This is a genomic window from Lysinibacillus sp. BS3 (assembly GCF_039614735.1).
Taxonomy (GTDB): domain Bacteria; phylum Bacillota; class Bacilli; order Bacillales_A; family Planococcaceae; genus Lysinibacillus; species Lysinibacillus capsici.
The window spans coordinates 2,750,172-3,211,544 of record NZ_CP154860.1 but is presented as its reverse complement, the minus strand read 5'-3'; the positions used below and the strand labels follow the sequence as shown (position 1 = coordinate 3,211,544).

General features: G+C 36.9%; 452 protein-coding genes, 6 tRNA genes, 3 rRNA genes, 6 pseudogenes, 3 riboswitches and 4 other annotated features (2 of these 474 running past the window's edge). Of the genes and pseudogenes, 105 read left to right on the top strand and 362 right to left on the bottom strand.

The genetic code is table 11. From position 1 onward, the window contains the following. Positions 1 to 459, top strand: partial view of an MFS transporter gene (locus tag AAJG31_RS15835; RefSeq protein ID WP_054549597.1) — the final stretch only. Its footprint begins 684 nt before the window's first position; the window shows 459 of its 1,143 coding nt (coding positions 685–1,143); its start codon lies off the left edge, out of view; the stop codon is at positions 457 to 459. A 17-nt stretch (positions 460 to 476) separates the two neighbouring features. On the opposite strand, the gene AAJG31_RS15830 is transcribed toward AAJG31_RS15835, so the two are convergent. From AAJG31_RS15830 to AAJG31_RS15775, 12 genes and pseudogenes are all read right to left on the bottom strand, one after another. Then, on the bottom strand, positions 477 to 785 hold the full coding sequence (locus tag AAJG31_RS15830; protein WP_004232000.1) for a hypothetical protein: 309 nt from the start codon (positions 783 to 785) through the stop codon (positions 477 to 479). Between the two features lie 499 nt (positions 786 to 1,284). After that, on the bottom strand, positions 1,285 to 1,566 hold the full coding sequence (locus AAJG31_RS15825; protein ID WP_009370656.1) for a GNAT family N-acetyltransferase: 282 nt from the start codon (positions 1,564 to 1,566) through the stop codon (positions 1,285 to 1,287). 228 nt (positions 1,567 to 1,794) lie between these two features. Further along, on the bottom strand, positions 1,795 to 2,709 hold the full coding sequence (locus AAJG31_RS15820; RefSeq protein ID WP_048394252.1) for a DUF1002 domain-containing protein: 915 nt from the start codon (positions 2,707 to 2,709) through the stop codon (positions 1,795 to 1,797). A gap of 158 nt (positions 2,710 to 2,867) precedes the next feature. After that, positions 2,868 to 3,725 (bottom strand): S1-like domain-containing RNA-binding protein, encoded by an 858-nt coding sequence (locus tag AAJG31_RS15815; RefSeq protein WP_048394250.1) that lies wholly within the window; start codon positions 3,723 to 3,725, stop codon positions 2,868 to 2,870. A 29-nt stretch (positions 3,726 to 3,754) separates the two neighbouring features. Further along, a complete protein-coding gene (mntR, locus tag AAJG31_RS15810) occupies positions 3,755 to 4,174 on the bottom strand; it encodes a transcriptional regulator MntR (protein WP_004231993.1) in 420 nt (139 codons plus the stop codon). Between the two features lie 122 nt (positions 4,175 to 4,296). Continuing rightward, positions 4,297 to 4,599, bottom strand: coding sequence for a late competence development ComFB family protein (locus tag AAJG31_RS15805; RefSeq protein ID WP_048394247.1), 303 nt, complete (start codon positions 4,597 to 4,599; stop codon positions 4,297 to 4,299). Positions 4,600 to 4,763: 164 nt separating this feature from the next. After that, positions 4,764 to 6,887: a heavy metal translocating P-type ATPase gene (locus AAJG31_RS15800; RefSeq protein WP_066038024.1), complete on the bottom strand. Its 2,124-nt coding sequence runs from the start codon at positions 6,885 to 6,887 to the stop codon at positions 4,764 to 4,766. After that, positions 6,868 to 7,239 carry a metalloregulator ArsR/SmtB family transcription factor gene (locus AAJG31_RS15795; RefSeq protein WP_054549600.1) on the bottom strand — a complete coding sequence of 124 codons (372 nt, stop codon included), beginning with the start codon at positions 7,237 to 7,239 and terminating at the stop codon, positions 6,868 to 6,870. Before AAJG31_RS15795 ends, AAJG31_RS15800 begins: the two co-directional genes overlap by 20 nt. Positions 7,240 to 7,381: 142 nt before the next feature. Continuing rightward, positions 7,382 to 9,751 (bottom strand): annotated as a pseudogene (locus AAJG31_RS15790) (penicillin acylase family protein). 416 nt (positions 9,752 to 10,167) lie between these two features. Further along, entirely contained in the window at positions 10,168 to 10,923 is a 756-nt protein-coding gene (locus AAJG31_RS15785) for an exodeoxyribonuclease III (RefSeq protein WP_048394240.1), read from the bottom strand. Between the two features lie 52 nt (positions 10,924 to 10,975). Continuing rightward, entirely contained in the window at positions 10,976 to 11,890 is a 915-nt protein-coding gene (murB, locus tag AAJG31_RS15780) for a UDP-N-acetylmuramate dehydrogenase (RefSeq protein ID WP_066038022.1), read from the bottom strand. A gap of 219 nt (positions 11,891 to 12,109) precedes the next feature. Next, positions 12,110 to 12,415, bottom strand: coding sequence for a helix-turn-helix domain-containing protein (locus tag AAJG31_RS15775; protein ID WP_004231981.1), 306 nt, complete (start codon positions 12,413 to 12,415; stop codon positions 12,110 to 12,112). A gap of 359 nt (positions 12,416 to 12,774) precedes the next feature. Here AAJG31_RS15775 and AAJG31_RS15770 point away from each other — a divergent pair, with 359 nt between their 5' ends. After that, positions 12,775 to 13,302: a YceI family protein gene (locus AAJG31_RS15770; protein ID WP_048394236.1), complete on the top strand. Its 528-nt coding sequence runs from the start codon at positions 12,775 to 12,777 to the stop codon at positions 13,300 to 13,302. A gap of 34 nt (positions 13,303 to 13,336) precedes the next feature. After that, positions 13,337 to 13,702 (top strand): DUF2500 domain-containing protein, encoded by a 366-nt coding sequence (locus tag AAJG31_RS15765; RefSeq protein ID WP_279493277.1) that lies wholly within the window; start codon positions 13,337 to 13,339, stop codon positions 13,700 to 13,702. Between the two features lie 31 nt (positions 13,703 to 13,733). Here AAJG31_RS15765 and AAJG31_RS15760 read toward each other — a convergent pair whose 3' ends face one another. The 3 genes from AAJG31_RS15760 to AAJG31_RS15750 all read right to left on the bottom strand — a co-directional run bounded on the left by AAJG31_RS15760 (position 13,734) and on the right by AAJG31_RS15750 (position 17,910). Further along, positions 13,734 to 16,094, bottom strand: coding sequence for a bifunctional 2',3'-cyclic-nucleotide 2'-phosphodiesterase/3'-nucleotidase (locus AAJG31_RS15760; protein ID WP_279493280.1), 2,361 nt, complete (start codon positions 16,092 to 16,094; stop codon positions 13,734 to 13,736). A 303-nt stretch (positions 16,095 to 16,397) separates the two neighbouring features. Then, positions 16,398 to 17,024 (bottom strand): FMN-dependent NADH-azoreductase, encoded by a 627-nt coding sequence (locus AAJG31_RS15755; protein WP_048394231.1) that lies wholly within the window; start codon positions 17,022 to 17,024, stop codon positions 16,398 to 16,400. Positions 17,025 to 17,202: 178 nt separating this feature from the next. Next, positions 17,203 to 17,910, bottom strand: a complete 708-nt coding sequence (locus AAJG31_RS15750) for a DsbA family oxidoreductase (protein ID WP_269897931.1) — start codon at positions 17,908 to 17,910, stop codon at positions 17,203 to 17,205. 125 nt (positions 17,911 to 18,035) lie between these two features. Between AAJG31_RS15750 and AAJG31_RS15745 the strand changes: the two genes are divergently transcribed. Further along, positions 18,036 to 19,415, top strand: a complete 1,380-nt coding sequence (locus AAJG31_RS15745; RefSeq protein WP_279493281.1) for an FAD-dependent oxidoreductase — start codon at positions 18,036 to 18,038, stop codon at positions 19,413 to 19,415. A 41-nt stretch (positions 19,416 to 19,456) separates the two neighbouring features. On the opposite strand, the gene AAJG31_RS15740 is transcribed toward AAJG31_RS15745, so the two are convergent. Beyond that, entirely contained in the window at positions 19,457 to 20,383 is a 927-nt protein-coding gene (locus AAJG31_RS15740) for a manganese-dependent inorganic pyrophosphatase (protein ID WP_054549605.1), read from the bottom strand. Between the two features lie 425 nt (positions 20,384 to 20,808). Here AAJG31_RS15740 and AAJG31_RS15735 point away from each other — a divergent pair, with 425 nt between their 5' ends. Further along, positions 20,809 to 21,639, top strand: coding sequence for a GNAT family N-acetyltransferase (locus tag AAJG31_RS15735; protein WP_259956452.1), 831 nt, complete (start codon positions 20,809 to 20,811; stop codon positions 21,637 to 21,639). A gap of 109 nt (positions 21,640 to 21,748) precedes the next feature. Here the strand turns inward: AAJG31_RS15735 and AAJG31_RS15730 are convergent, their stop codons facing one another. Continuing rightward, entirely contained in the window at positions 21,749 to 22,615 is an 867-nt protein-coding gene (locus AAJG31_RS15730) for a MurR/RpiR family transcriptional regulator (protein ID WP_103118902.1), read from the bottom strand. Between the two features lie 316 nt (positions 22,616 to 22,931). Continuing rightward, positions 22,932 to 24,161, bottom strand: coding sequence for an MFS transporter (locus AAJG31_RS15725; protein ID WP_115673157.1), 1,230 nt, complete (start codon positions 24,159 to 24,161; stop codon positions 22,932 to 22,934). Positions 24,162 to 24,365: 204 nt separating this feature from the next. On the opposite strand from AAJG31_RS15725, the gene thrC reads away from it, so the two are divergent. From thrC to AAJG31_RS15710, 3 genes are all read left to right on the top strand, one after another. Beyond that, positions 24,366 to 25,418, top strand: a complete 1,053-nt coding sequence (gene thrC / locus AAJG31_RS15720; protein ID WP_004231969.1) for a threonine synthase — start codon at positions 24,366 to 24,368, stop codon at positions 25,416 to 25,418. Continuing rightward, positions 25,415 to 26,329, top strand: a complete 915-nt coding sequence (gene thrB, locus AAJG31_RS15715; RefSeq protein WP_279493287.1) for a homoserine kinase — start codon at positions 25,415 to 25,417, stop codon at positions 26,327 to 26,329. Before thrC ends, thrB begins: the two co-directional genes overlap by 4 nt. Positions 26,330 to 26,428: 99 nt before the next feature. Beyond that, positions 26,429 to 27,115: an MtnX-like HAD-IB family phosphatase gene (locus AAJG31_RS15710; RefSeq protein WP_279493288.1), complete on the top strand. Its 687-nt coding sequence runs from the start codon at positions 26,429 to 26,431 to the stop codon at positions 27,113 to 27,115. 55 nt (positions 27,116 to 27,170) lie between these two features. On the opposite strand, the gene zupT is transcribed toward AAJG31_RS15710, so the two are convergent. From zupT to AAJG31_RS15670, 8 genes are all read right to left on the bottom strand, one after another. Beyond that, positions 27,171 to 27,980: a zinc transporter ZupT gene (zupT, locus tag AAJG31_RS15705; RefSeq protein WP_016992734.1), complete on the bottom strand. Its 810-nt coding sequence runs from the start codon at positions 27,978 to 27,980 to the stop codon at positions 27,171 to 27,173. A 157-nt stretch (positions 27,981 to 28,137) separates the two neighbouring features. Beyond that, entirely contained in the window at positions 28,138 to 28,746 is a 609-nt protein-coding gene (locus tag AAJG31_RS15700) for a phosphatase PAP2 family protein (RefSeq protein ID WP_279493290.1), read from the bottom strand. 85 nt (positions 28,747 to 28,831) lie between these two features. Further along, on the bottom strand, positions 28,832 to 28,963 hold the full coding sequence (locus AAJG31_RS15695) for a hypothetical protein (RefSeq protein WP_255349868.1): 132 nt from the start codon (positions 28,961 to 28,963) through the stop codon (positions 28,832 to 28,834). A 39-nt stretch (positions 28,964 to 29,002) separates the two neighbouring features. Then, on the bottom strand, positions 29,003 to 29,902 hold the full coding sequence (locus AAJG31_RS15690) for a hypothetical protein (protein WP_279493291.1): 900 nt from the start codon (positions 29,900 to 29,902) through the stop codon (positions 29,003 to 29,005). A 422-nt stretch (positions 29,903 to 30,324) separates the two neighbouring features. Further along, positions 30,325 to 30,936 carry a response regulator transcription factor gene (locus tag AAJG31_RS15685; protein WP_225341057.1) on the bottom strand — a complete coding sequence of 204 codons (612 nt, stop codon included), beginning with the start codon at positions 30,934 to 30,936 and terminating at the stop codon, positions 30,325 to 30,327. Further along, positions 30,920 to 33,208: an ATP-binding protein gene (locus tag AAJG31_RS15680; protein ID WP_279493292.1), complete on the bottom strand. Its 2,289-nt coding sequence runs from the start codon at positions 33,206 to 33,208 to the stop codon at positions 30,920 to 30,922. The genes AAJG31_RS15685 and AAJG31_RS15680 overlap by 17 nt, the downstream gene beginning before the upstream one ends. Positions 33,209 to 33,213: 5 nt before the next feature. Continuing rightward, positions 33,214 to 33,372, bottom strand: coding sequence for a competence pheromone ComX (comX, locus tag AAJG31_RS15675; RefSeq protein ID WP_054549612.1), 159 nt, complete (start codon positions 33,370 to 33,372; stop codon positions 33,214 to 33,216). Positions 33,373 to 33,384: 12 nt separating this feature from the next. Then, positions 33,385 to 34,287 carry a polyprenyl synthetase family protein gene (locus AAJG31_RS15670; RefSeq protein ID WP_066038010.1) on the bottom strand — a complete coding sequence of 301 codons (903 nt, stop codon included), beginning with the start codon at positions 34,285 to 34,287 and terminating at the stop codon, positions 33,385 to 33,387. Positions 34,288 to 34,627: 340 nt separating this feature from the next. Between AAJG31_RS15670 and AAJG31_RS15665 the strand changes: the two genes are divergently transcribed. Beyond that, positions 34,628 to 35,173 carry a hypothetical protein gene (locus AAJG31_RS15665; protein ID WP_103118905.1) on the top strand — a complete coding sequence of 182 codons (546 nt, stop codon included), beginning with the start codon at positions 34,628 to 34,630 and terminating at the stop codon, positions 35,171 to 35,173. A gap of 652 nt (positions 35,174 to 35,825) precedes the next feature. Here AAJG31_RS15665 and AAJG31_RS15660 read toward each other — a convergent pair. The 12 genes from AAJG31_RS15660 to putP form a co-directional block, all read right to left on the bottom strand. Beyond that, positions 35,826 to 36,140, bottom strand: coding sequence for an antibiotic biosynthesis monooxygenase (locus tag AAJG31_RS15660; RefSeq protein ID WP_048394205.1), 315 nt, complete (start codon positions 36,138 to 36,140; stop codon positions 35,826 to 35,828). 1 nt (position 36,141) lies between these two features. Further along, the gene (locus AAJG31_RS15655; RefSeq protein ID WP_054549615.1) at positions 36,142 to 37,167 is read right to left on the bottom strand and encodes a siderophore ABC transporter substrate-binding protein; all 1,026 of its coding nucleotides are present in this window, start codon (positions 37,165 to 37,167) and stop codon (positions 36,142 to 36,144) included. 61 nt (positions 37,168 to 37,228) lie between these two features. Next, entirely contained in the window at positions 37,229 to 37,990 is a 762-nt protein-coding gene (locus AAJG31_RS15650) for an ABC transporter ATP-binding protein (protein WP_048394201.1), read from the bottom strand. Further along, positions 37,987 to 38,940: an iron chelate uptake ABC transporter family permease subunit gene (locus tag AAJG31_RS15645; RefSeq protein WP_004231949.1), complete on the bottom strand. Its 954-nt coding sequence runs from the start codon at positions 38,938 to 38,940 to the stop codon at positions 37,987 to 37,989. Before AAJG31_RS15645 ends, AAJG31_RS15650 begins: the two co-directional genes overlap by 4 nt. Next, positions 38,933 to 39,883: an ABC transporter permease gene (locus AAJG31_RS15640; protein WP_048394199.1), complete on the bottom strand. Its 951-nt coding sequence runs from the start codon at positions 39,881 to 39,883 to the stop codon at positions 38,933 to 38,935. Before AAJG31_RS15640 ends, AAJG31_RS15645 begins: the two co-directional genes overlap by 8 nt. A 284-nt stretch (positions 39,884 to 40,167) precedes the next feature. Next, positions 40,168 to 41,220, bottom strand: a complete 1,053-nt coding sequence (locus AAJG31_RS15635) for a hypothetical protein (RefSeq protein WP_054549616.1) — start codon at positions 41,218 to 41,220, stop codon at positions 40,168 to 40,170. 50 nt (positions 41,221 to 41,270) lie between these two features. Then, complete coding sequence (gene menC / locus AAJG31_RS15630) at positions 41,271 to 42,377, bottom strand: o-succinylbenzoate synthase (protein WP_279493296.1); 1,107 nt, start codon at positions 42,375 to 42,377, stop codon at positions 41,271 to 41,273. Positions 42,378 to 42,398: 21 nt separating this feature from the next. After that, complete coding sequence (locus AAJG31_RS15625; protein ID WP_279493298.1) at positions 42,399 to 43,223, bottom strand: GNAT family N-acetyltransferase; 825 nt, start codon at positions 43,221 to 43,223, stop codon at positions 42,399 to 42,401. Continuing rightward, positions 43,223 to 44,368 carry a M20 peptidase aminoacylase family protein gene (locus AAJG31_RS15620; RefSeq protein WP_048394190.1) on the bottom strand — a complete coding sequence of 382 codons (1,146 nt, stop codon included), beginning with the start codon at positions 44,366 to 44,368 and terminating at the stop codon, positions 43,223 to 43,225. Before AAJG31_RS15620 ends, AAJG31_RS15625 begins: the two co-directional genes overlap by 1 nt. 204 nt (positions 44,369 to 44,572) lie before the next feature. Then, the gene (locus tag AAJG31_RS15615) at positions 44,573 to 46,060 is read right to left on the bottom strand and encodes a peptide MFS transporter (RefSeq protein ID WP_048394189.1); all 1,488 of its coding nucleotides are present in this window, start codon (positions 46,058 to 46,060) and stop codon (positions 44,573 to 44,575) included. Between the two features lie 400 nt (positions 46,061 to 46,460). After that, positions 46,461 to 47,747 carry a GTPase HflX gene (gene hflX / locus AAJG31_RS15610; protein WP_279493299.1) on the bottom strand — a complete coding sequence of 429 codons (1,287 nt, stop codon included), beginning with the start codon at positions 47,745 to 47,747 and terminating at the stop codon, positions 46,461 to 46,463. 133 nt (positions 47,748 to 47,880) lie between these two features. After that, complete coding sequence (gene putP / locus AAJG31_RS15605; protein WP_269897941.1) at positions 47,881 to 49,368, bottom strand: sodium/proline symporter PutP; 1,488 nt, start codon at positions 49,366 to 49,368, stop codon at positions 47,881 to 47,883. Between the two features lie 198 nt (positions 49,369 to 49,566). Here putP and AAJG31_RS15600 point away from each other — a divergent pair, with 198 nt between their 5' ends. Further along, the gene (locus tag AAJG31_RS15600; protein ID WP_054549619.1) at positions 49,567 to 50,727 is read left to right on the top strand and encodes an SAM-dependent methyltransferase; all 1,161 of its coding nucleotides are present in this window, start codon (positions 49,567 to 49,569) and stop codon (positions 50,725 to 50,727) included. A gap of 62 nt (positions 50,728 to 50,789) precedes the next feature. Here the strand turns inward: AAJG31_RS15600 and AAJG31_RS15595 are convergent, their stop codons facing one another. Continuing rightward, the gene (locus AAJG31_RS15595; RefSeq protein ID WP_279493302.1) at positions 50,790 to 52,109 is read right to left on the bottom strand and encodes an FtsX-like permease family protein; all 1,320 of its coding nucleotides are present in this window, start codon (positions 52,107 to 52,109) and stop codon (positions 50,790 to 50,792) included. A 1-nt stretch (position 52,110) separates the two neighbouring features. Continuing rightward, positions 52,111 to 52,797, bottom strand: a complete 687-nt coding sequence (locus AAJG31_RS15590) for an ABC transporter ATP-binding protein (protein ID WP_048394180.1) — start codon at positions 52,795 to 52,797, stop codon at positions 52,111 to 52,113. 425 nt (positions 52,798 to 53,222) lie between these two features. Between AAJG31_RS15590 and AAJG31_RS15585 the strand changes: the two genes are divergently transcribed. The 3 genes from AAJG31_RS15585 (at position 53,223) to AAJG31_RS15575 (ending at position 57,098) form a co-directional block, all read left to right on the top strand. After that, entirely contained in the window at positions 53,223 to 53,843 is a 621-nt protein-coding gene (locus AAJG31_RS15585; protein ID WP_004231927.1) for a DUF47 domain-containing protein, read from the top strand. A gap of 21 nt (positions 53,844 to 53,864) precedes the next feature. Then, on the top strand, positions 53,865 to 54,881 hold the full coding sequence (locus tag AAJG31_RS15580; RefSeq protein WP_004231925.1) for an inorganic phosphate transporter: 1,017 nt from the start codon (positions 53,865 to 53,867) through the stop codon (positions 54,879 to 54,881). Positions 54,882 to 54,986: 105 nt separating this feature from the next. Then, positions 54,987 to 57,098: an MMPL family transporter gene (locus AAJG31_RS15575; RefSeq protein WP_054549620.1), complete on the top strand. Its 2,112-nt coding sequence runs from the start codon at positions 54,987 to 54,989 to the stop codon at positions 57,096 to 57,098. A 46-nt stretch (positions 57,099 to 57,144) separates the two neighbouring features. On the opposite strand, the gene AAJG31_RS15570 is transcribed toward AAJG31_RS15575, so the two are convergent. From AAJG31_RS15570 to AAJG31_RS15475, 20 genes are all read right to left on the bottom strand, one after another. Next, positions 57,145 to 57,753: an alpha/beta hydrolase gene (locus AAJG31_RS15570; protein ID WP_279493305.1), complete on the bottom strand. Its 609-nt coding sequence runs from the start codon at positions 57,751 to 57,753 to the stop codon at positions 57,145 to 57,147. Positions 57,754 to 57,770: 17 nt separating this feature from the next. Beyond that, on the bottom strand, positions 57,771 to 57,962 hold the full coding sequence (locus AAJG31_RS15565) for a hypothetical protein (RefSeq protein WP_004231917.1): 192 nt from the start codon (positions 57,960 to 57,962) through the stop codon (positions 57,771 to 57,773). A 22-nt stretch (positions 57,963 to 57,984) separates the two neighbouring features. Further along, positions 57,985 to 58,449 carry a hypothetical protein gene (locus AAJG31_RS15560; RefSeq protein ID WP_004231915.1) on the bottom strand — a complete coding sequence of 155 codons (465 nt, stop codon included), beginning with the start codon at positions 58,447 to 58,449 and terminating at the stop codon, positions 57,985 to 57,987. A 134-nt stretch (positions 58,450 to 58,583) separates the two neighbouring features. Next, entirely contained in the window at positions 58,584 to 59,207 is a 624-nt protein-coding gene (locus AAJG31_RS15555; RefSeq protein ID WP_036079462.1) for an NUDIX domain-containing protein, read from the bottom strand. Between the two features lie 11 nt (positions 59,208 to 59,218). Continuing rightward, positions 59,219 to 60,310 (bottom strand): AI-2E family transporter, encoded by a 1,092-nt coding sequence (locus AAJG31_RS15550; RefSeq protein ID WP_048394176.1) that lies wholly within the window; start codon positions 60,308 to 60,310, stop codon positions 59,219 to 59,221. Between the two features lie 165 nt (positions 60,311 to 60,475). Beyond that, the gene (locus AAJG31_RS15545) at positions 60,476 to 62,173 is read right to left on the bottom strand and encodes a M3 family oligoendopeptidase (protein WP_048394174.1); all 1,698 of its coding nucleotides are present in this window, start codon (positions 62,171 to 62,173) and stop codon (positions 60,476 to 60,478) included. A 140-nt stretch (positions 62,174 to 62,313) separates the two neighbouring features. Next, a complete protein-coding gene (locus AAJG31_RS15540) occupies positions 62,314 to 62,874 on the bottom strand; it encodes a YdcF family protein (protein WP_311198644.1) in 561 nt (186 codons plus the stop codon). 92 nt (positions 62,875 to 62,966) lie between these two features. Next, the gene (locus AAJG31_RS15535; protein ID WP_259950543.1) at positions 62,967 to 64,709 is read right to left on the bottom strand and encodes a methyl-accepting chemotaxis protein; all 1,743 of its coding nucleotides are present in this window, start codon (positions 64,707 to 64,709) and stop codon (positions 62,967 to 62,969) included. Between the two features lie 215 nt (positions 64,710 to 64,924). Then, positions 64,925 to 66,673 (bottom strand): methyl-accepting chemotaxis protein, encoded by a 1,749-nt coding sequence (locus tag AAJG31_RS15530; protein ID WP_054549626.1) that lies wholly within the window; start codon positions 66,671 to 66,673, stop codon positions 64,925 to 64,927. 82 nt (positions 66,674 to 66,755) lie between these two features. After that, positions 66,756 to 68,051, bottom strand: coding sequence for an arsenic transporter (locus tag AAJG31_RS15525; protein WP_259950541.1), 1,296 nt, complete (start codon positions 68,049 to 68,051; stop codon positions 66,756 to 66,758). Between the two features lie 64 nt (positions 68,052 to 68,115). Further along, entirely contained in the window at positions 68,116 to 68,835 is a 720-nt protein-coding gene (locus tag AAJG31_RS15520; RefSeq protein ID WP_004231899.1) for a YebC/PmpR family DNA-binding transcriptional regulator, read from the bottom strand. Between the two features lie 201 nt (positions 68,836 to 69,036). Next, positions 69,037 to 69,498 (bottom strand): low molecular weight protein-tyrosine-phosphatase, encoded by a 462-nt coding sequence (locus AAJG31_RS15515; RefSeq protein WP_066037998.1) that lies wholly within the window; start codon positions 69,496 to 69,498, stop codon positions 69,037 to 69,039. A 60-nt stretch (positions 69,499 to 69,558) separates the two neighbouring features. Next, the gene (locus tag AAJG31_RS15510) at positions 69,559 to 70,161 is read right to left on the bottom strand and encodes a lysophospholipid acyltransferase family protein (protein ID WP_048394163.1); all 603 of its coding nucleotides are present in this window, start codon (positions 70,159 to 70,161) and stop codon (positions 69,559 to 69,561) included. 79 nt (positions 70,162 to 70,240) lie between these two features. Continuing rightward, the gene (locus AAJG31_RS15505) at positions 70,241 to 71,074 is read right to left on the bottom strand and encodes a putative RNA methyltransferase (protein WP_259950540.1); all 834 of its coding nucleotides are present in this window, start codon (positions 71,072 to 71,074) and stop codon (positions 70,241 to 70,243) included. Positions 71,075 to 71,076: 2 nt separating this feature from the next. Continuing rightward, positions 71,077 to 72,444, bottom strand: a complete 1,368-nt coding sequence (locus AAJG31_RS15500) for an MATE family efflux transporter (protein ID WP_048394160.1) — start codon at positions 72,442 to 72,444, stop codon at positions 71,077 to 71,079. 134 nt (positions 72,445 to 72,578) lie between these two features. Continuing rightward, the gene (locus AAJG31_RS15495; protein WP_257961895.1) at positions 72,579 to 73,346 is read right to left on the bottom strand and encodes a tyrosine-protein phosphatase; all 768 of its coding nucleotides are present in this window, start codon (positions 73,344 to 73,346) and stop codon (positions 72,579 to 72,581) included. A 145-nt stretch (positions 73,347 to 73,491) separates the two neighbouring features. Continuing rightward, positions 73,492 to 74,442 (bottom strand): cobalamin-binding protein, encoded by a 951-nt coding sequence (locus tag AAJG31_RS15490; protein ID WP_259950539.1) that lies wholly within the window; start codon positions 74,440 to 74,442, stop codon positions 73,492 to 73,494. Then, entirely contained in the window at positions 74,426 to 74,983 is a 558-nt protein-coding gene (locus tag AAJG31_RS15485; protein ID WP_004231886.1) for a hypothetical protein, read from the bottom strand. The genes AAJG31_RS15490 and AAJG31_RS15485 overlap by 17 nt, the downstream gene beginning before the upstream one ends. Before the next feature lie 157 nt (positions 74,984 to 75,140). Then, positions 75,141 to 75,339, bottom strand: a riboswitch (cobalamin riboswitch). A 124-nt stretch (positions 75,340 to 75,463) separates the two neighbouring features. Continuing rightward, complete coding sequence (locus AAJG31_RS15480) at positions 75,464 to 76,009, bottom strand: glutathione peroxidase (RefSeq protein WP_103118917.1); 546 nt, start codon at positions 76,007 to 76,009, stop codon at positions 75,464 to 75,466. Positions 76,010 to 76,089: 80 nt separating this feature from the next. Continuing rightward, positions 76,090 to 76,644 carry a hypothetical protein gene (locus AAJG31_RS15475; RefSeq protein WP_054549633.1) on the bottom strand — a complete coding sequence of 185 codons (555 nt, stop codon included), beginning with the start codon at positions 76,642 to 76,644 and terminating at the stop codon, positions 76,090 to 76,092. A gap of 90 nt (positions 76,645 to 76,734) precedes the next feature. Here AAJG31_RS15475 and ytvI point away from each other — a divergent pair, with 90 nt between their 5' ends. Continuing rightward, the gene (gene ytvI / locus AAJG31_RS15470; RefSeq protein ID WP_048394150.1) at positions 76,735 to 77,793 is read left to right on the top strand and encodes a sporulation integral membrane protein YtvI; all 1,059 of its coding nucleotides are present in this window, start codon (positions 76,735 to 76,737) and stop codon (positions 77,791 to 77,793) included. Between the two features lie 161 nt (positions 77,794 to 77,954). Here ytvI and AAJG31_RS15465 read toward each other — a convergent pair whose 3' ends face one another. Next, positions 77,955 to 79,109 (bottom strand): C40 family peptidase, encoded by a 1,155-nt coding sequence (locus AAJG31_RS15465; protein ID WP_259950538.1) that lies wholly within the window; start codon positions 79,107 to 79,109, stop codon positions 77,955 to 77,957. A gap of 321 nt (positions 79,110 to 79,430) precedes the next feature. Next, complete coding sequence (locus AAJG31_RS15460) at positions 79,431 to 81,419, bottom strand: AarF/UbiB family protein (RefSeq protein ID WP_279493316.1); 1,989 nt, start codon at positions 81,417 to 81,419, stop codon at positions 79,431 to 79,433. A 249-nt stretch (positions 81,420 to 81,668) separates the two neighbouring features. Here AAJG31_RS15460 and AAJG31_RS15455 point away from each other — a divergent pair, with 249 nt between their 5' ends. Continuing rightward, a complete protein-coding gene (locus tag AAJG31_RS15455; RefSeq protein ID WP_259950535.1) occupies positions 81,669 to 83,363 on the top strand; it encodes an FAD-dependent oxidoreductase in 1,695 nt (564 codons plus the stop codon). 38 nt (positions 83,364 to 83,401) lie between these two features. On the opposite strand, the gene AAJG31_RS15450 is transcribed toward AAJG31_RS15455, so the two are convergent. The 11 genes from AAJG31_RS15450 to hmpA form a co-directional block, all read right to left on the bottom strand. Further along, positions 83,402 to 84,352, bottom strand: coding sequence for a c-type cytochrome (locus AAJG31_RS15450; RefSeq protein WP_004231872.1), 951 nt, complete (start codon positions 84,350 to 84,352; stop codon positions 83,402 to 83,404). Between the two features lie 234 nt (positions 84,353 to 84,586). After that, a complete protein-coding gene (locus AAJG31_RS15445) occupies positions 84,587 to 85,291 on the bottom strand; it encodes a DsbA family oxidoreductase (RefSeq protein WP_048394144.1) in 705 nt (234 codons plus the stop codon). A gap of 12 nt (positions 85,292 to 85,303) precedes the next feature. Then, positions 85,304 to 86,080, bottom strand: a complete 777-nt coding sequence (locus AAJG31_RS15440) for a sulfite exporter TauE/SafE family protein (RefSeq protein ID WP_112116787.1) — start codon at positions 86,078 to 86,080, stop codon at positions 85,304 to 85,306. Between the two features lie 80 nt (positions 86,081 to 86,160). Beyond that, entirely contained in the window at positions 86,161 to 86,391 is a 231-nt protein-coding gene (locus tag AAJG31_RS15435; RefSeq protein WP_112118009.1) for a sulfurtransferase TusA family protein, read from the bottom strand. 141 nt (positions 86,392 to 86,532) lie between these two features. Beyond that, positions 86,533 to 87,660, bottom strand: a complete 1,128-nt coding sequence (locus AAJG31_RS15430; protein ID WP_279493318.1) for an MBL fold metallo-hydrolase — start codon at positions 87,658 to 87,660, stop codon at positions 86,533 to 86,535. Between the two features lie 79 nt (positions 87,661 to 87,739). Then, positions 87,740 to 88,135 carry a DsrE/DsrF/DrsH-like family protein gene (locus AAJG31_RS15425; RefSeq protein ID WP_048394137.1) on the bottom strand — a complete coding sequence of 132 codons (396 nt, stop codon included), beginning with the start codon at positions 88,133 to 88,135 and terminating at the stop codon, positions 87,740 to 87,742. 17 nt (positions 88,136 to 88,152) lie between these two features. Then, positions 88,153 to 88,701, bottom strand: a complete 549-nt coding sequence (locus AAJG31_RS15420; protein ID WP_115673142.1) for a sulfurtransferase TusA family protein — start codon at positions 88,699 to 88,701, stop codon at positions 88,153 to 88,155. 66 nt (positions 88,702 to 88,767) lie between these two features. Then, the gene (locus AAJG31_RS15415; RefSeq protein ID WP_048394133.1) at positions 88,768 to 89,064 is read right to left on the bottom strand and encodes a rhodanese-like domain-containing protein; all 297 of its coding nucleotides are present in this window, start codon (positions 89,062 to 89,064) and stop codon (positions 88,768 to 88,770) included. 12 nt (positions 89,065 to 89,076) lie between these two features. Further along, positions 89,077 to 89,418 carry a rhodanese-like domain-containing protein gene (locus AAJG31_RS15410; RefSeq protein WP_279493324.1) on the bottom strand — a complete coding sequence of 114 codons (342 nt, stop codon included), beginning with the start codon at positions 89,416 to 89,418 and terminating at the stop codon, positions 89,077 to 89,079. 41 nt (positions 89,419 to 89,459) lie between these two features. Next, positions 89,460 to 89,720, bottom strand: coding sequence for a metal-sensitive transcriptional regulator (locus AAJG31_RS15405; protein WP_048394130.1), 261 nt, complete (start codon positions 89,718 to 89,720; stop codon positions 89,460 to 89,462). A gap of 220 nt (positions 89,721 to 89,940) precedes the next feature. Beyond that, positions 89,941 to 91,107 carry an NO-inducible flavohemoprotein gene (hmpA, locus tag AAJG31_RS15400; protein ID WP_054549641.1) on the bottom strand — a complete coding sequence of 389 codons (1,167 nt, stop codon included), beginning with the start codon at positions 91,105 to 91,107 and terminating at the stop codon, positions 89,941 to 89,943. 190 nt (positions 91,108 to 91,297) lie between these two features. Between hmpA and AAJG31_RS15395 the strand changes: the two genes are divergently transcribed. Next, the gene (locus AAJG31_RS15395) at positions 91,298 to 91,735 is read left to right on the top strand and encodes an Rrf2 family transcriptional regulator (RefSeq protein ID WP_048394127.1); all 438 of its coding nucleotides are present in this window, start codon (positions 91,298 to 91,300) and stop codon (positions 91,733 to 91,735) included. 49 nt (positions 91,736 to 91,784) lie between these two features. Here AAJG31_RS15395 and AAJG31_RS15390 read toward each other — a convergent pair whose 3' ends face one another. From AAJG31_RS15390 to AAJG31_RS15375, 4 genes are all read right to left on the bottom strand, one after another. Then, a complete protein-coding gene (locus AAJG31_RS15390) occupies positions 91,785 to 92,765 on the bottom strand; it encodes a GNAT family N-acetyltransferase (RefSeq protein WP_048394125.1) in 981 nt (326 codons plus the stop codon). A 177-nt stretch (positions 92,766 to 92,942) separates the two neighbouring features. Continuing rightward, the gene (locus AAJG31_RS15385) at positions 92,943 to 94,061 is read right to left on the bottom strand and encodes a DUF4179 domain-containing protein (protein WP_115673140.1); all 1,119 of its coding nucleotides are present in this window, start codon (positions 94,059 to 94,061) and stop codon (positions 92,943 to 92,945) included. Then, positions 94,033 to 94,623 carry an RNA polymerase sigma factor gene (locus tag AAJG31_RS15380; protein WP_048394121.1) on the bottom strand — a complete coding sequence of 197 codons (591 nt, stop codon included), beginning with the start codon at positions 94,621 to 94,623 and terminating at the stop codon, positions 94,033 to 94,035. The genes AAJG31_RS15385 and AAJG31_RS15380 overlap by 29 nt, the downstream gene beginning before the upstream one ends. A 226-nt stretch (positions 94,624 to 94,849) precedes the next feature. Continuing rightward, positions 94,850 to 95,344, bottom strand: coding sequence for a DUF1648 domain-containing protein (locus AAJG31_RS15375; protein WP_259419937.1), 495 nt, complete (start codon positions 95,342 to 95,344; stop codon positions 94,850 to 94,852). Positions 95,345 to 95,655: 311 nt separating this feature from the next. On the opposite strand from AAJG31_RS15375, the gene AAJG31_RS15370 reads away from it, so the two are divergent. Then, positions 95,656 to 97,350 (top strand): methyl-accepting chemotaxis protein, encoded by a 1,695-nt coding sequence (locus AAJG31_RS15370; RefSeq protein ID WP_103118926.1) that lies wholly within the window; start codon positions 95,656 to 95,658, stop codon positions 97,348 to 97,350. 262 nt (positions 97,351 to 97,612) lie between these two features. Beyond that, positions 97,613 to 97,851 (top strand) — a binding site (T-box leader). 91 nt (positions 97,852 to 97,942) lie between these two features. Next, on the top strand, positions 97,943 to 99,514 hold the full coding sequence (locus AAJG31_RS15365; RefSeq protein WP_036079516.1) for a 2-isopropylmalate synthase: 1,572 nt from the start codon (positions 97,943 to 97,945) through the stop codon (positions 99,512 to 99,514). Between the two features lie 50 nt (positions 99,515 to 99,564). Here the strand turns inward: AAJG31_RS15365 and metG are convergent, their stop codons facing one another. The 4 genes from metG to rsgA all read right to left on the bottom strand — a co-directional run bounded on the left by metG (position 99,565) and on the right by rsgA (position 103,781). Then, complete coding sequence (metG, locus tag AAJG31_RS15360; RefSeq protein ID WP_237898823.1) at positions 99,565 to 101,199, bottom strand: methionine--tRNA ligase; 1,635 nt, start codon at positions 101,197 to 101,199, stop codon at positions 99,565 to 99,567. Positions 101,200 to 101,256: 57 nt separating this feature from the next. Then, positions 101,257 to 101,517: a binding site (T-box leader), on the bottom strand. An 87-nt stretch (positions 101,518 to 101,604) separates the two neighbouring features. Further along, the gene (locus AAJG31_RS15355) at positions 101,605 to 102,252 is read right to left on the bottom strand and encodes an HAD hydrolase-like protein (RefSeq protein WP_279493330.1); all 648 of its coding nucleotides are present in this window, start codon (positions 102,250 to 102,252) and stop codon (positions 101,605 to 101,607) included. Positions 102,253 to 102,267: 15 nt separating this feature from the next. Then, positions 102,268 to 102,693 carry a FosM family fosfomycin resistance protein gene (gene fosM, locus AAJG31_RS15350; RefSeq protein WP_279493331.1) on the bottom strand — a complete coding sequence of 142 codons (426 nt, stop codon included), beginning with the start codon at positions 102,691 to 102,693 and terminating at the stop codon, positions 102,268 to 102,270. A gap of 17 nt (positions 102,694 to 102,710) precedes the next feature. Next, positions 102,711 to 103,781 (bottom strand): ribosome small subunit-dependent GTPase A, encoded by a 1,071-nt coding sequence (gene rsgA / locus AAJG31_RS15345; protein WP_279493332.1) that lies wholly within the window; start codon positions 103,779 to 103,781, stop codon positions 102,711 to 102,713. 392 nt (positions 103,782 to 104,173) lie between these two features. Between rsgA and AAJG31_RS15340 the strand changes: the two genes are divergently transcribed. Next, positions 104,174 to 105,256: a 3-oxoacyl-[acyl-carrier-protein] synthase III C-terminal domain-containing protein gene (locus AAJG31_RS15340; RefSeq protein WP_279493335.1), complete on the top strand. Its 1,083-nt coding sequence runs from the start codon at positions 104,174 to 104,176 to the stop codon at positions 105,254 to 105,256. Between the two features lies 1 nt (position 105,257). Continuing rightward, entirely contained in the window at positions 105,258 to 105,800 is a 543-nt protein-coding gene (locus tag AAJG31_RS15335; RefSeq protein ID WP_036079526.1) for an isoprenylcysteine carboxyl methyltransferase family protein, read from the top strand. A 20-nt stretch (positions 105,801 to 105,820) separates the two neighbouring features. On the opposite strand, the gene AAJG31_RS15330 is transcribed toward AAJG31_RS15335, so the two are convergent. Further along, a complete protein-coding gene (locus AAJG31_RS15330; RefSeq protein WP_036079527.1) occupies positions 105,821 to 107,014 on the bottom strand; it encodes a GTP-binding protein in 1,194 nt (397 codons plus the stop codon). 169 nt (positions 107,015 to 107,183) lie between these two features. On the opposite strand from AAJG31_RS15330, the gene rpmG (AAJG31_RS15325) reads away from it, so the two are divergent. Next, positions 107,184 to 107,333, top strand: a complete 150-nt coding sequence (rpmG, locus tag AAJG31_RS15325) for a 50S ribosomal protein L33 (protein WP_004231780.1) — start codon at positions 107,184 to 107,186, stop codon at positions 107,331 to 107,333. A gap of 210 nt (positions 107,334 to 107,543) precedes the next feature. Here the strand turns inward: rpmG (AAJG31_RS15325) and AAJG31_RS15320 are convergent, their stop codons facing one another. The 4 genes from AAJG31_RS15320 to AAJG31_RS15305 form a co-directional block, all read right to left on the bottom strand. After that, a complete protein-coding gene (locus AAJG31_RS15320) occupies positions 107,544 to 108,278 on the bottom strand; it encodes a hypothetical protein (RefSeq protein ID WP_115673134.1) in 735 nt (244 codons plus the stop codon). Positions 108,279 to 108,289: 11 nt separating this feature from the next. Further along, complete coding sequence (locus AAJG31_RS15315) at positions 108,290 to 108,571, bottom strand: hypothetical protein (RefSeq protein ID WP_048394106.1); 282 nt, start codon at positions 108,569 to 108,571, stop codon at positions 108,290 to 108,292. Further along, positions 108,564 to 109,136 (bottom strand): hypothetical protein, encoded by a 573-nt coding sequence (locus AAJG31_RS15310; RefSeq protein ID WP_048394104.1) that lies wholly within the window; start codon positions 109,134 to 109,136, stop codon positions 108,564 to 108,566. The genes AAJG31_RS15315 and AAJG31_RS15310 overlap by 8 nt, the downstream gene beginning before the upstream one ends. A gap of 84 nt (positions 109,137 to 109,220) precedes the next feature. Continuing rightward, a complete protein-coding gene (locus AAJG31_RS15305) occupies positions 109,221 to 109,871 on the bottom strand; it encodes a hypothetical protein (protein ID WP_004231775.1) in 651 nt (216 codons plus the stop codon). Between the two features lie 235 nt (positions 109,872 to 110,106). Between AAJG31_RS15305 and AAJG31_RS15300 the strand changes: the two genes are divergently transcribed. Next, complete coding sequence (locus AAJG31_RS15300) at positions 110,107 to 111,294, top strand: hypothetical protein (protein WP_279493339.1); 1,188 nt, start codon at positions 110,107 to 110,109, stop codon at positions 111,292 to 111,294. Between the two features lie 163 nt (positions 111,295 to 111,457). Next, positions 111,458 to 112,075, top strand: a complete 618-nt coding sequence (locus tag AAJG31_RS15295) for an exosporium glycoprotein BclB-related protein (protein WP_048394100.1) — start codon at positions 111,458 to 111,460, stop codon at positions 112,073 to 112,075. Positions 112,076 to 112,154: 79 nt separating this feature from the next. Here AAJG31_RS15295 and AAJG31_RS15290 read toward each other — a convergent pair whose 3' ends face one another. The 13 genes from AAJG31_RS15290 to AAJG31_RS15230 all read right to left on the bottom strand — a co-directional run bounded on the left by AAJG31_RS15290 (position 112,155) and on the right by AAJG31_RS15230 (position 123,239). Next, positions 112,155 to 112,667 (bottom strand): YfiT family bacillithiol transferase, encoded by a 513-nt coding sequence (locus tag AAJG31_RS15290; RefSeq protein ID WP_279493341.1) that lies wholly within the window; start codon positions 112,665 to 112,667, stop codon positions 112,155 to 112,157. A gap of 266 nt (positions 112,668 to 112,933) precedes the next feature. After that, positions 112,934 to 113,413: a hypothetical protein gene (locus AAJG31_RS15285; protein ID WP_279493342.1), complete on the bottom strand. Its 480-nt coding sequence runs from the start codon at positions 113,411 to 113,413 to the stop codon at positions 112,934 to 112,936. 72 nt (positions 113,414 to 113,485) lie between these two features. Then, entirely contained in the window at positions 113,486 to 114,130 is a 645-nt protein-coding gene (locus AAJG31_RS15280; protein ID WP_131520935.1) for a hypothetical protein, read from the bottom strand. Continuing rightward, positions 114,127 to 114,615 (bottom strand): GNAT family N-acetyltransferase, encoded by a 489-nt coding sequence (locus tag AAJG31_RS15275; protein WP_048394093.1) that lies wholly within the window; start codon positions 114,613 to 114,615, stop codon positions 114,127 to 114,129. Before AAJG31_RS15275 ends, AAJG31_RS15280 begins: the two co-directional genes overlap by 4 nt. Positions 114,616 to 114,697: 82 nt before the next feature. Beyond that, positions 114,698 to 116,269: a BCCT family transporter gene (locus tag AAJG31_RS15270; RefSeq protein WP_048394092.1), complete on the bottom strand. Its 1,572-nt coding sequence runs from the start codon at positions 116,267 to 116,269 to the stop codon at positions 114,698 to 114,700. 119 nt (positions 116,270 to 116,388) lie between these two features. Continuing rightward, positions 116,389 to 117,159, bottom strand: coding sequence for an alpha/beta hydrolase-fold protein (locus tag AAJG31_RS15265; protein ID WP_112116804.1), 771 nt, complete (start codon positions 117,157 to 117,159; stop codon positions 116,389 to 116,391). After that, complete coding sequence (locus AAJG31_RS15260; RefSeq protein WP_066038038.1) at positions 117,159 to 117,938, bottom strand: ABC transporter ATP-binding protein; 780 nt, start codon at positions 117,936 to 117,938, stop codon at positions 117,159 to 117,161. The genes AAJG31_RS15265 and AAJG31_RS15260 overlap by 1 nt, the downstream gene beginning before the upstream one ends. Positions 117,939 to 117,967: 29 nt before the next feature. Next, entirely contained in the window at positions 117,968 to 118,963 is a 996-nt protein-coding gene (locus tag AAJG31_RS15255) for an iron ABC transporter permease (RefSeq protein ID WP_016993066.1), read from the bottom strand. A 28-nt stretch (positions 118,964 to 118,991) separates the two neighbouring features. Further along, positions 118,992 to 119,999: an iron ABC transporter permease gene (locus AAJG31_RS15250; RefSeq protein ID WP_009370610.1), complete on the bottom strand. Its 1,008-nt coding sequence runs from the start codon at positions 119,997 to 119,999 to the stop codon at positions 118,992 to 118,994. A gap of 155 nt (positions 120,000 to 120,154) precedes the next feature. Then, positions 120,155 to 121,138 carry an ABC transporter substrate-binding protein gene (locus AAJG31_RS15245; RefSeq protein ID WP_279493347.1) on the bottom strand — a complete coding sequence of 328 codons (984 nt, stop codon included), beginning with the start codon at positions 121,136 to 121,138 and terminating at the stop codon, positions 120,155 to 120,157. Between the two features lie 204 nt (positions 121,139 to 121,342). Further along, positions 121,343 to 122,173, bottom strand: a complete 831-nt coding sequence (locus AAJG31_RS15240) for an AraC family transcriptional regulator (RefSeq protein WP_048394085.1) — start codon at positions 122,171 to 122,173, stop codon at positions 121,343 to 121,345. Positions 122,174 to 122,183: 10 nt separating this feature from the next. Beyond that, the gene (locus tag AAJG31_RS15235) at positions 122,184 to 122,648 is read right to left on the bottom strand and encodes a DinB family protein (RefSeq protein ID WP_103118936.1); all 465 of its coding nucleotides are present in this window, start codon (positions 122,646 to 122,648) and stop codon (positions 122,184 to 122,186) included. A 21-nt stretch (positions 122,649 to 122,669) separates the two neighbouring features. Beyond that, positions 122,670 to 123,239, bottom strand: coding sequence for a nucleotidyltransferase family protein (locus AAJG31_RS15230; RefSeq protein WP_048394081.1), 570 nt, complete (start codon positions 123,237 to 123,239; stop codon positions 122,670 to 122,672). A gap of 112 nt (positions 123,240 to 123,351) precedes the next feature. Between AAJG31_RS15230 and AAJG31_RS15225 the strand changes: the two genes are divergently transcribed. After that, positions 123,352 to 124,146, top strand: a complete 795-nt coding sequence (locus AAJG31_RS15225; protein ID WP_279493348.1) for a sulfite exporter TauE/SafE family protein — start codon at positions 123,352 to 123,354, stop codon at positions 124,144 to 124,146. Here AAJG31_RS15225 and AAJG31_RS15220 read toward each other — a convergent pair. The 3 genes and pseudogenes from AAJG31_RS15220 to AAJG31_RS15210 form a co-directional block, all read right to left on the bottom strand. After that, on the bottom strand, positions 124,143 to 124,508 hold the full coding sequence (locus tag AAJG31_RS15220; protein ID WP_048394078.1) for a nuclear transport factor 2 family protein: 366 nt from the start codon (positions 124,506 to 124,508) through the stop codon (positions 124,143 to 124,145). The two genes, AAJG31_RS15225 and AAJG31_RS15220, sit on opposite strands and share 4 nt — an antisense overlap. Positions 124,509 to 124,562: 54 nt before the next feature. Further along, positions 124,563 to 125,413 (bottom strand): annotated as a pseudogene (locus tag AAJG31_RS15215) (DMT family transporter). Positions 125,414 to 125,459: 46 nt separating this feature from the next. Then, on the bottom strand, positions 125,460 to 126,410 hold the full coding sequence (locus AAJG31_RS15210; RefSeq protein WP_279493351.1) for a proline dehydrogenase family protein: 951 nt from the start codon (positions 126,408 to 126,410) through the stop codon (positions 125,460 to 125,462). A 113-nt stretch (positions 126,411 to 126,523) separates the two neighbouring features. On the opposite strand from AAJG31_RS15210, the gene AAJG31_RS15205 reads away from it, so the two are divergent. Together AAJG31_RS15205 and AAJG31_RS15200 are read left to right on the top strand one after the other, a co-directional pair. Continuing rightward, a complete protein-coding gene (locus AAJG31_RS15205; protein ID WP_279493353.1) occupies positions 126,524 to 127,915 on the top strand; it encodes a PLP-dependent aminotransferase family protein in 1,392 nt (463 codons plus the stop codon). A gap of 4 nt (positions 127,916 to 127,919) precedes the next feature. Further along, positions 127,920 to 128,411: an SRPBCC family protein gene (locus tag AAJG31_RS15200; protein WP_233436270.1), complete on the top strand. Its 492-nt coding sequence runs from the start codon at positions 127,920 to 127,922 to the stop codon at positions 128,409 to 128,411. Between the two features lie 44 nt (positions 128,412 to 128,455). Here the strand turns inward: AAJG31_RS15200 and AAJG31_RS15195 are convergent, their stop codons facing one another. From AAJG31_RS15195 to AAJG31_RS15185, 3 genes are all read right to left on the bottom strand, one after another. Then, positions 128,456 to 129,220 carry a hypothetical protein gene (locus AAJG31_RS15195; protein WP_231595682.1) on the bottom strand — a complete coding sequence of 255 codons (765 nt, stop codon included), beginning with the start codon at positions 129,218 to 129,220 and terminating at the stop codon, positions 128,456 to 128,458. Positions 129,221 to 129,290: 70 nt separating this feature from the next. Then, positions 129,291 to 130,922, bottom strand: coding sequence for a ribosomal protection-like ABC-F family protein (gene abc-f / locus AAJG31_RS15190; protein ID WP_257961876.1), 1,632 nt, complete (start codon positions 130,920 to 130,922; stop codon positions 129,291 to 129,293). 331 nt (positions 130,923 to 131,253) lie between these two features. Beyond that, positions 131,254 to 131,619, bottom strand: coding sequence for a hypothetical protein (locus AAJG31_RS15185; RefSeq protein WP_054549664.1), 366 nt, complete (start codon positions 131,617 to 131,619; stop codon positions 131,254 to 131,256). Positions 131,620 to 131,751: 132 nt separating this feature from the next. Here AAJG31_RS15185 and AAJG31_RS15180 point away from each other — a divergent pair, with 132 nt between their 5' ends. The 3 genes from AAJG31_RS15180 (at position 131,752) to AAJG31_RS15170 (ending at position 134,010) form a co-directional block, all read left to right on the top strand. Next, a complete protein-coding gene (locus AAJG31_RS15180; protein ID WP_054549665.1) occupies positions 131,752 to 132,642 on the top strand; it encodes an endo alpha-1,4 polygalactosaminidase in 891 nt (296 codons plus the stop codon). A gap of 71 nt (positions 132,643 to 132,713) precedes the next feature. After that, positions 132,714 to 133,196, top strand: a complete 483-nt coding sequence (locus AAJG31_RS15175) for a DUF2243 domain-containing protein (RefSeq protein ID WP_196333044.1) — start codon at positions 132,714 to 132,716, stop codon at positions 133,194 to 133,196. Positions 133,197 to 133,209: 13 nt separating this feature from the next. Continuing rightward, on the top strand, positions 133,210 to 134,010 hold the full coding sequence (locus AAJG31_RS15170; RefSeq protein WP_115673128.1) for a cytochrome c oxidase assembly protein: 801 nt from the start codon (positions 133,210 to 133,212) through the stop codon (positions 134,008 to 134,010). A gap of 14 nt (positions 134,011 to 134,024) precedes the next feature. On the opposite strand, the gene AAJG31_RS15165 is transcribed toward AAJG31_RS15170, so the two are convergent. Then, positions 134,025 to 134,534: a DNA-deoxyinosine glycosylase gene (locus AAJG31_RS15165; RefSeq protein ID WP_066037962.1), complete on the bottom strand. Its 510-nt coding sequence runs from the start codon at positions 134,532 to 134,534 to the stop codon at positions 134,025 to 134,027. 18 nt (positions 134,535 to 134,552) lie between these two features. Next, positions 134,553 to 135,347 carry a DUF2268 domain-containing putative Zn-dependent protease gene (locus tag AAJG31_RS15160; protein WP_066037961.1) on the bottom strand — a complete coding sequence of 265 codons (795 nt, stop codon included), beginning with the start codon at positions 135,345 to 135,347 and terminating at the stop codon, positions 134,553 to 134,555. A gap of 105 nt (positions 135,348 to 135,452) precedes the next feature. Between AAJG31_RS15160 and AAJG31_RS15155 the strand changes: the two genes are divergently transcribed. Then, the gene (locus tag AAJG31_RS15155) at positions 135,453 to 135,704 is read left to right on the top strand and encodes a hypothetical protein (protein WP_259950507.1); all 252 of its coding nucleotides are present in this window, start codon (positions 135,453 to 135,455) and stop codon (positions 135,702 to 135,704) included. A gap of 65 nt (positions 135,705 to 135,769) precedes the next feature. Here AAJG31_RS15155 and AAJG31_RS15150 read toward each other — a convergent pair whose 3' ends face one another. Next, a complete protein-coding gene (locus tag AAJG31_RS15150) occupies positions 135,770 to 136,504 on the bottom strand; it encodes a polysaccharide deacetylase family protein (protein WP_066037960.1) in 735 nt (244 codons plus the stop codon). 271 nt (positions 136,505 to 136,775) lie between these two features. Here AAJG31_RS15150 and AAJG31_RS15145 point away from each other — a divergent pair, with 271 nt between their 5' ends. The 4 genes from AAJG31_RS15145 to AAJG31_RS15130 all read left to right on the top strand — a co-directional run bounded on the left by AAJG31_RS15145 (position 136,776) and on the right by AAJG31_RS15130 (position 138,807). Continuing rightward, positions 136,776 to 136,898 (top strand): hypothetical protein, encoded by a 123-nt coding sequence (locus AAJG31_RS15145; protein WP_004231718.1) that lies wholly within the window; start codon positions 136,776 to 136,778, stop codon positions 136,896 to 136,898. A 182-nt stretch (positions 136,899 to 137,080) separates the two neighbouring features. Then, positions 137,081 to 137,383 (top strand): DUF1805 domain-containing protein, encoded by a 303-nt coding sequence (locus tag AAJG31_RS15140; protein WP_004231716.1) that lies wholly within the window; start codon positions 137,081 to 137,083, stop codon positions 137,381 to 137,383. A 105-nt stretch (positions 137,384 to 137,488) separates the two neighbouring features. Next, the gene (locus AAJG31_RS15135) at positions 137,489 to 138,115 is read left to right on the top strand and encodes a DUF2238 domain-containing protein (RefSeq protein WP_103118945.1); all 627 of its coding nucleotides are present in this window, start codon (positions 137,489 to 137,491) and stop codon (positions 138,113 to 138,115) included. Positions 138,116 to 138,162: 47 nt separating this feature from the next. Further along, the gene (locus AAJG31_RS15130) at positions 138,163 to 138,807 is read left to right on the top strand and encodes an SIMPL domain-containing protein (RefSeq protein ID WP_048394056.1); all 645 of its coding nucleotides are present in this window, start codon (positions 138,163 to 138,165) and stop codon (positions 138,805 to 138,807) included. A 42-nt stretch (positions 138,808 to 138,849) separates the two neighbouring features. Here AAJG31_RS15130 and AAJG31_RS15125 read toward each other — a convergent pair whose 3' ends face one another. The 3 genes from AAJG31_RS15125 to AAJG31_RS15115 all read right to left on the bottom strand — a co-directional run bounded on the left by AAJG31_RS15125 (position 138,850) and on the right by AAJG31_RS15115 (position 141,118). Next, complete coding sequence (locus tag AAJG31_RS15125) at positions 138,850 to 139,497, bottom strand: phosphoribulokinase (RefSeq protein ID WP_054549670.1); 648 nt, start codon at positions 139,495 to 139,497, stop codon at positions 138,850 to 138,852. 60 nt (positions 139,498 to 139,557) lie between these two features. Next, positions 139,558 to 140,115 carry a histidine phosphatase family protein gene (locus tag AAJG31_RS15120; RefSeq protein WP_054549671.1) on the bottom strand — a complete coding sequence of 186 codons (558 nt, stop codon included), beginning with the start codon at positions 140,113 to 140,115 and terminating at the stop codon, positions 139,558 to 139,560. 85 nt (positions 140,116 to 140,200) lie between these two features. Next, positions 140,201 to 141,118 (bottom strand): DMT family transporter, encoded by a 918-nt coding sequence (locus AAJG31_RS15115; RefSeq protein ID WP_103118947.1) that lies wholly within the window; start codon positions 141,116 to 141,118, stop codon positions 140,201 to 140,203. 118 nt (positions 141,119 to 141,236) lie between these two features. Here AAJG31_RS15115 and AAJG31_RS15110 point away from each other — a divergent pair, with 118 nt between their 5' ends. Both AAJG31_RS15110 and AAJG31_RS15105 read left to right on the top strand, forming a co-directional pair. After that, on the top strand, positions 141,237 to 142,574 hold the full coding sequence (locus AAJG31_RS15110; protein ID WP_103118948.1) for a PLP-dependent aminotransferase family protein: 1,338 nt from the start codon (positions 141,237 to 141,239) through the stop codon (positions 142,572 to 142,574). A 74-nt stretch (positions 142,575 to 142,648) separates the two neighbouring features. Further along, a complete protein-coding gene (locus tag AAJG31_RS15105) occupies positions 142,649 to 142,891 on the top strand; it encodes a hypothetical protein (protein WP_004231701.1) in 243 nt (80 codons plus the stop codon). Between the two features lie 48 nt (positions 142,892 to 142,939). Here the strand turns inward: AAJG31_RS15105 and AAJG31_RS15100 are convergent, their stop codons facing one another. The 8 genes from AAJG31_RS15100 to AAJG31_RS15065 form a co-directional block, all read right to left on the bottom strand. Then, a complete protein-coding gene (locus AAJG31_RS15100; protein ID WP_004231699.1) occupies positions 142,940 to 143,098 on the bottom strand; it encodes a DUF1540 domain-containing protein in 159 nt (52 codons plus the stop codon). A 96-nt stretch (positions 143,099 to 143,194) separates the two neighbouring features. Next, on the bottom strand, positions 143,195 to 144,079 hold the full coding sequence (locus tag AAJG31_RS15095) for an AraC family transcriptional regulator (RefSeq protein ID WP_048394047.1): 885 nt from the start codon (positions 144,077 to 144,079) through the stop codon (positions 143,195 to 143,197). Between the two features lie 69 nt (positions 144,080 to 144,148). Next, entirely contained in the window at positions 144,149 to 145,411 is a 1,263-nt protein-coding gene (locus AAJG31_RS15090; protein ID WP_336623318.1) for an erythromycin esterase family protein, read from the bottom strand. A 12-nt stretch (positions 145,412 to 145,423) separates the two neighbouring features. After that, on the bottom strand, positions 145,424 to 146,161 hold the full coding sequence (locus tag AAJG31_RS15085; RefSeq protein ID WP_048394044.1) for an ABC transporter permease: 738 nt from the start codon (positions 146,159 to 146,161) through the stop codon (positions 145,424 to 145,426). Continuing rightward, a complete protein-coding gene (locus tag AAJG31_RS15080; RefSeq protein WP_004231689.1) occupies positions 146,161 to 146,871 on the bottom strand; it encodes an ABC transporter permease in 711 nt (236 codons plus the stop codon). The genes AAJG31_RS15085 and AAJG31_RS15080 overlap by 1 nt, the downstream gene beginning before the upstream one ends. Then, positions 146,868 to 147,779, bottom strand: a complete 912-nt coding sequence (locus tag AAJG31_RS15075) for an ABC transporter ATP-binding protein (RefSeq protein ID WP_257961863.1) — start codon at positions 147,777 to 147,779, stop codon at positions 146,868 to 146,870. The genes AAJG31_RS15080 and AAJG31_RS15075 overlap by 4 nt, the downstream gene beginning before the upstream one ends. A 111-nt stretch (positions 147,780 to 147,890) precedes the next feature. Beyond that, positions 147,891 to 149,264, bottom strand: a complete 1,374-nt coding sequence (locus AAJG31_RS15070; protein WP_279493363.1) for a HAMP domain-containing sensor histidine kinase — start codon at positions 149,262 to 149,264, stop codon at positions 147,891 to 147,893. Beyond that, positions 149,261 to 149,929, bottom strand: a complete 669-nt coding sequence (locus AAJG31_RS15065; RefSeq protein WP_279493364.1) for a response regulator transcription factor — start codon at positions 149,927 to 149,929, stop codon at positions 149,261 to 149,263. The genes AAJG31_RS15070 and AAJG31_RS15065 overlap by 4 nt, the downstream gene beginning before the upstream one ends. A 424-nt stretch (positions 149,930 to 150,353) precedes the next feature. Here AAJG31_RS15065 and AAJG31_RS15060 point away from each other — a divergent pair, with 424 nt between their 5' ends. Then, the gene (locus tag AAJG31_RS15060) at positions 150,354 to 151,232 is read left to right on the top strand and encodes a LysR family transcriptional regulator (RefSeq protein ID WP_279493365.1); all 879 of its coding nucleotides are present in this window, start codon (positions 150,354 to 150,356) and stop codon (positions 151,230 to 151,232) included. Between the two features lie 56 nt (positions 151,233 to 151,288). On the opposite strand, the gene AAJG31_RS15055 is transcribed toward AAJG31_RS15060, so the two are convergent. Continuing rightward, entirely contained in the window at positions 151,289 to 151,729 is a 441-nt protein-coding gene (locus AAJG31_RS15055) for a VOC family protein (protein ID WP_048394038.1), read from the bottom strand. 332 nt (positions 151,730 to 152,061) lie between these two features. On the opposite strand from AAJG31_RS15055, the gene AAJG31_RS15050 reads away from it, so the two are divergent. Then, the gene (locus tag AAJG31_RS15050) at positions 152,062 to 152,907 is read left to right on the top strand and encodes an aldo/keto reductase (RefSeq protein WP_112116828.1); all 846 of its coding nucleotides are present in this window, start codon (positions 152,062 to 152,064) and stop codon (positions 152,905 to 152,907) included. Between the two features lie 55 nt (positions 152,908 to 152,962). On the opposite strand, the gene AAJG31_RS15045 is transcribed toward AAJG31_RS15050, so the two are convergent. Then, positions 152,963 to 153,346 (bottom strand): helix-turn-helix domain-containing protein, encoded by a 384-nt coding sequence (locus AAJG31_RS15045; RefSeq protein ID WP_016992625.1) that lies wholly within the window; start codon positions 153,344 to 153,346, stop codon positions 152,963 to 152,965. Between the two features lie 110 nt (positions 153,347 to 153,456). Here AAJG31_RS15045 and AAJG31_RS15040 point away from each other — a divergent pair, with 110 nt between their 5' ends. From AAJG31_RS15040 to AAJG31_RS15020, 5 genes are all read left to right on the top strand, one after another. After that, on the top strand, positions 153,457 to 154,641 hold the full coding sequence (locus tag AAJG31_RS15040) for an MFS transporter (protein ID WP_054549682.1): 1,185 nt from the start codon (positions 153,457 to 153,459) through the stop codon (positions 154,639 to 154,641). 158 nt (positions 154,642 to 154,799) lie between these two features. Beyond that, entirely contained in the window at positions 154,800 to 155,750 is a 951-nt protein-coding gene (locus AAJG31_RS15035; protein WP_279493366.1) for an ABC transporter substrate-binding protein, read from the top strand. 74 nt (positions 155,751 to 155,824) lie between these two features. After that, a complete protein-coding gene (locus AAJG31_RS15030) occupies positions 155,825 to 157,396 on the top strand; it encodes an AraC family transcriptional regulator (protein ID WP_279493367.1) in 1,572 nt (523 codons plus the stop codon). Positions 157,397 to 157,516: 120 nt separating this feature from the next. Then, entirely contained in the window at positions 157,517 to 157,915 is a 399-nt protein-coding gene (locus tag AAJG31_RS15025) for a hypothetical protein (protein WP_345803551.1), read from the top strand. Between the two features lie 81 nt (positions 157,916 to 157,996). Next, positions 157,997 to 158,102: riboswitch (SAM riboswitch) on the top strand. Between the two features lie 89 nt (positions 158,103 to 158,191). After that, on the top strand, positions 158,192 to 158,929 hold the full coding sequence (locus tag AAJG31_RS15020) for a cyclase family protein (RefSeq protein ID WP_048394025.1): 738 nt from the start codon (positions 158,192 to 158,194) through the stop codon (positions 158,927 to 158,929). Between the two features lie 30 nt (positions 158,930 to 158,959). Here the strand turns inward: AAJG31_RS15020 and AAJG31_RS15015 are convergent, their stop codons facing one another. Next, positions 158,960 to 159,556 (bottom strand): DedA family protein, encoded by a 597-nt coding sequence (locus tag AAJG31_RS15015; protein ID WP_066037945.1) that lies wholly within the window; start codon positions 159,554 to 159,556, stop codon positions 158,960 to 158,962. A gap of 60 nt (positions 159,557 to 159,616) precedes the next feature. Continuing rightward, entirely contained in the window at positions 159,617 to 160,390 is a 774-nt protein-coding gene (locus AAJG31_RS15010; RefSeq protein WP_054549687.1) for a Cof-type HAD-IIB family hydrolase, read from the bottom strand. A gap of 322 nt (positions 160,391 to 160,712) precedes the next feature. On the opposite strand from AAJG31_RS15010, the gene AAJG31_RS15005 reads away from it, so the two are divergent. The 3 genes from AAJG31_RS15005 to AAJG31_RS14995 all read left to right on the top strand — a co-directional run bounded on the left by AAJG31_RS15005 (position 160,713) and on the right by AAJG31_RS14995 (position 163,324). Next, positions 160,713 to 161,396 (top strand): DUF2225 domain-containing protein, encoded by a 684-nt coding sequence (locus AAJG31_RS15005; RefSeq protein ID WP_016993422.1) that lies wholly within the window; start codon positions 160,713 to 160,715, stop codon positions 161,394 to 161,396. 22 nt (positions 161,397 to 161,418) lie between these two features. Beyond that, positions 161,419 to 161,772 (top strand): hypothetical protein, encoded by a 354-nt coding sequence (locus AAJG31_RS15000; protein ID WP_016993423.1) that lies wholly within the window; start codon positions 161,419 to 161,421, stop codon positions 161,770 to 161,772. A gap of 139 nt (positions 161,773 to 161,911) precedes the next feature. Beyond that, positions 161,912 to 163,324: an erythromycin esterase family protein gene (locus tag AAJG31_RS14995; RefSeq protein ID WP_279493370.1), complete on the top strand. Its 1,413-nt coding sequence runs from the start codon at positions 161,912 to 161,914 to the stop codon at positions 163,322 to 163,324. A gap of 49 nt (positions 163,325 to 163,373) precedes the next feature. On the opposite strand, the gene AAJG31_RS14990 is transcribed toward AAJG31_RS14995, so the two are convergent. The 3 genes from AAJG31_RS14990 to AAJG31_RS14980 form a co-directional block, all read right to left on the bottom strand. Then, positions 163,374 to 164,549 (bottom strand): DUF4272 domain-containing protein, encoded by a 1,176-nt coding sequence (locus AAJG31_RS14990; RefSeq protein ID WP_259419980.1) that lies wholly within the window; start codon positions 164,547 to 164,549, stop codon positions 163,374 to 163,376. Position 164,550: 1 nt separating this feature from the next. Beyond that, positions 164,551 to 165,852: an SMI1/KNR4 family protein gene (locus AAJG31_RS14985; protein WP_279493371.1), complete on the bottom strand. Its 1,302-nt coding sequence runs from the start codon at positions 165,850 to 165,852 to the stop codon at positions 164,551 to 164,553. Positions 165,853 to 166,036: 184 nt separating this feature from the next. Further along, positions 166,037 to 166,867: a MerR family transcriptional regulator gene (locus AAJG31_RS14980; protein ID WP_279493372.1), complete on the bottom strand. Its 831-nt coding sequence runs from the start codon at positions 166,865 to 166,867 to the stop codon at positions 166,037 to 166,039. A gap of 86 nt (positions 166,868 to 166,953) precedes the next feature. Here AAJG31_RS14980 and AAJG31_RS14975 point away from each other — a divergent pair, with 86 nt between their 5' ends. Next, positions 166,954 to 167,421, top strand: a complete 468-nt coding sequence (locus AAJG31_RS14975) for a GNAT family N-acetyltransferase (protein ID WP_048394017.1) — start codon at positions 166,954 to 166,956, stop codon at positions 167,419 to 167,421. Beyond that, positions 167,408 to 168,751 carry an MATE family efflux transporter gene (locus AAJG31_RS14970; RefSeq protein ID WP_048394015.1) on the top strand — a complete coding sequence of 448 codons (1,344 nt, stop codon included), beginning with the start codon at positions 167,408 to 167,410 and terminating at the stop codon, positions 168,749 to 168,751. Before AAJG31_RS14975 ends, AAJG31_RS14970 begins: the two co-directional genes overlap by 14 nt. Before the next feature lie 42 nt (positions 168,752 to 168,793). Here AAJG31_RS14970 and AAJG31_RS14965 read toward each other — a convergent pair whose 3' ends face one another. From AAJG31_RS14965 to AAJG31_RS14955, 3 genes are all read right to left on the bottom strand, one after another. Beyond that, positions 168,794 to 169,825, bottom strand: coding sequence for a S66 peptidase family protein (locus tag AAJG31_RS14965; protein WP_048394013.1), 1,032 nt, complete (start codon positions 169,823 to 169,825; stop codon positions 168,794 to 168,796). Positions 169,826 to 170,050: 225 nt separating this feature from the next. Next, positions 170,051 to 170,584 (bottom strand): GNAT family protein, encoded by a 534-nt coding sequence (locus tag AAJG31_RS14960; RefSeq protein WP_048394011.1) that lies wholly within the window; start codon positions 170,582 to 170,584, stop codon positions 170,051 to 170,053. 65 nt (positions 170,585 to 170,649) lie between these two features. Beyond that, positions 170,650 to 171,702: an AI-2E family transporter gene (locus tag AAJG31_RS14955; RefSeq protein ID WP_048394009.1), complete on the bottom strand. Its 1,053-nt coding sequence runs from the start codon at positions 171,700 to 171,702 to the stop codon at positions 170,650 to 170,652. 422 nt (positions 171,703 to 172,124) lie between these two features. On the opposite strand from AAJG31_RS14955, the gene AAJG31_RS14950 reads away from it, so the two are divergent. Continuing rightward, positions 172,125 to 172,514, top strand: a complete 390-nt coding sequence (locus AAJG31_RS14950) for a RidA family protein (protein WP_279493373.1) — start codon at positions 172,125 to 172,127, stop codon at positions 172,512 to 172,514. A gap of 89 nt (positions 172,515 to 172,603) precedes the next feature. On the opposite strand, the gene AAJG31_RS14945 is transcribed toward AAJG31_RS14950, so the two are convergent. Further along, complete coding sequence (locus tag AAJG31_RS14945; RefSeq protein WP_048394004.1) at positions 172,604 to 173,185, bottom strand: TetR/AcrR family transcriptional regulator; 582 nt, start codon at positions 173,183 to 173,185, stop codon at positions 172,604 to 172,606. A gap of 248 nt (positions 173,186 to 173,433) precedes the next feature. On the opposite strand from AAJG31_RS14945, the gene AAJG31_RS14940 reads away from it, so the two are divergent. Genes AAJG31_RS14940 through AAJG31_RS14930 form a run of 3 tightly spaced genes read left to right on the top strand, consistent with a single transcriptional unit; the run spans position 173,434 to position 176,706 of the window. After that, entirely contained in the window at positions 173,434 to 174,639 is a 1,206-nt protein-coding gene (locus AAJG31_RS14940) for an MFS transporter (protein ID WP_279493374.1), read from the top strand. A 23-nt stretch (positions 174,640 to 174,662) separates the two neighbouring features. Further along, a complete protein-coding gene (locus AAJG31_RS14935) occupies positions 174,663 to 175,736 on the top strand; it encodes an LLM class flavin-dependent oxidoreductase (RefSeq protein WP_279493375.1) in 1,074 nt (357 codons plus the stop codon). A gap of 28 nt (positions 175,737 to 175,764) precedes the next feature. After that, positions 175,765 to 176,706 carry an alpha/beta hydrolase gene (locus AAJG31_RS14930; protein WP_066037938.1) on the top strand — a complete coding sequence of 314 codons (942 nt, stop codon included), beginning with the start codon at positions 175,765 to 175,767 and terminating at the stop codon, positions 176,704 to 176,706. Between the two features lie 103 nt (positions 176,707 to 176,809). Here the strand turns inward: AAJG31_RS14930 and AAJG31_RS14925 are convergent, their stop codons facing one another. From AAJG31_RS14925 to AAJG31_RS14910, 4 genes are all read right to left on the bottom strand, one after another. Further along, positions 176,810 to 177,748 carry a ring-cleaving dioxygenase gene (locus AAJG31_RS14925; protein ID WP_054549741.1) on the bottom strand — a complete coding sequence of 313 codons (939 nt, stop codon included), beginning with the start codon at positions 177,746 to 177,748 and terminating at the stop codon, positions 176,810 to 176,812. Between the two features lie 75 nt (positions 177,749 to 177,823). Further along, the gene (locus AAJG31_RS14920) at positions 177,824 to 178,417 is read right to left on the bottom strand and encodes an NADPH-dependent FMN reductase (RefSeq protein ID WP_004231581.1); all 594 of its coding nucleotides are present in this window, start codon (positions 178,415 to 178,417) and stop codon (positions 177,824 to 177,826) included. A gap of 137 nt (positions 178,418 to 178,554) precedes the next feature. Beyond that, on the bottom strand, positions 178,555 to 178,899 hold the full coding sequence (locus AAJG31_RS14915) for a hypothetical protein (protein WP_054549695.1): 345 nt from the start codon (positions 178,897 to 178,899) through the stop codon (positions 178,555 to 178,557). 215 nt (positions 178,900 to 179,114) lie between these two features. Beyond that, complete coding sequence (locus tag AAJG31_RS14910; RefSeq protein WP_054549696.1) at positions 179,115 to 179,534, bottom strand: Lrp/AsnC family transcriptional regulator; 420 nt, start codon at positions 179,532 to 179,534, stop codon at positions 179,115 to 179,117. A 110-nt stretch (positions 179,535 to 179,644) separates the two neighbouring features. Here AAJG31_RS14910 and AAJG31_RS14905 point away from each other — a divergent pair, with 110 nt between their 5' ends. Then, positions 179,645 to 180,049: a carboxymuconolactone decarboxylase family protein gene (locus tag AAJG31_RS14905; RefSeq protein ID WP_048393996.1), complete on the top strand. Its 405-nt coding sequence runs from the start codon at positions 179,645 to 179,647 to the stop codon at positions 180,047 to 180,049. A 41-nt stretch (positions 180,050 to 180,090) separates the two neighbouring features. Here the strand turns inward: AAJG31_RS14905 and AAJG31_RS14900 are convergent, their stop codons facing one another. Next, positions 180,091 to 180,510 carry an Rrf2 family transcriptional regulator gene (locus AAJG31_RS14900; protein ID WP_054549697.1) on the bottom strand — a complete coding sequence of 140 codons (420 nt, stop codon included), beginning with the start codon at positions 180,508 to 180,510 and terminating at the stop codon, positions 180,091 to 180,093. 103 nt (positions 180,511 to 180,613) lie between these two features. Continuing rightward, positions 180,614 to 181,141, bottom strand: a complete 528-nt coding sequence (locus AAJG31_RS14895) for a cupin domain-containing protein (protein WP_054549698.1) — start codon at positions 181,139 to 181,141, stop codon at positions 180,614 to 180,616. A 207-nt stretch (positions 181,142 to 181,348) separates the two neighbouring features. Here AAJG31_RS14895 and AAJG31_RS14890 point away from each other — a divergent pair, with 207 nt between their 5' ends. Next, on the top strand, positions 181,349 to 181,720 hold the full coding sequence (locus tag AAJG31_RS14890; RefSeq protein ID WP_241489993.1) for an SMI1/KNR4 family protein: 372 nt from the start codon (positions 181,349 to 181,351) through the stop codon (positions 181,718 to 181,720). A gap of 26 nt (positions 181,721 to 181,746) precedes the next feature. Here the strand turns inward: AAJG31_RS14890 and AAJG31_RS14885 are convergent, their stop codons facing one another. From AAJG31_RS14885 to AAJG31_RS14870, 4 genes are all read right to left on the bottom strand, one after another. Further along, positions 181,747 to 182,868, bottom strand: a complete 1,122-nt coding sequence (locus tag AAJG31_RS14885; RefSeq protein ID WP_054549699.1) for a serine hydrolase — start codon at positions 182,866 to 182,868, stop codon at positions 181,747 to 181,749. A 13-nt stretch (positions 182,869 to 182,881) separates the two neighbouring features. Next, positions 182,882 to 183,016 (bottom strand): DUF4303 domain-containing protein, encoded by a 135-nt coding sequence (locus tag AAJG31_RS14880; protein ID WP_217492442.1) that lies wholly within the window; start codon positions 183,014 to 183,016, stop codon positions 182,882 to 182,884. Positions 183,017 to 183,094: 78 nt separating this feature from the next. Next, complete coding sequence (locus AAJG31_RS14875; protein ID WP_054549700.1) at positions 183,095 to 183,538, bottom strand: SRPBCC family protein; 444 nt, start codon at positions 183,536 to 183,538, stop codon at positions 183,095 to 183,097. A gap of 123 nt (positions 183,539 to 183,661) precedes the next feature. Beyond that, positions 183,662 to 185,110 carry an Msr family ABC-F type ribosomal protection protein gene (locus AAJG31_RS14870; protein ID WP_054549701.1) on the bottom strand — a complete coding sequence of 483 codons (1,449 nt, stop codon included), beginning with the start codon at positions 185,108 to 185,110 and terminating at the stop codon, positions 183,662 to 183,664. 524 nt (positions 185,111 to 185,634) lie between these two features. Here AAJG31_RS14870 and AAJG31_RS14865 point away from each other — a divergent pair. Further along, positions 185,635 to 186,474 carry a YitT family protein gene (locus AAJG31_RS14865; protein WP_036079667.1) on the top strand — a complete coding sequence of 280 codons (840 nt, stop codon included), beginning with the start codon at positions 185,635 to 185,637 and terminating at the stop codon, positions 186,472 to 186,474. Between the two features lie 263 nt (positions 186,475 to 186,737). Here AAJG31_RS14865 and AAJG31_RS14860 read toward each other — a convergent pair whose 3' ends face one another. The 4 genes from AAJG31_RS14860 to AAJG31_RS14845 form a co-directional block, all read right to left on the bottom strand. Further along, the gene (locus AAJG31_RS14860; protein ID WP_054549702.1) at positions 186,738 to 187,646 is read right to left on the bottom strand and encodes a D-alanine--D-alanine ligase; all 909 of its coding nucleotides are present in this window, start codon (positions 187,644 to 187,646) and stop codon (positions 186,738 to 186,740) included. A 12-nt stretch (positions 187,647 to 187,658) separates the two neighbouring features. Continuing rightward, a complete protein-coding gene (locus AAJG31_RS14855) occupies positions 187,659 to 189,098 on the bottom strand; it encodes a PLP-dependent aminotransferase family protein (RefSeq protein WP_279493379.1) in 1,440 nt (479 codons plus the stop codon). 176 nt (positions 189,099 to 189,274) lie between these two features. Continuing rightward, positions 189,275 to 190,729 (bottom strand): sodium/proline symporter, encoded by a 1,455-nt coding sequence (locus AAJG31_RS14850; protein WP_279493380.1) that lies wholly within the window; start codon positions 190,727 to 190,729, stop codon positions 189,275 to 189,277. 86 nt (positions 190,730 to 190,815) lie between these two features. Next, entirely contained in the window at positions 190,816 to 191,697 is an 882-nt protein-coding gene (locus AAJG31_RS14845) for a LysR family transcriptional regulator (protein ID WP_048393981.1), read from the bottom strand. A gap of 137 nt (positions 191,698 to 191,834) precedes the next feature. Between AAJG31_RS14845 and AAJG31_RS14840 the strand changes: the two genes are divergently transcribed. Both AAJG31_RS14840 and AAJG31_RS14835 read left to right on the top strand, forming a co-directional pair. Beyond that, on the top strand, positions 191,835 to 192,530 hold the full coding sequence (locus AAJG31_RS14840; RefSeq protein WP_048393979.1) for an L-2-amino-thiazoline-4-carboxylic acid hydrolase: 696 nt from the start codon (positions 191,835 to 191,837) through the stop codon (positions 192,528 to 192,530). Positions 192,531 to 192,534: 4 nt separating this feature from the next. Next, positions 192,535 to 193,746 carry a Zn-dependent hydrolase gene (locus AAJG31_RS14835; protein ID WP_279493381.1) on the top strand — a complete coding sequence of 404 codons (1,212 nt, stop codon included), beginning with the start codon at positions 192,535 to 192,537 and terminating at the stop codon, positions 193,744 to 193,746. Between the two features lie 49 nt (positions 193,747 to 193,795). Here AAJG31_RS14835 and AAJG31_RS14830 read toward each other — a convergent pair whose 3' ends face one another. Continuing rightward, positions 193,796 to 193,945: a hypothetical protein gene (locus AAJG31_RS14830; RefSeq protein WP_156181906.1), complete on the bottom strand. Its 150-nt coding sequence runs from the start codon at positions 193,943 to 193,945 to the stop codon at positions 193,796 to 193,798. 220 nt (positions 193,946 to 194,165) lie between these two features. Between AAJG31_RS14830 and AAJG31_RS14825 the strand changes: the two genes are divergently transcribed. Continuing rightward, positions 194,166 to 194,948: an ABC transporter ATP-binding protein gene (locus AAJG31_RS14825; RefSeq protein ID WP_054549707.1), complete on the top strand. Its 783-nt coding sequence runs from the start codon at positions 194,166 to 194,168 to the stop codon at positions 194,946 to 194,948. Next, positions 194,945 to 196,567, top strand: coding sequence for a hypothetical protein (locus AAJG31_RS14820; protein WP_279493383.1), 1,623 nt, complete (start codon positions 194,945 to 194,947; stop codon positions 196,565 to 196,567). Before AAJG31_RS14825 ends, AAJG31_RS14820 begins: the two co-directional genes overlap by 4 nt. 62 nt (positions 196,568 to 196,629) lie before the next feature. On the opposite strand, the gene AAJG31_RS14815 is transcribed toward AAJG31_RS14820, so the two are convergent. From AAJG31_RS14815 to AAJG31_RS14685, 27 genes are all read right to left on the bottom strand, one after another. Further along, positions 196,630 to 197,913, bottom strand: coding sequence for a histidine--tRNA ligase (locus AAJG31_RS14815; protein WP_279493384.1), 1,284 nt, complete (start codon positions 197,911 to 197,913; stop codon positions 196,630 to 196,632). A 251-nt stretch (positions 197,914 to 198,164) separates the two neighbouring features. Beyond that, on the bottom strand, positions 198,165 to 198,596 hold the full coding sequence (locus tag AAJG31_RS14810; RefSeq protein WP_048393972.1) for a MarR family transcriptional regulator: 432 nt from the start codon (positions 198,594 to 198,596) through the stop codon (positions 198,165 to 198,167). Continuing rightward, complete coding sequence (locus AAJG31_RS14805) at positions 198,586 to 198,867, bottom strand: transporter suffix domain-containing protein (RefSeq protein ID WP_103118974.1); 282 nt, start codon at positions 198,865 to 198,867, stop codon at positions 198,586 to 198,588. Before AAJG31_RS14805 ends, AAJG31_RS14810 begins: the two co-directional genes overlap by 11 nt. A 146-nt stretch (positions 198,868 to 199,013) precedes the next feature. Then, positions 199,014 to 200,657: a DUF4179 domain-containing protein gene (locus AAJG31_RS14800; RefSeq protein WP_279493386.1), complete on the bottom strand. Its 1,644-nt coding sequence runs from the start codon at positions 200,655 to 200,657 to the stop codon at positions 199,014 to 199,016. Continuing rightward, positions 200,644 to 201,177 carry an RNA polymerase sigma factor gene (locus AAJG31_RS14795; RefSeq protein ID WP_066037930.1) on the bottom strand — a complete coding sequence of 178 codons (534 nt, stop codon included), beginning with the start codon at positions 201,175 to 201,177 and terminating at the stop codon, positions 200,644 to 200,646. Before AAJG31_RS14795 ends, AAJG31_RS14800 begins: the two co-directional genes overlap by 14 nt. A gap of 251 nt (positions 201,178 to 201,428) precedes the next feature. Then, positions 201,429 to 201,665, bottom strand: a complete 237-nt coding sequence (locus AAJG31_RS14790) for a small acid-soluble spore protein Tlp (protein ID WP_066037929.1) — start codon at positions 201,663 to 201,665, stop codon at positions 201,429 to 201,431. Between the two features lie 153 nt (positions 201,666 to 201,818). Then, positions 201,819 to 203,030: an MFS transporter gene (locus AAJG31_RS14785; RefSeq protein ID WP_279493387.1), complete on the bottom strand. Its 1,212-nt coding sequence runs from the start codon at positions 203,028 to 203,030 to the stop codon at positions 201,819 to 201,821. Between the two features lie 141 nt (positions 203,031 to 203,171). Then, a complete protein-coding gene (locus AAJG31_RS14780) occupies positions 203,172 to 204,170 on the bottom strand; it encodes a LacI family DNA-binding transcriptional regulator (RefSeq protein ID WP_048393963.1) in 999 nt (332 codons plus the stop codon). A gap of 74 nt (positions 204,171 to 204,244) precedes the next feature. Then, the gene (gene allD, locus AAJG31_RS14775; protein ID WP_279493390.1) at positions 204,245 to 205,243 is read right to left on the bottom strand and encodes an ureidoglycolate dehydrogenase; all 999 of its coding nucleotides are present in this window, start codon (positions 205,241 to 205,243) and stop codon (positions 204,245 to 204,247) included. Positions 205,244 to 205,258: 15 nt separating this feature from the next. Then, positions 205,259 to 206,266 (bottom strand): zinc-binding alcohol dehydrogenase family protein, encoded by a 1,008-nt coding sequence (locus AAJG31_RS14770; RefSeq protein ID WP_048393961.1) that lies wholly within the window; start codon positions 206,264 to 206,266, stop codon positions 205,259 to 205,261. Then, entirely contained in the window at positions 206,254 to 207,519 is a 1,266-nt protein-coding gene (locus AAJG31_RS14765) for a hypothetical protein (protein WP_048393960.1), read from the bottom strand. The genes AAJG31_RS14770 and AAJG31_RS14765 overlap by 13 nt, the downstream gene beginning before the upstream one ends. Before the next feature lie 12 nt (positions 207,520 to 207,531). After that, positions 207,532 to 209,031, bottom strand: coding sequence for an altronate dehydratase family protein (locus AAJG31_RS14760; RefSeq protein WP_279493393.1), 1,500 nt, complete (start codon positions 209,029 to 209,031; stop codon positions 207,532 to 207,534). 21 nt (positions 209,032 to 209,052) lie between these two features. Then, a complete protein-coding gene (locus AAJG31_RS14755; protein WP_048393958.1) occupies positions 209,053 to 210,318 on the bottom strand; it encodes an MFS transporter in 1,266 nt (421 codons plus the stop codon). A gap of 36 nt (positions 210,319 to 210,354) precedes the next feature. After that, positions 210,355 to 211,188: an SDR family oxidoreductase gene (locus AAJG31_RS14750; RefSeq protein WP_048393957.1), complete on the bottom strand. Its 834-nt coding sequence runs from the start codon at positions 211,186 to 211,188 to the stop codon at positions 210,355 to 210,357. After that, the gene (locus tag AAJG31_RS14745) at positions 211,181 to 212,203 is read right to left on the bottom strand and encodes a zinc-binding alcohol dehydrogenase family protein (protein ID WP_048393955.1); all 1,023 of its coding nucleotides are present in this window, start codon (positions 212,201 to 212,203) and stop codon (positions 211,181 to 211,183) included. Before AAJG31_RS14745 ends, AAJG31_RS14750 begins: the two co-directional genes overlap by 8 nt. Positions 212,204 to 212,212: 9 nt before the next feature. Further along, positions 212,213 to 213,277: a mannonate dehydratase gene (gene uxuA / locus AAJG31_RS14740; RefSeq protein WP_279493397.1), complete on the bottom strand. Its 1,065-nt coding sequence runs from the start codon at positions 213,275 to 213,277 to the stop codon at positions 212,213 to 212,215. A gap of 13 nt (positions 213,278 to 213,290) precedes the next feature. Then, a complete protein-coding gene (locus AAJG31_RS14735; protein WP_279493400.1) occupies positions 213,291 to 213,911 on the bottom strand; it encodes a bifunctional 2-keto-4-hydroxyglutarate aldolase/2-keto-3-deoxy-6-phosphogluconate aldolase in 621 nt (206 codons plus the stop codon). Between the two features lie 12 nt (positions 213,912 to 213,923). Next, positions 213,924 to 214,877 (bottom strand): sugar kinase, encoded by a 954-nt coding sequence (locus AAJG31_RS14730; RefSeq protein ID WP_054549722.1) that lies wholly within the window; start codon positions 214,875 to 214,877, stop codon positions 213,924 to 213,926. Between the two features lie 183 nt (positions 214,878 to 215,060). Continuing rightward, positions 215,061 to 216,419, bottom strand: a complete 1,359-nt coding sequence (locus AAJG31_RS14725; protein ID WP_066038035.1) for a TraB/GumN family protein — start codon at positions 216,417 to 216,419, stop codon at positions 215,061 to 215,063. A 213-nt stretch (positions 216,420 to 216,632) separates the two neighbouring features. Beyond that, complete coding sequence (locus AAJG31_RS14720) at positions 216,633 to 217,325, bottom strand: stalk domain-containing protein (RefSeq protein WP_048393950.1); 693 nt, start codon at positions 217,323 to 217,325, stop codon at positions 216,633 to 216,635. A 165-nt stretch (positions 217,326 to 217,490) separates the two neighbouring features. Beyond that, positions 217,491 to 219,161, bottom strand: a complete 1,671-nt coding sequence (locus AAJG31_RS14715) for a helix-turn-helix domain-containing protein (protein WP_279493403.1) — start codon at positions 219,159 to 219,161, stop codon at positions 217,491 to 217,493. Between the two features lie 131 nt (positions 219,162 to 219,292). Next, complete coding sequence (locus AAJG31_RS14710) at positions 219,293 to 220,285, bottom strand: ABC transporter substrate-binding protein (protein ID WP_279493404.1); 993 nt, start codon at positions 220,283 to 220,285, stop codon at positions 219,293 to 219,295. Between the two features lie 316 nt (positions 220,286 to 220,601). Continuing rightward, positions 220,602 to 221,090 carry a VOC family protein gene (locus tag AAJG31_RS14705; RefSeq protein ID WP_048393946.1) on the bottom strand — a complete coding sequence of 163 codons (489 nt, stop codon included), beginning with the start codon at positions 221,088 to 221,090 and terminating at the stop codon, positions 220,602 to 220,604. A 272-nt stretch (positions 221,091 to 221,362) separates the two neighbouring features. Further along, a complete protein-coding gene (locus AAJG31_RS14700) occupies positions 221,363 to 222,655 on the bottom strand; it encodes a CitMHS family transporter (protein WP_054549726.1) in 1,293 nt (430 codons plus the stop codon). A gap of 328 nt (positions 222,656 to 222,983) precedes the next feature. Beyond that, entirely contained in the window at positions 222,984 to 223,943 is a 960-nt protein-coding gene (locus AAJG31_RS14695; RefSeq protein WP_048393944.1) for a tripartite tricarboxylate transporter substrate-binding protein, read from the bottom strand. Positions 223,944 to 223,982: 39 nt separating this feature from the next. Next, entirely contained in the window at positions 223,983 to 224,660 is a 678-nt protein-coding gene (locus tag AAJG31_RS14690) for a response regulator (protein WP_112116865.1), read from the bottom strand. 111 nt (positions 224,661 to 224,771) lie between these two features. Continuing rightward, a complete protein-coding gene (locus AAJG31_RS14685; protein ID WP_279496402.1) occupies positions 224,772 to 226,361 on the bottom strand; it encodes a sensor histidine kinase in 1,590 nt (529 codons plus the stop codon). Between the two features lie 607 nt (positions 226,362 to 226,968). Here AAJG31_RS14685 and AAJG31_RS14680 point away from each other — a divergent pair. Beyond that, positions 226,969 to 227,223 (top strand): GlsB/YeaQ/YmgE family stress response membrane protein, encoded by a 255-nt coding sequence (locus tag AAJG31_RS14680; protein ID WP_279493405.1) that lies wholly within the window; start codon positions 226,969 to 226,971, stop codon positions 227,221 to 227,223. Between the two features lie 248 nt (positions 227,224 to 227,471). On the opposite strand, the gene AAJG31_RS14675 is transcribed toward AAJG31_RS14680, so the two are convergent. The 7 genes from AAJG31_RS14675 to AAJG31_RS14645 all read right to left on the bottom strand — a co-directional run bounded on the left by AAJG31_RS14675 (position 227,472) and on the right by AAJG31_RS14645 (position 237,076). After that, positions 227,472 to 228,236, bottom strand: coding sequence for an SDR family oxidoreductase (locus tag AAJG31_RS14675; protein WP_279493406.1), 765 nt, complete (start codon positions 228,234 to 228,236; stop codon positions 227,472 to 227,474). 438 nt (positions 228,237 to 228,674) lie between these two features. Next, positions 228,675 to 230,711 (bottom strand): TniQ family protein, encoded by a 2,037-nt coding sequence (locus tag AAJG31_RS14670; RefSeq protein WP_345803550.1) that lies wholly within the window; start codon positions 230,709 to 230,711, stop codon positions 228,675 to 228,677. Between the two features lie 19 nt (positions 230,712 to 230,730). Beyond that, a complete protein-coding gene (locus AAJG31_RS14665) occupies positions 230,731 to 232,530 on the bottom strand; it encodes a TniQ family protein (protein WP_305193647.1) in 1,800 nt (599 codons plus the stop codon). 62 nt (positions 232,531 to 232,592) lie between these two features. Beyond that, entirely contained in the window at positions 232,593 to 233,495 is a 903-nt protein-coding gene (locus AAJG31_RS14660; RefSeq protein WP_279493410.1) for a TniB family NTP-binding protein, read from the bottom strand. A gap of 12 nt (positions 233,496 to 233,507) precedes the next feature. After that, on the bottom strand, positions 233,508 to 235,586 hold the full coding sequence (locus AAJG31_RS14655) for a Mu transposase C-terminal domain-containing protein (RefSeq protein WP_279493411.1): 2,079 nt from the start codon (positions 235,584 to 235,586) through the stop codon (positions 233,508 to 233,510). Continuing rightward, the gene (locus AAJG31_RS14650) at positions 235,576 to 236,337 is read right to left on the bottom strand and encodes a hypothetical protein (protein ID WP_279493412.1); all 762 of its coding nucleotides are present in this window, start codon (positions 236,335 to 236,337) and stop codon (positions 235,576 to 235,578) included. The genes AAJG31_RS14655 and AAJG31_RS14650 overlap by 11 nt, the downstream gene beginning before the upstream one ends. Before the next feature lie 403 nt (positions 236,338 to 236,740). Continuing rightward, on the bottom strand, positions 236,741 to 237,076 hold the full coding sequence (locus AAJG31_RS14645) for an XRE family transcriptional regulator (protein WP_279493413.1): 336 nt from the start codon (positions 237,074 to 237,076) through the stop codon (positions 236,741 to 236,743). Between the two features lie 487 nt (positions 237,077 to 237,563). On the opposite strand from AAJG31_RS14645, the gene AAJG31_RS14640 reads away from it, so the two are divergent. Next, positions 237,564 to 238,046, top strand: coding sequence for a DUF2798 domain-containing protein (locus AAJG31_RS14640; RefSeq protein ID WP_279493414.1), 483 nt, complete (start codon positions 237,564 to 237,566; stop codon positions 238,044 to 238,046). 554 nt (positions 238,047 to 238,600) lie between these two features. Next, entirely contained in the window at positions 238,601 to 239,764 is a 1,164-nt protein-coding gene (locus tag AAJG31_RS14635) for a Ger(x)C family spore germination protein (RefSeq protein ID WP_279493415.1), read from the top strand. Positions 239,765 to 239,995: 231 nt separating this feature from the next. Here AAJG31_RS14635 and AAJG31_RS14630 read toward each other — a convergent pair whose 3' ends face one another. The 3 genes from AAJG31_RS14630 to AAJG31_RS14620 form a co-directional block, all read right to left on the bottom strand. After that, the gene (locus AAJG31_RS14630) at positions 239,996 to 242,176 is read right to left on the bottom strand and encodes an MMPL family transporter (protein WP_279496404.1); all 2,181 of its coding nucleotides are present in this window, start codon (positions 242,174 to 242,176) and stop codon (positions 239,996 to 239,998) included. A 127-nt stretch (positions 242,177 to 242,303) separates the two neighbouring features. After that, positions 242,304 to 242,948 (bottom strand): response regulator transcription factor, encoded by a 645-nt coding sequence (locus AAJG31_RS14625; RefSeq protein ID WP_279493416.1) that lies wholly within the window; start codon positions 242,946 to 242,948, stop codon positions 242,304 to 242,306. Between the two features lie 20 nt (positions 242,949 to 242,968). Beyond that, positions 242,969 to 244,156 carry a sensor histidine kinase gene (locus AAJG31_RS14620; RefSeq protein ID WP_279493418.1) on the bottom strand — a complete coding sequence of 396 codons (1,188 nt, stop codon included), beginning with the start codon at positions 244,154 to 244,156 and terminating at the stop codon, positions 242,969 to 242,971. 197 nt (positions 244,157 to 244,353) lie between these two features. Here AAJG31_RS14620 and AAJG31_RS14615 point away from each other — a divergent pair. Together AAJG31_RS14615 and AAJG31_RS14610 are read left to right on the top strand one after the other, a co-directional pair. Beyond that, positions 244,354 to 245,138, top strand: a pseudogene (locus AAJG31_RS14615) (IS3 family transposase); the annotation flags it as partial. Positions 245,139 to 245,705: 567 nt separating this feature from the next. Then, positions 245,706 to 246,014 (top strand): annotated as a pseudogene (locus AAJG31_RS14610) (integrase core domain-containing protein); the annotation flags it as partial. Positions 246,015 to 247,067: 1,053 nt separating this feature from the next. On the opposite strand, the gene glmS reads toward AAJG31_RS14610, so the two are convergent. The 14 genes from glmS to AAJG31_RS14540 form a co-directional block, all read right to left on the bottom strand. Then, positions 247,068 to 248,870, bottom strand: a complete 1,803-nt coding sequence (gene glmS, locus AAJG31_RS14605; protein WP_054549731.1) for a glutamine--fructose-6-phosphate transaminase (isomerizing) — start codon at positions 248,868 to 248,870, stop codon at positions 247,068 to 247,070. A gap of 595 nt (positions 248,871 to 249,465) precedes the next feature. Then, entirely contained in the window at positions 249,466 to 249,981 is a 516-nt protein-coding gene (locus AAJG31_RS14600; RefSeq protein WP_054549732.1) for a type 1 glutamine amidotransferase domain-containing protein, read from the bottom strand. Between the two features lie 127 nt (positions 249,982 to 250,108). Continuing rightward, positions 250,109 to 251,461, bottom strand: a complete 1,353-nt coding sequence (gene glmM, locus AAJG31_RS14595; RefSeq protein ID WP_279493419.1) for a phosphoglucosamine mutase — start codon at positions 251,459 to 251,461, stop codon at positions 250,109 to 250,111. A gap of 213 nt (positions 251,462 to 251,674) precedes the next feature. After that, positions 251,675 to 252,751: a CdaR family protein gene (locus AAJG31_RS14590; RefSeq protein ID WP_279493421.1), complete on the bottom strand. Its 1,077-nt coding sequence runs from the start codon at positions 252,749 to 252,751 to the stop codon at positions 251,675 to 251,677. Further along, entirely contained in the window at positions 252,744 to 253,580 is an 837-nt protein-coding gene (gene cdaA / locus AAJG31_RS14585; protein WP_009370548.1) for a diadenylate cyclase CdaA, read from the bottom strand. Before cdaA ends, AAJG31_RS14590 begins: the two co-directional genes overlap by 8 nt. Before the next feature lie 149 nt (positions 253,581 to 253,729). Beyond that, a complete protein-coding gene (locus AAJG31_RS14580) occupies positions 253,730 to 254,356 on the bottom strand; it encodes an anti-sigma factor (protein ID WP_009370547.1) in 627 nt (208 codons plus the stop codon). 13 nt (positions 254,357 to 254,369) lie between these two features. Then, positions 254,370 to 254,933 carry an RNA polymerase sigma factor SigW gene (gene sigW / locus AAJG31_RS14575; protein WP_004225410.1) on the bottom strand — a complete coding sequence of 188 codons (564 nt, stop codon included), beginning with the start codon at positions 254,931 to 254,933 and terminating at the stop codon, positions 254,370 to 254,372. Positions 254,934 to 255,066: 133 nt separating this feature from the next. Further along, positions 255,067 to 255,972 (bottom strand): arginase, encoded by a 906-nt coding sequence (gene rocF / locus AAJG31_RS14570; protein ID WP_004225412.1) that lies wholly within the window; start codon positions 255,970 to 255,972, stop codon positions 255,067 to 255,069. 185 nt (positions 255,973 to 256,157) lie between these two features. Next, a tRNA-Lys gene (locus tag AAJG31_RS14565) sits at positions 256,158 to 256,230 on the bottom strand. A 13-nt stretch (positions 256,231 to 256,243) separates the two neighbouring features. Further along, a tRNA-Gln gene (locus AAJG31_RS14560) sits at positions 256,244 to 256,318 on the bottom strand. Between the two features lie 14 nt (positions 256,319 to 256,332). After that, positions 256,333 to 256,416 (bottom strand) — tRNA-Tyr (locus AAJG31_RS14555). Between the two features lie 18 nt (positions 256,417 to 256,434). Next, positions 256,435 to 256,510, bottom strand: a tRNA-Val gene (locus tag AAJG31_RS14550). Between the two features lie 55 nt (positions 256,511 to 256,565). Beyond that, positions 256,566 to 256,640 (bottom strand) — tRNA-Glu (locus AAJG31_RS14545). 114 nt (positions 256,641 to 256,754) lie between these two features. After that, a tRNA-Asn gene (locus AAJG31_RS14540) sits at positions 256,755 to 256,831 on the bottom strand. Between the two features lie 269 nt (positions 256,832 to 257,100). On the opposite strand from AAJG31_RS14540, the gene AAJG31_RS14535 reads away from it, so the two are divergent. Further along, on the top strand, positions 257,101 to 258,687 hold the full coding sequence (locus AAJG31_RS14535; protein ID WP_257961829.1) for an acyl--CoA ligase: 1,587 nt from the start codon (positions 257,101 to 257,103) through the stop codon (positions 258,685 to 258,687). A 114-nt stretch (positions 258,688 to 258,801) separates the two neighbouring features. Here the strand turns inward: AAJG31_RS14535 and rrf are convergent. The 3 genes from rrf to AAJG31_RS14520 all read right to left on the bottom strand — a co-directional run bounded on the left by rrf (position 258,802) and on the right by AAJG31_RS14520 (position 263,690). Beyond that, positions 258,802 to 258,917, bottom strand: a 5S ribosomal RNA gene (gene rrf, locus AAJG31_RS14530). A 111-nt stretch (positions 258,918 to 259,028) separates the two neighbouring features. Then, positions 259,029 to 261,956 (bottom strand): 23S ribosomal RNA (locus AAJG31_RS14525). 182 nt (positions 261,957 to 262,138) lie between these two features. Further along, a 16S ribosomal RNA gene (locus AAJG31_RS14520) occupies positions 262,139 to 263,690 on the bottom strand. The 16S, 23S and 5S rRNA genes sit together here, the layout of an rRNA operon. Before the next feature lie 269 nt (positions 263,691 to 263,959). Here AAJG31_RS14520 and AAJG31_RS14515 point away from each other — a divergent pair. Beyond that, positions 263,960 to 264,616, top strand: a complete 657-nt coding sequence (locus AAJG31_RS14515) for a hypothetical protein (protein ID WP_279493425.1) — start codon at positions 263,960 to 263,962, stop codon at positions 264,614 to 264,616. Between the two features lie 36 nt (positions 264,617 to 264,652). Here the strand turns inward: AAJG31_RS14515 and AAJG31_RS14510 are convergent, their stop codons facing one another. Further along, complete coding sequence (locus tag AAJG31_RS14510) at positions 264,653 to 265,327, bottom strand: KinB-signaling pathway activation protein (protein ID WP_054548969.1); 675 nt, start codon at positions 265,325 to 265,327, stop codon at positions 264,653 to 264,655. Positions 265,328 to 265,478: 151 nt separating this feature from the next. Between AAJG31_RS14510 and gerD the strand changes: the two genes are divergently transcribed. Next, complete coding sequence (gene gerD / locus AAJG31_RS14505) at positions 265,479 to 266,087, top strand: spore germination lipoprotein GerD (RefSeq protein ID WP_004233763.1); 609 nt, start codon at positions 265,479 to 265,481, stop codon at positions 266,085 to 266,087. A 55-nt stretch (positions 266,088 to 266,142) separates the two neighbouring features. On the opposite strand, the gene AAJG31_RS14500 is transcribed toward gerD, so the two are convergent. The 3 genes and pseudogenes from AAJG31_RS14500 to AAJG31_RS14490 form a co-directional block, all read right to left on the bottom strand. Further along, positions 266,143 to 267,198, bottom strand: a complete 1,056-nt coding sequence (locus tag AAJG31_RS14500; protein ID WP_004233758.1) for a P-loop NTPase — start codon at positions 267,196 to 267,198, stop codon at positions 266,143 to 266,145. A gap of 72 nt (positions 267,199 to 267,270) precedes the next feature. After that, positions 267,271 to 267,984: an N-acetylmuramoyl-L-alanine amidase gene (locus AAJG31_RS14495; protein ID WP_004233756.1), complete on the bottom strand. Its 714-nt coding sequence runs from the start codon at positions 267,982 to 267,984 to the stop codon at positions 267,271 to 267,273. Between the two features lie 127 nt (positions 267,985 to 268,111). Further along, positions 268,112 to 268,939: pseudogene (locus AAJG31_RS14490) on the bottom strand (DUF4822 domain-containing protein); the annotation flags it as partial. A gap of 585 nt (positions 268,940 to 269,524) precedes the next feature. Here AAJG31_RS14490 and AAJG31_RS14485 point away from each other — a divergent pair. After that, positions 269,525 to 270,130, top strand: a complete 606-nt coding sequence (locus tag AAJG31_RS14485; protein ID WP_279493429.1) for an ankyrin repeat domain-containing protein — start codon at positions 269,525 to 269,527, stop codon at positions 270,128 to 270,130. 257 nt (positions 270,131 to 270,387) lie between these two features. Here AAJG31_RS14485 and AAJG31_RS14480 read toward each other — a convergent pair whose 3' ends face one another. The 73 genes and pseudogenes from AAJG31_RS14480 to AAJG31_RS14120 all read right to left on the bottom strand — a co-directional run bounded on the left by AAJG31_RS14480 (position 270,388) and on the right by AAJG31_RS14120 (position 332,697). After that, on the bottom strand, positions 270,388 to 273,444 hold the full coding sequence (locus AAJG31_RS14480; protein ID WP_279493431.1) for an ATP-binding protein: 3,057 nt from the start codon (positions 273,442 to 273,444) through the stop codon (positions 270,388 to 270,390). Between the two features lie 237 nt (positions 273,445 to 273,681). Then, positions 273,682 to 274,074: a 30S ribosomal protein S9 gene (gene rpsI / locus AAJG31_RS14475; protein WP_004233744.1), complete on the bottom strand. Its 393-nt coding sequence runs from the start codon at positions 274,072 to 274,074 to the stop codon at positions 273,682 to 273,684. Positions 274,075 to 274,099: 25 nt separating this feature from the next. Then, entirely contained in the window at positions 274,100 to 274,537 is a 438-nt protein-coding gene (gene rplM, locus AAJG31_RS14470; protein WP_004233742.1) for a 50S ribosomal protein L13, read from the bottom strand. 178 nt (positions 274,538 to 274,715) lie between these two features. Beyond that, positions 274,716 to 275,456, bottom strand: coding sequence for a tRNA pseudouridine(38-40) synthase TruA (gene truA / locus AAJG31_RS14465; RefSeq protein ID WP_066038306.1), 741 nt, complete (start codon positions 275,454 to 275,456; stop codon positions 274,716 to 274,718). A gap of 13 nt (positions 275,457 to 275,469) precedes the next feature. Further along, the gene (locus AAJG31_RS14460; RefSeq protein ID WP_004233739.1) at positions 275,470 to 276,267 is read right to left on the bottom strand and encodes an energy-coupling factor transporter transmembrane protein EcfT; all 798 of its coding nucleotides are present in this window, start codon (positions 276,265 to 276,267) and stop codon (positions 275,470 to 275,472) included. Next, positions 276,264 to 277,136: an energy-coupling factor ABC transporter ATP-binding protein gene (locus AAJG31_RS14455; RefSeq protein ID WP_279493435.1), complete on the bottom strand. Its 873-nt coding sequence runs from the start codon at positions 277,134 to 277,136 to the stop codon at positions 276,264 to 276,266. Before AAJG31_RS14455 ends, AAJG31_RS14460 begins: the two co-directional genes overlap by 4 nt. Continuing rightward, positions 277,112 to 277,957 (bottom strand): energy-coupling factor ABC transporter ATP-binding protein, encoded by an 846-nt coding sequence (locus tag AAJG31_RS14450; RefSeq protein ID WP_115673256.1) that lies wholly within the window; start codon positions 277,955 to 277,957, stop codon positions 277,112 to 277,114. The genes AAJG31_RS14455 and AAJG31_RS14450 overlap by 25 nt, the downstream gene beginning before the upstream one ends. A 426-nt stretch (positions 277,958 to 278,383) precedes the next feature. Further along, on the bottom strand, positions 278,384 to 278,764 hold the full coding sequence (gene rplQ, locus AAJG31_RS14445; protein WP_008181938.1) for a 50S ribosomal protein L17: 381 nt from the start codon (positions 278,762 to 278,764) through the stop codon (positions 278,384 to 278,386). A 57-nt stretch (positions 278,765 to 278,821) separates the two neighbouring features. Then, the gene (locus tag AAJG31_RS14440; protein ID WP_004233733.1) at positions 278,822 to 279,766 is read right to left on the bottom strand and encodes a DNA-directed RNA polymerase subunit alpha; all 945 of its coding nucleotides are present in this window, start codon (positions 279,764 to 279,766) and stop codon (positions 278,822 to 278,824) included. A 139-nt stretch (positions 279,767 to 279,905) separates the two neighbouring features. Further along, positions 279,906 to 280,295, bottom strand: coding sequence for a 30S ribosomal protein S11 (rpsK, locus tag AAJG31_RS14435; RefSeq protein ID WP_004233731.1), 390 nt, complete (start codon positions 280,293 to 280,295; stop codon positions 279,906 to 279,908). 25 nt (positions 280,296 to 280,320) lie between these two features. Next, on the bottom strand, positions 280,321 to 280,686 hold the full coding sequence (gene rpsM, locus AAJG31_RS14430; RefSeq protein ID WP_004233729.1) for a 30S ribosomal protein S13: 366 nt from the start codon (positions 280,684 to 280,686) through the stop codon (positions 280,321 to 280,323). 24 nt (positions 280,687 to 280,710) lie between these two features. Then, positions 280,711 to 280,824, bottom strand: coding sequence for a 50S ribosomal protein L36 (gene rpmJ, locus AAJG31_RS14425; protein WP_000868344.1), 114 nt, complete (start codon positions 280,822 to 280,824; stop codon positions 280,711 to 280,713). Between the two features lie 37 nt (positions 280,825 to 280,861). Beyond that, positions 280,862 to 281,080: a translation initiation factor IF-1 gene (gene infA, locus AAJG31_RS14420; RefSeq protein WP_004233690.1), complete on the bottom strand. Its 219-nt coding sequence runs from the start codon at positions 281,078 to 281,080 to the stop codon at positions 280,862 to 280,864. Positions 281,081 to 281,166: 86 nt separating this feature from the next. After that, positions 281,167 to 281,244: pseudogene (locus AAJG31_RS14415) on the bottom strand (type I methionyl aminopeptidase); the annotation flags it as partial. 249 nt (positions 281,245 to 281,493) lie between these two features. Then, entirely contained in the window at positions 281,494 to 282,147 is a 654-nt protein-coding gene (locus AAJG31_RS14410; protein WP_004233689.1) for an adenylate kinase, read from the bottom strand. Between the two features lie 70 nt (positions 282,148 to 282,217). Beyond that, positions 282,218 to 283,513, bottom strand: a complete 1,296-nt coding sequence (gene secY / locus AAJG31_RS14405; RefSeq protein ID WP_004233672.1) for a preprotein translocase subunit SecY — start codon at positions 283,511 to 283,513, stop codon at positions 282,218 to 282,220. After that, positions 283,513 to 283,953, bottom strand: coding sequence for a 50S ribosomal protein L15 (gene rplO, locus AAJG31_RS14400; protein ID WP_004233670.1), 441 nt, complete (start codon positions 283,951 to 283,953; stop codon positions 283,513 to 283,515). The genes secY and rplO overlap by 1 nt, the downstream gene beginning before the upstream one ends. Before the next feature lie 34 nt (positions 283,954 to 283,987). Next, on the bottom strand, positions 283,988 to 284,170 hold the full coding sequence (rpmD, locus tag AAJG31_RS14395; RefSeq protein ID WP_004233668.1) for a 50S ribosomal protein L30: 183 nt from the start codon (positions 284,168 to 284,170) through the stop codon (positions 283,988 to 283,990). 13 nt (positions 284,171 to 284,183) lie between these two features. Beyond that, the gene (gene rpsE / locus AAJG31_RS14390; protein WP_004233664.1) at positions 284,184 to 284,687 is read right to left on the bottom strand and encodes a 30S ribosomal protein S5; all 504 of its coding nucleotides are present in this window, start codon (positions 284,685 to 284,687) and stop codon (positions 284,184 to 284,186) included. A 21-nt stretch (positions 284,688 to 284,708) separates the two neighbouring features. Further along, entirely contained in the window at positions 284,709 to 285,068 is a 360-nt protein-coding gene (gene rplR / locus AAJG31_RS14385) for a 50S ribosomal protein L18 (protein WP_004233662.1), read from the bottom strand. Between the two features lie 32 nt (positions 285,069 to 285,100). Next, a complete protein-coding gene (gene rplF, locus AAJG31_RS14380; RefSeq protein WP_048395570.1) occupies positions 285,101 to 285,640 on the bottom strand; it encodes a 50S ribosomal protein L6 in 540 nt (179 codons plus the stop codon). A 30-nt stretch (positions 285,641 to 285,670) separates the two neighbouring features. Then, the gene (gene rpsH, locus AAJG31_RS14375) at positions 285,671 to 286,069 is read right to left on the bottom strand and encodes a 30S ribosomal protein S8 (RefSeq protein WP_008181717.1); all 399 of its coding nucleotides are present in this window, start codon (positions 286,067 to 286,069) and stop codon (positions 285,671 to 285,673) included. Positions 286,070 to 286,098: 29 nt separating this feature from the next. After that, the gene (locus tag AAJG31_RS14370) at positions 286,099 to 286,284 is read right to left on the bottom strand and encodes a type Z 30S ribosomal protein S14 (protein ID WP_004233656.1); all 186 of its coding nucleotides are present in this window, start codon (positions 286,282 to 286,284) and stop codon (positions 286,099 to 286,101) included. Positions 286,285 to 286,305: 21 nt separating this feature from the next. Next, positions 286,306 to 286,845 carry a 50S ribosomal protein L5 gene (gene rplE, locus AAJG31_RS14365; RefSeq protein WP_004233654.1) on the bottom strand — a complete coding sequence of 180 codons (540 nt, stop codon included), beginning with the start codon at positions 286,843 to 286,845 and terminating at the stop codon, positions 286,306 to 286,308. Positions 286,846 to 286,873: 28 nt separating this feature from the next. After that, positions 286,874 to 287,182: a 50S ribosomal protein L24 gene (gene rplX / locus AAJG31_RS14360; RefSeq protein ID WP_004233652.1), complete on the bottom strand. Its 309-nt coding sequence runs from the start codon at positions 287,180 to 287,182 to the stop codon at positions 286,874 to 286,876. Positions 287,183 to 287,217: 35 nt separating this feature from the next. Further along, positions 287,218 to 287,586 (bottom strand): 50S ribosomal protein L14, encoded by a 369-nt coding sequence (rplN, locus tag AAJG31_RS14355; RefSeq protein ID WP_004233650.1) that lies wholly within the window; start codon positions 287,584 to 287,586, stop codon positions 287,218 to 287,220. Positions 287,587 to 287,629: 43 nt separating this feature from the next. Beyond that, positions 287,630 to 287,893, bottom strand: coding sequence for a 30S ribosomal protein S17 (gene rpsQ / locus AAJG31_RS14350; RefSeq protein WP_004233648.1), 264 nt, complete (start codon positions 287,891 to 287,893; stop codon positions 287,630 to 287,632). 18 nt (positions 287,894 to 287,911) lie between these two features. Continuing rightward, a complete protein-coding gene (gene rpmC, locus AAJG31_RS14345; RefSeq protein WP_004233646.1) occupies positions 287,912 to 288,112 on the bottom strand; it encodes a 50S ribosomal protein L29 in 201 nt (66 codons plus the stop codon). After that, positions 288,102 to 288,536 (bottom strand): 50S ribosomal protein L16, encoded by a 435-nt coding sequence (gene rplP, locus AAJG31_RS14340; protein WP_004233644.1) that lies wholly within the window; start codon positions 288,534 to 288,536, stop codon positions 288,102 to 288,104. The genes rpmC and rplP overlap by 11 nt, the downstream gene beginning before the upstream one ends. Before the next feature lies 1 nt (position 288,537). Beyond that, the gene (gene rpsC / locus AAJG31_RS14335) at positions 288,538 to 289,191 is read right to left on the bottom strand and encodes a 30S ribosomal protein S3 (protein ID WP_004233642.1); all 654 of its coding nucleotides are present in this window, start codon (positions 289,189 to 289,191) and stop codon (positions 288,538 to 288,540) included. Positions 289,192 to 289,194: 3 nt separating this feature from the next. Continuing rightward, positions 289,195 to 289,539 (bottom strand): 50S ribosomal protein L22, encoded by a 345-nt coding sequence (rplV, locus tag AAJG31_RS14330; RefSeq protein WP_004233639.1) that lies wholly within the window; start codon positions 289,537 to 289,539, stop codon positions 289,195 to 289,197. A gap of 22 nt (positions 289,540 to 289,561) precedes the next feature. Next, positions 289,562 to 289,840, bottom strand: a complete 279-nt coding sequence (rpsS, locus tag AAJG31_RS14325; protein ID WP_004233637.1) for a 30S ribosomal protein S19 — start codon at positions 289,838 to 289,840, stop codon at positions 289,562 to 289,564. 60 nt (positions 289,841 to 289,900) lie between these two features. Further along, positions 289,901 to 290,731, bottom strand: a complete 831-nt coding sequence (gene rplB, locus AAJG31_RS14320; RefSeq protein ID WP_009373990.1) for a 50S ribosomal protein L2 — start codon at positions 290,729 to 290,731, stop codon at positions 289,901 to 289,903. A gap of 47 nt (positions 290,732 to 290,778) precedes the next feature. Continuing rightward, entirely contained in the window at positions 290,779 to 291,063 is a 285-nt protein-coding gene (gene rplW, locus AAJG31_RS14315; RefSeq protein ID WP_004233628.1) for a 50S ribosomal protein L23, read from the bottom strand. Further along, positions 291,063 to 291,686, bottom strand: a complete 624-nt coding sequence (gene rplD, locus AAJG31_RS14310) for a 50S ribosomal protein L4 (RefSeq protein WP_004233626.1) — start codon at positions 291,684 to 291,686, stop codon at positions 291,063 to 291,065. The genes rplW and rplD overlap by 1 nt, the downstream gene beginning before the upstream one ends. A 26-nt stretch (positions 291,687 to 291,712) precedes the next feature. Beyond that, entirely contained in the window at positions 291,713 to 292,342 is a 630-nt protein-coding gene (rplC, locus tag AAJG31_RS14305) for a 50S ribosomal protein L3 (RefSeq protein ID WP_279493444.1), read from the bottom strand. Positions 292,343 to 292,387: 45 nt separating this feature from the next. Continuing rightward, the gene (gene rpsJ / locus AAJG31_RS14300) at positions 292,388 to 292,696 is read right to left on the bottom strand and encodes a 30S ribosomal protein S10 (RefSeq protein ID WP_004233624.1); all 309 of its coding nucleotides are present in this window, start codon (positions 292,694 to 292,696) and stop codon (positions 292,388 to 292,390) included. Positions 292,697 to 293,053: 357 nt separating this feature from the next. Continuing rightward, positions 293,054 to 294,364 carry a Na+/H+ antiporter NhaC family protein gene (locus AAJG31_RS14295; protein ID WP_115673255.1) on the bottom strand — a complete coding sequence of 437 codons (1,311 nt, stop codon included), beginning with the start codon at positions 294,362 to 294,364 and terminating at the stop codon, positions 293,054 to 293,056. Positions 294,365 to 294,523: 159 nt separating this feature from the next. Beyond that, positions 294,524 to 296,503 (bottom strand): ABC transporter permease, encoded by a 1,980-nt coding sequence (locus AAJG31_RS14290; RefSeq protein WP_066038309.1) that lies wholly within the window; start codon positions 296,501 to 296,503, stop codon positions 294,524 to 294,526. Continuing rightward, the gene (locus AAJG31_RS14285; RefSeq protein WP_048395566.1) at positions 296,493 to 297,254 is read right to left on the bottom strand and encodes an ABC transporter ATP-binding protein; all 762 of its coding nucleotides are present in this window, start codon (positions 297,252 to 297,254) and stop codon (positions 296,493 to 296,495) included. Before AAJG31_RS14285 ends, AAJG31_RS14290 begins: the two co-directional genes overlap by 11 nt. Positions 297,255 to 297,350: 96 nt before the next feature. Beyond that, complete coding sequence (locus AAJG31_RS14280) at positions 297,351 to 298,367, bottom strand: sensor histidine kinase (protein WP_103118999.1); 1,017 nt, start codon at positions 298,365 to 298,367, stop codon at positions 297,351 to 297,353. A 15-nt stretch (positions 298,368 to 298,382) separates the two neighbouring features. Further along, a complete protein-coding gene (locus AAJG31_RS14275) occupies positions 298,383 to 299,063 on the bottom strand; it encodes a response regulator transcription factor (protein WP_082148187.1) in 681 nt (226 codons plus the stop codon). A 158-nt stretch (positions 299,064 to 299,221) separates the two neighbouring features. After that, positions 299,222 to 300,409 carry an elongation factor Tu gene (gene tuf / locus AAJG31_RS14270; RefSeq protein WP_004233614.1) on the bottom strand — a complete coding sequence of 396 codons (1,188 nt, stop codon included), beginning with the start codon at positions 300,407 to 300,409 and terminating at the stop codon, positions 299,222 to 299,224. Between the two features lie 136 nt (positions 300,410 to 300,545). Then, complete coding sequence (gene fusA / locus AAJG31_RS14265) at positions 300,546 to 302,624, bottom strand: elongation factor G (RefSeq protein ID WP_066038311.1); 2,079 nt, start codon at positions 302,622 to 302,624, stop codon at positions 300,546 to 300,548. Positions 302,625 to 302,666: 42 nt separating this feature from the next. Beyond that, complete coding sequence (gene rpsG, locus AAJG31_RS14260) at positions 302,667 to 303,137, bottom strand: 30S ribosomal protein S7 (RefSeq protein ID WP_004233610.1); 471 nt, start codon at positions 303,135 to 303,137, stop codon at positions 302,667 to 302,669. A 44-nt stretch (positions 303,138 to 303,181) separates the two neighbouring features. Further along, entirely contained in the window at positions 303,182 to 303,601 is a 420-nt protein-coding gene (gene rpsL, locus AAJG31_RS14255) for a 30S ribosomal protein S12 (protein ID WP_004233609.1), read from the bottom strand. 99 nt (positions 303,602 to 303,700) lie between these two features. Then, positions 303,701 to 303,949, bottom strand: a complete 249-nt coding sequence (locus AAJG31_RS14250) for a ribosomal L7Ae/L30e/S12e/Gadd45 family protein (RefSeq protein WP_279493447.1) — start codon at positions 303,947 to 303,949, stop codon at positions 303,701 to 303,703. Positions 303,950 to 304,087: 138 nt separating this feature from the next. Continuing rightward, positions 304,088 to 307,771, bottom strand: a complete 3,684-nt coding sequence (rpoC, locus tag AAJG31_RS14245) for a DNA-directed RNA polymerase subunit beta' (protein ID WP_048395560.1) — start codon at positions 307,769 to 307,771, stop codon at positions 304,088 to 304,090. 202 nt (positions 307,772 to 307,973) lie between these two features. After that, positions 307,974 to 311,549 carry a DNA-directed RNA polymerase subunit beta gene (gene rpoB, locus AAJG31_RS14240; protein WP_175400790.1) on the bottom strand — a complete coding sequence of 1,192 codons (3,576 nt, stop codon included), beginning with the start codon at positions 311,547 to 311,549 and terminating at the stop codon, positions 307,974 to 307,976. Between the two features lie 242 nt (positions 311,550 to 311,791). Further along, positions 311,792 to 312,394, bottom strand: coding sequence for a class I SAM-dependent methyltransferase (locus AAJG31_RS14235; RefSeq protein ID WP_036077767.1), 603 nt, complete (start codon positions 312,392 to 312,394; stop codon positions 311,792 to 311,794). 76 nt (positions 312,395 to 312,470) lie between these two features. Continuing rightward, on the bottom strand, positions 312,471 to 312,830 hold the full coding sequence (gene rplL, locus AAJG31_RS14230; RefSeq protein ID WP_004233598.1) for a 50S ribosomal protein L7/L12: 360 nt from the start codon (positions 312,828 to 312,830) through the stop codon (positions 312,471 to 312,473). A gap of 73 nt (positions 312,831 to 312,903) precedes the next feature. Next, positions 312,904 to 313,404, bottom strand: coding sequence for a 50S ribosomal protein L10 (gene rplJ, locus AAJG31_RS14225; RefSeq protein ID WP_004233596.1), 501 nt, complete (start codon positions 313,402 to 313,404; stop codon positions 312,904 to 312,906). Positions 313,405 to 313,436: 32 nt separating this feature from the next. Next, positions 313,437 to 313,582 (bottom strand) — a sequence feature (ribosomal protein L10 leader region). 53 nt (positions 313,583 to 313,635) lie between these two features. Further along, positions 313,636 to 314,334 carry a 50S ribosomal protein L1 gene (gene rplA / locus AAJG31_RS14220; protein ID WP_004233594.1) on the bottom strand — a complete coding sequence of 233 codons (699 nt, stop codon included), beginning with the start codon at positions 314,332 to 314,334 and terminating at the stop codon, positions 313,636 to 313,638. Between the two features lie 116 nt (positions 314,335 to 314,450). Continuing rightward, positions 314,451 to 314,876: a 50S ribosomal protein L11 gene (gene rplK, locus AAJG31_RS14215; protein ID WP_004233593.1), complete on the bottom strand. Its 426-nt coding sequence runs from the start codon at positions 314,874 to 314,876 to the stop codon at positions 314,451 to 314,453. Between the two features lie 229 nt (positions 314,877 to 315,105). After that, positions 315,106 to 315,639: a transcription termination/antitermination protein NusG gene (nusG, locus tag AAJG31_RS14210; protein ID WP_004233590.1), complete on the bottom strand. Its 534-nt coding sequence runs from the start codon at positions 315,637 to 315,639 to the stop codon at positions 315,106 to 315,108. Positions 315,640 to 315,993: 354 nt separating this feature from the next. Next, positions 315,994 to 316,179 carry a preprotein translocase subunit SecE gene (gene secE / locus AAJG31_RS14205; protein WP_004233589.1) on the bottom strand — a complete coding sequence of 62 codons (186 nt, stop codon included), beginning with the start codon at positions 316,177 to 316,179 and terminating at the stop codon, positions 315,994 to 315,996. Positions 316,180 to 316,227: 48 nt separating this feature from the next. After that, positions 316,228 to 316,374: a 50S ribosomal protein L33 gene (rpmG, locus tag AAJG31_RS14200; RefSeq protein WP_279493453.1), complete on the bottom strand. Its 147-nt coding sequence runs from the start codon at positions 316,372 to 316,374 to the stop codon at positions 316,228 to 316,230. Positions 316,375 to 316,451: 77 nt separating this feature from the next. Continuing rightward, positions 316,452 to 317,099, bottom strand: coding sequence for an RNA polymerase sporulation sigma factor SigH (sigH, locus tag AAJG31_RS14195; protein WP_004233587.1), 648 nt, complete (start codon positions 317,097 to 317,099; stop codon positions 316,452 to 316,454). A 68-nt stretch (positions 317,100 to 317,167) separates the two neighbouring features. After that, entirely contained in the window at positions 317,168 to 317,680 is a 513-nt protein-coding gene (locus AAJG31_RS14190) for an NYN domain-containing protein (RefSeq protein WP_054548958.1), read from the bottom strand. A gap of 2 nt (positions 317,681 to 317,682) precedes the next feature. Continuing rightward, a complete protein-coding gene (rlmB, locus tag AAJG31_RS14185; RefSeq protein WP_054548957.1) occupies positions 317,683 to 318,435 on the bottom strand; it encodes a 23S rRNA (guanosine(2251)-2'-O)-methyltransferase RlmB in 753 nt (250 codons plus the stop codon). Continuing rightward, positions 318,435 to 318,854, bottom strand: coding sequence for a Mini-ribonuclease 3 (locus AAJG31_RS14180; RefSeq protein ID WP_048395554.1), 420 nt, complete (start codon positions 318,852 to 318,854; stop codon positions 318,435 to 318,437). The genes rlmB and AAJG31_RS14180 overlap by 1 nt, the downstream gene beginning before the upstream one ends. A 5-nt stretch (positions 318,855 to 318,859) precedes the next feature. Continuing rightward, the gene (cysS, locus tag AAJG31_RS14175; RefSeq protein WP_279493455.1) at positions 318,860 to 320,260 is read right to left on the bottom strand and encodes a cysteine--tRNA ligase; all 1,401 of its coding nucleotides are present in this window, start codon (positions 320,258 to 320,260) and stop codon (positions 318,860 to 318,862) included. 61 nt (positions 320,261 to 320,321) lie between these two features. Beyond that, positions 320,322 to 320,540, bottom strand: a binding site (T-box leader). A 50-nt stretch (positions 320,541 to 320,590) separates the two neighbouring features. After that, a complete protein-coding gene (gene gltX / locus AAJG31_RS14170; RefSeq protein ID WP_279493456.1) occupies positions 320,591 to 322,051 on the bottom strand; it encodes a glutamate--tRNA ligase in 1,461 nt (486 codons plus the stop codon). An 89-nt stretch (positions 322,052 to 322,140) separates the two neighbouring features. Next, positions 322,141 to 322,617, bottom strand: a complete 477-nt coding sequence (ispF, locus tag AAJG31_RS14165) for a 2-C-methyl-D-erythritol 2,4-cyclodiphosphate synthase (RefSeq protein WP_004233581.1) — start codon at positions 322,615 to 322,617, stop codon at positions 322,141 to 322,143. Positions 322,618 to 322,758: 141 nt separating this feature from the next. Beyond that, positions 322,759 to 323,700 carry a serine O-acetyltransferase EpsC gene (gene epsC, locus AAJG31_RS14160; RefSeq protein ID WP_004233580.1) on the bottom strand — a complete coding sequence of 314 codons (942 nt, stop codon included), beginning with the start codon at positions 323,698 to 323,700 and terminating at the stop codon, positions 322,759 to 322,761. Between the two features lie 314 nt (positions 323,701 to 324,014). Next, entirely contained in the window at positions 324,015 to 324,710 is a 696-nt protein-coding gene (gene ispD, locus AAJG31_RS14155; protein WP_048395541.1) for a 2-C-methyl-D-erythritol 4-phosphate cytidylyltransferase, read from the bottom strand. An 11-nt stretch (positions 324,711 to 324,721) separates the two neighbouring features. Continuing rightward, entirely contained in the window at positions 324,722 to 325,807 is a 1,086-nt protein-coding gene (locus AAJG31_RS14150; RefSeq protein WP_004233578.1) for a PIN/TRAM domain-containing protein, read from the bottom strand. Positions 325,808 to 326,089: 282 nt separating this feature from the next. Further along, positions 326,090 to 327,466: a DNA repair protein RadA gene (radA, locus tag AAJG31_RS14145; RefSeq protein ID WP_004233577.1), complete on the bottom strand. Its 1,377-nt coding sequence runs from the start codon at positions 327,464 to 327,466 to the stop codon at positions 326,090 to 326,092. Between the two features lie 91 nt (positions 327,467 to 327,557). Continuing rightward, entirely contained in the window at positions 327,558 to 330,002 is a 2,445-nt protein-coding gene (locus AAJG31_RS14140; RefSeq protein ID WP_048395540.1) for an ATP-dependent Clp protease ATP-binding subunit, read from the bottom strand. Continuing rightward, on the bottom strand, positions 329,992 to 331,101 hold the full coding sequence (locus tag AAJG31_RS14135) for a protein arginine kinase (protein WP_048395539.1): 1,110 nt from the start codon (positions 331,099 to 331,101) through the stop codon (positions 329,992 to 329,994). The genes AAJG31_RS14140 and AAJG31_RS14135 overlap by 11 nt, the downstream gene beginning before the upstream one ends. Continuing rightward, positions 331,098 to 331,640: a UvrB/UvrC motif-containing protein gene (locus AAJG31_RS14130; protein WP_004233574.1), complete on the bottom strand. Its 543-nt coding sequence runs from the start codon at positions 331,638 to 331,640 to the stop codon at positions 331,098 to 331,100. The genes AAJG31_RS14135 and AAJG31_RS14130 overlap by 4 nt, the downstream gene beginning before the upstream one ends. 13 nt (positions 331,641 to 331,653) lie before the next feature. After that, entirely contained in the window at positions 331,654 to 332,124 is a 471-nt protein-coding gene (locus AAJG31_RS14125; protein WP_004233573.1) for a CtsR family transcriptional regulator, read from the bottom strand. 267 nt (positions 332,125 to 332,391) lie between these two features. Beyond that, entirely contained in the window at positions 332,392 to 332,697 is a 306-nt protein-coding gene (locus AAJG31_RS14120; protein ID WP_048395538.1) for a DUF4870 domain-containing protein, read from the bottom strand. Between the two features lie 125 nt (positions 332,698 to 332,822). Here AAJG31_RS14120 and AAJG31_RS14115 point away from each other — a divergent pair, with 125 nt between their 5' ends. Together AAJG31_RS14115 and corA are read left to right on the top strand one after the other, a co-directional pair. Next, complete coding sequence (locus AAJG31_RS14115) at positions 332,823 to 333,506, top strand: class I SAM-dependent methyltransferase (protein ID WP_054548954.1); 684 nt, start codon at positions 332,823 to 332,825, stop codon at positions 333,504 to 333,506. A 33-nt stretch (positions 333,507 to 333,539) separates the two neighbouring features. Then, positions 333,540 to 334,502: a magnesium/cobalt transporter CorA gene (gene corA / locus AAJG31_RS14110; RefSeq protein ID WP_048395530.1), complete on the top strand. Its 963-nt coding sequence runs from the start codon at positions 333,540 to 333,542 to the stop codon at positions 334,500 to 334,502. A gap of 44 nt (positions 334,503 to 334,546) precedes the next feature. Here corA and AAJG31_RS14105 read toward each other — a convergent pair whose 3' ends face one another. Beyond that, positions 334,547 to 334,756 carry a hypothetical protein gene (locus tag AAJG31_RS14105; protein ID WP_048395528.1) on the bottom strand — a complete coding sequence of 70 codons (210 nt, stop codon included), beginning with the start codon at positions 334,754 to 334,756 and terminating at the stop codon, positions 334,547 to 334,549. A gap of 285 nt (positions 334,757 to 335,041) precedes the next feature. Here AAJG31_RS14105 and AAJG31_RS14100 point away from each other — a divergent pair, with 285 nt between their 5' ends. Further along, the gene (locus AAJG31_RS14100) at positions 335,042 to 336,352 is read left to right on the top strand and encodes a globin-coupled sensor protein (RefSeq protein ID WP_054548953.1); all 1,311 of its coding nucleotides are present in this window, start codon (positions 335,042 to 335,044) and stop codon (positions 336,350 to 336,352) included. Positions 336,353 to 336,389: 37 nt separating this feature from the next. Here the strand turns inward: AAJG31_RS14100 and AAJG31_RS14095 are convergent, their stop codons facing one another. The 5 genes from AAJG31_RS14095 to adh all read right to left on the bottom strand — a co-directional run bounded on the left by AAJG31_RS14095 (position 336,390) and on the right by adh (position 341,717). Continuing rightward, entirely contained in the window at positions 336,390 to 336,869 is a 480-nt protein-coding gene (locus tag AAJG31_RS14095) for an acyl-CoA thioesterase (protein ID WP_004233566.1), read from the bottom strand. 69 nt (positions 336,870 to 336,938) lie between these two features. Then, positions 336,939 to 338,366 carry an aldehyde dehydrogenase family protein gene (locus tag AAJG31_RS14090; protein ID WP_066038318.1) on the bottom strand — a complete coding sequence of 476 codons (1,428 nt, stop codon included), beginning with the start codon at positions 338,364 to 338,366 and terminating at the stop codon, positions 336,939 to 336,941. 43 nt (positions 338,367 to 338,409) lie between these two features. After that, positions 338,410 to 339,378, bottom strand: coding sequence for a DUF4003 family protein (locus tag AAJG31_RS14085; protein WP_279493464.1), 969 nt, complete (start codon positions 339,376 to 339,378; stop codon positions 338,410 to 338,412). Between the two features lie 437 nt (positions 339,379 to 339,815). Further along, positions 339,816 to 340,175 (bottom strand): DUF779 domain-containing protein, encoded by a 360-nt coding sequence (locus AAJG31_RS14080; protein WP_048395522.1) that lies wholly within the window; start codon positions 340,173 to 340,175, stop codon positions 339,816 to 339,818. 21 nt (positions 340,176 to 340,196) lie between these two features. Next, positions 340,197 to 341,717, bottom strand: coding sequence for an aldehyde dehydrogenase (gene adh, locus AAJG31_RS14075; protein ID WP_004233561.1), 1,521 nt, complete (start codon positions 341,715 to 341,717; stop codon positions 340,197 to 340,199). Between the two features lie 241 nt (positions 341,718 to 341,958). Here adh and rluF point away from each other — a divergent pair, with 241 nt between their 5' ends. Beyond that, positions 341,959 to 342,660: a 23S rRNA pseudouridine(2604) synthase RluF gene (gene rluF, locus AAJG31_RS14070; protein ID WP_048395521.1), complete on the top strand. Its 702-nt coding sequence runs from the start codon at positions 341,959 to 341,961 to the stop codon at positions 342,658 to 342,660. Positions 342,661 to 342,687: 27 nt separating this feature from the next. Continuing rightward, positions 342,688 to 343,407, top strand: a complete 720-nt coding sequence (locus tag AAJG31_RS14065; RefSeq protein WP_054548949.1) for a hypothetical protein — start codon at positions 342,688 to 342,690, stop codon at positions 343,405 to 343,407. Between the two features lie 41 nt (positions 343,408 to 343,448). On the opposite strand, the gene AAJG31_RS14060 is transcribed toward AAJG31_RS14065, so the two are convergent. From AAJG31_RS14060 to AAJG31_RS14005, 12 genes are all read right to left on the bottom strand, one after another. Further along, a complete protein-coding gene (locus tag AAJG31_RS14060) occupies positions 343,449 to 343,946 on the bottom strand; it encodes a cupin domain-containing protein (protein ID WP_054548948.1) in 498 nt (165 codons plus the stop codon). 115 nt (positions 343,947 to 344,061) lie between these two features. Continuing rightward, positions 344,062 to 344,769, bottom strand: coding sequence for an ABC transporter ATP-binding protein (locus AAJG31_RS14055; protein WP_048395515.1), 708 nt, complete (start codon positions 344,767 to 344,769; stop codon positions 344,062 to 344,064). Next, the gene (locus AAJG31_RS14050; protein WP_048395513.1) at positions 344,769 to 345,548 is read right to left on the bottom strand and encodes an ABC transporter ATP-binding protein; all 780 of its coding nucleotides are present in this window, start codon (positions 345,546 to 345,548) and stop codon (positions 344,769 to 344,771) included. Before AAJG31_RS14050 ends, AAJG31_RS14055 begins: the two co-directional genes overlap by 1 nt. Continuing rightward, the gene (locus AAJG31_RS14045; RefSeq protein WP_048395511.1) at positions 345,548 to 346,483 is read right to left on the bottom strand and encodes a branched-chain amino acid ABC transporter permease; all 936 of its coding nucleotides are present in this window, start codon (positions 346,481 to 346,483) and stop codon (positions 345,548 to 345,550) included. Before AAJG31_RS14045 ends, AAJG31_RS14050 begins: the two co-directional genes overlap by 1 nt. A 12-nt stretch (positions 346,484 to 346,495) precedes the next feature. Next, positions 346,496 to 347,371: a branched-chain amino acid ABC transporter permease gene (locus AAJG31_RS14040; protein WP_016992164.1), complete on the bottom strand. Its 876-nt coding sequence runs from the start codon at positions 347,369 to 347,371 to the stop codon at positions 346,496 to 346,498. A 146-nt stretch (positions 347,372 to 347,517) separates the two neighbouring features. Beyond that, positions 347,518 to 348,738, bottom strand: coding sequence for an ABC transporter substrate-binding protein (locus tag AAJG31_RS14035; RefSeq protein WP_016992165.1), 1,221 nt, complete (start codon positions 348,736 to 348,738; stop codon positions 347,518 to 347,520). 403 nt (positions 348,739 to 349,141) lie between these two features. Beyond that, a complete protein-coding gene (locus tag AAJG31_RS14030) occupies positions 349,142 to 349,744 on the bottom strand; it encodes a hypothetical protein (protein WP_054548946.1) in 603 nt (200 codons plus the stop codon). An 87-nt stretch (positions 349,745 to 349,831) separates the two neighbouring features. Continuing rightward, a complete protein-coding gene (locus tag AAJG31_RS14025; protein ID WP_103119007.1) occupies positions 349,832 to 351,616 on the bottom strand; it encodes a CotH kinase family protein in 1,785 nt (594 codons plus the stop codon). A 42-nt stretch (positions 351,617 to 351,658) separates the two neighbouring features. Further along, complete coding sequence (locus AAJG31_RS14020; RefSeq protein WP_103119008.1) at positions 351,659 to 352,342, bottom strand: DUF4956 domain-containing protein; 684 nt, start codon at positions 352,340 to 352,342, stop codon at positions 351,659 to 351,661. 19 nt (positions 352,343 to 352,361) lie between these two features. Further along, complete coding sequence (locus AAJG31_RS14015; RefSeq protein ID WP_279493472.1) at positions 352,362 to 353,063, bottom strand: polyphosphate polymerase domain-containing protein; 702 nt, start codon at positions 353,061 to 353,063, stop codon at positions 352,362 to 352,364. 209 nt (positions 353,064 to 353,272) lie between these two features. Then, positions 353,273 to 354,688, bottom strand: coding sequence for a HAMP domain-containing sensor histidine kinase (locus tag AAJG31_RS14010; protein WP_279493474.1), 1,416 nt, complete (start codon positions 354,686 to 354,688; stop codon positions 353,273 to 353,275). Continuing rightward, entirely contained in the window at positions 354,672 to 355,358 is a 687-nt protein-coding gene (locus AAJG31_RS14005) for a response regulator transcription factor (protein WP_279493475.1), read from the bottom strand. The genes AAJG31_RS14010 and AAJG31_RS14005 overlap by 17 nt, the downstream gene beginning before the upstream one ends. Positions 355,359 to 355,577: 219 nt before the next feature. Here AAJG31_RS14005 and AAJG31_RS14000 point away from each other — a divergent pair, with 219 nt between their 5' ends. After that, a complete protein-coding gene (locus AAJG31_RS14000; RefSeq protein ID WP_048395499.1) occupies positions 355,578 to 355,910 on the top strand; it encodes a heme oxygenase in 333 nt (110 codons plus the stop codon). 111 nt (positions 355,911 to 356,021) lie between these two features. On the opposite strand, the gene AAJG31_RS13995 is transcribed toward AAJG31_RS14000, so the two are convergent. Next, complete coding sequence (locus tag AAJG31_RS13995) at positions 356,022 to 357,041, bottom strand: YeiH family protein (protein ID WP_279493477.1); 1,020 nt, start codon at positions 357,039 to 357,041, stop codon at positions 356,022 to 356,024. A gap of 113 nt (positions 357,042 to 357,154) precedes the next feature. Between AAJG31_RS13995 and AAJG31_RS13990 the strand changes: the two genes are divergently transcribed. Beyond that, positions 357,155 to 358,036, top strand: coding sequence for a LysR family transcriptional regulator (locus tag AAJG31_RS13990; RefSeq protein ID WP_054548523.1), 882 nt, complete (start codon positions 357,155 to 357,157; stop codon positions 358,034 to 358,036). A gap of 17 nt (positions 358,037 to 358,053) precedes the next feature. Here AAJG31_RS13990 and AAJG31_RS13985 read toward each other — a convergent pair whose 3' ends face one another. Next, positions 358,054 to 358,971, bottom strand: a complete 918-nt coding sequence (locus AAJG31_RS13985) for a LysR family transcriptional regulator (protein WP_066038322.1) — start codon at positions 358,969 to 358,971, stop codon at positions 358,054 to 358,056. A 121-nt stretch (positions 358,972 to 359,092) separates the two neighbouring features. Between AAJG31_RS13985 and AAJG31_RS13980 the strand changes: the two genes are divergently transcribed. After that, the gene (locus AAJG31_RS13980; protein ID WP_054548521.1) at positions 359,093 to 360,283 is read left to right on the top strand and encodes a coenzyme F420-0:L-glutamate ligase; all 1,191 of its coding nucleotides are present in this window, start codon (positions 359,093 to 359,095) and stop codon (positions 360,281 to 360,283) included. Positions 360,284 to 360,468: 185 nt separating this feature from the next. Here the strand turns inward: AAJG31_RS13980 and AAJG31_RS13975 are convergent, their stop codons facing one another. Continuing rightward, complete coding sequence (locus AAJG31_RS13975) at positions 360,469 to 361,107, bottom strand: RNA ligase family protein (protein ID WP_048395489.1); 639 nt, start codon at positions 361,105 to 361,107, stop codon at positions 360,469 to 360,471. A 24-nt stretch (positions 361,108 to 361,131) separates the two neighbouring features. After that, positions 361,132 to 362,088, bottom strand: coding sequence for an AAA family ATPase (locus AAJG31_RS13970; RefSeq protein ID WP_054548519.1), 957 nt, complete (start codon positions 362,086 to 362,088; stop codon positions 361,132 to 361,134). A gap of 437 nt (positions 362,089 to 362,525) precedes the next feature. On the opposite strand from AAJG31_RS13970, the gene helD reads away from it, so the two are divergent. After that, on the top strand, positions 362,526 to 364,829 hold the full coding sequence (gene helD, locus AAJG31_RS13965; RefSeq protein WP_279493479.1) for an RNA polymerase recycling motor HelD: 2,304 nt from the start codon (positions 362,526 to 362,528) through the stop codon (positions 364,827 to 364,829). A gap of 51 nt (positions 364,830 to 364,880) precedes the next feature. On the opposite strand, the gene AAJG31_RS13960 is transcribed toward helD, so the two are convergent. From AAJG31_RS13960 to AAJG31_RS13940, 5 genes are all read right to left on the bottom strand, one after another. Then, positions 364,881 to 365,636 (bottom strand): amino acid ABC transporter ATP-binding protein, encoded by a 756-nt coding sequence (locus tag AAJG31_RS13960; RefSeq protein ID WP_279493480.1) that lies wholly within the window; start codon positions 365,634 to 365,636, stop codon positions 364,881 to 364,883. Positions 365,637 to 365,649: 13 nt separating this feature from the next. After that, the gene (locus AAJG31_RS13955; protein ID WP_004233514.1) at positions 365,650 to 366,351 is read right to left on the bottom strand and encodes an amino acid ABC transporter permease; all 702 of its coding nucleotides are present in this window, start codon (positions 366,349 to 366,351) and stop codon (positions 365,650 to 365,652) included. A gap of 12 nt (positions 366,352 to 366,363) precedes the next feature. Continuing rightward, positions 366,364 to 367,071: an amino acid ABC transporter permease gene (locus tag AAJG31_RS13950; protein WP_048395479.1), complete on the bottom strand. Its 708-nt coding sequence runs from the start codon at positions 367,069 to 367,071 to the stop codon at positions 366,364 to 366,366. 82 nt (positions 367,072 to 367,153) lie between these two features. Continuing rightward, entirely contained in the window at positions 367,154 to 368,017 is an 864-nt protein-coding gene (locus AAJG31_RS13945; protein WP_115673247.1) for a transporter substrate-binding domain-containing protein, read from the bottom strand. A 3-nt stretch (positions 368,018 to 368,020) separates the two neighbouring features. Then, positions 368,021 to 369,220: an acyl-CoA/acyl-ACP dehydrogenase gene (locus AAJG31_RS13940; protein ID WP_279493481.1), complete on the bottom strand. Its 1,200-nt coding sequence runs from the start codon at positions 369,218 to 369,220 to the stop codon at positions 368,021 to 368,023. A 283-nt stretch (positions 369,221 to 369,503) separates the two neighbouring features. Here AAJG31_RS13940 and AAJG31_RS13935 point away from each other — a divergent pair, with 283 nt between their 5' ends. Beyond that, positions 369,504 to 370,250, top strand: coding sequence for a hypothetical protein (locus tag AAJG31_RS13935; protein ID WP_054548515.1), 747 nt, complete (start codon positions 369,504 to 369,506; stop codon positions 370,248 to 370,250). An 86-nt stretch (positions 370,251 to 370,336) separates the two neighbouring features. Here AAJG31_RS13935 and AAJG31_RS13930 read toward each other — a convergent pair whose 3' ends face one another. Beyond that, the gene (locus tag AAJG31_RS13930) at positions 370,337 to 370,717 is read right to left on the bottom strand and encodes a VOC family protein (RefSeq protein WP_048395473.1); all 381 of its coding nucleotides are present in this window, start codon (positions 370,715 to 370,717) and stop codon (positions 370,337 to 370,339) included. Positions 370,718 to 370,942: 225 nt separating this feature from the next. Between AAJG31_RS13930 and AAJG31_RS13925 the strand changes: the two genes are divergently transcribed. Together AAJG31_RS13925 and AAJG31_RS13920 are read left to right on the top strand one after the other, a co-directional pair. Continuing rightward, positions 370,943 to 372,892, top strand: a complete 1,950-nt coding sequence (locus AAJG31_RS13925) for a methyl-accepting chemotaxis protein (RefSeq protein ID WP_054548513.1) — start codon at positions 370,943 to 370,945, stop codon at positions 372,890 to 372,892. 278 nt (positions 372,893 to 373,170) lie between these two features. Beyond that, on the top strand, positions 373,171 to 375,120 hold the full coding sequence (locus tag AAJG31_RS13920; RefSeq protein WP_066038325.1) for a methyl-accepting chemotaxis protein: 1,950 nt from the start codon (positions 373,171 to 373,173) through the stop codon (positions 375,118 to 375,120). Between the two features lie 61 nt (positions 375,121 to 375,181). Here AAJG31_RS13920 and AAJG31_RS13915 read toward each other — a convergent pair whose 3' ends face one another. Next, positions 375,182 to 375,601: a VOC family protein gene (locus AAJG31_RS13915; protein WP_279493483.1), complete on the bottom strand. Its 420-nt coding sequence runs from the start codon at positions 375,599 to 375,601 to the stop codon at positions 375,182 to 375,184. A 235-nt stretch (positions 375,602 to 375,836) separates the two neighbouring features. Between AAJG31_RS13915 and guaC the strand changes: the two genes are divergently transcribed. After that, a complete protein-coding gene (gene guaC / locus AAJG31_RS13910; RefSeq protein WP_004233490.1) occupies positions 375,837 to 376,820 on the top strand; it encodes a GMP reductase in 984 nt (327 codons plus the stop codon). A gap of 195 nt (positions 376,821 to 377,015) precedes the next feature. Further along, a complete protein-coding gene (locus AAJG31_RS13905; RefSeq protein WP_279493486.1) occupies positions 377,016 to 378,746 on the top strand; it encodes a methyl-accepting chemotaxis protein in 1,731 nt (576 codons plus the stop codon). A 55-nt stretch (positions 378,747 to 378,801) separates the two neighbouring features. On the opposite strand, the gene AAJG31_RS13900 is transcribed toward AAJG31_RS13905, so the two are convergent. Further along, positions 378,802 to 379,026, bottom strand: coding sequence for a hypothetical protein (locus AAJG31_RS13900; RefSeq protein WP_016992248.1), 225 nt, complete (start codon positions 379,024 to 379,026; stop codon positions 378,802 to 378,804). A gap of 206 nt (positions 379,027 to 379,232) precedes the next feature. Between AAJG31_RS13900 and psiE the strand changes: the two genes are divergently transcribed. Beyond that, the gene (gene psiE / locus AAJG31_RS13895) at positions 379,233 to 379,685 is read left to right on the top strand and encodes a phosphate-starvation-inducible protein PsiE (RefSeq protein WP_054548510.1); all 453 of its coding nucleotides are present in this window, start codon (positions 379,233 to 379,235) and stop codon (positions 379,683 to 379,685) included. A gap of 17 nt (positions 379,686 to 379,702) precedes the next feature. Here psiE and AAJG31_RS13890 read toward each other — a convergent pair whose 3' ends face one another. Further along, complete coding sequence (locus AAJG31_RS13890) at positions 379,703 to 380,959, bottom strand: GNAT family N-acetyltransferase (RefSeq protein WP_279493490.1); 1,257 nt, start codon at positions 380,957 to 380,959, stop codon at positions 379,703 to 379,705. Between the two features lie 130 nt (positions 380,960 to 381,089). Here AAJG31_RS13890 and AAJG31_RS13885 point away from each other — a divergent pair, with 130 nt between their 5' ends. Both AAJG31_RS13885 and AAJG31_RS13880 read left to right on the top strand, forming a co-directional pair. After that, positions 381,090 to 382,097, top strand: coding sequence for a hypothetical protein (locus AAJG31_RS13885; RefSeq protein ID WP_279493491.1), 1,008 nt, complete (start codon positions 381,090 to 381,092; stop codon positions 382,095 to 382,097). Between the two features lie 150 nt (positions 382,098 to 382,247). Further along, a complete protein-coding gene (locus AAJG31_RS13880; RefSeq protein ID WP_279493493.1) occupies positions 382,248 to 383,396 on the top strand; it encodes a fused response regulator/phosphatase in 1,149 nt (382 codons plus the stop codon). Between the two features lie 39 nt (positions 383,397 to 383,435). Here the strand turns inward: AAJG31_RS13880 and AAJG31_RS13875 are convergent, their stop codons facing one another. After that, positions 383,436 to 384,293, bottom strand: coding sequence for a protein-glutamate O-methyltransferase CheR (locus AAJG31_RS13875; RefSeq protein WP_279493495.1), 858 nt, complete (start codon positions 384,291 to 384,293; stop codon positions 383,436 to 383,438). Between the two features lie 5 nt (positions 384,294 to 384,298). Next, complete coding sequence (locus AAJG31_RS13870; protein WP_279493497.1) at positions 384,299 to 387,040, bottom strand: ATP-binding protein; 2,742 nt, start codon at positions 387,038 to 387,040, stop codon at positions 384,299 to 384,301. A gap of 184 nt (positions 387,041 to 387,224) precedes the next feature. On the opposite strand from AAJG31_RS13870, the gene AAJG31_RS13865 reads away from it, so the two are divergent. From AAJG31_RS13865 to AAJG31_RS13835, 7 genes are all read left to right on the top strand, one after another. Then, positions 387,225 to 388,415 (top strand): M14 family metallopeptidase, encoded by a 1,191-nt coding sequence (locus tag AAJG31_RS13865; RefSeq protein ID WP_103119020.1) that lies wholly within the window; start codon positions 387,225 to 387,227, stop codon positions 388,413 to 388,415. Positions 388,416 to 388,595: 180 nt separating this feature from the next. Beyond that, complete coding sequence (locus tag AAJG31_RS13860; RefSeq protein WP_004233468.1) at positions 388,596 to 388,925, top strand: PadR family transcriptional regulator; 330 nt, start codon at positions 388,596 to 388,598, stop codon at positions 388,923 to 388,925. Next, positions 388,922 to 389,329, top strand: a complete 408-nt coding sequence (locus AAJG31_RS13855; RefSeq protein WP_048395459.1) for a permease prefix domain 1-containing protein — start codon at positions 388,922 to 388,924, stop codon at positions 389,327 to 389,329. The genes AAJG31_RS13860 and AAJG31_RS13855 overlap by 4 nt, the downstream gene beginning before the upstream one ends. Before the next feature lie 41 nt (positions 389,330 to 389,370). Next, positions 389,371 to 389,988, top strand: a complete 618-nt coding sequence (locus tag AAJG31_RS13850) for a hypothetical protein (protein WP_305210629.1) — start codon at positions 389,371 to 389,373, stop codon at positions 389,986 to 389,988. Positions 389,989 to 390,000: 12 nt separating this feature from the next. After that, positions 390,001 to 391,032: an alpha/beta hydrolase gene (locus AAJG31_RS13845; RefSeq protein WP_103119022.1), complete on the top strand. Its 1,032-nt coding sequence runs from the start codon at positions 390,001 to 390,003 to the stop codon at positions 391,030 to 391,032. Between the two features lie 87 nt (positions 391,033 to 391,119). Then, positions 391,120 to 391,527 (top strand): MarR family transcriptional regulator, encoded by a 408-nt coding sequence (locus tag AAJG31_RS13840; RefSeq protein WP_054548503.1) that lies wholly within the window; start codon positions 391,120 to 391,122, stop codon positions 391,525 to 391,527. A gap of 144 nt (positions 391,528 to 391,671) precedes the next feature. After that, positions 391,672 to 392,331: a hypothetical protein gene (locus AAJG31_RS13835; protein WP_048395305.1), complete on the top strand. Its 660-nt coding sequence runs from the start codon at positions 391,672 to 391,674 to the stop codon at positions 392,329 to 392,331. Between the two features lie 402 nt (positions 392,332 to 392,733). Here the strand turns inward: AAJG31_RS13835 and AAJG31_RS13830 are convergent, their stop codons facing one another. The 6 genes from AAJG31_RS13830 to AAJG31_RS13805 form a co-directional block, all read right to left on the bottom strand. Next, positions 392,734 to 393,813 carry an ankyrin repeat domain-containing protein gene (locus AAJG31_RS13830; protein WP_279493500.1) on the bottom strand — a complete coding sequence of 360 codons (1,080 nt, stop codon included), beginning with the start codon at positions 393,811 to 393,813 and terminating at the stop codon, positions 392,734 to 392,736. A gap of 247 nt (positions 393,814 to 394,060) precedes the next feature. Further along, positions 394,061 to 395,542 carry a malate:quinone oxidoreductase gene (locus AAJG31_RS13825; RefSeq protein WP_004233452.1) on the bottom strand — a complete coding sequence of 494 codons (1,482 nt, stop codon included), beginning with the start codon at positions 395,540 to 395,542 and terminating at the stop codon, positions 394,061 to 394,063. Between the two features lie 389 nt (positions 395,543 to 395,931). Continuing rightward, positions 395,932 to 396,699, bottom strand: coding sequence for a nucleotidyltransferase domain-containing protein (locus tag AAJG31_RS13820; protein WP_066038332.1), 768 nt, complete (start codon positions 396,697 to 396,699; stop codon positions 395,932 to 395,934). Positions 396,700 to 396,794: 95 nt separating this feature from the next. Then, entirely contained in the window at positions 396,795 to 397,730 is a 936-nt protein-coding gene (locus tag AAJG31_RS13815) for a hypothetical protein (RefSeq protein ID WP_066038333.1), read from the bottom strand. After that, positions 397,727 to 398,284 (bottom strand): sigma-70 family RNA polymerase sigma factor, encoded by a 558-nt coding sequence (locus AAJG31_RS13810; RefSeq protein WP_054548847.1) that lies wholly within the window; start codon positions 398,282 to 398,284, stop codon positions 397,727 to 397,729. Before AAJG31_RS13810 ends, AAJG31_RS13815 begins: the two co-directional genes overlap by 4 nt. Positions 398,285 to 398,408: 124 nt before the next feature. Then, positions 398,409 to 398,558 (bottom strand): hypothetical protein, encoded by a 150-nt coding sequence (locus tag AAJG31_RS13805; protein WP_231595739.1) that lies wholly within the window; start codon positions 398,556 to 398,558, stop codon positions 398,409 to 398,411. 155 nt (positions 398,559 to 398,713) lie between these two features. Between AAJG31_RS13805 and AAJG31_RS13800 the strand changes: the two genes are divergently transcribed. Continuing rightward, positions 398,714 to 399,205 (top strand): hypothetical protein, encoded by a 492-nt coding sequence (locus tag AAJG31_RS13800; RefSeq protein ID WP_048395293.1) that lies wholly within the window; start codon positions 398,714 to 398,716, stop codon positions 399,203 to 399,205. A 68-nt stretch (positions 399,206 to 399,273) separates the two neighbouring features. On the opposite strand, the gene AAJG31_RS13795 is transcribed toward AAJG31_RS13800, so the two are convergent. Together AAJG31_RS13795 and AAJG31_RS13790 are read right to left on the bottom strand one after the other, a co-directional pair. Then, positions 399,274 to 399,546: a hypothetical protein gene (locus tag AAJG31_RS13795; protein ID WP_004233441.1), complete on the bottom strand. Its 273-nt coding sequence runs from the start codon at positions 399,544 to 399,546 to the stop codon at positions 399,274 to 399,276. A 175-nt stretch (positions 399,547 to 399,721) separates the two neighbouring features. Beyond that, on the bottom strand, positions 399,722 to 399,928 hold the full coding sequence (locus AAJG31_RS13790) for a hypothetical protein (protein WP_054548846.1): 207 nt from the start codon (positions 399,926 to 399,928) through the stop codon (positions 399,722 to 399,724). A 237-nt stretch (positions 399,929 to 400,165) separates the two neighbouring features. On the opposite strand from AAJG31_RS13790, the gene AAJG31_RS13785 reads away from it, so the two are divergent. The 4 genes from AAJG31_RS13785 to gnd are packed head-to-tail and all read left to right on the top strand — an operon-like array spanning position 400,166 to position 405,220. Further along, positions 400,166 to 400,897, top strand: coding sequence for a GntR family transcriptional regulator (locus tag AAJG31_RS13785; protein ID WP_048395289.1), 732 nt, complete (start codon positions 400,166 to 400,168; stop codon positions 400,895 to 400,897). Further along, positions 400,890 to 402,431: a gluconokinase gene (gntK, locus tag AAJG31_RS13780; protein WP_066038334.1), complete on the top strand. Its 1,542-nt coding sequence runs from the start codon at positions 400,890 to 400,892 to the stop codon at positions 402,429 to 402,431. The genes AAJG31_RS13785 and gntK overlap by 8 nt, the downstream gene beginning before the upstream one ends. Positions 402,432 to 402,446: 15 nt before the next feature. After that, the gene (locus AAJG31_RS13775; protein ID WP_066038335.1) at positions 402,447 to 403,793 is read left to right on the top strand and encodes a GntP family permease; all 1,347 of its coding nucleotides are present in this window, start codon (positions 402,447 to 402,449) and stop codon (positions 403,791 to 403,793) included. Positions 403,794 to 403,819: 26 nt separating this feature from the next. Beyond that, positions 403,820 to 405,220: a decarboxylating NADP(+)-dependent phosphogluconate dehydrogenase gene (gene gnd / locus AAJG31_RS13770; RefSeq protein ID WP_066038336.1), complete on the top strand. Its 1,401-nt coding sequence runs from the start codon at positions 403,820 to 403,822 to the stop codon at positions 405,218 to 405,220. A 53-nt stretch (positions 405,221 to 405,273) separates the two neighbouring features. Here the strand turns inward: gnd and AAJG31_RS13765 are convergent, their stop codons facing one another. Beyond that, positions 405,274 to 406,818 (bottom strand): histidine kinase N-terminal 7TM domain-containing protein, encoded by a 1,545-nt coding sequence (locus AAJG31_RS13765; RefSeq protein WP_066038337.1) that lies wholly within the window; start codon positions 406,816 to 406,818, stop codon positions 405,274 to 405,276. Positions 406,819 to 406,913: 95 nt separating this feature from the next. Between AAJG31_RS13765 and AAJG31_RS13760 the strand changes: the two genes are divergently transcribed. Next, positions 406,914 to 407,246 carry a BRCT domain-containing protein gene (locus AAJG31_RS13760; protein WP_066038338.1) on the top strand — a complete coding sequence of 111 codons (333 nt, stop codon included), beginning with the start codon at positions 406,914 to 406,916 and terminating at the stop codon, positions 407,244 to 407,246. A 44-nt stretch (positions 407,247 to 407,290) separates the two neighbouring features. Here the strand turns inward: AAJG31_RS13760 and AAJG31_RS13755 are convergent, their stop codons facing one another. The 3 genes from AAJG31_RS13755 to AAJG31_RS13745 form a co-directional block, all read right to left on the bottom strand. Further along, entirely contained in the window at positions 407,291 to 408,379 is a 1,089-nt protein-coding gene (locus AAJG31_RS13755; protein ID WP_066038339.1) for a DUF4179 domain-containing protein, read from the bottom strand. Continuing rightward, a complete protein-coding gene (locus AAJG31_RS13750; RefSeq protein WP_279493502.1) occupies positions 408,376 to 408,930 on the bottom strand; it encodes a sigma-70 family RNA polymerase sigma factor in 555 nt (184 codons plus the stop codon). Before AAJG31_RS13750 ends, AAJG31_RS13755 begins: the two co-directional genes overlap by 4 nt. A 193-nt stretch (positions 408,931 to 409,123) precedes the next feature. Then, positions 409,124 to 409,798, bottom strand: a complete 675-nt coding sequence (locus AAJG31_RS13745) for a peptidylprolyl isomerase (protein WP_279493504.1) — start codon at positions 409,796 to 409,798, stop codon at positions 409,124 to 409,126. Between the two features lie 387 nt (positions 409,799 to 410,185). Between AAJG31_RS13745 and AAJG31_RS13740 the strand changes: the two genes are divergently transcribed. Then, complete coding sequence (locus AAJG31_RS13740) at positions 410,186 to 410,632, top strand: MarR family transcriptional regulator (protein WP_269898057.1); 447 nt, start codon at positions 410,186 to 410,188, stop codon at positions 410,630 to 410,632. 230 nt (positions 410,633 to 410,862) lie between these two features. Here AAJG31_RS13740 and AAJG31_RS13735 read toward each other — a convergent pair whose 3' ends face one another. The 3 genes from AAJG31_RS13735 to AAJG31_RS13725 form a co-directional block, all read right to left on the bottom strand. Continuing rightward, positions 410,863 to 412,332, bottom strand: a complete 1,470-nt coding sequence (locus tag AAJG31_RS13735; protein ID WP_269898058.1) for a hypothetical protein — start codon at positions 412,330 to 412,332, stop codon at positions 410,863 to 410,865. 368 nt (positions 412,333 to 412,700) lie between these two features. Then, the gene (locus AAJG31_RS13730) at positions 412,701 to 414,569 is read right to left on the bottom strand and encodes a leucine-rich repeat domain-containing protein (RefSeq protein ID WP_279493505.1); all 1,869 of its coding nucleotides are present in this window, start codon (positions 414,567 to 414,569) and stop codon (positions 412,701 to 412,703) included. 160 nt (positions 414,570 to 414,729) lie between these two features. Continuing rightward, complete coding sequence (locus AAJG31_RS13725) at positions 414,730 to 415,740, bottom strand: GNAT family N-acetyltransferase (protein WP_279493507.1); 1,011 nt, start codon at positions 415,738 to 415,740, stop codon at positions 414,730 to 414,732. Positions 415,741 to 415,964: 224 nt separating this feature from the next. Between AAJG31_RS13725 and AAJG31_RS13720 the strand changes: the two genes are divergently transcribed. Next, positions 415,965 to 416,948 (top strand): tRNA-dihydrouridine synthase, encoded by a 984-nt coding sequence (locus tag AAJG31_RS13720; RefSeq protein ID WP_257962082.1) that lies wholly within the window; start codon positions 415,965 to 415,967, stop codon positions 416,946 to 416,948. A 39-nt stretch (positions 416,949 to 416,987) separates the two neighbouring features. Here AAJG31_RS13720 and AAJG31_RS13715 read toward each other — a convergent pair whose 3' ends face one another. Beyond that, positions 416,988 to 418,235, bottom strand: coding sequence for a TerD family protein (locus AAJG31_RS13715; RefSeq protein WP_279493508.1), 1,248 nt, complete (start codon positions 418,233 to 418,235; stop codon positions 416,988 to 416,990). A gap of 244 nt (positions 418,236 to 418,479) precedes the next feature. Between AAJG31_RS13715 and AAJG31_RS13710 the strand changes: the two genes are divergently transcribed. Next, positions 418,480 to 419,670: an MFS transporter gene (locus tag AAJG31_RS13710; protein WP_103119036.1), complete on the top strand. Its 1,191-nt coding sequence runs from the start codon at positions 418,480 to 418,482 to the stop codon at positions 419,668 to 419,670. Positions 419,671 to 419,786: 116 nt separating this feature from the next. On the opposite strand, the gene AAJG31_RS13705 is transcribed toward AAJG31_RS13710, so the two are convergent. The 5 genes from AAJG31_RS13705 to queF all read right to left on the bottom strand — a co-directional run bounded on the left by AAJG31_RS13705 (position 419,787) and on the right by queF (position 422,827). Beyond that, entirely contained in the window at positions 419,787 to 420,326 is a 540-nt protein-coding gene (locus tag AAJG31_RS13705; protein WP_054548832.1) for a VUT family protein, read from the bottom strand. Positions 420,327 to 420,367: 41 nt separating this feature from the next. Next, positions 420,368 to 421,096: a 7-carboxy-7-deazaguanine synthase QueE gene (gene queE / locus AAJG31_RS13700; RefSeq protein WP_054548831.1), complete on the bottom strand. Its 729-nt coding sequence runs from the start codon at positions 421,094 to 421,096 to the stop codon at positions 420,368 to 420,370. Then, complete coding sequence (queD, locus tag AAJG31_RS13695; RefSeq protein ID WP_279493510.1) at positions 421,089 to 421,559, bottom strand: 6-carboxytetrahydropterin synthase QueD; 471 nt, start codon at positions 421,557 to 421,559, stop codon at positions 421,089 to 421,091. Before queD ends, queE begins: the two co-directional genes overlap by 8 nt. A gap of 3 nt (positions 421,560 to 421,562) precedes the next feature. Next, the gene (queC, locus tag AAJG31_RS13690; protein ID WP_054548829.1) at positions 421,563 to 422,222 is read right to left on the bottom strand and encodes a 7-cyano-7-deazaguanine synthase QueC; all 660 of its coding nucleotides are present in this window, start codon (positions 422,220 to 422,222) and stop codon (positions 421,563 to 421,565) included. 104 nt (positions 422,223 to 422,326) lie between these two features. Beyond that, entirely contained in the window at positions 422,327 to 422,827 is a 501-nt protein-coding gene (gene queF, locus AAJG31_RS13685) for a preQ(1) synthase (protein ID WP_004233404.1), read from the bottom strand. Positions 422,828 to 422,952: 125 nt separating this feature from the next. Beyond that, positions 422,953 to 422,999, bottom strand: a riboswitch (PreQ1 riboswitch). 309 nt (positions 423,000 to 423,308) lie between these two features. Between queF and AAJG31_RS13680 the strand changes: the two genes are divergently transcribed. Further along, complete coding sequence (locus AAJG31_RS13680) at positions 423,309 to 427,130, top strand: S8 family serine peptidase (RefSeq protein WP_279493512.1); 3,822 nt, start codon at positions 423,309 to 423,311, stop codon at positions 427,128 to 427,130. 199 nt (positions 427,131 to 427,329) lie between these two features. Here AAJG31_RS13680 and AAJG31_RS13675 read toward each other — a convergent pair whose 3' ends face one another. The 12 genes from AAJG31_RS13675 to AAJG31_RS13620 all read right to left on the bottom strand — a co-directional run bounded on the left by AAJG31_RS13675 (position 427,330) and on the right by AAJG31_RS13620 (position 439,420). Continuing rightward, complete coding sequence (locus AAJG31_RS13675) at positions 427,330 to 428,058, bottom strand: amino acid ABC transporter ATP-binding protein (protein ID WP_315061093.1); 729 nt, start codon at positions 428,056 to 428,058, stop codon at positions 427,330 to 427,332. A gap of 27 nt (positions 428,059 to 428,085) precedes the next feature. Beyond that, positions 428,086 to 428,751 (bottom strand): amino acid ABC transporter permease, encoded by a 666-nt coding sequence (locus AAJG31_RS13670; protein WP_004233396.1) that lies wholly within the window; start codon positions 428,749 to 428,751, stop codon positions 428,086 to 428,088. Between the two features lie 31 nt (positions 428,752 to 428,782). Continuing rightward, positions 428,783 to 429,565 carry a transporter substrate-binding domain-containing protein gene (locus AAJG31_RS13665; protein ID WP_004233393.1) on the bottom strand — a complete coding sequence of 261 codons (783 nt, stop codon included), beginning with the start codon at positions 429,563 to 429,565 and terminating at the stop codon, positions 428,783 to 428,785. Positions 429,566 to 429,797: 232 nt separating this feature from the next. Further along, on the bottom strand, positions 429,798 to 430,277 hold the full coding sequence (gene rlmH, locus AAJG31_RS13660) for a 23S rRNA (pseudouridine(1915)-N(3))-methyltransferase RlmH (protein ID WP_279493514.1): 480 nt from the start codon (positions 430,275 to 430,277) through the stop codon (positions 429,798 to 429,800). A gap of 90 nt (positions 430,278 to 430,367) precedes the next feature. After that, entirely contained in the window at positions 430,368 to 430,532 is a 165-nt protein-coding gene (locus AAJG31_RS13655) for a CxxH/CxxC protein (RefSeq protein WP_004233391.1), read from the bottom strand. A gap of 245 nt (positions 430,533 to 430,777) precedes the next feature. Next, complete coding sequence (locus AAJG31_RS13650) at positions 430,778 to 432,073, bottom strand: trypsin-like peptidase domain-containing protein (RefSeq protein ID WP_048395254.1); 1,296 nt, start codon at positions 432,071 to 432,073, stop codon at positions 430,778 to 430,780. A 166-nt stretch (positions 432,074 to 432,239) separates the two neighbouring features. Beyond that, on the bottom strand, positions 432,240 to 433,028 hold the full coding sequence (locus tag AAJG31_RS13645) for an MBL fold metallo-hydrolase (RefSeq protein ID WP_048395252.1): 789 nt from the start codon (positions 433,026 to 433,028) through the stop codon (positions 432,240 to 432,242). After that, positions 433,028 to 433,852: a two-component system regulatory protein YycI gene (gene yycI, locus AAJG31_RS13640; protein WP_279493516.1), complete on the bottom strand. Its 825-nt coding sequence runs from the start codon at positions 433,850 to 433,852 to the stop codon at positions 433,028 to 433,030. The genes AAJG31_RS13645 and yycI overlap by 1 nt, the downstream gene beginning before the upstream one ends. Then, positions 433,839 to 435,164: a two-component system activity regulator YycH gene (gene yycH, locus AAJG31_RS13635; protein ID WP_269898066.1), complete on the bottom strand. Its 1,326-nt coding sequence runs from the start codon at positions 435,162 to 435,164 to the stop codon at positions 433,839 to 433,841. Before yycH ends, yycI begins: the two co-directional genes overlap by 14 nt. After that, positions 435,161 to 437,026: a cell wall metabolism sensor histidine kinase WalK gene (gene walK, locus AAJG31_RS13630; protein ID WP_279493521.1), complete on the bottom strand. Its 1,866-nt coding sequence runs from the start codon at positions 437,024 to 437,026 to the stop codon at positions 435,161 to 435,163. Before walK ends, yycH begins: the two co-directional genes overlap by 4 nt. A gap of 5 nt (positions 437,027 to 437,031) precedes the next feature. Further along, positions 437,032 to 437,745 (bottom strand): response regulator YycF, encoded by a 714-nt coding sequence (gene yycF / locus AAJG31_RS13625; RefSeq protein ID WP_036077923.1) that lies wholly within the window; start codon positions 437,743 to 437,745, stop codon positions 437,032 to 437,034. Positions 437,746 to 437,959: 214 nt separating this feature from the next. Beyond that, positions 437,960 to 439,420 (bottom strand): M23 family metallopeptidase, encoded by a 1,461-nt coding sequence (locus AAJG31_RS13620; protein ID WP_066038354.1) that lies wholly within the window; start codon positions 439,418 to 439,420, stop codon positions 437,960 to 437,962. A gap of 377 nt (positions 439,421 to 439,797) precedes the next feature. Here AAJG31_RS13620 and AAJG31_RS13615 point away from each other — a divergent pair, with 377 nt between their 5' ends. Further along, entirely contained in the window at positions 439,798 to 440,661 is an 864-nt protein-coding gene (locus tag AAJG31_RS13615) for a YitT family protein (RefSeq protein ID WP_181574674.1), read from the top strand. Between the two features lie 44 nt (positions 440,662 to 440,705). On the opposite strand, the gene AAJG31_RS13610 is transcribed toward AAJG31_RS13615, so the two are convergent. The 10 genes from AAJG31_RS13610 to rpsF form a co-directional block, all read right to left on the bottom strand. After that, the gene (locus AAJG31_RS13610; protein ID WP_004233375.1) at positions 440,706 to 441,995 is read right to left on the bottom strand and encodes an adenylosuccinate synthase; all 1,290 of its coding nucleotides are present in this window, start codon (positions 441,993 to 441,995) and stop codon (positions 440,706 to 440,708) included. Between the two features lie 244 nt (positions 441,996 to 442,239). Beyond that, positions 442,240 to 443,601 carry a replicative DNA helicase gene (gene dnaB / locus AAJG31_RS13605; protein WP_004233370.1) on the bottom strand — a complete coding sequence of 454 codons (1,362 nt, stop codon included), beginning with the start codon at positions 443,599 to 443,601 and terminating at the stop codon, positions 442,240 to 442,242. A 13-nt stretch (positions 443,602 to 443,614) separates the two neighbouring features. Next, positions 443,615 to 444,061, bottom strand: a complete 447-nt coding sequence (rplI, locus tag AAJG31_RS13600; RefSeq protein ID WP_004233368.1) for a 50S ribosomal protein L9 — start codon at positions 444,059 to 444,061, stop codon at positions 443,615 to 443,617. Then, positions 444,061 to 446,031, bottom strand: a complete 1,971-nt coding sequence (locus AAJG31_RS13595; protein WP_004233367.1) for a DHH family phosphoesterase — start codon at positions 446,029 to 446,031, stop codon at positions 444,061 to 444,063. Before AAJG31_RS13595 ends, rplI begins: the two co-directional genes overlap by 1 nt. 13 nt (positions 446,032 to 446,044) lie before the next feature. Continuing rightward, on the bottom strand, positions 446,045 to 446,986 hold the full coding sequence (locus tag AAJG31_RS13590) for a YybS family protein (protein WP_066038355.1): 942 nt from the start codon (positions 446,984 to 446,986) through the stop codon (positions 446,045 to 446,047). 462 nt (positions 446,987 to 447,448) lie between these two features. After that, positions 447,449 to 448,198, bottom strand: a complete 750-nt coding sequence (locus AAJG31_RS13585) for a hypothetical protein (RefSeq protein WP_279493524.1) — start codon at positions 448,196 to 448,198, stop codon at positions 447,449 to 447,451. Beyond that, the gene (locus tag AAJG31_RS13580) at positions 448,198 to 448,689 is read right to left on the bottom strand and encodes an RNA polymerase sigma factor (RefSeq protein WP_016992318.1); all 492 of its coding nucleotides are present in this window, start codon (positions 448,687 to 448,689) and stop codon (positions 448,198 to 448,200) included. Before AAJG31_RS13580 ends, AAJG31_RS13585 begins: the two co-directional genes overlap by 1 nt. A gap of 590 nt (positions 448,690 to 449,279) precedes the next feature. Continuing rightward, the gene (rpsR, locus tag AAJG31_RS13575; protein ID WP_012296211.1) at positions 449,280 to 449,516 is read right to left on the bottom strand and encodes a 30S ribosomal protein S18; all 237 of its coding nucleotides are present in this window, start codon (positions 449,514 to 449,516) and stop codon (positions 449,280 to 449,282) included. Between the two features lie 40 nt (positions 449,517 to 449,556). Next, positions 449,557 to 450,123 (bottom strand): single-stranded DNA-binding protein, encoded by a 567-nt coding sequence (ssb, locus tag AAJG31_RS13570; protein ID WP_054548816.1) that lies wholly within the window; start codon positions 450,121 to 450,123, stop codon positions 449,557 to 449,559. Positions 450,124 to 450,166: 43 nt separating this feature from the next. Beyond that, the gene (gene rpsF / locus AAJG31_RS13565) at positions 450,167 to 450,454 is read right to left on the bottom strand and encodes a 30S ribosomal protein S6 (protein ID WP_016992320.1); all 288 of its coding nucleotides are present in this window, start codon (positions 450,452 to 450,454) and stop codon (positions 450,167 to 450,169) included. 176 nt (positions 450,455 to 450,630) lie between these two features. Here rpsF and AAJG31_RS13560 point away from each other — a divergent pair, with 176 nt between their 5' ends. Further along, entirely contained in the window at positions 450,631 to 451,200 is a 570-nt protein-coding gene (locus tag AAJG31_RS13560) for a DUF3267 domain-containing protein (RefSeq protein WP_054548815.1), read from the top strand. A gap of 67 nt (positions 451,201 to 451,267) precedes the next feature. Here the strand turns inward: AAJG31_RS13560 and AAJG31_RS13555 are convergent, their stop codons facing one another. From AAJG31_RS13555 to AAJG31_RS13540, 4 genes are all read right to left on the bottom strand, one after another. Beyond that, complete coding sequence (locus AAJG31_RS13555) at positions 451,268 to 452,308, bottom strand: acyl-CoA dehydrogenase (RefSeq protein WP_279493530.1); 1,041 nt, start codon at positions 452,306 to 452,308, stop codon at positions 451,268 to 451,270. 85 nt (positions 452,309 to 452,393) lie between these two features. Then, on the bottom strand, positions 452,394 to 453,494 hold the full coding sequence (gene ychF, locus AAJG31_RS13550; protein ID WP_016994923.1) for a redox-regulated ATPase YchF: 1,101 nt from the start codon (positions 453,492 to 453,494) through the stop codon (positions 452,394 to 452,396). A 97-nt stretch (positions 453,495 to 453,591) separates the two neighbouring features. Next, positions 453,592 to 453,792 (bottom strand): DUF951 domain-containing protein, encoded by a 201-nt coding sequence (locus AAJG31_RS13545; RefSeq protein ID WP_048395226.1) that lies wholly within the window; start codon positions 453,790 to 453,792, stop codon positions 453,592 to 453,594. A gap of 1 nt (position 453,793) precedes the next feature. Continuing rightward, entirely contained in the window at positions 453,794 to 454,666 is an 873-nt protein-coding gene (locus AAJG31_RS13540) for a mechanosensitive ion channel family protein (RefSeq protein ID WP_054548813.1), read from the bottom strand. A 91-nt stretch (positions 454,667 to 454,757) separates the two neighbouring features. Between AAJG31_RS13540 and yyaC the strand changes: the two genes are divergently transcribed. Then, complete coding sequence (gene yyaC, locus AAJG31_RS13535; protein WP_048395222.1) at positions 454,758 to 455,390, top strand: spore protease YyaC; 633 nt, start codon at positions 454,758 to 454,760, stop codon at positions 455,388 to 455,390. Here the strand turns inward: yyaC and AAJG31_RS13530 are convergent. The 6 genes from AAJG31_RS13530 to mnmG form a co-directional block, all read right to left on the bottom strand. Further along, positions 455,310 to 456,023, bottom strand: a complete 714-nt coding sequence (locus AAJG31_RS13530; protein ID WP_048395220.1) for a DUF554 domain-containing protein — start codon at positions 456,021 to 456,023, stop codon at positions 455,310 to 455,312. The two genes, yyaC and AAJG31_RS13530, sit on opposite strands and share 81 nt — an antisense overlap. Before the next feature lie 78 nt (positions 456,024 to 456,101). After that, positions 456,102 to 456,950 carry a ParB/RepB/Spo0J family partition protein gene (locus AAJG31_RS13525; RefSeq protein ID WP_048395218.1) on the bottom strand — a complete coding sequence of 283 codons (849 nt, stop codon included), beginning with the start codon at positions 456,948 to 456,950 and terminating at the stop codon, positions 456,102 to 456,104. Then, on the bottom strand, positions 456,943 to 457,704 hold the full coding sequence (locus tag AAJG31_RS13520; RefSeq protein WP_048395216.1) for an AAA family ATPase: 762 nt from the start codon (positions 457,702 to 457,704) through the stop codon (positions 456,943 to 456,945). The genes AAJG31_RS13525 and AAJG31_RS13520 overlap by 8 nt, the downstream gene beginning before the upstream one ends. A gap of 223 nt (positions 457,705 to 457,927) precedes the next feature. Beyond that, on the bottom strand, positions 457,928 to 458,827 hold the full coding sequence (noc, locus tag AAJG31_RS13515; RefSeq protein WP_004233323.1) for a nucleoid occlusion protein: 900 nt from the start codon (positions 458,825 to 458,827) through the stop codon (positions 457,928 to 457,930). Between the two features lie 179 nt (positions 458,828 to 459,006). Next, a complete protein-coding gene (gene rsmG, locus AAJG31_RS13510) occupies positions 459,007 to 459,723 on the bottom strand; it encodes a 16S rRNA (guanine(527)-N(7))-methyltransferase RsmG (RefSeq protein WP_279493533.1) in 717 nt (238 codons plus the stop codon). A gap of 115 nt (positions 459,724 to 459,838) precedes the next feature. Then, positions 459,839 to 461,373 carry the 3' portion of a tRNA uridine-5-carboxymethylaminomethyl(34) synthesis enzyme MnmG gene (gene mnmG / locus AAJG31_RS13505; RefSeq protein WP_048395211.1) on the bottom strand. It continues 358 nt past the right edge of the window, so the window shows 1,535 of its 1,893 coding nt (coding positions 359–1,893); its start codon lies off the right edge, out of view — the gene reads right to left on this strand; its stop codon occupies positions 459,839 to 459,841.

The following is a 461,373-nucleotide window of genomic DNA, read 5'->3' as shown; positions in this document are numbered from 1 at the left end:
TCCTTAGGCTTCGACTCTCGTTTAAGCGGCACTTTAATGAGTACATTTGGTATTATTGCAGTTCTTGTTTTCCTATTACCAACTAATCGTATTTTTGATAAGGTTAATCCACTCAAAACATTGTCTTTTGGTATAGGTTTAATGGGAATAAGCCAGCTATTAATTAGCCAAGCAAATTCTAGCTCTTTACTCTATACAGCAATGGCTTGCTATGGGATCGGATTCGGTTTCCTATTCCCTTCAGTAAATTCGCTGCTAATTGACTCTACAACTGCTGAAGTACGAGGAAAAGCTTACGGCTATTTCTACGCGTTTTTCTCTCTAGGTGTAGTTATAGGCTCTTCTTTATTAGGTTGGCTATCACTTGGTACTGTCAGTGGCTTTGCATTTACTGGCTTTGTATTATTGCTCTTTGCAGGCGCAATTCTTATCCCACACAAAAGACCTTCTCATGCTTAGATGAGAAGGTTTTTTGTTTACTTTTCCTTTTCTTGAATTTCTTCATTATAGAAATGGACACCAGTATGTCCTCCACCTTCAGCTACCATTTCATTCGAGGCAATTTTAGTTGGTGAAGTACCAGCCTCTGTTGCTACCTCTGTAGCTACACGTTCTGCAATATTGTCATGCATATCAGGACCTGTAGTAAGATACGACTCTAATTTTGCTTTCATACTATTAAACATTGTTAGTGCTTTATCACGATTCTCTTTTTTACTGAAATAAGATGCTGCTAGTCCTGCTAATCCTGCAACGACAACACCTGTTCCTTTTCGTTTTGCCATAGTTTATAACCTCCTAAAAATATAGAAACTAGCTCTGTAGTATAGTTTTTCCCTATTCTTAAAAGAATAAACATTATTTTTTTATACCCTCTAGCATATATATTAATGTATGGATAAATACTTGCCCTTTTATCTAGTAAAAACCCCGTCAATCCATTATAGTTCGTCTAGTTTTTAATGCAGACAATCACACTCTATTTCCTATTAAAGCCCAGTTATCGTACCCTTATTTTTAGCATTCGTCAAAATTTTGTAACTATTTATGATTATAAAAGGCAAGTAAAGGGAATTAATGAATTAATACTAAAATAGGAGAGTGGTTAAAATGAAAGATTTCGATTTAGCATACGATTGGATAGATATGGCTTCATTAATTGGCGGGGCTGGCTTCTTAACAGTACTAATTTATAGTGTCATTCTATTATAAGGAGCTATTTACATGATTTGCTCTAGCAATTAAAAGGCAATCCGCTTAATTAAAAGCAGATTGCCTTATTTTTTATTGTTTTACATCATTGTATGCATCTGACTTTTCAAATGCTGCCACCACATAGGAACAAACGGCCTTCATTTTATAACCATTTTCGCGTGCATACGATGCTGCTTGATCGAGTAATTGTTTGGCCACACCTTGACCACGGAGCTTATCAGATACATATGTGTGATCCATTACCATTACTGAGCCATTTTGCTGCCAAGTAATTTCTGCTAGTTTTTCCCCTGCTTGCTCATTCAAAAATGCAAACTTATTTTCTGCTAATTGTTGTAATTGGAATTCCATTTCTCACCACTCCTTTTATTCATAGTACCATAGCTTTTTATATTTTCACAAAATTTGTGTACGCTTCTTTTATCTAATCAGCGAAGCTATGTCCAGATATTCGGTTAGCTTTCCTATGTCGAAAACATCACACTTCAAAATCTTTCACTTGTTGAATAAAAACGAATCTGTACACCTTCTCTAGCAAAGTGAGAAGGTATAACAGATTCCTTTCTATCAACTATAAATTTAGTTAAACCATGAAGAAATAGTATCTTTTAAATTAGCAAAAAAGCTTTTTACGCTTTCCCAGAAACCTTTATCTTCCATAAGTGAGCCGAATTTTTCTTGGATTGTATTACTGATATCATTTAATTGATCAGACCATTTACTAAAATCAATGTCCAACTTGCTTATTTTATCCATTAAATCCACTAGCAATTGACGGTCCTTTTCACTTAAATTAATTTCAAGCTTACTTAATTGCTCTTCTACAATTTTCTCCACATCTTCACGTGTTGCTGGCTTTAACTCTGCAATTTGCTTTTTAATTTCTGTCAGTAATTCCGCAACCTTTGCATCGTCTACCCCTGCAGATTCTGCAATGGATGTTGCTACTGATAATTCTTCGTTTGCTACATCTGTACGATCAATATCCAGTGTTTCCCCTGTAGTGACCTCATATGCCTTGTAAATACCTACTAATGCTGAATGCCCTGTAACGGCTTTCGGTGCAGCTACTTGTACGGATGCATCCTGAATTCCTGCTGTTAACATCGCATTTGCGTACATCTCTGAAGTTACCTGCGTTATATTTGATGGTGTGACAATTTGTATTACTAGACCCTCTCCTGCTTCTCTGCGTGTAATCTTTGCAGAAGAGTACATACGTGAGCTTGAATTACTATCTTTAATGTATTTTACTAGATCCTCACCAGACACAGTAATTTCTTCAATTTCAGGTTCTTCGCTTACTTTTAATGATTTTTTTACTGACTCTTTTTCAGCCTCAGATAAATTTGCTCCATACACGACGATCGGTACGCCTAGTTTTTCATCAATTGCTTTTGGAGGCGTATTGTCAGATGCAAATCCTGTTGCTGGTGCCATCACTCCAAATACTAACATTGTAGCAGTTAGTATTTTAATCCATGTTTTTTTCAAATCGTGTGACCCCTTTCGCTAAAACTTCATAATTAGCAAGTATAGTGTATGCCACTATACAATAATTAGTACGAAAAAAAGACGAGAAGGTTTCAAGGCTGTCTCTCGTCACTTTTCCTGTTGTAAATGTTTTGCTAGCTAGTCAAACAAACCATCCTTTAAATTTCTTCAGTCCAACCGTCCTGTTGTTTCACTTTACCAGCTTTCATTAACGTTCCTAAGGCACGTTTAAATGCCCCTTTACTCATATTAAACATTTCTTGAATCTCTTCAGGAGACGATTTATCACCAAATGGCATTTTACCGCCCACATCCTGTATATACTTTAATATTTGTTGCGCATCATTTGAAAGACGCTCATGTTTTCTTGGTAAAAGTGAGCCATTCATGGAACCATCGTCTTTTACATCAATAATACGTACAACTACATCTTGTCCTAATCGAGGCTCATTATTTCGCTCAGACTCATGCACAAAAATACGGTAAGGAACCTCTACACCTAGCAAAAATGTCCCGATCGGTAACAAACGATATGGGCGTGCTTGGATATTCTTATTGTGCATATCTTCAAATGCACCTTCATATAGCTCCGAAATTTTTTCCTCTGTGGCTAAACGACCAAATAAATCACCGTTACGATCTGTACGTAGTGTCATAAATAAATGATCGCCTGGTTCTGGCCATACCTCTTTTAATGCAGGTAAATCTTCTGCTCTTACTAATACTTCACGAGATGTACCAATATCCACAAAAGCACCTTCACGTTCCACTACTTTCAAGACACGTGCCCAGCCGTATTCACCTTGTGTAAAAGCTGGAATAGCCGTTGTTGCAGCCAAATCTCCACGACGGTCTGCAAATAAAAATACTTCAAGGCGGTCACCTACTGTTAGTGGCTCTGTTACCTCTGAAGCATTTAAAGGTAGTTCTTCAACTCCATTTGTTAAAATCCATTTTGATGCTTGTTGTTCTAATACCGTTAATGTAACGACTTCACCTGATTTTAATGCGTTCATATTGTCTCCCTTTCCTTCACACCATCATTTTAAAGATTGTGCTGTGTCTTAGATGCCTCTAATTTTTTCACGATGTCTGGATTTTCTTCCATTACTTGCACAAGATCTGCAATACGATCGATTGAATTCCAACTTAAATGATGTTCAATTCCCTCTACATCATCATAAATACGTTCTTCATCCACACCAATCATTCGTAAAAACTGCTCGAGCAATTCATGACGCTGCACAAGACGCTTTCCGAGCTTATCCCCTTTAGGCGTCAATGTCAGTCCACGGTACTTTTCATAAACTAAATAACCATCTTTATCTAATTTTTGAACCATTTTTGTAACAGAAGAAGGAAGAACAGATAATGCTTCAGCAATGTCAGACACTCTCGCATATCCCTTGTTGGCAATTAATAAATATATTTGTTCGATATGGTCCTCCATACTAGGTGTTGGCATATCCTTTTCCCTCTCTTTCCTTTTCTTACTCTCTAGTTTACTACAAGCTTGGCTTAAAAGTTAACTGAAAATACATTGCCTAGAAAAACACTTCCTATACAACTTAAATAGAGCCTCTTCTATTAAGAAGTAGGCTCTATTTTGTGTCGAGGATACTTATTTACCACATGTAACGCATGAATAATCTCTTTATTAATACGCTCAATGTTTCCAGGAGTATTCATTTCTTTAAATGCCTCATCTCTAGCTTCCATAGATGTAACATACTTACTTGGCAATGCATTTAGTGTAAGTGCCACCGTGTCTAATTCACAGATTTCGCATTTACAAAATGTTTGATATTCTGGTCCTCGTAGTAAAAAGCTTACTAAACCACGCACAATTTCTTCTGTAACATTTACTAAAATAGGATCTGACATATTCAAACTTTCGCCTCATTTATATTTAATTGTTACATTACTCCTGAAACTATAATAGCCTTAAAAAAAGTCTTTTTCAAGAATCACAAGTAGCATCTATTCACATAAAATCCCTTGTGTCAAAGCAAGATTAATTTCCTACCTTTTCAGATTGTTCTACACCTTACTTACTACTTTTTTGCTCTAATTAGTCTTAATGAATTAAACACAACTAATAGTGTCGCACCCATATCGGCAAAAATTGCTATCCATAATGTTAACCAACCAGGTATGACAAGTAGCAATGCAATTAATTTTAAAACTAGGGCAAATATAATATTCTCTTTAATGATACGTAATGTTTTTCTGCTCAATCCAATAGTGTAAGGAAGCTTTGTTAAATCATCACCCATTAAGGCAATATCTGCTGTCTCAAGAGCTGCATCTGTTCCTGCTCCACCCATGGCAATTCCTACATTTGCAGTGGCCAATGCTGGTGCATCGTTTACACCATCTCCAACCATTGCTACAGCACCAAATTGTTTACGTAAATCCTTAATCGCCTTTAATTTTTCTTCTGGTAACAAGCCAGCGCGCACATCTGTCATCTTTAATGAAGTAGCAATGGCTTGCGCAGTAGGCTCTGCATCGCCTGTTAACATCACCATATGCTTTACTTTTAAGGCATTTAATTTGTTCAATACATCCTTGCTTTCATGACGTAATTGATCAGCAATTGCAACCAGTCCAATAAGTTGATTATTCGAAACAGCTGCTACTACTGTTTTACCCTGTTCTTGCAGATTCTTAACCTGACTTTCTATGTTTTGATCTACAGAAGTTAATGAAGTAGCCCATTTCATGCTACCTACATAAATAATCTGATTATCAACGGTAGCATAGGCACCTTTTCCTGTTACTGATTGGAAATTTGTTGGTATTAGCTCAGATAATTTTTTATCGTGTAATCTATTTAAAATTGCTTTAGCTAAAGGGTGCTGTGACTGTTTTTCTACCGCTGCCACTAGTTGTAACACATAGTCCTCTGACCAGTTTTCAGTCGTTACGATATCTGTTACTGCTGGCTGCCCCTTCGTTAATGTTCCTGTTTTGTCAAAGGCAACAGCTTCAATATGTCCTAGCTGCTCTAAATGAACACCACCTTTGATCAGTACACCTTGCCTTGCTGCATTACCAATGGCTGTAACAATGGCGACGGGCGTAGAGACGACCAGTGCGCAAGGACATCCTACTACTAAAACAGCTAGCCCTTGGTAAATCCAATGCTGCCAATCACCTACTATTAAAGGTGGAATTACAGCTACTAAAAAAGCAATAACCATAATCGCTGGTGTATAATACTTTGCAAAGCGATCTACAAATTGCTGAGAAGGTGCCTTTTCTGCTTGTGCTTCTTCCACTAGATGAATTATTTTAGCGATAGTAGTATCTTCTACACGCTTTGTCACACGTACTTCAAGAGCACCCTCTTCATTTAAAGTCCCAGCAAATACTTCATCATTTACTGTTTTATTTACGGGAATCGACTCACCTGTAATAGCTGCCTGATTGACTGCAGACAACCCACTAATGACTATGCCATCCATCGCAATCTTTTGCCCAGGCTTTACAATCAAAATATCTCCTATTTCTATATCCTCAGTAGGTAACTCAACCTCATGGTAGTGTTCACCGTGGGCTCTTTTGATAATCGCTGTTGGTGGAGCGATATCCATTAATTGACGAATAGATTGACGTGCCTTATCCATTGAATACGCTTCAAGTGCCTCACTCACAGCAAATAAAAATACGACCACTGCCGCTTCTTCCCATTCACCGATAATAGCAGCTCCAATGATGGCGATTGTCATAAGCGTCTTCATATCAAATTCAAAGCGAACTAAATTACGGAAGCCTATTTTAAAAATACCCACTCCACCCACAAGGATAGCTATAATGAACATGGAAATCGGTAGCGGGCTCGATTCCCCATTCATACCCGCAAATAGATAACCTAGAATGACAAAAAGCAATGAAATTCCTGCTAAAACGTTTTCCTTTTTACGATAAAAAGGTGTAGTATTTTCAAGTGCTTTTGCTGCCGATTGTGTAACCTTAATGCCATCAAAGGCACCTGCTTCTTCAATTTGGTCTACACTAATAGCACCGATTACTGTAATTTTAGAAGCACCAAAATTCACTTGTGCATCCTGTACTTCTGGTATAGCCTTTACGTTTTTCTCAAACTTTGCAGCACAACTAGCGCAAGATAAATTTTGCAATCTGTATTCTTGTTTAATTGGCGTCGTTGCCATTCGCAATCCCCTCTTTCGCATGTTCGTAGGCAATTGTTACAATTTGATATACATGCTCATCCGCTAAAGAGTAATACATTTGCTTACCTTTGCGGTGTGATCTCGCTAAATTATTATCTTTCAAATATCGTAAATGATGGGATGCTGTAGCAACTGAAGAACCAATAATAGTTGCAACATCACAAACACATAGTTCATCTTCCACCGTTAAAGCATAGGCAATTTTAAGTCTAGTTTCATCAGATAACGCTTTTAAAAATTTGGCTACACCTGATAAATCAGGCATTTGTTGTTTCACCTTTGTGACTGCTTCTTCATGTACATGCGTCACCTCACATATTTCTTTCGGCATTTTTCTCACCTCATTCAAATATTCGTTTGATTGTTTTCAATGTAACATATTATTCCATCATATTCAAACGAATATTTGAATGTTAGGATGTATATCCTTCAATAAAAAAAGTTAGCGCACTTTCTGTACGCTAACTCTTTTATTACTTCGCTATTAATTGTAATGTTTTCCCTTTTATCTCTTCCTGTTTAATAAATGTTTGATGGTAATCACCATTTGCCCAATCCAGCACCTGATCTTGATACCAATCAGATTTTACATGACCACTTTGACCAGGACCAACAATATGATAGGCTGAGCTTAAATCACCTACATCCACCACAAAACGCCAAGATGCACCGTGATCTACATTACCAGCTAAATCATTATCTGCTGCTTGTACGGTAACTTTTGATCCACCAATAGGAACCTTTTTAGCATTAAAATAGGCTGCAAGAATAGGCGATGCACTTCCTAGTGTATGGTCAAAAGTAAGCTGATGGTAATCACCCCATTGCCATTTCGAGGAATTTTTTCCGAATTGATCTTCTAATTGTGCAATTGTTAGCTCAAATGCCTTGTATATGGTTTCATCAATGCCACCCTGCTCCTCAATCCAAATGCTTTTCTCTCCTGAATAGGCTGTACGTAAGAGCTGGTCTGTAATATTAAACTTCCCATACATGATGCCATACATATCTTCAGGCATTTGATCTTTAAACAAAACTTCCTGTAGCTTAATCATTAATGTATGGAACACAAGTGGTGCACCTGATTCCTTTGCGTCTACCATATCCCACTTCTCTAGCATGGCTATAATCTCGGCATACTTCCCATCCTGATCTTTTTCTTTTAAAGATGTTAATAAATCAGGCAGAAATTCTCTCGCATAGAGGTTGTGCTGATCCATTTGCAAAGCCATCATATCTTCTACTGTAATCGCATCATTTGCCTCTAACACTTCTTTAATTCTTTCGAAACGATAAGGTTGCGCCCAGAAATCAGTTATGTGATAAGGGTAGTCCTCTCCTATTACTTGGTTATTTGCCGTTGCAATAAAACCTTCTTTTGGATTTACTAGAGTTGGTAATTAATCCCATGGGATAAAGCCCTCCCAGCCATAGTCACTCGAATCACCTGGAACTGGTAATTGGCCCTCACCTTGCTTACGAATAGGTATTTGACCATTAGCTTTATAGGCAATCGTACCGTCTTTTGATGCAAATACAAAATTTTGTGCTGGCGCTTTAAAGTCTTCTAATGCTTTTTCGAAATCACCCCAAGTTTTTGCCTTATTAAAACCAAGCACTGCTCTTAGTTCAGCTGTCGGTTGTAGTGCTGTCCACTGCATCGAAAATTGTGCGGTTGGCTCTGTATCTTTAAAAGCTAAATCTGTCATTATAGGGCCGTGACGTGTAACAACGACTTCAAAATCTACCGTTTCTCCATCTTTTACCTTAATTGATTCGTCGCGTACCTCTGCTTGTTCCCACTTTCCATCGTATCGAAATTGTGTTGGATTATCTGGATTTGGTATTTCAATATATAAATCCTGTACATCTGGACCCACATTGGTTACCCCCCAAGCAATTTCATCATTATGGCCTAAAATAATACCTGGAATCCCTGCAAAGATAACGCCACTAACGTTTTGCTGTGGTGATTGCAGATGCATTTGATACCAAATAGAAGGGGTGCTTAACCCTAAATGTGGGTCATCTGCTAAAATAGGCGTTCCTGATTTCGTTTTATCACCTGAAACTACCCAGTTATTACTTCCGTTAAATTCGTTTGGTAACATTTCCGCACTGAATTGCCCAGCTACCGCTACAGGATTTTGGATATTGGCCTCGATAATCGCCGAAGCATTTTCTGGATATTTAATAAATAATTCTTTTGCCTTTTCTTCATCAAAATTCTGTAGTGCCCAATGACGAAAAGCTAACGTATTCCAATTTCCACCCAGATCATAGGCCATATATTTTCCAATGGTTAAGGAATCAACAACTGTCCACTCCTCAGGCTCATAGCCTAACAAAGCGAATTCATAGCTTAGTGTATTGCTTTCCTTTGCCTGTGCAATAAAAGCATTTACTCCTTCAGCATACCATTCAAGTACTTGTTTGCTTTCGTCATCATAGGCAGCTAATGACTTCTCTGCAGCATCTCGTAAGCTAAATGTACGGAAATGTTTGTCGGTATTAACCGTTGCTTCTCCAATAATTTCAGATAATCGACCACTTGCCTGCCTTCGTGCTAAGTCCATTTGAAATAGTCTATCCTGTGCTTGGACATAACCTTGTGCACGATACAAATCCGCATCTGTTTTGGCAAAAATATGCGGAACCCCTTTTTCATCTCTCGTGACTGTCACATCCTGATCCAGAATAGTAACAGCTAATTCACCATCAATCACCGGCTTAGATTTATTCATAAACCATGTAAATCCAATAAAAGCCACAAGAGCCAAAGCAGCTATTATCCCAGCTATGACAATGAGCCACTTTTTCCAATTAAACTTTCTCTTCCCCACTGAATAACCCCCTTTTTGCACTATATTCCCGTACTACCTTCCCAAACCCGCTTTGAAACGCAAAATTTTTTAGCGAAATTTCTTATTTTATGTATATAAAATTGTCTCTAAATACAAAATTTTATATTTATCCGCTATTAGAATAGTATAATCAATAGGAATTATGAAGGCTACTGAGTAATGTTAAAAATTCGTATGTTCATAGAGGTATAATGATTCTATAGAGTATATTTTCTTTTATCTTCTCTCGTGGAGCGGACTTATATGGTGGAAGCGGATTCCCATGTGATTGTAGCGTCTACTCCTCACTTTGAAGGTACCCCCTGGCATTGCCAAATCTCACATTTTTAAAAGTCACCTTATTAAGTTACAAATACAAAAAATCGTATTTCCATTTAGAAAATACGATTTAAGTACTAGCATTGTAATTGCAATTCAATTGGACAATGATCACTGCCCATAATGTGTGGGTGAATTGTTGCGCTTTCAATTTGTTCCTTCAATTGATTGGATACAACAAAATAATCGATACGCCAACCAATATTACGTTCACGCACTTTATTCATATAGGACCACCATGTGTAGTGGTCAGTTTCCTCGGGATGCTTGTATCTAAAAGAATCTACAAAACCGCTTTCCAATAACGCTGAAAATTTTGCTCTCTCTTCATATGTAAAGCCCGAATTTCCAATATTAGATTTTGCATTTTTTAAATCAATTTCCGTGTGTGCAACATTTAGATCACCACAATAAACCACTGGCTTCTGACTATTTAGTTCTTGTAAATAGCTAGCTAAACGATCCTCCCATTGTAAACGTAATGGTAACCGCGCTAAATCACGCTGTGCATTTGGAGTATAAACATTTACTAAATAGAAATTCTTATATTCTAATGTTATAATTCTGCCTTCATCCTGAGAATCTTCGGCGCCCACCCCATACTTAACAGACAATGGCGTGTGTTTCGTGAAAATTGCTGTTCCAGAATACCCTTTTTTCTGCGCGTAATTCCAATACTGCTCATAACCTTCGATAGAGAGCTCAACTTGTCCAGCCTGACATTTTGTTTCTTGGATACAAAAGAAATCTGCATCTATTTGATGAAAGAACTCTAAAAAGCCTTTACCTAGACATGCTCGTATCCCATTAACATTCCATGATATAAATTTCATTTTATCCACACTCCTAAAAAAACGCCCTTCGGCTTATGCGAAGGGCATCCTATTATAGATCGTCACCAACAATTTTGACTTCCGTCTCTAATTCAACGCCAAATTTTTCTTTCACTACACGTTGAACCATTTGGATTGTCTTAATATAGTCTGAAGCAGTAGCATTTCCTTTGTTGACAATAAATCCTGCATGCTTGGTAGAGACTTCAGCATCACCAACACCTTTACCTTGTAGGCCACTATCTTGAATAAGTTTTCCAGCAAAATAACCAGGTGGGCGTTTAAATACACTTCCAGCAGATGGATATTCTAAAGGCTGTTTTGATTCACGTTGGAAGGTTAAATCAGCTATCTTCGCATCAATTTCCTCCTGTACGCCAACCGCTAATTGAAATTCAGAGGACAGCACATAATAACCCTTTTTGGCAATAATGCTTTGTCGGTATCCTAGCTCAAGGTCTTCTTTACCTAGTATTAAAATGTCCCCTTCTTTTGTTAACACCTTCGATGAAACAATAATATCTTTAATCTCACCGCCATAGGCACCTGCGTTCATAGCCATTGCTCCGCCAATTGATCCAGGAATACCACATGCAAATTCAAAACCTGTTAAGGATGCTTGCGCTGATAGCTTTGATACATCTTTGATCAGTGCACCACTTTGAGCATACACATGCTCACCAGTAATACGAATCTCATCTAAGCGTGAAAATGTTACAACGATTCCTCTATGACCGCCATCTCGAACAACCATATTAGATCCGTTACCTAACATTAATAAAGGAATATTATTTATATATGCATAGCGAATAACGGATGCCGCCTCTTCTTCTGTTTCAGGAAGAACAAAAACATCTGCTTTGCCACCTAATTTTGTCATTGTGTATTGCTGTAATGATTCATTTAACTTAATATTGGCAGGATTAATACTTTTTGCTAAATCCATCGCCCATTGTTCTTTTGTCATGAGAGCTAATTCCTTTCTAACGTCCTTCTTACTCTACACCAGTATGGATTTACAACCCCAATTTGACAAGTAAAATGAAGGGTATTTTTATCTCATATTAAAAAACAGGTAAGACCTGTGCAGAGATGATGAATATTATAAAGAAAATTGACAGTCATTCCAAGTGTCGTTTTTAGGACATTATTTCATTGTATTATCTAGTAAAATAATCCATTCACCCTAGAGCCAACTACTTGCCCATGTTTCGATATTGCGGATAGCACCTTCAAGTGCCTGACCTTTATCTGTTAATGAATACTCAACGCGTACCGGTACTTCTGAATATACTTTACGTTCAACAAGCCCCTCTTTTTCAAGCTCCTTTAAACGTTCTGATAATAAACGTCCACTGACAGGTAGTGCAGATTCGATTTCATTAAAGCGCTGTGGTCCATCTAGTAATTGATATAATATTAACCCTGTCCATCGTTTTCCGATTAAATCCATTGCTTTAGCTAAACGAGGACACAAAGTTGTCTCATTCATAATTTTTCACCTCTATGTAACTATTGTAACGATTAATGCACTAAATGTAAATTTGAAGTAACTTATTTACGTAAAATAATCTATTAACTTTTATATATTTAATTACAAATGGTAACTTATAATTTCAATGTTGGACATATCTAACAAGGGAACATAAAATGCCTTAGACTAAACGCTATCCTAATAAAATGCACATATTTCCAATAATATGCCTATTCGATTTTAAATATGTTCTGTTTCATGTTCACAGATTACACTTTTATAGAGGGAAATACTTCCACATTTATAAAAAACTCATTGAATATGCGATTTGTTTACTTTATCATTCGTTGTAGAATGCTGTTTTAGGAGGTTTTCAAATGAAAAAATATGCTATTGATTTCAGTCATTCAACGATCGGGTTTTCCGTAAGACATATGATGATTTCTCGTATTCATGGTACGTTTGAATCGTACAGCGGTGAAATAGTTACATCCAATATCGAACAAATGCAGGATGCAAACATTTCTATCACGATTACAGTGGCTAGTGTCTCCACCAAGAATCATGATCGTGATGTCCACCTTGTGTCCCCTGACTTTTTTGATGCAGACGTCTATCCAAAAATAGTATTTACCTCTACATATATTGATAAACTTGATGATAAAAATTTTGCTATTCATGGTGATTTAACCATCAAAAACATAACAAGACCTATCGTATTTACAACAGTATATACAGGAAAAGGTGTGAATCCATGGGCACAAGAAGTTTTTGGCTTCCAAGCTAAAGCCCAAATTGATCGTCGTGATTTTAATCTAGTCTACAATACCTTTTTAGAAACAGGTGGTGTATTGATTAGCGATGAAATAGACGTGATAGTAGATCTTGAATTAAATCCTCTTTAAGTATTGTTTTTACCTTAAAGAAAGGGAGGAATTTATGTTTTGGTTTGATAATGATTTTTTATTTGGCTCTGCTTTTATTACCATCATCTTCTTTATTGTTTTTGGGAGCATAGCCTTTATGATTGTAAACGGTATTATCACTTGGTCTAAAAACAACCGTTCACCAATATTAACGGTACCCGCTAAGGTTGTGACAAAGCGTACGAATATACGTGGGGGATCTAACAATTCTGGGGCATCTACGTCCTACTACGTTACGTTTGAAGAGCAAAACGGAGAACGGCATGAACTAAAGATGAATGGCTACGATTATGGTCAGCTTGTAGAAGATGATCTTGGCATTTTAACCTATCAAGGTACACGGTATCATTCATTCAACAGACATAAAAAAGGAGAGTAGCGATGATCGTTACTCTCCTTTTCCTATTCTTTTATTTAATTAAATATTTAGCAAATCCAGCTTCTGTATCTTCTAAATATTCAATACCACTACCTGCTGGTATGAACTTTTGTGCATCTTTTGCAGATAGGTAGATAACCTTTGTATTGGCTGGGAACGGTACAAATGACCAGTTATTATCCGCAGCTGGGTTAATTGTTTTATTCGCCATAATATAATCTACAACAGCTTGTCGATTTTCATAAGCATAGTTAGTTATGTTAGAGCCTTCTGCATTTTTAAATGTCGCCCCATATGATCCACCAACACGATAATTGTTTGTAATGATGATGAATTCTTGTTTTAAATCGATTGGTTTACCATTATATTGTACATTCTTAATACGATTTGCCTTTTCATCAGTAAGATTACCGCGGCGGTCATATTTTGCTGGCGATGTGACATCAATTTGATATGTTAAGCCATCTAACACATCAAAGTTATAAGAACGTGCTTCTGCATCGATAATATTTTGCTCTTCTGTTTTAGTCGGATCAATTGTTGCGAAAATACCAGCAGCCATCTCTAACCACTCGATTGCTTGTGCGCCTGTCACTTTAATCGTAGCAACAGTATTGTCATAATGATAAATGTCGGCCATATTTTTAATAGCAAGCGGTCCTACAGGAATATTTGTATAATCTAATGGATTATTACGTGATCCTGCTTTGAAAGGTGCTCCTGCTGAAAGAATTGGTGTCTTTTCATCAGCCGTACCCTTTAGCTCTTGTTCGATAAACCATTTTTGAGCTTGTGTTACGATTTGAATGGATGGATCATCTTGCACCATTGAAAAATAACTATGGATTGGTGCAGTTGTTTCTCCAACAGGCTGACGGATATACGTTAATGTGCCATCATGTGCCTCTTTAATAGCCTCTAAAACCGTTGTGGATGGTTGTAAACCTTCTTGCTTGATCGATTGCAATGAACCTTTACCATCTACCACTACCCACTCTGATCCTTGTTGTTCTAGTTTTAAATCAATTACACCAAGATGACTACCATAGCTACCTGCCATAACAGTAGGAACACCATGAATTGTACCCTTTTCTTGGTCAACATCTTTCAAATCCTTATAGTCACCAGGGAATGTTAAATGAGAGTGTCCTGTAATTAAAGCATCAATACCATCAATTTCTGCTAATTGGTAACCAACATTTTCAGCACCCTTCACATAAGTATCTTCACCTATACCTGAATGTGACAGAACGACAATCACGTCTGCTCCAGCCTTTTGCATTTCTGGTACTACCTCTTTCACAGCTTCGACTGGCTCTTGCATTTCAACTTTACCTGCTAAATGAATGGCATCCCATTCAACAATTTTCGTTGGAACAATCCCTGTTACACCAACTTTAAGTGTATGTTTTTTGCCTGAACTATCTACCACTTCTTTATCAAGAATGACATAAGGTGTAAACATACGCTCTTTTGTTTTTGCATCATAGGTATTAGCATTTACGACTGGATACTTTGCATCGTTTAATACTTCATCTAAAAAGTCTAGACCATAATTAAATTCATGATTTCCTAAAGTTCCACCATCGTATTTCAATGCATTAAGTGCAGCAATAGCTGGATGAACTTCACCTGGCTTTAAAACACTTTCTAATGCTTTATATGAGCCAAGTGGTGTGCCTTGAATTAAATCACCATTATCAAATAGTAATGTGTTTGGATTTTTAGCTCTTGCTTGCTCAATTAGTGTTGCTGTATTAGCTAACCCAAGCTCTGATGATGGAGCATCTAAATAGTAATTGTAATTAGCTAAATTGGTATGAATATCTGTTGTCCCTAAAATCTGAAGATCAACTGATACACCAGTTGAAGGTGCTTTGTATTCTGCTACAAAGCGCTCCACAATACTCTCCATCTGTTCCTTTGTCACATAGTCACGAGGACGAATAGTATTATCCTCAAATGCTTGTAAAATGTTTGCTGCAACAGCATTCGCTAAATCTTGTTTATATGCCGTTGCAATTTGATCTGCATCCTTAAATTGCTCTAAAACTTTGAGGGAAGCGTTTTCACTAACAAGTCCACGAGCAGAGATAACAAATGCTTGCTGACGTGTTAATTTGTCATCTGGGCCAAATGTCGTTGCTGTTTTCCCTTTAATAAGTTTTAATTGAACAGCTTTTTCTACATAAGGTGCTAAATCCTTAGAGACATCGTTAAAGGCAAGCGAAGAGCCGTCACCCATCTCTACATCTAAATTTTCTACTAATTCTTTTACATAATCTGCGCGTGTTACATCATTGGAAGCAGCATCAGCAGAAATTCCAAATGGTATAAACGCGAAAAGGACTAGTAACGTCGCCAAGAGATTAGTTATTAATTTCTTATTCATACAACAACCTCCTTAATAATCTAGTATTTTCCTACAAATTCTATTATATTAAAACCATTCTAATTTTTACTGAATATATAGTCCTAATTATATGTATTTTTAAAAGAATGGTTAATTACTTTCCCTCCAAATCATAGATTTCTACCATTCTTTATTTTTCTATTAAATAGGATGTTAGTAAATGTAAATTCAAAATAATTAGTTACTGTCAATATGTCCGACCTCCATACCACACCATACATCTGTTAACAAAATAAAAAAAGCCCTCCCAAAATTGAGAGGACTTTTAATAAAAAATAATTTTTATGCATTCACAGTTTGTAGTGATTGAGCAACCTTTTTCACTTCTTCTAGGCCATTTGCAATAATTTCTTGCGCTTTATCTGGTGAAGCATTGTGACCTTCAATAATCACTTCTTCAATAACTTCCATCCCGAATACGCCACCTACTACGTTTTTAATGTAGTTTACTGACATTTCCATTGGTTGAGCTTCAGGTGATGAATAGTAGCCACCACGAGCATTTAAAATAATCGCTTTTTTGTCAGTCATTAAGCTAATTAATTGACCATTTTCGCCATATTTGAATGTGAATCCTGCTTGGTATACATAGTCAATAAATGTTTGTAAAGGTGCTGGAATTGTTAAGTTCCATAGTGGGAATGCAAATACAACTAAATCAGCTGCAGTTAATGCATCCATTGCTTTTTGTTTTGCAGCTAATAGACGTGATTCAATGTCTGTTAACTCTCCACCATTTTGTACTTTACCAAAAGCATTGAAAAGATCTTGTCCAAAATAAGGCATATCTTCTGCAAATACGTCAAAAGTTGTTACGTTGGCACCTTGTACATTTTCCATGAAAGTATCATACATTTTTGTTGAAATACCGTCTGGACGGTTGTTAGCTTTTACTACTAAAACGTTCATTATATAAAATCTCCCTTAAATTTCAAAATCTAATATCTCGAATTCAAGATATGTGTTTATCTTAAAAAATTTCATCTAAAATGTCAATGCTACTTGCCTCAGACTTTTGACTGAAATATTCTATCTTTCATCCATTCTAACAAGAGGAGTTGAAAGTCTTACTCCTCTCTCTAGTAAGCTAAAATTTACAGTTATCGTCTGTACAAATACCCGCATCACCTGTGCCAGCCATCTTTAGTGATGGTTGTAAGCCCTCTTCTTCAGCAACTTTACGCAATGTATCCTCAAATACCTCCTGCGGTTGTGCACCTGAAATACCATATTTACGGTTTAAGACAAAGAACGGTACCCCTCGTACACCAAGCTGGAGACCTTCTTGAATATCCGCTTCTACCTCATTTTTATAACCATCATCAGCAAGAACCTTTGCAACTTCTTCACGCTCTAGGCCCACTTTCTCAGCTATCTCTAATAAAACATCATCTTGACCGATACGCTTTCCTTCAATAAAATGACTGTGTAAAAGTGACTCCACTAGAGCTGTAACATCTCCCTGTTGTTCAGCCCATTTTACAAGCCGATGTGCTTTTAGCGTATTCTCTTCCATCAAATTGCTAAAATCGTAGTTTAGCCCTACTTCTTTCGCACGCTCTGTTACACCCACTGTCATTTCCTTTGCCTTCTCTAAGGACATTCCATATTTCTTTGCCAATGATTCATAGACAGTACTATGCGAATCTATTGGAGTAGTTGGATCTAGTTGGTAGCTTTTATAGACAAGCTCCACCTGCCCCGAATAGCCAGTATCCTCAATCGCTTTCTCTAATTGTTTTTTACCAATATAACAAAATGGGCATACATAGTCAGACCAAATTTCAATTTTCATTTCATACTCACTCCTTTTGCTACATTGTAGCGATAGTTGAAATCACAAGGCAATTTTAATGCCTCACTGCATAAATTTTCAAGTTCTTCTACATACTGAACACAAAAACAATGTGAGGTTTCTATATGACACAATCTCTTTGGCTTGCTACAACTGAGTCTGTCTCTTTATCTTCTCTTACTTCCTCAACAACATGCGATGTATGTATAATCGGTGGTGGCTTAACTGGTTTATATACTGCCTATACTTTAGCAAAAGCAGGTGTGGATGTAGTTCTTCTCGAAGCAAATACCCATTTTGGTCACGGTACGACAGGGCATTCAACAGGAAAATTAACAGCCCAACATAGCATTGTCTATGCAAATCTTTTAGAAAAATTATCTTTGGAAGAGGCACAGCTTTATTATCAACTGAATCAACAAGCCATTGATAAAGCTAGACAAATACTCCCACCAGACAGGGTTCGTTCGGTGGATTCACTGTTATACTGTCAAACAAAAGAAGGCTATGCACAATTATTAAAAGAATGGAATGCCTATAAGGTTTTAAACATTAAGTCTAACCTTACCTCTGACACAGAGCTCCCATTCCCTATTACAAAAGCTTTATGTATGACACAACAAGCACAAATAAATCCTGTTGAAGTAAGTAATTTTCTTGCGAAAGAGGCGCAGAAGATGGGCGCAAAACTTTATGCAAATACCCGTGTTCAGCAATTAAACATATCACAGAATAACTTATATACCGAAAAAAATATGTCGGTTCAATATAATAAACTTATTTTATGTTCGCATTATCCCATTGAAGCATTTAAAGGACTTAAACTTTTTAAATTATCCAATAGTCGCTCCTATATGGTTGCAAGTAAAACCTCTGAGACTATGCAAGGTCAATATTTATCAGTTGATTTTCCTTCCCGTTCAATACGGACTGCCACGATCAATCAGGAAAATTATTTAGTCTTAGGAGGGGCGAATCATATCGCTGGCGAGACCGTTCATACTGAGCCATATTATGAGGCCATTTCCAGTGAAATGAAGGAGCATTTTGAACAACAGCCACTTTATCGATGGTCAGCCCAGGATATAGAAACACCTGATATTGTCCCTTATGTTGGGAGAATTACAAACTCCTTACCTAACGTATTAATTGCCACTGGCTATCGAAAATGGGGAATCTCCAATTCCTTTGTCGCAGGTGATATCTTATCGTCTCTTTTAACAGGCTCAAAGATTGAAGAAGGTGCTATCGCTCTTTATTCACCATCACGTACTAAATTCGGTGCCCAATTCATGCAAATGCTGAAAGTAGGAGGCTTTGTTGCCAAGGAATATATAGCTGGGTATATGAGGAATGCCACTGCTCCAACCTGTACTCATTTAGGCTGCAAAACAAAATGGAATGAAGCTGATGAAACATGGGATTGTCCTTGCCATGGTTCTCGTTTTAACGCTAAGGGTGAGGTGCTTGAAGGCCCTGCTGTACAGCCATTAAAACTTGATTAAAAAAAAGAGGCTGTCTAAATAGACAACCTCTTTTGTATTTTTTATTTTAGAGCTTCTGTTAATACTGGAACAATTTGTTTCTTACGAGAAACAACACCTGGTAATACAACACGGTTATTGATAAGATCAGCACCGAATCCTTTTGCTGCTGCTTCTGCTACTTGCCCTATTGCAACAGCTGTTGAATCATTATTTAAAATGTCAGTAACAACGAAGAAGAATAGATCTAAGCCATTTTCTGCAACATTTTTATTGAGTAGGATTTCTAACTCCTCTTGACGATTAAGAACATCATTAACATCAACTGCATTAACTTGAGCTACAACAGATTTGTACTCACCAAATTGGAACTCTTTTGCATCTAATGATAATAAATCTTCTAATGATTTATCAGATAAATCAGCACCTGCTTTTAGCATTGCTAAGCCATACTCTGCAATTTCCACACCAGCAATTTTTGCTAGCTCTTCACCAGCTTTTACATCTTGCTCTGTGCAAGTCGGTGATTTGAATAATAATGTATCTGAAACAATTGCAGATAACATTAGACCAGCAATGTTCGCAGGAATGTCTAAACCGTTTTCGCTAAAAATTTTCTTAAGAATAGTAGCCGTACAGCCTACTGGTTCTGCACGATAATATAGTGGATCAGCTGTTTGGAAGTTGGCGATGCGGTGGTGATCAATTACCTCTGCAATTTGCACTTCCTCAATACCGTCAGCGGATTGTTGGAATTCATTGTGGTCTACTAGAATAACTTTGTCCGCTTCACCAACTACAGAAGAGATTAAACGAGGCGCTTCAAAGCCAAATTTATCTAATGCAAATTGAGTTTCATTATTAACATCTCCAAGACGTACAGCCTCAGCTTCTTCACCAATTTGCTGTTTTAAATAGGCATATACAATTGCAGACGTGATTGTGTCTGTATCTGGGTTTTTATGTCCAAAAACTAATACTTTACTCATTGAATTAATTCCTCCTAAAATGGCACTTACATTTATATTTTATTTTATCATACCTTATAGCCTGACAAGTGATAAAGTGAAACTTTGGAACAATTTCGCCTCAGCGTATTTGCCATTGACCTTCACTCTCGAAATAACATACAGGCTTAATTGCGGTTAACCTGTATTATGCAAATATAATGATAGCGCTCTAAATACATACTTTTCAAATAAGATATCTATATTATAACTAGCTTAAGTTGCTATGTATACTTTTAATAGGTCTAATTACTTCTATAAAATTCTCTATTTTTACCAACCTATTTTTAACATTCAATAGTAAAAATGCCTCTTTTTTATAAAATAATTAGTTTATATAGATATTTAGTTGGGTTTTCATATTTAAGTCATCATAATTTTATGCTATCATCAGGTAGTCTATATTTTTGGATATTCAGGAAATGGGGATTACGATGACGAAGAAGATAGAAAAAAAGTACATTCCTTTAGCTAACTATTTTGATGTAGCTTTACAACAAGAAATTACTTTATCCTTTGGTGAATTAGAAAACATTATGGGACAAGCATTACCGAACGCCGCCTACTTAAATAAAAGCTGGTGGAAAAAAACTAAGCCCCCTCTCTCACATTATTTATCATGGACAAATGCAGGCTATTATGTCATTGATGTTAAACTAGGTTCTAGTGTATCTTTCTCACGTACGCAAATGAAGTCTACCGAAAACAACACTTCTAATAGTGAGGAGAATTCATCTGCATACATAATACGAGGAATTGAAGCATCTGATGCTAGATCATTCATTCATTTACAAGAGGAGATTTTTCAAGAAACTGACTTCATGTATAATGTTCAAAACGAGCTAGATCTCACTGTCCAACAACTTCGTAAAAATTTAACCTATTGGAAGCAATTAAAAAACCGTACTATACTACTTTGTGTACTAAACGGAATTTTTGCGGGTTATGCGGTTATTCATGGATATAAACAATCAAAAGCTAGACATGTTGCCTCTATTCGTTTAGCTGTGAAAGAAGAGTATCAGCAAAAAGGTATTGGCTCCGCACTGATGAAAGCTGTTGAAAGTTGGTCTAAACAACATGATATTTCCCGTTTAGAGTTATCTGTTATGGAGCATAACAATGTAGCTTTACACCTCTTTACAAAGCTAGGATTTCATCAGGAGGGCATTCGAAAAAATGCCATTAAATTAAATGATACTTATATTAATGAATATAACTTGAGTAAAATTCTATAATTCACTTTTCCTAGATGTCTAAATACTATTTGGACATCTTTTTATATAGAAAATTTCAAAAAAATACGCATAGATAGTGTGTTTCAACAACTATCTATGCGTATTTACATTAAAATACCTGCTTTTCTCTAATAGCATCTAAGAATAATACATTACTTTCTACTTGCTCATACAATTGCTGATATTTATCATAGTGGTCTTTATCCTGGCTTATCATTTCCTCTATCAACGCATGCAAAAATGAAATCAAGACTGGGGCAATGTCTAGAGAAGAATGATTCTTGGTACCGAGGGTAAATAATGCACTGGCATATTCTCGAATAGGCGAAAATGCAGAACCTGTAATGGCAATAATTTTCACTTTCTTTACCTTTGCAATTTCAACAATCGTTTTAATATCCACAATCTGTTTATCAAAAGATAGTACAATTAAAGTCGTATGTTCGCCCATACTGTTTATTTGATTCACTAAATCATCTGAGTCTAAACGAAGCTGCTTAATATTAGCACGAAGTGTTTTCAATGTATTAGATAGCCAATTTGCAACAGATGCATTGTGACGAGTACCTAGAATATAGATATTGTCTGCTTCATGCATCCATTTTGAGCATTTTTGGATCTGCTGATCGTTAATCAAATGAATTGTTTCTTGAATATTTTGGCTATCTCGTTGCATCACCTTACCAAAGCTAGAATTAGTCAGCTTCTTAGCAGTATATGTAGGCTGTAGATTTGCACCTACATCTTGAGACATTATAAAGCCTCTAACTTGCTCTTGTAGTTCTACATACCCTGACAAATCCATAGCATAACAAAATCGAATCACGGTTGATTCACTTACATTAGCCAATCTGCCAACCTCTGCTGCTCCATTAGCAATTACTGTTGTGGGATTATCCATTACAAATTGTGCTACTTTACGCTGGCCCTTTGACAGCCTTACAAACCTTTTCTTTATATCTTCATGAATACTCATTCCTAACAACCTTTCTTTCAATGACCTTATCACGAACGGGAGATTGTTTCCTACTGACTCAAAATTCGATTAAAAATACAGTATCACGATTACAATTTGAATACAATGACTTTTCTGAAAAATCTTCATCGCATTAACCTGCTAATAAAACAATTTGATTTACTCTTTAACCATTTTATATTGATTTGTCATTTTAACAAATAAATCAGTAAAATCGAATAAAAATTAATAAAAGCTAATTTTTATGTATTATTTAAGCGAAATCAGACAAAAACGTCCTGGATCAATTCTTTGATCCAGGACATTCTATTTCATACTATTCTAATTCAAGCTGCTTCGTTTCCTTACCAAGGAAGATGACCCCTACAACACCTATAATAATTGCTCCACAGAAAATGGCAAAGATAAAACCTATATCATAGCCTGCCGTTAATAAAAACCCAACGAGCAACGGCCCAAAAATACCACCAATTCGTCCAACCGCTGCTGCCATACCTGCACCTGTTCCACGTATAACCGATGGATATTGTTCGGGTGTATAAGCATATAATGCTCCCCAAGCCCCCAAGTTAAAGAAAGATAAAAGCATCCCTGAAGTTAGCAATACGGCTAAAGTATCTGCATTTCCAAAAATATAAGCACTCGCTGCAGTACCAATTAGATAGGAAACAAGGACAAATTTACGCCCAAACTTTTCTATAAACCAAGCGGCTGTAAAGTAACCTGGTAATTGAGCTAAAGTCATGATCAAAACATATTTAAAGCTTGTAATCATGTCAAAGCCCTTCCCTACCATCACACTTGGCAACCATAAAAACATGCCATAATACGAAAATACAACCGTAAACCATAATAGCCACAGCATAAATGTAGAACGAGCATACTTTTTTGACCAAACCTCTTTCATATTTTGACCAATGCTCCGTTTTTTCGCTTCTTCCTTCACCGTAAATTGAGGTGAATCTGGCAAATGCCAACGAAGATAAATAGCATAAAACGCTGGAAGTGCTGTTAGTATAAGGGCTACTCGCCATCCCCATGTGGGAATAACAAAATACGAAATAAGTGCCGCTATTAACCAACCTGCTGCCCAAAAGCTTTCAAGTAATACAACCACACGACCTCTTTCTTTGGCAGCCACACTTTCAGATACAAGTGTTGAAGCTACAGGCAATTCTCCTCCTAGCCCCATCCCTACTAAAAACCGTAAAATTAAAAATGCAGTTAATGTTGTTGTAAAAGCGGATAAACCACTTGCAATAGAAAAAAGGACAAGTGTCCACATAAATATTTGCTTGCGACCTACTTTATCAGCAAACACACCAAAAAACAGAGCTCCTACAGCCATCCCGATAGAATTTATACTACCAATCCAACCAGATTGACTTGGTGATAGTCCCCACTCAGCGGCCAATGCTGCAATGACAAAGGATAATATACCAACGTCCATTGCATCGAAGAGCCACCCAACCCCCGCTACACCCAATAACTTATTTCTGGAAATGGATTGCTGAGGTTTCTTTGTTACTACTGTATTTATTGTCATTCTAACCACCTGTCTTTACACATGACTTTACATTACAAGATTACTATACAGTTGTTTCAAGAAAGTGACAAGTACTATTCAAATTACCGAATTGTTTCGACAATTAATGAAATGGTATTGAAATAATAGTGCTATTTGCGTTAAAATGTCTTTTATACAAAAACAACTGTTCTTTCTATAAGAACAAAAGGAGATCGTTACGTTATGTGGAAAGGCCTTATTGAAGAATATAAACAATTTTTACCCGTAACTGAAAATACACCTGCTTTAACTTTAAACGAAGGCAATACGCCTCTTATACATTTAGTGAACTTATCTAAGAAACTAGGCATTGAGCTTTACGGAAAAATTGAGGGTGCAAATCCAACTGGCTCATTTAAAGACCGAGGAATGGTATTTGCTGTTGCAAAAGCTATCGAGGATGGAAGTCAATGCGTTATTTGCGCTTCTACAGGAAATACTTCCGCTGCTGCGGCTGCCTATGCAACTCGTGCAGGCATCCAATCAATCGTTGTTATTCCAAAAGGTAAAGTTGCTCTTGGAAAGCTAGCACAGGCAACAATGTATGGGGCAAAGATCATTGAAATTGATGGAAACTTTGATGATGCACTCAATATCGTTCGCCAAGTAAGTGAAACGACACCAGTTGCACTTGTTAACTCTGTAAACCCATACCGTATCGAAGGTCAAAAAACGGCTTCGTTTGAAATCGTAGATGCCTTAGGTTCAGCACCTGATTATTTGTGTATTCCAGTTGGGAACGCAGGTAATATTACTGCATATTGGAAAGGGTTTAAAGAATATCACGCTGCAAAAAATTGTGGTCTACCAAAAATGTATGGCTTTGAAGCTGAAGGTGCTGCAGCAATCGTTAAAGGTGAGCCGATTGCTAATCCTGAGACTGTAGCAACTGCCATTCGTATTGGAAATCCTGCGAGCTGGACATTGGCAGAAGCTGCTCGAGATGAATCTGGTGGTATCATTGATTCTGTTACAGATGAAGAAATTGTAGCAGCCTACAAATTAATCGCAAGTACAGAAGGCATTTTTGTTGAGCCTGGCTCTGCTGCTTCTTTAGCTGGTGTTATGAAATCTGTTGCAAATGGAAAAATCCCTCAAGGCGCCAAAGTTGTAACAATCTTTACAGGGAATGGCCTGAAAGATCCTGATACAGCCATGAATGTATCCACTGTAGAGGTCGTATCCCTTAAAAACGATGAAGAAGAAATTCGTGCATATATTGAGGGTGTACTATGAGTAAAATGTGGCAAATCTCAGTTCCTGGAAGCACAGCCAACTTAGGTCCAGGCTTTGATTCAATAGGACTTGGCTTGTCTCTTTACTTACAGCTTTCTGTTACCTTGCAAGAACAATGGGAAATTATTCATCTTGATGATAATGGTCCTAAAGAGTTTGAGCTTGAAGAACACTTACTATACGTCATTGCTAAAAAAACTGCAGATCTATATGGTCAACAGCTACCCGCTTGTCGTGTGGAGATGGCTAGTGAACTTCCATTGGCACGTGGACTTGGCAGCAGTGCAGCAGTTATTGTTGCAGGTATTGAGCTTGCTAACCAAGTCTGTGAGCTGGAATTAACAATTCAAGATAAACTCAATCTATCTTCACAAATTGAAGGACATCCAGATAACGCAACTGCTTCAGTTTTAGGAGGATTAACGATTTCTTCGATGGATGACAATGGCATAGTCGATACATTCCACATCAATGATATCGATGCCTCCTTTGTGGTATATGTACCAGATGTTGAATTAAAAACAAGCGAATCCCGTTCTGTTTTACCAGAGCAATTTAACCGTTCCTATGCTGTTCATGCCTCAGCAAATGCAAATATGTTAGCCGCTTCTTTAATGGCGCGAGATTTTGAACGTGCTGGGCGTTATATGGAGGAAGATTTATTCCATGAACCGTTTCGTGCAAAGCTAATTCCTGCTTATGAAGAAATTCGTATGGCTGCAAAATCGAACGGTGCATATGGTACTGCTCTAAGTGGCGCTGGACCAACAATGATTTCTATTATTCCTTCTGCTATTGCCTCTGACTTCGTTGAATTAATGAAAAAGCAATTCCCAGAGCATCAAATTATTTTAACAAATGCTGATGAACATGGTGTACAAGTCAATGAATATGTGAAACGTCTACTTTAATAGTAGGCGTTTTTTCTTGAAAGCAAGATTGGATAAAACTAATATTATAGAAGTATAGAATTAAACTTTTTATACGCGCTTTCCTAAGGAGGAATTATTTTGAAACCCATTATATTCTGTGATTTCGATGGCACGATAACAGAAACAGATAACATCTTTTCACTTATGACTGAATTTGTACCAGTAGAATCTGAGAAAATTGCTCAAGCGATGATGGAACAAACCATTTCATTTAAAGATGGGCTATCAGCAATGTTTCATCTACTTTCTACTCATCAAAAAGATGAAGTCATTCAATACCTGATGGAGTCGGCAGTCATACGTGAGGGATTTGGTGATTTTGCCCGCTATGCTCAAAACAACGATATTCCATTTTATATTGTAAGTGGCGGAGTTGATTTTTTCATCGAGCCTTTAGTTGAAAAATTTGGTCCCTTTTCAGGCATTTACTGTAATAGAGCAGATTTCTCTGGTAAACAAATAGAATTGATCTACCCAAATAGCTGCGATGATGAATGCGCTAAATACAAAACACAAGGATGCGGCTGCTGTAAACCAAGCGTGATGCGGAAGGTTGCCAAGGAGGATCATTATAAAATTGTAATTGGTGATTCTCTATCAGATTTTGAGGCAGCTAAACTAGCAGATATTGTTTTAGCTAGAGATCATCTTATCCAACGCTGTGAAGAGCTTCATGTTCCATATAGACCTTTTACCACATTTCATGATTGTCTAAAAATAGTACAAGAGCTAGTGGAGTCAAAAGAAGCTGTTGTTACACGCTAATAGAAAAAAGAAAAAGGAGCCACTTTTACAAAGATGTCTCCCTTTTCCTACTTACTTATGCTAATAATACTAAGCTAATGGCCATGACTGCCATTCCCCCTACTAGACCATACATCGACAAATGTGTTTCATCATATCTTTGTGCAGCTGGTAGCAATTCATCTAGTGAAATAAAGACCATTATCCCTGCAACCCCAGCGAAAACGATTCCAAACATGACATCTGTTAAAAAGGGCATAAGGAGCAAAAAAGCTACTAATGCACCTACAGGCTCTGCCAATCCTGATAAAAAGGATAATTTAAAGGCTTTCCTTCGATTACCTGTTGCAAAGAAAATAGGAACAGATACAGCAATGCCTTCTGGAATATTATGAATAGCAACTGCAATGGCAATAGCAATTCCTACATTCGGATCATTAATAGCTGACATAAATGTAGCGATCCCCTCAGGAAAATTATGAATACCAATCGCCAGGGCTGTAAAAACGCCCATCTTCATCAAATGTTCTTCATTAACCTGTGGTTTGATGGCATTAACATCCTCTACCAGCTTTACTTCATGAGGATTAGTTGCCTTCGGAATGAATTTATCAATTAAGGCAATAAACAACATCCCACCGAAAAATCCAAGGATTGTCATCCAATAGCCATTAGTTGTACCTAATGCATTGGTTAAAGCATCTTTAGCTTTCACAAATATTTCTACAAGGGATACATAAATCATCACCCCTGCTGAAAATCCCAATGCTAATGATAAAAATTTTGTATTTGTTCTTGATGTAAAAAATGCTATTAAACTACCTACACCTGTTGCAAGTCCAGCAAACAGAGTTAATCCTAATGCCAGTAAAACATTTCCGTCCATACCCTTCTTCCTTTGCTCTTTTTCTTATTGTACTCATCTTAACGTAGAAGTTTCCTATACGCAATTCTTTTTTATGAGGCAAATATCATTCGTTACAATGTCTCGGTAAAATGTAAAAAAGCAGTATCTATCATAGAAATAGATACTGCCTGTCTTTTTATTTATGATTAGATTGAAATAAACGTTTACGACGTTCGTACCAAATGACACAGATGATAAACCAAGTATAGCCGATGCTCCAACCAGCAAGTACATCTGTAGCAAAATGTCGAGCTCCTGCAATACGTGATAAACCAATAAGCACCATTAAAATTGTTGCCCCAAGCCACAGAAGGACTTTACGTCCTTTACTACTATTCTCCGCTAAGATATAAGCAAGTGTAAATAAATAAAGTATACCAGTCATCGAATGTCCAGATGGAAAACTAAAGGATGTCAGTTGATCCTCAATTTCAGGTCGTGGACGCTGCTCCCATTTTTTTAGTAATTGGTTCAGAACATTGCCTGCCGCAAAAGTTAGGACAACAAATAGCATACCTCGATAATTTTTTTCCTTCCAAGCTAAATACACCATTAAAACTACTGCAACAGCAACAACAAATTTAGGCTCACCTATATAATGAAAAATCTCAATAAATCGATTACCAAAAAAAAGCTCTGCCATCTTTGCATCAAATGTATTCATCAGCTGGCTTTGATAAGTGGCTCTTAATAAAATAAAGACAATTAACGTTAAAACTGCTAATGGATATGCCCATTTTTTCATTTTTTCACCTCAAAAAACATTCATGCTATGTCCTTCACATCATAACACAAATAAATCTTTTCTGAATGAAATATAGGCCTTCATTTTAAGAAAGGTATACACCATTGACCTCTTGATAAATAGTGACTGATTCTTCTTCTGGTTTGTTAAAGTAATTGGAAACGGCCAATGCAACAATGAATAAAATGGCTACTATAGGTAGTATTCTTCTAAACATCCTAAACACTCCCTTATTCTTTTACTAGTCCAAATTTGACTACTTAATTAGCACTGGATCAAAAAGCCAATCTTTTGGACCAAAGTTTGCATCCTTTTCTCCTCTAACCTCACGTGAAATACCATATTTTATAATAGTTTCTCTAAATCTTTTACTAAACAAAGTCTTTCTATATAGATATCTTCCATCATGACTACACTCGGCTGAGTAGAAAACATCCCCTTTTAAGTTTTCCAAATCTTCATGATGATAAATATCAGGACCATTAATGACACCATTTAAACCACAACTGCACGGAGGTTGCTCAGTTGCAAAGTATAATTTAACCCTGTCCTTACTACACTCAGGGAGCATTTGTATAGGAATAATTTGATAAGCTGGCTGTTTGCCTTCTTTCGGACCTTGATGGATCACCTCTAAAAGCTCATAGCCTTCTAGTTTTTCTCTTTTCATTAATGATACTAGTTCCTCAGAAGCTACCCAATAACCATTTACATGCACTAAATGACGATCTTTCATCTGCGTAGTATCGATAACTATTGGTGATAACTGCTCTTTATCCATGAGCCGACAACACTTACAATGTGTACTCAAAGAAAATAGTGTCCCCTTATCTTCTAAGAACATTTCTGGTGAATTACCTGTTGAATTTAAAGTAAATAATGGTGCTCGTTCATACTCTAAATCTGAAAATTCAAAATAAAAACGTTCTCCAATTGAAACGATTCCAAATTCACGCTCTAATGACTCATATAAAGCTGTTACCTGCTCGTATGTTACATCTTCATTTAATGTAAAAATAGGATTAAATTTAGTTTTTAAGTTTCTTTTTCTCAATTCAGGCGCACCAATAGCAATACCATGACGATTATAAACGTTAATAACTTGATCTTGACTAGTTTCATCTATGGAAAACAAATTTTCAAGTTCTACTTTCACAATACACGCCTACCTTTATAAAGTTTTATGGTGAAGTATATTGACTAGCTAGTAACATTCTACAATCTACTAACGCTACTTTATTCATAGATAGTCAGGCTGCTTATTTAATAAAATGATTTATATATTACTCACTAAAGCAAATCTACTTAACCACTGTTAATTTAAGCGTACCAGTAGTTATACCGTTATTTCAACTTCGGGTTTACGCCAATTTTCTGGCGTGATTCAGACAAGTTTTTGGCGTGATTTGGCGGTTACAAAAAAACACCGCCACTTTTTTGGCGGTGTCTATCATATTTTATAGGTAATTTAGTACAGGGATATGGTTTTATTTTACTAAGGAAATATATAGGATATTTAATTCCCATAATGCCCCCTATTAATTGAAAAATATACCAACAGTATAACATAGAAATAGTTTAGAGTAAATTCATTCTCTCTGCAAGATTTACAGCTTCTGTTCGTGAATCTACATTTAACAAAGAAAAGAGTTGAGTTAAATATCTTTCCGTTGTACGTTGAGGAATATTTAATTCAATAGCGATAGCTTTATTTGTATGGCCCTCTGCAATGAGTCTTAGAATTTTCTTTTCCTTTTCATTTAAGTGAATATCTTTAGCACCTTGCAGTTTAAATTTATCATCCAGAAAATCTAAGAAATTTTTAGGTAAAACAATTTCACCGTTTGCAATTGCCCTTACTGTTCTTAATATTTGCTCTTTCGAAGCTGTTTTAGCTAAAATACCTTCTATTTTTCTTTCTAAAATGAGTGGATAATAATCCGTAATATCATCACCTGTGTAAAGAATAACTGAAGCATTTGACTGAATAGCCTTGATATTACGGGCTAGGTTAATTCCATTTTCTAATGGCATATTGATATCTATTAGATAGATATCGTACGGTTTATTCTTTATCCTTTGAATGACACAAGTTGCATCACTTTCCGTATCGATGATAATATCTTCATTCTCTTGAAATAAATTTTTAGTTCCCTCTAACACTATAGGGTGATCATCCACTATGAGCATCGTAATCAAGTGTTTCACTCCCTTCTTTCACCATGATTCTAATAAACATCCCTTCATTGATATTCGAGTCAATAGTAAATTGTCCGTTAAACGCTTTTACACGCTCCTGCATGCCTTGAATGCCCATTGATTCGGCTACTATAATGTCCTCTACATTACAGCCTACACCATCATCTTTATAAATAATTTCGAAACCATCGTTCATTTCTTTTAAGTGAATTTCAACTGATGCTGCATAAGAATGCTTCAACGCATTATTAAGTAACTCTTGGAATAAACGATAAATCATTAAATTCATACGCTCATCCTCTAAATAAAGACGGTCAATGGTGTAAATAAGCACGAAGTTAGCTCTTTCTTGAACTTTCCGAATCAATTTTTCCAAAGCTGCATTTAAACCTAATGTATCTAATAACGGCGGTTTTAGGTTTTCACAATAAGTACGTAATTCATGTAAGGATGCAACCATTTGTTTATGAATTTTCGCAAGCTTTTCTTGAATATCCGTTGTATTTTTTGCATTTACTAGGACATCCACCTCGCGGGCTATATGAAGTTGCTCCTGTAAATTGGTGTCATGTAACTCTTGAGCTAACTGGTATTTTTCTTCTTCAAATCTTAGCCATAATAGCTTATTCAGCCATGGTAACTGACCATCATCAGCTTGCTTCATATGCTTTAGTTCCTCTAGCAGTTCTTCCACCATCTTGGTATTTTCAATAAAATTATTTACATATAATAAGAGCAGTTCAAGCCATAAAAGCTCCTCATCTTTTAAATGAATTGTATTATTATGCCCTAGCACTAAAGCTCTTTTAAAATGTGCATCCTGATGGAGGAATGCTATATAAACTTTGTCAATTTTGCGTATTTCACCTAATCTGATATCTTCCATTATGTCAGGATCTATCGTAATACTTTCACCAGCTATTGGTATGAATTCATTTTTGTCATAGTTATATGTTAAGACAAAAACATCCTCTAACTCCAGATGCATGGAAACCTCATAAGCAAACTTTTCTAAAAGTTCGTCAATTTTAATTGTTTTCCCAATTTTATCTACGGCTGTATATAGCTGATGAATATAGTCACCCTTTGTGGAAAATAATATTTTCCGCTTGCGATAATCGACCTTCTCTTTTACGTAAAAAAGTATGACTAATGAAGAAAATGTAAAGAAAGATACCCCTGACATAACCGTCATGGTTAAATAACGCCCTGCAATAAAATATAGTCCCACTGTAAACCAAACAGTAAAGATTAAAGAGAATATAACATAATAACGGAATCTTGTAATATGGTACTCAATATCAAATAATCTCTCTGCTAATTGCGTAAAAATAAAGCTAAAGGGTATAAGCAATAAAAATAATGAGCTTATCTCAGATGAAAGTATATACGTATGAAAAAAAATTTTAGGGAGTGCATATAAAAAAAGAAATGGTAGAAACGGAATTAATATACTATTTAATAAAATTTTCAACTGAGGTGAGCTGTACTTAAAATAGCTTATTAATAAAATACTAAGGATGATCACTAGGAGAATAAAGAAAATAGCCAATATAACATTGGAAAGAATATCATTTGAAGCAGGATAAATAGTACCCATACATCCTAATACAAAAGCTATGAAAGGAAGTATATAAAAGAGCTTGATATTATTTGTAAACACCCAATTTGTTTTCACAAATGAATAATAATTTCTCAAAAAATGTAACAGTATAACTAAACATAACAGCATACTACTTCGATTTACGATAATGCCAATCGTATCCATTCTACCAGAGACACCACTACTTACATAGGCCAAAGAAACCGTTAACATAAAAAGAATTAGTAAGTCAGCTAATTTTGTATTCCTTTGTTTGAAATGTAAATAAAACGCTATAAATAATGTTAATAAATAGTAACAAGCTGGAATGATTAATACATAGATAAATTGTTGAGGGATATCCAAATGCTTAATATGTATATTGATTAGATCTCCATCGGGCTTCAGTATTGTTATTTCATTAGCAGATAAAATTTTAGATTTATATCTCAGTTGATTTAATTCATTGATGGGTTCATGATCTACAGTTAAAATTGCATCACCAACAGAAATATTTTGACCCTCTGCCCAGTCTTTATAATAAAGTTGAGAAATGACCCATTTGTCATTCTCTTCTTCTACCCCAATCTGTATATAAGGCTCGCTATAATTCACATAATTTAAATAAAAACCAATAATTAAATAGAGAATTATAGCGGGCCAAAACAACTTACTTCGCAACTTTCTTAGTTCCAAATATCACTTTCTGTATTCATTTCACCGTTAAACGCTTCTAAAATTGCTGTTTGCTCTACAGATGAAACTCCAACTAATGAGGCTTTTTGATCTTTTAATAGTGCAACTAGGCTTGGATTTTGCTCTAAATATTGGATTACATTAATCATTCTTATCTCTCCTCATTTCAATAGTTTTTGTAGGTATTCTCTACCTACCTGATTTATAGCTACATTTTCCAGGTAATTCAATGCTTTAAATTTATAGACGTTTTTTATGGTAATGGCATAACGTATCGCCCCACCATTTGTCAACGCGTCTTCTGTTGCATTATTATCCAAATCTGTAACTATATCATTATTATAATAGCTAGAAACAGATTTTGAAACATCATTTTTCTGTGATAATAGATAAATAATAGGAAGAGAATACCTTTTATTTAGCAGATCATTTTTAGGACCCCACGCCTTTAAGCTTTGAATATCATTTTTAATTTGTTGGATGATCCCTATGTATTTCCCATATTCCTCTACTTCTTGAGATATTTCTCCTTTTGCAAGTACTTCGCCAACCAAGCAACCCATCGCTGTTAATGAGCCGGATTTCAAGGTAATCATTTTTACATAGGAATCTTCATCGCGACAACTATTTAATAAGTCTAATTGCTGTCCATTTATACTTTTTAATGCGTATTCATCAACTAGCTTTATAGCCGCTCTTTTATGTTCAAAAGAGGTTTCATCTATTGTTTTAGATGCCATGACCAGCATAGCTAAAGCAACATTTAATGATAATTCAGGTGTTTTGTTCCAACTATAGTCTGAATCTTTATCCTGCAGATCATCAATAATATCAAAAGACAGTATTAAAAGTTCAATTGCAGCAGCTACCTTGTAGATATCTGGATTTATACTACTTGAAAATGCTTCATAATGCCAAAAACACATTTTACCAAAGGAAAAACCTACTGTTGTTTTTTCTTCTTTAAAGCTTTTTAGCATTAATTTTAGCTCTGGTCCAAGTAATAGCTCATTTTCTATAAGGATGTCTAATGATTCATTGATGCGCACATCTAAATCCTTCAATAGTCCTCTCTCCTATCTAGTGTATTAATAGATATTATATAGATTAGTGGGAATTAATACTAGTCACGCAATTATATAATACATTAAATACCATTAATTCCTTTATAAAGAGAGAGACCGCCAAAATCTGGCGTTATTCATACAAATCACGCCAGATTTTTGCTAATTATTACTAAAAAAATGGCGGTAGAGAACCAAGTACCGCCATTAAAGTGGCGTAAACTTACCATTGAAATGGCGCTCTAACAGATGTTACGCTTAGATTAGCAATAAAATATATTTATAAAGTCAGGATAGATTGATGAACATGAAATCTTTTTGTACTGGGAGTGACTTAAAATTGAATGAAACTGTTTTCATACTTACGGCTACTTTTTCATGTAATATCTCTGTCTCAGCTGAAGAAATTACAATTAAACAGCCTAGCAATGATCAACGACGAATTGAACAAATTATTATTCAATCTGAAGTAAAAGCATATCAAGATACACTGGCTGCATATAAAAATATTTCACCCTATTCAAAATATATTAGTGATATTCCTGGATTTGAGGATACATTTCAACAAAAAAGAGATTATTATATTGAGCAATATGGCATTATTAGAATATCAAACGAAAGTATTTCTACTATGTCATTAGTCAATCCTTTCACTTTTGGATTAAATATAGATTCCCCTATAGTGTATGTAACGCCACATGACACAATTATTAATGCAAGAGGGCTAGTAATAGCGGCTAATGCATCTAATAATAACAATCATTCTGATAGTTTGGATGAGCTCTGTAATACCAGCATCTCCGGCTTGTCCATTAATGAGAACACCATTTCCTTTAATATGGATTCGACATTTAGTAAATGGAGAAAACCATCTATTACACATTAACCTATACACCTAGCTAAGCAGGTCACACTGATTGTGACCTGCTTTTTGAGTAATAAAACGACATCTCTACATAGTGTTGATAAACAAAGCAATCAATAGCATTTTTATAAAAGATGAAAATGAATTTCCGTTGCAGGCTACTTGCTTTCCTGTAGGCGAGCGCCGAATCGCTTCCTCCGCTACTGCTCCGTTTAAAGTTTTGCCTGTCTCGCTATTCCATGGTAGTCCAGTAGCCCACCACTATAAACCGCTTTTTAGCAAAGGTATTCAAATAAAGTGAAGGTGTTCATTACTCTTTATGAAGAGGTGTTGTCACGCATCACTTCTCCACATTGAAAATAAGAGCTTATCCCCTCTAAGAATACAGATAATGGGCTATTTGATTGTTATGCTACTATGAAAAAAGTAAAGACACTTTGCAGAATGGTTGATTGGAGTGGAGCCAACGTCACTCCTAGGGGATTTAGCGTCACTGAGGAGACCCTGGAGCGAGCGCAAGTGAGTGAAGCGGCTCATCGGACGCCCCCTGGAAAGGACGCTGGCGGAACGGAAATCAACCCCTCACCTTGCTAAAAGGGCTTTTTCTGCTAGTGACATTCTTTTTTCAACAACAAGAAAAGGTGTCTCAATCCCTTGAGACACCTTTAGATGATTAACCTTTTACATAATAAACTTCTTGTCCGCTTTCAATGATATGATCAGGCTTCGGTTTACCTGCACTTGCCTTATGGCCTGCAATATGCTCAGGACTCTTCTCCCAATTTTTCCATGCTTCTTCTGATTCCCAACGAACCATCACTAGCACTTCTTCATCACCGCGGCGAACTTTCTTTACAAGTACCTGCTTATCAATGTAGCCAGGTTGTTGTTCAAGTAATGAGGGACCATTTGGCTTAGCACCAAAACGTTCCACAACCTTATCCGAATTCCCTTCTGTCACAACAATACGTTTAATTTGTACAAACATATTAGTTGAACGCCTTTAATACATCTTCAGCTTTTTGTGTTTCTGATTGTAAACCGCCACCTGAAAGGTACCAAATTTCTGGATCTAAGTAGAATACTTTACCGTTTTTCACAGCGTTTGTTGCACTTACAATTTCGTTTTCAATTGCAGCTTTTGTACCTGATTCACCGTTTTCATTTACAACAGCGTCACGGTCAATAACGAATAAGATATCTGGATTTTTCTCACGTACAAATTCAAAGCTTGCATTATCACCATGTGATTCGATTTTGAAGCCACTAGCTTCAGCTACAGCTTTTACACCATATACATCATGAATCACACCGAAACGTGAACCAGGACCGAATACTGATAATGAACCTTCACTACCTAAAACGATTAACGCTTTTTCTTCTGTTGCAGTAGCCTTAGCTTTTACTTCTTCTACTTTTGCTTCATATGCAGCAATTGCATCTGCCGCTTCTTTTTCTTTACCAAAGATTTTACCAGCTAATTCTGTATTAGCTTTGAATGACTCTAAGAAGTTAGTATTATCTACACCAATGTATACTGTAGGAGCAATTTTAGATAATTCAGCATAAGCTGCTGAAGCACGACCAGAGATGAAAATAATATCTGGGTTAATTTCAGATAATTTTTCATAATCAGGCTCGAATAATGTACCTGCGTTTACATAAGTACTATCTTTAAACTTGCTTAAATATGCTGGTAATGAGTCTTGTACCACTGCTGTAGGATTAACGCCTAAAGCATCTAATGTATCTAAGAAACCATTATCAAAAACGACAACTTTTTCTGGCATTTTATCAAGTGTTACTTCTTCAAATGTTGTACTACCGTCACGACCTTCAACTGTGCTACCTGGAATTGTTAGTGGATATACTGATGATTCTTCATTTTGTTCCTCAGCTGGTTTGTCAGTTGAAGTACCTTTATCATCTTCTTTTGCTTCATCTTTCGAACCGCAAGCAGCTAATACTAATAGCATCATTGCCATTAATACTGTAAGTAATTTCCATTTTTTCATTGTGAAATTTCTCCTTTAATTAAATGATTTGATAGTTAGATGTTCATCATCTGGACTATTTTTACGAATTAAAATAAACACAAATTCGACAGCCATCCTGCTCTTGAACAGGAATATCCATATCATAAATTTCCTTCAATGCATGTGAGTTAATAATGTCATTTGTAGGACCATTTTTAACAACACGGCCATCTTTTAATGCAACAATATGGTCAGAGTAAACAGAAGCAAAATTAATATCGTGTAAAACGATAACCACTGTTTTGCCTAACTCATCAACCAACTTACGTAAAATCTTCATAATCTGGACAGAATGCTTCATATCTAAATTATTTAATGGTTCGTCCAGTAAGATATATTCAGTATCTTGGGCAATAACCATTGCGATAAATGCACGCTGACGTTGACCACCTGAAAGCTCATCTAAATAATTATGTTGCATATCTTCTAAATTCATATAGCGAATAGCTTCATCCACTTTTTCTTCGTCTTCAGGTTTTAAGTGTCCTTTTGAGTAAGGGAAACGGCCAAAAGATACAAGCTCACGAATCGTTAGACGAACATTCATAAAGTTTGATTGCTTTAAAATCGATACACGTTTAGCGAAATCATCTGATTTCCAGCTACGTACATCTGCCTTATCGAGTAGTACTTCACCAGTATCTGCATTCAGTAAACGACTCACCATAGAAAGTAGCGTGGACTTCCCTGCACCATTGGGTCCAATAAACGATGTGATTTTTCCTGAGACAATATCAACACTTACATCTTGAACGACAGGTTTTTTACCAAAAAACTTTGTAATTTCTTTGACTTGTATCATCCTGCTGACCTACTTTCTCTTAATAATAAGTAGATGAAGTAAACCCCACCCACAAAATTAATAATGACACTAAGTGTAGTAGTGAAACTAAATAAACGTTCAACCATCCACTGTCCACCGACTAAAGCTACAACACTCATTACACAGGAGCCAGTAATTAAGATGGAATGCTTGTATGTTCTGAAATACTGATATGATAAATTTGCAACGATTAAACCAAAGAACGTGATCGGACCAACAAGCGCTGTTGAAACAGCAATCAAAATTGAAGCTAAAATTAACATACGTTGTACCAGCTTATCGTAAGGTACACCTAAATTTATAGCTGTGTCTCGTCCTAAAGACATGACGTCTAATTGATTCATATGACGAGCACCGTAGATAAATGTTATTAAAATGATAACGCCTGCTAGCCAAACTAAATCTGAATTAACATTATTGAAACTTGCAAACATTTTACTTTGTAAGCCTAAAAACTCATTCGGATCTATTAATACTTGGAAGAACGTTGTAATACTTCCTAAGAACGTACCAACAATCATCCCAACAAGCAGTAAAAAATAAATCGGTCGCTTTCCTTCTTTAAACAATACTCGGTAAAAAATTAAAGCGAATAGAATCATCGCCCCAATTGCAAGCGTAAAATTATAGTAGATATTAATAACTAATATGGATGTAGAGCCAAAGAAGAAGTAGATGCATGTTTGAATTAACATATACAAAGCATCTAAACCCATGACACTTGGGGTTAAAATCCGATTATGTGTAATTGTTTGGAAAACTACTGTTGAATAGGCAATCGCTATACCCGTTAATGCCATTGCCACAACCTTTATGACACGGCGTGGAAAAGCATAGTGATAATTACCATTGAGTTCCCAAAATAAATATAGGACAACTGCTATAACAGCGAGACCTAGTAAAATGAACATTTTTGTACGATTACGCATATGCTCTCCCCCTAAACAACATGAATAGGAAGATGGCACTTCCAATTACACCAACAGTCATACTTATTGGTATTTCATAAGGGAAAATCAGTACTCGTCCTAAAATATCACAGAATAACAAGAATGACATACCAAGTAATGCTGTGTGCGGCAAGGTTTTTGCCAAATTATCACCTTTAAACAGGGAAATAATGTTCGGAATAATCAAACCAAGAAATGGAATGATACCGACTGTTAACACCACTGTTGTGGAGATAAGAGCTACCAACACCAAGCCTAAATTGACTACAAATTTATAGGATAGACCAAGATTTTTTGCAAAATCCTCTCCCATCCCAGCTACTGTAAAACGATTTGCGTAAATGTAAGCTAAAATGAGTATTGGTACACTTACGTATAACAGTTCGTAACGGCCTTTCATGATTAATGAGAAATCTCCTTGTAACCATGCAGAAATGTTTTGGATAATATTCGCCTTATATGCAAAGAATGTTGTAACAGAGGACAAAATATTCCCAAACATTAAGCCAATAAGCGGTATAAAAATCGCATCTTTAAACTTAATTCGGTTTAATATTTGCATAAATAGTAATGTGCCGGCTAAAGCAAATATGAAAGCGAAGGAAATTTTTTGGAAATACGTAACGTTCGTAAAGAACATCATGGAAATCAATACACCCAACCGTGTGGCATCTAATGTACCAGCTGTTGTTGGTGAAACGAATTTATTCCTACTTAAGCTTTGCATAATTAAACCAGCAATACTCATACCTGCACCCGCTAGCAAGATTGCAACAAGTCTAGGTACACGACTAATTAAAAATAGTCTAGCTTCTTCTGATTGGAAGTCTAATAGGTCGCTAGGCTTAATATCTACTACTCCGATAAAGAGCGACACAATAGACAGCAAAACAGTTGCTGTTAAAAGATATCTTATTTTCATAGTAATCCCCGGTAGATTTCATTTTTGTGTGTAACTCACTTATTAGTGAAAATGATTATCATTACTCACGATTTCCATTATAAGCATGATTTTATTCTCAGTCAACCAGCAAATGAGAATTATTCTCGTTTTATTAATGATTAACTGAAAAATATGCCAAATTAACGAAATATCAGCATTACCGTAAATTAATCAACAGAAATAATTCACTATTTCTACAATATTTTTATCCAAATAAAAAGGTAATTGAGAATAAAATCTATCCCTCAATTACCATTACTATATTAGATAATTTTTTTAGTGCCTCTTAACCATGCAGAAATAATGAATATGATTAATACTAACCCAACATAGCCCATCACTGCATATAGTTTAGCTACTAGCGTAGTAAACCCTACAAGACTTGCTAGAAAACCGAGACCACCTATAAATATAACTGCAATCCTAAAGCTTGCTCTACTAGGCTCGAAAAACCTTACCATAAAGGAATATAGCATCCCTACTGCCGTATTATAAATCATTCCCAAAAGAGAAATAGTCATTAATACTCCAACAATCGGATGAATTTCATTCGCTAACGCTAGCATCGGAATGTCTAATCCAACAATGATATTCATCTTTGCTAAAAGGGAGAAATTCACAAGTAAGATTAAAGCACCTAACAAAATCCCACCAATTATACCACCCATGCCAGCTACCTTATGATTGCGTATGGATCCACACATAACAGTCAGTAAAGAGAAGCTAACCCCTACATTGAACGACATGTACAATAAAGCCGTTACCCACCAACTTTTCTCACTTATTTGAGCCTGTTGAGCAATAACAGCTTGCTCTGCAAAGGTAAAATCCATCGTTGCAATAGCATAGATAGCGATGATGGAGACAACGGTTAGTAGATAGGGGGTTGCTAGTGCAATGATATTAATGATGCTTTTCACATCCATCATGACAGTGGCTACTGTAAGCAAGATCATACAAATACTCCCTAGCCAAATAGGCAGTCCAAACATTTGCTGAAATGTTGCACCAGCGCCAGCAAACATGATGACAGCTACACCAAATAAAAAGAGTGATAGCACTAAATCCAAGACAAAGCCCATAGTATTCCCTGAAATTTGATAAATTAAATCCTTATGGGACGATGTGCGAAGCTTAGAGCTCACTTGAGCAACACACATTCCAACAATTGAGAAACCAACCATAGCTAACAATGCTCCATATATTCCTTTAAAGCCATAGCTTGTAAAATAAAGGACAATTTCCTGCCCTGATGCAAATCCTGCTCCAACGATAATCCCCACATAGGCACCACCGATTTGCAAGCTTTTTTTCAATCAGTTCTCTCCTCGTTTTCCTTATACTAAATGATCGACTAAGTACTCCCTTATTGATAGATTTCTTTGCTAATTGTTAATTTATCAATCACAGCCATATTAGGCTTATAACCAATACCTACCGACTGGGGTACCTCAATATAACCATCTTTAACTTTTACTTCAGGATCAATGATATCCTCGTACCAATAATGACTAGAACCTGCTGTATCGCCAGGTAAAATAAATTGACTAAGAGACGTTAAGGCAACATTATGTGCTCGTCCAATTCCAGCCTCTAACATACCACCACACCAAACTGGAATATGGTTTGCTTTACATAGGTCATGGATTCGTATTGCTTCCGTTAAACCACCTACTCGTCCAATCTTGATGTTTATGACACCACAGCTTCCAAGTTCAATTGCTCGTCTGGCATCCTCATATGATGTGATGCTTTCATCTAAGCAAATAGGCGTTTTTAACTTTTTCTGTAATGCTGCATGATCGACAATATCATCAGTAGCTAATGGTTGTTCGATCATTAATAAATTAAAATCATCAAGCTGCTGTAGTATTTCTATATCCTCTAATGTATAAGCAGAGTTTGCATCAACCACCAAGGGTAAATTTGGAAATTCCGCACGAATTGCCTGTACTATCTCTACATCCTCTCCAGGCTTTATCTTGATCTTCACCCTTTTGTAGCCTTCTTCAATATGACCTTTTATTAATGCAATTAACTGAGCAATAGAGGGTTGAATACCCACACTGACTCCTACTTCAATACGTTGTTTTTGACCACCTAACGCCTGTGCAAGTGATTGCTTTGTTTGCTGAGCATAGATATCCCATACAGCACCCTCAATTGAAGCTTTCGCCATGCAGTTTCGCCGAATAGGTGCAAATAATGAGGTTACCTCATCTGGATGCCCAATCTTTTTATGTAACAAGATGGGTATCAAAAAATCTTGTAGCATATGCCATGTTGTCTTTAATGTTTCTTCCGTATACCATGGTGCTACAAAAGCAACAGTTTCTCCCCACCCCGTCGTCCCTGATTCATCTTTTGCTTCTATCAGTAACATTTCCTTTTCATCAACTGTGCCAAAACTCGTAGTAAATGGTGCTTTCATAGGCATTTTTAAATGCCTTAATGTAATCTTTTCTAATCTCACATTGTTCACTCCTTATCATTATTATAAAGCTAATAAGGAGCGTCTGACTAACAGATAGCTATGAACATATTCTGGATGTTTCTTCATGCGTACGATGGCATAATCTTGGTTAAATAATGTTGTTAAGATTGTGCGAATTTTATAACGCCAGTCCTCTGCAAGTTTTGGACTTTCCACTTTCATTTTCTGTAGAGATTGAGGGATCGGTAAAAAATAGGCATCTTTATAAAAGGATTGATTTAACTGAAATGTATTTTCTACATCTAGAACTGGTAATCCGTCTACTGTTAATGTCCAAGGTACAATTTCCTGTGCTACTTCTTCTAATTCATCAAGGCTATCTGCCATTTGATCACGCTCGATCCACCATTCAACGACAAGTCTATCTGAAGGTAGTCCTTCATTAAAGTCATCTCGAAGTGGACCATAATAATCATTTTCATATTGATAACTAGTGGCGTTCAGTTTTAGAAATGCTAGATTCGCTAAACGCGCCTCTAATGGGTCAATTAACCAGCGGACAAGTTGAAAACCATGCTCTTTTGCATATTCTTGTTGGGCATGCTTCAATAATTCACCCACACCTTGTTCACGATATGCTTTTTCTACACCAATCATGTGCGAATGTAAGTACATTTCTTTATTCCGATAGCCAACGAAGCAATAGTTAAAGCCAATTAGCTTTTCATCTAAATACGCTCCTAATACGATTCCCCCATTTTGTACAGCAGCTAGTAATTGATGGGAGGGGATTGCTTGACTGCCCCATATTTCAGCATTTAATTTTTGGATCTCTGCAATTTCTTTCGGTGTCGTTACTTTGTGAATTCGCACTTGCTCTAACATTACGCTGACGCCTCCTTTTTATGCCCTGACTCCAAAGCTAATAAAACTGCTCTTGTAAGTATCTCCACTCCCGTGACAAGTCTTGCTTGTTTAAATTTCATTTTCGGATGATGCAAGCCTGGTGTTAATCCACAACCCAAGCCCAGCATGGTTGTTTTTAAATGCGGCCGTTGTACAGCATAATGGTGAAAATCCTCTCCTCCAGGTGTATGAACAGGCTTTCTTAAATTTGATAATCCAGCAGCCTGTATAATTGCCTGCTCCATTAAATATTGAGCACTTGTATCAACTTCAGCAGCTACGATATTGGCCACCGTACGTAATTCAATTTGTACTTTATGCAACAATTTAGAGGAATCGATCACACGCTTTACGCCTTGTGCTAAATCGTCCATCACCTTGTTTTGTTGTGCACGAATATCAATCGTAAATGAGGCATTACCTGGGATAATATTGCCCGAATCTCCCCCAGCATGGAATTTCGTCATCTTTACAGATACAGGAACCATAGGATCTGTATGAATGGTTCGCAAATCTTCGATGATTGTTGCACCTACTTCAATGGCATTAATACCTAGGTGCGGTCTTGCAGCATGAGCATCCTCTCCGATAATTTCGCCTTCAAGTAAACGAGAGGCACCATGATATAAGGCTGCACAATAAGTGCCGTCCTCTAGCTCATGAACAGGTCTTACATGGACACCAAATAAATAATCTAAGTCATCAATAACACCTTCTTCTAATACAGATAACGCTCCAGTTCCTTTTTCTTCAGCAGGTTGGAAAATAACGCGGATTGTACCATTAATAGATTGCTGTAGTTCTTTTAAAAGTAATAGTGTACCAATGGCCATCGTCATATGACCGTCATGTCCACATGAATGATTCGCACGGAAATGACCATCTACTTCTTGCCATAAGGCATCTATGTCTGTTCTTAGTCCTACTTTGGGGTTACCTTTGCCTACATCAACATATAATCCTGTGGAATTTTTAAATCGTTTAGGGGAAAAGCCTTCCTGCGTTAATAGCTCCACTATATAATTGGTGGTTTCTACTTCATGCCAGCTGATTTCTGGATTTGCATGTAAATACGTAAAAATCTCCATTAATCTTGGCCTCAAATAATCTAACTCTTCCTTCATAGATTCCAACCCCTTAAATTTTCATATTATTAAAATTATTATAACGAAAATGATAATTTTCTACATAGAAACTTATACCCACATTCAACAAAATAACTACTTACGATAATATATTTCGCTCTCAGCCTCTTAGATAGACTTTTATTTAGATACAAAAAAAGATGCAAGTACAGTTTTTTTAATAACTGTACTTGCATCTTTCATTTAATTAATACCCTTCATCGCTTTTGAAATAATTGGTGAAAGCACCAATATAATAATCCCGACTACAATAGATAAGGTACCTAAGAAACCAAAGTATGTGAATTCGCTTACAACTTCATAGACCTTAACTAATTGCGCATTAATTGCTTGTGCTGCTGCACTTGTTAAAAACCATAAAGACATCGTTTGCGCTGCGAATGCCTGTGGTGCCAATTTCGTTGTGGCAGATAGACCAACTGGTGATAATAATAACTCACCAACAACCACTAAGAAGAATGACAATACTAACCATAAAGGACTCACTAATGTATCTCCACCAGACAGGTGTGCTGGAATCATCATCACTAAGAACGATAGACCCGCAAAGAACAATGCATATGAGAACTTACGTGGTGTTGTTGGCTGCTTGTCTCCCCATTTAAGCCATAGCATCGCAAATAATGGTGCCATTGTAATAACAAATAATGGGTTCAATGACTGGAACCAAGAAGATTGAAGCTGAATACCACCAAAACTTAGCTGTGTACGCTCATCTGCATAAGTCGCTAAAATAGTTGCTCCTTGTTCTTGAATAGCCCAGAACATTACAGCTGATAAAAATAAAGGAATATAAGCAAGTAGACGAGACTTTTCATCCTTTGTTGTTTTTTTACTGCGATACATATAAATAAAGAATGCAGTTGGAATTAATACACCTAGAGCTGTGATGATTAAACTAAATACATTCATTGTTAAAGTACCAGTTTTAATACCGATAGCACCCAAGATGATAATAAGTAAAGCTGCAACTCCGAATTGCGTAAAGACTTTTTTACGTTCTTCAGGCTTTAATGGGTTGTTTACTTGTAAGCCCGCTAAGCCTAAATATTTTTTCTCTGTTAATTTATAAACAATTAAACCAATAAACATACCTAGACCCGCTAAACCAAAACCAAGGTGGAAGCTATATTTTTGTCCAATTGTTCCGACAATAAAAGGTGCAATAAATGCTCCCATATTAATACCCATATAGAAAATAGAAAAACCTGCATCACGACGGCTATCTGTTTCAGCATAAATGTCCCCAACAATACTTGAAACGTTCGGTTTTAATAAACCAGTACCCATAACGATAAATGCCATGGAAGCAAATAACATGCTCACACCACCAGGCAATGCTAGCAGTAAATGACCAATCATAATTAACACGCCACCATAAAAAATGGTTTTTCGTGTTCCTAAAACTCGGTCGGCAATCCATCCACCTATAATTCCAGACATATAAACAAGTGAGCCGTAGATGGCCATAATAGAGTTTGCTGTTCCGCGGTCTAGACCTAAGCCCCCGTCATGTAATTCGTAATACATAAAGAAGATAAGAATTGCTCGCATACCATAGTACGAGAAACGTTCCCAAAATTCTGTGAAAAACAAAGTAAAGAGCCCTTTAGGGTGTCCAACAAAACCATTTTGAGGGACAGATTTTACAACTTCATCTTTACTAGACATACAATACCCTCTCCCAATAAAAAATTATTCTACAAAAACACAACTACCCTAATATAAGGATAAAAAAACTTTGTTTCATCATACTAAAGCGTTTTATACACTTTAGCAAGAGTTTTAAAAAATGTTGAAAATTTGTCATTTTTCTATAAATTCTGATTGATTATTAGATAAATTATTAAATCCTTTGATATATCTAAGTTTTCTCACACTTTATACCTAAAAGATTTTTAAATTTACAATGAATTATTCTAAAATATTTAAAATTCAGATTCCTTACTTTACTTGAAAATTAATATAATTTCTTGACTACATGTTTTACCTTTGTTCTAGATTCTACTATTCCCTCTAATCACAAAAAGCATGCCAAAAATCTTTTGGCATGCTTTGGGAAGTACATTTTTTAATTAATTACATAGTGCTGATACTTTGCGTAATCTGCTGCTTTTACTTCAAGAGACAATAATGTCCCACCCTCTTCATAGGCTGTATTAAAAACAGAGGCATTCTCATTTAAATAAGAAACAACGTTCCCATGATCATAAGGTATTAACATTTCACACGTTACGTAATGCGAGAAGATGTGTTGACGAATTAGCTGTACTAATTCTTCTAAACCAACCCCCTGCTTTGCTGAAATCCAAATATTATCTCCACTTACCACAGGATATGGAACATCTGCTATATCTGCTTTATTGTATACATAGATTGTAGGAATGTCCTCAACACCAACTGCTTTAAGTGTTTCGTTCGTTACATCCATCATAAATCCGTACTCTGTATTCGAAACATCCACCACATGCAGTAAAAGATCCGCATCTCGAGCCTCTTCCAAAGTGGAGCGAAATGCCTTCACTAAATGGTGAGGTAATTTACTAACAAAGCCTACAGTGTCTGTCAGTAAAAAGGTCTTCTTATCAGGTAGTTCAATCTGACGAACAGAAGTTTCAAGGGTAGCAAAAAGCATATCCTTCTCAAAGACTTGTTTGTGCTCTTCTTGTCCTATTTGTGTAAGCAGTTGATTCATAATCGTTGATTTCCCAGCATTTGTATAGCCTACAATCGATACAACCGGAAGAGCGTTTTTACGACGCTGTTTACGCTGCGTTTCTCTCTGTTCCTTAACGTGCTCTAGATCCTTTTTAATTTTAGCAATTTGATCTTCAATTTTTCGTCGATCCAATTCCAGCTTTGTCTCACCAGCACCACGGTTTTTAAAGCCTCCCCCAGTACCTCCACCCTGACGGCTTAAAGAGGCATGCAAACCCACTAAACGAGGTAGCATATATTGAAGCTGTGCTAATTCCACCTGCATTTGGGCTTCACGTGTTTTTGCGCGCCTTCCAAAAATATCTAAAATAAGCATTGTTCGATCAATGACCTTCGTTGCTAAATCACGCTCCAAATTACGGATTTGCGAAGGAGACAGTTCATCATTAAAAATAACGAGGTTTGCTTGTGCTTCTTCATAAAAATTTTTGATTTCTTCTATTTTACCTGTACCCACATAATGGGAAGGTGTCACACGTTCCAAATTTTGCGTGACAGTCCCAACCACTTCTACATGCAAGGCCTCAGCTAAATTTTGTAACTCTTCCATAGAATAGTCAAAGTGCTCATCATTTCGTAAATTCACGCCAACTAGTATGGCCTTTTCAATTAATACATCAACTTCCTTAATTCTATCCATTAGAAACCTCCCACCAAAGCTTGGTGTCGCTACGACAAATTTTCTTCATCTTACCATAATATACCCTTTTTCGTATTTGAAGATCATCGTTAACTTTCCTAAAAAATGCGCCTCATGTAAAGGCGCATCTCAACTATTTTCTTTCTTCTTTTAGCAGGGCTTCTGAGCGTGTGAACTCTTCTTCAATTTCTTTATTTGGTTTATATGTCAGTATACTGACAACAACCGCAACAATTAAACAAACAATGAAGCCAGGAACAATTTCGTACAACGCACTTGATAAAGCATCTACTTTACCCCAAATAAACGCAGTTGCAGCCCCTGTTACCATTCCGCTAAGTGCTCCGTAGTTCGTTAACCTTCTCCAATATAAAGAAAGTAAAATAACAGGTCCGAAGGCTGCACCGAATCCTGCCCAAGCAAAGCCAACTAAGCTTAAGATAGAACTATCTGGATTCCACGCTAGAATTGCTGCAATAATTGCAACAACTAATACAGCCATACGCCCAACAAAAACGTAATGCTTATCGTCTGCTGTTTTATTAAATAATGCTTTATAAATATCCTCTACAAGTGCTGAAGAAGTTACGATTAATTGAGAAGAAATTGTACTCATAACAGCTGCTAAAATAGCCGCCAGCATAATACCTGCTATAAATGGATGGAATAAAATCTGACCAAGTACAATAAATACTGTTTCAGCGTCTTTTAGCTCACCAGCATTTTGCTGATAATAGGCTACACCCACCAAGGCAGTTCCAATAGCTCCAAATAAGCTTAACATCATCCAGCCAATACCAATGCGTCGAGCTTGCTTCGTTTCTTTAACGGAACTAATCGCCATAAAGCGGACGATAATATGAGGCTGTCCAAAATAGCCTAATCCCCAAGCAACTGAAGAAATGATCCCTGCTGCTGTCGCAGTGGCTGGTAATAAATTTAGAAGATCTGGATCAACAGATTTAATAGATGAAATGGTTTCACCTATACCACCTGTTACAAATAAACCAAATAGCGGTACCATAATAAGTGCTAAAAACATAATAAGACCTTGTAAGAAGTCTGTATAACTTACCGCTAAAAATCCGCCAAAAAGAGTGTATGCTACAACTACAGCTGACACAATTAATAAGCCTGTATGGTATTCATAACCAAATGAACTATCGAAAAACTTGCCCCCTGCTACCATTCCTGACGATACATAAAATGTAAAGAATATGAGGATGATGATACCTGAAGCAATTCTAATAAGCTTCGTATGATCACGTAATCGATTATCCAAATAACTTGGAATAGTAATGGAATCATTTGTAACCTGTGTATATACCCGTAAACGTGGTGCCACAAGTAGCCAGTTTAGGTAAGCTCCTATTGTTAATCCAATTGCAATCCAAGCCTCCACAAGACCTGATAAAAATATCGCACCTGGTAAGCCCATTAGGAGCCAGCCAGACATATCCGCAGCACCCGCACTTAGCGCAGTAACCGCTGGACCTAAGGAACGACCGCCAAGCATATAATCTGTTAAATTAGATGTTTTAACAAATGCATACCAGCCAATTGCTAGCATGGCGATCATATAAATAACAATCGCTAATAATTGATACATGTTATCCGACATATTTTCTCCTCCTTATTAATCCTTAGTATCACCAATTTAAAAAGAATTACTGTATTTAAGATACCACGAATATACAATTCAACCTATAAATACTCGGAATTTTTATTAAATTTATTCCGAATACCAAAGATGCCATTGTCTTTTATAAAATGTGTTAAACTAGTGCCATCTATAACACAATAAAGTAGGCGAAAATGTATGACATTTGAAGAAATGAAAGCTCTGCTCACTGAGCAAATTTTGCAACAAAAGCTTGTGACAGCTACAATCAGTCAACCACGTATGAAATCAAATGAAATAAAACGTATAAAATTAAAACCATTAATGTTAAAAAATCAGTACCATATACAAATTGAATACCAATATGAACGGATTTTAAAACATGAAAATATTCTATTGGCTCATTTACCTTCCAAGCTTGACGCGTTTTTTGAGGATTATCGTCAAGCTCATATTGATTTCGTAGATGAAACGGTACAAGTACAATTATCAAAAAAGAACAAAGTCCTTTGGAAATCAGATAAAACAGCTTCACCTAAACAAGTCCATCTAAGCCATAATCGTAAAAAAAATTATTTACTATCTGATGATCAACCCTATCCATTTTTAATTCGACTGGGGGTACAAACAGAAGAAGGAAAGGTTAAGAAACAAAAGTATGATAAATTTAAACAGATTAACCGCTTCATTGAATTTATAGATGATGCCTTAACCTATTTACCTCAGGATCGACAGGTGAGGATTTTAGATTTTGGTTCAGGAAAATCCTACTTAACCTTTGCTTTGTATCATTATTTAAAAATTGAAAAAGGCTTAGACATTCGTGTTACTGGTTTAGATTTAAAAAAAGAGGTTATTGAAGAGTGCTCAAGAATAGCACAGGATCTAGGCTATGATCAGCTAGAATTTCTTGTAGGAGATATCAATGATTATAATGATGAAAGTGCTGTGGATATGGTGGTGACACTCCATGCATGTGATGTAGCGACAGATATGGCCTTGGCTCGTGCTGTGAAATGGGGAGCAAGTGTCATTCTAAGTGTGCCTTGCTGTCAGCATGAGTTAAATCGTCAACTAAATACACCTGCTCTCGATATTATGTTGCAACATGGACTTGTTCGAGAGCGATTTGCGGCACTTGCTACAGATGCTATTCGAGCTGAAATTTTATCGCTTGTTGGCTATGAGGCACAGCTTTTAGAGTTTATCGATATGGAGAATACACCTAAAAACATATTAATTCGAGCCTATCAAACAGGTAAAAAACCAAATGAAGAGCAACGTGCCAGCTATGATGCCTTCTTAAAATTATTGAATGCAACACCATTTTTAGCGAATGAGTTAAAAGAGTATTTATAACATACAGATGTACTTCAATCCAAATAAAAGGCGATCCAATGTTGATTGGACCGCCTTTTTTACTATAACTCTTGTCGTAAAGCTTGAATAACGTCGATTTTTGTTGCTTTACGTGCTGGGCGATAACCTGAAATCATCGCTACACCAATACTAATGGCTGCTGCAATAATGACTAGTTGCCATGGAATAAGAGAAAATGTTATATCATTTGTTGCAAAAGCTTCCTCCCCTGTTGCCGCCTTAAGAATTAACGGTAATGCTGCATTAGCCGCAAAGCTAATAGCATACGAGATGACAACAGCAATTAGCGTACCAAAAATACCGATAAATGTGCTTTCCATTAAAAATAACCGTTGTATAAGCTTCGGACTTGCCCCAATTGCCTTTAATACACCAATTTCACGTGTTCGCTCTGTCACAGCCATTGTCATTGTATTAAAAATACCAATGGAAGCAATCAACACAGCAATTGTACCAACAAAGATTAAGCCAATTTTTAAGACAAGGAAAAATACATTCATTTGATCTAGTTGCTCTGTTACTGAATATACGCTATAGCCCTTATCTTTTAACTTCTCTAAAATCGGCTTTACGTTTTCTAATGTATCCGCATAAATATTAAATTCAGAGTAAAACAGCTCATCCTCTGCCATGTTACTATCTGTAGATAAATTTTCAACCCATACTGCTTTTTGCTCTTTGTCCATATGAATAGCGTTATCAACCATCCAATCATAAGAAGGTTTCTCCATTACGCCAACAATTGTATAGCTCATTTTTTGCGTTTCATCATTTGTACCCGTGTGAGGAACTAAGGACAGATCTATGTTCTTTCCAATCAATGATTCTTTATAGCCCTCTTCACTACCATCATAATACGTACCCTCTGCTTCAGCCTTTTTATTTTTTTCCGCAATGACATCACGTTCTCTTTCATTCAATAATGTTTGAGCAAAATGATACCCTACAACAATTTCATTAGATTCCGTTGGATAACGCCCTTTTGCAAGCTTTCCATTTACCTGTTCAAAGTCCTGCATATCTGACAATATTAAATTAGAAGTAGTATCACGATCTTCAAAAAATGATTGTGCGGTAGCATTGACACTAATTGTTTCAAGCACCGTTTCTACATGTTCCATTTTTTTAATTTCTTGTACTTGTTCTTCAGTTAATTGCTTATCGCCATATACTTGAATTTTTGTAACTGTTTCGTTTGAAAGAATTTCATTACGTAAAGATTCCTGTAAACCAAAACCAACGGATGCTAGCACGATTAAAAAGGCACAGCCCATCGTTGCAGCTAGTATCGTCATAAACACACGCAGCTTATTTTTCTTGATATGCTGTGTTACAAAATCTAATTGATCCTTAAATAACATGTTAAGCTTCCTCCTTTACAAGTTCTCCATCGTACATGCGGAAGCGTCTATGTGCGATAGTAGCTACTTCTTCATCGTGCGTGATAATGACAAAAGTTAGCCCTAATTCACGATTTAAACTTTGAATAAGCAATAAGATATCCTGCTCGGTTTCTGAATCGAGACTCCCTGTTGGCTCATCAGCAAGTAATATAGGAGGATTCGTAATAAGGGCTCGTGCAATGCTGACACGCTGTTGCTGTCCACCTGACAATTCATTGGGATAATGGTCTGCCACTTCTGTCAAACCAACCTTGTCCATTAATTTCTTCACTTTTTCTTTGCGCATAGCCTTACGCAAACCCTGTAGCTTTAAAGGTAATTCGATATTTTCAAAAGCAGTTAAACCAGGCATCAATTGAAAGTTTTGAAAAATAAAACCGAATTGACGTAAACGGAAGGCAGCACTTTCTGTTTCAGTTAAATGGGCTGTTTCCTTTCCATTTACTTTAATAGAGCCCTGTTCAGCCTTCATAAAACCAGCTAGAACTTGTAATAAGGTCGATTTTCCTGAGCCACTTTTACCTACAATGGCAACAATTTCTCCTTTATGGACCTCGAAGTTCACACCTTTCAATACCGGCACTTGCTTTTCCTTCCCTCGTTTTCCAATTAAAAATGTATGTTGTAAGTTTTCAACCTGAATCATTAGTTAATAAACGCTCCTTTCCTATTCATTTTCCATTGTAGTAAACAATTCTTAATAAAGAGGGAGGATAAAAATGAAGATATTCTTAAGAATAAGAAGGTACTCTTCTGGTTATCAAATGAATTTACAATACCTTTACAATTCGAATGCGCTATTTTTATTACCTTCTATTATCTTTCGTGTCTTAATCTGTACTAATAAGTCACCATTACAGAAGAATAGCCATTTATAACAAGGTTTTATCTGTACTCATAAAAATAAATACAGCTGGATTACCTTATATTTTGTGAACGAATTGTATATTACAGCAATGTAAATTTTCATGTCGATTAGTAAATTTTTATGTAGATAAATTAAAGATTTTGTTATGATAGTAAAGTTTAGAGGTCGATTAATTTATTTATATCCAGGAGGATTCGATTCACATGCTTAACTCAAAAAAACAAGACCCTTTCTTTATTGCATTGCATAAAATTGCTGAAAATATGAGAGAGGCTGTACATTACGCAAATGATTTTCGTATTAACAGTGTAGCTGACCTAAAAGAGATTAGCATTACAATGAAAAATTATGAAACTGCTGGTGATAAGCTTATTCATGAACTGATTGTCATGTTAAACAAATCATTCATGACACCTATTGAACGTGAGGATATTTTAGAGCTCGCCATTCGTATGGATGATGTTTTAGATGGAACAGAACACTGTATTGCACACTTTGAAATGTTTTCGCTCACTGAGATTGATGAATCTATGCGCATTTTCTTAGGGTTTATTTCAAAAAGTGCTGATGAAATAGTCAAAGCGACAGAAGAGTTAAAGAAAAAGAATCTAATTGGCATGCGTCCACACGCAATTCTTATTAAAGACTATGAACGTGAATGTGATGAGGTACAACGTACTTCTATTAAGAAGTTATTTTTAAATGAAAAAGATCCAATCCGCCTCATTAAATTTAAGGATATTTATGAACAACTTGAAGATATCGCTGATCATTGTCAAAACGTAGCAAATACTATGGAAACAATTATCATGCGTAACGCATAATTAGGAGATGGGCACTTTACAATGAACACAATCATTATATTAACCGTACTGGTCGTCATCTTTGCCCTAACATTTGACTTTATCAATGGCTTCCATGATACAGCAAATGCTATTGCAACTTCGGTTTCTACTAGAGCATTGCCGCCACGCACGGCAATCATTATGGCGGCAACTATGAACTTTATTGGTGCTATCACCTTTGTAGGGGTTGCAAAAGCTCTAACAAAAGATATTGTAGATCCTTTTGCATTAAATGCTTTTGAAGGAGACACAACTGGCTCAGTCGTTATTTTAGCTGCATTAATTTCAGCTATAATTTGGAATTTATTGACATGGTATTTCGGTATTCCGTCAAGTTCTTCACACACATTGATTGGGTCTATTGCCGGTGCTGCAATCGCATCCGCTGGTTTTAATGTGTTAAACTATGGCGGCTTTACTAAAATCATCATGGCTTTAGTGTTTTCACCTTTACTTGCTATTTGTGCAGGCTTTATTATGATGACTCTTTTTAAACTATGGTTTAAAAATTTAAATTTATATAGGACGAATAAAGGTTTCCGTACAATGCAAATTTTTACTGCTGCCATCCAATCGTTCACTCATGGTACAAATGATGCGCAAAAAGCGATGGGGATTATGACGATGGCGTTAATCGCTGGTGGTTTGCACACTGGAGATGAAATACCTTTCTGGGTGCGTGCTGCTGCAGCTACAGCAATGGGGCTAGGTACGTCAATTGGTGGTTATAAAATCATTAAAACGGTTGGCGGTAAGATTATGAAAATCCGCCCTGTTAATGGTGTTGCTGCAGATTTAGCATCTGCTACTGTTATTTTTGGCGCTACGCTAATCCACTTACCAGTTTCAACAACACATGTCATTTCTTCCTCCATTATGGGTGTCGGTTCAGCACAGCGTGTGCGTGGTGTAAACTGGGGTATGGCTCGAAAGATTGTTACTACTTGGGTGATTACAATGCCAATTTCTGCCGTTATGGCATCTGTTATTTATTTCATATTATCATTATTCTTTTAATAGTAAGACTCCTGTCCAAAAAGTGGATGGGAGTCTTTACTTTGTCACACGACAAAATGTGACACATCCTTTACACTAATTGAAAAGGGGGATGTATAATCAACTATGAAAACTTTTTCAGCTTTTATTACAGCACATGCGAAAGCAATCGTAGTCATATGGCTTATTATTTTTCTAGCAATGGCGTACTTTGCTTTACAGCTTCCAGGCAAACTTCAAGGTGATGGTTTCTTTGTCGAAGCAGATCATACCTATGTTACCAACGAGCTAGCAGAAAAATTTGATTTACCATCTAATACGATTTTGGTTGTCTTTGATCCAGCTGAAGATCAGAAAATTGAAGACACTTTAAAAAAATTAGATAACATAAAAGAGATTCATTCTATTCAATCACCTTTAGAAGACTCCTCTTTACGGAAAGATGGTATTGCCTATGCTATGGTTCACATAAAGAACGATGTAGAAAACCTTCCTGACATTGTTGAGGAATTCCGTTCATTAATTGAAAAAGACGGAATTAGTATCACTGGAGGGCCTGTTATTTCTGCTGACATAAATACTGCTAGTCAAAAGGATTTGGCATCAGCTGAGGCCATTGGATTGCCAATTGCCATCGTGGTTCTCTTATTAGCGTTCGGTACAGTTGTTGCTTCTATTTTGCCAATCGTCATTGGTGTTGTGACAGTGGTTACCGCCTTTGGTATGATGACACTGCTCAGTGCTAATGTAAATCTATCTATTTTCGTCTTAAATATTGTTCCAATGCTTGGGCTGGCTTTAAGTATTGATTTTGCGTTGCTGTTTATTAATCGTTACAGAGAAGAACGCACACATACTTCTATTGCTCAAGCCATTCAAACTGCTATTCAGACAGCAGGTCGTTCTATCATTTTCTCCGCAGTCTGTGTCATGATTGGCTTAGGTGCGATGATTGTCATTGATGTAGAAATTTTTCATAATATCGCCCTAGGAGGCACTATAGTCGTCCTGTTAGCCGTTCTTTCTGGCTTAACATTACTTCCTGCCACTATGATGCTATTAGGAGATAGACTTAATAAATGGCGCTTAATACGCGTTAAACCAGGTGGGGCAAATCGTTGGCGTGGCTTTGCAGGTTTTGTCATGAAACATCCAGTAGCTATAGTGATTTCAGCATTATTATTACTAGGCATCGGCATGATCCCTTTAAAGGATATCCAATTAACCATTCCACAGGTGGACTCCTTACCTACGAAATATGATGCTCGTGCAGCATACGATAAATTAGATGAAACGTTTGGACTAGGTGAATCTTCTACATTATATTTGTTGGCTGAACGAAAAGATGGCTGGGAGGATACTGAGGGTAGAGAGCTAATTTATACTATTCAAGAAAAGCTATTAAAGGACCCATTAGTGACTAATGTTTCAACTATTTATACAGCTGCTAACATTCAAACACCAGAGGAGCTTTCTGCTTCTTTAGCTATTCCACAGGTTGCTGAACAATTAAAACCTGTTATTAATTCATTTTCAAAGGATACACAGCTATTTGTTCCAATTACAATTGATGCAGCAGGTTCTTCCTCTAAAGCTCAAAAATTTGCCCGAACATGGATGGACAAAGACCTGGGCGTGGATTTTGCACTTGGTGGACCAGCTAAATTCAACCAAGAAATCTTTGATGAAATTGCTAATAAAATTGTTTTAGCTATAGCAATTATTATCGTTTCTACATTCTTTATTTTAATGTTGGCATTCCGTTCTATCTTAATTCCGTTAAAGGCAATAATCATGAACATTATTGGGCTTTCATCTGCATTCGGGATACTCGTTTATATTTTCCAATATGGTCATTTTGGTATTGAAGCAAGCTCCATCGTGCTAATCATTCCAGTTATTGTTTTTTGTCTTGTATTTGGCTTAAGTATGGACTACGAAGTCTTTTTAATTTCTCGTATCCAAGAGGAATATTTAAAGGGTTCCGATAATACGCGTGCAACAATTGATGGCTTAACATCCACTAGCCGAATAATTACATCTGCAGCGCTTATCATGATTGTTATTACAGGTGCATTTGCCTTCACAGATGTAATGCCTGTGAAGCAAATTGGTGTGGGTATCGCTATTGCTGTTGCCATTGATGCAACAATTATTCGTCTTATGCTTGTGCCTAGTCTCATGAAGCTGTTTGGTGATTGGAACTGGTGGCTTCCTTTCTCAAAGAAAAGTAAATAACATAAAGAAAATCCGCCTCCCTTATAAAAGGAGGTGGATTTTTCAATTAAGCGTAGATGCTTTTATACCATTCTTTTGCAGCTTGTACTTCAGGCATTGTTAGTTGATGACCAAAATTAAACCATTTCGTCGTTACTGTTGCACCTGCAGCACTTAAAAGAGTTTCTAAATCCTCAGACTCCTGTGCTGTACACATCGGATCATTCGTACCAGCACCGATAAACACAGGTGTTGGAGAAAGTTGCGGTAATTCAATACCACGTCTTGGTACCATTGGGTGATGCAAAATAGCTCCGGCTAACGCATCATCGTAGTGGAATAATAAGCTTGCTGCAATATTAGCACCATTCGAATACCCTATTGCTACAATTCGTTGGCGATCAAAGCCATATTGCTGTGCTGACGTCTTTAAAAATTCATGAAGCTCCTTTGTACGAAAGATTAAATCCTCAATATCAAAGACACCTTCGGCTAATCTTCGGAAAAATCGTGGCATTCCATGCTCAAGTACATTTCCGCGAACACTTAAAATATTGGCTGTTTCATCTATTTCTTTTGCCAGCCCAATAAGACTTTCCTCATTACCACCTGTACCATGTAGCAATAATAATGTCGGCTTTGTTTCGTCTGTACCTTTATAAAAAATATGTTGCACTGACAGTCACCTCTCAATTATCTTGAATTCGAGATAATTGTAGCCTGTGGCAAAATTAAATTCAAGCTCTTTGACTTATTAATTTCACGATTTTCACGATTTGGCTGTTCTTCGTGATTTTTATAAAAATTAGTAATGGTATAAACTGAAAATAAACATGCCGCAATCACCACAACAATAACAATTCCCACTAATTTTTTTCCGTTCATCTATCATGATCCCCCGTATTTTTTATTTCTTTGTACGAAAGCCTTCTTCTAGTAAATATTCCTTTGCTGCCTCATACGTACCAAATGCCTCTTCCAGATTGTCTCCATGATAGACGTTCCACGAACGTTGCTCAAAAGCTAGCTGTAACTGACTACCATCGCGACTATGCCAAATCTCTACAATTGGCTCCTGCTCTTCTACTTCTTCAGATAAATATTGGATTGCGTCTTCAATAATTTCACGAAGTTGTTGTTCATCGTAATCGCGAATATTTACTAATCCTTTATCATTAGCTTCATTCTCATAGCGTAATAAATCTCCTACAAAGACAAAGCCATTGCCGTTTGGATGTAATTTCTCAACTACAATCGTCTTTTCGTAAAGACTGTCCATGTAATGATAATTTAGGCGCTTTAAAGAAATTTCTTTTTTTGTTAGCTCAGAAAACGATTCAATAATCGCTTGTTTTTGTTCAAATGTTAGCATATAAAAAATGCTCCTTTTCTTTACAATCTATCTAACAGTATAACTCATTTTTTCCTATTATATCGTGTCGTTTCTAAATCATTTTTGCGCAAGAAAATAGGACAAGCTAATATTATAGCTTATCCTATTTAAACTTATGAGGTTTGATTAAATATTTTTTCACGTGTGAATTTTATCACCTGTGCAACATACAATTCCCGATAAGGAACAAATTGTGCAGTACCTACTGGTCTGACAATTCTCACACGTTGACCATCAGGGAAATATTCATACCCTTCTATATTAAGTGTCGTCGTTTCTCCCAAGAAGAAAGCCTCCGCCTCATTTAGCCTCGCTCTAACTACACCCGATACTTCTTCATACTGCAAAGCAAAGGAATCCCAATCATGCTTGAAAGGATATATGTAGACATGGCAAAATTCATTGTCGATCATATTTTCAGAAACGATACTACAAGATGTCATGCCCATTTTGACAACTTCATGGACATCAATATTAAGTCCCAATTCTTCTTTTACTTCTCGAATGCCTGACTCTACTGTCTCAATCGCTAAAAGATGTCCTGCTGCTGTAATATCGAGTAACCCTGGATAATCCTTTTTCTGTGAACTACGTACTTGAAAATAAATATAGTCTTCATTTACAAGCCAGCAATGAAAAGTCTCGTGCCAAAGCCCCTTTTCATGCACTTCCGCTCTCGTAGCTGTCCCAATTTGCTCATGCTGTTCATTAAATACCTTTACAATTTCTTGTTCCATTGTTTCGACTCCTATACTGACTTCGTCGCTTTTTTCTTAATTGCATTACGTTGATCATAAATATTGGATACGATAACCTTTAAGACTGCATAAAATGGTACAGCGATAATAATACCAATAAAACCTGCTATATTACCTGCCGCTAAAATAATTGTAATAACCGTAAGGGGGTGGATATCAAGTGATTTCCCCATGACATTAGGTGTAATAAAGTTGCTGTCTATTTGCTGAGCAACCAGCGTCACAACCGAAACCCACACCACTAAAATTGGATCTTGAATAACTGCCACAATCAGGGCTGGCGCAAAGGCAATCCAAGGCCCGATAAATGGAATCATATTCATAAAGAATGCAAAAATCACTAGTAATAACGAATAGTCTAATCCGATAATTAAATAGCCTACATACATTATTAGTGCTAATAAAAAACTAATTTGCAGTTGGCCCTGAATGTAGGTACGTAATACATCATCAATTTCACTTAACGTTTTCTTTACCCATTGCTGACGTTCACCACTGAAATATTTATAGATGGATGGAGCAAACTTCTCATGATCCTTCAGCATAAAAATAAAGAAGAATGGAATTAAAATGGCTAATAACGACACAGATACAATGGATTGTAAAAAGGACACAAATCCTTTACTCGCCACTACTGCAATATCTTGTACCGAATTCGCCATTTTTTCGATAACATCATTTAATTGCTCAGGGAAGTTATCCTTATTTTGCGTTACATAGTCTGTTAGTTGCTGGATGCTCGTACTAATACTCGTACTAATCATAGGGGCATTCTTCACTAATTTATTGACCTGCTCGGCAATCGGGTTACCAATAATCCAGCCAAAAATACCTACCATTGCTATTAGTCCGAACACAATCGTCAATATACTTCCCCATCGAGGAAATCTACGTTTTTCTAAAAATCTCTGAATTGGTTCCGTCACATAATAGAGAACACCACCAAGTAGTAAAGGCACAAAAATGGCTTTTAATATGATGACAAGCGGTGAAAAAATCCAATGAATTTCTATAAAATATTTAATGATTAATAGTGTAAGTAGTATCCCTACCCCTACTTGAAACCAAACTTTCCTTGTCACTTTCTTTCACTTCCTTTAATAGCAGTTACTGAAAATACTACTGATATATTAACCATTTCGCAAGTATCCTAGTATTTTTTTACAGAACTCCTCTGACAAACTAAAAAATTCGCTCACTTCCACAATAATAGTTATCGTGGAAGTGAAACGAATTTAAGTCATCAATTATAGAGAAGAATCATCTATGGAATTTAAGAATGTCTCAATTTCTCCAATAACCGATTCAACACAGCCATCCTCAAATGGCGAGATTAAACCTGCCTCTTTTACAAGCTTTGTAAAGGACATAGAGCCACCTAAACCACAAAGATGAATATAGTCTTTCCAAGCCGCTTCAAATTCTTCACGTGAACGTTTCCAGAATTGGAAGGCACAAATTTGTGCTAACGTGTAATCAATGTAGTAGAACGGACTTGCATAGATGTGAGCCTGACGTTGCCAAATGCCCCCAGCCTCTAGGTAACTGTTATGATCATAGTCACGGTGTGGTAAATACGTTTCCTCAATTTTTTTCCATGCAGCTTTACGTTCAGCAGGAGTCATTGTTGGATTTTCATAAATAACATGCTGGAACTCATCTACTGCCACACCATATGGTAAGAATAAAAGACCACTACTTAAATGTGTAAATTTATATTTCTCTGTATCACCTTCAAAGAACAGCTCCATCCAAGGCCAAGTAAAGAATTCCATACTCATCGAGTGAATTTCACAAGATTCGTAGGTAGGCCATAAATACTCAGGAATGCCAATGTTACGACTTGAATAAACTTGGAAAGCATGTCCAGCTTCATGTGTTAATACATCGATGTCACCTGAAGTACCGTTAAAATTTGAGAAAATGAATGGGGAATGATAGTTTTCAATAAACGTACAATAACCGCCACTTTCTTTCCCTTTCTTCGCTACAAGATCCATTAAGTCATGGTCAATCATGAAATTAAAGAACTCTCCTGTTTCAGGTGAAAGTTCCTCATACATTTTTTTACCGTTTGCTACAATCCACTCAGGATTCCCTTTTGGTGTAGCATTACCTGATAAGAAGTTAAGTGCTTCATCATAAAATTTGAAATCTTCAATGCCAATTCGCTTTGCCTGACGCTCGTAAAGCTTCGTTGCAACAGGCACAATTAAATCACGTACCTGATCACGGAATTTTTTAACCATATCAGCATTGTAATCAATCCGATTCATACGAATATAGCCTAGTTCAACATAGTTGTTATAGCCAAGTTTAATCGCAATTTCATGGCGTACCTTGACAAGTTCATCATATAAACGATCGAATTCATCTTCATGCTGTGCAAAGAAGCCAAAGCGAGCATCCGTTGCTGCCTTACGTGTTTCTCGATCCGTTGACTCTGCAAACGGACCAAGCTGAGCGAGTGTTAATGTTTCCCCATTAAAGTCAATTTGTGCAGATGCAACAAGCTTATTGTACTCAGAAACAAGTCTGTTTTCTTTTTGCATCAAATCAATAACTTCTGGTGAGAAGCCTTTAATTTGATAAGTTGCTAGATCAAATAATTGTTGACCCCATTTTTCTTCTAATTGCTCACGAAATGGTGAATCAATTAAAGCTTTATAGTATTCTGTCGTTACTTCTTCTAACTCAGGACCTACTTCATCGAAATAATCACGTTCTGCTTGATAAAATTCATCGTTCGTATCGATTGAAGCACGAATATATACTAAATTAGCCATTGTCGCAAAGTCATTACTAATTGCATTGTGCTTTTCAATGATATTACTTTGCTCGTCCATCGATTGTGCTTGTTTAAATTGCTCAATGAGTGCTAACTGCTGCTCTTTCATTGATGCCACATTTGGACGGCTGTATTGATATTCTTTAAACGTTGTCATAAAAGTCCCCTCTTTCTGTCCTATACCCCGTAATATTTCTATTATATGCCAAATAGAATCTATTAAGAAACAATTATCTCTTTTCTGTTCCATGATTTTTTGAGAAAGAAGCAGTTCCTAAATATAATGGCGTTGTTGTTTTAATAGCCCACAATATATGTTTTTAATAACGCCGCCCTTTCTCTTATTCTTAATTTTGCTTCTACTGATTTTGGTGTTCTTGCTGATAGAACATCTACTTCAAAATCTAACGATTCAGCAAGATATTTTGCACGTTTCAAATGGAAGTCATTTGAAACGATGGTAATTTTCTTTGTCTCTTTTGGTAATAATTCTTTAGAGAATACTAAATTTTCATAAGTAGATGTAGATTGATCTTCTATGATAATTCTCGCGGCATCGATGCCATGCTGTTCCAAATAGTCTTGCATTACAGATGCCTCTGTACGATCTTCATCAGGTCCTTGTCCACCTGACACAATGACCTTAATATGTGGGTATTTTGTTAAGTATGGAACAGCCACCTCTAATCTACTTTTTAATGAAAGCGATGGTACACCACCTGGCCTAACTTTTGCTCCCAATATAATCATATAATCAGCTGAACCATTGGCCTTCGGTTCCATACCCTGATCAATTTCTTTTCCCAGCCAAATATAAAGAACGATTCCAATACCGATTAAAATAACACCAATTGTCATCAGCCACCTTCTCACAAATCATTCCTCCTTTACCTTTTATTAACGATGATAAAAAGAAAAGGATGCTTGTTAAGCAAGCACCCTGAAAGATATTATCTCAATATAAATCGTTTAATAGACTCCTGTAAGGCAGATATTTCATCAGTTAAATCATTGGAAGATTCGCTAACGAGTTGTATTGCGCGTTGTTGCTCATCTACAGATGCTGTTACCTCCTCAGACGCAGCAGCATTCTTTTCACTAATCATCGCAATGCTTTCAATCGATTGCATAATCGTATTCTTAGAGCTATTTAAATATTCTACGCTATCTGTTGTATCGCCTATAATGGCTATGATTTTTTCAACAGCTAATTTGATTTCTTTAAAGGATGATTCTGTTACCATGACAGAATCATTTTGTTGACTTACAATGATATGGGTTTTCTGCATTTCTCCATTGACTAAGTTTGTTTCACTTTCAATGCCTTTTAGCGTCGTGCGTACTAGCTCAGTTGCTACAGAGGTTTGATCAGCAAGTTTACGTACCTCTTCCGCGACAACTGCGAATCCTTTACCATGTTCACCCGCTCTTGCTGCTTCAATAGAGGCATTAAGTGCAAGTAAATTCGTTTGATCTGAAATCTCCGTAATCGTCCCCACGATGCCTTCAATTTCACGTACCTTGACAATTAGACTACCAAATACAGACTGAATATTCTGAACGAGAGTTGAAGACTCCCGCGACTTATCCTTTAAGCTTTCTAAATTGACTAGGCCTTCTTCATTTGATTTTTTCATATGCTGTGAGGCATCTAACATTAATTCATTTTTATCATGCAATCCTTCTATTTGCTGCGCAAACTCGATAGCCGTTCGGTTTGTATCCTCTGCATCAGATGCTTGCTTGACTGCACCCTGGGATACTTCATTGATTGCTTTGACGATTTCATCACCATAGGCATTTGTCTCTTCAGCTACTGCGGTTAAATTTGCTGAAGTTGATTGTATTTCTACAATCGCTTCCTCCACATCTGAAATAAGTGTTTTAAGTTGTTGTACCATTTCATTAAAGCCATCATTTAACTGTCCTATTTCATCCGAGCGCTGTAAATGCTCAATTTCAACCGTTAAATTCCCTTTTGCTACTTCACGTACACGTTTAGATAATTTTTGAACTGGTAATGCCAGGTGTCTTGATACAAGAATGACAACGATTGTCCCAATAATTATGGCACCTACTAATGTCAAACCAATTACTAGCAATAAAGAATTCGCCTCTGCATTAAAATCCTGCATATATGTACCTGATGCAATAATCCATCCCCAATGTGGATCTTTCTCAGAATAAATAATTTTATCCGCTAAGACATCCTGACCTGGTAGTTCAAATTCATATTGTGTAAAACCACCACCATCAAGTGCCTTTTCAGTTACTTCTCGAATAAAGTAATTGCCACTGCTATCTTGGTCATTCCAAAGATTATCTCCTTCTCGTGTTGGATGTGTTGTTAATGTTCCCTTATCATCCAACACATAGATATAGCCATATTCCCCTAAATCACCCGGATAATTAATAGGCCGTTTTCCTTCGCTATCTTTCGGACCAAGAAATGCTTCACGTACTCGTTCCTGCGCAACCTCTAAGGGAATGTCACCCTTTTCAACACTCTCGTTTGCGAGCTCGATTAATTGCAAAGCAGATTCAACACTATTGTAAAGTACCTGTTCTCCTATATCCTCCATCCCATTCTTAGCCTTACCATAACTAACTATACCAATTATTAAACTTGGAATAATTAGTAGTGCCAATGAAATAATAATCAATTTCCCCTGTATTGAACGTAAAAACTTCATACTTTAGCCCCCCTATTTTCTTCGTTCAACAATATATTACTTTATATTATGTTATGGTTTGAAAGTTTTCACAATGGGTAAAGCACAAATTATTTTCTTATTTCCCTTAATATGGTTTGTTTTATGCTAATCTCCAGTTAAATTTTAAATGCCAAAAATAAAAAGAACTATTTCTCCACAAGACATAAGCTTATAGAGAAATAGTTCTAAACTAATCATAATTTAAATGTATTAATCGTTTCTATAACCTCTTTAGATGTTTGATCTAATATTGTTACAACTTCATTTAATTCAGAAACCATCGTTACTTGTAAATCTGAGGCAGTTGCTACTTCCTTTGTTCCTAGGACACTATGCTTCGCAATAGCATTCATCTGTTCGGTAGTAGCTAATACTTCCTCAGAGCCTGCTGACATTTCTTCAATGACAGCAGAGTCATCTTGAATTTTATTATTCACCTCAAGGACAGATTGCAATATTTTCTCTAGACTTTCACCTATGTGTTGCACTGCTTTATTGCCTGCCTGTACATCTATGGTACTACTAGCCATCTCTTGTAACGCTCGATCAGTAATTTTCTTAAAGCTTTCTAAATGCATGTGTATTTCGTCAGCAGATGCTTTAGACATCTCTGCAAGTTTACGAACTTCATCTGCCACGACCGCAAATCCTTTACCAGCTTCTCCTGCTCTAGCTGCTTCTATTGCAGCGTTTAAAGCTAGTAGGTTGGTTTGATCCGCAATACTCGTAATGATGGTCACCATCTCTTCAATTGATCGGAACTTATCACCCATTTCCTCGACATGATTAGCCGTACGTAAAACAGAAGATTCTACGTTTTGAATTTGAGATACAACTTCTTGAGAATGACTAACACTTGTTTCCACAAGTCCCGTCATTGCTGATGATGACTCCGCAATTTCTGAAGTTGTATCAGCCAGTCGTTGAATACCAATTGACATCTCATTCATAGTTAATACAACCTCTTGATTATTTTGCTGCTGTTGCTCACTACCAGCAGCAATTTCAATAATTCGATCTGCAATTTGAGCGTTTGATTCTTCCACATGCTGAGAAGTCTCATCAATTTTTTGAACAACATTTTGTAAAGCAAATGTGCGTTGTTGAATCGTATGGAAAGTTTCTTTTAATTTTTGTAGTGATTCTCTGAAGGATTGTGCAAATATTGTGATTTCATTTGCTCCTTTTAGCTGGATTTTCTCCACTGCTATCGTTGCCTTAGCAATATCGCCTTGAGCAAAACTTTGTGCTGCATCACCTAAATGTGCAAGAGGTTTTAATGCTCCATTAATATAACGATATAGGATGAACATAACAATACCTGTTAAAGCTAATATGACAATAATTAATGCAGGTAAAATAGCCGTTAATACGGCATTCGCAACATTGCTTACCTCTGTTGCTTCTATATCGACCCCAACAAAGGCAACAGTATTCCCTGCCTCATCCTTTAATGGAACAGTACCAGATAAATAATCTCCAAAATCACTATGTAAAATAGCAGAATAATAACTTCCTGTATTCTTTACCTTTTCAATATCCTTGTAGTATGTGGTGGAGGACTCATCTCCTATAGCTCCAGCATTTTCTTGATCATCTGCTGGCATACCGTCCACTAAAAAACGTACCTTTTTATCTTCCTGTGGTACTGCGAAAGTATAGGCATAGAGAACACCATTTATTTCACGTAATTCGTTGAGCTCTTCTCGAAGTCGCCAATATAACTCAGATTCTTTTGGTTCCTTTGAGAGTTGCTCATATTCAGCAGCATTTAGATGTTTTGCAATATTCTCAGCAACTGCAACTGCCTGTGTTCCCATGGTTTTATTAACAGATGATTTTGCTGTGTAGATTGTTGTTATAACGAAAAAAGATAACAAAGCCACTAACATTACTAATGACATTAACACTATTTTATTGCTTAATTTGCCTGTCGCTCGCATACTTTCCTCCTTTAATATACTGATATACTAATATCTTAATAGTTCCTATTGTACTATTTTTTCAACTATTTCGACAATAAATCTATGATATTAAGCATATCCAAATAATTAATGCAATTAAAGTGGCGAACAGTGTCGGAATGGTAAGAATAACACCGATTTTAAAATATTGTCCCCAGCTAATTTTAATGCCTTTCTGGGCTAATATATGAAGCCATAGTAATGTTGCCAGTGAACCAATCGGTGTCATTTTTGGACCTAAATTCGTACCAATTATATTTGCATAAATCAGTCCCTCTTTCATCATGCCCGATGCGCTTGTTTCTGAAATCGCCAAAGCATCTATCATAACAGTAGGTAAATTGTTCATGAAAGCAGACAAAATGGCAGCGACAAATCCCATTGTCATCGTTGCTACTACGAAGCCCTGTTGTATAGCTAGTTCAAATAAATTTGCTAACATTCCTGTCATCCCTACATTTTTTAACCCATAGACAACCACATACATGCCAATTGAGAAGAACACAATATTCCATGGCGCTCCTTTTACAACTCTTTTTGTATCTACCACAGAGCTACGCTGTGCTAGCCATAAGAATATTGCAGCGACCCCACATAAAATAAAAGATACAGGGATGTGTAAAACCTCACCAGCTACGAAGCCCACTAATAGAATCCCAATTACATACCAAGCGATCGAAAATAATTTGGGATCTCGGATTGCCTGACTTGGTTGCTCAACGGCCTCAAGAGAATAATGTTGTGGTATGGAACGGCGAAAAACAATGTAAAGTACTACTATACTTGCCACTAACGAAAAGAAATTCGGTACAAGCATATGAACTGCATAATCTATAAAGCCTATATCGAAAAAGTCAGCTGATACGATATTCGTTAAATTGCTAATAACGAACGGTAACGAGGTTGTATCTGCTATAAATCCACTTGCAATAATAAATGGAAAGATCATTTTTTCACTCAAGTTCAGTTTTCTCACCATCGCTAAAACGATCGGCGTTAGAATTAAAGCACCCCCATCGTTCGCAAACAAAGCCGATACAACAGCTCCAAGGCAACTAATATAAACAAATAAGCGAATTCCACTTCCCTTTGCAAGTCGTGCCATATGTAGAGCAGCCCATTCGAAAAAGCCAATTTCATCTAAGATGAGTGAAATTAAAATAATACCAATAAATGATAGCGTTGCATTCCAAACAATCCCCGTTACCTCTAACACATCATGCCAGGTTACTACACCTATTAATAGCGCAATAGCTGCTCCTATACAGGCTGACCAGCCAATTGATAGTTTTCGTGGTTGCACTATGACAAAAAATAATGTGACTAAAAATAAAATAATGGCTAAAGCAGTCTGCATCGTTTTCCTCCCTAATTAAAAACCAGTAGCTTAAATGCTACTGGTTTACTCATTTTGTTAATATTTATTCGCCTAAATCTGCATTGTGGAAAACATTCTGTACATCTTCTAAATCTTCTAATGCATCAATTAGTTTTTCAAACTTCGCTACATCGTCGCCAGTTAAAGTCACTTCTGTTTGAGGCAACATAGAAAGCTCTGCTACTGTAAATTCTTCTACGCCCGCAGCCTTTAATGCTTCTTGTGTCGCAAAGAATTGGTCTGGCTCTGCATAAATAATTACCGCTTCTTCCTCTTCTAGAATATCGCGAGCATCAATATCAGCTTCCATTAAAATCTCTAGTACTTCATCAGCAGTTTTACCTTCTAAGCCAATAACTGCTGTTGAATCGAACATATAAGCTACAGATCCACTGACACCCATATTGCCGTTATTTTTACCAAATGCTGCACGTACATCTGATGCTGTACGATTTACATTGTTTGTTAAAGCATCCACGATAATCATTGTGCCGGCTGGTCCAAAGCCTTCATAACGTAATTCATCAAAGCTTTCATCACCGCCACCTTTTGCTTTATCAATGGCTTTTTCTATAATATGTTTTGGAACACTGTATGTTTTTGCGCGTTCAAGCACTACTTTAAGTGCACGGTTTGACTCTGGATCTGGTTCGCCTGATTTAGCTGCCACATAAATTTCTCGCCCAAATTTTGCATTAATACGGCTTGTGCTTTGATCTTTAGACGCTTTCTTTTCTTTAATATTGTTCCACTTACGACCCATTGTTTCCACTCTCTTTCAAAAGATAAATTTATAAAAATAATAGATACACAGTTGTATATCTGTAAATGGTAATTAAATACTTATCGTATCTTTACTCTGCAAATAATAACACAATGATGCTTACAAAGCTAGATATACCAATGTTTAAGGTAGCATTTTTCTAAAAAAATGGCTGTTAAAATTTACGATTTTAGCGCCATCTTACAACAGCTCTTGTTTAATTTTTGCTAGCAATGCCCGACAGCCTTCTTGCACCAATTCATAGGTTTCCTGAAAATCACCTGTATAATAAGGATCCGGGACATCCTTACGATGCGCTGTTAAATCTAAAAAACGAAAAATCTTTGGCGAGTTTGGATTGCCTAGTATTGTGCGGATATTACGAATATTGCTTTCATCCATTCCAATAATATAAGCAAACTTTTCAAAATCAGACTTTTGTAATTGTCGACCTTGCATATCTATTGTAGAAATACCATATTCCCTAAGCTTATCCTGTGTACCTCTATGTGGAGGTTCGCCAATATGCCATGAGCTAGTAGCAGCGGAATCCACTTCAATTTTATCTTCTAAATGCTCTTTCTTCACCATGTCGCGCATGACCGCCTCAGCCATGGGTGAGCGACAGATATTACCTAAACATACGAAAAGTACTCGAATCATTTTATTTTCCTCCTACAACAAAGCACTCAAAATCAATTTGATTCTGAGTGCCGTTTGCTTTTATTTTACGGGAATACGTTTCTGTAGTTCTTCTGTTAGAGCAACTAATTCATGCTCAAGGTGTTGAGTAAACTGCTCACGACCTTCTTTACCCTTGCCTGTTACATAAAAAGGCTCACCATAAATTAAATAGCCTTTGCCTCGCTTCATTACATCACCCACATTACGTGCACCAACATAAGCAGCTGGAACAATTTGCGCCTTTGCCAACTGTGCAATGGTAATAGCCCCTTGTTTTAAATCTGTTCCTTCTGCACTACGTGTCCCAGAGGGGAAAATCCCTACAATTTTACCTTCCTTCAATAACTGCGAAGGAATTTTAATCACGCTTGGTCCAGGATTATCACGGTCTACCGGAAAAGCATTTAAATGCTTAACAAGCCAGCCAAGCCCTTTCATTTCAAATAATTGCTTCTTCGCCATAAAGTGAATTTCACGAGGGTACATGGCTACACCAAGGTTTAAAATATCCACATAGCCAGTATGTGTGCAAGCTATAATAAACCCACCCTCTTTCGGCAAGTTTTCTTCTCCGTATACACGAGCCTTTGAACCCATTAATTTTAATATTACTTTGACAACATTTGCTGCTAGTTTATACACTGTTACATTCCTACCTTATTCAATAGTTATTCCCATTGTAATCGAAAAGACCAGTATACTGCAATTGCAGGTGACCAACTTAAACCTTCCCTACTAATAGATCCACATCAATCGTGATTTCATTTAGTTCAACGGCTGTTTGTTCTGCTTTATGCCAACCCATTGGTGTCATCTCTAATAGCGCGGGTACTAGCTCTTCTGAAAGCGGTAAAGTATAAGTTACACGTTCTACGTTTACCTCACGAAAACTATCTTGAAAACGAGCTACAATTTGTTCATTAGAGTAAGTTTCCCTGTTTGAATCTGCATATAATTGAGCTCGCAGTTCCCGCAAATAACCACTTTGTGGTACAACCTTCACAAGATAGCCATTCGGTTTAAGAAGTCGTTTAAACTCCTCATAATTTGCTGGTGATAGTATATTTAAAATGGCATCGAAACTCGCTTGAGCAAATGGACTTTTAGCTAAATCCCCTACACACCAAATTTGTTGAGGATAATGACGTGCTGCAGCCAAAATGCCCTCCTTCGCTATGTCAATTCCAACGCCAATACCATGATCTCTATCATTCATAATGCGAGCTAAATGTGAGCCCTCTCCACAACCAGTATCGAGCACCGTTTTTGCAGAGCTTATAAGCTCACCGATTCGGGCTTCTACAGCATCATAAATCCCACTATCAATAACAGCCTTGCGGGATTCAAAAAGGCTCTTACTATATTTAGAAGCGGCGTTATGTGTCAGCATATTGACATAGCCTTGTTTCGCAATATCAAAGGAATGGTTAGAAGTACAAACCAATCTCCCCTGCTCATAGACATACATTGATTGCTGACAGATTGGACAAGCAAAAAGGGTGATATGTTGATCCATTAATGCCGCCCCGATAGCACGTTTCGATAATGCGCCCATTTCTATGCCTCCTTTTTGTCGTTCGGTGATACAAGAGCATAACGCTCCCATTTACGACTTTTCCATCTAAAGTATACGATAATTGCCCGCACCCATTCATCTGCTGAAATGGCTAGCCAAATTCCGACCAAGCCCCAATCCAATACAAAGACAAATAAATAGCCAAGCGGCAGGCTCATGCAAACCATTGATAGAAAACCAATTTTCACAGGGAATCTAGCATCCCCAGAAGCGCGTAAAGAGTTAATGACAACGATATTCATTGTGCGACCAGTCTCTAGCAAAATACTTAATGCTAACACGGATGCCCCAATCTTAATAACTTCTGGATTATCAGTAAATACCTGCATAAGTGGCTTACGGAATAGCGTAACGACTGCGACCATAATAATCGTAAAAGCAAATGCTGCACGAACACTTTTCCATAGCTGATGATACGCCTCATCTTTTTCTCCTGCACCTACATGACGACCAATAATAATGGCTGTTCCTGTACCAATGGCAATTGCAAATAAATACGTAAACATCGAAATATTCATAGCATATTGTCGTGCTGCTAGTGTTTCTGCTCCTAAGTAAGTCGCATAATATAAAAAGATGATTTGGCAAAATTGATAAAGTACCTGTTCAAACGCAGATGGTAAACCAATGTTTAGTATTTTTCTCACATATTCCTTTGAATACTCAAAATAATATTGTAACTTTACGCGCACTTCCATTACCTGATACAGCAACCAGAAAAATACTAGGACGGCTAATCCGCGACTAATGACAGAGGAAATAGCCGCTCCTTTCACACCAAGCTCTGGTAAACCTAAATTCCCAAAAATAAGGCCGTAGTTTAGCACAACATGTAAGACGTTCATGCCAAGCGAAACGTACATAGTTTGTTTTGTCCAACCATGTACACGAATAATTGCAGCGAGTGCATTAATAATAGCCTGTAGGAAAATAAAACTCCCAATGATGGCTAAGTAACTTTGTGCATAGTGGAGTACTTCTCCCTGCAAGTTCATCATTGTCATTAAATGTCTCGCAAAGAAGAAAAATAAAATACTCATTAAAAGCCCAACGACCAAATTCATCGTGACCGCTAACGCCGAGATCTTGGCCGCTTCAAAAAAGCGTTTGGAGCCTAAATACTGAGAAACAACAATAGATGCACCATTGCCCACTACCTCCAGAATCAAGATGGCAATATGGATATATTGATTGGCTGCACCTACTCCTGATACAGCATTATCTGATAAAGCACTGAGCATAAAAGTATCGGCTAGTCCCATCAACATAAATAGAAAAACTTCTAAGAAGATTGGCCATGTTAAATGGAATAGACTTAACTTATTTGTCTCTTTAATTGTGTCTGCCAATACTTTCACTTCTCCTATTTTTTCTTAAAAATCTATTGTATCTTATCACAAATATTCAGACTGTAAAGAGATTTATAGGAAGACAGCGCTTCCACATAAAAAATCCCTTTCACATCGTGTGAAAGGGCTCATTTTTAAATTAAGCAATAAGATTGTAATTGCTCTCGTTTTTCAATTGTTAGGCCAAATTCCTGCTCTAAAAACCCAGTCTTAGAACCATAGCGACGATCCATCGCATCCAATGCTGCTTGTAAATAGTCTTCACGGGCGGACATTAATGCATAAAATTGCTGTAGTTCTTGCTCATTATACTGATGCTGAATAGCCTGAGCCATTCGTTCTACCATTGGACGTAAATGTATATTAGTATCTAAATAATCCTCCATGATAGTCTCCTCAGGTACATCTAAAGCTAGTAAAATAAGTGCTCCTCCAATACCCGTTCGGTCCTTACCAACTGCGCAATGATGTACAAGACCTAGATTATTAGGATTTTGAATCGTTTGCATTAACTCTTTAAATGAAAGATTGTTAAAAGGCATTTGTGCATAAAAATCCCGAAACATCTCAGGGCTTACCACTTTATAGAAATCTCTACCACCAGCATTGGTTGGCATTTCAAAACCATGATTACCCTTCGCTGGGATTTGTATATATTGAGCATGCGAGAACACTGGGTTAGGATTATGATACGCCTCATTGTTATCGCGATAATCAAAAATGGTTTTAATCCCTAACGTTTCAAATAGCTCTTTATCCGCCAGTGTCATTTTTCCAAGGGCAGCTGAGCGGTAAAATAAACCGTTCTTTACCCTACGCCCATCTTTTGTTTTATATCCACCCATGTCTCGGAAATTATAGACTGCTTCAAATGGAATTACCTTTGTCTCTAATTGCTCCAATCACTACACCTCCTAAGATTATCAAGCATACTTACTTTTATTTTAAAGAACAAACTACATTAATTCCAATTTTCACGCTAGGTAATAATTTAAACCACATAAAAAATGCTAGCTGAATGGCTGACAGCTAGCATGGAAACATTTCTTATTTAAATAACTCTGGGTACACAGCCTTCGCTACTAATTCTACAGCTTCACCAATACGCGGACCAGGTCGATTAGAGATATCTGTATCAATGGACAATACCGCTTTGTTTTGAATAGCTTTCACAGTATTCCAACCATCTCGTCCAAGAATTTCTCCTATTGGATCTTCTGTATAGTTTACTGTTGTTAAAATAACATCTGGATTTTTCGCAATAACATCTTCCTCATTCACTTTTGCCCAGCTATTCAAGTCAGAAAAAACATTATTAACATTAGCTGCATCTAATATTTCTTGCTGGAAAGTGCTAGAGCCTGCTGTATATATGTCTGGCTTAGGGCTAACCTCTAAATAAACATTTTTCGGCGTTTTTACATCCTTCACCTTCGTTTGTACTTCAGCAATTTTCGCTTTAATCTCTTCGTTTAATTTATTTCCTTTATCAGGAACATCCATCACAGCAGCAATTTGTTCGATATCTCCATAAACATCGTCGAAAGTAGTCGCAGATTGAATAACAAACACTTTAATTCCTGCGTCCTCAAGCGGCTTTAGGGCATCCTTATCACCTATTGTATAAGCAATGACAACATCTGGCTTTAACGCTATAATTCTTTCACTGTTAAAGTTCATAGTATCAGAGACACGTTCAATTTTTTGTGCTTCCTCTGGGTAAGTATCGTACTCAGTTGCTCCTACAATTTTATCGCCAACACCTAAAGCAAACAAAATTTCAGTATTACTTGGTTGTAAAGATACAACTGTTTTTGGTACTTCTTTAAACTCTATTTCCACTCCACGGTCATCTGTCACTTTATAGCTTGTTTTCTCTGCTTGTTGTGTATCTTGCGAAGCATCTTTATTTTTTGTATCTTCAGCAGTGCCACAGCCTGCTAATACCAGTGCAAGTAAGAGCACTGATAGCCATTGGAAATTAAATACTTTTTTCATTGTTATTCTCCTTTTTCTTTTTCATTGGGTAGGATTTACTAATAAACGGTATTTCCGCTATTCCAGCTTGCTGATTCATAAAAACAGCCATGACAAAACATACATTAGCTAATAAACCAAGGTAATCGAAAAGAATAGCTGGAACCTCTCGTTCTTCTGATACTTTGTGTAAAGTACGATATGATTTTTTTGCCTCACTGCGACAAAGATGTAAGGCTGCAGCAGCCTCTGTTCCTTGAGGTAAAACAAAACTTTGAATCTCTTCCTTCACATGGCGAACGTAAAAATCATAACGTTCACTTAACCAAGATAAATCCTCTTCAGTTACTGCTAATTTCCCACGTACTGAGCCATTCACATGATAAGCCATAGGTAACATAAGCAATAAATCCTCAGCAACAACTTGAACATCCTCTTTTTTTACCGCAGCTAATGCAACTCCTAGATGTGTTGTCAGACTATCTGTTCGAATTTCAAAATCGACCGTTGAAGCTTTCTCACGCATAAATGGATAACAAGAATAACGGGCATCTTTTTTCACTTGCTTCCCCCCTATTTTCTATAATGAAAAATTCTTATTTGAAAGGCATAAAAAAGTCGCTCCTTTTTGCAAAGGAACGACAAAAATAACATAATGAGCCATCAAACTGGACAAAGCCTATGTATTTGCCGTATATCCTCCTAGCTTCCGAGAAGTTTTTATACGTTCAAATAAAGGTCGGTCTCCTGGCTTGTACAGTTCGTCACATGAAACGAATGTGTTATAAAGGACCTTCCCATCTTCTTTGAGACAGTGGTAAATCTTTATAATGGCTGCACTTACAGTTGCGGAAACAGCTCCGGTTTTTCACCGGATTCCCGATTATGCTAATTAGCACCTTTATTCTGCAAGAATATTTCATTTGTAAAGCAGTTTATCATATATGCTTCAGAAAAAATAGCTGTACACAGTTTTAAAATATAGCATTATTTCTACTTGAAGAGAAAACCCTAACAAATTTTTACATTATTAAGAAATTTACTATAATAGTGTTTCAATTGCTTTTTCAATATCGAGCTGTGAATCTGTTGGTTCAAAGCGTGCGACGGTCTTACCATTAGCATCTACTAGAAATTTTGTAAAGTTCCAGCGAATATTACGACCATCTAAAAAGCTTGGGGCAAGTTGAACAATTGCTTCTGCCAACATTTTCTCCTGCATACTTGCCTTCCCAAACTCTCGGTAATCCACTTCATGCTTTAAATAATTAAAGAGTGGATGGGTAGCCTCTCCATTTACCTGTACAAGCTCAAAAATCGGGAATGTGACCCCATAGTTTACCTTGCATAGATGCTTAGTTTCCTCCCCATCTTCAGGATTTTGATGGCCAAATTGATCACAAGGGAATCCAAGAACTACAAAATTCTCTTTTCCATATCTATCATACATTTTCTGTAAGTCTTCAAATTGATATGTAAATCGGCATTGGTTTGCCGTGTTAACAATTAACATTGTTTTTCCACGATATGTTTCCATCGATAAAATTTCGCCATTAGGCTTCCGAACTAGATAATTATAAATGCTCATGCATAATCCCCTTTTTTCATTCATTATAGTTGACTATTCTATCGTTCATCAAAGAATTTGCACAAAAAAACACCACCTCGCTACTTTGAACGGATGGCTGACTTATACTTCTTTTTATATTTAGCATCTTGTTCTTCATTAATTAAACGATGGGCAATATCTAATAATTTCGAGTCATTTGTTTGATCATATAACTTTTTAAATGACATTATAATATCCTGACGAATAAGAGATGGCTGTTTTTCATCTATACATGTTTGAAATCTTTTAGCTAGATACGATACAACCAAATCTCTTTGTACTGGACCCGCCTGTCCAATTTTCCAAATTGCTTGTAATGCATGCCTTGCCGTAGCAGATTGTTCATCGTAAGTCACAGCCCAAATCTTTAAAAAATCCTCCAAGACCCTTTCTTCTGGATCACTTTTTGCAGCTAAAGCGCATAAAATTTGTGCAGCACGTGCACGAGAATAACCATTATTGTATGTAAGAGCTTTTATTAGCTGTTCCCAAACTGCATATGTCCAATCTACGGGTTCTTGCATAATTTTTATTAATTCCTCGTAAGATTCATATTGAATATCGCGATCATGCTCTGTTAGATTACTAAAAAGTTGCAAAATCTCTTTTTCCATAATTCATCCCTACCTTTATTGTTTCAGAACGTAATAAAATTTGATTTATGGTACACTTAACTTAATTTTTTTCGCAAAGAAGGTGAGTTTATGAATAAATTTAATGCTAGGAAATTGATTTTTCGGTTGATTGTGATAATATCACTACTTCTAGCTGCCTATTTTGTTATCCCAGTGTCCATGCCTTTAATACTTGCTGGGATTAGTGCATTTTTCTTAGAACCAATTGTCATGTTCTTTAAACGGAAATGGAAAATGTCACGGAAAATAGCAGTTGCTTTTATTTACATAGTGAGTGTTATTGTTATATCTATTATTTGTTATCTTTCTATTACACAAATAATGACACAAATAATTTTACTATCTAAGCAAGCTCCCTATTATATTTCCAAGCTATCAGATATGTGGCTTCATATGCAAGAAAATATTTCTAAATACACAGAAGACTTTCCACCTGAAGTAAGTGCTTCGCTTCAAAAAACCACTATGGATTTCATAAAGAAAGTCGAAGAATCCTTTTTAAGCTTCTTTAATTATAGCAAAGTTTCTGCCTTCTTTTCAGAGATACCCAGCCTATTTATCAGTCTTCTCGTTTATATGATTGCGCTATTCCTATTTATGCTTGATTTGCCTAAGTTAAAGCAAATCACTTATAAATATTTAAAGCCCAATACAGCAAAGAAGATAAAAATTATTTTAAATCGCTTAAAAGATGCAACATTTGGCTATATGAAGGCTCACTTATTTGTAAGCTTTATTATTGGAGGCGTCACACTCATTGGACTGCTATTAATCCAACCGAAATATGCAGTAACAATGACGATTATTATCTGGTTAATAGATATTGTACCATTCCTAGGCTCTATCATTATTCTAGCGCCATGGGGACTTTACCACCTGTTGATGGGAAACACCTCTATAGCTGTAAAATTATTCATCTTAGCTGCTATTTTACTTATTATTCGTCGAGTAGTCGAGCCTAAATTAATGGGAGACCATATCGGTTTATCCACTTTACCAACATTAATTTCCATGTTCATAGGTCTACAGTTATTTGGTATTATCGGTTTACTTGTCGGCCCATTCGTTATTATTTTCTTTATTGCCTTGAAAGAGACAGGTGTCATCAAAGTAAATTTTAAAATTTAATATCAATTTAGTATGCAGGAAAGTCTCTTTTCAAGAATAGAAGTAGTCGTCTTGTTTCTTTGAAAGAATAGCATTCCAAAAACAAAAAAGGTCATCTTTGTATATTTTTCTCTACAAAGATGACCTTTTTCTTATCTCAACCGTCTATATATTAGTGAGGCCTATTGAATACGTCCAAAGCCTACTAAGTATTGATTCCACCAATCAAGTGATTCAATTACGACACCATTGTTTTGAGCGTCGATCATTGTGTTATTACCTAAATAAATACCTACGTGTGCTACTCCTGAACCATAGCTGAAGAACACTAAGTCCCCAACGCGTGCTTCACCTGCTGAAATGCGTTGTGTTGCTAAATATTGTTGTGATGCTGTACGAGGTAAAGAAACACCCGCTTGCTTATATGACCATTGTACAAGACCTGAACAGTCAAAACCTGTTGATGGGTTGCTACCACCCCAAACATAAGGACGTCCTAGGAATTGTTTAGCTGTTGAAATGGCATCTCCTGAAGAAACAGTGCCAGCTCCTGAACCAACAATAATTTTTTGTGGTTCGCCTCCACCATTATTTTGAGTTGCTTGTACAACTGGTGTAGCAGCTTGAAGTGCACGTAAACGAGCTGCCTCTTCTTCAGCTGCTTTACGCTCCGCTTCTAAACGTTCTTCTTCTTGTTTCGTTGCAATTTCAGCTTTTAATGCAAGTGATTTTGCTTCGTTCTCAGCTTTCTTCACTTCCATTTCGCTTTCTTTTTGCTGAAGCTCTTGGAATTGTTTTTGAAGTTCCTTTTGTTTTTCATCTAATGTAGCTTTTTGTTGCTCTAAGCTTGCTTTATCTGCTTCCTGTTGATCCACTAATTCTTGGTCAGCATCCATTAATGTTTTCACCGCTACGACACGATCCATTAAATCTGCAAAGCTTTTTGCCTCAAGCACTACGTTTAAATAAACACCTACCGTGTTGTCTTGCGCTTGGTATGCAGCCATACGTTCACTTAAAATTTTTGAACGTTGTTCGATGCGTTTTTGTGTTTCAACAATACTAGCATCCACTTCTTTAATATCTGCTTGTACTTGTTTAAATACCTTTACTTTTGCGTCGATCTCTTGTTGTAGTTTCGTTAGTTCTTCTTGTAATTTTTTAATTTGTGCATCTATTTCAGCCTTTTTCTCAATCATTTGTTGAGAAGTTTCTTCGGCATGTACTTCTGTTGGTTGAATTGTATTAAATAATAAGCCGCCAGCTAGTGCTAATGCTAGCACCATCGACTTACGCCATTTGTTACGCTTAGCCACGTTACCTTCATTTCCCTTCATCTATCAATTTCGCTCTCGATATTCTATGTAATCACTTGAACGATTTCTATTTTAATTAAATGTTCTTATATTTATTTTAGCCTTTTAAAGTTTAGCATTTTCTACATAACTTTTATACTATTTCATGTCTATTTAATACATTAGTAAAACTCGAAATATTTCTGTAACATTCGCACTCAAACTACATTATTCTACATAATACATTTTTCTTCTACACAGAGAAACTATTAGCTAATTCGACATTAGACCTAACAGATCTTTTGTAATGTTTTTGTAATATTTGAGGGTGCCAAAGAAAAAGGTAGGGAAAAAATTCCCTACCTATTGCTTCATCGACCTTAATGCTTGTATAGATAATCTCACTAACAAAATAGCACATAAAAATAAACCTAAATATGCCGCTGTGTTCAAATAGACCGCATAAGAATCGTGGATAAATTGTGAAATAGCTAAAAGAGCGACAGATATAATACCAAAAGTTATACCCACCAGCAGCAAAACAAATTGAGAAAACAAATGTGTAATAAAACGTGAATTATGTTCATCCGAAAAGACATCATGATGTAAAATGATTTTTCCGCTCTCAACTCGCTGAATGAGCTGATCGACTCTTCTAGGCATTTTACGCAAAGTCGGTATTAGCATAGATAATTCTTCTTGCAGCCGCTCCTTAGTTGCCATCGGTTCTTTAAAAGGCTTAAGGAAAGAGGCACGCATATATGTAGCAGAAAAATCCTTTGCCTCAGTAAAGATATCAAAACGTGGGTCTATTACCCGTAATGTGCCATCTAACGTCACTAAGGAACGGAGAGCTAATCCCACTGCTGGATAAAATGCAAGTCCAAAATCTCTTACCACTGTAAATAGCGCGTGAATTAATTCTTCAGTAGGTATACGGTCAACATAGGAAATTTTCAGTAAAATTTGGTCGATTGCCTGCTCCATTCTCGCACGTTCTGCATGATCAGCATTTTCCACTAATAATGTTAAACCATCATATAAAACGCTTGAATCATTTAGTTGAATGCCCATCAAAAATAACTTTAAGCCTTCTTGCTGTGTTGCACCTAAACGTCCTACTGCGCCAAAGTCAAGCAAGACTGGTGTTCCATCTGTTTCATCGATATGGATATTTCCTGGATGTGGGTCTGCATGAAAAATACCAGAGAATAGCATCTGCTCAAAAAATGAGTAGAGTACGGTTCTTGCAAATTGCCTACGATCAATCGACAAACGATTAAATTCAGATGCCCCCTCTGCCACACTTTGTCCACGAATATACTCCATCACAATAACATTTTCATTACTGTAAGGCGTAAATATTTTAGGAATTCGAACCTTGTAATCGCTTTTCGCCAGTGCATTCTTCACCTGTAGCGTATTACGTACTTCAATATCTAAATGAATCTCCTCACGTAGCCCCTCTGCAAATCCCCCAGCCAACTCTCGAAAGCCTAATGATTCTGCCCAGGTTGATTTTGTGGATAGCCAATTAGCAAATTCCTCTAAAATTTCAAGGTCATCGCGCATAATTCCCTTTACTTCTGGACGCAATAGCTTGACTACCACCTCTTCATAATTTTTAAGCCTTGCTTTATGCACTTGGCCAATAGAGGCTGCTGCAATGGGTTCCATTTGAAATTGGCTAAATATTTCGTCCATTGATTGCGGAAGAGATCTCTCTAAAATTTGTTTCACTTGCTCCTCTGATAAAGGCCTTACTCGGTGTTGAAGCCTTTCTAATTCATCAATAAAAATAGGTGAAAAAAGCTCTTTTCGTGTGGAAAGTACCTGGCCAAATTTGATGAAAATCCCACCACATTGTTCTAACGTTGCGCGCAAAGCAATTGCAAGTTCTTTTTCATTTTCTCGTTGCCTCGCATATTTAATCGTTTGTACGACACCGTTTGTAACAGCAATTTTTAATACCTGACGCAGGCGTTTCTGCTGTCGCCAATAGCTACGCAATCGCAATAGTAAAGATTTTTGGCCGTGACGGCGATCTCCATTCGTAATGCCACTAGGGTCAAAAAGCTCAAATACCAAATAAAGCAACATCGAAATTAGTAGCATACTACCGATCCAAATCAGTGTGCTTACCTCAGTTACTGTTTGCATCATCGTTTCTGATAAAAAATCTGTATGGCGTAGATAAGAATACCAGTACACAAAAGAGGTTAATGTCACACTAATAACGACTGACAGCACTCTTCGCACAAAATTAATATTCGAGCCAATTAATCGTCCACTCACAATATAAATCAAACCCGATACTATGAGGATTTGGGTTAAAAATTTCAAAAAGATCAATAGTGTCACCCCCTGTGCCATTTCCATTTCCTACTACCCTTAGTATAGCAAATTTGTGCATCAACTTTCTTGAACGAGGAACACCACAGAAAATTTATTAATTTGGCACCTTGATATAATACCCTTTAGGGTATATTATTTATTTGTAGTATTCAAACTACATAATTCTCCTACTTTTAGAAATAAAACCTTTATTTAAGAGACTCTAAATACCCCATTATGTATTTACTATGAAAAGGAGTGTTTACATTGAGTAAAAAATTTTTAATAGTCGGCGGCGTTGCAGGTGGTGCATCCACAGCGGCTCGTCTTCGTCGTCTAGATGAAAAAGCAGAAATTATTATATTTGAAAAGGGGCCGAATGTTTCATTCTCTAATTGTTCTCTCCCCTTCCATTTAAGCGGGATTGTTGAAAATAGCGACAAATTAATTTTAATGACGCCTCAAGGCTTCCAAACAAAATACAATATAGAGGCTCGTGTTCAGCAAGAAGTTGTACGTATTAACAGAGAGCAAAAAACCATCACCATTAAGGATTTAAAAACGAATAGAGATTATGAGGAAAGTTACGATACGTTAATTTTATCCCCAGGAGCAAGTCCTATCGTCCCTGACTTAGAGGGCATTCATTCTAAGCACGTCTTTACCATTAGAAACGTGGCTGATATTGACCGTTTAAATTGGTATCTACAAACAGATAATGTACAGGATATTGCTGTGGTCGGCGGAGGCTTCATTGGTGTAGAGGTAGCAGAAAATTTGAAGCTAGCAGGCTATAATGTATCTCTAGTTGAATTCGGCCAACAAATTATGGCCCCTTTTGATTATGATATGGCTCAGATCTTACACAAGGAAATGACTGATAAAGGGGTTCAAATTATTGTCAATGACGGTCTTGCAAAGGTTACACCAAATAATGTGACGTTGAACTCAGGCAAACAATTGAAAGCCCAAGCAGTAGTATTAGCAATTGGCGTTCGACCTGAAATCCGCTTAGCCAAAGAGGCCGGGCTAACAATTGGTGAACTCGGAGGTATTCAAGTTGATGCAAATTACGTGACGTCTGATCCTTCCATATATGCTGTGGGAGATGCGATTGAAGTATTCCATCAGCTTACCCATAAACAGACGCGCCTTGCTTTAGCCGGTCCCGCTCAACGACAAGCACGTGCAGCAGCTAATCATATGTATAACATCCCTCATCACAACAAAGGAGTCATTGGATCTTCAAGCGTACAAATTTTCGATCTCGTATGCGCGACAACAGGTTTGAACGAAAAAACAGCCCTAGCAAATGGCTTTCAAGCAAAAAGTGTTTATTTGATAGCTCCAGACAAAGTAGGACTAATGCCAAATAGTAATCCACTTCACTTTAAGCTCGTTTATGAAACACCGACGGGTAAAATACTAGGGGCTCAAGCAATAGGTAAAGGTAATGCAGATAAGAGGATTGATGTTATAGCTACCCTCATCACAATGGGCGGTACATTAGAAGATTTAAAGGAGCTAGAGTTATCCTATTCTCCAATGTTTAGCACTGCCCGTGATATTGTTAATTTGGCAGCTCTTGTAGCTCAAAATCTATTACACGGACACTTTAAGCAGGTAAAAGTTGATGAAGTAAGGGAACTCATTGAAAATCAAGCCTTTTTCTTAGACGTTCGTGAAAAAAATGAATTTGAATCCGGTCACCTTATCAATGCACACAATATTCCTCTAAGTGAACTTCGGGAAAGAATGGATGAAATTCCGAAGGATCAAGCAGTGTATGTGCATTGCCGATCTGGTCAACGTAGCTATAATGCTGTTATGGCCCTTCAAAATAGCGGTTTTTCTAACGTCTTTAATGTAAGTGGGTCATTCCTAGGGATTTGCTTATACGAATATTTTACAGATATCACAACGAACAGAGATAAAATAGTAACTGCTTATAATTTTAAATAAGTTAAAGGGATGCCAATTATCAGCATCCCTTTTCTTCGTTAATTTGTAGACAAAACTTTTTCCCAGTCAATCGTACCATTTTTAACTTGTTCACGTTTTTCCTTAGTCATGATGTCATTTGGACGCCCGCCTTTTGGCCAATCTTTTTCATGGTTCGCCCACTCTGGACGATCTTGCGATAAAATAAAGGCAGCTAAATCTGCAGCTTCTTGATCTGTTAATGTTCCCGCTGCACCTATCGGCATATTATTTTGAATATAGCCAGCCATTTTTGACATACGTGCCATACCTGCGCCATCATTAAATGAATTATCTCCCCATAAAGCTGGGCCAGTATTAGCACCAGTTCCTGCGCCATCAGCTGCATGACAGGCTATACAGGACTGTGCATAAAGCTCCTCACCATCTGCAACATTTGGAATCGGCACATTCTTCATATCACTTGTGCCCGCCCATTCACGTTTTGCTCCAATTGGAACACCTTCAGAAATATAAGCGAAATACGCCACCATAGCCTCTAGTTCATCACTATTCATTTCGAATTTTTTACCATTCATACTCCGAACCATACAGCCATTAATCCGTTCTTCTATTGTAACTACACCACCTGAGCGTCCAATATACTGTGGATAATTTGCCATTACACCTACTAATGATGAGGCTTGCTCGTCATAGCCAGCACCGGCATGACAGCTTGTGCAAGATAATTGGTTGCCCACATATTCATCTGCCGCAACATGTGTGTTATTAACAAGTTCATAGCCCGTTAATATTGCTTCTTTCATTGGACCATCTGGTACTTCTTCAATACTTGGCGGAGCATAGACCACTGACTGAGCAGCTGCTGTTGTTGGTATTTGTGTTTGCACTGTCGCTTCTTTCTCACTCACATTCGAATCAACTGTAATTTTGTCACTGACAAACGTCCCAACAAAAATGGCGCCTGCTAACAGTACTGTTCCTGCTACTCCTGCTACTATAGGTTTCATCTATAATACCCCCCTTTGTATTCTCACTTATATTTTAGCAACATAACAATTTATTGGATGTGATTTTTCTCACACTACCATAAAATAGAACCATTCAGATGATAAAAAAGGATAAATTATACATTTTATTTTGTTGTATAACACAGAAAACAAGACTTAATACCTCTTGCAGTATTCATTTATTCGAAAAAAAAGCGTCAAGTACACTTACGCACTCGACACCTTTAAAGTCTTTTATAGTTTACACTGTCCATCAGCACATGCCGATTCTCCATTACCATTTATCATTATCGTTGGCTGAATCCCAGCTATTTCCGCAGCTTGATGCAAAGTTCGCACAAACACTTCATTCGGCTCAGCCCCTTTAATACCATAACGATTTTCAAATACAAAGAACGGTACACTTTGTACGCCAAGTTGCTGTGCTTCATAGCGATCCTTGTCTAGCTCTTCACTAAAATCAGTTGAAGCTAATATTCCCGCTGCAACTTCTCTATCCAAATCTAATTGCGCAATAACTTTTAATAAAAACTCATCTTTGTTCAAATCTTCACCATCTTTAAAATAACCAGCCATTAGTGCTTCCGTATAAGCTGTCGCTTTACCAAATTGCTGCGTCCATTTAGCTAAACGATGAGCCTTTTCTGTATGTGCTGTTTTCATCTTAGCAAAATCATAATGCAAACCAACTTCCGTTGCTCTCGTAGCTATACCCTCGACCATATCTTTCACTTCATCTAGCGTGACATCATACTTTTTAGCCAGCGCCTCATAAAAAGAGGGTGCATTCACTTCCGGGATATCTGGGCCTATTTGAAATGCTTTATATTCTATTTCCACTAATCCTGTATAGCCTGCGATGTCAATCGCCCGTTCCAGTTCTCGTTTGCCAATATAACAAAATGGACATGTAAAATCAGAGAAAACTTCAATTTTCATTACCATACCCCCTTATAATATATCCATCCAAATTTTAATAGCTGTTGCTAATATAAGAACCGCTAAAATAATTTGTAGGAATTTAGTATTTAACTTGCCCCCTATTCTCGCACCCAGAGGAGCAGCTATTAGACTAGCTACAATCAAGATGAGCGCTGGATAATATTCCACTTGCCCAGTCATTAATTTACCAATAGTTCCTCCTACTGAGGAGATAAACGTAATAGCAAGGCTTGACGCAATGGTCATACGAGTAGGGATTCCTAAGACCACAAGCATGATTGGTACTAATAAAAATCCACCAGCTGCTCCTACAATTCCGGAACCGATACCAACAACGAAAGCTAATAGGACCGCCAATGGTTTATTAAATGTAACAGCCTGCATCGGTTTATCATCAACTTGCTTTTTCGGTATGAACATCATCACAGATGCAATCAATGCAAGGATTCCATAGACCATGTTAATACCAGACTCAGATAAAAATTTTGAACCGAAGCTACCCACAAAGCTTCCCGCTAATATGGCACTCCCCATATAGATAATGAGTGATTTATTTAAATACCCGCCTTTACGATAGACCCAAACACCTGAAAGAGCAGCAAAAAGTACCTGAATCGCACTTATCCCTGACACCTCATGTGCAGAAAAGGCCGCAAATCCTAGTAATGGCGGTATATATAGTAGCATCGGGAAATTAATGATGGCACCGCCAATACCTAACATCCCTGATACAAATGAACCGAGAAAACCAATAAGTAAAATGGTTAAGATCCATGCAATATCCATTTAGTTTTCCTTCTTTCTGGCTGTATTCAACAAAAGGAAAGAAGGGTTGTTCTACTGTAATAGACAACCCTCAATCAGCCCTATGCTTTCTGAATGAAAAATGTAATAACGCCAGCCTCTTCAGATTGATCTAAAATGATATGACCTCCTGCTTTTGCCCAAGCAGGAATATCCGCTAAAGCTCCTTTATCTGTCACCTGAACTTCTAATACTTCCCCAGACTTTAGGGTATCTATTGCTTTTTTTGTCTTCACAATAGGCATTGGACAAGAAAGGCCTTTTGCATCTAGTTGTAAACTTGATTTCATCATATTCTCCTTCAACTCGGCAAAGGTTGTAAGCGATTTTGCCGGTTCTTCTTGTTTTATATCTTCATGAAGGATGAGCACCTTCAATTCACGAAATTTACATATAATAAGCATACATGCATACTCATTGCACTTTAGCATGTTTTATCGTACTGCACAGCGATTTGGTCCAATTTCCATTTCTGTTTGCTCATCTAACGCAGGTGTGATTTTCCCCATATTCACCTGACGAATTTCCTGATAAGCATTTGGTTGTGGAGGTAATTCATCTGTTACCACACGTCTAAATTCTTCTTCATCTTGAATATTTAATCCATGGTTTTGTACAAATAAATCCCCTAGTCGTCTAGCAACCGTCCCATCTTCATTCAGCTCATCAATAATCATAAAATGTGCTGGTAAGACAATAAGTTCATCAGACAATTCTCGATAACGCTTGTAAAGCGTGTCTCGTAAATCTCCAACCCAGTCATCAGCAAGGCCAGCTAAATCAGGACGTCCGATTGAATCGATAAATAAAATATCTCCTGTTAATAAATATTTGCTGTCAACAACAAATGAAGTAGAGCCTATCGTATGACCAGGAGAATAGATAGCTCCTACATCTATTTTTGATGCACCGATTTGAACAGTCGTTCCATCAACTAACGGTGTATAGTGGAACACAACTTCTTCAGCGTCCTTAGGTGGCAAATAATAGGTTGCGCCTGTCATCTCTGCAATATAGCGCCCACCTGAAATGTGATCAGCATGTAAGTGTGTATCAAAAACATGTTTAATTTGGACATTTTTATGTTCTGCAAAATTTATAAACACATCTGTAAAACGTACAGCATCAATAATAGCTGCTTCACCTTCAGAAAGGACCATATAAGACAGACAGCCCTTTCCTAAGCGAACAAACTGATAAAGCTCACCACCGCCTGTTAAATCACCTACTTTAATTGGCTCTAAATATTCACTCCAGGATTTCATACCTCCAGCTAAATAGGCAACCTCAATACCTGCCTCAGCTAACATTTCAGCAACCATTAAAGACGATCCTTCTTTAGCACAAACGACTAATACATCTTTATCAGTTGGGATATTCGGTAAAATATTATCAATACCATCTAACAGTTCAAAATACGGTATATTTAAGTACTCAAAACGATGTCCATCGATTTTCCAATCTTCGAATGCATCCGCATTACGAACATCTAAAATAAACAACTCTTCATTGTGAATAACCTTTTTAGCTACTTGTGACGCGCTCCATTTTTGAATTGACATCTCTTTTACCCCCATCGGTATTGTTTTTATGTTTTTTATAGCAGAGAGGGGTGCCCTCTCCGCTTTTATAGGTAGGTCACTAGAATGTAAGTGACGGTGCTGCGTCTTTCGCGAATTCTAGGAACGTTACGGCTCCTCCCACTTCAATACCCTCAATGAAATCTTCAGTAGTTAAACCCATAACATCCATCGTCATCTGACAAGCAATAAATTTCACACCTAATTCTTGTGCCATTTCCACTAGTTGTGGAATAGCTGGCACATTTGCTTTTGTAAACCCTTCAGCATAGTGTTCTGCTCCAGCTGGCATTGGTAATGCATGCATACCTTGCTTATGAATTAAATTCAAACCTTCAAATGTAAAGAAGATAGCTACCTCTTTCTCAGAAGCTGCCGCAGCTGTTGCGATATTAAATACCTTATACGCATCAAATAAACCACCGTTACTTGCAATGATTGCTACTTTGTTCGACATAATAAAATTCCTCCAATTTAAATGTTTTTTGTTAAATCACCTGACCAGGATGTCATACCTGGTAAGACGTTAAATACTTTCGTAAAACCACGTGAAGCCAGCTTTTGCGCAGCCATGTCACTGCGTTTTCCAGTACGACAAATAACATATATCTCCTGCTCTTTATCAAGCTCAGAAAGTCGTGTCTCCAGTTCGCCCATTGGTATCGATTTTGCTCCCGCAATATGCCCAAAAGCGAATTCCGCTTCCTCACGTACATCTAGAATTAATCCTTTACGACTTGTGATTTGCTCTAAATCAATTGTTTGATCAAACGTCATTTCTTCTATTTGGTCGTTTGTACATTTACGAATATAGTGTTTCAGTACACCATCATCTTCTAAAGTACCAATATACTGATGACCTACAGTTTCAGCCCATGCCGCAATATCAGCTTTAGATCCTTTGTCAGTCGCAGCTACTTCTAAAATTTGACCATCTACTAAATCAGCCATCGCTTTTTTTGTTTTCACAATCGGCATCGGGCAAGAAAGACCCTTGGCATCTAGCTGAAAATCCGCCTTCATACTTTTCACAACCTCCATATACCTATAAGGGTATTATTTTAATTAAAAAAATATAGATTTAACCTATTACTGTACTTTTCCCTCCCAAGCTAACATACCACCAATCATGTTAGTTACATTAAAGCCATTACTTTCTAATAGTTGAGTAGCCCGAGCACTTCGTCCACCTGATCGACAAACCATAATATACGACTCCCTCTTATTTAATTCAGGTAGTCGAAACTCTAATAAACCTAGCGGGATATGAATAATGCCTGGGATGTGGCCAGCCTCTACTTCATCTACCTCTCGCACATCAATAAGATTCAGCTTCCCTCCTTGCTCCATCGTTTGTTGAACTTCTTTTGCTGTAATTTCTTTCACTTTTTTCTCCTCCTAGTATGCACTCATTCCACCACGAACATTAGAAACACGCTCAAAACCTTGCTTTTTAAGTTGCTTACAAGCCTGACTACTTCGCATACCACTCTGACAAATAACTATGATCTCTTTATCCTTCGGAAGGTTTTTAAAGCTCGACCCAAGCGGAACATTTTTAAATTGCGAGATATGCCGACCTTTATACTCAGCAGGCGTGCGTACATCGATAAATATCTTATCCTTATCATTCAGCATATCTTTTAATTGGGCTGTAGAAATTGATCGAACGCCCTTCGCTGGCTTCATTCGCCAAACGAAAAAGGCTGCCACAAGCGCGATAATAATCCATATTTCCATATGACCAGTCCTCCTTTTTATACGATTATGGGTATATCAAGTTATCGACTTTTCACGACCAAGTCCATCGCCTCTTGGATAGCAGCATTCATTTTTTCAGCATTGCCTTCAGCAGTCGATACACAATCTAATAAATTTTCACTTACAATGACACCAATCGTCCGGTCAACAGCAGAACGCACGGCAGATAGCTGTGTAATCACATCTTTACAACTTTGACCTTCTTCCATCATGCGTAAAATACCCCGCATTTGACCTTCCATACGTTTCACACGATTTGCAGTGTTTGAGCCATACGCCATTCTGTTATGCCCCCTTTCAAACGATAGATTGAACTTCCTTACGAGATTTATATTATACCCCTATAGGTATGTTGTCAACATAAAGCTTCTATCTTTTTTAAAATGCTGCAATTGCGAGTTACAATGTTCTCCCTATCGCTTTAACCTCATCTATCTGCTTCCTTATTATTTCAACAAAAAACCCTGCTACGAGTTATTACTCATAGCAGGGAGTTTATTTTTATTTAGCTAATTGCATGGCTGGCCCAAAGAATTCATAGTGAATTTTTTCATCTTTCACGCCAATTTCCTGTAAATTTTTAATAACCGCTTCCATAAAGCCTACAGGGCCACATACATATACATCTGCATTATCAGCAACTTTTTCAGCCAGCAATTCTTTTGTAATAAGCTTGTCTTCATCAGAGTATAAAGCTGTATAGGATGCATTCGGTAAGACGTTTACTTTCTTTTGAATGTCATCACTGAACGCTACAACCTTCTCATTACGAGCACATTGGATAAAGTTCACTTCATTCACTGCATTATCATTTAGAGATTGCAGCATACTGTTTAAAGGTGTTACACCGATACCTCCACTTACAAATGTAATTGGTGCAGCCGTTTCTTCTAACACAAATAATCCGGCTGGAGCACTTACATCTACCAAATCTCCAACTTGTAATTGATCATGAATATAATTTGACACTTTACCATTTGGCGTATGATCACTTTCACGTTTCACCGAAATACGATAGCCATCTTCTGCACTCGCTTGTGAAAGTGTATATTGACGGTTCATTAAATACTCTTCTCCTGGCACTTTCACTCGAATAGAGATGTATTGACCTGGTTCATAAGTTGGTAGTGGTGATCCATCTTCATTTACAAAATAAATAGAAGTTACTAAGTCACTTTCTACAACTTTTTTTGCCACTTTCAATGGTTTAAATAGACGCCAACCACCATTGTTCTCAGTTTTTTGGTATAACTCTTCTTCTACTTGAATGAAAATATCTGCGATAACGCCATAAGCCTCGGCCCATGCACCAATAATGTCATCAGTTGCTGCATCACCAAGTACTTCTTTAATCGCTTTTAATAAGTTTTCACCCACAATTGGGTAATGTTCAGGTAAAATTCCTAAACTACGGTGTTTATGTGCAATAAGCATTACGGCTGGTAAAATTGCTTCTAAGTTTTCAATATGAACTGCTGCAGCGTAAACAGTATTTGCTAATGCTGTTTGCTGACGGCCTTGTTCTTGGTTCGTGTGATTAAAAATATTTAGTAATTCTGGATGAGCTTGAAACATATTTTTGTAAAACGTCTTTGTGATTTCAACACCATGAACTTCTAATACAGGTACTGTCGCTTTAATAATTTGAATTGTTTCTTGTTTTAACATATCGCTTACCATCCTTTCGTGATTACAATATAACGCTTTCATTCTCTTAAAGCAATATATAAAATACATCTTTAACAAAATAGACATAATTAATGTATTTTAAATACATCTTTAAAAATAGGTTGTAGATATTATACTTCAATGTAAAAATGCTATAATTATTTTGAATTATAGAAAGTAGGGTGTTTAGATGCGCTTAACTTTATACACAGACTACTCTTTGCGCACACTTATTTATTTAGGCGCAAAGGAAGATGGTCAATTATCGACTATTCAAGAGATCTCAGATGCTTATAATATATCGAAAAACCATTTAATGAAGGTGACACACCAGCTCGGGTTATTAGGTTACATTGAAACAATCCGTGGACGTGGCGGTGGAATTCGCCTTGCTATCGATCCAAAAACCATTACCATCGGTGAAATTGTTCGTCATACAGAAGAGGATTTTCATCTTGTAGAATGTTTCGACAAAGAAAATAACCTATGTAAAATAGCTCCAGAATGTCAATTAAAGGGTGTACTGTATGAAGCTTTGCAAGCCTATTTGAAAGTATTAGATCAATACACCTTGGACGATTTCCTTCATTCTAAGGAAAAATTAATGGCTCTACTGCTCGGTAAATAAAAATACCCGCTCAACATTTGTTGAACGGGTATTTTTTTTAGAAGTTTGCTTATAATTGCTTTGAAAAGAAAATCATATCCAATGCACGAATACCATTTTCATAAATTGGTTCTGGGTAATGACTGAAGAAGTCCTTTTCAATAGCCTCCATGCGAAAGCCTGCTTTTTGATAAAAAGCGATATTATCAATACTTGAGTTCGCCGTTCCAACTAATACCGTTTGATAACCATCCTTTTGACATTCTTCAGTGAGCTGTCGCAATATCTCTTTGCCTATTCCCTTCCCTTGATACTTTGGTACAATAGCAATATTCTTCAATTCAATTGTAGTATTAGTTTGAGGAATGACTAATGCCACTCCCACCAACAGTTCTCCACAATTAATTTTATATAATGTACCCTTATCTAAATATTTCCGAACTGCCACTTCACTCTCATCAGCTAATAAAAGCTGAGGTAAAAAGGCTTCTCGGTTTCCTTCTACCTTTTCTAGGGATGTTCGATAACGGACATAATCTTCTCGTTCAAAAACATTTAACACACATGGTTGCTTTTCCTTCACTTCTAACCACGAATGCTCCTCAGGATAATCTTTTTCCACCCCTAATCGAACAAAAGGTAGCTTTTCTTGTGCTTTTTGTGAACGGATATTAACCTTTCGGGCTCCTGCAAAAACACGTGATAATCCCAGCTCAAAAAACGCAATATCTAAAATAGCCGTTTTTGCTTCAAGATTATAGCCCTTCCCCCAAAATTGATAGCCAAGCCAAGAGCCGATATGACAGCTCTTTTTATGACGATCGATAAACATTAATGATGTCACACCAATGACTTGCCCCTCCTCATCTAAAATCACACGAGGGACGGTCTTACCTTCTTCTTCATCTATACGTTCACGCTTAATAAAATGAATTGTGTCTTCTACCTTGCCAGCAGGTAAGCCTAGGGCATCTCGAACCTGTGGCATAGAAGACAACGCATGCATAGCCTCAGCATACTTCACATCATGCCTTACTAACGTTACTGCCATCTTCTATTCCCCTTTATTTCTTAGGATTGAAAACTTATTCTTTATATATACTCCATATACTATAGATTATTCAAAAGCCTTGTTTTGCTAGTATAACTGAATATCCATCTACTTTATATAAATATAGAAAAATAAAAATTGAGAAAGTGAGCTTTTACTACACTTTCTCAATTATTTTTATGGTTGAACTGGTATAGTGATCTCTAGTTCAGGTATATATTGAATTTTCGGATAACCGTTTTTATCCAATTGAAACATACCTTTTTCGTTTTCCTTGAAAAGATGGATATAGGGTTTTAAGGTTATTGTTTTTGGAACAGATTCAAAAGGAGTGTACCGAAGATCATCAAGATGAATGTTTCCATTGGTAGCGTTCCAACCGTTTCCTCCAATTAATTCAATTTCACGACCATGCTCATCAATAATAACTATCCCCATTGTTAGTAGTGTTAAATTATCAGTGAACGTTGAATTATCAGTTAAAACCATCCGTGTTGTGATACTTGTTGTAACTGGTGTTAGCTTGACCTTTTCAAGAGTCAAATGAATATTGTCATATTGTCGACTTATATTTGGTGCTAAAGCTACATAGTCTTTCACTTTATTTTTCACAGGAATATCAATTTCAATGGGGTTTTCTATACCTTTGACAAAAGCTTGAATGGTTAAATCAAATTGCTCTGGGAAAGGCTTCCCTCCCTGATTTCTCAGATCTGAAAATTCAATAATGACAGAAGCATTATCTTTACCAGGGTACATAAAACCACTAATAGAATTGGACTCACTCGGAGCAAAAGAATTAATAGGCTCATCATTTATAAACAAATTATAATTACTGATACAATCCATTAAAGCTTCTTTCTGATCTTCTTTATAGGGGCGTTCAATAGCAATTGAAACACGTGTACCGTCATACGCTACTTCCGATACACTTAATGTAAACCCCTCCTGTGTCACACTTACCTGTGGTTTTGTAGAAAGTCCTTTTTCATCAGCCATCTGCAACCCCAAATCACCAGCGAGACGGAAAATTGAGGATAGTACAGGCACTTGTTTAAGCGTTGCAGCCATTGTTGGTGAAATAAATGATGTAATAAATAGTAAGCTAACTAGCATGGCTGTTGCAAAAGCAACTTTATAGTGCCATTTCTTCTGGTGCTTTACTACTTGTGGCTGCTCGTTACGTTCATATTTACTAATTACACGATCAACCAAATCAATTTCTACAGGTGTTTCTCGAATTAGCAGCTCTATTCGTGCCATTTCTTTATCCTTCTGCTTTGAATGAATGCTCATAAAATCCACCTCCTAACTTATTTTCCTTTATTAATTTTTTGCGTAATCGTTCATATTTTTTTCTTATTGTAGCTGGTTTCATATCCATAATTTCAGAAATTTCTTCAAAGCTATATTCTTCAATAGAACGAAGCAGTAAAATCCTTTTTTCATCTACATGTAAGTTTTCCAATAGCCTATGCACCATCTCATCATATTCAGGTATCGGTGCTTGCGTCTGTTTCACCTGTTCTCGCTTCACACTTAGCCAAAATTTATAGCCCCTATTTTTTGCTTTTATGACATCAATACAATGGTGGTGAGCGATTTTATAAAGCCACGCCGATAAGGAAACCGTATAAGAAAATTTATGAATATTCTCTAGTCCTTTAATAAAAATATCTTGCGAAGCATCCTCCGCCTCCTCTTTGGTTCCTAGCATATAGTAACAATAAATATAAATTTGCTTTTGAAAACAACGAATGATTTCTGCATAGTCATGCGTATCCCCTGATTGAACTTGCTCCACGATTGATTGAATATCTATATCAGCTCGCTCTTTTGATGGTTCTCGTGTAGTCAATGTTGTCCCCCCTCTCCAATCTATATAACTGAAATTATTAGAAGTTTGTGACACTAGATAAAAAATCTTAAAAATATTATTGAATGTCATCGAGTTACTTGGAGAAATCTTTTATATCTTCCCTTCTTCGCCTATATAACTGAAATCAACAGCCATTTGTGACACACTATAAAAATTTTTTCACAAAAATAAAACGCTTAAGGGTAACCTAAGCGTTTGAGTCTCACTATTTTATTTTGGAGCTTGTTATAAACCCTTTAATAATTGGGATAAATACTCCTATCAATACAATGGGTAGGAACCACCATCCTAATGAATTTACCTCACCAAGACCAATACGAACCATCTGAATCGATATAAAAGCAAATAAAATGAGACAGATATTTTTTACTTGATTTAGTATTTTTCTGCTATTCAAATAAAATGCTTTTACATTACTTTCATCCAAACGTGACGGATAATTATGCATATGAGGTGCTTTTTCTAGCAGCCACATAACAATCCATAAAAATAAACCGATGAACGGAAGAATGAATAATTCTATTTTTGATCCCCATCGATCCACCTCACCTAATCCATTAAAATGACCAGGTATTTCATCAGGCAACTTGCCCCATGCCAATATAATATAAAAGATGGATAAAATAAATATACTACCACCAATATAGTCCCATATCTTTTCTGATCTTGTTTTAGGTAACTTTAAAATTGGCCTATACATTTTCTCCACCCCTGTTCTTTTCCTTTACTACATCTACGTTATGACTACTATTAAAGTTTCAAAATTTATGAAAATTGACTTAATATTCAACATGCACCATTAATTATCCCTATTATTAGTAGCATTATAGCGATAAAATCTACTTTTTTTATTACTTCATATATAATTTATACCCATTTTCAAACTACTAATTACTGTAGAAATACTCATAATACTTTGTAAAATTCATATAATCTGATATAAATGATATATATACATATTTCATTATTTTGTAACATTTCTACTAATTACTGAGAAAGGATATTTCAACTATGCGATTTACTATCTACAAGAAATTATTACTCGGTTTTTTTATAGTTATTTTGGTACTCGTTACAACAATCGGCTTAAATATAAAACAGCTTGATTCTGTAAATAAGACCTATCGTACATTATTGGAGGAACAAACTACTAAATCTATAAGTATTCAGGAATTACGGGTGATTGCAAAACAGGAAATTGTCAGCATGCGAGGCTACTTACTACTTGGAGACAAACAAAACTTTCAAAGTAATCAAGCCTCACGCGAGGAATTCAAACAAAAATCTGAAGAATTAATGGCTACTTTAGATTCAGAAAAATCAATTAAGATGCTTGAAGCTATTAATAAAAGTGAGCAAAATGTGCAAGAATTTGCAGATCGTATGTTTGAGTTAAAAGCTGCTGGAGAAACAGAGAAGTACGAAAAATTGGATAGTACTCAAGGACGCTTAATTATTAAACAATTCGATGAACGTGTTGAAAACCTTTCTAATTATCAAAATGAATATGTAGAAGGTAAAATGGCTGCTACATCCAATCAAATTCAAGACATCAAGCTCCAAATGATGCTTCTCGGAGTCTTTGCTGTTGTCATAAGTCTGATAATTGCTATGGTTGTTGGTAGTCTAATGTCTCGTCCAATTAACGGTATGGCTAAAGCTGCGAAAAAAATAGCTGAGGGTGACTTAACAGCTGAACAAATTCGTATAAAGAATCGTGATGAAGTAGGTGATCTAGCGCTTGCGTTTAATCAAATGGCTACAAATTTAAAGGATTTAATTACGAATGTGCGCCAAAACACTGTACAAGTAAGTGGCTCTGCTGCTGAGTTAACAGCTAGTGCAGAGCAAACTATACAGGCTACAGAACAAATCACTTCTTCTATTCAAGAGGTTGCTAGTGGCTCAGAGGCTCAAGGGAAAAACGCAACCGAAAGCTCAGAAGCAATGAAAAACATGACAAAGGGTATACAACAATTAGCTTCTACTACTGCGGCTGTTTCTGAACTGGCAATCGAAACAAATTCAGAGGCTAAGAAAGGGAATGATTCTTTACATCGTGTTATCTCTCAGATGACAACAATCAACACGGCTGTTTTAGAGTCAGCAAGTGTTGTTAAAAATCTAGACGGGCATTCCATTGAAATTGGTAATATCATTGGCATTATTACTGATATTGCAGAACAAACAAACTTATTAGCACTTAATGCTGCCATTGAAGCGGCTCGTGCAGGCGATCATGGACGCGGCTTTGCAGTCGTAGCAGATGAAGTGAAAAAGCTAGCAGAGCAATCAAAAAAATCCGCTGAGCAAATCGCTACCTTGATTTCTGAAATACAGCAGGATACAAACCGTGCTGTAACGGTGATGGATACTGGAACTCAAGAGGTTCAAATTGGTATGCAAGTAGTGAAGGTAGCAGAAGAAGGTTTCTCTAAGATTGTTGAGCTGATTGAGCAAGTATCCATGCAAATCCAAGAAGCAACGACAGTGTCAGAGGAGATGTCCTCTAGTGCAGAGCAAATCTATGCTTCCTTTGATGAAATTGCAACTATTGCACAGATGTCCTCATCTAATTTACAAAATGTTGCTTCTGCTTCCGAGGAACAATTAGCTACTATCGAAGAAGTAGCTGCTTCAGCAGCAACACTTTCAAATATGGCAGAAGAACTTCACACGCAAGTCTCTCGTTTTAAGGTAGAATAAAAAACTGCTCGTTTTCTTTAGGTTTATAGAAAACGAGCAGTTTCTTCATACAAAGAAAAATATCATGATTTTTCTACCTATCGTATGCTAACCCTACTCACCATTTTTTCCTAGTAAATACATTCTTCACCACTTTATTTTACACTTCACCAAATATCAAATTTTTAATAAAATAGACATTACTTAAGACAGAATTAAATAAATTTTTAGAATATTATTGACAGGCAGTTAATATCCAAGTAATATTGCTTTCAACAACACATTGCAGGCCAAGAATGGAAATAGTAAAAGTGATTGTGTACTTGTAGAGAGCCGATGGTTGGTGTAAATCGGTAGGCACACATTTTGAACTCGTCCATGAGCTACTCCCTGAACTTTTTAGTAAGGGATGTCGGTTTCCCCCGTTAACAGGATAGACAGTGATAGCTGTCGATAAGGGGACTTTTTCTATAAAGAGAAGGTCAATTAGAGTGGTACCGCGAGCATAAACTCGTCTCTATTTTTAAATAGAGACGGGTTTTTTATTTTTTTAATGACTTATTGGCCTAAGTGTAGATTTTAGATACTAATCACTAAAAAGGAGTGTTTGAAAATGGGAAGAAAAATTTGGGTGTTTGATACAACTTTACGTGATGGCGAACAGGTGCCTGGAGCAAAGCTAAATCTTTATGAAAAAGTAGAGATCGCTCAGCAGCTGAAAAAATTAGGTGTCGATATTATTGAGGCTGGATTCCCCGCTTCCTCTCAAGGTGATTTTGATGCCGTCAAAGCTGTAGCTGAAAAGGTTGGCAATACAAACGACATTATGATTACAGCATTAGCACGTGCTGTAAAGGCTGACATTGATGCTGTCTATAATGCTGTGAAGTATGCTCAAAACCCGATGATTCACATGGTACTAGGAACCTCTGATATTCATGTGGAGAAAAAATTCAGCAAGTCAAAAGATCAAATTTTACAAATTGGCGTGGATGCTGTGAAATACGCTAAAACATTATTGCCGCAAGTTCAATATTCCACAGAGGATGCCTCTCGTTCTGACTTTGAATATCTTTGGAAAACAATTGAAGCTGTTATGAGAGCTGGCGCAACGATGATTAACGTTCCTGATACGGTTGGCTTTGCAGAGCCAGAGGAATTTGGAGAAATGATTTTTAAATTAAATGACCGTATGAAAAATTTAGATGATAGCGTTCTTTTAAGCGTTCATTGTCACAATGATCTTGGCATGGCAACGGCTAATACGCTAGCTGCAATTAAAAATGGTGCAGATAAGGTAGAGTGTACAATCAATGGTATCGGTGAACGCGCAGGTAATGCTGCATTAGAAGAAGTTGTCATGGCACTTAAAACTCGTAGCTCCGTCTACAATGCAGAAACACGTATTAATACAAAAGAAATTATGAATACTTCACGTCTTGTTTCTAGCTTTATGGGCTTAGATGTACAGGTCAATAAAGCCATTACAGGAGATAATGCATTTGCCCATTCTTCTGGTATTCATCAAGATGGTTTGTTAAAATCGCGTGATGCTTATGAAATCGTCCATCCTGAGGATGTAGGTCTTGATGATATGGAGCTAGTACTAACAGCTCGCTCTGGTCGCCATGCAGTGAAAAATGCTCTTGAAAAATTAGGTTTTACTAATCTTTCAACAGAGGAATTTGAAGGTATTTTCGAAGGATTCTTAAAGCTAGCCGATGCGAAGAAAGAAGTATATGATCACGATTTATATGTTATTGTTGAAAGCTATTATGAAAAACATGATGCCAATAATAAAAATGCTACACATTATAGTGAGCAATTCTTTGATTTTGATGATCTACAAGTCGTCAGCAATACAAGCTTCCCTTCAGCAAGTGTTAAGGTTCGAAAAGGCGGCGAAGTATTTAAAGCTAGTGCAGTAGGCTCTGGTCCAATTGATGCCCTCTATTCAGCCATTGCAGAAATTACAAATATGGATGTAAAACTAGTGGAATATAATATCAATAGTGTTTCACGAGGCAAAGAGGCTTTAGGTAAAGTAAAAATTACGATTGAGCATGAAGGCGAAAAGTATATTGCAAAAGCAGCAGATACAGATATTCTTAAGGCAAGTGCATTAGCCTATATTAATGCGATCAATAGCATTGTAGTGACAAAATTAACACCTGTTATGAATTAAATGAAAATAGCAAAGCAGTATGGCACTTGTGCCATACTGCTTTTTCAATCCTAGTGACTATCCCTAACTAGTTTTTGATATTCCTCATCGATTCGTTCGATATCAAGACGTTCAAATAATGGTGTCACCTCTCGAATGACTTTAGGGAGATCTACTTGCTCATGCCACATCATTTCATTTATACCTAACATATTTCTTACTTTCTTTGCTGAAAACGGTAAGAAAGGATGCAGCAGCTGTCCTAAATTCGCAATGATATAGACGCAAGTTGCTAATGTACGATTACCTGCCTCTACGTTTTCTTTTACCTGCAGCCATGGCTGTTGTTCATCAAAATAACGATTAGCACCGCGAATATACTCAAAAATCGATTCTAACGCCTGTTTGAAATGACCACCTTCGATAAGAACACCCGCTTCATTAAACAATTGTACGGTTTGTTTTCGAATGTCGCTATCCACCTCCGCTTGTGGCACCTGACAAGCAAATGATTTCTCAATAAACTTCAATGTACGGTTTACAAAATTGCCATAGGCTCCGAGTAGTTCGCCATTATGGCTATAAATAAATTCCCGCCATGAAAAATCAGTATCACGATTTTCTGGCGCATTCATCGTTAAGAAGTAACGAATAGAGTCCGCATCATAACGGCTTAAAATATAAGGAACCCATACAGCCCAATTCTGACTAGTAGATAATTTGCGTTTTTCTAATGTTAAATACTCATTAGATACGATATGGGTAGGTAATGCCTTGGATCCAATTCCCATTAAAATGGCTGGCCAAATAACTGTATGGAATGGAATATTATCCTTCCCATGTACATAGTATGAAATGGTCTCTTCATTCCATAAATCTTCAATAGCTATTTGATGCTCTTTTGCCCATTCCAAGCTTGCTGTTAAGTACCCTGCTACAGCTTCAATCCATACATATATTTTTTTCCCTTCAAAACCTGGCACTGGAACATCTATGCCATTCGGTAAATCTCTTGTTACCGCTCGGTCAGGAACTCCCTCTGCCAAGTATCGCTCCGTTAACCCTAAAGCATTGTCACGCCAACGTTTCTCGGCTTTCGCTTGTGCTAAATAAGACTCCAACCTTCCTTGAAATTGACTAAAGGTAAAATAAAAGTGCTCAGTTTCCCGAATAACAGGTTCGTTCCCACAAATTTTGCAGCGCTTATCAATTAAATCCAATGGGTCTAAAATTTCTGAGCAGTTATCACATTGATCTCCCCTTGCTTTCGCTCCACAATTTGGACAGAGCCCCTCGACAAATCGATCTGGTAGAAATTGTTTATCCGTCTCACAGTAAGCCTGTTCAATTTTCTTCTTGTATAAGAAATTATTAGCCAGTAGCTGTAAGAAAAGGGCCTTAACGGATTCATGGTGGTGCTCCGCATCCGTTCTTGTGTACAAATCATAGGTAAATCCTAAATCATGAAAGCATCTAGTAAACTCCTCATGATAGTGATTAGCTATAGCTTCTGTCGTTGTATTCTCTTGTGCGGCACGTATAGAAATGGGTGTACCATTACAATCACTGCCTGATACATATAAAACCTGCTCACCTTTTTGTCGGTAATATCTAGCCAAAATATCACCTGGTAATAATGCGGCAACATGCCCTAAATGCAAAGAGCCATTTGCATACGGCCAAGCGCCTCCAATAACAATCGTCATTCTAAATTGCTCCCCTCACAGAAAAAATGGTAAAAAAAAATCGCCCTAATCAAATCTGATTAGGACGAGTATACCCGTGTTACCACCTATATTTACAAATAGCTTACACTATTTGCCTCTATCAGTACGTCTTCACTCAAAAAAGAGATACTGCTGCTGTTGTAACGAGTGCCCATCTCGTCGTAATCTACTGGCTAAAAAGCTTTCGGTACGAAGCTCAAAGGTCATTTTCAAAAGGGTTCATTTACCTCATTTACACCAACAGAGGCTCTCTACAAAATGCTAATCCAATTTACTTTTCCTTCTCAATGCTTTTTCTATAGGATTGGCATTATTTTACGCCTTCTTGTGAGGAAATGCAATGATTGTTGTAAAAGCGTCTTTTTTTTGATTCATTTTCTCGAGTTAATCGAATGTAACCTTTAGCAAATCAGTTAAATCATCAATTACTATATCTGCTTTTTCTAACTCCTTGTCTTGTGCAAAGTCAAAGCGAACACCTATTGATAGTAATTGATTGTCCTGTGCAGCTTGGATATCCGAAGAACGATCTCCTACCACTGCTCCATAATCAATTGTATTTTCATCTACAACTCTTTTGACCAGATCCGATTTATGCCCACTTGCAATTGCTTGAATGCTATAGATTCCCTTTATAAAACGCTCCAACTGATAGGTTTCGACGATTGCTTGTAAATAGTCAATCTGTCCATTACTCGCTATGTATAACGGATAATTCTCTGACAATGTTGCAAGGGTTTGTTCAGCGTTTGGATACAAAGCACCTTTATGTCCACGTATTTGCTCAATCAGCTTTACATGGAATAATACATTGCTCTCTTCTCGTATCTCTAAAGCATGCATAGGACATAATGTTTCCCACACAACAGGTAAAGGAACCCCCATTATTTCTCTATATTTTTCTATAGGTGTTTCTCCCTGCCACAAGCCGTTTGTCCGCAGCACATCAAATGTTGCGTCGAGCGCAGGCTCTAAAATAAGATTGGTTTGAAATAATGTTCCGTCCATATCAAAAATAAACGCTTTATTCATAAAATCTCTCCTTAATTAGTTATCAAAAAACACCATATGCTGCTTTTCTTGCTTATAATAATCCAAACGATCTTGCAAAGTTCCTGTATGAAATTCAAATTTATGACCATCAGGATCTGTAAAGTAAATCGATTTTTTATCCTTTTCATCTCTTTGCCGACCTGCTAAAATATTGACCTTTAGCTGAACCAATCTGTCATACACCTTATCAAAGTCATCCTCAGCGATTGTGAAGGCAATGTGTGTATAGGAATGATGGATGTCATTACGGGGTATATCCTTTTCTACATTCAGAGCTAGCCACAGCCCATTTACATCAAAATAGGCTGTGCTGTTCCCCTTTACTAGCAACTTGGCATCAAATACTCTTTCATAAAAAGTGATGGATTCCTCTAAATTAGAAACTGAAAACAATAAATGATTGATGTTTTTAATTGTCATGGCTGTGCTCCTATTGATTATTTCTTCCCCTTTTTCATTCCCTTGGCTATTTGCTTCCACTTGCGTTGCTCCTCAAGTTTTGCTTGCGTATTTGTTTTGCGCTCCATATAAGCCAATTCTCTTTGCAGCTTAAAATAGCTTTGTAGACGATATTGGTCCAAGTCCCCATCTACAATAGCTTGCTGGACAGCACAATAAGGCTCTTTTTGATGTGTACAATCACGATAACGACAAGCTGTTGCTAGTTCCTCAATATCTTGAAAGCTAGAAGCTAAACTATCCCCTTGATCCCACAGTTGAAGCTCACGCATTCCTGGCGTATCAATTAGACAGCCACCAGCAGGCAATACTACTAGCTCTCGATGGGTTGTTGTATGTCGTCCCTTGGCATCATCCTCACGTATACCCGCTACCTTCATTAGTATCTCACCACATAAAGCATTTGTTAATGTGGATTTCCCTGCTCCAGAAGACCCCAATAGTGCCCCCGTGACCCCCTCTGTGAATAACGTCTGAATTTCCTTTAGACCTTCTCCCGATAGAGCACTCGTTACAAAGATATCCACACCAAAGGCTACAGACTCCACTTCTTGTACTAAGCTCGAAACATCCTCGCATAAATCAGCTTTTGTCAGGACAATAATGGGCTTTGCCCCTGAATCCCAAGCAGCCACTAAATATCTCTCCAAACGTCGAATATTAAAATCTTCGTTCAAGCTCATAACAAGTAACACAATATCGACATTTGATGCGACAATCTGTTCTTGAATTTCCGTTCCTGCAACTTTACGTGAAAATACGGATTTTCGTTGGAATAGCTGATGAATAATTGCTCGTTCCTCTCCGGGCATTTTCTCCACTAGCACCCAATCACCAACTGCTGGATAGTCCTCCCTCGCTAAAGATGTATACGCATAATGACCAGCAATTGTCGCAAGCCATTCTCCCTCTTCAGCTAACACCCGATAAGAATGCTTATGCTCTAAAGTAACCCTTGCAGGCACACAATTTTTTAATTTAGCCTGTTTTTTCATTTCTATCATTTGCTCTTCAAAATATGTTGTAAAACCTAATGTTGTTAAATTCAATTTATTTTCCTCCTAAACGTATGATGCCTCAGCGAAAATAGTTGTCATCCGCAAGAGGCCCTATCGCAATTCACCTTTTGGAACTACAATAAAAAACCTTGTAGCTGCAATTCGGCAGTTACAAGGTTTCACAGGCACGTTTAAAAGATACACAAATACCCCGAGTTATGGCACGGCGTCACTTTGTATATTTTAGGCGTGTGAAATTGAACAAACCGAATTGCAGTTCGCTAATTACAGATCTATTCATCATGTCACATCACCTACTTTCCATTTAGTTGTTATCAATATAGCTAAATTTTCAGAAATTGTCAATTACAATATTATAAGCATTTATTCCAATCATCCACGCATACAATGAACAAAACCATTAAATGCGAGGAGATGTTGGATTGCCTAAAATCATTTCAATTAGCACATATCAACCACCTTACACATTACAGCAAGATAACGCAGAGGAACTAACGAAAGAGCTTTTTTATGCAAAAATTCCAAAACTAGAGCGCTACTTAAAGGTTTTTGAAAATGGTGGCATCGACACACGCCATTTTTGTGTGCCAGCTGAATGGCATCGTACGAATCACTCCTTTGAAGAACGTAATAATTTATATATTGAGTTAGCTACACACTACAGTGTAAGTGTCATTCAAGCATGTTTAGCTAATACAGCTTTTTTATCCTCACCTATTCCTACTGAGGACATCGATGCCATCATTTTTGTTAGCAGTACAGGAATTTCAACACCTAGCATTGACGCACGTGTTATGAACAAGCTTCCCTTTTCAGATCGACTTAAACGCATTCCTCTATGGGGTCTTGGTTGTGCAGGAGGAGCCGCTGGTATAAGCAGAGCCTATGATTTTTGTAAAGCCCATCCACATGCAAAGGTACTTGTCGTTTGTGTCGAGTTATGTAGCCTCACTTTTCAGCCAAATGATTTTTCTAAAAGTAATTTAATTGGTGCTTCTCTTTTTGCCGATGGTGCAGCATGCATACTTGTTGGTGGGGATGAAGCAGCTATCGCAACAAAAAGGCCAACCCCTAATATTCTAGCTACAGGTTCTAAATGGATGCCAGATTCGGAAAATGTAATGGGTTGGGATGTGAAGAACAACGGGCTTCATGTCATTTTCCAAAAAAGTATTCCTTCTATTATTACCAATTGGCTCGGACCTTTCATTGAGCAATTTTTAATGGAACAAAGACTGTACAGCGAACAATTGACTCATTTTATTGCGCATCCGGGAGGAAAAAAGGTATTAAAAGCTTACGAAGATACACTTTATCTATCTCCCAAAAAAACCGACATTTCTCGGGAAATATTGAGACGACATGGTAATATGTCATCACCGACAGTGCTATACGTATTAGAGCAGTTTATGTTAAATGAAGGACAAGTGGAGGATACAGGCTTGCTCGTAGCTCTTGGCCCTGGTTTTTGTGCAGAAGCTGTATTATTAAACTGGAGGGAGTAACATGATCTTCTATTTTATTTTTATCCTTGTCGTTCTACAAAGATTGACAGAAGTTGTCATTGCCAAGCGCAATGAGAAATGGATGCTTTCACAAGGAGCCTATGAAGTAGGTGCTTCACACTACCCATATATGGTAGCCATGCATATTAGTTTTTTTCTGTTTTTAATAGTGGAAATCGTCACAAACAACAATGGTATCTCGCCCTTATTTCCGTTATTTTTTATATTATTTTTAGCAGTGCAGGCTTTGCGGATCTGGTGTATTCGCTCTTTAGGCACTTTTTGGAATACAAAAATCCTCATTTTACCTGACGCACAAGTTGTTCGTAAAGGGCCATATGAATATATGCGCCACCCCAATTATGCGGTAGTTTGTTTAGAAATCCTTTTGCTACCACTCATGTTTCAGGCTTACTTTACAGCATTTTGTTTTACATTACTCAATATTACAATGCTTTCTGTCCGAATACCTATAGAAGAAAAAGCATTACGAGATGCTACTAATTATAATCGTGTATTTCAAAAGAAGATTTCGGAGTCTTAGCCGAAATCTTCTTTTCTTCTTTATTGCCATTCCCAGTTAAAGGGATCTTGTAGACGTTCCCAAGGGTTCTGAAACTCTTCATTTGTTAACAGACAGTTGTCCAACTGTTTAGTGATGTCTTCTCGATCTAGATCAATGCCAATAATCACAAGTTGTGTCATTCGATCTCCGAACTCTTCATCCCAATCTTCCAATACTTCAGGGCTTTGCTGGAATACATCCTGCTGCTGGGCTTGAGAAAGTGCCGCTACCCAATAAGAGACTGGTTCAATTTTTGCAGATGACCCAGCTTGCGATAATAATAGCGCAACTTCCTGATGTCTTGCACTCCAAATAATACCCTTCGCTCGTACTATTGAATCTGGCATGTGATCACACCACTCAACAAAGCGCATCGGATGAAACGGTCTTTTGCGTTTATAGGTAAAAGAAGAGATCCCGTACTCCTCAGTCTCTGGTGTATGGTTTTCATGACCAAGCTCCAACTCCTTTAACCAACCAGCCGATTCAGAGACACGTTCAAAGTCAAAGCGCCCCGTATTTAAAATTTCAACTGGATCAATAACACCATTTGTTGTACGTATAAGTTTTGCCTCAGGCTGTAATGCACGTAAAATACGTTCTAATCGCTCAAGCTCCTCTGCGGATACTAAATCGCACTTATTTAAAATAAGGACATCACAAAATTCAATTTGATCAATAAGAAGGTCTGCAACATCACGCTCATCTAATTCACCAACAGCTTCCTTCCTCTCCAATAAGCTTTCCCCAGACTGAAAATCATGCCAAAAACGATGGGCATCTACGACAGTAACCATTGTATCTAATCGACAAAACTTCGTTAAATCAATGCCAAGCTCCTCGTCTAAATAACTAAATGTTTGTGCAACTGGAATCGGCTCACTAATCCCTGTCGATTCAATCAAAATGTAATCAATATTGCCTAGCTTCGAAAGACGTTCCACCTCCTGCAATAGATCCTCTCGTAATGTACAGCAAATACAACCATTCGATAGCTCCACAAATTTCTCTTCTGTACGTGATATACCGCTACCATTTGCGATAAGCTCCGCATCAATATTAATTTCACTCATATCATTCACAATAACAGCGACACGTAAATCCTTTTTGTTTTGCAATACATGATTCATCATTGTTGTCTTACCAGAACCTAAATATCCACTCAATACTGTAACAGGAATTTTCTTTGTCATTCTTACAACTCCTCAAATCGTAATCATTACTATTTACAATTTGTAATTAAATCATATTACTTTGGAAAATGCAAAGCTTTTTATTACTAGTGAAATTAAACTTGACAATATCCAGTGAGAAATATATTGTTTAAATCGTAATAATTACTATTTAAAAGGAGGTCCTTCAATGCGTGTACAAGTAACACTAGCCTGTACTGAAACAGGTGATAAAAACTATATTACTACTAAAAATAAACGCAATAATCCCGAAAGATTGGAGCTTAAAAAGTACTCCCCTCGTCTGAAGCGTGTAACCCTGCATAGAGAAACAAAATAATATTGGAATGGGGGTCATGATGAGTTCCTCATGAGCGGGTCTGACCTGTTTTAGAGTGGTGTCTTCTACTTTGTGAGCGGGGTTAACCTGCTTTGGAGCGCCTTCCTCTTCTTTGTGAGCGGTTGAACCTTCTTATAAGCTTTTTATGCAAATCAAAAAATGACTGTTTCAAAGGCATATCTTTGAAACAGTCATGATGAAATTTTATAGCTAAAGCTGCTCACTATTGATTTCTAACGCTAGTTCATTCAATTTCTCATCTAATTCATCGAGCATGCGTAATCTAAAATCTATTTGTTCGTCAATATTAACTCCTTGTTTCATTGATGTGCTACCATCCTTAGATTGTTTCTTTAATGCAACGATTTCATTGGATAATCTCTCAATATCTAGATTTTTCGTCTCTAACTCACTTAGTAAATGTCGATGAAGGTTGTCTGATTCTACTTTCTCTCTATGGTATTTTTCTAGTGTCTCTAAAATATTCTCCATTTGTTTACTTGCTATGGTTGTATAGTCACTTAACTTTTTATCTATGCCTTCCACAATAGACCTTTCATTTGAATCGATCGAAGCCTCCTTTGATGCTTGAAATTTGTCCATCAATGACTTTTTTTCAGCCCGCAATTCTGCCAATTCCTTTAATAATGCCTCAATGGATGCAATTTGCTTTTTTCTTTGCGCTTCTCTCTTCTGAATTTCTTCATCGTAAGCTTGCAATTCTTTATCAAAGTCTCTTTTCAACTTTAGGAGTTCCATCGAAAGTTCTTTTTTATGCCTTGTTAATTGAACATTTTCTCGTTCAAGTCGAAGAACCAAAGCATAATAATCACTATCTCTAAGTCTTTTTACTTCATTTTTGTACTTGGCTAACTCGGCCCTTAAAAAAATAATCATTTGTTGGAGCTGTATTGGATCATTGTTTTTCACAATATCATTGTCCATCATCACACCCCCTAGCCTGAATATCTTTTTAGTAAATCGACCACCTCTTCAAGCTGCTCTCTACTTTCCTCTAGTAAATCATCCAGCTGCTTCATCCATTTTTCTTCTAACTTTGAATTCTCTATTTGTTCAACATGACTCTTTTCGTCTGAAACAAGATAGGCTATTAATAGCTGTAATGTACTTTTTTCAAGAAAGGCAAAGCTATTATCTTGTTCATTACGACGACTTAGCTGTTCCTTTACTAATTGTTGAATTACACTACCAAACTCTTGTTTTTCGTTGTCACCCATTGTCTTCCTCCTGTGTTTGGCCCATTCCATTTAGATTAATTGGATTTAAAACAACAACACCTTCTGTGAGCTGATCGCAATATGTAAAACCCATAATCGTGCCTGAATATGATAAATTATGGGACCATTTTATTTGAAAATTGGTAAATGAAATGGTTTCATTCGGTTCGATTGTTGATTTACCAACTGGTCTCAGCCAATACTCCTCTTTGCTTGATTTGTCATTAAAACGCTCCCACTGACTCTGCCCCTGAGTTTTAAAATTCGGAGTGAAATTTTCATGAACATATCTCCCTGAAAAATAAAACGGTGACTCCTTGGGTATTGTTATACACAAAGATGGGTTCGTGACGGCTGCACTACCAATATTACGAATATGATAGGAGCCTAAACATAAACTCTCTTGCTCAGGATCATAAGAAATATTAAGTGCAGTTGTAAAATAACTAATGAGGTTAATCCTATTCGGAATTGCTAATTCCTCAACCAACCTTTTAATATCATGAACATAGGCATTTGTTTGTTCTTTTAGTGCCTGTATCTTGTCTTCAATACGATCTGCCACTTTAAACCTCCTTGTTATTTCCATTAAAAAAAGAGAGGATTACCCTCTCTTCATAGTATGACTTTCTTCTTTTTGTTATCACAATTAACCAACAGTTGGGAAAATAACTGGGCATTGTTGTGGACGAACCGCAGTTGGACATGAGAATGGTAAGTCTGCTCTTGGTTCGCAGAAAGTTGCTAAAAATTCCACAGTAACTGGGAATGTAGATTGAATACTTTGACAAACAGCAACAGTAATTGTCAACGCAGAGAACGTGATTGTACCTGCTGCAGCACCTGTTCCAACACTAAGTGTTCCAGTTGTACAAACGAAGCAATCTAAATCTGTGTATAAAATTTCAACGTCTGTTCCCTTAGGTGCACATAATGTCACTTGCTCACAGCGAGAAACTGGAATATTATTGCTTGTGAAAACAGTACCATTAGGTAAAGTAACGACAATTGTTAGAATGAAGTTCTTTTGAACATTTAGATGTTGCAGACAAACAGTTGATCCATCAATAGAGAATTGGCGATTCTCACGGTTCAGAATCACAATTGGATTTGTAGTTGCTGGAATTACTCGACAAGTAACAATAGCACCTGTTAAGTCAGTAGTTGCTGTAACACCTGGGAATGTAATTGGTCCAGTAGGTGAAATATCAAACGACATTTCTTTTACAATCCAGTCGTATACCTTATCAACATTTATACAGATTAGTTCCTGCGCCTGGGATGGCATATGCTCTTGCATCCTTTTGACACCTCCATAAAATTTTTATCTTTCGTTTGTAGCATATGTTTTTCAGCTATAAGTGCATGGGCTAACAAATAGTTACATTGGATATTTATTAAAATCAATCAAGATTTGTTTTCATACTCCTCCCTCATTAACGATACGAATCAAAATGTTGAAAGAACCGTTATATTTGTAACAGAAAGTCAATATTTTTAATAAACTAATAATGGACTGAAAGGGGTGAACTACAATGGAAGAGTCAAAATTGTATACCACTCAAGAAATTGAAAATTTAAAGGAAAAAATTGAATCTTATAGAGAATCATTAACCTCGTTAAAAATGGGGAAGTCAATTGAAGATTTCCTTTATATGAAGCAGGAGTTTGATGGACTAAAAACACAGATGGCCCATTTAGAAGGGATTACAGAGACATTGGATACTAAACAAAATTCATATATAAAAGGATACGACGATCAAATCAAGGTTCTTTCAACACAGCTTGAGTCTTTGAATCAAACCATTGAAGGAATGAACCAAGAGATTTTATCAATTTTAAATAAGATATTGCCAATTAAAGGAAATGAAACAAAAACCGTACCTCCCTCCATTGACATGCCTGCACAAACTTATTCGAATCTTTTACCTAGACAACCTAGAATGACACAGACAGTAGATCAAACTACAATTACATCAGCACAACCTTCTTATAGACTACTACAAAGTGTGGCAGGTAAAGCCAAAAACCACCAACCAAATGTAAATATCGGGGGTCCCTCTCCTCAGAATGGTCTACCGGAAACTAAACCTGAAGAACGGCATTTTAATCAGCAATATTTCCAATCAATCAATACGCACCCCAGCCAAATATACAATGGTTTATACAGAAACACGACAGTTGAATCCACCTTCCATTTTAAAAATGCCATGGATGCAAAGGAAGTTCCAGTAAGTGTATATGATCCATCTGCCGTACAGCCTGCTTCAAGAGAAGAAAACATTGAGAATGATACTTTACAATCTTCTATAGTTAATGAATCAGATAGCACTAAAACTGAAACATTCAATAATCCTATGGAGGCTGTGAAAATTGAGAATGAACATAACAATCTTGAGAATCCCATTGTAACGAATGAATCGATAGAACAAGTTCTCTTGGAGCAACCTAGCGAACCTGTTAGTCAAGACATTGAAGCAATAGCTAGTGAACCTCTCAAGCAAATCATTGCAGAAACAGTAGCAGAACCTTCAGCTATAGATCATTCTCCTTCATTGGAAACAGAAGAATATGTTGAAGTGTATCATGCTGATGCAACCTATGAGGTTCATCCGTCCTTTGAAGAAGAGATCATGCAACTTGAATCTGTAAACAAGCCGATTGAGGAAGAACATAAAAAGGGAAAAAACTCATTTTTCGATTTCTTTAAAAGATGGAGTTAACATTATCTTAAACATCCACTATGTCAAAACATACATAGTGGATGTCTTTATGTGTCAAATAAAAGCAGTCATTAAGAAATCATTGAATTTATAGGTGAAATAGATAATTGCCCTTAACCCCTAATCTGAAATGAATAGAATAATGAAGAAAGGGGGTGTAAAAATGTGTTTGAATAACTCAATGTGTGGCTGTTCAGGTAACGGTCATGGTAACGGGGAGTGTACTGCACTGGGACCTTTTGTTGCAATTGACGCTGCATGTATTACTCCACCAGTAGCTACTGGTTCTATTATCCCATTCTCATCAGGAATAACTCCTGTTGCATTAGTAGCTGCTGCTACTGGTTTAATTGCAACTGTAAGTCTTGTAGGTTTTGGTACAGCAGTTCCAGGGATTACTCTTGCTGGCGTTAATATTGATTTAACAACTTCTGCTGCTACAGAAGCATTTACGGTTCCACGTCCAGGTACTATTACATCTATTTCTGCTACAATCTCAGCAACTGCTGCTTTAACTCTAACTGGAACAGCAACTGTCAGAGCACAGATTTACCGCGCAGTTCAAGGAAGCAATGTATTCAGCCCTACTGCAGCATTTGTTGATTTATTACCACCTTTACCACTAATAGCATTGGCAGTAGGTACGATTGCAAGTGGTAATGCAAACGTTTCAGTACCTGTAAGTACTGGTGATCGTTTACTAATGGTATTCTCTATGACTACTACAGGAGTTGCTGCTACACTTGCTGGTAACGCAAGTGCTGGTATTACTATCGTATAAAATAAACTTAAATAAAAAATGAAAACAAGTGATTTCCTCATTAGCAGAAATCACTTGTTTTTTCATAAAACATCCATATTTATTTAACCAAAGCATTCTGAATATGTGCCAAATGATGCTTACCATGCCATGCATAAAGGCCAATTGCATGCTCAAGAGTCGTTAGGCCTGAATCAGGATGATTAAAGGCTCTTTGTAATTGTTCATCCGATAAGCTTGACAGTAAATAAATCCAACGTTCATGTAAACTTTCAATTAAATTAAAAGAAATTGCTACTGGCATTTCAGAATCTGGTAGCTGTGCCCATTCTGCCTCATCGTATGGCTTAATGGTTGGTACATCCTCTGTTAACGCTAGCTTAAAACGAATATAGCTATTCATATGACTATCAGCAATATGATGGACTAGCTGTGTCACAGTCCAGCCATTTTCACGGTAAGATTTTACTAAGTCTTGCTCGCTTGCACCACTTAATGCCTCTGCAAGTTGTTTTGGTAACAAACGAATTTCATTAATCCACTCTAGTACTTGCTGTGAATTCATTTCTTTGGGAAATTGGAATTGTCCAATGGGATAACGTAAATCTTTCATACTGCTGACCTCCATTTTATTTTTTATATTACCAATTTAATATTTTTCTTGCTACAACCATGCACTGTAATTATCTATGTTCAATAGCTCTTCGCATTTAAATTTTTGAATGGCGTCTTCAGCATCTTGTGCATTTCAGAAATATGAAAGCAATACACAATGCAAGCTTACATGCGCACACCATACACCTCCTTTCCCAATACATATACAAACATCAAAAACCCTTATTTTATAAGTATAAATACTTACAAAATAAGGGTTTACTATTATTCCTGGATATCGTATATCAACGTATCAAAGTATTTTTCATTTGTATACAGTAGAATAGCCCATTCACCAGGCTTAGGAACTTTCACATGAGAAGGTGTATGAGCATCTGCTCCATTAACAGGTCCTCCGAGTCCTATGCTCCAACCATTCGCTAAAATCGGTTGTATGACTTTAGAGTCTCTATGGTATCCAATAACTGTTAATTCTGTATCTCGTACTTCATCTATTCCCCATAGATGCCACATCCATTTTTGTGTGCTTAGACTAGGCATATTCGCACCAATGACACCCGACTTATCAGCATTACCAATAATGCCTCTATCACCAAATTCCACTGCCTTTTGATTCCAATCAACTGATTCAATATCACTTTCTTTCACAAAATCAGGTAGATCCTCTGGCATTGTAACATTTACTTTGTCTGTACAACCCACTAAAAATAATAGCAATATACATCCAAATACAACTCGTTTCATAACATCCCCCTTTCTTATGAAACGTTTGTTTTAACCAGATTGTTACAGATAATTCTGTAAATTATGAAACTATCATTTTATCGTACTCTTTACAATATCAACTAATGACTTTAATGGATGGAGAATTGTAATCGCCGTGTGATCTTCAAATCGTTGTGCTGCATCCACCATCGATAGCTGGGCAACTGATATGGATTTTTCTTCAGCTGACAAATTATGTAAAGCCCTTAAAATAGCATCATCATAGGCTTCCTTTTTCCCCTGCATAATGAGATTAAATGTATGCTCAATAATTTTTCCCTCTACATCTACTGATACTCCTTGATGCTTAGCATATTGGTGAAGTCTTGCCATCGTTCCTTCGACAGTTGCAGGATTTGTAAAAAGAATAAATTGAGGCTGTTGCTTACATATACTTTCAAAATAGGGCTCATCTATCTTTATGATAGGGATCGAGGGATCGAACAAAGTTTCATCCTCTAATAAAGCAATATAATTTGTACACGTTATTAAAATGGCATCCACATCACAGCTAATCATCCATTCAATTTGCTCCTTAACTTTACGTGCTAAACCATCACTACCTTTAGACACGTGCTGTATCACGCCAGGGTCTACAAAATGGAGTATCTCTATGTCTTCAGCGCTTTGAAAAGCCTGCTCAATGTATTGTATATTGGAATAATGAGCATGCAAGCAGGCGACCTTTTTTCTCAATTAAACTCCTCCTCATTGGAAAGTCTCTTTTCCATTGTTGCTATTACTAGAGAGTTACCATTACGATTCTTCACCATTTCCTCTTTCGTTACAACATAACCTAAAGAACGATATAACTCAATATTACGTGGAACACTCATACGTACTTTGCACTGACTAATTGTAATCCCCTTCGATAGTGTATATTGTTCAAGCCAAGAAATTAGTGTTTTAGCTAAACCTTGTCCCTGTCTTTCTGGGATAACTGAAAGTCTAAAAAAATAAATTCCCTTTGTACTGAGGGTAAACCTTACCATGGCAACTGGCTGTTTTTCGATATAGCCAATAAACGCTTGTTCACTTTGCTGCATTGCCTGCTCAATAGAATCCACCGTTTCACTTAGTGCACTGGATGGTGGAGTAGCTTTTTCATATTCTTGAAACGCCTGTAGCATCACCTGATGTATAACTGGGGCATCCTTGCTCTGTGCTAAAACAATTTCCATCCTAAACCACCTCTTATCGTTTTTTATTCATAATAGTGCATATTAAAACAAAAAGAAACCGTATTATTTCGAATACGGCCTACTACTTAGTATGTTTGTCTTTCACTTTTGCTTCCTTTTCAATATGCTTTCTCGCTATTTTCAAACGTTGGATATCCTTTTTCTTAAGAGGAATAATCTCTTCCTTCATCATCTTAATATAAGAAATCATTAATAAAAGTAACACCACTGTAAAGGGTAATGCAGCAATTAACGAGGCCGTTTGTAATGCTTCAAGACCTCCTGTATACAATAAAACACCTGAAATAGCTGCCATCAAAACACCCCATACAAACTTTGATAAAATGGTGGGATTTAAAGATCCTTTTGTCGTCATACTTGCCATAATAAAGGTGGCGGAATCAGCAGAGGTAATTAAAAATATTATGATTAAAAGTATTCCAATTGTGGATGCAATCATTGAAAGTGGTAAGTGTTCAAAAAGCTGGAAAAGAGCAACCGTTACATCATTATGAACAGATTGAGCGATTTGTGCATCTTGATGTAAATCAAACCACATCGCAGTTCCTCCAAAGGTCGCGATCCAAAAGCAGGCAATGAGGGGCGGAATAATTAATACACCTATAATAAATTCTCGTATAGTCCTGCCTTTGGATACACGAGCTATAAAGGAGCCTACAAATGGTGACCAAGCAATCGCCCATGCCCAGTAAAAGATTGTCCAATCCTTCACCCAAGTTCCACCAACATATGGCTGCATCCTTAAACTATATTGAATAAAATTTGAAATATAATCACCAATAGCTAATGTAAAGGTTTCAAGTATAAAGATTGTTGGGCCTGTAATAAAAACAAATAAGAGTAAGACGATTGCTAAAGTCATATTGACATTACTCAGAATCTTCATCCCTTTTTGTAGACCTGTTGTGGCTGATAACATATAGCCAATAAACATGATAAGAATAATGGCCACTTGCAAGATAAATGTATCTGGCAAACCAAAGACAAATGTCAAACCTCCATTTGTTTGTAATACGCCTAGCCCTATAGACGTTGCTACCCCCATGACGGTAGCAATTACTGCAAGAATATCGATCGTTCCTTTAACGACTCGATTTGTTCCAGTGACAGGCTCTAAAGCAGTGGAGATGAGCATATTTCTTTTTTTATTGAATTGTACAAAGGCCATAACAAGGCCCAATATGGCATAAACAGACCACTGGCTTAATCCCCAATGAAAGAATGAATATCCCATCGCCAGTCGGGCTGCATCCGTTGATAGCGGTTTTGTGTCACTGAAGGGTGGTGAAAAATAATGACTCATTGGCTCAGCTACTCCCCAGAAGACCAAACCGACACCAAGTCCAGCTGAAAAGAGCATGGAAATCCAAGTTAGAAAACTAAACTCAGGGCGACCATCTTCCGATCCAAGGCGAATGGTACCATATTTGCTAATTGCCAAGCCAAATAAAAAAATAACGATAATAAAGACTGACATTAAATAAAACCAGCCAAAATAATCCGTTGTCATATGAAATACGCTGTTTGCTACGTTCTTAAATTTTTCTGGTATCGTTGCTCCGATAATGACCAAAAGAAAAATTGCTCCACTTGAAATAAGAAATACTGGGTTTCTTAAAATTTTATTTTGCATACAGCGCCTCCATTTATCCCAGACAGATGACCAAATTTCCTTTATTATGCGTATCATTCGTTAATTTTATTAATAAATAAAAAAGAAACCGCATTATCAAAAGACAATGCGGTCTACTATTAATGTGATTTATGCATAAAACGTATGGCTCTACTCATAACAGTTGGTACGATCGAAGCATGATTTTCGTTTAAAGCCTCATAAAATTCAACATTCATTATTTTTTCTAATACTGTCGCCATTTGGCGCGCATCATCCACCATAAAGGTTTCAAGTTCACCAGCGCTCAAAAACAAAGTTTCGTTCATATCTTGATGCTCGTTCAGAAATACTGAAGCACACTGCACTAATTCATGCTCATTCCACCAAATGGAGGGGCTAATAGCTAGATAGCGCTGGAAGCTGGATTGGTGGTGAAATAGTTGCCACAGTGCAAAGTAACCTCCTAGGGAATGACCAAATAAAGCTTGCTGTGCTTGATTTACTGGATATTGTGCCTCAATCGTCGGCTTTAGCTCTTCTTCTATAAAGCGACTAAAATCCACTGCTCCTCCAAGCTTCTCATGACCTTTTCCTTTAAATCTTGCTGGATAAATATAAGACTCCGCAGGTGCTGTAAAATCATAAAATCTTCTTTCACGCATATCGTCGCCATGACCAATTCCAATAACAATAGCTGGAAGGATACCTGTTTTTGGTGCATTACGACTTTGTAGACGCACCGCTTCCTTTACAAGGTTAAAATAGGATGAGCCATCAAGTACATACAAAACTGGAAAGCCATCTTGTGGCGCTTCCTCCTCTGGCACATAGATATTAATCGTGTACAAATAATTTGTCAATTTTGAAGTCATATGTTGTGTAATGTAGTCTACTTTAGTTGTATTCATTAGATATCCTCCTTCAAAATTTCATAGCCATAACATACAGGTGTGTTGGTTACAGGATCTTCCATAATGCGTGCATCAATATTAAATACTTTACGCATTACCTCAGCACTTAAAATTTCCTGTGGCGTGCCAGTTTGCATAATAGTACCCTTACGCATTGCAATAAGATGATCTGAATATCTGGCCGCGTGGTTAATATCATGTAGAACCATCACTACTGTACAGCTGTGGTGCTCATTTAAACTTTTAACAATGTCCAATACCTCTAGCTGATGCGCCATATCTAAATAAGTAGTAGGTTCATCCAATAGCAAGATATTTGTTTCTTGTGCTAAGGCCATAGCTAGCCAAACACGCTGACGCTGACCTCCTGAAAGCTGGGCAAGCTCCCTATTTCGATATTCCATCGTATTAGTAACTGTTAAAGCCCATTCAATCATTTCCTCATCCTTATTCGTTAAACGATTGACATTGTTGCGATGTGGATAGCGACCATACGCAATTAACTCCTCCACTTTCAATTGACCAGGAGCTATCGGTGTTTGAGATAATATTGCTAGTTTCTTGGCAATATCTTTGGTCGATAAATTTTGCATATTTTGCTCCTGCAAATATACCGTACCTTGTTGTTTTTTTAAAATACGTCCTATTGTTTTAAGGAGTGTAGATTTACCACAACCATTTGGACCGATGATTGTAGTCACTTTGCCCTCTTCTATCGTTAAATTTAACCCTTCAAAGACACGTACCTGCTCATAACCTGAAGCCAAATTTTCCATTCTAAATGCAGTTTGCACGCCATTTCCTCCTATGCCTTAGATTTCACCAGTAAATACAAGAAATACGGAATCCCAATAATTGAAACAACAATACCTACAGCCAGTTCCGATGGTGCAAAAACGGTTTTACCAATAAAATCAGCGAGGATTAACAGACCTGCACCAATTAAAGCACTCACTGGCATAACATAACGGTGCTGAATACCAACAAGCTGCTTGGCAATGTGTGGGGCCATTAAACCTATGAATCCAATACTCCCTGATACGGACACACAAGCACTGACAAGACCTACACTGGCTAGTAACAGCTTCATTTTCTCCTTTTCAACAGCTATTCCTAAACTTGTGATGCTATCCTCTTCAAGCTGAAAATAATCGAGTAAATATGATTTTCTATGCACATATATTCCTAAAATCAAAAGCCAAGGTAGCATCGTAAGCGCAAAGATCCAATTCGCATTATAAATTGAACCTGCCATCCAAATAGCCGCTGATTCAAAATCTTGTGCACTCATTTTTAAGGATAGGAACAAGGACAAAGCTCCAAATCCACTATTAATAGCTATACCAGTTAAGATTAATCGCTGCATATCCAGATGACCATTTTTTAAAGCAAATGAAAAAATCAGGATAGCTGCAATTGTTCCACCGATAAAACCGAATAGTGGCATCATTAAAATTGACATCCAGCTGTTCATATCTGCACTCACTAGCTTTACTTGAAAGAAGTACATGAATAGTACGACTGCTGCACCAGCTCCAGCATTAATCCCTAATATTCCTGGATCTGCTAGTCCATTGCGTGTAATCCCCTGTAATACAACTCCTGCCATACCTAAGCCAATACCGACAAGTCCAGCAATGACAATCCGAGGTAAACGGAATTCAAATATAACAAGATCAAACTTTGAATTTGACTCGATCCGCAGCAATGTTTTGATAACATCCATTACAGACATATCAAAAACACCATTTGTAATATGTAAATAGCTCGCAACTAAAATCATTAAAACAAGCATCAGCATGGTTAAAAAGAATACACTTGAGGTTTTTTTACGCACGTTTTTCACCTCCGTGCTTACGAACTAAATATAAGAAGAATGGTACACCGACCAATGCGGTTAAGACACCAATTGGCGTTTCAAATGGATAATTGACAACGCGGCTCAGGACATCACAAAGCGCTAAGAAAAAGGCTCCAATGACAGCTGCACAAGGAATTATATAGCGATAATCAACACCAACAAGGAAGCGTGTAATATGTGGTATGACTAACCCTACAAAGGCGATTTTCCCTACAAGGGCAACCGCTGTCCCTGTCAAACATACGACAGCTAGCATGCTAATAATACGTACTGCTTTTGTTTTCTGTCCTAGCCCCATGGCAATATCTTCACCTAATGAAGTAATGGTAATCGCTTTTGCCGATAATAAAGCCAAGATCAACCCAGTTAAACCAAATGGAATAGAAAGAATCAGCATATCCATATTTACCATATGTACCTTTGTGTTATACCAAGCACTTACTGTTTGTGATACTTGGAAATACATCGCAATAGCAGTAGCAATACTACTTAAAAATGTGCCAATGACCGTTCCAATTATGGCTAGCCTTACTGGAGATAAGCCATTGCGGATTAACGAGCCAAAACCAAAGACAATACCAGCTCCCAATGCAGAACCAAGCATCGATAATAAAATCATTTGATAGTTTGGTAGCCCTGGAAAAAAAACAATGGCTAATGTAATGACAAATGCAGAGCCATCATTGACACCCATTAATGAAGGCGAGGCTAAATAGTTTCGTGTAATCCCCTGCATGACTGCACCGGCAACTGCTAAAAATGCTCCAACTAGTAATACCGCGGCAACTCTTGGAATACGGCCTGTTCTTATAATTTGATGATCGACATCCGATGGATCAAATGCTGTCATCGACTGCCATACTGTAATGGCACTAATATCTTTTGTCCCATACATAACAGAAATAAGTGCCACAAGGGCAATAAGGAAAGGAGATATCGCTAATATTGAAAACGACACTATGTTTGTTTTTTTCAACTTTCACACCTTTTTCTTTATCCATTTTGCGGTACACAATATCAATCACTTAAGTGTATACCCTTAACAACTGCCTGCAATGAAAAATGCCACATCTTACAAAAGGCTGGTAATAGCCCGGTGATACCACCAAATCTACTACCAGCCTGTTTATACTATTTAAATAATTTTTCAGCCGCAGCATCTAAGAATTTCACCTTAGACCAAGCAGTACCACCTTGTGCTAATGGCTCAATTGTGTTGACGAAAACTTGATTATTTTGTGTTGCCTTTAAGCTAGTGAAAATTGGATTCTTTTGTAGCTCCTCTAAAGCTTTTGGCGTATCCTTATTCTCGGAATCCTCGAATTGCAGGAAAATCACATCTGGATTTACTTGTGCTAATGTTTCAAGTGATAGTTCCGCTTGCGCCTTAGCTGTTGTAACAACTTCTGGTACAGGTGCTCCTAAATCTTCATATAGAACAGGGTTTAAATAAACGCCTGCTGGATAGATGTACATCACTCCACCACGAACACGGATGATTAATACTTGCTTATCTGCTAATTGCTCCTTGGATTTTACTTGGGCATCAGCAACTTTGGCTTCATAGTCAGAGATGATTTTCTTTGCATCCTCTTCCTTCCCAGCTAATTGTGCAAGCAATGTTAAATTTTCTTTCCAATTTGTTGAAATATGTGAGTATGGAATCATTGTTTGAATTTTGTTGAGCTTTTCAGCCGTTTCTTCAGGGAATTTCGAAGTACCCACAATTACATCAGGATCCAGATTAAGAATGGCTTCTGCATTTGGCTCCATTTTATTTCCTACAAGTGTAGCTCCTTCAAAATTTGTTGCTAGATAGGCAGGAACTTTTCCACCTACTTCTAGAACACCTACTGGCTTAATACCAAGCATTGCCGCATCTTCCATTGATTCAAGACTGGCAGCGACAATGTTCTTTACTTCGGCTGGTAGCTCATATTGCTCGCCTAAGTACGTGATGGTCTGCGTTGATTTAGCTTGCTCTGTCTGTGATTCTGTTGCACTTGTCTCTGCTGTATTAGCTGTTGATGTTGCTTCCTCAGCTTTGTCTGTTCCACATGCAGCCAGTGATAATGCTAATAGTGCTGGTGCACACATTTTAAAATATTTATTCATAGATATTCTCCCCTAACGAGCTCATATTGATAATGATAATCGTTTTCATATATAAGTCAATATATAATTGATACTCATTATCATTTACGGATACTATCCTAACAAAGTGAAAAAAGATTGTGAATGGACGATTTCGAAAATGACATGGATTTTTGCCGATTTAAGCAATAAAAAAACTGCTTCTTTTTTATAAGAAACAGTCAATTATACATATCTGGCTTCCTCTATTTTTAACTTGCGATAGGCTGAGGGAGATAAACCCGTACACTTTTTAAATACTCTGCTAAAATAAAAACAATCTACATATCCAACACATTCCGCAATTTCAGCTACAGGTATTCCACCATATTCTAGTAAGTCTTTCGCACGTCGTATACGGTATTCTGTTATATATGTACTTGGATTCATACCTGTATGCTGCTCAAATAAATAAGCAAAACGACGACGCTCAATGCCCAATTCCATCGAGATATTTGATACTGAGATTTGCTGTGCATAATTTTCATGTATATACTGTAATGCCTGTTCCATTAATTCGCTGGCACTATCTAAAACCTGCATTTTTGCCGCTACAAGGATATCTTCCAACAAATTCATAAATAATGTCTTAGACTTGAATACAGCCATATTACCAGGAAAGGAATAGCTTTCTACTAATTGCTGAACATGGCTAATAATTTGTGTGTTAAAGCCTGTATTGATTAGAAAATGTTGCTCGGCTAGTGGATATAGATTTATTTCTTCTGTAGGTAGGCTGTAATGAACAACTGCATACTCCCAACCTTTATGGCCAGTCGCTCTCACTTCTATCGGCATCTGGGGGCCAGCATGGGCAATCATTCCTGGCTCCATCATATAGGGGGTTCCATTAAAGCTAAAGATCGCACTCCCTGCAAGTGGCACTACTAAACCACACTTTTCTGGAGCTGTTGTTCTACCAGCATCTACTTCACCTGGCTCCATTTTTTTAGTAAAAACATCTGTAAATTTTACAGAAGCATGTGCAAAGTAATCAATTAAATACTTGATATCCATATGCTAACTCCTATACATGTATAACATTCTGAATCTGTGAAAAATGATGTAAATCATGATTGATTAATCCTACAAAATAGTCGATTATAGTCATTTCTGACTGCCCAATTTTAAATGACTGTTGCCATTGCTCATCTGTCCATTGCTGAATATCCTGCAATAATTGACGCCTTGTGGAAATAAAATCATTCAATGTTTCCTCCATTGTTTGTTCACGGCTTTTCTTAGCTGCCATCGTATTCAAATGTGCTACATCTGGCCCTTTCGGCAGACGCTCATCTGTAAAGAGAAAAGGAATTCGGTAATTTTGCACAAACTTGTCCCATGGAGGAAGATGCCCAATTACCTCTGCAACCGACCATTTCCCAGGTTCAATGGGCATACGCCATTGTGCCTCAGATAACCCTCGTAAATTATCTATCCAATCTAAAGATTTTATATAGTGTTTAATGACATAGGTTTTATCTTGTTGCAATTGTTCCCCCTCTTTCTTTTTTTATTGAAGATGAATTTTCAATTCTGGCCAACATAAATGCCATTGTTTTTGCTGTATTCTTTGACGATAAATCGCATAGGCATACTTATTTTCTAGGTAAAACGATGTTGGCTCTACTATGCCTGCTCCTAAAAGATGAATACCGTACGGTGCTGCAATCTCTAGTACCCCATCTGATAATTTTACTCCAATTGCCGTTGGGATTTCTGGGAAATGAGAGATTCCATCAACAGCAGACTGATATGGTTTACTACCATTTAGGACATGCATTCGTGCTTGATTTTTCACGGACCAAGGCTCGTTTGGAGATAACTTTCTCAGTTCTTGCTCATACTGCTTCTCTACTTCTTCTGCTAAATTTTCTTTATCAAAATATATCACATCAATATCAGCAATTGGTGTTCTTTCCTCCTTATTGTGAAGGTAATCCCATACCTTTGAGCGAATAATTCCTGCGCATATCCACCAATCTGGTAGTTGCAAGTTTTCTACTGTGGATAAAATGCTCATCATCCAGTCATCAGATGCAATTAAGTTCTTCAGCTCTTCCTCCGATTGAAGCAACCTCATTCTGTCAGCCTCCATTAATATAAATTAAATTTATAAATCACTAAAAATTATATATTAGATTTATACATTAACACCATTTACCCTAAAGCTAATAAAAGAAAGGGAGAAGCTTATGAATAAAATGATCATGCTGTTATTATTTGTACTACTTAGCTTAGTTGGACTTTTCTATACAAACATTTCTTTAACACTCATATGTATCGGAATGGTAGCTGCTTTTATTGGTACACTTGCGGGAGGTGGTGGACTAATTACACTTCCTGCCATGATGCTTGTCGGTATCCCTATTCAAACAAGTATTGCCACAAACAAATTTTCGACAGGCATTTCGTCTTTATCCAGTATTTTTTATCTACTCTATCAGAAGGAGCTACATCTCACATCTATCATCAAATATATAGCTCTTGCTATTGTTGGGGGGATTTGCGGCTCACTTTTAGCGGTTTCGCTGTCTGAGCAAACTATGAACTATATGGCCTGTGTACTACTTCTTTTGGCTTTAGTCGTAACTTTAAAAAATAAGGCGTGGACGGAAGTTTCTGATTCGCTAGAACATCAAGCACCTCATTTTTGGCAACCATTTTTCATCGCTATGTATGATGGTGGTTTCGGCCCTGGCTCTTCGACATTTAGCATCTTACACTATCTACGTACTCATCATACTTACATAAAGGCTGTACAGCTCACTCGAGTACTCCTCTTCGGGAGCTGTACAGGAGCATTTATTGTGTTTTATCACACTGGCTTTATTCAATGGCACTATGCAATTGCTATGGCAATTGGCTCCATTATAGGCTCCCAATTAGGTCTTATAGTGCTCCCATACATTCCATTAAAAATAGCCAAAACACTACTAACATTGATTATTATATTGTTGCTTGTTCAAGTTACATTGAAAATAATTTAATGACCACTACTCAAATGCTCATGAATTACCTTCCATTGATCCTTAACTAATGTAAAAATATTAGTTGCTCTACCGCTACCTGATACAAACTTTTCGTTATGATAGCCTTCATAGTGATATGTATAAAGACAGGTAGCCGTCGTTTCATCAACGGTTAACCATTTTACATCAGTAGCTGAATAAACCTCTTCTTTAATGACATTCCATGCATGCTTGAAATAAGCCTCAATCTCCTCTGTTGTTGTGCATGTTTTATCAGAGAACCAATAAATTGCTTGTGGATGCAAAATAGCCTTTACTTGATTAAAATCATGGGTATTTGTTGCTTGGATATAATGTTCCAATGCTTGTTGATGTGTCATCTTCACCTCTCCTTTTTTCACAATATTATCCGATAATTAACTTTTTATAAATCACTAGTTCTGTATCCCTTTCTGCTTTGACAGTAAATAGATGGCAGCTATAATTAAGAAAAAACCACAGACCTGAAGATTAGTTATTTTTTCATCCAATAGAATAGAAGATAAAATCATACTACTAATTGGCAATAAGCTAGTAAGTACACCTGCCAAGATGCTGAAATTACTGCAAGACCCTGTTGCATCAAAAGAAACGCTATGACGGTTACAACAATGCCGAAATACAATACTAATCCCCACTCTGCAACTGATATTTCTTTAAATTCAAAATATCTGCTTTCAGCTACAGCAAATGGGAAAAATAATATGACGCCAAATAAGCTAACCATAGTTGAGACTGTAAGAGCACTCATACGATAAGAAATTAACTTACCAATGATGATAAATAAAGATTCGCAGAATACTGCCCCTATAATGAATAGATTGCCTAATAATGAAGTTGAATAATGGTTAGTAGCAGAATAGTTAGCAATGTTCATAAAGATAGCTCCCACTACGGCAAGGAGTATGCTAATACCCACATTCCTCGTTAATTTCTCCTTCAAAATAAAATAGGATAGGAATGCCGTGCAGACTGGCAGAGTACCAGTAATAATACCAGCTTCCATAGCAGTCGTTTTTGAAAGACCATGGAGCATTAATAGATTAAATAAAAACACTCCTAATAACGCTTGTAAAAAAATCGCTACTAACTCTTTTCTGTTTAATGTTGAAAATCCCTCTATCTTTATCCACAAAGGAATCAAAATAATTGCAGCCACAAGAAATCTTAGTTCATTAGCTAAGAAAATTGGAAAACTTTGAACAACCAATTTGCCCGCAACAACTGAACTACCAACGATACTCATCGCCACAATAACTTTCCCACTACTCCAGATCCACCTATTCATTTTTCTATACTACTCGTTCCATGGATTCATTAATAATATCGGTTACTGCTAAATATAGGTTTTCAGGGTTTTCAGCAATTCGGTGGCAAAGATATAAGTACCACTCATTTCCATACGTTAAATATACTCTACAACGATAATCTTTCCTTCTTAATTCATTGAGTAATGTAGGGCGTACACCATAAAGCATCTCAACTTCAACATTTGAGTTATCAAGATATTGACGTCGCTCTATCTCTTGAATAAGCATTTCATCATGTGTAGCGATTGATAACGGATGATTCGCATTTACTAACTGATCAACATAATCAAGATAATGCTTGTTCAGTTCTTCTGATCTGATCATGGCTATATCGACAGACTCTTGAAAAGCCCCTTTAACAAGTCTTATTTTCCCTGGATATTGCATAAGTTCTTGTAAATCTAACTTTGTACGATAAAGATGCACTTGCAATGTAATTCCAACATTTGTATACTCCGTTGCTATTTTTTTGTAAAGAGTGATAATATCATTAGTCTTAGAGGATTCTTCCATACTTATCATCAAAGTTATTCCATACTGCTGAGCTTTTTGTGTAAGCTCTTCAAGATGCTTATAAGCTATCTCAGCATTAATAGAAAGACCTATATGAGATAAATCGAAAGATACTGTTTGCTTCAAAGATAAAATCCCCATTTCCTCAATTACTTGTAAAAGCTCATCCTTTGCTCTTTGACAATCCCTTAAATTGGTTGTATTTTCCCCAATATATTCAATGGAGATATTATAATTGTCATTAAGATAATTACGTGCAGCAGCGATGGCATCCTCTCTTTTTTCTCCTGTTACATACCTTTTTGCTGCTTTCCATAATAATGGGTAGAGCTCTGTTGATTGCTGCACCGCATATTTCAAGCGCTCGTCTCGTGCCGCGGCTTTTAAGGCCTGAATCACTAATTCTTCTGTTTTCTTCATATTTATTCCCCCTCTTCGGTATTGGTAAGTACTTTATCATGATAAAATTGGTAACTGTAGAACCACTTTAAAGTGATTTTAAAGGTACCACTTTCAAATCGGAGGTATGTAAAATGTTATGGATACCTATAGATCGAGCATTAGATATTCCTTTAAATCGTCAAATCTATCAGCAAATACGGGAAAAAATTTTAAGTGGACAACTTCAGGCAGGAGAAAAATTAGTATCAACACGAGAGCTTTCAGTAGAATTAAAAGTATCAAGAAATGTCATATTAGAAGCTTATGATCAGTTACTTGCCGAAGGATTTTTAATTGCACGAAGAGGAGCTGGTACATTTGTTGCAGAAGGCACATTGTTACCACAACAGACCAAACCTCTTATTACAAATAAAGCAGGAGATCCAATAGTAGGGAAAGAGGTTGTAAACTTACGCTCGGGTATTCCAGCACTCGACTTGTTTCCTCGTAAAACTTGGGCGAGGATAAGTAACCAGCTATGGCACGATAGTGAGTCCTCCATATTAGGATACGGGGTTCCAGAGGGGCGCATAGAATTAAGGCGTACTCTTGCCCACTACTTATTAAGGACAAGGGGCGTTGAATGTCATCCAGAGCAAATTATTATTACATCTGGTGCGACACAGGCAATGATGCTTGTGTCGAGATTATTGCTGTCATCTAATGATATTGCTATTATGGAAGATCCTATAACGAATGATATTCAAACTATCTTTAAAGCTTCTGGTGCTACCATTTATCCGGTACCAGTAGATGATTTCGGGATGAAAACAAGCCTATTACCAGATAATATAGATCCTAAACTTGTCTTTCTAACTCCCTCTCATCAATTTCCTTTAGGAAGTACCTTACCTATTCAGCGTAGAATTCAATTAATTGAGTATGCTAGAAAGAATCATTGCTTTTTAATAGAAGATGATTATGATAGTGAGTTTCGCTACGAAGGGCCACCTGTTAGCTCTTTACAGGGCCTAGATCCAGAGCTAGTTCTCTACATCGGTTCTTTTAGTAAAATTCTCTCTCCCGCATTAAGAATAGGATACATTATCCTTCCAACACAGCTTACTGAAAAATGCCGTCAATTAAAATGGTTTACGGACTTACATACACCTTCCTTAGACCAGCTTATCCTTTCTCGCTTTATACAGGAGGGCTATATGGAAAGACATATCACAAAAATGAAGAAGTTCTATAAAAGCCAACGTGATTTTCTGATTCAATGTTTACAATCCACTTTTTCACATAACATAAAAATATTTGGCTATTCTACAGGTATGCACTTAGTTGCAGAATTTGAGAAGATTGATTTTACCCGAAACTTATTAGTGAAAATAGAACAATTTGGTGTAAAGGTTTACCCAGTAGAGGATCATACAATTAAAAAGGGAAAATATAATAACAGATTGATTATTGGCTATGGTCATTTACAAAAGCATGAAATTGAACTAGGCATCACTAGACTTTTTCAAGCAATTTATCATTAGGAGGATGTCTGTGCTAGCTACTATTGAAAAACAATCAAATTACCATATTGCTACATTCAAACGGCCATTACTATATTCAATAGATGCCGTTTGGGCCGCTATGACTAACAATGAAAACCTACAAAAATGGATGAGTAATTTAGAAATCATTGAGCTACGTAAGAACGGGAAAATACATTTTAATATGAATGATGGAACAGGTAATTTTGAGGAAATAACCATCACAGATTATGTTGAGAAAGAAGTATTAGGATTTGGTTGGGGAACAGATACGGTGAGATTTGAATTATTTTCTACTGAAAAGGGTTCTTTATTGGTATTAGTGGAGACACTTCAAAATCTGACAGAGCATACACCGAAGGATTTAGCAGGATGGCATATTTGTCTTGATATGTTAAAAGATCTACTAAATGGCGTTGACCATCAATATTTCCCAATGGATGAATGGCAGCAAAGATTCAGCGAATACCAAAAAATGCTGAATAGTATAAAGTAAAATAATACAAAAAATCCTAGAGCAGCATTACTCTAGGATTTCTATTATTGATAAAAGGCTGTAGCAATTGCTAGTGCTTTTAAAGGATCTTTGATTGAATCCAGTGTGTAAACAAGCTTTTCATCCTGCCACACAATTAAATTACCTGATTGATAGACATCTAGCTGAGCCATGCCATATTGCCTTGGAATAGGCAGCATGTGGTTTTCTAAATACGCTACTGCCTGCTTAGCAAGTTTGACACCTGCATCAGGATTATCAGTTCGTGTATGAGTGGCAATTGCCCATCGCCCTTCGTTCCAACCAGTCCATAATGAACCAGCGCCTGCATCTTGATAACCTTTTATATTGTAACCAAGATCAACCTCTTGCCCGCCATTTTGATTAAAATTATCAAATGCTATCTGTGTGCTTGCACCTTCCACACTTTTATATTTCTTGACCAGCAATCTTCCAATAACAGTCGCTGATTTCTTTAATCGAATATCGTTAATTGGCATATTCTCTTTGCTCTCATAAAAAATAACTTCAACCTGGTCGCCCTGTGTTCTTGCTGTAGCTGATAAAAATGTACCCTCTGCAATAGGTAACGTTGTTGGCATTTTTATTGGAACATTGAAATGTATCTGCTCCTTTATTTGTTGAAGAGCTTCAGTTGCTTGAACCGTATCAATTTGATCATTATTAGACAGTGCTACAGATGTACTTGTTTCAATCTCATGTTCTTGTGCATTCTTATTTCGTTCAGCACAAGCACTTAAGCTACAAATGCTTAACAATAAAAAGAGAAATACTACCTTTTTCAACATGTTAACCCCCATTTAAGAAATGCCTTCTCTCCATATTTTCCCCTGAAAAAGGTTAACTTAAACGCTTCAGCTATCGAAGTTCATTGATGCGCTTCGTCAGCTCATTAAACTTCTGATCAAGCATGGTGTAGTCCTTATCTTTTACTGTTAGAAAGCTCAGTTTGCCTAAAATCTCTTGTCTTTCCGTTTCAAGCTTTAAACGGAGAGCCGCTGTATCATCCACTTTATTCGGTGTGACTTCTGTCCACTTTTTCTTGATGTGCTGACCGTGAAGCTCCCAAACACTGTTCGTGACTTTTTCTAGAAAGTATCGATCATGTGAAACGACAAGCAATGTTCCATTATATTGAGTAAGAGTATGCTCTAACTGCTCACGAGAAGGTAGATCAAGATGGTTTGTCGGCTCATCTAAAATAAGAACATTTTTATCCTCTAAAATATAAGCCATCAGCTTACACTTTACGCGTTCTCCCATACTCATTTTGCCTATGGGAGATGTCCAATGTGTCAGTGTAAACCCTAAATTCTTCATCAAGTTGCGCACTTTAGCACGCTCTTCAAATGTCTCTTGATAAAAATATTGCTCTGGTGTCTGATCAAGTGGTAAATCAAATACTTCCTGTGTCAGATAACCAATGTTTGCAGCTGGTGATACCCATACTTCACCCTCAGCTTCTAGCTTGCCTAAAAGAACTTTTAAAAAGCTTGTTTTCCCACTTCCATTCTTTCCTGTTATAGCTATCTTATCTCCAAATTGAGCCGTAATATTCACATCGTTAAATAGTATGCGTTCACCAAATTTTAAAGATAAATGCTTGATTTCCAGTAAGCGCTTGCCAACTCGTTGATTCGTGCCTAAAGAAAAACGAATCTCTGCTTCTGGCTCCACTGCTTCCACTCTTGTCTTCGCAAGTTCAGCCTCTAATCGCTTTTTCTTAGATTTCACCTGAGAATCTAAACGCTTTGCTTTCACACGATGGTACTCCTTAAAACCTTCCAGTTTTGTTGACTGGGCGTGGCCCTTTTGTGACCAAGACGTCAGTTCCGACATTTGAGCCTCAATTCGTTCAATGTTTTTTTGCTGCTTCTCGTAGGCACGTTGCTGTGTTAATCGTCGGTGTTCCCTATCAGCCATGTAGCTTGTATAATTGCCATCATGTTCAATCAGGCTTTTTTCCTCAATAGACCAGATTTTTGTGGCAACCTTATCTAAAAAATAGCGATCATGTGATACCACGATGATTGTCCCCTTATAGTTTTGTACTTGTCTGATGAGGAATGCGGTACTTCGTTCATCTAAATGATTCGTTGGTTCATCAAGTAATAAAATTTGAGCATTCTGGGAAAAACCTTCTGCAAGACGCATTTTCAGCTTTTCACCCCCACTTAACGCTGCAAATGACACATTAGGTACCTGCCACTTAGCCAGCAGATCAGCTTCTCTTGCGGATACTTCTAGTTTGTCAAAATGAGCTAGCTCCTGTTCAACAAATGTAATTTTTAAAGCCTGTGCTCCCTGAATTACTCCCATAGTTGGTGATAATGTACCTTGAATCAATTGTAATAATGTCGATTTCCCAGCACCATTCCTCCCTATAATGCCGATGACTTCGCCTTTTTTTACTGTGCCTGTCACATGCTCAAATAACAACATATCCTTTATTTCATAACGTACATCCTGTAATTTTAAAAGTTCCTTCATACTATCCATCCTCTCCAGTTGGAGGGACAAAAAAATCCCTCCAATTCATTTGGAAGGATTAGTCGCTACAATATCATACACAAATAAGCTCCAAAATTATTGTGAAAACAAGCTTTGGAGTAGCTAAATATCGGCAGTGGTTTGCGAATATAAAGCAATTATTATGAAAAATGGGCAGACTAATCCTATTTTTGTTGTTCGTGAAATATAAAATTTCCTATACAAAAATTAAGATTAGTTATTCATTAGCCACCCATCTTCCCTTCATTCATCGTTATCGTCATTGTAACATCATTTTTTTAAAAATAAAACTCCATACCTTGAGCTAAGTCTATCTAAAACATTCATAGGAACGAATTTGGTTTCTAGAAATGGTACGGAAATACCAGCCATATCTTCGACTCCATCTAAAGCCAGCAATGATTTCCCTTCCTACAGCTGTTGGGAAAAACCAAAAACTTCTACCACTATTCATCCAAATATACGTATTTCTAAATAAACAGGAGCGTATACCACTAGAACCTTCTCGCCAAGCAGGAATTGGTGGTGAAAAACCTGGTGGTGTACTCATTGGCATTTGTCCTGCGGGAGGGGGGCCGAAATGAGTTGGCCCAAATGACGTTGTTTCAAAATCATTATAACCTCCCCAACCACCAGGTCTTCTAAAATTATCTTCTCTAAATGGATTATTATACACACAAACCCTCCTTTTACATTATTCAATATATGTAAAAGGGCGATTCACCGTTGAGCCATTGCCCATTTACCAAAGGTAACCTAGTTCCTATTATTGTATAATGGAAGGAAAATCCTTCAAAAAGGAGTACTTATGAAAAAATTATTGATACTCTTATTAGCCCTGCTTATCGCAGGTAGTATGTGGATGCTGCTTGCTAAAAATTCAGTCTCTTCTTCCATAAATATTCAAGCAAAGCTTGCTGATGTGAAAGATTACACATACTACTTAGATAAAGGCAACGATGCCATTGGCAAGAGCATGACGAAGTTAGATTTAGTGATTGTAGAACCTCTTGAAATGCAGCAAAAGTATATCGTCAATGCTCAAAAAAGCGGTACTTTAGTGTACGGCTATATTAATGTGATGGAAGCAGACAAATGGAATACAGCACTCTATCAACAATTAAAGGAAGAAGATTTTTATCGAGACAAACAGGGTGAAAGAATGTATTTTGCCAAATGGGATTCTTTTTTAATGGATTTGACTTCTACGCACTATCAAGACATTTTGCTAGCAGAAATAGAGCAGCAAATTGTTCAGAAAGGCTTAGACGGTGTGTTTTTAGATACGGTTGGTAATATCAATTCCTATTTACCTGAAGATGAACAAAAGTGGCAAAATGAAGCCATGTTATCTTTTATCCAACAAATCAAAAAACGACATCCAAATATATCTGTTGCTCAAAATTGGGGATTTCAAACACTCGCCGATTATACAGCACCATATATTGATTTTATTATGTGGGAGGATTTTTCGTATCCTGTGGTAGGAAAAGATAAATGGTCACTCGATATGATGCAACAGCTTGTCCACATACGCAATAAATTTGGTACACAGGTGATGGCAATTGGTTTTGAAGAAGAATCAAAAAGCCGTGCATTAGCTGAGAAGCATCATTTCAAATTCTTTTACAGTCCTGCTGGTTCTTACTATAATAGCTGGCAATCATCCTTACTTCCCTCTGACAAACGACTGTTTTGAGGGATATTTGTTTAAGAGCTCATCTCAGGGGTAGACTAAAAGAAAATCAGCTTGAGGTGATAGGATTGGATATGACCAATATGTATGAAGAACAAAAACATCAGCATGAAAATCGCTTTCAATATAAGCAGCGTAACATGTGGACTGGGATTTTATTTGGGCTTGGGGTTGTTGCATTTATAGATGAGGTGATTTTTCACCAATTATTACACTGGCATCATTTCTATGATAAGTCTACAGCAGCTATTGGACTAGTTTCAGATGGTTTATTTCATGCATTCAGCTTTTTTGCTACCATTGGATCTGCTTTTTTATTGGCTGATCTAAATAGAAAACATGGGTTTTGGCTAAAAAGATGGCTAGGCGGTATTTTTCTTGGAGCAGGCTCATTTCAGCTTTACGATGGAATTATACAACATAAATTCATGAAACTTCACCAAATTCGTTACAATGTTGAAATACTTCCCTATGATATCGTTTGGAACATATTGGCGGCGCTATTAATAATTATCGGTATTGTCTTACTGCTCCAAACAAATCAAAAAGATCAATAGGAGGTGGCGCATCTTGCATTCTCACGATGTTCATGCTCAAAACTTTCCTATTATGGTTCAGCTTCTACTGGCCTTGCCATTTGTTCTAGCTCTTATAGGCTATATCCTCGCTGTTATTATTTCGAATCAACATAAAAAACAATGGCCTCATTTCCGTACTATCTGTTGGATTGTTGGAAATGTCTGTGCTCTGATTACATTAATCGGCCCATTGGCTGCTCTTAGTCATATTCATTTTGACGCACATATGATAGGACATTTATTGCTTGGCATGCTGGCACCATTACTTATGGCTTTAGCAGCACCAATGACTCTGCTGTTAAGAACCTTACCAGTAAACAGGGCACGTATTCTCTCTCGACTACTAAAAAATCCGTATGTTCGTTTTATTCGTCATCCAATTATTGCATCTATTCTAAATGTAGGAGGCCTATGGTTACTCTATACAACCTCACTTTTCAATTTGATGCATGAACATATACTATTGTATGTATTCATTCATCTCCATATTTTTCTAGCGGGTTATTTGTTTACTATTGCCTTTATTTATATTGATCCTACTCCACATTCATACTCTTATGTTTTTCGATCCCTTACATTAGTAGTAGCATTGGCTGCTCATGCCATATTGGCAAAATTTATTTTTGCAAATCCGCCTCATCATGTACCATCCACTGAGGCAGAACTAGGTGCTAAGATCATGTACTACGGTGGAGATGCTATTGAAATCCTTCTTGTGTATATTCTCTTTTATCAATGGTTTAAAAGCACAAGGAATAGTATTCAACCCAAAGCAGCTACTTCATCACGCTAATCTCGCCCTGTTGATTAGGTTAAATAGGATTGGATAATCTGCCAGTCCTCTAGCTTTTCAGTGAACGTTTTAATATTTTTCCCTGGTATTGGACTTGTTGATGGCATTTTTTTATAGGCTCGTCCTTCTAGAAGCCCTAAGCCAATATGCTTTTTAAAAACCTCAAATGCTTTCGCTCCATTAAAAAGCACTAATTGAATATTAGGGTATTGTTCAAAAAGGGTTTGAAAATCATTGGGCTTTTCATTGCGTATCGCTGCATCTAAACTTCCTTCACGTTCACAAGTTGCAATCGTGTCCCAAAGACCGATTGCATTGTTTTTTAATAAGGCTATTCTCTCTGTATAATCATTTGGAATCGCTATCTGTAATAACTCACCCATAATAGGCCAAAAGTGATTGCGTGGATTGCCATAGTACTGCTGTTTCTCTAACGATTGTTTTCCTGGCATGGATCCAACAATGAGCACCCTTGTTGATGAGTCTACAATTGGTAATAATATATTTTTTAATTCATTGGACACAACAATCACTCCTTTTCTCTATTGTAGCGGAAAATTCGAACCAGTAAGTAAATCTTGGCTTGAAATGAATAAGGGATGTTGGCATAAATGGTTCATTTTATACGACTGCACAATTTTGTAGCCTATACAGTAGCCTATCCAAGGTGGAAGGGCCCCCCCGTATAGAAATGGATGATGTTGTTTGATTCCTTGAAGTTGTAAATTCGGTAAAAAATGATGCTCCCATAAAGCTAAAAGTTCTTTTTCTGAGTAGGATTGTAACCAAGGAGCAATCCACCTTTCTCCGTATAAATCTTTCACCGCATCTTCTGCTAAGCCTTCTAAAATGAGAGAATCCAATAAAGTCATATCATCTAAAGTTTTTTTTAATATGTGTATACGACAAACATGGTTATATTCATGAGCAAATAATGCTTGAAGCTCCTGCTTTTCTAAATCACCCACAAATAAAAAAAGCGAATGAGGATAAGCGACACCATTTTTATTGGTTATCGTTTGCTGCTGAGTAATTGGGAAAATATAAATTGGTATTGATGGGCCATTCCATTTCCTCTGTAAGTATAGGAACTCCTGCTGTACACTGGCCCATACTTTTTGCCTCTTTAATTTTTCAACATCGACTTCCTCATGAGGTAAAAAAAGACCCTGTTGCTGTAATGTATAGTGAATTTCTTCTGGAAGCCCATCTCGAAATAGTTTGACTAATCGACCGCAAAGAATCGAGCATTGTAAGCTTGTTCGCTCATCCTTTCTAGTTGATTTTCTAGCACTTACAAATTCATCTAACCACTTATCCGTTGACACAACTGCCATATTATCACCTCTTCACAGCATATGTCTTGAATAGACAATCGGCTAGTGATAAATGCATCAAATCGCATATATTAGCTTGTAATGACAATGAAAGGAGGGATATGTGTGAATCCAGCTGATGCTTATAGTCTTTGCTGTAAATATCATGGTAAACGTGTTCGAATCTCGGATTCATCTGGTAAAGTACATGTTGGAGAAATCACAAGGGTAGATAGAAGACAGGTATGGATTCTACCTGATAGAAGATATAGTGGTTATGGTTTAGGGTTTTGGGGATTTGGAGGAGAAGGTTTTGGCTATGGAATTGCTCTAGGAACAATTTTAGGTATTGCGCTAGCTCCAATTATTTTCTTCTAATTCAAACCTTTTATTTAAGTGAAAAAGAAGCCATTTCAAACATTCTTGAGATGGCTCATTTTTCATTATTGAACTTGTTCTTGTTGCTGTTTGCTTTCAATCAGCTCGGATATTGTAACAAATGTGTAGCCTTGCTTTTTTAATGCAGGTAGTATTTCTTCTAGTGCTTGAATTGTTTGTGTACGGTTCCCGCCACCATCATGAAATAAAATAACATCTCCAGGCCTTGTTCCCTTCATTACCTTTTGCACAATTTTCCTTACACCAGGCTCTTTCCAATCTTGCGTATCCTGATGCCAGGACCACATTACTACCTTATAGCCGTCCTTAACAGCAGCATTAATCATAGCATCCGTGTAATTTCCACCAACGGGACGGAATAAAACTGGGGAAAAACCAGTAATACTATAAATCGTGTCATTTGTCTGTTGAAGCTCCTCTTGCAATTTTTTGATGGAAACTTTAAATGGATGTGTATACGTATGATTTGCTAATTCATGGCCTTCTGTATAAGAACGTAAAACAAGCTCTGGATATTTTTCTGCATTTTTTCCAATAATAAAAAAGGTGGCTTTTGCATCATATTTTGCTAATAAATCTAGCACAGCAGCTGTGTATTTAGGATGTGGACCATCATCAAAGGTGAGTGCAACAATTTTATCCTCTGTTTTGATATCCCAAACAACTTCACCTGTCTCCTCATAATAAGGACGACCTCTATCTGCGTAGCCTTCCTGCACTAAAAATCCCGAGATGATTAAAAAGAAAACCATAAAAATGAATACGTAATTACGTGTCATAGCATCACCTCCCAAGTCCGAAATCACAGAACTCCGTCAACTTACTATTTACGAATTACCCGGAAATATACTTGTGAAGGATTGTCTGTTTTCTCCTTTTAATTATTTCAAAAAAATTTTAAACGTTCTTTATAATTTTGAACAATATGTGAAAATCTTTGAATAGTACTTTATTTTTTTATTTATTGATGTAAAATTAAATCAAATCTGATATATAACAGTTATTATAAATATATAAATGTTATGCAACACAATAAAGGGGATGACATATATGTGGATTATTACAGTATTTGAAGAAAACACTTATCGCATGTTTGAGTATAGTTCTAAACGTGAGGCAACAAATGCATTACATAAATTTAAAGAAACTGCTTTGCTTTCTTATACAAGATAAGAAAGGATAAAAGGAATCTATTCATTTGAGTAGATTCCTTTTTGTTAAAAAGTACCTCCGATGCTTCCCCTAATTCCTTTCATCCTTATACATCTAGCAACATATTTAGTTTTTTTTTCATGAAAATGTCGAACACCTTGCTAGCCTTCACCATATGTATATAGAGAAAAGGAGTGATTTCAATGGTGACAATTGAACCTATTATGATTAAAGGGCATTTCTTCACTGCAGTAGTTGTTCAATTACCTAAAACAACATTACTAACGATTTCTAATGATACAGGCTACATTATGTGTGGTGCTTTAGATGTCGGCCTATTAAATAGTCGCTTAGTTGATCGAAAAATTATTGCTGGTCGTGCAGTAGGCGTGAAAACAATTGACGAGCTATTAACAGCTCCATTAGAATCTGTAACATATGAAGCAGAACAGCTTGGTATTACAGAAGGAATGACTGGTGTAGAGGCACTTTTAAAAATGATCTAATTGGCTAAAAAAGCGTCAACTAGACGCTTTTCTTTTTTGTTTGCTAACTATTTGAATAAGCAATTTCCCCATTTCCCATACTGTTGGACAAAGGGAGTTGTTAGTATGAATAGTAGGCAACATGTTAAAATACACGCCACATTACTTATTATTGTTTTAATTGTTTTCATCTGGTCTGTTATAAAGCCGTCCTCCTATTTAGATTGGCTAGCTGAAGTTAGTCCTGGAATTGTGGCAATAACAGTCGTTGTTTGCATTTATCATAAATTTCGCTTTACCACATTTTCTTATTTTATTATCGCTCTCTTGTCGATCCTGACATTTATAGGTGGGCATTATACCTATTCGGAAGTCCCTTTTTTTAATTGGATAAAAGATGAATTTCATTTACAACGTAATCACTATGATAGGTTTGGTCATTTTTTAAAAGGTTTATTAGCCATCGTAATAAGGGAAATACTAATCAGGAAAACACCACTTACAAAAGGAGCTTGGCTTACAGGTATTACGATCAGTATTCTGCTCGCAATTGCTGCTTTTTATGAAATCATTGAATGGTTAAGCACAAGAATCTCGAAGGGAAGTAAAGGAGCAAAGGATTTTTTAGGCATGCAGGGAGATAAATGGGATGCACAATGGGACATGTTTTTAGCCTTGCTGGGAGCTATTTTAGCTTTACTTCTATTCACAAAGCTCCATGACAAATTTTTAAAAAGAATAAACAAATCATAAATATTTTTGCATAGCATGATTATATAACCTATGAAAGGTGGTATTAGATGTACTATGCACAGGTCAATCAACAAACACATCATCCATCACGTACTATGATTGTAATCGGCTATGGACAGGTAATGGCTACACCAAGCTCTGTACAATTACAAATTGAAGTCCAAACACAGGGCAACCATGTACAAGGTCCTCAACAGGAAAATGCGGCAATCATGAATGAAGTTATGCAATCACTTATCGCACTTGGTATTCCAAGAGAACAAATTCAAACTGCTAGTTATACAATCACACCACTATATAATTTCGAAGATGGCAAACAAATTTTTAATGGCTATGAAGTAGTCAACGCCATTTCCGTCAACGTTTCGGATACCAATGATTTGGGCTTAATCATTGATACGGCTGTAGAAAATGGGGCAAATCGAATAACCAATATTCAGTTCAAAATGGACCATACCGATGCTTACTATCAGCAAGCATTAAGTTTAGCGCTACAGAATGCTCAATTGAAGGCGAAAACAATAGCAGAAACTATGCACCTGCCTTTGCAGCCACTCCCTGTAGAGATTGTGGAAGAGCAGGCTAACACACCTATCCTTTATCGCTCTATGGCTGTATCCTCGGGAATCACGCCTATAGAACAGGGACAAATTGCTATTGATGCTACTGTTCGTGTGAAATTTCAATACTAAAGTTAGGAGCCTTCCGCTACTCAAAGTGCAGAAGGCCCTCATTTATTTTACAAGTGTATTTTTTTCAATAAGGATTTCATCATCCTGAGTTTTAATAACCATATCAAAATGTTGGCAATGTGGATGCATAAATAATTCATATTGAATACGTCGCTCATCATGTGATTGTTTTAAATAATTTATATCTGTCCCTCTTTCAAGCACATCACGATCTGATCTTCTTTTAAGTTCTGTAGCCCCATCCGTATAAAAATAAATCTTTAAATCGAATAACTGCGGATCTATAAATGCTACACACATTCCTTCTACTATCGTGATCTGTTTTTTTGAAGAAATTAATGCACTTTTCATATAATGTGTATCGATTGTCATTAAATCGAGTCCTTCTCTTATCATCTGAACATCTCGCTCCAATGATGGTAGATGATGAGCAGCGGGATGACAAGCCGTCATTTTAAAACGATGATGCTCATTTTGATATGTATATTCAAGTATTGATTGTTTGCGAATATCCGAATCCACAATATACGGATCAGTATTTAAATAATTCACTTCATCTTGATCTAAAGCATGTATAAGTTTTTTGGCAAATGTCGTTTTTCCAGCAGCTCCATGACCAGAAATGCCGATTATGATTTTTTTATCAGCTTGTTTAACCCATCTTAAAATTTCTTTTAATATCGTCTCCATCATACTCTCCTTCACTATAAAAGGTATGGCAAGAAACAATTCCTACCATACCACTTAATATTAGCCTTCATTATACGGGGAATCCCATATTCGCTCTATCATTACTCCATTATGCTTAGGGCTTAGTAGAAAAACATCTGGGTTGCTTAAATTTTTCCAACAGTGAAAATCAACATCCTTATCATAATACTTCAATAGCAAAGAGATGATATTGCCATGACTCACAATTAATGTATTATCAACATCCTGAGCAAATGCATCTTTTACAAGGTCTACAATTCGATGCATCGCTTCATTACTGGATTCTCCACCATCATATTTTAAATCCATATCAACAAATGTCGCCTGTAATTTTTCGTACCAATCTGGAAAATCTCTAGTACTTAAAAGCCACTCCGAAAGACGTTCATCAATTTCAATCTTCATACTTTCTCTGCTACTTAATGGTTCAATGGATTGGATTGCTCTTAAGAAAGGGCTAGATACAATTCGATCAATTTTTAGATTCTTGAAAAATTCAGCTAAACTATTTGCTTGCTCTATTCCCTTCTGCGTTAAGGGTGCATCTAGTGATTGTCCTTGTGCTAGACAATGTCTAATAACATAAATTTTCCCCATAAAAACCTCCTAATTTAGAAAGTCATTTATAAACGATTATTATACCCCGTTTACTAAATAGCTCAGATTTAAATGTTCCTATTCATTATCTCACTTGTTCTACATTTTTCCGCCCAAAATAATTCGTCCCTATCACACCAATAATAATCATGATGCCACCAATAAGATGATATAGATGGAAATCTTCCTGTAAAAATAAGACCCCTGCCAAAATAGTAATAAGTGTTGCAAAATTGCTAAAGACACTCATTTTAGATGCTTCCAATTTAGATAAAGCATAATTAGATAAATAGGATGTACCAAGTGAAGATAGTATACCTAAATATAAAATAGCGAAGACAAAATGAGCATGTGTTAATGGCTTAAAAAATTCATTGAGTGTTCCATTCATCATATGACTTCCAAGAGCCATTCCATTAAAAATAACAAATCCACACAATGTCATGACATATGTTAATGCTAGTAAAGAATATTTCTTGGTAAGCCCTCTAGCAAAAATATTATAAAGTGATGTCGCAATCGCTGATAGTAAAATAAATCCACTTCCTATGACATTTCCTATAGTAGTATTTGCTCCATTCATCATTAACAGATAGATGACACCAAGTACGGACAAACTTACAGATACAAGTTGACCCCGAGTAGCTTTTTCCTTTAACAATAAACCTGCCAATGCTAATGTAAAAATAGGAATTGTCGCTTGAATAATTCCCGCCTCTGATGAGGAAATTTTAGCAAGTCCAAGCACTTGAAACGTAAAAAAAGCAATTGGATACAAGATGGCTAACGGTAATATTTTTAGTAGGTCCTGCATGTTCATTATTAGCTTATTTTTTGTCATTACCATGATTATAACAATACCGATGAATGCAAAAGTAAAACGATGTGCAAGTATATCAATAGGACTTGCTACAGTCAACGTAACTTTCACAAACATAAATGAGAGCCCAATGACAAATGCATAAATTATTGCTGCTATATAGGCATTTCTATTTTCTGACATAGGATCGTACTCCTTCTTTAAACATTCCGGCCGGTATAGTTATCGTATTAAATAGAGAACTTATTGACGATATAAAAAAAACACATCTGTACCGATACAGATGTGCTGGAGGTTATGTATGCTTAAATACGAATGGATTTATTCTCAGCTCCTGACTCAGATCCAAACAGGCTCACTTCAAGCAGGGGCAAAACTCCCCTCGATTCGCCAGTTATCACAGCAATTTTCCTGTAGTAAGAGTACGATTTTAGCATCTTTAAAAAAACTGGAGGATCAGCATCTTATCTATTCAATGCTTAAAAGTGGCTACTATGTTGTTGATCATCAACTGCCCATACAACCAAAAATGAAAAATTACATAGATTTTGCTACATCTTCGCCCAATTGGCATGCATTCCCTTATCAAGATTTTCAGCATTGTATTAATAAGGCCATCGACACATACCAAGCAGATTTATTTAGATATGGGACACCAAAAGGCCTACCGTCATTAATAGCGGAAGCAAAAAAACTATTAACAAGCTATCAACTGTTTACAAAGGAAGAAAATATTTTCATTACTTCAGGTGTCCAACAATCTCTATCCTTGCTAAGTATAATGCCCTTTCCAAATGGTCGCTCAACGATCTTAGTGGAACAACCTAGCTATCATTTGTATATGGATTATTTAAAAACCTATGAACTTCCGGCAATGGGCATCAAAAGAACAACGGATGGCATTGATTTAGATGAACTAGAAAACATTTTTAGTAAACACGACATAAAGTTTTTTTATACGATGCCACGTCTGCACAACCCTCTAGGAACTTCCTATAGTAAAAAAGAAAAGGATTCAATACGAAAACTTGCCTATAAATATAATGTGTATATAGTTGAAGATGATTATTTAGCGGATTTTGAGCAAAATACAAAAATAGATCCCCTATTTACGGAGGATACACAGGATCGGGTTATTTATTTAAAAAGCTTTTCTAAAATTATGTTTCCTGGCTTACGTATCGGACTTGCCGTATTACCAAATGTTTTGATTAATACCTTTCAACAGTATAAAAATACCACTGATATTGATAGCTCCATGATCTCCCAAGCTGCATTAGAGCTCTACTTGAAAAGTGGTATGTTTGAACGTTATCAGAAGAAAGTCAGTGAAGCTTATGCAAGCCGAGCAAATCAACTTCAACAATCTATAGCAACTCATCTGGCAGACTATCAATCCTCTAAGGAAATCTGTATGCATAGCCATATCATTCTACCGAGACAGGTGAATACTTCTAAGATTATTGATCATTTGGCACAACAAAATATTTTGTTAGATCCTATTAAACGCAATTATTTAGATGCATTTTATCGGGAACGTATTATCAAACTAAATGTATCGAATATAGACGAATCCAAGATTGATGTTGGCATAAGGGAAATTGCGCTAGCCCTTCATAACATGAGCAATTATTTCTAAAGCACATTATTCATGAAACCTTATTGTAGCTCATATAATTAGACATCATAAATTGGTTCAATAAGGAGGATTCAATGCAATCTGAGAAATTGCGACTAAGGAAGATTCAACGTCTTGCATATGAAATTATGGATGAGATGCACAAAGAAAAGCATCGCACAGAGATGCACAAATTAATTCCGATTATTGATAACTTGTCGCGGGCAATTGGGGATTTAACAGATTCTGTTGGTAAATACTCACTGGATTATGTAGAAGAAAAAGTAAAAAATGCCCATGCTCTTTTATTTAACAAAGAAAAGGTAGATATTTATTAATAAAGACAGGGAAAAAGGGTAACCATATACATGGCTACCCTTTTGGCATTAATGCGTTTCAGGTTCGAATGTTTTACAGTCTGTTTCCTCACTGTTGGAAGCATGTTGTCCCTTTTGGCTGACAACATAAATTTTTTCAGCTGTGCATTTGTTACCAGAATCCCAAAATGTGCAGTTATTGACTTCACAAAGAATTTCTTGTGCCATCGTCTCACACCTCCTCCTTGTTATCTTTAACAAATTAGAGGTAATCAATACGTTATTCAAAAAAGTCATCTCGCACTTTTGTCAGTGCTGTCTGATTCACTCCATACTGAAGTCTAGATTAGTAGGATGATTTGATAAATGTTCCTGCGTAAGCATATTTGTTGAGGGTACCTTGTTGTCAACTTCTTCAAAACGGAAGCCATCTGCCCAGACTTTACCCGAACCAATTAGTAACACACCAAAATAAATGGAATTACCTTCTTCAGGTACGTCTAAGACAATAGAATAATGATTCCATTCAGTAGAACCTGTCACAGGGCGTTGATCCATATTATCAAATTGAATCGTATCACCTGTACCATTGTCAATACGCATCCATGCACCACACTTTGTAGCATCTGCCGTCTTTAAGTAGCATGACATTTTCAAGCGTTTCCCTTTATAGTCAGCTGCCTGAAAACCCTGCATCATTGTAGCAAATTGACCATGATTTGCTGAGGCAGTTGTGGAATACAATACTCCTGAACGCTTCCCTGAATGAAATACCTTGTCATCTGTATGAAATTTATACAATTCGGGATTAGCACCACTCAACACCCAACCTTTAACCTGTTCAACTGTTTCCATGTAATGTTCCTCCTCCATCATATTTAATGATTGCATTACTTTTCGATACTTCCCTGGTGGTAAAGCATAAACTTCTTTAAAGGCTCTTGTAAAAGCCTCTTGTGATTGAAACTGAAGTGTTACAGCAATCGTTAATATCGATACATTAGAGTACATCAAATAACTCGCTGCCATAGCTAGCCGACGTATACGAATATATTCACCAATCGTAATTCCCGTTTCTTGCTTAAAAATTCGGCTTAGATGGTACTTCGAATAGCCAGCAGTATTAGGAAGACATTCAAAAGAAATTTCTTCCATCAATTGCTCCTCGATATAGGCAATAGTTCTTTGTGTCGCTTGACTATACTCCATGTTACTCACCTCATCTTTATCATAATGGAGAAGGAAACAGATTTTTTGATGGAGGTTGCTAAATTTAGCTTAATCAATTATTTTTGTTGGTGTTGCTTCTTGCACAACGATGAGACCATCATAAGCTTCCTTAGGTGTCATTTTAATGGTGTACAGCATTTGTGTCAGCTTATACCACGGACGAAAATCATCGCCGATATTGCCCATTCTTTGCTTTTTGGAAAGAATATTCGCCAGCTCCTTCGATTGTTTGGCAGCTTCAAAATCCACATAAAAGATGTTATTATCAATGTCACTAAAGGCATCCACTAAAGCATTGTGATGCTTAATCGTATATTCCTTTCGTGCTCCAGACCCATTTTGTGCCTGGAATGTATTTTTCACAAAGTCTGTGCCAATCGCAAAATATTGATCTTTATATATCTCACTTAAATAATGCCCCATCGATTGATAGCCTGCCATCGTAGCAGAAGTTTTCTCAATATGACCATTATGAGCAGACATTAATACTTTATCATGACCTTGTGTTGCTTCATATTCAACAATCCATTGTAAATTTTCAGCTAAATATTCGTCCCGTAAATTCATATAATTACCATCATTTAAAAATAATTGCGTACGCTGCTTCATAATTTGCGCATATTGAACAGCAAATGCGAATTCATCCTTTGAAGATTTTTTCTCATACATCGCTTTGTTTGATTGTAAATCGTTGATTATTGTATCAATGGTTTTATCAAGCTCAAGTAGCTGACTATCCGATAAATCTCTCATCGTTTTGTTGGAAACATGCTCTAGCTTAGTCGTGAATTTTCGTGCATTGTCAGCATGTACCTTGGCGTAAAAATCAAGTAACCCCTTTTTGCTGTAATCATAGCGTTGCATATCATTTCCATAAAAGTAAATTTTATCTTGAACATCAACTGTCTGATTATAGTCATGCATCCACTGCACAAACTCTACCATTTGTTCTGTTTTGTAGATGCCATAGTCTAACGCTTTTATAGCTTCCTCCGCCGTTCCGACACCGTTTTCGATAAATTGATTTATCTGCTGGGCCCCACCAAAATCTCCTTCTAAAACGAAAACATGGACATTTTCATTTTTTATCATCGCTTCAAATACATCTTTTTTTAATGTTTGAAATTCGATATTACCATGTGTTGCTTCCCCAAAACCAATAATTTTTACATCATCAGGAATGTTGATATCTTTAATTTCATTCGTATATTGTGCGGCATCTTTTACGGCCTCTCTCTGTCCACATCCTACTAAAGCTACTAATAGCATCGATGCAGTTAAAAAACGTAAGCTACGTTTCAGCATTCTCATTCTCCTTTTAGCTTAAATAGATTTTCGCTGGAAATAGTAATATCCTCCGAGGAAAAATACGATGAATCCGCCACCTACTACGGTTAACAATTGCTCCCACGGTACAAAGAATACATCGTCTGTATTGCCCCCTATATACATCATCGAAAAGGGTTGTGCCCAAGGATAATACGGACCAATTCTTTCAGAATTCACTGCTAAAATTGATGGTAAAGTAAATATGACATTAACAGCAAATGGAGCAGCAAAGCTTTTAAACATAATGGACATCCACAATTGCAAGGCTACTAATGGCAATGTCGCTACCCAGCCTCCTACTATGCTTTTCCAAACAATCTCCATAGGAAAAGAATCTGTATAGCCTTTTACCATCCCAACAGCAAAGACCGAGCCTAAATACAATATCTGCATTGCTAAAACAAGCAGCATAATCAATATGTATTTAGCTACAAATACTTTCCCTCTTGTTACTGGTAATGCTAAAAGTTGCTTCCATCCACCAGACTGATGTTCATACCTACAAATAAGACTGGTAAAAACACCAGAAATAAGAGGTAAAAATAATAGAGCATATGTTAAATTCATCGAAAATAACGATATATACCACTCATTGATTTCAATCCCCTGCATGTTGTCCTCTAAATTAGCGGATAGTCCTATAAAAAGTCCAATCATGGGTCCTGCTAAAATAATTGGTACCATTTTTGATTTACGTAACTTAAACCACTCAGCTTGAAGTAAAGCAATCATTATTTCACGTCCCTTCTTGCAAAATCAACCATGCCGATAATATAGAGTAAGATACCAATTCCTACGCCTAATAAGACATTGATCATCGGTTCATTCCATTGGTTCATCAATGATGGCCATTTCCATATCATCCAATCTGGAAGAACATAGGAAGAATAGGCAAAAATCACCCCAAAAATGCCTACAGTTATAGGAATCCCTTGATTATGACTTACACTCGCTATCCACAATTGAAGTGCCAAGATAGGTAATGCTGCAAAAGCAGGGAAATAACTATATTTGGCTAGCTCCATGTAAGGTACCGTGTCACCTAATTCTAAAAACAACCCGTAGCTCAGCGTAAAAAACATTAATAACGTTGAGGCGAAGAATAGTAAGATAGCTAACAACGTAAATTTAGACAAATACACGGTTAATTTCGAAACAGGTAATGCAATGAGCTGCTTCCAAGCATTGGTCTCATTTTCAATGCTTGCTATGAATGACGTAAGAATGGCAATACCCAAGACTATGGCAAGCGGTGTAAATGAATGCACATTTAATAAGAAATAGCCCCAATCATCCTCACTTTGCTGTAAGAGATAATCCTTTCTTACTCCATAATTGACCATTTGCAGAGCAACCACCCCTAAAGGGCCAATAAGCGTTAGAAGCCATAATCCTTTACGTTTGATTTTTAAGAAGTCAGCAGTTAATAGCTTTCCCATCATATCCCCTGTTCTCCCATCGTCATTTGGAGGAATATATCCTCCAATGAACGTTTCTCTTCCTCGACTCGGAATACCGATATACCTTCCTGAACAAGAACTTGGACAATATGAGCAACCTTTTCATCCGAGCACTCTTCTAAGAAAATCACACCACCCTGATAATCTGCCTTAATACCATTTGCTAATAAGAAGCGCCATCCTTTTTCACCATTGTTTACTTTAAAGGTAACCTTTGGTTGGGCAAATCGACGCATAGCCTCAATAGAATCTTGGAAAATTAATTTCCCTTTCGAAACAATCCCAACTTGTGTTGCCATTTGATCAATCTCTGATAATAAATGGCTGGAGATTATAATGGTCATGCCATATTCCTCTGGTAATCTTTTAATTAAATTACGAATCTCTATAATGCCTGAAGGATCTAGGCCATTCGTTGGTTCATCTAAAATAAGTAATTCAGGACTATGTAGTAAAGAAGCAGCAATACCAAGACGTTGCTTCATTCCTAAAGAGAAACCTTTGACCTTTTTATGGGCAGCTTCCTTCAAACGGACAATTTCCAAAACTTCATCGATCCGAGTTTTCGGTACACCTAGTATTTTTCTTAGTGCCTCTAGATTCTCATATGCTGTTAAATGTGGATAATAAGAAGGGTTTTCCACCAACGAACCAATCTTAGCTAAAATTTGGATACGTTCCTTCGTAATATTCTTTTCAAAGACTTTAATTGTTCCAGAAGAGGGCTTCATTAAACCTAGAAGCATTCGAATTGTAGTCGTTTTACCTGCCCCATTCGGACCTAAAAATCCATATATTTCACCTTTGCGTATTTGCAAGTTCAAATTTGATACAGCTTGCTCTTTTCCAAAGCGTTTTGATAAGTTTTGTGTTTGTACGATATATTCCAATGTCCTCACCTCTTTAACTATCTTAAAAAGGGAAGTTTAAAAAAAGGTATGGGCTAAGTTTAAATTTTGTTTAAAAAATCATTTCTATTATAAAAAAAATCTGCGAAGCATTTATTTCTCAAGCTTCGCAGATTTTTTTATGATAATTTTAGTACCAGAGTGATCGGAATGGATATCCCATTCAAGATGCATGCCCTTTATCATGACATCAACAATTGACAAGCCGATTCCGGCGCCCTTTGCATTCGACTCATTTTTCATCCCTTGACCATGATCCTCAACAATAAATGCTGTATAACACGCCGTCGATTCGGTTTTCACACTTATATATTTACCACTATTCGCGTGGCGCAGTACGTTTTGGAAAATATTATCAAATACTCTCCCTAACCATAATGGATCAACACGCCATTCAACAGGTTCAAATGACTGTAGCTCAATATCGATTGTAAAACCTTCTCGCTCGAAAACTGGATACCATGTCGTTAGATGTTCCCTTACAAATCGGATAACATTGATGTCTTTCGGTTCAAATTTATATTTACTTGCCATAAGCAGTGTGTAGGACATCAAATTTTCAATTAAAGCATCAATATTCACTATGGATGTGTCCATAGCCTTTAATGCCTGCTTCCCTTCCTCAGATAACGCTTCTTTGCTAATTGTATAGGATTGAGCTCTTACCTTCGTTAAAGGTGTCCGTAAATCATGTGATAAATTAGCAATCAGTTCACGTCTTAGCTGTTCTTCCTTCTGTTGACGTTGTTTACTGTCTCGCAGTTCACAAACCATTCTGTTAAAACTATGCTCCAATTGCCCAATCTCATCTCGTTTTTTCACCTGAATTTCAATAGGTAGACCATCTACATCACGTATTTCCATCGCCTCTTGCAGATGTAAGAGTCTTTTTCGAATTCCCTTGAAAAATAAAAGCGAAACTATAATAAAAAATAAAATAACTGCAATAACACCAAAAAATAAAAAGTTACCATAGTTATCATAGACCTTTATAAGTGGAGGATTAAATGCTACCCTTGGAATCTCTAATACAATAAAGCCATTTGATATATCATCACCTAAGAAGGCAATAACAGTAAATGGATCATCTCCATAACGTTCTTTTATAAATTGAGTTGTATAGGCTGGTGTCCACTTTGCTGGTAACTGATCCTTCACATTCCATGTAGTCAGTAAGTTCCCCTCTTCACTTACCCAAAACATAGAAGCCGTAGGAAATTGCTCTTGCCACTTTTGAAATAACTGCGTAATCGCATCATCTGTTGCATTGGTCATATTTTTAGCCTGTGCATGCCATTGCTCTTCAATATCACTTTCTACAAGTACTCCACTTGAAAAATCTCCTGTCCCTGTCTTTGTAATGCCTAATACGAAAATAGCAACACCCAGATAGGAGATTTGCACAATAGATATGGCTAATATAATAATGAGCATATATTTCGCTAATAATGATCGAAAAAATTTCATTGTTTCACCCTATAGCCAATGCCTCGGATTGTTTCAATAATCATAGGCTTTGCAGGATTGATTTCTATTTTTTCTCTTAAGTAACGAATATGCACCATGAGTGTTTTATCACCTTCTATATAGCTCTCACCCCAAACACCCTCATAGAGTTGTTCCTTCGTTAAAATTTGATTTAAATGACGAATAAAATACTGTAATAAATAAAATTGTTTTCCTGTCAAAAGAATTTCTTCTTCATCAATCGTATTGATTATTTGCATATCTTTCGTATAAATTTTAAGGTGCTGCAATGTCAGTACATCATCACTTTTTTGATATCTTCTTAATAATACTTCCAGTCTTGCTACGAGCTCATCAGGGTGAAATGGCTTTGTTAGATAATCATCAGCAAAATGCAGCCCTTCAATTTTATCTTCAACAGCTGTTCGTGCTGATAACATTAGAATTGGCAGGTCTTTATTTTCCCGTTTAATTCTTTTACCTATGGAGAAACCGTCCAATCCAGGTAGCATCACATCCAATATAGCAAGATCTTTTGAGTTAATATGTTGCTCAAGCCCCTCCCCTGATTCCAGCCATGTCACGTCATAACCTCGTTCAGTTAATTCCTTGCTTACCCATTGTCCGATTTCTTTTTCATCTTCTATGTACAATATACGAATCAATGTTCATCCTCCTTGATACATTTAACTAAAATTAGAAATTTATAATTTCCATACATGGTTATTATAGGGGAACTGTTAATTATTTTCTTAGGAAATTCAAAAACGTTGATTTATTGAAAAAAGCAACTAATAAAAGTTGCTCTTTTATAGTATACGTTGCTACTTTATCAACTGCTTCAAATTCATTTAGAAAGGTGTAGGGAATCGGTATTACAAGGCAAGCCCCAAAGCATGCAAGAATCATATACTCCTAAGTTGAATTATTTTTTCATCGACGTTGCTCGCTTCACATTTAGGTGCTCGAAAAAAGAAACTTTACTTCTTTTTTCTTTGATAAATATGCTAACATGGCCCTAACTATATTAAAAATATTAGAGAAATATAATTTACTTAGGTTTTACCTATAATAGAGGGGTGTTTATGTTTGGATATAAGACAACTACGCTATTTTATAGCAATTGTGGAGGAAAAAAAGATTTCTGCTGCGGCTGAAAGGTTACATATTTCTCAACCACCATTAAGTCAGCATTTAAAAACGATGGAGGAAGAACTCGGTTCAAAGTTGGTAGAAAGGAGCGGCAAGTATTTTGAAGTAACTGAAGCGGGAAAGACATTATATAAATATGCGTTGCAGGTTGCACAATTAATGGAAGAGGCAGAAGCAGAGGTTAAGGATATTGGATTAGGCCTTCATGGTCGATTGACATTGGGCATTAATACATTTTCAGTAATTGAGCTACCTCAATTACTACAACAATTTCAACAATATTATCCAAAGGTGACTTATAAAATTCAACAAAACGAATCTTCTTATCTATGTAAATTAGTAAGGGACCGTATTGTAGAACTTGCCATCATTCGCTTACCTTTAGAATTAGATGATTTCTCTGTTCTTCATATGTACACTGAACCATTTTACTTTATACAATCCAAAAAATTCGACTTCTTAGAACACGATGTATCTTTAGCTAACATACAAAATTGGCCAATCCTTTTACCAAGCACTGAAGGCTTAGGCGTACATTATTCGATATTAGAAGCATTTTCTCGCTTCCAGTTGCAGTCCCACATTGTTGGAGAATGCTCAGATACGACACTGCTAATGAACTTGATCGCTGCTGGCTTTAGCTCCTCTATCGTACCTGAAACTATTTTAAAGCAATATGGAGATTTACCACTTCATGCATACAAAATTCCATCAGCAGAATTATCCACCTCAGTAGGACTCGTATGGCTGAAGAATCATTATTTATCTAAAGCCGCTCAAAACTTTGTGGATTTAATGAGGAAGTATTATTGTTAACGATTAATAAAAAAGAGAACAAATTAGAAACGTTAGTTTGCTCTCTTTTTGAACAGTTATTGAATAATCAGCATATCATTCTCATCAAACTGCCACATGTCGCCATAGGCAACTTCCCAATAGTAGCCATTTGGATCTTGAAAATATCCACTATAGCCACCCCAAAATACAGTTACGGGCTCCTTAATAATTTCTGCACCCGCCTTTTTTGCTAATGCAAAGACTCGATCTACTTCTTCTTTTGATTTACCATTATAGGCAAGCGTGATTCCACCAAAGCCTTGGCTAATTTCTGGTGGATTAGATTCATTAATATCTTTGACTAAACGTTCAATTGGAAATAACGATATTTTTGTTCCTCCATTATTAAAGAACATGACATCGGGATTCGTCTCCTCTCCGTATACCACCACTTCAAAACCCAGTCCCTCTCGATAAAAATTTAGAGATTCCACCATATCTTTAACACCTAATGTAATTAAATTTAAACGATTCATCTTCAAAATCCCCTTTTTAAAGTATTACTACTTTAATTCTCTACCGAACGTATATTTCCTTTTATTACCGCAAGAAAAATATTTGTTTAATTGTCTCCAAAGCCTTTTGTAGACTACTCGATATTTTTTACTAGTAGTTAAGACCCATCAGGTGTGACTTTTTTATTTAATCGTTCATCATCAGTAAATATTTTTATTCCTCTAATCATTGCCAGCTCACAAAAGTTACCTCTACGTTTCTATGACACAAAAAAGTACGTACTTTTTTTGAGAGTTTATTAGCAGCATAATGAGTAAGCAATCCAATAATCACAAAACATGGAGGACTAAAAATGATTACTCATTTACAAGATACAATCACTTTAAATAATGGCCTACAAATGCCTGGTATGGGTTTAGGGGTTTTTCAAGTAGAAAATGACGCTACTGCAGAAATGGTTAAAAATGCTATCGAGGTTGGCTATCGAAGCATCGATACTGCTGCTATTTATGGCAATGAAGCAGGTGTAGGAGAAGGTATTAAACAAGCTCTAGCATCTACTGGCTTACGTCGTGAAGATTTATTTATCACATCTAAAGTATGGAACGATGGTTTAAGCTATGATGAAACAATTGCAGCTTATGAAGAGAGCCTAAAAAATTTAGGATTAGATTATTTAGACCTTTATCTAATTCATTGGCCTGGTAAAGATAAATATGCTGAATCGTGGAAAGCACTTGAAGACTTATATGAACAAGGCAAGATCAAAGCAATCGGTGTATGTAACTTTACTGTGGCACACTTGGATAACTTATTATCATTTGCTCATATTAAACCTGTTGTGAACCAAGTGGAATTCCACCCACGCTTACAACAAGTGGAGCTTCGTTCATTCTGTGACAAGCACCAAATTCAACTTGAAGCATGGGCACCTTTAATGCAAGGTGGACTTCTTGAAGATGAAACAATTTCAAAAATCGCAACAAAATACGGAAAATCAAATGCTCAGGTTATTTTACGCTGGGATGTACAAAATGGAGTGATTACAATTCCAAAATCAGTACGTAGAGAGCGTATGATGCAAAACGCTGATATCTTTGACTTTACTTTAACAGACGAAGAAATGGCATTAATCAATGAGATGAATCGTGAACAACGTGTTGGACCAAATCCAGATGAATTTGACTTTGCTCTATAAGCATTAAAAAGAGGAAAGAGACTGTCTTGTATATGACAGTCTCTTTCTCCCCTCATTATGATGTTTGCTGCATGGCAATATCATCATCACGTTGTTTTAACAGTACATCTTCACCTTTATCCTGTAATAATTCAACATGTTTTTCACCCCACGTACAAAGCATGTTCAGAATTGGTTCCATTCCTTGTCCATAGGCTGTTAATGAATATTCAACTTTTGGTGGTACTTGATTGAAGACCTTTCGATTGATTAACCCAGCCTGCTCCAGTTCCCTTAATTGGTTTGTGAGCATTTTTTGTGAAATACCTGGGATCAATCGTCGAAATTCGTTTGTTCGAATTTTACCATGGTGGTTTAAATGACAAAGAATAACTGGTTTCCATTTACCACCAATAACTTCTAGTGTAGCTTCAACACCAATATTATAAACTTTTTGCATCGTAAACCTCCTGTAATATCCAAAAGTAACTAAAAGTACTCTACATATCTTTTTGGTATGTATGAATATTACTACACATAATAAAAAAAATCAAAGGAGATAGTAGTAAAATGTCAAAATCAAAAAAGCCAAATGCTAAACTTACCTTACTAGCACTTGCTATCAGTGCATTTGGTATAGGGTCCACTGAATTTATCAGTGTGGGACTTTTACCATTAATTACAGATGACTTTGGTATTTCTCTTAGCACAGCTGGCTTAACCGTTTCTATATATGCACTAGGGGTAACTGTTGGGGCTCCCTTACTAACAGCTTTAACATCCCGCCTTAGTCGAAAAACCGTATTATTGCTTGTCATGTCCATTTTTATAGTGGGTAACCTAGCAGTCGCTTTAGCTCCTAATTTCGCATTACTATTAATCGGACGTATTATTTCAGCATTAGCACATGGTGTGTTTATGTCCATCGCTTCTGTTATAGCAGCAGATGTAGTGGAACCAAATAAACGAGCAAGTGCTATCGCCTTTATGTTTACTGGCTTAACATTAGCTACTGTAACAGGTGTCCCACTCGGTACATTTATTGGACAAGTAACAGATTGGCGTATGTCATTCATTTTTATTGTTGTCATTGGAATTGTCGGTTTAATTAGTAATGCATTTTTAGTACCTAGCCAATTATCGAAAGGCAATCCCATCTCTATTCGTGATATTGGCAAAGTATTAGGCAATATTCGAATGATCTTAATACTATTCATTACCGCAATTGGATACGGCGGTGCTTTTGTTGTCTACACATATGTTTCACCTATTTTAGAGCAATATATGGGGTATTCCCCACATACAGTCGTCATTATTCTAGTTGTCTATGGTATTTGTGTAGCTATCGGTAATACTCTTGGAGGTCATTTTGCTAATCATAATCCGCTACGTTCCATCTTTATTATTTTTGTTGGACTTGCATTGGCATTGCTTGGCATTGGCTTTACTCTTGAATCACCTATTATGGGATTAATAATGGTGCTGACAATGGGATTGTTCATGTTTATGAATGTCCCAGGATTGCAGCTATATGCTGTTCTACTATCTGAAAAATATATACCATCAGCAATTTCAATGGCCTCAGCATTGAATATTTCTGCTTTCAATATTGGCATATTTTTAGGCTCATATATCGGAGGCTTTATTATTCGCCACCAATCGTTGGCACATACGCCTATATACGGATTCCTGATGGTTATGCTAGCAGCAATTGTTACACTTTTATGGTTACTTTTCGATAACAAAAAACAATAACTCTCTGAATTTCATTTTGTATAAAAAAGTAGTAGAGAATGTGTATTGTTTGTTGATATGTAGTATCCTATAATTTACTTGAACCAAACGAGAATGATTATCATTCTAATTTAAGGGAATACCCTTACTGTTTTAGTAAATCTATAGGAGTGAATAAAATGCGTAGAGGTCGATATTTTTCATTTGTAGTTTTCTTTGCACTTATATTCGTATTAGGTGCCTGTGGCTCAAATGAAGTAAAAGAGGATACAGCTACAGAAAAACAATCATCTAAAGATACAAGAATTGTAGAAGACGAGTTTGGAAAAGTAGAAATTCCTACAAATCCACAGCGTGTAGCTGCTATCTATTTGGAAGACTATTTAACTGCTTTGGATGTAAAACCCGTTGTGCAATGGTATCACCCATCTTGGGGAAAACAGGACTATTTAGGATTAGATGTTCCTGAGTTCGACATTACTGGTAGCATGGAAACATTATTACAAGCCAAGCCTGATTTAATCATTGTAGATGGTGCCGCGGACAAGGCAAAGTATGATGAATACTCAAAGGTAGCGCCTACTTACCGCTTGAAAGAAGATATTCTACAAGATCCACGTGAAATTGCGAAAACAATAGCTGATGTTTTAAATATTTCCGATAAAGCAAAAGAAATGGTTGATCAATATGAGCAACGTGTTTCCGATTTAAAAGCAAAACTAGATGAATCAATCGAAGACGAAACAGTTGCTGTTGTACGACTAAATGTAGCAGATAATACATTAGCGTTATTTGGTATTAAAAATCGCTACTCTGGCTATATTTACACAGAGACAGGCTTAACACCACATCCATTAGCCCGTGATATGACAGAGTTTCACGAGGTTTTATCAGAAGAGGCTATCACGGAATTAGATGCGGATCATATCATCCTTTTCCCTTCAAACGGAACATGGGATTCTAAAGAAAACCAAGAAGCCATTAAATGGTTAGATAGTACACTATGGAAAACACTCCCTGCTGTAAAAAATGGGCATGTTTATATTGCTGATCGCACATATTGGCAATCTGGCGCAATCACAGCCAACTTGCTAAAGTATGATGATTTAGAGAAATGGTTCGTCAAATAATTTTCCAAAGAAAGCTCTTAATGAGGGCTTTCTTTGTGTTGTTCTGCCAATTCAAAAAAAGGGGTGAATTATTAATGGGTAACTTAACACATGTTTATACGTTACAAAATATCTCTTATTCAATTCAACCGTCAAAAAAGTTATTGATTAGTAGTGATTTCTATACACTTTTTATCGTAATGAATGGTAGCGGAAAGCTAGCCATAGATCATGACACCATTCATTTTAGTGAAGAAAAGTGCATATTGATTCCGCCAAATAACACGGTTAGTATCCACATTCAAAGTGAACACCTTTGTTTTTATCAGTTACAATTCAACATTGTCAATCTCAGCAATAGTCAAAATTCATATAGTCATTTTACAAGTATCAGCGAACGACATCTTCTCCCCTTTTCACAATGTCATAGACTGCTAGAAGTCATCTATCAAAACCGGTTAGCGGAGGATGAACACACGATTTTTGAACAGCATGTGCACTTTCAAGAGCTGATGTTATTACTCTTACATCAAACCATACCCAAGCAGATGAAAAAAAATGATCGCCAATCTGTTGAGCAGTCCGTTAACCATTTACAAAAACATTTTGAAAAAGAGTGGACGGTTGAGCAGCTAGCACAGCTAGCTGACGTACCAAGATGGAATTATACGCGCATTTTTAAAGATATTACGGGACAAATTCCTCTTCACTATTTAACTAAACTTCGTATTGAAAAAGCTAAGCATTTATTAATGACAACAAATGATCGAGTATTTGAAATTAGCCAGTCTGTCGGATTTAATAATGAGTATTATTTTAATCGTCGCTTTAAGGAACATGTCGGCATCTCTCCAGGACAATATCGAAGAAATCAAAGCAGCCATATACGTGTATTTGCACCATTCTTAGAAGATTTCTTTGTTGCGCTTGGGATTACGCCAATTGCTCAATTCAGTCATTCAAAATGGGGGAAACAAGACTATTTAGGTCTACAGAAAGTGCCAGATATCGATGTACAAAATAGAGAAATGGATCGACTCTTTTACTATAAGCCAACTTTAATTATGTTAGATTCTGGTGTAGAGCGTTGGGAATCCTTTCAGCACTTAGATGAAGTAGCCCCCGTCTGCCATCTTTCACACCCTGGAGAGAATTGGCAATCTACTTTATTTAAAATTGCAGATCTAACAGGAAAAACCTCCTTGATGCAAGACGTAATCCTACAATATGAAGATAAAGTACAACAAGCAAAAGGAATTCTTAGCAAATCTGTTTATGGGCAAAGTGTAGCATTTCTCCGTATTTCAGCCATTGGCATTACTCTATATGCGGGTCCTAAATGTGGCTATACGGGCCCCATTTTATATCGTGACTTAGGTTTAATGCCACATTCACTAGTATGGAGTATTCCGCACAATCAACGTAAAGCACAACTGAAATTTGCTCAATTGTTGCAATTAGATGCTGATCATTTATTTATTACCTTTGATAAACAACATTCCATTTATGAAAATGAGGAACGTGCTATTTTAAAAACTCCTACTTGGAAAAACCTAGCTGCCGTTAAAAGCAACTGTGTCTATGAAGTAGACTTTTTAACATGGATGAATTATGGCATTTTATCACATAGTAAAAAAATTGATGATGTCTTAAATGTACTTGGCTAAAAGGAAGCTTACTTTAGCTTCCTTTTTAAATGATTAGGACAAACATTGCACTGCTAATAACACCGAAAGCCGTTTTGCTACATAAGATAGGATATCAGTTATAGGATAGGAGGAATGACCTTGTATTACAATCCTTATCCGTATTTTGTGCATCCCTATCATTATCCAACATCGCCTATCGCTAATCATTTTGCCACTAGACCCTTTTCGCAACATCTAGCAATGCCGACCAATAATCCTTTTCCACCTGTCGATACACACAAATTAAAAGCTTCAGCATCACGGATAAAGGCAATGATGCAGCAAGCCCAATTACTTACGGATAAAATAGATAGCTCCCAACAATTCGCACATGATTTAATGAATGCTGCTCAACTTTCAAATAAAACAGAGGTTGAAAAATTAATCACATCAACAGGCATTACGATGAAATTTGAAACAAACTATACACCAGACAGTTTTAGAATACGTCTTATTGATAATGATTGTTGTGGAGTCACCTTAAATTTGAATTGGTGAAAATTCCTAGTGAACTTGTAAACTATAAAAAACTATGCTAAAGTGTTTGTATTGTTATTTCTGAAAATTCTTATATTACTTTTCTTATCAAGAGAGACGGAGGGATTGGCCCGATGAAGTCTCAGCAACCAGCTAACAGTATGGTGCTAATTCCAATTGGCAAAATGATCAGCCTTGAAGATGAGAAGAAGAACTACCGTTGTTGCAGCAGGAGTCCTCTTCTATTAGGGGACTCCTTTTTATTTACAACTATTTTTACAGAAAGCAGGGAAATCGATGTCTAATGAACTTTTACAAGCATTGCAATTATTAAAATCGAAACAGTGGGTTGACTTAACACATACATTCGGCCCTAATTCACCACATTTTTTTATGTTTGAGGACGCTAAATTTGAAACGTTATTTTCTCATAAGGACGGTTTCTTCGCTCAACAATTCACGTTCCCTGGTCAATATGGCACACATATCGACCCACCCATTCATTTTGTGCGAGATACTCGCTACTTAGAAGAATTAGAACTAAAAGAGCTTGTTCTTCCCCTTGTTGTTATTGATAAATCACAAGAGGCTGCGAGCAACCATGATTTTTCATTAAGTGTTGAAGATATTCTTGATTTTGAGGACAAGCATGGAGAAATTGAAGCAGGAACATTTGTAGCATTACGCACAGATTGGAGTAAGCGCTGGCCAGATAAAGAGGCTTTCAGTAATAAGGATGCAGATGGACATAACCATATCCCTGGCTGGGGTTTAGAAGCTTTACAGTTTTTACTAAAAGAACGCAAGGTAAGCGCAATTGGTCATGAAACTTTCGATACGGACTCTGCTGCTGATTTTCGTAAAAATGGCAAGCTAGATGGCGAATATTTTGTACTTGACCAAGACACCTATCAAATTGAGCTAATGACGAATTTGGACAAGCTACCTGCGAAAGGCGCTATCATCTTCAATATCGTACCTAAGCCAGAAAAAGCATCTGGCTTCCCTGTGCGCTCATTTGCTATTTTGCCATAACATAAAAGTCGGTATAGCGTATACCGACTTTTATGTTTGTCCATTTCTTTTTTTGAATAGAAAGTAAACAATGAGCATCCCTACAATAAATAAAAGGATAAGATAGATACTATAATGAGTCAGATAGTATCCAACAAATCGCCATTTCTCTCCAAGCATCTTTCCTAATGATATAAATGTGAACGTCCAGATAAATGCCCCTGTATAGGCAAAAAGCGCAAACTTTCTATAAGGATAATTATTAATAGCCGCAATATACGCTGTCAAATGACGTACCCCGGGGATAAAATAGCCAATTAATAATAGGGTAGGTCCTATTTTTGTAAACATCTTTTTCGTAAAGTCAATTTTTTGCTCTGTAATATGAATTTTAGGCCCATATTTCTGCAATAACGGTAAGCCAAAACGATAACCAATATAGTAGCTTAAGGTAATGCCTCCAACCGCACCAATCATTGCACTGACTAAAGCAGGAATATGTTCAAGACTTTCTCGGTAAACACTATAGCCTACATAAGTTAGAAACACCTCATCAGGAAGTGGCACCCCTACAATACCTCCAATTAGAATCACGATAATTCCAAAGTATCCGTAATGTTCAATTAGAGACTGCACGTGATGTGCCATAAATCATCCCACCTAAATTTATTAAAATCTACCTGCTATATATAGTGTAGCCTCAGCGCTCTAAATGACTTGAAGCTGACGTAAAGCAAAATTGATACCGCCATCCGTAGATGTCTTTGTAACAAAATTCGCAACACTTTTTAGAGCTTTACTACCATTTCCCATGGCAATTCCTACTCCTACATATTCCAACATGTCAATATCATTATCCCCATCCCCAAAGGCAATCGCATTCTTAGGGTCAATATTGAAATGATCAAGCACCGCTTTAATAGCTATAGACTTCGAAACATCCTGCTGTAATACATTCACAATATAAGGATGCCAACGCTGTAAAAATATATTCGAAACTTGGCTAGTATATCTTTTTTCAGCCAGCTCATCCGCATATAGACACATGAGAAAAACCTCTTCATCTACAATTTTTTCATTTATATGTGGAAAATCCCGTAAAGATAAAGTTTCTTGCATCGCTCTTAAAGCTACTGGACTTTGTATGCTATTCATGGATAGCTGCTCTGTAAAAAATGTTAGGCTATGCTGCTGTTCCTGTGCAAACGCCTGTACATTGTGGACAATTTCTTTGGCAATCGGAGTTTTATGTATGACAAGATCCTTATGTTTCACATAGGCCCCATTTGCAGTAATAAAGGTTTCAATCCCCAGCGCTTTTAACTCATAACACATAGATAAGGGTCTTCCAGTAGCCGCTACAAGATGGATTCCTTTTTCTTGCAATAACTGAATAGCTTGTTTTGTACTTTCTTCCACACAGCCATCCTCGTAATTAATCAATGTGCCGTCTACATCAAAAAACACGATATTATACTTCATTTTGAGAACCTCCTTCATAGTCATTTAGAACCAATTTATAATTTTTCTCCCATGAAATATGTGAAAGTATTTTGACAAACTTTAAGCAAACTATATAACTTCCTTTTGCACCACCGATAAAAACTATTACAAGCGTATTTATAATAATATTTAACTAAAAATTCCTTGAATATTTTTATTTAATAATTCTAAAGGAGTATACCAAAGAACACAAAATTGTTAAAATAAAAGATAATATCTTAAATACATTGAACGATAAAATCTGACGTATAAATAGAACAAAAGAAATAAAATTTTAGTGCACGCAAAGGAGTTGATTCTTATGGCATTTAACATTTACTACTATGAAAGTAGTGTGGATTGTAAATTTTGCAAAAAGCAGTTTACAACATATAAAGTTCGCCCTAATCGATATAAAATTATCGAAGAACAGACGGATTTCATGCCTGTTTACGATGGCCTAAACCCTTTGCTATATGAAGTTGCCGTATGTCCACATTGTGGCTATGCCTACCATAAATCTATGACACGGACATATGGACCTTTCATGCTACTCATTGATGAACTATACATTAAAGAGCTCCAGAAACCTATGGATATCTGTCAGGAACGTACAATTGATGATGCCATTATCAGTTTTAAGCTCGCCTATTTAGTATCCCGTGCATCAATGGAAGAATCTCTTTTAATGGCGAATTTCGCTTTAAAAATTGCTTGGCTCTATCGATTAAAAAAGGACGAAGAATCCGAAAAGCGTTATCTTTTTGCAGCTAGAGACTTTTATAGTAAATCCTTTGCCTCTAATCAAGAAGGTGGAGAGAGAATTCAGTTTTTACATGCTGAATTAAGCCTTCGACTTGGTGATATTCCTGAAGCAAAAAAAGGATTTTCACGCTTAATCGCTGATCGAAATGTTTCGCCAAAATATCGCAAGCTTGCACGCAATCGTTGGGAAAATTATAAATATGACGAACAACCCATAACAATTAATGAAATCATTAATTAATGGGACGAGGAGATGATTAATTATGTTGCTATTTCAAAAGAAAATTGATGTGAGAGAAGAGGATATATTTTCAGAGCTACATCATTTTTTATTAAGAAAAAATAATCGCTACCTAACAAACGAAGAAGTTGTCGCTCTAACAGGCGTATCATCTGAGCTGCTTTACAAATGGGTAAAAGCAGGTAAATTAAAGAACTCCATTTTTCCTAATTTAGGGGCTCCATGCGAACGATGTGGACAGATTACGCAAGCTAAAATTTGCGTGAGCTGCTCTTCCTCCATTGTTGGGACATTAAAACAAGAAGAAAAGGATCGTGCATGGTTTAACCAAATTCAACGTAACCATGTAAGAGCAAGTACGTATCATTATAAATAGCATTCCAACATCTCCATCAATTGGAGGTGTTTTTCTTTTTTACATACTAAATTTAAACTAATTTTAAACAAATTCTTCCTAAACTTTAAACTTGCCTTTCTATAATTAGTATCAATATAAAGTGAAGGGCTGATAATTAATGAGGAAAGCTAGGAAGCATAAGGTTTTATTAAGTTTTGCACTGGCAAGTTTAATGACAGTAAGTGGAGTAGTAAATGTCTCTGCTGCTGTCCCTGTAAATGAGCAGATTATTAAAAACGATTCTGCCGTCAAACAAGCTAGGACTTCTAATGAAACATTACTTGATTGGAAAAAATGGGCGAATGACCATGCATACAGCCTGTCATCCATCCAGCCTGAAACGTTTGACGGACAAAAAATTCCCGCTAACAAATTTGACGATTTAGAGATGCTAAAACCTTTATTACATGATAAACGTATTGTCTTTTTAGGGGAAAGCTCTCATGGAGTGGCGCAATTCAATCTAGCGAAAACACGTTTAATACAATTTTTACATCAAGATATGGGCTATAATGTCCTTGCCTTTGAAAGTGGTATGGGTAATGTGATGAATGCTCAAGGACAAATTGATAAACAAGCAGCTCTACAAACAATGAAGGATGCCATTTTCGGCGTTTGGTGGACAAAAGAAACTTTGCCTCTGTTTGACTATGCAAAATCGACTCAAGCAACAGAGCAACCTCTTGTACTTACTGGCTTCGATATTCAACAGCAAGGAGCATTTACGAACGGAGATTGGCTGCAAAACCCTAAGTTGGCTCAGCAATTCGATGAAGCTGAGAAGCAACTTGCTGAATGGAGCTCGGGAAAAGATTTGAAGGGCTATCAAAAAGTAAAAGCTACTATAATTGATGTATATAAACAGGTAAAATCACAAATACAATTCAAAGAAAAAGAGCTACAGGCAGCTTATCCAAAAGAGCCTCATATTGTAAAACTAATGGATCGCACTCTAGCAGATCGTATTCGACTAGCAGACGAATATATAGAGTTAACAATTCAGTCCAATATCGACATTGAACAAAATAATATAGAATCATTTTTGCAAACTATGGAATGGCGAGATCAAGCGATGATGGAGAACTTACTTTGGTTAGCTGAAGAGGTGTACCCTACAGAAAAGTTTATTGTATGGGCTCATAACGATCATATTCGTAAAGCACAATCGGATGTAATGGGATCTCCTTACCCAGTTAAATTAATGGGGGAACGTTTACCTGATATCTATAAGAAATATAGCTATGTATTAGGTCTATACATGACTAGTGGAGAGACAGCTAATAATATGGGAGAACCTATGCCTGTTTTACCTCCTGTCAAAGGATCTATTGAAGATATTCTGTCTTCAACAAATAAACCTTACACATTCATCGATTTACGCAATCGACAAAATGAACGAGGCAACTCATGGATGTTTGAACCACGCTTATCCTATAGTTGGGGAATGATACAGGAAAGTCTTGTTCCGCGCGACCAATACGATGGTATACTTTTAATAGATCAGGTGAATAAACCAACTTATATCAAATAATCTCTCTTATTAAACAATAGCAAACTAGATTTCCTAGTTTGCTATTATTTTAAGTATCCATCGATATAGTATCCCATTCTTCGTCTTGATATCCAATCATCCAAAATAAGCCTCTCCGTCTTTCCATCACAACACTTTCATTTAATGCTAAAGGAGCTTCTTGTCCATTGATGCGGCTATCTACACAAGCCCAATGTAATCTGTAAATTTTATCCGCCTCATCCACTATATCTTCCTTACTGCGCAGTACCGTTTGACCATAAAATTGCTCAAATGTCTCGCAACGAGAAACTACTTGAATTGCATATTCACAATCACATACATCGTCAGGGAAATTTAGCTCTTCCACAAGTCCCAATGCCCAAATAAGTGTCCAATAGGCTTCATATTGCCATGATATATTGACAGCTTCTTGAGCACCAGGATGCTGAGCCTCAAGAAAGAATTTTTCATGCTCCGTTAAAAATTCATGCACCTCATATGTGTGTAGCATATTGGTAAAGAACTCTCTAGACTCCTCAATATCACCCTTCTGTGCTACATCACAAGCGAATTGAATAACAATCAACAGGGCAACTGCTCTTCTTGCAATATCCTCTTGGCTTTTAAATTGAAGATTTTCTACTGGTGGTAGCTGAGGAAGCGATGCCGCATAAGGTATGTTCTTCTCTTTTAAAAAGGCTATCGTTCTAATTTTTCGTGCCTCTCCCTGCGCTGATGTGACCTCTTGTGCATGTATCTTTCTTGTACAAGCATGTGGTTGAAAATCAGATGGACCTGATTCTCCATTAGGATAAACAATAACCATACCGTTCTGATCCAGCAAAGTACCATCTGATAGGAAACCAATCCCCCCTATGCTTGCTAGTAATTTTATAAATTGCTGCATATGGTCTTCTGTCATCTCTTTGTTCATTTCGATTGCAACGACAGTATTGAGCACTGATATTTGAATCATTATACGTTCTTTTAGCTGTTCATCTTTAAATGGAATTTTATCGTAAAAGCCCATCATCCCAGGTATATTTTTTGCAAAATAATCAGGGTGCGTATCTTCAGTTAAAATGTTTATAGAACATCTATATTTATTAAATAAACCTCTTGATTTTAATAAATATTCGTTTTCATCTTTTTCAATAATGAAGCTTTTTGCCAATACATCGGATAGTTTATCCTGAATATCATCTGTATCATTTTTGGAAGCGAATATCGTAAAATGGTTCAATCTACTCTCTCCTTAGTCGCATATAGCATTTTAATAACCAATTTTCCAAACAACTAAGCGCTTGGCTAAACAGCTGTTTATTTTTCCGTAGCACCTCATGTTCAACCCAATATGCCAGCAAAGGACGCCATTTTTCTTCGTCTATCATAGTTGTAGGTGTGATTCCCCGCTGCATCATCTGACAAACAGCTCGGATGGATGTTAGCCTCTCTACTTCGTTGCCATTTAACCACTCGTATAATGTCTCTGCACTTGGTTGTGACTCAGCTAAAAGTGTATCCCACCCATCAATAGGAAACGTGACATAGGATCTCATCCAGTCTATAATATTTGGATGGTGAAATTGGCGTAGACGATATAGGGCAGTATAGGCATCAATTCTATCTTTTTCGATATCCATTAAGATAAAAGATTGTCCTTCATTAACTGGCAAACAATGTACTGTTACATAATCACGCAGCCAGTCAGGTACGTCATTCTGTCCTTGCCAAAGTTCTCTCGCCCAATTTCCCGCCTCACTCGGACATATCTTGACTAAAATTTCACTCCACGCCTTTTGTTCTGATTGAGATTGAGCTCGCTCTAACTTATGTCGAAGAGCCTGATACACCTGTACTCCATCAAAATGCAAAAATGCCTCCTGCACGCTTGTTTTTTTCACCCCATGCATGGAAACATAATGAAGTAAAGATGCTAAGCTGGATTGAGCCTGCTGTAAATTAGAGCTTAAATATTGTTCTAGCCAAGTTAGCCATAATTGTGAGCGATACAATTCAATATCCAATCCATTTTCACTACAAAATTGACGATGCTGTCCGCAATCTACGCCAATACAGCCTAAAGCCGTCATATTATCAACGTACGAATGAAAGTTGGCAGCAAGCAAATCAAGCTCATCTTCTTCATGGCTCCAATACCAAACCGTTTCGTCGTCAAGCTTAAGGAGAAGGGCATCTCCATTACCGGCCGTAAAAAATTGTAAATATTGCTTTTCATACGATTCATCATTCTCTCCAAAGTAAGGAAAGTCTAGAGCTTTTAGGCTCCAGCCAAATTCACCAGAAGGCGTATCTAACAATTCAGTGGGAAGTATCGCCTCATCTGGTAATGACCAATAAATACTTACTTGCTTTGAGCAATTTTGCAACAGTTGACGAAACCCATTAGGGATTTGTACACCAAGTCTTTCCTCAACCTGCTGTAACTCTTGCTCGGTAGCGACTGGCCGCATTTCAATCGGATGTACACAAGCTCCCTGCTGCTTCAATCGCTCTACTAAATGATTCCAACGCTCAATCCACATTGTCTCTAACCTCCATATAAGGCTCATGTGATGTCATACTTCTTATTTATCGTCAGGAAATCATTTACTGATTAGGCTAACTTTAAACAGAATGACAAAATGCTATTATTTTACTGCCATCTAAACCTTCGTATATGATAAATGTCTCAGCTATATTCATTCTTTTCTATTACGTCTTAATGAATTATTTTACTTTCTTTACTTCCATCATAATTTTGGTTACATACTCTTCTTCTCGATTTTTCATTACGGCATCATAAATGTATTCCTCGTATACATACTGACCTAGCTCATAACCCTTTTCATGCATGACATTAAATAGCCGTGTGTATGTCTCACCAAGTTTTGAGGAGGGGCCTACATGATAACCAATCACAAATTCACCCTCTATCGCCTTAAAATAAGGATGCCCTTCTCTTGGATGAGGCTGCTCAATATACAAATAACTATAGTTATCGTAATTCCCAGCTAACACTTGCTCTCTTCTTGTTATCCCTCCAATGGGATACCCCGTATCTAATTGAGAGCGATCCAATTCCTCAATAAAGTCAGATACAGCCTTCACAAACTGCTCTTCTGTAGAATTCTCAATATTTTTACTCAAATATAATGTATCTTCAGGAAAATACTCAATCGTGATATCCTTAAAATTTAGATACAGTGCTTCCTCTGTCATTTTGATTTTGACATCAATAATATTCTCAATCATTTCTAGTTCTCTACGCTTCTTCGCAACATGCTCTTTTTGTTGGTGCATCAATTCTAAAAAATTTTCAGGTGATTTCTCTGCCATATAATGCTGAATATCCTTTAAGGACATCCCCACTGCCTTTAATAATTCAATAACACCGAAAAAATCATATTGAGCAAGTGAATAATACCTATAATCCTTACTATCTTTCATGATGGGAGATAATAAACCAATTTGATCATAATAAATAAGTGTCTGTTTATTCACCTTACATAATTTAGCAAATTCACCAGTTGTAAAATACTTTACATTTTTATTAAGCATTTTTTGAGTTTCCTCCCTTGACTATATAGTTACTATATACTTTAGATTGTACCTATTCAAAATAAAAATAGAAAGGTTTTGACATTATGTTCACGGAGATTCGTGACATTACAGCTTTTAACAAGAAAGAAATTTTAGCATTACGCATCGCTGACAATCAGCAACATTTTATTGAATCTACAGAACAATGCTTAGCAGAGGCGGAAATGGATCGACGCTTTACGCCTTTAGGTCTGTATAAAGATAACACCGCTATAGGCTTCGCTATGTACGGCTTATTCCCTCATGATGATTACAGTCAACGAGTATGGCTTGATCGCTATCTAATTGCAGAACAATACCAAGGACAAGGTTTGGGAAAACATTTTTTACAGCAACTTATTCAATATTTAACAGTAAAGTTCAACTGTCTTCAGATATATTTAAGTGTTTATGACAATAACGCTGTAGCTATCCAGCTGTATAAACAATTTGGTTTTATATTTAATGGTGAGCTAGATGATAAAGGGGAAAAAGTGATGGTTTTGGAGGTGCATGGTTATGACAACCATTAATCCAATTGAAACAAAGCCACTGAAACCATTATTTTTATCATACTTATTCCCTGCAATGATCGGGATGCTTTTAATGTCCGTCAATATATTGGTAGATGGCATTTTCGTTAGTCATGGCGTGGGACCTACAGCTTTAGCTGGAGTTAATATAGCTGTTCCTATTTTCTCTATTTTGCTTTCTATTTCTCTATGGATTGGCATGGGAGGAGCTACTCTTTTCTCGATTTCTCTAGGAGAGGGCAATAAGCAACGTGCCCATCAACTATTTACATTGGCGTTTTCTACAATGCTAGTGGTTGTGATAACGATTATTGGATTTCTCGCGTTAAATCTAAAGGACATTTCTTATATATTCGGAGCGAGCGATGATACGTATCCGTATGTGCAGGAGTATTTACATGTAATTTTGCTCTTTGGGATATTTTACACAATTGAAAATTTATTAAGTATTTTTATTCGGAATGACGGCAACCCAAAATTGGCTATGCTGGGCTTAATTACAACATCGGCTTTGAATATACTCTTAAATTATGTTTTCATCTTCGTACTAGATTATGGCGTGACTGGCTGTGCCTTAGCGACAGCAATAGCTACAATTATAGGTACGTCTGTGCTATGTCTTCATTTTTTCCGTCCTCAATCTGAATTAAAATTTGTCACTTCATTTTTAAATCTATCAGATTTGAAAAAAATTTTTGCTATAGGTTTACCTAGCTTTATTGTTGAAGCTTCCGTTGCAGTTATCGTTATTTTGTATAACGTTACATTTTTACATTATTTAGGTGCGAATGGCGTTACTGCCTATGCAATGGTCAATTATATCCATACTGTCTTGCTGACTATTTTCCTTGGAGTCGGTATGGCTCTACAACCATTAGTAAGCTATCACCACGGGGCAAGATTACTTGAAAGATTAACTGCTTTATTGAAAATCGGTTTAGCTACCGCATTTATTTTAGGATTAACAACAGCTCTTATAGCTCTTCTTTTCCCTTCTCAATTAATGGCGTTATTTGGAGATAGCTCATTTGAAATTCGCAGTATGGCAGCACAGGGCTTTGTACATTTTGCCATTGGCTATGTATTTTTAGGGATCAACATGGTGTTCGCAGAATTCTTTCAATCCATTGAAAAAATTCGTATTGCTACAACAATTATGTTACTACGTAGTATTATCTTATTTATCCCTACTCTCATCATACTACCCAAGATACTTGGCTCGCAGGCTATTTGGTGGACCTTCCCAGTAGCAGAAGGAATTACAGCATTGCTTATTTACTTGTTCATTAGGAAAAATCCAAGAACCCTTTCATCTCCTGACCATGCTTAAATGAAAGGGGACCTCATCAAGGTCCCCTTTTAATATGTTTGCCTAACAAAATTGCATTTTTAGCGTACCTCTTCCTTCTTCTACTATTACTTCCCCAACTGCTCCATTCACTAGAATTAATTGAGGGGGGACATGTCCAATATCTACTTCATAGAAAACTGGTATTCCCATCTCGTCAAAAATATCCCTTAATGCATCCACCAATGTAAAGTCCCCTAGATTTTCATATAGTCCTGCTCGTCCGATTAGAACACCATTACATTTATTGAACCAACCATTATACTTTAATTGCCACAAAGCTCGGTAGATTTTTGCTGCATCCATACCAACACTTTCTAAATACCATATTGTTCCTTCCTCAGAGCAATATTCGTTAATAAATGATTGAACGTAATCGAAGGGCGTACCTATAAGAATTTGCAATGTATTTAAACAGCCACCTATCAACCTACCTGTCATACGATTACTACGCTCTTGGTTTAGAACTTTCCATTCGGTTTCACTGTCAAAATAAAATCCTGTAGCAGGATTTTTATAAACTTGCTCCCAGCTCGATTGAAAATAGTGAGAAGAGCTTTGAGTTATTGAATGACCAGTCTTACATGTAATTACGTCTATCCATTTAGAAGAAAGTTCATCCCATTGAGGTGCAGATAATTCAGTAAAATTCACCCCATGTGCGGATGCGTACCCCGTCATAGTTGTGTATACAAAAGATAAAGTACTAATATCTGAATACCCTAATATCCATTTGGGTCCCGCTTTTTTTAATTCGTCCCAATCGATTAAAGGTAATAACTCCATTAGAAAACTGCCTCCCCACGGTGGCATGACGACATCTATTCGCTCATCTAATAAATAGTCCATAAGTTCAGAGACTCGCTTTTCTTTTGTTGTACTTCTACCTTTAAGCTGCGTCCAGGTAGTATTTCCAATAATAACTTTCATTCCTCTTTGTATTAATTGTTTTTCAGCTTCTGTTATTAATAGATGAAGATGCTGTTCGACTCCACTAGAGGGTGCTGTCACGCCAATCGTAAGAGGCGTTTTTAAAGTAGGATATTGTATTTTCATTTACCATCTCTCCTTTATGCCTGCAAAAAATAATTGTTTTACAACAACAAGACGATTTTGGGTCTCTTAATTAGTTTTGCTATATCAGATTTAGAATGCATTTTAACTAAAAATACAGCTATGAAAGTTTCAACACTATTTCTGTCCTTCACACACAGAAATTTTTACCAATTATACTTGTGTTCAGAAAAAAAACCAACACAAAAATCTGTGCTGGTTAAATTTCTACTTTTGAATTTTCATATACTCATCACGCAACAGACTCATAATGATTTCATCAGAAAATGTATTATTCATAAACAAGGCCTGCCTCAAAACACCTTCTTTTTTAAAGCCGACCTTTTCATAGGATTTAATTGCTCTACTATTGTGTGAATATACCTGTAATTCTAAGCGATTCAGATTTAGCTCCTCAAATGTAAATCTTTGAGCAAGCCTAACTGCTTCTGAACCCATACCTCTACCACAATTCTCTATATTATGTAAAGCTATACGGAACACTGCCTTTTTATTATCTAAATCAACTTCCATAATCGCCAAATCACCAATTACCTGATCATTATCTACTAAACAAATAGCAAAATCATAGCGAGAAGAATCTGCTTTAAAGCGTTTGATCGCCTCTTTGATTTGTTCCTTTGTTAAAATATTCCGCGTTCCTGTCATATACATGATTTCTTCATTTTGAAAGCATCTTATAATACTATCACTGTCATCTTCTCGTATTTCTCTTAAATATACCTGTTGACCTTTTATCAATATAAACACCTCTTGTGCATTAAATAAGGAATCATCATGTATGTAGATGATTCCTTTGTTTGGAACTATTCCATTTGTTTTTCAGTGTGTACCTTCACGGATTTCTTCGCAGGGTCTTCCGAGGAGGTCACACCTAGAATATCAAGCAGGAACATAAATAGTGGAATACCTATGATTAGTCCCCATACACCAAGGAAATGCTCAGAAAAGAGAATGACCATAAACGTATAGAAAATCGGTAAATCTGTTTTGGCAGACATAAGCTTTGGATTTAAGAAGTAAGCTTCAATGGCATGTAAAACCATGACAATAACTAAAATATAGACGATGTACATCAAGCCACCAATGCTATATGCGATAATACTTAATGGTATTAATGAGATGATAACTCCTGCGACTGGAACTAAGCCTAAAATAAAGAGCATAATCCCAAGTGCAATCAAATGTGGGAAGCCCATAATAGAAAGGGCAATGACGGATAACACACAGTTAACAGCAGCAATAATAAATTGTGCTTCAATTACTTTACCAAATGAGCGGATGAATATTCTTGAGAAATAATGAAGCTCATCGTAAAGCGGCCCAATTTTACTATCCTTAAACTTAGCTGTAAACTCAATAATACGATTCTTTTCTAACAAGATGAATAAACTCAAAATTAGAGAAATCAATATTTGCATAATGATTTTACCAATATTCGTAATATTTTTAAGAGTTAAATCCACACCTTGCTCTAAATATTTCCCGAGCTCTATTTTCTCAAAAGTCGGTGCTAAGTATCTCGCAATCTCATTGTCATCTGGATCGAGATTAAAACTTGCAATGAGGTCGAAAAGCTGTGTGATCTGCTGGGTCACAATTGGTAAATATTTGTAAATAACAGCTACAATACCCGCAACAAGTAAAAGGTATAATGTTACCGTCACAGCTTTTTCATTCATCGGCGTATATTTTCTTATGCTTTTCGTTGTCTTCGTAGTAAGCTGGTTCATCAAATAAGTAATAATAAACGTAAGTAAAATTAGATTGATCATACTACGCATTAAATATAATGCAAGAGCAATCCCGACTAGAATAATAAAACGCTTAAATCCATTACTCCGAAAGAAATTATTCATTTATTCACTCCTTCTACAAAACGGCCTCGCTGCCTCTGCTACCTAGGGCTACACTATAAAATTGATTTATAACAATACGCATCATTCTTATGTAAAAATTTCCCTCTCATTTAATGAGTATAGCCATCTACCTTCAAAATAAGACGAAATGTATGTTTCTTTTAGAAGTGTCTGTATAAAACCTAAGGCGGGGTTGAAGTGAATTGTATGTCTTGTCAAATTAAAAAGTCGATACTCTTATCCTTTGTGAAAGCTTTACCAGCGTATTAGCCATAATTCTATAAATCTATTATAACCCTTTAAACCAGCATATCCAATTTGTATGTTCTTTTATAATGGTATTTGTATAGAACTTTTATCAACTATTACTTTATGCTATTTTGATTAGAGATATAAATTAAACAGAGACAAGGACTGATTCTATGAAAATTGCGAGAAACCCTCAGAACATTCATCCACCCGTTGCTCCTTATGTTCATCAAATTGAGGTGACGGGACCTCAGAGATGGTTAACATTATCAGGACAAATTGGCATTATAGCTGATGGATCTATACCTGAAGATGCAATAGCTCAATTGAAGATAGCACTTGAAAATATTAAAAGAAATCTAGATAGTGCCGATATGGAGGTTCAAGATATTACAAAGCTCGTCTTTTATTTAGTGGGGGATATGGATGCTATTCAACGTAAGGAAATTATCAGTGACTTCTTGGAGGAACATCTTCCATGCACAACATTAATGTATGTCGTTGCACTCGCTACGCCAGCTTTAAAGGTTGAGATTGACGCATGGGCTTGTAAGGAATTATAAATTCATCCTATGTTTTATAAACTAAATTTGTGCATTTTTTTCTTATTTTTTCAATACCCCTTTAGCAACGCTAAAGGGGTATTGCCTTATTATTTAAGTAATGTCAGCGTCGTTGCAATGGCATTATCAACAAACGAGCGTTGTGGCTGCGATTTCAGCATAACTGTTAACCCTATTAACGCAACAATTAATGCTTGCGCTAAAGACTTTGAATCCGTGTTCGCCTCTAGTTCTCCTGATTGAATTCCCCGTTCAATTGTCTCCTGAAAAATTACTGATAGATAGAGTTGATGCTCTCTTGTCAAAATCTCGAACTTCTCATCATGTGGAGCTAATTCAACCATTGTATTGATACAAAAACAGCCATTACTAAGATCTTTTGTATATTCAGCAGTAATCACATCTTCAAAAAATATAGAAAACGCCTGTTTTACAGAGGCATAACTTTGAAGTTTAGTCCGTATTTCGGATGCGCGAGTTGTCGTATATCTACGAAGTGCCGCTTCAAATAGTTCCTTTTTATCCCCAAACGTTGAATAAATACTAGGACGCTGAATCCCCATTCTAGTAGTAAGATCACTTAAAGAAGTCGCTTCATATCCCTTCTCCCAAAATAATTGCATTGCTGCCTCTAACACTTTTGCCTCATCAAATTCCCGAGTTCTTGCCATTATAGATACACCCCCATTAGGAAAAAATAGTAAGTTAATCATTGAATTTTACGATACTAAACAGTATGTAATTATTTTATATCTGGCTTTTTTTATTGTCAATTTCATTTCATCAATCGAAATAAAAAGAAAATATATACCAAATAAATATTGACAAATCCAATGTAGTTAAGATATATTTACCAATAATTATTTTGTACCGAACGGTATGTTATAATTACAATTCAATTAGAAAGGGAGGTTACAATGTGAACAATGCAAATGATGATGCAATTCATATAAATCAATCATCTTCTTTATCCCAAGCTGTAACATTATTATTCGCTACAGCCTGCGGAATGTCTGTCGCCAATATTTATTTTGCTCAGCCGCTGCTAGATGAATTATCGAATGATTTTGCTATTGATCAATCAATTATTGGTTTGATTATTACTGTCACACAAATTTTCTATGGGCTAGGCTTACTTCTTCTAGTTCCACTTGGAGATTTACTAAACCAACGACGCTTGATTATTGGACAAATGCTATTGTCCTCTGTTGCTTTGCTTCTAGTCGGTACTGCCTCCTATGTTGTAGTGCTATTTGCGGGTATGGCCTTAGTTGGTCTACTTGCAGTCGTGACTCAAACCCTTGTTGCGTTCGCTGCAACTATGGCTTCCTCTACAGAACGTGGTCGTGTCGTAGGCATTGTTACAAGTGGCATTGTCATTGGCATACTACTTGCTCGTACCTTTGCTGGGTTAGTAACAGATCTTGCAGGGTGGCGTTCTGTCTATCTAGCCTCCGCCGCGTTCATGCTTCTAATGAGTGGTATGTTTTTAAAAGTTTTACCAAGGGGCGAACGTGAAGTAAAATCAATCACCTATTCTCAGCTAATTCAATCCGTGTTTACGCTGTTTATTCAAGAGCGAACATTACGTATCCGCTCTATTCTAGCCCTGCTAATTTTCGCTGATTTTAGTATTTTGTGGACGCCCCTTGTTCTGCCACTTAGTTCACCACCATTTTCTCTATCACACACTGTAATTGGCGCTTTTGGTCTTGTAGGTGTGGCAGGGGCATTAGCTGCTGCACAAGCGGGTAAACTTGCTGACCAAGGCTATGGACAAAGAACGACAGCTATTGCTTTAACGCTTTTACTTATCTCCTGGATATTTATTAATTATTTAGATAAGTCATTCTTGGCATTAATTATTGGCATTGTGTTACTTGACTTGGCAGTACAGGCAGTGCATGTCACAAACCAGACGATGATTCTCCCATTACGTATAGAAGCACGAAGTCGACTGACCGCAGGCTATATGGTGTTCTATTCTATTGGTAGTGCTAGCGGTTCAATCGCATCGACTCAGATGTATGCACATTTTGGTTGGGGAGGGGTTTGCTTACTCGGAGCCTCTATTAGTACAATTGCTCTTCTTTTTTGGGCAATAACTAAACGATTTACTAAATAAAATTAGACTTGGAGAGATAACAAATGGAAATAGGAATTACTTCTTTCGTAGAAACAAAACCAGATGTTCACAGTGGTGAAGTAATTAGTCATGCACAGCGTTTACGTGAAGTAGTAGAAGAAATCATTCTTGCAGATCAAGTAGGATTGGATGTCTTTGGCATTGGTGAGCATCATCGTGAAGACTATGCCGCCTCTTCTCCAGCAATGGTGCTATCTGCTGCTGCTTCTCAAACGAAAAACATTCGACTCACAAGTGCTGTAACAGTCCTTTCTTCGGCAGATCCTGTGCGTGTTTTTCAGGATTTTGCCACATTGGATGGACTATCAAATGGACGTGCAGAGATCATGGCAGGTCGTGGTTCTTTTATCGAATCCTTCCCCTTATTTGGCTACGATTTACATGATTATGATGAATTATTTGAGGAACATTTAGACTTACTACTTAGCATTCGTCAGTCTGAGAAAGTAGTTTGGGAAGGTAGACATCGTCCAGCAATCAATCATTTAGGTGTGTATCCTAGACCTGTTCAAAAATCTCTCCCAATCTGGGTGGCTAGTGGAGGAAATCAACAATCTGCTATGCGTGCTGGCCTTTTAGGATTACCCCTTATGCTAGCAATAATTGGTGGCAGCCCAATGCAATTTGCACCGATTGTACAGCTATATAAAAAGGCAGCACTTCATGCAGGTCATGATTTATCAAAACTTCAGGTAGGTTCTCATTCAATAGGTTTCGTTGGATCGAATACGGAATGGGCAGCAGACACATTTTTCCCATCAACAATGGCTGGTATGAATAAATTAGGCAAGGAAAGAGGCTGGCCTTATTATGACCGTTCTAGTTATGATGCTGCAAGAAGCTTTGAAGGAGCATTATATGTTGGTGATCCAGATACAGTTGCTGAAAAAATTATTCATCTTCGTAAACATGTAGGAATTACACGGTTTATGCTATACGTTCCTTTAAGTACCATGCCGCATGATCAAGTCATGCAAGCTATAGAACTGCTTGGAACAGAAGTTGCTCCCCGTGTACGTGAAGAAGTCGCTAAATGGGAAGCTGAAATGGCTCTAGAAGGAAAGCCATTTCTTTAAGATTCATTATTCAACAGGAGGAGTATATATGACTATCATTAACCGAATTTTACCAGAATTAAGGCAGGCTTACTCAGAATTTCCTGGCTTTCGATTGGAGGAGGATTTAACTTGGAGTCGAGGTCTCTTGTCCAATCCACCTTCAAAAAAATCAGAAGATGTACTTACGACCAACTGTATGATTCCTAGAGGTGACGGGGACGAAATGCTGGTTAAAATCTATGAACCAGCTAAACGGGAGCAGGATAAACTTCCAGCTATGCTTTGGATTCACGGAGGTGGCTTTGTCATGGGGCACCCTGATATGGATGATGTTTTATGTGAACGCTTTGTTGAGACAGCTAACTGCGTTGTCGTATCCATTGATTACCGACTAGCGCCTGAACATTCCTACCCCGCGGCTATTGAAGATTGTTATGCTGGATTAGTTTGGATGACTAATGAGCACCAATCACTTGGTATCGATGTCAAACGGGTGGCAATTGCTGGAGCAAGCGGTGGAGGAGGATTAACAGCAGCACTTGCATTAATGGCTCGTGATAAAGGAGGACCATCAATTATATTCCAGATGCCACTGTATCCGATGCTTGATAACCGAAATGTAACACCTTCCAGCTATGAGATTATTGATGATCATGCAACATGGAGTAGAACAAATAATTTGACTGCTTGGCATTTGTACTTAGGAGAGGAAAAGGACATCAATGCCCGTTCTCCGTATGCGGTCCCTGCAAGAGCTGAAAACTTTGCAGGATTACCGTCAACCTATATATGTATTGGCCAACTTGATTTATTTCGTGATGAAACCATTGATTATGTAACACGTCTTGCGCAGGCAGGAGTGGACGTTGAATTCCACCTCTACCCTGGCAGTTACCATTGCTTTGAGGTCTTTGTGCCTGAAGCAAAAGTAAGTCAACAGGCTATTCAGAACTATTTAGATGCCATGGCACGTGCACTCAATTTTTGATTAGCATTTCGCCTTCTAATAATAAAAAATGCGAAAATCTATTGTGGACGTTCTATCTCATAAATCTCGCAAACTTTAGCTTAGCTTGATCCTGCAAACCCGCTTAATCAAGCTCACGCACTTTAATCGGGATTAATGTTCTTTCTAGTTGTTCACGATGTTGCTCGTATTGAGGTGGCAACATTAATTGGCTTCCCATTGTCTCTGGTGTCTCGTCATGAGCAAATCCAGGAGGATCTGTAGCGATTTCAAATAAGATTTCGCCAGGTTCACGGAAATAAATCGCATTAAAATAATTACGATCTTTTACTTCTGTTACATGTTGTCCATGATTCATCACATACTCTTGCCATTCTAAATGATCTGTATTATCTTGGGCTCTCCACGCAATATGATGCACAGTTCCTACACCCATTTGGCCCCCTTGACCTGCAACTGTTTTTAAATCCACTGTATTGCCGATCTCTGCACTAGAAGTAAAACGCGTATAGTCACCTTCCGTCGCTACCTTTTCAAGACCCATTACTTCTGTTAAAACTTTGGCAGTTTCTTCAGGGTGACTTGAGAATAGTGTAGCTCCACCAAATCCTTTGATAGCAACCTCAGGTGTTACTTCACCAAATGACCATTCGTTGTGCCCGCCTTTCGCACGTGCCACGAGTTCAATATGCAAACCATGTGGATCATCGAATTGAATGACTTGCTCACCAAAACGTTCAGCTTTTTGGAAAGGAATCGAGTATTTCGCTAAGCGATTAACCCAAAATGGCAGTGCTCCTTCTGGTACAACATACGTTGTAACCCCAACCTGACCATCACCAATACGTCCTTGATAAGCATTAGGCCAAGGGAAGAAGGTAATGATTGTTCCTGGTTTCCCACCTTTGTCACCGAAATATAAATGATATGTGCCCGGATCATCAAAGTTTACTGTTTGTTTTACTAAACGTAAGCCTAATACTCCCGCATAAAAATCAATATTCTCTTGCGGATGTCCTACGATCGCTGTGATATGGTGTATACCTGCTGTATGTTTTTTCATGTTAACAAGCCCTTTCATGACTATATTTCTCACCTATACTATGCCCTATTTATACCTACCTCAATCTGTAAAAGCTTAGCGAATTGTATACAACGCTTTAGACCATGGGATCAATTGATCTAACATTTGGTTTACTGAATCTATTTGTACTTCTTTTGGTTTAAATTCTGTGCCATTTTCAAAATCTGTGAATAATGATAGTGCTGGATGAACACGCACATCTGCGATTAAAAGCTCACCCATAATCCCACGTAAATGTTCTGCTGCACGAGCACCGCCAACAGAACCATAAGATACGATTCCAGCTGCTTTGTTATTCCATTCAACACGTAAGTAGTCTAGTGCATTTTTTAATGCCCCTGTAATAGAGTGATTGTATTCTTGTACGATGAATACAAAACCATCTTGTTTAGCAATAATTTCTGACCAACCTTGTGCTCCTGAAGCATCCTGTCCTGGCTCACCTAATAATGGTAATTTATAATCAGCAATATCAATCACTGTATAATTGGCATCTCCACGTTGATCTGCAATTTCCTTTACCCACTGTGCTACTTGAGGGCTTACACGCCCCTCACGAGTTGATCCAATAATAATACCGATATTTAATTCTGCCATTGTTTGTTCCTCCTCTTTTTTTGTACGAAATAATTTATTAAAAAACCCCATAATTGTACCTCCTGGCGAAGCTAAAGGTTCGAATTCATTTATCTTGAATTTATTTATCTTGAATTCGAGATAATAATAACACGATATTTTTATAAACGTCAACAACTTTGTTTTGAAAATTAAAAAGGCAGAGATAATTAATTCTCTGCCTTCCCTAAAAGCTTATAAACTTGTGTTTTTAGATAACGATATTGACTATCATTAGTATCTTGAAAAGCCTCTACCCTATTTGAATCAATATCTTGGTAGTCGATTAGGTATGGAAATTGTTCCTCGGAGAAATCCTTTCTTTCTCCATTAATAATATTATAAAAGTGCCAGCCTTCCTCAAGAAATGTCTTCCTAATTTCTCCGCCAAGAATATCCTGCACAACTAATGAAGTGACGCCACATTGTCCTTTTGCAGGGCTGTCCACACTCCATTTAGAACTTGATTGAATGGACCATGATTTTCTTAAGGCATTTAATACGTCTTTTTCCATGCAAAAACTCCTTTCAAACACTTTAAAATGGAACTTCATCCATTCTTATTGGTGTCGACTTCCCTACTCCCCAATCATATTTAAAAGCACCATAGACAATACTATCTGTCACAGTACCATCTTATTTTCCCAAGCATTTATTTTGCACTAATAAATGAACTAAATCATCAATTTCTTCTTCAAATAATTTGATTTCCATACATATCTCCCTTCATCTATACGTCCTCACATATATCTGAAAAAATAAAGTTAGTTTTCGTATGTGCATATGGTTGTAATGCATCAATAAACTGCTCTACATCAGGAAAAGATTGAAAATGCCCCTTTAATAAAAAACATGACTCACCTGAAATGCGATAGCAGAAGTCTATATTTGTATAAACCTTCAGATGTTCTTTAAAGTCTGCATAGCGGTTATTTTTGATTGTCGCTTCAACAATAGCGTCAATTGGATAACCTAATGCTTTTTTATTAATATCCAATGTATACCTCTTAATAACGTTCTGTTCCTCTAATTGCCGTATTCTTTCGCGAACTGCTGGTGCAGATAAGTGAACCCTTCTCCCTAGTTCGCTCATAGAAATTCGACTATCTTCTTTTAATTCTTTAAGTATCATTTCGTTAATGAAATCCATTTTGTAAATACCCCTTCTTTTTGAAGGAAAAAAATCATATTTCCCTTCGAATTGATATGTTAACTTCGTTATGAACATTTTACACTAATTAATAGAAGGAGGAATGATTGATGACACTTATTCAATTATATGACAAGGGCTTAACACCCTTTCAACAATTATTAGGCTACAACAAGGGAATTCAGCTGCACTGGCAGCAGTTGGGGGAGGTACTCGAAAAAGACGGGCATCTATCCGCTTCATTAAAAGAAGAGGTTCGAAAAACTTTAGCTCAAAAAAATGGCTGTCAGTATTGTCAGGCAAAAGGCAAGCCTGATCCCCAGAACTATGATGAGAAAACGGCAGTATGCACAGGTTTTGCGGAAGCATTCTTAGCTGCTAAGGGGCACACCGCCCCCAACGTCACGGCTGTATTAAAGGACTATTTAACAGAAGCCGAGATTAGCGAGCTACTAGCATTTATTTGCTTCACGACAGCACAGCAATATTTTGGCGCACTCATGCAATTAAAATAATAAGGAGCTAGGGGGCGAAACCCTAGTTCCTATTCCAGCTGCTATCCTTTTAATTCCATTTTATTAGCTATATCTATAATAAATTTCTTACTAAGCTCTTCTTTCATATTATTTTCAGCATCCACCATCACTTGTTCAATGAGACAGCCTTGATGATGGAAGGAATGATCGTGTTCAGAGGAACAACTAAATAATGAGGTTTGTCCTTCAATTGCATATATCACATCTAAAAACGATATTTCATGGGGGCGCTTAGAAATTCGATAACCACCGTTGACACCCGGGTTCGACTCAATTAAACCTGCCTTCACAAGCTTAGTTAATATTTTGGAAAGATAGGTTGGAGATAATTTTTGCATTTCTGCTAAAGACTCTACACTCATTGATTTCCCTTTGGGATTGAGTGTTAAAAACACCATTGTATGTAAAGCATAATTTGTTGCTTTTGAATACTTCATCATTCATCACCCTTCATTCAGGACCTTTATTATCTGCAATTAAAACACATTCTATCATAATTCAAGAAAAAAGCATGTTTTGTATGAAAACACGCTTTTATGATCCCTAGTCATGCTGTCCATAACCCGCTTCTCCAGCAAGAGCATCAGCCTTTGTTACTTGTACAGTCCCAAATGGATGATTTGGTGGCGCATAAATCGTGTAAAGCTTTAGTGGTTTATCCCCTGTATTCGTAACATTATGCCATGTTCCTGCTGGTACCATAATAGCCGTATCTTCTGCGACATGTCTCTGATAGTTTAAATAATCTCTAGTTGGCCCCATTTGAGTTAATCCATGCCCCTCCTCAATACAAATGAATTGGTCCACATGTGGGTGTACTTCTAAACCAATATCTTCTCCGACATTAAGACTCATCACCGTTACTTGTAAGTTTGACCCTGTCCACAATGCTGTACGATAATTTTTATTGCGCTTTGTAGCCTCTTCAATGTCGATAACAAATGGTGTTGGCCCAAAATCATTCTGGACATTACTTCTTGGCGCTCGTTCTGTCTGATTTGGATAGGCCCAATAAACAGGTTGATAACCGTAATGATACGATTGATAATTACCGTAATAAGGGTGGTACATTTATCTCAATCCTCTCATGCTTGATAACGCTATAGTATGCAGTTGAATGAAAGAAGGTACTCACATGTAGTGTGACTTAATTGAGTAATCTTTATATAGAGACTGGAGGTAGATACAGTGTATGCTAGATTAACAGAAAAACTTGCAGGCACTCCTGCAATTAAATAGTTTTCTGGACACGTTGTAAAACATGAATGGATTGTAGAAGTGGAAGCAGAGTTAGGATTTGAATTACCACCACCCTATTGCTGGTGGTTAAAAAATTATGGCAATGGGCAGCTGAATGGTGGATCTATTCTCTCAATCGGTCCACCAGTATACAGAGACATCAATGATCATGATATTCTCTATATACATCGTCTTAACTTGGCTGACGAGGAGTGGTGTAAACAATTTCCGAATAGATTGGATTTATTTATTCCAGACTCTGACGAATTGTACTTCTTTGATCGTTCGTCTAAAGATGAACACGGCGAATTTCCAGTTATGTGCTATGACTTAATGAATGACATGATCTATGAATATGCCTCTTCTTTCTCAGAATTTCTTGAAAAACTGATTGATGAGCGTAGTCAATAGTATGAGTTGCCTTATCTATGGGCAACTCACAACTCGGAAAATTCCTCTTTCAAACGCTTACGAAATTTATCATCTGTAAGAAATTTCAATTGAAAACTATTCATACTATTTGAGAGCTTAATCTGCTCCATTGTATTTAAGTTGTTAGCGAAAAAGGCTATTTCTGTTTGATTTCCATCTTTATCTTCCGCATAGGCTGCTAGTGTTAACACAAATGCCGTCGATCCTCCCTTTTGACCAGCATGTTTTAACCATGCTTGATTTCTAGGATTCTGCATCAATTGCTCCAACACGGGATCTAAATATTTATGTACTTCTGCGCTAAAGAAATTTTTACCATTCATTTTTTCTAAAATAGAGATGTAATCACTTGTTGTGGCCCTTATTAAACGATCAGACCATATCTTTTGAAAATCCATATTGAGCATTTTTTGAGCTTTTGTTTTCTCCTCAATTGTTAAAGGATGTTCTATCCAATTCGAATGAATAGCCAATGCACGCTCACGATATTCAACCATATCCATTTTTCGCAAAGCAGTTAATGTTGCTTTTTTCGTTAAATTTTTTTCCTCCATCAAGTGAATGGGAATATAAAGTGCACTTACAATTGGATACAAAGGTTCATGATCCTCTACATTTAACTGTGTAAGCACATCATTAATTATTTGAAAGTCTAATACATGCATTAAATATTCCGTATTTGCATTGGAGCTATAGGCAATCATGCCATTTGCTACTTCACTTAAAGGTACACTATCTGCACCCTGAAGGTTTAACTGCGCCAACCATGCTTTATGTGCGCCACCATCTGTTTTAGGAATGTAAAATGCCTCTAACTCCTTTAGATTTACTTGCTCTTTAGGATTAATACGGCCATCCGCTGCTTGTTGCGCATAGGCGATGGCTACGATTATTTTAACCGTACTTGCTAACGGTAGCTGTTCCTTGGTGTTTAGCTCCACCCAATGTTGTTGATTATATTGAATGGCTACGGAAATATTTTTATCCTCTTTATGTTCCTTGATAAATTGCACGATATATTCAGGATCGTTCTTCTTGATTTCTTTTTGAAACTTCCAAAAAATAATGCTACATACAAAACCTATACAAACCAAAACACCGCCAATCATCCAATACAACTTTTTCATATTCATCCCTCCATCACTCAGCTGCTTCTAACAACCATTGCTGTAATACTGTAGACGACTGGTTATTTAATCGTAATGCTATTTCTGTTTTTATTTCTGGAGGCATTACTTCAACAAGTATGCATACAGAATCCCTTGCTTGATTCACCTCGAATAACCCTTCTTAGCACAAACTAATTCAGCTCCAATTGCTCGATGATATCGATCGTTGACATACCTCTCCTCCTTAATGAATTAGAGAAGCTCGTAAATTGCTAACCCCATTTTCTAAATATCCTTTGAGGCATGTTAATGTATAGACCCAACCCTCTTTTTGGCCCATCATTTTTGTCACAATTTCTGGGTCATGTGCATTTAACCCAGATTCTACAACAGTAATAATTGTTTCACTTTGTGATTCTTCAAAAGAGACGGTAACCATTGTCACTTCACCATGCTCTTCTCCCCAAACAAACACAATTTTTTTATTCATCTCCATTTCAAGCACAGTGATCACACCCTCTGCACCATACTCCTCATATTTAAGCGTGATTCTTTTACCTTCTGCCCATCTTTCGGAACTGCTAGAAAACCAATAATGACCGATTTCAGTAGGGGAAATAATGGCTTCAAATACTTTATGGGCTGGTTGATTGATTTTTAGTTTCGTCGTCACATCCGTATTTATCATCATTCATCATCCTTTTTCATATTGTCTATCTACACCTTCGCCGAAATTTTCCATTAACCTTCCTTACTAATAAAAATTCACTAAAAAAGGTGCGATTCTCCTAATGGAATCGCACCTTTTCACTTAAAGTATTTTTTTATTATGAACAGTAAACTGAATATCTGCTACATTGTCGATAAAATTTTTATCATGTGTGACAAAGATTATTGTTCCCTCATAAGCAGCTATAAATTGTTCAAGGGCTTCGAGTGCTTGAATATCTAAGAAATTAGTTGGTTCATCCAACAGCAAAATATTATAATTTCCTAAAAATAGCTGACAAAGCTGAAGGCGTATGGCCTCACCACCACTAAGTGTGGTAATTTTCTTTTGTAAATCAGTGCCAGCAAACTGCATGGAATGAAGTACGCTTCGTAATAAACTTTCATCATATTCAGAGCGATTCTTTAAAAATTGTAGCACTGTTTCCTCACCAGCAAATTGGTAGCTCATCTGATGAAAATAACCTATTTTAGCCTTTGGAGAAATAGTTATACCCTCACCATTATTGGCTATATGTTTTAGTAATGTACTTTTACCACTACCATTGTTACCCTTAAGCGCAATTTTTTTACCTAACGGGATTTGGAAGCTCACCTCGTGTAATAGTACCTTATCTTGGGCATGTAAAGTGAATCGATCTGCCATAATGGGATACTTATTATGCAATTCCAAAGCTTTTGATTGTCGAAAAACAATTTTTCTTTCTTCCTGCACCGCTTCTGCTTTATGAAGCTTCCCTATCCGATGTTCGATAGCTTTTGCTGCACGCTGTACGGCTTTTTGACTTGTGCCTTTGGACTTTGTCATAAACATACGATTAGGTTTAGCGTTAGCCTCTCTTTTAGACATATTGCCTGCCTGAGCAATTTTTTCAGCTTTTTTCATTTTTTCATCTACAGCTTTTTCAAGTCTGCTCTTTTCTTTCAAGTATTGTTCATGAGCCTGATTTTGTTGATCTTGCTCTAATTGCTTTTGCATGGCATACTCGTTGTAATTCCCTGAGTAGATCGTTACCTTACCACCATCTACCTCCCATATCGTTGTAACCAGCTCATCTAGTACAGCACGATCATGGCTGATGAGTATGAGGGCCCCATAATAATAACGTAATTCATCTAATAAAAATGAGATGCCGAGTTGATCCAAATGTGTTGTCGGCTCATCAATAAGCAAAGCTTCCTCATAAGAAGTAAATAATTGTGCTAGCTTTAATCTTGTTTGCTCTCCACCACTTAATCCTTCAGAATACGTAGGTACTGCTAATTTCCCTAATAACTGTGGATCTGCCTCTATTAACGTTGGTGCCTCCATCTGTTCAAAGTATCCGAAATGAACATGCCTTTTCAATTTCCCACTTACTGGTTGTATCTTGCCAGCAAGTAACTTCATCAACGTACTTTTACCTGCACCATTTTTACCAACGATTCCTATTCGGTCAAATTGATGCACAGCTAATTTTTCAATATTTAATAGTTCTTTATCTAAATAAGTAACGACTACATTCTCTAACTCAAAGCAAACCTTTTCCATTTTGCTACCTCCCGAAATTGATCATTCCGTACCGATAGCGATGGTATCGATACGAGCTTTTAATCAAAGCTCGTATTAAAAGAATAATAGACTATACATTTCACTTTCCTCCCTACATTCAATAAAAAAACACAGACAAATTTGCCTGTGATGTAAAGTAAAAGAGATTTATTATAAGACAAGCGTCTCTTTTTTCTCATGATTATGAAGATGATTAAAAAAGGACAGACTATCCCATTTACTCTGGTGTCACAAAACAGCGTTTGGCCCTATTCAGTTACTGGTTCAACATTGGGAAACGTAGTCTCATAGCATGTATCATTTTTTAATAACCCTCCTAGCATTGTTACGACTATTATAAATTCTGGCTATAATATGTCAAGTTTCCAAAGTTCTCTCTAAAGACACACTAATTACTGTCGATATATCACAAATGAACATTCCAAAAAGTATATCATTTGGTGAAAACCTGATATAGTATGGAATTTAAGAAAAATAAAATTTGATTTGGTGGTGTTATGTGAATGAAGAAATATGTTATCGATATTTTAATGATTATGCTTGGATCACTGCTTTTTGCCCTAGCAGTTAACTTATTTGTTATTCCTAATGATTTAGGTGAAGGTGGCGTAACAGGCTTAACGATTATTGCTTATTATCTGTTCGGATGGTCGCCAAGTATTGTCAGTTTTGTTATGAACGCAGCTTTACTTATCGTTGGTTATAAATTTTTAAATAGACAAACAACAATTTATACAATCATTGCGGTCTCATTCCATTCTTTATTTTTACATTTAACAGAAACGTGGTCTATCTCTTCAGATGAGATTATCGTCAATACAATTTTTGGTGGCGTATTTGCAGGAGTCGGTATTGGCTTGATTATCAGAGTTGGTGGTACAACAGCAGGTTCTACAATTTTAGCGAGAATCACTAACAAATATCTTGGATGGAGTATTAGCTATGGACTTTTATTCTTCGATTTAATTGTTGCTTTTTCATCCTATTTTATCATTGGTGCAGAGGCATTAATGCTAACAATTGTTATGCTATATGTTGGTACTAAGGTAATGGAGTTTGTTATTGAAGGAGTTAACCCTAAAAAGGCAGTTACCATTATCTCTAAAAAACCTGAAGACATTGCTGGACAGGTAACTGCTTATATGAATCGTGGGGTAACTGTGCTATCAGGTCATGGTTATTACACAAAGGAACAAAAGGAAATCCTGTATATTGTTATTAGTAAGCAAGAAGTTGTAAAGCTTAAAAAAATTGTCAAAGAAGTCGACAAGGATGCCTTTATTGCCATTCATGATGTAAGGGACGTTTTCGGAGAAGGCTTTATTGAATTAGCAAAATCATAAAACAGTCAAAACACCTTTTGTAGGTAACAACAAAAGGTGTTTTATGTTGTTAAAAAAGATTTCACTAGCAGAAAAAGAACTTTTGGCAAAGCGAAGTGTTGATTTACGTTCCGCCAGCGTCACTCAAATCACCATGTGCAAAAGAGTCTTTTCCTTATCTTTCATCCTAACAGTAACGATCGAATAACCAATTAGAAGTAGCTTGGAACGGATGTTCATTTTATCCTTTCACAAAAATTCTATTGGTGGTTTTGTTTTTCGATTTACCTATTTCTATCAATCTGTAAAGAGCTTTGGATAATGCTGTCTAATAGTGCTGAATAGCTGATTCCCGCAGCAAGGGCACTTTTTGGTAGTAGGCTATTTTGCGTCATGCCAGGCAACGTATTAACCTCCAACACATAAGGAACGCCATCCTTAATTAACATATCTACTCTTGCGTAGACACTGCATCTTAAAGCCTTGTAACTGATCATCGCAGCCTTTGCCACTCGGTCATGAATTGCAAGTGGTAGTTCCACAGGCTCCTCCACGGTAGAAGCATCGTCATATTTTGCCTGGTAGTCAAAAAATACTGCTGTATGTTTGATTGACAGGACTGGCAATAGCTGTTCATTGAGTATTGGGCATGTAATTTCGTCACCAATCAAATACTGCTCAATAATGATTTCGTTATCCCACTTAAATACTTCTGCAACCGCAGCCAATAAGGCACTCCGATCATGGACAATTTGAACACCCACACTAGAGCCGCCAGCATTTGGTTTAACTACAAGTGGATAACCCATAAGCTCTATATCCTGCAAGGGCAACTCCTCTTCCTTTATGAGATGCACCCAATCTGGAGTTGCGACACCTTCATATCGAAGGATTTTTTTTGCCATATTTTTATCCATGCACAAACTACTTGCTAGAAGACCGCTTCCTGTATAAGGAATACCCAACGTTTCTAGTACCCCCTGAATCGTACCATCTTCCCCGAACTTACCGTGAAGTGCTAACAAAGCCACATCAATATCACCTACCTTGTCAATTACCTCTTTGTTGTTATCTAATGTGATTGCCACAACTTCGTATTTTTGCTTATCTAATTGAGTGACCATTTCCTTACCTGTCATGATGGAAACCTGCTTTTCAGAGGAAGTACCACCCATAATTACGCCAACCTTCATTTTTTCAACTCCTCATAACGTTTTCAATGTATCACCAATAATTTGAATACCTCGAACAATATCGTCATCTGCTAAACGGGAAAAACCTAAACGAAATGTATTACTACCTCTTCCATTTGTATAAAATACATCACCTGGATAAAATACAACGCCCTTGTCATAGCATTTCTCAAGCAACAATCGTGCATCTACGTCCTCTTTTAGTTCTATAAAAAGGTGAAGCCCCCCATCCCCTGTTATCCTGCTATAGGGAATGTATTGGATACAAGCTTGACGGGCAAGCTCATATTTTTTCTTGTAAACAAATCTTGCTTTCTTTAAATATTTTTCAAAGTAACCATCCTGTAAATATTGATATAACACTGCCTGATCCAGTGTTGATGTATGAATTGTTCGAGCTCTTTTCATACTTTCCAAGCTATCAATTAACTCCCTATCTGCTAAAATCCAGCCAACACGTAAGCCAGGGAAAAGAATTTTAGAAAAGCTACCAATATAGACAATGTTATTACCTATACCGCTAAAAGCGATTAGTGGTGCCAAATGCGAGCTTGAATACCTTAATTCCTCATTAAAACCATCTTCTATAATGGGTATTTGATATTTGGAAAAAAGCTGAAAAATAGCACTCCTTTTCTCGGAGGAAGTGACAATTCCTGTTGGATTATGATAGGACGGGATAAGATAGGCAAAATCAAAGTCCTTATCTGCTAATGTTTTTTCCACCTGTTCCATGTCAATCCCGTCATCTTGCATATCGATGCCATGTACGTCTAACCCATGCAAACTGAAAAGCTTCAATGCTGCATGATGTGTAGGATTTTCACATAGTACACGCCCTGATTTTTTAGCTAAAGAGGACAATAAAATATCTAGACCTTCTGTAAAACCATTTGTAATTAAAATATCTTTATTAGAAATGTCCACACCTTTCATCTCCATATAGCTAAGAAGGTGGTCAATTAAGGGCTTATAGCCCTTGGCATAGCCATAGTTTAAGACAATATCTCCTTCAATGGACATCCTTGTGAGAAATGCCCTTTTGAAATTTTCAACATCAAAAAGCTTTTCTTCTGGAGCTATACTAGTAAATGAAATCATGCCTTTTTTCCAGTGTATATCTTGTCGTATTAAATCAATTTCATCAGCTAATAAAGTTGTTTCATTCAGCCTTTGTTTCCAATCTATTTCAATAGAAGAAGTTTCCAATGTAGTAACCTTTCCGATAAAATGCCCTTTTCCTTTCACTGCATAGATGATGCCATCTAGCTCTAATTCGGCATATGCGTTCAGCACCGTGTTTCTACTGACCGCTAATAACTTACTAAGTTCACGGGTAGATGGAAGCTTTTGATGTTCCAACAGATGCCCCTTGACAATCATGTCTTGAACATAATCCTTCAATTGTACATAAACTGGTCGTTCATCCATAAGCTTAAAATCACTAAACACTTCCTAACCCCCTTGCTTCATTTTTGCATAAACCATGATAACCAAAAAGGTCCACACATTATGTAATTTCCTGTTAGAGTGGTTGCTCTTCTTTCTATCATATTTCAATAGGGTCATAAGCATAAAAAGAAAACTCCTCTTTTGAGAAATATATCAGCAAAAAAGGAGTTTTATTATTATTTTAAAATATAATCCAGACCGTTTTCCTTTTTATCAGGACATACTAAGGACACCACAACTCCAACAATTAAGCAAATAAAGAATGTCGCTGCCTTGGCTGACACTACAGCCTCCATAGGTGACAGGGACCATACAATCGCACTAATAAAACCGACAATAATTGTAGCAATAACCCCAATGCCTGACACACGTTTCCAGAAAAAGATTAAAAGGATCACAACCGAAAATGTATTGCCAATCCCTGCCCATGCAAAGGATACTAAGCTATAAATTACAGAACCTGATTTGAGTGAAATGATAATACCCACAATCCCACTAATAACAGCCACTAGACGCGAAAGGTGAACTAATTTTTTGCTAGAAATATTCCAACGTAATGTTTTATGAATTATATCCTCACTTATCGATGTTGTGATGACTAACAATTGAGACGAAGCCGTTGACATAATAGCTGCTAAAATACCAGCCACAATAATTCCCGCAACCCAAGGTGGTAAAATTTCAAATACCATATGTGGCAATATCATTTCAGGATCTTCAATAGAACCTTGCTTATACAAAGTGGAGGCGAAAATCGCAGATAAAAAGGCACCCACATAGACAATTAATGTCCAAATAATCGCCATATTACGGCCAGTAATTCGCTCTTTTTCAGTCGTAATAGCCATAAAGCGAGAGCTCAATTGAGGTTGCCCCCCAAGCCAGCCAAAGAACCAGGATAGATTTGTAAATAACATCGCCCCTAAGGCAAGTCCATTTAAGCCTCCAACCCAACTATCCGCACCATTGCCCATTTGAGCTAGCTCTGTTGAAATGCTTAAACCTTGATGTTGAATTTCCATATAAGCTGCAATTGGAACAATAACAAACGAGATCAGCATTAAAAAACTTTGGATTGTATCTGTCCAAACAACGGACATAAATCCTCCCATACATGAATAGGCAATTATTATTGCTCCAATAATAATTGTTCCCCAAGTGATGTTGAGTCCTGAGAATGAATAAATCGTTTTACCCATCCCGGAAAATTGAGCTGCTAAATAGCAAACAAAGAATAACACCATTACTGCAGAAGCTAACCAACGAATTATATCTGCGTGCTTTGGAAATTTAACAGCAATATAATCTGTTAGGCTATTCACCTTATATTTTTGTTGCTCTGTCATAAAGCGCTTTGATAAAAATAGCCATGATGCAACAACGCCTAAAAGCATGCCAGATAAAATCCAAATGCCTGACAGCCCAGCCACATAAATAAAGCCAATTGCCCCTAAAAACATATAGGCTGATTCACCCGTTGCACGTTCAGAAAAGGCTAACGCCCAGCCCGGTAGTTTATTTCCCCCTAGAAAGTAATCATTATGTGATAAATCTTTTTTACTGAAGTATATCCCTACTCCTAGCATAGCGAGTAAATATATAAATATTTCAACATAAACAATTGTATGCATATACCCAAAGTCCTCCATCTGATTAATCTAAACAATCCCAATTGGTTTTATCAGATAATAGTTCGGTTTTTTTTAATTGTCAATAACTAATTTTGTAAAAAGGAGGCAAAGTATTTCGATATTTCTACAAACTTTAAAGCTCCTGGAGAAAGATGAATACTGTGTTTGTGTGCAATTCCAACCTGTCTAATATATGCTTGATAAAATTTTTTTCTAATCAGGTTACTTGGTGCATGTAGTAAAAGCGAGTTCGGCACAACAGAAATGCCTAAATTTTCATTGACCATTGTCAAAATGACTTGGTCAACTGATAATTCATAGACTACATTGGGATGGATTTTATGTTTAGCTAAGATCCTTGATACATCTCGATCAATCGTACGTTTAGGCATAATCCAGCGTTCATCCTGCAATTGCTCTAGAGAGAGCCTCTCTTCCTTCGCCAATGGATGCTCCTGTGCCATAATGCAAACAAGCTCATCATTAAAAATCGCATCGAATACAAGATGTTTAGAATTTGGTTGCACTAAAAAACCGATATCGACAACGCCATTATGAAGCCATTCTTCGATTTGATCATAATCTCCCTCCATCAAACGTATTTGTAGGTCTGGATGATGCTGTTCGAAATACGCTAAAACCTTTGGTAATAAGACCAGAGAAACACTTGGTAGAATACCAACCGATAACGTCCCCCCAATGAGATTTTTTAAATTTGCTACAGAGGTTTCAAGCTGCTGTTGTTGCTGCAATATTTTTGAGATGTGTTCGTAAACAATTTTCCCCTCACTCGTTAAAACAATATTATTGCGGTTTCGAATAATTAGAGAAAGCCCTAATTCTGCCTCTAAATTACTAATCGTATGACTGATTGAAGACTGTGTGAGATTGAGCTTTAAGCCTGTTTCTGTAAAATTTCCTGTATCGATAAGTGTATGGAAAGCAATATATTGTGCTAATGTAGCCATGCTATTCTGCTCCTTTTATGATTTTTTTTCATAGTTGATTGTGTAAATATTCATTTGATTTAAATTATTTGCCACCTCTATAATAAAAATAAAATCCAAGTAAATCAATATGATTTGTTGATGAGGGGGCTCATAAAATGGCAGAGGAAAGATTAATGATGAAGGCTTTATCTATGGACATAATTACCGCAAAAATGTTTACAGAATTACATCTCTCCATTACAGAGCAGTACGGAGAGCATGGTCGGAGATTAGTACAAAAAGGCTTAGAGGCGTTTGGTTTAAAGGATGCTGAAGCCATGGCGAAAAAAGCAACAGCAGAAGGGGAAAATCATACTTTCTTTGAATACTTACCCCAAATCGTTGTAGGTGAAGAGAAGTTTGCTGATTTAACACCGTTTGCTCGATTTTCTAAAATGTTTGCACAGATTGCCAAGCCAGTTGTAGATGAATATGGAGAAGCTGGTGAACAAGTGATTATGCGGGCAGTAGAACGTTTTGGTCATAAGCGAGGCCAAGGTATTGCTCAACGTGCTCGCACAAACGGTCTAGAAAATTCCGTGGAGCATTATTTAACTAACTATGATATGGGTCGCAGTGATTTGTTTGAAATCGATACAGTTTATAAGGAAAATGAGGTTGAACAAACGTTTACTCACTGCCCATTAGGTCAACAATGGGCAGATGATGATATGGGTAAATATGGAATTTTGTATTGTAAAGTCATCGACCCCTCTATTGCTAAAGGGTACAATAAAAGCCTAGAGGTGGTACATGATCAATTTGTTTTACGTGAAGGACAGTGCCACTTCCAATTCCAAATGAAAGAGTGATGTCATGATTAACGGAGTTAGGCTCGTACAGCATCTTCAAGACTTAAGTCAAATTGGTCGTAATGAAAAGACAGGTGGCATTAACCGCTTCTCGTTCACACCAGAAGAAAAGCAGGCAATTGAGTTAGTCACAACTTATATGGAACAAGCAGGTATGAATGTCACAATCGATGCAGTTGGAAACCTTATTGGTACATATGGTGAAGGAAATGAAACCATTATGCTAGGTTCTCACATCGATACAGTACCAGAGGGTGGCAAATATGATGGAGCATTAGGGGTGCTAGCAGCTATTGAAGTGGTACATACTATGCATGAGCAACAGTTGATACCCTCTAAAAAAATTCAAGTTGTCGCTTTTAAGGATGAGGAAGGAACAAGATTTGGCTTTGGGCTCCTTGGCAGTAGTGCAATGGCTGGTCTTTTAACAGAGGAGCAATTACAGCATACAGATGAAGCTGGCATTTCCATCGAAGAAGCCATGAAAGATTTCCATTTATCACCTTATCCTTTAACACAAGTGCATCGTAATGACATAAAAGCTTATTTAGAAATGCATATCGAGCAAGGAAAAGTGTTAGAAAATGAAGACCTACCAGTCGGTGTTGTCACAGGTATTGCAGCCCCATTATGGTTAGAGGTAACCGTAACGGGTGTCAGTGAACATGCTGGTGCAACACCTATGCCGATTCGTCAGGATGCTCTAACTGCAGCAAGTGAAATGATTTTAGCTATTGAGCAACTATTAACCAATACAACAGATTCCGTTGCAACGGTTGGTAAGCTAACGGTCTCCCCAAATGGGACAAACGTTATACCAGGTAAAGTTACGTTCTCGATTGATCTTCGTGATATTGACGAAAATAAAGTAAGTGCATTAGAGCAAGAAATTATGCAACAGCTTCAACAAATTGCTGAACGAAGACATGTCTCATTGGCTTCCAAAGTATTACAGCGCATTAAGCCTGCAAAAACCGATGCCTTACTACAACAGCAACTTACTACAAGTATTGAAAAGCAAGGTATACGTCCTTATTCTCTCATAAGTGGTGCTGGGCATGATGCAATGAATATAGCTGAAATTGCCCCGATTGGGATGCTATTCGTCCGTTCAAAGGATGGTATTAGTCACAATCCTTTAGAAGACAGTTCAGATGAGGATATTATTGTAGCAACTAATATTTTTTATGATACAGTTGTTGAACTTGCTAAATAGACTACTATATAGAAGAAAGCCATTCTCTAATTTTTTTAGAATGGCTTTTTTAATTTTTTCCATAACCTTCATTTTTAGCTTGAGTAATCACCTTTTGAATAAAAGGCTCTTTTTTCAGGGTATATGTTGGGCGAATCATATTGAAAAAGATAGCCCAATTTGGTTTATAGTCAGACAATACCACTTCAATTTTTTTCATGTGTCATTCACCTCACTTTTTTGAAATAAGCCAACTATAAATAAAGCGTATTTACCTTAAAATAATAAATCTATTTCGTTTTTAAATTTCCCTTTATATAAGAAGATCTCTCTATTTTTGATTGAACTGGTTTCATTTTAGCATAAGGAATATTATCTCTTTTAATATGATATAGTGTAATTATGGTTAATTTTCCAAAATAATTGAAAGGGGCTATAAAATGGAAGAGATTTTAACAATTACGAATTTAACGAAGAGTTATGGAAACAAGGAAATTTTGAAAGGGATTGACCTTCACGCAGCTAGAGGTGAAATCATCGGTTATATCGGCCCCAATGGCGCGGGTAAAAGTACAACTGTAAAACTTATTCTAGGGCTAGAAGGTGATTTTGGTGGCGAAATTAAGCTCTTTGGGAAAAGCATAGGACAAGACCAAATTGATTATAAACGGCGAATTGGTTACGTCCCTGAAATCGCTGATGTTTATGATAACTTAACAGGCTATGAGTATTTAACCTTCATCGGCCAGCTATATGGATTAGAGCTAGAGGAGGCGGCTGACAAATCCAAATCACTAATGGAACTGTTTGGAGTTGGTGAAGCATACCATTCTAGAATTTCTTCCTATTCTAAAGGCATGCGTCAAAAACTACTAATTATTGCAAGCCTTATACATAATCCAGACCTGCTATTTTTAGATGAACCAATCAATGGCCTAGACGCAAACAGTGTCATGATTTTTAAAGAAATCTTAACGCAACTAGCTGCCAATGGAAAGACTATATTTTACTCATCACACATTATGGATGTCGTTGAAAAAATCAGTAGCCGCATCATTTTGCTGTATGATGGAAAAATTGCAGCGGACGGAACATTTGCCCAATTACAAGCAGATAATACTGAAGGAACATTAGAAAGAATTTTTAACCAGTTAACAGGATTTCATGAACATCAGGAAATCGGAGAAAAATTTGTGTCCGTCGTTCGTGGGGGACAATTATGACAGATTTCAAAACGCTACGATTGCTTGATAAGTTCCGATGGCTTTTTATAAAAATGGGCATTGATTATGACATGATGAGAAAAATCCTCCATATAAAATTAACAATGGATGAACGGAAAGTACCTACCCTATTCAATCAAAACAAAAAGAAAGACAATCAAAAGTATGGCTACATTAAGTCTCTATGGATTTATATGTTATTCGGGCTTATACTCATCCCGCTTATGGGATTTGGTCAAAATTTTCTATTTCAGATGAGTATCGCCTTTGCAATGATCATCTTTTTGATTATGACTTCATTGATTTCTGACTTTTCTTCTGTGCTTTTAGATGTACGAGATAAAAGCATACTTTCAACTAAGCCTATTTCAGCTAAAACAATTAATGCAGCAAAATTTATGCATATTTTTATTTATTTATCCTATTTAACATTGGCCCTAACAGCCATCCCTCTAATAGTCAGCCTTTTTACTCAAGGTATTGTGTTTTTTATTTTAACAGGTCTTGAGATTCTATTAATGAATTTATTTATAGTTGCCATCACAGCCATTTTATATATTGCCATTTTACGCTTCTTCGATGGTGAAAAGCTGAAGGATATGATTAATTATGTACAAATCGCTTTATCTCTAATGCTGATGATTGGCTACCAAGTTCTTATTCGATCCTTTGAATTCGTCAATTTAGATATGGTAGTATCGTTTCATTGGTGGAACCTCTTCTTAATACCGATGTGGTTCGCTGCCCCTTATGAACTCATACTGCATGGTGACACATCCTTATTGACAGTCATTTATACCATCTTAGCAGTGATTGTACCTATTATTTCGATTTGGATCTATATTAAACTCATACCAACCTTTGAACGCAATCTCCAAAAACTGCTAAGTACAAGTAAGTCTAAAAAGGAAAAGAACAATCGACTAAAGTCGTTTTTATTAACCATTGTGTGTAGAACACACGAGGAACGAGCTTTCTATCGCTTCGCAGCTCTGATGATGAAGCAAGAGCGAGAGTTTAAGCTAAAGGTCTACCCATCTTTAGGCTTTTCATTTATTATTCCCTTTATTTTCATGTTTACTTTTAGCAGAGGGGAAGAAGTCGATTATGCTAGTAGTATGAGCTATTTAAATATCTATTTTAGTATGATGATTATACCATCCGCTGTCCTTATGCTTGGTCACTCTGCTAAATATAAGGCTGCATGGATTTATAAAACGCTACCGCTTAAAGATTATACAGATTTACAAAAAGGTAGCTTAAAGGCATTTTTAATTAAATTGTATACTCCGTTATTTTTAGTACTAAGTATAGTCTTTAGCTATATTTATGGTATTCGAATTATCCCTGATTTACTAGCTGTTTTGGTAACAAGTTGGTTATATACCATCCTTTGTTTCGTCATGATGACAAACAAATTACCCTTTACCAAACCCTATGATGAAGTTAATGATGCGCAAGGCTGGAAGATTCTTTTGTTATTGCTCCCTTTAGGTTTACTTGTAGGGCTGCACTATGTAATAGCTAGTCAGATAACATACGGCTCTACTATATATTTCATTGTGCTTTTCTTCATCAACATCTTGATATGGAAACTGGTTTTTAAATCGAAAAAATAACCAAAAAACGGCTCAAATCCTATAATAGAGTGGGATCAGCCGTTTTTTCCATGCTATGGTGTTTAAAAGATAAATGCAACGATTTCTTCCTCACCGCTTTTCATATCTTTTATTTTATACATATTTTGATTGACCTCGTTATCTCCTAATACAATAACCTTTGGTGTGTTTTCACGATTGGCTTTTTCCATCGCCTTTTTCACTTTTTTCCCACTTAGCTCAACTTCTATCTTATATTTTTCTCGCCGTAATGCAGTTGCTAGCTTTAGTGCCTCTTTTTCTGTTCCCAGAGGAATAATATAAATATCCACGCTAGGAGCGTTTTGCTCTGTTTTTCCCGAAAGCTCCAATGCTGTATAGATGACATCTAAACCAAATGAAATACCAACAGTAGCATAGGTTTGATTTGTCTCTAAAAGGCCACCAATAGCATTGTCATAGCGTCCCCCACTACCAATACTTGAGCGGATTGTTCCATCTGCTAAAAAAATTTCATAAATTGTTCCTGTGTAAATTTCAAGTCCCCTCGCTAAAAATGGATTGAAAATACATTGGTCACTTATTTCAAGTGCCTCTAAATAAGAAGTTAGTTCCATTAATTCCTGTAAACCTTGTTGTAAAAAGACATTCTCGGTCGCGAATCCTTCAAAATACGCCATACTTATTTGAGGACGTTCATCTAAAAAGTGCTTTATTTTATGAATACTATTATCTGATAACCCCAATGCCTTCAATTCTGCGAGTATTGTTTTCTCGTCTATTTTTTCAATCTTATCTAATGTTAAAATAACTCGATTCATTTGTTCCTGTTCAACCTCAAATAATTGCAGTAAACCAACTAAAAGCTTGCGATTATTATATTGGAGATTAATTTTAAGTTTAAGCTGATTAAAGGCATCTATCGCCATCATCATTAGCTCCGCCTCAGCAGCCTGTGATTCTACCCCAACAATATCTACATCACATTGTGTAAATTCGCGAAAACGACCAGCCTTGATGGGGCCATCTCGAAACACTTTGCCAATCTCATATCGTTTAAATGGCATAGCAATCGCTGGATTCATCGCTACAACTTTTGCAAATGGAATTGTTAAATCATAGCGTAACGCTAAATCTCGCTCACCTCGATCTGTTAATGTATACATCTCCTCTAAAATCTCAGCACCACCAGCATATTTAGAAGCCATCAACTCTGTATAGTTAAGAATAGGTGTTTCTAACGGCTTGCAGCCATAGGCTATAAATGTATCTTCTAACGTACGTCGTATCACACGACGAGTAGCCTCTTGCTCTGGTAAATAATCTTGTGTTCCTCGAACATTCTGATAGTCCATTATTTTTTTCATCATAATCTCCTCCTCATTTTTTGAGCAATAAAAAAACCGTATAGCGATAAAGCTTCAAATCAGCTTTATTTATACGATTACATGAGAAATAGTCTTCCTATTCAATATTAATAAGTTAATAAAGATAGCAAGACTAGTGATGATGATGATGTTTTGTTGTGAATGATTGGACAAGAGTAATGACCATGTTTATTCCCCCTTTTATATTAAGGGTTACTATAAGACACACCCAATAGAATGTCAAATTTTTTCTAAAATTCACACAGTATTTTTTTCATTTTTTCTAGAGTAGCTAACATTTCAGCTAACTCTTCAGTTGTTAAGTGAGCATGGTACTTTTCTGTAATCTGTTGATTAAAGGCTTCGACTTCCTGTTTATATAATAGACCCTTCTCACCTAATTCAACAGAAAAGGCACGCTTATCCTCCTCATGCTGCCTTTTCATTATATAGCCATCCTGTTCAAGCTTGGTTAATTGCTGACTCACTGCACTTTTTGTAATAGCCATTTTATCTGCTAGTTCTGAAGGCGAGCAGGATGGATGACGCATCACTAATGTTAAAAGAACATATTGCTGATTATTTAAGGAGAAATTAGTATAAGCCCTTTCCATTTTCTCAAGCATGATCCAAATATCTTCAATGGTTTGATTTATTTGCTCCGCTACCTGGTTATTCTTCATTTTTTTGAGTGTCACCTTTTTCTCGCCATTTTTTAGGATTTAGATAGCTTTTAAATTTGTTGGCTACTTCTTTTCCAACAAGTAAAGCACCAAGCCAAAATAAGATTTCAGCCAAAATAATACTTCCTGGTATTATCCCTGCCTTTACTTTTGTAGGTATCGGTGTGAAAGGTGTAATAATTGGGATTAACCATAAAGAAAGTGAAAAGATAATAATGCCTAATCCAAGCTTATAAGCAAAAGATTTTTGTGTTTTTTCGTTAGAGGTCATGTATCTTCTCCTGTACAATAATTAATTTATTTAAGTTAACTAAACTATATGATACATTTCTTTTTATGTAAAGCTTTTTAATCTTTATAACAAAAATCCCATCTATTTGAATAGTGAGAGTCAAATAGATGGGATTACTAATTTAGTTATTTTCCAAATGTAAGGGGTATACGTAGCTCTGCATCTGGATAATTCGTAGTATATTTCCAAATATAAATATCAAGATCTTTATCTTTAAAATTCTTATACTCATCCATCTGCTTATTATTTTCATCACCAAGTATGCGAGTCATCATAGGCATTCCATAATTTCGCTCTTTATGATCTAGATAATAAGTCTGAGAGACACCACCAAATGTAGGTTCAGTGCTAAAGGATTCCACATAGAGATTGCTATCTTTCTTATAGTAAGTCCATGTAATTGAATACTCTCCAATCGTAGATGTCTTACTTTGAGGTGTATCTGATATATCAGTCAAATGAATCGGTTGCTCGTCACCGTCTTTTATATCAACACGATGTTTAGCTACCAATGCCACAGTTTGATTCGCTAACGAGGTCACATCCACTCCAGTCAATTCAAAACGAAGTTCGGTTTTATAAGGCTCGTTTTCTATATCCCATCTACCTCCATCCAAAAGTACGCCACCAATATCCAGCTGATAGTCCATGTAAGGAATATGTGCATATTTTTCCTTATGGGTCAGTATTAAACGTACCTGTGTTGGAGTAACTTTCATTTCATGAATTACTATTCCATTAGATGCATTTTCTAAAGGAATATTGACGACTTTTTTAAATGATCCCTTGTTTAATTGTTCTTTGGATAAATTCATCTCTATATTCCAATTATCCTTTGCAATATCTAATGTATGTTCATAAGTTAGTTGGAACTTTGTATCCTTCGCTCGTAAGCTGTCTGAAGTGAAAATTTGCTGACTAAAGTATTCACCAGTAGCACCAGGAGTTCCAAAAACAGGTGTTTCCGCTTCTTTAATAGTCTGATTTTTATCATCTAGCGCCTTAATTCGTACCCATTTGTTCTTCATTTCAGAATCTGTAAATTGAACCGCTGATTGAAGCATTACTTTCCCGTCTGATTGTTCAAAGGTTTGTAGAATTACATTGTCAATTCCATCCTTTTGAATGGTGAAATTCTGCGTATGAGAGTCATTAGGGTTGTAATTAATAGGCAGTTCTTTACCACCAATAGAATGAATATTCTTCATTAAAAATTTAATGTCTGACTTCTGATTATCTGCCACCCAGTCTGTCTCAAAATACCCTTGGAAAAGACCAAGATCTTCATTCCAGCGATGTGAGTAATTCCCTTGAATAAAATCACCATTAGAATCTTGAAGTCCGATTTGATCAAAACTCACATTCATTCCATCCCAAGAGGCATCAGGTTTCAAACTATACAAAAGAAAGGTTCTGTTATCATCGATAAACGCCGTATGTACGGTCAACGTAAACCCATCCTTCGTAACGGATTTCTCAATCGTCTGCCCTAAGCCCTGGTCTAATGCCGACTGAATACCAGCTCTATAAGATAGAATAGTTGACCAATCATAGTTCAGTGCTGCATAGACAGGTGTAGCCATTAGAGCAACAGCTAATCCTGCGACCAAAACAAATCTCTTCCTTTTTCGAGGTAGAAGTTCGATCGGTTCATTTACCATTTTTAGTTCATCCTGCTGGATACCATTCCACATTTGTTCAAAGTCAGGATACTTCATGTTATGGTCTGCGTTCATCTCTTTTTTCAATTTCTTTTCAATGCGTTCCAAATTGATTCTCTCCCTTCAACCATAAATTTTGATTTTTTTCTAGTTTTTTGCGCATGATTTTCAATGCCTTATGGAGTCTCGATTTCACTGTTCCCACTGGAATCTTTAGCGTTTCCGCAATTTCCACTAATGATAGCTCACCAATGTAGCGGAGGGTGACAACAGCCATTAACTTTTCTGGTAACTGTCTGAGTAGTGCCTCCCACTCCTCCTCAGCTGCCTTCTCCAGTACAATGGTGTCTACAGATTTAACTGATGCCGTAGTTTGCTCCTGTAGCAACTGTACCTGACTCACTTTTTTTAACTGAGCCTGCTTTCTTTTAAGCAAATTTAAACATTGATTCATCGCAATCCGTAAAATCCAAGCACGTGTATGCTCTACACTTCTCCAATCCTGACGAAAGACGGTGACAAATACATCATGGCAGAGATCTTCCGCATCTTGGGCATTCCGTAGCATATAATAACAGGTACGGTAAACATCTTTGTTGTATGAATCGAATAATTCACGTTCTGTCAATCCAAGGCACTCCTTTCTGATGGTTCTACGTTATAAACAAATGACTACTTGAAAAGGTTCATTTTTTTAAGAAATTCATATACGTACTTTTTTAATTTAGTGTTTATGTAAAAAGATCCAGTTAATGTACAAAAAAACAGATGGCAATAGAGGTCCGTTATGGAACATCTAATCCATCTGTTTTTGGCTATTGGGAAATGGTGAGCGAAGGCAATATCATGAATCACATTTGATTCTTCTAGAAACTAATTTTAAACTTCACCTTTTTTTCGTGCTGTCATTTCATCTTTCATTTCATCTTTTAAAGCTTCAATTGACTGTTTACGTCGCTTATTTTTTTCCTTTAGCCTGTTACTTTCTAGAGGATCTGCAAATTCCATACTAATTTCTGCTTCCTGCACTTTCTCCTCAGTATTTTTAACAATATCACGAATGCGTTCAACATTATTGGAGCGATCATCTGGTTTTCGATGTCTTGAATTAGCCATGTTAACCTCCTCAAATTATGACATAAGGTTATTTTGGAATGATTTTATCATTATATGAGTGCTAACTTTTACTAAAATAACATCCTTTAAACGCTATCTATCCAATAATTCTACCTTCATTAAAAGCAATTAAGTTTCCACCTGACAGGATTTTTAGACAATCTCTTCCTTCAAACCTTCATAGGCAGATTTTGAATGCATAAATACATATAAAACTAGGGAGAGGAAAATAGCTACAATTCCAAAGACAATGCAGACCATTTGTAGGGAGAGCCATTCCGATAGCAACCCTAAGGCTAACGTAAAGACAATCTGTAGCACATTAATGACCATCGTTGAAACACTACCAAAACGGCCCATAATTGATGTCGGTACACTTATTTGATAAAAGGTGCTGTAGCCCGCATTACAAAATGACATACATACTCCTAATGCTATAAAGCTAATAATCGCCATTGCCACATTCGGTGAAGAGTAAAACAATGTATAGCAAAGTGTGGTCAAAAGCAGACCATAGACAATATATTGTCTTGTTGAAAATCTTTTAGCATAGCGAGCAGCCATTGCTCCACCAATAATAGCTCCAATTCCAGCGATACTAACGATGACACCATATAGACTATCTGAAGCTTGAAGGTTTTGTTTAATAAATGTAGCTTCCTGTGAATCTAATGCAAAGGCAATCATCAATACACCTTGAAAATAAAGAAATACTTTGGCAAAGACTTGCTCTTTTTTTATATAGGCGTAGACAATACCATAATCCTCTTTTAGCATCCTCCAAGTAATGGGTTTTCGGTGCATGTCCTGATGATCTTCTACTGCGGGAAGCTTAAAAATGGAGAGTGCACAGATAAAGAACGTCAAAGCATTAAACCAAAACGCTATAGAAATATTGGAAATGGCAATGATAAACCCAGCCAATGCTGGCCCAATTAAAAATGAGCCTGAGCTAAACATTCCTAATATTGCATTAAAGGATTGTTTATCTTCATCTGGTATATATTTCGAAATATAATAGGTACTACTTGGCCCAAAAAAGCTACTTGCTATATTAGATAAAAATAAAACACAATAGATGAGCCAAATAGAGGACGTAAAAGGTAACAATAAAATCAATATGCCACGAATAATATCACTATAGATCATTAATTTTTGTTTATTCGATCGATCAATGATGGAGCCTGCAAAAAAGCTTGTTAAAATTCGAGCAATCGGTCCTACAATAAATATACTCGCCATAGCAGTAGGCGATTCTGTTAAATGCCAAACTAATAAATTGAGCGCAACTAGATTCACCCAATTTCCTAAATACGAGAAACCAAAGCCAAATAGAATGAGCCAATACTTCCTAGCAATGCTCATAAGTCCCCTTTCTATCACCAAAATGAATGATTGGTCTTTTTTGACATAAAAGTATTCCTTTAGATAATCATATCTATCGATGAATAGCTGTGCAACTAAAAATAGCAACCCTTAGCTAATTCATAGCTTTGGGTTGCCTTTTTAGTTAGTTGAATCTCGATCGATTAATATCGGTTTGAAGCGATATAGTTTTTGGTCATCAGCTAGATGTTCTTTTTTAATTTTTGCTAAGAGCAATGATGCCGCTTTCTGTGCCATTGGTAAAATGGGCTGTTGCAATGTTGTAATGGAAGGTGTTAAAAAATTGGCATATGGTACATCATCCACAGCAATTACTTGTACATCATTAGGCACATGTAAGTTTCTTTTTTTAATATAAAGCATTAATTCTTGGAAAATACGATCATTTGCCGCAATGATTCCTCTTGGTGGTTGCTCCAACGTAAATAATTGATTAAAAATCTCTGTCATTTGAGCTGGCTCACCATTTTTTATATAGCGCTCATCGATCAACAGATTCCTATTTCTGAGCGCTTGACGAAATCCTTCTAAACGTTCGACACGAGGAGTAATCGGTAAGGCTAAAGAAGTAGTGATAATGGCTATTGGTTGCTTTCGAAATGTCTCCACTGCCGTATCCATGGCAGAAAAATTATCAAGCAATACAGCAGGAATATCTACTCCCTCAATAAAACGGTCAATAAAAACGATTGGCATTGCTTGTTGATGAAGCCTTATGTAGAGATTTTTGTTTTCTCCTGTTGGAAAAACGATTAAGCCATCCACCTGTTTTTCTAGTAAAGTTTCGATATGTTTTTTCTCTTTTTTAGGGTTATCCGCTGAGTTACACACAATCATATGAAAGCCTTCTTTATCGAACTCTGCTTCCAATGCATTTATTATTTTTGTTGAAAAGTCATGGATAATATTCGCCACAATAATACCAATTGTAAAGGTAGATTTCTGTTTTAAGCTACGAGCCATTAAATTTGGACGATATTGCAATGCTTCAATAGCCTCTTCAATTTTCTTACGAGTCTCTGTACTCATATATTCATATCGCTTATTCAAATATTGCGATACTGTACTATTCGAAACATTTGCATATTGTGCAACATCGGCAATTGTTGTTTTTTTCACTAAAATCAATCTCCTACCTATAGTATGAAAACTCTCCTTGGTATTATGTAGCATAGCATACTTTACTGGTTAAATTAACTAGTCAAATAGTTATATACTTGTTCAGGTAAGTCAATGCCCTTATCCATTGTTTCCAAACTACGTATCTGTTCAATTTCACCAGGCACTAGTACCTGATCAAAATTTGGTGCTGTTGGCGCATCATGTAATTCATTTATCATTTTCGAGATATTTGCTTTGAATTGATTTACATCTCCAAAAATATTTGGATCTAATACATATAAATATTGTCCTAGATTACGTTTCTGTTCGTAATCACCATACATTTTTGAAATGTGAGGACCAAAAGCTGCACTTGCTAAAATTCCAGAAAGAACATCTATTACAAGTGCCATACCATATCCTTTTGGCCCTGCAAACGGTGTTAAAGATTTTACTTGGTGTGCGTCTGTAGTTGGTGCTCCTTGTGCATCAACTCCCCATGTATTTGGAATTGTCTCCCCTTTTTCACGTGCATATAGAATTTTCCCTAGCGCTACATTGCTTGTTGCCATGTCCAAAATAATCGGTTTATCGTTGGTTGGAAAACCGTAAGCAATTGGATTCGTACCAAAGTAAGGCTCTTTTCCGCCAAAAGGAACAACTGCGGAGTCCGTTTGAGAGCACATAATAGCAATTAAATTTTCACTCGTGGCTTGTTCAAGAAAATAGCCGAGTGCCCCACAATGGCTACTCTCTTGAATAATCGTTGTACATGAGCCATGTTCCTTAGCCACTTTAATGGTTTCATCCATAGCTTCCTTACAAATGACATGCCCAAAGCCATTATCCCCCTTAAAAAGAAGGTGATTTGTGCCTCTTTTTTCTACTGAAAAATGAGGGTTTTTCGTTATTCCACCTGCCTGTAAACGTGTTATATAATGCTCCACGCGCATAACACCGTGAGAACTGACACCACGTAAATCGGCATAAATCAAAACATCTGCTACTTGCGCTGCTGTTTCAGCTTCAACACCTTCAGTTGTGAATTTTTGAACTACTATTTTTTTTAATGCTGGTACAGAAATATTCATTGAAAATCCTCCCCATTATTTAAAATAGATTTGTGCTTTATTTGTGTTGTATTGTTTTGCCTCAAAGTAAGAAATAGCTTCATCGAATGCAATATGCTTCGTAACATAGCCTTTCTTTATAGCTCCTGACTGCATGTAGTTCATAACCGTCTCAAAATCTTCTAACGTAGCATTACGGCTGCTCTTCAATGTTAATTCCTTTGAATGAAATTCAGGATCATTAAATGTAATGGTTTTCTTCATTAAACCAATAAACACTAATGTGCCACTATTTTCTACGTATTGAAATGAGGATTCCATTGATTGTTGATTGCCTGTTGCATCAAAGACAACTGTAGGAAGTTCACCATTAAATTTTTCATGTAACTGCGCCATTATGTCATGGCTACCAACAATCACACCATCCGCTTCCGACCATGCCTGTCCTTCTTTTAAACGTTCTTCGTTCAAATCCATTAATACTGTTTTTGCACCGCGTAACTTAGCAAAACGTGCTGCTCCTAATCCAATTGGCCCTGCACCGATAACAAGTACCGTATCATTTTCTGTTAGTTCCGAACGACGTACTGCATGGGCACCAATAGCTAATGGCTCCACAATGGCTAATTGGTCACCTGACACAGCATTATCAGTAATTACAATACTTTCATCAACTACGATATATTCACCCATACCACCATCCATATGTACACCTAATACTTTCAAAGATTTACAGCAGTTTGTTTGACCTCGACGACATGCAACACACTCTCCACAATGGATGTATGGAATAACTGTTGCACGATCTCCTACTTGGATGTCCTTAACTGCTTCACCGACTTCTTCCACGATAGCAGCTAGTTCGTGGCCTAACACTCGTGGATAACTAAAGAATGGTTGTTCACCTGCAAAAGCATGTGTGTCTGTTCCACATACACCAATATGCGTGATTTTTAATAAAACATCATGACTTCCTTCAATACTAGGCTTGTCTACTTCACGTTCCACCATTTGAAACGGTTCATTAATGATTAATTGTCGCATGCTATTGCCTCCAATAAACTAGTAATTGTAGATAATTGCTGAATAACCTTTGCTGCATCACACTGGAAATATTGTTCGATAAATTGTTGCATTGGCTCTGACTGACCTTGTTCAAAATAGTTATGGATTTCAGTCAGTTTTTCAATAATTTGATCAGATTCACGCACGGAAAAGCGTGTTGGATTCATTGCATATATCCCTATTGCTAAAGCTTGATAGTATATTTCTGTTTCAGCGTAAGGGGCAATACGTGTTTGCCACTTGGATAACTCATTTAATTGAATATCATATAGCTGATGCTCAATAAATGGGTTTAAAAAACGTTCAAAGACATCTTGCTGATAGTGCTCATCCACTTGGAAGCGTTGGGTAAAATCGTTTGTTACTTTTTCAATAAAGGCTCGAACACCTGCATGTGAAAATGCCTCTCTTACAGTTGTATAGTTAAAAATCTTGCCGAATGCTGAAAGCAAAATATGACTACCATTTAAAATGGCAACTTTGCGTTTTCGATACATGTCTAAATCATCAAAGACAAAAGGGAAATCATGACTTGTTGGCCAATGTTTAAATGGCTCTTTTTGGTCAATTATAAATAAGAAATACGGTTCACAAACTGTGTAAAGGGCATCCTCCCCCTGATAATCCTGTGGATAACCTGTTACAATACGGTCTACAAGTGTATTACAAAAAGTTAACGTAGCAAGCCAATCATTAAATGCTGTAGGCAACTTCCAGTCTTTAGCATGCTGTAGACAAATTGTTTTTAATGTAGAACCATTCTGTTCTATTAATTCCAAAGGCACAATTGCCACTTGTTTTTCACCTTGAAAATGTTTGTAATATTGTTCTAGAAAGACGGTTAACTTTGCTGCATAGCTTGTGGGACAAGCCGTAGGATAAGGAATATTTTCATAATAAATCCCTGCCTCTGTTGTATTAGACACAATCATTTCTAATGTCTCAGACTGTGCATATTGTAAAAATGTAGGCCAGTTTTCATATGGATGAATAGTATCTTGAATAATCTTAATAGTGGTTTCTTCTTCTACGACCTCACCGTTTTTTAGCCCACGTTCCATCACAGTGAATTGCAGCTGTTGTTCTTCTAGCAGTTTAACTGTTTTTCCTCTTGCTGTTGCTGCGACAGAAACAATACTGCAAGGGACTTGTAGTTTTTCAACTGCTAGGTCAAAAAAGCCTCTGATAAAATTCCCATCACCTATTTGCATAATTTTAATAGGATGTTTCATGTCATTTCTCTCCTACATCGTCACGCCATCTTTAAAAATGGCGATTTCTTTGAATCCATATTTCTCATTATTCGTTTGCACTTCACCTGAAGCTAGCGCTACTATATAATCCATAAATTCATCGACTAATACATCCATCGGCTTCCCATCCACTAACTGCCCTGCGTTAAAGTCAATCCAATTTTTTTTTCGTTCATAAAGTGGTGTGTTTGTTGAAATTTTGACTGTTGGTGTAGGTCCTCCAAAGGGTGTTCCCCTACCAGTTGAGAAAAGGACGATTTGGCAGCCTGTTGAGGCCAGTGCTGTTGTTGAAACAAGATCATTTCCTGGACCGTTTAGTAAATGTAGCCCCTTTGTTGTCATACGTTCGCCATAATCAAGCACTTCTTTTACCTCTTGAAAGCCCCCTTTTTGTATACAGCCAAGTGATTTTTCTTCCAATGTTGTTATTCCACCCGCTTTATTTCCTGGAGAGGGATTTTCATAGACAGGTTGATTATATTTCATAAAATACTGTTTAAAGTCATTTACTAAATGCACAATATCCTCAAAAACAGAGGCATCTTTTGCACGTTCCATTAAAATCTGTTCAGCACCAAACATCTCTGGAACTTCCGTTAACACCGTTGCACCTCCAGCTGAGATCAACTGGTCAGAAAATACACCAATCATCGGATTAGCGGTAATGCCAGAGAAACCATCACTACCACCACATTTCAAACCAATTTTCAGTTCTGAAATAGGTAATGTTTGTCTGTCAAATGTCGTCACATAGTCAAAGGCTTTTTCAAGCAGTTGTTGACCCTCTTCCATTTCATCTGCTGATTCTTGAACATTTAAAAAGGAAACGCGTTGTTCATCATAATGACCAATTGTTTTCTTAAAGAGCTCAATATAATTGTTCTCACATCCTAGCCCTAATACAATGACTGCCCCTGCATTAGGGTGATGAATTAAATTAGCTAAGATTTTTTGTGTATACGTTAAATCATCACCAAGTTGTGAGCAACCATATGGATGAGCGAAATGCTGTACACCATCAAAATTGTCAGCCTTCAATAATTGGTTGCCTAACTTCGCCAAGTTTTCAGCTACTTTGTTAATACATCCAACCGTATTAATAATCCAAATTTCATTTCGTACACCAGCCTGACCATCTTTTCTACGATACCCCTTGAACGTGCGCTGTGCATGACGAGACTCGGCTACGGGATGTGTTTTTGGATTAAATTCATAGCTTAATTCACCCGATAAATTGGTTTTCATGTTATGGGAATGAACCCAGCTACCTGCTAGGATTTCTTCTGTCGCATGACCAATTGAAAAACCATATTTCGTGATGTGTGCATCTTTAGAAAGAGTCTTGATGGCGATCTTATGCCCACGTAGTACTTGTTGCTGTAACGTTATTTCCTTTCCATCCAATGGAAGTAAAAAGCCTTGAGGAAGATCACTCAAGGCTATGGCAACATTGTCCATCGGATGAATTTTAATAATTGATTGATTGTTCATTTGAATCCATCCTTTCTATTTTTAAGCTAATTCTTTATGAACAATTGGTGTAACAAATTTAATAACTGCTAATGAAGCGATGACCGCTAAGCCACCTGCAAGTAGGAAAGCTGCGGAGAATGTTCCTGTTCTGTCTACTAGGAAACCTGTTAAAGTTGGCCCAATAATACCAGCTGTGTTTGCAAGGAAGTGCATAAAGCCGCCAACAGATCCAACATACTTAGATTCCACCACATCATTAATGATTGCCCAGTAAATAGCCCCTGTTAAATATAAGAAGAAAACAGAGGTAGCAACAAGCGCAACAGCACTAACTGTTGTTGTTACAATACCTGCACAGCCAATCGATACAGCTGCTAAGAATAAACATGTCACTAGAACCACTTTACGAGAGAATAAAACTCCCTTACGCATAAAGCGTTTGTAAATGAAATCTGAGACAATTCCACTCAATGCTAAACCTAGGAATCCTAAAATCCACGGAATAACCGTTACAATACTCATATCTTTTACAGCCATTCCACGAGCTTCTACTAGATAACTTGGGAACCAAGTTAAGAAAAAGAATAGGATATAGTTATAGGCAAAGAACGAAAAAGCAGTAAATAATACTGTTGGTTGTTTTAAATAATAAGATAGACCACGACTATGATTGATATCTTCTGCTGCAATCTCTAAGTTTGCCATTGATTCTACACTGTCTTCTTTGTTTGGCTTTTCTTTCACCACTTTAAACCATACGATTGCCCAAATAAATCCAAGGATCATGATCGCAATAAATGAATATTTCCATCCATATGCTAATGCAATATAACCAACGATTGGACCTGCGATTGCACCACCAAGTGGCGTACCACTATTGGCTAGCCCTACTACAGAGGCACGTTTATCCGCAGGAAACCAGTTATTCACCATTTTATTTATGGTTGATGACAATGGCCCTTCCGCCATACCAAATACAATACGAACAATAATCAACGATGCGAACCCAACGACTAAAACCATTGCTCCACTAAATAAAGACCATACAATCATCGCTACAAATAGCGTTAACTTGGCACCAAATTTATCGGAAGCCATTCCACCTAAGAAGTTAAAAATGGCATACCCAACAGAGAAGCTACTAAAGATAATCCCTAATTGGGTTGACGTTAGATGAATATCTTCTTGAATAAATGGTGCTGCAATTGATAGTGCTGAACGATCTAAATAGTTAATGACACCCGCTAAAAATAGCATGACAATTACAACCGTTTTGCCGTCTCCAAAAATACCTTGTTGTTTCATATCATTCACCCCTAAATTTGAAATAAATCCCCTTTGTTAAACGCCTGAATAAGCCATAAATCCACCATCAACAGGAATTGTTACGCCAGTGACAAATGCTGAGTATGTATCATCAGCTAAAAATAATAAAGTTCCTAATAAATCTTGTGGTTTTCCAAAACGCTTTTGTGGTGTAGCTGTAATGATTTTTTCTGAACGTGCAGTTAATGAACCATCTTCTGTTAGCAATAAATTACGGTTTTGTTCGGTAATAAAAAATCCAGGTGCAATGGCATTAACACGTAAACCTGCTTCTGCAAAATGCACCGCCATCCATTGCGTAAAGTTATTAATCGCTGCCTTTGCCGCGCTATATGCAGGCACTTTTGTCATAGGGGCATAGGAGCTCATGGATGAAATATTAATAATTGTGCCCTTCGTTCTCAGCAATGCTTCACCAAAAACTTGGGCAGCCAAAAATGTTCCTGTAAAATTATTCGAGAATACGCTTTCAAAACCACTTGGTGTTAATTCAAAGAAATTTGGTGTAGTCGATTGTTCTTTATATACTTCATCAGCCGTAATGGCATCTGGATGATTGCCGCCCGCTCCATTAATCAGTACATCAATTTGACCATATTGCTGTAAAATTGCTTGTCTCGCTGCTATTAACGACTCTTTGTTTAAAACATCCACAGAAAAATTAATTGCTTCTCCGCCATTTTCTGTAATCGATCGGACGACTGCTTCTCCTTTTTGCGCTGTACGATTTAAAATAGCAACTCGCATACCTTGCCTAGCCAATTCCATTGCCATCTCTGAGCAAAGAACACCACTACCACCCGTTACAACAGCCACTTTATTTTGCAATGCTTCATGCACCTTACTCACCTACTTTTAAAATAACTTTACGTACTTCATTTTGGTTTTTTTCTATATATTCAAATGCTTCTTTTGCTTCATGTAATGAGAAAGTATGTGTAATTAAACCTTGATGCTGTAGCTTTCCAGCATCAACAAGCTTCACTACATTTTCAAATTGGAATGTTTGTAAACGTGAGCCTTTTATCGATAATTCCTTTTTCGTAATTGGTAGTGGGGCAAGCTCAATGGCTTCCTCTCCAAAGCTAAGGACTACTACTCTCCCAGCAACTGAAACAGCATCGATAGATTGTTTAAATGTTAGTGGAATACAAACTGCATCAATAGATACATTGACACCTACTCCATCTGTCCATTGGTTAACAGCCTCTAATAAATCTTGCTCGTTTACATTAACAACTACATCTGCACCAAGTTCTTTTGCAAATGAGAGCTTTGCTGGATCCAGATCAGAAATCATCACGCGTGCATCTATTAATTTAGCCATCTTTAAAATACAAATGCCAATCGGTCCGGCCCCTTGAATCAATAGTGTTTCACCAGCCTGTAATTCACCACGATATACTGCCTGCGCGCCAATTGTATAAGGTTCAATTAAGACTGCCTCTTCTAAAGAGGTGTGGTCTGCTACTTTATGCAATTGCTTTTCAGCTACAACAAAACGCTCACGCATGCCTCCATCTTCATGAACACCAAAAACAGAAAGTTGTTCGCAGACATTTGGTTGTCCTTTACGGCAAGCATAGCACTCACCACAATAACGAATTGGTTCGACAACAACCTTGTCACCAGCTTTTAAACCTTGTACGTCTTGACCAACCTCTAACACTCGGCCAGCAACTTCATGCCCAGGTACACGAGGCAATGTCGCTAATGGATTCGAACCATGATAAATATGCATGTCTGAGCCACAAATACCAACATATTCTGTTTGAACAAGGACATCTGTTGACTTTGTTATTACTGGTTCTGCTACGTCAATTAAAGCCATTTCAAAAGGTTTGATTACTTGTAGTGCTTTCATACATGTCACCTATTTCTTCAGATTTTCATAAGCATCCCAAAGTCCATTTAAATACATAATGCCAAGTGCTCGATCATATAAGCCGTAGCCTGGACGACATTGTTCTCCCCAAATATGACGACCATGATCTGGACGTACATAACCTTCATAGTTTTGGTCATTTAATGTACGTACAATATTTTTAATATCGATTGAACCATCCGATGTAAAATGTGATGTTTCAAAGAAACTACCATTTTCCATAATCTTGACATTGCGGATATGAGCAAACGGAGCACGATATGCATATTTTTCAGCGATGGCTACCATATCATTTTGTGGGTCTGCTCCCATTGAACCTGAGCAGAACGTAAAGCCATTTGCCATGGAATCAGAGATTTTAATTAATTTTTCATAGCTTTCTGCTCCTGTAATAATGCGAGGTAAGCCAAAGATTGAATACGGTGGATCATCTGGATGAATCGCCATTTGAATACCTACCTCTTCCGCAACTGGTAAAATAGCTTGTAAGAAGTAAGTTAAGTTATCCCAAAGTTTAACTTCATCTACTTCTTTGTACTGCTCAAATAAATCTGAGAGTCGAGCTAATCGTTCTGGTTCCCATCCTGGAAGGGTTAAATCCGAAGATGCGCTTACTTCATTCACCAGTTCTTGTGGATCTAAGTTCATGACCTTTTCCTTATCAAAATAGAGAGCCGTTGAGCCATCTTCTAATGGATGGAATAAATCTGTACGTGTCCAATCAAATACGGGCATGAAGTTATAGCAAATAACTTTGACACCCACTTCACCAAGGTTGCGAATAGATTGTTTATAGTTTTCTATATATTGATCACGTGTTGACAATCCTAATTTAATATCTTCATGGACATTGACACTTTCCACGACATCTGTATGGAATCCGAACGATTGAATATAGTCAACTTCATCTTGAATAGCCTCTTTAGTCCATACCTCTCCTGCTGGTAGGTGATGGAGTGCCCAAACAATACCTTTTACATTTGGTATTTGCTTCACATCTTCTAATTTCACTGTATCATTGCCACGACCATACCATCTAAATGTCATATTCATACGTCATTACCTCCTAGTTTGATAGATTTTCGATATATGCTTTGGCACGTTCCACTACACCTGCATAGCCATCTTTTACAAATGCTTTATTTAAATCACTTCCAATCCCAACTGCAACTGCGCCTGCTTCTAACCATTCATTCATATTAGCCAAACCAACACCACCTGTAGGCATAATTGTGATATGTGGTAGAGGCCCTTTAACGGCTTTAATAAAGTTTGGTTCAAATTGATTTCCCGGGAATAGTTTAATAATGTCACTTCCACCTTCAAGTGCTGTCACCATTTCTGTAATGGTCATACAGCCTGGTAAATATGGAATGCTATAGCGATTGCAAAGCCTTGCAATTGCAGCGTTATAGCTTGGACTAACAACAAATTTGGCACCGTTTAAAATCGCATGGCGTGCAGTTTCAACATCCAAAACTGTGCCAGCTCCAATTATTGCATCGCTATTGTGTAATGCTTTAAAAGTTTCTTCAACAAAAGGCGTTGTATACGTTATTTCGATTGCTCGAATGCCACCTGAGATAGCACCTTTTGAAATTTCCGTTGCTTCTTCAGGTGAATCCCCACGAATAACAGCTACAATTTTTGCATCTGACAACGCTTTCAAAATTTCGATTTTTTGCATTCCTGACAACTCCTAACGCTCAATTAGTTTTTCATCACCAATAAATTGCCTTAATTCTTGCAGGGATGGAAGCCCTTCATTATCTCCTTTAATTGTTGCTACCAATGCACCTGCACCATTAGCTAAACGGAGGCGTTCTACGATATCATCACCATTTAAATAGCTATAGACATAGGCAGCATCAAATGCATCCCCTGCTCCAACTGTATCAATGGCACGAATGGAAAATGCTTCTCGATCATACTGTTCAGTGGCTGTATAAACCGTGGCGCCTTGTTCACCTTTTTTCACAATAATTTCATCTATTTTATAACTCTCTTGAACGTCTTTAATTGTACGCCCTTCAAATAAAAGCTCAAATTCATCCTGTCCTGTTAACAGAAGATTGATAGATGGATACACTTTTTCGTATACCGCTCGGGCATCTTCTATAGTCCATAGTTTTAAACGTAAATTTGGATCAAAAGATATTGGAATATTTTTCGCCTGTGCTAAAGTAATTAATTTCAATGCAACTTCAATGTTATGTTCACATACCGCTAAATACACGCCGCTAATATGTAATAAGTCCACATCATCCAGTACTGACTCATCAATACGATCTTCTGTCAGCTCAAGTAAAGGTGATGGGTTGCGGTAGTAAAACGATTTACCTGCACCGTCTTCCCGAATCTCCTTAAAATAGATAGATGTTGGAATATGTGGTGTTCGTAAGACATGTGATACATCAATCCCTTCACCACGCGCAAAGTTATAAATTAATTTGCCAAATTCATCGTCTCCAATACAACTAATCCATTTTGCTTCCATATCTAAACGCGTAACACCTATCGCAAAATTTAATTCTGCACCACCCACAGCTCGCTCAAAGGAAGGAACGAAACGTAGAGGACCTGTCTTAGATGGATTAAAAACGACCATTGCATCCCCAATCGTTGCAATTCGTTTATTTCTCAATATGTTCATCCCCTTCACAAGTAAAACGTTTTAGTAAAACGTTTTACTAATACTAACACGATTTTTTTTACGTTGCAACAATAATCCGATTATTTAGATTGTTAGGGTCATATGACCATTATTGTCTTACATGCATAAAAAAACCTCGTAAAAGACAGAAAATAATCTATCCTTTTACGAGGGGAATCTATTTTATTGATAAAATGGCTTTACCTTGTAGCCGTTTTTCTCTAAATGATAGCGAATATTTTTATCGATTAGGAAGTGACCTGAACCAACAACAACAAAGTACTTACCTTCTTTTTCTTCCAGTACATTCATGATTTTCTTGGCCATTTGTTCATCACGTAGACCAAATAGCATTTCATTAAATTCAGATGATGTACCTTCCATTGCTTGGAAGCTTTTTGCAAACTCTTCAACATTTCCTTGCTTCCAGCTTGTAAACCACTCTTGAAGTACTTCAGATTGATTTTCTTCCGCTGGATGAATGATACTATCCAGTACAGCGACTAGTGACTGCTCCTGTGCCTCTGGTGATAATCCTTCAAACATATCAACCTGTGCTCTTGTACCTTCTAATTCAATCACTGGCTTTTGCTGCAACTGTGCATTTAATAAAAAGTAGACATCGATACCGTGCATAGCCATCTCTTGAGGTGTCATACCAAAGGAATCGTCCATAGCTAGCATCGATAATGCACTCGAAAGCATCCACGGCTTTTGAACTGTTAGCTGGTCCATTGGCAGATCATAAAGCTTTGCCACTTGTTCAAGCTTCGCATATGTTTCTGGTGCAACAGCATCTTTCAATGTTGAGCCATCTGTATACATTGCTTTCTCTGAATAGTATTCAAGTGCTTCCGTATCCAAGATATTCGCCTCTACTAGCAGTGCATCAGATTCATCAAATGCCGTTACTAATTTTTTATCGAATGGATATAAGTCTGGTGTTCCTAAATGAATAGAGCCTAATAAGTAGATAAGCGTATCCTCGTCCTCTACTACCCAGGCCACCCCTTTAGAGCCTTGCTCTGCAAGTGCATATGTACTCTGAATGAAACGAACAGCTAGCAAAACAGCCTGTTGAGTGGTTGCCTTTTTCTCTAACTGAAGTCCATTGGGAGAGCCTTGTAATATATTTTGCTCTTTCATAAATTGAACAGCATCTGTACCAACAGGTAAATCATACCGTGCTACAATATTATACAAGCGATTGACAATATCACCACGTGTATTATTGTTTTTCACACTTACTGGTTTGTATTGTTTATTTTCAGCTAAGCCTAGAGAGGCAACCTTCTTTTCTGTTAAAGCTAGTAGTTCATTTACTTTGTCCACTGGAATTTCCTGAAGAAAACCATCGAAGTACCATTCAGTTGAGTAAATCCCGTATTTTTCGCCCTCATTTAATGTTTCTATTGCCCATTCGCTTATCGACGGTACTAGGGGTTTTGTTTGCTCTTCAGCATGAATCACAGGGACAACTGTCGTCAGCATTAATGAGGCACCAAGCAACGCTGCACTCGTTCGTTTCATCATCTTTTTCATCAAATTCTTTTCTCTCCCTTTTCCTATTTTATGTATAAGTATCGTATGAAATTATACCATATACTATCCAACTATTTTATAAGTAAAAGTGTAAATATTGACAAATATGTATTGACATTTCTCTATTTTGAAATAGTTATGAAGAGGTCAAATTTAATAAGACGATGACAAATTATTATGTCATCGTCTTTTTCGTTTATTAGTAGAGAAGGTTTATTGAATAAATTTAGGATCTAATATACCTAAACCACTGCCTTCAAGTTCAAATTTCACTTTTGAAACTCCATCTAAATTAACATGAACCTTTACCTTATCTTTGATTGCTCCACTATCATAAACTAATTTCCCATCTGCGTAAATTTTCAAGAAACCTATACCGAAGGAATTAGCTGCTAATTTTTTAATTGGTGCCAAATAGGTTTCGAATCCCTTGTAATTTCCATTGGCTAAGTATTCCACTGTATGGTCTTGAACTGCGCCTCCCCCATGATAACCACCAAGCTGATAGGATCGCTCAAATTTTTCACCTGTACTAATAATGACAGAGCTTGGATTGTGGAAGAAGTGGTCTTCATCACTTCCAATAGGTTTTACATCTTTTAAAGCGATGAATTTTGGAACATCACCAATATAAACGGATTTTGTTTTCCCATCCCATGTTACTTTTTCACCTAAAGATTCAGCAATAAATCGCATTGGGACATATATCGTGCCTTGATAATTAAATCCAGATTGACCTTCTGGCGGTACTTTCTCAACCTTATCTACATAATAATTAATTGGATCCTGAAACACGCTAATCTTTTTCATGTCACTTGCTGCTTCCGTTGTTGAAAAGTAGGTAAAAGTCAAACCTCCTACTATAAAAAACCCTAAGTAACTAGTTATTATAAATAGCTTTTTCATAAAATCACTCCTTAAAATAAACATAGATATATGTAATTATACCAGAAATTTCATACAGCCTTTAAAGATTTTTATATCAGGATATTTTTTAAATTTATTTGTGAGCAATTATACGATTAATGGCAAAAACTCAATCCAATTAATGGATCGAGTTTTACTTTTTAATTATCGAATAACTTTCTTCTTAAAAATAGACGGTAGAACCTCTAACAACCGTTCACGTGTAATGGGATCACAATGATTCCATATAAAATCTATGAAATGAGTCTTACCAGGAGCAAGCTCGATTAACGTGGCGATTTGTGGGCAGTAAGTAATCATTAGTAATTCTTTGGGGGAAGCCAAGATAAAATTACGCTCTCCAGCATAGTGATTTATTTGATGCTGCTGAATTTCTATCCATGCTTGCCCTTGCTCGATTAGCTGCATTACCTGAGGAGTAGGACGAAAGCCCAGAGATTCATACAAGCTTGCAGCCAATCCAGTCTGACACATAACATAATATTTAGTATCTAACTTGAGATAAACAGTAGCCGTCTCCCCAGCAACATAAACATCTGCTAATTGCCTACGTACCAATCTTACTTTGTTCTCATATGTAGAAATCCACTTCTCTGCCGCTTTACTCCGTTCAAATAGTTTAGCGATATATCGTAACCGCTCAAATAGACTAAACTTGCTATTCAGTATAATAGTAGGAGCAATCGCATCTAGTTTCTGCAAATCATGTTCAGGATGAAAATAGCTAAGCAATAATAACTCTGGCTGCAGCTGTGCGATTTTATCCGGATCTACCCAATGCCCAATACTATGAATGTTCCTTAATTTATTGTGATAAACCACGTTATCTTTCATGATTGAGATGGCCGCCCCTATAGGAGGTATGCCTAGAACAAGTAATTCCCCAAGTGTAAATTTGCCATCAGTCACAATACGTGTTGCATCTTTAGGAACATGAATCTTTCTACCAAATGAATCGATAACTGTTCTTTCTGGAGTATGAAGTTGAATGTTTGCATATTCACGTGGGGTGTTTCCGGTTAATTTATGAAAGCATCGACTAAAATAATATTCATCCTTAAACCCAATTTGTCGAGCTATTTTTCTCAATGGCTCAGTTGAATTACTTAGAATTTTTTTTGCCTGGTTTATACGTACATGAGTCAAATAATCCGTCGGCTTTTTACCGGTCAATATTTTAAACTTTTGACTATATTGCCATCTTACCATTCCAGCCATGTTAGCTAATTGTTCAACTGTCAAGTCCTCATCATAGTGCTGTTCTATGTACTGTACAGTTTGTTGAACCAATTTTGTCTTTTCTTCGTGCTGTAACTGGTTAGCTTGTTCATCTAACTGAACCATCATAGCTAGTATTTGCTGAAGTCTACCTTGTAACATGGCCATTTCTAATGTGGATAGAGAGGAACAAAATTGATTATTGTTCGATGCTTCATTTCCTAATACCTGCTTGACTTGAGAAAACAACAGATGATAGGGATAACCATGAAGCAGGGGTGGATGAGCAATTCGGTTCAAAGTCATTCCTTCTACTTCAAAGGTTTCAAAGGTAAAGCGAGCAAGCTGTGCCTCTTTGTTACTTGACTCTACCGTGTAGCTTTGTATAGGTAAAATGAGCATGCAGCTTCCTTGTCGTAGATCGATTGCCATTTTGTCTACATACAGTCGTATGGCAGGACTGAGTGCTATCAATAATGTGCATAAATTTGTTTCATGATTATTTATTCCCTCATTATGGCTAGTAGCTGACATTAATCGATCAACTTGAAATCGATCATAGTGTTGTAGTCTAATATATAAGGATGTCAGATTCATAAGCAACTCTCCAAACATTGAAAATGATTCTCATTATCGTCATTGTAACATATAATGACCCACTATCAACGATTGTTCGAGTATGTGCTAGAATACTAGCGGTTTAAAAATTGATTGGACGGATACAATTTTTACTGTTTGCGCATCCACTCTGGTAGCTTTTGGAACAATTGCTTCAAAGCTAATAAATTATCTGTATTCCATTCATTAGGAACAACATAAACTTTTCCCTTTTTGACAGCAGGCAAAGTTCCCCATATCGGGCTTTGTAGCAGCCGATCAGCTTCTGCTTCACTTTCACTATCCTCTTGTACAATTACAAACAAATGATCACCAGCAAACTCAGGAAGCACCTCTTCTGAAACCTCTAGGAAAGATACCCCTTCTACATCAATAATATTCTTTTGTACTGCTGGTGGGACAGCAAAGCCATTTTTCCCATAAATAATAGCACCTAGGCTACGATCACCCATAACATAAAGCGTCTTTCCTAGCTGATAGAAAACTGTTGCGGTTTCCCCTTCTGTTAATTGAAACTTTTCAAACATTTCTTTAGACTCTGTTTCAAACTTAGCAAGCAATTGAGCTACTTCTTCCTGCTTATCTAAGATATTCCCCATCTCTTTTACTCGTTCTGTATAAGGAAGAGCAGGATTAAAGGGAATCGTAGTAGCGATTTTTGACAATTCTTCATTAAGATTTGGATCCGCCTTGTAATAGCCATTAATAATCAAATCAGGTTTTAAAGTCAAAATCGTCTCTAAGTCAGCAGGATTACCAATATCAACGATCCCTTCAAGTTTGCCTTCATAGTAACTAGGAGAATCTTTAGGAAGATTATTACCAACAACCGGAATATCCATCGCCAAGAAATCACCAATTGTCTGACCAATATAAACGACTCGTTTTGGATTTGCAGGTATTTCAACCTGTTCACCTGTAATCGTTGTATATTGAATAGTTGACTCACTTTCCTCTGCTTTCACATCAGATTGAGTTGTTTTCTCGTTTTCCTTTTTCTGCGCATCAGATGTGTTGCCATTAGAACTACATGCCGCTAATATCAATAACAACAGGAGGAAACTCCCCCATAGTATAATTCTCTTTCCAATATATTGCTTCATATTTGTTGCCCCTTTCAGATTTATCTTTAATTGAAAATGATTATCATTTACAGAGTTATTATAGATTTTATGAAAGGGCGAAACAATGAAAAAAACGCAATAATTTATTTGGATAAATGTCAATAATCAGGATTATGAAAGCCTTTTGGTTTTTTTTAGTGAAGAATTATTCATTTTAGGATTTCGACTATATGATCAATTTAGAATCTCAAGAGAGAAAATGGTGAAATGTAAGCATAAGTATTAGCTCCCTATAGAAAAAAAAGAAACCATTTCAGTGGTTTCTTTTCATATTAACAAGCTGTTGATTACTATTCTATTTGATTTCTTCAGTGAGCTCTAAAATAATTCCTTCTGGCCCACGAACATAGCATAATTTATAGGCGTTTTCGTACCTATAAATGTCACTAATAAGTTCTGCGCCCTTCTTTGTCAATTTGTTAACGAGGGCTTCAATATCTTCAACATTGAAGGCAATATGCTGGATACCCAAAGTATTTGCTAAAGGATGCTGGATGCCTATTTCATTTGATGGCGCGTTAAATTTTACTAGTTCAATATTCGTCTCACCGTCTGGCGTTCGCAGCATTACTATTTCTATATTTGCGTCACTATCTGACGTTCGCAATTTTGCAACGTCCTCTTTTATATCTTGAAGCCCTATTACCCGCTCCATCCTCTTCACCCATTCACCCTCCACTTTTCCTTCCCCTAACACCTCAAGGCCAAAGTCAAGAAAAAATGCTTTCGCTGCAGGAAGATCATTGACGATTATCCCCACATGGTCAATCTTACGGATTTTCATATTTCAAACCACCTTTCTCCTATTTGAATAATTTCTTTTTAATTGCAGAATCCTAAGTCTTAATTATTTTTATCGTATATGATGATTGTCCTTTTTACGAATAAAAACGCTTTAAAACCCCTATCTGAAACATCCTTCTAAACAATTTTTAATTTATGGCGGGTACTCGAATAAGAATAGAAAAAAAGAAGCCCATTAAAATAGGCTTCTCTTACACTTATAAATAAAGGATTTTTACTAGGTAATCTTTTTCACCCCATGAACCGTAGCTTTTAAAGGGGGAAAATCCCCAACACTACACAGACAATAATCATGACAATTGTAGAACCGAATGCCCACTTTAAGAAGATACGTTGTAGTGTTCCGAAATCCTCTCCAACCATTCCTACTAATAAATACGTAGAGGGAACAAGCGGACTTAGAAGGTGTACTGGCATACCTAAAAGAGAAGCTCTACCGATTAGGGCTGGATCAATGCCATATACTGCTCCTGCCTTTGCAAGTAACGGCAGTACTCCATAGTAAAAGGCATCATTAGACATAAAAAATGTAAAAGGTGCGCTGAGAATGGCTGTAACAACAGCAAAATGAGAACCCATTGCATCTGGAATATAATGAATCACTGAGTTTGCCATTGCATCTACCATTGATGTACCTGAAAGAATGCCTGTAAATATCCCAGCTGCAAAAACCATAGAAACAACAGATAATGCATTGTCAGCATAATTCGCAACACGTTCCTTCTGATCTTTCAATTTTGGATAGTTTACAGTAATCGCAATCGCAAAACCAAGCATGAATAATGCAACAGGTGGTAATAACTCCATAATTAACGCTACTAAAAGAACAATTGTCAAAGTATAGTTAAAGATAATTAGTTTTGGACGTTTCAAATAGTCATCTTCGACTGTAGCAGCAGACTGAGCTGCCGCTTCATAATCATATTCTATAATACCAATCCGCTTTCTTTCCTGTCTTCCGAACGTAAATGCCATGAACAGAACAAAGATAGCCCCGCCAATCATCGCTGGAATCACTGGTGTAAAAACCTCAGACATTTCCAGATTCAAGGCTGTCATAACCCTTGCTGTTGGTCCTCCCCAAGGTAGAAGGTTCATCACACCCGAAGCTGAAACGGCAATACCAGCTAATACAATTGGTCGCATGCCAATTCTTTTATAAAGCGGTAGAAAGGCAGAAATAGTAATCATGTATGTTGTCGTACCATCACCATCTAAAGAAATAAAAAGGGCTAATACGGCTGTTCCGATAGCAATTTTTACAGGATCCCCTTTTACTAGCCTAAGAATCGTTTTAATGATTGGATCAAATACACCAGCATCGATCAAAATACCAAAGAAAAGAATTGCAAATAAAATCATAATCCCTGTTGGAGCGACACTTTTAATCCCATCCAACATCATAGGTCCCATTTCACTTCCGAATCCACCAATAACTGCGAACGTAATTGGCACTACAATTAATGCAATCATTGCTGTAAGACGGCCCGTCATAATCAAAATCATAAATACTATTATCATTAAAAAACCTAAAATTGCTAGCATAATACTCCCCCCAAATGCTTCGTGAAGTTATTTATTAATTCGTTAAATAACTAATTTTCCGAATATTACACCTTATAATAAATTAACATCGACCAAATGTAATCGTTTACAAATTAATGTTTATTAATTTCTTTATAGCTATTTTGTACATTTTGTTCACGAAAAGCATTGTATACCTGTCTATTTTTGATAAACAAAAAAAGAGGCTAACCTTGGACTATGTATTCTCTCCAACATCGTATAAGACGATAGAAAGGAAAACACATAGATCTCAATAGTCAACCTAATAAAGCAAATATATTACTATGCATAATAAGAATAAATTTACTCAGTAAATCTCCAATAATTTCTCATATTTCTTATTTTCATCATCAAGAAATCTAGATGTATCTCTACTGTTCATATAAAAATCTTCCCACATATACGTCTGCAAAGTTTGTTTCCATTCTTTAGTTTTGACCATTTTTGCAAATGTCGTCTCCCAAAATTCGATTTCCTTTTTTGACATATTAGGTGGTCCCATAATACCGCGCCAGTGTTTAAAAACTACATCTATTCCCTCTTCCTTCCATGTAGGAATTTCTGGGAGCTCCTTTAAACGTTTCTCCGAGGAAATGACAAGCAATTGTACCTGATTCAAATCATAATATTTTTTAGCCTCGGACAAAGTCATCGTTGCCACATCTATTTGCTTTTTTAATAATGCATCAACAACTTCATCACTATTCTCATAAACTAAAAAATCTAGTTTTTCAGGATGCACTCCTGCCTGTTTACTCGCTAATACAAAAGAAATTTGATCATCATTGCCTAATCTCGGAGAAACTCCTATTTTATACGCTTGAGGTGTTTCTTTGAGCTCTTCCATTAAACCTTTTGCACTTTTTATTTCTGAATCCTTGGAGACAATTACGACATTCCATTCTGTAGCCAAAGTGGCAATGGGTGTAAAATCTTTGTAGGTTAGCTTACTTTGCCCCAACAAATGATTGGTAATGAGTAAGCTTGAATTCATTGCTAGCACATGTTTTTTTTGTTGTTTAGTATATTTCCATCCTAGCTCTCCACCAGCACCTATTTTATTCAGTACATGAATATCCTCATCAATCAAATTGTTACTCAGTAAAATATCCTGTATGGCTCTTGCTGTTTTGTCCCAACCTCCACCAATAGAGCTTGGGGCAATGAATGTTACTGTATCTGTTATTGCTTCATGCCCCTCATCTTGTGAACAACCAAAGCAAAGCATGACAACAAGCACGAAAATAAACATTATTTTTTTTCTCATTGTTCATCCCTTGTCCTTATTTTTAAGTTAACCTTGTTGTTATTCTTTATAGTAATATTTCCTCTCAGGCCTTCCAACAACTCCATATTCATGTTTTGCCGTACAGACATCAATTGAAACAAGAAACTCTAAATACCTTCTAGCAGTTGTTCGAGATGCACCGATTTGTTCACCCATCTCCTCGATGGAAATACCACCTTTTAGTTCCTTCATTACCTCTTTCACTTTTTCTAAAGTATGACGATCAACACCTGAAGGCAAGTCTTTTTGAGATGAGGACAATTGATTGGCAACACCAAAGTATTGATCAATCAATGTTTGGTCGACCTCATCACGATGACTTAGAAGTTTTTTCTTTTTTTTATATTCTTCCACCGCTTCAACAAATTTCTCCATTGTCACAGGCTTCAACAAATAGTTACTCACACCATATCTAACTGCCGTCTCCAACATCGTTTTTTCTGTTGCAGCAGTCACTATAATAATATCGATTGATGGATAATGATCGCGAATTTTTGCTAACAAATTTGTTCCAAGATCATCGGGCATATAGATATCCAAAAAAAGCAAGTCAACTTCATATTTCTCTAGTATGTCCATCGTTTCCTTTGCATTCAATGCCTTCTGAACAACCTTTACATCTGGTACTTTATGCAAAAACTGTTCTTGCACTTGTGCAATACGAAAATCATCTTCCGCAATGACAACCTTAATCATTTTTCCCCTCTCCTTCTTTTATCTCCCTGTGCTGACATTTAGAAACCCAACTTAAAGGGAAGTACCTCCAACATCAGTAGTACTATAGATTATCTCATTGAGTAAGCTTCATTATTTCGGTAGGAATACCGTGAAAATGGCCCCACCGTGTTTGTCATTTTTTACTTCTACTGTTCCACCTAAAGATTCTACAATTTGTTTAACATTAAATAAACCGTACCCCCTATTTTTTCCTTTAGATGAACTACGTAAATCAAATATAAAATCTAACATATCTTCAGCAATTCCCTTTCCATTATCTGCTACTTCTATAATGATATCACTCCCAATTCCTGTAATTGAGAAAGACACCCTTCTCTCTTTTCGATCGGCTACGGCATCAAATGCATTATCAATAAGATTTCCAATGATTGTGATGATATCCGTGATTTCAATGTGACTTGGTAAGACATCTACATAACTATCAGGATCAATTTCAAAGGCAATCTTCTTTTCCGATGCATTGCCCAGTTTCCCTAATAATATAGCTTGAACATTTATATCTTGAATTTGATTAAATAGGATTCGGTTTTGGTGTTGGTGATTGGCTGACTCCTTTTGTATAAATTCAAACGCATCCTGATATCTCTCTAATTGGATTAATCCTGATAATAAGTAAAGTTTATTTGAGTACTCATGCGTTTGCGCACGAAGTCCCTCAGAATATGCGCGAACCTCTGTGATCGTATCAATAAGCTTTTTAAGCTCCGTTTTATCACGAAAACTAGAAACCACACCCATAATCTTTTCATTTTCGATAATGGGAATAAAATTAAAAATAAATACTTTATCATTAATTAATATCTCTACATTATGAATGGGCTTACCTTTCTGTAATACATGATCGATATTAATTGCTGGTAAGACAAATTGAATATGTTCACCAATAGAGGATTCATCCTTGAGGTTCAACATTGAACTAGCAGAATGATTGATTAAGGTTAAGAAACCCTTTTGATCGATTGCAATGATTCCTTCCTTTACTGATAACAGAATGGCACTTCTTTCTCTATATAGTGAGGAGATTTCATGCGGTTCCAATCCCATAGTATCTTTTCTAATACTTTTGGTTAAAAAAATACCACCAATGATTCCTAAAATTAAAACAATTAGAGAAGCAATGAGAATGGACTTAATTCGTTTATAAATATTTTGAAAGATTTCTTTTTCTGCGTATTCAACCGCTACGGTCCCAATTACACGAGTATATTCTCTATTGTCTGCTATGATAGGAACCTTTCCTATTAAAACAGAACCACTCTCTCGTTCCAATTCAAAATTATTAGAACCACCAAATATTAACCCATAATTATTTGTATGATCAAAACTCTTCTGACCAACCTGACTTGGGCTTCTGTGCGAATAAATAATCTTCTCCCGATCTTCAATAATAATATTTTCTGCATTTACCTGATCTATTACTTGCTCAGCAATTGGACGAAAACGTAGCTCTAAATCACTTTTCCCAATGGATTCTTTAAGTTCTGGCATAAGAGAGATTGTCATAGCCGTTTGCAATGCCAATTGTTTAACTTGAGTCCTTGCATCGACATATTGTAAATAAGCAAATATACTGGCGAGCAGAAAAACAATAAAAAGAATTAACGTGCTAATCAGTCCCAATATTTTTGTTTGTAATGGTATCTTTTTTTTGTTCAATATACTTAACCTTCACCCTTTTCAACTAGTATAATTCATATAACTTTCATCCTACTTTTATTTAAATCCCTTTGTTTCCATATTTAAGAGAATATAACTTAGCTCATGGTAATTTGACTGTTATGATTGTCTTAACTAGAAAAATCATAAGAACTTACTAAATATCAGAGGAAAACCTAGTTTGAATCCAGCTTAATTTCTAGATTATACTATATTTCAAAGGAATTTTAGAATGCATAAAATTCTTCCACCAAAATCGGTGGAAGGTTTATGTAAATCAATAATAAAATCTTATAGACACATCAGGAAAAGTCCTGTTGTTAATCCATGCTTATACGCTAAGTCTCCATTTTGTAATTCTTGGTCAAAATAAACTTGTGATTTGATATTGGATTTCGGCGTTCAGGATGAAAATAGAATAAACATGAATTTATTACTATCATTAAAATAAAGATGCTCCTCTTATTACAGAAATGCGCCAATGTCTGATATCTCCCTTGAAACTTCCCCTAATTTTTATTTTTTCCCTCCTTATAGTTTGAAAGAGTTCAAAAAAGGTTATAAAACACTATAACAAAATATTTAAAATACAAAATAGGAGATGGATAGTATGAGTTTCATTTGGTTTTTAATAATTGGCGGGCTTATCGGTTGGCTTGCAGGTATAATTTTGGGTAAAGATATCCCAGGTGGAATTATTGGTAATATTATTGCAGGTATTATCGGAGCATGGATTGGTGGTATGCTTCTTGGAAGTTGGGGTCCTAAAATTTCCGATTTCTATATCTTCCCTGCCCTCATTGGAGCAATTATACTAGTTTTCATTTTGAGTTTAATTATGAAATCATTGCGTAGTGCTTCGTAAGCTAAATAGATCTCTTAATCTATTACTATACGATTAAGTGAATCAGATGTAACCAATAATAAATGGTGACTGTGCTTATAACAAAAAAGCGGCCTTCCACATCATATCTGTGGAGGACCGCTTTTACTTTGTTTTTAATTAACTTAACAATCCTCCGCTCCGTGAATTCAAGAAGAACAGAACAGCCTATACAACAATAGCGCCTGATTGAGGAGGACTATGCCATACAAAGCTTGATAATTAATGTTCTATAGATGTGATCCTCCACTTGCATCGAGCAATTGACCAGTTACCCAACGGCTGTCTGATGAAGCAAGAAAGGCGGCAATATCTGCCACATCCCCGGGCTCTCCCCATCTGTTGAAAATTGAAAGACCAGCCGCATATTTTTGTCCATCAAGGTTTTTCAAAGTCTTAGCATTCATTTCTGTATTAATAATCCCAGGCTGGATGGCGTTTACCGTAATATTCCGGCTCCCTAGTTGTTTGGCTAGAAGACGCGTAAACGTGTCGATTGCACCTTTGGACATACTGTACGTGAAGACACTTGGTGAAGCTGCACGTGTCACAAAAGATGAAATATTAATAATACGCCCCCCATCTTTTAAACGTGGTAAAGCTTGCTGAGTAACAAAAAGTGGTGCTTTAACATTTATCTTCATTACCTCGTCAAATGATTCCTCTGTCGTCTCTTCTAAACTGATAATTTGACCAATTCCAGCATTGTTGACAAGAATATCGAATCCGCAACCGCCCATATATTCCCGAATAGTATCATCCAAAGTAGTAAATAAATCTTGAATACCATCTAGTGTACTAAGGTCAGCACCAATCGCCAAAGCATTTCCTCCGCTTTGTTCGATCTGGTGAACAACTGCTTCTGCCTCAGTACGTCTTTTCCCATAATGAACGACGACAAAGGCTCCCTCTTGTGCCAGACGCAATGCAATACTGCGGCCAATTCCTCGACTTGATCCTGTAACTAAAGCGATTTTGCCTGTTAACTTACCCATGCTTCCATCTCCTTGTTCAAACATAGTTAGATTACATAGAGAATTATATCAAGGGACATTATTTGAAATGTTGCTCTCCTATTCGGTTTCAAGGAGTGTTTCGTTATGGATAAAAACACCCCTTTAGAATAATAGTATCCAAAGGGGTAAAATGGTGTAATTTATTTACAAACGGTATGACTTTATTTAAAGTCACCAACACATTTGTGAATTATATTTAATGATGTCATATTTTTCACAGTAATCTTAAGAATTTTATAAGATGATAGTGACACTATTTATAATAACAATTGTCATATTCCTCTATTTCTATAATTTATGTTGTCATAAACTTTTCCAACTATTTTTTAATTATCTATTAAAGGGCGTTTTTTTGGTTTTTGTATCTCACTCATCAATGAGCATCCAAACTACTATCAAATTATTTGTTTAGAATCTTTAATCTCCTTCTAAGTCATCTAATGTGTGCCTTATCAATACATCAATTCCTTTATATACCCCTCGAGAGCTCTTTAAAGTCTTTTTGGTAACCCCTAAATATTCACTTAAAAGAGAGTAATCAACCCTACCATATTGATTATAAATATGAATTATTGCTTTTTCTAGGTTTGCCCTTCTTATTAACTTCTGTTCAGCTATATTCTCTTTCGCTGAATTTGAAATAAATTTTGCTATTTCTGGATAATTCCTTTTTAAAATTTTTTCAGATATTCCTAGAAATTTATATACTTCATGTACTAATATTGGTTCTTCATGAATTTTTTTATTCTTAATGTATCCATTTATTACTTCATATATATATTCTATTTCTTCTTTTTCTTTGTTTAATTTGTTACTCAATTTTGCCTCATTTATTTTTTTATTCAGGTTGTGGTACCGTAATGTACTTTCCGTTATATCTAAAATTGCTGCAACTTCTTTTACAGAGATCTGTATGTTACTTCGATCTAGGTGTTTAATAACTCGGTCCACTTCATTTCTCAATTTCTCCTCTTTTTCTTTGTTTGTTACTCGTGAATTTTCCTCCAAATATATATATTGCTGTACATCGGGATGCCAATAATAATAAAAAGTTGATAAAACGTCCCAGCCAAAAAGATTTGATGCTTGTTGTGTGAGTAATTCACTCTTTTTCCAAAAGGACTTCAATAAAGAAAAATTGTTTGTTAATTTGCTTTTACTTAAATCAACCACTCTATTTTCCAATTTTGAATTAGTATTACAAAACGGATTATATTGATAAATGTAACCTAAATAGAAATAAACTTTATTAGGATATATGTTAAGTTGCTGAATAATTTGTTTTTCAGAATAATCCTTTCTAAATAAACTATTAATTTTCTGTAATAAAGATTGAGAAATATTTGTTTCTTCCCATTTAGATAATTCTTTATTATAACCTACCTGTACCCAGCAATATGTGCATACACACATCGAGCTATATAAATATTCTTTTGGTACATACTTCCCTTTAGAGAATTTCATATCTACCATCCTATGAACGGTGCCATAAAATTCACACCATTCTGATTTGCATTCAATAACTTGAACTTTCTTATCTTGTGTCCTATTTAATAGTATCCTTATAAATGAGTTTGGTACTTTTAAACTCATTAAAGCACTTATTTCAATATTTAATTCTCTCAAAGTATTTAATATAAATCCTAATCTTAATGTACCATTAGATTTATTTCTCACAATTTCTAATAATCTTTTCACTTGTGAAGGAGAATAAAAGGGATGTTTCTTAGAATTTATCCGTACATTATTCGGAGTAGCTAAGAATAATAACAATACTGCAATTTTTCTATGTATTGGTTGAGATTCCTTTAATACATTTTTACTTATGAAACTTGTAATTTTAAATAAATTTTTCCAATCCCTATATATTCTAAATTGTTTGTTTTTTATATTAATATCCTGGATAGTCTCTTCTATTCCATCAAATAACAATTTATCACAAGAACTACACTTTAGATGTTCTAAATGGCCACTTCTTAGATATGGCTGTTCACTCCCACATCTGTAACATTTTGATTCTATTCTTGTAAAATGTTTATAACACATATGTATCTCTTTAACTTGCCATAAAAGTTGATATGCTTTATTTTCATTTAAACAACTTTTACAAAATCGACGGTTCTTGAGTTCTATTTCTTTCCCAAATATCATTTTTCCAGCTGCCCCAGGATAAAAAAAGCTAACTATTGGCTCAAAAGAATGTAATACCAATTCATTAGCTTTTATATTTAATAAAATTGACAAATCATTTAAATGAACAATATCACATGGAAATAAGTCAAACTTATAAAAGATATTCCTATCCACTTTATAAACTTCATGTTTCTTTACTAATTGCCATATTTCAGAGATACTGTTTATTGCATTTAAATTTGCTGTTCTAATGAGATAACTTGATAAAGATTCCCCTTCTATCAATTTAGGTCTGATTGTGAATGTTCTTCTAATCTCCATGAAATTCACCTCTTTAAAATCAGAATTTATAATTGTTAAATTTTTGTTCTTTATGATTGCCAAGTTTATCTGCTATAAACCTAGTTAATTCTTTATCCTTTCTCCATAAAACCGTTCTTTTTATTTGTAAGTATTCATATAATTCATACGAGGAGATATTTTCTGAGCAAGATTCATTAATATAAAGTTCTACTTTATTTTTTATTTCCTCTCTCAATTGTTGCAGCCTCAATTCCCTCTGTTTCTTTCTCACTTCTGCAATATACTTATTACCTCTCCAATTACGGATTGTTTCAGGAGAAACTTTTAATTTAATACTCACATTCTTTATTGTGATATCCTCATTTATCTCAAACATTTCTTCAACAGTATTTTTCACTCTTAAAAATTGTGAGTTATTGCTCAGATTATAATCTTTTTTATTAGAGCCATCTTCATCGTACAATTCATTTATTACGTCAATATGATATCTATAGACTAAAAAATCATTGTAGTTTTCCCATATTCTCCATTTTCTGATTTCTTTTAATCCTATTTCTCCTCTAATCCCATTAAGCATACTTTTTAATTTATTCATATCTATCCTAAACTCTTTAAAAAAGTAGCAATTATTAAATTGATTCCTGCTTATGAAATAACATATACATCTTTTTGTTTTATCAATAGACATTTTTAAAGTAGCACTAAGTTGTTTTAAATTACTTATAGATATATTTACAGTTATCAATTCATTGTAAGCATGAATAAAATATGTTCGTTCTACAAGTTGATCATCCACATTTAATGCATATTCACAGCCACACTTAGTACAAAGAAGGTAATACTTTAATTCTGTCCCATCTTGTTTCTTTTTTTTGCTGGTCCCAGTTTTAACTAAAGATCCTAATTTCCCAAAAGAAGAACACCAAGGAGCCATACATGAAACATAATCTATTTTCTTTTTAGTTTGGAGTCTCGTCATAAACTCATTCGGAACTTTTAGTTTAAGTAATTGCTTCAAACTATAGTTTTGTTCTTTTAAAATATTCAATACAATACCCAAGTGCAAATTTTTCCTACATCCATTTGTACCTCTTACATGCTGAAGCAAACTGGATAATGAAGCATGTTTGTTCAAATTTCTAGTAACTAACGTTCTATCTAAATCCAATTTAAATCCATTCAATAAATACAATAAATTAAGTGGCATATTATTAGTATGAATAGACTGAACCTTATCCCCCCATAAATACTCCCAAGACTTTATTAAATGAGTGTTTATTTCTACAAGTACTTTTTTATCAAGTATAGATTTGCAATTTTTTAAAGCAAAATTACAATGGGGGCAGAAACCCATTATACATACTTCCTTAAAGAGAATATCTTTATTGCAATTGTGACACCTATCTATAAGAAATTTATTATGTTTTAAACAGCCATTTACTCCTACTACTTTCCATAAAACCTTATAATAATTACTTTCCTTTAGACAATCTGGACAATAATATAGCTTTTTCCTAATTAAATCTGTAAAATTACGTACTCTAGAGAAATTTTCATCAGTAAATTTTCTTATCACTTTTAAAAATGTTTTATTTAGCAGTGGCTGTCTATCTAATTTACTTACCTCTGATATTTTTTTAATATTAAGAATTTTTAATGGGTAAAAATCAATTAAATCTATATCATCTTTTTGCAAATAGTGTGAATTACTGATATTAAAGCTGGAACAGAATTTTAAAATATCGATACCATTAGCATTAGCTAACCTAATTAGGAAACTAGATAATAATTCGTCCTCATAAGGACTAACTCTTATTGTTAAGAAAGTTGGCTTCAATAATAACCTCTCCAAAAGTTTTTTACACCATTCTTCCCTTTTGGTATAGGTATATACTTCTTTTAAAGTTTTTCATTTAGAATATCATCAATAAAATCTCCTTGTATTATTTTATAAGCTTCATCAAGTACGTATGGTGTTAAGGTTGCCTGATCGAAATTCATAAATGACTCTTGAAAAACTCCTAGCAAATCATATGCTTCCTGTATTATAGGTACCAAATAACCTACTTTTCCTTTACTTTGATAATGTAGTAATTGAGGTAGTCCTGATTTTACATCTCCCAGGCCAATTTTCTTTGGAAATCTCAACTGTTCTTCTATTCTATTTAAAAATGAACAAAATTCTTCATTACATTCTGTAAAACGATGTATAGAATGTGGACGATATCTTGATTTATACTGTTCATCTAGAGTTCTTAATTCTGCTGCTTCAGGGGTACCCATTAAGACTAATGTAACATTCGTTTTATTAGCCATATGTTTTACGGCGTCCATAGCCGTATTTTTGTTAATACCCGAGGTCTGTATATTATTTACTTCATCTATAATGACCATCTTCACTCTTTGCCTAGCTATTAAGTGATAAGCACGAACCTTCAAATCGTTTATCTTAGGTACTCCACCTAAACGTGGAGAGCCTAACGCATAAATTAGTTCATGATAAAACTCTAATAAGGTAAACGGATGAGGGGCTTCCATATAAATCACCGGCTTAATATCAATTTCTGTTCCGTCTTCTTCGGTTAAAGTATATCCTGGGTATCTTTGAATATAGTTCTCCGCCATTTTAGTTTTACCTACATTTGATGGTCCTGTAATAAAAAGATGTCTAGTTTTCCCTATCCTTTTAATATGTGAATCCATAACTTTATAAATTGACTCAGCATTAGGAAGATCTACATTTATATTTAAAACTCTATCAGCAAACTCTGAAAAAGAATTAGATGTTGAGTTAGATGCCATTTTTCCACCCCCTTAATTTTCTTCCGAGCTTTCATTGAAAATTTTTACTGCATTAGCCATAAGTTGTTCATAGGTTAGTTTATTATCCTTACTAATTTTTTCTTTTTTACTTATATTAGTTACCTCAACGTTCCATTCCATTCTTTCCAACTGTTGTCTCGTTCTTCTATTTGTTTTATACATTTTCTCAATATCTTTTTGAAGAGCTGCTTTTGCCTGAATAATTTGGTCATCTGTAGTAATTTTGTTCCTTTTTAATTCTCCTCTGTCTCTTAAAAACTTCAACAACAATGTATAAGTATAAGCATTCATCCCTTGGACAGTTTCATAAGGAGGATTAACAATATTGACCCTTACAAAGTTATCTTCATTTGGAGGTTTAATATATATGTAAGATATATCATCAATATCATACTTGACTCTATACTTTACCTCTCTTTTATCTATAAGATGTGATAATGAATTATCTTTATAGATACGGTTATCAATCCGAACACCGTCCCTCGTATACGGTTTATATAATGTTGGTAATAAGGAAATCTTAAATAATTCTTCATCTTCTGTTTCTATAAAATCAGGTAGCCCGCTTTTCTTTAACCCTTCATGAAAACGCGCCATTGGTGAATTACAATCTAATGGCAACCCTGTATGCTTTTGAAAATGATAAATATCTGTTATATACTTCGTTAGAATTTCTCTTATATTACCAATAGTCAATAAAGCATTTTCTGATGAATCATACTCTCCCTTGTGGAAAATATTACTTTTAGTTGTACCCTGTAAATTGTGTAGAACTTGAGTATTAAATGTACCAATCAATCTTTCAATAGTTCCCCCATATCTAGGCGTTGCAATTGGACGAAACCTAATATTCGATTTTAAAGTTTCATTCACTAACCGCTTAATAGCAAGATTATGAAATTCTGGACCGTTATCAAATTGTATATTGTGTGGAATACCAAAAATCTCCCAATCATTAAAAGTTCCATATTGCTCCTTCGTATTTTTAAATAGAGCTCCTTGCTGAATTGCTTTTCTAACTCTATTAGCAGAAGGGGGCTCAAATGAGATATACATACACCAAACCATCCTTGAATATACATCTATACCTAATGTTATCCACGGTCTCCCTGTTATTGCACCATTTTTTTCGTCAATAACCTCTATATCCATACGGGTATGATCAATTTCTACTAGATGAAGTGGATAAAGTGCTTCATTATTGGCAAAACCTCTATTTACTTCTTCATACTTATTTATTGACTTTGTTCCGAACCTCATTCTTTCAACTACTTTAGGTGAGATTCTTTCAAATATTTTATACATAGTCTCTGATTTTATAGGTGGAACTCCATTCATCGAACATTTTATATTAATTAAATCAATAATTTTCGCTTTACTTTTACGGTGAAGTGTCAAGTAATCACTTTCAATTACTTCTTTAATTATTGGTATATATTCATCACTCAAACGAATTTGAATTTGATCTAGTATCATCTCTGGGTGTTTTGGGTGATTGATTATTAAGGTTTTATTATCATTTCGAAATTTATAACCTGTTCCTGCATTTGATATTAATCCTTCGTCACCCAATGACGGATTCTCATGCGCAACTTTACGGTAATTTGATAAATATCTTTTTATTGTTCTGTCTGACACAGAGTATTTTATTGCTATTCTCTTTATTATTATTTCCTGTTTTATTTTCCCTGGATTCTCATTTTCATTTAATAAGTCATTATAGTTCTCAAGAAACTCTACATAAGATGGATAGTGATTTTGTTTTAATTTTTCTAGTACCAACAAAGGTCTAATAATTTTTAAGCGTTTTGATACTTCTTCTCTTTTCTTTTCATCTAAAGAATCTAAAATCGATAAATAAATATTATTGTCTTTTTCAATAGACTTTTTGATTGACTTTTCTGCATGAAAAGACGGATTTGTTATTAACTCAAAATAATTAATGGATATTGCATCTCCACTATTATTTTTCCTTTTTAAAGTAATGATAGGTGGATCAATTGCCAAAATTATATATGTCATACCATAATAATTTACTTCTCCATTTAATTTCAGCTCACTAATATTCAAATAACTCACCATCCAAATTAAGATATGGTAGTAGCTGTTCATTTAGCTTTTTTAACTTAACTTCACTATACTGATCAATCTCATTTGTAATCTTGATTTGTAAAACTCCTGTGGCTATAAGATGGTGGATTACTGGAATTACTAGTAGTGGGTTAACTTTAGGTGCAAAACTAGAGGCAAGTTCATCTATTGTTACAACCTCCATATATTCTACTCGATAAATTATTTCAGGTATCCATTCATCGAATCGCTTTCGCTTACGAATGGCTCCTTGTAAAAATTTAATATTATACAATATCTCTTGTGGTAGTTTCTTCGGATAAATAACTCTATATTTCCATTGCTTTTTAGCTGCGTATTCTTGACATATTTTATTTATAAAATCATGTTTTTTACTTTCCTGTGGATTCTCTTTGATTTGAAATAATGTTGGTTTAGATCCAATACCAAATACCAACACATCGGGAATATGAGTCCAGCTTTTTCTATCCCCTTCTTTTGAAAGATGAGGAATATTAATTTCTACTGGTTGTACATAATATCGCTCCACTTCTCTAGCTAGTTCTAAGAAAAAGTAAAATAAACATTCTCCAATTGATTCATACTCAATTGTCCTCCCCATCTTATTACTGTAAAAAGAACCAGTAATATGATGTATTTTCCAACTTAATTTATTGCTAACTTTTCTCTTTGGAAAATACTCAATTTCATTCTCTTTCCAAATCCCATTTAGTACATCTTTATCAAACATAGGACCTCCAGTATATTTATTTCACCATGTATTACCATTAATTGTATAACTTCTACTAAATTTGAATAAAAGGAGTAATAAGTTTATAATAATCCATTTTTATAATATTTAAAATATTCAAAATTAAAAATCCATTTTTGATTTATCGTTTGATGTAACTAAACTAATATATACGAGTGTGTGATGCTAAAACTAAGTAAAATCGAATAAAAACCATGTATTCCTCTTGTTTCTATAATTTTAGACTTACTGTAGGTACCTTCATAATTAATTTATCTCTTCAATAGTATTTGTATAAACCATTTTCAATCTTGACAATCCATATGCGATTCATTTTGTCCAGTTTTAACTTTCTTAAAATATATGAGTTTTTTCAAAACTACCTTATTAACTACATACACAATCATTTCGTCTGCTCTTTTAGTCCAAGATAATCATTAATAGCAAACAATAAAGAATCCAACTCTCTCTTCGAGCGTCGATTAGAAATACTACCAAGCAATTTAACAGTTAACTGATTTTCCATAATTACTTCTGACTTAACCAATTCTTTTGTTTTGATTCCCATTATCTTCGCAATCTGTTCGATACGTTCCGATTTTAGAATACGTTCTCCTTTTAACATATACTCTACATGGAATAAACTTACACCTAATTGTTCAGCTAACCATACAAATGATTTCTCTTCACTCTCTAACCATTTAATTACTTTGCCTATTACTAAATCGTTAGTTTTCATACATACTCCCGCCTTCCCATAAACTTGTTATATTTATCTTTATCCATAAAAAATGTGTGCATCTTAACTAAATCCCAATGGATTAAGTTAGTCGCCTTTTAATATTTCTACTAATTCATTCAAGTACTTTCAAAGTAATTTTGAAATTTCCTCATTTTATCAAGGAACATTATCAAGGAACAACCGGGTTATCAAAGAAGTGATTTCTTTAGACAAACTGAGGTACTGACATATTGTTTGAAAATATAAGTTATAACCTCTTCTTACTATCATTTTTTTCAGTATATATTCTTTTGATTAATCAGAAAATCTTTCTCAGTGAAATTGTTGCATTGCAGAAACTAACTAAACTTCAGCTCTTTTCATTTTTTCATTTTGTGTAGTAAAGATATATTTAAATTCCACAAAAGAACTTCACAAAATTGTCACTTACGAAATATTTCTAATATCTATATACTAACTCAAGTAACGGAAGGAGTGTTGACATATGCCAACTACTAGAAAAGAAAGTCTCTATTTTGGATTAATAATGTGTTTTGGAATGGTACTTTTTATGACTTTTTATAATTTTTATCTTAATGATACATTTGGGCATATATCATTGTTAGGCGGAATTACTGATTTTTTAATAGGCTTTATTGTTGCTATAATTCTTGACTTGTATCTAGTAGGACCTATAGCTAAAAAAATAGCTTTCAAATTAACAGCAAATACATCAAATGTTCTATTTAAGGTTCTAACAATATCTACATGCATGGTTATTGGAATGGCTTTTTTTATGTCCATCTATGGTTTGTTAACAAGTTATCTTCACAATGGTTTGTATTCCAATTCGGTTCTCAATCAATTCCTTTCTGTATTTGGTAGGAATTTTATTGTAGCCTTGCCTTTGCAAATTATTATTATTGGTCCAATTGTACGCTTCCTATTTACTAAGTTTATAAAAACTTCTCAAAATAACTTAGTATAAAAAAATTAAGTTGAGCCAGCTATAATAGTTAAATTCAACAATTGAGATTTATTCTTTTGGGTTACTTTTTACTGAATAAGTTTTCGAGAGTATAAAGATCAATGCAACCACATAAATTCTTCAAACAAAATCTCAAGGTAAGAAAACTACCCAACCTTACTTAAATTAGTATTCTTTTTATTTTCAAATTTGATTCTACTTGAAAGCCATTATTGTAAAAGGGTTATAGTTGAAATAATTTTATAGCCAATCGTAAAAACTGTAGTTTGATACAAAACAAGATTTAATTTTCTCCTCATGCCTAAGCTAAACACCTAGAGACAATCAGTTTAAAATCATAACTTAATATACGGTTCATAGGAATTTATTTCTTAATTAAAATAGGTGAACATATATAAAATTATTAAAAATAGCACATAAGATATAATGTTCCAGTTCATAATGAGTTTCTTTTATCTTCCTACGATCACTTCTATATAAGGAGTGATCGTTTTGTTTAAATCGCTTTTTTTTGCACATAATTGAATCAATAGTATCAAAAAGTAGGCGAAAAAATGATAAAAAAATGTATAGTGTTTCCTCTTTTCGTTTTCCTCATATTCCTTTTATCAGGATGTTGGGATGCAACAGAACCTCAACGTATGTATTATGTTAACGCTGTGGGTGTCGACTACGAAGATAATAAATACAAAGTTTACTTACAAATCATTAACTTTGCTGATGTAGCTAAAACAGAGGTACCCACTGGTAATGTTGCTCCAGCTGAAGTTGGTTATGCAGATGGAAAAACGGTTGAAGAAGCTATTTATAAATTATATCGATCTGCCGATCAAGAAATATTTTGGGGGCATATAAGGTATCTCCTTTTTTCAGAACGCGCTCTAAAGAATGAGAGAAGTATTCCTGTTATTGATACATTCATTCGTTTTCGGGAAACTAGATATAACATATGGGTTTTTAGTACAAAAGATTCTATTAAAGATGTGTTGTTAATCACACCTATCTTAAGAAATTCTTTAACTTCTTCGAAATTAAGCAATCCAATCAATACTACAGAACAAGAATCTTTTATTGATCCGGTAAACCTTCGGGATTTAATGATTGGACTGAATGAACCAAGTCACGAAATAAGTATACCTTATGTATCAGTAATGAATAATTGGGAAGATACTGATGGACCTACTGAAGAAACCACTTTTGCAGGTATCGGAATCCTTTCAAAAGATGGTATCAAGGGATTTATAAAAGATTCTAATGCAAGAGGTAACCAATGGATGCATGATGAGACAAATAGAGGTGAAGTTACAATTAAATTAGACGGTGAAGAAAGAGATTATCTTACAGTAGACTTAGACAAGTTAACTGTTGAAGTTAAGCCTCTTGTAAAGAATAGTGATTCAATAAAATTTAATATAGACATACATGTACATGCTACTCTTAATGGATTTAAAGGAACCATTACCACGCAAGAAATAAGGAAAAAAATAGTGGAGCAGGTAAAAAAAGAAGTGCTTGAAACTTATGAAGAAGGCTTGAAAATGGATGCTGATGTATACCGATTGTCAGAGTACCTTTATCGAAGTAACGTTAAAATGTGGAAGAAAATCGAAATGGATGGAAAGATACCTTTAACAACAGAGTCAATCAATGAAATAAATATTCACGTTGGTAAGATTAATCCTGGAAGAAAAACTTATGTGGAAACGATTACTGAATAATCGAGATTGGGACCTTAAAGCCGAGTAATCTCTAAATTAACATAACATCATCACTAGAGAAACCAAACTATTCGGAAACACTTTGTGAGCGTTTTAATGAATAGTTCGGTTTCTAATAACTACCAGTCTCATAGTCATCAGACACAAAGATACATTTTTTATTTTATATTGATTGTATTTTTTAGGCCCTTAAATACCTTTGATGACTCCAACAGATAAAATGATATAATTTTATATAGTTTTATCTCTATTTTTATTTATTTCTTCTATTAGCGTTGTACCTTCAATATCAATATTCGGAATTATTTTATCTAATGACTTTGGTAAATACCAAGCTGATTTACCCATCAATATCATCACAGCAGGTACAATTGTTAATCTGACAACAAATGCATCAAATATAATACCGAATGTAAGGGCAAAGCCCATTGATTTTATGATAGGATCTGGTGCGAGCATAAACCCTGTAAAAACAGAAATCATTATTAAACCCGCAGCGGTCACTACACTAGAACTATCCTTAATTCCTACTAAAACAGCTTTTTGTGCATCACCAGAATGTACATACTCTTCGCGCATTCGACTAACTAAAAATACTTCATAGTCCATAGCTAAACCAAACAATATACCAATGACGATTACGGGTAAAAAGGCAAGTACCGGACTTGCAGTAGGGAATCCAAATAGGTCTATTAGATTTCCGTCTTGAACAACAAACACAACAAACCCTAATGTTGCACCTAAGGAGAGTAAAAAACCTAATACAGCTTTTAAAGGGACTAAAATTGATCTAAACACAATTACCAAAAGAATAAATGCGAACAAAACAATAATTGTTGCAAAAATAGGTAAAGAGTCATTCAATTTTTCTGAGATATCAATATTTACAGCTGTCTGTCCAGTTACCTTCAGACTGACATCATCAGATATTTCTGTATTATTAGGTATATTTCTAATCTCGCGTACCAAGTCTTTAGTGCTACTATCATTTGGTCCCGTTTTAGGAGTTACGGATAGCATATAGTATTTCTTATTTGGACTAGGAATAGGTGGAGAAATATATTTAACATTGTCTATTTTTTCAATTTCCTTTGAAACTACTAATAATTCTTCTTCATTTTTTAAATCTTCTGCTTTTAATAAAACAATTAATGATGCATGATATCCTGGACCATATCCCTCTGAAAGTAAGTCATAGGCTCTTCTCTCAATGGTATCTTCGGATTTAGTCCCGTTATCAGGTAATCCCAATTCCATATGAAAAAATGGTGTACTTAAAACCAGAAGTAATACAATTCCAATGATTGTCACTATTAATGGTCGCTTAGTAACGATATCCCACCAAGTATTTGACTTGTTCTTTCTACTAGTGAGTTTCTTTAAAAATGTATTTTTACGATTAGGACCAATTTTATGTCCCATAATTCCCAATATTGCTGGGACTAAAATGATTGCCACAAGTATGGCTAATAATACACATACAGCTGCTGTTAATCCCATCATAGTTAGGAAAGGTATTTGAGCTACAGCTAAACCTAAAAGGGCTATTATTACAGTGACTCCCGCAAATAATACAGCACTTCCAGCAGTGCCATTTGCGATTGCTGCTGCATCTTCTACATTATGCCCTGCAGCTAGCTCTTGTCTAAATCTAGAGATAATAAATAAAGAATAGTCAATACCAACTGCTAAACCAAGCATCGCTGCTAATGACATCGAAAAAGATGGTATATCGAAATAATTAGTCCCGATAATAACTAACAGTAGTCCTATACCTAGACCTATCGCAGAAGTTAAAATAGGCATACCAGCTGCTAAAAATGAGGTAAATGTAATAGCTAAAACTAAAAATGCAATTACTACTCCTATAACCTCTGTTACTCCTCCAATTTCTAATTCCGAAAAGGTAACATTTCCAGCTAATTCAGTTTGTATACCTGCATTATTTGTAATCGCTATTTTTTGAATAATCTTTGCTTTAGATTTCTCCGATACTTCTTCAGGTGGCGAATTAAAAGAAACAACTGCATAACCAATTGTTTTATCTTCACTTAGATTGCCTAATTCTAAGGGCGAAGCAACAGATATAATTTTTTTATCTTTTTTAACCTCGTCAAGTAATTCAGTTATTTTTTCATTAACAGTATCTGATTCTAAAGTTTCTCCCTTTGGTGCCTTAAATACAAGATTTATAGCTCCTGGTGAAGCTTCATCTTTGTTTGAAAATTCCTTTTCAAGTATTTCACCAGCAGTTGCTGATTCTGTATTTGGAATAGATATTTCTTCATTAAAAGCAGGTCCAACAATTAATGCGAGCAATGCTACTATCAATAGGGTAACAATAGCTCCTCCCATAACTCTATTCTTGTGATTAACTGCCCATCTACCAAGTTTAAACAAATACTTTGACATTTTTTCTCCTTCCACTACCACTACATTTTTTCTAACAAAGCTACTATCCTAGTTTAAACTGGATTGTAAATTAAAAAATCGTACATATGGGCATCATCCACATGTACGAATGGGCAAAACAAATATTTTATAAATGAAAAATGCCTTTTTCTAAAGCAATGGCAACTGCCTCCGTTCTTGAATTTACACCAAGTTTATTATATACATTAGTTAAATGTGCTTTCACTGTTCGTTCTGCAATCCCCATATCATGGGCTATCTCCCTACTCTTGAATCCTCTTGCAATAGCCTGTAATATAAAAATTTCTTTTTCCGTTAAATTAGCTGCACCATTTTTATAATTGGATGTATGATTTCTCTTAAATTTCATTAATTTATTTATAATATCTGGTTGTAATAATGTCTCGCCTCTTATAGCAGATTCTAATGTTCTAAATAAATTATCTCTACTGGTATCTTTTAACAGATAACCTTTTGCACCTAATTCAATACCTTTTACCATTAGATCATCCTCATTATAGGTAGTTAAAATGATAACAGGTATCGAAATGTTTTTTTCATTCATTCTTTCCAACGTTGTTAAACCATCCATAAGGGGCATTTTTAAATCTAATAATATAACATCAACCATATTTTTTTCTAAAAATTCAAGTGCTATTTTACCGTTTTCTGCTTCTGCTACAACTTCGAAAATATCTTCTGTTTCTAGAATTAGTTTTAAACCTTCCCTAACAACGAAATGATCATCTACAACCAATACTTTGTATGCCAAATTCTACCCCTTCTTTCACATTATAATTGAATGGTGAAGAGTACTTTAGTTCCCCCATCGATTTTACTTTCAATTGTAAGTTCCCCACCAATTAATTTAGCTCGCTCATACAACCCTAAAAGCCCGTATTTCCCTCTTTGATTCTTCTCTTTTTCAATCGAAAATCCTATCCCATTATCCAACACTTCCATCAATAATCTATTGTCTACTACATATATTTTTATAGTTACTGTAGTGGCCTTAGAGTGTTTCATAATATTTGTTAAGCACTCACTTAGAATAAATATAATTTCTTCCACTACCAAAATAGGTAATGAAGGGATGATGTCAACTTTACATTCTACAGTAATTGGTGATAATTCTTTAAACTTAGTGACTTCATATAAAACGAAATCTTTTAAATTAGATTGGATACTCTCTTTAGAACGAAGGTTATCGATGGCTATTCTAGCATCATTTAAAGTCTGTCGAGCCTGAATTAAAGAGTTATCTACAATTTCTTTTGATCTATTTAAATTTCCTTTTTGTATATAGGCATCAATTGCCTCTAACTGCATAATTAAACCGACTAAACCTTGAGCCAAAGTATCATGTAAGTCTCTAGCCATACGTTGTCTTTCATTGGCTAAAGTTAATTCTTCCACTTTCATTAAGGCTACCTCAAGTTGATCTAGATAAAATTCTGTCCGGACTCTAGCATTTAACTGCTTATTATATATTACATAATAAAAAATCACGGTTATAAGTATAAAAAAGAATAAAGGAATATAAATTGTTAATTCTTCTATACCATAATTAATCCAAATAGCTAAGCAATATAATAAATAAGATGGGGTAAATACAATGAATACTTTTATTTTACTATTAAAAATAGTAATACTTTGTGCTATTAAAATGGGGAAAAAACCAATCAAGACAATAAATGAACCTTTGGGAATAAGAAGAGCAGCAGCAAATACAATTAACATTTGTATAAAAAAATAGAACCATTTACGTTTCTTACTGAGTTTTTCAGAAAAATTATATAATAATAGATGAATGCCAATAAGAGTACAAAATAAAAAACTAGGTATAAAAATCACTTGTTGAACATTTTGCACTATTAAAGCTCCAATACATACTGAACTCGCCCAAAAGATAAGAGCAATACCTGAGTCTGTAAGTTTAGACAAAAACAAATCTATAAGCTTAGTTATTTTTAAATACATCCATAATAACCACCTTTTAATTTATATTATATACTACTAGTATTATTGCTTACCTTCCCTTTCATGCATGTACTTTAGTGATGTATTTGTTTGGTTATCCGCATTTAACAAAATATATTATTGAATGTAGAATAGAGCCATGGACACACTCTGGTTAAGTTAGTATCATTATAACCAAGAGAGGACGTGTCTTTTTTATGAGTCAAAAACGATACAATCAAGAATTTAAACAAACTGTAGTAGAGCTTTATCACTCTGGTACATCGGTCAGTCAACTGTCTAGCGAATATGGTGTCTCTGAAGTAACTATTTATAAATGGATTAAGTTACACTCCCCAATTGAAGGTGTAGAAGAATTAACTGCAGCAGAAGTTTCTTCGATCCAAAAAGAAAATCTTCGATTAAAGCAGGAGATTGAAATCTTAAAAAAGGCTATGACCATATTCGCGAAAAAGTAACAGAACAAGAACTCATTGACCATATTGAAAACGAAAGCGAACATTATCCTATTCAACTAATGTGTCGCGTTTTAAAGATACCCAAAAGTACGTATTACCAGTCTTTCCACAAGAAACCTAGTGTCTATGAAGTTGAAAATCAAACAATTACGGTGCGTATTTGTGCCATTCATAAAGAAAGTGATGGACGATATGGTGCACCAAAAATCCATGCACAGTTACTCAAGGAAGGCGTGAAAGTTAGTATTAAACGTGTACAGCGACTTATGAAAAAAGCTGGTATTCGCTCGAACATCACAAAAAAGTACCGTCCGACGCCAACACAAAAGCCTGTGGAAGAACGTGAAAACGTACTTGAACAGGACTTCCAAACAACGACGATTAATGAAAAGTGGGTAGCCGATATTACGTATATCCATACGATCCGCGATGGATGGTGCTACTTGGCGTCGGTTCTTGATTTACATACGAAGAAAATTGTAGGGTATAAATTTGGACGAAAAATGACCGTAGATTTGGTCGTTGTGTTCACACATAAAAATCTTTGTCCATCATTTCCTCCTGCCTTTCCCCTTTCAAACCCTTGTCCTGCTTAAGCTCATGCCTTTCTCCATCTTCTGGAATAGAAAAAAGTTTGTCCTGCCTTTCCCCCACTTTTGCTCAAACTTGTACCGAATTTTCATAGTCGCAGACATAAAAAACTTTGTCCAAAAATCAAGTATTTCTCCTTCTTTTTCTCCCGCTTTTCTCCTGCCATTCTTCTATTTCTCCTGCATTTTCCCCTGCCTTTTTCCGCTCCTTTTCTCATGCTTTCTTTCTTGAAATCCCTTATTTTTCAAGCTATTTCATGCTTTTAATCAAACGTTTAATTACATCGGCTGACGTACCAACGGTACGTATCCTTGCTTTTTCTCCTGCTTTTTTCATGCAAAAAAGACCGAAGGGCGACCAGGCTTTCACCCTAATTTCCCTTCAGTCTTGACCAAACTTTTTTATTTAAGGACATACATTATTGTGTAAACCCAAAGTTTTTTAGGTGTGTACACGTTGATGCATTGGATCACACTGTACAAGCACAAAATCCAGCGCCAGGATTGATTATCCATACCGATTTAGGTACGCAATATACGAGTGAAACATTTCAAAAAAAACTAAAAAAACACGAAATGATTCCGTCGTTCAGCCGTAAAGGTTGCCCATACGATAACGCCTGTATCGAGTCTTTTCATGCGACATTGAAAAAAGAAGAAGTCTATCGAACGCGCTATGAAAATTATGAAACAGCTAGAGTCGCGCTATTTAAATATATTGAAGGTTGGTATAATCGCAAACGCATTCATGGTGCAATAGGCTTATTAACGCCCGAAGAATGCGAAAGAATATGCCGAACTACAGCATAAAACAGTGGGATTCAAGCAATCTACCCCTTCCTATTTGGGGCGCAACCTCCATGGATTTCTCGCTCTACATCCCGTGTAGTCTGTCAAAGGCTCTTTTCACTTTGACTGGCTACACGGGATGTGGAACACTCCATAAATGGTGGTTGCCACAAAACAAAACTTAACTTTTATGTGTCCGGTATCTTGACATAGATCCATATTTATAGCAACAGTTAAGGGTAATAAAAAATGAATATAGTTATGTAGTTGAAGAAGGAACTCTTCAGTCAACCTAATCGCACCGAAAAAAGAAGTATGTAAAGTTTAAACGTACATACACACTTAAGATGTCCTTCTCAATTTATATTCTCCTTTTTTATCCTCTAACTATGAAATAGTACTTGGTCATTTCTGTTACCTTTTGAATTAATTACATCAAATAATTTAATTTCTTGCTCTTCATCTAAATATTTAAAGGCAAAAAGAACATTTGATAATATTGAATTTCGTACATTTCTTTTGAAGTTTTGATCAAACTCTTTTATAAAACGATCGAATTTAATTCCAAATCATTCCATTATTTTATACATTAGTCAGATCAACTTTCAAAACTACATAGACAACCTAAAGTTTTAAAAAACAAATGAAGAGCTGTTTAATCATATGTTATTGATTAAACAGCTCTTCATTTGAGTATAGTTAATATAAAATGTATTGAAATATAGTCACTTTTTTGTTGTTTAACAACCAAAATTTATATGTCTAGTTCCGGTTGTGTGACCCTCACAAAATGTTTATCTTTTATTGTACTTTTCCAGCTATTATGATCCTAATCATTTATAGCTGATAAATGACAATATTAGTTATAATAATTACATGAGTTTTCATACTTATTTTTAATCAATCGTACTATAAAAAGACAAATTGAATGAAATTTAAACCTTGATACAGCAGCATCAAAACTGTACCAAGGTTTGTTATAGTGTCAATTTATCTTATATTTATATGACAAATATAATTATAAAATATGACAGCATTAGTTATAACTCACAACATTAAATCTAATTTTTGTTCTTACTCAACAGTTACCGATTTAGCTAGGTTACGTGGTTTATCTACATCACAGCGGCGGTGAAGTGCAGCATAGTAGCTAATTAATTGTAAAGGTACTACTGATACAAGCGGTGTTAGTAATTCATGAACATGCGGAATGACTAAACGGTCGCCATCTTCATCAATGCCTGCCATCGCGATAATACATGGATATGCACCACGAGCTGCTACTTCTTTGACATTACCACGGATGTTTAATCCTACTGAAGCTTGTGTGACAAGCGCAAACACAGGTGTACCTTCTTCGATTAAGGCAATTGTTCCATGCTTCAGTTCTCCACCAGCAAAGCCTTCTGCTTGGATGTACGAAATTTCTTTTAGTTTTAAGGCACCTTCAAGGCTGACATAGAAGTCCATATTACGGCCAATGAAGAATGCGTTGCGTGCGATTTTTAAGTAATCTTCTGCAATGTCTTCTAGCACATCTTTTGAATCAATAATTGTTTGGATGCCATTAGCGGCAATCGCAAGCTCTTGTTTTAAATCAAATTCTAAGCCTTTGCCATTTGCCTTTGCTGTCACATAGGCTGCTAATGCAAGTACTGCTACTTGTGCCACATAAGCTTTTGTAGAAGCTACAGCAATTTCTGGACCTGCATGTAATAACAATGTATGGTCAGCTTCACGTGATAACGTAGAGCCAGGTACATTTGTGATCGTTAATGTTGGATAGCCCAACTCTTTAATTTTTACAAGTACTTGACGACTATCTGCTGTTTCTCCTGATTGTGTAATGAAGATAAATAATGGTCTTTCTGAAAGTAATGGCATGTTATAGCCAAATTCACTAGAAATATGCACTTCTACAGGGATACCGGCCATTTTTTCGAAATATTGTTTACCGATAAGACCCGCATGATAGCTTGTGCCCGCTGCAATAATATATAAACGATCTGCTGCTCGTAAAGCTTCTAAAATCTCCGCATCAATCGTTAAATCACCGTTGTCACCTTCATATGCTTGAATGATTTTACGAATAACTGTAGGCTGCTCATCCATTTCTTTTAACATATAGTGTGGATATGTGCCTTTTTCAATATCACTCATATCAAGCTCAGCAGTATATGGTGCACGCTCTACTACAGTACCATCTAATTTTGTAATTTCCACACTTGCTTTGTGTACGATAACTACCTCTTTATCGTGAAGCTCTACGTATTGATCTGTTACCTGTAGCATCGCCATTGCATCTGACGCAACAACATTGAAACCTTCACCAATTCCAACTAGAAGTGGTGATTTATTTTTTGCTACAAAGATTGTATCTGCTGCCTCTGCATCTAATAGTGCCAGTGCATAGGAGCCATGTAATAGAGATAATGTTTTACGGAAGGCGTCTGCAGTGCTTAGACCATCTTTCACAAATAACTCTACTAATTGCACAATAACCTCTGTATCTGTATCAGATTTCATTGGAATGCCTTTTAAATATGTTTTTTGCAATAAGTGATAGTTTTCAATAACCCCATTATGCACAAGTGTAAAGCGTCCTGATGCACTTTGATGTGGGTGAGCATTTAAACGATTTGGCACACCATGTGTTGCCCAACGTGTATGACCAATACCAATTTTCGCAGCAACATCTTCATCTACCGCTTCTCGTAAATCTGCAATACGCCCTTTTTCTTTGAAAACCGTTACGCCTTCTTCGTTACGTACTGCAATACCCGCTGAATCATAACCACGGTACTCTAGCTTTTCTAAGCCTTTTAATAGAATTTCCTTTGCATCTGATTCACCAATATATCCTACAATTCCACACATAATTCTCGTCCTCCGATAATGTCAATTTAACGCAATGACAAACTAGGCCTCATCCTATCGAATTTTTTTGAATGTACAGCGAAGCTTTATTTTTATAAAAAATAAAGCACTCCAATACACACAAGCTATTCAGCCAACTGAATAGAGACCTTCGATATGTGAAGCTTCATCTATTTATCTATTGCTTTTACAATACCTTCTCCATTTTCTGTACATTCAATCACTCAAATGCTTTCAAAATGGAAAATGACAATCGGGTATGTCGATTGGGAGGCATCCGCCGAATTTTCGATAAACCTCCACCTCGTCTGCTGAAGATCTTTTCGTCCGACTTCTTCAGCTCAGGCGCTATAATTGTTTTCCGATTTTACGCTTTCTTCCCTCCTTAGGCGTTCGTTAAAGGATAAGGTCGGACCTCATCTTCAACTTCTCCATCATACTCAATCATATGCTATCCGTCAAATTTTCGTTATAAAAAACACCTAGTCCTAAAGCTTTTTCGTGACAAATATGTAGACAAAGCGATACATAAGCACTTTGATAAGCATTGTAATAGAAATTAGGCACAAGCATTTAAAATGCTTGTGCCTATCCTTTATTTACTGTCTAATAATTTAACAATTTCTCTATTAAATGCAGGAAGATCATCTGGCGTTCTACTTGTTACAAGCTGTTTTTGACAGACAAATACTTCTTCATCATGGAAGATTGCCCCTGCATTTTCTAAATCCACTTGGATGGATTTATAACCTGTGGCGTCACGCCCATTTAATGTCTTTGCAGTAATAAGAAGTTGTGGTCCATGACAAATGGCAAAGGTAGGCTTCATTTCATCCATAAAGGACTTTGCAAATGCTACTATACGATCATCCGCACGTAATATATCGGGAGAAAAACCACCAGGAATAAATAATGCATCGTAATCTGTAGCTTTTACTTCATCAATGCCTTTATCAATTTTCACGGACTCTCCATGCTTACCCTTAACTTCCTTGCCTGCTTCGATATCAATTGTTACTAGCTGATGCCCAGCTGCTTCCAACGCTTCTTTAGGGCTTGTAAACTCAATGTCCTCAAACATATCTGTTATAACTGTAGCAATTTTAGCCATATCAATTAAACACTCCTTGTTATTGTGACTCCTAATTACTGTTCCCCATCTCGCTTATTTAAAACATTCCTTTCAAATAAGTAAACCCGATTTCCTGTTTACGGAAATCGGGTTTACACTCTATTTCTTATTCTGTTAGGCCCATTTCTACACGTACAACATCTGCAATACGCTCGACAAAACGCTCACAATCCGTTTCTGTTGCTGCTTCCACCATGACACGTACTAATGGCTCTGTACCTGAAGGACGTACTAAAACACGACCATTTCCAGCCATTTCAGCTTCTACCTCTGCAATTACTGCAGCTACTTTCGCATTATCAGTCACAGCATGCTTATCTGTTACACGCACATTGACAAGACGCTGAGGGTAGATTTTCATTTCAGCTGCAAGTTCTGAAAGCTTTTTACCCGTCGCTTTCATAATGTTGACAAGCTGAATTCCTGTCAGTAAGCCATCACCTGTTGTATTAAAATCTAGAAAGACGATATGCCCTGATTGCTCGCCACCTAAATTGTATTCATTCGCACGCATTTCTTCCACAACATAACGATCACCTACAGCTGTTTGTACACTTTGCATACCATTGTCAGCCACAGCTTTATAGAAGCCCATATTGCTCATTACTGTTGAAACAATTGTTTGCTTCTTTAAACGCCCTACCGCATTTAAATGCTTACCAATGATAAACATAATTTGGTCACCGTCAACAATTTTTCCGTTTTCATCTACAGCAATTAAACGGTCTCCATCGCCATCAAAGGCTAAACCAACATCTGCACCTTTTTCAGTAATAAATTTAGCTAGTCCTTCTGGATGTGTTGAGCCTACACCATCATTAATATTTAAGCCAGTTGGAGAAGCACCCATTGTAGAAATGTCAGCTTCTAAATCAGCAAATAAATGTGTAGCTAAAGATGAAGTTGCACCATGTGCACAATCAAGCGCTACATGGATACCATCAAATTCTTCATCCACTGTTTGCTTTAAGTATTGAATATATTTTTGACCACCTTCGAAATAGTCACTTACAGATCCTAAATCTGCTCCTATAGGACGTGGTAATGTATCCTCTTGCGCATCAATTAACGCTTCAATTTCCGCTTCCTGTGCATCTGTTAGCTTAAAGCCATCAGGACCGAAAAATTTAATACCGTTATCTGCAACTGGGTTATGTGAAGCTGAAATCATGACGCCTGCATCTGCGCTCATAATTCGAGTAAGGTATGCCACACCTGGTGTTGAAATAATACCCAGACGCATTACCTCTACCCCAATTGATAAAAGACCAGCCACAAGTGCACCTTCAAGCATCTCGCCTGAAATACGTGTGTCACGACCAATTAAAACCTTTGGACGGTCAGTTGCATCTTTTGTTAAAACATAGCCGCCTATACGACCAAGTTTAAATGCAAATTCTGGTGTTAATTCACTATTCGCGACGCCACGGACGCCATCTGTTCCAAAATATTTACCCATTCTACTTATTCTCTCCTTCAATGCAAGACAGTGCCTAGTGAGTTTCTATCAAGCATTAGACACTTGTCCGCTTACTTTTGGAAAAGTCTGCTTTTGTTCATTCATTGGTAATTATTAATATTCCACTCTGCCAGTTTGTTTGATGAAACCTGAATTACAAACCTGATTGGATTTTTGATTTAGAATCAAAATAAAATTATAGTCACATATTGTTTAAGAATCAATATCTTCCGATTCCTCAGTTGACGTATTTTTATCAGTTGTAGTACTCTCATCTGTCACATCAGGTTCTTCAGTTGGAGGTGGCGTTTCCTCTGTAGAAGCTGGTGTTTTCTGCTGTTCTTCTTGTTCTACCTTTGTAATATCTGCCTTCACTTTTATTTTCTTGTCAGATATTTTTGTCACACCATCTGGTAATTTTACATCAAATTCATAAGTTTTGGACTCAGTAATTTTTGACAGGTCAACTGTTATTGGAATGGATGTTAAACTGTCAATAATTGATTTTCTACCATACACTTTGATCATTTTCGGTGTAAATGTTAATGAGTTAATGGTAATGTCTTCGGCAGCTTGCCCTGTTTCCTTAAGGACAACTGGGATCTCTCGACTATACTCCGCTATATCTACTTGAACTTTCACAATTTCAGGTTCAATAGTCACGTCTAACTTATTTAAATCTCTATCTAATACTTTTACAGCTGCTTCCTGCGTGAATGATTGCTTCAAGCCCTGCTCTCCTGTAACAGTTGCTTTTACATAACTAATGCTTTCAATAGCACTTTTTGCACCTGTTACATAAACAGTTGGCGGGGAGGCCGTCATTTCTTTTAAGATAAAACCTTCTTCGATTAAACGTTTGTTCATTTCAGGATCCACTCGGAACTCCTGCGTGACCTTTTCCTCAATATTCACATGAACAGTTGCAGGGTCTAATGTCACCTTTAACTTTTCTGAAATATTTTCGTATTGCAGTTTTACATCATGCTCTCCCAGCAATAAATTGCTCAAATCCGCAAATATAGAAAAATCCTTAGCTCCCTTTGCTTTTAAAACCAATGCCATCGGACCTTCTATCGTTACATCCACAGTTTCAGGTAAACCTGTCACAATAAGATTCTCATTATCGTAATAAACATCCACTGGAACATCACGAATAACATCCGTTTGTTCATTTGAGGTAGCTTTATTTAAAGGTGACAACTCAGTACGCACTGAGAAAAAAAGCAAAAACGCTAAAAATAGCGCGATGATTCTAAGTACCCAAGGGCTATCCATCATTTTATCCATTCTTTTTCCCCCTCCAAGTCAACTTAGAGGATGCATTTGATTCTTGTACTGATCCGAACCACATTTTTCTTAATAATGTTTCAAACTCCTCTAGAGATAGATTTCGATGGAGATTACCATTTAATGTTATACTAATTGCGCCTGTTTCTTCTGACACAACAATTGTAATAGCATCTGTAACTTCACTTAAGCCAAGAGCAGCACGGTGGCGTGTCCCTAACTCTTTTGAAATAAATGGGCTTTCAGATAAAGGTAAATAACAAGCCGCTGCTGTAACTTTATCTTTTTGCATAATAACAGCCCCATCATGTAGCGGGGTATTTGGTATAAAGATATTAATCAGTAATTCTGATGAAATTTCAGCATTTAGCCCTATACCTGTTTCAATATATTCATTAAGACCTGTTTCTTTTTCAATAGAAATTAACGCACCTATTCGACGTTTAGCCATATAACTTACAGACTTCTTCATAGCCTCAATAAGTCTTGTTTGTTCTTCTTCCTCTTGACTTGATGAACGTTGGAATAGCTTTCCTCGTCCAATTTGTTCTAAACCACGTCTGATTTCAGGTTGGAATATAATAATAATCGCTAGGAAACCAAACTCAATAACTTGTTGTAGCATCCAGCCAAGTGTTTGTAACCCTAAAAGGTCTGTTGCAATTCGTGCAATAATAATGACGAATATTCCCTTAAGTAATTGGACAGCCTTCGTACCTTTAATGAGGGTTAAGACTTTATAAACAACGTACCAAACGAGCAGTACATCAATGAAGTTAATAACAATATTCACAGGTGTTAAATCCGTGAAATGTTCGATAATTTGCACGTGGCATCCCCCACTTTTCATTACGAATCCATACACATTCAAGTATATCACATTCTTATCAAATGTAACTTTTTTCAAATAAAAAGTCTACTCAGAAGAGTAGACCTTTCAGCCTCTCACGTGCACTATTTTTTAGGACGTATAGAGTGTTATTTAGTTTCTTCTTTTTCCTCAAATGTCATGGCTGTCTTAACAGAATTTTTAATTGTATACCATAACCATTCAAATACTTCGTCAATTTCTTCGATTCTCCCTGAAACTACCGCTGAAGATGCCATATATTGCCCGTTGATTACTGTGACGTTGCCATCAACTTCACCTTCAACAATCAAATCGCCATTTTTCACAACAATATCGCCTTTTACCACTTCTCCTTCAGGGACAATCACTGTTTGACCATCCACAACTAAATTAGGTTGCTTGGTCACCGAGAAATGCTGGTCATCCATGAAGCTACCCAATAATGTAGCACTCATGAATAAGCAAAATACTGCTGCTGCCACAAAGAACGGATGCCGGCGAATCCATTTTTGTATACCTACTCGACTTTTTGGTTTTGGTAAACGAGCCATAACTGCTGCTTCAAAACTCGGAGGCGCTGTAATATGGGAAGCACTCTTCACAAAGGCGATTGTTTCACTCAATTCTTGCATCAACTGTTTACAATCATTACATGTATGCAAGTGTTGTTTCAACTCTTGCTCATGCTCACGACTAATGTCACCGTCTAAATAATCATGCATATAGTCTATAATATGCTCTGGACAAGTATTCATGACGCTCCCCCTCCTACAGATTGTTTAATTGCTTACGTAATGCCTCACGTCCGCGGTGAATCCTCGTTTTCACCGTTCCAAGCGGCATATCTAAAATCTCGCTAATCTCTTGTAACGATAACTCTTCTATATATTTCAATACTATAACCGAACGGTATTTATCCGGCAATCGTCCAATTTCATATTGAATGCGATCTTGCAGCTCCATTTGTTCTAACTGCTCCTCTGGTAGCTGGTCGTCTGCTGCGATTTGCGAATACATATCAAGCCCTTCTGTACCAGCTACTTCTGCATCTAAATAATAATCCGGTTTCTTTTTTCGAATACGGTCAATGCAGAGGTTTGTCGCTATGCGATAAAGCCACGTCGAAAACTTTCTTTTCTGATCAAATGTATGCAAGTTCATATAGGCTCGCACAAAAGCCTCTTGAGCAATGTCTTCAGACTCTTGTTTGTTGCCTAACATTCGATAGCATACTTGGTACAGTTTGTGCTGATAGAGACTCACAATATCGGCAAATGCGTTTTGATCGCCTTTAAGCACTTGTTTTATTCTCTTATTTACTAACGCATCCATTGTGTTGACTTCTCCACCTTTACAACTGTCTTATACTATACGAAGCACCGATAAGAAAAGTTTCGTTTTAATTCAATTATAGCAAAAGATTTTTATGCAATGTGGCAACAGGCAATTTTTTGTCAAATTTTCTTTAAACTAGTGTTTCACCAAATAAAGATCCCATTAATGCAACAGCCACATTTGCTGTTGTATTCTTTTCATCTAGTATAGGATTTACCTCTACAAACTCTGCTGAAGTTACCATGCCTGATTCTTGTAACATTTCCATTGCTAAATGGCTTTCTCGGTACGTAATTCCACCTGGAACTGGTGTACCCACACCTGGCGTATAAAGTGGATCTAATCCGTCTAAATCAAGTGATAAATGTAAGCCATCAACATTTCGTTCCTTTAAATAAGCAAGTGCATCTTCCATCACACGTGTCATGCCAAGTCGGTCGATTTCATGCATTGTATATACTTTAATTCCTTGTTGACGTATCAATTCACGTTCTCCTGGGTCTACTGAACGAGCTCCAATAATAATCACGTTTTCTGGCTTAATTTTTGGAGCATAGTTGCGAATTTGCACTAAACGTTCATGTCCTAGCCCAATACTAACGGCTAACGGCATCCCATGTATATTGCCTGAAGGTGTTGTTTCAGGTGTATTTAAATCTGCATGAGCGTCATACCAGATAACACCGAGATTTTTGTAATGCTCACCTAATCCAGCTAATGTTCCAATAGCAATGCTATGGTCTCCACCAAATACGAGTGGGAATTTCTTTTGTTCCACTACTTCATGCACACTATTTGCTAATGCAGTACTAACATCTACAACTTCCTCTAAATTTAGTAATTTTTCATCCACAGCTCCGTCAGCAAGCTTTTGACTAACACGAATATCCCCTTGATCCTGTACATCGTGTCCGATAGCCTCTAAACGTTCAACAATACCTGCATATCGAATAGCACTTGGTCCCATATCTACCCCACGGCGTGTTTGTCCGTAATCTGTTGGTACTCCAATAATAGAAATATTAAGTTTATTCATGTTTTTATACCCCCTAAAAGTTATAAGATTATTGTAAAGCCTACATACCACTTGGCTCAACTCAACAAAAAGTTGTATATTTATTCATTTATAAATAACATAAAAAAATCTCCTACTGTTTTCAGCAAGAGATTAGTTATCTGTAGTTAATATAACACTTTTGAATAATTTTCATTCTAAAAAAGTGAGCCATGAAGGACTCGAACCTTCGACCCTCTGATTAAAAGTCAGATGCTCTACCAACTGAGCTAATGGCTCATAAAAGAAAAAATGGCTGGGGTACTAGGATTCGAACCTAGGCATGACGGAATCAAAATCCGTTGCCTTACCGCTTGGCTATACCCCAATCATTTATAAAACTGGTGGAGGGGGACGGATTCGAACCGCCGAACCCTAAGGAGCGGATTTACAGTCCGCCGCGTTTAGCCACTTCGCTACCCCTCCGAAATAACACAATAAGAATGGTGGAGGATGACGGGCTCGAACCGCCGACCCTCTGCTTGTAAGGCAGATGCTCTCCCAGCTGAGCTAATCCTCCATAGAAACAGGTGTTATATCACAGTTTATATTCTTTATAAAGCCTATGTTTTAAATGGTGACCCCTACGGGATTCGAACCCGTGTTACCGCCGTGAAAGGGCGGTGTCTTAACCACTTGACCAAGGGGCCAATATTATGTCTCAAACAAGACAAGAATTATAATAACATTTTTTATTAATAATTGCAATGCTTTTCCACAAATTTTTTTATGTATTATAGCATTTGAAAAAAGGACAAAAAAAATGGCTCCGAAGGCAGGACTCGAACCTGCGACAACCTGATTAACAGTCAGGTGCTACTACCAACTGAGCTACTTCGGAACAATGCTATTCACTTTGGTTTTAGACAACCTCTTAAGTACATTTATTATTATAGCAAGCATTATAAATAATGCAACACATTTTGTGAAAATTTTTATATTTTTTGTCGAAGTATCCTCCTATATTCGTCTGAAAGCATAATAGTTCTCTATTAATTCTAATATTTCTATTTAACGTACTAAATATTCTTGCTGTATATTATTGTAATTGTTAAAATAAAAATAGTTTTATGAATTTTCTATCAAATTTTCTGGGGGAGGATGTTCAAGATGGTATCAAATGATTTAATTGCACCTGAATTTTATAACATCACAGAGGAATTAGAAAAATTTTCGCAAGATAGTGATCGCCAAGCAATACGTTGGTTAAATACACAACAAGAGAGACGTACAGTTTCTTATGTGGAGCTTAACCAAAAAATGAATCAATACGCAAACGCTTTTACGGAGAAGGGGCTTCAAAAAGGTGATCGTGTATTAGTTATTATTCCTCGACTTCCAGAAGCCTATTTCGTTTTTCTAGGCTGCTTAAAGGCTGGTATCGTACCCATTTCATGTTCAGAGATGCTACGTGCAAGCGATTTAGAATATCGGATGGAACATTCTTCTGCTAGTGCAGTTATTGCTTATGAGGCTTTTACTAGTGAAGTTGACCAAATTGCTTCTTCTGTAGACGCATTGAAAAATAAACTAGTGATCGGTGCTGCGAAAGGAGATTGGACTTCTTTAGATGAATTAGCAAGCAGCCAGCCAGCTACATTTACAGCCGTAGCTACTACACGTGATGACATGGCATTCCTTTCTTATACATCTGGTACAACTGGTAAACCTAAAGGCGTTGTTCATTCACATGGCTGGGGATATGCACATATTAGAACTGCAGCTTCAAAATGGCTTTGTGTACGTGAAGGAGACCTCGTATGGGCAACAGCTGCTCCTGGTTGGCAAAAGTGGATATGGAGTCCTTTTTTATCCACAATCATGCTCGGTGCTACTGCATTTGTCTATCATGGTGGATTCGATGCAAAAACCTATCTTCAATTAATGCAGGATGAAAAAGTTAATGTTCTATGTTGTACACCGACTGAATACCGAATTATGGCGAAAATCGATAATTTACAAGACTACAATCTATCATCTCTACGTAGTGCCGTTTCTGCTGGTGAACCTTTAAATCGTCCAGTTATCGAAACATTTATGAATCATTTTGGACTAAAAGTACGTGACGGCTATGGACAAACAGAAAACACATTATTAATTGGTACACTCGAAAACACAGAATTACGTCCTGGATCTATGGGTGTTCCAACTCCAGGTAATATTGTACGTATTATCGACAATGAAGGGAATGAAGCGCCAGTTGGAGAAGTTGGTGATATTGCTGTTCACAAATCTTCACCAGCTTTATTTAAAGAATATTATAAAGAACCAGAGCGCACACAAGCTGCATTTCGTGGGGATTGGTATATTACAGGTGATCAAGCAAAATGTGATGAAGACGGTTACTTCTGGTTTGAAGGTCGTGGAGATGACATTATTATTTCATCTGGTTATACGATCGGACCATTTGAAGTTGAAGATGCATTAAACAAACATGAAGCTGTACAAGAATGTGCAGTTGTAGCTGCGCCAGATGAAATTAGGGGGCATATTGTAAAGGCATTTGTTATCTTACGAGAAGGCTTCAAAGAATGTAATGAAGAGGAGTTAACAAAGGAGCTACAGGAGCATGTAAAAGCGTTAACAGCCCCTTATAAATACCCTCGTAGTATCGTCTTTCTTGATGAGTTACCAAAAACGACATCAGGGAAAATTCGCCGTATCGAACTACGAGCTACTACAGTTCATACGCATTAAGTTAAGTATCAAAACAAGAAGGCATCCATTGAGGATGCCTTCTTTTATGTATTTATAAATAATAATCGGCTCAAAAAAAAGCCACTACTGAGTGTATCAGTAGCGACTTTTTGCGCCTAGCGACGTCCTACTCTCACAGGGGGAAGCCCCCAACTACCATCGGCGCTAAAGAGCTTAACTTCCGTGTTCGGTATGGGAACGGGTGTGACCTCTTTGCCATCATCACTAGACTATGGTCGACCTTCCATACACGGCGTACTGCTGTGTCTAGAAGCTCTCTTTTTAGAAAGATTTGCTCTTTCAAAACTGGATAAACGGTGCATTGAATGTTTCAAACTTTTTTGGTTAAGTCCTCGATCGATTAGTATTCGTCAGCTCCATGTGTCACCACACTTCCACCTCGAACCTATCTACCTCATCGTCTTTGAGGGATCTTACTTACTTGCGTAATGGGAAATCTCATCTTGAGGGGGGCTTCATGCTTAGATGCTTTCAGCACTTATCCCGTCCACACATAGCTACCCAGCGATGCCTTTGGCAAGACAACTGGTACACCAGCGGTGTGTCCATCCCGGTCCTCTCGTACTAAGGACAGCTCCTCTCAAATTTCCTACGCCCACGACGGATAGGGACCGAACTGTCTCACGACGTTCTGAACCCAGCTCGCGTACCGCTTTAATGGGCGAACAGCCCAACCCTTGGGACCGACTACAGCCCCAGGATGCGATGAGCCGACATCGAGGTGCCAAACCTCCCCGTCGATGTGGACTCTTGGGGGAGATAAGCCTGTTATCCCCGGGGTAGCTTTTATCCGTTGAGCGATGGCCCTTCCATGCGGAACCACCGGATCACTAAGCCCGTCTTTCGACCCTGCTCGACTTGTAGGTCTCGCAGTCAAGCTCCCTTGTGCCTTTACACTCTACGAATGATTTCCAACCATTCTGAGGGAACCTTTGGGCGCCTCCGTTACCTTTTAGGAGGCGACCGCCCCAGTCAAACTGTCCGCCTGACACTGTCTCCTGCCCCGCTAAGGGGCATGGGTTAGAATTTCAATACAACCAGGGTAGTATCCCACCGACGCCTCCTTCGAAGCTGGCGCTCCGAGATCTCTGGCTCCTACCTATCCTGTACAAGTTGTACCAAAATTCAATATCAGGCTACAGTAAAGCTCCACGGGGTCTTTCCGTCCTGTCGCGGGTAACCTGCATCTTCACAGGTACTATAATTTCACCGAGTCTCTCGTTGAGACAGTGCCCAGATCGTTACGCCTTTCGTGCGGGTCGGAACTTACCCGACAAGGAATTTCGCTACCTTAGGACCGTTATAGTTACGGCCGCCGTTTACTGGGGCTTCAATTCGCAGCTTCGCTTGCGCTAACCACTCCTCTTAACCTTCCAGCACCGGGCAGGCGTCAGCCCCTATACGTCACCTTACGGTTTTGCAGAGACCTGTGTTTTTGCTAAACAGTCGCCTGGGCCTATTCACTGCGGCTCTCATGCGCTTGCACGCTCAAGAGCACCCCTTCTCCCGAAGTTACGGGGTCATTTTGCCGAGTTCCTTAACGAGAGTTCTCTCGCACACCTTAGGATTCTCTCCTCGACTACCTGTGTCGGTTTGCGGTACGGGCACCTCTCACCTCGATAGAGGCTTTTCTTGGCAGTGTGAAATCAGGAACTTCGTCCATACGGACTCGCCATCACAGCTCAACGTTACAGTGTGCGGATTTGCCTACACACACGCCTTACTGCTTGGACGCGCACAACCAACGGCGCGCTTACCCTATCCTACTGCGTCCCCCCATTTCTCAAACGGTGAGGAGGTGGTACAGGAATATCAACCTGTTGTCCATCGCCTACGCCTATCGGCCTCGGCTTAGGTCCCGACTAACCCTGAGCGGACGAGCCTTCCTCAGGAAACCTTAGTCATACGGTGGACGGGATTCTCACCCGTCTTTCGCTACTCATACCGGCATTCTCACTTCTAAGCGCTCCACCAGTCCTTCCGATCTGACTTCAACGCACTTAGAACGCTCTCCTACCACTGACATCGTAGATGTCAATCCACAGCTTCGGTGAATCGTTTAGCCCCGATACATTTTCGGCGCAGCGTCACTCGACCAGTGAGCTATTACGCACTCTTTAAATGATGGCTGCTTCTAAGCCAACATCCTGGTTGTCTGTGCAACGCCACATCCTTTTCCACTTAACGATTACTTTGGGACCTTAGCTGGTGGTCTGGGCTGTTTCCCTTTTGACTACGGATCTTATCACTCGCAGTCTGACTCCCGTGTATAAATATCTGGCATTCGGAGTTTGTCTGAATTCGGTAAACCGGGATGGCCCCCTAGTCCAAACAGTGCTCTACCTCCAGTATTCTCATCACGAGGCTAGCCCTAAAGCTATTTCGGAGAGAACCAGCTATCTCCAAGTTCGATTGGAATTTCTCCGCTACCCACACCTCATCCCCGCACTTTTCAACGTGCGTGGGTTCGGGCCTCCAGTAAGTGTTACCTCACCTTCACCCTGGACATGGGTAGATCACCTGGTTTCGGGTCTACGACCACGTACTATTTCGCCCTATTCAGACTCGCTTTCGCTGCGGCTCCGCCTTCTAAAGCTTAACCTTGCACGTAATCGTAACTCGCCGGTTCATTCTACAAAAGGCACGCTATCACCCATTAACGGGCTCTAACTACTTGTAGGCACACGGTTTCAGGATCTCTTTCACTCCCCTTCCGGGGTGCTTTTCACCTTTCCCTCACGGTACTGGTTCACTATCGGTCACTAGGTAGTATTTAGCCTTGGGAGATGGTCCTCCCGGATTCCGACGGAATTTCACGTGTTCCGCCGTACTCAGGATCCACTCAGGAGAGAACGAACTTTCGACTACAGGGCTTTTACCTGCTCTGGCGGACCTTTCCAAGTCGCTTCATCTAACTCGCTCTTTTGTAACTCCGTATAGAGTGTCCTACAACCCCAAGAGGCAAGCCTCTTGGTTTGGGCTCTTCCCGTTTCGCTCGCCGCTACTCAGGGAATCGATTTTTCTTTCTCTTCCTCCAGGTACTTAGATGTTTCAGTTCCCTGGGTCTGCCTTCAAGACGCTATGTATTCACGTCAAGATACTACGCGATTAAACGTAGTGGGTTCCCCCATTCGGAAATCTCCGGATCAAAGCTCACTTACAGCTCCCCGAAGCATATCGGTGTTAGTGCCGTCCTTCTTCGGCTCCTAGTGCCAAGGCATTCGCCGTGCGCCCTTAATAACTTAACCAAGTTATTAAGCCTATAAAAAACTTAAAAAAATAAATGTGTTTGTTACAATTTCAATGTCGTTTTATCCAGTTTTCAAAGAACAAGTTTTGAAGTGTTTCATTCAAATAGAATGAACCTTCAAAACTGAACGCAAAACGTAATCTTACAAACCCAAGGTTTGTATTCCGAAATAATCCTTAGAAAGGAGGTGATCCAGCCGCACCTTCCGATACGGCTACCTTGTTACGACTTCACCCCAATCATCTATCCCACCTTCGGCGGCTGGCTCCAAAAGGTTACCTCACCGACTTCGGGTGTTACAAACTCTCGTGGTGTGACGGGCGGTGTGTACAAGGCCCGGGAACGTATTCACCGCGGCATGCTGATCCGCGATTACTAGCGATTCCGGCTTCATGTAGGCGAGTTGCAGCCTACAATCCGAACTGAGAACGACTTTATCGGATTAGCTCCCTCTCGCGAGTTGGCAACCGTTTGTATCGTCCATTGTAGCACGTGTGTAGCCCAGGTCATAAGGGGCATGATGATTTGACGTCATCCCCACCTTCCTCCGGTTTGTCACCGGCAGTCACCTTAGAGTGCCCAACTAAATGATGGCAACTAAGATCAAGGGTTGCGCTCGTTGCGGGACTTAACCCAACATCTCACGACACGAGCTGACGACAACCATGCACCACCTGTCACCGTTGCCCCCGAAGGGGAAACTATATCTCTACAGTGGTCAACGGGATGTCAAGACCTGGTAAGGTTCTTCGCGTTGCTTCGAATTAAACCACATGCTCCACCGCTTGTGCGGGCCCCCGTCAATTCCTTTGAGTTTCAGTCTTGCGACCGTACTCCCCAGGCGGAGTGCTTAATGCGTTAGCTGCAGCACTAAGGGGCGGAAACCCCCTAACACTTAGCACTCATCGTTTACGGCGTGGACTACCAGGGTATCTAATCCTGTTTGCTCCCCACGCTTTCGCGCCTCAGCGTCAGTTACAGACCAGAAAGTCGCCTTCGCCACTGGTGTTCCTCCAAATCTCTACGCATTTCACCGCTACACTTGGAATTCCACTTTCCTCTTCTGCACTCAAGTCCCCCAGTTTCCAATGACCCTCCACGGTTGAGCCGTGGGCTTTCACATCAGACTTAAAGGACCGCCTGCGCGCGCTTTACGCCCAATAATTCCGGACAACGCTTGCCACCTACGTATTACCGCGGCTGCTGGCACGTAGTTAGCCGTGGCTTTCTAATAAGGTACCGTCAAGGTACAGCCAGTTACTACTGTACTTGTTCTTCCCTTACAACAGAGTTTTACGATCCGAAAACCTTCTTCACTCACGCGGCGTTGCTCCATCAGGCTTTCGCCCATTGTGGAAGATTCCCTACTGCTGCCTCCCGTAGGAGTCTGGGCCGTGTCTCAGTCCCAGTGTGGCCGATCACCCTCTCAGGTCGGCTACGCATCGTCGCCTTGGTGAGCCGTTACCTCACCAACTAGCTAATGCGCCGCGGGCCCATCCTATAGCGACAGCCGAAACCGTCTTTCAGTCTTTTACCATGAAGCAAAAGAGATTATTCGGTATTAGCCCCGGTTTCCCGGAGTTATCCCAAACTATAGGGTAGGTTGCCCACGTGTTACTCACCCGTCCGCCGCTAACGTCAAAGGAGCAAGCTCCTTTTCTGTTCGCTCGACTTGCATGTATTAGGCACGCCGCCAGCGTTCGTCCTGAGCCAGGATCAAACTCTCCATAAAAGAAATTTGATTAGCTCAAATTGTTTTGCTGGCATCATGTTTGATGTCCAAAATTTTTGTTTTGTTCACTAACCGAAGCTAGCTACTTAAAACTTTATTGATTACGTTTTGCTTGTTCAGTTTTCAAGGTTCATGTTTCTTTATTTCGTTGTCACCTCTTGGCGACTTATACATAATAACATCGATTATTCATGAAAGTCAACACTAAATCATAAGTTTTTTTAAAGAGATTCATTTTTTATTTTAATTTTAGAAACGAGGTTATCATTATGGTCCGTAAAACGTTGATTTCACTGCTTTTAATTGTAATGCTTTTTGCCTTTTTAAAGCCTATAAATTCAACGATGATTTCTGTATTTAATATTGCGAATGCACCAGTAGTGGTCACAAAAGGACATTATGGCACATCTCTTATTGTAGAGATCTCTTTCTCTGATGACTCTCTATTAGAATGGCTCCAAACGGTGAAAGAGCCTTATCCACTTCTACTTTTAGATGCTGGTTGGATAAAACGGTCACCCGAGCATTTAAAAATTATCCAACAACGAAAATTGCCTACAGGATTACTTGGGCCGGATGATTCAGTAGAAGAACCCGTTGACATTGCACTCATCCAAAAGGATATTGATACTTACGAAAAACATTTAAAAGAAAAACCTTTATGGTTTGCTACCCGAAATCATCAATATTCACAGGATTTACAGAAAGCCTTATTCCAACAACAAATGAATTTACTATCTCCTTCGCTTATTTGGCAAGGTGAGAAAACTCCGAAATTACAAAAAGGTGATTTTGTCTTTTTCCCGCTCCATCAAAATAATCAAATATCCTTTAAAGAGCTTAACACTCTCATACAACAGCATAAGTTTATGTCGATTGAAGAAAATATATTTGGTTATAAGGTTCAAACTAAAAAAGCGCCATAAAAAAATTGCCTCCAATACAGCGAGGCAATTTTTTCCTTATGCGTTTTTAGCCTGTTCACGACGAGCTTGGCGTCGTGCTTCTAATTTTTGACGATCTTCATCAGATTTTGCATTATATTTAGGTAATACTAATAATTGATACGCATTAACCGCCAATAATGGGAATAATAAAAGAGCAACATACTCATTAATATTTTCATCGCGACCCATCAAGGCAATTGTCCATTCCAACGTTGTAATGACAATCATAAAGAATAGTGCCGAAATCATTACATGTTTTTTCCCTGTTAATTTTACTTTTTGAACAGCCGTTGCTATTGCCCCAAAAATGAGGACAATTAATAGTCCTACATAGAACAACCAGCTTTGCCCATCCTTCACACCAGGAATAAAGCGGAAGAAAATTATATCGAAAATCGTTATGGCAATTAATAATAGCTGTACCCAATTCCATAATGTCAGTGTTCTAAAAATATTAACACCTACCTGATGAAGTGTTAAATAAGCAAAAAAGCCAGCTTGCGCTATAACACTCATTGTAAACCCTAAGAAAACCATCCATAAAAGTCCAGCGAAAAACTCACCCCATTGACCGTTTGCTATGTATGGTTGGAAGAATTCCCAGCGAATAAATAAACTAAAAACTCCGTTGACTGCACCACCAACGAGCATTGCAAAGAAGAAAAACTTTGCCCAATTTCGTATCGTCACAACTAAAAGTCCCCCAATTTCTCAATATATCTGTCCTTATTTTATCAATGCCTTGTTAAAAAAGCTATTTCTCATCCTAACCAATACATAAAGTCCTGAGAAATGTGAACAATAATTGAAAGAGTCTATCTAGAGAAAGGACTGATTGTCGATGCGAAAATTCACCTTATTACTGATTCTAATGCTTTTTCTTTCTGCCTGTTCACAAGATAAAACCTCTACCATGTCCTATGATGAAATAAAAAAAATCATGATTGACTCTTTACAAACAGAGGATGGTAAAAAGGCATTGCGACAGCTTTTAGAAGAGCCGAGTTTCCGTGAGCTCTTGATTTTAGAGCATGATGAAGTGAAAAAAGCTACCGAGGAAACTTTACTTTCCAAGGAAGCAGAAGACTTTTGGAAAAAAACCTTTGAAGATCCAAAGTTTAAAGAAACTGTTGCGAAAAGTATGCAAAAACAGCAACAGGATATTATGAAGAACTTAATAAAAGATCCGACTTTCCAAAAGGATATGGAGGCATTTTTCGGGCAACCCGATATGCAAAAGCAGTTGGAGACTATCCTTAAATCATCCAATATGCGCAAGCAAATGGAGGAAGTTGTAAAGGAAACGATCGAAAGCCCTTTAATGCAATCTAAATGGCAGGAACTTATTAAGAAAAGTGGCGAAACAGGTTCATCAGGAAGTGGCGATAAGAAAGAAGCGAGTGGCGATAGTGGTGGCGGATCGGATAAGGGACAAAAAAGTACCGAGTAACCTTGGTAATGTAAAAACGGATTTCCCCATAAAACTGGTGGAAATCCGTTTTTTATTATTTATTTAATTTATCGATGATTTTCGTCGCGATGTCTAAATAAATTTGTCCTGTTGTATGTTTTTCAGCGTATACAGAAGGAGCAAAATCTTCATCTGTCCAATCTGGTTGCCCAAGCGGGATTTGTCCAAGCAACTCTGTACGTAGTTCGTCAGCTAGCTTTGGTCCTCCTCCTTGCCCAAAGACAAATTCTCGGTCACCTGATTTAGATTCAAACCAAGCCATGTTTTCGATAACTCCTAAAATTTCATGGTCTGTTTGAAGCGCCATTGCCCCTGCACGAGCTGCAACAAATGCTGCTGTTGGGTGTGGAGTTGTTACAACAATTTCTTTTGATGATGGCAACATTTGATGGATATCTAATGCAACGTCACCTGTGCCAGGAGGTAAATCTAATAATAGATAATCTAATTCACCCCACTCAACATCACGGAAGAATTGATCTAATACTTTACCAAGCATTGGTCCGCGCCATACGATCGGTGCGTTATTTTCTACAAAGAAGCCCATTGAAATCATTTTTACCCCAAAGCGATCTACTGGGAAAATACGATTATCGACTACCTTAGGCATATCCGTTACACCCATCATATCAGGTACACTAAATCCATAAATATCTGCGTCAATTAAGCCGACTTTCTTTCCTAGACGAGCTAAAGCAACAGCTAAGTTTACTGATACTGTCGATTTACCAACTCCACCTTTACCAGAAGCAATTGAAATTACTTGGACTGTGCTTAATGGAGATAAAATATCTTGTGCTTCCGACTCTGTTGCTGTGCCACGGAAGCTTTGCAATTTTTCTGTTGATAGTTCTTCAAAACGAATACCAACAGTGTTTACACCTGCTTCTTTCAACACCTCAACAACTTTCATTTGTAGTTGTAATTGTTCCGGTGTATTCAGTTTAGCAATGGCAATTTTTACACTGACATGATTTTTTTCTTCTTTTATTGCTACGTTCGTAATACCATCTGTTTCTGCAAGCGATTTATGTAAAAATGGATCTTGTAGTTGTCCCAGTATTTCTCGTACTTGTTGTTCAGTAATCACGACGAACACTCCCCTTATATTGTCTCAATATTAGTATATCATAATGATTTGATTTACGTTGTAGATGTTGCTCTACTCAATTTTGGCTAATAAATAGTCTTCTATACCTTCAACTATGGCATCTGCCATTTTTTCTTGATAGTTTTTGTCCACTAATAATGCTCGTTCCTCATCATTACTAATAAAACCAGTCTCCACTAAAGCTGCAGGTACTTCCGCTTTCTTCAATAAATAGATTTGCTTAATAGACAATGCTTCACGGTCTGTATTTTTTAAATTAGTGCGAATGGATTGTTGAATACTCTTGGCAAGAATCTCTCCATCAGCATGTCCTTCCTTATGGTAAAATACCTGTGCGCCACGCCATTTTGTTTCAGGAATGGCATTTGCATGAATAGTTATAAATACATCAGGCTTTTCCTTTTCCACGATATCCTTTCTTAGGAAGATATCTTGCTTTTTCCGTTCTCTCATTGTTCCATATTTTTCTGATGGCGCATGCTCATCGATTACATCACCATTTTTTGTTCGTGTCATTATAACCGTTGCGCCTTTTTTCTTTAATTGCTTCTCTACATGCTGAGCAATTGCAAGTGTAATATCCTTTTCAATCACTTCGCCCTTTGAAGCTCCTCCGTCCTCACCACCATGCCCTGCATCAATGACAATTTTTATGCCACCAAGTGGGTCCGGTAAGAAGAAGTTACGGTCCGAAGCATTTGTTTCATATGCCACGACCACTATACTCATAAGCATAATTACTCCTAGTGCAAGCCAGCGCTTCACCCATATACACCACCCTTTTACATTTAGTGTACGAAATTAGTGGATGAACTATGCCAGAAAGTAAAAAAAACTCCCAAGTCACAAACTTGAGAGTTTTAATTTCTTCTATATTAAGGGAGGAAGAATTTTATTGGTTTGTAAAAGTAGGTTTGAATTCACCTGTATATGGCTCATGCTCTACAAATACAGTTATATCATTGCCATCTTTGTCTTTACCTGTTCGTTTATACGTGAACTTCTTATCGTTGATTTCTGTAATTTCAAGAGCTACACCATACTTATTATCACCGACAGAAACATGCGCTCTTATTTTATTATCATGAATGACATTAAAGTAACCATAGTCTCCACGACTTTCACCTGTTTCAGGATTAAAGAACTCATATTTATTTGTATTTGCATCATACTTTGCAATGCTAATGAAATTTGAATTGAATTCTGTTACATCATTACCCGCTTCATCTAACACAACTGTTCCATGCCATAGTGTATCAGCGAGAATTTTATCTCCGTCAACGTCTGTAACAATTTGACCTGTAGAAGCATCTAACGTTTTATCGGAATCAGTAAATGCCAGTTCTTTTTCTTTATATGGAATATGTTCCACGAATATTTCTACATCATTGCCCGCAGCATCTTTACCCATTCTCTTATAAGTAAAGATACTATCGTTTAGCTCAGTGATCTCGACAACTGCTTGGTAGTTTTTTGATTCGGAAATTAATATTCTTTGTTTCCCATCATTTGTGATAAAGAATGTCCCTTTATCCTCACGGCTTTTACCTGTAGCCGCGTCAAAGAATTCATAATGACCTGTCTGGGCATCATATTTTGCTAAGCCAATGAAGTTTGCGTTCTCCGCCGTTAAATCATTGTGATCTTGATCATAAACCTTTGTACCTTGCCAATTTGTACCACTTAGAACATTAGCCATTTCTTGTCCCTTTGTTAATTGCTCTTTGGCAGTATTTTCTGTTACTGTACTTTCTGTTTTAACTTCCTCACTATTTGTCTTATTGCCTTTTGCAGGCTCCTTATCTTGACACGCTGCCAGTAATGCAATAGCTGCAACAGATACTATTAATAATTTTTTCATACCTACTTACCTCCATCGGTTAGTTTATATTTTGAATTACATCAAACCCATAATGACAATTTTTAAAAATGAAAGGTTTGTTGTACCTTCTAAAAACTATATTAAAGTGGAATGTTAAACTCCCCCTAAATAATTTCTTAAAAAAACATAAACTTATACGAAAATATTTTTAATATATATTAAATCTGTACACTAATAGTGAGGTTTATGTAAAAAGCTATTTATTTTTTTCTACATATACTTAATTTATGGGTGATCGACATTTCTCACAAACGAGTACTTCAACATTATTTATTATAGGAAAAAGCTAAGCCTAGCATATCTTTTTAATATTACTCGTATAATTCGCAACATGTTACCATATTTTTATAAACGGAAAAGTAGGCTACAGTGATATACCATTAGTCATTTGGCTGTTTTAACCAAAGAAAAGAGGGTGGAAAAATGAATGATCAATTAATACTTTCAGCAGCGAACGGTGATATTGATAAAGTATTAGCACTTCTGCAAAAAGGCATCAATATTAATACAACGGATCAGAATGGAAGAACCCCTGTCTTAGCTGCCACTTATAATAACCAGGTGGATACTGTGAAGGTGCTCATTCAACATGGTGCTGATATTAATATTAGAGATAATAACCTTGAGAACGTACTTTTACATGCAGGGGCATCAGGCTATTTAGAAATCGTTAAACTTGCCATATCTGCAGGGGCAGATACAAAGCTAACTAATCGCTTTGGTGGAATTGCCATCATCCCTGCATCCGAACGTGGACATATTGAGGTGGTCCGAGAGCTACTTAATCACTCGGACATTCATGTCAATCACATTAATAATTTGCATTGGACAGCTCTATTGGAGGCAGTCATATTAGGCAATGGCGGGGAGAAACATCAAGAAATTGTGCAATTATTGGTGGATCATGGTGCTGATATAACTATTGGAGATCAAGATGGTGTCACACCATTGCAGCATGCAAAAAAACTAGGCTTTTATGAGATTGAGCAAATTTTAAAAGAAGCTGTACCCGAACGAAATAACAGTTAACACTATAGGAGATTTGATCATATACTTTTCTAGATGGCCTCACTTCGGAATTAGCTTATCTGTTGCATCAATTTCACCTGCAATTTCAAAAGAATAACGTTAAGCAATCTTTGGGTTACTTCACAGATTGCTTTTTATGATGGAATGACAAAAAGACTCTTTCCTCGAAAGTAGAAAGAGTCTTAGGATAGATGTTTTGTCTGCCTCTGACTCCGTAAAGACCAAATCATCTTTAAACGGTACGCCATTTGTAAAGGTTACGAATTCTCTTCTGGTAATAGAATAATAACAGTAGTTCCTTTTCCTTCTTCACTATATATACGAAAACTGGCATTTCTCATAAGCTTAAATTTTTTCAAAGGATTCGTAAATCCAATACGTGAGTTTTCTTCATTTACTAATCGTTGCAACTTTTCTTCTGAGATACCGACCCCATTATCATAAATTTTAATACGTATAAATTGACCTTCTCGTTGCACACTCACCTCAATAGTACCACCTTCTTTTTTCTTCGAAATCCCGTGAAAAACTGCATTTTCAACTATAGGCTGAATTGATAATGCTGGAATCAAAGATTGAATGGACTCATCAATATCATACGCAACTGTAAGACGATCACCAAAGCGCATTTTTTCAATATAGAGATATGCTTTTACAAGATCTATTTCATCTTCTATTGAAACCATGCTGTTACGATAATGGACATTCAGCTTGGCACGGAAATAGGTTGCTAAACTGTATAACGCCTCTCGTGTATTTTCTATATTTGTATAGCTTAAGCCGATAATAGTATTAAGTGTATTGTAGACAAAATGAGGAGTTACTTGCGCATATAAATAATTCATTTCATCTTCAATCGCATCAATGGAAGATTGTCGAACTGCTAGTAATGATTGAATACGCACTAGTAATTCATCCATCGCAATCGGTTTTTGCAGATAATCATTTGCCCCAACTTGTAAAGATAACACTAAATCCGAATGCTGCATAATTGCTGTTAAAACTATAATCGGTAATTCCAACATATCGTATTGCTTTCGTACTTGTTTGCATAATTCATAGCCTGACATACCATTCATCATTAAATCGACTAACATACAATCTACTTTATGTTTCTTTATATAATCTATCGCATCAAACCCATTATCTACTCCAATAACGGTATAGCCTTTTTGAATTAATGCGTCCACTAGTACTTTTATATTCACATGATCATCATCAACAATGAGTATGGCTTTGTCATTACCTTTATGCAGTAATGGTAAATCTAGCTGTAGTATAGTATTATCTGCTCGATTGCCTATCTGTTGTTGTGTTTCAATATCTAGTTTTTCGAGTGTGGCAAGTGGCACCGTAAATGTAAAAATTGTTCCAACACCTAATGTACTTGTTACATGAATTTCCCCATTTAACTGTTCTACTATATTTTTTGAGATACTTAATCCTAACCCAAGTCCCCCACTTTTTTTACCTTTCTTTACTTGATAAAAGGAATTAAAAATTCGATCTAAGTCTTGTGATGGTATACCAATTCCAGTATCGCTTACTTGTATTTCCATATAATCATTACGTACACTAGCTAAGACTGTAATTTGTCCATTTTTTGTATGTTGCAGAGCATTATAAAGTAAATTATAAAGCACTTGTTTCAATCGTAATTCATCTGTATACATATGGGGTAAATTAGAATCTACTGCACTCATTAACCTTATGGATGTATCACTCGACATTAAACTACGAATTTCCTCAATTACTTCATCAATTACGCTTATCGGAACAACACGAGGGATAACACGAACTTCTCCGGTCATATGATTCGAAGAAATCAATAAATCCTCTACTAAATAACCTAAACGTTGCGCGACATTATGTATTAAAATGACATTTTCTTGTTGCTCACGCTTTAAAGGTCCTTGTATACCTTCCATTAATGATTTGGATATATTTAAAATACCATTTAAAGGCGTACGTAATTCATGAGACGTTTTCAATAAAAACTCATCCTTCATTTGATTATGCATCAAAAGCTCTTCCGATAACGCTTGAACTTCCTTAAAAGAAGTATTTGCTCGGAAGCTAAGCAGAGATGCAAAACTATAGAGTGTAAAAATAAACAATAATTGTTCACTATAAACCATAGGTATATCAAAAATGTAATACATTACCATTAAAAAAGTATAACAAGTAAGAGATACTAAAAGAATTAGAATATAATGTGAGCCATCTACACCTTTCACAAGCACACGTAATAGCACAAACACATTATAAAGCCCAACTGGAATAAAAATTACTGCAAAGATTATTTGGGAAAGAACTAGATTTTCTATTGGTATAATCATACTATTTTTTGTCATCGGGTTGTAAATCCCATAGATAAAAAAAAGTAAACCTAACAAAATACTAATAATATAAATCGCTTTTTTCCTCATAAACTCCGGATACAAATAATAGAGAAATAATGCTAAACAAACATCAACAAGTGGTAAAATCCCTAATTGTAAACGTACTTGTTCATTTATAGTTAAATGTGGAAAAATAAGGAAAAATATTTTTTCATTTGTAAACGACATGTACAGTCCGAATAATATAGTGAATAACCCCAAAAACAATTCTTCTTTACGCTTCCGATTTTGACTATACGATATAATATAAATTGCACCGAATACAATATAACCAATACATACAAACGATTCTGCTAAAATTTTCATGCTAAAATCTCTTTGAATAGCTTCCTTTGTTCCAAACTCAATAGGAAAAGTAATACCGGATTTTGGATAATTATAATTCCCCACATGAATTACTATATCAAGCATTAGATTCTCACTTGGTGCAAACACCGTATATTTATCATCATTTTCGAACTTAAAGTCCTTTAAGGTTTCACTCGGATTCCCCTTACTACCTACATCTTTTCCATTTATGAAAACACGGTTAGATTGACGAATTGAACGAATGTATAATCCATATTCCCCTTCAACTGGTACATTTATCTTAACATGATACGTTCCTACAGTAAGCCCTTCCTCATTTGGTTCTACAAAGCTATTCCAAGTAGCTGGTACCTCAATTGGTATTTTCTCGCTCTCGTACGCGTCGAATGAATCGCTTGATGCTATTAAGATATTTGGATAGAAAGACCATTCTCCATCTAGTTTTAAAATAGTCTTTTCTTGTAGTTCTTTTTCTTCAATCGTAACGATCCCATTCTGCGCAATCGGCTGACTACTACTAACAAAATACTCTCCATTGCCAATAAAGTATACGATAATAAATAGCATGATAATGGCCAAAGTAATGCTAATATTTTTTTTCACTATCACCCCTCCCCTACTTGAACACAATTATATATAACATCAAACTATCAGTTAGTTAGAATGAAATCCATTATGCAATATGACTTTCACCTGTATTTCATTAGTCCTCTTAGGCATCCTATCATAGGGCTGTTAAACAAATTCTGAACAAATCATATTGTTTTTGTTATCGACGTAAAAAAAGCTCCTCTCAGGTAAACCTGAGAAGAGCTTGAAATCGTTGATATAACAACGATATTAACGTTTTGAGAACTGAGGTGCACGACGAGCGCCGCGTAGACCTGGTTTTTTACGTTCTTTCATGCGTGAATCACGAGTAAGTAATCCAGCTGATTTTAATGCAGCACGGAAATCTGGGTCTACTTGAAGTAGAGCACGAGCGATACCGTGACGAACAGCACCAGCTTGACCAGTGTATCCACCACCGTTAACGTTTACGTGGATATCATAGCTTCCTGTAGTTTCAGTAGCTACTAATGGTTGTTTAATTACTTCGCGTAATGCAGCGAATGGTACGTATTCTTCGATTTCACGTTTGTTGATAACAATTTTACCTGTACCTGGTACTAAACGTACGCGAGCTACAGAGCTTTTACGGCGACCAGTGCCGATGTATTGAACTTGTGCCAAAGTAATATCCTCCTCTTAATTTATATTATCCGCGAAGCTCGTATGCTTCTGGTTTTTGTGCAGCATGTGGATGCTCTGTTCCAGTGTAAACATTAAGTTTAGTGAACATTTTGCGACCTAAAGAGTTTTTAGGAAGCATTCCTTTAACTGCTAATTCGATCATTCTTGTTGGGTACTTATCTAGCATTTCACCAGCAGTACGTGTTTTTAAACCACCCGCAAATTGAGTGTGGTGACGGTATAATTTACCCTCTAATTTGTTACCAGTTAAATGGATTTTGTCAGCGTTGATGATGATTACGTGATCACCTGTGTCAACGTTTGGTGTGAATGTTGGTTTATGTTTACCACGTAAGATTGCAGCTACTTCAGAAGCTAAACGTCCAAGAGTTTGGCCTTCTGCATCAACTACTAACCATTTACGGTCTACTTCGTGACCTTTAGCCATGAATGTTGTACGCATGTATATATCCTCCTAATCGATTCGATTACCGTTATTTTTCATTAGACTACACTATAAGTTTCGGGGCTTATTTGTGGTGGTAATGAAAATACCATCTGTTATCATATAATGAATGACTTTTAAAGTCAAGCAATTTCATTAAACACCTGGTGAAGTTGTTCAGAATTGTAGAACGCCACTAATAGAACACTTTTTCTAAGTATAGCCCTTGGGGTGGAGCGGTTTTTCCCGCCTTATCACGATTACCTGAAGCAACTACATGGGACACATTGTCAATCTTACGTCGACCTATCCCAACCTCCCAAAGAGTACCTGCAATAATACGTACCATATTATATAAGAAGCCATTCCCTTCAATCACCATATGTAGCTCTTCACCATGCCATTCAAATTGTAACAATGTTACTGTGCGTACTTTATCTTTCACGCTTGTATTCGCCGCGCAAAAACAAGAAAAGTCATGTGTACCAATAATAGCCTTAGCTGCCTCTTGCATCGCCTCTACGTTAGGTTTGACCCCATTTGTCTCCACAGTATAATATCTGCGGAATGGACTTTGGATGGGCTCACAAGACCAAATATAGCGATATCTTTTTCCAGCCACATCGTAACGCGCATGAAAGTCATGTGCCACTTCCTCAACCGATAATACACGAATATCTCTTGGCAGTTGCACATTCAAAGCCTTACTATATTTTTCTGCTGGAATGGCAAGTGGTGTGTCGAAATGCAATGTTTGCCCTGTCGCATGTACTTTAGCATCTGTACGACCACTTGCGGTTACCTTAACCTGTTCTCCCTTATGCATAATAGCTAGAACACGCTCAAGCTCAGCCTGCACTGTGCGTTCACCTGGCTGTACCTGATAGCCCGAAAAAAGTGTGCCATCATAGCTTATAATTACTTTTAATCGTCGCATATAGCCTACTCCTTTAACTTCTATAGAAGAATAGCAATACGCCTATTGCTACTAATAACACAATCGCAAATGTGTCCCCCATATCCCATTTTAACCTACGGTACCTAGTGCGTCCTTCACCACCGCGATAGCCTCTTACTTCCATCGCTGTTGCTAAATCCTCAGCCCGTTTAAATGCACTGACAAAGAGAGGCACAAGCAATGGTACCACTGCCTTTATACGGTCCTTAATTGGCCCAGATGATAAATCAGAGCCTCTTGCCATTTGTGCCTTCATAATTTTATCCGTCTCATCCATTAAGGTTGGAATAAAGCGTAATGAGATGGACATCATTAAAGCCAATTCATGTACGGGTACTTTTATTGCTTTTAAGGGATTCAGTAGAACCTCGATACCATCTGTAATGGAAATCGGTGATGTAGTTAACGTTAAGATTGACGTCATAAATACTAATACTAGAAAACGAATTGAGATAAATATTCCCCGCCTAATCCCTTCGTCATAAATCGTAATGAATTTTGATTCAAACACAGGGACGCCTTCCTTCGTCATGAAAATATGGAGAAGGAATGTGAAGGCCATCAAAAAGAGTACTGGTTTGAGTCCATTTATTAAAAAGTATAGACGAATGCGCGATACTAATACAATCAGTAGCGTGAATGCGAGTAACATAGCATATGTCACGGTATTATTGGCTAAAAACACAATAATAATAAAGGCGAACACAAAGATCAGCTTTGACCGTGGATCAAGTTTGTGTACAGGTGAATCACCAGGTAAGAAGCGACCAAAGATCATTTTTTCCATCATGACTCTGCACGCTCCTCTCTAAGGGCTTGAGCAATTTCAGCAGCAAGCTCTTCCTCTGTTAAGCAAACCTTAGACAAGGAATGCCCCATCATGTGCTCAATCTTTTGCTGAAAGCGGACAATACGTGGTGGCTCTAAACGGAATTCCTTTAATGTTGCAACATCTTTAAAAATAACTCGTGGTGATCCTCTTAAGACATTCTTTCCTTCATGCATAATCACAATATTATCTGCATAACGAGCTGCATCCTCCATACTATGGGTTACTAGAATGGTTGTAAGATGACGTTCTTGATGGAGCTGATAAAACATATCCATAATTTCCTTTTGACCACGTGGATCAAGACCTGCGGTTGGTTCATCTAAGACAATAACCTCAGGGTCCATCGCCAAAACGCCTGCAATCGCTACTCGACGCATTTGACCACCTGATAAATCAAACGGTGATTTATCCAAAACGTTATCTGGCAAACCGACTAAGCTGACAAGTTCTCTTGCACGAGCTTCAGCCTCCTCCTCTGATATACCAAAGTTCATTGGGCCAAACATAATGTCCTTCAACACGGTTTCTTCAAATAGTTGATGCTCTGGAAATTGAAAGACAATGCCGACCTTTTGTCTTACAGCTTTTAAATCCTTTGCTTTTTTCCCAGCTACAATAAGACGATCCCCTATATGTACTTCTCCAGAAGTAGGTCTTAGAAGTGCGTTAAAATGCTGCAGAATCGTAGATTTCCCAGAACCGGTATGGCCAATTATCGCTTGATAAGTATGAGATGGAATGTCAAAATTCACATCGAATAATGCCCGTTTTTCAAAGGGCGTTCCTTGTGCATAGGCATAGCTTACTTGTTGAAGTTTGATGTCCATAAATCATTCACCAACTCTTCTTCTGTCATATGTTGCCCCATTAATGGAACACCTTCCTTTTGCAATAGCTTTGATAACTTCAAGGCAAATGGCAAATCTAGTCCAAATTCAACTAGCTTGTCCCCAAGTGCAAAGATTTCAGCAGGTGTACCTTCTGCAAATTTCTTACCATCATTCATAAAAAGAACACGATCCGCTAACATTGCCTCTTCTAAATCATGGGTAATAGATAAAACTGTTAATCCTGTTTCTGCACGTAATGTTTGAACCGTTTGTAACACCTCCGCACGTCCCTGAGGATCTAACATGGATGTAGCCTCATCTAAAATTAAAAGCTTCGGCTTTAATGCAAGTGCCCCAGCAATGGCTACACGCTGTTTTTGTCCACCAGATAAATGATGTGGCTCATGGTCTAAAAACTGACTCATTTTTACCTGTTCGAGTGCCGCATGTACACGTTTTACCATTTCTTCAAAGGGGATACCGTTGTTTTCCAAGGCAAATGCTACATCATCCTGTACCGTTGCTCCAACGAATTGATTGTCAGGGTTTTGAAAGACCATTCCCATTAAGGAGCGAGATTCCCAAAGATTTTCTTCATTCAAGGGTTCTCGCAATATTCGTACATCTCCCTGTTGAGGAAACAATAAACCATTCATCAGCTTGGCAATAGTGGACTTACCAGAACCATTATGTCCTACTATAGCAATCCACTCACCTTCTTCCACAGCAAAGCTAACATTTTCAACAGCATTACGACTATTTGGATTTTCTGGTGTATATGAAAAAGTGACATTATTTAAAGATAAAATTTCAGGCATATCTAGAACTCCTCTCCCTACGCTCAGCTCTACTAATTAACTTACACTTTTTTATGTATGAATTCTACTACAATCCGTATGTCGATAAAAGAAAAATACTACAATAACAACTCAAATTGATATTGGTTTAATAAATAACAAAATAACACCCATATATTAAAAAAAGCACCACAAATTGGCGCCATCTAATCTAATAAAAAAGCGCGCACCTCATTCGATAGAAATGCGCTAGTCGTTACATTTACAAGAAATATGGGTGCTCAAGCCCTTATTTCTCCTGAATGAGGTGCGGAGAGCTAAACGAGACGCCACACTAATAAGTGTCCGCTCATCATAACGCTCAGCTTAATTATTTGTCGTATAAATCATTTATAAAGAAAGAGGGTGGTGATTCCCACCCTCTTCACCACAAGTTTTCTCTTATGATTAAACTAGTTCAATCACAACAACAGGTGCACCGTCGCCACGACGAGGACCTACTTTAAGAATACGAGTGTAACCACCTTGACGCTCAGCATAACGTGGTGCAACATCATCAAATAACTTTTGAAGTGCAAATGATGTTGATTCGTTACCTTCTGCATCAGTCGTTGTTACTAGTTCACGACGGATAAATGCAGCAGCTTGACGGCGTGCATGTAAATCTCCGCGTTTACCTAAAGTAATCATTTTTTCAACAGCTTTACGTACTTCTTTAGCGCGAGCCTCAGTAGTTTCGATACGCTCGTTGATGATTAAATCAGTAGCTAAGTCACGTAACATCGCTTTACGTTGAGAACTTGTACGACCAAGTTTTCTGTAACCCATGGATGTTTCCCTCCTTTATAGAAAAAAATCTGATCTTGTTAGTTGTGTTTAAATCGCTTAGTCTTCTTTGCGTAATCCTAAACCAAGCTCTTCTAACTTCGCTTTTACTTCTTCTAATGACTTGCGTCCAAGGTTACGAACTTTCATCATGTCGTCTTCTGATTTATTCGCAAGTTCTAGTACTGTATTAATACCAGCGCGTTTTAAACAGTTATAAGAACGAACAGAAAGATCAAGCTCTTCGATAGTCATCTCTAAAACTTTTTCTTTTTGATCTTCTTCTTTTTCGACCATGATTTCAGCAGTTTGTGCCTCATCTGTCATGCCAACGAAGATGTTAAGATGCTCGGTTAAAATTTTTGCTCCGAGCGAAATCGCCTCTTTCGGACCGATGCTGCCATCTGTCCACACATCAAGAGAAAGTTTGTCGTAGTCAGAAGACTGACCAACACGAGTATTTTCCACTTGGAAATTGACGCGTGATACTGGAGTGTAAATAGAGTCGATCGGGATCACGCCGATAGGAAGATCCTCACGTTTGTTTTGATCAGCAGGAGTGTAACCACGGCCGCGTTGTGCATACATACGCATACGTAAATGACCGTTTTTAGCGATTGTTGCAATATATAGATCTGGGTTTAAAATTTCTACGTCACTGTCATGTGTAATGTCAGCAGCCGTAACTGTACCATCGCCTTTAACATCAATCTCAATAACTTTTTCTTCGTCAGAGTAGATTTTAAGAGCTAGTTTTTTCACGTTCAAAATGATTGAAGCTACATCTTCTACTACGCCTTCTACAGTTGAGAATTCGTGAAGAACACCATCAATTTGAATTGAAGTGACAGCAGCTCCTGGTAATGAAGACAGAAGGATACGACGTAAAGAATTACCCAAAGTGTTTCCATATCCGCGTTCAAGCGGTTCTACAACAAACTTTCCATATTTGGAATCTTCGCTGATCTCCACCGTTTCAATCTTTGGTTTTTCAATTTCGATCATTTTATTTACCCTCCTTCAAAACATCGAATGTATAGGTTCTTTCCATCATAGATTCGATCGTCAATGACGTATCGTTTATTATCTGCACAAGACAGTCTGTACAAAAAATGATGTTCTCATACAATATGAGACGCACCCATTACACGCGACGACGTTTTGGCGGACGGCAACCATTATGAGGAACTGGAGTAACGTCTTTAATAGCAGTTACTTCTAAACCAGCAGCTTGAAGTGCACGAATAGCAGCTTCACGACCAGCACCAGGACCTTTAACAGTTACTTCCAACGTTTTCAGACCATGTTCAAGGGATGTTTTAGCAGCAGTTTCTGCAGCCATTTGAGCAGCGAATGGTGTAGATTTACGTGAACCACGGAAACCAAGAGCACCAGCACTTGACCAAGATACAGCGTTACCTTGCATATCTGTAATCGTTACGATTGTATTGTTAAATGTAGAACGAATGTGTGCGATACCAGATTCGATATTCTTTTTCACACGACGTTTACGAGTTTGTTGTTTACGAGCCATGTTAAGAAGGAACCTCCTTTACCAATTATTTTTTCTTGTTCGCAACTGTTTTACGAGGACCTTTACGCGTACGCGCATTGTTCTTCGTATTTTGACCACGAACAGGTAAGCCACGACGGTGACGGATACCACGGAATGAACCGATTTCCATCAGACGTTTAATATTTAATGAAGTTTCGCGACGTAAGTCACCTTCAAGTTTGTATGAATCTAATTGTTCACGGATTTTGTTTAACTCATCTTCAGTTAAGTCGCGTACGCGTGTATCTTCTGAAATACCTGCATCAGCTAGTACTTTCTGAGCTGTAGTTTTACCAATACCGAAAATGTACGTTAATGAAATTACCACGCGTTTGTCGCGAGGAATATCAACACCAGCAATACGTGCCATGTACGTTGTGCACCTCCTTTAGAATTAACCTTGTTTTTGTTTATGTTTAGGATTTTCACAGATTACCATTACTTTACCGCGTCGGCGAATTACTTTACATTTTTCGCAGATCGGTTTCACAGATGGTCTCACTTTCATCTAACCTAACCTCCTTAGTAGTCCGGAGCGCAAAAGATTATTTAAAACGGTATGTGATACGACCGCGAGTTAAATCATAAGGAGATAACTCAATAGTAACCTTATCTCCAGGTAGAATACGGATAAAGTGCATACGAATCTTACCAGATACGTGTGCTAGAATCACATGTCCATTTTCTAATTCTACCTTAAACATCGCGTTTGGCAAAGTCTCAACAACTGTCCCTTCGACTTCAATTACATCATCTTTCGCCATCTACTCTGTCTCCTCTCTATATGCAAATTAAAGTTCTCATCGTTACATCAAACGGATATCTGCTGCAACTTTAGAAGCAACCTCGTTTCAACATATGTTTGGATTGTATGAGAGATGTTTGAAAGACGCTCGTCTGGTTTCGCTTCACACAATCCACGGAATATACAGAACCAGTAAGGGCACTGAATCTCCCATGTTTACACGAATACCGGAATGTCTTGGATGAGATATTCATACCCGTTACACAGATGCTTCCACGAAACCCATTATACTCCTCCAAAAGGTATGTTGCACTTTTAAGAAGAAATATATACCGGGCACAATATGCTTTTGCAACTCTCAAAAAAATTATGTTTCGTTGTTGCTCCCGCATGCCTCCCGCGGAAGCAGTACTCTGCGCCCGGAGCCGGGTATCAGCTGCGGCTGCTCTGTAATAGAGCATCAAGATCAGCAAACACTTTGTTAATATCTTGCTGTCCATCTATATTAGTTAACACGCCTTTAGCTTGATAGAAATCAAGTAGAGGTTGTGCTTGTTTCATATTTACTTCCAGACGGTTCGCAACCGTTTCAGGATTATCATCTGCACGTGTATAAAGCTCGCCACCATCTTTATCACATTTTCCTTCCTCAGCAGGAGGATTGAAAATTAAATGATACGATGTACCACAAGTTTTACAAATACGTCTACCTGAAAGACGAGCAATTAACTCATCCTTTTCAACTTGAATGTTTAATGTATGCTCAATAGCTTTACCTAGGTCAGCAAGAATGCTATCTAAGGCTTCAGCTTGAGGAACAGTACGTGGGAAACCATCTAATAAGAATCCTTTTTCACAATCAGGTTTAGCCAGTCGCTCACGAACAATACCAATCGTTACTTCATCAGGTACAAGTGCACCTTGATCCATAAACGACTTAGCTTGTAAGCCTAGTTCAGTACCTTCTTTAATTGCAGCACGGAACATATCGCCTGTAGAAATATGAGGAATTGCGTACTTCTCAACAATTTTATCTGCCTGCGTACCTTTACCAGCACCTGGCAGACCCATTAAAACGATATTCATTAGGAAATATTCCTCCCACAAAAGGTTTGCTGATTAAAGGAAACGATGGAACGTTCCCTAAAAACCAACATTATTTCATAAAGCCTTTGTAGTGACGTTTAACAAGTTGAGATTCTAGCTGCTTCATCGTTTCGAGCGCTACGCCGACTACGATAATAATACTAGTACCACCGATCTGCACTGAGGCAGGTAGATTCATAAAGTTTATGAATATAACCGGCATTACTGAAATAACAGTTAAGAAAATCGCGCCGACAAATGTCAGACGATATAACACGCTTGTTAAATACGTTTGAGTGTTTTCACCAGGACGAATACCTGGAATATAAGCACCTTGCTTTTTCAAGTTATCTGCCACATTTTCTGGATTCACTTGTACGAATGCATAGAAATATGTGAATGCGATGATTAATGCCACATAAATAATCATTCCAACAGGTTTTGTATGATCAAACGTGTTATTAATGAAAGTTGTAACATTATTTTCACCGAAGAACGGAACTAACGTACGAGGTGTCATCAGAAACGCTGAAGCAAAGATTACAGGAATAACCCCTGCAGCATTTACTTTTAACGGTAAATGAGTTTGTTGACCACCAGTTTGTTGATTTCGCCCAGTAACTCGTTTTGCATATTGAATTGGAATTTTACGTAGTGCTTGTTGCACGTAGATAACTCCAATAACAACCGCAAGCAAGATTAAAACAAGTAGACCAAGGATAATTAGGTTGATAAATAGCTTATCACCCGCACCCTCGATTTGTTGTGCATAGATTTGGTTGATACCTGTAGGTAATGCCGCAACGATACCTGCGAAGATTACAACAGAAATACCATTACCAACGCCATGCGCAGTAATTTGATCAGCAAGCCATACTAGGAATGCTGTACCCGCTGTTAATACAATAGAGATTATAACATATGTTAAAACTCCTTCTTCCTTAATCAATGACCCGCCATACATTCTATTAAAACCAAATGACATCGCGAATGATTGAATAAAAGCAAGAATAATAGTAAAGTAGCGTGTAAATTGCGCAAGTTTACGTCTTCCGACTTCACCTTGCTTTGCCCACTCAGCAAACTTCGGTACTACGTCCATTTGCAATAACTGAACAATAATTGAGGCTGTGATGTAAGGCATAATCCCCATTGCAAAGATGGAGAAGTTCTTTAAAGCACCACCGCCAAAAGTATTCAGGAAACCAACGAGGTTAAACTCATCAGTTGCCTTTAATACATTAGCGTCAACGTTAGGTACTGGAATGAAAGTTCCAATACGAAAAACGATTAACATTAAAAGTGTGAAAATGATTTTATTTCTTATATCTCGAACACGCATAAAGTTAGAGATTGTCTGAAACATTAAATCACCTCAGTAGTTCCGCCGGCATTCTCGATTGCTTCTTTCGCTGAAGCTGAGAATTTATGAGCTTTGACAGTAAGCTTTTTATTAAGAGTTCCGTTGCCTAGAACTTTAATTCCAGCTTTTTCATTGCTCACTAGACCAGTTTCAAGTAATAATGCAGCAGTTACCTCTGCACCGTCTTCGAAACGGTTTAAAGCATCAAGGTTAACGATCGCGTATTCTTTACGGTTAATGTTCGTAAAGCCACGTTTTGGTAAACGACGGAATAATGGGTTCTGACCGCCTTCAAAGCCTGGGCGTACACCGCCACCAGAACGAGCGTTTTGACCTTTATGACCTTTACCTGCTGTTTTACCGTTACCAGAACCGATACCACGACCAACGCGGTTGCGTTGCTTACGAGAACCTTCTGCTGGTTTTAACTCATGCAGTTTCATAGTGGGTGGCACCTCCTTGTTCAATAATTGGAAATTAAATTTCTTTTACAGTAACTAAGTGAGCTACTTTATCAAGCATACCGCGAGTAGCTGCGTTATCAGCTTTCTCTACAGTTTGGTGTAATTTACGTAAACCTAAAGCTTCAACAGTTTTGCGTTGTGCAGGTTTAGTACCAATCACAGATTTAGTAAGGGTGATTTCTAATTTGTTAGCCATTATCTTTCCCCCCTTATCCTAATAGTTCTTCCACTGATTTACCACGTAATTTAGCTACGTCCTCTACGCGTTTTAATTCAGTTAAACCTTGAATTGTTGCACGCACCATGTTAATTGGTGTGTTAGATCCAAGTGATTTTGAAAGAATATCAGTAATACCAGCAAGTTCTAGTACAGCACGTACTGGACCACCAGCGATAACCCCTGTACCAGGAGCAGCAGGTTTGATTAGGATTTCTCCTGCACCAAAGCGACCTTGCACTAAGTGTGGAGTTGTTCCACCTACGCGTGGCACTTCGATTAAGTTTTTCTTCGCATCTTCAACAGCTTTGCGGATAGCATCTGGCACCTCTTGAGCTTTACCAGTACCGAAACCTACATGACCGTTTCTATCGCCAACTACAACTAATGCTGTGAAGCGGAAGCGACGTCCACCTTTAACAACTTTAGCAACGCGGTTAATAGTAACTACGCGTTCTTCAAGTTCTCCAAGTTTGTTTGCGTCAATACGACTCATGAAATGTGTCCCTCCTTCTTATTAAAATTCTAAACCGTTCTCACGTGCAGCTTCAGCTAAAGCTTTAACACGTCCATGATATAAGTAACCACCACGGTCAAATACTACAGCAGTAATATTTTTTTCCGCAGCGCGTTTTGCGATTGTTTCACCGACTTTAGTTGCTGCGTCAACATTGCTACCAGCACCTTCGAAACCATTTTCTTGAGAAGATGCGCTAACAATTGTTACGCCTGCTACGTCATCGATAAGTTGCGCGTAAATGTTCTTGTTAGAACGGAATACGTTTAAGCGTGGACGCTGAGCAGTACCCGAAATTTTAGAACGAACGCGAGCATGACGTTTTTTACGAACCTGATTTTTATCTTGTTTCGTAATCACAAGGGTCACTCCTTTCTAATGCTTAAGCTGCATTATTTACCTGTTTTACCTTCTTTACGACGAACATATTCGCCTTCATAACGAATACCTTTACCTTTATAAGGCTCTGGTGGACGAACGTCACGGATGTTAGATGCAAGAGCACCAACGCGTTCTTTGCTGATACCTTTAACGATGATCTTAGTGTTTGAAGGAACTTCAATTTGTAGACCATCTTCAGGTGTGAACTCTACTGGATGAGAGTAACCTACGTTAAGTACAAGTTTATTACCTTGTAATTGCGCACGGTAACCTACACCGATAAGTTCTAAAGCTTTTTCGAAACCTGCAGAAACACCAGTAACCATGTTCGCAAGAAGCGCACGAGTAGTACCGTGGTTTGTGCGGTGTTCTTTTGAATCAGAAGGACGTACTACAGTGATTACGTTACCCTCTTGCTCAATTTTCATATCTTGGTGGAAAGAACGAACAAGTTCGCCTTTAGGACCTTTAACAGTAACAGTGTTGTCAGCTGCAACAGTAACAGTTACGTTAGCTGGTACCTCGATAATTTTTTTACCTACACGAGACATTTAGTTGCACCTCCATTCATTTATTGCTAATTACCAAACGTATGCTAGAACTTCGCCGCCAACTTGTTTAGCGCGAGCTTCTTTATCTGTTAATAAACCTTGTGAAGTTGACACTAAAGCGATACCAAGACCGTTCAATACTTTAGGTACTTCATTTGTTTTAGCATATACACGTAAACCAGGTTTAGAAATACGTTTTAAGCCAGTGATAACGCGCTCGTTATCTTTTCCATATTTTAAGAAAATACGGATGATACCTTGTTTGTTGTCTTCCACGTATTCTACGTCACGTACGAAACCTTCACGCTTTAAAATTTCAGCGATTTCTTTTTTCACGTTGGAAGCTGGTACTTCTAACTTCTCGTGACGAACCATGTTCGCATTACGAATGCGAGTAAGCATATCTGCAATCGGATCAGTCATTGTCATTACATTTACCTCCTTCCCAAATTAGGGGATTACCAGCTGGCTTTTTTCACGCCAGGAATTTGTCCCTTATATGCAAGTTCTCGGAAACAAATACGGCAAAGTTTGAATTTGCGATATACTGAATGTGGACGACCACAGCGTTCACAACGTGTATACTCTTGCACTTTAAACTTTTGCTTACGTTGTTGTTTAACGATCATAGATTTTTTAGCCACGTTTTCGCCCTCCTTGTTTGATTACTTTTGGAACGGCATACCGAATTGTGTCAATAACTCGCGAGCTTCTTCGTCAGAGTTCGCTGTCGTTACGATCACGATGTCCATACCGCGTACTTTTGAAACTTTATCGTAATCGATTTCTGGGAAAATTAATTGTTCTTTAACACCTAGAGTGTAGTTACCGCGACCATCGAATGCTTTTTTAGAAACACCACGGAAGTCACGTACACGAGGTAGTGAGATAGAAATTAATTTGTCCAAGAATTCATACATACGCTCACCGCGTAATGTAACTTTAGCACCGATAGGCATACCTTCACGAAGACGGAAACCTGCGATCGATTTTTTAGCTTTAGTTACTACTGGTTTTTGACCAGTGATAATTGTTAATTCTTCAACAGCTGCATCTAACGCTTTAGAGTTTTGAACTGCATCACCAACACCCATGTTGATAACGATTTTCTCAACTTTCGGTAGTTGCATAACTGATTTATATCCAAATTTGCTCATAAGAGCTGGAGAAACTTCATTTAAATATTTTTCTTTTAGGCGGCTCATGTGTGTACCTCCCTTCTATTTATACTAATTAGTCGATTACTGCACCTGATTTTTTTGCTACACGAACTTTTTTACCGTTTTCGATTTTATAACCTACACGAGTCGGCTCGCCAGATTTAGGATCGATTAGCATTACGTTCGAAACGTGAATTGCAGCCTCTTGGCTAACAATACCACCTTGTGGATTCAATTGGTTAGGTTTAACGTGTTTTTTCACGATGTTCACACCTTCAACAAGAACGCGATCTTGTTTTGGGAAAGCAGCAAGGATTACGCCTTCTTTGCCTTTATCCTTACCAGTGATTACCTTAACCTTGTCACCTTTTTTTACATGCATGCTGTCGCACCTCCTTGATTGGCACTGTCATGAAATTAAAGAACTTCTGGAGCTAGAGAAACGATTTTCATGAAGTTGCTGTCACGTAGTTCACGTGCAACAGGTCCGAAAATACGAGTTCCGCGTGGTGATTTATCATCACGAATAATTACACAAGCATTTTCATCAAATTTGATGTACGTGCCGTCTTTACGACGAACGCCTGATTTAGTACGAACGATAACAGCTTTAACAACGTCACCCTTCTTGACAACGCCACCTGGTGTTGCTTTCTTAACTGTACAAACAACGATATCACCGATGTTAGCAGTTTTACGGCCAGAGCCACCAAGCACTTTAATTGTAAGAACTTCACGTGCACCTGAGTTGTCAGCAACTTTCATACGACTTTCTTGTTGGATCACTTAGGTTACCTCCCTTCGGAAATTGGTTGTTCCGAAATAGTTATTAAATAATAACCGCTTTTTCTACAACTTCTACTAGACGGAAACGTTTAGTAGCTGATAGCGGGCGAGTTTCCATGATACGTACGATATCACCGATTTTCGCTGTGTTTAACTCATCATGAGCTTTAAACTTTTTAGAGTATTTTACACGCTTACCATAAAGCTTGTGCTTTTTGTAAGTTTCAACTAAAACAGTAACAGTTTTGTCCATTTTATCTGAAACAACGCGGCCCGTGTAAACTTTGCGTTGATTGCGCTCAGTCATACTTGAAAACCTCCTTTATCAGTTATTTGCACTGATTTCTCTTTCACGAATAACAGTTTTCATACGCGCGATTGCTTTACGCACTTCACGAATACGAGCTGTGTTTTCTAATTGACCAGTCGCCAATTGGAAGCGAAGGTTGAAAAGCTCTTCTTTCAGTGATTTCACTTTTAATTCTATTTCAGAAGTAGCAAGGTCACGGATTTCATTAGCTTTCATTAGATTCACCACCAGTTTCTTGACGTTTTACGATCTTACATTTAACAGGAAGTTTGTGTGATGCTAAACGAAGTGCTTCACGTGCAACTTCTTCAGATACGCCAGCAATTTCGAACATTACTTTTCCTGGTTTAACTACTGCTACCCAACCTTCAGGAGAACCTTTACCAGAACCCATGCGGACTTCTAGAGGTTTTTTAGTGTAAGGTTTATGTGGGAAGATTTTAATCCAAACTTTACCGCCACGTTTCATGTAACGAGTCATCGCGATACGAGCAGATTCGATTTGACGGTTAGTAATCCAGCTAGCAGTTTGAGCTTGTAAGCCCCATTCGCCGAAAGTTACTTCTTTACCGCCTTTCGCTTCGCCACGCATGTTGCCGCGGTGTTCACGACGGTATTTAACGCGTTTAGGCAATAACATATTATTTGCCTCCTTCCACAGATTTCTTCGTAGGAAGAACTTCACCACGGTAGATCCATACTTTAACGCCTAATTTACCGTAAGTAGTATCAGCTTCTGCGTGTGCATAATCGATGTCAGCACGTAGAGTATGAAGTGGAACAGTTCCTTCACTATAGTGTTCAGCACGCGCGATATCAGCGCCACCTAAACGACCAGATACTTGTGTTTTAATTCCTTTTGCACCAGCGCGGATTGTGCGTTGGATCGCTTGCTTTTGCGCACGACGGAATGATACACGATTTTCTAATTGACGAGCGATGTTTTCAGCTACTAGACGAGCGTCAAGATCTGCACGTTTGATTTCAATGATATTGATGTGTACACGTTTACCAGTTAAATCGCTAAGGTATTTACGAAGATTTTCAACTTCAGTACCACCTTTACCGATTACCATACCTGGTTTCGCAGTGTGAATTGTAATGTTTACACGGTTTGCAGCACGTTCGATTTCTACTTTAGAAACTGAAGCGTCTTTAAGAGCCGTTTCAATATATTTACGCACTTTGATGTCTTCGTGAAGTAGAGTTGCATAGTCTTTTTCAGCGTACCATTTTGACTCCCAGTCACGAATAATACCAACGCGTAGTCCTATTGGATGTACTTTTTGACCCACGGATTAACCCTCCTTCTTCTCAGATACCACTAGAGTAATGTGGCTTGTGCGTTTGTTAATTGCGCTTGCACGTCCTTGTGCACGTGGACGGAAACGTTTTAAAGTTGGACCTTCGTCAACGAATACTTCAGAAACTACTAAAGAGTTGATGTCAAGATCGTAGTTGTGCTCAGCGTTAGCAACTGCAGATTTTAATACTTTCTCAACGACTGGAGACGCCGCTTTTGGAGTATGACGTAAAATTGCAACTGCTTCACCAACTTGCTTACCTCGGATTAAGTCTACAACTAGACGTACTTTGCGAGGAGCAATGCGTACTGTACGAGCGATAGCTTTAGCTTGTGTCATTAGGATTTACCTCCTCTCAAAATTAGCGTCTTGTTTTCTTGTCGTCTGCACCGTGACCTTTATAAGTACGTGTCGGTGCGAACTCACCAAGTTTATGGCCTACCATATCTTCTGTTACGTATACAGGAACATGTTTACGTCCATCATATACAGCAATCGTTAAACCGATGAAGTTCGGGAAGATTGTAGAACGGCGTGACCAAGTTTTGATAACTTGTTTTTTCTCAGAAGCCTCTTGCGCTTCCACTTTTTTCATTAAGTGGTCATCGACAAAAGGTCCTTTTTTCAAGCTGCGACCCATGTAGGAACCTCCCTCCGTGATTCCACCACGGCTCTCACATAGAACCGTAGTTTAACCACTTTATTTTTTACGACTACGGATGATAAATTTATCCGATTTGTTTTTCTTCTTGCGAGTTTTGTAACCAAGTGCTGGTTTACCCCAAGGAGTCATTGGTGATTTACGTCCGATTGGAGAACGTCCTTCACCACCACCGTGTGGGTGATCGTTAGGGTTCATTACAGAACCACGAACTTCTGGGCGTTTACCTAACCAACGGCTACGACCTGCTTTACCGATGTGTACAAGTTCGTGTTGTTCGTTACCAACTTGACCGATTGTTGCGCGGCAAGTAGCTAAAACTAAACGTACTTCACCAGATTGTAAACGAACGATAACGTACTTATCTTCACGACCAAGTACTTGCGCAGAAGTACCAGCTGAACGTACTAATTGTCCGCCTTTACCAGGTTTTAACTCGATGTTATGGATTGTAGTACCCATTGGAATGTTTGCTAATGGTAAAGTGTTACCTACTTTAATATCAGCATCTGGACCAGAAACGATTGTTTGACCAACCTCTAGACCTTTTGGTGCTAAGATGTAAGCTTTTGCTCCATCAGCGTAGTTGATTAATGCGATATTCGCAGAACGGTTTGGATCATATTCAATAGTAGCAACTTTTGCCGGAATGCCATCTTTAACACGTTTGAAATCGATAACACGGTATTGCTTCTTATGACCACCACCATGATGACGAACAGTGATTTTACCTTGGTTGTTACGACCAGCTTTGCGTTTAGTTGGTTCAAGCAATGATTTCTCAGGCTTGTTAGTTGTAATTTCCGCAAAGTCTAATGACGTCATGTTACGACGACCATTAGAGGTAGGTTTATACTTTTTAATCGCCATTGTGTTTTCCCTCCTTCTTGAGTGTTCAAATCATAAATCCGTTAGGATTACATTTCGAATAATTCAATTTCTTTGCTATCAGCAGTTAGTTTAACGATCGCTTTACGACGTTTGTTAGTGTAACCACCGTAACGGCCTACGCGTTTGAATTTACCTTTGTAGTTAAGAACGTTTACTTTCTCAACTTTTACGCCAAAGATTTCTTCTACAGCGTCTTTTACTTGAGTTTTGTTAGCGCGAGTGTCTACTTCGAAAGTATACTTTTTCTCTGCCATAAGTTCTGAAGAACGCTCAGTAATGACCGGACGTTTTAAAATATCACGTGCTTCCATTATCCAAGCACCTCCTCAACTTTTTCTACTGCAGACTTAGTGAATACAACTTTATCATGACCTAATAGATCAAGAACGTTGATTCCGTTTGCAGTTAAAACTGTTACACCTGGGATGTTACGAGCAGATAATGCTACGTTTTCATCTAGGTCAGCAGTTACAAATAAAGATTTTTTCTCTAAAGAAAGATCTTTAAGGATTTTTGTGAATTCTTTTGTTTTTGGTGCTGCTAGAGTTAGAGCATCAAGAACTAAGAAGTTTTGTTCTACTACTTTAGCTGATAAAGCAGATTTAAGAGCTAAACGACGAACTTTTTTAGGTAATTTATAAGAATAGCTACGTGGAGTAGGACCGAATACGATACCACCGCCGCGCCATTGTGGAGAACGGATAGAACCTTGACGAGCACGACCAGTTCCTTTTTGACGCCATGGTTTACGACCACCACCAGCAACTTCAGAACGGTTTTTAACCTTGTGATTACCTTGACGAAGAGAAGCGCGTTGAGCAACTACTGCGTCGAATAATACTGCTTCATTTGGCTCGATTCCGAAGATCGCATCGTTTAATTCGATTTCACCAACTGAAGCACCTGTTTGACTAAGTACAGATACTTTTGTCATTCCTGTTTCCTCCTTTCCTTAAGTGATTACTTAGCTTTAATTGCAGTTTTTACTGTAACTAGAGCTTTTTTAGAACCAGGAACATTACCTTTAACAAGTAGTAAGTTACGATCTGTGTCAACTTTCACGATTTCTAAGTTTTGGATTGTAACTACATTGCCACCCATTTGACCAGGTAATTTCTTTTGTTTGAATACGCGGTTCGGAGCAACTGGACCCATTGAACCAGGACGACGGTGGTAACGAGAACCGTGGGCCATAGGACCACGAGATTGTCCGTGGCGTTTGATAACACCTTGGAAACCTTTACCTTTAGTAACTCCTGTTACATCGATTACATCGCCTTCTGCGAAAATTTCTACTTTGACTTCTTGACCAACTTCGTATTCTTCCATGTTCACGTTGCGGAATTCACGAATGAAGCGCTTAGGAGCAGTGTTCGCTTTTGCTACGTGACCTTGTTCTGGTTTGTTAGAAAGCTTAACGCGCTTGTCTTCGAAACCAACTTGAATTGCTTCGTAGCCGTCTGTCTCAACAGTTTTCTTTTGAAGAACTACGTTTGGAGTAGCTTCGATAACTGTTACCGGGATTAAATCGCCGTTTTCAGCGAAAACTTGTGTCATACCAATTTTTCTACCTAAGATTCCTTTAGCCATTTGTCACACCTCCTGTAAGTTTTAAAAGTTATATTGTTTTTACCATTAAAGTTTGATTTCGATATCAACGCCAGATGGTAAATCAAGTTTCATTAACGCGTCAACAGTTTGTGGTGTTGGGTTAACGATATCGATCAGACGTTTATGCGTACGCATTTCGAATTGTTCACGAGAATCTTTGTACTTGTGAACCGCACGAAGAATTGTGTACACAGACTTCTCAGTTGGAAGTGGAATCGGACCTGATACACTTGCACCTGAACGTTTTGCAGTTTCCACAATTTTCTCAGCAGATTGATCTAAAATACGGTGATCATACGCTTTTAAACGAATACGAATCTTTTGTTTTGCCATTATTTTCCCTCCTTCTCGCCTATTTTCTAGACATTCTCCACGAAAATTTTCCCACACACCGCCATGGCAAAGCGGCCGGGTGTGTCGGCAACCTCTCGCTTCATCGCAGTCAAAGACCAACATTCAACATTATATACAATAAAAAAAGAATAAGCAAGTCTTTTCGCTAAATTCTTTTAAATGTTGCAGATATTCTTAGTACTACTATTTCTTCGCTTTATTAAGCCGTTTATTAGTATATAAAATTTCTATACATATTGCAACACTTAAGGTTGTCATATCAACATTTTCGCACATTTCAAATAACTCAAAAAAGAAAAAAGTAGTTTCTATATAATTATAGAAACTACCTCCTTATTATAGAAAGAACACACAGGCAATCCAACCAAATAGGATTAGTGGTATGTTAATGAAAATAAACGTAGGAACACAGGTATCCCAAATATGATGATGCTGGCCATCAACATTAAGGCCTGCTGTTGGCCCTAATGTAGAATCGGATGCTGGAGAACCTGCGTCTCCTAGAGCACCAGCTGTACCGATTAAGCATAATATCGCTAAAGGACTCATATCTAAACCTTGTGCTAGCGGAACAAATAGTGTCGCGATTATAGGAACTGTAGCGAAGGACGAACCAATCCCCATCGTCACAACTAATCCTATGATTAACATGATGAAGACAGCAAGACTTCTATTTCCTTCTAATACAGTAAGTGAATTTGTAATTAAGCTGTCCACATCACCTGTTGCATTGATTACCGCCGCAAAACCATTTGCCGCAATCATAACAAAGCCAATAAAGGCCATCATCTTCATTCCTTCAGAAAGAATCTCATCTGCTTCTCTCCATTTAAGAGCACCTGTAAAATACATAATCATAATACCTGCAAACGAGCCTACAATCATTGAGTCTGTTAACACTTGAGCGCATAGTGATATTACTAGTGCCAGAGCTGTAGAAAACATAATGAATTTGCTGACGTTTACATTTAAAGATTCCATCTCCACTTCACTATGCTTATAATGTCTTGGTTTGCGGTATACAGCGAAGGCAATTATCAATCCGATTAGCATTCCTAATACGGGAATACCCATTGCTGCAGGGACATCACGTGAAGAAACAGCCATTCCTGCCTCTGACACTTGTGTAGCAACGATATCTTGAAAGATTGCTCCAAAACCAGCAGGTACAAAACTATAAGTACCAATTAAGCCTACTGCAATCAACGTTGCAATTATACGTCGATCGACTTCTAGCATATTTAAAATCTTTAAAATAGGAGGTATTAATAATGGAATGAAGGCAATATGAATAGGAATAACATTTTGAGATAAAATAGACATCACAAAAATAAGGAAGAAAATTAATACCTTCACAAGTCCTTTTCTATTACTTTCACCCTTTAATATTTTTAACATCCCGGCTATCATTAATTCGGGTATTCCTGTTTTGGCAATGGCGATTGCAAAACCACCAAGTAAGCCATAACTTAATGCAATGGTTGCTCCTGCTCCTAATCCTTCTGTAAATGATTGGACTGTTGACTCAATGCCCATCCCACTAGTTAGACCACCTACAAATGCTCCTAGAACTAACGAGAGAACTACATTGATGCGAAGCAAGCTTAATATTAACATAACGGCAACAGCCGCAATTACTGCATTCATTGTTACACTCTACTTTCATACACTAAATTACTAACATGTTAAACTTTATTATTCTGATAATTGAAAGTCAAGGTTTTTTGTAACTTCTATATTTTTTGCACTAAAAAAACAGTGTAATGATAACCACCACACTGTTTCCGAGTTTCCTCTTATTTAATATTACAACGACTGACGTACAACCTTTTTATAGTAGCCTACCGATAGAATAGCAAAAATCGTATATAAAGCTATATAACAGCACATTGCAATCCACAAGGGAGCTGTTAACTCTGTCCCAAATAAAAACCATCCTGACTTAACAGCAAAGTAGCTATGCAATAACCCAATAACTAGTGGAACACCGAAATTAAAGGCCTGTTTCATATAAATACCCTTCATGATATCTTTTTCAGCAAAACCAATCTTTCGTAGGATTGTATAGGAATCACGTTCTTCCTCCGCCTCAGACATTTGTTTAAAGTATAGAATACTACCTGTGGTCATTAAAAACGCTAACCCTAAAAATGCTGTTGTAAAGATGGTAAGACCCAATGATTCAATATTGTCTTTACGTTTTCCTTCATAGGATGATTGTGTATATTGCTTTGTCTTCCCTTTATCATCTACAGCCGTAATAATACCTGCATTTGATTGAATATATAATTTTTCTGCTGTTGCAATATCTTCGTTAGATTTTAAAGTAATTGTTGTTTGATGATGCCAAGGATAAAGAGCTGCCTGTGTAGTTAAACTTTTAAACATATCATCTGTCACAACAAAGATAGGTCCACCACCCCCAGCCGTTACAATACCACTTATCACGCTTTTATCGTGGATATCAACGACATGAAAAGTTTCTTCAAGTTCTCCTGCAGATACTACTAAATCATGATCTTTCTCTAACGGGAACATTTCAGCCATATAACCACCATAGTTTGTCAAGATAACCTCATTCCCTGAAAGCTTAGCCTCAGGAACACTCTGCTGGTAATCTGAAAGCGGAATGGTATAAATTGTGCCTTCCATTGTATATAAAGGGTTATCCTGCTGTTTTTTAGACATCAATTGACCTACAGCAGCGGTTACTCCCTGAAGACGGTAGTCAATTTTATCATAAGCAATATTATTTTCCTCTAACTTCTCTAAAAATTCCTCCCCTTGCTCTTCAAGCAATATGAAATCACCAGGTACTTGGCTATATGCAGATGCTTCCGAGGAGTAGTAGGCGATATAGGAAAGAGTCGTCACGCCTAGAGAAACGCCTGTTAACACGGTGATTAGCGTTAATGACTTTGCATTGCTCTTCATGCGATGCATGATGGGCGTTAATGCTAATACATCCTTTATGGATAAATGCCCTTTTTTCTTTAGGCGAATAGTATTCATAATAAATGCTACAGAGAAACGAAAAACAAGGAATGTTCCACCAATTGTAGTAGCTAAAATAATTATCATATTGATAAATAAATTACCAGCAGATTCGATATCGAACAACTTTGTCGATGCATAGTAGCCATAAACAATCAGTATAAGACCCAAAAAGCCAATAACCATCTGGAACGCACTAAAGCGTCTCACACGCTCATCTGCTTGTTTTGCTGCACTAAATAATGATAACAATGACACATGATGAATCATCCAAGCCATCTGTATAAGAACGATGATCAATAAGATAGTAAATACAATCATCGACTGCAGTAAAGCTTGTGTACTAAAAGTCATGGTTACGAGAGCTTCTTTTTCAAGCACACGAAGCAAAATCATTGCAAACACACGAGAGCTAAAGAAGCCTGCCAACATACCTATAATAACGGCTCCAACAAATAAGAGAATGTTTTCAACCGCTAATAAACGCACGATTAGCCCCTTAGTCATGCCGATCAGTTGATACAAACCTATTTCCTTACTACGACGCTTCATAAATAAATGGTTTGCATACAGAACGAAGAATAAAACGATAAAATAAAGAATATAAGTTGCTGCCTTAAATCCGGCCGTAGCTGTTCCACTCATTTGAACAGCAGCCCACACCTCCGTATTATTTTGCAAGGTGACAAACGAAAAGTATAAGGTAACACTAAAAATAAGTGCAAAGAAATATAGATAGTAGTGCTTCATATTTTTCTTCATACTTCGAAGTACTAACTTACTAAGACTCATACCCGTCACCGCCTAGCACACTTTGTGTATGCATGATTTCTTTGAAAAAGGCCTGCCTTGTTTTATCGCCCTTATAAAGTTCACTATAGATAAGGCCATCCTTTAGAAATAACACACGTGTACAGAAACTTGCGGCTACAGCATCGTGTGTAACCATCATAATTGTCGCTTCTTTTGTTTCATTTATATTTTGTAGATTTTGAAGCAGGGCTGTAGCTGATTTAGAATCTAGTGCACCAGTGGGCTCGTCTGCAAATACCAATGACGGATTGGTAATAAGTGCACGTGCAGCAGAGGTACGCTGTTTTTGTCCACCTGATATTTCGTTGGGATATTTATTTAAAATTTCCGTGATTCCCAACAAAGAAGTGAGTTCCTTCACTCGACTTTCGGCAACAGCTTTTGGTAACTTACTGATGGCTAACGGTAGAAGAATATTTTCTTTTACTGTCAAGGTATCTAATAAATTATAGTCTTGAAATATAAATCCCAGCTGCTCTCTTCGGAAGTTTGCTAAAGCCTTTTCTTTCATACCACGTAAACTATGACCGTTTATCTCAATAACACCTTCTGTCGCAAAGTCAATTGAGCATAAGACATTTAAAAGCGTTGTTTTACCAGAGCCAGAAGGTCCCATAATACCTACAAATTCTCCTCTATTCACTTCTACATCAATACCCTTTAATACTTCCTGAGCCGTTGATTTTTTTCCATACACTTTCTTTATTTTACGTCCTATTAAAACTGTCACTTCATAACGCCCCTTTCTATAGTTCAAGTGTACCCTGTCAAACCTAATCATTCGTGCGTTTTACATGACAATATAAAAAGGTAGGTGACATTTTCGTCATCTACCTGTTAGTTTCGCATATTCATTTTGTAAGGGGAAACGTAGTGTAAATAGCGAGCCTTCACCAACTTTAGATTGAACATTAATACGAATACCAATTTTATGGGCTACATTAGATGCTAAATAGAGACCCATACCTGTAGATTGAGAGGATTCCCTTCCCGCTGTTCCTGTATAAGATTTTTGAAAAATCCTAGGTAAATCGTCTAAAGGTATACCCCTACCTATATCTTTAATATGTAGTAATGTTGCACCTGAAGAATCATGTTCTGTAAAGATTGTTATCTCAGAATTTACTGGGCTATACTTGATGGCATTCGAAAGAATTTGTCGAATAATAAAAGCTAGCCACTTGCCATCTGTCATAACCATCTCTGTCAGTTCACCAATTTCAAAGCCAATGCCTTTTTCAAGACACCAAGCTTGCATAGCTCGGATTTCTTTATAAATAATGGGCTTTAGTTCAATCTCATTTAAATAATTATCTTTTTCAATAGCGTATAATCTTGTTTGATGCAGTTGTTGATCAACCAAAAGATGTAGTCTTAGCCATTCATTCTCTAATTTTCGACGTAGCTGTAAATCCTCAATATGTTCAAACATTAAATTAATGGCAGTTAAAGGTGCTTTTACTTCATGGACCCAAGCTAATAGTTCATCAGAATGTTCCTGTATCTGCACTTTGGCTTGATTTAACTCTAAATTCTTTTCAAAAAAGGCATCCTCCATTTTTCGAAAGTATACTTCTTGAAAAGGAGATAAAGCTAAACTATTTCTATGTGCATCATCAAGGTGGCTATCCATATTTCCCAGGAAATCTTTTAATTTCCCAACTTCGATGACATAGCGACACCAAAAAAAGAGTATAAAACATACAAGTAAACTAACGTTTACATACCAAATAGAAACCCCATTTAAACCAACATCTAAAGAAAATAGCACATTTAGAATTATTAGAGTAAAAATGAAAAATCCAATCCAAGCAAAGCGTTCTCTAACAAATAATAATAACAACTTCCCTCACATCCCTCAGCTTACTGCCATATAACCAAGTCCCTTTTTTGTTAGTATTACCTCATGTAAACCAATATCCTCTAGCTTTGCACGTAACCGATTAACGTTTACAGACAAAGTATTATCGTTTACGAAACGTTCGTCGTCCCATAGTTTTCTCATTAGCTCGTCTCTTGAAACGATATGATTAGCCTGCTCCACTAATATTCTTAAAATAAAAAGTTCATTTTTTGTTAAAGAAGCAATGGCACCATTATACATAATTTCACTTCTCGCATAATCAATTATGGCATCGTTAAAACGTGTAACATCCATTTTTTCTTCAACGTAATCATAGGTTCTACGTAAAATAGCCTGTGCTTTTGCGAGTAAAACTTCCATATGAAAAGGCTTTTGAATAAAATCATCAGCCCCCATTTGCATAGCCATCACCATATCCATCGGGTGATCTCTGGAAGAAAGAAAAAGGATTGGCACTTTGGATAAATGACGAATTTCACGACACCAATGAAAGCCGTCATAGGCAGGCAATTGAATATCAATTAGCACGAGATGGGGCTTCTCCTCTATAAAGTCATCCATCACCTTCTGAAAATTTTTAGGTCCCACCACGTTTAGTGACCACTGCTCAAAACGTTCTTGAATCATGCTAAAAATAGAAGGATCATCTTCAATCAGCAAAATTTTCATGTCCATACTCAGTTCCCCTTTCCCTTTAATTATTTACGCTAGAGGACATGCTTGTGGTTATGTACACATACACTAATTAAAACTCTAATTTTTCTTTATTTTAACACAAAAAACCAATCTGTAGGCGTCCCTACAGATTGGTTTGGAATTAGCAAGAGCTAAAATTATTTTTGGATAGAAGCAACTACGCCAGCGCCTACAGTACGGCCACCCTCACGGATAGAGAATTTAGTACCTTCTTCAAGAGCGATTGGAGCGATAAGTTCAACTGTCATTTCGATGTTATCACCAGGCATTACCATTTCAACGCCTTCTGGTAAGTTACAGATACCTGTTACGTCAGTTGTACGGAAGTAGAACTGAGGACGGTAGTTAGAGAAGAATGGAGTATGACGGCCACCCTCTTCTTTTGATAAAACGTAAACTTCAGCTTTGAAGTTAGTGTGTGGAGTAATTGAACCTGGTTTAGCTAATACTTGACCACGTTGGATTTCTTCACGAGCAACACCACGTAGTAAAGCACCGATGTTGTCACCAGCTTCAGCATAGTCTAATAATTTACGGAACATTTCTACACCAGTTACAGTAGTAGATTTAGCTTCTTCAGCGATACCGATGATTTCAACTACGTCACCAACTTTAACTTGACCACGTTCAACACGGCCAGTTGCAACTGTACCACGACCAGTAATAGAGAATACGTCCTCTACTGGCATCATGAATGGTTTGTCAGTTTGACGTTCTGGAGTTGGGATGTAAGAATCTACAGCGTCCATTAATTCAACGATTTTTTCTTCCCATTCTGGTTCACCTTCAAGAGCTTTAAGAGCAGAACCTTTGATTACAGGAATATCGTCACCTGGGAAGTCATATTCAGATAGTAGGTCACGGATTTCCATTTCTACTAATTCTAATAATTCTTCGTCGTCAACCATATCACATTTGTTCATGAATACTACTAAGTATGGAACACCTACTTGACGAGATAAAAGGATGTGTTCACGAGTTTGTGGCATTGGGCCGTCAGCAGCAGATACTACTAAGATACCGCCGTCCATTTGAGCAGCACCAGTGATCATGTTTTTAACATAGTCAGCGTGTCCTGGGCAGTCAACGTGTGCATAGTGACGAGTTTCAGTTTCGTATTCTACGTGAGAAGTATTGATTGTGATACCACGTTCTTTTTCTTCTGGAGCGTTATCGATATCAGCGTAAGATTTAGCTGTACCACCCATTTTTTTAGAAAGAACTGTAGCGATTGCAGCAGTTAAAGTAGTTTTACCATGGTCAACGTGTCCGATTGTACCAATGTTAGCATGCGTTTTAGAACGGTCAAATTTTTCTTTAGCCATTAGAGATTGCCTCCTCAAAATTGTATGTTTTAGATTTAAAATTTATAGAATGAATGCTGATAGAGAACGGGCCCATCCCCTATCCTGCAATCATAGCTTACAAATTAGTTATACTTTATGCAAGATGAAATTTCAATTATTCACCTTTATTTTTTTTGATGATATCTTCAGAGATTGATTTTGGTACTTCTTCATAATGATCGAATACCATTGAGAATACACCACGACCTTGCGTTGCAGAACGTAAAGTTGTTGCATATCCAAACATTTCTGAAAGTGGAACCATCGCACGAACAACTTGAGCGTTACCGCGAGCTTCCATACCTTCTACGCGACCACGGCGAGAAGTGATGTTACCCATGATATCACCAAGATATTCTTCAGGAATTACAACTTCAACTTTCATCATAGGCTCTAAAAGAACTGGACTACATTTTGATGCAGCAGCTTTAAGTGCCATAGATGCAGCGATTTTAAATGCCATTTCGTTTGAGTCAACATCATGGTATGAACCATCGAATAATTTCGCTTTGATGTCGATTAATGGGTAACCAGCGATTACACCGCGGTCAAGCGAGTCACGAAGACCTGCTTCTACAGCTGGAATATATTCACGTGGTACTACACCACCAACGATAGCATTTTCGAATTCAAAGCCTTTACCCTCTTCATTTGGAGAGAACTCGATCCATACGTCACCGTATTGACCACGACCACCTGATTGACGAGTGAATTTACCTTGAACTTGAGCAGAGCCACGGAATGTTTCACGGTAAGATACCATTGGAGCACCTACGTTAGCTTCTACTTTAAATTCACGGCGCATACGATCAACTAAGATATCAAGGTGAAGCTCACCCATACCTGAGATAATTGTTTGACCAGTTTCTTGGTCTGTATGTGCACGGAATGTTGGATCTTCTTCTTGTAGTTTTTGTAAAGCTTGACCCATTTTATCTTGGTCAGCTTTTGATTTTGGTTCTACAGAAAGAGAGATAACTGGTTCTGGGAACTCCATAGACTCAAGGATAACAAGGTTTTTCTCTTCACAAAGAGTGTCACCAGTTGTTGTATCTTTAAGACCTACAGCAGCTGCGATATCACCAGCAAATACTTTTGAAATCTCTTCACGGCTGTTAGCGTGCATTTGTAGGATACGACCTACACGTTCACGTTTACCTTTTGAAGAGTTTTGTACGTATGAACCTGATTCAAGAACACCAGAGTACACACGGAAGAACGTTAATTTACCTACGAATGGGTCAGTCATAACTTTAAATGCTAAAGCTGAGAATGGCGCTTCGTCTGATGATGGACGTTCAGTTTCATCACCATCTGGAGTTGTACCTTTAATAGCTGGTACATCAACTGGTGATGGTAAGTAATCGATAACTGCGTCAAGCATTTTACGAACACCTTTGTGTTTGAATGCTGTACCACAGATTACTGGGTAGAATTCTACAGCGATTGTCGCTTTACGGATAGCCGCTTTAAGCTCTTCTTTTGTAATTTCTTCACCAGCAAAGTATTTTTCCATGATTTCTTCGTTAACTTCAGCGATTGCTTCGATTAACTTCTCACGGTATTCTTCAGCTTGCGCTTTGAATTCTTCAGGAATTGGTTGACCTTCACGTAATGCTGTACCTTCTTCGTTATCGTAGTAAGTTACATCCATTTCAACTAGGTCAATAATTGCTTTGAACTCATCTTCCGCACCAATTGGTAATTGGATTGGATGAGCATTTGCTTGTAAACGCTCGTGTAAAGTACCTACAGAATATAGGAAATCTGCACCCATTTTATCCATTTTGTTAATGAATACGATACGTGGTACACCGTAAGTTGTAGCTTGACGCCATACAGTTTCTGTTTGAGGTTCAACACCAGATTGAGCATCAAGTACAGTTACTGCGCCGTCAAGTACACGTAAAGAACGTTCTACTTCTACAGTGAAGTCTACGTGTCCAGGAGTATCGATGATGTTTACGCGGTTGCCTTTCCATTGAGCTGTTGTCGCAGCAGAAGTGATTGTGATACCACGTTCTTGCTCTTGCTCCATCCAGTCCATTTGAGAAGCGCCTTCATGAGTTTCACCGATTTTGTGAATCTTACCTGTGTAATAAAGGATACGCTCAGTTGTTGTTGTTTTACCAGCATCAATGTGAGCCATGATCCCAATATTACGAGTATTCTCTAGTGAGAATTCGCGTTTCATTAGGTATTTCTCCTTCCATATTGGGCTTATGCTATGTTTAGATTACCAACGGTAGTGAGCGAATGCTTTGTTCGCTTCTGCCATTTTGTGCATATCTTCACGTTTCTTAACTGATGCACCAGTGTTGTTAGAAGCATCAAGGATTTCGTTAGCTAAACGCTCTTCCATAGTTTTTTCACCACGAAGACGAGAATAGTTAACTAGGTAACGAAGACCTAAAGTTGTACGACGTTCTGGGCGTACTTCAACTGGTACTTGGTAGTTAGAACCACCAACACGGCGAGCACGTACTTCAAGAACTGGCATTACGTTATTTAGAGCAGCTTCGAATACTTCGATTGGATCTTGACCAGAACGTTCTTTAACTAGTTCGAACGCACCGTATAAAATCTTTTGAGAAGTACCTCTTTTACCATCAATCATCATTTTATTGATTAAACGAGTTACTAGTTTTGAATTATAAATTGGATCTGGTAACACGTCACGTTTGGAAACAGGACCTTTACGAGGCATGTGTTTTCCTCCTTTCATTGAGTAAATATATAGTGGGATTTAAATTATTTTTTTTCTTTAGGGCGTTTTGTACCGTATAAAGAACGTGATTGCATACGACCGTTTACACCAGCAGTATCAAGAGCACCACGAACGATATGGTAACGAACACCCGGTAAGTCTTTTACACGACCGCCACGGATAAGAACAACACTGTGCTCTTGTAAGTTGTGGCCTTCACCAGGAATGTACGCTGTAACCTCGATTTGGTTAGTTAAACGTACACGAGCGTATTTACGTAACGCTGAGTTTGGTTTTTTAGGCGTCATTGTACCTACACGAGTACAAACACCACGTTTTTGTGGAGATTTAACATCAGTTAAAGATTTTTTAAATGAGTTATATCCTTTGTTTAACGCTGGTGAATTTGATTTCGTGATTTTAGATTTACGAGGCTTACGTACCAATTGGTTAATTGTAGGCATCGATTTTTCCTCCCTTCATTCCTTCTTTTTTTAATACCACACATCCAGGTGGTTCATTTTTTGGGTAAAAACAAAGTCTTTGTGCATTTTACACAAAAACTACTCTACAGTAATCGCAACTACCGCAGCTCCAACATGGATTCCACAGGCTTTGCCCAGTTCCTTTTTGGACTCAACAAGAATAACTGGTATACCGATTTCTCTCGCGAAAGATATGGCCGAATCGGTTACCCAATTGTCTGCATCAAGTGCCACATAAAGTTCTTTCACTGAACCAGCTCGCATTGCTTTTACTGCTTGCTTTGTACCTATGATTGTTTGACTAGCCCTTACTTTATCATAAGACATTTACATATCCTCCGAAGTACAGACAGTTAACTATCAACCTTCAATATATTATCATTACTCATTTACACTGTCAACTAATATCTTGAAAAAGTCCGAAGAGATGATGAAAATATGCATCTCTTCGGCCTAATTTAATGTTTATTCAGCAGAAACGACTTCTGTGTCAAGCTCATCTTTTTCGATGCGGATTTGACGATAACGTTGCATACCAGTACCTGCAGGAACAAGTTTACCGATAATTACGTTCTCTTTTAATCCAAGAAGTTCGTCACGTTTACCCTTAATTGCTGCATCTGTTAACACACGTGTTGTTTCTTGGAACGATGCTGCAGATAAGAATGATTCTGTTTCAAGAGAAGCTTTTGTAATACCAAGGATAACAGGGCGACAAGTTGCAGGGTTTTTGCCATTCATAACAGCGTCTACGTTTGCCTCTGAGAATTGGTGGATATCTAGTAATGAGCCAGGTAGTAATTCTGTATCTCCAGCTTCAATTACACGCACTTTACGAAGCATTTGGCGAACCATTACCTCAATGTGTTTATCCCCAATTTCTACCCCTTGCATACGGTATACTTTTTGAACTTCTTTTAATAAATATTCTTGAACAGTTGAAACGTCTTTGACTTTTAGCAATTGTTTTGGATCGATAGAACCTTCTGTTAAAACTTGACCACGTTCTACATTATCACCTTCGATAACTTTCAAACGTGCGTTATAAGGTGCTTGATACTTACGAGTTTCTACGTCACCTTGAATTGTAATTTCTTTTAAGCCTTCACGAATTTCTGTGATATCTGAAACCGTACCAGCAATTTCTGAAATAACAGATTGACCTTTTGGATTACGTGCTTCAAAGATCTCTTGGATACGTGGAAGACCTTGTGTAATATCATCACCGGCAACCCCACCTGTATGGAATGTACGCATTGTTAACTGTGTACCTGGTTCACCGATTGATTGAGCCGCAATAATACCAACTGCTTCCCCAACTTCAACCTTCTCACCTGTCGCCAAGTTCATGCCGTAACATTTTTTACAAACGCCGTGTTTTGTATTACATGTAAATGCTGAACGGATTGTCACTTCTTCAATACCAGCCTCGATAATTGCACGAGCGATATCTTGGTCGATTAAACCGTCTTTTGCAAGAATTACTTCACCAGTTTCAGGGTGGAAGATTGTTTTCTTCGTATGACGACCAACAATACGTTCATCTAGAGCTTCAATTAACTCTGTGCCTTCCATTAATGCACCAATCGTTAAGCCACGGTCAGTACCACAGTCATCTTCACGAACGATAACATCTTGTGCAACGTCAACAAGACGACGCGTTAAGTAACCTGAATCGGCAGTTTTTAGGGCTGTATCGGCAAGACCTTTACGAGCACCGTGAGTTGAGATGAAGTACTCTAATACTGTTAAACCTTCACGGAATGAAGATTTGATTGGAAGTTCGATAATACGACCAGCCGGGTTGGCCATCAGACCACGCATACCAGCTAGCTGAGTAAAGTTAGATGCATTACCACGGGCACCTGAATCAGACATCATGAAAATTGGGTTTGTTTTCTCAAGTGACTTCATCAGCTTCGCTTGAATTTCATCTTTTGCAGCACTCCAGCTTGAAATAACGCGATCATAACGCTCATCCTCAGTAATGAAACCACGACGGAATTGCGCTTGAACTTTATCTACTTTCTCTTGAGCTTCTGCTAAAATTTCACCTTTATCAGGTAATACCACGATATCAGATACACCTACAGTAATACCTGCACGTGTTGAATATTTGAAACCTAGGTTTTTCATACGGTCAAGCATTTTAGATGTTTCCGTAATGTGGAAACGTTTAAATACTTCAGCAATGATATTTCCTAAGAATTTCTTACGGAATGGGTTTACAACAGGTACTGATGCAAAGTATTTACGCAATACAGCTGTACGTTGTGCATCAATTTTCCCTTTTTCATCTAAATTATTATAAGCACTATCTGATTCAAGCTCTTTAAGTGTTTCTTCATCAATTGTTAACTTAGCAAAGTATTTTTCTGGTGTTACTTGCTCTAAGTTGAAATCAGTTGGCTCATTAATATAAGGGAATGATTCCGGTAAGATTTCATTAAAGATTACTTTACCGACAGTTGTTAATAAGAACATATTATTTTGTTCTTCAGTGAATGTCGGATTATTTAATGAACTTGCTTTAATTGCGATACGTGTATGCAAGTGTACATGACCTGTATCATAGGCAATTAAAACTTCATTTGGACCATAGAAAACAGTACCTTCACCACGTGCGCCTTCACGTTCAAGTGTTAAGTAGTAGTTTCCTAATACCATATCTTGAGAAGGTGTTACAACAGGTTTACCGTCTTTTGGATTCAGGATGTTTTGTGCAGCAAGCATTAGAAGACGAGCTTCAGCTTGAGCTTCAGCTGATAATGGTACGTGAACCGCCATTTGGTCACCATCGAAGTCAGCATTATAGGCTGTACATACTAATGGGTGAAGACGAATAGCACGACCTTCAACTAGTGTTGGTTCAAATGCTTGAATTCCAAGACGGTGAAGCGTTGGTGCACGGTTTAGTAATACTGGATGCTCACGGATAACATCTTCTAAAACGTCCCATACGTCGTTATTTAAACGTTCGATTTTACGTTTAGCAGATTTAATGTTATGAGCAAGACCACGCTCTACTAATTCTTTCATAACGAATGGCTTGAATAATTCGATAGCCATTTCTTTTGGTAAGCCACATTGGTACATTTTTAAGTTTGGACCTACTACGATAACCGAACGACCAGAGTAGTCAACACGTTTACCAAGTAGATTTTGACGGAAACGACCTTGTTTACCTTTCAACATATGTGAAAGTGATTTTAACGGGCGGTTACCAGGACCTGTTACAGGACGTCCACGACGACCATTATCGATTAATGCATCAACAGCTTCTTGTAACATTCGTTTTTCATTTTGTACGATGATGCTCGGAGCACCTAAATCTAATAAACGTTTTAAACGGTTATTACGATTAATTACACGACGGTATAAATCGTTTAAATCTGAAGTCGCGAAACGACCACCATCTAATTGCACCATTGGACGAAGCTCTGGTGGAATAACAGGTAGTACATCTAGAATCATCCATTCAGGTGAGTTTCCTGAGTTACGGAAAGATTCAACAACTTCTAGACGTTTAATGGCACGAGTACGTCTTTGACCTTGAGCAGATTTTAACTCCTCTTTTAAAGATTGTGTTTCATCTTCTAGGTCGATTTTACCTAATAATTTTTTGATTGCTTCTGCACCCATTGATGCTTCGAATGTATTACCGAATTTTTCACGGTATGCACGATACTCTTTTTCAGATAGTAATTGTTTACTTTCTAAATTAGTAGCACCTGCATCGATCACAACGTATGAAGCGAAATAGATAACTTCTTCAAGAGCACGAGGTGACATATCTAAAATTAGACCCATACGGCTAGGAATACCTTTGAAGTACCAGATATGAGAAACTGGTGCTGCTAATTCGATATGTCCCATACGTTCACGACGAACTTTAGCACGTGTTACTTCAACGCCACAACGATCACAAACTACGCCTTTATAGCGTACACGTTTATATTTCCCACAGTGACACTCCCAGTCCTTAGTTGGACCAAAAATACGCTCACAGAATAAACCATCTTTTTCTGGTTTTAGTGTACGGTAGTTAATTGTTTCAGGTTTTTTAACCTCTCCATATGACCAAGAACGAATCTTGTCAGGTGATGCTAAACCAATTTTCATATATTCAAATTCATTAACGTCTATCAAGGAGCCTACCTCCCTCTAGTATAGGTCTTTATAAAGACTCTTTTACGCAGCTCGATAATCGTTTGCAAAGATTGCCTCTTTGGCAAAGGATTAGAAATAGAATGATTTATTAAAAGAAAAAGCCAGGCAGGGCGTTAAATCCTGCCCGGCTAATTTGAAAAATAAGTTTGACCATATTCACATTTGTGAATTTGGTTTTCCATTATTCAAAAGACTCTACTGGCTCTTCTTCTGTATCTGGCTGTGGTGCAATGTTAAGTGCATCAGCTGGCTGAAGATCGTCTTCTTCGTCTAAATCGCGAAGCTCTACTTCTTCATCATTAACTGTTAACATCTTAACATCCATACCAAGAGATTGAAGTTCTTTAATCAATACTTTGAATGACTCAGGAACACCTGGCTCTGGTACACTTTCACCTTTAACGATGGCTTCATATGTTTTCACACGACCAACAACGTCATCAGATTTAACCGTTAAGATTTCTTGAAGTGTATACGCAGCACCATAAGCTTCAAGTGCCCATACCTCCATTTCACCAAAACGTTGTCCACCAAATTGCGCTTTACCACCAAGTGGTTGTTGCGTAACAAGTGAGTAAGGACCAGTTGAACGTGCATGAAGTTTATCATCAACCATGTGAGCAAGTTTGATCATATACATGATACCTACTGATACACGGTTATCGAATGGTTCACCAGAACGTCCATCATACAGGATTGTTTTACCGTCACGGTTCATCCCAGCTTCTTCCATTGTTTCCCAAACGTCTTCTTCATTAGCACCATCAAATACTGGTGTTGCCATGTGAACGCCTAGATAACGAGAAGCCATACCTAAGTGTAACTCTAAAACTTGTCCGATATTCATACGGGAAGGTACACCAAGTGGATTTAACATGATATCAACAGGCGTGCCATCTGGCATGAATGGCATATCTTCTTCTGGTAAGATACGAGAGATAACCCCTTTGTTACCATGACGTCCGGCCATTTTGTCCCCAACACGAATTTTACGTTTTTGAACAATATAAGCACGAACTAATTGGTTAACACCTGGTGGTAATTCATCGCCATCTTCACGGTTAAATACTTTAACATCAAGAATGATACCGCCAGCACCGTGTGGTACACGTAATGAAGTATCACGAACCTCACGAGCCTTTTCACCGAAGATTGCATGTAATAAACGCTCTTCAGCAGTTAATTCTGTAACCCCTTTAGGCGTTACTTTCCCAACAAGAATATCACCGTCACGTACTTCCGCACCAATACGGATAATACCACGTTCGTCTAGGTTACGAAGTGCATCTTCTCCGACGTTTGGAATATCACGAGTGATTTCTTCTGGTCCAAGCTTTGTATCACGAGATTCTGATTCATATTCTTCGATATGAACAGATGTATAGACATCGTCTTTTACAAGGCGCTCACTCATAATAACAGCATCCTCATAGTTAAAGCCGTTCCAAGTCATGAATGCAACCAGTACGTTACGTCCAAGAGCTAGTTCGCCTTTTTCCATTGATGGACCATCTGCTAAAATGTCACGAGGTTTCACACGTTCGCCTACTTTTACAAGTGGACGTTGGTTATATGAAGTACCTTGGTTAGAACGAATGAACTTCTGTAATTTATATTTTGTTAAATCGCCTTTAACCTCTTTGCCGTCTACAACTTCAATGCGGCGTACATGGATAGAGCGAGCTTCAACGTGCTCAACAATACCATCATACTTCGCTACTACAGCTGCACCTGAATCACGCGCATCAACATGTTCCATACCAGTACCAACGAATGGTGCTTCTGGGTTAAGTAGTGGAACTGCTTGACGTTGCATGTTGGCACCCATAAGTGCACGGTTCGAGTCATCGTTTTCTAAGAACGGTATACATGCAGTCGCTGCAGAGACAACTTGTTTAGGAGATACATCCATGTAGTCCATTTGCGCTTTATTGAATACCGTGTTATCACCACGGAAACGACCTACTACTTCATCATTTACAAAAGTACCATCTGGATTTAACGGTGAATTTGCTTGTGCTACATAGTAGTTATCTTCTTCATCAGCTGTTAAATAATCAATTTGCTCTGTTACTCGACCTGTTTCGTGGTCAATACGACGATAAGGTGTTTCAATGAAGCCAAATTTATTAACTTTGGCAAATGAAGATAATGAGTTGATTAATCCAATGTTTGGACCCTCTGGTGTCTCGATCGGACACATACGACCATAGTGAGAGTAGTGAACGTCACGTACTTCGAAGCCAGCACGCTCACGCGTTAAACCACCAGGACCTAATGCAGATAGACGACGTTTATGCGTTAACTCTGCTAATGGGTTTGTTTGGTCCATGAATTGTGATAATTGAGAGCTTCCGAAGAACTCTTTAATCGACGCAATCACTGGACGGATATTGATTAATTGTTGTGGTACGATCGCAGCTGTGTCATTAATTGACATACGCTCACGTACTACACGTTCCATACGAGATAAACCGATACGGAATTGATTTTGTAGTAACTCACCAACAGAACGTAGGCGACGGTTACCTAAATGGTCAATATCATCTGTTGCACCTACTTGGTAAAGTAAGTTAAAGAAATAGCTTACTGAAGATAAAACATCAGCAGGTGTAATATTCTTCACTTCTTCATCAATGTACGCATTACCAATGATATTAATTTCTTTTTGAGCTTCATCCTTTGGAGCATAAATCTTAATAGATTGGATGGTTACATCATCTTCAAGCACTCCACCGACTTGTGATAAAGTGCGGTAACCAATACCTTTTGATGAATCTTCTAGGTAAGGTAGAATTTTATCTAAAGTACGACGATCTAGTACTGTACCTTTTTCTACTAAAATTTCGCCTGTTTCTGGATCTACAAGCGTTTCAGCAATCGTTTGGTTGAATAAACGATTTTTAATGTGAAGCTTTTTATTCATTTTGTAGCGACCAACATTCGCTAAATCATAACGTTTAGCATCGAAGAAACGAGAGTATAATAAACTCTTCGCACTTTCTACTGTTGGTGGCTCACCTGGACGTAAACGTTCGTAGATTTCTAAAAGCGCTTTTTCTGTACTTTCAGAGTTATCTTTTTCTAACGTATTACGTAGATACTCGTTATCACCGATAATATCGATAATTTCTTGATCTGAACCGAAACCTAATGCACGTAGTAACACTGTTACTGGTAGCTTACGAGTACGATCAATTCGCACATAAACTACGTCTTTCGCATCAGTTTCATACTCTAACCAAGCACCACGGTTTGGAATAACTGTAGCTCCAAAGCCTTTTTTACCGTTTTTATCAGTTTTATCATGGAAATACACACTTGGTGAACGAACTAATTGTGAAACGATAACACGTTCAGCACCGTTGATAATGAACGTACCTGTTTCTGTCATTAACGGGAAATCACCCATGAAGACATCTTGTTCTTTCACTTCGTCTGTTTCTTTGTTGTAAAGACGTACTTTCACACGTAATGGAGCTGCGTAAGTAACATCTCGCTCTTTACACTCATCAACATCATATTTAGGCTCACCTAATGAATAATCGATGAATTCTAATGAAAGATTACCTGTAAAGTCCTCGATCGGCGAAATGTCACGGAACATTTCACGTAAACCTTCTTCAAGGAACCACTCGTAAGACGCCGTTTGAATCTCAATCAGATTTGGAAGCTCAAGCACCTCTTTAATACGCGCAAAGCTTCTACGCTGGCGGTGTTGTCCGTACTGAACTAGTTGACCTGTCAACTCATTCACCCCTCAATAAAGCGATATTAGGTCTTTGCAAAATCATACAAATAGTGTATGATTTCGAAAGACAAAAAGAAAACGAGTCTTCAAAAAGATCTCATTTTCGGTTAACTAAACTTATCTTGGCAAGTATACCCATATTAAAACAATTCTATACAAAAAGGGCATACGACCTCAAAATAATATTTTTGCATTGTATCATATTATCATAGCCGATTTGTCAAGTCAATAAATTATACATATTTCATTTATTTTTTTGCGCGTACTATCCAGTACCCTTTTTTCTTTTCTACTACATCGACTTCTGAAAACTTTTCTTCTAAGTAACTTACTGTCGATGGCGCTCCTTGTTTCTTCTGAATGACTACCCAGAGTTCACCCGAAGACACTAGCCGATCGTAAGCTCCATCGTAAAAGCGGAAAATCGTTTCCTTCCCCGCACGAATTGGTGGATTCGTTAAGATAGCTGCTGCATCTACATCTTTATCAACCATCGATAGGCCGTCACTCACAAATATTCGCACATTTTGAACACCGTTCACTTGCGCATTTTTTTGCGAAAGCGCAACTGCACGTTCATTAATATCCATCATAAAAACGGTACGGTCTGGATTAGTTTTGGCAATCGATAACCCTATCGGCCCGTATCCACAACCTACATCAAAAATCGCACCATCAATATCAGGCATTTGAAAAGCGTCTATTAAAACACGGGATCCAAAATCTACTTCGCTTTTACTAAATACACCTGCATCCGTTTCGAATGAAAACGTATGCCCTAGTAACTTGAATGTCCAGTGACGTGGTTTACTTTCAGTTTGAGGCTTACTTGTATAATAGTGATCTGACATTTTCACGCCTCCTCAGAATGAAGAAAAAAGCTCGCCAAAATGACGAGCTTTCCTTTTGTTAAAAAGTAACGCGAGATTACTTAACTTCTACAGATGCGCCAACTTCTTCAAGTTTAGCTTTGATTTCTTCAGCTTCATCTTTAGAAACGCCTTCTTTAAGAGCTTTAGGAGCGTTATCTACTACTTCTTTAGCTTCTTTAAGACCTAAACCAGTGATTTCACGAACCACTTTGATTACTTTGATTTTTTCTGCACCAGCAGATGCTAATACTACGTCAAATTCTGTTTTTTCTTCAGCTGCAGCAGCACCACCAGCAACTACTGCTACTGGAGCAGCAGCTGTTACACCGAATTCTTCTTCGATAGCTTTTACTAAATCGTTTAATTCAAGAACTGTCATAGCTTTGATAGCTTCTAAGATTTGCTCTTTATTCATTATAATTTCCTCCTAATTGGATAATGTTTTATTTTTTTGCGATCAGGCCGCAGAAGTATTAGTGCGTACTAAATTACGCGCCTTGTTCTTCTTTTTGTTCTGCAACAGCTTTTGTTGCAAGTGCGAAGTTACGCACTGGAGCTTGAAGTACAGATAAAAGCATAGAAAGTAGACCTTCGCGTGATGGAAGTTCTGCAAGTGCTTTAACATCTTCAACAGAAGAAATAGTACCTTCAATAATACCAGCTTTAATTTCTAAAGCTTCGTTTTTCTTAGCGAACTCGTTGATGATTTTAGCAGGCGCTACAACATCTTCATTTGAGAACGCAATTGCGTTAGGACCAACTAATACGTCGTTGATTCCTTCAAGGCCAGCAGCTTCAGCAGCACGACGAGTTAAAGTGTTTTTGTAAACTTTGAACTCAACGCCAGCTTCACGAAGTTGTTTACGAAGCTCTGTTACTTGTGCAACATTAAGACCACGGTAATCCACAACTACTACAGAAGCAGCGCCTTGGAATTTTTCAGTAATCTCTTGAACTTGTACTTGTTTGTTTTCGATTGCTTTGCTCATGATGACACCTCCTATTAGAATGGGTCATTTATACCGACAAAAGAAAAGCCTCCGAGTCAAATAGACACAGAGGCTGAAAGTCATCATCTTTAAATAAGAATCTGAATTCCGATGTCCTCGGTAGGAACATTAAGTGACAAGTCACTCCTACTGTCTACGGTACAAATGGATAATTCACAACAGCAACTATAGTATCACGTATAGCCACTATCGTCAATACATATATATAAATTATTTTACTACTACGTTAGAAGCGTCAATTTTAACCGCTGGACCCATTGTAGTTGTAACATTTACAGATTTCATGTAAGTACCTTTAGCTGCAGCAGGTTTTGCTTTTTGAACTACATCAAAAACAGCTAAGAAGTTTTCTACTAATTTTTCTGCTGAGAAAGAAACTTTACCGATAGGAGCGTGGATAATACCAGCTTTATCAGCACGGTATTCTACTTTACCAGCTTTGATTTCTTCGATAGCTTTTGTTACATCAAAAGTAACTGTACCAGTTTTAGGGTTTGGCATTAAACCTTTAGGCCCTAATACACGACCAAGTTTACCAACTTCACCCATCATGTCAGGAGTTGCTACGATTACATCGAAGTCAAACCAACCTTGTTGGATTTTTTGGATGTATTCTGCATCGCCTACATAGTCAGCACCAGCTGCTTCAGCTTCTTTAAGCTTTTCACCTTTTGCAAATACTAATACGCGTTGAGTTTTACCAGTACCGTTTGGTAGTACTACTGCACCACGGATTTGTTGGTCGTTCTTACGAGTATCAATACCTAAGCGGAAAGCAACTTCTACAGTAGCGTCGAAGTTTACTGTGCTAGTTTTTTGAGCAAGTTCGATTGCTTCTTGTGCAGTGTAAAGTGCGTTACGATCAATTAATTTTGCTGCATCTTGCAGTTTTTTACCTTTTTTAGCCATTATATATTTCCTCCTTGATTGTGGTTATAGCGGATTTTACCTCCCACGAATAAAGGTTGCGTGTTCACAAAGAAACTTCGCAACCTTCCAAAAAACAAAACATCAAGTAAATGGGATTAGTCTTCGATAACAATACCCATGCTTCGTGCAGTACCTTCAACCATTAACATAGCAGCTTCTACTGAAGCAGCGTTAAGGTCTGGCATTTTAGTTTCAGCGATTTCGCGAACTTTATCACGTTTAACCGTTGCCACTTTTTTACGGTTTGGTTCACCAGATCCAGATTGGATACCAGCTGCTACTTTAAGTAGAACTGCTGCAGGTGGAGTTTTTGTAATGAAAGTGAAAGAACGATCCTCGAATACTGAAATTTCAACTGGGATAATAAGACCAGCTTGATCAGCAGTACGCGCATTAAATTCTTTACAGAATCCCATGATGTTCACACCCGCTTGACCTAATGCAGGACCAACCGGTGGAGCTGGGTTAGCTTTACCAGCAGGGATTTGAAGTTTAACAACTTTAATAACTTTTTTAGCCACGAGACACACCTCCTTAAGTCCGTGATGTGGTAATTGGGTTGCCCCTCCCACTCAATATCTGTCTGTCAGCTAAGTGCCGATAACATTAAAATTATCATTACAGACGTCAAACAAAAGTATGACAGTCTGACCTATGAAATGATACCACTTTTAATTTTTTTAAGCAAGTAGTAATTAACAAAATCTGCGAAACATCTACCAATTAGCATGTAATGTTCTATTGTTAGAACTATAATTTTTGAACTTGTTCGAAATCTAGCTCCATAATCGTTTCGCGACCAAACATATCAACCGTCACTTTAATTTTCCCTTTTTCTGTGTCAATTTCTTCAACACGTCCTTGGAAATGAGCAAACGGCCCTTCTAATACTTCTACTGCTTCACCAACAGTAATGTCCACTTCTACAACTTTATCAGTCATACCCATTTGTTGTAGTAAACGATCTGCTTCTTCAGGTAATAACGGTGTTGGTTTTGCTCCTCCACCAGATGAACCGATAAAGCCCGTAACACCAGGCGTATTTCGAACTACATACCAAGAATCATCTGTCATGATTAACTCTACTAACACATAACCAGGGAAAACTTTACGCATCATTGTACGTTTTTTTCCATCTTTCATTTCTGTTTCTTCATGCTCAGGAACAATCACACGGAAGATTTTATCTTGCATTCCCATTGTTTCTACACGTTTCTCTAGGTTTGCTTTTACACGGTTTTCATACCCTGAATACGTATGAACAACATACCAATTTTTCTCCATAACTACTAGGACTCCTCGTCCGTCCCTCCCTTACAAATAAAAGTGAAAATGAATCGCGATACGCTCAATGCATTTTTACTCTTTTCACAAACATCTCATTAGAAAAATATAGCTTTCGCTAATTACTTGCGAAAGCTCGATGATATATACCGAAACTAGCATAGTCATCAATCGCTACTATCATACTCTCCTAGTAGTATTTATCATAATGAGGAGATTTTACTGCTTTGCGCTTCACTTCACCCATCCCATCGATCCCATTAGATGGAGTTTTCTACTGAATGAAGATAAAACAAACGAAAAAACCCGTTATTGCAATGGACGGGCTATTTCAAAAATATGCTATTTACTAAATTATAAATCTAAGTACCAGCGGAATAATGATGAAATACCTAAGTCAACTAACACAAAAAATAAAGCCATAATGACAACAGTTGAAATTACAACGACTGTATATTTCGTCAGTTCTTTACTTTTCGGCCAGCTTGTTTTGCGCATTTCTGACATTACATCGCTGAAAAAGCTTTTGATCTTGCCCATTCTAGCTTAACCTCCGAATCAATCAAATCTGTCTATTTACATATCATTTTATAGCGTTTGTTTATGCATTGTATGTTCATTGCAATGCGAGCAAAATTTCTTTAATTCGAGACGTACAGTTGAACCTTCTTTAGCTGTGAACGTGTAATTTCTCGAACCACATTTCTCACAATTTAGCACGACTTTTTTTGCCATATAATCACCTTTTTCGGCACTTTGTCTTTTTAAGACTAACACCTATATTTGTCAATGTCAATAAAGGCCTAAATGGGCTAAGACATTTCCTCAAGGACTAAATGACGTTCTAATTTACGTTTTACCCGCTGCAATGCATTATCGATAGATTTCACATGACGATTTAATTTGGCAGAAATTTCATGATAAGACTGACCGTCTAGATATAAGGCTAAAACTTGTAGCTCTAATTCACTTAAAATCTCACTCATCTTTTCTTCTAAATATCCAAACTCTTCTCTATGAATCATCAATTCTTCTGGATCATCCATAATAGCACCCGTTAGTACATCCATAAGCGTTCGGTCTGACTCTTCGTCGAATATAGGCTTGTCCAAAGAGATATAGGAATTTAGAGGTATATGCTTTTGCCTAGTTGCTGTTTTAATAGCTGTGATAATCTGTCTTGTAATACATAACTCTGCAAAAGCTCTGAATGATGCAAGCTTATCTCCTTTAAAATCACGAATCGCTTTATATAAGCCTATCATGCCCTCTTGTACAATGTCTTCCTTATCTGCTCCGATTAAAAAATAGGATCTTGCCTTCGCTCTTACTAACAAACGGTATTTTGTAATTAAATAATCCAACGCATCTGTATTACCTTGATGCACCATTTCAATAAGCTCTTCATCATTGAATCGTTCAAAATCTTGTGTCACTTGTACAATGCTATTTTTAAACATGGTATCACCTCAGCCACAACAGATAATTAGAAACAGTATAACGGAATTGGAAAATATGCGTCAATCAATCATTTCAACCCTCGTCGCCATTTTTCAAAGGCGAGCGCAACATCTGGCTTTAATTCTATACGGGAAGGCGGCTTACTTTCTTGCTTCCGCTTCACATCATGAGTAATTTTATGTTGGATAATACTTGTATCAATTTCTAGCTCTCTAGCCGACTTCCTTAAGGCACCATTCCCAAATATAACACTTTGCTCTGCCATATCAGAAGTTGCTACATGAATTTGTACATTTCTAGCCTTTAATTCATGTGTCATTTTTTCAATACGTTCATCTGCTGTTTCATTTTTTCGTGTATAAATGACTTCTACATCATTTTCTATATAAGATTGCTCTACTCCTGGTACAAGATGGGCGTCAAAAACAATAATTACGCGCCAACCCATTGCCGCTTTATATTCAGCCATGAGTTCTATCAACCTTCTTCGCGCATCCTCAAAATTTGTATCACGCAATGGCCGCAGCTCTTTCCAAGATCCAATCATATTATAGCCATCAACAAGCAAAATGTTTTTCATTGTTATTCAATCGCTTCTTGACGTTTACGATACACTTCGTACATTAATAAAGCCGCTGCTACTGATGCGTTCAGTGATGTGACATGCCCAACCATCGGTAAGTGATATAAAAAATCGCATTTTTCTTTTAATAAACGCCCCATCCCTTTGCCCTCACTACCGATAATGATGGCTAATGGTAATGTTGCATCCATTTTTCGATAATCTGCAGATCCCTTTGCATCTGTCCCTGCAATCCATACACCGCGTTCTTTTAATTCATCTATAGTTTGAGCAAGATTGTTTACACGTACAACTGGAACGTGTTCAATCGCTCCTGTAGATGCCTTTGCCACTACTGCTGTTAGACTCACTGATCGGCGCTTAGGAATAATAATACCATGTGCTCCTATAGCATCAGCCGTTCTCATAATAGACCCTAGATTATGAGGATCCTCTAACTCATCTAAGATTAAGAAAAAAGGATCTTCCTGTTTATTAGCTGCGGCTGCAAATAAATCCTCTAGTTCAGCATACTTATAAGCGGCAACAGAAGCAACGATACCTTGATGATTAGCACTTGATAATTGATCAACTTTCTTTTTTGGGACAAATTGAACTATGACACCACGTTCACGGGCTAAATCTAGCAGTTCATTGACGCCAGATTTTTTTACTCCTTCTGCAATCCATACTTTATTCATATCGCGGCCTGAACGAAGTGCTTCTAACACTGGGTTTTTACCGGCAATAATTTCACCATTCTGTTCTGCCATTATTTAGACACTCCTTTTGATTCCTCGATTATTTGAATAGCATATGCAATGATTTCGTAGACGCGTTCTAGTTCATTCAATAAATATAAACTACCAAGCACCGCCTCAAAGCCTGAGCTATTACGATAGGTTTGGACATCCGTATTTTTTGGTACAGAGCCGGATTTGGCATTGCGTCCACGGCGGAACACAGCCAATTCCTCCTCTGTTAAATAATTTTCATCCATCATGCGATGAACGATCATCGATTGCGCTTTTGCTGAGACGTAGCGAGTTGCCTCTCGATGTAGTGTGTTTGGTTTAACACGACCAGAGCGTAGCAAATATTCTCGGACCTTTTGTTCCAATACGGCATCACCCATATAGGCTAACGCCAGCGCTTTTAATTGTTTAACATCTTCATTGCGAAGTTTATCCAACTTAATTACCCTCGTTTCCATCTAGTTCCTTGTCGTGTATCTTCTAAAATGATACCTTGGGCTTGCAAATGGTCACGGATCTCGTCAGAGCGAGCAAAATCACGATTTTTACGTGCCTCGACACGCTCTTGTAGTAATGCTTCAATTTCTTCGTCTAATAGTTCTTCTTCTTTTGCAAATTCAATACCTAAGACGTCACCTAGTACTTCAAAGGTTTCAATAAAGGTTTCTAATACCTTCTTGCAAGTATTGGCTTCATTTAAGTAAATATTAGCAATACGAGCTACTTCAAATAATACAGAAATAGCGTTGGCTGTATTAAAATCATCATCCATTGCCTCTTCAAAATGCGCTTTCTGTTCCGCAATTTTGTTCAGCCATTCTTCTGAATGATCACCTAAACTTACAGTAGTCGTAAGGCGATGCTTCACATTGTTGTATGCTGTACGAATGCGCTCTAAACCTGACGCAGCAGCTTCTACTAGGTCCTTCGCAAAGTTAATTGGATGACGATAATGGACAGATAGCATGAAGAAACGCAATATCTGCGGGTCAATTTGTTTACGGATATCATGCACAAGAATAAAATTCCCAAGAGATTTTGACATCTTTTCATTATCAATATTAATATACCCGTTATGCATCCAATAACGCGCAAATGTTTTATCATTGTGTGCCTCTGATTGAGCAATTTCATTTTCGTGGTGAGGGAAAGTTAAATCCTGCCCACCAGCATGAATATCAATAGTATCTCCTAAATGTTCACGAGCCATTACAGAACACTCAATATGCCACCCTGGACGGCCATCTCCCCATGGGCTTTCCCAGAATATCTCACCTGGCTTAGCAGCTTTCCATAAAGCAAAATCTAGCGCATCATCTTTTTTCTCGCCCGCTTCAATACGAGCACCGATTTTTAAATCGTCAACTGATTGGTGTGATAATTTACCGTAGCCATCAAATTTACGAGTACGGTAATACACATCTCCAGCAGACTCATAAGCGTAGCCCTTTTCAATTAGCACTTGAATAAATTGAATGATATCGTCCATATGCTCTGTCACACGTGGATGAACATCTGCCTTTTTGCATCCCAGTGCTGTAACATCTTCAAAATAGGCTGCAATAAAACGCTCTGTTAATTCATGTACTTCTTCACCAAGCTCATTTGCTGCTTTAATAATTTTATCGTCTACATCCGTAAAATTGGAAACAAACTTTACATCATAGCCTTTATATTGAAAATAACGACGTACTGTATCATAAACAATTACAGGACGTGAATTCCCAATATGGATATAGTTATAAACCGTAGGACCGCAGACATACATTTTTACCTTGCCCTCTTCTAGCGGTACAAAGGTTTCCTTTTGTCGTGTTAATGAGTTAAAAATTTGAATACCCATTGTATTTCACTCTCCTTTTCTGTTGAATAAAAAAAGCGCCTCTATCACTCCTAAAAGGAATGACAGAGACGCTCGATTTGCGTGGTTCCACTCTGATTGAAGACAAAAAGCCTTCCACTTTGGACATCCATTAACGGGGATGACTCGATAAAGCCTACTCTCGTTCAGCTTTATGCTCAAAGGTGCATTTCAGTTTTGCCTAGGCTCAGACCACTTTCAGCCGATGATGGTCCTCTCTTAAGAGCATGCGCCACTTACTTCTCCTTATCAACGCTTTTTCAATGTAAATACATTTTACAACGAAAGAATGAATTGTCAATAAATTTATCTTTATTGTGCAAATTTTTCTACACGGTCAATTGCTTTCTCTTTACCAATTAAACAAATGGCGTTCGGCAACTCTGGTCCATGTGTTTCACCTGTTGTCACAACACGGATTGGCATGAACAGATTTTTACCTTTATGACCAGTTGTCTTTTGTACAGCTTTAATCGCAGCTTTTACCGCATCTGGTGTAAACTCTTCTAGCTCTTCCAATTGTGCTTTAAATGCCGCCATTACTTCAGGTACTTGCTCTCCTGCTAAAACCTCTTTTGCTTCTTCATCATATTCAATATGGTCGTTAAAGAATAGGCTAGATAATTCGACAATTTCTGCACCAAAGCTCATTTGGTCATGATAAAGTGCGATTAAATCCGTCGCCCAAGCATGTTGCTCTGCAGTAAGTTCTTCAGGTAATAAGCCTGCTTTTTGTAGATGTGGTAAAGATAATGCTACCACTTCTTCCAAAGACAACTTTTTAATATATTGATTATTCATCCATGTTAGCTTTTGTTTATCGAACATAGATGGTGATTTTGAAAGACGTTTTTCATCAAACATTTTGATAAATTCTTCTTTTGAGAAAATCTCTTCTTCTCCCTCTGGAGACCAACCGAGTAGCGCAAAGAAGTTAAACATCGCTTCAGGAAGATAACCTAAATCTTTATATTGCGTAACAAATTGAATAATCGATTCATCACGCTTAGATAGTTTTTTACGGTTTTCGTTAATAATTAATGTCATATGTCCAAAGCGTGGATATTCCCAACCAAATGCATCAAAAATCATCATTTGCTTTGGTGTATTCGATAAATGCTCCTCACCGCGGAAAACGTGAGAGATTTCCATAAAGTGATCATCTAAAACAACCGCATAGTTATATGTTGGAATACCATTTGCTTTTACAAGCACCCAATCACCAATATCTTTAGACTCAAAGGTAACTTGTCCACGAACTAAATCTTCAAATTCGTATGTTACACTTTCAGGTACACGCATACGGATTGTGTATGGCTCACCTGCCGCTTCTTTAGCAGCGATTTCATCTGCTGATAAGTGGCGACATGTACCATCATAAGTAGGAGCAGCTACACCTCTTGCTTTTTGTTCTTCACGAGATGCTTCAAGCTTTTCAGAAGAACAGAAACACTTGTAGGCTACACCTTGCTCTAATAGTTTTTCAGCGTGCTCTTTATAAATATCAAGACGTTCCATTTGACGATAAGGCGCATAAGGTCCACCAATATCAATGGACTCATCATATTCAATACCTAACCATTTTAGGTTATCTAGCTGAGATGCTTCTCCGCCCTCTACATTACGTTCAATATCCGTATCTTCAATACGTACAATGAATTTACCGTTATGATGTTTTGCATATAAATAATTGAATAATGCTGTACGCGCTCCACCGATATGTAAATAACCTGTTGGAGATGGCGCGTAACGAACGCGAACTTCTTTCGTCATATTAAAAGCCTCCTAAATTTTCGATCAAAAATTGACTTTGTTCATTTTACCACTCTGTTACAGGAAATAAAAGCGGGGTTCATCCACATTTATTTCTTGATCAATAGAATTGTTGCCATTGCCGCAATACCTTCCTCGCGACCTGTAAAACCTAATCGTTCAGTTGTAGTTGCTTTAACATTTACCTGTGAAGGCTCTGCATGTAATAATTCGGCGATACGTTGTTGCATCTGTCCAATATAGGGTGCCATTTTAGGACGCTGTGCCATAATGGTACAATCGACATTACCTAGAGAATAACCCTTATCCTCAACAATCTTCCAAATGTACTCTAATAATTTTGCTGAGTCCGCGTCCTTAAATGCAGGGTCTGTATCTGGAAAATGACGGCCAATATCCCCTTCTCCAATTGCTCCTAGAGCCGCATCTGTGACAGTGTGTAAGAGAACATCCGCATCTGAATGTCCTACTAGTCCTTTTTCATGCGGAATGGTAATGCCACCAATAATTAATGGACGACCTTCTTCAAATGCATGTACGTCAAAACCTTGTCCAATTCGAAACATATTCATCTTCCTTTAATTAATATTTATCATTATCATATCAAAATTTGCCCTAGGTTGTTTGAAAAGCGCTTTAATAATTATCCTCCTATAGCAGTAATGGGCAGTTTAGAAAGCTACACTCTCTAGACTGCCCCACATTCTTTAAATATGATACTCTATATTTTTCATTTGACTGTTGCTAATATTCGGAGATGGCTGTGAATTATAAACACGTGAATAAGGGGGAACAGAGTGTGTTAGCCAAATATTACTTCCTAAAACGGAATCGTGCCCAATCGTCGTCTCGCCCCCTAAGATAGTAGCACCAGCATAAATGACAACATTGTCGGCAATATTCGGATGACGCTTAATGCCCTTAATTGGATTACCATTTTCATCTAATGGGAAGCTTAGTGCACCTAATGTTACACCTTGATAAATTTTTACATTCTTACCGATAGTACAAGTTTCACCGATAACTACACCTGTTCCGTGGTCAATAAAGAATGATTCTCCTATTGTAGCCCCTGGATGAATATCGATACCCGTTAATCGGTGCGCATATTCTGACATAATTCGAGGCACAATTTGTACACCCATTTCGTATAACTCATGTGCGATGCGGTGAATATAAACAGCCACAATAGATGGATAGCTTAGCAAAATTTCCTCTGTGGAAAGAGCTGCTGGGTCACCATTATATGCCGCTTGAATATCTGTTTGTAGCACTTGGCGAATGGCAGGAAATCGATTAATCAAATTCATAACAATTTTGTCTGCTTGTTCACGGCAATACTTCTCGCAATTGGCAGGATCACTATCCTCCATATTATAAAATAATACTTTTTCGATAATATCCCGCAAATCTAATGCTGTTTCACGCAGCTTATTACTGCAAACTACGTTCACCCTTGTTTCATCAATAGGTCTTGTCATATAAATGCCAGGAAACAGCACCTCATGGAAATTATCTATTATTTTTATAACCCGATCTCGTCCATCAAAGCCTATTGAGTTGTCAACGTCGATGTACTGTTTATTTATACTAGTTAATGAACCTGTAATTTCTGGAACCTTTTGATTTAACCAATCATTTAATGACACAATAAACACCCCTCACATCTTTTCATCTATTCTATTACCTTATTAATCATATATCCACTATTTCATTTTACACGTAAAACGATCACACATGGATAAAATCCACTTTATTGGAGCATTCCAACTTTTTATTCTCTTCTACGCCTTCGTTTCTAATTCGACTAGCAGTTATGTCATTATTATCATACATATATGGATGAACAGATTACGAAGCAATAAGGCATTCTGACCATATAATTTTTCCCAAACAAAACAAATAAAAAAGACTATCCATCCTTAACAAACTACGAATGAATAGCCTCTATAAATAATATTTCCTAATGATTGAATGATCCACGCTTACGCAAGATTGCCTCACCAAATACTAAGTCTTCTTGTGTTGTCATTTTTACATTTTCATAACTACTTTCTACGATGTGTACCTGATGTCCGAGACGCTCCATTAGCATTGCCTCATCTGTCCCAAGAAAACCTACTTTTTCAGCTACGTCCTCCGCTTCCATAATTAATTCAAAACGGAATGCTTGTGGAGTTTGCACCATCCAAAGGCTTTCTCGATCAACCGTTTCCTCTATAATGCCATTCATTGATACTTTTTTCATCGTATCTTTCGCACGAACCCCTGCAATTGCTGCACCATGATGATGCGCGTTCTGTACAAGCTTTGCAATGATATCATGCGTAATAAACGGGCGTGCTGCGTCATGGACAAGCACAATATCTACCTGTTGCATCTCTTTCATGCAAGAATGAACCGAATGCTGTCGCTCAGCACCCCCATCAGGTAAACCCTTCACTTTGGTAATCCTATAGTCCTCTAGCATTTTTTGAATAAATCCACGCTCTTCTGGTTTTACAGCGAGCCAAATACCTGTGCAAGCGGGATCTTGTTGAAACACTTCTAGCGTGTGTACCAGAATAGGTTTCTCTAAAAGCTTTAAAAATAATTTATTTTGCCCTGCACCCATACGCTTCCCACTTCCGGCAGCAGGTAGAACCACTTCATATTGCATTTCCCCACATCCTAATCGTCCTTCGGCTTAGCAAATATCATACGACCTGCTGATGTTTGCAGCACACTAGTAACTGTAACTGTAATTGCCTGTCCGATGTAACTACGACCACCTTCAACCACAATCATCGTACCATCATCTAAATAGGCAACTCCTTGGTTATGCTCTTTGCCATCCTTTATAACCACAACCTGCATATCTTCACCTGGTATAACTACAGGTTTCACTGCATTCGCTAAATCATTGATATTTAACACTTTTACATGATGGAGCTCACAGACTTTATTCAGGTTAAAATCATTGGTAACGATGCATGTATCATTGCCCATTTTTTTTGCAAGACGGACAAGCTTTAAATCTACCTCTTGTACATCTTCAAAATCCTCGTCCGTAATTTCAACTTTTGTCTTACGCTCATCTTGTAATTTTTTTAAAATATCTAAACCACGCCGACCTCTTGTGCGCTTTAAGGTATCAGATGAATCAGCTATATGCTGAAGCTCTGTGAGCACAAATTGAGGTACAACTAATATACCCTCAATGAAGCCTGTTTCAGAAATATCAGCAATACGACCATCAATAATTACACTTGTATCTAGCAGTTTGTAGCTTCCACGAACCTCTTGAGCTTCAGCACCTTCAGCAGCTTTTTTCTTCGTATTGGTACTACGTAATGTAAAAAGCTGTATGAGCTCATCTCTTTTTCTAAAACCTAGACGGAATCCTAAATACCCTAATACAAATGACAGGATAATTGGAAGTACTTCCGAAATAACAGGGAATGGTACACTATCAATGGCAAAGCCTAAAAAGTAAGCGACAATCAACCCAATTATTAAACCAAACGTACCAAATAATAAATCTCCGATAGGAACCTTAAACAGAACTTCTTCCATCCAGCTAATGAGCCTTACAAAGTAATCGGAAAATGCAAAAGATAGTGTAAACAGTAAAAGTGCGCCTAGAGCTACTGATACATAAGGATTATCTAGCCAAGGATTAGATGATAAATGAAGCAATTCGTATAATGGCGGTAAGAAAACAAGGCCCAATGCTCCTCCAATCAGTAAAAACGCAATTTGAACAAATTTTTTCACAAGCTGTCACCTCCTAATTGTTAGTTAAGATTATACATAGTTTACGGTAGAAAATCTTTCATGAGCTCAGTCAAAATCTCATTATTTTTGATGTGTGAAACAAGGATAAGATAGTTAGACAAAATTTTACAAACTTCTATTTTGTTCGTACTAGATGAAAATCCTTTATTCATTCATCAGCTATTATTTAGGACGATTATTCTTTTATTTGAGTTTCCGATATTAGCATCAAAAATGAAGGAAAATGCATGTCAGAATAATATCCAACATGCACAACCTCCTTTATAACTCTCTAAAGCATGCATTTAGTGCATCTTTTATCGTTTCTACACCAACAATTTCAATTCCCTGCGGAAATTCCCAACCACCAATATTCGAAGAAGGAATGAAAGCTCTTTTAAATCCAAGCTTCGCCGCTTCAATGACTCGCTGTTCTATACGTGATACCCGACGGACCTCACCTGTCAGTCCGACCTCACCAATAAAGCAATCCGTTGCACGCACTGCCTGATCCTTAAAACTAGATACAATGCTTGTCAACACCGCTAAATCTATTGCTGGCTCATCCAGCTTGACACCACCAGCAACTTTAATATATGCATCCTGAGCTTGTAGCATGAGACCCATACGCTTTTCTAGTACAGCCATTAGCAATTGTACTCGGTTTTGATCTACACCTGTGGCCATACGTTTAGGATAGTTAAAGCTCGTAGGCGTAACTAAGGATTGAATTTCAACAAGGATTGGCCTTGTCCCCTCCATTGAGGCTACAATAGTTGACCCCGCCGCACCTTGTGAACGCTCCTGTAAAAATAACTCAGAAGGGTTTAGAACTTCCTTTAACCCACCTTGAAGCATTTCAAATATAGCAATTTCATTTGTAGATCCGAAGCGGTTTTTTTGGCTTCGTAAAATACGATGATTATGATGTCTCTCCCCTTCAAAGTACAGTACAGTATCCACCATATGCTCTAAAATACGTGGCCCTGCAATTTGTCCCTCTTTTGTGACATGCCCTACTAGAAAAATAGCAATACCTTTTGTTTTAGCGATTCGCATCAGCTCAGCTGTACATTCACGAACCTGTGAGACACTACCTGGGGCGCTTGTTACTTCTGGATGAAAAACCGTTTGTATGGAATCGACGATGACAAATTTAGGTTGTACTTCATCAATGGTTTGGTTTAAAAACTCTAGGTTTGTTTCAGAGTATATGTAAAGCTCTTGAGAAATCACTCCTAAACGCTCTGCTCGTAATTTCGTTTGACGAATAGATTCCTCTCCAGAAATATAAAGTACGCGATGCCCTTTATTCGAGAGTAATGCGGAAACCTGTAATAGTAATGTTGATTTCCCTATTCCAGGATCACCCCCAATTAATACTAGAGAACCAGGTACAATGCCACCGCCTAATACACGATTGAGTTCGCCCATTTCTGTTGCTACGCGCGATTCTTCAGTAGCTTCCACTTGGATAATCGGGATTGCCTTTTGAGTAACTGTAGCAGAATGTTGAAATGCTCCACGTGGGCCTTTTGCAACCATTTCTACTTCTTCCACCATTTTATTCCATTCACCACACCCAGGGCATCTTCCCATCCATTTAGCAGATTCATAGCCACAGCCTGAACATACAAATTTCGTTTTTTTCTTTGCCAAATTGCTTTCACCTCGAATATTTGTTCTTATCCTTAATTGTACAGAAAAAAAGACAGCTTGGCACTTAAAGCCTTACTGTCTTTTCTTGAAATTATTTAGAGATGGAAACTCCCTCTTTTTTCTTTACAACAAACTCATCGTTTACGTAATCAATGACAACCTGATTACCTTTTTCTACATTACCCTTTAGTAATTCTTCTGATAATCGATCCTCTACTTGTTTTTGTAATGCACGACGTAGAGGACGAGCACCATATTGAGGGTCATAGCCTTCTTCAGCAATTTTTTCAAGTGCTGCATCAGTCAGCTCTAACGAAATGTCTTGCTCTTGCAAGCGTTTTGTTAAAGCATTGCCCATCATCGCAATGATTTCTTTTAAGTGCTCTTTTTCTAATGCGTGGAAGACAATCATTTCATCGATACGGTTTAAGAATTCTGGACGGAATGCTTTTTTCAATTCTTCTAACATCGTACCCTTCATGTCTTTATGCTTAGACTCTGCACCACCTACATTGAAACCAAGGTTCTTTTGGTATTTTAATGCATCCGCACCAACGTTTGAAGTCATAATGACCACTGTATTGCGGAAGTCTACTACACGTCCCTTAGAGTCTGTTAAACGACCATCTTCAAGCACTTGCAATAGAATATTGAATACATCAGGGTGTGCCTTTTCAATTTCATCTAATAAAACGACTGAATATGGCTTACGGCGAACTTTCTCTGTCAGTTGGCCACCATCATCGAAGCCTACATAGCCCGGAGGTGAACCTACTAAACGAGAAGTCGAATGTTTCTCCATGTACTCGGACATGTCAACACGAATCATCGCATCCTCATCGCCAAACATTACCTCAGCAAGTGCTCTTGCAAGCTCTGTTTTACCAACGCCTGTAGGTCCTAAGAAGATAAATGAGCCAATTGGTCGTTTTGGATCTTTTAAGCCTGCTCTTGCACGACGTATTGCACGAGAAATCGCTTCTACTGCTTCTCCTTGCCCTACTACACGTTTGTGTAACTCTTCTTCAAGCTGTAATAACTTCGAAGATTCTTCAGAAGCAATTTTAGCTACTGGGATTCCTGTCCACATTGATACAACTGCTGCTACATCATCCACAGTCACTTTAGATTCGGCTTTACCTTGCTCTTCTTTCCAATTTTTTCGAGTAGCTTCAATTTCATCCTTCAGCTTTTGCTCTGTATCTCTTAGCGCTGCTGCCTTTTCAAATTCTTGACCTGATACGGCTGCATTTTTTTCAGAACGAACATTTTCAAGCTTATCCTCAAGCGCCTTTAAGTTTGGTGGTACTGCGAATGAGCGTAAGCGTACTTTAGAACCTGCTTCATCGATTAAGTCAATCGCTTTATCTGGTAAGAATCGATCAGAAATATATCTATCACTCATTTTTGCCGCTGCTTCAATGGCTTCATCTGTAATTTTCACACGGTGATGTGCTTCATAACGATCACGTAAGCCTTGAATAATTAGAATAGCCTCTTCCACTGTCGGCTCATCCACTTGGATTGGTTGGAAACGACGCTCTAAGGCCGCATCCTTTTCAATGTACTTGCGGTACTCATCAAGTGTTGTGGCACCAATACATTGAAGCTCCCCACGTGCTAAAGATGGTTTTAAGATATTTGATGCATCAATCGCACCTTCAGCACCACCCGCACCAATTAATGTATGCAATTCGTCAATAAATAAAATGATGTTGCCTGCTTGGCGAATTTCATCCATCACTTTTTTCAAACGATCTTCAAATTCTCCACGATATTTTGTACCTGCAACAACTGTCCCCATATCTAGTGTCATTACACGTTTGTCACGAAGGATTTCTGGCACTTCGTTATTAATAATTTGCTGTGCCAATCCTTCAGCAATCGCTGTTTTACCAACACCTGGCTCACCAATCAATACAGGGTTATTTTTCGTACGACGCGATAAAACTTCAATAACTCGTGTAATTTCCTTGCTTCGGCCAATAACAGGGTCTAAAGTACCTTCACGTGCAATTTGTGTTAAATCACGTGCTAGACTATCTAATGTTGGTGTATTGGCAGCTTGGGCTGCTTGTTGACCAGATTGTGCATTATCATTATTACCTAATAGCAATAATACTTGCTGGCGAGCTTTATTTAAACCGACTCCCGCATTGTTTAAAACGCGAGCTGCCACGCCCTCACCTTCACGTATAAGCGCCAATAATAGATGCTCTGTACCGATATAGGAGTGACCTAGTTTACGTGACTCATCAACAGATAATTCAATTACTTTTTTAGCTCTTGGTGTATAATGAACAATTGGACCGACATCTTCTTTGCCCTTACCAACTAATTCTTCAATGCCAGCTTCAATCATTTGAGGACTAATATCAATGGCTTCTAACGCTTTCGCAGCAATACCGCCGCCTTCACGTATAAGCCCTAATAGAATATGCTCTGTACCGATAGATTCGTGCTTCCAACGAATAGCCTCTTCCTGAGCAAGCTGTAATACTTTTTGCGCGCGTTGTGTAAAACGATTAAACATCATATAAATCCTCTCCTTTTTCCCCATTTATAGGCTTATTCGCATGTTCTTGAGATAATGTCTCACGAAGCATCTCCGCTCGTACACGATCCCGCTCAGCAGGTGGTAATGCCTCACCTGCATAGTGCTGTAAAAAACCTGGTTGCATACTAACAACACATTCATTTAAGGTCGTTGTTTGTATACCATCAATCAATTGTAAATCTACTCCTAAACGAACATTAGATAGGCAAGTAGCAGCTTCCTCACTTGTTAAAATTCTTGCATGTGTAAGGGTACCTAAAGCTCGATATACGCGATCTTCTAGCGCAAGCTCTGCCTTTTCCATTAATTTACCTCTTGCATGCCGCTCTTTTTGAATAATCTTTTCAGCGACACTTTGTATATCTGCTAAAATATCTTCCTCTGTCTTCCCAAGTGTAATTTGGTTAGACACTTGATAAACATTCCCTAAATTTTCGCTTCCTTCACCATATATACCTCTTACAGTCATTCCTAAGCGTGTCATGGCATTTATAATTTGATTCATTTGCCCAGTTAATGTAAGAGCGGGTAAATGCATCATGACGGATGCTCGTAGACCCGTACCAATATTCGTTGGACAGCTTGTTAAATAACCAAAAGTATCTCGAAAAGCATACGGTAATACTTTCTCTAGGATACGATCAATCTTATTTGCTTGTTCATAAGCACTTTGAAGTTGAAAACTTGCTGTCATACATTGAATGCGTAAATGATCCTCTTCATTCACCATAATGCTAACGGATTCGTCTTCAGAGAGTAGTATAGAGCCCACTTGCTCTTTTTTAGCCAGTTGCGGGCTAATCAAATGCTTTTCTACAAGAATTTGACGCTGTAAAGGGGTTAAATCCTTTATAGCAAAATAAGCATAATCATTTTGAAGAGTTGGGCTATCGCTGACAGCATGTGTAACGGCCTGTTCCACTTGCAGTGCCTCATTTTCTGAAAACGCTAATGGAAAACGATAGCCATCTAAATTTCGTGCAAGGCGGATCCGTGTACTAATGACGATATCTGAGTAATCATCTTTGATATGCATCCAAGTTGGTGTCGCACGCTCTAAAAATGATTCAATCATCATGTCACATCACCACCTTCAAATTGTAGATGCTTCTCTAGCTCTTTAACTTCATCACGTAGCTTCGCCGCTTCTTCAAACTGTTCCTCATCTACGGCGGATTTCATACGCTTGCGGATATCTTCTATTTGCTTTTTAATAACATACACATTACTGCGAGCACCAGGCATTTTTCCAATGTGTTGTGGACCTGCCTGAATACGATTAAAAAGCTTTGGCAAATGATCTCCAAATGTGTCATAACAGCTTGGGCACCCGAATTTTCCTTCTTTTAAAAACTGCTTATACGAAAATCCACATTGTGGGCATGTTTGCTGTTGTGGTTGTACCTGTTGTTTTTCCCCCACCTTTTGCCATGTAGGAGAGCCAAACCAGTTAGACAATAACTGTTGAATAGATACTGGCTCTTGTTTAAACTCTGCATGAAATGGATGGAATTGTGAGGCGCAGACGTCACAATAATGATGCTCTACTTTTTGCCCACTTTGAACTTGTGTTACTGTAACTGTCGCATTACGTTGTTTACAATGTTCGCATATCATTTCCATCACCTCACTATTTTTGTTGTTCATATTTTATTGTTGTCAGCATTGCTCGCAATATTTTTGATCGAATGACATCTCTTAATGGGAGATGCAAGTCGATCGTGGAGCGATCAATTGCTGCTAACATTAATTTCGCTTCTCGCTTGGAAATTACCTGCTCATCAATGAGTCGATAAACCAAATCTTCTGCCATTGTTTGTGATGCCCCACCTTCAATTTGCCTGAGAACATCGTCGATTAAATCAATCTGTGAATTCGCGCGGACACGTAAAATTCGAATGTATCCACCACCACCACGTTTGCTCTCAACAAGGTAACCCCGCTCGGCAGTAAATCTTGTATTAATAACATAATTTATTTGTGATGGTACACATTGAAATTTATCAGCGATTTCACTACGTTTAATTTCAATATGCCCTTCTCCACCTAATTCAAGTACTTGCTTTAAGTAACCCTCTATGATGTCTGATATATTACGCATTTTAGGAATACACCTCGCTTGCTTCACTGACTTTGACTATCTTTGACTTTCTTTGAGTATATTATACAAAACGCTTGAAAAAAATTGCAATGATTTCGCCCATAGAAAAGTGGAAAGTCTTGAAAAAGGCTTTTTAAGAGCCGAAAAGAGCCCTTTTTCGATCATTTGTTTACGGTTTAATAATTTCCTTATACACCTAATGTACCCTTATTCGTCATAGAAAAAACGCAAGCATATGCAACTAGCATATACTTGCGTCTATGAAAATTATACCCAGCGACCAACAATTGGATAACGCCAAGGTTCATCAGACAATGCTTTTACGATACCGATGATCGGTACCACAAATACCATAATGCCGAAAATGATTAAAAATGGTAAGCCAATAAGGACAAAGCTTAAACCAACAGAGATAGCAATTAAAACACCCATGACAATTTGGAATAGCAGTGCTTGAATAGAAATTGCCTTTACTTCCTCATCCGAACTAATTAAAAAGAAAATAATGGGCACTAACCATGGCGCAAAAAATGCACTTGCGTGTATGATTACTTTAGACCATTTAGTCTCCATATATATCAACCCTTTCTTTGAACTTTATTCTATGTTTTATGTACTACTATTTACGGAACTATACCCGTAATAGTTTCACATTAAGAAAGATTTTTTAAAATTTTTTTGAAAGGCTGTGAGGAGCGTTGGAATTTAACAACACATTAGCAAATGAATATGAAAAGGGTATTCGCCGTACATTGCCTAGTTATGATGCCATGCTACGTTTAATACAAACTTTTTATCATTCTAGGCTATCAGAAAATGCTAACATGCTAGTCGTGGGAGCAGGAAGTGGCAATGAAATTATACAGCTTGCAGAAGGAAGACCTCACTGGTCATTCACTGGCATTGATCCATCAGAATCCATGCTTACTATAGCTAAAGAGCGTTTACTCACTCTTCCTAATGATATGTCATTCCATCAGGCTACAATACTTGATGCTTCGCTGCCCTCTACTCAGTATGATGCGGCAAGTTGTGTTCTCGTCTTGCATTTTATTCATGATTATAAAGAAAAGCTCGAAACAATAACAGAAATAGCAAGACATTTGAAACCTGGAGCACCATTTGTCCTTGTTTCAAAATATGGTCAGCTAGGCTCTTTAGAAACAGAACTACAATTTGATTTATGGCGTTCTTATTGGCTACAGCATACTAGACTTTCTTTATCCGATGTAGCAGAGATGGAAAAATCCATTCGTTCCCTTTCTTTTATGAGTGAAGAAGAAATTTTAATACTTTTACAAAGTGCGGGTTTTACTAAACCTTCTAGATTTTTTGCCACTACTTTGTTCGGTGGTTGGGTATGCTTTAAAGAGGAGCGCTAACTATTTTGTAGTAAATAATTTGAGGTGAAAACCGTGATAAGCACCATTGGCATTACAAAGCAACAACAATTGTTAAAGGATTTTCCATTAGAAGAGATACATCAGCAAGAATTTGAATGGTATTGGGTTGATTTTAATTGTCCTACAGCCGAGGAGGAATCATTGTTGGATACATTTTTCCACTTTCACCCTCTCGCTATTGAAGATTGCTTAATGAGGTTGCAGCGTCCTAAGCTCGATTTTTATGATGATTTTCATTTCTTTGTCATTCATCGGGTAAACGAAGAGACGTTAGCTGCGGAGGAGGTTAATATTTTTGCCTCCAATAAATTCATTATAACCTTCCATAAAAATCCTGTCCCTGAGATAGAGAAGGTGCAAAAGATGCTGGAAAACCAACCGAAGAATTGGGAGCGAGGTACTGTATACCTAACGTATCAAACTATCGATAAAATTGTTGACAGTTATTTTCCACTCGTTTACAAAATTGAAGATCATCTAAATGCTTTAGAAGGTGAACTTACATACCAAAGTAATGTAAATGCCATGAAAATTGTCTTCGAGTTCCGTAGTGACTTGCTTGACTTAAGACGTACTATTTTACCAATGCGTGATCTTTTATATCGCATTCTCAATTCTTACCGTTTCTCACTAAAAAAGTCGGAGAGAGCTTATTTTGGAGATATCTACGACCATCTACTTAAGCTAACAGAGATGGTTGAATCTAATCGAGAGCTTACAGCAGACATGCGGGATAGTTATATGGCTATGAGTTCTAGCCGAATGAATGGCATTATGATGACTTTAACAATTGTATCAACTATCTTTATACCACTTACCTTCATTGCTGGTGTGTATGGGATGAATTTCGATAACATGCCTGAGCTACATGGGCAATACAGCTATTTTATTGTACTTGGGATTATGATAATTATCGTTATCTTTATGTTGGCTGTCTTTAAACATAAAGGCTGGTTTAAACTGTTTAAACCATAAAAAGACTGCTCGTTTTAATGAAAACGAGCAGTTTTTTTAATCTATTAATACGGTCCTCTGTCATCAATCTTATTATCACCCTGCTGTGGAAATAAAAAGTAGGCTAATACCCCTGATCCCAAAGCTGCACATATGGTAATTAATAATTGCTCAACATCTGGTACCTCAGCATGGTAGTTTCGTAGCATATAAACAGAACCAATGGCAACAATCACCATGACAGGAATAACAAATTTAAAACGTTTTTTCTCCATACCACCCCTCCTTCCATTTTTTATTTTCGTACGATTTTTAGATTGCTAAACAGTTCGTATTTTACAGGTTTCCTATTTTAAATTCAAATTTACATCGCTTCACCATTTGGACTAACAATAAAGTAAAAAAATAAAGAAATATCCAATTTTTTAACCAAATATTCAGCAAATAATAGTAAAATAAATTTAATCCCATTTATTTATTAAATATACAAACCTAACAAATTTCAAAAGTGCTTATTTACTTACAATTTATTATGGATATTAAGAATGGAGCAAATAATAATGAGTTGGTTTTCAAAAAATAGTAGTTCTAGCTACGCAATTACATTAACACCTGAAAATTTTAAGAGCGGTGTACAGTTAGATGTATTGAACCACCCCAATCTTCAAAAACAATTACAACTTTTAAATTTAACACTTGAGGATTTAGCTATCATTAAGCAGCTACAGCCTTTAGCTAAAGACCTAATTCCTGAAATGGTGGAGAAATTTTATGCAGCCATTAGTTTGAGCCAAGATTTACTTGATATTATTAATAGAACATCTCATATTGATCGTTTGAAAATCACGTTACATAAACATTTAAGTGACATTTTTGAAAGTCATATTAATGATGCCTACATTGCTGAACGAAAAGCCATTGCTGAGGCTCACGTTCGAATTGGCTTGCAGTCAAAGTGGTATATTGCCTCATTCCAGTCACTCACTACTACTTTTGCAAACTTTGTGAACGAGGTGGATATTTCTAAAACAGATGCTATTCGTGCTATAAACGCTTTTTGTAAAATCATTAATTTTGAGCAACAACTCGTGATTGAGGCATATGAAAAAGAGGAAGAACGTATTCGCTCAGCAGCAGATGCAACAAAAAATTCCCTTGTAACGACGATCCAAAGTACTGCAGAAGAGCTTAATGCCATTAGTGAAGAAACAGCCGCATCATTATTAGTGATTTCCTCACAAACAGATGATATTGCTGTAGCAACCAAGCAAGGATTGAACTTCGTAGCAGATACACAAGAAAAATCAAGACGAGGCCAACAGCAATTGAAAGAACAAAATGATTTAATCCAAGTTATTTTGCAAAGTGTCAATGGTCTTGAGGTAACGATGAACCAACTACGTACCTCTTCTCAAAAAATTTCTGAAATCGTTGGGCTAGTTACAGGCATTGCTGATCAAACCAATTTATTAGCATTAAATGCTTCTATTGAGGCTGCACGAGCTGGAGAACATGGGAAAGGTTTTGCAGTAGTGGCTGAGGAAGTTCGTAAACTTGCGGAGGAAACAAAAAATGCCGTCCAAAATGTTTCTCACCTTATTAAGGAAACAGAAAGTAATATTACGACTATGGCTAATTCAGTTACTAATGTTGATCAAAAAATTCAACATAGTGTCAATACACAAGAAAGTTTATCCAAGTCATTTAATGATATTGCTGATGCAGTTTCTGGCATTCAGCAGCAATACGTAAATACATCTAGAGATATTTCAGCTATATCTAATTTAATCACTGAATTATCGCAAGGTGCTACACTAGTCTCTTCTTCTTCCGACTCGCTCATTAATGTTGTCAATGAACTAAATATGTAAAATAAAAAAGGGAACTCATTTGGAGTTCCCTTTTTCCTTAATGCGGCAATGCACGTTTTTGTTTACGGTGCTCTCGTCTTGCTGGCCCAGTTTCAAATAAACGCTTCTCTTCATCTGTTTCAGGATAGATTGAGGGAACTGGTACGGGTTTCCCTTCCTCATTTACTGCAACCATTGTGACAAATGATTCTGTCGTTAATTTTTCCTCGCCAGTCTCAATATTGCGAGAAACAACGCGAACATAAACCTCCATTGAAGAACGTCCTGTAGACGAAACAATACTCTCGATTTCAAGAATATCTCCTACATGTGCAGCGGATAAAAAATCAACCGAGTCAATAGAAGCTGTCACTACAAGGCCTTTCGCATGTTTCATTGCTGTAATAGCAGCAATTTCATCAATATAAGCTAACACTCTTCCACCGAAAATAGAATTGTGATTATTTGTGTCTGGGGGTAATACGAGACGCGATTGAACCGTACGTGATTGGCTCATGGGTACAGCGTTGTTTGGCATAATTCTTGCAACTTCCCTTCTCATGTTGTTCTTTCGTCATCGTATCGCAGAAAAAGAGCTGATGCAAATTTAGAACGATTTTTTCATCGAAATAAATTTCATATCAGTCATTTCTTCTATAGCCCACTTAATTCCTTCACGTCCATAACCACTCATCTTTACTCCACCATATGGCATGTTATCTACTCGGAATGTCGGAATATCATTAATAATGACAGCACCAGCCTGTAATTCATCTGCTGCATATAAAGCATCTGACAATATATTCGTGTAAATACCTGCATTTAGGCCAAGGTCCGACTCATTTACAAGTCGAATTGCGTCGTCTAATGTTTCATATGAAACAATTGAGACGATTGGTGCGAATGTTTCCTGACAAACAATTTTCATATCAGCTGACACATTCGTCATAACTGTTGGCGTTAAAGTACGTTCAGTAAATACGCCTCCAGTTGCAATCATAGCCCCCTGTTCTTGTGCCTCCTCAATCCATTCCCTAATACGTTCCACTTCATTTGGATTTATCATGGCACTAACATCTGTTGTCTTCTCTAATGGATCTCCTACTATAAGCTTTTCTGTTTCTGCAACAAATGCTTTAGTAAATTCATCAATAATAGAGGAATGCACATATATACGTTGTAACGAAATGCATACTTGTCCAGCAAAGTTAAAAGCACCGCTTACACAACGACTGATAATTTTATTTATTGGCGTAGATGGTTCGACAATTACTGCAGCATTAGAACCCAGCTCTAAAGTTACTTTACGTAAGCCTACTTTTTCTTTAATCTTCAAACCAACCTTACCACTACCTGTAAAGGTTACTTTTTTGACATATGGATGTGTGACAAGCGTATCACTAAGCTCACCCCCACTTCCTGTCACAATTTGTAATGCCCCATCGGGTAATCCTGCATCTCGGAAAATTTCTGCCATAACGATAGCACTTAGTGGCGTTTGTGTTGCTGGCTTTAATACAACTGTATTGCCCACTGCAAACGCTGGGCCTAACTTGTGTGCCACTAAATTGAACGGAAAATTAAATGGCGTAATGGCTGATATTACACCTAAAGGTTCTCTTTTTGTCCAGCCTATTCGATCTCCTGCTCCAGGGGCTGCATCCATTGGAACCGTCTCACCTTTTGCCTGTTTAGCTCCTTCAGCTGCAAATTGATAGGTTGCGATTGTACGGTCAATTTCAGCTAAACCTGCAACAATAGGTTTTCCAGCCTCTAAGGCTAAAATCTCTGCAAGTTCTTCTTTTCTTTGTCGCATTATATCAACGACTTTATATAATATTTCGGCACGTTCGTAGGCTGTTGTCTTTTTAAACGATTGGAATGCCTGCTGCGCACCTTCGATAGCTTTCTCTACATCTTGAATAGATGCTTTAGCTACATGAGCAATAACCTCACCGCTATATGGAGAAGCTAGCTCATAGCTTTCCTCTGCATCATGCCACTGACCATTAATCCAAAGTTTTGTATCCTTCATCCTTCAAATGCACCTCCAAATAATCATGTTCTTCTTTATTCTATCACGAAGAACTTGAACTAGACGCAATGGCAGCTGCACTAACCGCTGCAATCATTGCTGCTTGCTGTGCTTGGATTAATAGCTCAATAGAAGACATAATGGTCATGGACAAAGACTTTTGTACCTTTGCCATATCATAAATAGCAAATTGTACAGCCATAAAGAGCACAAATTCACGATGCCACTTTAATAACTTCATGTCTTTTAATTCATGGTATAAATCAATCAACCCTTGAAGTTGTGCTTTATCCAGATTAAGTATGGCTAAAAAGCCAAGTAAAGGATAATGCATAGCCTTGACTTTAACGTTTTGCTTTTTGAGCCCATCACGAAGGGTTACAACATCGGGTACTAGCTGACCATCAAATTTGGGTGATAAAAATGTTAATACCTGTGAAAGCCATTGGAGCTCATTGCCAGCATTAAAATTATATGTTCTTAGTTCTTTATAGTATCGATTCATGGTATCCGCGCGCAATTCAACATCATCAGATGGACTGCTTAATAATATGGCATAAGGAATGTCCTCATATGAGGTTAAAAATGGATGATGTTTACGTATAGCATCAAATAAGGCTCTTGCCACCTGTGCATGCGTCTTTTTATCCTGTTCATCCTCCGTCAAGAATTGTGCTCCAATATAGCTAAAATTGCCGCTTCTGAATTTCGCTTCCTTTAAGATGCTCACATTTGTAATTAAATTCTTCACTGCCTTTTCTGCATCATCTTGCTCCATGAGGTTGGCAGCAATACTATATCCAACGGTTGTCCGTAAAGGAGACAGCCATGAAGATTGCTTCTTCATCTCTTGTAAAACATTTTTATACTTCGTTGCATCAAAAGTTTTTCCTGAGGCTACAAATGTACTAGCAATAGCTAACACAATTTTACGGTCCACCGTCCAGCCTGCAGCCTTTGATACCTCCTCTACTGTATTGGCAAATTCATTTTCAATCATCACATAATCCATATTTATCACACTCCTTTACCCGTTTTACGTAACATAATGTGAGAAAGATTCACCCTCTTTGTAACAATTAACATAAAAAGTAAACATAATTTAATGTATGTTACTTACTTTATTTGATTTAATAGAAAATATTAACAACCTATAAAGGAGGTATGGCCGATGTTAGCAAAAACCACAAAGAAACTATTATTTACCATGACCTTAAAGGATCGATTAAATCTATTCCTTTTCCTAAAAAATTCATCCAATAATATCGCTTTACATACTCTTTTCCATAAAAATTAATATCAAAACACTTGAACGCCCAAAATCAATATTCATCATTTCTATAAGAAAAGAGTCATGTGTCCTAAAGCCTCCCTTTCCATACAATAACTTTTCTACTTCCAGATAAAAAAACAGCGGCAGAAAAACTTTGCCGCTGTACAGATAACTTGTTAAATTAACCCTAGCTCTTGCAGTTCTTCAGAGTTGAAGGCTCTTGACCTTGTTAGGAAACGTTTTCCTTCTACGCCCTCGAGTGAAAACATGCCGCCTCTGCCGTCCACCACATCCAATATGATTTGTGTATGCTTCCAGTAATCATATTGATTTTTGTGCATATAGAAAGGGGCACCACCTACTACACCAAGGCACACATCCTGATCTCCTATTAGCAAATCCCCTTCTGGATAACACATTGGTGAGGAGCCATCACAGCATCCGCCTGATTGATGAAACATAACGGGCCCATGTTTCTCTTTTAATAGATCGATTAGTGCTAGCGCTTCTTCCGTAGCTAGTACACGTTCAACCACGCTCATGCACCTCCCTACGAATTAGAAGAAACCAAGTTTGTTTTCGCTATAGCTAACTAATAAGTTTTTCGTTTGTTGGTAATGCGCTAACATCATTTTATGATTTTCACGACCAACACCCGACATTTTGTAGCCACCGAATGCAGCATGTGCAGGATATGCGTGGTAACAGTTTGTCCAAACACGACCAGCTTGAATTTCACGACCGAAGCGATATGCCGTATTTATATCTCTCGTCCAAACACCTGATCCTAAACCATATAATGTATCATTCGCAATTTCCAATGCTTCCTCTTTCGTTTTAAATGTCGTGACAGCAACTACTGGTCCAAAAATTTCTTCTTGGAATATACGCATTTTATTATGTCCTTTGAAAACAGTTGGTTTAATGTAGTAGCCATTTTCGAAGCCTTCACCTACATTATTTTTGTCTCCTCCAATTAGACATTCTGCACCTTCTTGCTTACCAATATCTAAATAAGAAAGAATTTTTTCCATTTGTTCACTAGATGCCTGTGCACCCATCATTGTGTTTGGATCAAGTGGGTTGCCAACTTTAATGGCTTCTACTCGCTGTAATACGCGCTCCATAAATTTATCGTAAATTGATTCCTGAATCAGTGCACGGGAAGGACAAGTACATACTTCCCCTTGATTTAGAGCGAATAGCACAAAGCCTTCAACAGCTTTATCTAAAAAGGCATCATCTTTATCCATAATATCTTCAAAGAAAATGTTTGGCGACTTACCACCCAGTTCTAATGTTACTGGAATAAGATTTTGAGAAGCATATTGCATAATTAAACGCCCTGTTGTTGTCTCACCTGTAAAGGCAATCTTACCAATGCGTGGATTTGATGCAAGCGGTTTCCCTGCTTCTAAGCCAAATCCATTTACAACATTAATGACACCTGGTGGTAGTAAATCTTCTATTAATTCTAAAAGCACCATAATAGATGCTGGTGTTTGTTCTGCAGGTTTTAATACGACACAGTTTCCAGCTGCAAGTGCTGGCGCAAGCTTCCATACAGCCATTAATAACGGGAAGTTCCAAGGTATAATTTGGCCAACTACGCCAATTGGCTCGTGGAAATGATAAGCAACTGTATCGTTATCTATTTGGCTTACTGAGCCCTCTTGAGCACGTAATACCCCAGCAAAATAACGAAAATGATCAATTGCAAGAGGGATGTCTGCATTTAATGTTTCGCGTACCGCTTTACCGTTATCCCATGTTTCAGCAACGGCTAGCTTTTCTAAATTTTGCTCGATACGGTCCGCAATTTTAAGTAAAATGTTTGCGCGTTCTGTTGGTGATGTTTTACCCCATGCATCCTTAGCAGCATGTGCCGCATCTAATGCATGTTCAATATCCTCAGCTGTGGAACGTGCTATTTGTGTAAAAACTTGTCCAGTAACAGGAGTAACGTTATCAAAGTATTGACCCTTCACTGGGGGTGTCCATTCGCCACCGATATAATTATCATATTTCTCTTTGAATTGAACTACCGATCCTTCAGTGTTTGGAAATGCATAAACCATTTTACTTCTCCCCTTTACACAATTTAATGAGAACTATCTACAAAAAACGTTATTTTATATCGGAATAACAATATTTTCATAGAAACCCTCTCACCTAATATATTGTCAGAAACATAAAATAATTTCAACTTTTTCAAAAACTTTTCCAACTAATTTATTTTTGCTAGAAAAGCTTCTAGCATTCACTGTATGTGCGACGTTAAGGTATACTTAAAAATAATATAAAATATAGGAGAACAATATGCGTATTAATAAATATTTAAGTGAAACAGGCATCATATCTCGTCGTGGTGCTGATAAATGGATAGCAGAAGGAAAGGTAACAATTAACGGAGAACTGGCAACGGTTGGTAGTCAAGTTGAAACAGGAGACATTGTTTGCGTGGATGGAAAAGAGGTAAAGAAAGAACAACAGCTTGTTTACATTGCTCTAAATAAACCTGTCGGCATTACAAGTACGACAGAGCGTCATATAAAAGGCAATGTTGTTGATTTTGTCAATCATCCTCTACGTATTTTTCATATCGGGCGTCTTGATAAGGAATCAGAGGGGCTATTATTATTAACGAATGATGGTGATATCGTCAATAAAATTCTACGTGCTGAAAATCATCATGAAAAAGAATACATTGTTCAAGTTGATAAGCCTATAACTGCGCAATTCATCCAAAAAATGGGTGCAGGTGTTGATATTTTAGATACAACAACCTTACCATGCCATGTGGAAAAGATTTCAGATAAAGTATTTAAAATCATTTTAGAGCAAGGCTTAAACCGCCAAATTCGTCGAATGTGCTCAGCACTAGGGTATTCCGTTAAGCGTCTACAACGCATTCGTATTATGAATATTAAGCTTGGTAATTTAAAGGTAGGGCAATGGCGTGATTTAACGGAGAAGGAACGAACAGAACTATTCAAACTACTCAATTACACACCAAAATAGATACATCCAAAGGGAGGGACGAGGACTATGATATCCATTCAAAGCACAGAACAACTAACAGGGGTACGAATTAGCGCGGATTATTGGGATTTAGATGAACTAATTAATGCTATTTATAAAGTAACTGGTGACGAAAATAAATACTATGATTATCAGGGTCCTCGACTACGTATTTTAAGCGTTTGCTATAAACTAAGACATGCTATGCTTGGTGAGCATCACCTAGAGTTTGTTAGTAATGGACTTAATAAGAGTGTTCTAACACAACATGAACTCATCTTTCCAAATAAGAATGTCTATTTTTCAACAGAAATTCTTTGGCCAGAAATTATCTTTAGTGCAATCGCATTAAATGATTTTATTGAACTGCACCAAAAATTAAACAATGCTTCTATATGGAATCATGAGATAGCTATTATACGTAAATTTCAAGCGGCTATTGCTGAATGTTTAGAGCAGGAGGTAAGTGACGAAGATTATGTTGTGTTTTTAAGAATGTTACATGCTAAAAACCCCTTAACTTTCCGTTTTGCAACACAATACGTTGATGTTTTAAATCTAGAGTATATTGAATTAAGTAAAGAGGAACGTCAGGCACATTTAGCTGCATTTGCTGTGCGATTAATGGTAGAGGACCATGAATATGTAGCATTAAAATCCCACCTGATGGAAGCAGCTATGGCAACGAAACAAGCATTACATGATATTCAAATTCAACTTAATTATCCTGAAGAAATACTGTGGTGAACGAATCATGCCGTCTCAAAATAATTGAGACGGCTGTTTTTCTATTCAATTGTTTTGTAGGCCATTTTATAAATAACTTCCTTGTGCTGAGGATAATCTACTAAAAGCTCTTCCTGTGTGAACAATTCAAAGTCCTCAAAGTCAAAGCCTGGCGCCACCATACATCCGACTAAACTAAACGTCTCAGATTCCTCCACCGACGAGCCGAAAATTGTATGCTTTGGTACTGCAAGCTGAGGGACTTCCCCCGCTTCTATATTCAAGCCAAGCTTCTTCGCTTCATATGTCCCATCTGGGAAAATCATATGAACTGTTAGTGGGCTTCCAGCGTGATAATACCATAGCTCGTCCGATTGTAGACGATGTAAATGTGAAATATCCTGTGAGCGCAGAAGGAAATATATACTAGTATAAATCGGTCTCTGTACATCTCTCACTGCTATATCGTCTGATGCACGAAACGATGAAATGTAATAGCCCCCTTCAGGATGTTCGGCTAACTTTAAATGTTCAATAAAATATTGTGCTGAATACTTCAAAAAGCATCACTCCTTTTTTCAACCTTACCAAAAAGTAAAGTGGAAATGCTACCTCTGATTTTCTTTCAACATACAAGCCAAAAAGGACATCTCAACATGAGATGTCCTACCATTTTTATAATCCGCCTAAATAAGCTGCCTTTACTTGCTCACTCTCTTGTAGCTCTTTTGCTGAACCAGATAAAACAATACGCCCTGTTTCAAGTACATATGCACGGTTAGCGACAGATAATGCCATATTAGCATTTTGCTCTACAAGTAATACGGTTGTTCCTTCTTTATTAACCTGCTCAATAATATTGAAGATATTTTTCACCATCAACGGTGCAAGACCCATCGAAGGTTCATCCATTAATAACAGTTTTGGTTTTGCCATTAAGGCGCGCCCCATCGCCAGCATCTGCTGTTCCCCACCAGACAATGTACCTGACTGCTGTTTTCGGCGCTCTAATAATCGTGGAAATAACTCGAAAACATGATCCATATCTTTCTTAATACCTGCTTTATCATTACGCAGATACGCACCAAGCTCTAAGTTTTCCTCAACTGACATATTGGCAAAAACACGGCGTCCTTCTGGAACGTGAGAAATCCCTGATTTAACAATAGTCTGTGCCGCTTTCCCAGCTATCGAAAAGCCTTCGTATTCGATAATGCCACCTTTTGGCTTTAATAAACCTGACAATGTCTTTAAGAGCGTACTTTTTCCAGCACCATTTGCACCGATTAACGTTACAATTTCACCCTCGTTTACTTCTAAAGAGAGGCCCTTTAATGCTTGGATATTGCCATAAAAAACATCGATATTTTGTACTTTTAGCATTAGCCGATAACCTCCTCTCCAAGATATGCTTCTATTACCTTTGGATTGTTGCGAATTTCTTCTGGTGTCCCGTCAGCGATTAATTGTCCGTGATCAAGTACGTAAATGCGCTCACAAATACCCATAACTAAGCTCATATCATGCTCAATCAGCAATATTGTTAAACCGAACTCTTTACGAATAAATGCAATTAGCTCCATTAAATCGTGAGTTTCTTGTGGGTTCATCCCTGCTGCTGGTTCATCCAATAGAAGCAGTTTGGGATTTGCTGCTAACGCACGAGCAATCTCTAAACGACGTTGCATCCCGTATGGCAAATTCTTAGCTAGCTCATCTTTATAGACATCTAAGCCAAAGATTTTTAAGAACTCAATGGACTGTTGCTCCATTTCGGCCTCACCTTTGAAATGCGTAGGTAAACGAAAAATAGAAGCCCACATAGAATGCTTTGCAAGTGAATGATTGGCTACCTTTACATTGTCAAGAACAGATAGCTCTTTAAATAATCGAATATTTTGGAACGTACGGCTGATCCCTTTCTGTGTAACCTGATAGGGTGCAAGTCCATTCAATTTCAGACCATTAAAAGTAATTGTACCTTCCGTAGGTGTATATACCCCTGTTAACATATTAAAGCTAGTTGTTTTTCCAGCTCCGTTTGGCCCAATAAGTCCTACCAACTCGCCTTGGTTAAGGTACATATTAACACCCTGTACTGCCTTTAAACCACCGAATTGAATACCCATATTTTCAACATTGATAAGAAGGTTTCCAGTCATTATTTCGTACCTCCCTTTTTACCAAACTTAAATAATTGTGTTATCTCTTTCGTTCCCATTAAGCCTGTTGGACGATAAAGCATCACGATAATTAATACTAAACTGTAAATAATCATACGCGTTTCTGGGAAGTTTGCTAGATAAGTAGACACGACTGTTAGGAAAATCGCAGCAATCACTGAACCAGAAAGACTTCCTAAACCACCAAGTACAACGTAAATTAAAATATCAAATGATTTTAAGAAACCGAATGTTGTCGGTTGAATAATGTAAAAGTTATGTGCAAAAATGGCTCCTGCTAGACCTGCGAAGAAAGACCCAATCGCAAATGCAACAACTTTATAGTAAGTTGTGTTAATACCCATCGCATCTGCTGCTATTTCATCTTCTCGAATGGAAATACACGCACGCCCATGACGAGAATTTGTAAAGTTTGAGATAACTAGAATCGTTAACACTACGCCAAAGAATGCGTATGTCCAGTTCGATAAATATTTAACCTGCATCCCTGCTGCGCCACCAACATAATCCGTATTTAAAAAGATAATACGAATGATCTCTGCAAATCCAAGTGTAGCAATCGCTAAGTAATCCCCTTTTAAACGAAGCGTTGGAATCCCTACGATTAAACCAGCAACTGCTGCTGCAGCAGCCCCTAATAAGATGGCCAATGGGAATGGTAACATTAACTTTGTTGTAATAATAGCGGATACATATGCTCCAACTGCAAGGAACCCAGCATGCCCAATTGAAAACTGTCCAGTAACACCAATAACAATATGCAAGCTGACAGCCAACATGATGTTAATACACATTGTGATCAACATATTTTTATAGTACAAATCAATTACTTCTGTTGTAATCAACAATTGTACAACTGCATAGATGACTAGCGCTATTACGGCATAGCCCCAGAAAACTTTAGACTTTTTCATAAAACCGCTCACCTACACTTTCTCACGGGCGTTTTTACCAAAGATACCCGATGGTCTGAAGATTAAGATTAAAATTAAAATAACGAATGCCGCTGCATCACGCCATAACGAGAAGCCAAGTGCACTTACTAAGGACTCTACAACACCTAGTAACATACCACCAACCATAGCGCCAGGGATGATACCAATACCACCAAGAACAGCTGCGATAAATGCTTTAACCCCAGGAATAACCCCCATTAACGGGTCAATTTTTGTATAATAAACCCCAAAGATAACACCTGCTGCACCAGCTAAAGCTGAACCAATCGCAAACGTTGCAGAGATTGTATTGTCAACGTTAATACCCATTAAGCGAGCTGCATCTGCATCGTGGGAAACGGCACGCATCGCTTTACCGATTTTTGTTTTATGTACGATGAATTGTAAAAGAATCATCAGTACAACTGCGACTGATAAAATTAAGATGGAAGTACTGCTGATTTGAACGCCAAAAATATCTAATGATTTATTTTTGAAAACTTCAGGATATGCTGCTGGTTGTGCACCTCTGAAGAAAATTGTTGTATATTCAATTAATAGCGATACACCTATCGCTGTAATTAAAGCTGCGATACGTGTCGCATTTCGTAAACGTTTATAGGCAATACGTTCAATTAATACACCAAAAATTGCACAAACTAACATCGCCAATAATAATGCTGGGAAGAAACCAAGCTCCCATTTAGCAATAGCGTAAAAGCCAATAAATGACCCAATCATGAAGACATCACCATGAGCAAAGTTAATCAGCTTGATAATACCGTATACCATCGTATACCCTAACGCTATTAACGCGTAGATACTTCCAAGTGAAATACCGTTCACAAGTTGCTGTATCCATTCCATGCGCATTCACTCCTTTAAATTTTCCGAAAATTGAAAAATAAGTACATAGGTCGATACTAAAAGTTATGTTTTGCTCTACGATTCTAGTTATCTAACACACAAAAAAGGAAGGCGTGTTTACCCGCCTCCCCCTTGCTTACAAAACATTAAGGATTAACTTTAGAGTTGAACACTTGTTTACCGTCTTTAAATTCAAGAACTGTTGCTGTTTTAATTGGGTTATGATTTTCGTCAACTGAGAAAGTACCTGTTACTAAAGAAAGATCTTTTGTTGCAGCTAATTCATTTTTAATTGCTTCCCCATCTGTAGAGCCTGCACGTTTAATTGCATCAGCAATGTAGTAAATTGTGTCATAACCAAGTGCGTTGAATGCGTCAGGCGCTTTGTCACCATTTGCCGCTTTAAATGCCTTTACAAAATCTTGAATTTTTTGATCTGGGTCTTCAGCAGAATAGTGGTTTGTGATGAATGTGTTATTCAATGCATCCGCGCCAGCTAATTCAATTAATGTTGGAGAATCCCAACCATCAGCACCCATCAGAGGTACATCAATGCCCATTTCACGTGCTTGTTTAACAATCAAACCAACTTCTTCATAATATCCAGGGATAAAAATAAAGTCTGGATTTGCGGCTTTAATATTTGTTAATTGTGTACGGAAATCTGTATCCTTCGCTACATAAGCTTCTTCTTTTACAACTTTTCCGCCACTCTTCGTAATCGTTTCTTTAAAGGATTTTGCTAAACCTTTTGCATAGTCTGATGCATTATCTGCAAAAATAGCTACATTTTTCGCATCTAGCTCACCTGAAGCAAAATTAGCTGCTACAATCCCCTGGAATGGGTCAATAAAGCATGTACGGAAAGCATATTCATTAACACTGCCATCCTCATTTACCGTGATATTCGGTGCTGTACCAGAACCCGTAACAATAGGAATTTTATTATCATTTGCAATTTGAACAGTAGCTACTGTATTACCTGAAGTTGCAGGTGCTAGCATTGCTACTACTTTATCCTGCGTTGCTAGTTTAATAGCAGCTGAAGTTGCTTCAGAGTTCTCTGATTTATTATCTACTTTAATCAGTTCAATTTTCTTACCATCAATACCGCCAGCATCATTAATTTCTTTTACAGCCAGTTCTGCACCTAGCCCAATAGAGGAACCATAAGATGCTACATTCCCTGAAAGCTCTAAGTTGGCACCGATTTTAATTGTATCGCCATCAGATGAACCTCCGCCTGATGATGAGCCTCCGCCAGAACTTGAATCGTCTCCGTTACCGCAACCAGCAAGAACACCAGCAAGTAATGAAGATGCTACTAAAAGTGAACCGAACTTCTTAAGCTTTTTGCTCTCTCTCATAATTAAATTCCCCCTGAAAATTTCTCAAATATTAGATATTTCTGATAATTATAAACAATTAAATTCATTTACTCAATAGCCAAAATAATTATTTATAACTATCTAAAAACAAAAGAAAATATTATTCATATAAGCCTTTTTCATTGTAAAACATTCTTTATATTTAGTCTAGAGCGATTTTTCAGTATAATTAGTTATTTATGAATTATCTTTTAATTCAAACTATAGACTAGTACAAAACTATCAGATGAAATTGTTTTTTCAACATAAAGTCTGCTTGATTTATAGAACATCTTCCTCTATTACAATTATTTCCCTGAAAATAATCAAAAGAATACGAATAACTAATTGCTAATATCTGTACTGCTAACAAGAAAAAGCTTAGAGTGGGTTTCCCCATACTCTAAGCTTTTTTTAATTCAAAGACACAAAGGCGCTCATTAATATTTGTTTCATTTTCTAAATGCACTTCATGAAGCAACTCAAATGGTGTTCCATGATGTAAAAATTGTAAATAATCGTAAGGCGGATAATATAAAATTATATGAATATCTCGCATTCGCTGCTCATAGGATTTCCAAATATTGTGAATGACTGTGCGAAAAATATGGATTGAAAAAGGATTAAAAAAGAAAAACACATTATCACGTGACTTTATTTCATATGATTCGGCTATTGTATGAATAAACTTAATAGGGGCATGTGCTCTCATTTTTTGAAGATAACTACGTTTATTTTCTTCAGCCTCCGTATAAAACCCTGCATCCATTTCTATCCCAATGGTTGGTATATGGAACTTATGGTGCACATAAATAGGAACTCGCCCTTTCCCGCACCCCATATCAATAAATACTGGATTGTCAGGCATCTGATACGCAGCGAATAATTGCTCCAATCCTCTGTAGGGTGTTGGCTCATAACGATGATAGTGTGCAAGCTTAGGAAAGCCATATTGCTCTCCCACCGTGTTTATATGCAAATGTTTATCAAATTGCTGTTCATTCATATGAAAGGACTCCTCAGAAAAGAATGCTTTATTTTAACACGATAAAAAGCAAAAACCATACCCAAAGATATTGGATATGGTTATTTTCTAACGACCTCTACGTTTAAATTTAACAACAAAGAGAAGTGCAAGAAGGAGTAGCACTAGGCATGTAATGGCTGTAAACATTGTATTTTTATCAATAACAGGCTCGTGATTCGCAGCTTCACTATTCGCACCAGGCATTCCCATTGGGGCTCCATTTCCATCAGGAGGTTGCATTTGTTCTCCATTTTGTCCATTTCTCGGACCCTCGCCCTCTCTATTAAAAGGTGGGCTCTTTGATGGATCAAAGTCCTCTGGTAGCTGACTTGGATCAAAATCATCTGGCATCCAATCCATTTCACCATTTTCACTTGGTATTGGCATACCCATATTGCCCTGAGAAGACGTAGATGCTTCCACAACAAGCTCCCCAGACAGTTGCTTTAATATAGATTCTGAGCGCTGTTTGGCAAATTCCGGCAAGCTATTTTCACCTTCAACTGCTTCTAAAAACTGCTCCGTAGTAGAGAATTTGGTTGGATCCGCCTCCACATAAGTAGTTAATAAGACAGCTAACTTTTTAGTAATGGATTGCACATACTCTTCTGTTAAATAAGTTGTCGCTAGTTCTTCTAAATAACCTTCATATTTGTCACGATATTCATCATTCGAAAGCAATGCCTTCAAGAGTGGCCGCTCCTCTAATGTTGTGCCAGAAACAGGTGTTGTCACACTAAAATTAATAGCACTATCATTTATTAGATTGCCCGACATGCCCATTCCCATGTCAACGCCGCCACCTCGTTGTTGCTGCATACCCCCATCGCCAGTTTGATCGGGTTGTCCATTGTTTTGTGCCACTGGTTTTTCCATATTAGTAGTAACGTCAGCTTGATTTTCACCGTTTCCTCCTGCTATTCTACCGCCTCCAGCCCCAAAGCCACCAAAGGACATGTTGTAATCCCAAGGAATAATAGAAAACACACCGTTCTGTTCATATAAATAATAGTTATGTTTCATATTCCCTTGATAACTATCTAAATTCACAAGTGCTGTGTTGACGGCAAAATAACGTAACATTTCATCCACATCGATATACTTTTCTATGTCTCCACCATTATTAATTGCGTCTAGCATTTCAACTAATTTGGATTGATTAATATTACCTTCATTTGTTTTTAATCCGATACCTGTATAGTCTTCGATATCGTCGCTTATATATTTTAAATCGCTGCCTGTCCCATCTGGCTTAAATAAAAAACCATCATTAGAGCCGTAATTATTAGCCAGGAATGTCTCATCAACAGCTTCTACCCCTAAGAACAAACCACGCTCCTCACCATTCACTGTGACATACATATAGGAGTGTGCTGGTGTTGGTAAACCCATTTGCTCCATCAGTTCATAGGAGATATACTCTCTCATTAATGTAGAGTCACTATAATTATTGTTTAAATTAAATTTTTTTAAGCCATACAAGCTTTGTGTATCATCATAATAATCAAAATCGATTTTTAAGCTATAGCGATCTGAGTCACTATTGACAACCGATCGTAATGATAGATTGCCCTTTGTACGAATAGCAACATTCTCAACTTTCTTGCCGTTTACTGTAATATCTGCTTGTTTTAATTCTTCAGCAGAAGCATTTTCGAGCATGTCAGCCCAATCTTCCTCAGCAATTTCAATATCAACTGTTGTTACTTTATTTTTATTAAATACTATATTCTCATAGGAGAACTCAGAATTTTTCGTTTCAATGCCTACATTCGGAAGTACAGCATATATCACGACAAAGAGAAGGAGTAAAATCACCATGCATAGATAGACAATTCGTGTTTTAATCATAGCCGTCACCTCTCATCGTAGTTCTATTTGTTAATGAGGTCATTACGCTGTGAAATTCCCATCATAGCTCAGCATAATGGCTGATTTTACACCAGCTACCTTTGTTAGTTCTTCCATCAATTTTGCATCATTTTGTTTTACACGAATTTCATAAGTTGTTTCGATTTCATTCTGTTGCATAATGGATTTCGATTTGAGAGCGAATTTTTTTGTTTGCGCAGCAATAATTCGCTCAATTTCAGCATTAGCCAATTCCTCTTCAAACTTTACAATTAGTAAATACGGATTTTCTACCGTTATTTTATTAACGAATATTAGCAATACAAGTCCGATTAAAATAGCACCAATAATCACTAATGGAATAAAGCCAGCACCACATAAAATACCTGAAACAATTGCCCAGAAAATATAGACTAAATCCATGGGATCCTTAATAGGTGTACGGAAACGTACAATAGATAAGGCACCAACCATACCAAGTGACAGCAGAACATTTGAACTGATTCCCATAATCACTAGTGCTGTTGCCATTGTCATTATAAGTAGTGAGATATTGAATGAATGTGAGTAAATGACTCCATTAAAGGTCTTCTTATAAACAGCATAAATGAAAAGCCCAATAAAAAACGCTACTACTAAACCAATAATTGAATCGATTAATGAAAACGAGGTTGTTTTTTCTAAAAAGTTGGATTTAAAAATATCACTAAATTTAATTGTATCCATTGTTCATTCTCCTTTATTATTAGCCGTACATACGACTAAGTTGATATTTTGAATAGGCCTCAGCACGAGTATCCACTGACTGTAGTAAATATTTGATGATGTCTGGTAGATATCCATCGTACTTTACCTCTAAAATTACAAGATTAGGCTCCAGCACATCGACCATAGGCAAGTTTTGATTAAACATATCCGTGTTGCGTAGACTCGATTGCACCTTACTATCAAATGTCACACGCACATTGCCAAACGGATAGATATAGGCTTCTCTCTCGTAATCCACTACCGTAGTAGGTCGCAACTGGTTGTAATTCATCTCATGATATAAATCTCGAATTAGCGCTCGGTCATCATTCTCCATCCAGGCTATCTCGCCAATACGTAGTTTTTCATACTCAGCTTGAGATATTGAACATTTTGTTTTAAAGGTCACATTGTTACGCTTACTCTTCCGCTCAAGATTAATAACATTATTAGACTTGCCGTATATGCGTACTCGATATTTATCTCGATTAATAAAGCCTTCTTTTTTCTCATTTAACACTTTATTGGCAAAATTATCGAAGTACGTACTACGAATTAAATATTTACCGTCTAAGCCAGCATGATGATCACGCTGCATAACATGCTGAAGCTTGGCTTTTAATAATGCATAATCTGGATAGGAGATCGCTTGTTTTATTTCTTGGCGACCATTTGGATTAAATGAAGTAACTATTGGCATTTCATCACTCTCCCTACTTGTATTAGTGTCAGACTGACTAACCTTTAATGCTGCTCGTCCCTTTGTTCATTTCCCGTCTACATCGTTTACTATAAAGGGCTTTTGTGTCAGGCAGATGTCAGCTTTACAAATTCTTCAACTCTCTTTTACAAAACAAAGCAGATTTCTGGGAGACGGATTAAACCAACACTAAGAAGGCTACTACGCTCTTATAGCGTAGTAGCCTTTTGCAATACTAATTCAAAATGTGTTCCAGAGGGATTGCTTTCAATTAATCGCAAATCGCCCCCAACAGATTGGGCCATCATTTTACTAAGTGGTAATCCTAAACCCAAGCCGCGAACAGTATATTTTTTATTTTCCCCTCTATAAAAGCGCTCAAAAATAAATGACTGATCCTCTAGAGGGATTCCATGTCCTGTGTCCTTCACCATCACTGACAGAGCCTCGCCATGATCTATCAACCTCAAGGTTATTGTTCCTTTGTCCATCGCCTGTTTAGCATTGGTTAATAGGTTTGTAATGATCTGTTGGATACGAACAATATCTATCTGTACAAGCACAGGTTTTTCCAACAAATGTAAATGAACTTTTACATGTTCATCTTCCTGCATGACTTCCCACTGTGCCACCGCCTCTCGCAGTAGCTGATTAACATCTACTGACTCTATCTGCACAGGAATAGCATCGACAGCAAAATGGTTAAAGGCAAGTAAGTCACCAACCATTGTTTTCATTTTTGTCGTTTCGACCATAGCCATTTCAATGAATTCCATAGCATCCTGTCCCGTTACAACACCATCTCTTACAGCCTGTAATAAACCACTTATAGAGGTGACAGGTGTTTTCAATTCATGGGTGACACCTGCTAGTAATTCCGTTCGAGTTTTCTCCAGCTGTTCTAATTTATTTGCCATATTTTTAAAGGAGGAAACAAGCTCATAGATTTCCTTTTCCTTACTATATTGAGGCAAATCAATTGCATAATTGCCTTCCTGTACATGCTTGGCAGCCTCAGCTACTTGTTTAATGGGATGGGCCAAACGCTTTGACAGAAAGTAAATAGCGATCCAGCCTAATAATGCTAATGCTCCAATTAATATGGCAAGCTGTCCATATGCTTGGTTAACTCTTGTTAAATTCCCCTTCTTCTCCATCACCAGGGCCCAGCCCAATAACTCATGATTATTTTCTATCTTTCTTTTCACTACATATTCAGGTTCAAGTCCATCCTTTATTTCCTTAGTACCTTCTTTTCCATCTAACAAGCCAGCTACATTTTTAGCACTACCAGGTGGTACAGGACGGTTGCTAGTCAGTATATTTCCCTCTGTATCTACAACATACAAAATCGGATCGATCTCTTTCATATTAAAACGCTGACGATCCCCTATGAAACCTGGAATACCATTTATAGGTCCATTATTAGGATTTGTTGTATCCGTTAAACGATAGACCGTTTCGTCTGCTAAAAACTCCATTAATTCTAATCGATTTTCAAATGTTGTATGTCGAATCCACGCTGCTGAGATTAAAGATATAATAGCTAAGCCTATAAAAAGTGTCAGTAAATATCGGCTCGTCCAATATTGAAGTAAGGATATTCGCTTATTTTTTTTGAACACTTAGCTGATACCCCAATCCACGTAGTGTCTTTATTTCTCCTTCCGCTTCATCCCATTCTTTTAAAGCCTTCCTTAGCCTCTTTATAGCTAAATCTACAGCACGATCACTACCCTCATACTCCCATCCCCAAACTTGATCTATAAGCTGATCCCGGGTAAATGTTTGATTAGGGTGGTCAGCTAAAAACATGAGCACTGATAAATCTCTTGGCGTTAATACAATCTCTTCTCCACCCAAAAGCACTTTATGCGCTTTACAATCAATCACTAGAGACCCATACTGCTTACCAGTAGCTGAATCAGAACTACCTACAGCACGTCTTAAAACAGCCCTCACTCTTGCAACAACTTCATCTGCGATAAAAGGCTTGGCAATATAATCATCTGCCCCATGATCAAACCCCTCTAGACGGTAATTAACCTCACCTAATGCTGTTAACATGATAACTGGGCAAGTACTTCGTTCTCTTATTTCTTTTAAAATGGACCAACCATTTTTTTCTGGTAACATAATATCTAGCAACACTAGATCTGGCTGTGTTTCACGAAACATGACCAAGGCTTGACCACCATTGAAACATTGTGTCACACTATAACCGACTTTTTGTAAATACACCTTTAAAACCTGGCTTATTGGATATTCGTCCTCTATTACTAGAATGTTTGCCAAAGTCAATCACCTCGCTACTAGTTCACTCTTATATTCATTATAGCACTGGATTATGTCAGTTAAATGTCAGCCTATCCATTACCCATAAACTAATAGCACAGATTATATAGAGGACATCTATTGACAATGTCTTCCTCAGCCACTTATCATTGAGTGCGAATGATAATCAATGATAATTCATTCAAAAACCTAGTAAATGAAATTAAGGGGGGTAAAAGCATGATTATTGTAACTAATCGTATTCAAGTAAAACCCGGTTTTGCTGCGAGAATGGCACCAAATTTTACAAAGCCAGGTCCTCTGCAACAGTTTGAAGGCTTTCATAAAGTAGAGGTATTAATTTCAACTGATGATCCTACTTATGATGAAATGAGTGTTAATATGTATTGGGAATCTAAGGAGCATTTCCAAGCATGGCGTAATAGCGATGCATTTGCTGCAGCCCATCAACGCCCAAATTCGGGCTCTGAGGGAGAAAAGGCTGACAGTCCAATTATCGGCAGCAAAATAGTGGTGGCGGAATTAGCTTCTTCTATTGAAGCCTTAAATTAATAAACGACGATTAAATTACTTATACATTATCTTCTGATTCTATCTAAAAAGCCCTGCATGTTGAACGATCATGTAGGGTCTTTTTTCTTGGTATAAGAAACATTGATTAAATCAATATAAAAGAATGACTAGTATATAGCCCAGCACGGATAGACAAACCGAGCCAATTAAACCTGCAATAAATGCCTTTACACCTAGCTCCTTAAATGTTTTCATCTCAACATTTAGCCCTAAACCAGCCATTGCCATCGCAATTAAGATATAAGCAATATCTACTAATGCTTGCGATACATTCGCCGGTATAATCCCTAAAGAGTTGATAGCACTCATCGCTAAAAATCCTAAAATAAACCACGGTATGATGGATAAAGAAAAGGCTTTTTTCTCTTCACTTTTGTCCATTCTTCGATAGAAAATACCAATAACAATTGCTACAGGTACGAGTAGGGCCACTCGTGTTAATTTCACGATGACGGCTATATCAATTGCTTCATTTCCACCAGCAGATGCAGCTGCAATTACATGCGCAATTTCATGTAATGTCCCCCCTGCGAAAATACCATACGCAGTAGGTGTTAAATCGATGATGGAATAAAGTAACGTATAAATAAGTGTAAAAATAGTCCCCAATAACGCAACAATCGCTGCCCCTACCGCCGTTTCCTTTTCATTTGCTTTAATTTGAGGTGCAATTGCCACTACTGCAGCAGCTCCGCAAATGGCAGTCCCGCAAGCCGTTAATATCCCTAGCTTTTGATCGACTTTAAATATTTTTGTTAGGCCGTACACAACAATTAAGGCAAATAGCAGATTAATGACTGCAATTAAAAAAACGTTAGCACCCGCATGATAAATATCTGCCAAATTTAAGCGCATACCCAATAAAATAATACCAAAGCGTAATAGCTTCTTGCTGGAAAATGAAATACCTACTTGCCAAGAATCTTGTACTTTAAATGTTGCTCGCCAGGTCATCCCTAATATAATGGCAATAACCAACTGTCCCAATATTGAAAGGAAAGGAAATGTGGCAATATATTTCGCTACTAAAGCAATAAGAAGCGTTAACAATATCCCCTTCAAGAAATTTGGATTAAGAGTAGATTTTAATTTAAGCTGTCTATTAACCATGATGTTCACTTCTTTCTCCCTTGTTGATTATTACTTTAATAAAGAGTGCACTATTAGTAAAATACATATATATAATTATTATTATTAATATTTCTAATAATAGGGGTGAAGATATGCAATTGGATGCTTTAAAAACATTTATCACACTGGTTGAGGTCAATAATTTTACAAAGACCTCTGAAATACTTCATATTTCACAACCAAGTGTTAGCTTACACATTAAGAATCTAGAGCAAGAATTACAAACAACCTTATTTATTCGTTCCCCAAAATCGGTGCAAATTACACCAACTGGTGAAATTCTTTATAAACGAGCAAAGCAAATCATGGCGATAGCTGAAGCTGCAAAAGAAGATATCGCTGCCTATCATCAAGAGGTACAAGGTACGCTAGTCATTGGGGCAAGCTTTACAATTGGCGAATATATATTACCTCCAATTATTGCAAGCTTACAGCAACAATTCCCACAACTTGAACTTCAAATTATTATTGGCAATACAAAAGAAATCATTCAATATACAAAATTACTGCAAGTCGATATAGGTCTAATTGAAGGACAGGCTCATGATAATGAACTAGTCATTAAGCCATTTATGCAAGATGAGTTATTTATTGTTAGCGACAGTAAACATCCTCTTACAAAGCAACAACCTCTGACTGCTGATAAACTCCAGCAGCAAAGCTGGGTTGCGCGTGAAGAAGGCTCTGGAACACGTTATTATCTGGATCATTTATTCAGAGCAAATGGTTTACAGATTCATTCGCTTTTGACTATTAGCAGTAATCAGGGCGTGAAGGAGAGTGTAATGCAGGGACTTGGTCTTTCTTTATTGTCTGCCTGTGTGATAGAACGTGAATTAAAAAATGGAGATATGACTATTCTGCGCCTTGAAGGACAGCACTTTATGCGAACATTTTCTTATCTTTGCTCACCTACCATGAAAAATAAGCGCAATGTCGACATACTGATTGATATCTTAATAAAAAAAGCATAGCGATTCTTTTCTCGTCGCTAAGCTCTTTTTATGGTTCTTCTCGTATTAAAATGTTTACTTTCAATGATTTCAACAAATTTCATTGCTGCTCTAGAAAGAGGTACTGACTTCAAATAACACATACCAATACTTCTCGTAGGAATACTTTCCCTTAAAGTTAATTCATAAAGAAGTCCACGTTGAAGATAGTCCTTTGAAAATTCCTTTGTTACACATGCAATGCCAAGGTTACTACGCGCAAATTCGAGTACTAAATCATGTGAGCCTAGCTCAAACTCTGGCTCTATGTGAACGCCTCTTGCAAAAAGATAATCTTCCACATACTTCCTTGAATTCGATTTTTTCTCTAGAAAGATAAGTGGAAATTTTAAAAGGTCCTCATAGTTTAAACTTTTAGATGAAAGTGTTTTATATTTTTCCCCACAGACAAAAATATCCTGAATATCTGTACATACCGTTAACTGTAATGTTGAATCTTCAATTGGAAAATTACAAAACCCTATATCTACTTCACCCGATTTAATAAAATTACAAATTTCAGAGGTTGTGCCATTTAGCATTTGCAATTTAATATTCGGATACATTGTATGGAATGCTTCTAAATAAGGCATTAAAAAGAAGCGTGAGATCGTATCACCTACACCTATTTTTAATTGCCCTGTTGTTAAATTTTTGAATTCAAGTAACTTTTCTTCACCAGCATCTAAAAGCCCTAAAGCAGAATTAGTATATTCAAAAAGTAGGCTACCCTCTGTTGTTAATGTCACACCTTTAGGAGTTCGATTAAAAAGACGTGTGCCAAGTTCATTTTCTAATTGCATCATTGCCTGACTTACAGCTGGCTGTGTCATATATAAATCTTTTGCCGCACTAGAAAAGCTATTATTTTTTGCTACAACACTAAAAACACGATATAAATCTAATTTCCCTATCATATAAGCACCTCTTATAGCTATTATATGAACTATTAATTTTACTTATATCATTAACGAGCCTTATAGTAAAATCAATGGTTTTTATATCACTTTACGCTAGATAGAATGAGGAGAGATTAAATTGGAACGTGTAATCGGTACAGTTGTAAGAGGTCTTCGTGGTCCTATTATTAATGAAGGCGATAATATTGAACAAATTGTTGTAGATACAGTGTTAAATGCTGCACATATTGAAGGATATACAATAGAGGATCGTGATATTGTGACAGTAACTGAATCTGTCGTGGCACGTGCACAAGGAAACTATGCTACAATTGATGATATTGCCATAGATGTAGCTGCTAAGTTTGGAGATGATACGGTAGGCGTTATTTTCCCCATCTTAAGTCGAAACCGCTTCGCCAATTGTTTACGAGGCATCGCTAAAGGTGTAAAAAAGGTAGTATTAATGCTAAGCTACCCATCTGATGAAGTGGGTAATCACCTTGTAGATATTGATGAGCTCGATGTAAAAGGCATTAACCCATGGACGGATACACTCAATGAGGTTGAATTCCGCGAGCATTTTGGCTATAAAAAACACACATTTACTGGTGTAGATTATATTGAATACTATAAAGAGTTAATCGAAGCAGAAGGGGCTACGTGTGAGGTCATCTTCTCAAATAATCCAAAAACAATTTTAAATTACACAAAGAGTATCTTAACATGTGATATTCATTCACGCTTCCGCACAAAACGTATTCTAACAGCGAACGGTGCAGAAAAAGTTTACAGCCTTGATAATATTTTAGCTGAATCAATTAATGGCTCTGGTTTCAATGCTGAGTATGGTCTACTTGGCTCGAACAAAGCAACAGAGGATAGTGTTAAATTATTCCCACATACTTGCCAACCGATTGTTGATGGAATCCAAGCAAAAATTAAAGAAGCTACAGGAAAAACAGTAGAAGTTATGATTTATGGTGACGGCGCATTCAAAGATCCTGTGGGTAAAATTTGGGAGCTTGCAGATCCTGTTGTATCCCCAGCATTCACCGCTGGATTACATGGAACACCGAACGAGGTTAAATTAAAATATTTAGCGGACAATGATTTTGCAGACCTTCGAGGCGAAGAACTAAAGGCTGCTATTTCTGAATACATCCAAAATAAAGATGAAGATTTAACAGGTCAAATGGCTGCACAAGGAACAACACCGCGTCGTTTAACAGACCTTATCGGTTCCCTATCTGACCTTACATCTGGTTCGGGTGACAAAGGAACACCAATGATTTACATTCAAGGCTACTTCGATAATTACACTAAATAAACAAACAAAAATGAACTCTCGTCCTAATGAAGAGAGTTCATTTTTTTATGGCGAGGATAACAGGAATCGAACCCGTACTCCCATTGGAAAGGGATATGCACTCCTTGCACCTACCTCGTAATAGATGATTATTGAATGCTTGCTATAGTATTACATTGTGCTCAGTCCCTTCTCTTCTTAATTGGTTAGGATTTTAATTTATTTGGAATAATTTCTTCTTGTAGCCAATGCTCACTTGTTTGAACATGTTGCGGTCTCACAAATTTCCCTAAATTATAGCGGAAATCTTCGTAATGGAATGAGCTAGTATTTCTAATGACATACCCCTCTTGTTCCCCTTCAAAGAATGATTTTCCAGTGAATGTACGTTTTATCTGTTCTTCGTCAAAAATCCCTCGGTATAAAACGGGCACTGTTTCTATACCTAACTCTGCTGCAAAGGCCACGGTTTCATCCCAGCTCAAACAAATATTTTCTTCATTCCAAATGCTAAACAAATAGAAATAGCTTGTTAATCCTTGATAATAAATAGAATGCTTGGCATAAACATTTTCACCACATAAGCGCCAGTCCTTTGGAATCCGATACGCAAAATTCGCGTGAAATGTTTTTACCCAATGTCTAGAAGGATGGTTGGCTGAATGAATGCTTCTAGCATGCATATAGTCTCTGTAAAGTGTTGTCCCTTCTCCATCTAACTTTTCAGTGACAACAACCTCCTTTCCAATAAAATGATTCACATTTCTAGCAACTTTATCATCATCGGTATAACCCCTGCTCCATGGTAAATGAAAACTTCTTGGGTATTTCATTAATTTCGTCATACTTTCACCTTCCTTTCCTAAAGTTTACTTGGCAAATTGATCTGCCTCACGGAAAAAATAAAGCCTTGTTAATAAATCACCATCTAATAAATGATAAATTTGGCTTCCACCTCTATCTCCCCCATACTGGATTAACATATGAAATTGCACTAAATGAACAACCTTTAATACAAATTCCTTTTCAAAGCCCAACTCTAATAGAAAATGGCAAACTAGTTGAGCCGAGACATTTTCATGCCCAAAATAACCATAACGCTGTTGCAAAGGTTTATATTTTTTACAAGCTGGTTTACCGACATCATGAAACAATGCAGCTATTTGTAGAGCTAGTTTATCGCTTTCTAAGTAGTACTCATTGATATACGCGTACACAAAATACGTATGCTGACATAGTAAAAATTGATGGAATGGGTTTTCTTGATCGAATTGATAAATTTCTTTGAAAAGTGGGACTGCTTGAAGTGTTTGAAAAAGCTCTTCATAGGTGGGGTGGCCTTGTATGAGTGAAACAAATTGTTGTCGAGAAAGATCATAGGGACTTGATTCATGAATAATATGCAATTCATTAAACCCTTCTCCTACTGTCGGGAACTCTAAATGCTTTCTCATTTTTTCCATCACGATTAATGGTACATGTCTTTTCCTTTGCTGGTTTCTAGCTACACAGATTGAATAAGGTGTATCAAAGTAATAACATACCTTCTGCACATTACTTGGTATTTTACGAAGTGCAAACATCCTGCGCTCTCGTTCAATATTGGTTGCATCCACAATGACAGAAAACCCTTTTGCCACTAAGTCATTAAGACGTTCATATAATGTACGAAAGACTATACGTGATTTTTGCCTTGTTGAATCCCCAAATAACTCCTGACGTATAGCATCGCTTGATAGGACAATTGCATTTTCATTTTTAGCTAACTGTTTCACAAATGTACTTTTCCCACTACCAGGCAACCCCACTGTAAAGATTACCTTCATTCTTTTCACCTCCCTTCAAGTTTCTTTATCGTATGGCATGCCACATTCTTTAGTGTCTCAATAGCATTTCATCCATTATTTTTAATAACAATTTATGATAATCAGTCATAATATGAAGCAATATTACATATAAAAAAGACGGCTCCACCTTTTTGTAGAGCTGTCTCTGTTTATCAATATCTTATTACCTTACACATTTATTGTATCATAAATTTACAATAATTTCTAGACTATACTTCTTTCCGAAGTAGATGTATGATAAATTTCCTGCTTCAATCCCCCCATATCATCTGCATTTGGATACTTTCACTATATTCAAATTTGTGGTTGGACAAACAGTTAAAAAAGCAGCACAATTACCCTCTTCTCACCATCTATTGAGGTGAGGGTTACTGTCAAAGGAAGCAAATAACTATGGAGAGGAATGTGAGTAAACGTTGGAAAATCAAAAAGAATGGCTAGAAGAAAAGCATCACCTTGAGGATTCTTTAAACATTATTGTTCATAAAATAAAAGAGTTAGAGCATAAAGAAAAAGGTTTTAAAGAAAATGCTGTTGCCTTAAAGAAATCCTTTTGGAACGATGTGAGAGTCAATCTAGATACCGCTGAGGATGTAGACGAAACCTTTTTTGCAATTAAGCAGCAGGCAGAGCTTTTATCTGACTCAGAGCTAGCACAGGAACGGGCAATTCGTAATGTAAAGGTATATGAACGTTTACAACAGTCACCCTATTTTGCTCGTATTGACTTTGTACAAGATGGTCAACAAGACCCTTTAAAAATTTATATTGGTGTAGCCACATTATTGGATGAACAGGATGAAAATATCATCATTTTTGATTGGCGAGCGCCTATATCGAGTATGTATTATGACTACACACCTGGTGATGCATCCTACGAAACATTAGGTGAAGAAATTCATGGAGAAATGCTGTTAAAACGGCAATTTATTATTAAAAATGGTCAACTACAATCCATGTTTAATACGGGCCTTACAATTGGTGATGACCTACTGCTCGATATCCTTGCGCAAAATGCAAATGAGCATATTCGTAGTATTGTTGCGACAATCCAAGCAGAGCAAAATAAAATTATTCGCCATGTAAATTCACGCTATCTTATTGTTGAAGGCGTGGCAGGTAGTGGCAAAACAGCTGTAGCCTTACAGCGGGTAGCTTATCTACTTTATCGTTATCGTGATGAAATGACTGCCGATCAAATTCTGCTAATTACACCTAACCAACTTTTTAATCAATATGTTCATTCTGTCTTACCTGATTTAGGGGAAGACAATATGCAGCAGTTAACGTTTATAGAATATGCTGAAAAACGATTAGGTAAACAGTTTCAATTAGAGTATCCTTATGAGCAGCTTGAAGAACTGTTAACAGAAAAGGATGATGCTCAGTATCAAACAAAATTAAGCATCATTTCTTTTAAAGCGAGTCTCGCTTATAAACATTTAATCGATCAATATGCGAGTTATTTATCCGATAAAGGCTTGTTATTTAAAAATATCGTTTTTCGTGGAGAACGGATTATTACTGCACAGGAAATTACCGAATACTTCTATTCTTTCCCTTCCACTATGTCGATACCAGATCGCCTACAATTAGTAAAAGAATGGTTATTGCAGCAACTAACGAAATTGGAAAAGGCTGAGCGTACAAAGGAATGGGTAGAAGAAGCTACTGAGCTATTAGATAAAGAAGATTACTCCAAATCTTATAGTGAACTTTTATATGAGGGTCGCTATACTGAAAACTCATTTGACGATTTTGATCAAGAACGCTATAAATTAGCGAGACAAATTGTCAAAAAACACTTTAAACCATTACGTAACTCTGTTAACAAGTTAAAGTTTGTCCATATGTTGGGTACATATCGACAGCTCTTTGATTTGAATAGTTCTATTAACAGGGATTTACAACACCTTATGCCAGACAATTGGGAGGACATTTGTCTACAAACACTCCCTAATTTAGCAAAGCGTTTGATTGCCTATGAGGATACTGCACCATTTTTATATTTACAGGACAAAATTGAAGGACAACAGACCAATAGGATGATCCGTCATGTGTTAATAGATGAAGCACAGGATTATTCGCCATTTCAACTTACTGTATTACAGCAGTTATTCCCAAAAGCACGTATGACCATTTTAGGTGATGGCCACCAAACGATTCATCCACATACCTTTAATAATCCTTCTCTACTCGACACTCAAATATATGGTGAGCAGGCAGAAAAAATGATATTAACCAAAAGCTATCGTTCGACAAAGCAAATCATACAACTCACTGCCAAAATATTGAATGATGGTAGTGAAGTAGAAGCATTTAACCGAAATGGCCCTGAACCATCGATTACTATTGTGCCAAATGAATTGGAATTAATGGATCATATTATTCAAAATATCGACCATTTATCTATTGAATTCGAAACAATTGCTGTCATCTGTAAAACCGCAGCCGAATGCTCTGCCGTTTATAAGCAATTAAACAATCGAGTAGATATTCAATTAATCAACCATAATTCAAAGCAGTTTATGAAGGGTATTTTATTACTTCCAGCTTACATGGCGAAAGGCATCGAATTTGATGCGGTAATCATCTATAATGCATCTGCTGCTAATTACTCAAGAGAAAGCGAACGGTACTATTTCTATACGGCGTGTACAAGAGCTATGCATGAGCTGCACATTTATTCTATTAACAAATTAACGTATTTCCTTCAATAATAGGTAACAGGAGAATCTGTAAATAAAAGATTCTCCTGTTACCTTGCTGTTTTATATATAGAACGTATAGTCTTCTGGAATAACACGTTTTAAAAATTTCTTCGTTCGCTCCTCTTTTGGGCTGACGAAAATATCATGAGGGCTACCTTCCTCTACAACCACTCCTCCATCCATGAAAATTACGCGATTGGCAACATCTTTGGCAAAGCCCATTTCGTGTGTTACTACAAGCATTGTTGTACCCTCCGCCGCAATATTTTTCATGACCTGTAGAACCTCACCTACCAATTCAGGGTCAAGTGCGGACGTTGGTTCATCAAATAAAATAATATCAGGATTCAAAGCTACTGCTCGTGCAATACCAACACGTTGCTGTTGACCTCCTGACAACTGACTTGGATATGCATCATATTTGTCTGATAAACCTACTTTATCAAGTGCCTTTTTACCAATTTCCACAGCCTGTGCTTTAGGAATTTTACGTCCAATGATTAATCCTTCCGTTACATTTTCTAATGCTGTTTTATTAGTAAATAGATTATAGTTTTGAAAGACAAATGCGACACGCTGGCGAATTGCATGCACGTCTTTTTTCTTTACATGTTGAAAATCAACCTGAATATCTCCAAATGTCGCATGGCCTTGATCAGCCTTCTCTAAAAAATTGATACAACGCAATAATGTTGTTTTTCCTGAACCACTGGGACCTAAAATAACAACAACGTCCCCTTTATCAATGGCTAAATCAACACCCTTTAAGATTTCATTGTCACCAAATGATTTATGAATATTTTTAATTTCTAACATGCTAATTCACCCCTTAGACATTTGCCATTTTGTATTTGCTTAAATATTTCTCATAACGCTTAAACAAGTATTCAACCGTACTACATAAAATTAAGTACACAATAAAGATATCCAAATAGGCCTCTACATAATTGTAGCCAACGTTTGCCGCTACTTTTGCCTTCAGTGTAATTTCAGGAAGCGACATTGCGTAGCCTAGCGATGTAGCTTTAATAAGATTAACTGTAGCTGTGCAAATATTCGGCAATGCCACTACTAATGCCTGTGGAATGATGATGCGAGTATATGCTTGGAATGTTGACAAACCTACTGAGTGTGCAGCCTCTAGTTGCCCCTTTTCAATGGTACTTAACGCCGATCGAAAGACCTCAATCAAAATGGCTGTTGAGCTGAATGCAAATACAATAAACGCATACCAAATTGGATTGATTTTATAAATATCATACGCAATATGATATTTTTCAAAAATAATTTTTAACATTAAAGGTATACTGCTATAGATAATAAAAATTTGTATAATAATCGGCGTTCCTCGAACAAAAGAAACATAAATCTTCGCGAGGTGATGAATAACTGGAATTTTATTGATCCTAGTTAGTGCTAACAAAAAACCTAGTGGCAAAGCTATCACCAAAGCAACAACTGTGACTAGGAGCGCTATAGGAACACCAGACAAAGCTACGAAAAATGTTTCAAGTAAAAATTGATAATTCACCCTCACGCCTCCTTAAGTTGTTTCTAGGGTCTTCTTACCCTTGCCAAATACCTTTTCTAATATAGTAAATATTTTCTCTATAATAATAGATAACACCCAATAGATAATAGCCAATGCAATATAAATTTCTAAGGCATGAGCATTGATGTTACTTGCAATAATTAGATTTGCCTTACCTACAATATCAATTAGACCAATTGTATAAGCGAGTGCACCTTCCTGTAATAGAGCAATCATGCCATTGCCAAAGTTCGGTAAAGCGACGACCAGCGCCTGCGGAAAAATAATTCGACGGTAGGCTTGGAATGGTGTTAACCCGACACTAACGGCTGCTTCAAACTGCCCTTTTGGAATGGCTAAGTAGGCAGACCGTATCACCTCAGACATTATTGCCGTGAATTGTAAGGTGAATGTTACGACAACAAATATGGCCGTTTCAATTGAATGGAGATTAAGACCAACATTTTCCGCTAATGCTGGGACACCATAGTAGACAAGAAATAACAAAACAATGGAGGGTGTACAACGCATAATCGTTGTATACAGATTGGCGAATTTAGTTAGCCACTTGACTGAAGATAGCTTAGCAGCCGCCAGCAATAAGCCGAATAGGGTACCTAAGATAATGGAGGACCCTGCAACTAAGAACGTGATTTTTAAAAATGGCAATAACACTGGGATTGCGTTCCAAATGTAGGTTGCGTCAAAATATTTATCCATTTCCTCACCAACTTTTGTTTTTATGAATAAAGACTGCTGAGCATTACTGACTCAACAGCCTTACTATTCGTTCCGTTTTAAACTAACGATTTACGTTTTCCAGTACTTCAAATAAATCACGGCCATAGAATTTTGTACTTAATTCATTTGTTTTCTTTTGTTCTTTAACCTGTGCTATTGCTTTATCATAAGCGTCAGCAAATTCCTGCTCTTTTTTATTGAACAGTGGCCATGTTTTTATAACAGCAAATTCGTTATAGACAACGTCATCTTTTAGGTTATAATATGGTCCATCTTCTGCAAGTACTTGTTGTTTAAATGGGCCTTCAATCATGACACCACCATCAACACGGCCCTCATTTACCCACTGCACTACATCGACAGTAAAGGCGTCACCGGCCTCAAGTTTTACTTTATTATCTGGATTTGCCGTATTATACTCATCGATAATTGTATATTGAGCATTATTTGCAGCAATTGGTGCTAAAGAATAGCCCTTTTTCGCAAAATCTGCTAATGTTTTCACGCCTTCATCCTCTTTACGCAAAACTAAACCTGCGCTACTTAAACCTAAGAATTCCTTCGGGAAAATAAATTTCTCTGTTCGTTCCTGAGTAAAGAATGCGTTTTTAACCCCTACTTGATATTTCCCTTGCTCCACACCAATTAATAAATCATCACTTGTTGTACCTACATACTCAAATTGATAGTCAGGTAGCAATTCATCTACTAATTTCATTACTTCTACATCATAACCAGTTGGATTTCCATTATCGTCAATGTAACTAATAGGCTTTGACGCTTGATCGTAGGCTACTTTTACTGTACGTACCTTTTCACCATCACCTGATTCTTTATCTGCTGATTCTCCTGAATTACAACCTGCTAATAATGCTATAGATGCCAAACCAATTGCAGCAAATTGAAATATCTTATTCTTCTTCATATGTCATTTCTCCTTATTTTTCACGTAATTTAATGATTGATTTTCATATAATTTCTGCTGTTCAATAGCGGCAGTCGCTAATTTAATAATCGTCATATCATCCATCGGTGGATTGTGAAGCCCTGCACGAACATTGCGGTAATAACGCTGTAATGGATTGGATAGTTGTAAGCTTTTTGCCCCCACTACACGCATCGCTTTATCGACTATATCTATTGCCATGTTTGTTACTGTGTGTTTAGCAACAGCCATTTCATTTGTTATTAGTCCACGTCTAGCAGGATCATCGTAAGCCTCAGCCACTCCGTATAAGACAAAACGTGCTTGATGGAGCTTTAATTCAATATCCCCTAAAAGCTGTTGTACGTTTGGCAACGTACTAATTGGCGCATTCAGGCTATTCGGTTGATGGTGATTAGCAAAATGAATAGCATAATCACGGGCTGCTTGTGCAATGCCTAAGTAAGTTGCTGGGATATGGAGTATCCAGCCATTTATTTTGCCACCACTCGGATGACTTGGTAACTCTACTAAATACTCTGTTGCAACAAGCACATCCTTTAACACAAGGTCGTGGCTGCTTGTGCCTCGCATTGCAGACATCTCCCAATTCTCCTCAATGGATAGACCTGCTGCATCCTTATGAATGAGGAAGAAGCCAACTTGCTGCTTTTCTTCAATCCAAGCGGAGGTAAGGAAATAATCGAGCACCGGAGATGCAGTCGTAAAAATCTTGCGCCCATTTATTAGCCAACCACCTTTAGTAGAAATGGCATTTGTCCCTGGCCGCCCTCCTCGCGTTGGGCTACCTGTTGCCGCCTCACTAACAGCTCTATTAATCATGGCACCTCTCTTTATTTCTTCAGAAAAAGCTATTAATAGATCATCAGTCCATAGTTTAGTTTCATAAATTTCCCCAACAACACCTAATGTCCATCCAAGGGAAAGAGAGGCATTTTCGTCATAGCTTGCTAGCGTCTCTTGTACAAGCACCATATCATAAACAGATAACCCTTCTCCGCCATATTGTTTCGGTAAAGTAAGTTGAGGATAGCCAATTTGTAAAAGTAATCGATGAGCTTCGAACGGAAAACGAGATTGTTCATCTACCTCAACAGCCTCTGCCTTGATTGGCTCAGCTATAGCAGCTAGTTGATCTAGCCAATATCGTTGTCGCTCTGTCTTTACAAATAAATTCTTCAAATGAATCTCCTTCTTCCCAATATATATAAATCGTATAAATTTACTAAGGATTGATAATGAAAAAAAATCTCTTGCTACATGAATGTAGTGAGATACTATTTGGTACTGAATTTTCTGATTCGTTGACACTTATAATACTTTTCGCATTAGAAAATGTCAATGGGTGAAATTCAAGTTTTTTTTGTAAGTTTAATATGTATTACAAAGTTTCAACTTTTACCTTTGATTTATGCACCAAGCTTTTCTTACAGCATATGCTAAGACTAATGAAAGAGGTGCATATATGACCAATAATTTAAATTCGCCACTAAACGGTGGAATCATAACCCATTCGGCTCCACAAGTTATTCAAACTAAGTTTGGAGATATTAACGGGGATGGTTTTTTTGAAACCATTTTTTTAATGGGCACTAAACAGCCTGATAGTCCTTTCTGGAGAAATCTAACACTGTCTATTTTTTATGGTCAAACAAGACAAATGGAGCAAATTCCATTGAAACAAAATATGGGCTATAATCCGACTATTTTCTTGGGTGATTTTACTGGTAATCATATTGAGGATATTCTGGTTGTGTCTGATACAGGAGGTAGTGGCGGAATTGTAAATGGTGAGATTTTTTCCTCCATCAACAATCAAGTTCGTTCCATCTTTGATGCAGAGTCTTTCAATAATAAACTTAAATATAAGGTCAATTATGTAGATCATTATAAGGCTGTTGTTCAGAGTTTTAATCCTGCTATTAAATACACAATTGATTTACAGTATAAAGGAACCGACTACTTAGCTGAAATTTATAATCCAGATGGCACCTTGAAGCAACCGATTGAAGGCTGGGTAGATCCTTTTGGAGGACTATATCCTGTTGATTACGACCGAGATGGAACGTATGAAATTTTAGGATATCAAGAAATTGCAGGTAGATATCATGCTGATGGATTAGGCTATGTAGAAAATATTTTAAAATGGAATGGCCATGAATTTGTAATAGATCGGCAAACGGTTGGTATTTTTGGTGAGGATTTATCATAGACGACAAATCTAGCTATTAAATAATCTAAAACAGGAATCTGCTCATTTTTACTTAACTCTAACAAAAAACAAGCAGATTCCGTTATTTATTTTTTCTTTTCAACCAAGGCAAAGTAGTTATTTTCAGGGTCAGCAAAGTTAAAAACCCTACCCATTGGCATCATGACTAGATCTCCTACTTTTACGCCCTTTGCCTGAAAATCTTGGTACATCTCTTCAATTTTATCAGCGTAAAACATAATAGAAGGTGTTCCTAAATTTAGATCAGGTTGCATTTTAGCAATAATTTCTTTGTTATGAAGCACAAAGGATGTTTGAGCTTCCTTAGTTGGTGCAATTTCAATCCAGCGCATGCCTGCTTCTTCCTGTTCAGAAATGACCACAAACCCCACTTTTTCTGTCCAAAACTTAACAATTGCATCTTGATCATTAACATATAACATTACTTGTCCTATTTGATGAATCATGACTTCATTCCCTCCTCTTTTGAGCATTAGTATACATCAAAAAGCAGCTTTATATAGCTTCTAACGCCATCAATTTAAGGAAATTTCAAACAATTGATAATGATATACATTACTAAGAAATAATTAATTCAAAGTACTTAACTTTTATTTTATTTCTGATAGAATGAGTATTATTTACCTTTAAGGGAAAAGTATAGAATAAAATATTATGTGAGGATAATACAATTGAAACAACTAAGTTTAAGAAAAAAGCTTATTTTTTCGTTTTTAGCCATGCTTCTCATCCCAACACTCTTGATTGGAATAGTATCTTACCAAAGTGCTGAACAGCAAATTTCAGAGGAGCAACGCGCAAGTGCGACTGAAAGTGTACGCATTCTAAATTCCAATATTACAAACATGATTGAACCTAAATTGAAAGATGTACAATATTTTTCACAGAAATTTAGTGAAACTTACTTTCAAGATGAGAGCATTTTAGAACTGAAGTCATTATTAAGTGAATATGTCAACATGCACCCTGAAGTAGATCTGATATATATTGGGACTGCTGAAGGCAAACTGTTTGATCAGCCTGTTCAAGAGTATCCTGATGGCTTCGACCCTCGGACAAGACCTTGGTATAAGCAGGCTTTAGCTAATAATGGGAAGACCTCAATTACTGCACCATATGTTACACAATCTACAGGTGACATTGTCATCACAATTACTCAGGCATTACCGGATGGTTCTGGCGTATTAGGATTAGATCTAAATATTTCTACATTAAGTGACATTACGAATAATATTCGTATTGGAGAAACGGGCTTCGCTTCTCTTTTAGATAACAATAAAATTTACATTGCTCAGCCAGATAAAGAAAGTGGTACAGAGGCAACGGAAAGCTACATAACAAAAATTTATGAGCAGGAAAGCGGTACTATCATTGAAAAAGACCGTCACTTACAATTTGTTACGAATGAGTTAACGGGTTGGAAGGTAATTGGTACAATGTTTACTGCGGAAGCTGCAAAAGCTGCAGCATCCACATTGAATATAAATTTAATTATCATTATTGTTTCCATTCTCGTTGGCGTTATTTTCATGCTCTTTATGATAAAGTCTATTGTTAACCCAATTAATCAATTGAAGCAAAGCGCATTAAAAATTAGTGACGGTAATTTAACGGAGTTTATTGAAATCCATTCTAAAGATGAAATAGGTCAGCTTGGAGAAGCCTTTATCTCTATGAAGGTGAGCTTAAAAAAATTAATTCGAAATGTTGATCAAAGCTCACAACATGTCCAAACAGCCGCTCAAAATTTATCTGCTAATGCAGAACAAAACATCGCTGCCTCAGAGCAAGTTGCCGATGCCATGCACCAAATGGCAATTAGTACAGAAAAACAAACAACAGGTATTGATCAGAATGCCATTTCAGTTGAAGAAATTGCTAAAGGCGTTGTTGAAGTGGCAGACAGTTCCATGCAGGTTTCTGACCTATCTAGTCATGCTATCCAATTGGCAGAAGAAGGTGGACAATCTGTCAAACAAACGGTACAGCAAATGAATTCTATCCATAATTCTGTAACGCAATCAGATACAATGATTAAAGCACTGTATGATCGCACGAAAGAAATTGGGTCCATTTTAGAAATGATTAGTGCTATATCAGATCAAACGAATTTACTAGCGCTTAATGCAGCTATAGAAGCTGCTAGAGCAGGAGAACATGGCAAAGGCTTCGCGGTAGTGGCAGATGAAGTACGCAAATTAGCAGAGCAATCTCATCAATCAGCAGAGCAAATTTCTGCGCTTATAACTACTATTCAGCAAGATACGGCAAAATCTGTAGAGACAATGGTCAAAGCGTCGACAGATGTTCAAGAGGGCTTACAATTGACAGAAGAAACAAGTAGAAAATTCGCGAGCATTATCGAAAGTCTTCGAAACATCGCGCCGAAAATGGAGGATATTTCAGCATCTGCTCAAGAAATGTCTGCCGTTGTAGAAGAAGTTTCAGCGACTGCTATTGAACTTTCCGATCACGCAAAATTAAATGCTGCTGCTACAGAAGAAGTTGCTGCTTCCACGGAACAAACTTTATCTTCTATGCAAGATATGGCTTCGTCTGCCAAAACCCTACTTGATATGGCGGATGAATTGCAGGGTTATGTTAATCGTTTTAAATATTAATTATTTAACTGCTAGATCTGAGTTCACGATAGTATTGAACTCAGATTTTTTCTATTCCAAAAAGATAGGAAATTACAAAATAAGATATTTTTCTACAAATAATAGCGTTGCATAACTTTATTTTCCAGATTTTTCAGAAAATTGTGTTGATTATTATTCATTTTCCTCTTAGAATCAGATTAAACATTTGAACGACTTAGGAGTCTACTAGTGTAATATAACCCATCTCGTAGTTAATTCTATTACACTTAATAATGTCGTTTAAGGAGGAATACTATATGAAACGAATTAGTTTAAGAAAGAAACTCATCTTTGCATTTTTAGTCATACTTCTCATTCCCGCACTTTTAATCGGGTATACCTCCTTTAAAAGTACCAAAAATCAAATACTCGAAGAGCAGCAAGCAAGCGCCAAGGAAAGTGTGCGTATGCTTAATAGTAATATTACCAATACAATTGCTCCTAGAGTTCATGATATCGAATATTTTGCCAAGAAAATAAATCAGTCTTATTTACAAGATGATAAAAAAGCTGAATTAAAAGGTCTTTTTCAGGAATATGTAAATACACACCCAGAAGTGGAGCTAGTATATATAGGGACTGCTGATGGGCGAATCATTGATGAACCTGTCCATGACTATGCAAGTGATTATGATCCTCGTAAACGTCCTTGGTATATAGAAGCCATTGATAATAAAGGGCATGTATCCATCACTTCTCCATATATCTCGAAATCAACAAATAACATCGTTGTGACAGTTATGCAAGCTCTTCCTGATGATTCTGGCGTAATTGCCTTAGATTTAAATATCTCTCTTCTAAGTGCACTGACAGATCAAACACGTATTGGAGAAACGGGCTTTGCCTCTCTGTTAGATAATAATAAGTTATATATTGCTCAAAAAGATAAGGAAAGCGGCACAGAGGCAACGGAAGATTATGTTTCAAAAATTTACGAAAAGCAGGAAGGTATTATTACTGAAGGTGACCGTCATTTACGCTTTGAAACAAATGAAATCACAGGCTGGAAGATAATTGGTACAATGTTCATTGCAGAGGCTACTAACGCTGCTACCTCAACCTTTACTATTACATTACTTATTATTGGTATTTCTATTATTGTTGGTATTATCTTTATGCTCTCAATGATTAAATCTATTGTTAACCCAATTAAACAACTACAGCAAAGTGCTCTTAAAATTAGTGAAGGTGATTTGACAGAGTTTATTGATATTCATACCAAAGATGAAATAGGACAGCTTGCTGAAGCATTTGTCTCAATGAAAGTTAGCTTAAAAAGACTGATCCGCAATGTTGATCAAAGCTCACAACATGTTCAAACCTCGGCACAAGGTCTTTCAGCGAATGCTGAGCAAAATATCGCTGCATCTGAGCAAGTGACAGAGGCTATGCAACAGGTAGCGATTAGTACGGAAAAACAAACAACAGGAATCGATCAAAATGCTGTTTCTATTGAGGAGATTGCAAAAGGTGTTGTAGAGGTAGCAGATAGTGCCCTACAAGTTTCAGACCTATCCAGCCAGGCCATCCAATTAGCGGAAGAAGGTAGTCAATCTGTTGAGCACACTGTTAATCAAATGGTATCCATTCATGATTCTGTGGCTCAATCCGATACGATGATTAAATCCCTATTTGATCGTACAAAAGAAATTGGCTCCATTATAGAAATTATTAGCGCTATTTCAGACCAAACAAACCTTCTTGCTCTTAATGCTGCTATTGAAGCAGCACGAGCAGGTGAACACGGTAAAGGCTTTGCAGTTGTAGCAGATGAAGTACGTAAATTAGCGGAGCAATCTCATCAATCAGCAGAGCAAATTTCTACTCTGATTACTGGCATACAACAAGATACTGCTAAATCTGTACAAACGATGACGAAAGCTTCTGCAGACGTTCAAGAAGGTTTACAGCTATCCGAGGATACGAAAAAGAAATTTACAAGTATCGTTGGAAGTCTTCGAGAAATTGCTCCTAAAATGGAGGATATATCAGCTTCAGCACAAGAAATGTCTGCCGTTGTAGAAGAGGTATCCGCTACTGCTATTGAACTGTCAGATCATGCAAAACTAAACGCAGCTGCATCTGAAGAGGTTGCCGCTTCAACGGAACAAACATTATCTTCCATGCAGGAAATCGCCTCTTCTGCTAAAACATTGCTTGATATGGCAGATGAATTACAAGGCTATGTAGATCGTTTTAATTACTAAATAAGAAAGCACGATGATACTTGGTTTAGCCCTATCATCGTGCTTTTATCTTGTTATTTAATTATTCATTTACCTCATGGCTAAATTGCCATTCAACGCCAAATTTGTCTGTAAGTGAGCCGTAACATTTGCTCCAAAATGTTTCTTGAAGCTCCATTCTCACGTTACCACCTTCTTTAAGCTTATCAAATGCTTGACGCATTTGCTCTTCATCATCGGATACAACAGCTAATGTGACATTATTCCCTGTGGAAAATGGCATGCCTGGAAATGTATCTGAGAACATAATTCTACTACCGAATACAGTAAGTCGTGTATGCATGACAAGATCTTTTGCTTCTTCTGGTAATGGATAGTCTGGATTTTGTGGTGTCTCTCCAAACGTCATAATTTCAGCCTTGTCCGTATTAAAAACGTCTTCGTAAAACGCAACTGCCTCTCGACAATTTCCATTAAAATTCAAATAAACCTCTACTGCCATTTTCAACACTCCTTTGTCATTTTTTGAAACAATTCTATTGTACATGGATTACAAAACATAACACAAATTATAACTAGAATATTTCATCTTCAAAGTAAGTTGTCTCCTTTCTTTTTAAATTTTTTATTTATTTTCACAAAAGCTTTGACATTTACTCAAAAATCATGTAAATTACCAAATGGCGAACAATTTAAATTAAATCTTAAAAAATATTCGTATTTTAGGAGTGTATATAATGGATAACGTATTTGACTATGAGGATATTCAACTAATTCCCGCAAAATGTATTGTAGAAAGTCGTTCAGAATGTGATACTTCTGTTACTTTAGGTGGTCACACTTTTAAACTTCCAGTAGTACCTGCAAATATGCAAACAATTATCGATGAAAATCTTGCAAAGAAACTTGCTGAAAACGGTTACTTTTACATCATGCACCGTTTCCAACCAGAAACTCGTCGAAACTTTATTCTAGAAATGCAAGGAAATGGCTTAATTGCTTCTATTAGCGTTGGTGTAAAAGAAGAGGAATATACATTTATTGAAGAATTAGCAGCTGCTAATTTGGTACCTGATTTTATTACAATTGATATTGCACATGGTCATTCAAATGCTGTTATTCGTATGATTCAGCATATTAAAAAGCATTTACCAAAAAGCTTTGTCATCGCAGGTAATGTAGGAACACCTGAAGCGGTGCGCGAGCTTGAAAATGCTGGTGCAGATGCAACAAAAGTTGGGATTGGACCAGGTAAAGTATGTATTACTAAAATCAAAACAGGTTTTGGTACTGGCGGCTGGCAACTAGCTGCACTACGTTGGTGTGCAAAGGCTGCTACAAAACCAATTATTGCTGATGGTGGCATTCGTACACATGGAGATATCGCTAAATCTGTACGTTTTGGTGCTTCAATGGTAATGATCGGTTCATTATTCGCTGGTCACGAAGAGTCACCTGGTGAAACAATCGAAATCGAGGGTAGAACAGTGAAGGAATACTTCGGCTCTGCTTCTGAATTCCAAAAAGGTGAACGTAAAAACGTCGAAGGTAAGAAAATGTACGTTGAACATAAAGGTAGCATCAAAGATACATTAATCGAGATGCAACAAGATTTACAGTCATCTATTTCATATGCTGGTGGCACAAAGCTAGAGGCTATTCGCAATGTTGATTATGTAATCGTAAAGAACTCTATTTTCAATGGAGATAAAGTGTATTAATCGATGTAAACCTGCTATATTAAGCTTCAACATCACCCCAATTAAGAGCTGTTTTTTACTCTTGATTGGGGTGATTTTTTTGGACCTATTTCACTTAAAATACCGTATTTATTTTCAGAATTTTCTATTTTATTAAAAAATTATATATTATAATAGAACTATATTGAAGGAATGAAGGAACGGGGGTTGTATCTTATGAAGTCAGTACGTAATAAACTTGTTAGTCTTGCTATTATAGTTATTCTACTATCAACAGGACTAGTTGGAACCGTCAATTATATGGTGGTGAAAGGAGAACTCGATCAGGTAGGTCGAGATAGTCTTAAAAATGGCACACTTGGCATACTTGAACTAATTGCACAGTTAGATACTCAAGTTCAAAATGGTAAATTAACGCTAGAAGAAGCTCAGGAAAGTGCTAGAACACAGATCGTTGGTAATAAAATTGAAGATAACAAAAGATCCATTGATAATCCTGTTAAATATGGAGATAATTTTTATTTCTATGCTTTCCAAGATAGTGGTATGGTTGAAACTCATCCATCCCTAGAAGGACAAAATATTTCAGATTTACAAACAGAGGATGGGCGCTATTTTGTACGAGAAATGATTGAAGCAGCAAATGCTGGAGGAGGATATGTACGTTATGATTGGGCCCTTCCCTCAAATCCTGAAATCGTTGCGCCTAAGATAACTTATGTAGAAAAGGACAAGCATTGGGGCTGGATTATAGCAGCTGGTACATACGAGATGGACTTTAATGCAGGTACGAATAATGTTTTATACTACACACTAGGCATGACCATCCTTGCAACGATTATTGGTGTATCACTCTTCTGGTTCTTCTCTGGACGAATGACAACCTATATACGAAAAATTATGGTCATTACATCTGATATTGCTAAAGGCAAGCTAACTGGTGATGACATACCTGTTACTACAGAAGATGAACTAGGTATACTAGCTAGTAACGTGAATAATATGAAACATAGCTTACACGAAATGGTCAACAATACAAAGGATAGTGCGTCCCAAATGCGCGTTTCTTCAGAAATGCTGAGTGCTATTACTGAGGAGACGACTGCTTCTGCTGATGAAATTCATCAAGCCATCAATGATATATCTAAGGGAGCTGTAGTACAAGCTGAGGAAGCAGAAATGGCCATTAGTAAAGTAGAAACACTGTCCTCACTTATCTCAAATGCTACAGATAAATATAGTGAGATTACAGAAAATATGAATATCATTAATCAATCACAAGAAAACGGTAGACAAAAAGTAGATGTATTACTTCAAAATTCAAGTGAGTTTACGCAAGTGATTGAGGAATTAAGAACAACTTTCTCAAGTTTGACAAGCCAAATGAAAGAAATTCATCAAGTCGTACAAACAATTACATCCATTTCTGAACAAACAAATCTATTAGCGCTAAATGCAAGTATTGAAGCAGCCCGTGCAGGTGAACATGGCAAAGGGTTTGCTGTCGTAGCTGAGGAAGTCCGTCATTTATCTGAGGATACGAATGAAGCTACTAATCGGGTTAGAAACCTATTACAGCGTATTGAGGTCGATACCGCTAATTCAGATTCAAAAATGATACACACGCTCCAACTGTCACAAAATCAGGCCATGTCGATTACGGAAGTAAAGGGAGCCTTTACTTTCCTAGCAGACTCCATTCATGGCATTACAAAGCACCTTGTTTCTTTAGACAAAGGAATGAATGACATGGTGGAAAATCGAATAGTCGTGATGAACGCCATCAATGAAATAGCAAGTGTCGCTACACAATCTGCCGCAGCTACCGAACAAATTAACGCTTCTATTGACGAACAAAAGTCAGCAGTGACATCTATCATGCACTCCTCTATGGAGCTTCATACAGAGGCAGAGCGCATGTACGACTTGGTAGAACGCTTTACATGATAAAATACTATATAAAAAAGAATGCTACGCATATCCGTAGCATTCCTCTTTTACATTATAGTTTGTTAATTACTGCGTGGATTGTTTCCTTAAGCTCTGCATCGTGATCTGCAAGATCTACAAGGTTCCCTAGACGTTCACGTAATACAGGACGCTCAATTACTAGCTTTTCATCAAGTACTTGTACCAGTAGCTCGATAATAAGTCGATCACGAACATTTAACGCTTCTTCTAAACGTTCTGGTGTAATTTTCGCATCAGTTTTTGCAGATTTTGCCATTTTAAAAACCCCTTTTATATTTTATATTCATGCACATCTATTTTAGCATACCACTAAATTATTTTGAAAACTTTCTTTCATTAAAATATACCAAAAATTTACAAAATACTAAGAAAAGATTTACGACAAATTGTTATATTTATATCATAAAACACTACTACTCGACCATATGATGATGTATTTACAAAACCGATTGGAGGAATTGGATGAAGCAAAAAAATACGACTTATTTACAGCTCATTAAAGCTGTGCCAAAATCTCTACAGCTCTTTCTCAATGTTTGCCTTGTACTATTAGCACTGATTCTCTGTTTTTTATTATTTAAGGAGCTAATTGAATTTCTTAAAATATTACTATTCGCTAAGGAAGATGGTGATTATAAACTATTCCTTGCCAATATTCTTATTTTCTTTTTATATTTCGAATTCATCACAATGATCATTAAATACTTTAAGGAGGATTACCATTTTCCACTTCGCTATTTTATCTATATAGGTATCACAGCAATGATTCGACTAATTATTGTGGAGCATGATCATCCTCTAAATACGTTAATTTATTCATTAATTATCCTCATACTAATCATAAGCTACTTTATTATTAATATAACGCCACTTGAAAGGCCAACACGTTCTTCCATTCTCATTAAAAAAGATTAAAAGACCTCACGCCCATTCTAAAATGCAGATATACATGTGGGCTTTTCAAACACATAGAAGAATTGCTGTAAAGCCTGTAAATACTGATTATCACTAATCTGTATTCGACTCAGCATAAATAGCTCTTGGACCGTTACTACGCCCATTACTAGTGATGAAAGCTCAGCTACATCTATCGTTACTTCAACATCATAGCCATCACTTTCTAGCATTTTAATTGTACCATTAACAGCCTCAACAATAAGTTGCTGATTATTTTTTGCCAGTAACGAATCCATAACATTCAATTTAAAGGTCAAAGTGACACCGTTAAAATTGCGTGTTAGTAGCTCATCAAAAAAGCCCTTCACATTAATTATACGGTACATTAGACCAATTCCTGACACGGCACTTGCGTGATAGACACTTGGAATTAAATGATTTGTGCCATTTCTTACATCCTCTAAAAAGAAATGGACATTTTCTTCTTGTGTATTCCATTCGATTCGGTTTACTTGATCTGCTTGACTGTTTAAAAATGTACTAAGCTCTAGCAAAGCCTCCGGAGTTTCATAGATCCACTCCTTAATGACCAAATTATTTAGCATAAAATTACTATCGCTTTGTTTATTAAAAGAAAAGGCAATATAGCCCTGAACTGTACCTTCCTGTTCCATTGCAATCACATAGTTATCTGGATTATTAAAAATAAAAGATAGTTCCGATTGTGTTTTAAGAAACATCCCATGTTTTTTTGCTACTACCCTGTTGTAGCAATCTACTAGCTGTTGTTGATCTTCAACTGTCAAATATTTAAGGTGCTTTTTGGTTGGTCCTTTCGGGAAGCTTGAAGGCTCTACCAAGTATTGATAGATTTTCGGTCCATAGCCAAAACCCATTTTTTTATAAAAATCTGGTCTAAACGGATACAAGGCCAAAAAATGAATATTTTTTTCTAAAAAGATGTTAAAGAAATGTTGGATTAATTCTTTTGCAGCCTTCTCTTTTTTATGTAATAAATCAACTGCAACAAGTCCTACCCCACCAATTGGTAGCATTTTAGAGAACAGATTCATTTGAAAGTCATGTAGTCGCATACCACCAATGAGTTTGTCATTTTCCCAAAGTCCATAATAATGAAGAGATTCATCATTGCTCTGATTTTGCATAAAGAGCTTTTTCAGCTGTTCTTTTGTTATTTGTGTTCCATTCAATCTTCCTGGATACGCTCCTACAACGATATTCACAAAGGCTACAAAATCTTGCTCTTTTAATAATTTCTCTACAACCCTCATCATGTCCCCTCCATTTTCAAATTGTTGCATGTTGTTCACGAATTTTTCATATTAATTTTTATACCCCATAATAACATATATTACCACGACTAATTAATGAGTACTGAAAATGATTAAAGGAGGAAAATGTATGACTTTAATTGATTCATATATTCACGAAGTGACTAAAAGGCTACATAAAAATAAACGTGAGATAATCAAGGTTGAACTAAAGGCTACTATTGAGGATATGTTGCCAGAGCAATATACAGAATCTGAGGTGAAGGAAGTAATTAAGAAGCTTGGAAGCCCTTCAGAAGTTGCTGCACGCTATCAGGATACTCCCCACTTTTTAATTGGTCCAAAGAATTTTGAACAATATACAAGAACCATCAAGCTAATTATTCCTTGGGCAATTCTTATTACGATCATTGTTCAAATAATAGAGAAGATGGTTCTCTATTCTGGAGAAGAAGCACTTCTCACAACCATTATTACAGCATTTGTAGGGATGATTGTTGCAATTATTGCTGTGTTATTTCACGTTTTGTTTTGGGTTACGGTTATTTTTATCATTAAGGACCGTTCTGGGGCTGAAAAGCTTTCGATCCCTTTTCTGAGAGATACCAAGCCATGGTCACCTGATGATTTAATACAAATTAAAAAGATTCCCAAAGATAAAATCATTCCTATAAGTGATACGATTTTTAGCCTTTTAGGAATACTTATTTTTTCTTTTGTTTACTGGAATGCCTATCGTCTTTTAGGTATTTATACAACGAATGACAACGGCAGCTTGAAATTTGTTATGCCTATCTTTAATCAAAATACTTTACAATCGTTTGTTCCCATGGTCTTACTATGTATTATCCTAAGCCTAACTTTAACCTTATTAAAATGGCGTGCAGGACAGTGGACAATGCCTATCGCCATCACTAATGCACTACTTCAAAGTGTAGGAACAATTGTGTTTATTTTAATAGCGATACACCAAGATTTTATTCACAGCGCCTCTATACCTTATATTGCGGCTATTACAGAAACAACCTCAGCTAAAGTTGCCTTCACTATTGATAAAATCCTACTTGTCAGTATGATTATTGCTGTTTTAGCAAATGTATTTGATATCTACCAAGGATTTAAAAAAGCGAAAATATAACGCCCTTCTTTTCATATACCTAGTAAACCATACAATCAAATCGCCAAAATACCTTTATTCTCTGATGTTTTGTATAATGATAAAGTTGAAAGTATTTTATATATGTGAAAAATAATCTGCACAATTCAATCAGAGTAAGGGGAAAGTACTATGACCATTCTTCTAGTAGATGACAATCAAGTCAATTTATTTGTCATTGAGAAAATACTAAAAAATGCAGGTTATGATAACTGTGTTTCTCTTTCATCTGCTTATGAGCTATTTGATTATTTACAATTAGATTCACCCAATCCGACAGGAAATTCAGTAGATTTAATTTTGTTAGATATTATGATGCCGGAAGTAGATGGTATTGAGGCCTGCAAACGCATTAAGCAAAATGAGAGATTAAAAGATATTCAAATCATTTTTGTTACAGCACTCGAGGATAAAAACAAACTGGCAGAAGCCCTAGACATTGGTGGTGTAGATTATATTACTAAACCAATTAATAAAACAGAGTTGCTTGCCAGAATGCGTGTTGCCTTACGTTTAAAGGCAGAATTAGACTGGCACACACAGCATGAAAAGAAAATACAATATGAACTAGATTTAGCAACCCATGTACAAAGGAGTCTTCTTAGCCCACCGTTAAATGAGAGGGACATCCGTATTGAAGTTTCTTATTTACCATCCTCTAATTTGGCAGGAGATATGTATTATTGGTACAAAATAGACGATCATCGTTATGCCATTATATTATTGGATATGATGGGTCACGGTATATCTGCAGCGTTGGTTTGTATGTTCATCTCCTCTGTTCTAAGAGAGGCGGTTAAGCAATTGGTGGAACCTGAACTTGTCATCCAAGAACTGAATCGTTATATGACGCTATTACAAGATGGGAAAGAGAATAATCTTTATTATTTTACAGCGATTTATTTAATCATTGATACAGAGCAAAAAACAGTCGAGTACATAAATGCTGGCCATCCTCCTGGATATGCACTAATCGATGAAAAAACATGTATTCCATTAGATCAGGGTAGCTGTGCAGTCGGTTTCTTCGATGAAATAAAAGTGAAAAAGCAATATATTAAATATGAGCATGACATTCAAATCGTGTTATTTACAGACGGTGTATTAGAGGCAATGGGACCCTGTGAATTAGAATCAGAAAAGCATTTGCAAACGCTAACATCCTCAAAGTGGGATTTTTCACAATGCCTAATCGATAACCTTTTGCCTAAGGATAAACAAGAGAATCAGCCTGATGACATGTGTGTTTTAATGATTCAAGCTAGCACTAATACTATATAAAAAAGCAGAGGCTATCCGTTAAAGATAGCCTCTTACTCATTAATACATTTTTTGATAAATTCTTTCGTTTCCAGAAATCTCCTTATACTTTGAAATAACCTCTTCAAATCGTAATGTTTCTTTATCCCCTAAGCATAAAAAACCTTTGTCACTTAGACTTTCATAAAATAATTGATGTACCTGGCTCTGAAGCTTAGGTGAAAAATAAATAAGAACATTTCTGCACAGAACAACATGAAATTCATTAAATGAATGATCTGTTACTAAATTATGTTGAGCAAAAATAATATTTTTCAATAATGTTGGATGAAAGTAAGCATATTGATAATCTGTTTGATAGTATTCTGAAAAAGCATGGGCACCTCCAGCAAGCATATAGTTTTTTGTATATGCCTGCATTTTATGAATTGGAAAGGCCCCCTTCTTAGCTTTTTCTAATACTTGCTCGTTCATATCTGTTGCATAAATTACAGATCTCTCTATTAGCCCCTCTTCTTGAAGCAAGATAGCCATAGAATATACTTCTTCACCTGTTGCACAGCCTGCATGCCAAATACGGATTTCTGGATATTCTCGTAAAACAGGGATGACCGTTTCACGAAAGGCCTTAAAAAAGCTTGGGTTGCGGAACATCTCTGTTACATTTATCGAAAAATCGTTTAATATCTGCTCTAAAAATTCTTTATCATGAATGACCTTTTCTTGTACACGTGAAATCGTTGAGATGTTATTTATTCCCATCCTATTGTAGATTCTGCGTGAAATGGATGAACGATTATATTGCCGAAAATCATAACCCGATAAACGATAAATAGCTTCTAGTAACAAATCAATTTCTAAATTTGTATGCTTATTTAATTGTATATTTTGCTCCAAAGGCTGAAATTGTTGTTCCATGTTCATTAACTCCCCTTAGAAACTAACCATACTCTTAAAACTGATATTAATTGATCTAAATTTAATGGCTTACTAATATAATCAGATGCACCTGCCTGCAATGATTTATCACGGTCATTTTTCATCGCTTTAGCAGTCAATGCAATGATTGGCAAATCGATACGTTTCATTTGCTGACGAATAATAGTCATTGCTTCATAGCCATCCATATTAGGCATCATTATATCCATCAGAACAAGATCGATATCTGGATTAGCCTGCAAGACCTCTAAACATTCTAGTCCATCTTTGGCAACTAGAATATGCATGCCTCTTTTTTCTAATGCCGTTTTCAACGCATAAATATTACGGTTATCATCATCAACTATTAAAATATTTTTCCCTTGAAACACCTCAACCTCATGTTGAAGGGCTTCTTCCATTGCTACTGGCTGCTCTTTGATTTGTTCCTCTTCCACCGTCGTCACTGCCACTTCGTTCATGGCAAGCTTTTGGCAATGCTCCTCTTCAATTCCATTTGGTAGACTCGGAATCGTTAACGTAAAGCTACTACCTTGTCCTTCAGTACTTTGTAATGTAATCCATCCACCAAGTAATTTTGCAAATTCCTTACAAATAGAAAGACCAAGACCCGTTCCACCATATTTTCGGACCGTAGCTCCATCTGCTTGTTGGAATGATTCAAAAATTAGCTGGTGTTTGTCTTTTGGAATACCTATTCCTGTATCTGAAACAGTAATTTCTAACCAATCCGTACTTATATCCTGCATATTGTTTGTTAGTTGTTGAGGTGTAAGCTGGTTAATGTCTAATGTGACAGATCCCTGCTCAGTAAATTTAAAGGCATTCGATAATAAATTCTTTAAGATTTGCTGAAATCTCTTCTCATCCGTATAGAATACATCCACTACATGATCTGCCTTTGAAATATGGAATGCTAAGTTTTTCTTCCTCGCAACTGGCGCAAAGGTATGTTCAATTTGTACAGGTACTTCGCTCATATTCACTTCATTAAAAATAATATCAAGCTTCCCGGCCTCCACTTTAGATAAATCTAATATGTCATTGATTAGAGCTAGCAAGTCCTCTCCTGAAGAATGAATAACTTTAGCAAACTCTGCTTCCTCGTCTGTTAGGTTGTGTTGGCTATTTTCTGCTAGCATTTCAGATAATATTAATATGCTGTTTAAAGGTGTTCTTAATTCATGTGACATATTCGCTAAAAATTCGGATTTGTAATTAGAGTTAAGGATAAGCTGCTCTGCACTTTCTTCTAATTCCTTCTTCGCTTTCTCTAGCTCTCTTGATTTGGACTCTGCCTCTTTCGTGCGTTCCTCAAGCTGCTCATTAATCATAGTCAGCTCTTCTGTCTGCATTTGTAATTCCTCTGATTGTGTTTGAAGCTCCTCTGATTGGACCTGTAATTCCTCTGTCATTGCTCTAGATTCATTCAATAGACGTACAATTTCCATACGCCCTAAAACACTATTAACTGTTAGTCCAAAGGTTTCAGTAACCTGTCTCACTAATTCTTGCTGTAACTTACTGAATTTAGCCATTGTTGCTATTTCAACAACCGCTATAACTTCATTTTCAAAAATGACAGGAATCAATAAAATATTTTGTGGTCTAATTTCACCTAATCCCGTTTTGATTAAACGATAGTCTCTCGGAATATTATCATAGAATAGCACTCTCTTTTCTAATGCACATTGACCGATTAACCCTTGTCCTATTTTGAAACTCTCCATGCCAACACAATCATCCGTGTCAGCAAAAGCAGCCTTTTTCACAAACTGTACTTGGTTCTCTGTTACTTCCCGAACATAAAATGCGCCAAGGGATGCTTGGGTTTTCTGTGCTACTTCTGATAGGAAGGTCTCCGCTAATTTTGTAATTGCTGAAATACCTTGATAATTTGTCACGATTTCAGCTACATTGCTTTGTAGCCATTCCCTCTTTTCGACGGACTCTAAAAGCGTATTCGTTGCATTAGCAAGTTCATTCACTTCATCGTTGGTATTCACATGGATTCTTCTTGTAAAATCACCTTTTGTAGCTGCTATTTCTTGAATTGTTTGTGTTACTTCCGTTATCGTTTTTACAATTGAACGGGAAATGCCACTAGCGATAGCAATAGCTATTGTAGAAACTAAAATTAAGATCCCAAATAAAGCACTAGTTAATTTACTATTTTGCTTGTCTAACTGATTTGCCTTTGCCTGTGTATAAGCATTTTCAGTGGCACGGAATGAATCGAATAGTTTGCGCATTTTTTCCATATCCTGACGACCATTATCCACTTTAAAAAAATCATTTAATGCTTCTACATTATTATCCTTTTTATATTGAATAGTTGGTTCGCCTGACGTTGCAACCCAATGTTCAATTGTTTCCTCTATCTCTTTAAGTTTGTCCTGCTGAGCTGGTTTATCTTTCATTTGTTGATAGAGTTCATTAAAATCTATTTTCCAATTTTCAGCTGCATTATCATAGGGTTCCAGATAACTCTGCTTACCCGTAATGATGAAAGCCCGCTGACTTGATTCCATATCCAAAATATATTTTTCAATTTCATTCGTTAAAGTTAGAACATTGGAATCGTACTTAATAATAAAATTTCTTTCCTTCTGCAAAGATGTAATTTGATTATTTAATATGACAACCGTCGCAAGTAGGCAAAGAATGATTACGATATAACCTAATGAAATCTTTGAGCGTATACCCAATTTTAATCTATTTAACATTTGGTTTTCCTACCTTTACCTTTCTTTTACTTTAGTATGATTACTAGTATACATGTAAAAATAACTCATTTTCTCCTATTTTAGATTCATCATAAAGAAATTTTGCTGATTTTGTATCAATAAGTCTCTGTATTTTTCATATACATTTTATATTGAACCATTTCTAATTAAGGAGAGAAAACATGTGGATATTATCGTAAGACCAGGAGATTCACTTTGGCATTTCAGTGAGGTATTTAAAATTCCTCTTCAACTCATTTTAGATTCTAATGAAAATATAAACCCCCAATTTTTAAGAGTTGGACAACGGGTTCGTATTCCTGGTTTTGTGACCAACAACTATCAAATTAAACAAGGAGACTCTTTTTGGCAGATTGCCCAGAGCCGAAACCTCCCCCTAGTCGCCCTATTGCTTGTTAATCCTGATCTCAATCCAAATCGATTACAAATCGGTCAAATAATTCGCATACCCCAACGTATCACATGGCGTTTAGTTGAAGGTAAGCAAACTTACACGTATACCCATATGATAAATGATCTCAGAAAGCTCCTTGATGCATATCCTTTTCTTCATAGCTCAAACATTGGCAGTTCCGTTTTAGGGAAGGAGCTACCTGAGCTGTCGATTGGCCATGGTGCAAAACGTGTACACTATAATGGCTCCTTCCATGCAAACGAATGGATTACTACACCTATTATTCTAACATTTTTAAATGACTATTTGCTCGCCCTCACCAATCAAAGTAGTATTCGTGGAATTTCTCCATTTTCTCTTTATCAGCAAACATTCCTTTCTATCGTTCCTATGGTAAATCCTGATGGCGTAGATTTAGTAATACAAGGCCCACCAAATGATGAAGCATTAAGAAATCAACTAATTGCATGGAATAATGATAACGCTGATTTTTCTGGCTGGAAAGCAAATATTCATGGAATTGATTTGAATGACCAATTCCCTGCCAAATGGGAGCTTGAAAGTGCCCGTAATCCAAAAACACCAGGGCCAAGAGATTATGGTGGTGAAAGACCACTATCTGAACCTGAAGCCATTGCAATGGCTGATTTGACCAAGCAACGTGATTTTTCAAGAGTATTAGCCTTTCATACACAGGGACGTGTCATATATTGGGGTTTTGAAAATCTAGAGCCCCCAGAATCAGAGGTGCTTGTAAATGAATTTAGTAGAGTAAGTGGCTATGAGCCCGTTCAATCTGCTGGAAGCTATGCTGGTTATAAAGATTGGTTTATTCAAGATTGGCGTAGACCAGGCTTCACTGTTGAATTAGGAAGTGGTACAAATCCTTTACCAATCAGCCAGTTTGATGACATTTACGAGGAGTCTTTAGGGATTTTCCTTGCTGCATTGTATATGTAAAAAGAGTACTCGAACTCCATTCGCTATGAAATAGTCCTTTTGGGCTTTTCAGCGAATGGGTTTTTTTATTGAAAATCTCATCATCATTGTAAAAAAAGGGGAATAAATTACTTTGACAGACAGAGTAATGTTTGCTACTATTACTCTGACAGATAGAGCAATAAAAAAAGTAGGTGACTTATGGTTCGCAGTGATATTATCCGAGGACATTTGGATTCGATTATTTTACGGTTAATTTCAGAAAAAGACCGTTATGGCTACGAAATTTCTCAGGAAATAAGTCTCCGTACAAACAATCGGTTTCAAATCAAGGAAGCAACTTTGTATGCAGTTTTTCAACGTCTCGAAAAAAAAGAAATTATTGAAGCCTATTATGGAGATGTCTCACATGGAGGCAAAAGAAAGTATTACCGTATTACATCATTAGGTAAGGCCTATTTAAATGAGCTAGTGAAAGAATGGTCGGAAGTAAAGGAAATAATCGATTTATTTATGGAGGGCTTAGAATGAAAAGAATAAAAAACCATATTGATGAGCTTTTTAAAGACATTCCTCGAACTAACGAAACGGAAATGGTTAAACAAGAAATCATTGAAAATCTTGAAGAAAAAGTATTTTATTTGATGGACCAAGGTAAAGAACAAGAGGATGCCATTAATAAAGCCATTGTAGAATTTGGAGATATCGAAGACTTAAAGCAAGAGTTAGGTGTTAAAGAACCAGCAAAGAAAAACATGGCTAAATTAAACTTAGAATTTTCAATTTGGGGTAGTGGCTTAATCATTGCATTTTTTATTTTTATTAATCTTTATTACACACCACATACTATTTGGGCAATCTATCCGATTTTCGCCATTCTTTGGTGGCCTTTATCGATGTACTTTGTGTGGTCTCGTAAGAAATGGGGTGAATAAACATGAGGAACTTTATTAACTTTTCTATAGCGGGGAGCTTGATGACAATGATTTTTTTAGGGGTTGTTAATTATACGACATCTCCTCAAACAATGTGGTTTGTATATCCATGCTTATTGCTACTGTTTTGGCCTATTACGTTATTCTATATGGCTAAAAAATTGTATAAACAATACTCAATTGTTTGTAGTGCCTTAATTATTACATTTCTAATAGTTGAAAATTATATTTACGCACCAGATCATTTATGGTTTATCTATGCGATTTATCCAATTATCTGGTGGCCAATCCTCATGTACTTAGATGAAAAGGCAAAAACGTTAAAAACAGCTCTAATTGGATGTGCTTCTACCATCATCTATTACTCTATATTGAATATGATTGTATCTCCTCAATACCCTTGGGCAATTTATCCTGCTTTTTTAGTGATATGGTGGCCTCTAGCTTTATATCACGCGCAACGAAAAACCTTTGTAGCATTCTCCGTTACAGCTACGATACTAATTAGTATCTTTTTCATTACAGTAAATGTTGTTTCTTCACCAAGCGTTATATGGGCGATTTACCCTATTTTTGTGACACTTTGGTGGCCTCTGAGTATGTATTTTTATGTGTATAAAAGAAAAATGTATCATGCTAGCTTTATGAAACGCATGTAAAGTAGGTATTGTATGAAAAGGATTAAAAAGTTCATTAAATATCTTGTCTTGATTATGACCTCCTTACTATTATTAGCACTTGTATTTCCAACATGGACATCATCTATAGAGGACATGAACAGCATCAGTACGCTAGAACAGGTAGAAATTAACGGCAGTGACCATGAAATCATGATACGGGGCCATAACAAAAATAATCCTGTCATCATCTTTGTCCATGGCGGACCAGGTCGCTCTGAAATACCCTACGCTAAAAAATATCAAGATTTATTGGAAACCGAATTTACAGTGGTAAATTATGATCAAAGGGCTAGTGGGAAGTCTTATCATTTTTTTGAGGACTACTCAAATCTTTCATCTGATTTGCTTGTGGAGGATTTACTAGCACTGACTGACTATATTGCTAATCATCTAGATAAAGAAAAAATTATCTTAATTGGTCATTCCTACGGTACCTATATTGCCACACAAGCAGCTGCTAAAGCTCCTGATAAATATGAGGCCTATGTAGGGATTGGTCAAATGAGTAATACCGTTGAAAGTGAGATGGACAGTTTACACTTTACGATCAAACAGGCTCAGCTTAAGAGTAACACAGAGGATGTTGCACATTTACAGAGGTTAATGGAGGAAATTAGTAGTGGTAAAACATTTACGCCTCGTCATTTAGTGAGCAAATACGGTGGAGCTACAAGACTTATTACTAACCCTGATGGAAATATGTTAGGGATGCTTTTTAGTACTGAATATAATTTGTTAGATATTATTCGATATAGCAAAGGGATATCCCTATCCCAAGAAGTCTTAGTAAACGAAGTCTTGCAGTCCCCACTTCCTGCGAAAGTCAATTCACTGACTCTTCCCTTCTATTTTGTAATGGGGGATTATGATTATCAAACATCATCGAATAGCGCTAAAAAGTACTTCGACCAAATTATCGCGAAGAAAAAAGAATTCATAGCATATGAACAATCTGCTCACTACCCCCAGTTCGAAGAAAAAGAGAGATTTTTCGAATGGATGCGTACGACTTTTAAAAAATAAATATTTCTTAAAGTAATTCTACACTTGGTAGCATTTATTTAATTGCTATATAATTTAATTATTAAATATTTTAGTGGACGTGATTATATGCCAGAAAATCTAAACAATGTAGAAATTATTATGAAAGAAATGCTGGAAATACAGCAGAAGTCGAAAATGTTTGTAGATCTTTTATCTGAAGGAGAAGCGTTATCACAAAACCAATTAATATTACTCCTACAGCTAAAAATAAATAATGGGATGAAGGCAACAGAAATTGCTGAATTCTTTAGTGTAACACCCGGAGCTGTAACTTCCATGTGCGATAAACTGGAAAAACTCGAACTCATACAAAGAATTAGAGAAAATAATGATCGACGTGTGGTCAAAATGGCTTTAACCAATATTGGTGACATGAAGGTTCAAGAAATCTTTTTAAAGTTTTCTCAGGATAAACTCATAGACATGGCCAACATCTTACGCGAAGTAAACCAATTAATGAATAAAATTTTTTAGGATTTCAACAAATTGAAATCCTTTTTTTATTGTTTAATTTAAGCTGTGCTTTTGTTCTTGACAAATGGAAGTAGCATATAATTTAATTAATATATATTTTAATAATTAAAATATATATTAATTAAATTATAATGAGGTGACTTTATGTTTCAAAAACTCCGTACCCTTACACAAACGAATGGCACCGTTAAACATTTGGATGCTGATTATGAACAATTAAACATTCGAGGCGCTGTATCGTTACAACAAGAAGTACACTTAATAAAAGTGTCCACTCATGGTCATAGCTCCTTCTATTATCCAGTTACAGCGCAGATATTTAATAGTACTGGCTCGTGTAAGTTAAAGGATTATTGCCAAATCGGAGAACTTACAAATGCTGGGAATATTAAAATACGTAATGGTTTTATCCAAAAAATCAATAGTTCTGGAAAGCTAATGGTTGAAGAGAAATTACAGAGCGAGCAATTTGATGCCATTGGAATAGTCAAGGCTGCGGAAATAATCGCTCATCACTTTCATTTGAAGTTATCGGGAGAAAGCGGAATTGACAGGTTAAGGGCTGAAAATGTGGTAATAGAAAAGGATAGGATAACCCTTCTTCCGTTATTTAAAAAAATATTACGCTGTCACACAATAAGTGGAAAACACCTACAATTATCTAATACGAATGCAGAGTTTGTGGAAGGGGAAGTCGTCCATGTTGGGGAAAATAGTGTGATTGGGACACTTTACTATACGGATGATTATTCGATAGCTTCGAGTTCAAAGGTGCACCACATTATACGGAGGGAAAAAGAATGATACTTCTAAAAATGCTAAAGACTTTTTTTTGCTCATTAGCTTTAGTGGTATTATCTGTACTTTATGTTGGATTACTTTTAAGCGCTGGCTTATCCATACTCGCTGGTTTTTTACGAACATTCGGAGTGGATCAAATTAAAATGGGCCTTTGGTATGGCGTAGAACTTCCTGTTATGTTCAGCATCCCCTTCGCCCTGTTAATAGCCCTACTGTTGTTCTTTTGTGCCATATATATTAAACGTTCTATTGTTTTTTGTTTGTCAACTCTTCGAATATAGAGCAATAAAAAGTAAGCATATTTCTTAGAAAGAATATGCTTACTCTCATCGACTTTTAAGTTGAATAGCAGGGAGGCTCATTTAATCAGTTGATTCACATTTTTATCAGTAGCTTAAAACATTGCTATAGTTCTCCTTCAAGAAAACGGATAAGGTATATTTCAGGTCTACCAATAAATTCTTTAAAACTACATAAATTAGCATACTCCTCATGCTCCACATCATAGCACCCTATATGGCCTTCTCCTTTTGGGTTCCAGACTATTTGCAAATCAGAGTAATTGTCGATATTTGCGGAAAGAAGGAGGAGCTCTCTATGACCTAGTTTCATCTCAATTGTATCAGTTAGTTTGAAAAAATCGATAAAGTGAATTTCATAATCATTTGGTGCAAGCTCAAAATGTAGTCGATCTCCTGTCAGAAAATTAATCAATTCATCTGGTAACTTGTATTTTTTCAATGTCTCTTTTTTGTTTTCAATAGTATGGAGTTCTATTGGTTCTAAAGCCTTTAAGTAATTTGCTAGTTCCATATTTTTCATACGTACAGCAATTGTATAAGCTCTCTCACCATCTTTCTCCGCTAAAGTGACGTTTGCACCTCGTTCAATCAAATAGTTCACCATAGCTATATTTCCCATTCTTGTTGCAACTGTTAATGGTGTTGCTTCATAGGGATAGACCATATCAGGCTTTTGATAATTAATATCTACTCCTTGATCAAGTAAATAAGTGACTGTTTTTTTATCAAAATTCGACACAGCCTGACGCAATACAGGACCTCCATGCTGCTTTATATCAAGCCCAAGTTCATGAATAAGAGGGATATTTCTTTTATTGCCATAGTAGGCCTGAGAATAGGCTCCAGATCCCACTTGGTTATAGCCATCTAATTTTGCTCCTTGTTCAACAAGGTAACGTACTATATTTTCTTTACAATATCGAACAGCTCTTAAAAAAGAAGGATTTTTTTCCACATTTAAATTAACCCCATATCCAACTAATAATTTTACTACATCCAATCTTTGTGCAATCAACGCTAAATCCAATGGGCTTAATGATGTATGCTGACTTAAACATATCTCTTCTTCAATATTCCAGCCTTTATCCCTCGCAACTCGCAAAGCTGTAATATTGCCAGTATAGATATACATTGCAAGCTCTGGTAGTTCTGAAAATGTTCCAATATCCTGTAGCTTAATCATCTATAGATTAGCTCCCTTCTTATTGTATATACAAAGTATAGGAAACTACCATCTATATCACAATGGGACATAGAGCTATAGTGTCATAAAATACAGGGCAAGATTTATAGCAAATTTGATGGTTCTTTTATTAAAAAGAAGGCAATTGGATTTAAAATTTCCCAGGAAAGAATTTATTCAAATTAAAAAGAGCTCTCAATCAGAATAGATTGAGAGCTCTTTCTTAAACGCTTACCATGACTTATTTTTATTTTAAGCCAAGTGCTTTATCTGTTGTTGCATTTATTTCTTTTAAAAGCTCAGGGTTTTCTGCTAATGATAGACCATAAGATGGAATCATTTCTTTAATTTTTGGTTCCCACTCCTTGATATGTTGAGGGAAACATTTATTAAGAACTTCAAGCATAACATGTACAGCCGTAGATGCACCTGGTGAAGCCCCTAGTAAAGCTGCAATCGAGCCATCAGAAGCACTTACAACTTCTGTACCGAATTGAAGTGTTCCTTTACCGCCAGCTTCCGTATCTTTAATTACTTGTACACGTTGTCCAGCTACGATAATATCCCAATCATCACTTTTTGCATTTGGAATGAACTCACGTAACTCTTCCATACGTTGTTCTTTTGAAAGCATAAGCTGTTGGATTAAATACTTTGTTAAGCCCATCTCTTTCACGCCCGCAGCTAATAAAGTTGTGATATTATGCGGTTTTACAGAAGCAAATAAATCCATATTTGAACCTGTTTTTAAGAACTTAGGAGAGAAACCTGCGAATGGTCCAAATAGTAATGATTTCTTGTTATCAATATAACGTGTGTCAAGATGCGGAACCGACATTGGTGGAGCACCAACTTTTGCTTTTCCGTATACTTTTGCATGATGTTGTTCAGCTATTTCTGGATTATTACATGCTAAGAATAGACCGCTAATTGGGAATCCACCAATATGTTTCCCTTCAGGAATACCTGATTTTTGTAGTAATTCTAAGCTTCCTCCACCAGCTCCAAGGAAGACAAATTTTGCTGAATGATATTCCATTTTACAGCCATCTAAATCGTGCACACGTACTTCCCATGTACCATCACTAGCTTGTTTTAAACTTTCAACACTATGATTATAGTTAACATCTACATCTTTTGCTTTTAAGTGATCAATTAACATACGTGTTAAAGCACCAAAGTTAACATCTGTACCAGTGTCAATTTTCGTTGCAGCAATGTCTTCACCAGCAGGACGATTTTCCATAATAAGTGGAATCCATTTTTTTAGTGTTTCAGGGTCATTAGAAAATTCCATTCCTTCAAATAAAGGATTTTTTGTCATCGTTTCATGACGTTTCTTTAGAAACTCAACATTTTCTTTCCCTTGTACTAAACTCATATGTGGTAAAGGCATAATGAAGTCTTGTGGATTATTGATCAGCTTATTGTTTACAAGATACGACCAAAACTGTCTTGAAACATGGAACTGTTCATTAACATTAATCGCTTTTTTGATATCGATTGATCCGTCTTTTTTCTCTGATGTGTAGTTCAGCTCACATAATGCAGCATGTCCAGTTCCCGCATTGTTTAATTCGTGAGAACTTTCCTCGCCTGCTTTTTCAAGCTTTTCAAACACTGTAATTTTCCAATCTGGTGCTAATTCTTTGAGTAATGTTCCCAAAGTTGCACTCATGATTCCGGCACCAATTAAGATAACATCTGATTTAATTTGTCTGTTACTCATTTTTACCTTCCTTATATGTTAAGATTTGCAGAAAGGATGTAAGCACTCCCACTTTAGAAGTACTGTAGCCATGGAGCAACCTCGGAGCACACCATTTCTGTATCAATTATTACCTTATTGCAGTTTATCACAATTAGTTCAAGAATAAAATATCAACTATTTATATGAGAGTTATCAGCTTTTTTCGAGCCTTTCCAATCATAATTCAAGCAAAAAAATCACTTTTTGTTCTAGATAAAAATTGAATTATTTAAGCTTATTGGAATAATCGGCCTAAAAATGGTTGACATTTTCATAAAAAATAGGTTCTTTTTATTATTATATCTGTATAATAACATATAAATATGAAGCTCGTCTTGTATCTGAACTAACTTTCAATTTTCCACAGATTAACTTTCGATTGGGCTTTTTATATGCCAGCCATCTATATGAAAACCACCCATTTGTATGAGCACATACTCTACTACTGCTTCATATGACGCCATCATCTTTTCAGCATTGTCCTCATGCATTGCTCTCATAAAAATTTCTCTAAAGTCCTCATCTGGAAATGCTGACTTACTATATTTTTGCAGGTAAATTGGATCTTCAAGATAGGCATAGATTTGATAAAAGGGTATCGTTTCTAGATTTAAAAACTGACAGTACACCAAAAATAAATTGGCTAATGAGTTATGGTAGGTAAAGGAAAAGTCCATTCTATCCTGCTCATAACAATCCTTTAAATTATCTAGTGCATCCCATAGTTCATATTTTTTTATTTCTAAGACCGTTTCATTCATTGTGTTATATTTTTCTTCGAGCCATTCCTCTGCCTCAAATTTCAAGTCTTTTATTATTCCAGTATAATCAAATAAAATCCTACCTGTTTTAAATTGGACCATCGACATAGTTCTTCTTTTTTTAAAATCATCTTGGAAATACCCACGAATTTGACTTGATGGATTCGCAAAGTATTCAATTAAAAAACCATCAATAACACGATTCCCTCTTTCCCTCCACCCCACATTATCCGCCAAAATAATATGAACATCAATATCAGAGCGCTTAGAGGGATTTCCAGTAATATAGCTCCCACATACGAGCGCTCCTACAACTTCCTCTTTATCTTGCCATGCTTTCAGGAACGTTTCTAAGGCTATTTTCCATTTTGCCATTGATATCATTCACTCCCTTTTTAATTGATTTATTTCTACAATACTATTGAAAAAACAGAAAACCTTTAAATACGTTTTCTGTTTTTATCTGCTTCTTATTTAATTTCTTTAACAGTTAATTTCTTTTGGCTAACTTCATAAGTGACTACCACGTTTTTAATAAACGCCGTATCATCATAGGAGAGACTAGCTTCAAATTCTATGGTAGCATCTCCCTTCCATCTAAGATGATCCACATAGCTATAGTTTTCATGATCTGTTCGAATCCAAGTATCTAACCCTTGCTCAGCACCATATTTAACCCTTGAAGATTCTACTAACTCTGGGCTTACCATTCGCTCTTCCACATTGATGACTTCAACAAATTCACTTTTATTAGAGTTCGTGACAATAGCAATTAATTTCTGATCAGGTGAAGGAATTATCTCTTTAATATACATTGATGGACTGGAGAAGCTAGAATATGCCTCTAGCACATCATCTTTTATACGCCAAAGAACATTTTGGCTTCCGTAATCTGAATAATTATTGAATAAAGTAAAGAAGACGCTCCCATCTGCTAATTTATATACCTGCTGACTTTTAAAGCTTCCCGATAAAATATCGACAGCAAAAATAGCCGAATTTGCAATTTTTTTGTTATCACTTTGTATAAATGGCTGAATAGCCTTTAACGCCTTATTTCTCAACTTTTCATCATTATAGCTCTCTACTAGTCTATTTATTGCAATATAGATATACTCCTCTTTGTCACTATCTAGAGCTTTTAGAAATTTATCTGCATCATATTTTGTAGCTGGCATTAGTTCCATGTCCTCTGCTGATAAATAACGAATATAAAGCTCATTATTTTGATGTTTATAGTAAGCTGCTGCTATTGTGGCAGTAGAAACTGAGCTTACGATCATCATACTTATTACCACAGCGAGCCATTTTTTAGAAAAACTTTTCTTCTTTACTTCATAGTTGGCGGCTTCAATTAACTCTTCCTCTATAAATCCAATTTCACGATATAACTCCTCTTTTTTCATATATATAATCCCTCGCTTTCCAAATAAAATCTCAGTTTATTACGTGTCCTAAATAAGTTGGACTTAACTTTACTACTACTCATTTGAAAGTGTAAGGAAATATCTTTTATAGAATAGGAGTACCAATATCGTTGAATAAATATATTTCTAGATTGTTCATCTAAGGTATATAAAAATTGGCTAATGTATTGAGCAAGTTCACCCGCTTCATAGGATGTTTCTACCGTATGAGAAGAAGCTAGACATTCTTCCAGCTCTGTGAGAATGACCTCAAACTCATTGTTTCTCTTTTTGGCTGTATTATAGCTATGCTTATCAAGTGCAATATTACGTATGATTCTCCCTAAAAAAATAGATAGTTTTCTTGGTATCTGTGGAGGGATTGTGTTCCATGCAGCTAGGTAGGCATCATTCTCACATTCTTCAACATCCCTCAAATTTGCCAAGATTCTTCTTGCTATTACTCTACAATATGCTCCATATTTTTTCCTTGTTTCCAAAATAGCCTGCTGTGAGCGTTGTATGTATAAAGCAACTATTTTTTCATCGTCCATTTGCATTTTCTCCTTTTATGTACTCTTACTTATAAAGTAGATAATCCAAACAATTGGTTGCATGTTGTGGCAAAAATTCTGGTAATGAAAAAACCGCACTCTTTTAGGTACGGTTCTCCACATTTCAAAATAAATTAGATAAAAATGTTTGTATTGATGTAGGTAATAGCTGAAAGAATAATCCCTCATATTTAATATCCAGTATACCAGCGACAACAATAACAACGAAAATTAACAATAGAAAGATTTTCTTATTTTTAGAAATCCAATTCAATAGATGCCACTCCTCTGTCCTAATAGTAAGCATGTTTAGTATAAGTTGATTGCTATCAAATAGCATCCTATTCATTGTCTGTCACCTAATTTTACAATGCTACATAAATTAAAATGATACGCTAAAAATGAGAAATATGTAAGAAGGGAATGGGTATGGTCAATTTTAAATCTTTTCGGGGTGTTATCACTCAAATCAGTGATTTTTCTGTTGGGCAAAACGGAGATAAGAACGGTTGTTATAAAATAATGACCTTAGAAGATGGTGCTGGTGGGGTCGTCAATTTTATTATTTCTCCCTCCACCTATTTTGTTAATCGTGAAATTGTCACTACTGGTGAATGGGTAACAGGATATTATGATGGAGATGCACCTGTACCGATGATTTACCCGCCACAATACCGTGCTTTAATTATTGTAAAAGAAAGCAATTATCATAATGTAAAGGTAGATTTCTTTAATCAACAATTACTGAGTAGTGATGGACAATTACAATTAAACCTTTCTCCTACTACGATTATTTCACTTAAAAATGGGCAGCCTTTTACCAATAGTCCTGCCAATCGAAACCTCATTGTTGTTTATGGTCCTACCACTAGGAGTATTCCTGCTCAAACCACTCCCTATGAAATCATTGTTTGGTGTTAATTTAATCACATTTAAACAACGGCTTAAACCTCACTACGTGAATTTAAGCCGTTGTATATTGTTATTTTTTATTCAGTATCATTTTTCATTTCATGTAATTGTTGTTTAATCTGCTCTAGATATTCTTTATTTTGCTGAACCGTATCCAAATGCTCACCATATTGTTCTGCATTGAAACGTGCATTTTCAGCATGCTTAATCTGATTAAATGCATGTTCTATTGCTATTTCCTCTGGATGTGATTTTGCATGCTTTAATAGACGATCCGCCTTTTGCACAGAGTTACTAAACAATGTGCTAGGATGATCCTGCTTCCAACTTGTATCGGAGTGCTTAGCCAATGTATATATCTTCCCTTCTTAAAAATGTTTTCATTGTTCTAGATGTAGTATTATGAAATGCTCTGATAATATGTATGGAAGAAAATAAACACAATATTTCCCAGGCTATAATCAAAGGACTAAGGCATATGCCTTAGTCCTTCTCTCAATGTCATGAATAGTTGTCAAATATAAATTAGTGCCATGCAGTCCTCTCACTGACTGGTTGCTTGATATCTGTTTTTCCTTGTGTTTCAGCAAAGTTATTGATTTGTGCTGAAGCTGAATCAAGCTCAAATTCAGCACCAAACTCCTCACGATGAAGTGTCTGACGCTGTTGATTTGTTTTATTTGCACTTTTCGTACCATTTGATCTGTTACGATTTGTATCCATATTTGACATAACCATCCTTCATCGATTATTTGAAAAGCTTTAAAACCTTGTACAAGTTTTACGAACTTTTCATTCTAAAGTTTGTCCAAGGAGGAAAAAAGAATGTGCATTAATTATTTTTTTTAGCTAAGTATAGAGTTGAGGATTTTTCAATTTTTGATTGTTAGTAAGTCGCTTGCAATCTTATTTTCTTTCTGACTATAATACTTGTATACAAGTATACTCCAAATCAAAAAGGGTGATATTATGAGCGAATATAATGATTATTTATATCCACAAAAATGGCTTTCTAAGGCTTCTACAGGTGATCGCGTAGCATATGAACTTAGAATGCGTATTATTTCAGGTTTAATTGAAAGCGGTACCATTCTTTCAGAAAACAAACTGGCAGCTGATTTTGAAGTAAGCCGTTCACCCATTCGTGAAGCCTTAAGAATATTAGCTTCTGAAAATATCATTCGATTAGAGAAAATGGGTGCTGTTGTCATTGGTTTATCTGAAAAAGAGATTGAAGAAATTTATGATGTTCGATTGCTGATTGAAACATTTGTGTTTGAACGTCTCATAAAAATGGATACAACTAGCTTAGCACTAGAACTTAGCAAAACATTAGAAATGATGAAAGTTGCCATTAAGTATAACGATGCAGACGAATTTTCTTATCAGGATGTTATGTTCCATGAGACAATTATTCGTTCCATCGGACATTCCTATATCACCATGATTTGGAATAATTTAAAGCCAGTAATGGAAGGCTTGATTTTACTATCTATGCGCATGCGCTTTAAAGAGAAATATGAGGATTTTACTCGTATTGTGAAAAATCATGAGCTCTATATTGATGCTATTAGAGCCAAAGATCGAGAGCTTATGATTAAATCCTTACATGAAAATTTTGATGATGTTCAAGGCAAAGTAGAAGATTTATGGCGGTCACAGCAAATGCTATCTAAAGGGGTTGAGCCACAAAATGACTAACTATATGTTAGGTGTTGATATAGGGACTACTAGCACTAAGGCCGTATTATTTAGTCAACATGGGAAGGTTATTCAACAAGAAAATATTGGGTATCCATTATATACACCGGATATTTCGACAGCAGAACAAAATCCAGAAGAAATCTTTCAAGCTGTACTACAAGCCATTACCAACATTATGAAAGTCCATTCTGATAAACCATTACTATTTGTTTCCTTTAGTAGTGCTATGCATAGTGTGATCGCTATGGACGAAAATGATCAACCGTTAACACCTGTCATCACTTGGGCGGATAATCGTAGTGAAGCATGGGCACATAAAATTAAAACTGACTGGAATGGCCATGAAATTTATAAAAGAACAGGTACACCTATTCATCCAATGTCACCACTAAGCAAAATTACTTGGCTTGTGCATGAACATCCTGAAATCGCGCGCAAAACGAAGAAATATATCGGTATTAAAGAATACATTTTTAAAAAGTTTTTTGATCAATATGTCGTCGATTATTCATTAGCTTCGTGTATGGGTATGATGAATCTCCATACATTAGATTGGGACGAAGAAGCTTTAGCTGTTGCAGGTATTGCGAAAGCACAATTATCCACACTCGTACCAACAACTCAACTATTTTTAAATTGCAATGACCTTTTAGCTAAACAAATTGGTATTGACCCACAAACACCTTTTGTCATTGGTGCAAGTGATGGCGTGCTCTCTAATCTAGGTGTGAACGCCATTCGAGAAGGCGAAATTGCTGTCACTATTGGGACAAGCGGTGCTATCCGTACCATAATTGATAGGCCCAAAACAGATGTAAAGGGTAGAATTTTTTGCTATGCACTAACAGAAAACCATTGGGTCATTGGTGGACCCGTAAACAATGGTGGTATGGTATTACGCTGGATTCGCGATGAGTTTGCCTCTTCTGAGATTGAAACAGCTAAAAGACTAGGTATTGATCCATATGAAGTGTTAACGAAAATTGCTGAACGTGTTAGACCTGGTGCTGATGGGCTGCTATTCCATCCCTATCTATCAGGTGAACGTGCGCCTTTATGGAATCCAGATGTCCGTGGTTCATTTTTTGGTTTAACTATGTCTCATAAAAAGGAACATATGATACGAGCTGCCCTCGAAGGGGTTATCTACAATTTATATACTGTCTATTTAGCATTACTGGAATGTATGGAAAGCCCTGTCACTCGTATTCAAGCAACAGGCGGGTTTTCACGCTCTGAGATTTGGAGACAAATGATGGCGGATATTTTTGAATCCGAAGTGGTAGTACCTGAAAGCTATGAAAGCTCCTGTCTAGGCGCTTGTATTTTAGGCTTATATGCTACAGGAAAAATTGATTCCTTTGACGTTGTCTCTGATATGGTTGGTGACACTTATAAACATACGCCGATCGAAGAAGCAGCCAAAGAATATAGACAGCTACTCCCAATTTTCATTCGTTTATCTAGAGTTTTAGCAGACGACTATACGTCAATTGCTCAGTATCAAAGGAGCTTAATTAAGCCCGACTAAAGAGGAGGAGAATACATGCCATTAGTTATTGTAGGTATTGGTATTATTGCGCTGTTAATTTTAATAATGGGCTTTAAATTAAATACGTTTATTTCATTAATCATTGTTTCATTCGGTGTTGCTTTAGCTCTTGGGATGCCTTTGGATATTATCGTAAAAACGATTGAAGCAGGGTTAGGTGGAACATTAGGTCACTTGGCACTAATATTTGGTCTTGGAGCGATGCTAGGAAAATTAATTGCCGATTCTGGCGGTGCACAGCGTATTGCCATGACCCTTGTGAATAAATTTGGAGAAAAGAACATTCAATGGGCAGTTGTAGCAGCATCCTTTATTATCGGTATCGCTCTTTTCTTTGAAGTAGGTCTTGTGCTATTAATCCCAATTGTCTTTGCTATTTCAAGACAATTAAAGGTTTCTATTTTATATTTAGGAATTCCAATGACCGCAGCCTTATCTGTCACACATGGATTTTTGCCACCACATCCTGGACCAACTGTTATTGCTGGCGAATTTGGGGCAAATATTGGTGAGGTGTTGCTTTATGGCTTTATCATCGCCATTCCGACTGTTATTTTAGCTGGACCATTATTTACAAAATTAGCGAAAAGGTTAGTGCCTGAATCATTCAACAAAACTGGAAATATTGCCTCTCTAGGTGAACAAAAAACATTTGAACTAGAGGACACACCGAGTTTTGGAATAAGTGTTTTTACTGCACTATTACCCGTTATTTTAATGTCCATTGCTACTATTATTACACTGTTACAAAAAACAATTGGCTTTGAAGATAATAGCTTCTTAGCAGGGATCCGCTTCATCGGTGAAGCTGGTACATCCATGTTAATTTCCTTATTAGTTGCCGTCTATACAATGGGGATCGCAAGGAAAATTCCTATTAAGCAAGTAATGGAGTCATGTACAACAGCAATATCCCATATCGGTATGATGCTCTTAATTATTGGGGGCGGTGGTGCCTTCAAACAAGTTTTAATTGATGGTGGTGTCGGTGATTATGTAGCTGAACTCTTCCATGGAACTACCTTATCGCCAATTTTACTAGCATGGATTATTGCGGCTATTTTACGCATTTCATTAGGGTCAGCTACGGTTGCTGCTTTAACAACAGCTGGGTTAGTCATTCCAATGTTAGGTCAAAGTGATGTAAACCTTGCCTTGGTCGTGTTGGCAACAGGTGCAGGAAGCTTAATTGCTTCACATGTCAATGATGCAGGTTTCTGGATGTTTAAAGAATATTTTGGATTAAGCATGAAAGAAACATTCGCTACTTGGACCTTGCTAGAAACAATTGTATCTGTGGCTGGCTTAGGATTTATTTTATTACTTAGTTTATTTGTTTAAAAAATGTTTAAAAAGGAGCAAGTACAATGTTAAATACAATTGGCGTTATTGGATTAGGTGTTATGGGCAGTAATATCGCTTTAAACATGGCTAATAAGGGCGAGCAAGTAGCCGTTTATAATTACACACGAGATTTAACCGACAAACTTCTACAAAAAGTTGAAGGACAATCGCTTACTCCTTACTATGAAATAGAAGAGTTTGTACAAGCTTTAGAAAAACCAAGAAAGATTTTTTTGATGGTGACAGCTGGGAATGCTATTGATTCAGTTATTCAATCAGTAGTGCCTTTCCTTGAAAAGGGCGATGTCATTATGGATGGCGGCAACTCTCATTATAAAGATACAGAGCGTAGATACGATGAACTTAAAGCTTTAGGAATTGGGTATTTAGGGATTGGTATTTCTGGTGGTGAAGTAGGAGCATTGACAGGACCATCTATCATGCCTGGTGGTGATCAAGAGGTCTATAACAAAGTAGCACCTATACTGACAAAGATTGCAGCACAAGTGAATGATACACCATGCTGTACGTATATTGGTCCCAAGGGCGCAGGTCACTTCGTCAAAATGGTACACAATGGAATCGAGTATGCAGATATGCAACTCATTGCGGAGGCCTATACGTTTTTAAGAAAAAATATAGGATTATCCGTTGAGGAAATTGCTACTATCTTTGAAACATGGAATCAGGGTGAATTGAAAAGCTATTTAATCGAAATAACAGCTGAAATCTTAAGGAAAAAAGATGAGATAACAGGATTACCACTGATTGATATGATACTTGATAAAGCTGGTCAAAAAGGTACTGGGAAATGGACAAGCCTGCAATCTATAGACAATGGTATTCCTACATCAATTATTACGGAGGCCTTATTCGCTCGCTATATTTCATCATTAAAAGAGGAACGAATTCAAGCAGAGGCAATACTATCTGGACCAAATTATAAACAGCAAAATTTAGATAGAGATGTCTGGATTGAATACGTCCGCCAAGCGCTATATATGGGGAAAATATGTGCTTATGCACAAGGATTTACACAATATAAAATGACATCAGAGCTTTATGAATGGCGTTTACCATTAAAAGATATTGCATTAATTTTCCGTAGTGGTTGTATTATTCGAGCAGATTTTTTAAATGTTATTAGTGAAGCCTATCAAAAGCAACCTTCTCTAAATAATTTATTAATTGATCCATACTTTGCAGAAAAGTCGATGGACTATCAAAATGGATTAAGAAAAATAGTTTGTGAAGGCATCCAAGCAGGAAACGCGTTCCCTTGCTTGAGTGCTTCTCTCACATATTACGATAGTTATCGAACAGGTTCATCTAATGCTAATATGTTACAGGCACAACGTGATTATTTCGGTGCGCATACGTATGAACGAATTGATGCACAAGGTGTTTTCCATACAAATTGGTAAGTAAAAAGCTAAAATATACATCATTGCCTCAATGATTGTATATTTTAGCTTTTTTATTCTAGAAAAACATGTACTCGATTACGGCCTGCTTGTTTTGCCGCATACAGTGCTTTGTCCGCATTGTTTAAAAGCTGATACAGTGTCTCTTGTCCCTTTGTGCCTTCTGCTACACCACAGCTAATAGTAGCACGAATTGCTCCCTCAGTAGTCATAAGTGGCTGGGATTCTACGCTATTACAGAGCAAATTAGCTAATGCTTGCCCCTCTAATAATGTAGAGTCCTTGAGTGCAAGAACAAATTCCTCACCGCCATACCGTGCAAACAGTTCTCCTTTTTTCAACACACTCTGACAAACCTTTACGACATGAACTAGTAATTGATCACCGATAGCATGCCCATACGTATCATTGACGTTTTTAAAATGATCGATGTCCATTAAAATGACAGTAAAAGCTGAGGATGATTCTCTTGCCTCGCTGTAAGCCTGATTACATTGTTGAAAAAAAGCTCGACGATTATAAATTTGTGTAAGTTCATCGTAAAAAGCGAGTTGCTCTAACTGTCTTTGTAGCTCCTTCAACTCTGTTATATCAGTGAAAATAAGTAATAACCCCTTACCATGATTAACATGTTGCAGCTCTGTAACACGCACTTGATAAGTATGATCAGAAAGCACAATCTCGATGTCTTGCGTATTCACCACTGCCTCCAATGTAAATGGCATCGGTTGTCCAGTTACTTCAATCCATGTTTCCCCAATATCCCTACCAATCATTGATCTGGTTAGCTGAGGAAATACCTTGCTACAGGCTTGATTAAACTCTATTAATCGAGCAGATTCATCTAACACAATAACCCCATCATTGATACTATGAAATATTGCATCCTTGGCAACAGGCATCACCCTAAATAACCGTGAGGAATTAATAGACCATAAATATAAAAATGAAGAAGCCCATAATACCATAGGGACAGGATCAACTCCTTGAGGTGTTAAGCCCAATAAATAGATGAATGCTGTTATCATAGGAATAAGTTGACCACACATTAAGGCAATTAATTGTTGCCGGTAGGCCTTAGTAGTCTCTTTCCAATGGATTAATACTAATAAGAAGGATACGAACATACAGCCAAAAGTAAATATGCCATGAATGATATACCATATGCCAATTTCCTGATGAACATAAGGTTCCCCTAATATAGGATCTATTTCAAATACTCTATAATGAAAATGGTGTATATCATTTGTAACAACCATGATTAAGCTAATAAATGGAATGGCAAGAAGAGCCATTATCTTTTTCCTTGTCAGATGAAAACCGAGGTATTGCATGATAAACAATAATCCGAGAGGCGTTGAAAAAGCCATACCTACATATTGGATGGCCGTCCAAACCTTTATGGCACTTAATGTTGTAGCGATTAAACCAAAAGCAGAAGCAAAACAATATACCGCAATTAATGCGGTATAACTAATAAACAATTGAGCAATTTTTGTATAATTGTAGCGTTTTAGAAATACGTATAAACATAAATACAAATTTAGTACACCTGATGTGCAGCTAAGAGTAATGAAAGCAGTCAATTGCGAATTCATGTCTATGTACCTCTTTATATTTTTAATTTTAATGTAGCATACATATAAAATTTTGTGGATTTATTTATCGATTAATTTTTTAAGGAGTAACGAATATGATCAATAAGGATAACTCAGAAATCATTTTCTTTTCTGATCCAGTTGAAAATCTAACCCACCCCTTTTATAAGAAACAAATTGTATTCACAGGCGCCCTTTCTACCATGACACGATCCGAAGCCTCCAAACAAGTAAAAGCATATGGAGGGTATTTACAGGGAGCTGTTACACAACATACTGATTTCGTTGTGCTTGGTAATAAACGTAGGGGTATAAGCGCCAAGCAGCAGAAAGCTGAGCAGCTAATCCGTGAGGGGCAAGACATTCAAATATTAATAGAAGATGATTTTTTATGGCTTATTTCGATCCCAAAGAAAGATGATAAGTAAAAAGAGTATGTAAGGTTGTTCTTCTTACATACTCTTTTAATTTTTTACTTTATCGGAACAGCAATAGGCTTTAATGTATATGGCTCTTTTATCAGTTCTAATGCCCCTGTACTATCCTTAATTTTGTATACACCTACTACAGGGGTAATCATAATCGAGGTAGCTTGTTCATCAAATTTATTTGCAACAATACGAGGAAAATTTTCACGCCCTTTGAAATCTGTATTATGACTAGTTCCTCTAAAATGAATTACATTATAATCATTCCCTAAATCATCTGTCACAATATAGTCAATGAGAACTCCTTGCCAAGCTTCATTTTCTTTTTCTACCAAGACTTCTTCGGAAAGATAAAATGTTGTAGCGATAGGTGTTTTCGTTATTTTAAAAGCTTCAATTTTTATACCTTTTCCTTCTGTTTTCATACTATCCTTTTCCACCCTTATTGTTTCACTTTCAAGCTTCTCTAAAGCAAATTCAAATGCCCAGTCACCTGCTACTGAATTATTTACATTATTTAAATCAACAATTTGATTTCCTTGAAAATTAATGTGAACTTCCTCGGGCTTAGAGCCTCTAATGAGTTCAAAAATATACAATACTGCATACTCATTGCTGTTTATCTTTTGAACCATATAATTTGTTGAATAGCCGCCATATCGATACCTATTTCCAAATTCCTTAGCAGTTAGTTCACGATTGTCACCATATAAAACTGGCCTTTCTCCTAAATCCTTTTCACTTTTAATAGTGTAAGCAATAGTAATATTTTCGCCATCATATACAGCATCTGTGACAGTGACTTCAACTTCATTACTTTCTTGGCTCACTCCGACACTTGTAGAATACTGATCATAGTTGTTAAATACATACCTTTCATCATCAATAAACAATTCGAATATACTTCCGATAAACGGTAAATTTGCAGCAAATGTAGGAAACGTATAACCAAGTGTCATACTGGATGCAATAAAAAAAGTAGCTGCAACAATAAAATTTTTAATGAAATGCCTTTTCTTTTTGACTATCATGACATTTCTTTTCACTCTCTCTTTTTCAAGCGAGCTCACTTCCATCGGCTCTATATTTATATCAAGATTTAAATCATTAAATTGTTTATATAGCTTTTTCATGTCATACTTCCCCCCAAACGAATTTGCTGTAATCGTTTTTTCCCACGATATAATCGATTATCAATAGCGGCTTTTGTTAAACCATAATGAATAGCAATTTCTTCGTTTTTCATATTTAAAAAGTATTTCATCGTAAAAATATCACGGTCTAATTGCTCTAATTGCGTCATCATGATGAGCACTTCCTCCGTTGTTGTCTTGATTAAGTATTCCTCTTCAGCCGATATTGCGGCTTCACCTGTTTCATTTAGCTCATAAAAATATGGCATTTTAGACAACCTTCTTTGTTTCGAAATGGCTTTAAACTTTGCTATCGTGCAAATCCATCTTCTAAAATCCTCTTTATCGCCTCTAAATTGTTTAGCATTTTCATAAGCCCCTAGAAATGTATCACTAATACATTCCTCTATTATTTGAGGATCATTATAGGATTTTAGAGCATTATAAATAATCGCTTTGATAATCCCCATATATTCATCAATAACATATTGAAGTGCTTCTTCTCGTTTTTTCTTAAGATGTTTTATAAAATTTTCATCTGTTACCCTCATGCAAACACCCTTTCTTCCACAAACATAAAGGATCCTTTATATAAAACATCGCTCAATCTTAAATTTCTTCTCATATTACTCAAAAATATTTATAATTTCAATTTTTTAACAAATATAAAAGGCCAAATCTCAATTGATTTAGCCTTTTTAATGTTTATAGTATAGATTTTAACCAATAGCATTGGGACGAAAACTATTTGTTTACCTTAGGTGCTGGATAATCAAAGCCCTTTGTATCCACCTCTACCTTTTTCATCTGTTGATCTTCTAGTGGTTTATTTGTAGCATCTCGCTCTGCTCCAACAATGGCATCAACTGTTTCCATACCTGCAATCACCTTGCCAAAAGCAGCATATTTTCCATCAAGATGTGATGCTGCCTTTACCATAATGAAAAATTGTGAGCCTGCTGAGTTTGGATCATCTGAACGAGCCATCGAAATAACACCACGTTCATGCTTCATATTATTTTCAAATCCATTTGAGGTAAACTCACCATCAATCGAATAATCAGGTCCTCCAGTACCATTCCCTTTAGGATCTCCACCCTGAATCATAAAATCAGGAATAACCCGATGGAAAATAAGACCATCATAGAATCCATCTTTTACTAAAGCAATAAAGTTAGCTACTGTATTTGGTGCTACAGTAGGCTCCAATTCAATAACAATTTTTTCATCATTGCTCATCGTAATCGTCACAATTGGATTTTCCTTCACTTTTGACGCATAATCCATTGTTTCTTGTGTTTCTTTAGCTGTTTTTCCCTCAGTTTTCTCACTATCCTTAGCTGTACCACAGCCTGTCAAAACAACAATAATGGCTAGCAGAGATAGCATAAAAAACAAACCTTTATTACGTACGAACATATCCTTTTCAACTCCTCTTGTTAAGCATCAATTCATTATAAAACTATCCAAACTGTAGGACAAATCTTAATAACTTATAAAAAATGGGCATAGGTTCTTTAATCCTACGCCCATTTTATCTGAAGTCATGAGGAAACATAAATACATTAATGTATCATACTTCCTGATTATTCATTCAATTTCGGTTCATTGTTCTTTTTCATAAATTTAAAATCACTACTAGGATATTCACACATGGATCACTTATAAATTTCTGACACTTTAAAAATGTCCACACCCTATTGTCTATAATTCATCTATACCTTTAAAATTGACAAATATATATTAGTTAAGCAAAATTAACTTAACTAAAAAGATTTAAATAGATATATGAAGGATGATAAATCTGTGCATGATTATTTAATAATAATAGACAAAATCAATCAACAATTTGAGCAGTTTAAATTGTTAGTTTTACAAGAAACAAAAGAGATCGAAGAATTACAGAATTTCCACTTAACCCCCCAACAGGAAATTATTATGAGTTATATAATTCGAAATGAACCAGTTATTGCAAAAGATTTAGCAACTCATTTCGATATTTCAAAAAGTGCAGTTAGCCAAGTTATTTCAAAGCTTGAAGAAATGAATATGATTTATCGTCAAGAAAATTTAACAAACCGTAGAGAGACCTTTATTTATCTTGGAAATAGAGGAAAAGAGTTTCATCAGCTTATTAAAAAAATCGATGAAATTCTTGTGGAAAAATATTATTCCAAAGCAAGCTTAATAGAGTTAAAAAATATTCTTGATACATTAAATAAAATTGTCGGAAATAAAAATCAAATTGATTAAGGACTAATAAAATTATCTACCTATCTAAGCTTACCCATTTTTCAAAACAGTGTAGCAAAGACTGCCTTTGGTAGATTAGATTAGATTAAATTAACTTTAATTGTAGATTTAGAAAAAATGATTCAGAAATAAAGAATACCTTTGAAAATTTCATCCTAATTTATAATGTTCGAATAATGTATAAAGAAATATATTACAGTTTTCCTACACAACTATATTATTTTAAACTATTAATCATTTTTAATATTAGCTTCGAAATAGTAAAACTGGTCTTCTATTATCTCTTTTCTAAGCAATGGATCAGGCGCTTCGCCCTTCACATATTGATCAAAAAAGGCCAAAATATACTTATTCATAACTTCATGAAAATGATCTATATCAATATTCCATGACAATAAAGGAGAGAGATAAGGGAAATCAGTAAAAGAATAATGATCTCCTGCTATAAAAGTGAGCATAAAAGTATCTCCCCTGATCCCCTCCTTATAGTGATAATCAGCAAGCTCTGTAATTTTATCATGGTACTTTTGAAATTCTTCTGTAGTTATATTCGTATATTGTATTTCTTCATCAGGTATGTAAAGATAATTTTCATCTAAAATAAACATAAAAGGCTGATTAAATCCTGAGCTGGCTACTGGCTCATGCAATGGGCCATCTATATTGATTCCTGCTGAAATTCTTCTATCATCCAACAATGCTTGAGCAGCTGTTGAACCTCCATATGAATGACCAAATATACCTATTTTGTTCATATCTAACTTTCCAGTAAATAAATCTACAGGATCCTTATCATTTATGATAGTTAATTGATCAATCACATAGCTCATGTCTGTCGATCGAGTTTTAACATCTTTCTCATCTGCAATATTAAAGGAATAAGAATATGCGTTTTTCTGATTCATTATTTCTCTTCCATCTGGAAACTTCGTATAAGCTGCATCATCTGTATGGTCAATGCTTACAACAATATATCCATGGCTCGCCATTTCCTCCATTTGAGAAAAATTTTGCATTCTTGTACTGCCATATCCATGAGAAAATAAAAGTACAGGGAATTTTTCGTGTTTATTGGTTACAGCTACATCTTTTATACTATTAGTTTGTCCATACTTTAAATATTCAAATAAAACGCGCGGTGTAGAAAAAATGAATTCCATTGTTCCTGACCATTCTTCGTATGGGAAGGGTTCATAATGTGTTTCCTTCACATCCTTTTCCACATCTGTCGGATACCATATCTGTATCATCAATTCCCGAACTTTTTGTGCTGAGCTCTGCCTGGATTCGTCTTTCAGATGTCTTGAATTCATGCCCACTTCAAAAGGTCCTGTAGGCTTAGGAAGTTGAAAAACAGGCATGACTGTTACTAACACAAAGCTACTAATCGAGTAAATGATAATAAATAAGATATATAAAAACTTTCTTACCTTTCTTTTATTTTTCACGTTCCCAACCATGGATTTTACTTTTTTTCTGTTCGTTTGTATGAGTACCTTCATTGTTAATACAGATAAAAGAATAAACAAAATATAACTTAATCCCATTTGCCATCGATAACCCTCAAACCCCAAATGAATAATTAAAACGATAAATGCACTGATGTTAGTTATTAATTTTATTTTTACATCAAATTTAATAAGAAAAGAAAATAACCATATAATATGCACTACAATTAATATCTCTTCAAACAGCCTCAATAATATCATCCCCTATCAATAAATCATTTAGTTTAGTTAACTTTACTTAACTTTAAATTACAATAATCTAATTGTCAATTTTTTCTGAAGTTTTTTATAAATATTGTTTAAATCCCATAAGGTCATATGATCAGAATATTCCAAATGCTATATAACAAAAAAATACTTACAGTACAAACCAAGATAATGGCTTGTATTGTAAGTATGTTTCTAAAAGAATTTTTTTACTTTTTACTAATTTTAATTTTGCATCTTTAAAATGTACTGAGATATCGGTTTTAATTACTGTACTATACAATTCATTAAAGTTTGAAAAATTAGGAGCAGCCTAAATTTAATTAGTTCACGTTTTATAATTAAGTATAGCGTCAATAAATTTCAATCCCTTTGTCTAAGACAGATTGATTTTGTACCTGATTCCCTAAAATATATAGCTTTTTTAAGTTAGGCAAATTCACTAAAGGTTCTACATTCGAAATGGCATTATTTTCTAAATGGAGCACCTCTATTTGTTGCCAATTTCCCAAGAAATTTAACGATTGTAGTGAACTATCTTGTAAAGTGAATGAACGTAAATTTGTAAAGCCAGCAAAGTAAGGCATGATCTTATCTACTTCTTGCACCCATTCCCCATTACCAATTTGAATGGAAACATCATTTAAAGTTAAATGCTCCAGCACGTTGTTCGTAAATGGCTTGCTATTCACCTGAAAATTACATTCATTACAGTTTAACATTTTTACATGCTGCAAATTGAATAAGTCATTGGTTTCATAAAAGAGGGTCTCATTTAAATTGATTGTTTGCAAATGAGGTAGGTCATTTAATGAACGAATACCTGTAAGAATTCCATACTCCATGACTGTAAGCTGTTCTAGCTGTGGGTATTTCAGTAGTTCTGCACCATTCAATTGCGAATCCGATCCACTTATAGAAACCGTCAAATCTCTTAAAGCGGGTGCTTCTAGCTGTGGTAAAAATGAACTCTTCAGCTCTGCTTTTTTCAAATGGGGCGCTACAATCGATGAAATATCACCATGATAGCCAGTTAACGATAACTCCGTCAATGACGTTAGACTGTTAACCATATCCAACAATTCCACTTGACCAGGAGAAGCTAAACGTAGCTTTGTTAAAGATGACATATTTCTAAGTCTATCTAAATTGATGATATTCATGTTTTCAAGATCTAAAGATTGTAGTTTAGGCATATTTTGTATAAAATCAAGCGTTTTTAAATTTCTTACTGACGTAAGCTTCAATTCTTGTAATTGAGTCAATGAGTATAGTGGGCTAAAATCTGTAGCTTCACTAATGTCTATTGCTAACGATTCTAGATTAGTTAGTGTAGACAGCCACTTTATATCATTAATTGACTTTAAGGAAAGTGATTTCAGCGATAATTTATTTAGAATCTGAAAATCTGTCACCTCTTCAGCCACATAAGATAGTTCTAGAGATTGAAGATTGGGGAACTCTAATAATAAAGCAAGTTCATCATTACTTCTAATTTGGATAGAGAGCTCTTTAACATTTGACTTATCACTAAAATATCCTGCGATTTTACTAAATGATTCATTAAAACTACCTGTATAACTTTTTAAGTTTTCAAGATGTTGGAAGCTTACTTTTTCACTTTGTGATATTTCATAATCATTCATGAGCTTTAAAACCGTTAATCCAGTAAAGGCCTCAAAGTCCTTTTGTTCAATTTTTTGCGTATTTAATAATTTATCCATAATGATATAAGTAGAAATTTTAGCTTCCTTATTTGTAAAAGGATCTTCTAGACTATAATCAAAATGCCATTGATCGTCAGAATAGTAGGCAGCCAAATATCGAATACTTGCAATCTCTTCTTTTGCTGGCATCGTCCCACCTTTATCAAAAATATCTTTTAAAAAGAACAGTAGAACTTCACTTTCAGGCATTGTTCGAACGGATAGTTCTTCACGGTTTCCATCCTCTGTTTGATTACTACTTAAAAGAAAATACCCAAGGAATACACACATCATGACAATTGGTATCATAAAGAGCAGCTTTAAATTTGTTTTTGGACGGGATGGTGTATGAGGAGAAGCTGTTCCATAATAATTATTAATCGTTTGATCAACATAATAAATTTTATTCTCTTTCAACATGATTTCCGTATCACAAAAAGGACATTTGAATGTTTGCTCTTCTTTATATTCAATTTTCCCATTACAATTTGGACAATTTAATTTAATAAATTCCACTGGCAGCCCCCCAGCACTATTTTTCCATTAAGCTTAGTTGTCTAAAAAATAAATGTCAATATTTACGAAGTATAGGCAAGCAATCTAAAACTAAATTTTAAGTGTCTAGCCAGCTGTTTGAATTCTTCATAACAGCAGAATTTAATAAATCTAACTAAATTTACAATAATCCTATACTTGGGTTATTAAAGTTTGCCCAGGCTATATCACTGTTAATGTACCTAACCATTCTATAGGCTACTGGCTTAAAACCGCACTTTGGCCAAAATGCCGATGCAGCAAGATTAGTTATTCTCCAATCTGTAATGATATTCTCATAGCCCGCCTCTTTCATCCTTCTACAGCCTTCATTCATCAACTTTTTTCCCACACCTCTTCCCATTTGTGAAGAGTAAGTACCTGCAATCGTTAGCTCTATTGCATGCTCAGGTGTCATCAAATCTGAATGTATAGGATAATATTTTTGAAATCCTAATTCCTGCCCATCCTTTACTGCAACGAAACATGTATCATCATTCTCCTCTACTATACTTTTATATGAGTCTTTTATGCTCATGACAACCTCAGGGAATACAGGCTCAAATGTAGGTGCGGAATTTTGATACGATTGAATGATCCTAGACATTTTCCCCATCATTTCACTATCCATTTTATTTGCAACCCTAATCTCTGCATTACATGTATTTTCAAATGGTTTATAATCCCCAATGTTCATGACCCCATGTACTTGTTGTATAGAAAAGCTTAATCGTTGGTAGGCATCATAGTAAGCCTGATTTCCAAGAGGGATTATCGTGTAATGCATAAAGCAACCTTGCTCTAGCCATACCACTGAAATCTCTGCATATAATTTTCTAATAAGCTCAGCGGATTGATCCTTTCTGATTGCCAACCCTTCATAGGGTACCCATACATGTCTGCCTCTTAGAGAGTCATTCTTGATGACTCCGATTAAATATCCTACTAAGTCATCTTTAATAAATGCTCCAATCCCCTTAATATTATTATGAGCAAATAAGTTTTCAAGCATATTTGTTATATGTTCAGCATGAAGACAGCTGTTGTTTAGAAATGGATATACTTCACCCTCAAGGCTCTGTCTATTTTCGAGTAATTCAGCCATTGTGGGTACATCATTCACATCGATTGTTTTATATTTATATTTTCCCACTTCAACTCTCCCCCTAAATTTCTACATTATATTACATATTATATCATTATAGATAATACAGGATTTTGTTGGATATTTTTAATTACTTTCTAATCTAAGAGAGCCAAAGTCTAATTACAATGATGAATTTCTATCCTTAAGCTAAGCCAATTAACTATGTAGAAATAAAATAAATATGATATCTTTTTGCAAGGTAGTATTTTGGAAAGAGAGGATTTTTAGCAATGAATCAAAAAAATTTCTGGCTTGATTTACCACGGCCATTCTTCATTTTAGCTCCCATGGAGGATGTGACAGATGTTGTATTTCGTCATGTCATTCAGGAAGCAGGGAGACCCGATGTATATTTTACGGAATTCACCAATACGACGAGCTATTGTCATCCAGATGGGTTAGATAATGTACGTAACCGCTTAGCTTTCACAGAAGATGAACAGCCTATTGTTGCACATATTTGGGGAGACAACCCTGAACATTTTCGTCAAATGAGTATTGGTATGAAGGAATTAGGCTTTAAGGGAATTGATATTAATATGGGTTGCCCAGTTGATAATGTAGCAGAAAGAGGTAAAGGAGCTGGATTAATTCTTCATCCTGACCTAGCCGCAGATATTATTCAAGCAGCCAAAGCAGGAGGCTTACCCGTCAGTGTCAAAACAAGACTTGGCTTTACGGATGTAGCAGAATGGCGTGAGTGGCTTACACATATTTTAAAACAGGATATCGCCAATCTTTCTATTCATCTCCGTACAAGGGAAGAGATGAGCAAGGTCGCTGCACATTGGGAATTAATTGGAGATATCAAAAAACTACGTGATGAAGTTGCTCCCCACACATTACTGACGATCAACGGTGATATTCCTGATCGTTTAACAGGTCTAAAACTAGTTGAGCAATACGGTATCGATGGTGTAATGATTGGGCGCGGGGTGTTTTCAAACCCATTTGCCTTTGAAAAGGAACCTAAAGAGCATAGTGCCAAAGAATACCTTAATTTACTATACTTACACCTTAACCTTCATGACCACTATTCCAAGGAGTTCGAAACACGTTCATTTAAAGCATTACAACGTTTCTTTAAAATATATGTACGTGGCTTCAAAGGGGCTAGTCAATTGAGAGTTCAATTACTGGGTGCACATTCTACGGATGAAGTCCGTGAATTACTAGCTACGTATATTGCCCACGAACTAAAGGAGAAAAAATAAGAGGAGATTGGCTATCGCCACTCTCCTTTTTATTTACTTTTACTTGTAATCATTTATTGGGCCTTTATCCATTAGAACTTCTACCATATTAGAAGAGCCCATCTTCAGCTTAGGTCTACGTTCAGAATTAGGTTCACTATAAAGCTCTAATGGGCTGATAATCACACCATCTGGAGTATTATGAAGTATTCCAGGCACACAGGAATAAATTCTATCATTATTATTAGCATTTTTAGCAAAAATAGTAACGGAGGTTCCATTATGATTATCTATACTCATAGACACCTTATATCTGTAGAATGAGCCTGTGCCATTTGATTGGGCGGAATAAACCACAGGAACAACAGCTAAAACATTATTATTTAATCTCAATTTGATTACTTCAGTTTTTGTTGAACCAGCATCTCTCCCAACATCCCCCATGTGTTCGACTACCCCGTTGTGAAAACTCCTAAGTGGGGGTGTATTTTTCGCCCCAAACATAGCTACATCGATCTGCTGACCATCCTTTGTATAGACTAAAGCATATATATCGTAGTCAGTACCAGTTTGCCATGATACCGTAGCAGTAATTTCAGGCGTTTTATCAATGATAACTGGCTTTTGACCTTTGGTGAGACTGACATTCCCCTTTACCTTTTCAAGATTTATCTGTGATAACATGTTTTGTCTATTTGTACTTTCTGGAACATTTAATGATTGATCAGGTTCTATCAGCATTTGTTTTTTTATAGTTGTTGATTCAGAAAGCTTGTTTTGTTCTTCAGGTTCAACCTCAACACCGTAATTTTTACATAACCCCTCTAACCCAGAATCAAATCCCCGCCAAATAGATCTCACCTTTGTCTGACTATTTCTTAGATATAATTCTAATACTACGATTCCATTTTCATTTGCAAAATTAGCTGGTGCTAAATTGATAATATTGTTATCAGTACGTATTTCTGCCTTTAAATTTTTCACATTTGAAAAACCTCGGCTATTATCTTCTGTAAGTGTTATAGCTATTTTAGTAATACCTTCAGGGATTTTACTCATGTCAAAATTCATTTTATGTATTTTTATATTCCCTACATTCTCAGATGGTATCAGGGTAGCTGCACCAGATAAGCTAGTTGGTTGATTATAAAATATAATGCCGCTATCTCCTTGTACTTTGTTTACATCCGTTAAAAGGAATGCAGTTAACGAAATATCGATCGAATTAGACATTTCGTAGCTAATAGTAACACTACCTTTTTGGGAACTTATAACTGTATTTGCTCCCATCTGAAGGAATTGAATCATGTGAATCCCCCTTATCCCCTTATTATGTATAGATATCAAATTGATAAAATTGCAAAGTTAATCTTCCAATTAAAAAATTCGAGTAATATTTACAAAATCCTTCTTTAGAGGTAGAAAGTTGGAAACAAACACTGATATTTACAGGAAACCAATCTAATTTCTCATAAATGCATTTTATGATATGATGTTTAAATTGTGTGTCTACTAAGTAGCACAGTTACATTCTTCAAAGAAAGAGGTATTTATGCATCATACACAGTTATCCAAGCGACATTGGTTACTTATCTTAACACTTGCATTCTTAACATTTGTTCTTGGGACAAGCGAATTTGTTATTGTCGGGATCTTAACTGATATTTCTTCAAGCCTTCATATGACAAATGCAAAAGCAGGCACACTCGTTTCTGCGTTCGCTATCACATTTGCCATCGCTACACCACTCGTGATGTCAGCAACAAGCCATTTTCCAAAGCGTAAATGGATGTTGTTTTTGATAGGTTCCTTCATTGCCTTAAATGCTCTGTGTGTAATTTCAACGAGCTATATTATGCTCCTTATACTTCGGGTTATGACCGCGATTGTAACAGGTGTATTGATCTCTCTAGCCATGATTGTTGCAAGCGAAACCATGCCAATTAATAAACGCGGCCTTGCTATATCATTTGTTTTCGGTGGTTTTACACTGGCCAATGTAGTTGGAGTACCCATTGGAATTGTAATCGCTGAATGGTACGGCTGGAATGCCACTTTTATGTTAACCACTCTTCTCGGAGGGTTGGCGTTTGCGGCATCTTTTTTCGTCTTACCTACTCGACTCAGCCAAGTACGAAGCTCAATACGGGATCAATTTTCTTTAATGATTCAGCCTCGAATTTTAATTGCCTTTTTCATTCCTGCTCTCGGTTTTGGTGCAACCTATGCAGTCTTTACGTACCTTGTTCCTATTTTAAAGGGAATGGGTGCACCAAATAATTCTATAAGTTTAATCTTATTCGGCTACGGCTTTCTTTCAATTTTCAGCAACATTCTTGCCGGTAAAATTGCCACTCACAATGCCATCGGCCGACTTCGGTTTGTCTTTCTCGCACAAGCTATTGTATTGACAAGCTTATTTTGGACAACAAACCATTTTATTTTAGGATTAGCGAACATCGGACTAATGTCACTTATGGCCATCCTCTTAACAACATCTACTCAACTTTATTTAATAGATTTGGCCGAAATTTATAAACCAGATGCTAAAGGACTCGCTGCTTCTCTTATGCCCGTGGCAAGTAACGTAGGCATCGCTTTTGGGTCTGCATTAGGCGGCATTGTATATCATCAAGGAAATTTGATGAATGTCACATGGGTCGGTGGTATAGTTGCCGTCAGTGCAAGTCTACTAACTTTCTTTAGTTATCATTTAGACCTTAAACAAAAGAAAACAGCATAAAAAATGCAAGAGGTACCTTAGAAAGAATATAAATCAAACAGACCCATTCGAATAAAGCGAATGGGCCTGTTTTTAAAAAGCTTACTTGTGATCCGTATCTTCATAATAAGGAATAATTATTCTGGAATAATATATTTTTCTTTCATTGGCCCAACTTTATTTAAAATAATTGCGCCAATCATTTGTATAATCGTCTTCACAATAATTTGCCCCAAAATGGCGGCAGGTACCGCTTCCCATGGCAATATATTGGCACCAAGTGGACTTAAGCCGATTACTACGAAAATTGCAGAATCTAGAAATCCTCCAACAATACCACTGTAGAACACACGCCAAGCCATTGGTAATTTTAATCGAGTATAAATTTCAGTATCGGCCGTTTCTGCGACAACAAATGATAGTGCTGAGGCTACCACAATTAAAAGTGTATCACCTAGTAGGAATGACACCACAGCTGATAAAATTAAAGCTGTAATAATAAATAAATACGTCTTTTTTCTACCATATTTATTTTGTACTAGATCCCGAAAAATAAAGGTGGCCCCAATTAAAAGCGTTCCCATTGGAACAATAAACATACCAAAATGGAATGGTGCAAATGCTGCCGTTACCACATTAGCAATAACAATAGATAATAAATAAAATAATATTCTCAAACTATTACTCCTCAAGTAAATTTAATTTTTGTAATGGCACACTATACACCTCTTTTATTTCCCCACACAAGGGCATGTAACTGTGGCAGTACTTTAACATCTCTTAAATCCTCATCCTTCATTACTCTATCAATCAGTGCACGATATTTATCCAATAAATCCATCATTAATTGTGAATTATCAGTTGCCGTGAGATCATCATTACCGACTTGAAGATAAAAAGGAATCATTGGATATCGATGGTGAATTTGTTTAGCATAATCGTAATCCTCTTGATTAAAAACGACTATTTTGAGGGATACATGGTGATTGCTGTTCCGATCTTTAAGTTTTTCGAAGATATAAGAGAGCACCGAGTAGTCTGTGGTCATTCCAGAACTAGGTGGCTTTGGTGAAATTGTCAGTTCATCAATCTCATACATCCACTTTTGCCACCTACTCCCCTGTGTTTCTACCCCGATTTTTATGTCATTTTCTTTTAAAATGGCAATAAGCTCTGCTAAATTCGGATTGAGTGCAGGATTGCCGCCTGAAATTGTGACAAATGAAAAACCATTGCCCCCTAAACGTTTCAACTCAGACCAAATCTCTTCCGCTGTCATTTGGACAATAAGGTGCTTTCCACTGCCGTCCCACGTAAACGATGAATCACACCAAGAACAGGAATAATCGCAGCCCGCAGTTCTTACAAACATCGTCTTCTGGCCAACGACCATACCCTCTCCTTGAATCGTTGGCCCAAAAATCTCGATAACAGGTACTTTACTCAACTTCCATCCACTCCCTTCTAGCTTCTGCATAGCTTGTTGGAGTCTCGTAAAGCCTGATAAACTCTACACGCACACCGTTATATCCTTCATCAAGCAAAGCCTCAGTCAACTTTTCGTAAATCCAAACAACAATGTTCTCTGCCGTCGTATTCATGGGTGGAAGCGTTTCATTTAAATAACGGTGATCCAAATGAATCTCTATTTTATGTTTCCATATTTCTTTTATATCACCGAAATCAATCATCAAACCACGTTCATCTGTGTAGCCACTCAGTCCTAATATAGCTCGATAGGTATGCCCATGTAGATTTTTACATTTCCCTTCATAATGATGTAGATGATGGGCAGCATCGAAAGTAAATTCTTTGCTTATGAGAACACGCTTTGCATGATATTTCAATTGATTTCTTTGAATATCCACATCAATTCTCTGGAGTCTCTCAACGATTTTAAAATCTGACATGCCTTAAGACTCCTTCCTATAACTTAAATACTCATCAAGCCCTTTATTTCGCAATTTACATGCTGGGCATTCACCACATCCATCTGCTATGACACCGTTATAGCAAGTCAACGTTCTTTGTCGTACAAACTCAAGTGCCCCAAGCTGATCAGCTAATTCCCATGTTTGTGCCTTATTCAGCCACATCAAGGGTGTATCAATCACAAAGGAATCATCCATCGATAAATTTAACGTTACATTTAAGGATTTAATAAAGACATCTCGGCAATCCGGATATCCACTAAAATCAGTTTCACAAACACCTGTTACAATATGCTTTGCCCCTACTTGGCTCGCTAAAACGCCCGCAAATGAAAGAAAAAGGAGATTGCGGCCAGGCACAAAAGTCGATGGGAGCTCACCATTTTCTCCGTCCTTCACCTTTATGTCTTGTCGTGTCAATGCATTCGGAGCAAGTTGATTCAGGAGAGACATATCAAGTATGTGATGCTTGATACCAAGCTCCTCTGTTATCACCTTCGCACAGTCAATTTCAAGACGGTGCCTTTGACCATAATCGAAAGTTACTGCCTCAATCTCTTCAAAGCGTTCTTTTGCCCAGAACAAACAAGTTGTGCTGTCCTGACCTCCACTAAATACTACAATTGCTTTTTCCTTTTTCATCTATAAAGACTCCCTTATATCGAAAAAACAGCACTCTAAGAAAAAGTGCTGCTTTCTTCTTAGTTTTTTTAAGAGGGTAGCTAAAAACCTCTGTCTTGCTTCATTTATCGATTATCAATTTTTTCTGGGTTAAGATCGTGGTTCATTAAACGATAATTGGCGATTTCTTCGTATTTAGTTCCTGGCTTCCCATAGTTACACCAGGGATCAATCGAGATACCCCCACGTGGAGTAAATTTCCCCCAAACCTCTATATATCTTGGATCAAGTAATGCAATTAAATCATTCATAATGATATTAACGCAATCTTCATGGAAATCGCCGTGATTTCTAAAACTGAATAAATACAACTTTAGAGATTTACTTTCAACAATTTTTTTATCTGGGATATATGAAATGTACATCGTTGCAAAATCCGGCTGATTTGTAAGCGGACATAAACTGGTAAACTCTGGGCAATTAAACTTAACAAAATAATCTCGATTAGCATGAAGATTATCCACTGCCTCTAATACCTCAGGTGCATAATCATAGGAATACTTTGTACCTTGATTACCTAATAGGGTCAAATCCTTTAATCCTTCTTCATGACTTCTGCCAGACATAAAAAAACCTCCTTGTAAAATGTTTCCCAACACTTTTCAAGAGAGGCATCACCAATCATTCTATTTAAAACATAAGTAAACAGATAAAAAAAGCCACGTCCGATATGGACATGGCATATTGTCATGTTTCCATAGTTTTTTATAGAGGGTATCAGCTATGAACCTCTCCCGTTCTAGTCCGGGCATTCTTTTCTTCAATATCGTACAAAAAATAATACAGGACGTCAAATGGATTTTTTATAAAACTCTTAAATGATAAAAAGTATGAATCACTGTAAGTCAATACTCATTTGAAAGTTCTACTTTTTTATTAAATTACTAGGAAAATAGAATTAATCCATTTTTGACAAAGTAATACTAATTATCAATATTTTGAGATTTTTCAATATTCCGATATTCGAATTATCTCACCTGTGATAAATTGGAAATATCACACTAAACCGAAAAGTGTGATAATTAAGAGCGGAGGGAGAAATGAGATTTGAAAAAGTTTAAGTTTACGAAGTTTTTAAGTAGTATGATAGCTTTCGTTATGGTGCTTTTTCTATTGGTTCCATTATCGAGTGCTAATGCTGAAGATTCGAAACCATTCAAGCAGGATAGCCAAAGTGAAAGTATACTTCAATTAAAGGCGGCTATCGCTGAACAGCTAAGCTTGTCTAAAGATGGTCCAACTCTTCACGAAAGCTTACAAAATGTATCAGGCAATCAAGAAGTTGCAGTCATCGTACATTTATCTGAAAAGCCTGTGGCACTAGAGCAAGGAATGAGCCAATTGAAAGGCCAAAAGTTCTCTAATGCGCGAGCAAATGAAGTTCGATCAAATGTAAAATCTCAACAAGCACAAGTTAAGAAAGAATTAGCTACTAAAAATGTTCAAATGACTCAAGGCTACACATTTGATACTGTTTTAAACGGTTTTGCAGCAACTGTGAAAGCAAATGATCTCCCAAAGCTGCTTTCAATAGAAGGAATAACATTAATTGAACCTGATGCAATTGTTTACGCATCTGAAGATAATACAATGAAATCATCAGAACTGATTAAGGAAGATCAACTAGAGGCTCAAATGAATACAAGTATTTCTTTCCTCGGCATCGAACAGCTTTGGAATGAAGGAATTGAAGGACAAGGTATAAAGGTAGCAGTATTAGATACTGGTATTGACGCAGATCACCCTGAGTTCGCTGGAATTTACAAGGGTGGGAAAAACTTCATTCCAAATTCATCAACTTACACAAAGCCTCGGGCAGATGACGATGCATCGGAAACCTTGCCTTCTGAGCGTCCTGCTGGAACACCTGAATTTAATGAAAAGGGAAGCTCGTTCTATACTTCTCACGGTACCCATGTTGCTGGAACTATTGCAGCAATTGGAGCTAACAATTTCGGCATTAAAGGAATTGCTCCAAAAGTAGACCTTTATGCTTACCGTGTTCTTGGTGCATATGGAAGTGGGGCTACATCTGGTATTGTTAAAGCAATTGAAACGGCTGTAACAGAAAAAATGGACATAATCAACCTTTCTCTTGGTGGGGGGGCTAACTCTGAAACGGACGCTGGTTCATTTGCTATTAATAATGCAATGATGGCTGGAACAATCGGAGTAATTGCAACAGGGAACTCCGGCCCAAATCGAGGAACAATGGGCACGCCTGCAACCGCTCGTTTAGGAATTGCTGTGGGTAACACAACAAATCCAGAAACAATGTATAACGGTGAAGTGAATGTTACAGTTGGTGACTACAACTTAACAAAACAGCTCCCATTAATGGGAACAACTTTTGGAAGGGATTTAGCAACACAGCTTCAAGGAGAATTTGACCTAGTTGCTATTCCTGGAAACGGAGAAGTAAAAGACTATGAGGGAATCGATGTAGAAGGTAAAGTGGCATTAATCTCTCGTGGCAGTATCGCATTTGTTGATAAAATTGCGAATGCAAAGGCAAATGGAGCAGTCGCCACAATTATTCATAACTTTGCTGGTGGAACAAATGCACCTAATATTTCAGGTACATTCCTGGGTGATTCTTTTGCTTTTCTACCAACATTCGATATGTCCCAAACGGATGGCAATGCAATTCGTGCTGCATTAGCCGGTGGAACTGGAAAAGTTAGCTTTAGTCAATTTACTTCCACAAAGACACTGGGAGATGAAGTAAACGATTCAAGTTCCCGTGGCCCATCTATGCCAAACTTTGATATTAAACCAGATGTAAGTGCACCTGGAACAAACATTATGTCAACGATTCCAATGTATAAAAAGGACTTCCCTAATGCAGATTATGCAGAGGCATATGATCGTAAAACAGGAACTTCTATGGCAACACCGCATATTACAGGTATTGTTGCATTACTTAAACAAGCAAATCCTGATTGGAATGCGTTCGACATAAAAGTGGCGCTTTCTAATACAGCAAAGGTTTTAGATAAAACAAAATACGATGTGTTCTCTCAAGGTGCAGGTCGTGTAAATGCTTATGCTGCAGCACATCCAGAAATTCTTGCCTATGCATTGGATAGTGCAATTTTAGATGGAACAGGAGCTGTTTCAGAAAACTTAAAAGGGACAGTTACTTTTGGTCCACAATCTCTTAAAGACCAGGATATTTCCGTAACGAAACAAGTTTTAGTAAAAGATATAAAGGGTCACGGCGGTAATTATAATGTATCAATTGATGTGACAAAATCATTTGGTGATGCAACTGTTACAGTCGACCAGCCAACATTTAATCTAGTTGGTGAGCAAGTGTTAAATCTTACATTAACGGCTTCACAAGCTACAGCTCCAAACGGCTCGGAAATACTGGGGTATATTCACATCAGCGGTGGTGCTACAGAAATTTCATTGCCATTCGCAGCTGACTTTGGAAGTGAGGCAGTAACTGAAATTAAAGATTTAAAAATTACAGAAACAGACCTCTCCTTTAATGGAGATGGCGTGAAAGATTCAGCTGTACTTTCATTTACATTAACTGGCGATGTAACAACTAACTATATCGAGCTATGGGATATTATGAATCCTCAAGGTGGAGAATATGGTGATGGCTACATCGGTTATCTACATGCAGGTACTGCGCTAGGAAAAGGCTCTTATACGCTGAATATCGCTGGGCAATACAAACCATGGGGAACAGAACCTGCCACAACAATTCCAGATGGTCTCTATACTATTGACTTTACTGGTCTTTCGGCATCAGGGGTAGTTTCCGATTATGTTGGACCAATTATCGTGAAAACGACTAAACCAGAAATTACTGGTTCAGTAGCTGAAGGTGTCGCTACAGGAAAGGTAACAGATAAGTATATCGACTACAATGAAGAGTTATATTTATATGGTTTAAACTATAATTTAAATGATAAATTAAAAGCTTCCTATATTGCGACTGTGAATGGCGAAATACAAGCGCCTGTTCCTTTTGAATTAAATCAAGACGGTAGCTTCACATTCCCAGTAACAACAGAAACTAATGCTGTATCAGTAAAAATTGAAGACGCTGCTGGGAATGTTGGTGAAGCACTAATATTTGAAAAAGATGTAGTTGAACCAAAAGTAACACTTTCTGTCAATCCAACTGAGCTAGACCTAACAGCTGGGGAATCTGCACAACTTACGGTAACAGAGACATCTACTCCTCCAGAAGGTGAAGCAACAGAGGAAGATGTAACTTCAAAAGCAACTTATGTTGTGGGAGATGAAAATGTTGCAACAATAGCAAATGGATTAGTAACTGCTGTAGGTGAGGGCACGACTACGATTGCTATTTCATATGGTGATCATGAAGTTACGGTAAATGTTACAGTAAAAGCACCTGTTGTAGAAACACCAATCGTAACACTAGAAATTGACCAAGCTCAGGTTGAAACTAGAATAGGTAAAGAGGTTATGGTTAAGATTACTGAAGTAACTACTTTTGAGGGTAGAACAACAGAAAAAGATGTTACTACGCTTGCAACCTACGAAGTAGCAAATGATAAAATAGCTACTGTAAAAGCAGGGGCTGTAAAAGGTAAAGGTCAAGGTACTACGACAATTACAGCAACGTATGGTGACCACACATTAACATTTGATGTATTAGTTGAAAAGCCGGGCAATGGCAATGGTAACGGCAGTGGCAATGGTAACGGCAACGGCAATGGTAACGGCAACGGCAATGGTAACGGCAACGGCAATGGTAACGGCAACGGCAATGGTAACGGCAACGGCAATGGTAACGGCAATGGTAACGGCAACGGCAATGGCAACGGCAACGGCAACGGCAACGGTAATGGTAATAATGAAGTTACCGAAGTTGAGTTATAATTAAATAAGTACAGTTCCAGCAAAAAGAGAAATTGCGCTTTGCAATTTCTCCTTTTGCTATTTAAATTTCACATACTCATGATAAGGTTGGCTGTAACGAGTCTATGTGCAGTTTTTCTGTACAAGCTTTATCTAGTAATCGAATATTTAATGCAAAACCATACGAGATCCTAACATTACCGTTCAGAACCTTTTAGTTTTATTTAAGCATCGTTGCAGTTAAAAATTCTCGTGTTCTCTCCTCTTTTGGATGATTGAAAAATTGTTCAGGTGTGCCGCGTTCAATTATTCTCCCATCATGCATATAGACAATCCAATCAGCTACCTCTTTTGCGAATCCCATTTCATGGGTTACAACAACCATAGTCATTCCTTCTTCAGCCAAATCTTTCATGGTTGTTAAAACCTCTCCCACAAGCTCAGGATCGAGTGCCGATGTTGGCTCATCAAAAAGCATAATGTCCGGTTCCATCGCAAGTGCTCTAGCAATCGCCACCCGTTGCTTTTGCCCCCCTGATAGTTTACTAGGATAGACATCCGACTTATCCTCCAAACCTACTTTTTTCAGTAATTGTTTTGCTTTGATGATAGCTTTTTCTTTGTCTACACCCTTTACCATAACAGGTGCTTCAATAATATTTTCTAAAACCGTTTTATGTGGGAATAAGTTAAAATTTTGAAACACCATCCCAACCTTTTCTCTAATCTTGTTAAGATCATCTATCCGTGGATTGACTTCATTTCCCTCAATTATAATATTGCCATTATCTTTTCTTTCTAAAAAGTTCAAGCAGCGAAGGAGGGTGCTTTTCCCTGACCCACTCGATCCTATTAGACAAACAACATCGCTCTCATAGACTGTCATATCGATATTTTTCAATACATGTAAGTCTCCAAACGATTTATTCAATTGACTTATTTTAATCATTTCCTTAGTGTCCAATTTTTTCAGCTCCTATCTGTCGCTTACTGCTAATTTTAGTTCAGTTCGGTTCACTACAAATGTCATCAACGCTACCAGCAATAAATAGTAGACTGCTACAATGAGTAAGTAGGTCATTTCATCGAAATTATTCGACCCAAGTGTTGTCGCCACATTAAACAGCTCATTCATGGAGATAAATGCGGCTAACGAAGAATCTTTTAAACTGATGATAAATTGATTGCCTAAAGGCGGCAATGCTCTACGGAATGCCTGTGGGAGAATAATCCTTCTTAATGTCAGTGTCTTTGTCATTCCCAAAGAGCGTCCTGCTTCAAATTGGCCATTATCGACTGACTGAATTGCTCCCCGAAGGATTTCAGAAATATAAGCTCCATTATGTAGCGCTAGAGCAAGGGAAGCAGCCCAAAAATCAGGAAGAAGGAAAATCCCGCTAATTCCGAAGTAGAGGATAAATATTTGAACAATCAGTGGTGTTCCTCGAACCAAATAGACATATATATCTGAAATAAGTTCTAAAATTTTTATATTAGAAATTTTTAATAAGGCAAAGACTAGTCCGATGATGATTCCCAGTAAGATAGAAACCACCGTCAGCTCTAATGTTAAAAGCATAGCTTTAAAGAATACACCTTTTGTTTCCATTAGTATTTGAAAAAAATGTGAAAAACTTGGCAAAGTACTACTTCCTTTCTTTTATAGCATTGGTTTATTCTGATTTTTTGGTAATGTCCTCACCAAAATATTTGATACTGATTTGAGTCAATGTTCCATTTTCCCGAAGTTGTTCCAAAGATTCATTAACTCGCTTCAATAGCTTTGGATTATCCTGAGGCAACACAATCGCTTGTTCACTGCGATTAATTAATTGCTGTCCTTTAATCTTAAAACCTTCCTTTTCAGCAGTTTTTCCTGTAACAAAATCTGTAATTACTGCATCATGACGCCCACTGCTTAATGCCTTTAATGCCGTAATATCGCTGTCATATGTTTTGATGTTGTCTGTATACTTGGAAGCTGTATCGGCATATGTTGATCCTTTTGCAACAGCTACTTCCTTTCCCTCTAAATCTTCAACAGTCCTAATTTTACTATCCGGTCTGGTGAAAATTTTCGGTCCTGAATAATAATAGGGGGTAGAGAAAGAAACATGTTTACTCCGCTGCGGGTTAATCGTGTGACTTGCAACGGCTGCATCCGCTCTTCCCGTTTTCACCCCTTCAACAATCCCTTTGAACTTGATTCGTTTCTGAACCGGCTCAAGGCCCATTTCCTTTGCAATCGCTTCACCAACCTCAATATCAAAGCCCGACATTGTAAGATCGTCATTTATATAACTAAATGGCTTAAATTCACCAGAAGTAGCAAAAACAAATTGATTTTTATTGATCAGTTCAGATCCATCTTCAAGCTTCTGCTTCTCTCCACAACCAGACAACATGCAGGCTACGATTGTACTTAAGACCAATAAAAACTTTTTATTCAACAACATGTTGGCTATAACTCCTTTCTCTTTCGATTATTCCTACAATCCTTTCTTGCTATATAACTTGCTTATGATAGTTAATACCCAATCCACTCCCAATAAAACAAAAAAGTATCAGGCACTTTTAATAGTGCCTGATACTTTTTCTACAAATTTCGAATTATATAATTATCTTTCAAGTCTTCTCTTTCCTCTAAAAATGTAGCTTTTTAGATGTATAGAACTAAGAAAACCGCACTTACTTATGATACGGTTCACCCTTCATAATCCTAAAACTACGATAAATCTGTTCCACTAGCACAAGCTTCATGAGCTGGTGAGGAAGTGTCATCTTACCAAAAGATTGCTGCTCATCTGCACGCTTTAACACATCTTCATGTAGACCGAGGGAGCCGCCGATGACGAAGGCGATTTTGCTTTTGCCGTAGGTCATGAGGGATTCGATGTCGGCAGCCATTTGTTCGGAGGTTTTCATTTTGCCGTTGATGGCTAGAGCAATTACATAGGCATCCGGATTGATTTTCGTTAGGATGCGTTCGCCCTCTTTTTTCTTGACGATATCTATTTCAGCTTCACTTAGTTGTTCAGGTGCCTTTTCGTCTGGCACTTCAACCAAATCCATTTTTGCATAGCCGCCAAGACGTTTTACGTACTCATCGATCCCCATTTTTAAGTACTTTTCTTTTAGTTTGCCGACTGATACAATCGTTATATTCACACGTTATCCACCTTTACAATTCATTTACAAACAAATTATCCACAAAAGTTATCAACATATCCACAAGCACTCTCTATATATTGTGTAAAGTTATTTACTTGATACAATATATTCTGCTGCCTGTTCACAGTAGCTACACTTTGTGGATAACTTTTTATCCTCTTCGATTTTATCCATAATTGGGAACACTTTTTGCTCTGCTACAAACATGTCTAAAGCGTGATCTATATGGCTTTCACAGCTGTACTTTTCCATTTTTTGATGTCTCCTTATTTTCCGAAATTTCCACAAACTTATTCACAAATCAGTCTATGTTATCCACAATCTATTGTAACAAAGTAATAGCATGTATGGAAGAAGTGCCTTTTACTCCCGATTTACTGTGCGGAATTAGTATTCACAATTTTCTAGTTATCCACAATATTTCATAAAAGTATTTTCTCCATCCTCATAAAAAAAGCGATGGAGATTGATTAGATCTCCATCGCTTTTCATATTCTTTACAATGTATTACCGTTTGTTAATGTTAGTGATAGCTCAACTAATTTACCTTGACGGTACACTTTTAATGTTAGCTTATCACCAATTTTTTTGTCATTATATAAATGTTTGCGTAAATCAATAGTTGTTTCAATTTTTTGACCATCCATCTCTACAATAACATCGTATTGTTGAACCCCTGCTTTTGAGGCTGGTGAGTTATTCATGACATCTGTTACAACAACGCCTGTTGTCACCTCTGCAGGTAATTTTAATGTTTGTTGTTGATAGAATGATGGCACATCTGTTAAATCTGCAAGTGAAACTCCCATTGTTGGACGTTTCATTTCTCCATTTTTCTCTAGTTCCTCGATAATTGGAATAGCTGAATTAATTGGAATAGAGAACCCTAAACCTTCAACTGAGGATTCAGCAATTTTCATGGAGTTAATTCCTACTAATTCTCCAGCTAAGTTCACAAGTGCTCCACCACTATTCCCTGGGTTAATCGCAGCATCTGTTTGCAATACTTCTTGTTGCCAATCTTCTGTGCCATCACCATTTAAGTCTACTGGTACAGAACGGTCTTTACCTGAAACAACACCAGTTGTCACAGAACCATAGAAGTCTAAACCAAGTGGGTTACCAATGGCAATCACTGTTTCACCTTGTTTTAATACATCCGAATTCCCGAATGTCGCAACTGTTTTAACATTTTTAGAGTTAATAGAAATAACAGCAAGGTCCGTCCAAACATCGTGACCCACTAATTGTGCAGGTTCTTTTGTTCCGTCTGGCATTGTGACCTCTAACTGCTTTGCCCCTTCAATAACATGGTTATTTGTGATGATAAAGGCTTTGTCACCTTCAATTTTATAAACGACACCTGAACCGCTTCCTGCCTCTTTTGTTGTCGTTGATGGTGGGCTCCAAAAACCTCCGCTTGTGACTTCTTGAATATTTGTGATACCAACAACTGCTTGTGAGGCTTTATCAACTGCAGTTGTCACATCTGTCGTTACTTCTGTAGCTACCTGATTAATTGTTGTGTTATTTTTTCCTGTATTACTTGTTGTTGTTCCAGGCATTTGATTGACAAGTCCCGGTAGCATAAGCCACACAAGTAAGGCACCTATAATGACACCGACCAGACCACTAAAGAAATAGCCGCCTTTACCTCCTCCACCTTTCTTTTTCATGCGCTTAGTCTGCATTTCTTGCTCCTCGCGCTCTAGTCTTTCTTGAAGAGGTGATTTCGGTACTTCATCATTTTTAAGGAAATCACTGTTTTTATCATCATCTTGGAAATAGCTCATGTTCGTCATCCTTTCCTTTGAGTGCTATCTAATTAGTTGTTACCCTAATCTTACGATTCAAACATTAAAATCAGATGAAAAACAAATAAAATAGGCATAAAAAAAGCTGTTCAATGCATTTTTTTATGCGTTGAACAGCTTCAAATTTTATCTAAATAGCCTATGATTAAACCGTCACCAATTTTGTTGGTTCTTCTGCATCCGTATCAAATAGATGAACATGCTCACCAACAAGGATGCCACAAGATTGTAAGGTTTGTGCGACACTCATACGTGCTAGCTCTTTCATATTATTATCTTTACTTAAATGTGAAAGATAAATATTGGTCGTCTTATCAAATACAACCTCACTCATTGCAATTGCTGCATCCTCATTAGACACATGTCCTACATCACTTAAAATACGACGTTTAATAGACCAAGGGTAGCGTCCCATTTGCAGCATATTGACATCATGATTACTTTCAAAGACAAAAGAATCAGCGCCTCGAATAATTCCTTTCATACGATCACTGACATAGCCTGTATCTGTAATAATAACAAGCTTGCGATCATTTTCATGAAAAGTATAGAACATTGGATCTGCTGCATCGTGTGAAACAGCAAAGGATTCAACAGCTAAAGAACCAAAATGCTTCACTGTATCCATTTCAAATTCAAAACGTTGCTCTACAGGAATGTCTCCAATAAGCCCATCCATTGCCTGCCACGTTTTGGCGTTTGCGTAAATTGGTACATTATATTTCCGTGCCAGTACACCAATTCCTTTAATATGATCACTATGCTCATGTGTAACAAAGATACCACTGAGCTGCTTCATATTACGGTCGATTTTTGTAAATAACTGCTCCATCTTTTTCCCACTAAGACCCGCATCAACGATAAAAGCATGATCGTCATTCTCTACATAAATCGAATTCCCTGTACTGCCACTTGCTAAAACACTAAATCGCATTATTCAACTCCCCAGTCTTCTTCTTCGCTCTCTTGCTTGTCCTCCTGGATTTCGATGACTTTACCTTCTACTGCATTCACAAAGTACTCCTCTTTTGTCCCATCAGATAATTTCACTTGAACTTCCCATGTTGGCACCAATACCTGAGTACGTGTCAATTTAACAAGCGTTGAGTAACCTAGTTTCATTTGTGTAATGCGAGAATCTGGCTTGAGCGGTCCCTTTGCATACAAAGTTTGAATAATTTGAAGTGGAGGAATAACTGTTTCCTGCTGTTCCATTTCTTCAATATTATCAATCATTGTTTGCTCATACATTGTTACTTCGTTATTAGCATTCCATTTTATTTTTAATGAACCACTATAATAGAACATTCGATTGTTTGTCTTTTGGAAAAAAATTGCGACTCGTTCTTCGCGGTCTATTTTCCATAAAGCATAAGATGCACCTTCAATAATGTTTGCTAGGACAAAATCTGTAAAGCTTGCGTCATCACTTACATTACGTAATTTAACAGGCCTCATAAAAATAACACGAGCCTTTGTATTATTATCATCCTTAAATTTAACTTGCTGGTTACTATTACTAAATTCGGCTGGTGTGAATTTATGCACTTGAGCTGTCATATACGAAGCAGATTCAATATTATTTGGTAATGTGCCGTACGTAATATTATCATCCTTTAAACGAGCTTCTATTGTTCTTTCACCTGGTACCTCAATATCTTTTGCTTCATTATAGCGATTGACATAAAGTGAATACAAGAAGATGTTCAGTATTAAAAAAACGAATATAAAAATAGATTTTGTTCTATTCCAATCCATTTTTAACACCTCCTAATACTTCAGGAGTCAGTTTAGTCCATGTACCATTACGAATAACAAACCAACAAGGTTCAAATATAAATATATTCTGTTCTTGATTTTGTGTTAAATAATAGCCTAAGACGATTTCATCGATATCAGGCAGAGGAATACTGTTAGCGCTTTTTAATCTCTCTGCGATCTCCGCACCTGATGCTAATTCTTTGATTTCTTTCTCCAATGATATATCCATATCCAATGAGAAGTATGGACGCTTATAATGGAAAATTCGACTATCTCCCCAAATCGTTGTCATTCGTGTAATGACATGATTGCTATAGACAGGGAAACCTTGCAAATACATTTGATAATCTATTTGATTTTTATTGGTATTGGATGAAGCATAGCGGAAATCTGCGGTAAATCCTCCATGCTCATTAATAAATTCAAAGCTATCCTTTAAAAGCTTGGATGGCTCGACTCTAATACTACTTTCTGCAGCAGGATAAACATAGTTTAATGATTTAAGATTTGTTTCTAAGGTCATTAACGACATACCATCTGTATATTTTTCAGAGGATGCACTTTCCACATTCCGCTGCACAATATTTGGATCTGGGAATAATACATTTTTAAATAGTTCTGGCGTAATATCCTCAATAAAATACGTATATTTTACAGATTCAATATTACTGTTCGCCAAATAAAGAGATGTATAGCCTTCTCTTTCTACTTCTTTAAAAACCTCATATTTTTTGGCAGGCTCTATGACTTCCTGTATAAATTGATTCATGTTTGGCACACTGACATGTGAGCGGAATAATGATTGGTTATTACCACTAATGTAATACAACATCAATTCTTTGCTATTGTAATTACTCCAATCTATAATCATACGATTGAACGTTGTTTCTGGTAATTCCTTATCAGTGAACTGAAAGGTTGTGTTAAAAGCTGAAAAAGGAATCTCTCCTGTAAAAAATATTGTCATTCGATGATCTGCGCCAATAATTTGATTCACATAGTTTGCAGAAAGATTATTGTTTACAGACACCAAATCTAAAACATTCCAGCCTTTAAATACTTTCATCATGTCTTTCATAGCTGCATTAGAAACAGTGCCTGTAAACTCTTCTTCAGATCGGAAAATAGCCTTGTATGGTCGAATAATATCCTCCATATCCTTTTGCGGCTTAATTAAAATTTCCTCGCCCTCTGTTTTTTCAATATATTTATAATCAGGTGTATAGGTCCAAATTAAAAAAGTTAAAATCACACTCAGCATAACAAGTAGAAATAATACAACAGATTTAACTGGCTCTATATATTTCATTCCCACTCACCTGCCTCATCAAATTCATCTGCATCATATGGTAATGTGAAGAAAATTGTTGTACCCTGTCCTTCTTCACTTTCAGCCCAAATCTTACCGCCGTGTGCTTCAATCATTTCCCGCGCAATAGCTAGTCCCAAGCCTGTTCCTCCCATAGAACGAGCGCGTGCACGATCCACACGATAGAAGCGATCAAAAATACGGCCAACATTTTCTTTAGGAATACCCATGCCATCATCTGAAATCATGACTTTCAACATGTCATCCTGTCCCGTAAAGCCAAAGCGAATATTGCCACCATCTGGAGAATATTTAATAGCATTGGAAATGATATTATCAATAACTTGTGTGATTTTATCCGTATCAATTTCTACATAAAAGGAGGTTTCAGGGAATAATCGTTCAAAATGTACCTTGTCAGACTTAGACATTTCAAATCGGTCTATAATGCGGTTAAAGAATGAATTAAATAAGACAATATCTTTATTCAACTCGTAATCTGAACTATCCATTCTTGATAACTGCAGTAAATCATTTACTAGACGAATCATACGCTCTGTTTCGGTTTGTGTCACATTTAAAAACGTAGGAGCAATATTTTCATCTTTCCATGCACCATCTGCAAGTGCCTCTAAATAACTACGCATTGTTGTTAATGGCGTTCTTAACTCATGTGATACATTCGAGACGAATTCCCTACGATCCATTTCAATCTTTTCTTGCTCTGTTATATCGTGCAAAACAGTAATCAGACCATTAATAAAGCCTGTTTCTTTTTGAATAACAGAGAAATTAGCACGAAGTATATAGGGAGCATCTGCTGTACTGAAGTTTAAATTCACGGCATCATTCATATGAATTAAGTCTTCAAAACTATATTCCTGATCAATCCCCAATACAGAGGCGATAGGGCGCCCTAATGTAATATCTCTTGAAATATGCAGTAATTCCAATGCAGGGTCATTGATGAGAATAATACGTCCCTTACGATCTGTTGCAATTACACCATCTGTCATATTACTCAGAACTGAATCTAGCTTTCGACGTTCAGCTTCTGTGGTCGATTGTGCTTCCTGCAAACGGTTGGTTAGATGATTAAAGGTGATGGCTAGTTGGCCGATTTCATCTGTACCATATACACGTACCTTTCGAGAATAGTTCCCCTTCGCCATTGCCTGAGCCTGCTTTCGCATATCAGCAATAGGCTGTGTAATCGTTCTTGCCACAAGAATACCTAAGAAGATGGTAATGACCAAGGACATTGCCGTACCACCAAGGAAAATCTGATTAATATCATTCATTTGTTCAAAAACTGATTCAATATTGGCTTCAATATAGAGTACACCAATGATTTCATCATCTGGTCCTGCACCCGCACGAATGGGATTCGCTAAAACCCACACACGATTTCTCGTCTTATTGTCCAGCTTAATAATATCAAACAGTGTTTCGGCAGATATCGCTCGACGTACAAGATCAGTATTAGAGCGCTGACCTATTAAATTCTGATTTTCAAGCTCAGATGTTGCAAGTATTCTTTGTCTATCGTCAATGACACGAATTTCTAAAATATCACCATTTGAAACATCCCTTAAACCAGTAGAAAACTCCATAACAATTGACTTTAGGCTCTCCTCTAGTTTAGGCATGCTTTCATCGCGTTCCTTTAAAATTTCCTCACGAAGACTATATTGCATCAAGTCAACTCGCTGAAAAATGGAATCTTGGAAGTTGCTCTTCAAATTTCTTTCTAATTCACGAGCGAAATAGATACCGATAATTTGTAAAGCAAGCAATATTAATAAAATATAAATCAGCACTAGTTTGACATGAATGGATTTAAAGAAGCTCACTTTCTGCATTCCTATTACTCCTGTTCAGGATTTCGTAAATAATAACCTACACCACGTCGTGTGACAATCCAAGCGGGATGACTAGGATTATCCTCAATTTTTTCACGTAAACGGCGAATTGTTACATCAACAGTTCGTACATCACCAAAGTAATCATAGCCCCATACTGTTTGTAGGAGGTGCTCCCGTGTCATTACTTGTCCAATATGTTTCCCTAAATAATGAAGTAACTCAAATTCTCGATGTGTCAATTCAATTGCTTCATCACGCTTCATTACTAAATAAGCATCTGGTTGAATAACAAGCGAACCTACGACAATCTCATTCGACTCCTCCTCAGCCTCTTCTGCTGCTGGAGCGACTACTTGTAAACGGCGCATATTGGCCTTTACACGTGCAATCAGCTCTCTTGTACTAAATGGCTTTGTGACATAATCATCTGCACCCATCTCTAATCCTAATACTTTATCAATTTCAGAGCCTTTAGCTGTTAGCATAATAATCGGAAAATCATATTTTTTACGTACTTCTCTACAAACTTCCATCCCATCACGCTTTGGCAGCATAATATCTAAAAGCATTAAATCTGGTTGCTCTTCCTCTACTTTCTTTAATGCCTCATCACCATCATAAGCACAAATAACTTTATAGCCTTCTTTTATTAAATTAAATTGCAAAATATCTGCGATTGGTTTCTCATCATCAACAACTAAAATTGTTTTATTCATACATACTCTCCCTTTCGCTTCTTATCTATTCTTAAACAATGTGTATTTGTAAATTCACTACTCTTAACTCTATCATGCTTTCGGATTCTATGCATTAATCGATATTCAATCCCTCTAATACTGTGACAAAAAGCGATGTAATTCAACAATTATTTCTCGGGAAATAATAGAAAAAGACAGTCCATTATTCGGACTGCCTTCTATTCAACATGTTTTATCGGCCTACATAAGATAACGGATTTTCTAATGAACCGTTCTTTTCAACTTCAAAGTGCAAATGTGTACCTGTCGAATTTCCAGTGGAACCCATAATACCAATCACAGAACCTTTTTCCACTACTTGTCCGACTTCAACATTAATTGAAGATAAATGTCCATAAAGTGTTGTAAAACCATTATTGTGATTAATAACAATACGATTACCATAGGTGCCAGAAGTGCCAGCAGCAACAACTACACCATTATCAGCAGCTAAAATATTATAGTTACTTGGTCGAGCGATATCAATACCACGATGGAAGGCTCCCCAACGTTCACCCATACCACTTGAAATATAGCCCCCGACTGCTGGCCATGCAAATTCTCCAGTTCCACGTGAAGAAATAACCTTTGTACCAACTACTTCAATTTCATCTACTGGTTGTTGAAGTATTTTTTCCTCTAAGGCAACTTTTGATGTCTGTGTACCATTTTCAGATGTTAATGCATAAGTTGTTTCTTTTTTTCCATTAACACCTTCTTGCTTGATGACCTTTTCACCTTTATACATAGTAGGATCTTCTTCAATTACTTTTTTAAACGGAATGACTTCCGCAACTTTCTTTTCCTTTTTTACTTCAAGTGTCACAAATGGCTTTGCCACAGTAACATTTAATTCTTGTCCAATTTGTAAAACTGTATCTACTGTGATATCCGGATTTAGAGCTAGTAGTTCACTTGTTGTTAAATTATGTTTTTTAGCAACTGACCCTAACACGTCTCCTGATTCAATTTTATATGTTTCTTGCTCAAGATAGCCTGTCATTAAAAACTTCACGGCTTGCTCAGGTGATAATATATCAGTGGGTGTCACTTTTTGTGATAACCCTGAAACGCCTTGTTTAAAGGAAACATTTAGAAGTCTAGACTCACCATCTTTTAATTCTGGTAGATTATTGCTAGCTTGGCGTTTTGATAAGTTATCTAATTCTTGCTGAGAAACATATTGTAGCTTTAACATTTGAACAGTTTTCTCATAAGCTTCCGTATTCTTTAGTGATACTACTGGTTTGTGATTTACTAATAATGTAAAGGCATCTGATTTGGCCACTAAAGATTGCTTAAGTTTTGATAATGTTTCTGCATCTTTTGTTTCATTTGTAAATACTTGTTCTGGGATTATTTTAACAGCTGAGCTAGCATCAATGGATAAACCTTTGAATTGCTGACTTGCCACTTTTTCTTTTGATGCAATTATTTCTTGAATTGCTTTCTCATCAGATACTGCACCAATATATTCATTCCCCACATATACGTGGTAAATTTTATTTAAGTTTTCTTTGTTATATTCCTTAGCAAATCCCATGTTAATCGTTAGGCTTGTCATTAAAACTACAATGATTGAAGCCTTTTTAAAAGAAGAAAAATTGTAGGTGAATCTATTGTTTTCTTCTTTTCTTTTCCAAAACGAATTCATCAATAAAGCCCCTTCCAACTTTACCCTACTGTAGGATGATTTACCCACAAGGATTTTTTGCACCCCTATAATGTACCATAAAGAAAATGACGTTTGAACGATTTCACTCTTTTGTAATGTAAATGTATTATTTATCTACTTATTGTTACATAGAATATATTTTATATAGTTTATAAATACTGTAATTTTATTCATATATTGGTTCTTAAAATTCAATTTAACTATCATCGGTATACTATTCTCAAATTTTTTCAAGTGAATTTTGACTTAATACTTTTTACTTTTTTAATATTCCGATAAAATATATATAGAAGGTACACTATTTGATTGGAGCGATTAAATTGAGTGATTCACAAACCTCTGAGATCACAACAAAGATGTTGAGACCTCAGAAAAATAGCATACGTAAAGTTTTTGCAAGAATTATTATGGTTTCGCTAGGCGCGATTATAATGGCATTGGGCTTGGAACTGTTTTTAGTACCCAACCACATTATGGATGGTGGCATCGTAGGTGTTTCCATTATCACATCTCATTTATTAAAATTACCCCTTGGTATTTTCATCTTCATTTTAAACTTACCTTTTATTTTTTTAGGCTATAAACAAATTGGTAAAACCTTTGCATTGTCCACAGGTCTAGGTATTACCGTACTCTCATTTTCAACACTCGCCTTACATAATATCCATCCATTTACGGAAGACACATTATTGGCAACAGTCTTTGGAGGAATGATTTTAGGAGTTGGTGTCGGAATTGTGATTCGTTATGGAGGTTCATTGGATGGAACTGAAATATTAGCTATTTTAGCTAATAGCAAAACACCTTTTTCAGTTGGAGAAATCATCATGTTCTTCAATATCATTATTTTTACGGTGGCAGGATTTATTTTTAATTGGGAGCAAGCCATGTACTCCATCATTGCATACTATATTGCCTATAAAATGATTGATATTGTTATTCAAGGATTGGAAGAATCTAAATCGGTTTATATCATAAGTGATGACATTGATGAAATTGGACAAACTATTATGGATCGACTTGGTCGTGGCGTTACTTTCCTTCACGGAGAGGGAGCTTATACGGGGAATGACAAGAAAGTCATATTTACCGTTATTACTCGTTTAGAAGAATCTAAATTGAAAACAATCGTCGCTGAAATAGATGACAATGCTTTTCTAGCCATCGGTAATATCGCCGAGGTAAAAGGTGGTCGCTTTAAGAAGAAAGATATTCACTAAAAAAGGGCATGCCGCATTTGGCACGCCCTTTTCATTTTATTTCATTATGCTTCCCAAACGTCCACTAACACGTTTGTTTGCTCACGTGCAGGTCCAACAGAGAAAGTAGCAATTTGAATGCCCGTTAGTTCGCTGATACGCTCCACATAGCGGCGTGCATTTTCAGGTAGCTCTTCTAAAGTTCTGCAGCTTGTTACATCCTCTGACCAGCCTGGAAGCTCCTCATAAATCGGCTCACATTGTTCAATAATATGAAGGTTTGCTGGATACTCTGTGATTGTTTCACCTTTATAGTTATAGGCTGTACAAATTTTTACTGTTTCTAAGCCCGATAAAACATCGATAGAGTTAAGAGCAAGATGAGTAATGCCACTTACACGGCGTGAGTGACGAACAACGACTGTGTCGAACCAGCCTACACGACGTGGACGACCTGTTGTTGTACCATATTCGCGACCAACCTCACGAATTTGTTGACCTACTTCATCGAACAACTCCGTTGGGAATGGCCCATCTCCTACTCGAGATGTATAGGCCTTAGATACACCAATAACGCTTGTTACGCGTGATGGCCCAACACCTGCACCGATTGCTACTCCCCCAGCAACAGGATTTGAAGATGTTACATATGGATACGTACCTTGATCGACATCAAGTAAAATTCCTTGTGCACCTTCGAATAGCACTTTACCGCCCTCATCAAGGACATCGTTCAAAATTTTAGACGTGTCCGTAACATACTTAGCAATTTCTTGTCCGTAACCATAGTATTCCTCGAAAATTTCTTCGAATGTTACGCCTTCAACTTCATAGAATTTCTCAAATAACTTATTTTTAATGGCTAAATTATGACGTAGTTTTTCCTCAAAGATTTCCTTATCAAGTAAGTCAGCCATACGGATCCCAATACGTGCTACTTTATCTTGATAACAAGGTCCAATACCTTTACAAGTTGTGCCGATTTTATTGTCTCCACGACTTTCTTCATCCGCAATATCTTGTTTAATATGATAAGGCAAAATCACATGTGCACGATTAGAAATACGTAGATTATCTGTATTAATACCACGCTCTTGTAAACCTTTAAGCTCTGTTACTAATGATTTTGGATTCACAACTAATCCATTACCAATTACTGAAGTTTTATCTTTATAGAAGATCCCTGATGGAATTAAATGTAATTTATAAGTTTCACCATCAATTTTAATGGTATGTCCTGCATTATCTCCACCGGCAAAACGAGCGATGGCATCGGCTTTGTGCGAAAGGAAATCTGTAATTTTACCTTTTCCTTCGTCTCCCCACTGTGTTCCTACAACTACTACTGATGTCATAATCAGCACCTCCGTTAGATACCTTTGTATCTCAATTTTCAAGCCTCAATTATTGTAACAATGATAGAAACAACTCGTCAATAAAAAATAGCGAAAAAACACGAACATAAAATCAAAAAATCTGATTCAACGTTCGTGTTTAATAACAGAATGGTATGAATATTATCGAACATTCAGATTAATTTAATCTAAGGGTAATATTTCATTACTAATAGGCAACTTATCTGAATGACGAGTAACTTGACTAATCACGTGGCGGTGGAGGTGGCATTTGTGACCAATCCACATTAATGAATTTATTGAATTCTTTTTTAAAGGCCAATGTAACAGTTCCTGTTGGACCATTACGTTGTTTCGCAATGATAATTTCGATCATATTTTTATTCTCAGATTCTTTATCGTAATAATCATCACGGTATAAAAACGCAACAATATCAGCATCTTGCTCAATACTTCCCGATTCACGTAAGTCACTCATCATTGGCCGTTTATCTTGTCGTTGCTCAACACCACGAGATAACTGTGATAACGCAATAACAGGTACCTTTAATTCACGGGCTAATCCCTTTAAGGAACGAGAAATCTCTGATACCTCTTGCTGACGGTTTTCTCCTGGCTTGCCGCTCCCCTGAATCAACTGTAAATAATCAATTAAGATCATTCCTAGTCCATTCTCCTGAGCTAAACGACGACATTTTGCACGGATTTCATTGATACGTACACCTGGAGTATCATCAATAAAAATCCCTGAATTCGATAAACTACCCATTGCCATAGTTAGTTTACCCCAATCTTCTGTAGTTAAAGCACCTGTACGTAAAACTTGTGCATCTATATTTCCTTCTGCACAAAGCATACGCATGACCAGTTGCTCTGCACCCATCTCTAAAGAAAAGATTGCAACATTTTCACGAGCTTGTACAGCAACACTTTGCGCAACATTCAATGCAAAGGCTGTTTTCCCTACAGATGGACGAGCAGCAACAATGATTAAATCGTTACGTTGAAAGCCTGCAGTAATGTTATCTAAATCACGGAAGCCAGTCGGGATACCCGTTACTTCTCCCTTTTGTGATTGCAGTTGCTCAATATTATCGAAAGTTTCCACTAGCACATCTTTAACATGCTTAAAGTCACCTGCATTCTTTCGATTGGCAACCTCCATCATTTTCTTCTCTGCCTCGCCTAATAATGCCTCTACTTCGTCTTCACGGGTATAGCCGTCCTCGACAATTTTCGTAGCCACTCGAATCAATCGACGTAAGAGGGCCTTTTCCTCAACGATTTTGGCATAATGAGCGACATTGGCAGCTGTAGGGACAGCATTGGCGAGCTCTAGTAAATAAGAAAGCCCGCCAACGTCCTCAATCTCTTTTTTAGCTGATAATTCTTCTGTAACTGTTACAACATCTATCGCTTTTCCTTGATCACTCAAGCGCAACATCGTTTCGAAAATTTTCTTATGGGCATTTAAATAAAAATCATCTGCCAATAAAATTTCTGATGCTGTTATTAATGCCTGTGGCTCAAGGAAGATAGCACCGATAACCGATTGCTCCGCCTCCCGGTTATGCGGTGGAACGCGGTCCATCATCGGTTCACTCATGGATTGTCGCTCCTTATTCTTCCGTTACATGTACTTTTAACGTTGCTGATACTTCATGATGTAGTTTTACAGGAACATTTGTAAAGCCAAGTGAACGAATCCCATCAGGTAAAGTCATTTTACGTTTGTCAATTTTAATGCCGTGCACTTTTTGTAATGCATCAGCAATTTGCTTTGTAGATACTGAGCCAAATAAGCGGCCACCATCACCTGATTTTGCTTTTAGCTCAACTGTTAGTGCTTCTACTTTTTCCTTTAATGCTTGTGCTTCAGCTAATTCGGCAGCAGCATTTTTGGCCTCTAATTTCTTTTGCCCCTCTATTTGGCTTAAAGCTTGCGCATTTGCTTCCGCTGCATAGCCATTCTTGATTAAGAAATTTTGTGCATAGCCATCAGCTACGTTTTTAATTTCACCTTTTTTTCCTTTTCCTTTAACGTCTTTTAAAAATACTACTTTCATTAGTCAGAACTCCCTTCAAAGACCTCATTTATGGCCTCTTCTAAATGTTTTTTCACACCATCGATGGATTTAGCATCTATTTGGCAGGCAGCATTCGTTAAATGTCCACCGCCGCCAAGCCTCTCCATAATTAGCTGTACATTGACCTCGCCAAGTGATCGTGCACTTATACCAATTTTGCCATCTGCCCGATGTGCAATGACAAAGGATGCACTAACATCCTTCATCGTTAGTAATATATCGGCTGTTTGCGCAATTAAGACAGAGTCATACACTTTTGATTCCTCACCTACAGCAACAGCTACTCCTGGTTTTACGAACTTAACTGTTTGCACAATTTTGGAGCGCTCTATATATGTGTCCACGTCCTCCTTCAAGAGACGTTGGACCAATACTGTATCGGCACCATTTGTTCGTAAGTAAGAAGCTGCTTCAAATGTACGTGCTCCTGTTCGAAGTGTAAAGCTTTTGGTATCAACGATAATACCCGCTAGTAATGCAGTAGCTTCTAGCATATTAATTTTTGCACGCTTCGGCTGATATTCTAGTAACTCTGTCACTAGCTCTGCTGTGGACGACGCATATGGCTCCATATAAACGAGTGTAGGATTTTCAATAAAGTCCTCACTTCGACGATGATGGTCGATTACAACCACCTTTTCAGCTAATTTCAATAGGTGTGCATCAATTACTAAATTCGGCTTATGTGTATCAACAATAACGAGCAACGATTTCTCAGTCATTTTACCAGCGGCTTCCTCTGGTGTAAGGAAATTTTCATAGAAATCTGATTTACTCTCTATTTCATTCATTAATCGTGTAACGCTACCATTTAATTCATCAAAATTGATAATGACATAACCCTTTACATCATTCATTTGTGCCATTTTCCGTACACCTACAGAAGCACCAATGGAGTCCATGTCAGGATTTTTATGTCCCATAACAAACACTTGGTCACTGTCTTGAATTAAATCGCGTAACGCATGTGAAATAACGCGCGCTCTAACACGTGTACGTTTTTCGACTGGATTTGTTTTTCCACCATAGAATTTAAGTTTTCCAGTAGGTTGCTTTATCGCCACTTGGTCTCCACCCCGTCCTAATACAAGATCAAGACTGGATTGTGCCAACTCACCAAGCTCCACTAATGAGGATGATCCAGCTCCTACACCAATACTTAATGTTAATGATAAATTCTTTTGAGCTGTTTTTTCTCGAATTGTATCTAATATAGCAAATTTTTTCTTTTCTAGCTCCGTTAAAATGGATTCATTTAATACTGCTAAGAAACGATCTGATGATATTCGTTTGACAAATACACCATGCTCTGCAGCCCATTCATTGACAATTGAAGTAACCATTGTGTTGGTTAAACTACGTGGTTGATCGTCCATGGCTTGCGTGATTTCATCGTAATTATCGACAAACAATATAGCTATTACTGTACGGTCTGCATAGTATTGCTTTTCAATGGCAATCTGTTCAGTTATATCAAAGAAATACAGTAGTCGTTCCTCTTTTTTATAATAAACACGATATTTCCTATCACGTAGTGTAATCGTCGCCTCATTAGTCTCCTCGGTCTTCATTAATACATAGATGTCATCAGATATATTTACAATACCTTCTCCAACTAATGATTCCATATTTAAAATGCCTTGCATATATGGATTAGACCATTCGATTTCATACTGCTCATTAACCAGCAGTATCCCAATTGGCATTTCAAGCAGTGCCTCTTCCCCTACTTTTTTCATACGGAAGGAGATAGATTCAATGTGCTTTTCTGTTTCCTCAAAAGCTATCTTCTCTACTTTCCATGTGTAGGCCATCAGTAAAACAAAACCTACACCATAACCGATACCTATCCCGATATTCCAAATACATAGAAGCACGAACGTCACAGTTCCAAATATGGAAAGAACAAAAAGCGGATAGCGAATTGGTCGTTTTCTAAATGTCCCCATTACAATCAGCCCCTTATTCTTTAGTCTTCCCCTTTACAAGTGAACGTACGTCAAAACCTAAATCAACAATACCGAGTAAGATCATAAAGGATGATAATGGAATTGCTAATAAAGTTGCTACCCATTTAACTCCATTTGGCATCCCCTTTTTAGAGATAAAATAATGGATAAAAGATATTCCTTGTAAAATCAGTAACAACCATAAAATATAAGAAACATTTAATACAATAATATCTAGCGTAGAGCCAGCCTCAGGACGCATGAATAAATTAATACATAAAACAATCATGTAATACCATAAAATAGAGCGTGGTAATCTCATATTTTGGAATGGAGCAAATTTTGGAACATCTACCCCTAGTCGTTTTAGAGCTGGTAAATTGACTGTAATGATAATAAATGCAGCAAAAAATGCTGAGATTGTTATCGTTGCAGGCATAGTCAGTTCAATTGTTTTAAACATTGCCTCAAGTTGCTCTGGATTAATGGCTACTTGGCCTGTTACATTCTTCGCAAATTCATTAGATTGCTCATAATTTTTACGTGCCATCTCTAAACTCATGCTTATGAAGTCAATCCCTGAAAGCTTTACATAAGCAACATAAACAATTGCCATCGAAAGGAGATTAGCAATCCCCGTTGACATAAATAAATAAAGCTTACTCTTCTTCAAATAAATGGCGTTACCCATAACGACACCTACTAGCCCTAAAATAAAGGCAAATGGCAGCATGGATATTCCACTCGTTATAGTGGTTAGGATACAGCCTACTATTGCTACGAGTATTGATGTGGAACGCTTGTAATTTGCGCTATACCAAGCAATCGGTAGTGGAGCGAATAATAAAGCTACTATAAAGATGAATGGTACATATGCAGAAATTAGCATCAAAATTGTAAAAAGTGCAACCATCATTGAGCCTTGTACAAGCGCTTTTGTTTGATTATTCGGCATTGAAAACCTTCCTTTTTTTCAGTCAAACTTACTACCCTTTATTGTACCATTTTTTCATAGTATTGAACAAAAATCACTTAGATCACTATGTACATTGTCATTATTTTTTCAATTTTAATTCGAACTTTTACCTAAGTAGCTGATAATTTTCTTTTTAACCATAACAAAAAACCAGCATACCCGATACGAATATCGTAATATGCTGGTAGTTAAAATTGATGTAAGGTCAGTTACCTTAACGTCATCAATCTTATTTATCTTCTGCTACGAATGGAAGTAATCCCATGATACTAACTAATTTAACTAAATTCAACATAAATTCCGTACCCAACAATACTACCAAGAGTAATAAGTATCCTCGTCAATGTTTGGTTTCTAATCTATCCTGTAGATTTTTCTACTAGTTCTTCTTTTCTCCAGTTAACTTAGTTCTTTGTACAGTAGTATTACATCTCGATTATTTTAATTAAGCTTTAATGAAATAGAATTTGATTTTAAAGAATTTGATTCTTGAGTTACAGCAATATCTTGTTGTTCAGAGCTTCCATCTGTATATTTTACAATGACTTTGATTATTATGTCGTCATCTATTACCAAATTGCCATCATGAGGAATTGCAATTGAATATTGATATTTATCCTGTTCATTATACTCAACTGTATAGGTATTTCCAATTTCCTTTGTACCGTTGTATATATCTGAACCAGGCGAACTTCCAATCATAAATATCTTTTCTGATAATAACCAGTCTTTGTCTGCATATTCTTTAGCTGTAAGTGTAACATCCTCTATAAACTTGCCTTTGCTAATGGTATAAGTGACTGAGTCGATATGTTCTCCACTTATATTTAGCATAAGCTTTGTAAAGATTAAATTACCTACATCTCCAGTTATATCAGTTGTACTACCTCTAGCTTCAGTTGATAATTCAAAAGTAGCTTTATCTGATGAAAGTTTGGTATTTGGCTGATTCCCATCATCACTCAATGCATAAGCTGTGATTGTAAAATTTGCGACTTGAAAGTTTCCATTATTATTGAAAAACGGAATACCTATCATAATTAACAATAGGAATCCAAATGCACAAGCTACAGAAATCCGCCTTTTAAAATTTTTCTTTTCTATAATATTGCAATTCTTTTTCACACGATTTTTCATAGTTTTTGGCATTTCAATAGTATTAACAGCTTCTTTAATCTTATCAAAGTTCATCATTCATTCTCCTTTCGATATTTTTCTCGAATAAGCTCTCTTCCACGTTGTAATCGCTTTTTAACTGCTGAAGTAGTAATGCCAAGTATTTTTGCTATTTCATCTACTTTATAGCCCTCTACATAATAAAGTAACAAGACAATCTTATGTTTATTTGGCAATCTCATAAGATGTTCAATTAAACCATAGTTTTCATCATCCTTACAATATAGTTGTAAATCATTGATATCCATATGTTTACGAATAATATTGTACCTTCTCATATTCTTGCAGCGATTTGTAGCAATAGTAATCAACCATGCTTTCTCATGTTCTGAATCGTTAAATGGTGGAGATTTAGTTAGATAGGTAATAAAAGTGTCTTGTACGACATCCTCTGCATCATTCTCATTGCATAGAATAACAAGACACATTCTAAAAAGCATATTTCCATATTTATCAACAATTCGTTCTATATCTAGTTCGTTCGACCAAACTAATTGTTGCAACATCCATCAACTCCTTTCACTTATAACACACATTAAGTTACCATTTGGTGACATTTTAAATAAAATAATTTTAGAAAATAATCTTACCTAAAAACTAATCGATGCAAAAAAATTGGAAAAATATTTTCCAATAGTCTTCTATCCGAATCTAATCTTATTATATTGTGTAATTAGAATGTCATTTTAGGTACCTATCGTTGATACTTTGCTATATCTATCGTTCTCTTAAATAAAACAAGCCCACCGAATAGGTGAGCTTGAAATAATTTTACATTTGATAATTTATTCAACCCAAGCAGATATGATCCACTGAATGCTTCATAATAATAGGTTGCTGGTACATTGCTGTGAGTTGAATAAGTTTGAGGAGAAGGGGTATCCACGTCCTTATAAAGATAGAAACCGAAAGGAGAGATTGAGTCATCTGGACAATCATCTCCTGCTAAAGATAGATTTACTTCCCCAACAATATTAGTTTCAAATTTCTCGCTTTTTTTCCTTTATAGTAACAATATTTGAGAAAACAGTATAAATAAAAAAAAGCACCACAAAGGTTATGAAAACCTTGTTGTGCTTTTATTAATAAATAAATTTTATTTATCTTCTGCTACGAATGGAAGTAATCCCATGATACGAGATACTTTGATAGCTGAAGTTAATTTACGTTGGTACTTAGCGCTAGTGCCAGTTACGCGACGTGGTAAAATTTTACCGCGCTCAGAGATGAATTTTTTTAATAAATCTACATCTTTATAGTCGATATGCGTAATGTTATTAGCAGTGAAGTAGCAAACTTTACGGCGTTTGCGGCCTCCGCGACGTGGTGCCATAGTGTGTCTCCTCCTTATCTTTTTTTATCATTTAGAAGCATTAGAATGGAAGATCATCCTCAGATACTTCTATTGGCCCTTTGCTATTCGCAAATGGATCCTCATCTACACGTGTATAATTCGGCTGATTCATAGGTGGTTGATTTTGCTGATACGAATCGCCGCCATAGGAACCCTGCCCTGGCATAGCGCCACTAAACTGTTGTTGTGGTTGACCACCGCCATATGACGGTTGGTTATTACCGTAAGTTTGTCCACCATATTGAGGAGCAGGAGCACCGCTACCATTACGGGGTTCTAAAAACTGTACGCTATCCGCCACGACATCTGTTGTGTATACTCGCTTACCATCTTGTCCTTCATAACTGCCTGTCTGGATACGACCTTCTACCCCAATTAAACTTCCTTTTCGCATGAAGTTCGCTAGGTTTTCAGCCTGTTTACGCCAAGCAACACAGCTAATGAAATCAGCTTCGCGTTCACCTTGTTGATTTGAGAATGCACGGTTTACAGCTACTGTAAATCTTGTAGACGCAACTCCATTCGGTGTATAACGTAGCTCAGGATCTTTTGTTAGTCTTCCAACTAATACGACACGGTTAATCATCAGAATACAACCTCCTTTTCAGCGTTTTGTAAAAAATTAATTATTAAGCTTCTTCGCGAACTGCAATGTGGCGAATGATGTCTTCGCTGATGTTAGCAAGACGTGTATACTCGTTGATTGCATCTGAAGTAGCGTTTACTTTTACGATTTGGTAGTAACCTTCGCGGAAGTCTTGAATTTCATAAGCTAAGCGGCGTTTGCCCCACTCTTTTGATTCGATGACTTCTGCACCGTTAGAAGTTAACATTTCGTTGAAACGTTCAACTAAAGCTTTCTTCGCTTCGTCTTCAATGTTCGGACGTACGATGTACATTAATTCGTATTTTCTCATCTGTTTACACCTCCTTATGGACTTAGGCTCTCCTAATTAAGGGAGCAAGGAGCAAGTAATTAATTATTACTCACATCAATGAATTGTAACATATAGGTACATGTCTTTCAAGTCACAAACTAATAATTCGTTATATAATGGCAGTATATTTCATTATCTATGAAAGGAGTGCCTTCATGTTAACCAACGATAAGGAGCCTATCGTTATTGAATTAGATTTAAAGAAGTTAATGATCGACAATTTTGTGATTACAAGTGGTCTTGTCATATTATTTATTGCCATTCAATATATTTGCTTTAAAGATTTCCATTTTTCTTTTTGGAAGATGATTGGTGGCACAGCACTATTTGTTGTGCTGTATATAATTTTTATTATCCTACACGAGGCTTTTCATTTAATTGGCTTTATGATTTTTGGCAGAGTTCCCTTTAAAGCTTTAAAATATGGCATAAATTTAGAGCAAGGTATTGCCTATGCAACTACTGAGCAACCTCTCCCCAACCATGCTATGAAAAAAGCTTTATTACTGCCATTCTGGACGACTGGAGTACTTCCAACCATTGTTGGGTTTTATCTTAACAGTACTGTTTTAATATTGATAGGGGCGGTGTTAATAGCTGGAGCTGTAGGCGATTTTGCCATGTATAAAGAGCTACGCAAATATCCACGTAATGCTATCGTACAGGATGATCCTAAATTACCAAAGCTGTATGTTTATCTATTGCGGGAAAAGGATCATCATTAAAATAAGACTACATAATTAAATAGAATCTGTAGATTAGAAATGAACAACTACAGATTCTATTTATACTTTAAGGAGTTAAAAATCCATGCTGGGCTGCTGTATATAAATTTCTCCAAATACGGTTAATCATAGATGTTTCTGTAATAGCATCCATACCGAGACTGCGTATTAAATTATTCGCTATCTCTAAGCAAGCAGCAGCAATATCCTTAGCCAATTGAGTAAATTGTGATAATTCCTCTTCCGTTAATTGTTCACCTTTTTGATGCTGTTGCCAAAAGACAGATAATGTTGCATAAAACTGTTCCTCGCATTGCTTGAAACGTTTATGCTGCTGCATCCATAAAAATTGGAAGGCTCCAATTCGCTCAGTTCTGCTTCCATCATGATTTCGTTGCTTCATTAAAGCAAAAGCTTCTTCTAAAAAATTCTCTGTCATCCCAAGACAAACGCCTAAAAAGGAAGCCTCTGCAAAAGTGGTAAATGGAAAGCTATGTACTGAATTGCCATAATCATTTCTGATGACCCCTAATTGAAAAGTAGCTTCCTGTGGTACCCAAACATTGTTTACACGGATTGTATGACTAGCTGTTGCCTTTAAACCCATTGCAGACCAATCATTCAAAATTTCTACATCATGTGGATTTACTGAGCAGCTAATAATTTTTTCGGTTTTGATACCATCTTCTTCAATTAAACAATTCATCGTAAATGTTGATGCATAATTAGAACCACTACAATACTTCCATTGGCCTGTTACATAATAGCCTCCAATTGTTTTTACAGCTATCCCTGTTGGATATCCACTACCTGCTATAACTGCTTCTTTAGGAGAATAGATTTTTTCACAAATTTCCTTACTGAATGTTGGAATAAATACGTTTCCACCTGTACCAATAGTAATGAGCCATCCAAAATTGCCATCAAGTGCAGACATCTGTTGAAATATCTTTACACCTTCTACTAAATTTAAATCCATACCACCTAATTCTCTTGGAGTGAACAATTTGAATAATCGTTGTTCATAAATATAATCTAAGACATCTTGTGGTAGCATCCCCAGTTGCTCAAACTCTAAACCACGTTCCTTAATTTGCACAGGATTCATTCATAAGTCGCCTCCATACATTAAAAATTCTGATAACTACGCAATCGAAAAAGGGCAACCATTTTAGATTGCCCTTGTAAGTTTTTTATACATTAAAGCGGAATAACATAATATCGCCATCTTGTACTTCATATTCTTTACCTTCAAGACGTACTTTACCAGCTTCCTTAGCCGCTGCTTGCGAACCTGCCTCAAGAAGATCATCATATGCCACTGTTTCTGCACGAATAAAGCCGCGTTCAAAGTCAGTATGAATAATACCTGCACATTGAGGTGCCTTCATTCCTTTACGGAACGTCCAGGCACGTACCTCTTGTACACCTGCAGTGAAGTAAGTAGCTAGTCCTAATAAGTCATAAGAAGTACGAATTAGTTGATCTAAACCAGATTCTTTAATTCCTAATTCTTCTAAGAACATAGCTTTTTCTTCATCATCTAACTCAGAAATTTCTTCTTCGATTTTTGCACAAATAGTAATGACCTGTGCACCTTCAGCGGATGCATACTCACGTACTTTTTTCACATACTCGTTGTTGTCTGCATCTGCTACTTCATCTTCTGAAACGTTTGCTACATAAAGCATTGGTTTAATTGTTAGCAGATGAAGACCTTTAATTACCTTTAATTCATCATCTGATAGCTCAGCTGCTCTAGCTGGTTTACCGTTTTCTAGTTGCTCTTTAATTTTTAGAAGCACTGGCTCTTCTATCATAGCCTCTTTATCTTTTTGTTTCGCCATTTTGCTAACTCGTTGTAAACGTTTATCCACAGATTCTAAGTCAGCTAGTGCAAGCTCTAGATTAATAACTTCAATATCGTCAATTGGATCTACTGCACCAGAAACGTGAGTAATGTTTTCGTCTACAAAACAACGTACTACCTGACAAATTGCGTCTACTTCACGAATATGAGCTAGGAACTTATTTCCTAATCCTTCACCCTTGGAAGCACCTTTAACAATTCCAGCGATATCTGTAAATTCAAATGCAGTTGGCACAGTTTTTTTCGGTACCACTAATTCTGTTAATTTATCTAAACGTGCATCAGGTACTTCAACTATACCAACGTTTGGATCGATCGTTGCGAATGGATAGTTTGCAGCCAATGCGCCCGCTTTTGTTATTGCGTTAAATAATGTTGATTTTCCAACGTTAGGTAAACCAACGATTCCAGCTGTTAATGCCATGGATGGACACAACCTTTCTATACTCAGTTCAAATTTTCTCTCATATAACCCTATCTATTATATTGATTCACCCAGAAAAAGTCTAATATGCCTGATGTTACGACTCCTCCGCAGAAAATAAAACCTTTTTCATTTTTTTCTCAAATTCACGACGTGGAATCATGACACTATGCTGACATCCTTCGCATTTGATACGTACATCCGCCCCCATACGAATAATTTTCCATTTATTAGTACCGCATGGATGTTGTTTTTTCATTTCAACAATATCGTTTAAACCAAATTTTTTTGCCTCCATCTTACACACTTCTCCCCTCATCTTTGCCATAGAACATCATTTTTGGATAGGCCATTGGTATATTATTTTCTTCAAAGAGTTTCGTAATATCGCGGCGTATGGTACGTGCTACTCCATATTGTTGCTGCGGTAATGTTTCAGCAGCTATACGAATGGTTACTTCTGTCCCTTTCACATTTTGCACACCTAGAAATACCGGAGCTGCAATTAATTCTTTATGCATCTTAGGCAATGTCTCTAAATACTTATTAATAACCCCTTCTGCTTTCTCAAAATCAGCATCCGTGGCCATTTGTAAATCTATAAAAATTTTGGAGTTGTTAACAGAATAATTGACGACTTCGCCTATGGCACCATTGGGAATGATGAACTGTTCACCAGTAGCACCATTAATTTTTGTTGTACGTAAGCCAATTTCTACAACTGTACCTTCTGCAGCATTTATTTTTATATAATCGCCTACACCAAACTGGTCTTCAAAAATAATAAAGAATCCAGTAATAACATCCTTTACTAAGCTTTGAGCACCAAAACCTATTGCTAAACCAACAATTCCTGCACCCGCTAATAAACCTGCTACCTTTATATTTAAGGAAGAAAGTATACCAATGATTGCAGAGAAATAAACGACATAGGAAATCACGCTTTGTAATAATCTTGAAATTGTTCGTTGGCGTCGCTCTGAGTGGCTCAATGGTGAACGCATACGGATTAAAAACACCTTTTTAATAAATTTTTTACCTAATCTTACAGCGATCCACGATACTAATAGAATGAGCAAAATTTCTATAGATGCATCAATAACCTTTTCCCAAAGATCCTCAGATGTGAGCTTGTCCCAGTATTTTTCCATTAACTTTTTATTCTTTTCCATCATTACCACCTCTTGAATAACTTGCTAAAAATTTGCGTATACTGCATAAAAATTGAGCACTTCTAAAAATAAAAAGAAAGTGAGTTTTTTTATGAATACTATACCAAATTTGTTACTACCTTATTCCCTTCATCATGAGAGTAAAAATGCTGTTTGGCAATTAAGTACATTATTTTTAGAACATATACCGTTTCATCATGAAAGACTAATTTTTTGTTGTATTGGCAGTGACCGATGTACGGGTGATACACTTGGTCCATTAACTGGTAGCTTTTTAAAAAAATCTGTTAGCTTTCCTTATGAAATTGTAGGTTCCTTAGAAGACCCTTTACATGCTCTAAACCTAGATTCTACAATGCAACAGCTACACAATCATACTACAAAACCATTCATTATTGCGATTGATGCCTGTCTCGGCAGTGAGCAAAATGTTGGTCATATTTCAGTTCAAAGTGGACCCATTTTCCCTGGAAAAGCTGTAAAAAAAGAATTACCCCCAATTGGAGACATTTCCGTGAAAGGAATCGTCAATATTGGAGGCTTTATGGAAATGCTTGTTTTACAAAATACCAGACTTCATATTTCTTATGCAATGGCTGAAAAGCTTTCAAGAGCATTATTACTGGCTGCTCATCGTTATTCACTAAAAAATGTAGAAGATAGCCACCATAATACCAACAATGACGATACCTGGAAGCAAGTTAGCAGCTTTGATCTTAGCTAAGCCTGCAATGTTTAACCCTATTGCCATAATCATAACCCCGCCAACAGCTGTCATTTCTGTAATGAACATTTGTAGTGCGGCATCAGGGATAAAGGAACTTATAACACCTGCAAAAAGAGCTATTAATCCTTGATAAACAAAGACAGGTACAGCGGATAGCATTACACCTATACCTAATGTCGAGGCTAGAATAATGGATGTAAATCCATCTATTAATCCTTTAGTAATGAGTACATTATGATCATTACGAAGACCACTATCAAGAGCACCTATAACAGCCATTGATCCTACAACAAAAATTAGTGAGGCAGTTACAAAGCCCTCTGCTATGCTAATTTGATTTTGGTCATCCCGTTTTGTACGAAATAAACTCTCTACCCATTTACCTAGACGATTCATTTGTTTATCTAAATCTAACCACTCACCTATTACTGTACCTACCACTAAACTTACTACCAATATAATAAAATTATCACTTTCAAAGCCCATTTTTATCCCTAATAATGTGACGGCTAAACCAATAATAGAAAGAACCGTAGATTTCATAGATTCAGGAAGATTTTTAAAAATGCGCCCTACTAATGCTCCTACTATAATTAACACAGCATTTATTAATGCCCCTAGTAATACCACACTTAAGCCTTCTTTCTCTCTAAAAAATAGAGAGCGCCTATTTGCTTGGCGCTCTGATTAAGTTATAGAAATATTATTTTATTCTTCCTGTATGTTTAATATTTCCAATATTCGTTCTAAATCATCTTCAGAATAAAATTCAATTTCTATTTTCCCTTTATTGCTTGTTTTCTTTATTTGAACATTTGTTCCAAAGTAGTCTCGTAATTGTGACTCCTTTGCAGTTACAAAGATATCTTTTTTCTTAGGAGGGATTGTTTCACGTGAAACTTCTTCATTTAAGTTTTGCACTAATAATTCAACTTGACGTACGTTCAATCCTAAATTTATTACCTTATTAGCCACTTCTGATATTCTTCTTTTATTTTTTAAGCCGAGTAATGCTCGTCCCTGCCCCATCGATAAAGTTCCATCATTCATCAATTTACGTACATCTTCTGGTAATGCCAGTAGCCGAACGTGATTGGCAATATGTGGTCTACTTTTTCCTAATCGCTTCGATAACTCTTCCTGAGTTAAATGTAAGTTTTCCATTAAACTCTGATAGGCTTCTGCTTCTTCAATAACAGTTAAATCCTCACGTTGGAGGTTTTCTAAAATAGCAAGCTCCATCATTTGTGCATCTGATAGCTCTTTTATAATGACAGGAATAACCTCGAGGCCAGCTAATAGACAAGCTCTGTAACGACGCTCTCCCGCAACAATTTCAAACTTGCGTGCTTTTTTACGCACAGCAATTGGCTGCAAAATTCCATGTTCTTTAATAGAATCAGCTAATTCTTGTAAACTTTCTTCATCGAAAATTTTACGTGGCTGAAATGGGTTCGCAACAATTAAATCTAATTGGATTTCTTCCACTTGACCACTGTGTTCTAAAGACTCTCCTGGAAATAATGCCCCAATACCCTTTCCTAGACCTTTAGCCATTTTTAATCACTTCCCTCGCCATCTCTAAATAAACTTCTGCACCTCTAGATTTTGCATCATAAGTGATGATTGGTTGACCATGACTTGGTGCCTCACTTAATCGCACATTACGGGGGATTATTGTTTTATATACTTTATCTTGGAAATATTTTTTCACTTCCTCAATAACTTGTAAGCCTAAGTTTGTGCGTGCATCTAGCATTGTTAATAAAACGCCATCGATATAAAGCTGTTGATTCAAATGCTTTTGAACGAGGCGAACTGTTGATAGTAATTGACTTAACCCTTCCAATGCATAATATTCACATTGTACAGGAATAATAAGCGCATCTGAAGCTGTTAACGCATTGATTGTTAAAAGCCCTAAAGATGGTGGACAGTCAATAATTATATAATCGAAATCCTCTTTCACATTTTGTAAAGCATGTTTTAAACGTACTTCTCTGGAAATAGTCGAAACCAATTCAATTTCTGCACCTGCAAGTGAGATTGTTGCTGGCACGATAGATAAATTTTCAACATTTGTTTTTTGAATGACATTTTGAACATCTTCATCATCAATGAGCACATCATAAATACAACCCTGTATTTCTCCTTTATTAATACCAAGTCCACTTGTTGTATTCCCCTGCGGATCAGTATCAATTAAAAGCACTTTCTTACCTAAGTATGCTAGGCAAGCGCTCAAATTGACCGAAGTTGTTGTTTTACCTACGCCACCCTTTTGATTGGCGATTGCTATAATTCTACCCATTTAAAAGCACCTGCTTTCATCTATCAAAGTTTACTTTGACAAATCATTTGTAAAATCACTATTTAATCCGCTATCTAACTTTCATTCTATCAAAAAATTTGAAGAGAGTTGTATAAAATATTAAGAATAAATACAAAAAAGGAGATATCTCTATTAATCTTCTGAGATATCTCCCCTGTACAGTGATAAATTTGATCATAAATTATTTTTCTAAAATAATTTATTACACTTTTTTCTTTTTAGGTATCTTCACTGTAATTTGATAGTATTCTTCTGTATCTTCTTCTTCAGTTTTCACCGTAATCCCACTTTTCGTTACCATCGTTAAAGACTGTTTGATGGTATTCAAAGCAATACGTACATCTTTACTTATAGCTTTACGTTTCGGTTTAGCTTTCTTTGGAATTGATTCTTCCTGCTCATCAGCTACAGGATGTAATATAGCCTGGATTTGCTCCTCTAACTGTCGCACATTCCAATCATTTTCAATTGCTAGCTGCAAAATTTCTAGTTGCAATGGTTGATCTTTAATAGCAATTAATGCACGTGCATGTCGTTCAGATATTTTTCGCTTCAAAATAGCTTGCTGTACTTCATCTGGCAGCCTTAATAAACGTAATTTGTTGGCTACAGTGGATTGTCCTTTTCCAAGTCTTTGGGCAAGAGCTTCCTGTGTTAGCTCATGAAGCTCTAATAATTTTTGATAGGCTACCGCTTCTTCAATAGCAGTTAACTCCTCACGCTGCAAGTTCTCTATTAACGCAATAGATGCTGTTTCCTTATCAGTTAAATTACGTACAATAGCAGGGACTTCTGTCCATTGTAGCTTTTTCATCGCTCGATAACGACGCTCACCAGCGATAATTTCATATTGATTGTCTGATGTTTTACGTACAACAATTGGCTGAATCACACCATGTGTATGAATGGTTCTTGATAATTCTTCAATTTTTTCATCATCAAAAATAGTACGTGGCTGAAAACGGTTAGGTACAATTTGATCAATAGGCAACTTTATGACTTCTTCCGCTGCATGAACCGCCTCTGCTTGTTCTACTTCATTTTTCACAATAGGCTCTGTTTTACTTCCGCCTCCAAAAAAACGTGAAAAAGGACTTTTCATCCAAGTGGCACCACCTTTAAGTAACTATCTTGCTCTGTGTCATTCTATTATTATTTATTATATTTCTTGAAATGTATATAGTTCATAGATGTCTTTTGCGTGAACCATCCATAACTAGTATGTATGCTCAAAATAGAAAAAATATTTTCCACTTTGAGAAGTTTCACATGAAACACTAATTATTGAATCGGTGTTTTATTTGGTACACCTGGCTTACGCGGATATTTTTTCGGTGTTCCTTTTATTTTATCAAATATATATAAAATGCGTTCACTTTCTTCAACAGGTAGCTTGAAAGAAAATTCCTCACTCAGTTTAACACCCAATGTTGTTAAAGCTTTTTTAGCATCCTTTAGTTCTTCTGCCCCAGCTGCGGCTTTTAAAGCAACAAAATATCCATCTTGTTTCGCTAAAGGTACACATAACTCTGCTAGAACGGATAAACGAGCTACAGCTCGTGCTGTTACCACATCAAATTGTTCGCGGTATTTTAAATTTTGGCCAAACTCTTCCGCGCGAGCATGTACAAAATGCATATTCTCTAATTGTAACTCATCACTTAAATGATTTAAAAAGGTAATTCTTTTATTTAAGGAGTCGACAATTGTAACTTGTAAATGTGGGAAACAGATTTTAATTGGGATACTTGGGAAACCAGCTCCTGCTCCAACATCACAAACAGTTATGACTTTTGAAAAATCAAAGTAAAATGAAGGACTAATCGAATCGAAGAAATGCTTTAAATACACGCCTTCTAAATCTGTAATGGCAGTTAAATTCATCTTTTCATTCCACTCAACAAGTAATTCAAAATACTTTTTAAATTGAGCAATCTGTATATCAGAAAGTTCAATACCTTTCTCTTTCAGAGCCTCAATAAATTGTTGTTCGTTCATGTAAAGTCTCCTTTGTTGATCTAGCTATACAACTCCAACTAATAGTATAGCTTTAAAAATAGGAAGCGGGCACAATGGTATGCCCGCCTCTTATTCACTTTACTGTTGTTGATGATCAGCTGCTTACTTTCGCAATTTTACCTTGTTCAATATAAACAAGCAGAATTGAAATATCAGCTGGATTAACACCAGAAATACGAGAGGCTTGCGCAATAGATAGAGGTGTAACTTGTTTTAATTTTTGACGCGCTTCTGTTGCTAAACCTGAAATAGCATCGTAATCAATATTCTCAGGAATTTTTTTGTTTTCCATTTTGTGTAGTTTCTCTACCTGTTGCAATGCTTTTTCGATATAGCCTTCATATTTAAGCTGGATTTCAATTTGTTCTTTCACTTCATCCGCCAATTCGATTTCTGCAGGAATTAAAGAAGAGATTAACTCATAATGCATTTCAGGACGTTTTAATAAGTCTGCACCACGTATACCGTCTTTTAATTCACTACCACCAACAGAACGAATAACAGATTGTGTCGCTTCATTTGGCTTAATAATGACTTCACGAAGACGTGCAATTTCATTTTCAATCAGCTCTTTTTTCTCATTGAAACTAGCATATCTTTCTTGTGGAATCATCCCCATATTGTAAGCTAACTCTACTAATCGTAGATCTGCATTATCATGACGTAATAGTAAACGATATTCTGCACGAGATGTTAATAAACGATATGGCTCATTTGTTCCTTTTGTCACTAGGTCATCGATCAAAACGCCAATATAAGCATCCGAACGGCTCAAAATTAATTCGTCTTTACCTAGTACATTAGCAGCAGCATTCATGCCCGCCATTAAGCCTTGCGCGGCAGCTTCTTCATAGCCAGATGTGCCGTTGATTTGACCCGCTGTATATAAGCCTTTAATACGTTTTGTTTCTAAAGTTGGCCATAGTTGTGTTGGCACAATTGAATCGTATTCAATAGCATAACCAGCGCGCATCATTTCCGCATTCTCTAAGCCAGGTATAGATTTTAGTAAACGTGTTTGAACATGCTCTGGTAGGCTTGTTGACAAACCTTGAACATAAACCTCACGTGTATTGCGGCCTTCTGGCTCTAAGAAGATTTGGTGTCTTGGCTTATCATTAAAACGTACAACTTTATCTTCAATAGATGGGCAATAACGTGGACCTGTCCCTTTAATCATCCCTGAATACATCGGTGAAAGATGTAAATTTGCTTCAATAATTTCATGAGTTTCAGGGCTTGTATATGTTAACCAGCAAGGTAGCTGATCCATGATGAATTCAGTCGTTTCAAAACTAAATGCACGTGGAACATCATCACCTGGTTGAATCTCTGTTTTGTCATAATCTATTGTTCGATTATTCACACGTGGTGGTGTACCTGTTTTAAATCGAACTAGATCAAAACCTAGCTCTTTTAAATTATCAGCTAAGCGAATTGACGGTTGTTGGTTATTAGGACCACTTGAATACTTAATATCACCAATAATGATTTCACCACGTAGGAAAGTACCTGTTGTCACGACAACTGTTTTAGCACGATAAACGGCACCAATTTGTGTAATGACTCCTTTTACTTCCCCATCCTCAATAATCAACTCTTCAACCATCCCTTGATGGATTGTTAAGT

What these genes read in the sequence shown, in the direction of transcription:
- rplC (WP_279493444.1), bottom strand. Translation starts at nt 292,342, where the DNA reads ATGGCTAAAGGAATCTTAGGTAGAAAAATTGGTATGACACAAGTTTTC.
- AAJG31_RS13610 (WP_004233375.1), bottom strand. Translation starts at nt 441,995, where the DNA reads ATGACATCAGTAGTAGTTGTAGGAACACAGTGGGGAGACGAAGGAAAA.
- AAJG31_RS13975 (WP_048395489.1), bottom strand. Translation starts at nt 361,107, where the DNA reads ATGACGAAATTAATGAAATACCCAAGAAGTTTTCATTTACCATGGAGC.
- AAJG31_RS13945 (WP_115673247.1), bottom strand. Translation starts at nt 368,017, where the DNA reads ATGAAGAAGAATAAGATATTTCAATTTGCTGCAATTGGTTTGGCATCT.
- AAJG31_RS14905 (WP_048393996.1), top strand. Translation starts at nt 179,645, where the DNA reads ATGACACTTATTCAATTATATGACAAGGGCTTAACACCCTTTCAACAA.
- AAJG31_RS14680 (WP_279493405.1), top strand. Translation starts at nt 226,969, where the DNA reads ATGAGTTTCATTTGGTTTTTAATAATTGGCGGGCTTATCGGTTGGCTT.
- rpsJ (WP_004233624.1), bottom strand. Translation starts at nt 292,696, where the DNA reads ATGGCAAAACAAAAGATTCGTATTCGTTTAAAAGCGTATGATCACCGT.
- mntR (WP_004231993.1), bottom strand. Translation starts at nt 4,174, where the DNA reads ATGCCAACACCTAGTATGGAGGACCATATCGAACAAATATATTTATTA.
- fusA (WP_066038311.1), bottom strand. Translation starts at nt 302,624, where the DNA reads ATGAAACGCGAATTCTCACTAGAGAATACTCGTAATATTGGGATCATG.
- AAJG31_RS14870 (WP_054549701.1), bottom strand. Translation starts at nt 185,110, where the DNA reads ATGGAAAAGGTTTGCTTTGAGTTAGAGAATGTAGTCGTTACTTATTTA.
- AAJG31_RS13875 (WP_279493495.1), bottom strand. Translation starts at nt 384,293, where the DNA reads ATGGAACAACAATTTCAGCCTTTGGAGCAAAATATACAATTAAATAAG.
- adh (WP_004233561.1), bottom strand. Translation starts at nt 341,717, where the DNA reads ATGGTTTATGCATTTCCAAACACTGAAGGATCGGTAGTTCAATTCAAA.
- AAJG31_RS15285 (WP_279493342.1), bottom strand. Translation starts at nt 113,413, where the DNA reads ATGAAACGAGTTGTATTTGGATGTATATTGCTATTATTTTTAGTGGGT.
- AAJG31_RS13995 (WP_279493477.1), bottom strand. Translation starts at nt 357,041, where the DNA reads ATGGTTAATAGACAGCTTAAATTAAAATCTACTCTTAATCCAAATTTC.
- AAJG31_RS15725 (WP_115673157.1), bottom strand. Translation starts at nt 24,161, where the DNA reads ATGACAATAAATACAGTAGTAACAAAGAAACCTCAGCAATCCATTTCC.
- rpsM (WP_004233729.1), bottom strand. Translation starts at nt 280,686, where the DNA reads ATGGCACGTATTGCTGGTGTTGATATTCCTCGCGACAAACGCGTGGTA.
- AAJG31_RS15730 (WP_103118902.1), bottom strand. Translation starts at nt 22,615, where the DNA reads ATGAGTATTCATGAAGATATAAAGAAAAGGTTTGTAAGGCTGTCAAAG.
- AAJG31_RS14675 (WP_279493406.1), bottom strand. Translation starts at nt 228,236, where the DNA reads ATGGGTAAGTTAACAGGCAAAATCGCTTTAGTTACAGGATCAAGTCGA.
- AAJG31_RS15435 (WP_112118009.1), bottom strand. Translation starts at nt 86,391, where the DNA reads ATGATGAAATCAAGTTTACAACTAGATGCAAAAGGCCTTTCTTGTCCA.
- rpmC (WP_004233646.1), bottom strand. Translation starts at nt 288,112, where the DNA reads ATGAAAGCTAATGAAATCCGTGACCTTGCTACTTCTGAAATAGAATTA.
- AAJG31_RS15475 (WP_054549633.1), bottom strand. Translation starts at nt 76,644, where the DNA reads ATGGAAAAAGAGATTTTGCAACTTTTTAGTAATCTAACAGAGCATGAT.
- AAJG31_RS15410 (WP_279493324.1), bottom strand. Translation starts at nt 89,418, where the DNA reads ATGGAAATATGGATTATTATCGCGCTTGTGGCAGCCTTTTTCGTTTGG.
- AAJG31_RS15405 (WP_048394130.1), bottom strand. Translation starts at nt 89,720, where the DNA reads ATGGCGTATGGCTCAAACACTGCAAATCGTGTGAAACGTATGGAAGGT.
- AAJG31_RS14120 (WP_048395538.1), bottom strand. Translation starts at nt 332,697, where the DNA reads ATGGAGACTAAATGGTCTAAAGTAATCATACACGCAAGTGCATTTTTT.
- rplW (WP_004233628.1), bottom strand. Translation starts at nt 291,063, where the DNA reads ATGGAAGCACGTGATATTTTAAAACGTCCGGTCATTACTGAGCGTTCT.
- AAJG31_RS14785 (WP_279493387.1), bottom strand. Translation starts at nt 203,030, where the DNA reads ATGAGCATTGCTAGGAAGTATTGGCTCATTCTATTTGGCTTTGGTTTC.
- AAJG31_RS15600 (WP_054549619.1), top strand. Translation starts at nt 49,567, where the DNA reads ATGACATTTGAAGAAATGAAAGCTCTGCTCACTGAGCAAATTTTGCAA.
- AAJG31_RS14805 (WP_103118974.1), bottom strand. Translation starts at nt 198,867, where the DNA reads ATGACCTCTAACGAAAAAACACAAAAATCTTTTGCTTATAAGCTTGGA.
- AAJG31_RS13585 (WP_279493524.1), bottom strand. Translation starts at nt 448,198, where the DNA reads ATGAACTTTGATAAGATTAAAGAAGCTGTTAATACTATTGAAATGCCA.
- AAJG31_RS15440 (WP_112116787.1), bottom strand. Translation starts at nt 86,080, where the DNA reads ATGGATATTGCATGGATCTTAACCATTTTACTTATTGGTTTTCTCGGT.
- AAJG31_RS15145 (WP_004231718.1), top strand. Translation starts at nt 136,776, where the DNA reads ATGTGGATTATTACAGTATTTGAAGAAAACACTTATCGCATGTTTGAG.
- AAJG31_RS13555 (WP_279493530.1), bottom strand. Translation starts at nt 452,308, where the DNA reads ATGAATCCTGTGCAAATTAAGGAACGTGGTTTAGAGTTTGAGCAACTG.
- AAJG31_RS15305 (WP_004231775.1), bottom strand. Translation starts at nt 109,871, where the DNA reads ATGCAAGAGCATATGCCATCCCAGGCGCAGGAACTAATCTGTATAAAT.
- rplQ (WP_008181938.1), bottom strand. Translation starts at nt 278,764, where the DNA reads ATGGGTTACAGAAAACTTGGTCGTACAAGTTCTCAACGTAAAGCGATG.
- AAJG31_RS14925 (WP_054549741.1), bottom strand. Translation starts at nt 177,748, where the DNA reads ATGAAAAAACATACAGCAGGTATACACCATATCACAGCGATCGTAGGA.
- AAJG31_RS13880 (WP_279493493.1), top strand. Translation starts at nt 382,248, where the DNA reads ATGACCATTCTTCTAGTAGATGACAATCAAGTCAATTTATTTGTCATT.
- AAJG31_RS13595 (WP_004233367.1), bottom strand. Translation starts at nt 446,031, where the DNA reads ATGGGGACATTTAGAAAACGACCAATTCGCTATCCGCTTTTTGTTCTT.
- AAJG31_RS13855 (WP_048395459.1), top strand. Translation starts at nt 388,922, where the DNA reads ATGAAAAGAATAAAAAACCATATTGATGAGCTTTTTAAAGACATTCCT.
- AAJG31_RS14450 (WP_115673256.1), bottom strand. Translation starts at nt 277,957, where the DNA reads ATGCCTGAAATTTTATCTTTAAATAATGTCACTTTTTCATATACACCA.
- nusG (WP_004233590.1), bottom strand. Translation starts at nt 315,639, where the DNA reads ATGGAGAAAAATTGGTATGTTGTTCATACGTATTCAGGGTATGAAAAC.
- AAJG31_RS13655 (WP_004233391.1), bottom strand. Translation starts at nt 430,532, where the DNA reads ATGGAAAAGTACAGCTGTGAAAGCCATATAGATCACGCTTTAGACATG.
- gnd (WP_066038336.1), top strand. Translation starts at nt 403,820, where the DNA reads ATGTTAAATACAATTGGCGTTATTGGATTAGGTGTTATGGGCAGTAAT.
- rpsG (WP_004233610.1), bottom strand. Translation starts at nt 303,137, where the DNA reads ATGCCTCGTAAAGGTCCTGTTTCCAAACGTGACGTGTTACCAGATCCA.
- AAJG31_RS15775 (WP_004231981.1), bottom strand. Translation starts at nt 12,415, where the DNA reads ATGAATGAGACAACTTTGTGTCCTCGTTTAGCTAAAGCAATGGATTTA.
- AAJG31_RS15640 (WP_048394199.1), bottom strand. Translation starts at nt 39,883, where the DNA reads ATGAAAATAAGATATCTTTTAACAGCAACTGTTTTGCTGTCTATTGTG.
- ychF (WP_016994923.1), bottom strand. Translation starts at nt 453,494, where the DNA reads ATGGCATTAACAGCTGGAATCGTTGGTTTACCTAACGTTGGAAAATCA.
- rpsS (WP_004233637.1), bottom strand. Translation starts at nt 289,840, where the DNA reads ATGGGTCGCAGCTTGAAAAAAGGACCTTTTGTCGATGACCACTTAATG.
- AAJG31_RS15070 (WP_279493363.1), bottom strand. Translation starts at nt 149,264, where the DNA reads ATGAAATTTTTTCGATCATTATTAGCGAAATATATGCTCATTATTATA.
- rplM (WP_004233742.1), bottom strand. Translation starts at nt 274,537, where the DNA reads ATGCGTACAACATTCATGGCTAAAGGTCACGAAGTAGACCGTAAATGG.
- secY (WP_004233672.1), bottom strand. Translation starts at nt 283,513, where the DNA reads ATGTTTCAGACAATCTCTAACTTTATGCGTGTTCGAGATATAAGAAAT.
- walK (WP_279493521.1), bottom strand. Translation starts at nt 437,026, where the DNA reads ATGCAGAAAGTGAGCTTCTTTAAATCCATTCATGTCAAACTAGTGCTG.
- AAJG31_RS13900 (WP_016992248.1), bottom strand. Translation starts at nt 379,026, where the DNA reads ATGGCAAAATCTGCAAAAACTGATGCGAAAATTACACCAGAACGTTTA.
- AAJG31_RS14710 (WP_279493404.1), bottom strand. Translation starts at nt 220,285, where the DNA reads ATGAAGCAATATATTGGAAAGAGAATTATACTATGGGGGAGTTTCCTC.
- AAJG31_RS14580 (WP_009370547.1), bottom strand. Translation starts at nt 254,356, where the DNA reads ATGAATACTTGTCCAGAGCATATTATAGACTATATGCATGATTATTTA.
- AAJG31_RS13845 (WP_103119022.1), top strand. Translation starts at nt 390,001, where the DNA reads ATGAAAAGGATTAAAAAGTTCATTAAATATCTTGTCTTGATTATGACC.
- AAJG31_RS15420 (WP_115673142.1), bottom strand. Translation starts at nt 88,701, where the DNA reads ATGAAGGCGGATTTTCAGCTAGATGCCAAGGGTCTTTCTTGCCCGATG.
- AAJG31_RS14885 (WP_054549699.1), bottom strand. Translation starts at nt 182,868, where the DNA reads ATGAAAAAGTTGTATTGGATGATTGGCGGTGTTTTGGTTTGTATAGGT.
- rplA (WP_004233594.1), bottom strand. Translation starts at nt 314,334, where the DNA reads ATGGCTAAAAAAGGTAAAAAACTGCAAGATGCAGCAAAATTAATTGAT.
- AAJG31_RS13645 (WP_048395252.1), bottom strand. Translation starts at nt 433,028, where the DNA reads ATGCGATTTAGTGTTTTAGCAAGTGGCAGTACAGGGAATTCGATTTAT.
- AAJG31_RS15005 (WP_016993422.1), top strand. Translation starts at nt 160,713, where the DNA reads ATGGCATTTAACATTTACTACTATGAAAGTAGTGTGGATTGTAAATTT.
- rpmG (WP_279493453.1), bottom strand. Translation starts at nt 316,374, where the DNA reads ATGGCAAAAAAAGTCGTGCTAAATTGTGAGAAATGTGGTTCGAGAAAT.
- AAJG31_RS13710 (WP_103119036.1), top strand. Translation starts at nt 418,480, where the DNA reads ATGCATCATACACAGTTATCCAAGCGACATTGGTTACTTATCTTAACA.
- AAJG31_RS15770 (WP_048394236.1), top strand. Translation starts at nt 12,775, where the DNA reads ATGAAAAAATATGCTATTGATTTCAGTCATTCAACGATCGGGTTTTCC.
- AAJG31_RS15095 (WP_048394047.1), bottom strand. Translation starts at nt 144,079, where the DNA reads ATGGAGTATAGTCAAGCGACACAAAGAACTATTGCCTATATCGAGGAG.
- truA (WP_066038306.1), bottom strand. Translation starts at nt 275,456, where the DNA reads ATGCGACGATTAAAAGTAATTATAAGCTATGATGGCACACTTTTTTCG.
- AAJG31_RS13835 (WP_048395305.1), top strand. Translation starts at nt 391,672, where the DNA reads ATGTTTCAAAAACTCCGTACCCTTACACAAACGAATGGCACCGTTAAA.
- AAJG31_RS14995 (WP_279493370.1), top strand. Translation starts at nt 161,912, where the DNA reads ATGAGGAAAGCTAGGAAGCATAAGGTTTTATTAAGTTTTGCACTGGCA.
- AAJG31_RS14105 (WP_048395528.1), bottom strand. Translation starts at nt 334,756, where the DNA reads ATGGAGAAAAAACGTTTTAAATTTGTTATTCCTGTCATGGTGATTGTT.
- AAJG31_RS13970 (WP_054548519.1), bottom strand. Translation starts at nt 362,088, where the DNA reads ATGAAGGTAATCTTTACAGTGGGGTTGCCTGGTAGTGGGAAAAGTACA.
- AAJG31_RS14835 (WP_279493381.1), top strand. Translation starts at nt 192,535, where the DNA reads ATGATTAACGGAGTTAGGCTCGTACAGCATCTTCAAGACTTAAGTCAA.
- AAJG31_RS13915 (WP_279493483.1), bottom strand. Translation starts at nt 375,601, where the DNA reads ATGGCAGTAGAGGTTTATTTGAATTTTAATGGAAATTGTCGAGAGGCA.
- AAJG31_RS14865 (WP_036079667.1), top strand. Translation starts at nt 185,635, where the DNA reads ATGAAGAAATATGTTATCGATATTTTAATGATTATGCTTGGATCACTG.
- AAJG31_RS14860 (WP_054549702.1), bottom strand. Translation starts at nt 187,646, where the DNA reads ATGAAGGTTGGCGTAATTATGGGTGGTACTTCCTCTGAAAAGCAGGTT.
- AAJG31_RS14085 (WP_279493464.1), bottom strand. Translation starts at nt 339,378, where the DNA reads ATGGATTATGTGATGATTGAAAATGAATTTGCCAATACAGTAGAGGAG.
- AAJG31_RS14915 (WP_054549695.1), bottom strand. Translation starts at nt 178,899, where the DNA reads ATGGAAAAAGACGTATTAAATGCCTTAAGAAAATCATGGTCCATTCAA.
- AAJG31_RS15595 (WP_279493302.1), bottom strand. Translation starts at nt 52,109, where the DNA reads ATGTTATTTAAGGATCAATTAGATTTTGTAACACAGCATATCAAGAAA.
- AAJG31_RS14460 (WP_004233739.1), bottom strand. Translation starts at nt 276,267, where the DNA reads ATGATGGAAAAAATGATCTTTGGTCGCTTCTTACCTGGTGATTCACCT.
- AAJG31_RS13580 (WP_016992318.1), bottom strand. Translation starts at nt 448,689, where the DNA reads ATGTTGCAACAATTAGTTTGGTCGAACGAACTAGATATAGAACGAATT.
- rplB (WP_009373990.1), bottom strand. Translation starts at nt 290,731, where the DNA reads ATGGCGATTAAAAAGTATAAACCTACCTCTAATGGTCGTCGTAACATG.
- AAJG31_RS14645 (WP_279493413.1), bottom strand. Translation starts at nt 237,076, where the DNA reads ATGAAAACTAACGATTTAGTAATAGGCAAAGTAATTAAATGGTTAGAG.
- AAJG31_RS13890 (WP_279493490.1), bottom strand. Translation starts at nt 380,959, where the DNA reads ATGAGGGTTGTAGAGAAATTATTAAAAGAGCAAGATTTTGTAGCCTTT.
- AAJG31_RS14825 (WP_054549707.1), top strand. Translation starts at nt 194,166, where the DNA reads ATGGAAGAGATTTTAACAATTACGAATTTAACGAAGAGTTATGGAAAC.
- AAJG31_RS14820 (WP_279493383.1), top strand. Translation starts at nt 194,945, where the DNA reads ATGACAGATTTCAAAACGCTACGATTGCTTGATAAGTTCCGATGGCTT.
- AAJG31_RS15395 (WP_048394127.1), top strand. Translation starts at nt 91,298, where the DNA reads ATGCGCTTAACTTTATACACAGACTACTCTTTGCGCACACTTATTTAT.
- AAJG31_RS13850 (WP_305210629.1), top strand. Translation starts at nt 389,371, where the DNA reads ATGACAATGATTTTTTTAGGGGTTGTTAATTATACGACATCTCCTCAA.
- AAJG31_RS14295 (WP_115673255.1), bottom strand. Translation starts at nt 294,364, where the DNA reads ATGAATGCAGTAATTGCGGCTGTTGCCGTTATGTTAATATTAAGCTTG.
- AAJG31_RS14695 (WP_048393944.1), bottom strand. Translation starts at nt 223,943, where the DNA reads ATGAGAAAAAAAATAATGTTTATTTTCGTGCTTGTTGTCATGCTTTGC.
- rplI (WP_004233368.1), bottom strand. Translation starts at nt 444,061, where the DNA reads ATGAAAGTAGTATTTTTAAAAGACGTTAAAGGAAAAGGAAAAAAAGGT.
- AAJG31_RS14095 (WP_004233566.1), bottom strand. Translation starts at nt 336,869, where the DNA reads ATGCCAAACAACGCTGTACCCATGAGCCAATCACGTACGGTTCAATCG.
- rplO (WP_004233670.1), bottom strand. Translation starts at nt 283,953, where the DNA reads ATGAAACTGCATGAGTTAAAACCAGCAGAAGGTTCTCGTAAGCAACGC.
- AAJG31_RS15740 (WP_054549605.1), bottom strand. Translation starts at nt 20,383, where the DNA reads ATGAGTAAAGTATTAGTTTTTGGACATAAAAACCCAGATACAGACACA.
- AAJG31_RS14140 (WP_048395540.1), bottom strand. Translation starts at nt 330,002, where the DNA reads ATGATGTTTAATCGTTTTACACAACGCGCGCAAAAAGTATTACAGCTT.
- AAJG31_RS14485 (WP_279493429.1), top strand. Translation starts at nt 269,525, where the DNA reads ATGAATGATCAATTAATACTTTCAGCAGCGAACGGTGATATTGATAAA.
- rluF (WP_048395521.1), top strand. Translation starts at nt 341,959, where the DNA reads ATGCGTATTAATAAATATTTAAGTGAAACAGGCATCATATCTCGTCGT.
- AAJG31_RS15300 (WP_279493339.1), top strand. Translation starts at nt 110,107, where the DNA reads ATGGAAGAGTCAAAATTGTATACCACTCAAGAAATTGAAAATTTAAAG.
- AAJG31_RS15465 (WP_259950538.1), bottom strand. Translation starts at nt 79,109, where the DNA reads ATGAAGGGAAATGAAGGTAACGTGGCTAAGCGTAACAAATGGCGTAAG.
- putP (WP_269897941.1), bottom strand. Translation starts at nt 49,368, where the DNA reads ATGTCGGATAACATGTATCAATTATTAGCGATTGTTATTTATATGATC.
- AAJG31_RS15040 (WP_054549682.1), top strand. Translation starts at nt 153,457, where the DNA reads ATGTCAAAATCAAAAAAGCCAAATGCTAAACTTACCTTACTAGCACTT.
- AAJG31_RS14730 (WP_054549722.1), bottom strand. Translation starts at nt 214,877, where the DNA reads ATGAACATATTGAGAAATAAACGAATTGCAACGATTGGGGATGCAATG.
- AAJG31_RS15825 (WP_009370656.1), bottom strand. Translation starts at nt 1,566, where the DNA reads ATGGAATTCCAATTACAACAATTAGCAGAAAATAAGTTTGCATTTTTG.
- AAJG31_RS15560 (WP_004231915.1), bottom strand. Translation starts at nt 58,449, where the DNA reads ATGCTAACATTTGAACAAAAACAAGCGATTATTGAATCGTTTTCTGAG.
- AAJG31_RS13920 (WP_066038325.1), top strand. Translation starts at nt 373,171, where the DNA reads ATGAAACGAATTAGTTTAAGAAAGAAACTCATCTTTGCATTTTTAGTC.
- AAJG31_RS15785 (WP_048394240.1), bottom strand. Translation starts at nt 10,923, where the DNA reads ATGAAATTTATATCATGGAATGTTAATGGGATACGAGCATGTCTAGGT.
- AAJG31_RS15645 (WP_004231949.1), bottom strand. Translation starts at nt 38,940, where the DNA reads ATGCGTAATCGTACAAAAATGTTCATTTTACTAGGTCTCGCTGTTATA.
- AAJG31_RS14840 (WP_048393979.1), top strand. Translation starts at nt 191,835, where the DNA reads ATGGCAGAGGAAAGATTAATGATGAAGGCTTTATCTATGGACATAATT.
- AAJG31_RS13960 (WP_279493480.1), bottom strand. Translation starts at nt 365,636, where the DNA reads ATGTTAGAAATTAAAAATATTCATAAATCATTTGGTGACAATGAAATC.
- AAJG31_RS14125 (WP_004233573.1), bottom strand. Translation starts at nt 332,124, where the DNA reads ATGCGTAATATATCAGACATCATAGAGGGTTACTTAAAGCAAGTACTT.
- AAJG31_RS13675 (WP_315061093.1), bottom strand. Translation starts at nt 428,058, where the DNA reads ATGATTAAAATAAGTCAATTGAATAAATCGTTTGGAGACTTACATGTA.
- AAJG31_RS14895 (WP_054549698.1), bottom strand. Translation starts at nt 181,141, where the DNA reads ATGTACCACCCTTATTACGGTAATTATCAATCGTATCATTACGGTTAT.
- AAJG31_RS14025 (WP_103119007.1), bottom strand. Translation starts at nt 351,616, where the DNA reads ATGATTAAAACACGAATTGTCTATCTATGCATGGTGATTTTACTCCTT.
- AAJG31_RS13650 (WP_048395254.1), bottom strand. Translation starts at nt 432,073, where the DNA reads ATGAGCTATTTCCAAGATGATGATAAAAACAGTGATTTCCTTAAAAAT.
- AAJG31_RS14720 (WP_048393950.1), bottom strand. Translation starts at nt 217,325, where the DNA reads ATGAAAAAGCTATTTATAATAACTAGTTACTTAGGGTTTTTTATAGTA.
- AAJG31_RS13620 (WP_066038354.1), bottom strand. Translation starts at nt 439,420, where the DNA reads ATGAATTCGTTTTGGAAAAGAAAAGAAGAAAACAATAGATTCACCTAC.
- AAJG31_RS15545 (WP_048394174.1), bottom strand. Translation starts at nt 62,173, where the DNA reads ATGACAACGTTTAAAGAATATCAATACAGCCGTCCAAATGTGGCATCA.
- AAJG31_RS15625 (WP_279493298.1), bottom strand. Translation starts at nt 43,223, where the DNA reads ATGTTAGAGCAAGTGCGAATTCACAAAGTAACGACACCGAAAGAAATT.
- AAJG31_RS15225 (WP_279493348.1), top strand. Translation starts at nt 123,352, where the DNA reads ATGAATAAAATGATCATGCTGTTATTATTTGTACTACTTAGCTTAGTT.
- AAJG31_RS13830 (WP_279493500.1), bottom strand. Translation starts at nt 393,813, where the DNA reads ATGATTAAGCTACAGGATATTGGAACATTTTCAGAACTACCAGAGCTT.
- AAJG31_RS13905 (WP_279493486.1), top strand. Translation starts at nt 377,016, where the DNA reads ATGAAGTCAGTACGTAATAAACTTGTTAGTCTTGCTATTATAGTTATT.
- AAJG31_RS13750 (WP_279493502.1), bottom strand. Translation starts at nt 408,930, where the DNA reads ATGAGGGTAACAGATGAAAATTTTATAAAACATCTTAAGAAAAAACGA.
- AAJG31_RS15330 (WP_036079527.1), bottom strand. Translation starts at nt 107,014, where the DNA reads ATGACAAAGAAAATTCCTGTTACAGTATTGAGTGGATATTTAGGTTCT.
- AAJG31_RS14945 (WP_048394004.1), bottom strand. Translation starts at nt 173,185, where the DNA reads ATGGCAAGAACTCGGGAATTTGATGAGGCAAAAGTGTTAGAGGCAGCA.
- rpsF (WP_016992320.1), bottom strand. Translation starts at nt 450,454, where the DNA reads ATGAGAAAATACGAATTAATGTACATCGTACGTCCGAACATTGAAGAC.
- AAJG31_RS14955 (WP_048394009.1), bottom strand. Translation starts at nt 171,702, where the DNA reads ATGAATAATTTCTTTCGGAGTAATGGATTTAAGCGTTTTATTATTCTA.
- AAJG31_RS15000 (WP_016993423.1), top strand. Translation starts at nt 161,419, where the DNA reads ATGTTGCTATTTCAAAAGAAAATTGATGTGAGAGAAGAGGATATATTT.
- AAJG31_RS15445 (WP_048394144.1), bottom strand. Translation starts at nt 85,291, where the DNA reads ATGAAAATTGAAGTTTTCTCTGATTTTACATGTCCATTTTGTTATATT.
- rsmG (WP_279493533.1), bottom strand. Translation starts at nt 459,723, where the DNA reads ATGAACGAACAACAATTTATTGAGGCTCTGAAAGAGAAAGGTATTGAA.
- AAJG31_RS14045 (WP_048395511.1), bottom strand. Translation starts at nt 346,483, where the DNA reads ATGAAAAAGTCTAAAGTTTTCTGGGGCTATGCCGTAATAGCGCTAGTC.
- gerD (WP_004233763.1), top strand. Translation starts at nt 265,479, where the DNA reads ATGCGAAAATTCACCTTATTACTGATTCTAATGCTTTTTCTTTCTGCC.
- AAJG31_RS14100 (WP_054548953.1), top strand. Translation starts at nt 335,042, where the DNA reads ATGAGTTGGTTTTCAAAAAATAGTAGTTCTAGCTACGCAATTACATTA.
- AAJG31_RS15125 (WP_054549670.1), bottom strand. Translation starts at nt 139,497, where the DNA reads ATGGAGACGATATTAAAAGAAATTTTAAGATGGGTTAAACAAGCTGAT.
- AAJG31_RS15480 (WP_103118917.1), bottom strand. Translation starts at nt 76,009, where the DNA reads ATGAGCATTTATAATTATCTAGTTCGGAAGCCTAATGGCGAAATTTTA.
- AAJG31_RS14985 (WP_279493371.1), bottom strand. Translation starts at nt 165,852, where the DNA reads ATGTGGATTGAGCGTTGGAATCATTTAGTAGAGCGATTGAAGCAGCAG.
- AAJG31_RS15105 (WP_004231701.1), top strand. Translation starts at nt 142,649, where the DNA reads ATGCAATCTGAGAAATTGCGACTAAGGAAGATTCAACGTCTTGCATAT.
- AAJG31_RS15450 (WP_004231872.1), bottom strand. Translation starts at nt 84,352, where the DNA reads ATGAAACCTATAGTAGCAGGAGTAGCAGGAACAGTACTGTTAGCAGGC.
- AAJG31_RS15575 (WP_054549620.1), top strand. Translation starts at nt 54,987, where the DNA reads ATGAAAACTTTTTCAGCTTTTATTACAGCACATGCGAAAGCAATCGTA.
- AAJG31_RS14015 (WP_279493472.1), bottom strand. Translation starts at nt 353,063, where the DNA reads ATGCCAATAGTTACTTCATTTAATCCAAATGGTCGCCAAGAAATAAAA.
- AAJG31_RS14745 (WP_048393955.1), bottom strand. Translation starts at nt 212,203, where the DNA reads ATGAAAGCACTACAAGTAATCAAACCTTTTGAAATGGCTTTAATTGAC.
- queC (WP_054548829.1), bottom strand. Translation starts at nt 422,222, where the DNA reads ATGAAAAAGGAAAAAGCAATTGTAGTATTTAGTGGAGGTCAGGACAGC.
- AAJG31_RS15760 (WP_279493280.1), bottom strand. Translation starts at nt 16,094, where the DNA reads ATGAATAAGAAATTAATAACTAATCTCTTGGCGACGTTACTAGTCCTT.
- rpsH (WP_008181717.1), bottom strand. Translation starts at nt 286,069, where the DNA reads ATGACAATGACTGATCCGATTGCAGATATGCTTACTCGCATTCGTAAT.
- AAJG31_RS15255 (WP_016993066.1), bottom strand. Translation starts at nt 118,963, where the DNA reads ATGCTGATGCTTGTTTTAATGATTTTAGTTGCGAGCTATTTACATATT.
- AAJG31_RS14190 (WP_054548958.1), bottom strand. Translation starts at nt 317,680, where the DNA reads ATGAAAAACATTTTGCTTGTTGATGGCTATAATATGATTGGATCTTGG.
- AAJG31_RS15290 (WP_279493341.1), bottom strand. Translation starts at nt 112,667, where the DNA reads ATGAAAGATTTACGTTATCCCATTGGACAATTCCAATTTCCCAAAGAA.
- AAJG31_RS15100 (WP_004231699.1), bottom strand. Translation starts at nt 143,098, where the DNA reads ATGGCACAAGAAATTCTTTGTGAAGTCAATAACTGCACATTTTGGGAT.
- AAJG31_RS15390 (WP_048394125.1), bottom strand. Translation starts at nt 92,765, where the DNA reads ATGGCAGTAACGTTAGTAAGGCATGATGTGAAGTATGCTGAGGCTATG.
- AAJG31_RS13820 (WP_066038332.1), bottom strand. Translation starts at nt 396,699, where the DNA reads ATGGCAAAATGGAAAATAGCCTTAGAAACGTTCCTGAAAGCATGGCAA.
- AAJG31_RS15530 (WP_054549626.1), bottom strand. Translation starts at nt 66,673, where the DNA reads ATGCGAGCGACAGGCAAATTAAGCAATAAAATAGTGTTAATGTCATTA.
- AAJG31_RS14715 (WP_279493403.1), bottom strand. Translation starts at nt 219,161, where the DNA reads ATGAATCTGACATCCTTATATATTAGACTACAACACTATGATCGATTT.
- AAJG31_RS15275 (WP_048394093.1), bottom strand. Translation starts at nt 114,615, where the DNA reads ATGGAAATTGTTTTAGCACAGAGCAAGGATGCCCCAGTTATACATCAG.
- AAJG31_RS14975 (WP_048394017.1), top strand. Translation starts at nt 166,954, where the DNA reads ATGTTCACGGAGATTCGTGACATTACAGCTTTTAACAAGAAAGAAATT.
- infA (WP_004233690.1), bottom strand. Translation starts at nt 281,080, where the DNA reads ATGGCGAAAGATGATGTAATTGAAGTCGAAGGGACAGTTGTTGAGACT.
- AAJG31_RS15430 (WP_279493318.1), bottom strand. Translation starts at nt 87,660, where the DNA reads ATGTCAATTCAAAAATGGAGCGCGTCACAAGTAGCTAAAAAGGTTATT.
- AAJG31_RS14755 (WP_048393958.1), bottom strand. Translation starts at nt 210,318, where the DNA reads ATGAAACAACAAGGTATTTTTGGAGACGGCAAAACGGTTGTAATTGTC.
- AAJG31_RS15135 (WP_103118945.1), top strand. Translation starts at nt 137,489, where the DNA reads ATGAATAGTAGGCAACATGTTAAAATACACGCCACATTACTTATTATT.
- hflX (WP_279493299.1), bottom strand. Translation starts at nt 47,747, where the DNA reads ATGGATAGAATTAAGGAAGTTGATGTATTAATTGAAAAGGCCATACTA.
- AAJG31_RS15055 (WP_048394038.1), bottom strand. Translation starts at nt 151,729, where the DNA reads ATGAATCGTTTAAATTTAATTACATTAGGTGTTAAAGATATGGTGGAA.
- yyaC (WP_048395222.1), top strand. Translation starts at nt 454,758, where the DNA reads ATGAATACTATACCAAATTTGTTACTACCTTATTCCCTTCATCATGAG.
- AAJG31_RS15140 (WP_004231716.1), top strand. Translation starts at nt 137,081, where the DNA reads ATGGTGACAATTGAACCTATTATGATTAAAGGGCATTTCTTCACTGCA.
- AAJG31_RS15230 (WP_048394081.1), bottom strand. Translation starts at nt 123,239, where the DNA reads ATGAGGTTGCTTCAATCGGAGGAAGAGCTGAAGAACTTAATTGCATCT.
- AAJG31_RS15150 (WP_066037960.1), bottom strand. Translation starts at nt 136,504, where the DNA reads ATGACACGTAATTACGTATTCATTTTTATGGTTTTCTTTTTAATCATC.
- AAJG31_RS15555 (WP_036079462.1), bottom strand. Translation starts at nt 59,207, where the DNA reads ATGGAACAAGAAATTGTAAAGGTATTTAATGAACAGCATGAGCAAATT.
- AAJG31_RS14030 (WP_054548946.1), bottom strand. Translation starts at nt 349,744, where the DNA reads ATGAATGAACAGCAATTTGATAAACATTTGCATATAAACACGGTGGGA.
- rlmB (WP_054548957.1), bottom strand. Translation starts at nt 318,435, where the DNA reads ATGGCAGAACAGAATGGTGAAATTATTGCCGGTAAAAACCCAGTGTTA.
- AAJG31_RS13950 (WP_048395479.1), bottom strand. Translation starts at nt 367,071, where the DNA reads ATGGATAAATATTTTGACGCAACCTACATTTGGAACGCAATCCCAGTG.
- AAJG31_RS14065 (WP_054548949.1), top strand. Translation starts at nt 342,688, where the DNA reads ATGATATCCATTCAAAGCACAGAACAACTAACAGGGGTACGAATTAGC.
- AAJG31_RS15320 (WP_115673134.1), bottom strand. Translation starts at nt 108,278, where the DNA reads ATGGACAATGATATTGTGAAAAACAATGATCCAATACAGCTCCAACAA.
- AAJG31_RS15210 (WP_279493351.1), bottom strand. Translation starts at nt 126,410, where the DNA reads ATGAAGAAAACAGAAGAATTAGTGATTCAGGCCTTAAAAGCCGCGGCA.
- AAJG31_RS14790 (WP_066037929.1), bottom strand. Translation starts at nt 201,665, where the DNA reads ATGGCTAATTCAAGACATCGAAAACCAGATGATCGCTCCAATAATGTT.
- ispD (WP_048395541.1), bottom strand. Translation starts at nt 324,710, where the DNA reads ATGCAATATGAAGTGGTTCTACCTGCTGCCGGAAGTGGGAAGCGTATG.
- AAJG31_RS15425 (WP_048394137.1), bottom strand. Translation starts at nt 88,135, where the DNA reads ATGTCGAACAAAGTAGCAATCATTGCAAGTAACGGTGGTTTATTTGAT.
- AAJG31_RS13985 (WP_066038322.1), bottom strand. Translation starts at nt 358,971, where the DNA reads ATGATAGGGAAATTAGATTTATATCGTGTTTTTAGTGTTGTAGCAAAA.
- AAJG31_RS13870 (WP_279493497.1), bottom strand. Translation starts at nt 387,040, where the DNA reads ATGTTAAATAGATTAAAATTGGGTATACGCTCAAAGATTTCATTAGGT.
- AAJG31_RS13525 (WP_048395218.1), bottom strand. Translation starts at nt 456,950, where the DNA reads ATGGCTAAAGGTCTAGGAAAGGGTATTGGGGCATTATTTCCAGGAGAG.
- AAJG31_RS15765 (WP_279493277.1), top strand. Translation starts at nt 13,337, where the DNA reads ATGTTTTGGTTTGATAATGATTTTTTATTTGGCTCTGCTTTTATTACC.
- AAJG31_RS13860 (WP_004233468.1), top strand. Translation starts at nt 388,596, where the DNA reads ATGGTTCGCAGTGATATTATCCGAGGACATTTGGATTCGATTATTTTA.
- AAJG31_RS14620 (WP_279493418.1), bottom strand. Translation starts at nt 244,156, where the DNA reads ATGTATTTAAAAATAACTAAGCTTATAGATTTGTTTTTGTCTAAACTT.
- secE (WP_004233589.1), bottom strand. Translation starts at nt 316,179, where the DNA reads ATGGGCAAGATCAAAAGCTTTTTCAGCGATGTAATGTCAGAAATGCGC.
- AAJG31_RS14810 (WP_048393972.1), bottom strand. Translation starts at nt 198,596, where the DNA reads ATGAAGAATAACCAGGTAGCGGAGCAAATAAATCAAACCATTGAAGAT.
- AAJG31_RS14660 (WP_279493410.1), bottom strand. Translation starts at nt 233,495, where the DNA reads ATGGCATCTAACTCAACATCTAATTCTTTTTCAGAGTTTGCTGATAGA.
- tuf (WP_004233614.1), bottom strand. Translation starts at nt 300,409, where the DNA reads ATGGCTAAAGAAAAATTTGACCGTTCTAAAACGCATGCTAACATTGGT.
- AAJG31_RS15745 (WP_279493281.1), top strand. Translation starts at nt 18,036, where the DNA reads ATGACACAATCTCTTTGGCTTGCTACAACTGAGTCTGTCTCTTTATCT.
- glmM (WP_279493419.1), bottom strand. Translation starts at nt 251,461, where the DNA reads ATGGGTAAATATTTTGGAACAGATGGCGTCCGTGGCGTCGCGAATAGT.
- comX (WP_054549612.1), bottom strand. Translation starts at nt 33,372, where the DNA reads ATGATTAATGTAATCCAATATTTAGAGCAAAATCCAAGCCTAGTTGCA.
- uxuA (WP_279493397.1), bottom strand. Translation starts at nt 213,277, where the DNA reads ATGAATATGACATTTAGATGGTATGGTCGTGGCAATGATACAGTGAAA.
- AAJG31_RS14000 (WP_048395499.1), top strand. Translation starts at nt 355,578, where the DNA reads ATGATTATTGTAACTAATCGTATTCAAGTAAAACCCGGTTTTGCTGCG.
- AAJG31_RS14770 (WP_048393961.1), bottom strand. Translation starts at nt 206,266, where the DNA reads ATGCGACAATTAATCATTAATGAACCGTTTCAAATGGTGGAACGTGAA.
- AAJG31_RS15115 (WP_103118947.1), bottom strand. Translation starts at nt 141,118, where the DNA reads ATGTCAGAAAATAGAAATGCCTATATAGCAGCAATAATTTATGCATTT.
- AAJG31_RS15535 (WP_259950543.1), bottom strand. Translation starts at nt 64,709, where the DNA reads ATGAAGTTTTTACGTTCAATACAGGGGAAATTGATTATTATTTCATTG.
- AAJG31_RS15295 (WP_048394100.1), top strand. Translation starts at nt 111,458, where the DNA reads ATGTGTTTGAATAACTCAATGTGTGGCTGTTCAGGTAACGGTCATGGT.
- AAJG31_RS13560 (WP_054548815.1), top strand. Translation starts at nt 450,631, where the DNA reads ATGTTAACCAACGATAAGGAGCCTATCGTTATTGAATTAGATTTAAAG.
- AAJG31_RS14235 (WP_036077767.1), bottom strand. Translation starts at nt 312,394, where the DNA reads ATGTCAGATCACTATTATACAAGTAAGCCTCAAACTGAAAGTAAACCA.
- AAJG31_RS15030 (WP_279493367.1), top strand. Translation starts at nt 155,825, where the DNA reads ATGGGTAACTTAACACATGTTTATACGTTACAAAATATCTCTTATTCA.
- AAJG31_RS15205 (WP_279493353.1), top strand. Translation starts at nt 126,524, where the DNA reads ATGTTATGGATACCTATAGATCGAGCATTAGATATTCCTTTAAATCGT.
- rplJ (WP_004233596.1), bottom strand. Translation starts at nt 313,404, where the DNA reads ATGAGCAAAGCAATCGAAAACAAACAAGTACAAGTTCAAGAGATTACT.
- rpsQ (WP_004233648.1), bottom strand. Translation starts at nt 287,893, where the DNA reads ATGACTGAGCGCAATCAACGCAAAGTTTACACGGGCCGCGTTGTTTCA.
- AAJG31_RS14875 (WP_054549700.1), bottom strand. Translation starts at nt 183,538, where the DNA reads ATGATAAATACGGATGTGACGACGAAACTAAAAATCAATCAACCAGCC.
- fosM (WP_279493331.1), bottom strand. Translation starts at nt 102,693, where the DNA reads ATGACAATTAAAAACATCAATCATTTATTGTTTTCAGTTTCTAATTTA.
- thrC (WP_004231969.1), top strand. Translation starts at nt 24,366, where the DNA reads ATGTGGAAAGGCCTTATTGAAGAATATAAACAATTTTTACCCGTAACT.
- sigW (WP_004225410.1), bottom strand. Translation starts at nt 254,933, where the DNA reads ATGGATGCGTTAGTAAATAAGAGAATAAAACAAGTGCTTAAAGGCGAT.
- AAJG31_RS14830 (WP_156181906.1), bottom strand. Translation starts at nt 193,945, where the DNA reads ATGAAAAAAATTGAAGTGGTATTGTCTGACTATAAACCAAATTGGGCT.
- ytvI (WP_048394150.1), top strand. Translation starts at nt 76,735, where the DNA reads ATGAATAAATTTAATGCTAGGAAATTGATTTTTCGGTTGATTGTGATA.
- AAJG31_RS15265 (WP_112116804.1), bottom strand. Translation starts at nt 117,159, where the DNA reads ATGAATACAACTAAAGTAGACTACATTACACAACATATGACTTCAAAA.
- AAJG31_RS14815 (WP_279493384.1), bottom strand. Translation starts at nt 197,913, where the DNA reads ATGAAAAAAATAATGGACTATCAGAATGTTCGAGGAACACAAGATTAT.
- cysS (WP_279493455.1), bottom strand. Translation starts at nt 320,260, where the DNA reads ATGGGTATTCAAATTTTTAACTCATTAACACGACAAAAGGAAACCTTT.
- AAJG31_RS15260 (WP_066038038.1), bottom strand. Translation starts at nt 117,938, where the DNA reads ATGGAAAATTTGGCTTCAGGTTATGAGCAGGTACGTGTCTTTGAAGGG.
- AAJG31_RS13720 (WP_257962082.1), top strand. Translation starts at nt 415,965, where the DNA reads ATGAATCAAAAAAATTTCTGGCTTGATTTACCACGGCCATTCTTCATT.
- AAJG31_RS15385 (WP_115673140.1), bottom strand. Translation starts at nt 94,061, where the DNA reads ATGAGCATTCATTCAAAGCAGAAGGATAAAGAAATGGCACGAATAGAG.
- AAJG31_RS14290 (WP_066038309.1), bottom strand. Translation starts at nt 296,503, where the DNA reads ATGAGTCTTAGTAAGTTAGTACTTCGAAGTATGAAGAAAAATATGAAG.
- rpmD (WP_004233668.1), bottom strand. Translation starts at nt 284,170, where the DNA reads ATGGCTAACAAATTAGAAATCACCCTTACTAAATCTGTGATTGGTACT.
- guaC (WP_004233490.1), top strand. Translation starts at nt 375,837, where the DNA reads ATGGATAACGTATTTGACTATGAGGATATTCAACTAATTCCCGCAAAA.
- AAJG31_RS15755 (WP_048394231.1), bottom strand. Translation starts at nt 17,024, where the DNA reads ATGAACGTTTTAGTAGTAAAAGCTAACAACCGTCCAGACGGTATTTCA.
- abc-f (WP_257961876.1), bottom strand. Translation starts at nt 130,922, where the DNA reads ATGAAGGAACTTTTAAAATTACAGGATGTACGTTATGAAATAAAGGAT.
- AAJG31_RS13615 (WP_181574674.1), top strand. Translation starts at nt 439,798, where the DNA reads ATGTTGAGACCTCAGAAAAATAGCATACGTAAAGTTTTTGCAAGAATT.
- AAJG31_RS13790 (WP_054548846.1), bottom strand. Translation starts at nt 399,928, where the DNA reads ATGTCAAATATGGATACAAATCGTAACAGATCAAATGGTACGAAAAGT.
- AAJG31_RS15175 (WP_196333044.1), top strand. Translation starts at nt 132,714, where the DNA reads ATGACCAATATGTATGAAGAACAAAAACATCAGCATGAAAATCGCTTT.
- AAJG31_RS15220 (WP_048394078.1), bottom strand. Translation starts at nt 124,508, where the DNA reads ATGACACATCAACAAGCATTGGAACATTATATCCAAGCAACAAATACC.
- AAJG31_RS13785 (WP_048395289.1), top strand. Translation starts at nt 400,166, where the DNA reads ATGAGCGAATATAATGATTATTTATATCCACAAAAATGGCTTTCTAAG.
- AAJG31_RS13810 (WP_054548847.1), bottom strand. Translation starts at nt 398,284, where the DNA reads ATGGACGATGAAAAAATAGTTGCTTTATACATACAACGCTCACAGCAG.
- AAJG31_RS15685 (WP_225341057.1), bottom strand. Translation starts at nt 30,936, where the DNA reads ATGCTCATAGTGGATGATCACCCTATAGTGTTAGAGGGAACTAAAAAT.
- AAJG31_RS15010 (WP_054549687.1), bottom strand. Translation starts at nt 160,390, where the DNA reads ATGAAGTATAATATCGTGTTTTTTGATGTAGACGGCACATTGATTAAT.
- AAJG31_RS13545 (WP_048395226.1), bottom strand. Translation starts at nt 453,792, where the DNA reads ATGGAGGCAAAAAAATTTGGTTTAAACGATATTGTTGAAATGAAAAAA.
- AAJG31_RS14130 (WP_004233574.1), bottom strand. Translation starts at nt 331,640, where the DNA reads ATGATATGCGAACATTGTAAACAACGTAATGCGACAGTTACAGTAACA.
- sigH (WP_004233587.1), bottom strand. Translation starts at nt 317,099, where the DNA reads ATGTTTAAAAATAGCATTGTACAAGTGACACAAGATTTTGAACGATTC.
- AAJG31_RS15035 (WP_279493366.1), top strand. Translation starts at nt 154,800, where the DNA reads ATGCGTAGAGGTCGATATTTTTCATTTGTAGTTTTCTTTGCACTTATA.
- AAJG31_RS15085 (WP_048394044.1), bottom strand. Translation starts at nt 146,161, where the DNA reads ATGATTGCTTTACTTCAAGCTGAGTGGTTTAAGTTACGTAAATCAAAA.
- AAJG31_RS14640 (WP_279493414.1), top strand. Translation starts at nt 237,564, where the DNA reads ATGCCAACTACTAGAAAAGAAAGTCTCTATTTTGGATTAATAATGTGT.
- AAJG31_RS13755 (WP_066038339.1), bottom strand. Translation starts at nt 408,379, where the DNA reads ATGAAAAAGCTATATAAACAATTTAATGATTTAAATCTTGATATAAAT.
- AAJG31_RS15490 (WP_259950539.1), bottom strand. Translation starts at nt 74,442, where the DNA reads ATGAAAAAAGTATTTAATTTCCAATGGCTATCAGTGCTCTTACTTGCA.
- zupT (WP_016992734.1), bottom strand. Translation starts at nt 27,980, where the DNA reads ATGGACGGAAATGTTTTACTGGCATTAGGATTAACTCTGTTTGCTGGA.
- AAJG31_RS14410 (WP_004233689.1), bottom strand. Translation starts at nt 282,147, where the DNA reads ATGAATATCGTTTTAATGGGTCTGCCAGGTGCTGGTAAAGGTACGCAG.
- AAJG31_RS14455 (WP_279493435.1), bottom strand. Translation starts at nt 277,136, where the DNA reads ATGGACATCAAACTTCAACAAGTAAGCTATGCCTATGCACAAGGAACG.
- AAJG31_RS15800 (WP_066038024.1), bottom strand. Translation starts at nt 6,887, where the DNA reads ATGGCAACGACGCCAATTAAACAAGAATACAGATTGCAAAATTTATCT.
- AAJG31_RS15080 (WP_004231689.1), bottom strand. Translation starts at nt 146,871, where the DNA reads ATGATGGGAAAGCTATTAACTGCTGACTTCTTAAAAATCAAACGTAAA.
- AAJG31_RS14590 (WP_279493421.1), bottom strand. Translation starts at nt 252,751, where the DNA reads ATGGATAAAATGATGGATAGCCCTTGGGTACTTAGAATCATCGCGCTA.
- AAJG31_RS15020 (WP_048394025.1), top strand. Translation starts at nt 158,192, where the DNA reads ATGTCTAATGAACTTTTACAAGCATTGCAATTATTAAAATCGAAACAG.
- rocF (WP_004225412.1), bottom strand. Translation starts at nt 255,972, where the DNA reads ATGAATAAACTTAATATTTCTATTATTGGAGTACCAACAGATTACGGA.
- rpsE (WP_004233664.1), bottom strand. Translation starts at nt 284,687, where the DNA reads ATGAGTCGTATTGACGCAAACAAACTTGGAGAACTTGAAGAACGCGTA.
- yycF (WP_036077923.1), bottom strand. Translation starts at nt 437,745, where the DNA reads ATGAATAAAACAATTTTAGTTGTTGATGATGAGAAACCAATCGCAGAT.
- yycH (WP_269898066.1), bottom strand. Translation starts at nt 435,164, where the DNA reads ATGAAATATATAGAGCCAGTTAAATCTGTTGTATTATTTCTACTTGTT.
- AAJG31_RS15180 (WP_054549665.1), top strand. Translation starts at nt 131,752, where the DNA reads ATGAAAAAATTATTGATACTCTTATTAGCCCTGCTTATCGCAGGTAGT.
- AAJG31_RS14735 (WP_279493400.1), bottom strand. Translation starts at nt 213,911, where the DNA reads ATGCAAAAAATCGAAATTTTGAAAGCGTTGTCAGATGCAAAAATTGTA.
- AAJG31_RS13840 (WP_054548503.1), top strand. Translation starts at nt 391,120, where the DNA reads ATGCCAGAAAATCTAAACAATGTAGAAATTATTATGAAAGAAATGCTG.
- rpsK (WP_004233731.1), bottom strand. Translation starts at nt 280,295, where the DNA reads ATGGCTCGTAAACAACAAACTCGTAAACGTCGTGTGAAAAAGAATATC.
- AAJG31_RS15015 (WP_066037945.1), bottom strand. Translation starts at nt 159,556, where the DNA reads ATGGCACATCACGTGCAGTCTCTAATTGAACATTACGGATACTTTGGA.
- rpsR (WP_012296211.1), bottom strand. Translation starts at nt 449,516, where the DNA reads ATGGCACCACGTCGCGGAGGCCGCAAACGCCGTAAAGTTTGCTACTTC.
- AAJG31_RS13885 (WP_279493491.1), top strand. Translation starts at nt 381,090, where the DNA reads ATGACTTTAATTGATTCATATATTCACGAAGTGACTAAAAGGCTACAT.
- AAJG31_RS15050 (WP_112116828.1), top strand. Translation starts at nt 152,062, where the DNA reads ATGATTACTCATTTACAAGATACAATCACTTTAAATAATGGCCTACAA.
- AAJG31_RS14055 (WP_048395515.1), bottom strand. Translation starts at nt 344,769, where the DNA reads ATGCTAAAAGTACAAAATATCGATGTTTTTTATGGCAATATCCAAGCA.
- AAJG31_RS14020 (WP_103119008.1), bottom strand. Translation starts at nt 352,342, where the DNA reads ATGGATACAATTAAATTTAGTGATATTTTTAAATCCAACTTTTTAGAA.
- AAJG31_RS15355 (WP_279493330.1), bottom strand. Translation starts at nt 102,252, where the DNA reads ATGAATAAAGCGTTTATTTTTGATATGGACGGAACATTATTTCAAACC.
- allD (WP_279493390.1), bottom strand. Translation starts at nt 205,243, where the DNA reads ATGAATATTTCTGTACCAGCATTAAAAAAAATAGTAGTTCAAAAATTC.
- AAJG31_RS14725 (WP_066038035.1), bottom strand. Translation starts at nt 216,419, where the DNA reads ATGAAAAAGATGATGAAACGAACGAGTGCAGCGTTGCTTGGTGCCTCA.
- rpsL (WP_004233609.1), bottom strand. Translation starts at nt 303,601, where the DNA reads ATGCCTACAATTAACCAATTGGTACGTAAGCCTCGTAAATCTAAAATC.
- AAJG31_RS15270 (WP_048394092.1), bottom strand. Translation starts at nt 116,269, where the DNA reads ATGCAAAATAAAATTTTAAGAAACCCAGTATTTCTTATTTCAAGTGGA.
- AAJG31_RS15315 (WP_048394106.1), bottom strand. Translation starts at nt 108,571, where the DNA reads ATGGGTGACAACGAAAAACAAGAGTTTGGTAGTGTAATTCAACAATTA.
- AAJG31_RS14250 (WP_279493447.1), bottom strand. Translation starts at nt 303,949, where the DNA reads ATGTCTTATGATAAAGTAAGGGCTAGTCAAACAATCATAGGTACAAAG.
- ispF (WP_004233581.1), bottom strand. Translation starts at nt 322,617, where the DNA reads ATGTTTCGAATTGGACAAGGTTTTGACGTACATGCATTTGAAGAAGGT.
- murB (WP_066038022.1), bottom strand. Translation starts at nt 11,890, where the DNA reads ATGACAAAAGAACAATGGGCGATGGATTTAGCAAAAAGTATTAATCCT.
- AAJG31_RS14050 (WP_048395513.1), bottom strand. Translation starts at nt 345,548, where the DNA reads ATGACTGGAAACCTTCTTATCAATGTTGAAAATATGGGTATTCAATTC.
- AAJG31_RS13935 (WP_054548515.1), top strand. Translation starts at nt 369,504, where the DNA reads ATGACCAATAATTTAAATTCGCCACTAAACGGTGGAATCATAACCCAT.
- AAJG31_RS15590 (WP_048394180.1), bottom strand. Translation starts at nt 52,797, where the DNA reads ATGATTCAGGTTGAAAACTTACAACATACATTTTTAATTGGAAAACGA.
- AAJG31_RS14760 (WP_279493393.1), bottom strand. Translation starts at nt 209,031, where the DNA reads ATGAACAATCAATCAATTATTAAAATTCATCCGATGGACAATGTTGCC.
- metG (WP_237898823.1), bottom strand. Translation starts at nt 101,199, where the DNA reads ATGACGATTGTTATTGGAGGCGCTTGGCCGTATGCAAATGGCTCTTTG.
- rplF (WP_048395570.1), bottom strand. Translation starts at nt 285,640, where the DNA reads ATGTCTCGTGTAGGTAAAAAAATTATCGAGGTACCAGCTAACGTAACT.
- gntK (WP_066038334.1), top strand. Translation starts at nt 400,890, where the DNA reads ATGACTAACTATATGTTAGGTGTTGATATAGGGACTACTAGCACTAAG.
- AAJG31_RS15505 (WP_259950540.1), bottom strand. Translation starts at nt 71,074, where the DNA reads ATGGGCGCATTATCGAAACGTGCTATCGGGGCGGCATTAATGGATCAA.
- AAJG31_RS14040 (WP_016992164.1), bottom strand. Translation starts at nt 347,371, where the DNA reads ATGGAATGGATACAGCAACTTGTGAACGGTATTTCACTTGGAAGTATC.
- AAJG31_RS14535 (WP_257961829.1), top strand. Translation starts at nt 257,101, where the DNA reads ATGGTATCAAATGATTTAATTGCACCTGAATTTTATAACATCACAGAG.
- psiE (WP_054548510.1), top strand. Translation starts at nt 379,233, where the DNA reads ATGAAGCAAAAAAATACGACTTATTTACAGCTCATTAAAGCTGTGCCA.
- yycI (WP_279493516.1), bottom strand. Translation starts at nt 433,852, where the DNA reads ATGGATTGGAATAGAACAAAATCTATTTTTATATTCGTTTTTTTAATA.
- AAJG31_RS15540 (WP_311198644.1), bottom strand. Translation starts at nt 62,874, where the DNA reads ATGACAATTGGTGTTATTTTAATCGGTATTGGAATCGTTCTTTATATT.
- AAJG31_RS14630 (WP_279496404.1), bottom strand. Translation starts at nt 242,176, where the DNA reads ATGTCAAAGTATTTGTTTAAACTTGGTAGATGGGCAGTTAATCACAAG.
- AAJG31_RS14275 (WP_082148187.1), bottom strand. Translation starts at nt 299,063, where the DNA reads ATGGACATGAAAATTTTGCTGATTGAAGATGATCCTTCTATTTTTAGC.
- AAJG31_RS13540 (WP_054548813.1), bottom strand. Translation starts at nt 454,666, where the DNA reads ATGGAAAAGAATAAAAAGTTAATGGAAAAATACTGGGACAAGCTCACA.
- AAJG31_RS13800 (WP_048395293.1), top strand. Translation starts at nt 398,714, where the DNA reads ATGGTCAATTTTAAATCTTTTCGGGGTGTTATCACTCAAATCAGTGAT.
- AAJG31_RS15130 (WP_048394056.1), top strand. Translation starts at nt 138,163, where the DNA reads ATGTACTATGCACAGGTCAATCAACAAACACATCATCCATCACGTACT.
- AAJG31_RS15375 (WP_259419937.1), bottom strand. Translation starts at nt 95,344, where the DNA reads ATGTATAGGCCAATTTTAAAGTTACCTAAAACAAGATCAGAAAAGATA.
- AAJG31_RS15515 (WP_066037998.1), bottom strand. Translation starts at nt 69,498, where the DNA reads ATGATTCGAGTACTTTTCGTATGTTTAGGTAATATCTGTCGCTCACCC.
- AAJG31_RS14935 (WP_279493375.1), top strand. Translation starts at nt 174,663, where the DNA reads ATGGAAATAGGAATTACTTCTTTCGTAGAAACAAAACCAGATGTTCAC.
- AAJG31_RS15120 (WP_054549671.1), bottom strand. Translation starts at nt 140,115, where the DNA reads ATGGGGAAAATTTATGTTATTAGACATTGTCTAGCACAAGGACAATCA.
- AAJG31_RS13745 (WP_279493504.1), bottom strand. Translation starts at nt 409,798, where the DNA reads ATGTTCGTACGTAATAAAGGTTTGTTTTTTATGCTATCTCTGCTAGCC.
- AAJG31_RS15245 (WP_279493347.1), bottom strand. Translation starts at nt 121,138, where the DNA reads ATGAATAAATATTTTAAAATGTGTGCACCAGCACTATTAGCATTATCA.
- AAJG31_RS13815 (WP_066038333.1), bottom strand. Translation starts at nt 397,730, where the DNA reads ATGAAAAAAGAGGAGTTATATCGTGAAATTGGATTTATAGAGGAAGAG.
- AAJG31_RS14700 (WP_054549726.1), bottom strand. Translation starts at nt 222,655, where the DNA reads ATGCTAGCAATTTTAGGTTTTTTAATGATAATAGTATTTATGATTTTG.
- AAJG31_RS15795 (WP_054549600.1), bottom strand. Translation starts at nt 7,239, where the DNA reads ATGCCGAAAGAAATATGTGAGGTGACGCATGTACATGAAGAAGCAGTC.
- AAJG31_RS14910 (WP_054549696.1), bottom strand. Translation starts at nt 179,534, where the DNA reads ATGGATTTCATTAACGAAATGATACTTAAAGAATTAAAAGAAGATAGT.
- AAJG31_RS15090 (WP_336623318.1), bottom strand. Translation starts at nt 145,411, where the DNA reads ATGAGAATGCTGAAACGTAGCTTACGTTTTTTAACTGCATCGATGCTA.
- thrB (WP_279493287.1), top strand. Translation starts at nt 25,415, where the DNA reads ATGAGTAAAATGTGGCAAATCTCAGTTCCTGGAAGCACAGCCAACTTA.
- AAJG31_RS14515 (WP_279493425.1), top strand. Translation starts at nt 263,960, where the DNA reads ATGGTCCGTAAAACGTTGATTTCACTGCTTTTAATTGTAATGCTTTTT.
- AAJG31_RS13930 (WP_048395473.1), bottom strand. Translation starts at nt 370,717, where the DNA reads ATGATTCATCAAATAGGACAAGTAATGTTATATGTTAATGATCAAGAT.
- AAJG31_RS15045 (WP_016992625.1), bottom strand. Translation starts at nt 153,346, where the DNA reads ATGCAAAAAGTTTATAATATTGGTGTTGAAGCTACACTAGAAGTTATT.
- AAJG31_RS14440 (WP_004233733.1), bottom strand. Translation starts at nt 279,766, where the DNA reads ATGATCGAAATTGAAAAACCAAAGATTGAAACGGTGGAGATCAGCGAA.
- AAJG31_RS15370 (WP_103118926.1), top strand. Translation starts at nt 95,656, where the DNA reads ATGCGATTTACTATCTACAAGAAATTATTACTCGGTTTTTTTATAGTT.
- AAJG31_RS14930 (WP_066037938.1), top strand. Translation starts at nt 175,765, where the DNA reads ATGACTATCATTAACCGAATTTTACCAGAATTAAGGCAGGCTTACTCA.
- AAJG31_RS14965 (WP_048394013.1), bottom strand. Translation starts at nt 169,825, where the DNA reads ATGAAAATACAATATCCTACTTTAAAAACGCCTCTTACGATTGGCGTG.
- AAJG31_RS14850 (WP_279493380.1), bottom strand. Translation starts at nt 190,729, where the DNA reads ATGCATACAATTGTTTATGTTGAAATATTTATATATTTACTCGCTATG.
- AAJG31_RS13775 (WP_066038335.1), top strand. Translation starts at nt 402,447, where the DNA reads ATGCCATTAGTTATTGTAGGTATTGGTATTATTGCGCTGTTAATTTTA.
- AAJG31_RS13590 (WP_066038355.1), bottom strand. Translation starts at nt 446,986, where the DNA reads ATGCCGAATAATCAAACAAAAGCGCTTGTACAAGGCTCAATGATGGTT.
- AAJG31_RS13990 (WP_054548523.1), top strand. Translation starts at nt 357,155, where the DNA reads ATGCAATTGGATGCTTTAAAAACATTTATCACACTGGTTGAGGTCAAT.
- rplP (WP_004233644.1), bottom strand. Translation starts at nt 288,536, where the DNA reads ATGTTATTGCCTAAACGCGTTAAATACCGTCGTGAACACCGCGGCAAC.
- AAJG31_RS14900 (WP_054549697.1), bottom strand. Translation starts at nt 180,510, where the DNA reads ATGATGAAGTATTCAAAAGCAACAAATTATGCTTTACATACAATGGTG.
- queF (WP_004233404.1), bottom strand. Translation starts at nt 422,827, where the DNA reads ATGTCTGGCAGAAGTCATGAAGAAGGATTAAAGGATTTGACCCTATTA.
- AAJG31_RS14950 (WP_279493373.1), top strand. Translation starts at nt 172,125, where the DNA reads ATGAAAATTGCGAGAAACCCTCAGAACATTCATCCACCCGTTGCTCCT.
- rplV (WP_004233639.1), bottom strand. Translation starts at nt 289,539, where the DNA reads ATGACACAAGCTAAAGCTATCGCTCGTACAGTACGCATTGCTCCTCGC.
- AAJG31_RS15520 (WP_004231899.1), bottom strand. Translation starts at nt 68,835, where the DNA reads ATGGGTCGTAAGTGGAACAATATTAAAGAAAAGAAAGCGTCTAAAGAT.
- rpmG (WP_004231780.1), top strand. Translation starts at nt 107,184, where the DNA reads ATGCGTGTACAAGTAACACTAGCCTGTACTGAAACAGGTGATAAAAAC.
- AAJG31_RS14705 (WP_048393946.1), bottom strand. Translation starts at nt 221,090, where the DNA reads ATGAAAATCCGTAAGATTGACCATGTGGGGATAATCGTCAATGATCTT.
- AAJG31_RS14920 (WP_004231581.1), bottom strand. Translation starts at nt 178,417, where the DNA reads ATGGGGTTTTTTAATAAATTATTTCGTACAAAAAAAGAGGAGGAACAA.
- AAJG31_RS15195 (WP_231595682.1), bottom strand. Translation starts at nt 129,220, where the DNA reads ATGTTGAAAAAGGTAGTATTTCTCTTTTTATTGTTAAGCATTTGTAGC.
- AAJG31_RS13665 (WP_004233393.1), bottom strand. Translation starts at nt 429,565, where the DNA reads ATGTTGTTGAATAAAAAGTTTTTATTGGTCTTAAGTACAATCGTAGCC.
- AAJG31_RS15585 (WP_004231927.1), top strand. Translation starts at nt 53,223, where the DNA reads ATGCTTAACTCAAAAAAACAAGACCCTTTCTTTATTGCATTGCATAAA.
- noc (WP_004233323.1), bottom strand. Translation starts at nt 458,827, where the DNA reads ATGAAAAGTCCTTTTTCACGTTTTTTTGGAGGCGGAAGTAAAACAGAG.
- AAJG31_RS14690 (WP_112116865.1), bottom strand. Translation starts at nt 224,660, where the DNA reads ATGATTAAGGTTGTCATTGCGGAAGATGATTTTCGTATTGCACAAGTG.
- AAJG31_RS14845 (WP_048393981.1), bottom strand. Translation starts at nt 191,697, where the DNA reads ATGGCTACATTAGCACAATATATTGCTTTCCATACACTTATCGATACA.
- rplE (WP_004233654.1), bottom strand. Translation starts at nt 286,845, where the DNA reads ATGAGCCGCCTAAAAGAAAAATATTTAAATGAAGTTTCTCCAGCTCTT.
- ssb (WP_054548816.1), bottom strand. Translation starts at nt 450,123, where the DNA reads ATGATTAACCGTGTCGTATTAGTTGGAAGACTAACAAAAGATCCTGAG.
- AAJG31_RS15110 (WP_103118948.1), top strand. Translation starts at nt 141,237, where the DNA reads ATGCTTAAATACGAATGGATTTATTCTCAGCTCCTGACTCAGATCCAA.
- AAJG31_RS15700 (WP_279493290.1), bottom strand. Translation starts at nt 28,746, where the DNA reads ATGAAAAAATGGGCATATCCATTAGCAGTTTTAACGTTAATTGTCTTT.
- AAJG31_RS14635 (WP_279493415.1), top strand. Translation starts at nt 238,601, where the DNA reads ATGATAAAAAAATGTATAGTGTTTCCTCTTTTCGTTTTCCTCATATTC.
- AAJG31_RS14670 (WP_345803550.1), bottom strand. Translation starts at nt 230,711, where the DNA reads ATGGAGATTAGAAGAACATTCACAATCAGACCTAAATTGATAGAAGGG.
- AAJG31_RS14600 (WP_054549732.1), bottom strand. Translation starts at nt 249,981, where the DNA reads ATGGCTAAAATTGCTACAGTTATAACAGATATGTTTGAGGACATTGAG.
- AAJG31_RS15335 (WP_036079526.1), top strand. Translation starts at nt 105,258, where the DNA reads ATGATCTTCTATTTTATTTTTATCCTTGTCGTTCTACAAAGATTGACA.
- AAJG31_RS14135 (WP_048395539.1), bottom strand. Translation starts at nt 331,101, where the DNA reads ATGATGATTGAATCATTTTTAGAGCGTGCGACACCAACTTGGATGCAT.
- AAJG31_RS14035 (WP_016992165.1), bottom strand. Translation starts at nt 348,738, where the DNA reads ATGAGAGAGAGCAAAAAGCTTAAGAAGTTCGGTTCACTTTTAGTAGCA.
- AAJG31_RS14090 (WP_066038318.1), bottom strand. Translation starts at nt 338,366, where the DNA reads ATGAAGGATACAAAACTTTGGATTAATGGTCAGTGGCATGATGCAGAG.
- AAJG31_RS14980 (WP_279493372.1), bottom strand. Translation starts at nt 166,867, where the DNA reads ATGCTTAATAAAAATGTAAAGTATTTTACAACTGGTGAATTTGCTAAA.
- AAJG31_RS15200 (WP_233436270.1), top strand. Translation starts at nt 127,920, where the DNA reads ATGTCTGTGCTAGCTACTATTGAAAAACAATCAAATTACCATATTGCT.
- AAJG31_RS15660 (WP_048394205.1), bottom strand. Translation starts at nt 36,140, where the DNA reads ATGTTTGTACAAATTAAACGTATTGTTGTGACAGAAGGGAATTCGGAT.
- AAJG31_RS14650 (WP_279493412.1), bottom strand. Translation starts at nt 236,337, where the DNA reads ATGTTTGATAAAGATGTACTAAATGGGATTTGGAAAGAGAATGAAATT.
- AAJG31_RS15160 (WP_066037961.1), bottom strand. Translation starts at nt 135,347, where the DNA reads ATGGCAGTTGTGTCAACGGATAAGTGGTTAGATGAATTTGTAAGTGCT.
- AAJG31_RS15525 (WP_259950541.1), bottom strand. Translation starts at nt 68,051, where the DNA reads ATGCAGACTGCTTTAGCCATTATTTTATTTTTAGTCACATTATTTTTT.
- AAJG31_RS15240 (WP_048394085.1), bottom strand. Translation starts at nt 122,173, where the DNA reads ATGGATATCAAGTATTTAATTGATTACTTTGCACATGCTTCTGTAAAA.
- AAJG31_RS15750 (WP_269897931.1), bottom strand. Translation starts at nt 17,910, where the DNA reads ATGAAAATTGAAATTTGGTCTGACTATGTATGCCCATTTTGTTATATT.
- AAJG31_RS13520 (WP_048395216.1), bottom strand. Translation starts at nt 457,704, where the DNA reads ATGGGTAGAATTATAGCAATCGCCAATCAAAAGGGTGGCGTAGGTAAA.
- AAJG31_RS15650 (WP_048394201.1), bottom strand. Translation starts at nt 37,990, where the DNA reads ATGATACAAGTCAAAGAAATTACAAAGTTTTTTGGTAAAAAACCTGTC.
- AAJG31_RS15830 (WP_004232000.1), bottom strand. Translation starts at nt 785, where the DNA reads ATGGCAAAACGAAAAGGAACAGGTGTTGTCGTTGCAGGATTAGCAGGA.
- rplX (WP_004233652.1), bottom strand. Translation starts at nt 287,182, where the DNA reads ATGCATGTAAAAAAAGGTGACAAGGTTAAGGTAATCACTGGTAAGGAT.
- AAJG31_RS14970 (WP_048394015.1), top strand. Translation starts at nt 167,408, where the DNA reads ATGACAACCATTAATCCAATTGAAACAAAGCCACTGAAACCATTATTT.
- AAJG31_RS15365 (WP_036079516.1), top strand. Translation starts at nt 97,943, where the DNA reads ATGGGAAGAAAAATTTGGGTGTTTGATACAACTTTACGTGATGGCGAA.
- rplD (WP_004233626.1), bottom strand. Translation starts at nt 291,686, where the DNA reads ATGACAAAAGTATCTGTACTTAGTCAAACAGGTGCTTCAGTTGGTGAA.
- glmS (WP_054549731.1), bottom strand. Translation starts at nt 248,870, where the DNA reads ATGTGTGGAATTGTAGGATATATTGGTGAATCAGATGCAAAGGAAATT.
- AAJG31_RS15580 (WP_004231925.1), top strand. Translation starts at nt 53,865, where the DNA reads ATGAACACAATCATTATATTAACCGTACTGGTCGTCATCTTTGCCCTA.
- AAJG31_RS14765 (WP_048393960.1), bottom strand. Translation starts at nt 207,519, where the DNA reads ATGAAACATCCTATTAAAATTATGCAAATAGGTGATGGGAATTTTATC.
- rpmJ (WP_000868344.1), bottom strand. Translation starts at nt 280,824, where the DNA reads ATGAAAGTGAGACCATCTGTGAAACCGATCTGCGAAAAATGTAAAGTA.
- gltX (WP_279493456.1), bottom strand. Translation starts at nt 322,051, where the DNA reads ATGACGAAAGAAGTTCGCGTTCGTTACGCGCCATCTCCAACAGGTTAT.
- AAJG31_RS13765 (WP_066038337.1), bottom strand. Translation starts at nt 406,818, where the DNA reads ATGAATTCGCAATTGACTGCTTTCATTACTCTTAGCTGCACATCAGGT.
- AAJG31_RS15695 (WP_255349868.1), bottom strand. Translation starts at nt 28,963, where the DNA reads ATGTTTAGAAGAATACTACCTATAGTAGCCATTTTATTCATTGTTGCA.
- AAJG31_RS15615 (WP_048394189.1), bottom strand. Translation starts at nt 46,060, where the DNA reads ATGTCTAGTAAAGATGAAGTTGTAAAATCTGTCCCTCAAAATGGTTTT.
- hmpA (WP_054549641.1), bottom strand. Translation starts at nt 91,107, where the DNA reads ATGTTAAAACAAGAAACAATTCAAATTATTAAAGCGACAGTACCTGTA.
- AAJG31_RS15565 (WP_004231917.1), bottom strand. Translation starts at nt 57,962, where the DNA reads ATGAACGGAAAAAAATTAGTGGGAATTGTTATTGTTGTGGTGATTGCG.
- queD (WP_279493510.1), bottom strand. Translation starts at nt 421,559, where the DNA reads ATGTCAGATTTTAAAATCGTTGAGAGACTCCAGAGAATTGATGTGGAT.
- AAJG31_RS15655 (WP_054549615.1), bottom strand. Translation starts at nt 37,167, where the DNA reads ATGAAAAAATGGAAATTACTTACAGTATTAATGGCAATGATGCTATTA.
- AAJG31_RS15815 (WP_048394250.1), bottom strand. Translation starts at nt 3,725, where the DNA reads ATGAACGCATTAAAATCAGGTGAAGTCGTTACATTAACGGTATTAGAA.
- AAJG31_RS13825 (WP_004233452.1), bottom strand. Translation starts at nt 395,542, where the DNA reads ATGAGTAACAGACAAATTAAATCAGATGTTATCTTAATTGGTGCCGGA.
- AAJG31_RS15620 (WP_048394190.1), bottom strand. Translation starts at nt 44,368, where the DNA reads ATGAAGGAAGAGTTAGATTATTTGAGGCCAAGATTAATGGAGATTTTT.
- AAJG31_RS13760 (WP_066038338.1), top strand. Translation starts at nt 406,914, where the DNA reads ATGATCAATAAGGATAACTCAGAAATCATTTTCTTTTCTGATCCAGTT.
- AAJG31_RS13715 (WP_279493508.1), bottom strand. Translation starts at nt 418,235, where the DNA reads ATGATTCAATTCCTTCAGATGGGAGCAAATACAGTTATAAGTTCCCAA.
- dnaB (WP_004233370.1), bottom strand. Translation starts at nt 443,601, where the DNA reads ATGAGTGAACCGATGATGGACCGCGTTCCACCGCATAACCGGGAGGCG.
- rplL (WP_004233598.1), bottom strand. Translation starts at nt 312,830, where the DNA reads ATGAATAAAGAGCAAATCTTAGAAGCTATCAAAGCTATGACAGTTCTT.